The sequence below is a fragment of the Flavobacterium sp. N3904 genome, assembly GCF_025947305.1.
GTDB lineage: Bacteria > Bacteroidota > Bacteroidia > Flavobacteriales > Flavobacteriaceae > Flavobacterium.
Map to the genome: position 1 here is coordinate 1153431 of NZ_CP110009.1, position 461373 is coordinate 1614803.

393 protein-coding genes, 9 tRNA genes and 3 rRNA genes (1 of these 405 cut by a window edge) are annotated in these 461373 nt (G+C 34.0%); 221 read left to right on the forward strand and 184 right to left on the reverse strand.

The genetic code is table 11. From position 1 onward, the window contains the following. A protein-coding gene (locus tag OLM57_RS04615; RefSeq protein WP_264566068.1) for an ABC transporter ATP-binding protein crosses the window boundary here: on the forward strand, window positions 1-619 show its 3' portion. The gene continues 188 nt to the left of window position 1, outside the view; only the last 619 of its 807 coding nucleotides appear in the window; its start codon lies beyond the left edge, outside the window; it ends in the stop codon at window positions 617-619. Between the two features lie 129 nt (window positions 620-748). Here OLM57_RS04615 and tatA read toward each other — a convergent pair whose 3' ends face one another. Then, window positions 749-922 (reverse strand): twin-arginine translocase TatA/TatE family subunit, encoded by a 174-nt coding sequence (gene tatA / locus OLM57_RS04620; RefSeq protein ID WP_264566069.1) that lies wholly within the window; start codon window positions 920-922, stop codon window positions 749-751. Between the two features lie 211 nt (window positions 923-1133). On the opposite strand from tatA, the gene OLM57_RS04625 reads away from it, so the two are divergent. The 8 genes from OLM57_RS04625 (at window position 1134) to OLM57_RS04660 (ending at window position 10891) form a co-directional block, all read left to right on the forward strand. Further along, window positions 1134-1646 (forward strand): peptidase, encoded by a 513-nt coding sequence (locus OLM57_RS04625; protein WP_264566070.1) that lies wholly within the window; start codon window positions 1134-1136, stop codon window positions 1644-1646. 70 nt (window positions 1647-1716) lie between these two features. Then, window positions 1717-3201, forward strand: coding sequence for a GH3 auxin-responsive promoter family protein (locus OLM57_RS04630; RefSeq protein WP_264566071.1), 1485 nt, complete (start codon window positions 1717-1719; stop codon window positions 3199-3201). A 102-nt stretch (window positions 3202-3303) separates the two neighbouring features. Further along, window positions 3304-4425: an ATP-binding protein gene (locus OLM57_RS04635; protein ID WP_264566072.1), complete on the forward strand. Its 1122-nt coding sequence runs from the start codon at window positions 3304-3306 to the stop codon at window positions 4423-4425. 106 nt (window positions 4426-4531) lie between these two features. Then, window positions 4532-6211 (forward strand): DUF6909 family protein, encoded by a 1680-nt coding sequence (locus OLM57_RS04640; RefSeq protein WP_264566073.1) that lies wholly within the window; start codon window positions 4532-4534, stop codon window positions 6209-6211. A 6-nt stretch (window positions 6212-6217) separates the two neighbouring features. Then, window positions 6218-7210 carry a hypothetical protein gene (locus tag OLM57_RS04645; RefSeq protein WP_264566074.1) on the forward strand — a complete coding sequence of 331 codons (993 nt, stop codon included), beginning with the start codon at window positions 6218-6220 and terminating at the stop codon, window positions 7208-7210. Between the two features lie 27 nt (window positions 7211-7237). Continuing rightward, window positions 7238-8542: an MATE family efflux transporter gene (locus OLM57_RS04650; RefSeq protein ID WP_264566075.1), complete on the forward strand. Its 1305-nt coding sequence runs from the start codon at window positions 7238-7240 to the stop codon at window positions 8540-8542. An 11-nt stretch (window positions 8543-8553) separates the two neighbouring features. Further along, entirely contained in the window at window positions 8554-9618 is a 1065-nt protein-coding gene (locus OLM57_RS04655; RefSeq protein ID WP_264566076.1) for a hypothetical protein, read from the forward strand. A gap of 139 nt (window positions 9619-9757) precedes the next feature. Then, window positions 9758-10891, forward strand: a complete 1134-nt coding sequence (locus tag OLM57_RS04660) for an O-antigen ligase family protein (protein ID WP_264566077.1) — start codon at window positions 9758-9760, stop codon at window positions 10889-10891. Here OLM57_RS04660 and OLM57_RS04665 read toward each other — a convergent pair. After that, on the reverse strand, window positions 10860-11936 hold the full coding sequence (locus OLM57_RS04665; protein WP_264566078.1) for a glycosyltransferase: 1077 nt from the start codon (window positions 11934-11936) through the stop codon (window positions 10860-10862). The genes OLM57_RS04660 and OLM57_RS04665 overlap by 32 nt on opposite strands. Before the next feature lie 169 nt (window positions 11937-12105). Here OLM57_RS04665 and OLM57_RS04670 point away from each other — a divergent pair, with 169 nt between their 5' ends. From OLM57_RS04670 to OLM57_RS04680, 3 genes are all read left to right on the forward strand, one after another. Then, the gene (locus OLM57_RS04670) at window positions 12106-13089 is read left to right on the forward strand and encodes a UDP-glucuronic acid decarboxylase family protein (protein WP_264566079.1); all 984 of its coding nucleotides are present in this window, start codon (window positions 12106-12108) and stop codon (window positions 13087-13089) included. Window positions 13090-13166: 77 nt separating this feature from the next. After that, complete coding sequence (locus OLM57_RS04675; protein ID WP_264566080.1) at window positions 13167-14534, forward strand: undecaprenyl-phosphate glucose phosphotransferase; 1368 nt, start codon at window positions 13167-13169, stop codon at window positions 14532-14534. Next, on the forward strand, window positions 14534-15307 hold the full coding sequence (locus OLM57_RS04680) for a glycosyltransferase family 2 protein (RefSeq protein ID WP_264566081.1): 774 nt from the start codon (window positions 14534-14536) through the stop codon (window positions 15305-15307). Before OLM57_RS04675 ends, OLM57_RS04680 begins: the two co-directional genes overlap by 1 nt. On the opposite strand, the gene OLM57_RS04685 is transcribed toward OLM57_RS04680, so the two are convergent. Continuing rightward, window positions 15297-16607, reverse strand: coding sequence for a phenylacetate--CoA ligase family protein (locus OLM57_RS04685; RefSeq protein WP_264566947.1), 1311 nt, complete (start codon window positions 16605-16607; stop codon window positions 15297-15299). The two genes, OLM57_RS04680 and OLM57_RS04685, sit on opposite strands and share 11 nt — an antisense overlap. A gap of 151 nt (window positions 16608-16758) precedes the next feature. Here OLM57_RS04685 and purD point away from each other — a divergent pair, with 151 nt between their 5' ends. Continuing rightward, window positions 16759-18033 carry a phosphoribosylamine--glycine ligase gene (gene purD / locus OLM57_RS04690; RefSeq protein ID WP_264566082.1) on the forward strand — a complete coding sequence of 425 codons (1275 nt, stop codon included), beginning with the start codon at window positions 16759-16761 and terminating at the stop codon, window positions 18031-18033. 61 nt (window positions 18034-18094) lie between these two features. Here purD and OLM57_RS04695 read toward each other — a convergent pair whose 3' ends face one another. Beyond that, on the reverse strand, window positions 18095-18325 hold the full coding sequence (locus OLM57_RS04695) for a DUF6341 family protein (RefSeq protein WP_264566083.1): 231 nt from the start codon (window positions 18323-18325) through the stop codon (window positions 18095-18097). 144 nt (window positions 18326-18469) lie between these two features. On the opposite strand from OLM57_RS04695, the gene OLM57_RS04700 reads away from it, so the two are divergent. Next, window positions 18470-19399 (forward strand): DUF6427 family protein, encoded by a 930-nt coding sequence (locus OLM57_RS04700; RefSeq protein WP_264566084.1) that lies wholly within the window; start codon window positions 18470-18472, stop codon window positions 19397-19399. On the opposite strand, the gene upp is transcribed toward OLM57_RS04700, so the two are convergent. Next, window positions 19394-20047, reverse strand: a complete 654-nt coding sequence (gene upp, locus OLM57_RS04705) for a uracil phosphoribosyltransferase (protein WP_264566085.1) — start codon at window positions 20045-20047, stop codon at window positions 19394-19396. The two genes, OLM57_RS04700 and upp, sit on opposite strands and share 6 nt — an antisense overlap. Window positions 20048-20137: 90 nt before the next feature. Here upp and OLM57_RS04710 point away from each other — a divergent pair, with 90 nt between their 5' ends. Together OLM57_RS04710 and OLM57_RS04715 are read left to right on the forward strand one after the other, a co-directional pair. Further along, a complete protein-coding gene (locus tag OLM57_RS04710; protein WP_264566086.1) occupies window positions 20138-20743 on the forward strand; it encodes a DUF4254 domain-containing protein in 606 nt (201 codons plus the stop codon). Window positions 20744-20789: 46 nt separating this feature from the next. After that, window positions 20790-21800, forward strand: a complete 1011-nt coding sequence (locus tag OLM57_RS04715; protein WP_264566087.1) for a glycosyltransferase family 9 protein — start codon at window positions 20790-20792, stop codon at window positions 21798-21800. Between the two features lie 45 nt (window positions 21801-21845). Here OLM57_RS04715 and OLM57_RS04720 read toward each other — a convergent pair whose 3' ends face one another. Further along, a complete protein-coding gene (locus tag OLM57_RS04720; protein ID WP_264566088.1) occupies window positions 21846-22898 on the reverse strand; it encodes a ferredoxin--NADP reductase in 1053 nt (350 codons plus the stop codon). Window positions 22899-23028: 130 nt separating this feature from the next. Between OLM57_RS04720 and OLM57_RS04725 the strand changes: the two genes are divergently transcribed. From OLM57_RS04725 to hflX, 31 genes are all read left to right on the forward strand, one after another. Further along, the gene (locus OLM57_RS04725; RefSeq protein WP_116796638.1) at window positions 23029-23364 is read left to right on the forward strand and encodes a PadR family transcriptional regulator; all 336 of its coding nucleotides are present in this window, start codon (window positions 23029-23031) and stop codon (window positions 23362-23364) included. A gap of 12 nt (window positions 23365-23376) precedes the next feature. Further along, the gene (locus OLM57_RS04730) at window positions 23377-24039 is read left to right on the forward strand and encodes a hypothetical protein (RefSeq protein WP_264566089.1); all 663 of its coding nucleotides are present in this window, start codon (window positions 23377-23379) and stop codon (window positions 24037-24039) included. A 3-nt stretch (window positions 24040-24042) separates the two neighbouring features. Continuing rightward, entirely contained in the window at window positions 24043-24714 is a 672-nt protein-coding gene (locus OLM57_RS04735) for a hypothetical protein (protein ID WP_264566090.1), read from the forward strand. A 3-nt stretch (window positions 24715-24717) separates the two neighbouring features. Next, window positions 24718-25419, forward strand: coding sequence for a hypothetical protein (locus OLM57_RS04740; RefSeq protein WP_264566091.1), 702 nt, complete (start codon window positions 24718-24720; stop codon window positions 25417-25419). Window positions 25420-25466: 47 nt separating this feature from the next. Continuing rightward, the gene (locus OLM57_RS04745; protein WP_264566092.1) at window positions 25467-26930 is read left to right on the forward strand and encodes a DUF5687 family protein; all 1464 of its coding nucleotides are present in this window, start codon (window positions 25467-25469) and stop codon (window positions 26928-26930) included. A 50-nt stretch (window positions 26931-26980) separates the two neighbouring features. Continuing rightward, complete coding sequence (locus OLM57_RS04750; RefSeq protein WP_264566093.1) at window positions 26981-27676, forward strand: ABC transporter ATP-binding protein; 696 nt, start codon at window positions 26981-26983, stop codon at window positions 27674-27676. Between the two features lie 87 nt (window positions 27677-27763). Continuing rightward, a complete protein-coding gene (locus OLM57_RS04755; RefSeq protein ID WP_264566094.1) occupies window positions 27764-30394 on the forward strand; it encodes a tetratricopeptide repeat protein in 2631 nt (876 codons plus the stop codon). A gap of 2 nt (window positions 30395-30396) precedes the next feature. Beyond that, window positions 30397-30783 (forward strand): bactofilin family protein, encoded by a 387-nt coding sequence (locus tag OLM57_RS04760; protein ID WP_264566095.1) that lies wholly within the window; start codon window positions 30397-30399, stop codon window positions 30781-30783. Next, window positions 30770-30997 carry an AtpZ/AtpI family protein gene (locus OLM57_RS04765; protein WP_264566096.1) on the forward strand — a complete coding sequence of 76 codons (228 nt, stop codon included), beginning with the start codon at window positions 30770-30772 and terminating at the stop codon, window positions 30995-30997. The genes OLM57_RS04760 and OLM57_RS04765 overlap by 14 nt, the downstream gene beginning before the upstream one ends. A gap of 518 nt (window positions 30998-31515) precedes the next feature. Next, window positions 31516-32670: a F0F1 ATP synthase subunit A gene (gene atpB, locus OLM57_RS04770; protein ID WP_264566097.1), complete on the forward strand. Its 1155-nt coding sequence runs from the start codon at window positions 31516-31518 to the stop codon at window positions 32668-32670. Window positions 32671-32766: 96 nt separating this feature from the next. Continuing rightward, window positions 32767-32958: an ATP synthase F0 subunit C gene (atpE, locus tag OLM57_RS04775; protein ID WP_185965906.1), complete on the forward strand. Its 192-nt coding sequence runs from the start codon at window positions 32767-32769 to the stop codon at window positions 32956-32958. Between the two features lie 130 nt (window positions 32959-33088). Beyond that, a complete protein-coding gene (locus tag OLM57_RS04780) occupies window positions 33089-33589 on the forward strand; it encodes a F0F1 ATP synthase subunit B (RefSeq protein ID WP_264566098.1) in 501 nt (166 codons plus the stop codon). Window positions 33590-33591: 2 nt separating this feature from the next. Further along, a complete protein-coding gene (gene atpH / locus OLM57_RS04785; RefSeq protein WP_264566099.1) occupies window positions 33592-34125 on the forward strand; it encodes an ATP synthase F1 subunit delta in 534 nt (177 codons plus the stop codon). Window positions 34126-34162: 37 nt separating this feature from the next. Next, window positions 34163-35740 (forward strand): F0F1 ATP synthase subunit alpha, encoded by a 1578-nt coding sequence (atpA, locus tag OLM57_RS04790; RefSeq protein WP_077374826.1) that lies wholly within the window; start codon window positions 34163-34165, stop codon window positions 35738-35740. A 71-nt stretch (window positions 35741-35811) separates the two neighbouring features. Further along, on the forward strand, window positions 35812-36672 hold the full coding sequence (gene atpG / locus OLM57_RS04795) for an ATP synthase F1 subunit gamma (protein WP_264566100.1): 861 nt from the start codon (window positions 35812-35814) through the stop codon (window positions 36670-36672). A 117-nt stretch (window positions 36673-36789) separates the two neighbouring features. Further along, window positions 36790-37194, forward strand: coding sequence for a GNAT family N-acetyltransferase (locus tag OLM57_RS04800; protein WP_264566948.1), 405 nt, complete (start codon window positions 36790-36792; stop codon window positions 37192-37194). Window positions 37195-37321: 127 nt separating this feature from the next. Then, entirely contained in the window at window positions 37322-37996 is a 675-nt protein-coding gene (locus tag OLM57_RS04805) for a kinetochore protein SPC24 (RefSeq protein WP_264566101.1), read from the forward strand. 3 nt (window positions 37997-37999) lie between these two features. Beyond that, window positions 38000-39121 carry a hypothetical protein gene (locus OLM57_RS04810; protein ID WP_264566102.1) on the forward strand — a complete coding sequence of 374 codons (1122 nt, stop codon included), beginning with the start codon at window positions 38000-38002 and terminating at the stop codon, window positions 39119-39121. Window positions 39122-39146: 25 nt separating this feature from the next. Beyond that, entirely contained in the window at window positions 39147-40961 is a 1815-nt protein-coding gene (locus OLM57_RS04815; protein ID WP_264566103.1) for an OmpA family protein, read from the forward strand. Window positions 40962-41033: 72 nt separating this feature from the next. After that, window positions 41034-41804 (forward strand): ABC transporter permease, encoded by a 771-nt coding sequence (locus OLM57_RS04820; protein ID WP_264566104.1) that lies wholly within the window; start codon window positions 41034-41036, stop codon window positions 41802-41804. A 5-nt stretch (window positions 41805-41809) separates the two neighbouring features. After that, the gene (locus OLM57_RS04825; RefSeq protein ID WP_264566105.1) at window positions 41810-42640 is read left to right on the forward strand and encodes an ATP-binding cassette domain-containing protein; all 831 of its coding nucleotides are present in this window, start codon (window positions 41810-41812) and stop codon (window positions 42638-42640) included. Window positions 42641-42712: 72 nt separating this feature from the next. Then, window positions 42713-44143, forward strand: coding sequence for an AAA family ATPase (locus OLM57_RS04830; protein WP_264566106.1), 1431 nt, complete (start codon window positions 42713-42715; stop codon window positions 44141-44143). Between the two features lie 189 nt (window positions 44144-44332). Beyond that, window positions 44333-45802 carry a lipopolysaccharide biosynthesis protein gene (locus tag OLM57_RS04835; protein ID WP_264566107.1) on the forward strand — a complete coding sequence of 490 codons (1470 nt, stop codon included), beginning with the start codon at window positions 44333-44335 and terminating at the stop codon, window positions 45800-45802. 116 nt (window positions 45803-45918) lie between these two features. Beyond that, window positions 45919-46353 (forward strand): dUTP diphosphatase, encoded by a 435-nt coding sequence (gene dut / locus OLM57_RS04840; RefSeq protein ID WP_264566108.1) that lies wholly within the window; start codon window positions 45919-45921, stop codon window positions 46351-46353. Window positions 46354-46499: 146 nt separating this feature from the next. Then, on the forward strand, window positions 46500-47510 hold the full coding sequence (locus OLM57_RS04845; protein ID WP_264566109.1) for a sugar phosphate nucleotidyltransferase: 1011 nt from the start codon (window positions 46500-46502) through the stop codon (window positions 47508-47510). A 131-nt stretch (window positions 47511-47641) separates the two neighbouring features. Then, window positions 47642-48994, forward strand: coding sequence for a tetratricopeptide repeat protein (locus OLM57_RS04850; protein ID WP_264566110.1), 1353 nt, complete (start codon window positions 47642-47644; stop codon window positions 48992-48994). After that, entirely contained in the window at window positions 48994-49797 is an 804-nt protein-coding gene (locus OLM57_RS04855; RefSeq protein ID WP_264566111.1) for a DUF4292 domain-containing protein, read from the forward strand. Before OLM57_RS04850 ends, OLM57_RS04855 begins: the two co-directional genes overlap by 1 nt. A 23-nt stretch (window positions 49798-49820) precedes the next feature. Beyond that, the gene (locus OLM57_RS04860; protein ID WP_264566112.1) at window positions 49821-51065 is read left to right on the forward strand and encodes a murein hydrolase activator EnvC family protein; all 1245 of its coding nucleotides are present in this window, start codon (window positions 49821-49823) and stop codon (window positions 51063-51065) included. Between the two features lie 101 nt (window positions 51066-51166). Further along, a complete protein-coding gene (locus OLM57_RS04865; protein WP_264566113.1) occupies window positions 51167-52594 on the forward strand; it encodes a murein hydrolase activator EnvC family protein in 1428 nt (475 codons plus the stop codon). Window positions 52595-52666: 72 nt separating this feature from the next. Further along, window positions 52667-53434, forward strand: coding sequence for a Bax inhibitor-1/YccA family protein (locus tag OLM57_RS04870; protein WP_264566949.1), 768 nt, complete (start codon window positions 52667-52669; stop codon window positions 53432-53434). A gap of 164 nt (window positions 53435-53598) precedes the next feature. Then, window positions 53599-54840 (forward strand): GTPase HflX, encoded by a 1242-nt coding sequence (hflX, locus tag OLM57_RS04875; RefSeq protein ID WP_264566114.1) that lies wholly within the window; start codon window positions 53599-53601, stop codon window positions 54838-54840. A gap of 49 nt (window positions 54841-54889) precedes the next feature. Here the strand turns inward: hflX and OLM57_RS04880 are convergent, their stop codons facing one another. The 6 genes from OLM57_RS04880 to OLM57_RS04905 all read right to left on the reverse strand — a co-directional run bounded on the left by OLM57_RS04880 (window position 54890) and on the right by OLM57_RS04905 (window position 58862). Further along, window positions 54890-55819, reverse strand: a complete 930-nt coding sequence (locus OLM57_RS04880; RefSeq protein WP_264566115.1) for a DUF3078 domain-containing protein — start codon at window positions 55817-55819, stop codon at window positions 54890-54892. 67 nt (window positions 55820-55886) lie between these two features. Continuing rightward, entirely contained in the window at window positions 55887-56396 is a 510-nt protein-coding gene (locus tag OLM57_RS04885) for a DUF2480 family protein (RefSeq protein WP_264566116.1), read from the reverse strand. Between the two features lie 61 nt (window positions 56397-56457). Next, window positions 56458-56781 carry an SUF system Fe-S cluster assembly protein gene (locus OLM57_RS04890; protein ID WP_264566117.1) on the reverse strand — a complete coding sequence of 108 codons (324 nt, stop codon included), beginning with the start codon at window positions 56779-56781 and terminating at the stop codon, window positions 56458-56460. 6 nt (window positions 56782-56787) lie between these two features. Beyond that, window positions 56788-57210, reverse strand: a complete 423-nt coding sequence (locus OLM57_RS04895; RefSeq protein ID WP_264566118.1) for a SufE family protein — start codon at window positions 57208-57210, stop codon at window positions 56788-56790. Further along, the gene (locus tag OLM57_RS04900; protein ID WP_264566119.1) at window positions 57207-57635 is read right to left on the reverse strand and encodes a hypothetical protein; all 429 of its coding nucleotides are present in this window, start codon (window positions 57633-57635) and stop codon (window positions 57207-57209) included. The genes OLM57_RS04895 and OLM57_RS04900 overlap by 4 nt, the downstream gene beginning before the upstream one ends. Window positions 57636-57647: 12 nt before the next feature. Beyond that, on the reverse strand, window positions 57648-58862 hold the full coding sequence (locus OLM57_RS04905) for an aminotransferase class V-fold PLP-dependent enzyme (protein ID WP_264566120.1): 1215 nt from the start codon (window positions 58860-58862) through the stop codon (window positions 57648-57650). Window positions 58863-59033: 171 nt separating this feature from the next. Here OLM57_RS04905 and OLM57_RS04910 point away from each other — a divergent pair, with 171 nt between their 5' ends. Then, complete coding sequence (locus OLM57_RS04910) at window positions 59034-60380, forward strand: serine hydrolase domain-containing protein (RefSeq protein ID WP_264566121.1); 1347 nt, start codon at window positions 59034-59036, stop codon at window positions 60378-60380. 245 nt (window positions 60381-60625) lie between these two features. On the opposite strand, the gene sufD is transcribed toward OLM57_RS04910, so the two are convergent. The 5 genes from sufD to OLM57_RS04935 form a co-directional block, all read right to left on the reverse strand. Beyond that, window positions 60626-61942, reverse strand: a complete 1317-nt coding sequence (sufD, locus tag OLM57_RS04915; protein WP_264566122.1) for a Fe-S cluster assembly protein SufD — start codon at window positions 61940-61942, stop codon at window positions 60626-60628. A gap of 83 nt (window positions 61943-62025) precedes the next feature. Then, window positions 62026-62778: a Fe-S cluster assembly ATPase SufC gene (gene sufC, locus OLM57_RS04920; RefSeq protein WP_264566123.1), complete on the reverse strand. Its 753-nt coding sequence runs from the start codon at window positions 62776-62778 to the stop codon at window positions 62026-62028. Window positions 62779-62818: 40 nt separating this feature from the next. Then, a complete protein-coding gene (locus tag OLM57_RS04925) occupies window positions 62819-63208 on the reverse strand; it encodes a four helix bundle protein (protein ID WP_264566124.1) in 390 nt (129 codons plus the stop codon). Window positions 63209-63290: 82 nt separating this feature from the next. Then, on the reverse strand, window positions 63291-64739 hold the full coding sequence (gene sufB, locus OLM57_RS04930; RefSeq protein WP_264566125.1) for a Fe-S cluster assembly protein SufB: 1449 nt from the start codon (window positions 64737-64739) through the stop codon (window positions 63291-63293). An 83-nt stretch (window positions 64740-64822) separates the two neighbouring features. After that, window positions 64823-65152 carry a HesB/IscA family protein gene (locus OLM57_RS04935; RefSeq protein ID WP_264566126.1) on the reverse strand — a complete coding sequence of 110 codons (330 nt, stop codon included), beginning with the start codon at window positions 65150-65152 and terminating at the stop codon, window positions 64823-64825. Between the two features lie 265 nt (window positions 65153-65417). Between OLM57_RS04935 and OLM57_RS04940 the strand changes: the two genes are divergently transcribed. Continuing rightward, window positions 65418-66275 (forward strand): MBL fold metallo-hydrolase, encoded by an 858-nt coding sequence (locus tag OLM57_RS04940; protein ID WP_264566127.1) that lies wholly within the window; start codon window positions 65418-65420, stop codon window positions 66273-66275. A gap of 70 nt (window positions 66276-66345) precedes the next feature. Here OLM57_RS04940 and OLM57_RS04945 read toward each other — a convergent pair whose 3' ends face one another. Both OLM57_RS04945 and OLM57_RS04950 read right to left on the reverse strand, forming a co-directional pair. Then, the gene (locus tag OLM57_RS04945; protein WP_264566128.1) at window positions 66346-67653 is read right to left on the reverse strand and encodes an NCS2 family permease; all 1308 of its coding nucleotides are present in this window, start codon (window positions 67651-67653) and stop codon (window positions 66346-66348) included. Between the two features lie 127 nt (window positions 67654-67780). Continuing rightward, entirely contained in the window at window positions 67781-72412 is a 4632-nt protein-coding gene (locus OLM57_RS04950; RefSeq protein WP_264566129.1) for a T9SS type A sorting domain-containing protein, read from the reverse strand. A 212-nt stretch (window positions 72413-72624) separates the two neighbouring features. On the opposite strand from OLM57_RS04950, the gene OLM57_RS04955 reads away from it, so the two are divergent. After that, entirely contained in the window at window positions 72625-74220 is a 1596-nt protein-coding gene (locus tag OLM57_RS04955; RefSeq protein WP_264566130.1) for a S8 family peptidase, read from the forward strand. A gap of 63 nt (window positions 74221-74283) precedes the next feature. Further along, window positions 74284-76158 (forward strand): M1 family metallopeptidase, encoded by a 1875-nt coding sequence (locus OLM57_RS04960; protein ID WP_264566131.1) that lies wholly within the window; start codon window positions 74284-74286, stop codon window positions 76156-76158. A gap of 298 nt (window positions 76159-76456) precedes the next feature. Here OLM57_RS04960 and OLM57_RS04965 read toward each other — a convergent pair whose 3' ends face one another. The 3 genes from OLM57_RS04965 to OLM57_RS04975 form a co-directional block, all read right to left on the reverse strand. Then, a complete protein-coding gene (locus tag OLM57_RS04965; protein WP_264566132.1) occupies window positions 76457-77671 on the reverse strand; it encodes a DUF418 domain-containing protein in 1215 nt (404 codons plus the stop codon). 188 nt (window positions 77672-77859) lie between these two features. After that, window positions 77860-80520 carry an MGH1-like glycoside hydrolase domain-containing protein gene (locus OLM57_RS04970; RefSeq protein WP_264566133.1) on the reverse strand — a complete coding sequence of 887 codons (2661 nt, stop codon included), beginning with the start codon at window positions 80518-80520 and terminating at the stop codon, window positions 77860-77862. A 387-nt stretch (window positions 80521-80907) separates the two neighbouring features. Further along, the gene (locus OLM57_RS04975; RefSeq protein WP_264566134.1) at window positions 80908-81870 is read right to left on the reverse strand and encodes an L-threonine 3-dehydrogenase; all 963 of its coding nucleotides are present in this window, start codon (window positions 81868-81870) and stop codon (window positions 80908-80910) included. Between the two features lie 249 nt (window positions 81871-82119). Between OLM57_RS04975 and OLM57_RS04980 the strand changes: the two genes are divergently transcribed. The 6 genes from OLM57_RS04980 (at window position 82120) to OLM57_RS05005 (ending at window position 89722) form a co-directional block, all read left to right on the forward strand. Continuing rightward, on the forward strand, window positions 82120-82761 hold the full coding sequence (locus OLM57_RS04980; protein ID WP_264566135.1) for a DUF3450 domain-containing protein: 642 nt from the start codon (window positions 82120-82122) through the stop codon (window positions 82759-82761). Next, window positions 82754-86122 carry a transcription-repair coupling factor gene (gene mfd, locus OLM57_RS04985; RefSeq protein ID WP_264566136.1) on the forward strand — a complete coding sequence of 1123 codons (3369 nt, stop codon included), beginning with the start codon at window positions 82754-82756 and terminating at the stop codon, window positions 86120-86122. The genes OLM57_RS04980 and mfd overlap by 8 nt, the downstream gene beginning before the upstream one ends. 44 nt (window positions 86123-86166) lie before the next feature. Then, the gene (locus tag OLM57_RS04990) at window positions 86167-86955 is read left to right on the forward strand and encodes a hypothetical protein (protein WP_264566137.1); all 789 of its coding nucleotides are present in this window, start codon (window positions 86167-86169) and stop codon (window positions 86953-86955) included. Window positions 86956-87153: 198 nt separating this feature from the next. Then, on the forward strand, window positions 87154-87837 hold the full coding sequence (locus OLM57_RS04995; protein WP_264566138.1) for a DUF4919 domain-containing protein: 684 nt from the start codon (window positions 87154-87156) through the stop codon (window positions 87835-87837). 86 nt (window positions 87838-87923) lie between these two features. Beyond that, on the forward strand, window positions 87924-88853 hold the full coding sequence (locus OLM57_RS05000) for a helix-turn-helix domain-containing protein (protein ID WP_264566139.1): 930 nt from the start codon (window positions 87924-87926) through the stop codon (window positions 88851-88853). A gap of 98 nt (window positions 88854-88951) precedes the next feature. Further along, window positions 88952-89722, forward strand: a complete 771-nt coding sequence (locus tag OLM57_RS05005) for an SDR family NAD(P)-dependent oxidoreductase (protein WP_264566140.1) — start codon at window positions 88952-88954, stop codon at window positions 89720-89722. An 87-nt stretch (window positions 89723-89809) separates the two neighbouring features. Here OLM57_RS05005 and OLM57_RS05010 read toward each other — a convergent pair whose 3' ends face one another. The 5 genes from OLM57_RS05010 to OLM57_RS05030 all read right to left on the reverse strand — a co-directional run bounded on the left by OLM57_RS05010 (window position 89810) and on the right by OLM57_RS05030 (window position 94913). Continuing rightward, window positions 89810-90526: a (Fe-S)-binding protein gene (locus OLM57_RS05010; protein WP_264566141.1), complete on the reverse strand. Its 717-nt coding sequence runs from the start codon at window positions 90524-90526 to the stop codon at window positions 89810-89812. Between the two features lies 1 nt (window position 90527). Continuing rightward, window positions 90528-92639: an FAD-binding and (Fe-S)-binding domain-containing protein gene (locus OLM57_RS05015; protein ID WP_264566142.1), complete on the reverse strand. Its 2112-nt coding sequence runs from the start codon at window positions 92637-92639 to the stop codon at window positions 90528-90530. A 156-nt stretch (window positions 92640-92795) separates the two neighbouring features. Beyond that, window positions 92796-93452, reverse strand: coding sequence for an aspartate kinase (locus OLM57_RS05020; RefSeq protein WP_264566143.1), 657 nt, complete (start codon window positions 93450-93452; stop codon window positions 92796-92798). Window positions 93453-93558: 106 nt separating this feature from the next. Next, entirely contained in the window at window positions 93559-93918 is a 360-nt protein-coding gene (locus tag OLM57_RS05025) for a YraN family protein (RefSeq protein ID WP_264566144.1), read from the reverse strand. Window positions 93919-94013: 95 nt separating this feature from the next. Then, on the reverse strand, window positions 94014-94913 hold the full coding sequence (locus OLM57_RS05030) for a S66 peptidase family protein (RefSeq protein WP_264566950.1): 900 nt from the start codon (window positions 94911-94913) through the stop codon (window positions 94014-94016). Window positions 94914-95143: 230 nt separating this feature from the next. Between OLM57_RS05030 and OLM57_RS05035 the strand changes: the two genes are divergently transcribed. Continuing rightward, window positions 95144-96256 (forward strand): endonuclease/exonuclease/phosphatase family protein, encoded by a 1113-nt coding sequence (locus OLM57_RS05035; RefSeq protein ID WP_264566145.1) that lies wholly within the window; start codon window positions 95144-95146, stop codon window positions 96254-96256. Window positions 96257-96389: 133 nt separating this feature from the next. Here the strand turns inward: OLM57_RS05035 and OLM57_RS05040 are convergent, their stop codons facing one another. Next, complete coding sequence (locus OLM57_RS05040; protein ID WP_264566146.1) at window positions 96390-97340, reverse strand: MBL fold metallo-hydrolase; 951 nt, start codon at window positions 97338-97340, stop codon at window positions 96390-96392. 256 nt (window positions 97341-97596) lie between these two features. Between OLM57_RS05040 and OLM57_RS05045 the strand changes: the two genes are divergently transcribed. Then, the gene (locus OLM57_RS05045) at window positions 97597-99150 is read left to right on the forward strand and encodes an aldehyde dehydrogenase family protein (RefSeq protein WP_264566147.1); all 1554 of its coding nucleotides are present in this window, start codon (window positions 97597-97599) and stop codon (window positions 99148-99150) included. Between the two features lie 87 nt (window positions 99151-99237). On the opposite strand, the gene OLM57_RS05050 is transcribed toward OLM57_RS05045, so the two are convergent. Continuing rightward, window positions 99238-101700 (reverse strand): arylsulfatase, encoded by a 2463-nt coding sequence (locus OLM57_RS05050; RefSeq protein ID WP_264566148.1) that lies wholly within the window; start codon window positions 101698-101700, stop codon window positions 99238-99240. Between the two features lie 186 nt (window positions 101701-101886). Here OLM57_RS05050 and OLM57_RS05055 point away from each other — a divergent pair, with 186 nt between their 5' ends. The 3 genes from OLM57_RS05055 to OLM57_RS05065 all read left to right on the forward strand — a co-directional run bounded on the left by OLM57_RS05055 (window position 101887) and on the right by OLM57_RS05065 (window position 104172). After that, window positions 101887-102438, forward strand: coding sequence for a hypothetical protein (locus OLM57_RS05055; protein WP_264566149.1), 552 nt, complete (start codon window positions 101887-101889; stop codon window positions 102436-102438). Window positions 102439-102532: 94 nt separating this feature from the next. Then, window positions 102533-103276 (forward strand): DUF2092 domain-containing protein, encoded by a 744-nt coding sequence (locus OLM57_RS05060; protein ID WP_264566150.1) that lies wholly within the window; start codon window positions 102533-102535, stop codon window positions 103274-103276. Next, complete coding sequence (locus OLM57_RS05065; RefSeq protein ID WP_264566151.1) at window positions 103276-104172, forward strand: DUF6515 family protein; 897 nt, start codon at window positions 103276-103278, stop codon at window positions 104170-104172. Before OLM57_RS05060 ends, OLM57_RS05065 begins: the two co-directional genes overlap by 1 nt. An 86-nt stretch (window positions 104173-104258) precedes the next feature. Here OLM57_RS05065 and OLM57_RS05070 read toward each other — a convergent pair whose 3' ends face one another. The 4 genes from OLM57_RS05070 to OLM57_RS05085 form a co-directional block, all read right to left on the reverse strand. Beyond that, window positions 104259-104744: a DUF6646 family protein gene (locus tag OLM57_RS05070; protein WP_264566152.1), complete on the reverse strand. Its 486-nt coding sequence runs from the start codon at window positions 104742-104744 to the stop codon at window positions 104259-104261. A gap of 39 nt (window positions 104745-104783) precedes the next feature. Next, window positions 104784-105515, reverse strand: coding sequence for a metallophosphoesterase family protein (locus tag OLM57_RS05075; protein ID WP_264566153.1), 732 nt, complete (start codon window positions 105513-105515; stop codon window positions 104784-104786). A gap of 467 nt (window positions 105516-105982) precedes the next feature. Beyond that, the gene (locus tag OLM57_RS05080) at window positions 105983-107122 is read right to left on the reverse strand and encodes an ATP-binding protein (protein ID WP_264566154.1); all 1140 of its coding nucleotides are present in this window, start codon (window positions 107120-107122) and stop codon (window positions 105983-105985) included. A gap of 90 nt (window positions 107123-107212) precedes the next feature. Next, complete coding sequence (locus tag OLM57_RS05085) at window positions 107213-108085, reverse strand: aldo/keto reductase (RefSeq protein ID WP_264566155.1); 873 nt, start codon at window positions 108083-108085, stop codon at window positions 107213-107215. Between the two features lie 225 nt (window positions 108086-108310). Between OLM57_RS05085 and OLM57_RS05090 the strand changes: the two genes are divergently transcribed. The 8 genes from OLM57_RS05090 to OLM57_RS05125 all read left to right on the forward strand — a co-directional run bounded on the left by OLM57_RS05090 (window position 108311) and on the right by OLM57_RS05125 (window position 117565). Continuing rightward, window positions 108311-109315 carry an AAA family ATPase gene (locus OLM57_RS05090; RefSeq protein WP_264566156.1) on the forward strand — a complete coding sequence of 335 codons (1005 nt, stop codon included), beginning with the start codon at window positions 108311-108313 and terminating at the stop codon, window positions 109313-109315. Between the two features lie 82 nt (window positions 109316-109397). Continuing rightward, window positions 109398-110261: a DUF58 domain-containing protein gene (locus OLM57_RS05095; RefSeq protein ID WP_264566157.1), complete on the forward strand. Its 864-nt coding sequence runs from the start codon at window positions 109398-109400 to the stop codon at window positions 110259-110261. 51 nt (window positions 110262-110312) lie between these two features. Further along, window positions 110313-111944 (forward strand): hypothetical protein, encoded by a 1632-nt coding sequence (locus OLM57_RS05100; protein WP_264566158.1) that lies wholly within the window; start codon window positions 110313-110315, stop codon window positions 111942-111944. Further along, window positions 111944-112945 (forward strand): vWA domain-containing protein, encoded by a 1002-nt coding sequence (locus OLM57_RS05105; protein WP_264566159.1) that lies wholly within the window; start codon window positions 111944-111946, stop codon window positions 112943-112945. Before OLM57_RS05100 ends, OLM57_RS05105 begins: the two co-directional genes overlap by 1 nt. Before the next feature lie 146 nt (window positions 112946-113091). Then, complete coding sequence (locus tag OLM57_RS05110) at window positions 113092-114126, forward strand: vWA domain-containing protein (RefSeq protein ID WP_264566160.1); 1035 nt, start codon at window positions 113092-113094, stop codon at window positions 114124-114126. Window positions 114127-114191: 65 nt separating this feature from the next. Further along, window positions 114192-114956, forward strand: a complete 765-nt coding sequence (locus tag OLM57_RS05115; RefSeq protein WP_264566161.1) for a tetratricopeptide repeat protein — start codon at window positions 114192-114194, stop codon at window positions 114954-114956. A 77-nt stretch (window positions 114957-115033) separates the two neighbouring features. Next, window positions 115034-116788, forward strand: coding sequence for a BatD family protein (locus tag OLM57_RS05120; protein WP_264566951.1), 1755 nt, complete (start codon window positions 115034-115036; stop codon window positions 116786-116788). Window positions 116789-116821: 33 nt separating this feature from the next. Continuing rightward, a complete protein-coding gene (locus OLM57_RS05125) occupies window positions 116822-117565 on the forward strand; it encodes a tetratricopeptide repeat protein (RefSeq protein WP_264566162.1) in 744 nt (247 codons plus the stop codon). A gap of 191 nt (window positions 117566-117756) precedes the next feature. Here the strand turns inward: OLM57_RS05125 and OLM57_RS05130 are convergent, their stop codons facing one another. Further along, window positions 117757-118257, reverse strand: a complete 501-nt coding sequence (locus OLM57_RS05130) for a CvpA family protein (RefSeq protein WP_264566163.1) — start codon at window positions 118255-118257, stop codon at window positions 117757-117759. 129 nt (window positions 118258-118386) lie between these two features. Between OLM57_RS05130 and OLM57_RS05135 the strand changes: the two genes are divergently transcribed. Continuing rightward, entirely contained in the window at window positions 118387-118743 is a 357-nt protein-coding gene (locus OLM57_RS05135) for a hypothetical protein (RefSeq protein WP_264566164.1), read from the forward strand. 479 nt (window positions 118744-119222) lie between these two features. Beyond that, window positions 119223-119555: a hypothetical protein gene (locus tag OLM57_RS05140; protein WP_264566165.1), complete on the forward strand. Its 333-nt coding sequence runs from the start codon at window positions 119223-119225 to the stop codon at window positions 119553-119555. Window positions 119556-119676: 121 nt separating this feature from the next. Here OLM57_RS05140 and OLM57_RS05145 read toward each other — a convergent pair whose 3' ends face one another. The 5 genes from OLM57_RS05145 to OLM57_RS05165 all read right to left on the reverse strand — a co-directional run bounded on the left by OLM57_RS05145 (window position 119677) and on the right by OLM57_RS05165 (window position 121869). Then, the gene (locus OLM57_RS05145) at window positions 119677-120171 is read right to left on the reverse strand and encodes a hypothetical protein (RefSeq protein ID WP_264566166.1); all 495 of its coding nucleotides are present in this window, start codon (window positions 120169-120171) and stop codon (window positions 119677-119679) included. A gap of 69 nt (window positions 120172-120240) precedes the next feature. After that, on the reverse strand, window positions 120241-120423 hold the full coding sequence (locus OLM57_RS05150; protein WP_264566167.1) for a hypothetical protein: 183 nt from the start codon (window positions 120421-120423) through the stop codon (window positions 120241-120243). 9 nt (window positions 120424-120432) lie between these two features. After that, a complete protein-coding gene (locus OLM57_RS05155; protein WP_264566168.1) occupies window positions 120433-121068 on the reverse strand; it encodes a recombinase family protein in 636 nt (211 codons plus the stop codon). Window positions 121069-121217: 149 nt separating this feature from the next. Continuing rightward, the gene (locus OLM57_RS05160) at window positions 121218-121529 is read right to left on the reverse strand and encodes a hypothetical protein (protein WP_264566169.1); all 312 of its coding nucleotides are present in this window, start codon (window positions 121527-121529) and stop codon (window positions 121218-121220) included. A gap of 16 nt (window positions 121530-121545) precedes the next feature. Next, window positions 121546-121869, reverse strand: a complete 324-nt coding sequence (locus OLM57_RS05165; RefSeq protein ID WP_264566170.1) for a hypothetical protein — start codon at window positions 121867-121869, stop codon at window positions 121546-121548. A 134-nt stretch (window positions 121870-122003) separates the two neighbouring features. On the opposite strand from OLM57_RS05165, the gene OLM57_RS05170 reads away from it, so the two are divergent. The 5 genes from OLM57_RS05170 (at window position 122004) to OLM57_RS05190 (ending at window position 125270) form a co-directional block, all read left to right on the forward strand. Beyond that, window positions 122004-122285: a helix-turn-helix transcriptional regulator gene (locus OLM57_RS05170; RefSeq protein ID WP_264566171.1), complete on the forward strand. Its 282-nt coding sequence runs from the start codon at window positions 122004-122006 to the stop codon at window positions 122283-122285. 284 nt (window positions 122286-122569) lie between these two features. Beyond that, the gene (locus OLM57_RS05175; protein WP_264566172.1) at window positions 122570-123403 is read left to right on the forward strand and encodes a hypothetical protein; all 834 of its coding nucleotides are present in this window, start codon (window positions 122570-122572) and stop codon (window positions 123401-123403) included. Between the two features lie 146 nt (window positions 123404-123549). After that, the gene (locus OLM57_RS05180; RefSeq protein WP_264566173.1) at window positions 123550-124305 is read left to right on the forward strand and encodes a hypothetical protein; all 756 of its coding nucleotides are present in this window, start codon (window positions 123550-123552) and stop codon (window positions 124303-124305) included. A gap of 76 nt (window positions 124306-124381) precedes the next feature. Beyond that, the gene (locus OLM57_RS05185) at window positions 124382-124945 is read left to right on the forward strand and encodes a hypothetical protein (protein WP_264566174.1); all 564 of its coding nucleotides are present in this window, start codon (window positions 124382-124384) and stop codon (window positions 124943-124945) included. 1 nt (window position 124946) lies between these two features. Then, complete coding sequence (locus OLM57_RS05190; protein ID WP_264566175.1) at window positions 124947-125270, forward strand: hypothetical protein; 324 nt, start codon at window positions 124947-124949, stop codon at window positions 125268-125270. Window positions 125271-125433: 163 nt separating this feature from the next. Here OLM57_RS05190 and OLM57_RS05195 read toward each other — a convergent pair whose 3' ends face one another. The 8 genes from OLM57_RS05195 to OLM57_RS05230 all read right to left on the reverse strand — a co-directional run bounded on the left by OLM57_RS05195 (window position 125434) and on the right by OLM57_RS05230 (window position 135241). Continuing rightward, complete coding sequence (locus OLM57_RS05195; RefSeq protein ID WP_264566176.1) at window positions 125434-126066, reverse strand: hypothetical protein; 633 nt, start codon at window positions 126064-126066, stop codon at window positions 125434-125436. Next, on the reverse strand, window positions 126063-126965 hold the full coding sequence (locus tag OLM57_RS05200) for a DNA-processing protein DprA (RefSeq protein ID WP_264566177.1): 903 nt from the start codon (window positions 126963-126965) through the stop codon (window positions 126063-126065). The genes OLM57_RS05195 and OLM57_RS05200 overlap by 4 nt, the downstream gene beginning before the upstream one ends. 170 nt (window positions 126966-127135) lie before the next feature. Next, window positions 127136-127345, reverse strand: coding sequence for an exodeoxyribonuclease VII small subunit (xseB, locus tag OLM57_RS05205; protein WP_264566178.1), 210 nt, complete (start codon window positions 127343-127345; stop codon window positions 127136-127138). Further along, window positions 127323-128759, reverse strand: coding sequence for an exodeoxyribonuclease VII large subunit (gene xseA, locus OLM57_RS05210; protein WP_264566179.1), 1437 nt, complete (start codon window positions 128757-128759; stop codon window positions 127323-127325). Before xseA ends, xseB begins: the two co-directional genes overlap by 23 nt. A gap of 64 nt (window positions 128760-128823) precedes the next feature. Beyond that, complete coding sequence (locus OLM57_RS05215; RefSeq protein WP_264566180.1) at window positions 128824-130935, reverse strand: DEAD/DEAH box helicase; 2112 nt, start codon at window positions 130933-130935, stop codon at window positions 128824-128826. Between the two features lie 2 nt (window positions 130936-130937). Then, window positions 130938-131861, reverse strand: a complete 924-nt coding sequence (locus OLM57_RS05220; protein WP_264566181.1) for a DUF1837 domain-containing protein — start codon at window positions 131859-131861, stop codon at window positions 130938-130940. Window positions 131862-131954: 93 nt separating this feature from the next. Beyond that, the gene (locus OLM57_RS05225; RefSeq protein WP_264566182.1) at window positions 131955-134714 is read right to left on the reverse strand and encodes a class I SAM-dependent DNA methyltransferase; all 2760 of its coding nucleotides are present in this window, start codon (window positions 134712-134714) and stop codon (window positions 131955-131957) included. Window positions 134715-135004: 290 nt separating this feature from the next. Then, a complete protein-coding gene (locus tag OLM57_RS05230) occupies window positions 135005-135241 on the reverse strand; it encodes a helix-turn-helix domain-containing protein (protein WP_264566183.1) in 237 nt (78 codons plus the stop codon). A 152-nt stretch (window positions 135242-135393) separates the two neighbouring features. On the opposite strand from OLM57_RS05230, the gene OLM57_RS05235 reads away from it, so the two are divergent. Both OLM57_RS05235 and OLM57_RS05240 read left to right on the forward strand, forming a co-directional pair. Further along, the gene (locus OLM57_RS05235; RefSeq protein WP_264566184.1) at window positions 135394-135960 is read left to right on the forward strand and encodes a hypothetical protein; all 567 of its coding nucleotides are present in this window, start codon (window positions 135394-135396) and stop codon (window positions 135958-135960) included. Window positions 135961-136062: 102 nt separating this feature from the next. Continuing rightward, on the forward strand, window positions 136063-136770 hold the full coding sequence (locus OLM57_RS05240) for a hypothetical protein (protein ID WP_264566185.1): 708 nt from the start codon (window positions 136063-136065) through the stop codon (window positions 136768-136770). 142 nt (window positions 136771-136912) lie between these two features. Here the strand turns inward: OLM57_RS05240 and OLM57_RS05245 are convergent, their stop codons facing one another. Further along, entirely contained in the window at window positions 136913-137980 is a 1068-nt protein-coding gene (locus OLM57_RS05245; RefSeq protein ID WP_264566186.1) for an ImmA/IrrE family metallo-endopeptidase, read from the reverse strand. Between the two features lie 6 nt (window positions 137981-137986). Beyond that, window positions 137987-138346 carry a hypothetical protein gene (locus OLM57_RS05250; protein WP_264566187.1) on the reverse strand — a complete coding sequence of 120 codons (360 nt, stop codon included), beginning with the start codon at window positions 138344-138346 and terminating at the stop codon, window positions 137987-137989. Between the two features lie 510 nt (window positions 138347-138856). Here OLM57_RS05250 and OLM57_RS05255 point away from each other — a divergent pair. Both OLM57_RS05255 and OLM57_RS05260 read left to right on the forward strand, forming a co-directional pair. Continuing rightward, complete coding sequence (locus OLM57_RS05255) at window positions 138857-139402, forward strand: hypothetical protein (protein ID WP_264566188.1); 546 nt, start codon at window positions 138857-138859, stop codon at window positions 139400-139402. 61 nt (window positions 139403-139463) lie between these two features. Next, window positions 139464-139658, forward strand: coding sequence for a hypothetical protein (locus OLM57_RS05260; protein WP_264566189.1), 195 nt, complete (start codon window positions 139464-139466; stop codon window positions 139656-139658). 268 nt (window positions 139659-139926) lie between these two features. Here the strand turns inward: OLM57_RS05260 and OLM57_RS05265 are convergent, their stop codons facing one another. The 3 genes from OLM57_RS05265 to OLM57_RS05275 all read right to left on the reverse strand — a co-directional run bounded on the left by OLM57_RS05265 (window position 139927) and on the right by OLM57_RS05275 (window position 143542). Further along, a complete protein-coding gene (locus OLM57_RS05265; RefSeq protein WP_264566190.1) occupies window positions 139927-140898 on the reverse strand; it encodes a hypothetical protein in 972 nt (323 codons plus the stop codon). Between the two features lie 562 nt (window positions 140899-141460). Beyond that, the gene (locus tag OLM57_RS05270; RefSeq protein ID WP_264566191.1) at window positions 141461-141745 is read right to left on the reverse strand and encodes a hypothetical protein; all 285 of its coding nucleotides are present in this window, start codon (window positions 141743-141745) and stop codon (window positions 141461-141463) included. A gap of 204 nt (window positions 141746-141949) precedes the next feature. Then, entirely contained in the window at window positions 141950-143542 is a 1593-nt protein-coding gene (locus OLM57_RS05275) for a site-specific integrase (protein WP_264566192.1), read from the reverse strand. Between the two features lie 135 nt (window positions 143543-143677). On the opposite strand from OLM57_RS05275, the gene pheS reads away from it, so the two are divergent. Beyond that, complete coding sequence (gene pheS, locus OLM57_RS05280) at window positions 143678-144697, forward strand: phenylalanine--tRNA ligase subunit alpha (RefSeq protein WP_264566193.1); 1020 nt, start codon at window positions 143678-143680, stop codon at window positions 144695-144697. 76 nt (window positions 144698-144773) lie between these two features. Further along, window positions 144774-145181 carry a hypothetical protein gene (locus OLM57_RS05285; protein ID WP_264566194.1) on the forward strand — a complete coding sequence of 136 codons (408 nt, stop codon included), beginning with the start codon at window positions 144774-144776 and terminating at the stop codon, window positions 145179-145181. Window positions 145182-145266: 85 nt separating this feature from the next. On the opposite strand, the gene OLM57_RS05290 is transcribed toward OLM57_RS05285, so the two are convergent. The 3 genes from OLM57_RS05290 to OLM57_RS05300 form a co-directional block, all read right to left on the reverse strand. Then, on the reverse strand, window positions 145267-146262 hold the full coding sequence (locus OLM57_RS05290; RefSeq protein ID WP_264566195.1) for an NAD(P)H-dependent glycerol-3-phosphate dehydrogenase: 996 nt from the start codon (window positions 146260-146262) through the stop codon (window positions 145267-145269). A gap of 298 nt (window positions 146263-146560) precedes the next feature. Next, entirely contained in the window at window positions 146561-147724 is a 1164-nt protein-coding gene (locus tag OLM57_RS05295; protein WP_264566196.1) for an iron-containing alcohol dehydrogenase, read from the reverse strand. Window positions 147725-147809: 85 nt separating this feature from the next. Further along, complete coding sequence (locus OLM57_RS05300) at window positions 147810-148580, reverse strand: type 1 glutamine amidotransferase domain-containing protein (RefSeq protein ID WP_264566197.1); 771 nt, start codon at window positions 148578-148580, stop codon at window positions 147810-147812. Window positions 148581-148668: 88 nt separating this feature from the next. Between OLM57_RS05300 and OLM57_RS05305 the strand changes: the two genes are divergently transcribed. Continuing rightward, window positions 148669-149565 (forward strand): LysR family transcriptional regulator, encoded by an 897-nt coding sequence (locus OLM57_RS05305; RefSeq protein WP_319800281.1) that lies wholly within the window; start codon window positions 148669-148671, stop codon window positions 149563-149565. Here the strand turns inward: OLM57_RS05305 and nadD are convergent, their stop codons facing one another. The 6 genes from nadD to OLM57_RS05335 all read right to left on the reverse strand — a co-directional run bounded on the left by nadD (window position 149566) and on the right by OLM57_RS05335 (window position 153857). Continuing rightward, the gene (gene nadD / locus OLM57_RS05310; protein ID WP_264566199.1) at window positions 149566-150147 is read right to left on the reverse strand and encodes a nicotinate (nicotinamide) nucleotide adenylyltransferase; all 582 of its coding nucleotides are present in this window, start codon (window positions 150145-150147) and stop codon (window positions 149566-149568) included. A 108-nt stretch (window positions 150148-150255) separates the two neighbouring features. Further along, entirely contained in the window at window positions 150256-150828 is a 573-nt protein-coding gene (gmk, locus tag OLM57_RS05315) for a guanylate kinase (RefSeq protein WP_264566200.1), read from the reverse strand. A 92-nt stretch (window positions 150829-150920) separates the two neighbouring features. Beyond that, complete coding sequence (locus OLM57_RS05320) at window positions 150921-151781, reverse strand: YicC/YloC family endoribonuclease (protein ID WP_264566201.1); 861 nt, start codon at window positions 151779-151781, stop codon at window positions 150921-150923. Between the two features lie 98 nt (window positions 151782-151879). Further along, window positions 151880-152551, reverse strand: a complete 672-nt coding sequence (locus OLM57_RS05325) for a potassium channel family protein (RefSeq protein WP_264566202.1) — start codon at window positions 152549-152551, stop codon at window positions 151880-151882. Window positions 152552-152625: 74 nt separating this feature from the next. After that, entirely contained in the window at window positions 152626-153507 is an 882-nt protein-coding gene (locus OLM57_RS05330; RefSeq protein ID WP_264566203.1) for a DMT family transporter, read from the reverse strand. Then, a complete protein-coding gene (locus OLM57_RS05335; RefSeq protein WP_264566204.1) occupies window positions 153507-153857 on the reverse strand; it encodes an arsenate reductase family protein in 351 nt (116 codons plus the stop codon). The genes OLM57_RS05330 and OLM57_RS05335 overlap by 1 nt, the downstream gene beginning before the upstream one ends. 74 nt (window positions 153858-153931) lie before the next feature. Here OLM57_RS05335 and OLM57_RS05340 point away from each other — a divergent pair, with 74 nt between their 5' ends. Both OLM57_RS05340 and OLM57_RS05345 read left to right on the forward strand, forming a co-directional pair. Then, a complete protein-coding gene (locus tag OLM57_RS05340) occupies window positions 153932-154387 on the forward strand; it encodes a DinB family protein (protein WP_264566205.1) in 456 nt (151 codons plus the stop codon). Window positions 154388-154442: 55 nt separating this feature from the next. After that, on the forward strand, window positions 154443-155588 hold the full coding sequence (locus OLM57_RS05345) for a cystathionine gamma-synthase (RefSeq protein WP_264566206.1): 1146 nt from the start codon (window positions 154443-154445) through the stop codon (window positions 155586-155588). Between the two features lie 75 nt (window positions 155589-155663). Here OLM57_RS05345 and OLM57_RS05350 read toward each other — a convergent pair whose 3' ends face one another. After that, on the reverse strand, window positions 155664-156449 hold the full coding sequence (locus tag OLM57_RS05350; RefSeq protein ID WP_264566207.1) for a THC0290_0291 family protein: 786 nt from the start codon (window positions 156447-156449) through the stop codon (window positions 155664-155666). 279 nt (window positions 156450-156728) lie between these two features. On the opposite strand from OLM57_RS05350, the gene gdhA reads away from it, so the two are divergent. From gdhA to recO, 4 genes are all read left to right on the forward strand, one after another. Then, complete coding sequence (gdhA, locus tag OLM57_RS05355) at window positions 156729-158072, forward strand: NADP-specific glutamate dehydrogenase (protein WP_264566208.1); 1344 nt, start codon at window positions 156729-156731, stop codon at window positions 158070-158072. Window positions 158073-158516: 444 nt separating this feature from the next. Next, window positions 158517-159035, forward strand: a complete 519-nt coding sequence (locus tag OLM57_RS05360; protein ID WP_264566209.1) for a GNAT family N-acetyltransferase — start codon at window positions 158517-158519, stop codon at window positions 159033-159035. 66 nt (window positions 159036-159101) lie between these two features. Further along, a complete protein-coding gene (locus tag OLM57_RS05365) occupies window positions 159102-161396 on the forward strand; it encodes a T9SS type A sorting domain-containing protein (protein WP_264566210.1) in 2295 nt (764 codons plus the stop codon). A gap of 72 nt (window positions 161397-161468) precedes the next feature. Next, window positions 161469-162182, forward strand: a complete 714-nt coding sequence (gene recO, locus OLM57_RS05370; protein WP_264566211.1) for a DNA repair protein RecO — start codon at window positions 161469-161471, stop codon at window positions 162180-162182. Between the two features lie 10 nt (window positions 162183-162192). Here recO and OLM57_RS05375 read toward each other — a convergent pair whose 3' ends face one another. The 17 genes from OLM57_RS05375 to OLM57_RS05455 form a co-directional block, all read right to left on the reverse strand. Continuing rightward, window positions 162193-163011, reverse strand: a complete 819-nt coding sequence (locus tag OLM57_RS05375; protein ID WP_264566212.1) for a peptidoglycan-binding protein — start codon at window positions 163009-163011, stop codon at window positions 162193-162195. Between the two features lie 48 nt (window positions 163012-163059). Then, window positions 163060-164367 (reverse strand): ATP-binding protein, encoded by a 1308-nt coding sequence (locus OLM57_RS05380; protein WP_264566213.1) that lies wholly within the window; start codon window positions 164365-164367, stop codon window positions 163060-163062. Between the two features lie 34 nt (window positions 164368-164401). Next, entirely contained in the window at window positions 164402-167722 is a 3321-nt protein-coding gene (locus OLM57_RS05385) for a DNA/RNA non-specific endonuclease (protein ID WP_264566214.1), read from the reverse strand. Between the two features lie 31 nt (window positions 167723-167753). Further along, window positions 167754-169217: a contractile injection system tape measure protein gene (locus tag OLM57_RS05390; protein WP_264566215.1), complete on the reverse strand. Its 1464-nt coding sequence runs from the start codon at window positions 169215-169217 to the stop codon at window positions 167754-167756. 5 nt (window positions 169218-169222) lie between these two features. Continuing rightward, on the reverse strand, window positions 169223-169933 hold the full coding sequence (locus OLM57_RS05395; RefSeq protein WP_264566216.1) for a hypothetical protein: 711 nt from the start codon (window positions 169931-169933) through the stop codon (window positions 169223-169225). A gap of 25 nt (window positions 169934-169958) precedes the next feature. Then, window positions 169959-172457, reverse strand: a complete 2499-nt coding sequence (locus OLM57_RS05400; RefSeq protein ID WP_264566217.1) for a hypothetical protein — start codon at window positions 172455-172457, stop codon at window positions 169959-169961. 10 nt (window positions 172458-172467) lie between these two features. Continuing rightward, entirely contained in the window at window positions 172468-175470 is a 3003-nt protein-coding gene (locus OLM57_RS05405) for a hypothetical protein (protein WP_264566218.1), read from the reverse strand. Window positions 175471-175475: 5 nt separating this feature from the next. Beyond that, window positions 175476-178565 carry a baseplate J/gp47 family protein gene (locus OLM57_RS05410; protein WP_264566219.1) on the reverse strand — a complete coding sequence of 1030 codons (3090 nt, stop codon included), beginning with the start codon at window positions 178563-178565 and terminating at the stop codon, window positions 175476-175478. A gap of 39 nt (window positions 178566-178604) precedes the next feature. Continuing rightward, window positions 178605-179015, reverse strand: coding sequence for a GPW/gp25 family protein (locus tag OLM57_RS05415; protein ID WP_264566220.1), 411 nt, complete (start codon window positions 179013-179015; stop codon window positions 178605-178607). Between the two features lie 5 nt (window positions 179016-179020). Then, window positions 179021-179314, reverse strand: a complete 294-nt coding sequence (locus OLM57_RS05420) for a PAAR domain-containing protein (RefSeq protein ID WP_264566221.1) — start codon at window positions 179312-179314, stop codon at window positions 179021-179023. A 1-nt stretch (window position 179315) separates the two neighbouring features. Further along, complete coding sequence (locus tag OLM57_RS05425; RefSeq protein WP_264566222.1) at window positions 179316-180983, reverse strand: phage baseplate assembly protein V; 1668 nt, start codon at window positions 180981-180983, stop codon at window positions 179316-179318. 6 nt (window positions 180984-180989) lie between these two features. Continuing rightward, window positions 180990-181760, reverse strand: a complete 771-nt coding sequence (locus OLM57_RS05430; RefSeq protein WP_264566223.1) for a hypothetical protein — start codon at window positions 181758-181760, stop codon at window positions 180990-180992. Further along, entirely contained in the window at window positions 181757-181930 is a 174-nt protein-coding gene (locus tag OLM57_RS05435; protein ID WP_264566224.1) for a DUF5908 family protein, read from the reverse strand. Before OLM57_RS05435 ends, OLM57_RS05430 begins: the two co-directional genes overlap by 4 nt. A gap of 31 nt (window positions 181931-181961) precedes the next feature. Continuing rightward, window positions 181962-182420: a phage tail protein gene (locus OLM57_RS05440; protein ID WP_264566225.1), complete on the reverse strand. Its 459-nt coding sequence runs from the start codon at window positions 182418-182420 to the stop codon at window positions 181962-181964. Window positions 182421-182424: 4 nt separating this feature from the next. Then, complete coding sequence (locus OLM57_RS05445; RefSeq protein WP_264566226.1) at window positions 182425-182865, reverse strand: phage tail protein; 441 nt, start codon at window positions 182863-182865, stop codon at window positions 182425-182427. 64 nt (window positions 182866-182929) lie between these two features. Continuing rightward, window positions 182930-184882: a phage tail sheath C-terminal domain-containing protein gene (locus OLM57_RS05450; RefSeq protein WP_264566227.1), complete on the reverse strand. Its 1953-nt coding sequence runs from the start codon at window positions 184880-184882 to the stop codon at window positions 182930-182932. Window positions 184883-184930: 48 nt separating this feature from the next. After that, window positions 184931-185605 carry a DUF4255 domain-containing protein gene (locus tag OLM57_RS05455; RefSeq protein WP_264566228.1) on the reverse strand — a complete coding sequence of 225 codons (675 nt, stop codon included), beginning with the start codon at window positions 185603-185605 and terminating at the stop codon, window positions 184931-184933. A gap of 255 nt (window positions 185606-185860) precedes the next feature. Here OLM57_RS05455 and ileS point away from each other — a divergent pair, with 255 nt between their 5' ends. The 3 genes from ileS to OLM57_RS05470 all read left to right on the forward strand — a co-directional run bounded on the left by ileS (window position 185861) and on the right by OLM57_RS05470 (window position 190395). Then, complete coding sequence (gene ileS, locus OLM57_RS05460; RefSeq protein WP_264566229.1) at window positions 185861-189322, forward strand: isoleucine--tRNA ligase; 3462 nt, start codon at window positions 185861-185863, stop codon at window positions 189320-189322. A gap of 4 nt (window positions 189323-189326) precedes the next feature. Next, window positions 189327-189707: a TraR/DksA family transcriptional regulator gene (locus OLM57_RS05465; protein ID WP_264566230.1), complete on the forward strand. Its 381-nt coding sequence runs from the start codon at window positions 189327-189329 to the stop codon at window positions 189705-189707. An 85-nt stretch (window positions 189708-189792) separates the two neighbouring features. Further along, the gene (locus OLM57_RS05470; protein ID WP_264566231.1) at window positions 189793-190395 is read left to right on the forward strand and encodes a lipoprotein signal peptidase; all 603 of its coding nucleotides are present in this window, start codon (window positions 189793-189795) and stop codon (window positions 190393-190395) included. Window positions 190396-190454: 59 nt separating this feature from the next. Here the strand turns inward: OLM57_RS05470 and OLM57_RS05475 are convergent, their stop codons facing one another. From OLM57_RS05475 to OLM57_RS05490, 4 genes are all read right to left on the reverse strand, one after another. After that, a complete protein-coding gene (locus OLM57_RS05475) occupies window positions 190455-190646 on the reverse strand; it encodes a hypothetical protein (RefSeq protein WP_264566232.1) in 192 nt (63 codons plus the stop codon). A 43-nt stretch (window positions 190647-190689) separates the two neighbouring features. Continuing rightward, window positions 190690-191253, reverse strand: a complete 564-nt coding sequence (locus OLM57_RS05480) for a 5-formyltetrahydrofolate cyclo-ligase (protein WP_264566233.1) — start codon at window positions 191251-191253, stop codon at window positions 190690-190692. Then, window positions 191228-192484, reverse strand: a complete 1257-nt coding sequence (locus tag OLM57_RS05485; protein ID WP_264566234.1) for a pyridoxal phosphate-dependent decarboxylase family protein — start codon at window positions 192482-192484, stop codon at window positions 191228-191230. The genes OLM57_RS05480 and OLM57_RS05485 overlap by 26 nt, the downstream gene beginning before the upstream one ends. 88 nt (window positions 192485-192572) lie before the next feature. After that, complete coding sequence (locus OLM57_RS05490) at window positions 192573-193559, reverse strand: succinylglutamate desuccinylase/aspartoacylase family protein (protein ID WP_264566235.1); 987 nt, start codon at window positions 193557-193559, stop codon at window positions 192573-192575. Window positions 193560-193708: 149 nt separating this feature from the next. Between OLM57_RS05490 and uvrC the strand changes: the two genes are divergently transcribed. The 11 genes from uvrC to OLM57_RS05545 all read left to right on the forward strand — a co-directional run bounded on the left by uvrC (window position 193709) and on the right by OLM57_RS05545 (window position 209621). Further along, on the forward strand, window positions 193709-195505 hold the full coding sequence (uvrC, locus tag OLM57_RS05495) for an excinuclease ABC subunit UvrC (RefSeq protein ID WP_264566236.1): 1797 nt from the start codon (window positions 193709-193711) through the stop codon (window positions 195503-195505). Window positions 195506-195554: 49 nt separating this feature from the next. Beyond that, window positions 195555-197747: a patatin-like phospholipase family protein gene (locus OLM57_RS05500; RefSeq protein WP_264566237.1), complete on the forward strand. Its 2193-nt coding sequence runs from the start codon at window positions 195555-195557 to the stop codon at window positions 197745-197747. Between the two features lie 189 nt (window positions 197748-197936). Further along, entirely contained in the window at window positions 197937-199094 is a 1158-nt protein-coding gene (locus OLM57_RS05505; RefSeq protein ID WP_264566238.1) for a homogentisate 1,2-dioxygenase, read from the forward strand. Window positions 199095-199242: 148 nt separating this feature from the next. After that, window positions 199243-200403: a 4-hydroxyphenylpyruvate dioxygenase gene (gene hppD / locus OLM57_RS05510; RefSeq protein WP_264566239.1), complete on the forward strand. Its 1161-nt coding sequence runs from the start codon at window positions 199243-199245 to the stop codon at window positions 200401-200403. Between the two features lie 281 nt (window positions 200404-200684). Next, window positions 200685-201458, forward strand: coding sequence for a DUF3108 domain-containing protein (locus OLM57_RS05515; protein WP_264566240.1), 774 nt, complete (start codon window positions 200685-200687; stop codon window positions 201456-201458). Next, on the forward strand, window positions 201455-202387 hold the full coding sequence (locus tag OLM57_RS05520; protein WP_264566241.1) for a tryptophan 2,3-dioxygenase family protein: 933 nt from the start codon (window positions 201455-201457) through the stop codon (window positions 202385-202387). The genes OLM57_RS05515 and OLM57_RS05520 overlap by 4 nt, the downstream gene beginning before the upstream one ends. Window positions 202388-202404: 17 nt before the next feature. Further along, window positions 202405-203622, forward strand: coding sequence for a M23 family metallopeptidase (locus OLM57_RS05525; protein WP_264566242.1), 1218 nt, complete (start codon window positions 202405-202407; stop codon window positions 203620-203622). Between the two features lie 140 nt (window positions 203623-203762). Then, on the forward strand, window positions 203763-205406 hold the full coding sequence (gene pgi, locus OLM57_RS05530; protein ID WP_264566243.1) for a glucose-6-phosphate isomerase: 1644 nt from the start codon (window positions 203763-203765) through the stop codon (window positions 205404-205406). A gap of 304 nt (window positions 205407-205710) precedes the next feature. Beyond that, on the forward strand, window positions 205711-208527 hold the full coding sequence (locus OLM57_RS05535; RefSeq protein WP_264566244.1) for a TonB-dependent receptor: 2817 nt from the start codon (window positions 205711-205713) through the stop codon (window positions 208525-208527). Between the two features lie 98 nt (window positions 208528-208625). Next, complete coding sequence (locus OLM57_RS05540; RefSeq protein ID WP_264566245.1) at window positions 208626-209048, forward strand: hypothetical protein; 423 nt, start codon at window positions 208626-208628, stop codon at window positions 209046-209048. A gap of 81 nt (window positions 209049-209129) precedes the next feature. Then, the gene (locus OLM57_RS05545; protein WP_264566246.1) at window positions 209130-209621 is read left to right on the forward strand and encodes a septal ring lytic transglycosylase RlpA family protein; all 492 of its coding nucleotides are present in this window, start codon (window positions 209130-209132) and stop codon (window positions 209619-209621) included. On the opposite strand, the gene OLM57_RS05550 is transcribed toward OLM57_RS05545, so the two are convergent. After that, window positions 209622-210089, reverse strand: a complete 468-nt coding sequence (locus tag OLM57_RS05550) for a CYTH domain-containing protein (RefSeq protein WP_264566952.1) — start codon at window positions 210087-210089, stop codon at window positions 209622-209624. Window positions 210090-210275: 186 nt separating this feature from the next. Between OLM57_RS05550 and dinB the strand changes: the two genes are divergently transcribed. Both dinB and OLM57_RS05560 read left to right on the forward strand, forming a co-directional pair. After that, window positions 210276-211358: a DNA polymerase IV gene (dinB, locus tag OLM57_RS05555; protein WP_264566247.1), complete on the forward strand. Its 1083-nt coding sequence runs from the start codon at window positions 210276-210278 to the stop codon at window positions 211356-211358. A gap of 94 nt (window positions 211359-211452) precedes the next feature. Continuing rightward, window positions 211453-211968, forward strand: a complete 516-nt coding sequence (locus OLM57_RS05560; RefSeq protein WP_264566248.1) for a PAS domain-containing protein — start codon at window positions 211453-211455, stop codon at window positions 211966-211968. Window positions 211969-212003: 35 nt separating this feature from the next. On the opposite strand, the gene OLM57_RS05565 is transcribed toward OLM57_RS05560, so the two are convergent. The 10 genes from OLM57_RS05565 to rseP all read right to left on the reverse strand — a co-directional run bounded on the left by OLM57_RS05565 (window position 212004) and on the right by rseP (window position 220621). Continuing rightward, window positions 212004-212942 carry a transglutaminase family protein gene (locus OLM57_RS05565; RefSeq protein WP_264566249.1) on the reverse strand — a complete coding sequence of 313 codons (939 nt, stop codon included), beginning with the start codon at window positions 212940-212942 and terminating at the stop codon, window positions 212004-212006. Window positions 212943-212948: 6 nt separating this feature from the next. Then, window positions 212949-213905, reverse strand: a complete 957-nt coding sequence (locus tag OLM57_RS05570) for an alpha-E domain-containing protein (protein ID WP_264566250.1) — start codon at window positions 213903-213905, stop codon at window positions 212949-212951. Between the two features lie 294 nt (window positions 213906-214199). Further along, window positions 214200-214328 carry a hypothetical protein gene (locus tag OLM57_RS05575; RefSeq protein ID WP_264566251.1) on the reverse strand — a complete coding sequence of 43 codons (129 nt, stop codon included), beginning with the start codon at window positions 214326-214328 and terminating at the stop codon, window positions 214200-214202. Between the two features lie 24 nt (window positions 214329-214352). Then, window positions 214353-214670, reverse strand: coding sequence for a hypothetical protein (locus tag OLM57_RS05580; protein ID WP_264566252.1), 318 nt, complete (start codon window positions 214668-214670; stop codon window positions 214353-214355). Window positions 214671-214698: 28 nt separating this feature from the next. Beyond that, window positions 214699-216135 (reverse strand): circularly permuted type 2 ATP-grasp protein, encoded by a 1437-nt coding sequence (locus tag OLM57_RS05585; RefSeq protein WP_264566253.1) that lies wholly within the window; start codon window positions 216133-216135, stop codon window positions 214699-214701. A 373-nt stretch (window positions 216136-216508) separates the two neighbouring features. Next, a tRNA-Asn gene (locus tag OLM57_RS05590) sits at window positions 216509-216582 on the reverse strand. Window positions 216583-216859: 277 nt separating this feature from the next. Next, window positions 216860-218212, reverse strand: a complete 1353-nt coding sequence (locus OLM57_RS05595) for an alpha-amylase family glycosyl hydrolase (protein WP_264566254.1) — start codon at window positions 218210-218212, stop codon at window positions 216860-216862. A gap of 570 nt (window positions 218213-218782) precedes the next feature. After that, entirely contained in the window at window positions 218783-219064 is a 282-nt protein-coding gene (locus tag OLM57_RS05600) for a GIY-YIG nuclease family protein (protein ID WP_264566255.1), read from the reverse strand. A 59-nt stretch (window positions 219065-219123) separates the two neighbouring features. Then, window positions 219124-219197, reverse strand: a tRNA-Asn gene (locus tag OLM57_RS05605). 83 nt (window positions 219198-219280) lie between these two features. Continuing rightward, a complete protein-coding gene (rseP, locus tag OLM57_RS05610; RefSeq protein ID WP_264566256.1) occupies window positions 219281-220621 on the reverse strand; it encodes an RIP metalloprotease RseP in 1341 nt (446 codons plus the stop codon). 200 nt (window positions 220622-220821) lie between these two features. Here rseP and OLM57_RS05615 point away from each other — a divergent pair, with 200 nt between their 5' ends. The 6 genes from OLM57_RS05615 to OLM57_RS05640 all read left to right on the forward strand — a co-directional run bounded on the left by OLM57_RS05615 (window position 220822) and on the right by OLM57_RS05640 (window position 229834). After that, the gene (locus OLM57_RS05615; protein WP_264566257.1) at window positions 220822-221892 is read left to right on the forward strand and encodes an NADH:flavin oxidoreductase/NADH oxidase; all 1071 of its coding nucleotides are present in this window, start codon (window positions 220822-220824) and stop codon (window positions 221890-221892) included. A gap of 69 nt (window positions 221893-221961) precedes the next feature. After that, entirely contained in the window at window positions 221962-223002 is a 1041-nt protein-coding gene (locus OLM57_RS05620; RefSeq protein ID WP_264566258.1) for a Gfo/Idh/MocA family oxidoreductase, read from the forward strand. 470 nt (window positions 223003-223472) lie between these two features. Then, complete coding sequence (locus tag OLM57_RS05625; RefSeq protein WP_264566259.1) at window positions 223473-223865, forward strand: helix-turn-helix domain-containing protein; 393 nt, start codon at window positions 223473-223475, stop codon at window positions 223863-223865. 355 nt (window positions 223866-224220) lie between these two features. Further along, a complete protein-coding gene (locus OLM57_RS05630) occupies window positions 224221-225432 on the forward strand; it encodes an MFS transporter (protein ID WP_264566260.1) in 1212 nt (403 codons plus the stop codon). Between the two features lie 199 nt (window positions 225433-225631). After that, window positions 225632-228469 carry a TonB-dependent receptor gene (locus OLM57_RS05635; RefSeq protein ID WP_264566261.1) on the forward strand — a complete coding sequence of 946 codons (2838 nt, stop codon included), beginning with the start codon at window positions 225632-225634 and terminating at the stop codon, window positions 228467-228469. Window positions 228470-228487: 18 nt separating this feature from the next. Next, a complete protein-coding gene (locus OLM57_RS05640; protein ID WP_264566262.1) occupies window positions 228488-229834 on the forward strand; it encodes a DUF5689 domain-containing protein in 1347 nt (448 codons plus the stop codon). 59 nt (window positions 229835-229893) lie between these two features. Here the strand turns inward: OLM57_RS05640 and pyk are convergent, their stop codons facing one another. The 5 genes from pyk to OLM57_RS05665 form a co-directional block, all read right to left on the reverse strand. Further along, window positions 229894-231324, reverse strand: a complete 1431-nt coding sequence (gene pyk, locus OLM57_RS05645; protein WP_264566263.1) for a pyruvate kinase — start codon at window positions 231322-231324, stop codon at window positions 229894-229896. A 5-nt stretch (window positions 231325-231329) separates the two neighbouring features. Further along, window positions 231330-231818: an IPExxxVDY family protein gene (locus OLM57_RS05650; protein ID WP_264566264.1), complete on the reverse strand. Its 489-nt coding sequence runs from the start codon at window positions 231816-231818 to the stop codon at window positions 231330-231332. A 114-nt stretch (window positions 231819-231932) separates the two neighbouring features. Continuing rightward, window positions 231933-232673 carry a ribonuclease III family protein gene (locus OLM57_RS05655; protein WP_264566265.1) on the reverse strand — a complete coding sequence of 247 codons (741 nt, stop codon included), beginning with the start codon at window positions 232671-232673 and terminating at the stop codon, window positions 231933-231935. Beyond that, on the reverse strand, window positions 232673-233932 hold the full coding sequence (fabF, locus tag OLM57_RS05660) for a beta-ketoacyl-ACP synthase II (protein WP_264566266.1): 1260 nt from the start codon (window positions 233930-233932) through the stop codon (window positions 232673-232675). Before fabF ends, OLM57_RS05655 begins: the two co-directional genes overlap by 1 nt. Before the next feature lie 180 nt (window positions 233933-234112). Next, a complete protein-coding gene (locus tag OLM57_RS05665; RefSeq protein ID WP_007137004.1) occupies window positions 234113-234349 on the reverse strand; it encodes an acyl carrier protein in 237 nt (78 codons plus the stop codon). A 178-nt stretch (window positions 234350-234527) separates the two neighbouring features. Between OLM57_RS05665 and OLM57_RS05670 the strand changes: the two genes are divergently transcribed. From OLM57_RS05670 to OLM57_RS05690, 5 genes are all read left to right on the forward strand, one after another. Then, window positions 234528-235097: a phosphoribosylglycinamide formyltransferase gene (locus tag OLM57_RS05670; protein ID WP_264566267.1), complete on the forward strand. Its 570-nt coding sequence runs from the start codon at window positions 234528-234530 to the stop codon at window positions 235095-235097. 9 nt (window positions 235098-235106) lie between these two features. Then, entirely contained in the window at window positions 235107-235586 is a 480-nt protein-coding gene (gene rnhA, locus OLM57_RS05675; protein WP_264566268.1) for a ribonuclease HI, read from the forward strand. Between the two features lie 75 nt (window positions 235587-235661). Continuing rightward, the gene (locus OLM57_RS05680; RefSeq protein WP_264566269.1) at window positions 235662-236585 is read left to right on the forward strand and encodes a PfkB family carbohydrate kinase; all 924 of its coding nucleotides are present in this window, start codon (window positions 235662-235664) and stop codon (window positions 236583-236585) included. A 140-nt stretch (window positions 236586-236725) separates the two neighbouring features. Continuing rightward, window positions 236726-238624, forward strand: coding sequence for an amidophosphoribosyltransferase (locus tag OLM57_RS05685; protein WP_264566270.1), 1899 nt, complete (start codon window positions 236726-236728; stop codon window positions 238622-238624). A 1034-nt stretch (window positions 238625-239658) separates the two neighbouring features. Then, complete coding sequence (locus OLM57_RS05690; protein WP_264566271.1) at window positions 239659-239790, forward strand: hypothetical protein; 132 nt, start codon at window positions 239659-239661, stop codon at window positions 239788-239790. Between the two features lie 120 nt (window positions 239791-239910). Here the strand turns inward: OLM57_RS05690 and OLM57_RS05695 are convergent, their stop codons facing one another. The 5 genes from OLM57_RS05695 to OLM57_RS05715 form a co-directional block, all read right to left on the reverse strand. Beyond that, window positions 239911-240261: a hypothetical protein gene (locus OLM57_RS05695; RefSeq protein ID WP_264566272.1), complete on the reverse strand. Its 351-nt coding sequence runs from the start codon at window positions 240259-240261 to the stop codon at window positions 239911-239913. Window positions 240262-240864: 603 nt separating this feature from the next. Continuing rightward, window positions 240865-241854, reverse strand: coding sequence for an aspartate-semialdehyde dehydrogenase (locus OLM57_RS05700; RefSeq protein ID WP_264566273.1), 990 nt, complete (start codon window positions 241852-241854; stop codon window positions 240865-240867). A 168-nt stretch (window positions 241855-242022) separates the two neighbouring features. Next, window positions 242023-242451 (reverse strand): large-conductance mechanosensitive channel protein MscL, encoded by a 429-nt coding sequence (gene mscL, locus OLM57_RS05705; RefSeq protein ID WP_264566274.1) that lies wholly within the window; start codon window positions 242449-242451, stop codon window positions 242023-242025. Window positions 242452-242515: 64 nt separating this feature from the next. Then, window positions 242516-244963, reverse strand: coding sequence for a bifunctional UDP-N-acetylmuramoyl-tripeptide:D-alanyl-D-alanine ligase/alanine racemase (locus OLM57_RS05710; RefSeq protein ID WP_264566275.1), 2448 nt, complete (start codon window positions 244961-244963; stop codon window positions 242516-242518). Then, complete coding sequence (locus OLM57_RS05715; protein WP_264566276.1) at window positions 244960-245586, reverse strand: thymidine kinase; 627 nt, start codon at window positions 245584-245586, stop codon at window positions 244960-244962. Before OLM57_RS05715 ends, OLM57_RS05710 begins: the two co-directional genes overlap by 4 nt. 239 nt (window positions 245587-245825) lie before the next feature. Here OLM57_RS05715 and OLM57_RS05720 point away from each other — a divergent pair, with 239 nt between their 5' ends. The 7 genes from OLM57_RS05720 to OLM57_RS05750 all read left to right on the forward strand — a co-directional run bounded on the left by OLM57_RS05720 (window position 245826) and on the right by OLM57_RS05750 (window position 253334). Beyond that, complete coding sequence (locus OLM57_RS05720) at window positions 245826-246791, forward strand: hypothetical protein (protein ID WP_264566277.1); 966 nt, start codon at window positions 245826-245828, stop codon at window positions 246789-246791. A gap of 52 nt (window positions 246792-246843) precedes the next feature. Beyond that, window positions 246844-247554 (forward strand): 16S rRNA (cytidine(1402)-2'-O)-methyltransferase, encoded by a 711-nt coding sequence (gene rsmI / locus OLM57_RS05725; protein ID WP_264566278.1) that lies wholly within the window; start codon window positions 246844-246846, stop codon window positions 247552-247554. Between the two features lie 6 nt (window positions 247555-247560). Next, window positions 247561-248613, forward strand: coding sequence for a flavin monoamine oxidase family protein (locus OLM57_RS05730; RefSeq protein ID WP_264566279.1), 1053 nt, complete (start codon window positions 247561-247563; stop codon window positions 248611-248613). Window positions 248614-248628: 15 nt separating this feature from the next. Next, entirely contained in the window at window positions 248629-248973 is a 345-nt protein-coding gene (locus OLM57_RS05735; protein WP_264566280.1) for a HopJ type III effector protein, read from the forward strand. Between the two features lie 135 nt (window positions 248974-249108). After that, window positions 249109-250797 (forward strand): single-stranded-DNA-specific exonuclease RecJ, encoded by a 1689-nt coding sequence (gene recJ, locus OLM57_RS05740; RefSeq protein WP_264566281.1) that lies wholly within the window; start codon window positions 249109-249111, stop codon window positions 250795-250797. A gap of 12 nt (window positions 250798-250809) precedes the next feature. Continuing rightward, window positions 250810-252078: an MFS transporter gene (locus OLM57_RS05745; RefSeq protein WP_264566282.1), complete on the forward strand. Its 1269-nt coding sequence runs from the start codon at window positions 250810-250812 to the stop codon at window positions 252076-252078. 44 nt (window positions 252079-252122) lie between these two features. After that, window positions 252123-253334: a cytochrome c3 family protein gene (locus tag OLM57_RS05750; protein ID WP_264566283.1), complete on the forward strand. Its 1212-nt coding sequence runs from the start codon at window positions 252123-252125 to the stop codon at window positions 253332-253334. Here OLM57_RS05750 and OLM57_RS05755 read toward each other — a convergent pair whose 3' ends face one another. From OLM57_RS05755 to OLM57_RS05765, 3 genes are all read right to left on the reverse strand, one after another. Further along, entirely contained in the window at window positions 253335-254093 is a 759-nt protein-coding gene (locus OLM57_RS05755) for a UDP-2,3-diacylglucosamine diphosphatase (protein ID WP_264566284.1), read from the reverse strand. Between the two features lie 14 nt (window positions 254094-254107). Continuing rightward, the gene (locus OLM57_RS05760; protein ID WP_264566285.1) at window positions 254108-254560 is read right to left on the reverse strand and encodes a 6-pyruvoyl trahydropterin synthase family protein; all 453 of its coding nucleotides are present in this window, start codon (window positions 254558-254560) and stop codon (window positions 254108-254110) included. Window positions 254561-254851: 291 nt separating this feature from the next. Continuing rightward, the gene (locus OLM57_RS05765; RefSeq protein ID WP_264566953.1) at window positions 254852-256960 is read right to left on the reverse strand and encodes a prolyl oligopeptidase family serine peptidase; all 2109 of its coding nucleotides are present in this window, start codon (window positions 256958-256960) and stop codon (window positions 254852-254854) included. Between the two features lie 369 nt (window positions 256961-257329). On the opposite strand from OLM57_RS05765, the gene OLM57_RS05770 reads away from it, so the two are divergent. The 5 genes from OLM57_RS05770 (at window position 257330) to OLM57_RS05790 (ending at window position 270020) form a co-directional block, all read left to right on the forward strand. Next, on the forward strand, window positions 257330-258397 hold the full coding sequence (locus OLM57_RS05770; RefSeq protein WP_319800272.1) for a glycosyltransferase family 9 protein: 1068 nt from the start codon (window positions 257330-257332) through the stop codon (window positions 258395-258397). 409 nt (window positions 258398-258806) lie between these two features. Further along, window positions 258807-261707 carry a hypothetical protein gene (locus tag OLM57_RS05775; protein WP_264566286.1) on the forward strand — a complete coding sequence of 967 codons (2901 nt, stop codon included), beginning with the start codon at window positions 258807-258809 and terminating at the stop codon, window positions 261705-261707. Window positions 261708-261710: 3 nt separating this feature from the next. Then, on the forward strand, window positions 261711-267824 hold the full coding sequence (locus tag OLM57_RS05780) for a DEAD/DEAH box helicase (RefSeq protein ID WP_264566287.1): 6114 nt from the start codon (window positions 261711-261713) through the stop codon (window positions 267822-267824). Continuing rightward, window positions 267821-268912: a PD-(D/E)XK nuclease family protein gene (locus OLM57_RS05785; protein WP_264566288.1), complete on the forward strand. Its 1092-nt coding sequence runs from the start codon at window positions 267821-267823 to the stop codon at window positions 268910-268912. The genes OLM57_RS05780 and OLM57_RS05785 overlap by 4 nt, the downstream gene beginning before the upstream one ends. Beyond that, the gene (locus OLM57_RS05790) at window positions 268905-270020 is read left to right on the forward strand and encodes a DNA cytosine methyltransferase (RefSeq protein WP_264566289.1); all 1116 of its coding nucleotides are present in this window, start codon (window positions 268905-268907) and stop codon (window positions 270018-270020) included. The genes OLM57_RS05785 and OLM57_RS05790 overlap by 8 nt, the downstream gene beginning before the upstream one ends. Before the next feature lie 659 nt (window positions 270021-270679). Here the strand turns inward: OLM57_RS05790 and OLM57_RS05795 are convergent. Both OLM57_RS05795 and OLM57_RS05800 read right to left on the reverse strand, forming a co-directional pair. Then, window positions 270680-272221 carry a hypothetical protein gene (locus OLM57_RS05795; protein ID WP_264566290.1) on the reverse strand — a complete coding sequence of 514 codons (1542 nt, stop codon included), beginning with the start codon at window positions 272219-272221 and terminating at the stop codon, window positions 270680-270682. A 181-nt stretch (window positions 272222-272402) separates the two neighbouring features. Beyond that, window positions 272403-273401 carry a DNA cytosine methyltransferase gene (locus tag OLM57_RS05800; RefSeq protein WP_264566291.1) on the reverse strand — a complete coding sequence of 333 codons (999 nt, stop codon included), beginning with the start codon at window positions 273399-273401 and terminating at the stop codon, window positions 272403-272405. Window positions 273402-273597: 196 nt separating this feature from the next. Between OLM57_RS05800 and OLM57_RS05805 the strand changes: the two genes are divergently transcribed. The 8 genes from OLM57_RS05805 to OLM57_RS05840 all read left to right on the forward strand — a co-directional run bounded on the left by OLM57_RS05805 (window position 273598) and on the right by OLM57_RS05840 (window position 279801). Further along, entirely contained in the window at window positions 273598-273909 is a 312-nt protein-coding gene (locus OLM57_RS05805) for a hypothetical protein (RefSeq protein WP_264566292.1), read from the forward strand. Window positions 273910-274060: 151 nt separating this feature from the next. Then, the gene (locus OLM57_RS05810) at window positions 274061-274693 is read left to right on the forward strand and encodes a recombinase family protein (protein WP_264566293.1); all 633 of its coding nucleotides are present in this window, start codon (window positions 274061-274063) and stop codon (window positions 274691-274693) included. Between the two features lie 575 nt (window positions 274694-275268). Next, on the forward strand, window positions 275269-275583 hold the full coding sequence (locus OLM57_RS05815; RefSeq protein ID WP_264566294.1) for a hypothetical protein: 315 nt from the start codon (window positions 275269-275271) through the stop codon (window positions 275581-275583). Between the two features lie 197 nt (window positions 275584-275780). Then, a complete protein-coding gene (locus tag OLM57_RS05820; protein ID WP_264566295.1) occupies window positions 275781-276608 on the forward strand; it encodes a phage Gp37/Gp68 family protein in 828 nt (275 codons plus the stop codon). 4 nt (window positions 276609-276612) lie between these two features. Beyond that, window positions 276613-277206: a hypothetical protein gene (locus OLM57_RS05825; protein ID WP_264566296.1), complete on the forward strand. Its 594-nt coding sequence runs from the start codon at window positions 276613-276615 to the stop codon at window positions 277204-277206. Next, a complete protein-coding gene (locus OLM57_RS05830; protein ID WP_264566297.1) occupies window positions 277206-277553 on the forward strand; it encodes a hypothetical protein in 348 nt (115 codons plus the stop codon). The genes OLM57_RS05825 and OLM57_RS05830 overlap by 1 nt, the downstream gene beginning before the upstream one ends. Before the next feature lie 32 nt (window positions 277554-277585). Beyond that, on the forward strand, window positions 277586-278863 hold the full coding sequence (locus OLM57_RS05835; RefSeq protein WP_264566298.1) for a tyrosine-type recombinase/integrase: 1278 nt from the start codon (window positions 277586-277588) through the stop codon (window positions 278861-278863). A 101-nt stretch (window positions 278864-278964) separates the two neighbouring features. Continuing rightward, entirely contained in the window at window positions 278965-279801 is an 837-nt protein-coding gene (locus OLM57_RS05840) for a hypothetical protein (protein ID WP_264566299.1), read from the forward strand. A gap of 120 nt (window positions 279802-279921) precedes the next feature. On the opposite strand, the gene OLM57_RS05845 is transcribed toward OLM57_RS05840, so the two are convergent. Further along, on the reverse strand, window positions 279922-280959 hold the full coding sequence (locus tag OLM57_RS05845) for a hypothetical protein (protein ID WP_264566300.1): 1038 nt from the start codon (window positions 280957-280959) through the stop codon (window positions 279922-279924). A gap of 166 nt (window positions 280960-281125) precedes the next feature. Between OLM57_RS05845 and OLM57_RS05850 the strand changes: the two genes are divergently transcribed. Further along, window positions 281126-281473 (forward strand): hypothetical protein, encoded by a 348-nt coding sequence (locus OLM57_RS05850; protein ID WP_264566301.1) that lies wholly within the window; start codon window positions 281126-281128, stop codon window positions 281471-281473. 112 nt (window positions 281474-281585) lie between these two features. Here OLM57_RS05850 and OLM57_RS05855 read toward each other — a convergent pair. Further along, window positions 281586-281662: transfer RNA gene (locus OLM57_RS05855), tRNA-Ala, on the reverse strand. Window positions 281663-281788: 126 nt separating this feature from the next. On the opposite strand from OLM57_RS05855, the gene OLM57_RS05860 reads away from it, so the two are divergent. Genes OLM57_RS05860 through OLM57_RS05875 form a run of 4 tightly spaced genes read left to right on the forward strand, consistent with a single transcriptional unit; the run spans window position 281789 to window position 285979 of the window. After that, a complete protein-coding gene (locus OLM57_RS05860; RefSeq protein ID WP_264566302.1) occupies window positions 281789-282547 on the forward strand; it encodes an enoyl-CoA hydratase/isomerase family protein in 759 nt (252 codons plus the stop codon). 3 nt (window positions 282548-282550) lie between these two features. Further along, complete coding sequence (locus OLM57_RS05865; RefSeq protein ID WP_264566303.1) at window positions 282551-282721, forward strand: hypothetical protein; 171 nt, start codon at window positions 282551-282553, stop codon at window positions 282719-282721. Window positions 282722-282735: 14 nt separating this feature from the next. Beyond that, window positions 282736-283758 (forward strand): hypothetical protein, encoded by a 1023-nt coding sequence (locus tag OLM57_RS05870; protein WP_264566304.1) that lies wholly within the window; start codon window positions 282736-282738, stop codon window positions 283756-283758. Then, entirely contained in the window at window positions 283718-285979 is a 2262-nt protein-coding gene (locus OLM57_RS05875) for a hypothetical protein (protein ID WP_264566305.1), read from the forward strand. The genes OLM57_RS05870 and OLM57_RS05875 overlap by 41 nt, the downstream gene beginning before the upstream one ends. A 7-nt stretch (window positions 285980-285986) precedes the next feature. Here OLM57_RS05875 and OLM57_RS05880 read toward each other — a convergent pair whose 3' ends face one another. Next, on the reverse strand, window positions 285987-286667 hold the full coding sequence (locus tag OLM57_RS05880) for a ComF family protein (RefSeq protein ID WP_264566306.1): 681 nt from the start codon (window positions 286665-286667) through the stop codon (window positions 285987-285989). A gap of 96 nt (window positions 286668-286763) precedes the next feature. On the opposite strand from OLM57_RS05880, the gene OLM57_RS05885 reads away from it, so the two are divergent. The 5 genes from OLM57_RS05885 (at window position 286764) to OLM57_RS05905 (ending at window position 292708) form a co-directional block, all read left to right on the forward strand. After that, on the forward strand, window positions 286764-288305 hold the full coding sequence (locus OLM57_RS05885; protein WP_264566307.1) for a glycine--tRNA ligase: 1542 nt from the start codon (window positions 286764-286766) through the stop codon (window positions 288303-288305). A gap of 307 nt (window positions 288306-288612) precedes the next feature. Beyond that, the gene (locus tag OLM57_RS05890) at window positions 288613-289422 is read left to right on the forward strand and encodes a LytR/AlgR family response regulator transcription factor (protein WP_264566308.1); all 810 of its coding nucleotides are present in this window, start codon (window positions 288613-288615) and stop codon (window positions 289420-289422) included. 173 nt (window positions 289423-289595) lie between these two features. Further along, window positions 289596-289856 carry a hypothetical protein gene (locus OLM57_RS05895; RefSeq protein WP_264566309.1) on the forward strand — a complete coding sequence of 87 codons (261 nt, stop codon included), beginning with the start codon at window positions 289596-289598 and terminating at the stop codon, window positions 289854-289856. Window positions 289857-289991: 135 nt separating this feature from the next. Next, complete coding sequence (locus OLM57_RS05900) at window positions 289992-292007, forward strand: sensor histidine kinase (protein WP_319800273.1); 2016 nt, start codon at window positions 289992-289994, stop codon at window positions 292005-292007. Beyond that, on the forward strand, window positions 292004-292708 hold the full coding sequence (locus OLM57_RS05905) for a response regulator (RefSeq protein WP_264566311.1): 705 nt from the start codon (window positions 292004-292006) through the stop codon (window positions 292706-292708). The genes OLM57_RS05900 and OLM57_RS05905 overlap by 4 nt, the downstream gene beginning before the upstream one ends. 383 nt (window positions 292709-293091) lie before the next feature. Here the strand turns inward: OLM57_RS05905 and OLM57_RS05910 are convergent, their stop codons facing one another. Further along, window positions 293092-293313 (reverse strand): hypothetical protein, encoded by a 222-nt coding sequence (locus tag OLM57_RS05910; RefSeq protein ID WP_264566312.1) that lies wholly within the window; start codon window positions 293311-293313, stop codon window positions 293092-293094. Between the two features lie 216 nt (window positions 293314-293529). Between OLM57_RS05910 and OLM57_RS05915 the strand changes: the two genes are divergently transcribed. Both OLM57_RS05915 and OLM57_RS05920 read left to right on the forward strand, forming a co-directional pair. After that, window positions 293530-293874 carry a hypothetical protein gene (locus tag OLM57_RS05915; RefSeq protein ID WP_264566313.1) on the forward strand — a complete coding sequence of 115 codons (345 nt, stop codon included), beginning with the start codon at window positions 293530-293532 and terminating at the stop codon, window positions 293872-293874. A gap of 163 nt (window positions 293875-294037) precedes the next feature. Continuing rightward, on the forward strand, window positions 294038-296245 hold the full coding sequence (locus OLM57_RS05920) for a TonB-dependent receptor (RefSeq protein ID WP_264566314.1): 2208 nt from the start codon (window positions 294038-294040) through the stop codon (window positions 296243-296245). Window positions 296246-296300: 55 nt separating this feature from the next. Here the strand turns inward: OLM57_RS05920 and mtgA are convergent, their stop codons facing one another. Beyond that, window positions 296301-297047, reverse strand: a complete 747-nt coding sequence (gene mtgA / locus OLM57_RS05925) for a monofunctional biosynthetic peptidoglycan transglycosylase (protein WP_264566315.1) — start codon at window positions 297045-297047, stop codon at window positions 296301-296303. 1 nt (window position 297048) lies between these two features. Further along, window positions 297049-298161 carry an NAD(P)/FAD-dependent oxidoreductase gene (locus OLM57_RS05930; RefSeq protein WP_264566316.1) on the reverse strand — a complete coding sequence of 371 codons (1113 nt, stop codon included), beginning with the start codon at window positions 298159-298161 and terminating at the stop codon, window positions 297049-297051. A 271-nt stretch (window positions 298162-298432) separates the two neighbouring features. Here OLM57_RS05930 and OLM57_RS05935 point away from each other — a divergent pair, with 271 nt between their 5' ends. The 3 genes from OLM57_RS05935 (at window position 298433) to OLM57_RS05945 (ending at window position 302150) form a co-directional block, all read left to right on the forward strand. Next, window positions 298433-298846, forward strand: coding sequence for a hypothetical protein (locus tag OLM57_RS05935; RefSeq protein WP_264566317.1), 414 nt, complete (start codon window positions 298433-298435; stop codon window positions 298844-298846). A gap of 119 nt (window positions 298847-298965) precedes the next feature. Then, a complete protein-coding gene (locus tag OLM57_RS05940; protein ID WP_264566318.1) occupies window positions 298966-300867 on the forward strand; it encodes an alpha/beta hydrolase family protein in 1902 nt (633 codons plus the stop codon). Between the two features lie 86 nt (window positions 300868-300953). After that, window positions 300954-302150 (forward strand): aminopeptidase C, encoded by a 1197-nt coding sequence (locus tag OLM57_RS05945; protein ID WP_264566319.1) that lies wholly within the window; start codon window positions 300954-300956, stop codon window positions 302148-302150. Between the two features lie 75 nt (window positions 302151-302225). Here the strand turns inward: OLM57_RS05945 and thiL are convergent, their stop codons facing one another. Then, window positions 302226-303272 carry a thiamine-phosphate kinase gene (thiL, locus tag OLM57_RS05950; protein WP_264566320.1) on the reverse strand — a complete coding sequence of 349 codons (1047 nt, stop codon included), beginning with the start codon at window positions 303270-303272 and terminating at the stop codon, window positions 302226-302228. A gap of 58 nt (window positions 303273-303330) precedes the next feature. Continuing rightward, on the reverse strand, window positions 303331-307389 hold the full coding sequence (locus OLM57_RS05955; RefSeq protein ID WP_264566321.1) for a T9SS type B sorting domain-containing protein: 4059 nt from the start codon (window positions 307387-307389) through the stop codon (window positions 303331-303333). A gap of 193 nt (window positions 307390-307582) precedes the next feature. Between OLM57_RS05955 and OLM57_RS05960 the strand changes: the two genes are divergently transcribed. Next, window positions 307583-308515, forward strand: coding sequence for a 1-phosphofructokinase family hexose kinase (locus OLM57_RS05960; protein WP_264566322.1), 933 nt, complete (start codon window positions 307583-307585; stop codon window positions 308513-308515). A 110-nt stretch (window positions 308516-308625) separates the two neighbouring features. On the opposite strand, the gene lepA is transcribed toward OLM57_RS05960, so the two are convergent. Beyond that, entirely contained in the window at window positions 308626-310422 is a 1797-nt protein-coding gene (lepA, locus tag OLM57_RS05965) for a translation elongation factor 4 (protein WP_264566323.1), read from the reverse strand. A gap of 285 nt (window positions 310423-310707) precedes the next feature. On the opposite strand from lepA, the gene dusB reads away from it, so the two are divergent. Then, on the forward strand, window positions 310708-311700 hold the full coding sequence (gene dusB / locus OLM57_RS05970; protein WP_264566324.1) for a tRNA dihydrouridine synthase DusB: 993 nt from the start codon (window positions 310708-310710) through the stop codon (window positions 311698-311700). 61 nt (window positions 311701-311761) lie between these two features. Further along, window positions 311762-312349, forward strand: a complete 588-nt coding sequence (locus tag OLM57_RS05975) for a hypothetical protein (RefSeq protein ID WP_264566325.1) — start codon at window positions 311762-311764, stop codon at window positions 312347-312349. 150 nt (window positions 312350-312499) lie between these two features. Here the strand turns inward: OLM57_RS05975 and OLM57_RS05980 are convergent, their stop codons facing one another. The 3 genes from OLM57_RS05980 to rbfA form a co-directional block, all read right to left on the reverse strand. Then, on the reverse strand, window positions 312500-313582 hold the full coding sequence (locus OLM57_RS05980) for an arabinogalactan endo-beta-1,4-galactanase (RefSeq protein WP_264566326.1): 1083 nt from the start codon (window positions 313580-313582) through the stop codon (window positions 312500-312502). A gap of 246 nt (window positions 313583-313828) precedes the next feature. Next, entirely contained in the window at window positions 313829-315028 is a 1200-nt protein-coding gene (locus OLM57_RS05985) for an ABC transporter permease (protein ID WP_264566327.1), read from the reverse strand. Between the two features lie 2 nt (window positions 315029-315030). Further along, on the reverse strand, window positions 315031-315423 hold the full coding sequence (gene rbfA, locus OLM57_RS05990) for a 30S ribosome-binding factor RbfA (RefSeq protein WP_264566328.1): 393 nt from the start codon (window positions 315421-315423) through the stop codon (window positions 315031-315033). Between the two features lie 242 nt (window positions 315424-315665). On the opposite strand from rbfA, the gene mce reads away from it, so the two are divergent. From mce to OLM57_RS06015, 5 genes are all read left to right on the forward strand, one after another. After that, window positions 315666-316067: a methylmalonyl-CoA epimerase gene (gene mce, locus OLM57_RS05995; protein ID WP_264566329.1), complete on the forward strand. Its 402-nt coding sequence runs from the start codon at window positions 315666-315668 to the stop codon at window positions 316065-316067. Window positions 316068-316204: 137 nt separating this feature from the next. Beyond that, window positions 316205-316278: transfer RNA gene (locus OLM57_RS06000), tRNA-Ile, on the forward strand. 294 nt (window positions 316279-316572) lie between these two features. After that, window positions 316573-316776: a hypothetical protein gene (locus OLM57_RS06005; RefSeq protein WP_264566330.1), complete on the forward strand. Its 204-nt coding sequence runs from the start codon at window positions 316573-316575 to the stop codon at window positions 316774-316776. A 96-nt stretch (window positions 316777-316872) separates the two neighbouring features. Then, a complete protein-coding gene (locus OLM57_RS06010; RefSeq protein ID WP_264566331.1) occupies window positions 316873-317187 on the forward strand; it encodes a hypothetical protein in 315 nt (104 codons plus the stop codon). Window positions 317188-317310: 123 nt separating this feature from the next. Then, on the forward strand, window positions 317311-317661 hold the full coding sequence (locus OLM57_RS06015; protein WP_264566332.1) for a hypothetical protein: 351 nt from the start codon (window positions 317311-317313) through the stop codon (window positions 317659-317661). A gap of 436 nt (window positions 317662-318097) precedes the next feature. Here OLM57_RS06015 and OLM57_RS06020 read toward each other — a convergent pair whose 3' ends face one another. Continuing rightward, window positions 318098-318688, reverse strand: coding sequence for a riboflavin synthase (locus OLM57_RS06020; RefSeq protein ID WP_264566333.1), 591 nt, complete (start codon window positions 318686-318688; stop codon window positions 318098-318100). 58 nt (window positions 318689-318746) lie between these two features. On the opposite strand from OLM57_RS06020, the gene pdxA reads away from it, so the two are divergent. From pdxA to accC, 6 genes are all read left to right on the forward strand, one after another. Then, window positions 318747-319796 (forward strand): 4-hydroxythreonine-4-phosphate dehydrogenase PdxA, encoded by a 1050-nt coding sequence (pdxA, locus tag OLM57_RS06025; protein ID WP_264566955.1) that lies wholly within the window; start codon window positions 318747-318749, stop codon window positions 319794-319796. Window positions 319797-319880: 84 nt separating this feature from the next. After that, on the forward strand, window positions 319881-320432 hold the full coding sequence (locus tag OLM57_RS06030; RefSeq protein ID WP_264566334.1) for a YceD family protein: 552 nt from the start codon (window positions 319881-319883) through the stop codon (window positions 320430-320432). Window positions 320433-320441: 9 nt separating this feature from the next. Further along, on the forward strand, window positions 320442-320636 hold the full coding sequence (gene rpmF / locus OLM57_RS06035; protein WP_022828950.1) for a 50S ribosomal protein L32: 195 nt from the start codon (window positions 320442-320444) through the stop codon (window positions 320634-320636). A 173-nt stretch (window positions 320637-320809) separates the two neighbouring features. Beyond that, window positions 320810-321808: a beta-ketoacyl-ACP synthase III gene (locus OLM57_RS06040; protein ID WP_264566335.1), complete on the forward strand. Its 999-nt coding sequence runs from the start codon at window positions 320810-320812 to the stop codon at window positions 321806-321808. 22 nt (window positions 321809-321830) lie between these two features. Continuing rightward, on the forward strand, window positions 321831-322310 hold the full coding sequence (accB, locus tag OLM57_RS06045; protein ID WP_264566336.1) for an acetyl-CoA carboxylase biotin carboxyl carrier protein: 480 nt from the start codon (window positions 321831-321833) through the stop codon (window positions 322308-322310). Between the two features lie 151 nt (window positions 322311-322461). Continuing rightward, complete coding sequence (gene accC, locus OLM57_RS06050) at window positions 322462-323808, forward strand: acetyl-CoA carboxylase biotin carboxylase subunit (protein WP_264566337.1); 1347 nt, start codon at window positions 322462-322464, stop codon at window positions 323806-323808. 122 nt (window positions 323809-323930) lie between these two features. Here accC and OLM57_RS06055 read toward each other — a convergent pair whose 3' ends face one another. Next, window positions 323931-324539: a superoxide dismutase gene (locus OLM57_RS06055; protein ID WP_264566338.1), complete on the reverse strand. Its 609-nt coding sequence runs from the start codon at window positions 324537-324539 to the stop codon at window positions 323931-323933. A gap of 287 nt (window positions 324540-324826) precedes the next feature. Between OLM57_RS06055 and OLM57_RS06060 the strand changes: the two genes are divergently transcribed. The 5 genes from OLM57_RS06060 to OLM57_RS06080 all read left to right on the forward strand — a co-directional run bounded on the left by OLM57_RS06060 (window position 324827) and on the right by OLM57_RS06080 (window position 334651). Continuing rightward, window positions 324827-328003: a UvrD-helicase domain-containing protein gene (locus tag OLM57_RS06060; protein ID WP_264566339.1), complete on the forward strand. Its 3177-nt coding sequence runs from the start codon at window positions 324827-324829 to the stop codon at window positions 328001-328003. A 74-nt stretch (window positions 328004-328077) separates the two neighbouring features. Next, window positions 328078-329271: a glycine C-acetyltransferase gene (gene kbl, locus OLM57_RS06065; RefSeq protein ID WP_264566340.1), complete on the forward strand. Its 1194-nt coding sequence runs from the start codon at window positions 328078-328080 to the stop codon at window positions 329269-329271. 111 nt (window positions 329272-329382) lie between these two features. Then, on the forward strand, window positions 329383-330852 hold the full coding sequence (locus tag OLM57_RS06070) for an OmpA family protein (RefSeq protein WP_264566341.1): 1470 nt from the start codon (window positions 329383-329385) through the stop codon (window positions 330850-330852). 64 nt (window positions 330853-330916) lie between these two features. Beyond that, window positions 330917-333682 carry a PD-(D/E)XK nuclease family protein gene (locus OLM57_RS06075; RefSeq protein ID WP_264566342.1) on the forward strand — a complete coding sequence of 922 codons (2766 nt, stop codon included), beginning with the start codon at window positions 330917-330919 and terminating at the stop codon, window positions 333680-333682. A gap of 297 nt (window positions 333683-333979) precedes the next feature. Further along, window positions 333980-334651 carry an ATP-binding cassette domain-containing protein gene (locus tag OLM57_RS06080; protein ID WP_264566343.1) on the forward strand — a complete coding sequence of 224 codons (672 nt, stop codon included), beginning with the start codon at window positions 333980-333982 and terminating at the stop codon, window positions 334649-334651. On the opposite strand, the gene OLM57_RS06085 is transcribed toward OLM57_RS06080, so the two are convergent. Next, window positions 334648-335430: an alpha/beta fold hydrolase gene (locus OLM57_RS06085; RefSeq protein WP_264566344.1), complete on the reverse strand. Its 783-nt coding sequence runs from the start codon at window positions 335428-335430 to the stop codon at window positions 334648-334650. The genes OLM57_RS06080 and OLM57_RS06085 overlap by 4 nt on opposite strands. An 88-nt stretch (window positions 335431-335518) precedes the next feature. Here OLM57_RS06085 and OLM57_RS06090 point away from each other — a divergent pair, with 88 nt between their 5' ends. After that, a complete protein-coding gene (locus OLM57_RS06090; RefSeq protein ID WP_264566345.1) occupies window positions 335519-336730 on the forward strand; it encodes a bacteriophage abortive infection AbiH family protein in 1212 nt (403 codons plus the stop codon). A gap of 50 nt (window positions 336731-336780) precedes the next feature. Here OLM57_RS06090 and OLM57_RS06095 read toward each other — a convergent pair whose 3' ends face one another. The 5 genes from OLM57_RS06095 to aceB form a co-directional block, all read right to left on the reverse strand. Beyond that, the gene (locus tag OLM57_RS06095; RefSeq protein ID WP_264566346.1) at window positions 336781-337581 is read right to left on the reverse strand and encodes a TIGR00266 family protein; all 801 of its coding nucleotides are present in this window, start codon (window positions 337579-337581) and stop codon (window positions 336781-336783) included. Between the two features lie 243 nt (window positions 337582-337824). Next, window positions 337825-338724, reverse strand: coding sequence for an alpha/beta fold hydrolase (locus OLM57_RS06100; protein WP_264566347.1), 900 nt, complete (start codon window positions 338722-338724; stop codon window positions 337825-337827). Between the two features lies 1 nt (window position 338725). Then, a complete protein-coding gene (locus OLM57_RS06105; protein WP_264566348.1) occupies window positions 338726-340018 on the reverse strand; it encodes an aminopeptidase P family protein in 1293 nt (430 codons plus the stop codon). A 291-nt stretch (window positions 340019-340309) separates the two neighbouring features. Further along, window positions 340310-341590 (reverse strand): isocitrate lyase, encoded by a 1281-nt coding sequence (aceA, locus tag OLM57_RS06110; protein ID WP_264566349.1) that lies wholly within the window; start codon window positions 341588-341590, stop codon window positions 340310-340312. A 63-nt stretch (window positions 341591-341653) separates the two neighbouring features. Next, entirely contained in the window at window positions 341654-343255 is a 1602-nt protein-coding gene (gene aceB / locus OLM57_RS06115; protein WP_264566350.1) for a malate synthase A, read from the reverse strand. Between the two features lie 120 nt (window positions 343256-343375). On the opposite strand from aceB, the gene OLM57_RS06120 reads away from it, so the two are divergent. Further along, on the forward strand, window positions 343376-344857 hold the full coding sequence (locus tag OLM57_RS06120; RefSeq protein WP_264566351.1) for a helix-turn-helix domain-containing protein: 1482 nt from the start codon (window positions 343376-343378) through the stop codon (window positions 344855-344857). 150 nt (window positions 344858-345007) lie between these two features. On the opposite strand, the gene OLM57_RS06125 is transcribed toward OLM57_RS06120, so the two are convergent. Further along, the gene (locus OLM57_RS06125; RefSeq protein WP_264566352.1) at window positions 345008-346369 is read right to left on the reverse strand and encodes a hydroxymethylglutaryl-CoA synthase family protein; all 1362 of its coding nucleotides are present in this window, start codon (window positions 346367-346369) and stop codon (window positions 345008-345010) included. A gap of 382 nt (window positions 346370-346751) precedes the next feature. On the opposite strand from OLM57_RS06125, the gene OLM57_RS06130 reads away from it, so the two are divergent. The 5 genes from OLM57_RS06130 (at window position 346752) to OLM57_RS06150 (ending at window position 351765) form a co-directional block, all read left to right on the forward strand. After that, window positions 346752-347417 carry a succinate dehydrogenase cytochrome b subunit gene (locus OLM57_RS06130; protein WP_264566353.1) on the forward strand — a complete coding sequence of 222 codons (666 nt, stop codon included), beginning with the start codon at window positions 346752-346754 and terminating at the stop codon, window positions 347415-347417. Between the two features lie 100 nt (window positions 347418-347517). Further along, complete coding sequence (locus OLM57_RS06135; protein WP_264566354.1) at window positions 347518-349527, forward strand: fumarate reductase/succinate dehydrogenase flavoprotein subunit; 2010 nt, start codon at window positions 347518-347520, stop codon at window positions 349525-349527. Between the two features lie 5 nt (window positions 349528-349532). Beyond that, window positions 349533-350117: a hypothetical protein gene (locus OLM57_RS06140; protein ID WP_264566355.1), complete on the forward strand. Its 585-nt coding sequence runs from the start codon at window positions 349533-349535 to the stop codon at window positions 350115-350117. Window positions 350118-350122: 5 nt separating this feature from the next. Beyond that, the gene (locus tag OLM57_RS06145; protein ID WP_264566356.1) at window positions 350123-350884 is read left to right on the forward strand and encodes a succinate dehydrogenase/fumarate reductase iron-sulfur subunit; all 762 of its coding nucleotides are present in this window, start codon (window positions 350123-350125) and stop codon (window positions 350882-350884) included. A gap of 116 nt (window positions 350885-351000) precedes the next feature. Then, a complete protein-coding gene (locus OLM57_RS06150; protein ID WP_264566357.1) occupies window positions 351001-351765 on the forward strand; it encodes an amidohydrolase in 765 nt (254 codons plus the stop codon). Here OLM57_RS06150 and OLM57_RS06155 read toward each other — a convergent pair. Then, window positions 351757-353430, reverse strand: a complete 1674-nt coding sequence (locus tag OLM57_RS06155) for an Ig-like domain-containing protein (protein ID WP_264566358.1) — start codon at window positions 353428-353430, stop codon at window positions 351757-351759. The two genes, OLM57_RS06150 and OLM57_RS06155, sit on opposite strands and share 9 nt — an antisense overlap. Window positions 353431-353970: 540 nt before the next feature. Between OLM57_RS06155 and OLM57_RS06160 the strand changes: the two genes are divergently transcribed. The 5 genes from OLM57_RS06160 to OLM57_RS06180 all read left to right on the forward strand — a co-directional run bounded on the left by OLM57_RS06160 (window position 353971) and on the right by OLM57_RS06180 (window position 358038). Further along, a complete protein-coding gene (locus OLM57_RS06160; RefSeq protein WP_264566359.1) occupies window positions 353971-354744 on the forward strand; it encodes a threonine/serine ThrE exporter family protein in 774 nt (257 codons plus the stop codon). Window position 354745: 1 nt separating this feature from the next. Further along, window positions 354746-355267 carry a threonine/serine exporter family protein gene (locus tag OLM57_RS06165; protein ID WP_264566360.1) on the forward strand — a complete coding sequence of 174 codons (522 nt, stop codon included), beginning with the start codon at window positions 354746-354748 and terminating at the stop codon, window positions 355265-355267. Window positions 355268-355980: 713 nt separating this feature from the next. Next, window positions 355981-356745, forward strand: coding sequence for an HNH endonuclease (locus tag OLM57_RS06170; RefSeq protein WP_264566361.1), 765 nt, complete (start codon window positions 355981-355983; stop codon window positions 356743-356745). Window positions 356746-356913: 168 nt separating this feature from the next. After that, the gene (locus OLM57_RS06175) at window positions 356914-357405 is read left to right on the forward strand and encodes a hypothetical protein (protein WP_264566362.1); all 492 of its coding nucleotides are present in this window, start codon (window positions 356914-356916) and stop codon (window positions 357403-357405) included. A gap of 318 nt (window positions 357406-357723) precedes the next feature. Then, window positions 357724-358038 carry an HPF/RaiA family ribosome-associated protein gene (locus OLM57_RS06180; protein WP_264566363.1) on the forward strand — a complete coding sequence of 105 codons (315 nt, stop codon included), beginning with the start codon at window positions 357724-357726 and terminating at the stop codon, window positions 358036-358038. A gap of 249 nt (window positions 358039-358287) precedes the next feature. Here the strand turns inward: OLM57_RS06180 and OLM57_RS06185 are convergent, their stop codons facing one another. Beyond that, the gene (locus OLM57_RS06185; protein ID WP_264566364.1) at window positions 358288-359880 is read right to left on the reverse strand and encodes a L,D-transpeptidase family protein; all 1593 of its coding nucleotides are present in this window, start codon (window positions 359878-359880) and stop codon (window positions 358288-358290) included. Window positions 359881-360062: 182 nt separating this feature from the next. On the opposite strand from OLM57_RS06185, the gene OLM57_RS06190 reads away from it, so the two are divergent. Then, on the forward strand, window positions 360063-362537 hold the full coding sequence (locus tag OLM57_RS06190; protein ID WP_264566365.1) for an AsmA-like C-terminal region-containing protein: 2475 nt from the start codon (window positions 360063-360065) through the stop codon (window positions 362535-362537). A 79-nt stretch (window positions 362538-362616) separates the two neighbouring features. Here the strand turns inward: OLM57_RS06190 and OLM57_RS06195 are convergent, their stop codons facing one another. Continuing rightward, complete coding sequence (locus OLM57_RS06195) at window positions 362617-363177, reverse strand: porin family protein (RefSeq protein ID WP_264566366.1); 561 nt, start codon at window positions 363175-363177, stop codon at window positions 362617-362619. Window positions 363178-363433: 256 nt separating this feature from the next. Beyond that, complete coding sequence (locus OLM57_RS06200; protein ID WP_264566367.1) at window positions 363434-363967, reverse strand: porin family protein; 534 nt, start codon at window positions 363965-363967, stop codon at window positions 363434-363436. Between the two features lie 219 nt (window positions 363968-364186). Here OLM57_RS06200 and OLM57_RS06205 point away from each other — a divergent pair, with 219 nt between their 5' ends. The 9 genes from OLM57_RS06205 (at window position 364187) to OLM57_RS06245 (ending at window position 371809) form a co-directional block, all read left to right on the forward strand. Then, complete coding sequence (locus OLM57_RS06205) at window positions 364187-366655, forward strand: AsmA-like C-terminal region-containing protein (protein WP_264566368.1); 2469 nt, start codon at window positions 364187-364189, stop codon at window positions 366653-366655. A gap of 1 nt (window position 366656) precedes the next feature. Further along, a complete protein-coding gene (locus tag OLM57_RS06210; RefSeq protein WP_264566369.1) occupies window positions 366657-367163 on the forward strand; it encodes a nuclear transport factor 2 family protein in 507 nt (168 codons plus the stop codon). A 78-nt stretch (window positions 367164-367241) separates the two neighbouring features. Beyond that, the gene (gene trmB / locus OLM57_RS06215; RefSeq protein ID WP_264566370.1) at window positions 367242-367916 is read left to right on the forward strand and encodes a tRNA (guanosine(46)-N7)-methyltransferase TrmB; all 675 of its coding nucleotides are present in this window, start codon (window positions 367242-367244) and stop codon (window positions 367914-367916) included. A 60-nt stretch (window positions 367917-367976) separates the two neighbouring features. After that, on the forward strand, window positions 367977-368612 hold the full coding sequence (locus OLM57_RS06220) for a LysE family transporter (protein WP_264566371.1): 636 nt from the start codon (window positions 367977-367979) through the stop codon (window positions 368610-368612). A gap of 6 nt (window positions 368613-368618) precedes the next feature. Then, the gene (locus OLM57_RS06225; protein WP_264566372.1) at window positions 368619-368951 is read left to right on the forward strand and encodes an MGMT family protein; all 333 of its coding nucleotides are present in this window, start codon (window positions 368619-368621) and stop codon (window positions 368949-368951) included. A 209-nt stretch (window positions 368952-369160) separates the two neighbouring features. Continuing rightward, window positions 369161-370291: an Mrp/NBP35 family ATP-binding protein gene (locus tag OLM57_RS06230; RefSeq protein WP_264566373.1), complete on the forward strand. Its 1131-nt coding sequence runs from the start codon at window positions 369161-369163 to the stop codon at window positions 370289-370291. 120 nt (window positions 370292-370411) lie between these two features. Continuing rightward, window positions 370412-370651 (forward strand): NifU family protein, encoded by a 240-nt coding sequence (locus OLM57_RS06235; RefSeq protein ID WP_264566374.1) that lies wholly within the window; start codon window positions 370412-370414, stop codon window positions 370649-370651. Between the two features lie 317 nt (window positions 370652-370968). Continuing rightward, window positions 370969-371442, forward strand: a complete 474-nt coding sequence (locus OLM57_RS06240; RefSeq protein ID WP_264566375.1) for a hypothetical protein — start codon at window positions 370969-370971, stop codon at window positions 371440-371442. 49 nt (window positions 371443-371491) lie between these two features. After that, window positions 371492-371809: a 2Fe-2S iron-sulfur cluster-binding protein gene (locus tag OLM57_RS06245; RefSeq protein ID WP_264566376.1), complete on the forward strand. Its 318-nt coding sequence runs from the start codon at window positions 371492-371494 to the stop codon at window positions 371807-371809. Here the strand turns inward: OLM57_RS06245 and OLM57_RS06250 are convergent. The 3 genes from OLM57_RS06250 to OLM57_RS06260 form a co-directional block, all read right to left on the reverse strand. After that, window positions 371806-372549 (reverse strand): SGNH/GDSL hydrolase family protein, encoded by a 744-nt coding sequence (locus OLM57_RS06250; RefSeq protein WP_264566377.1) that lies wholly within the window; start codon window positions 372547-372549, stop codon window positions 371806-371808. The genes OLM57_RS06245 and OLM57_RS06250 overlap by 4 nt on opposite strands. 54 nt (window positions 372550-372603) lie before the next feature. Next, entirely contained in the window at window positions 372604-373386 is a 783-nt protein-coding gene (locus OLM57_RS06255; protein ID WP_264566378.1) for a DUF3050 domain-containing protein, read from the reverse strand. 92 nt (window positions 373387-373478) lie between these two features. Then, the gene (locus tag OLM57_RS06260) at window positions 373479-374657 is read right to left on the reverse strand and encodes an acyl-CoA dehydrogenase family protein (protein WP_264566379.1); all 1179 of its coding nucleotides are present in this window, start codon (window positions 374655-374657) and stop codon (window positions 373479-373481) included. Window positions 374658-374898: 241 nt separating this feature from the next. Here OLM57_RS06260 and OLM57_RS06265 point away from each other — a divergent pair, with 241 nt between their 5' ends. After that, on the forward strand, window positions 374899-375291 hold the full coding sequence (locus OLM57_RS06265) for a hypothetical protein (protein ID WP_264566380.1): 393 nt from the start codon (window positions 374899-374901) through the stop codon (window positions 375289-375291). A gap of 64 nt (window positions 375292-375355) precedes the next feature. Here the strand turns inward: OLM57_RS06265 and OLM57_RS06270 are convergent, their stop codons facing one another. Genes OLM57_RS06270 through OLM57_RS06280 form a run of 3 tightly spaced genes read right to left on the reverse strand, consistent with a single transcriptional unit; the run spans window position 375356 to window position 377216 of the window. Beyond that, the gene (locus OLM57_RS06270) at window positions 375356-376069 is read right to left on the reverse strand and encodes a tRNA1(Val) (adenine(37)-N6)-methyltransferase (protein ID WP_264566381.1); all 714 of its coding nucleotides are present in this window, start codon (window positions 376067-376069) and stop codon (window positions 375356-375358) included. Between the two features lie 47 nt (window positions 376070-376116). Continuing rightward, a complete protein-coding gene (gene rimM, locus OLM57_RS06275; protein WP_264566382.1) occupies window positions 376117-376641 on the reverse strand; it encodes a ribosome maturation factor RimM in 525 nt (174 codons plus the stop codon). 14 nt (window positions 376642-376655) lie between these two features. Next, the gene (locus OLM57_RS06280) at window positions 376656-377216 is read right to left on the reverse strand and encodes a 30S ribosomal protein S16 (protein WP_264566383.1); all 561 of its coding nucleotides are present in this window, start codon (window positions 377214-377216) and stop codon (window positions 376656-376658) included. 197 nt (window positions 377217-377413) lie between these two features. Between OLM57_RS06280 and OLM57_RS06285 the strand changes: the two genes are divergently transcribed. Next, window positions 377414-377893 carry a DUF6252 family protein gene (locus OLM57_RS06285; RefSeq protein ID WP_264566384.1) on the forward strand — a complete coding sequence of 160 codons (480 nt, stop codon included), beginning with the start codon at window positions 377414-377416 and terminating at the stop codon, window positions 377891-377893. Window positions 377894-378121: 228 nt separating this feature from the next. Beyond that, complete coding sequence (locus OLM57_RS06290; RefSeq protein WP_116759447.1) at window positions 378122-378487, forward strand: RNA recognition motif domain-containing protein; 366 nt, start codon at window positions 378122-378124, stop codon at window positions 378485-378487. Between the two features lie 109 nt (window positions 378488-378596). Here OLM57_RS06290 and leuB read toward each other — a convergent pair whose 3' ends face one another. The 10 genes from leuB to OLM57_RS06340 all read right to left on the reverse strand — a co-directional run bounded on the left by leuB (window position 378597) and on the right by OLM57_RS06340 (window position 388485). Then, window positions 378597-379658: a 3-isopropylmalate dehydrogenase gene (leuB, locus tag OLM57_RS06295; protein ID WP_264566385.1), complete on the reverse strand. Its 1062-nt coding sequence runs from the start codon at window positions 379656-379658 to the stop codon at window positions 378597-378599. Window positions 379659-379695: 37 nt separating this feature from the next. Next, the gene (locus OLM57_RS06300; protein ID WP_264566386.1) at window positions 379696-381219 is read right to left on the reverse strand and encodes an alpha-isopropylmalate synthase regulatory domain-containing protein; all 1524 of its coding nucleotides are present in this window, start codon (window positions 381217-381219) and stop codon (window positions 379696-379698) included. Between the two features lie 46 nt (window positions 381220-381265). After that, complete coding sequence (locus OLM57_RS06305) at window positions 381266-382057, reverse strand: methyltransferase domain-containing protein (protein WP_264566387.1); 792 nt, start codon at window positions 382055-382057, stop codon at window positions 381266-381268. Window positions 382058-382061: 4 nt separating this feature from the next. Continuing rightward, window positions 382062-382766, reverse strand: a complete 705-nt coding sequence (locus tag OLM57_RS06310; protein ID WP_264566388.1) for a class I SAM-dependent methyltransferase — start codon at window positions 382764-382766, stop codon at window positions 382062-382064. Window positions 382767-382782: 16 nt separating this feature from the next. After that, window positions 382783-383085 carry an antibiotic biosynthesis monooxygenase family protein gene (locus OLM57_RS06315; RefSeq protein WP_264566389.1) on the reverse strand — a complete coding sequence of 101 codons (303 nt, stop codon included), beginning with the start codon at window positions 383083-383085 and terminating at the stop codon, window positions 382783-382785. Window positions 383086-383174: 89 nt separating this feature from the next. Then, a complete protein-coding gene (locus tag OLM57_RS06320; RefSeq protein WP_264566390.1) occupies window positions 383175-384215 on the reverse strand; it encodes a hypothetical protein in 1041 nt (346 codons plus the stop codon). 186 nt (window positions 384216-384401) lie between these two features. Continuing rightward, window positions 384402-384998 (reverse strand): 3-isopropylmalate dehydratase small subunit, encoded by a 597-nt coding sequence (gene leuD / locus OLM57_RS06325; protein ID WP_264566391.1) that lies wholly within the window; start codon window positions 384996-384998, stop codon window positions 384402-384404. A gap of 110 nt (window positions 384999-385108) precedes the next feature. Continuing rightward, window positions 385109-386503: a 3-isopropylmalate dehydratase large subunit gene (gene leuC / locus OLM57_RS06330; RefSeq protein WP_264566392.1), complete on the reverse strand. Its 1395-nt coding sequence runs from the start codon at window positions 386501-386503 to the stop codon at window positions 385109-385111. A 691-nt stretch (window positions 386504-387194) separates the two neighbouring features. Beyond that, window positions 387195-387779, reverse strand: a complete 585-nt coding sequence (locus tag OLM57_RS06335; RefSeq protein WP_264566393.1) for a hypothetical protein — start codon at window positions 387777-387779, stop codon at window positions 387195-387197. A 121-nt stretch (window positions 387780-387900) separates the two neighbouring features. Continuing rightward, window positions 387901-388485 (reverse strand): hypothetical protein, encoded by a 585-nt coding sequence (locus OLM57_RS06340; RefSeq protein WP_264566394.1) that lies wholly within the window; start codon window positions 388483-388485, stop codon window positions 387901-387903. 309 nt (window positions 388486-388794) lie between these two features. Here OLM57_RS06340 and dnaE point away from each other — a divergent pair, with 309 nt between their 5' ends. The 6 genes from dnaE to OLM57_RS06370 all read left to right on the forward strand — a co-directional run bounded on the left by dnaE (window position 388795) and on the right by OLM57_RS06370 (window position 396567). Then, entirely contained in the window at window positions 388795-393318 is a 4524-nt protein-coding gene (dnaE, locus tag OLM57_RS06345; protein ID WP_264566395.1) for a DNA polymerase III subunit alpha, read from the forward strand. A gap of 182 nt (window positions 393319-393500) precedes the next feature. After that, a complete protein-coding gene (locus tag OLM57_RS06350) occupies window positions 393501-394466 on the forward strand; it encodes a porin family protein (RefSeq protein ID WP_264566396.1) in 966 nt (321 codons plus the stop codon). 285 nt (window positions 394467-394751) lie between these two features. Further along, window positions 394752-395069 carry a thioredoxin gene (trxA, locus tag OLM57_RS06355; RefSeq protein WP_077377586.1) on the forward strand — a complete coding sequence of 106 codons (318 nt, stop codon included), beginning with the start codon at window positions 394752-394754 and terminating at the stop codon, window positions 395067-395069. Window positions 395070-395164: 95 nt separating this feature from the next. Beyond that, window positions 395165-396091 carry a DUF58 domain-containing protein gene (locus tag OLM57_RS06360; protein WP_264566397.1) on the forward strand — a complete coding sequence of 309 codons (927 nt, stop codon included), beginning with the start codon at window positions 395165-395167 and terminating at the stop codon, window positions 396089-396091. A gap of 86 nt (window positions 396092-396177) precedes the next feature. Further along, a tRNA-Asp gene (locus tag OLM57_RS06365) sits at window positions 396178-396251 on the forward strand. 242 nt (window positions 396252-396493) lie between these two features. Further along, a tRNA-Asp gene (locus OLM57_RS06370) sits at window positions 396494-396567 on the forward strand. 239 nt (window positions 396568-396806) lie between these two features. Here OLM57_RS06370 and OLM57_RS06375 read toward each other — a convergent pair. Then, window positions 396807-397307, reverse strand: a complete 501-nt coding sequence (locus OLM57_RS06375) for a DUF456 domain-containing protein (protein WP_264566398.1) — start codon at window positions 397305-397307, stop codon at window positions 396807-396809. Window positions 397308-397418: 111 nt separating this feature from the next. Between OLM57_RS06375 and OLM57_RS06380 the strand changes: the two genes are divergently transcribed. Beyond that, on the forward strand, window positions 397419-397895 hold the full coding sequence (locus OLM57_RS06380; RefSeq protein WP_264566399.1) for a hypothetical protein: 477 nt from the start codon (window positions 397419-397421) through the stop codon (window positions 397893-397895). 173 nt (window positions 397896-398068) lie between these two features. On the opposite strand, the gene OLM57_RS06385 is transcribed toward OLM57_RS06380, so the two are convergent. Both OLM57_RS06385 and OLM57_RS06390 read right to left on the reverse strand, forming a co-directional pair. Continuing rightward, complete coding sequence (locus tag OLM57_RS06385; protein WP_264566400.1) at window positions 398069-399166, reverse strand: glycosyltransferase family 2 protein; 1098 nt, start codon at window positions 399164-399166, stop codon at window positions 398069-398071. Next, a complete protein-coding gene (locus OLM57_RS06390; RefSeq protein WP_264566401.1) occupies window positions 399163-400107 on the reverse strand; it encodes a flippase-like domain-containing protein in 945 nt (314 codons plus the stop codon). Before OLM57_RS06390 ends, OLM57_RS06385 begins: the two co-directional genes overlap by 4 nt. A gap of 170 nt (window positions 400108-400277) precedes the next feature. On the opposite strand from OLM57_RS06390, the gene OLM57_RS06395 reads away from it, so the two are divergent. From OLM57_RS06395 to OLM57_RS06430, 8 genes are read left to right on the forward strand one after another with little or no spacing between them, the layout of a single operon-like run. Further along, on the forward strand, window positions 400278-400700 hold the full coding sequence (locus OLM57_RS06395) for a DUF1003 domain-containing protein (protein ID WP_264566402.1): 423 nt from the start codon (window positions 400278-400280) through the stop codon (window positions 400698-400700). A 32-nt stretch (window positions 400701-400732) separates the two neighbouring features. Then, complete coding sequence (ruvC, locus tag OLM57_RS06400) at window positions 400733-401287, forward strand: crossover junction endodeoxyribonuclease RuvC (RefSeq protein ID WP_264566403.1); 555 nt, start codon at window positions 400733-400735, stop codon at window positions 401285-401287. 30 nt (window positions 401288-401317) lie between these two features. Further along, a complete protein-coding gene (gene hemW / locus OLM57_RS06405; protein ID WP_264566404.1) occupies window positions 401318-402487 on the forward strand; it encodes a radical SAM family heme chaperone HemW in 1170 nt (389 codons plus the stop codon). Window positions 402488-402539: 52 nt separating this feature from the next. Continuing rightward, complete coding sequence (locus OLM57_RS06410; protein WP_264566405.1) at window positions 402540-402995, forward strand: DUF3291 domain-containing protein; 456 nt, start codon at window positions 402540-402542, stop codon at window positions 402993-402995. Window positions 402996-402999: 4 nt separating this feature from the next. Next, a complete protein-coding gene (locus tag OLM57_RS06415) occupies window positions 403000-403761 on the forward strand; it encodes a cyclase family protein (RefSeq protein WP_264566406.1) in 762 nt (253 codons plus the stop codon). Further along, window positions 403758-404159 (forward strand): GNAT family N-acetyltransferase, encoded by a 402-nt coding sequence (locus OLM57_RS06420; protein WP_264566407.1) that lies wholly within the window; start codon window positions 403758-403760, stop codon window positions 404157-404159. Before OLM57_RS06415 ends, OLM57_RS06420 begins: the two co-directional genes overlap by 4 nt. Further along, window positions 404156-404506, forward strand: coding sequence for a DUF4260 domain-containing protein (locus tag OLM57_RS06425; RefSeq protein ID WP_264566408.1), 351 nt, complete (start codon window positions 404156-404158; stop codon window positions 404504-404506). The genes OLM57_RS06420 and OLM57_RS06425 overlap by 4 nt, the downstream gene beginning before the upstream one ends. Window positions 404507-404512: 6 nt before the next feature. Next, window positions 404513-404878, forward strand: a complete 366-nt coding sequence (locus OLM57_RS06430; protein ID WP_264566409.1) for an MmcQ/YjbR family DNA-binding protein — start codon at window positions 404513-404515, stop codon at window positions 404876-404878. 41 nt (window positions 404879-404919) lie between these two features. Here the strand turns inward: OLM57_RS06430 and OLM57_RS06435 are convergent, their stop codons facing one another. From OLM57_RS06435 to OLM57_RS06505, 15 genes are all read right to left on the reverse strand, one after another. Further along, on the reverse strand, window positions 404920-405999 hold the full coding sequence (locus tag OLM57_RS06435) for a glycosyltransferase family 4 protein (RefSeq protein WP_264566410.1): 1080 nt from the start codon (window positions 405997-405999) through the stop codon (window positions 404920-404922). Window positions 406000-406031: 32 nt separating this feature from the next. Then, window positions 406032-407243 (reverse strand): DUF1972 domain-containing protein, encoded by a 1212-nt coding sequence (locus OLM57_RS06440; protein ID WP_264566411.1) that lies wholly within the window; start codon window positions 407241-407243, stop codon window positions 406032-406034. Window positions 407244-407362: 119 nt separating this feature from the next. After that, a complete protein-coding gene (locus tag OLM57_RS06445) occupies window positions 407363-408433 on the reverse strand; it encodes a glycosyltransferase family 4 protein (RefSeq protein ID WP_264566412.1) in 1071 nt (356 codons plus the stop codon). 2 nt (window positions 408434-408435) lie between these two features. Further along, window positions 408436-409662, reverse strand: coding sequence for a glycosyltransferase family 4 protein (locus OLM57_RS06450; protein ID WP_264566413.1), 1227 nt, complete (start codon window positions 409660-409662; stop codon window positions 408436-408438). Next, window positions 409655-410350, reverse strand: a complete 696-nt coding sequence (locus OLM57_RS06455) for an acyltransferase (protein ID WP_264566414.1) — start codon at window positions 410348-410350, stop codon at window positions 409655-409657. The genes OLM57_RS06450 and OLM57_RS06455 overlap by 8 nt, the downstream gene beginning before the upstream one ends. Continuing rightward, window positions 410347-412710 (reverse strand): hypothetical protein, encoded by a 2364-nt coding sequence (locus tag OLM57_RS06460; RefSeq protein ID WP_264566415.1) that lies wholly within the window; start codon window positions 412708-412710, stop codon window positions 410347-410349. Before OLM57_RS06460 ends, OLM57_RS06455 begins: the two co-directional genes overlap by 4 nt. Window positions 412711-412843: 133 nt before the next feature. Beyond that, a complete protein-coding gene (locus tag OLM57_RS06465; RefSeq protein WP_264566416.1) occupies window positions 412844-414133 on the reverse strand; it encodes an O-antigen ligase family protein in 1290 nt (429 codons plus the stop codon). A gap of 2 nt (window positions 414134-414135) precedes the next feature. Further along, entirely contained in the window at window positions 414136-415248 is a 1113-nt protein-coding gene (locus OLM57_RS06470; RefSeq protein ID WP_264566417.1) for a glycosyltransferase family 4 protein, read from the reverse strand. After that, the gene (locus tag OLM57_RS06475; RefSeq protein ID WP_264566418.1) at window positions 415239-416468 is read right to left on the reverse strand and encodes a lipopolysaccharide biosynthesis protein; all 1230 of its coding nucleotides are present in this window, start codon (window positions 416466-416468) and stop codon (window positions 415239-415241) included. The genes OLM57_RS06470 and OLM57_RS06475 overlap by 10 nt, the downstream gene beginning before the upstream one ends. A gap of 10 nt (window positions 416469-416478) precedes the next feature. Then, entirely contained in the window at window positions 416479-418629 is a 2151-nt protein-coding gene (locus OLM57_RS06480) for a GumC family protein (RefSeq protein ID WP_264566419.1), read from the reverse strand. A 9-nt stretch (window positions 418630-418638) separates the two neighbouring features. Continuing rightward, window positions 418639-419367 (reverse strand): polysaccharide biosynthesis/export family protein, encoded by a 729-nt coding sequence (locus tag OLM57_RS06485; protein ID WP_264566420.1) that lies wholly within the window; start codon window positions 419365-419367, stop codon window positions 418639-418641. 24 nt (window positions 419368-419391) lie between these two features. Then, window positions 419392-419826 (reverse strand): response regulator, encoded by a 435-nt coding sequence (locus OLM57_RS06490; protein WP_264566421.1) that lies wholly within the window; start codon window positions 419824-419826, stop codon window positions 419392-419394. A gap of 144 nt (window positions 419827-419970) precedes the next feature. Further along, the gene (locus OLM57_RS06495; RefSeq protein ID WP_264566422.1) at window positions 419971-423789 is read right to left on the reverse strand and encodes a PAS domain S-box protein; all 3819 of its coding nucleotides are present in this window, start codon (window positions 423787-423789) and stop codon (window positions 419971-419973) included. A 2-nt stretch (window positions 423790-423791) separates the two neighbouring features. Then, window positions 423792-424934 carry an FIST signal transduction protein gene (locus OLM57_RS06500; protein ID WP_264566423.1) on the reverse strand — a complete coding sequence of 381 codons (1143 nt, stop codon included), beginning with the start codon at window positions 424932-424934 and terminating at the stop codon, window positions 423792-423794. Between the two features lie 4 nt (window positions 424935-424938). Continuing rightward, a complete protein-coding gene (locus OLM57_RS06505) occupies window positions 424939-426288 on the reverse strand; it encodes a sigma-54-dependent transcriptional regulator (RefSeq protein ID WP_264566424.1) in 1350 nt (449 codons plus the stop codon). Window positions 426289-426617: 329 nt separating this feature from the next. Here OLM57_RS06505 and OLM57_RS06510 point away from each other — a divergent pair, with 329 nt between their 5' ends. Further along, window positions 426618-427313 carry a PH domain-containing protein gene (locus OLM57_RS06510; RefSeq protein WP_264566425.1) on the forward strand — a complete coding sequence of 232 codons (696 nt, stop codon included), beginning with the start codon at window positions 426618-426620 and terminating at the stop codon, window positions 427311-427313. Between the two features lie 138 nt (window positions 427314-427451). Beyond that, a complete protein-coding gene (locus OLM57_RS06515; RefSeq protein ID WP_264566426.1) occupies window positions 427452-428654 on the forward strand; it encodes an NAD(P)/FAD-dependent oxidoreductase in 1203 nt (400 codons plus the stop codon). Between the two features lie 56 nt (window positions 428655-428710). Here OLM57_RS06515 and OLM57_RS06520 read toward each other — a convergent pair whose 3' ends face one another. The 3 genes from OLM57_RS06520 to OLM57_RS06530 all read right to left on the reverse strand — a co-directional run bounded on the left by OLM57_RS06520 (window position 428711) and on the right by OLM57_RS06530 (window position 432036). Continuing rightward, window positions 428711-429811 (reverse strand): DUF4407 domain-containing protein, encoded by a 1101-nt coding sequence (locus OLM57_RS06520; protein WP_264566427.1) that lies wholly within the window; start codon window positions 429809-429811, stop codon window positions 428711-428713. Window positions 429812-429966: 155 nt separating this feature from the next. Then, window positions 429967-431568, reverse strand: a complete 1602-nt coding sequence (gene pckA / locus OLM57_RS06525) for a phosphoenolpyruvate carboxykinase (ATP) (RefSeq protein ID WP_264566428.1) — start codon at window positions 431566-431568, stop codon at window positions 429967-429969. A 72-nt stretch (window positions 431569-431640) separates the two neighbouring features. Further along, on the reverse strand, window positions 431641-432036 hold the full coding sequence (locus OLM57_RS06530) for a DUF423 domain-containing protein (RefSeq protein ID WP_264566429.1): 396 nt from the start codon (window positions 432034-432036) through the stop codon (window positions 431641-431643). A 310-nt stretch (window positions 432037-432346) separates the two neighbouring features. Between OLM57_RS06530 and OLM57_RS06535 the strand changes: the two genes are divergently transcribed. After that, entirely contained in the window at window positions 432347-433717 is a 1371-nt protein-coding gene (locus OLM57_RS06535; protein ID WP_264566430.1) for a saccharopine dehydrogenase family protein, read from the forward strand. Window positions 433718-433802: 85 nt separating this feature from the next. Here OLM57_RS06535 and OLM57_RS06540 read toward each other — a convergent pair whose 3' ends face one another. The 4 genes from OLM57_RS06540 to OLM57_RS06555 all read right to left on the reverse strand — a co-directional run bounded on the left by OLM57_RS06540 (window position 433803) and on the right by OLM57_RS06555 (window position 437694). After that, complete coding sequence (locus OLM57_RS06540) at window positions 433803-435143, reverse strand: M56 family metallopeptidase (protein ID WP_264566431.1); 1341 nt, start codon at window positions 435141-435143, stop codon at window positions 433803-433805. Then, window positions 435140-435511 (reverse strand): BlaI/MecI/CopY family transcriptional regulator, encoded by a 372-nt coding sequence (locus OLM57_RS06545; protein ID WP_264566432.1) that lies wholly within the window; start codon window positions 435509-435511, stop codon window positions 435140-435142. Before OLM57_RS06545 ends, OLM57_RS06540 begins: the two co-directional genes overlap by 4 nt. Before the next feature lie 10 nt (window positions 435512-435521). Then, window positions 435522-435962: a hypothetical protein gene (locus OLM57_RS06550; protein WP_264566433.1), complete on the reverse strand. Its 441-nt coding sequence runs from the start codon at window positions 435960-435962 to the stop codon at window positions 435522-435524. 343 nt (window positions 435963-436305) lie between these two features. After that, complete coding sequence (locus OLM57_RS06555; protein ID WP_264566434.1) at window positions 436306-437694, reverse strand: dipeptidase; 1389 nt, start codon at window positions 437692-437694, stop codon at window positions 436306-436308. Between the two features lie 157 nt (window positions 437695-437851). Between OLM57_RS06555 and OLM57_RS06560 the strand changes: the two genes are divergently transcribed. The 7 genes from OLM57_RS06560 to OLM57_RS06590 all read left to right on the forward strand — a co-directional run bounded on the left by OLM57_RS06560 (window position 437852) and on the right by OLM57_RS06590 (window position 444866). Next, a tRNA-Leu gene (locus OLM57_RS06560) sits at window positions 437852-437936 on the forward strand. A gap of 987 nt (window positions 437937-438923) precedes the next feature. Continuing rightward, window positions 438924-440437 (forward strand): 16S ribosomal RNA (locus tag OLM57_RS06565). A gap of 140 nt (window positions 440438-440577) precedes the next feature. Next, window positions 440578-440651, forward strand: a tRNA-Ile gene (locus tag OLM57_RS06570). Window positions 440652-440789: 138 nt separating this feature from the next. Next, window positions 440790-440863 (forward strand) — tRNA-Ala (locus OLM57_RS06575). A 190-nt stretch (window positions 440864-441053) separates the two neighbouring features. Next, window positions 441054-443944: ribosomal RNA gene (locus tag OLM57_RS06580) — 23S ribosomal RNA — on the forward strand. Window positions 443945-444098: 154 nt separating this feature from the next. After that, a 5S ribosomal RNA gene (gene rrf, locus OLM57_RS06585) occupies window positions 444099-444208 on the forward strand. Together the 16S, 23S and 5S rRNA genes with 2 tRNA genes alongside form the textbook arrangement of a ribosomal RNA operon. A gap of 253 nt (window positions 444209-444461) precedes the next feature. After that, complete coding sequence (locus tag OLM57_RS06590) at window positions 444462-444866, forward strand: secretion protein (RefSeq protein ID WP_264563495.1); 405 nt, start codon at window positions 444462-444464, stop codon at window positions 444864-444866. A 363-nt stretch (window positions 444867-445229) separates the two neighbouring features. Here OLM57_RS06590 and OLM57_RS06595 read toward each other — a convergent pair whose 3' ends face one another. The 9 genes from OLM57_RS06595 to OLM57_RS06635 all read right to left on the reverse strand — a co-directional run bounded on the left by OLM57_RS06595 (window position 445230) and on the right by OLM57_RS06635 (window position 461268). Next, the gene (locus OLM57_RS06595) at window positions 445230-448109 is read right to left on the reverse strand and encodes an alpha-amylase family glycosyl hydrolase (RefSeq protein WP_264566435.1); all 2880 of its coding nucleotides are present in this window, start codon (window positions 448107-448109) and stop codon (window positions 445230-445232) included. Between the two features lie 308 nt (window positions 448110-448417). Beyond that, window positions 448418-449716 carry an HlyD family secretion protein gene (locus OLM57_RS06600; protein WP_264566436.1) on the reverse strand — a complete coding sequence of 433 codons (1299 nt, stop codon included), beginning with the start codon at window positions 449714-449716 and terminating at the stop codon, window positions 448418-448420. 21 nt (window positions 449717-449737) lie between these two features. Continuing rightward, entirely contained in the window at window positions 449738-451927 is a 2190-nt protein-coding gene (locus OLM57_RS06605) for a peptidase domain-containing ABC transporter (protein ID WP_264566890.1), read from the reverse strand. Beyond that, window positions 451923-453512: a vitamin K epoxide reductase family protein gene (locus tag OLM57_RS06610; protein WP_264566437.1), complete on the reverse strand. Its 1590-nt coding sequence runs from the start codon at window positions 453510-453512 to the stop codon at window positions 451923-451925. The genes OLM57_RS06605 and OLM57_RS06610 overlap by 5 nt, the downstream gene beginning before the upstream one ends. A 3-nt stretch (window positions 453513-453515) precedes the next feature. Beyond that, window positions 453516-454793, reverse strand: a complete 1278-nt coding sequence (locus OLM57_RS06615) for a DUF6734 family protein (RefSeq protein ID WP_264566438.1) — start codon at window positions 454791-454793, stop codon at window positions 453516-453518. Between the two features lie 46 nt (window positions 454794-454839). After that, the gene (locus tag OLM57_RS06620; RefSeq protein ID WP_264566439.1) at window positions 454840-455076 is read right to left on the reverse strand and encodes a hypothetical protein; all 237 of its coding nucleotides are present in this window, start codon (window positions 455074-455076) and stop codon (window positions 454840-454842) included. Window positions 455077-455566: 490 nt separating this feature from the next. After that, complete coding sequence (locus OLM57_RS06625) at window positions 455567-456664, reverse strand: SusE domain-containing protein (protein ID WP_264566440.1); 1098 nt, start codon at window positions 456662-456664, stop codon at window positions 455567-455569. A 24-nt stretch (window positions 456665-456688) separates the two neighbouring features. Further along, a complete protein-coding gene (locus OLM57_RS06630) occupies window positions 456689-458293 on the reverse strand; it encodes a RagB/SusD family nutrient uptake outer membrane protein (RefSeq protein ID WP_264566441.1) in 1605 nt (534 codons plus the stop codon). Window positions 458294-458310: 17 nt separating this feature from the next. Beyond that, entirely contained in the window at window positions 458311-461268 is a 2958-nt protein-coding gene (locus tag OLM57_RS06635) for a SusC/RagA family TonB-linked outer membrane protein (RefSeq protein ID WP_264566442.1), read from the reverse strand. Window positions 461269-461373: the final 105 nt, after the last annotated feature.

A 461373-nucleotide genomic window follows, 5' to 3' on the forward strand; every position in this document is an offset into this window, starting at 1 on the left:
AGTAGTTTTGGACAATGCAACCATCAAAGGCCCGGGACCGGATCGCGGAATCGTTTTTCAAAACTATTCATTATTACCTTGGCTAACGGTGGAAAACAACATTTTTCAGGCTGTGGATTCGGTTATGGATTGTTCTAAAGCCGAGAAACACGAAATTGTGATTAAAAACCTCAAAATGGTTAATTTGTTCCAACATAAAGATAAATTACCAGGACAACTTTCGGGCGGAATGAAACAAAGAGTAGCTATTGCGAGAGCTTTTGCCATCAATCCAGGAGTACTGTTGATGGACGAACCTTTTGGCGCTCTTGATGCCTTAACCAAAGGCTCCATGCAACTCGAAGTTTTGAAACTATGGAATTTGAATAACAGGGAGAAAACAATCGTGATGATTACGCACGATATCGAAGAAGCCTTGTTTTTGTCAGACCGAATTGTGGTTTTACATAATGGTCCAGCATCTACCATTCGGGAAATCGTAACGGTAAATTTGCCAAGGCCTAGAAATAAAATCGAAATCGTAAAAACCCCTGAATATATAGAATTAAGAGACCATTTATTGCACCTCTTGACGGATCATTTCTCTATTGAAGACATGGGTGTTACCTATAAAAATTAGTTAACTGTTGTTACCCAAAAAAGGCTTTTCAAGAAATTGAAAAGCCTTTTTCATTTAAAAAAATTCCAAACTCCTTCTATAAATATTGGAATTTGGAATTTAAGATTTAGGAATTTTTTATAAAAATTCTTATTTCGTTTCGTCTTCTTTTTTGTCAGCTGGCTGATCGTCTTTGGCTGCGTTTTTGAATTCTTTAATTCCGCTTCCTAAACCTTTCATTAATTCTGGAATTTTTTTACCTCCAAAAAGTAATAAAACAACTGCCAATATAACAAGGATTTCTGGTAAACCTAATCTTCCCATGATTGAATATTTAATGCCGTAGCAAATTTGTAATGAATCTAATGTGCAAATGTATATAGAATAACTTAATAGGCATTCATTTTGATTCATTTATTTGCTTTTGAAAGCGTTAAATATTTGATAAAATAATTAGGTTAAGAATACAACTACTTAAAAGAGGCTAGTGATCGCAACACTATTAATTATTATATTTGTGACTTAAACACATCTCATGTCTAGTAATCGATTAAAAAAGAAGAAGTTTTTTGACAGATTGTTAATCAAAAACCGATTAATAATTTTGAACGAGGATACTTTTGAAGAAATTTTTTCTTTTAAATTGAATATCATGAGTGTTTTTGTTTCACTTTCATTAGGTGCTATTTTCTTAATTTCGATTACAACCGTATTGATTGCTTTTACTCCTTTGCGAGAATTCATTCCAGGCTATTCTTCTTCTAAGTTAAAAAGAGATGCTACCGTTTTGGCTTTAAAATCAGATTCTCTTTCGATAGCATTAAAGAAAAACGAAATCTACATCAAATCAATTCAAAAAGTATTGAACGGTGATTTAGAATATGCCAAATTCAATAAAGATTCAATACTTTCCAATAGTGATGAAGCACCAGTGCACGTGGATTTGTCTCCTTCCCAAAAGGAAATAGAGTTGAGAAAAAGAGTGAAAGAGGAAGAAAAATTAGATTTCAAATCTCAAAAATCAAATTCCAAAAAGAAAACGAGATGAGGTTTTGGATAAATTTCAAAAGACTAAATTCTAAAAGAAGATTACAATTTTAAAAATAAAGCCCAAAAGAATGTCACTAAAATCGGTTGCAGCAAAATTATTTGCACAAAAAATATATAAAAAGACACAAGCTTGGGCCAATAATCCAATAGCAACCCAAAGAGCTGTTTTTTTGAATCTAATAAAAGAGGCAAAGCAAACTCAATTTGGGAAAGACCATCATTTTGAAGCTATAACGACTTATGAAGATTTTGCACAAAGAGTTCCTGTTAGCGATTATGAAGCCTTAAAACCGTATGTCGACAGAGTGGTAAAAGGAGAGGAGAATATTCTTTGGAAAGGAAAACCACTTTATTTTGCCAAAACCTCCGGGACTACTTCGGGAGCAAAATACATTCCGTTGACCAAGGAATCGATGCCATATCATATCGAAGCCGCTCGAAATGCTATTTTGCTTTACATACACGAAACCAAAAAGGCTGATTTTGTAAGCGGCAAAATGATTTTCCTGCAGGGAAGTCCTATATTGGAAGAAAAACACGGAATAAAATTGGGCCGATTGTCTGGAATTGTAGCACATTTTGTTCCAAAATATTTACAAAAAAATCGACTGCCTTCTTGGGAAACCAATTGTATTGAAGATTGGGAAACCAAAGTAAACGCCATTGTCAATGAAACTATAAACGAAGACATGACTGTGATTTCGGGCATTCCATCATGGGTGCAAATGTATTTTGAAAAACTGCAGCAAAGGGCAGAAAAGCCTGTTGGCGAGATCTTCAAAAATTTTAATTTGTTTATTTATGGAGGTGTCAATTATGAACCTTATAGAGCCAAATTCGAAAATTTGATTGGTCGTAAAGTAGACAGTATCGAATTATTCCCAGCATCCGAAGGTTTTTTTGCTTACCAAGATTCCCAAAAAGAAAAAGGAATGTTACTGTTGCTGAATGCCGGAATTTTTTATGAATTTATAAAGAGTGAAGATTTTAATACCGAAAACCCAAAACGCTACACGATAGGCGAAGTGGAGTTGGGCGTTAATTATGTTTTGATTATTTCGACCAACGCAGGACTTTGGGGTTATAATATTGGAGACACCGTTCAGTTTACTTCTTTGAAACCGTATCGAGTTATCGTTTCTGGACGTATTAAGCATTATATTTCGGCATTTGGAGAACATGTTATTGGGAAGGAAGTGGAGTGCGCTTTGCAGGAAGCGATGAATGGTACAACTATAAGAGTAAATGAATTTACCGTAGCACCACAAATTACTCCAATTCATGGATTGCCATATCATGAATGGTTCATCGAATTTGAAAATGAACCGGACGATAGCGACACTTTTGCGGAAGCGCTAGACAATGCCATGCGCAAGCAAAACATTTATTATGATGACTTGATTGTAGGCCATGTTTTAAAAAAACTGGTCGTTACCAAAGTGGCCAAAAACGGTTTTCAGGACTACATGAAATCGATAGGAAAATTGGGTGGACAGAATAAAATCCCAAGATTATCAAACGACAGGAAAATTGTGGATTTATTGGCTTTATAGAAAAGGAAATAAAATTAAAATCTGTAATTTTCCGTTGTAACGGAAAATAAAGTACTTATTTTTCCTTTATAATGGAAAAATTAGGTATTTTTGAATAAAAAAATGATTACTCGAACTATTATAGGTACTATTCAGCGAGAGTTTTTTCAACAAAAAGCCATAATAATTCTTGGAGCTAGGCAAGTTGGGAAAAGCACATTACTTAAAAACACACTTCAAAATCAAGAAAAGGTGTTGTGGCTCGACGCTGAAAATCCAGACGTGTCCTTAATTTTTGAAAATGCTACAGCTACCCGTTTGCAGTCTTTCTTTGGAACCAATAAATTTGTTGTTATAGATGAAGCTCAAAAAATAGTGGATATTGGTAGTAAACTTAAACTCATCACTGATCATTTGCCCGAAATTCAAGTAATTGCTACAGGTTCTAGTGCTTTTGAACTTAGAAATCAGCTTAATGAACCACTTACAGGTCGCAAGTTTGAACACAAGTTATTTCCTTTGTCTTTCGTAGAAATGAAAAATGAAATAGGGATGTTGGAAGAACTTAGAATGCTTCCACACAGAATGGTTTTTGGTTATTATCCTGAAGTGGTAACTACTCAGAATAGTGAAGAAAAAATATTGCGATTGCTATCGGACAGTTATTTATATAAAGATATTTTGATGTTTAAAGGCATACGAAAACCTGAAAAAATGCAAGATTTACTCAAAGCGTTGGCTTGGCAAATAGGTAGTGAAGTAAATTATAATGAATTGGGAAAATTAATAGGTTTAAAGAGTGAAACGGTTGAGGAATACATCCATTTATTAGAGCAATCATTTGTAATTTATAGATTGAATTCTTTTCACACCAATCAGCGAAGTGAGATTAAAAAAGGGAAAAAAGTTTACTTTAATGATTTAGGCATTCGGAATGCGATTATCAATGATTTTTCACCCTTTGAAACCAGAAAAGACAAAGGAAATTTATTTGAAAATTATATAATAAATGAATTAATTAAGAATAGTGAATATAACGAAAGGTTTGAAAAATTTTATTTTTGGCGTACCCAAGAACAACAGGAAATTGATTTAATAATCGAAAAAAATGGTCAATTGAAGACTTTTGAAATAAAATGGAATCCAAAAACAAAGGTAAAACTAACAAAAACTTTTTCGAATCAATATCTAAATCATACTTTTTCGGTTATTAATTCAGCTAATTTTTTTGAGTATTTAATTTAATACAAAACGAGAGAAGTTTTAAAGTTAAAGGAAGAAAACTAAAAGAACAAAATCCTTACATTTGAGCATTATAAAGTAAAATAGAATGAAAGAAAAGTAAAATAGAATGAAAGAGACTAAAAACATTTCTAGATCCAGAGCACAAGAATCATCGGCAGCAATTGAAAAAATGTACATCACAATGCGCCACCTTTTTAATAGAGGATTTTACAAACCGATGGGAATTTCTGGAGACACATTACGAGAAGCATTATTGGCCTTAAGGCCTGAAATTTATGGAAATATTGCCGAGGAGAAAGTAGAATTAAACGGACTTTTATACGTTATAGAACGTCTTCCTGTAGGAATCGAAGAGTGTCGTTTTATTAATTTGACTTCGGATGAAGGCTATTCTAAATCACATTTCAAAGCGATAGTTCCTCCAAAAAGACGTCGCAATTGTTACCGAATTGACGAAGAACAAATGAATGTAGAAATCACACGAGGAAGATCTGATATTTACGATATTCTGACGCATTTAACCTTTATTTTTATCGAATCTCATAAAATTAGAAACAGAGTTTTATTGGATGATGCCGGAGAAGTTTCACGAGATTGGACAAAACTGGAAGCAGCCGTTTCTCAACAAAAGAAACTGACTCTTGTAGAAAAAGAAAAAGCCATTTCTCATGCGGCCAATATTCTGGGAAGAACTTTCGAAGAAGTTTTGGATATTTATGATTCCTTTGGAAGTGAAGCAGCTCCAGATCGTTTTTTGCATGTGATTTATTGGTTGGGAAAACTAGCGATAGAAGAAGTTATTGACAGCAATAAAAGAACCATTACATTCAGTCCTATTCTGCGAGAGCGTTTGGGACATCATATTCACGGAGAAGTTTGGGCTACCAATATCAAAGAGGTTTTGAAAGCCAACGAGCTTTTAGACAGGCCGATTCATGTGATTAGTGCCAACATGCACTCGGTAATGAATTCTATTTTTGCCACTCCAATTTTGAAAACAAAATTCAAAGATAAATCCGATTTCTTTATTTATGAAGAATTGAGCAAGTCGGGTGCTAATGAAGTTCGCAATCAAGTCGAAGCCGTTGCATTGAAACAAGGAATGATTTCCTTACCCGATACATCTGGAACTAATATTGACGTGCAAATTTTTGATACAGCCAAAATAGATTGGTCCAAAACATCTTTCCCAAAAGCAGATTTAGGAGAGAAAAAACCAGTTCTTATTGTTATGGATTACGCCTTTGGAGAACAGGCTTATGAAACGATAGATGAGTTATTAAAGCCCTATAGGAAAGATACCTTACTCAATGTTAAATCGGTTTCTATCATGGGAAAAGCGGGAATTCTAGAAGGAGGAAAAGGAGATATCATGATTCCGAATGCCCATATCAATGAAGGAACAGCAGACAATTATTTCTTTAAAAATGAGTTAACTGCCGATATGTTTGAAGGCAATGACATTGCTGTTTTTGCCGGACCGATGGTAACTGTTCTAGGAACATCATTGCAAAATAGGGATTTATTAAAGTTTTTTCATGAATCGACTTGGGGTGTAATTGGATTAGAAATGGAAGGTTCCTATTACCAAAAAGCCATCCAATCGGCTTCCAAAATCAGAAAAAGTGTTCCTCATGATGTCAAAGTACGTTACGCTTACTATGCTTCTGATAATCCATTGGAAACAGGAAGCACATTGGCATCAGGCGGGTTGGGAACCACTGGCGTAAAACCTACGTATTTGATTACCATAAAAATATTAGAACAAATTTTCAATATAAAATAAAGAAGGATGAGTACAAAAGTGCCGCAAAATAATTATGAACAGGAAATTGATATTTTCCAACTTTCCAAAAGCATAGGCAGTTTTTTCGATAGAATAAATGTTTTTATTTTTAAATCAATTCAGTTTTTTGTTAGAAACTGGTTTATTGTTATGTTTTTAATTGTCCTCGGATTAGGATTGGGATGGTATTTAGACTCAAATAAAAAATCATTTCAAAACCAGCTAATTGTAACTCCAAATTTTGGTAGCGTTGACTATCTGTATTCTAAAATTGATTTAATCGAATCTAAAATTGCTGCTGGAGACACGGTTTTTTTGAAAAATGTTGTTGGATTTTCTCATCCCAAAACAATCAAAAAAATTGAAATAAAACCAATCGCCGATGTCTATAAATTTATTGAAGATAAAGAGCAAAATTTTGAGCTTATTAAATTAATGGCTGAAGTTGGTGAAGTCAAGAAAGTTTTAGAGGATAATGTAACGAGTAAAAACTATACTTTCCACACTATTTCATTTGTTTCTAACCAACAGATAAATGAAAAAGAAGTTGTTGAACCGTTGCTGAAATACTTAAATAGTTCAGAATATTTTAGTGAACTTCAAAAAACAGAGTTTAAAAATCTGCAACAGCAAATAGTTCAAAACGATATCATTATTTTTCAAATTAACCAGGTTTTAAATGGCTTTTCAAACACGGTAAAAAACGGATCTAAAAATGATAAACTGGTGTATTACAATGAGAATACCCAGTTGAATGATATCATAAAAACAAAACAGTATTTAATTGTTGATCAAGGTAAAAACAGATTGAAACTGATGAATTACGACAAAACAATTAAAGAAATTAATGCAACCTTAAACATCAATAACACTAAAATTACAAACGAAAAATTTAAATTTTTATTTCCAATTTTCTTCATTTTTATTTTTGTTTTGATTCATTTGTTTCAGAAATTTTATCGAAAACAACTTTTAAAATCGCTAGCTAATAAGGTTTAAAAGATATTTTTAACGCAAAAAATCCAATTGAAAACGAGTAACATCTTTGAAAAATTTTCTCAAAACCCATTTCTAAAACAAAGTTTAAGTACCTTGTTTTTACGAATTTTAGGAGTGCTTCTGTTATTTGGATTTACAATCTTTTTAACTAAATCATATACACCAAAATTAGTGGGTCAATATGATTTTGTCCGTTCTTTTCTTCTAGCAATCGGAAGCATTTGTTTACTGGGTTTTGATCAGTCTATTTTATATTTCAAAGGACATTTAATCAGCCAAAATGAGTTTAAGGAATTAAAAAAAATATATGCCAAAATGGTCGCGATGCTTTTTGTGACTTCATTGTTGAGCTTAATTATTATTTTTGCAATTGATGAAAAAACAATAAATGATTACTTTGCTGATGATGAGGTTTATACTTTACTTTTAAAAGGGGCTGCTACTTTATTTTTTTATGGAATTTCAACTTTAAATACTGAAGTTTTTAGAGCTTTAGACAAATTATATGTTGCTGAATTGTTCCGAAATATTCTTAAATATATTCCCCTAATTTTAGGTTCAATCACATTGTTTTATTGGAACAAGGAAACCTATTTGGTTGATGTTTTTTTGATTGGGTTTGTAGTATTATCGATTTTTAGTTCGATATTGGTTTTTAGTTATTTTAGTAAAATGAATGAGGCAATAAAACCCGAAATGATTTCGCATAAAGTAGTCTTTTTAAAATCCTATCCAATTGCGATCAGCGGAATGGCGATGTTTTTATTAATGTCTTTTGATATTATGTTTTTGAAAAAATACAGAAACGATGAAACTGTTGCTTTTTATTCCGTTGGAGTCAAAATAATGACGATTGTTTCGGTAATAATTCTAACTGTAAACATCACAATATCGGCCAAAATAGCAGAGTATTTTTCAAGTCAAGAAATGAATGATCTAAAGAAAGTGACAAGAAACGCTGTTCGATTAATTTTTGGAATTACGTTTCCTGTAATTTTATTACTTTGTGTTTTTTCTGAATATGTATTGTCTTTTTTTGGACATCAGTATATTGCTGCAAAAAATGCTTTTTTAATTTTAATTATTGGTCAGGGCATTTGTTCGGTATTTGGCTCAACACCTGTTTATTTAAATATGACTGGAAGGCAGCATATTTTTCAGGTTATATTGATAGTTGCCGTGCTTATCAATTTTATTTTGAATAGGTTATTAATACCGATATATGGGATGACTGGAGCCGCAACGGCATTTGTGGTAAGTTCCCTTTTTTGGAATAGTATCTCTGCGATTGTCATTTACAAAAAAGATAGAATAAAAATATTTTTGAATTAAAAAAACTGGATATGCAAACCGTAATAAAAAAAAGCACTGCTGCATTTTTATATATTGGACTGGCCAATTTGGTTGTAGCATTTGCTGTATTTTTTATTTTGCCTCCAAAGTTTTTTTATGACGCAGCAATTATCGCTTACGATAAAGGAAATGAGATTGGTTATCTTGGGAGTTATCCACTTTCGATTTTGCTTTATAAAATTTCAGGTTTACGCTATTTGCCTTTTCCTGTAATTGCATTGATTCAATTTCCTGTTTTGATGTATGTTTTGTACAAAATTGGAATTCCGGAAAACTTTGAAAAACTCAATGTTAAAAACATTTTGGTCTATTTAGGAATTTTAATGATTGCCATTTTTATCTCAATGCCGTCAAAAGAATTCATTACTTTTTTATATGTAACGCCGATTGTTTTTATGTGTATAAATGATAAGGTTTCGCTAAAGAAAACAATTACATATACGATTTTAATGTTGTTGTTTTTTGGAATATTTTTTCGTCCTTATTTTGCTATGATTCCTATTATTGGCGGGGGAATGTATCTAATAAGTTTAATAAGTTTTAAAAATAAAACGGTAACCACTATTTTTTACGGCTTATTGATTGCCGTTTTTTTGTCTTTCAGTCATGGCATTTTAAAAGGAAAATACCTTTCAGAAATCAGTCGTGAAGTCGTTAATAATAGCCGGATTGGTTCTGCGGATGCTAATTCTATTATTATTTCACCCGTTAAAACAAATACTTGGTATGGAGAAACTGTGGGTATTTTTTATGGATTTTTTACAGTTAATTTTCCAGTAAATGGCCTAAAGCATTTTCTTTCACCTCAAATTATTACTTTTATAATCTGGCAGCTTTTATTGTTTTATATCTTGTTGGTTCGCTTTTCTAAATGTTTAAGGGAAAGAAAAAGCCATCCTAAAGAATTGTTAGTCTTGCTGATTATTTTCTCTTTTTTTATTGTACAAGGTGTTTTTGAACCGGATTTGGGAACGGCAGTCCGACATAAAATTGGCATTTTTCCATTAATTTATTTTGCACTATACTATGAATCTTTCCGAAAAGAACTTCAATAAAATATTCAATTTTTTTTTGTGTGTGATTGCGATTGCGATGATTTTCAGAAAGCCATGTTCAGTTTTGATTATCTTATTTGGGATATTTAATTTGGTTTTTTTTAAAAAACTAAGATTAAGCAAAAAAGCTTTCATTTTAATGCTTTGTATTGCCTCGCCAATACTATTGGAATTATTATTGTTCTGGAATAATGATTCTTTTGTGAAAGGTTTGAAAGCAATCGAAAAAAGCACTTCTTTATTGTTGTTTCCCTTGTTTATAATTGGAAATTATAAACGGATTAATTTTTTAAAAGTAATTCAGATTTATATCGTTTCGACAACCATTATTTTGTTGTTTTTCTTTGTCAGATTCAACATTATTTTTCGTGAACTAATGAATAAATATTCTAGCGGAATCGATCTGTGGGAGATGGGATATCAATTTGCAAACAGCGTTGGAATTCATGCTCCGGCATTGAATATGCACTTGGCTTTTGTTTCAGTTTGCTCGTTGTATTTTGTTTTTTATAGTTTTCATCAAAATGAAAAAACCATTGCAAAAATGCTTCGCATTGCTGTTTTACTGTTGTCTTTTTTCTTTGTTCTTTTTGTCAATACAAGAATGGCGTTAGTGAATGTTTTAGCAGGATTTCTTGTTGTTATTTTTTTTGAAATTAAGACCAGATTTAATTTGAAAAGAATAGCCGTGATTTCAATCCTATTAATTTTAGTTTCTGGGATTTTGTTTTTCTTCGTCCAGAAAAACCCCTACATGAAAGAGAAATATTCTACTGTGACATTTGCTTACATGGACAAAGTAGGAAAGTTGGACGAGATAAGTCATCCTGAAATTAAAGTTTTCAATTCTTTTGTAACTCGTTTATCTATTTGGAAATCAGCGTGGGAATTGTCTGTAAAAAGCCTCCCTTTTGGAGTTGGCGCTTCTGATGGAAAATCCGAATTGAATAAATATTATAAAGAAACGCATCAGAAATTTTTAGCAAAATATGAGTTTCCAACGCACAATCTATTTCTTGATTTTTTATTAAAGTTTGGAGTTTTAGGTCCTTTAGTTGTTGTGTTGTATATTTTCACAATTGGATATTTGGGTTACGATTTGAAAAATGCAATCATAATTTCTTTTTTTCTGATCTTTTTCACTTCAAATCTAACCGATGATTTTTTACTCCGTTTTGACGGAATTGCATTTAGTGGTCTATGGTCATCTATTTTTGCCAGTTATTGGCTCCAACAAAAGACTATTCTTGATAAAGAGTCAGAAGCTGTTTAAAATTTTGATTTTTATCGAATAGTTCTTTACATCTTTTCAAGGCATTTTTTCCAAAATAAAGCCTCTTTTGAGCGTCTTTTAAAATCTCAAAATAAGAATCTAATTCATCAATATGATCAAATAAAAACCCGGTTTGATTAGGCAAAACAATGTCTTTATTGCCAATGATATTGGTTGCTATAATTGGTTTTTCTAAAACCATTGCTTCTAATAGCGCAATTGGCAAACCTTCCCATAGAGATGTTTGCAGATAAACATCAATGGAGTTTAATTCTTTAAAAACAATGCTTTTATCCAAAATCCAACCTTTAATTTGAATGTTTGGACCGGTAATCAAATGATTTAGATCACCATCACCAATCCAAATAAAATTAAAATCAGTAAATTTTAGGGCAATTTCATTAAATAATTTAGGATTTCTTGCTGCCGTTATCCTGCCTAATATCCCAACAGTTAATTTTGTGTTTTGATGAGGTGAAAAATGTTGTCGGATTTCTTGTATGTCGACACCATTTCGGATTAATTTTGATGGTCCAATTTTTTTTGCAATTTCAAATTCGGTATCGCCGCAGGCAAGGATGGTTCCCCCAAATAATTGCTGAAGACTTTTTTCAATTGCAGCATATAATTTTCTGGCACTGCTTGAGATATCTGTTCTTAGAAAAGCATAACCATGAGGGCTATAAAAAATTTTCTTTTTTTTCAATGATAAAAAACAGGCAATTCGGCCTAAAACTCCTGCTTTTGAGGAATGAAGATGAATAATATCAGGATTGATTTTTTCGAGTTCTTTTTTTAATTTAAAAATGGATTTTAGGTCTTGAAATGGAGAAATCTCTCGAACCATACTAATCGAAATCAAATTTACTCCTTTTGAAAACTCAGATTTTACTTTTTCCGAACTGACTCCGTTTCTATTACCGCTATAAATAATAGTAGTTTGTATAGTTTTATTAATTTCTTCGTCACCAAAGAAATTCGACAAATCTCGGAAATAAGTGTAAACACCGCCTTCTAATGCTTCAACAATATGTACAACTTTCAAAACAAGTAAAATTTAGTTTGGTAAAAATAGAATAAAGAGATTAATAATAAGTTAAAAACTTAATCTAATAAAATAGTAATATTTTTTCTCAATTTAAAAAGTCATATATTTTATTACATTTGCGCATATATAAGTTATTAGCAAAAACAGAAGGTTCAATAAAATTACTATGAAAAGAATACTTATTACCGGAGCAGCGGGTTTTTTGGGATCACACTTATGTGACAGATTCATCAAAGAAGGTTATTATGTTATCGGGATGGATAATTTGATTACAGGAGATCTTAAAAACATTGAGCATTTATTCAAATTGGAACACTTTGAATTTTACCACCATGACATCACTAAATTTGTTCATATTCCAGGTAATTTAGATTATATATTACATTTTGCTTCACCTGCGAGTCCTATAGATTATTTAAAAATTCCAATTCAAACCTTAAAAGTAGGATCGCTTGGAACGCATAATTTATTAGGTTTGGCAAGGGTTAAAAAAGCGAGAATTTTGATCGCTTCAACTTCAGAAGTTTATGGTGATCCTTTGGTTCATCCGCAAACTGAAGAGTATTATGGAAATGTAAATACAATAGGGCCAAGAGGTGTATATGATGAAGCCAAACGTTTTCAGGAATCAATCACAATGGCTTATCATACTTTTCATGGTGTAGAAACCAGAATCGTACGTATTTTTAATACATATGGACCAAGAATGCGCTTGAATGACGGACGTGTAATTCCTGCCTTTATTGGTCAGGCACTTCGAGGTGAAGATTTAACAATTTTTGGAAACGGAATGCAAACTCGTTCATTTTGCTATGTAGATGATCAGGTTGAAGGTATTTACAGATTATTGCACTCGGATTATGTATACCCGGTAAATATTGGGAATCCTGACGAAATTACAATTAAGGATTTTGCCGAGGAAATCATAAAACTTACAGGAACAAATCAAAAAGTAGTATATCATCCGTTGCCAATAAACGATCCTTTGCAACGCCAGCCAGACACTACCAAAGCTAAAGAATTACTGGGTTGGGAAGCCAAAGTAAATCGGGCCGACGGAATGAAAATCACTTTCGATTATTTTAAATCTCTTTCAAAAGAAGAACTTTCAAAAGAAGAGCATAAAGACTTTTCAAATTACATAAAATAATATAATGCAAAATATAGACATTAAAAAGTCGTTTAAAAGCGGCATATTAATTAAAATGATTGTAGACAGAAAACACTATGACGGTATTTCACACAGGAAGATACTCAAAATATATTAGGCCAATTACTATTTTAATAGACCTAATAATCATTGCTTTAATTAGTTTTTTTGCCTTTAAAGGGCATATTTCAAATATGTTGCTATATATTTTTTATCAATATATTGGTTGGGGTTTTATTGCTTTTTCTATAAAGTTTTATGATATTTACCGATTTACGACTCCAATTGAGATAGCTTCAAAGATTCTTAAACAGGGAATTTTGTTTCTTTTGGTCATAATTGCTTTTTTTCCGTTTTCAAAACAGGCTGTTTTTAGTGAAAATGCGATCGCAATTTTTATTTGCCTGATAGTAGTTTTTGTTGCTATTTTTAAATTTTCATTATTTTTCTATTTAAAAGAATACAGAATAGTAACAGGAAGCAATTGTAGAAACGCTGTTATTATTGGGTTTACACCCGAAGCAATTCGATTAAAAAATCTTTTTGAAACAAGAAAAGATTATGGATACAGGTTTTTAGGATTTTTTTCAGACAAAAAATCAAATCAAGATATTATTGGAAAACTGGGTGATTTGAAACCATTTATAATAAATAATTTTGTTGATGAGATATATTGTTCTTTGAATGAAGTTTCTAATAATTACTTAAAAGATCTAATTGATTTTGCAGATGAAAACAAAAAGACCATAAAATTTATTCCAGATACAAAAGAGATTTTTTCAAAGAATTTAAAAATAGATTATTACGATTTTTTCCCAGTACTTTCATTAAAGCAAACAATGCTCAATGAACCGACTGTCAAATTTTTCAAACGATCTTTTGATATTTTTTTCTCTATTTCAGTAATTGTTTTTTTACTTTCATGGCTAGGCCCTTTATTGGCTATTTTAATAAAATTGGAATCTAAAGGCTCCGTTTTTTTTAAACAGGGAAGACCGGGAATCGATGAAAATGAATTTGTTTGTTATAAATTTCGCTCAATGCGAATAAATAAAACTACAGAGAAAGAAGCTTCGAAAGATGATCCCCGAGTAACAAAAATTGGCAGATTTATGAGGAAGACAAGTATCGATGAATTGCCACAATTTATCAATGTTTTATTAGGAGACATGTCAGTTGTAGGACCAAGACCACATCTTTGGTCACAAAACAAGGAATACGGAAATAAAGTAAAAAAGTACATGATTCGTCATTGTGTGAAGCCTGGAATTACCGGTTTGGCGCAGGTCAGCGGTTTTAGGGGTGAAATTACCATCGAAAGGGATATGATTAACAGAATAAAGTTTGACGTTTTTTATATTGAAAACTGGTCCCTTATTCTAGATTTGAAAATTATTTTTCAAACAATAATCAATATATTTAAAGGAGATAAAAAGGCATATTAATGAGTGATTTAGTATCCATAATTACACCGACTTTTAATACTGAAAATTTCATTGAGGCTGCTTTGCAGTCTGTTTTAAATCAGACCTATCAAAACTGGGAAATGATTTTGGTTGATGATGCTTCGACAGATCAAACAGTTGAAATTATAAAAGAGTTTGTAAAGAAAGACAATCGAATTAGACTAATTGAATTATTTCAAAATTCTGGCGCCGGTATTGCCAGAGAAGTAGCATTGTCACAAGCAAAAGGGGATTATATTGCTTTTTTGGATGCCGATGATTTGTGGAAACCTTTAAAACTCGAAAAACAACTTCAGTTTTTAAAAGAGAATAAAACCCACTTTACCTTTTCTTTTTATGACTGTATTAACGAAGAAGGAACTGCATTAAGCAAAAGGGTGGAGGCTCCAAAAAACCTTACGTATCGTCAATTGTTTTTTTGCAATTATGTTGGCAATCTTACGGGAATTTATGATGTAAATTATTTTGGTAAAATAGCAATTGCTTCTACAAGAAAACGTCAAGATTGGATGATGTGGCTCACGATTCTAAAAAAAACCAAAACGGCAAAACCCGTTCCTGAAAGTTTGGCTTTTTATCGGATCAGGGACAATTCACTATCGGCTTCAAAGCTTGATTTATTGAAGCATAATTTTGCTGTTTACCGAAATTTTCACGGTTTTAGTTATGTTTCTTCTTTATTTATTATGATCGGCTTTTTATTTACCCAATTATTAATAAAGCCATTATACATCAAAAAAATTACAAGTTAGAAGTGAACTGTTTCAATTTTCCGCGATTACTTCTTTCCAAGGTTTTTTTTCGACTAAAGGTAAAATGCAAATTTGGTTCTAAATACAAAGCAACAGCTTGATTTATTTTTTCGATTTGTTCAGTATTCAATTCAAATTCACTGACATAGTCTACTTCAAATTGGTCAATCTTAGTTTGTTTAATGACAAACTCTTTTACATTTCCATCGTCTTCAATAATACTTTTGGTGACGTAATAAAAAGTTAATCCAGGTGATTTTTTACCGCTGGGCAAGAGAGCCACATCATTGGTTCTTCCGATTAATTTTTCGAGAATTGGTTTTTTTAAAGTACTTTTTTCACCCAAAATACCAACGTCTCCAATATCATAGCGAATAAATGGATGTGCTTTATTGAAGAGCGAAGTAATGACAATTCGACCCGAAGTTCCGTTTGGGACGGCTTGATTATTTTCATCCAAAATTTCTACAAATAGCGTTTCAGAGTTGACTTGCCATTCGCCTTCAGGATTTTGAAAAGCAATCAAATCCAATTCTGATGCTCCATATTCATTGACAATAGGAATGCCAAATTGTTTTTCCAACAACAGTTTGTCTACTTCAAAAAGCATTTCGGAGGTGACCATACATACTTTTAAGGTTGGGCATATTTCTTTTAAAACTATCTTTTTTTTCTGTAAAAATTTAGCAAACAAAACAATCGATGAGGTGTAACCATTGATATAATCGAATTTCTTAGTTTTAAAATGTCCCAAAAAATCCTCCAAAACTTCGTCAGATAAATCAAATATGGAAAACCGATACCGATGACTCAAAAAGTCCTTGATTCGTTCTTTTTTGCTACCAATAAAATCCATCGGAATGCCATAAAATCGTGCTTGATAGGAAGAATTAAAATCGATTCCATACCATCCAAAACGATAAATATTGGAAGCCCAAGTTAGCGCATGACAAAATTTATCTTTTGCAAACACAAAAGGATGTCCACTGGAACCAGATGTTTTATTGATATATACTGATTTTTCGCTGTAGCCAAGAGAGAGCCTTTCCGATAATGGCTTCTGCAAATTCGCTTTATTCAAAATAGTTAAATCAGACCAGTTTTCAAAAGAATCTACTTGTGCCAATTCTTTATAAAACGGATTATTTTTTAAATGAAAATTGACAATTTCTGTTTTCTTTTGTTCGATAAATTGACTAAAATTTTCCTCTGGAATAGCAATAATTTTTTGCAACTCGGCTTTGGCTTCCCGCATGGGAAAACCATTTATTTGAAGTGTTAAGTCGAATAGTTTGAGCATTGGTTGGCTAAATTTCATCAAAAATAATATTTAGCCACAACTATTGGTGATTTACTTGCAACTTTTTGACATATAATTATTTTTTACGTTCAAAAGCAATTATTTTTGCACCGTCTGTCAAAAGACAGCAATGCAACTAAATAACTACACCATGAATATTTTACTATTAGGATCAGGAGGAAGAGAACATGCTTTTGCATGGAAAATGATTCAAAGTCCGCTTTGTGACACCCTTTTTGTAGCACCAGGAAATGCTGGAACTGCTCAAATTGCAAAAAACATTGACATCAGTGCCACCGATTTTGATGCGATAAAAGAATTGGTAATCAAAGAAAATATAGAAATGGTTGTTGTTGGACCGGAAGATCCTTTGGTAAAAGGGATTTACGATTTTTTTCTAAACGATCAAGAGTTGAAAGATATTCCAGTAATTGGGCCTTCAAAAATTGGAGCAACGTTAGAAGGAAGTAAAGAATTTGCCAAAGAGTTTTTGATGAAACACAGAATTCCAACGGCGGCTTACGATAGTTTTACTGCCGAGACTGTTGAAAAAGGATGCAGATTTTTGGAGACATTGCAGTCGCCTTATGTACTAAAAGCCGATGGTTTGGCAGCAGGCAAGGGAGTTTTGATTATTCAGGATTTGGCTGAAGCACAATCTGAATTAAGAAATATGTTGGTGCACCAAAAATTTGGTGCTGCTAGCTCAAAAGTAGTTATCGAAGAATTTCTCGACGGAATAGAATTAAGCTGTTTTGTATTGACTGACGGTAAAAGCTATAAAATTTTGCCAACGGCCAAAGATTACAAACGCATTGGCGAAGGCGATACAGGTTTGAATACAGGTGGAATGGGAGCGGTTTCTCCAGTTCCTTATGTAGACGCAGTTTTGATGGAAAAAATTGAAACCCGAATTGTAAAACCAACAATCGAAGGTTTTCAAAAAGACGGAATTCCATATAAAGGGTTTGTGTTTATTGGACTGATTAATGTCAATAACGAACCTATTGTTATAGAGTACAACGTGAGAATGGGCGATCCGGAAACCGAAGTAGTCGTTCCTAGATTAAAATCAGATTTGGTTGAATTGTTTTTGGCTGTTGCCAATGAAAAACTAGATGAATTCAATCTGGAAATAGACGAAAGAAGCGCCACGACAGTGATGATAGTTTCAGGAGGTTACCCAGAAGATTTTGAAAAAGGAAAAGTAATCACAGGATTGGAAAACGTTACAGATTCTATCGTTTTTCATGCAGGGACCAAGTTGGAAAACGGAAATGTTGTATCGAATGGTGGAAGGGTAATGGCAATTACGTCTTACGGAGATAATTTTCAAGAAGCCTTGGACAAATCATACAAGAATGTAAATCAATTGCATTTTGACAATATGAATTTCAGAAAAGATATTGGATTCGATTTAATTTAAAAAAAACACGAATTGTACTTATTATTTTGTGCAATTCGTGTTTTTTTTTTTGAGTTGATCTTTATTTCAAAAAAGAATGAGCTGTAGTATCTTGATACTCTTCTCCATTTTCTTTTTGCAATTTCAATTGTTTGATCCAGTACACCATTGCCGCTGCACAAATAATCATAAAAATCCAATTGATTGTATTGGCTGCAAACCATGATTTAAGCTCTAATGCACGTAAAAAGTCAAGAGGAGCAAATAAAATGTTTACAAATAAGTATTGTATTCCTTCAAAAAATGATGTCATAATCTATATGTTTTATTTTATTATTTTATTTTTTGGAATTTAGAATATTAAAAAGTAAATTTTCTAAAGAATCTTTTTTAATCTTGCTCCATTCCTTTTTAAACAAGTATTATATTTACAGTCACAAAAGTATAAAATATCCTTATGATAACAAGTGTTTTTAAAAAATCTACACCATTAAATTTTTCTTTGGTATTTATTTTAATACTGGTTTTCTATTTTTTATATCAAATTCAAGATTTAGCTTGGACAAATACAGCTATCTCAATTTTTCAAACAGTAGGAATGCTTTGTGTTTTACTGGGGTCTGTTTTCTTAACCAGTTTTATTGCAAAACGCAACGGATTGAGTAGGGACAGTACTTACACTGCTTTTTTTTACTTTTTATTTTTACTTTTTTTTCCTTCTTTATTGGATAATCCCAATTTGATTCTTTCCAATTTTTTTGTTTTGTTGGCTATTCGAAGACTGATATCTTTACAAACATTAAAAGGTGCAAAAGAGAAAATTTTTGATGCCTCTTTGTGGATATTTATTGCGGCATTATTTCAATTTTGGAGCATTTTATATATCCTTTTAGTTTTTATTTCAGTAATATTTCATGTTTCCAGAGATTACAGAAACTGGATTATCCCTTTTGTTGCGCTTTTTGCAGTTTCAATATTATTTGTTGCCGCTTCCTTAATTTTTAATATAGATAGTGTTGCATTTCTAAATGAGAACAGCAAAATAGATTTTGACATCGATTATTTTACAAATAATTATCAAAACGTAGCTTTTTCAATATATCTAACGGTTGCATTATTTTTTGTAATATCAATGTTTTCAACTTTATCCAACAGACCTTTATTGTTACATGCCTCTTACAAAAATATCATTGTCTCCTTTTTTATTGGAATTGTAGTTTTTGTTCTGTCTGCAAATAAAAGCAATGAGTTGTTGGTATTTACTTTTGCTCCTTTGGCAATAATGGCAACTTCTCATATCGAAATAGCACAGCCCAAACTAAAGGAAGAAATCGTTTTGTTCGTACTATTGGGCTGTAGTATGTTTTGTTTTTTCTCTCAATTATAACTTATCTCCATAGGCTAAATCCCCAGCATCACCAAGACCTGGGATGATATAACTTTTCTCATTGAGTTTTTCGTCTAAGGAGGCAATCCAAAGGTGACAGGTATCAGGCAAATTTTGTTTCAGATGAAAAATACCTTCGGGAGCAGCAATAATTACGGCAATATGAATTTCTTTTGGAGTTCCTCTTTCCATCAATTTATTAAAAACAGCTACTATAGATTGTCCAGTGGCGAGCATTGGATCTAACAAAAAGACATTTTTTCCATTAATATCGGCGATCGCCTGATATTCTACCAGAATGTCAAAGAAATCATCATGATTGGGATGATGTCTGTAGGCCGAAATAAAACCATTCTCGGCACTATCAAAATAGTTCAAGAAACCTTGGTGCAAGGTCAATCCAGCTCTTAAAATAGAACACAAAACCAATTGTTCTGCAATTTCAGTTGTTTTTTTGATACCCAAAGGAGTTGTTATTTCGACAGCTTTGTAATGCAAAGATTTACTCATTTCATACGCCATAATCTCACCAATGCGTTCAATATTTCTACGAAATCGCATACTGTCTTTTTGAACATTGATATTTCTGATTTGACTTAAAAAGTGATTCAGCACACTATTTTTTTCTGATAAATAATGAATTTCCATGGATTTGTTATTAGAAATTTAATTTGTTGGAGTTTTTATTATACTATAAAAGTATAAAAAGTATCTTTGTATTTCTAAAATCATAAAGATATGTTTTCAAAATTAGCTTATTCCGTATTTGAGCAAAGTATAAAAGATTATCATCAATTTGATAATGTAGATCAGCCTATAAACAATCCTTTTCCAAAAGAAAAATTCGAACATTTGTTATATCTAAAAAATTGGATTGACACGGTACAATGGCATTTTGAAGACATTATTCGCGACCCGAATATTGACCCGGTTGCAGCTTTGACTTTGAAAAGGAGAATCGATGCATCAAATCAGGAACGTACCGATATGGTAGAATATATTGATAGTTATTTTCTTCAAAAATATAGTAATGTAGTAGTTAAAAACGATGCGAAAATCAACTCTGAAAGTCCTGCTTGGGCATTTGACAGATTGTCAATTTTAGCATTGAAAATTTACCACATGAATGAAGAAGCCACTCGTGCTGAAGCTTCACAAGATCACAGGGATAAATGTCAGGCCAAATTGAATATACTTTTGGAGCAAAGAACCGATTTGTCTTTGGCGATTGATGATTTGCTTACTGATATCGAAAATGGAGATAAATTCATGAAAGTGTACAAACAAATGAAAATGTACAATGATGATGATTTGAATCCAGTTTTGTATCAAAATAAAAAATAGTTTTTTGGCAACAAATTTGTACCCGAAAATTAAACATATAGCCGTCATGAGACTATCCGCAATGGGAGATGTCGCCATGACGGTTCCTGTTTTACGTGCTTTTGTAAATCAGTATCCGGAAGTAAAAATCACGGTAGTTTCCAGACCTTTTTTTAAACCTTTTTTTGAAGGAATTCCAAACCTTTCTTTTTTTGCTTTTGATGAAAAAGAGCGACACAAAGGATTTGTTGGACTTTTGCGATTATTTCAAGATCTAAAAGAGCTGGATATTAACGCTTTTGCCGATTTACATAATGTTCTGCGTTCCAAAATCGTGAGAACGCTTTTTGCTTTAAGCGGAAAAAAAACTGCTTCGGTTGATAAAGGACGTGTTGAAAAAAAAGCGTTAACCCGTTCCGAAAATAAAATTTTCAAACCTTTGACCACAATGTTTGAAAGACACGTAAAAGTCTTTGAAGAGCTTGGTTTTTCGGTGAATTTATCTAATCCAATATTTCCTTCTAAAGCTATTTTGGATTCTGAAATTCTGAATATAATTGGTAATTCACAACAAAAATTAATTGGGATTGCACCTTTTGCACAATACGATTCCAAAGTATATCCGTTGGATTTAATGAAACAAGTGATAGAAGCTTTAGCATTAGATTCAAACAATAAAATTTTGCTTTTTGGTGGCGGAAAAAAAGAAATCGAAATTCTAAATACGCTAAGTTTAGGCAAACAGAATGTCATTAATATGGCTGGAAAAATCAAGTTTCCACAAGAGTTGCAACTCATCAGTAATCTGGATGTGATGCTTTCTATGGATTCTGGAAATGCTCATATTGCCGCAATGTTGGGTCTAAGAGTCATTACACTTTGGGGTGCAACACATCCATTTGCTGGCTTTTCTCCTTTTAATCAACCCTTAGAAAACGCCTTGGTATCGGATCGAAATTTATATCCAAAATTACCAACATCGGTTTACGGCAATAAAAAAGTGGAAGGTTATGAAGATGCGATGCGAACAATAGTACCAGAAAGGGTTGTCGAAAAAATCAAAACTTTCCTTAAATAAAAAACTTCCCTTTTCAGAGAAGTTTTTCTATCATTTTATCTTTTTTTAAACATCGTCATAATCTACACGAATGGTTGCTGTGGTTGGATGCGCTTGACAAGTAAGGATTAAACCTTCGGCTATTTCACTATCGGTAAGAATTGAATTTTTCTTCATCTCTGCTGCACCTTCGGTAACGCGCGCCAAGCAACTGCTGCAGATTCCGCCTTGACAAGAATAAGGAGCATCAATTCCTTGTTTTAAAGCTGCATCGAGTATGCTTTGTTTTTGAGACATTTCAAAAATCGTTTCTTCATCATCTACCATAACGGTGATTTTGGAATGACCGCTCAAAGATTCTTTGATTGTATTTTCTTGAGAAGACGAAGTAAACAATTCAAATTTTATAGCCGATTCTTTTACGTTTTTTTCTTTCAAAACGGCAGAAACGGTATTGATCATTTCTTCCGGACCACACAAATAGAATTTATCGAACGCCAATGAAGCATGTTTGGTATTCAACGCATAATTGACTGTGGATTTGTCAATTCGACCAAATAAAGCGTTTTCAACATTAGCTTGACTGTAAACATAATGCACAAACAAACGACCTACATATTGCAATTGCAAATCGTGTAATTCTTGATGAAAAATGGTTTCTTCTGGCGATTTGTTTCCGTAAACCAAGACGAAAGAACTTTTGGGTTCGCTTTTCAAAACCGATTTCAAAATCGACAAAACAGGTGTAATTCCACTACCTGCTACAAAAGCAATATAGTTTTTTTGACGATCTATTTCGGGTTCAAAAGTAAATTTTCCTTCTGGTTTTCCAACTTCAAGAACATCTCCTGCTTTTAGTTTGCTATTGGCAAACTGAGAAAAAGCACCATCTTTTACCGCTTTCACGGCAATTCGTAATTCCCCAGATGTTGGAGCCGAGCAAATAGAATACGCACGGCGAATTTCTTGATTATCTAATGTTAATCGTAGGTTTATATATTGTCCAGCAATAAATGTATAATGAGGCTTAAATTCTTCGGGTACATTAAAAAGTATGGAAACTGCATCTTTGGTTTCGCGTTTTACTTCTTTTACAATCAACTTTTTGAAGGATGGCATAGGAATATTTTTTTGCAAAGATACTAAACGTATTACTTTCCTTAAATGATAGCGTTTGAAATTTTTTATACCTAATTTAATTATGTATAAGAATCTTATGTATATTTGTGTTTCAAAATTGAAAATGAAGATGAAAAACTCACAATTATATAAAGGCAGTCTCAACACCATTATTATGAAATTGCTCGAAGAAAATGGCAAGATGTACGGTTACGAAATTACCCAAAAAGTAAAAGCAATCACTCAAGGTGAATTACAAATTACCGAAGGGGCATTGTATCCTGCTTTGCACAAATTGGAAGCGGAAGGGATATTGGATGTCGAAATTGAAAAAGTGGATAATAGACTACGGAAATATTATAAACTCACTGAAAAAGGCACAACCGAAACCGTAAACCGATTATCCGAGTTGGAGGATTTTATTCGGAATATGCAGAGTTTAGTGAATCCAAAACTTGAATTTTAAATTTTTAAGAAAATGAAATTAACATTAGATCAAATATCAAAAATAGAAGAAACTTTGGTTTTAAATGGTATTCAATACGATGATATTAAATTGGAATTAACGGATCATATCGCTTCTGAAATTGAGGACAAAATTAGTATTAATGGGATTTCTTATGAAATTGCTAAAGATGAGGTTTTTCAAAATTGGCGATACCAAATGAAACCAAGTTCTTCATTTTGGGTTGGATTAATTTATTCATCTCCCAAAATTGTTATGGATAGGTGGGAATCAACCACAAAGAGACAACAATTTCAATCATTATTTTTTTCTGTAATGCCAACTCTGGGGTTAATAGGCATATTTAAAATTTACAATAATTCAGCATTTATTGATAATGCTGTTCAATGTTTGAGTTTAGTATTATTCTTTTTGATTATTTACTATAGAGTTATAATATGGAAATCTAAAAGGAAAACATCCTTTAGCTTAATGTTTGGAAGAAATTCAAATCTTATTCTATTTTATCTAATGTTACTTGGTATTGGAATTGCTCCATTAAGAATGAATGAAATTAGCATTTGCCATAATATTATTGGTGCTTTTTTAATATCATGGTTTTTTGTCTATCTGTTTTTTAATTTGCAGCTAGCATTTAAACACTTTCAATTTGTGAAAAAATTAAAATTGTCCTAAGCCATGAAATTAACTGCTCAACAAATCGTTCAAATAGAAGAAACTTTAGTTTTAAATGGTATTCAATATGATGATATTAAATTAGAATTAACCGACCATATCGCTTCTGAAATAGAAGAAAAAATAACAGTTCAAGGAATCTCTTTTGAAGTAGCTTTCCATGAAGTTTTTGAAAACTGGAAGGAACAGTTAAGGCCTACTTCCTCTCATTGGGTTGGACTAATCAATTCTTCTCCAAAAATTGTTTTAGACAAATGGGTTAGTACCACTAAACAGTTACAATTAAAAGCACTTTTAATTGCACTTGTCCCAACACTTTTTTTTGCTTATTTTTTTAATGGGAAGCAAAATAAATTTGATTATACGCTTTTAATACAGATTTTCAAAACAATGTGTTTGGCTATTTCACTAGCAATAATCATTTTTAAATTTTTGATTTTTAAATCGAATATAAAAACTTCCTTCAGCCTTTATTTCAATAAAAACTCTACTGTTTTCTTTATTTATTTATTTTTTTATGGATTAGGGTTTATTCCTATAAAATTAAGTATTTGGGATTATGGGACAAGTCTATTCTTTATTTTATTACTGTCATTTTTACTTATGTATTCCATTTTTTGTTTAAAGTTAGCCTATCAACATTTACAATTTGTGAAAAAATTAAAATTGTCCTAATCCATGAAACTTTCAACTCAACAAATAGAAAAATTATATGCCTTCAGTCGTCAGCATTTAGTAGAATGGTATGATTTACAATCGGAATTAGTTGATCATTTGGCAAACGGCATTGAACAAGAATGGGAACAAAATTCCAATTGTACTTTTGATGAAATCTTGAACAAAGAATTCAAGAAATTTGGTGTTTTTGGTTTTATGGATGTGGTCGAGGAACGGCAGAAATTCTTAGCCAAAAAATACACTCGGCTCATTTGGAGTTATTACAGAGAATTTTTTGGTTTGCCCAGAATAATATTGACTGTAACTTTAGTATTGGGAGTTCACACTATAAATCATTTATTTAGTAATCGAGATGTTTTTTCAGCAATTGTAGTTTCTTTTTTTTTGATTTCTATTGTATTTACTTTTAAAAAACGATACGATTTCAAGCAGAAAGCCAAGCAAACAGGCAAGAAATGGCTTTTTGAAGATATCATGCTCAATCGAGTTAGTCTTATGTTGTTTTTTCTACCTTCATTCGTAATAAATTTTTTCAATACTTTTCAAGATAGCTTTGTACCTTCAGGATGGAGTTTAATCCTTGGTGAAATTGCTTTTGTTTTAGTGGTGCTACTTGTTTTTATTCAGTTGATAGTTATACCTAAGAGAGTTGCAACGGAATTAGCAAAAACATATCCAGAATATTCTTTGGCTAAAACGTAACATTTTCCTACCCCAAACTACTAATTGTAAAACCAAACCAAAAAACCATGTTTGCAAAATTTATTTATCTCGAATGGAAATCTTTCACGAGATCTGCTTCTTTCGCTTCTAATTTGGCATTGAAAATTCTAATGGGATTTTTAGTCCTTTATTTCACCTTAGTTTTTTTAGCATTGGGTGTCGGTGCTTTTTATATTCTTAAGGAAATGAAACTGGATCCTTTGGTAACGATAAACAAATTCCTGATTTATTATTTTGTGATGGATTTGATTATTAGACTTTTGCTTCAAGCGATTCCGGTAATGAACATTCGACCATTATTAACCTTGCCTTTCAAACGACCAACGATTGTACATTTTTCTCTGGGGAAAACTGTTTTGTCTTTTTTTAATGTGGTTCACGCTTTTTTCTTCCTTCCTTTTTGTGCGGTTTTAATATACGAAGGTTACGAAGCAATTAGTGTTCTATTTTGGTTGATTGGACTTTATTCTCTGGTGTATGCCAATAATTTTTTGAATATTTTATTGAATAACAAAGACAATTTATTGGGAATCTTTATAACGGTTGCCTTGATTTTGGCGGGCTGCCAATATTATAAACTTTTTGACATTACCCTTTATACTTACCCCTTCTTTGAAGCATTATTTCATACCAAATGGGTTTTTGCAATTCCTGTTTTAGTTTTGGCGGGATTGTATTATTGGACCTACAATTACTTGAAAGGCGATTTGTATCTTGATGCAGGTTTGACTGTAAAAAATGATATTGCCAAAACAGAACAGTTAACTTGGCTGAACCAATTTGGAACACTGGGAACGTTCTTAAAAAACGACATTAAATTAATCAAAAGAAACAAAAGGTCAAAAACAACTGTGGGTTTGAGTATTATGTTCTTGTTTTATGGATTGATTTTTTTCAACAGTAACTCGCATCAACCTGTTGTAATGCAAATTTTTGCAGGCATATTTGTTTCGGGTGGTTTCTTAATAACTTTCGGTCAGTTTGTGCCGAGTTGGGATAGTGCCTATTACCAGTTAATGATGACACAAAACATTCCGTATCGAGGATATTTAAATTCAAAATGGTGGCTGATGATAATAGGGACAATTGTTTCAACAATTTTGGCTTCGTTTTATTTGTTTTTTGGTTGGCATGTTTATTTAACGATTGTTGTTGGCGCTATTTATAATATTGGAGTCAATTCTTTAATGGTATTATTAGGAGGCGCTTTTACCAAAACTCCAATTGATTTGAGCTCTGGAAAAGGAGCCTTTGGAGACAAAAAAGCGTTTAATGTAAAAACAATGCTCATTACCATTCCGCAATTAATATTGCCGGTAGGATTGTACTGGTTGGGAATTCATTTAATGAACGTTAATCTGGGTCTTGCACTCGTTGCTCTTTTTGGTCTTTTAGGCTTAGCTCTAAAAAATAAGGCTTTTGTATTCATCGAAAAGATTTACAAAAAAGAGAAATATGCAACTATAGCGGCCTACAAACAAAAAAGTTAAGGATTAAACAAATTTAGCCAAATAAAGAATCAACGATTAAACTTTAAAAAATGATACAAGTAAATAATCTTTCCAAAAAATACAACGACACTTCGGTATTAAATATAGAATCATTAGCAATTCCCAAAGGACAAAGTTTTGGATTGGTAGGCAATAACGGAGCGGGAAAAACAACTTTTTTCAGTTTGTTATTGGATTTAATTCAGCCTACAACAGGGAATATTATAAACCACGAAATTCAGGTAAATACCAGCGAGGACTGGAAACCATTCACTGCGTCTTTTCTTGACGAGAGTTTTCTTATAGGATATTTGACTCCCGAAGAATATTTTTATTTCATCGGTGATTTGAGAGGTCAGAACAAAGCCGATGTTGATGCTTTATTGGCACAACACGAAGAATTCTTTAATGGTGAGATTCTTAAAAACAAAAAATATTTACGCGATTTATCCAAAGGAAACCAAAAGAAAGTGGGCATCATTGCCACTTTGATTGGCAATCCCGAAGTGATTATTTTGGACGAACCTTTTGCCAATTTGGACCCAACTACGGTAAACAGACTCAAAAAAATCATCAAAGAGCTGGCTGATAATCCAGAAATTACAGTACTTGTTTCCAGCCATGATTTAATGCATACTGTTGAGGTTTGTGATCGAATTGTTGCACTCAACAAAGGTGAAGTCGTAAAGGACATTCAGACATCCAAAGAGACTTTACAAGAATTGGAATTGTTTTTTGCTGTATAAATTTATATATTTCAAAAAGAAACGTATTTTTACCAGTCATTATACTAAAAACCTTTTTTGAAAGTTTAATGACTTAAACGTTTCCCATTGAATAGCAATACATCAAAATACATTTTACCTATTGCCTTTTTGTTGTTCTTGATAGCTTGCTCTACCAAGAAAGATACTTTTGTGTCCAGAAACTCTCATGCATTGAGTACAAAACTTAATATTTTGTATAACGGACAAATTGCTTTGGACAAAGGCGTAAAAGGGATAAATGACAATACAGTAGAAAATTTTTGGAAGCGTTTGCCTGTTGAAAAAATGCAAATTGTTGATGATGTTCCAAAAGAAGGAAAACCAAAAAATGCTGATTTTGAACTTGCCGAAGCTAAGGCTACTAAAGCCATTCAGAAACATTCCATGAACATTGGCGGTCGAGAAAAAAATTATCAAATTGATGAAGCTTACCTATTATTGGGAAAAGCCAGATACTATGACCAACGATTTATTCCGGCCTTAGACGCATTCAATTATATTCTTTACAAATACCCAAACGGAAGTAATATTTATGAAGCTAAGATTTGGCGCGAAAAAACAAATATTCGTGTAGGAAATGAGGCTTTGGCGATAAAAAACACTAATAAACTCATTAAAGATAACGAACTCAGCAAGCAAGAATTTGCAGATGCGAATGCCATTTTGGCAAGTGCTTTTCTAAATATTGAAGAAAAGGATAGTGCTGTAATAAAACTAAAATTGGCCGATAAATATACCAAGATCAATGATGAAAAAGAACGCTATTCTTTTTTGTTGGGACAACTGTATGAAGAGGCTGGACAAAAAGACAGTGCTATTTATTTTTATCAAAAAGTCATTGATATGAATAGAAAAGCTGAAAGGAAATTTGTTATTCAAGCCTACGCCAAAAAAGCAAAACTCTTTAATTATCAAAACTCAGATTTCAATTTATTTGTCGAAAAGTCTAAAAAGATAATGGAAGACAGAGAAAATAGACCGTATTTGGATATCATTTATTATAACATTGGAATTTTTTATGACAATAATGATGATATGGATATGGCTTTACAGTATTACAATTTGTCTTTAGAAACCAAATCTGCCGATCCTTATTTGAATGCTTCGAATTATAGGAATATGGGAAATTTATATTTTAAGCATAACAACTATAGTACTGCGGCAAAATATTATGACAAATCGTTGGCGTTATTAGATGTGAAAACAAGAGAATATCTTCAGATCCAAAAAACCAGAAGAAATTTAGATGAGGTAATTATTGATGAGGCAATTGCCAAAAGAAATGATAGTATTATTAGGGTAGTTAATTTAAAAGAACCCGAGCAAGTTGTTTATTTTGAAAATTATATTCAACAACTAAAAAGCAGAGATGAGCTTTTGAAAATACTGGCAGATAAGCAAAAAAAGATTGACTCAAATATTGCCATAAATGGCGCAGTAAATACACCAGACGGAGCTATTGCCAAACCAAATGGAGGAATACCAAATGCAGCAACAGGAATCGTGCCTCCTGATAATACAGATCCTGCTGCTAAAGGGACAACAAACACTTTTTATTTTTATAACCCAAATACGGTCGCTTACGGAAAATTAGAATTTAAAAAGGCATGGGGGAATAGAGCTCAAGGAGGTTATTGGAGGGCTTCTGCAACAAACGATAATACAGCAAATAATGCAGGTGCAAATAGTACCGACGCTGTAGTTGATTCTAAAACAACACCAGTAGAGGTGAACGAAAAATACACAACAGCATATTATATAAAGCAACTGCCAAGTTCACAAAAAGCAATTGATAGTATTGCAAAGGAGAGAAATCTTGCTTATTATCAGCTTGGAATTATTTATAAAGAAAAATTTAAAGAATATACTTTGGCCAGCAATAGATTGGAGCAATTGTTATTGTTTAATCCAGAAGAAAAATTGATACTTCCAACGAAATACAATTTATATAAGATATACCAAATCACCAATCCAGCAAAAGCAGAAGCGCTTAAAAACGAAATATCAACTCAATATCCCAACTCTCGTTATGCTCAGATTATAAACAATTCCGGTCCACTCGATGGCATTGCAAATGAGACTCCGGAAGGGGAATATAAAAAACTATACAGACTGTATGAAGAGGAATATTTCACTTCTGTTTTGCAACAGGTAGATGATTTGATGACCCATTTTTCTGGAGATCCGATAGTTTCAAAATATGAAATACTAAAAGCCTTTACCATCGGAAAATTGTACGGACTTGCAGCCTATAAAAAAGCGATTCAATACGTAGCCGATAATTATGCGGCTACAGATGAAGGGAAAAATGCGGAGGAAATTTTAAAAACTCAAATTCCACTTTTGGAGCAAATGACTTTTAGTACTGTCGAATCCAAAAATTGGAGAGTAATTTTTAGAGTATCAATTAACGACGAAAAAAGCACTGCTGAAATTGAAAAAAAAATTGGCCTATTCATGGCTAGCGAAAATATTGAAAAACTCTATTACACCTGTGATTTTTATAACGAAAAGGAAAGTTTTATTTCAATTAGAGGTATACATACGGAATCTTATGCCAATTTTGTTGCTATCCTTTTTGCAGACAATGTTAAATTTAAAATTAACCAACCGGGAATTGTTATTTCAAGCCAGAATTATGAAATAGTTCAGATCAAGAAAAATTTAGAAGAATACCTTTCAATAAAAAAGCCGTAATTATGTTTGATAAAAAACCAAAATCGTTGACAGATCTTTTAGGGAAAACCAATAGAATCGTGGAAGGAACCCTTATAAAAGGAGATATAATTTCGTCCGCTGATTTTAGATTGGATGGAGAACTAATAGGTAATTTTACATCCAATGGCAAATTGGTCATTGGAGGGGCAGGAAGTGTAAAAGGGGATATTATTTGTAACAATGCTGATATTGAAGGGAAGTTTGAAGGCAAATTGCAAGTAGAAGACACCTTAAATATTAAAGAAACTGCAGTAATTATAGGCAATGTTGTTATTGGAAAATTATCTGTAGAACCAGGAGCAGTTTTTAATGCAACCTGTATAATGCAACCCATTCTAGAAAAAGGACTTTCAAATGCCGACGAATAAAAACAACAAAAACAACTATAATAAATGGTTGGCTTTAATTAATATTCCCATTCAAATGGGAGTCATTATTTTCTTGTTTTCTTATCTTGGAAATTGGCTAGATACAAATCATCCCAACACAAAAGTATATTACGTAAAAATATTGGTTATGGTTGGTGTTTTTCTGGCACTTTATAATGTAATAAGACAAGTAAACGAAATCAATAAAAATTAATTGGCACATGAATTTCAAAAAATTATATCCATACCCTACTTTTTTATGCCTGGTTTTTTTTATTTATGTACTTCACAAAAGTCTTTTTTATGTTTTAAATATAAAAGACAACGATTTTCATTACTCTCTGGAATTATTATATTTGTTTTTCTTTGTCCTGTCTGCCATTATATTTAAAATTCTATTAATTGTAAAAGACAAAAGTTTTGACAATGTCGGAATGTCATTTCTTCTGGCAACAAGTGTTAAAATGATTTTTTGCTATTTGATTTTAAGACCTTTATTGCAAATTCCTAAATCTTACAACGCAACAGAAAAAATAAATTTTTTCGCACTGTTTATTGTCTTTTTAGCAATTGAGACCCTTTTCACCATTCGATTAGTAAACGAAAAGCAATTATGAGCACTTTCGCAGGGCAAATTCTCAAAAATATTTTTTTATATGCTTTTGGGTATTAATAAAAAATGTACCTTTGCACCAAATTTTAGAATCGTAAAAAATAAGATATTTAACAGATATGGTGATTTCAAACAAAGCACTTAGATTTATTATAGCGACTTTCGTTGTATGTCTTCCTTTTATTAGTTTTGCAAATCCTGAAACGGATACTACAAGCACTCAAACTGTAGTTACTCATGAAGTAACAAAAACAACTCACGAATCACATGCTGAACCGACAGATGTGAAATCTAAAATTCAAGCATTTATAAAACACCACGTATTAGATTCTCATGAATTTACATTAGCCGAAGATGAGGTTTCAGGATCTCACTATGGTTTTGATTTGCCAATTATTCTTTGGGATAATGGAATTCAATTTTTCTCTTCATCAAAATTTGAGCACGGAGAAGCAGTTGCAGAATCTAACGGAAATTTTTATAAAATAAACCACCACGATGGTAAAATCTACAAAACCGATGCTGCAGGAACAATAACCGAAGACGAAAAAACGGGTTTCCCAACAAATGTACGTCCATTAGATTTTTCGATTACAAAAACAGTTTTATCTATAATGGTTGCAGCACTTTTGATGTTTGTCTTATTCTCAAGTCTTGCAAAATCATATACTAAGAATAACGGAATCGCTTCTGGTTTTGGAAGAATTTTTGAACCAATTGTATTATATGTACGTGACGAAATTGCCATTCCAAATATTGGTGAGAAGCACTATAAAAAATATATGAGTTATTTATTGACTATATTTTTCTTTGTATTGTTCTTAAATATTTTTGGTTTAATGCCATTGGGGATTAATGTTACTGGAAACTTGACAGTTACTTTTTCATTGGCAATCCTTACTTTTTTAATCACAAATTTTACTGCCAATAAAAATTACTGGGGTCATATTTTCTGGATGCCAGGTGTACCAAAAGTAATGCGTATCGTTTTAGCTCCGATTGAGCTATTAGGAGTTTTTATTAAACCATTTTCATTGATGATACGTTTGTATGCCAACATTTTTGCTGGACATATTGTATTGATGAGTATTATTGGTTTGATGTTTATTTTCAAAAGCTGGTTAGGAAGCAGTTTGTCATTTGGTTTGTCATTTGCGCTTTCTATTCTTGAAATATTGGTTGCGTTTTTACAAGCGTATATATTCACGATGTTGTCTGCTTTGTACTTTGGTGCAGCAGTAGAAGAGCATCACCATGAGGAAGCTCATCACTAAAATGTTTAACCGTTAGTATGTTTAATCGATTCGACGATTTAGCACATTAACGATTCAACAATAAAAAAGAATGTTTAATTTTTAATTATATATATTATGGAAATTCCACAAATCGTAGGAGCAGGATTGATCGTTATCGGAGCAGGTTTAGGTATTGGTAGAATTGGTGGTTCAGCAATGGACGCTATTGCTCGTCAACCAGAAGCTTCTGGAAAAATCCAAACTGCAATGCTTATTGCAGCTGCACTTATTGAAGGTATTGGTTTTGCTGCGTTATTCGCATCTTAATTAAAACTAAAAAAGCAATAGTTACAACGGTTGGTTGTAACTATTGTTTTAATTAAATGTTGAAAATTATATTAAACAGATTAAATTTTATTTTTTTAAAATACAATTTACAATTTACAATTTATAAAAAATGGAAAAGTTAATAAATCAGTTTGAGTTAGGTTTGTTCTTCTGGCAAGTATTAATATTTGTTGGGTTAATATTCTTATTGAAAAAATTCGCTTGGAAACCTATTCTTGATGCAGTAAACGATAGAGAAGAAGGGATTAAAAATGCATTACTTTCTGCTGAAAATGCTAGAAAAGAAATGCAAAATTTACAAGCAGACAACCAACGTATTTTACAGGAAGCAAGATTGGAGCGTGACACCATGCTTAAAGAAGCTCGTGAAATGAAAGATAAAATGGTTGACGATGCTAAAACTGAAGCTCAAGTTCAAGGTCAAAAAATGATTGATCAAGCTAAAGCGGCTATTGAAAGTGAAAAAAATGCAGCTATGGCTGAATTGAAATTACATGTTTCTACATTGTCTCTTAGCATTGCTGAAAAAATATTAAAAGATGAACTGTCTAACAAAGAAGCTCAAACAAAATTGGTTGAGAAATTGTTAGGTGACGTAAAATTGAATTAATCATGGCAAGTACTAGAGCAGCAATTCGTTATGCAACCGCAATTTTAGATTTATCCAATTCAAAAGGGGTGTCTGAAGCTGTGAATAATGACATGAAATCTATTGCTTCAACGATTAAGGGAAATGTGGAATTGAGTACTTTTATTCAAAACCCAACCATTAAAGTAGAAGTGAAAGAGAAAGCACTTTTAGAAGTTTTTGCTACTGTTGATAACGTAACCAAAGGTTTGCTTCATTTGTTATTTGAAAACAAAAGATTCGAAATTCTGGATGTTATCGCTGCAGAGTATAGTAAATTGTTTGATATCATGAATAATGTTGAAGTGGCCAAAGTAACTACAGCTGTTGCTATGGATGCTGCGCTTGAAGCTAAAGTTTTGGCTAAAATAGCAACATTGTCTGATAAAAAAATTACAATTGAAAACATTGTAGACCCTGCTATTATCGGAGGATTTATATTAAGAATAGGCGATCAGCAGTATAATGCTTCTGTTGCCAACAGATTACAAATATTAAAAAGAGAGTTAAGTAATTAGTTTTATTACACATTAAGTGTCTAAATTATAAATTAAGATGGCGGAAATCAAACCTGCTGAAATTTCAGCAATATTAAGAAAGCAAGTCGAAGGTTTTGAATCTGGTGCTACGCTAGAGGAAGTAGGAACAGTACTTCAAGTTGGAGATGGTATTGCTCTTATTTATGGGCTTTCAAATGTTCAATACGGTGAATTGGTTGAATTCGAAAACGGATTAGAGGCAATCGTTTTGAACCTTGAACAAGACAATGTTGGGGTGGTACTTTTAGGACCTTCAACAGGAATCAAAGAAGGATCTACTGCAAAAAGAACACAACGTATTGCTTCCCTTAAAACAGGTGAAGGAATGGTAGGACGTGTAGTTAACACTCTTGGTTTTCCAATTGATGGAAAAGGACCAATTGGGGGTGAATTATTCGAAATGCCATTGGAAAGAAAAGCTCCTGGAGTTATCTTCCGTCAACCAGTTACTGAACCATTGCAAACAGGAGTAAAAGCAGTTGATGCTATGATCCCAGTAGGTCGTGGACAACGTGAGTTGGTTATTGGTGACCGTCAAACAGGTAAATCTACTGTTTGTATTGACACTATCTTAAATCAAAAAGAATTTTACGATGCTGGGAAACCAGTATTCTGTATATATGTTGCTATTGGTCAAAAAGCTTCTACTGTTGCAGGAATTGCAAAAATGTTGGAAGAAAAAGGAGCAATGGCGTATACTGTAATCGTTGCTGCAAATGCATCTGATCCAGCTCCTATGCAAGTTTACGCTCCTTTCGCAGGTGCTGCAATTGGAGAATATTTTAGAGATTCAGGTCGTCCTGCTTTGATTGTCTATGATGATTTATCTAAACAAGCAGTTGCTTACCGTGAGGTTTCTCTTTTATTAAGAAGACCACCGGGACGTGAAGCATATCCTGGAGACGTTTTTTACTTACACAGTCGTTTATTAGAGCGTGCTTGTAAAGTAATTGCTGATGATGGAATTGCAAAAGACATGAACGATTTACCAGATTCTTTGAAAGGAATTGTTAAAGGTGGAGGTTCTTTGACTGCATTGCCAATTATTGAAACTCAAGCGGGTGACGTTTCTGCATATATCCCAACAAACGTAATTTCGATTACAGATGGTCAAATTTTCTTGGATGGAGATTTGTTTAACTCTGGGGTCCGTCCAGCGATTAACGTTGGTATTTCTGTATCTCGTGTTGGAGGTAATGCTCAAATTAAATCAATGAAAAAAGTAGCAGGTACTTTGAAATTGGATCAAGCGCAATTCCGTGAATTGGAAGCATTTGCTAAATTCGGTTCTGACCTTGATGCGGTTACATTGAACGTAATTGAAAAAGGAAAAAGAAACGTTGAAATCTTAAAACAAGGTTTGAATGACCCTTATACAGTTGAAGACCAAGTTGCTATTATCTATGCTGGATCTAAAAACTTATTGAGAAATGTTCCTGTGAATAAAGTGAAAGAATTTGAGAAAGATTTCTTGGAATTCTTGAACAACAAACACAGAGCTACTCTTGATGCTTTGAAAGCAGGAAAATTAACAGATGAAATTACAGATGTATTGGAGACTGTTGCAAAAGAAATTTCAGCGAAATATAACTAATCTAGTGAATAGTGAAAAGTGAGTAGTTTTGACTATTTACTTTTCACAAATCACTCTTCACTATAAATAAAATGGCAAACTTAAAGGAAATCCGTAATAGAATTACTTCCATTTCATCTACGATGCAGATTACATCGGCAATGAAAATGGTTTCTGCAGCAAAGCTAAAGAAAGCACAAGATGCAATCACAGCAATGCGCCCTTATGCCGAAAAATTAACGGAATTATTACAAAATCTATCCGCTTCACTTGATGGTGATGTTGGTGGAGAATTTACTACACAACGTGAGGTAAAAAAAGTTTTAATTGTTGCCATCACTTCGAATAGAGGTTTGTGTGGTGCTTTTAACACGAACGTAATTAAGGAAGCTAAAAACCGTTCTGAATATTATGCCGGTAAACAAGTGGATATTTTTGCTATCGGTAAAAAAGGAAACGATATTTTGTCAAAAACTTTGAATGTAATTGACAATAAAAGTTCAATTTTTGATTATTTAACTTTTGATAATGTTGCTGTTATTGCAGAAAAGTTGACTCAAAAATTTGTTTCAGGTGAATACGACAGAATTGAATTGGTTTACAATCAATTTAAAAACGCAGCTACTCAAATTGTACAAACAGAACAATTTTTGCCATTAGCTCCTATTCAATCAGATAAACCCGTTTCGACTGGTGATTACATTTTCGAACCTGCAAAGGACGAAATTGTTTTGACTTTGATTCCAAAAGCGTTAAAAACACAATTGTACAAAGGTATTCGTGATTCATTTGCATCAGAGCATGGAGCGCGTATGACTGCAATGCACAAAGCAACAGACAATGCAACAGACTTGAGAGATCAATTGAAATTGACTTACAATAAAGCACGTCAGGCTGCGATTACCAATGAAATCCTTGAGATTGTTGGTGGAGCAGAAGCTTTGAAAGGATAAGAATTTATCTTTCTAAATATATAAGAGTTCCGCATTGCGGGACTCTTTTTTTTTGATTAAATTTAAACTTAAAAAGATTTAAAATTGGAAATAATAGAACTCACTACCGCTCCAGAAATGCTCGCTCAAATTGAAGTGATGCGACACTTGTATCCCAACCTTACTCTGGAAAAATACGAATCTTATTTGCAGGAAATGGTTCCCCATAATTACAAACAGATAGCTGTTTTTGAAAACGGTAACTGCGTTGGTTTATCTGGTTTTTGGACAGCTATCAAGCTTTGGACAGGGAAATATATTGAAATTGATAATTTCATAGTTCATTCGGAACACCGCTCTAAAGGGATTGGAAAAATGATGACCGATTATATAGATGTTAAAGCACAAGCTGAAGGTTGTACCGCCATTGTTTTGGATGCTTTCACGGGTAATTTTACTGCCCATCGTTTTTATTACAATCAAGGATATGTGCCAAAGGGGTTTCATTTTCTAAAAATGTTAAATGAAGAGGGATTAACTTAGTTGAAATTACAGGTTACTTATTGAAAAAGTTTATATTTATATTTTTATTTTAGTAACTTTTTAACAAGATAAGCGTATAATAGTAGAAAATACTTTATAACTCTAATTCAGATTAAACAATATACAAATGGCAAAAGAAAGTTTTAATTGGAAAGGTCTTTTTATTAATGAAGAAACTGAAGTACCAGTGGAAGTAAATAAATCCCAAGCTCCAATAAATCCCCCTACCAGTGAAATCACTAAATTTCCAAATCACGCCACTCAACCTATTTCCTCGGATTCTATTTCCAATCCTTTTTTAAAAGAAATATTTGAAGTTTATGATAAAGGCTTTGAGTCTTTGAATGCTTCTGGTTTTGATTTTTTTGAACTGTATAAGTCTGTTGTGGCTGTTGGAATTACAAATCCTCAGAGTTATCAAATGGCTTTTACAATGGGAAAAACAATTCAACCAGATTTGACAAAACAATTTCTTCTTGAAAAAGCAAATTTTTATGTGACAGAGATTGAAAAAGTGTATGCTAAATATGATACTATTGGTAAAACTAAAAAATCAGATTTAGAGAATAATTTGACCAAGGAGAAATACAATCTTTCCAAAAACATTGAAGAATTAAATACTAAGATACTTCAGCTTCAAAATGAATTGGAAACTAAGAAAGCAGAATTTCAAAAAATGGATTCTAATAATATAGAGCAGTTTTCAGAAATTAGATTGAAAATGGAAGCAAACGATTTGGCCAAACATAAAATCTTAGATTCAATAAATACAGTAGTAACAGGAATTAATCAATATTTATAATTAATGGACAAATTCGAACAAGAAAAAAGCACACTATTATCACTTCCAATATTAAAACATTTTGACGAGTCAAAAGGTGAAATTGCTTTAAAATCAGGTGCTTTAAAGAAAGGCGAACAGACCTTATTTTGGGGTTTGGCATTGGGTTTATTGGGTATTGGAGGATATTTAACTTGGACATATATTATTCCACCACTTTTTACAATGTTGGGACAAGCGATTGCTTTATCGGCGACAGGTGTTTTTTTGGTTTTTTTAGTAATGATGTTCCCAGTTATTATGAAAGGATTAAGGTTTGCGACCAAGAATCTTCACAAAGCATTAATTCAAAGTAATCCTTTTAATGAATTGGAAGAGCAAAAACAAAAAATGATAAAAAATCGTGAAGTTTTTAAGAACACCAAGGCTAAACTGAAAGGTCTTAAAAATGAAATGGAAATCGAAGCCAGTAAATCTGAAAAAGAAGCCAAATCATTTCAAGAAGACGTTTTGAGTCTTAAACGCCAGTGTGAAAAATTAAAATCGGCAATGGATGAAATGGTTAGATTGAGTGGAGTTGGCGCTAAAGATACTGATGAATATGTTGCTCTTCAAAGTGAATTGGCCCGAAAGCTAAGTGATTCTCAAAGGATTTCTACACAATATGAACAGAGCAAAAATTTTATTCAAAAATATGGGGTTCGTGCCAATGTATTAGGTAAAATGGATAGAAAATTGACTTTGGCAGGAACAGCAATTGATATAAAAATTGCCGATTTTGATGCTACAGTTACAATGCTTCAAAAAGAATATGAGTTTGCCAGAAATGCAAAAGAAGCAACGGAAAGTGCCAAAAGTGCGATGATGTTTACCAAAGATTGGGAATTGGAATATGCATTAGAGGTCGTAACATCTACAATAGCATTAGATATTGCCAGAACTTCTGAAAATTTGATTGATATTGATGCACTTACTTCTAAATATTCTGTAGATAATGATGAGTTGTATTCCAGATTAGATTCATTGGCAGATGAAATTAAAACAGGAGACAACACTATTCCTGATTCAACGAAATATTCGAGTCCAAATTATAAAATGACCAAAGAAGACAAAATGTCCAGTGGTGGTTTTGGAGATATTTTTTAATACATAATTTAATTTTAAAAATAAAATGGGAAAAATTTTAAGAACGGAAAAGTTAACCACTTTTTCAGAATTATTGATTGTTATTGTGGCAATAGGAGGAATTTTAGGAGCAGTTTATTATATTTCTCCGGGAATCAAAACAGCTATTTCAAAACAATTAAATGGGATTGAATTAAATGGTACCGATGTAAATAATGTTACCAATGCTGAAAAAATTGAACTTCCGTCTACTGAAATATCTTCAGACGTAAGTAGTAAACCTTTAGTAAGAATTGCAGGATATGCATGGAATGCTCAGTCAGGAATTATAGTTTCTAATGGAGGACCAAAAACAACAAAAGGATCCTTGATGGAAAAAAACGGAGTTAATCTTGAAATTATACGTCAAGACTGGCTTTCGGAATTACGTAACATGCAAATGAAATTTATCGAAGAATTTGATAAAGGAGAAGCTTTTCCTTCTTCAGATAAAAGCGTTTTTGCTGTTATGATTATGGGCGATGGAGCACCATTTTATATTAGCTCTGTTCAAAAATCATTAGACGAAAAATACGGAAAAGATAAATATCACTTGCAGGTAATGGGTGTTGTGGGTATGAGTTATGGTGAAGATAAATTAATCGGACCACCAAGTTGGAAATCAGATCCAAAATCAATGAAAGGCGCTGTGATTTCAGCTGTTCTTGGAGATGGTGACTGGGTTACGACTGTAAATTATTGTTTTGCAAATGGATTGAAAGTAAATCCAGATCCTACAACTTATGATGCGGATGCAGTAAATATTTATCCTTCAGAAAATGATGACTATATCAAATCAGCTGAAGAGTTAATCAAATCTCAAACAACAGGTTGGACTGTTACTTTGAAAGAAGTGGTAAACGGAAAATTAACAGGAAAATCAGTAAACAGAAAAATTGACGGTTGTGCGACTTGGACACCTGGAGATAAAACGGTTTTTGATAAACTTTCCGGTTTTGTTGATATTGTTTCTACTAAAGAATTCAACAATCAAATGCCGACAGCACTTATTGGTGTGAAAGAATGGGCTGTTAAAAACCCTGATATTGTTTCAAATATTTTGAAATCGGCTTTGACAGCTTCTAATCAAATGAAAAATTATGAAGACTGGAAGGTAAGAGCATCTGAAGCAGTGGCTACTACTTACAATATGGAAACTCCTGAATATTGGTACAAAATGTTTAAAGGACAGCAAGCAACAAAAGGCGGATTGACTTATAATATGGGAGGATCAAAAGTGTTCAATTATGCCGATGCGATGCAGTATTTTGGGATGTCAGATGGTGTAAACAGATACAAATCAGTGTACAATCAAGTTTCAGGATATTTAACTGAATTGAATCCGTTTGGATTTAATGAAAATGTTGGAGCTGTAGTTCCTTATGATCAAGCAGTAAATTTATTCTTCCTTAAAAATATCAATGATATCGAATCAACTTCTGCAGATAAAGCAGATTATACTACACAAGCGACTGAGGTTATGGCTTCCGGTGAATGGAAAATAAATTTTAGTTCAGGAAGTGCTACAGTTCAAAACAGTTCTAATAAAGATTTAGAAAAAATTTATAATCTTTTGATTCAAGCTGAGAATAGTAAATTAACGATTGTTGGACATACTGATAACGTTGGAAGTAGTCAAGCCAATTTAGCTTTATCAAAAAGCAGAGCACAAGCTGTTGTTGATTATTTGAAACAAAAAGGTATTCCAGAAAATCGTTTCCAATTAATTGACGGTAAAGGTCAAAATGAACCAGTTGCTGATAATAATTCAGAATCTGGTAAATCTAAAAACCGTAGAGTTGTAATTACGTTCTTGAAATAAACATACATTTTAGCAAAGACACAGAGAATCCATTAGTGGATAGCTGTGTCTTTGCTTTTTTAAAATACTTTTATGATAAAAATTTTTATCCCTTTTGAAAAATTATCTAAAACCAACAAAACATTAATTTTATTGGGTTGGTTGATTCTTTTGATTGTAATTTGGTTTATAGGTACTTCAGGGACAAAACATCTTTTTCCGTCCCCAAGTCAAGTTTTAACTGGATTTACAGATTTGTATAATGAAGGTTTGGTAGTGCATATTGCACATTCGTTGCAATTATGTTTCTTATCCATATTTTTGGCAACCATAATCTCATTGATTTTTGCCTATTCTTGGCCGATTCCGCTTTTAAAATCAATTTCAGAATTTGTAACTAAATTTCGTTTTCTACCTTTTACCGGATTGTCGTTTTATATCACAATGGTAATTCACGAAGCGAGAACAATGCAAGTTTGGATTTTGGTAATATTTTTGACTACATTCTTGACAACTTCATTAATTGCGGTTATCAAAGACATTCCACAAGAAGAATTCGACCATGCCAAAACTTTAAAATGCAGTAGATTAGAAGTACTTTGGCAAGTTATTATTCTGGGAAGACTGGATTATGTTATTGATGTAATTAGACAAAACCTAGCGATTACATGGATGATGCTAGTTACAGTAGAATCAATAGTTGTGGCTTCTGGGGGATTAGGATTTTTGATAAAAAACTCAGACAAATTCATGAATACTGGCCGAATAATAGCACTTCAAATTATTATTTTGTTAATAGGATTGGGACTGGATGCTGGGATTAATTTTTTAAGGAAAACAATATTTAGATATTCAAAAATATAAGTTATATGAAACACGAATATAAAGAAACGCTTTTATATGTTGAAAATCTTAGTGTTGCCTATGATGACACTGTTATTATAAAAGACATAAACCTTACTGAAAAGGATGTAATACGTGAAGGAGTTGATTGTACAGGGCAAGTCATAGCATTTGTGGGAAGATCAGGAAGAGGAAAATCTACTTTTTTCAAGGCGTTAACAGGATTGGTTCCTTGTACGGATGGAAAAATATTGATTCGCGACTTTGAAAATAAAGAACCAAATGCAGCCAAACTTGTTAAAGAAGGCGATATTGGTTTTGTAGATCAAAAATACACTTTGTTCAGACACAAAACGGTTCATCAAGCACTGAAGTTTTCATTAAGAAAAACGACTCTTTCGGATACTGAAAAAGAAAGTAAAATAAAAGAGTATGTAAAAGTATGGGGCTTAGAAAATTGTATTGATAAATATCCTAATGAACTTTCCGGAGGACAAAGACAAAGAACAGCAATTATAGAACAGTTGTTTTCTTCGGATAATTTTATTGTATTGGATGAACCTTTCTCTGGTTTGGATGTTGGGAATATTGAAGAAGTAAAAAAATCGTTTGCTTTACTTTGTAAAACTTCAGATTACAATACCGTTATATTTTCTACACATGATATTGAATTAGCTTTGGAATTGGCACAATCCATTTATGTAATTGGACATCCAACTATCAATGGAAAACAAGAAAAATATGGAACCATAGTTGCGAAGTATGACCTTAGAGACATTGGATTGGCTTGGACAGAATTTGGCGAAGGACATAGAAAATTGTGCAAAGAGATTGTGCATCAAATGATGATTTCATAATAAAGTGTACTTTAAAAATGTAATTCATTCTGTTTCTATACTATTTTAGAACCAGAAATAAACATAAGAACAATGGCTTTTACTGCTTCATTTATTCAAGAATTAAGAGAAGAAACTTCAAAAATCCTTGCCATTTGTGCTGAATTAAACAAAGAGGATTTATTTATTCAGAAAATAAATGAAGTGGTAATTTCAAACAATCAAAACGGACTGTTGCTAAAGGCAGAACATTTTTTTCTATCAGACTGTATAGCAATGTACAATCTGTGTTTGGGGAAAGAAAATGATAAAGCCAGATTCACTTTAGCTTATTATTATGATGTTTTACGGAATTCCAGTTTTGCTGATGAAAAAGAAGTTATTAATTTAAACACTTTAGTTGTTACAGAAAACTTCAAAAAGCATATTTCAAAAATTAGAAATGACAACAGCTTACTTGGGTTAAAACCAAATGAGCAAAAATACTTTATTCCAGGTGTTTTATTGGAAATCAACGATCCTAAATACGAATGGATTTTAGATAAATATCAAAATTTTCTTCAGTATTCTTTTGATATTACTTTTAAGAATAGAAAGGATTTTGAAACATTTATTGGTTTTAAAGGGAAGGATAAAAAAAATGAAAATTCGGATCTCACCTCTATTTCGGAGAATGATTCTTTGGAAATTGTACTTCAGGAATTAGAACAATTAATAGGATTGGAGGAAGTAAAAAAAGATGTTTATGAACTGATAAACCTTTTGGAAGTCCAAAAAAAACGTTCTTCTGAAGGATTAAAAAACATTGAGGTTACTTTACATACGGTTTTTTTGGGACCTCCGGGAACTGGAAAAACATCGGTTGCCAGACTTTTGAGCAGGATATTTAAACATTTAGGTTTTTTGTCAAAGGGTCAAATGTATGAAACAGACAGGGAAGGAATGGTTGCGGGCTATGTAGGACAAACGGCTCCAAAAGTAGACAAAGTCGTTGAAGAAAGTTTGGGAGGTGTATTGTTTATTGACGAGGCATATGCATTGACTCAAAATGCTTTGGGTAATGATTATGGTTCTGAAGCGGTTAATACTTTATTGAAAAGAATGGAAGATCATCGTGGCGATTTGGCAGTCGTTGTGGCTGGATATACGGAACCAATGAAAGATTTTGTGGAATCAAATCCAGGATTGCGCTCTCGATTCAATCGCTTTTTTCGTTTTAATCATTTTTCTCCGGAACAATTATTTTTAATTTTTGAAAATTTTTGCAAAAGTTCTGATTTTATAATTGATTCGTATGCCAAAGAAAAACTAACAGATACTTTTGAATTGCTGTATTCAAAAAAGGATGAAAATTTTGGGAATGCAAGAGTAGTTCGTAATTTATTTGAAAAATGCGTTCAAAATCAAGCTAATAGAATAGTAAATTTACCTTCACTTAATCAGGAAATATTAAAAACTTTCACCGAGGCAGATATTCCCGAACCTAAAGAAACCCAAAGACAAGTCAGTTTTTTTCAAGAATAGACTAACCTTAAGAAAAACAATTGTTTTCGTTTCGCTGCCTCTAAGGGTTTTCTATGTATATCGAAATTGATTGCAGTAAACTATCTTAAGACACTAAATCATTTTTCAACTTTATTCAACCACAAAACACAAAAAATAACCAAAGAATTGGTTATTTTTGTTTTTATAATAATTAACATAAAAATAATTTTGGGATTATATAAAAAGCTTTTTAAACAAACTGCCATTTATGGACTTGCGACAGTAATACCTAGGATGTTTGGTTTCCTTTTGGTTCCTTTATATACGGGTTTATTGCCAAAAGAAGCCTATGGAGTATTATCCATAATTTATGCATATGTGATTTTTTTCAATGTCATATTGGCTTACGGTTTGGAAACTGCTTTTTTTAGGTTCTACAATAAGGAAACAAACAAAGAAAGTGTGATAGAAACGACTATGGTTTCTATTTTTTGGTCTACTATTCTATTTGTTTTCGTATCCTTACTTTTACGAAATACATTAGCGCTTGCTGCTGGTGTTGATGTTCAATATATCACGTACACTATATGGATTTTAGCCCTTGATGCTTTAGTAATAATTCCTTTTTCCAAGTTGAGAGCCAACCAACGACCAAAATTTTATGCCTTAATAAAAATAGGTAATGTTATTGTCAATCTTAGTTTCAATTTGTTCTTTTTATTGTATTTGCCAAAAGTGGCCGTTTCGCAACCGGATAGTTTTCTAAGTTCTGTTTTCATTGAAAATTTTCAGTTAGGTTACATTTTTCTGGCCAATATCATTGCCAGTTTTCTAACTTTTGTGGTGCTTTTCCCAGACTATTTTACAATAAAATGGAAATTTGATTCTGAACTTTGGAAAAGGATGATGCGTTATGGATTGCCTATTATGATTGCGGGAATTGCCTTTGCCATCAACGAACAATTTGACAAAATCCTTTTGGGTAAATTATTACCGGCTAACATAGCTGCAGAGCAAGTGGGGGTGTATTCTGCCTGTTATAAGTTAGGACTTTTTATGGTTTTGTACAGGACGGCATATACCTTAGGAATCGAGCCATTCTTTTTCAGCCATGCATCCAATGAGAATGCGCAACAAACGTATGCGACGGTTACCAAATATTTCGTGATTTTTGGTTCCTTTATTCTATTGTCTGTAATTGTATTTGCCGATCTTTTAAAACAAGTTATGATTCCAAATTCTTCCTATTGGGAAGCGATGAAAGTGGTTCCGTTAATTATTTTGGCCAATTTTTTTCTTGGAATTTACACGAACCTTTCCGTTTGGTACAAACTCATCGATAAGACTTATGTCGGGGCTTATATTTCAATAGTTGGTGCCGTGGTAACATTGGTATTAAACTATCTATTGATTCCCAAATACAGTTATTATGGCTCGGCAATTGCGACGATTTCTGCATACGGTAGCATGATGTTTATTTCTTATTATCTCGGAAACAAATATTATCCAATCCCTTACGACAAGAAAAAAATAGGAGGTTATTTAGGATTATCTATCGGTTTTTCATGTATTTCTTTTTATGGTTTTAGGGAGAATTATTATGTTGGAATTTTACTTTTAGGGATATTTATGGGCTTTATCTATTATAATGAAAAAGAAATGCTGTTACGAATTTTAAAACGTCCAACTAAAAATTAGGAGCTATTTCCTGCTATCCGTTACAATCTTTCCCTTTTTAAAGAAAAAAGGAAAAGGATGCCGTTTCCATCAGGGCTAGGCCAGACCGCAATCAACATATTTATATTAAAAAAATAATGACAATTAACATCATCAACAAATCACAGCATGCATTGCCTAATTATGAAACCATAGCTTCGGCAGGAATGGATTTAAGAGCTAATTTATCTGAAGCTATAACATTACAACCTTTGGAAAGAACCATTGTAAAAACAGGTCTTTTTATAGAATTGCCTATTGGTTATGAAGCTCAAGTCAGGCCCAGAAGCGGATTGGCTGCAAAAAATGGGATAACCGTTCTTAATGCTCCCGGAACAGTCGATGCCGATTATAGAGGCGAAATCGGAGTAATTTTAGTAAATTTATCCAACGATCCATTTGTTATTGAAAACGGAGAACGCATTGCCCAACTGATCATCGCCAAACACGAACGCGCCGAATGGATTGAAGTTAAGGAATTAAACGAAACTTCAAGAGGAACAGGCGGATTTGGGAGTACGGGAGTGAAGTAGTTTGCAGTATTTAGTAGCAGATTACAGAATACAAAAAAAGAGAATGAGTAGTAAATGAATCTACTTTTAATCTTTTAAAAATAGAATAATAATATAGCTTAGTGTACTTTTAAACCGTACAATTTGCAATAAAATAACCAAACCAAATGAAAATAATCGTACCAATGGCAGGACGCGGATCACGTCTTCGCCCACATACCTTAACCATTCCTAAGCCTTTAATTCCCGTTGCCGGAAAACCGATCGTACACCGTTTGGTCGAAGATATCGCGGGAGTTTTAAATCAGGATATTGAAGAAATTGCTTTCATCATTCACGAAAGTTTTGGAAAAAAGGTAGAAGAAGATTTAGTTGCAATTGCCCAAAAGTTAGGTGCAAAAGGAACTATTTATTATCAAAATGAAGCGCTTGGAACCGGTCACGCTATTATGTGCGCCAAAGATTCTTTGAGCGGACCAGCTGTTATAGCTTATGCCGACACTTTAATTCGCGCCAAATTTGATTTAGACGCCAATGCCGATAGTGTAATTTGGGTAAAACAAGTAGATCAGCCAGAAGCGTTTGGTGTAGTAAGTTTAAATGAAGCCAATGAAATAATTGAATTGGTTGAAAAACCAAAAGAGTTTGTTTCAGACCTTGCCGTTATCGGAATTTATTATTTTAAAGATATCGCCATCTTAAAAAACGAACTTCAATCAGTGTTGGATAATAACATTATTCATGGGGGAGAATATCAAATAAATGATGGAATAAAACAAATGATGGCCAAAGGCATGAAATTTGTTCCTGGAAAAGTAGACGAATGGATGGATTGTGGTAATAAAGATGTTACTGTAGAAACCAATTCCAGGATGTTAGGTTTTCTGCACAATGACGGAATCAATCTGGTGGATTCATCTGTTAAGCTAGAGAATTCGACGATTATTCCGCCTTGCTATATTGGAAAAGATGTAATTTTAATCAACGCTACTGTTGGACCAAATGTATCTTTGGGAGATGCTTGTCACATTCAAAACAGCACAATTCAAAACAGTTTGATACAAACGCATTCGCATATAAAAAACGCCATTTTAGACAATGCCATGATCGGAAATCATGCTAGTTTTGATGGTAATTTTAAGCATATAAGCATAGGTGATTATTCGGTTTTAGAATAAACAAAAACCAACATTTAATAAATATCAAGCAGCATTATTTAAGTTTTTATTATGCTGCTTTGTTGTTTTTTTAATTTATTTTGCAAAGTCAACTGTATTGTTGATTTTGTTTTTAAAGATTTCTTTTTTCAATGATAAAAAAATGGACTTTCCTATTTGCGTTTTCTCTTTTGCTTAGCAATACTGTTACGGTATTGGCACAAGCCGAACCTGAGGAAATTAAAGTGGAGAGTGACAAATTTCAAGATTTTTTTTATGAATCTTTATTTCAAAAAAGCATTGAAAACTACGATAAATCATTAGCGGCTTTAGAACAATGTGCAAAACTAAAACCCAATGATGCAACGGTTTATTTTGAAATGGGAAAAAATTATTTGGCTTCCAAAGATTATAAAAATGCTTATTCCTCTTTTGAGCACGCAACACAAATTGACGCCAGCAACAAATGGTTTTGGGTTGGAATGTACGATGTGTGTTATCAAACTAAAGATTTTAACCAAGCGATAATAATTGTACAAAAAATTATTCCATTTGATCCGGAATACAAAGAAGATTTGGTTTCCCTTTATATGGCAACCCGACAGTTTGATAAAGCGCTTGCCGGTATAAACGAATTGAACGAAAAAACAGGAAAGACTGACAGGCGCGAAATGTACAAAATGGAAATCTTATCTGAAGGGAAATATCAAAACACAGAGATTGGTAATTTAATAGATCAAATCAACAAAAACCCAAAAGAAGAATCAAATTATATTGCTTTGATTTTTTTGTATTCTAATAGTAATGAAGAAGCAAAAGCAACGGAAATATCTAAAAAATTAGAAAAAGAAATTCCGGAATCGGTTTGGGCGCAAGTGAGTTTATTCAAAAGTTATTTAGAGCAGAATGACGGAGTAAATGCTGTAAAAGCGATGAACATTGTTTTGGCAAGTCCCAAAATTGATTCAAAAATAAAACACAGAATTCTGAATGAGTTTTTGCTTTTCACCAATTCAAATCCACAGTTTATTCCAGATTTGGACAATGCAATTGGGTATTTTAAAACAGATAAGGAAGTAAATGTAGCCAAAGAGATAGGGAAGTTTTATCACAATAAAAAGCAATGGGAAAATGCCATTAAATATTATGATTTATCCGAGAAGAACAGCGCTGAGATTGACTTAGAGACAAATTTACTTTGGCTTCAAGCCAACACAGAATTGAAACAGTTTGATCAAGTAAATAAAAAAGCATTGGCCATGATTGATACTTTTCCTGCTGAACCACAGTTTTATTATTATGCAGGAATGGCCTACAATCAGTTGCAACAGTATAAAAAAGCAAAAGAGGTATTGGAAATGGGCCTGGATTATGTGGTAGAAAATAAGGCTTTAGAAATTAACTTTAACATTCAGCTTGGAGAAGCGTTTAATGGTTTGGGAGATCAGAACAAGAAAGAGTTGTATTTCAATAAAGCCAATCAATTAATTAAAGAAAAAAAATAATGAATCGATTTTTAATAAGAGTACTTTTTGTTTTAGTGGTTTGCATAAGCAGTTCGTTAACACTCGTGTCCTGCAAAGCAAAAGCAAAAGTGGTAACAGAGAATAAAAATACAGATTCAAACCGTATGAATACGAAACGAATTATAGAAAACTATTATTCCAATAAAAGTGACTTTACCACATTGTACATCAAAGCCAATGTAAAATATAGCGATGAAAAGCAGACTCAAAACGTAACTGCCGAAATCAAAATTAAAAAGGACGAACAAATTTTAGTTAGCATTCGTTTTCTTGGAATAACGATGGCCAAAGCATCAATAACACCAACAGTAGTGAGTTATTACGAAAAAATAGGAGGAACTTATTTTGAAGGTGATTTTAGTTCATTAAGTCAATGGCTTGGAACAGATTTGGATTATGCAAAAGTTCAAAACATGTTGATTGGCCAAACAATGGACGATTTAACAAAAGGGAAATACCAAGATTCATTGGTAGATCAAACCTATAGATTGGAAGACATTTCGAATGGAACAACCAAGAAATATTTCTTTTTTGATATGGAGAAATTTTTATTAAACAAACAGGAAATTACCCAAACTGATAAAAACAGAATGATACAAGTTTCTTATTCGGATTATAAAATATACAATGAATCTCAATTTCCATCAACCGTTTTTATAAATGCAGAACAAGAAAAGGGAAAAACCGAAATTAGTTTGGGATACAATGCAATAACCATCAACGAAGAACTTACTTTTCCATATAGTGTTCCAAATGGTTATAAAAGAATATTAATTAAGTAAATTTGAACAAATATAATTGTACAATGCGAAAATTTCTCTTAAGTCTAATTTTTTTATGTCTGACCTCAGTAATTTGGGGGCAAGAAACGCAACAAGAAAAATTAGAAAAACGAAAAGCCGAGATTCAACAAGAAATATTGGATAACGAAAAAATGTTGCAAACGGTAAAGAAAAAAGAAAAATCGGCCGTAAGCGTGATTATTTTGCAAAGCAATAAAATCAAACTCAAAGAAAAATTGATTTATACTACAGAGAAACAAACTAAGATTCTCAGTAATGACATGTATATCAATCAGATGAAAATTAATAAATTGAATCGGGAGTTGGTAATTCTGAAGGAAGATTACGCCAAGATGATTGTCAAGTCGTACAAAAGTAGATCTGAGCAAAGCCGAGCCATGTTTTTATTGTCCTCAGAGAATTTCCTGCAGGCCTACAAAAGAGCACAGTATATGAAACAATATACGAGCTATAGAAAAATGCAAGGCGAAGAAATAAAATCAAAAACCAATGAACTTTTAGGATTTAATGAAAAACTGAATGTTCAAAAAGCAGCCAAAAAGAAATTATTAGCCGAAAACACCAAAGAGAAATTATCCCTCGAAAAGGAAAAAAGGGAACAATTAAAATTGGTTAATGCGATAAAAAAAGACAAGAAAAAAATCACGAACGAAATCAAAAAGAAGCAACAGGAATCAAGAGCTATTGATAGACAAATTGATCGATTGATTCGAGAAGCCATTGCTGAAGCAAATAGAAAAGCAGCAACAGAAAACGCAAAAGCAAATCCGAATGCTCCCGTTCCTGCTTATACATCTTCCAAAATTGTATTAACAGCCGAATCAAAAATTTTGGCAGATAATTTTAGAGCCAATAGAGGAAAATTACCTTGGCCAGTAGAGAAAGGTTTTGTGTCGCTAGGATTTGGCGATCAGCCACATCCTGTTTATCCAAGCCTTGTCATACATAATAGCGGAGTGGAAATCACCACTGAACAAGGGGCATATGCGAGAGCGGTTTTTGGCGGAGAAGTGACCAGTGTTATTGTTTTGTCTCCAGTAAACAAAGCAGTTGTAGTGCAACATGGGGATTGTTTTACAGTGTATCAAAATCTAAGTTCAGTTTCGGTAAGCAAGGGAGATAAAGTAAATATTAAACAAAATTTAGGAAAAATAAGAACCAATGGAGAAGGGAAAACCATCTTGAAGTTTACTATTTCACAAAACACCACTTATAATAATCCTGCAACTTGGTTGTATAACATGTAACCGTATTGCTCAAACAGACACAGCACTATTTTATTTGCCAGAATAAAGTAATGCTGTTTTTTAAAAATATCATTCATTAAGTTAGCACTATATATATTAAGATGTTAAAATATTTTCTAAGCCTTATTTTTCTAATTACATCGACTTTTCTTTGGAGTCAAGACAATCAACAAAAAAAATTAGAAGAGCGAAAAGCCCAAATTCAAAAAGAGATTCGAGAAAACGAAAGCAAATTGCAAACGGTTAAGAAACAAGAAAAAACAGCAACCAAAGCTATTGTCCTGCAAAAAAATAAAATCAAACTTAAAGAAGAACTGATATCTACAACCGAAAAGCAAACAAAGTTTCTGGGAAATACTATCTATATAAATCAGCTTCACATCAATAAGTTAGAAAGAGAACTTTTATTGTTAAAAGAAGATTACGCCAAAATGATTGTGCAATCATATAAAAGCAGGTCTGAGGAAAGTCGGGCGATGTTTTTATTGTCTTCGGAGAGTTTTTTGCAAGCCTATAAAAGGGCTCAGTACATGAAACAATACACAAATTACAGAAGACAGCAAGGGCAGGAGATACAGTCTAGAACAAATCAGCTTTATGCTTTTATAGCCAAATTGGATGTTCAAAAAAGCGCCAAAGAACAGCTCATTAGCGAAAATGACAAAGAACGTTTGTCTTTGGAAAAAGAAAAGCAAGAACAACAAAGGCTAGTTGATTCATTAAAAAAAGATAAAAATAAAATTATTGCCGATATCAAGAAAAAGCAGCAAGAAGCCAAAGCAATAGATAAGAAAATAGATAGATTAATTCGCAAGGCCATAGCCGAGGCAAACAGAAAAGCAGCCAGAGAAAAAGCGGCCAGAGAAAAGGCCAAAGCAGATGCAATAGCCAAAGCCAATGAATTGGAAAGAACCAAGGCATTAGCAAAAAAGAAGGAAATTGAAAAAGCCAATGCGATTGCAGCTGCAAAAGCCAAAGCCAATTCGAAACCGGCACCAAAACCAATTCCCATTCCAAAAGAGGTAGAAAAAGCAATTGCAAAAGAAACAACCGTTGCTCCAGCAGTCGCTGTTTCTTCATCCAAAATGGTTTTGACATCAGACGGCAAAATAGACTCGGATAATTTTAAAGCCAATAAAGGAAAATTGCCTTGGCCGGTAGAGCGAGGTTATATTTCATTAGGATTTGGAGATCAGGCACATCCCGTTTACAAAACATTGGTAATTCATAATAGCGGACTCGAATTTTCTACAGATTCTGGATCAAGTGCAAGAGCCGTTTTTGCAGGAGAGGTAGCCAGTGTTATAATTATTTCTCCAGTTAATAAAGTGGTGATGTTGCAACATGGTGACTTTTTCACTTTGTATCAAAACCTTAGTTCTGTCAGTGTAAGCAAAGGCGATAAAGTAAGCACCAGACAAAGCTTAGGAAAAATAAGAACCAATGGAGAGGGAAAAACAATACTGAAATTTGCCATCACACAAAACACTACTTATGCCAATCCCAGAGCCTGGCTTGCGGGTAAATAGCAGTAAAAAAATTAAGAATAATTAAACAGTCTTCTGAAAAATTAAAATTATATTTGATAAAATTAAAATCTAATAAATATGAATTCGAATAATCCTTTTTTAAATAATAAAACTTTTTCAACAGCAGTTTCAAGAAAAGACGAAGTTCATCATGCTACGATTATTGATGACAACCAAGACATGACCTTGGCAGGTACAATGAATAAAAGTTTGATTCTTTTTTTCCTGCTTATCGCTTCGGCAACAGTTATTTGGTGGGCTACTTTTAACGGAATGAACCCAATTGTTCCTGCTTTTGGCGGAGCAATCGTTGGATTAATTTTGGTCGTAATCGCAGCTTTCAAACCACAATATTCTCCATATTTAGCTCCTGGTTATGCCTTGTTTGAAGGGTTGTTCATAGGCGGAATCTCTGCTATATTTGAAACACAATATCCTGGAATTGTAACGCAAGCCGTTGGAGCGACTTTTGTTACTTTTGCTGTTTGTTTGGGATTGTACAAATATAAAATTGTAAAAGTAACAGAACAATTCAAATCGGTCGTTATGGCTGCCACACTTGCCATTGCTACTTATTATTTGATTTCTTGGGTATTTTCAATGTTTACCAGTTTTACACCGGTGCATTATGGAAATTCTATGATGAGTATTGGTATTAGTGTTTTTGTAATTGTAATTGCAGCTTTAAATTTATTCTTGGATTTTGACAGAATAGAAAAAGGAGCAGAGCAAAAAATGCCAAAATATATGGAATGGTACGGTGCCATGGGATTAATGGTTACACTCGTTTGGTTGTATATCGAATTCTTAAGATTGCTTTCAAAATTGTCTAAAAAATAAGATTTAAAATTATTTTATAAATTATACCCTTCCTTACCGAAGGGTATTTTTTTTGGATTTAAGTTTGTGAAATAATACTAATTCAATTTTAAAAATTTATTTATAAAGCGAATAAATGGATTCATACCTGTCAAATCATTAAATTTGTATCCTTATTTAAAGACATGTTAGAAAAAGAAACAATAAATTTCGAAAAAACAGCCATAGTTGGAATTGTGACCCAAAACCAAAGTGAAGAGAAACTCAATGAATATCTTGACGAATTGGAGTTTTTGACATTTACCGCAGGGGGGGAAGTAGTCAAACGCTTTTCGCAAAAGATGGAAAGACCAAATCCCAAAACCTTTGTGGGAACAGGAAAAATAGAGGAGATTAATCTTTTTGTAAAAGAGAATGATATCTCAACGCTTGTTTTTGATGATGAATTATCGCCTTCGCAACAAAAGAATATCTCCAGAATAATCGATTGTAAAATCCTTGACAGAACACACTTAATCCTTGATATTTTTGCTCAAAGAGCCGAAACCTCTTATGCAAGAACACAAGTAGAACTGGCGCAATGCCAATATTTACTACCTAGACTTTCTGGAATGTGGACACACTTAGAACGCCAAAAAGGAGGTATTGGAATGCGCGGACCTGGAGAAACGGAGATAGAAACCGACAGACGTATTGTTCGGGATCGTATAGCGTTATTGAAAGAGAAGATCAAAACAATCGACAAACAAATGGGTGTGCAACGAAGTAATCGTGGCGCAATGGTTCGCGTGGCTTTGGTAGGCTATACCAATGTTGGAAAATCGACTTTGATGAATGCGGTTGGAAAAAGTGATGTATTTGTTGAAAACAAACTTTTTGCTACACTCGATACGACAGTTCGAAAAGTAGTGATCAAAAACTTACCTTTCTTGCTTTCGGATACTGTTGGGTTTATTAGAAAATTGCCAACCCAACTGGTTGATTCGTTTAAGAGTACATTAGACGAAGTTCGAGAAGCCGATTTGCTACTGCATATTGTAGATATTTCGCATCCGGAATTTGAAGATCATATTGAATCGGTAAACCAAACGTTGCTTGATATTAAAGCCAATGACAAACCAGTTATCATGGTTTTCAACAAGATTGATGCCTACAAACATTTGACCATTGATGAAGATGATTTAATGACCGAAAAGACACCAAGACATTTTACGTTGGAGGAATGGAAACAAACTTGGATGCACCGATTGGGTGGCGAAAAAGCTTTGTTTATTTCGGCAACAAATAAAGAAAATTTTGAAGAATTCAGGGAACGGGTTTACGAAGCTGTTCGACAAATTCACATTACTCGTTTTCCATACAATAAGTTTTTATATCCCGATTATAAAGATGCAATTGAGAAGGAAGATAAAGAAGAGAATGAATAAAATATAGAAAAGACCTTTTAGAATCATCTAAAAGGTCTTTTCTATTGCATTAAAAATCATAATTAACACCTACACCAAATACTTCTTTAGTTTGGAAACCTGCAAAAGCATCATCATCATAAATAGCTTGAAAATTAAAATTAGCCGATAATATTTTGTTGATTTTCATTACAATGTTAATAGTATAATTAATGTCAATGTTCTGTGGGTCTTTGAGATAATTAGAATATAAATTCAACAGATTTTCGGCAGTAACATTTTCCATAATCTTAAATTTATAGTAGGCAGATGCATTAAAACCGAGTTGATATAACATACTTTTATTAGCAGCAACTCCAAAATAACTGTAATCGACATATCCAGGAACCGATGTATAGGCATTGTCTACAAAAGTTAATCTTGATGTTAAAGGAGCTAAATTTATTTTGAAATCTTCATTCTTTTTCCAAAACATTCCCGGACCAAAAAGCAAATAACCGGGAGACATAAAGTTGGTATTTTCTTCTCTTACTTCGGCACCATTGGCATCTTGAGAATAAAAATATCCTTTGGTAAATTGGGTCCTAAAATTGACTAAAAAGGAATAATACCAATAGCCTTTTGCTTTTTTTGCCAATAATGAATTGATTTCAAGTTGATCATCGGTTTTCTTTTCAAAACTTGAATTTTGCGTTTGAAGTAAACCATAGGATGCAATAATTCTGTTTTCCCAGGTGTAATCCTTTTTTTTATAATCCAGTTTATAATCAGCACCTAAATTACCTGAAAAACTATTTTCTCCCCCGGCAATCCAGTTATTAAAATTGGCTTGATTAAAAAGGAATGTAACTTTACCTTTAGACTTCCAACCATCTTTGATTGTGTCCTCTAAAACTTTGGCTGCATCTTCAGTTTTTTTTATTAAATCTTTTTCTGAGGATTGGGCATAAAATAACGATGAAAGGGGTAGCAAAAAGGCTAACAGGATAAATTTTTTCATTGTAAGAGTATTAGTTATAACACAAATATAATAAAAAGAATAAAGCCTTATTATTCAAGGAATTAAATTATTTTTTTGGTGATTTGTACAAGGGAACAGCTGAACACGCTTCTCCATACATGATGCTTCTGGCGTAAGGCTGTAAATATTGTGCTGCCAAAACGTATGCGCGCATCGGGACAGGTTTTCTGGAACAGCCTTTTATGATAACGGGTTTGTCCTGATAAACGGTATAGTCAATCTTTGCAAGTAATTCTTCATACAAAGCCGAATCCAAATCTTCTATATATCCATTGATTATTTTCTTGGCATAAGGAGCCAAATGCATGGTGACTAAAATGATTGCCCACTTTGGGATAATGGCATCTGTCCCACAAGAAACAGCAACATATTGGTCTTTATACTGAGACCAATCCTGACTGTTAAGTTGTTCTCTAAAGTCTTTTTCTTTTAACAAAAAGCCTTCAAAAAGCCATTGTGAAATATCGATTTGCACACGAACTCCGGCCGGATAATAGTCTTCAAGATCGAAAACTTCCAGAACGCTATTCGCTACTTTATTGATTATTTCTTCCATTTCTAAAAGTTTAAAAGATTTAAAAGTTTAAAGTTGCACAACCTTAAACTTTGAACAAATTTTACAACATCCCTAATTCTAATTTTGCTTCTTCGCTCATCAAATCTTTGCTCCATGGTGGATCAAAAGTGATTTCTACTTCAGCATCTTTCACATGTTCTATTGATTTTATTTTTTCTTCTACTTCTCTTGGCAAACTCTCAGCTACCGGACAGTTTGGCGAAGTAAGCGTCATGAGAACCTTTACTTCATAATCTGTATTGACCATTACGTCATAAATCAATCCCAATTCATAGATATCTACAGGAATCTCTGGATCGTAAATGGTTTTCAATTTTGCTACAATAGATTCTCCTAATTCTGCGGTATTTATTTCTTGACTCATATCGGTTTAATTTTTTTTAGCATCGAATGCCAAAGCATACATTTTAATATTTTTTATCATTGAAACCAATCCGTTGGCTCTTGTTGGCGAAAGATGTTCTTTCAATCCTATTTCGTCAATAAAATCGGTATCGGCGTTTAATATATCCGTTGCATTTTGGTTTGAAAAAGCCCGGATTAAAATTGCGATTATTCCTTTGGTTAAAATAGCGTCACTATCGGCTGTAAAGACAATTTTGTCACCATTTTGCTCTCCTTGCAACCACACTTTGGATTGACATCCTTTGATCAGATTGTTGTCAGTTTTGAATTCTTCTTTGATTAAAGGAAGATTTTTACCCAAATCAATAATGTATTCGTATCGTTGCATCCAGTCGTCAAACATGGAGAATTCGTCTATAATTTCGTTTTGTATTTCTTTTATTGTCATTCTTCTTTTTTTGAAAAGGATAGTATTGTGTTTACTAATTTCTTTATTTTCTCGGGAGGAAATCCATTGTCGAAAGTTTGGCTTTCATATGTTTTTCCTTTATAGGTAATTTTCAAATTGGCCATTGCCGCTCCATCATGAAAACGCTTTTCGGTAGGTGCCTTCAAACTCTGAATTTCCTCCAAATTCACCTTTTGGAATTCCTTGATTAAACTACTCCATTGGGCATCGGTAAGCGAATTGGAAACGGGCTTTCCATCTCTTGTATTCGTAACTGCTACCGTTTTGTTTTCTACAACAGTGTTGTTATACAATCCTCTTGAATTGGCCGTGTATTCGATTTTGGCAGTTTCCATATCCAGGTTCTGACTTTGGCAACTTTTTCCAAGAAACAACGTTAAAAACAAGAGTGATACAATTTTCATAAAGTTTTGGTTTTAAGACAACATCATTTTAGCTTTTTTTACTGCATCGACCATTATGTCTATTTCTTCTTTGGTATTGTAAAAAGAAAATGATGCTCTTATTGTTCCTGGAATTTCAAAGAAATTCATAATCGGCTGGGCACAATGGTGACCTGTTCTTACCGCGATTCCCAATTTGTCAATGATGGTTCCAATATCGTAGGGATGAATGCCTTCTATATTAAAAGAGACAACCGAAGTTTTTTCTGTTGACGTTCCATAAATTTTTAAACCTTCGATTTCTAATAATCGCTTTGTGGCGTGATCCAATAAGTCTAATTCTTGCTTTTGAATGTTTTCAAACCCAATTTCATTCATATAATCAATGGCAGTTCCTAGAACTATTCCACCTGCAATATTAGGTGTTCCGGCTTCAAATTTATGAGGTAAATCGGCATAAGTTGTTTTTTCGAAAGTCACTTCTTTGATCATTTCTCCGCCACCTTGATACGGCGGTAATTTATTCAACCAAGCTTCTTTTCCGTACAAAATTCCGGTTCCTGTTGGACCACACATTTTGTGTCCCGAAAAAGCATAAAAATCACAATCCAATGCCTGAACATCGGGTTTTAAATGTGGTACTGCCTGTGCGCCATCAATCAGAATCGCTGCTCCAACTTCGTGTGCTTTGTCAATCATATATTTGATAGGATTGATTGTTCCCAGAGCATTCGAAATATGGTTTACTGTTACAATTTTAGTTTTTGGAGAAAGCAATTTATCGTATTCGCTCATGATCAATTCCCCGTTTTCATTCATCGGAATGACTTTGAGTGTGGCTCCTGTTTTTTCACAAAGCATTTGCCAAGGCACAATATTACTGTGGTGTTCCAATGCAGAAACCAACACTTCATCACCCGGTTTTAGGATGGAAGCAAATCCATTGGCCACGAGGTTGATGCCAAAAGTAGTTCCCGAAGTAAAAAGTACTTCGTGAAGAAATTTTGCATTAATATGATTTTGCACTTTCGCTCGGGAAATTTCATAAGCATCTGTTGCCAGTTGGCTTAATGTATGAACACCCCTATGAATGTTTGCATTGATTTCCTGATAATACTTTGCAATCGCATCAATAACCACTTGCGGTTTTTGTGAAGTGGCACCATTATCGAAATATACTAAAGGCTTTCCGTTTACTTTTTGTGAAAGAATAGGAAAGTCGGCTCTTATTTTTTGAATATCTAACATTTCTTTATTTAGAATTTTTCTAAATACAAAAGTAATACAATTGATTTAGTTTTTTAAGAAACATTAGTTAATAATTGCAAAAAGATAGTAAGTCTAACTTAATTGATTGATAATCGATTATAATTTTTTTGTATTGTTTTTTTTACTAAATTGGTGTAATTATCTTTCATTATGAAAAAATATTTTAGAATAAGTGCCTTTGTTTTTTTGGTATTCTTGGGTTATTTTGGTTTTACCAATTATCCTAAACTAGAGTTGATATCTGGATTTTCGGCCAAAAGTGTGGCTTCTGGTCATTTTATTGCCAATCATACTCAAAATTTCATTGAGCAAAATGATGATGCTTTTGATGTAATTGATTGGGCTACCAATGAAATCAATGAGTCTGGAAAATTTGCCACCTCCACGGTTTTTGGTTTAAAAAAGAGAAAAGCGATTTATCGGGTAGGATTGGGAGCCACATTAATCAACGATGATTTTGATATTGCCAAACCGTATGAAATTCCCAAAAGAATACAAACAAAAAACAACTTGACTTTTCCTTATGGCGAATTAGAACCCAAAGACACTGTTTTTGCCAACGTGGATTACGCTAAATTGAATGAGGCTGTTGCCAATGCATTTGATACCAAAGGGAATAATTATAAAAGAACACGCTCAGTTTTGGTTATTTATAAAGACAAAATCATTGCTGAGAAATATGCTGATGGTTTTACAAAAAACAATGTTATTCTGGGTTGGTCTATGACCAAGAGCATTACGGGAACACTTTTTGGAATACTTCAAAAACAAGGGCGATATGATATTTATAAACCTGCTCCCATTGCCGAATGGCAAAATGACAATCGAAAATACATTACGACCAATGATTTGCTCCACATGAATTCGGGTTTGGAGTGGGAGGAGGAGTATGATAAAATTAGCGATGCAACGCAAATGCTTTTTCATGATAAAGATATGTCTCGTACACAATTATTAAAGCCATCCATTTACAAACCCAACTCACATTGGAATTACTCTTCCGGAACGACAAATTTATTATCTGGAATTTTGCGAAAGCAGTTCAAAACACATCAAGAATACTTGGATTTTTGGTATTCGGCTTTGATCGATAAAATAGGAATGCATTCAATGCTTGTTGAAACGGATATGGCAGGGAATTATGTTGGATCGTCTTATGGTTGGGCAACCACAAGAGATTGGTCCAAATTGGGATTGTTGTATTTGCACGAAGGTAATTGGAACGGAGAACAATTATTTGATCCCAGTTGGGCAAAGTATGTTTCAACACCCACAAACACTTCTCACGGAAGATATGGTGCGCAATTTTGGCTCAATGCTGGTAGTCATTTTCCAGATGCTCCAAGAGATATGTATTATTGTAGCGGTTTCCAAGGGCAAATGGTAGCCATCATTCCGTCTATGGATTTGGTAATTGTAAGGATGGGTCTGACAGAAGAACCTCAATTTGATTTTAATGGATTGTTGATTGGAATTGTGGGGAGTGTGAGAAAATAAATGTGTTTTTATGGATAAAATTTTAAAATCAATTCTAGTATTGATTATTGGAGTTGTGGTTACTTTACTGTCGCTTGTCTTTTTGATTAGGATAATTCCTTATCTTGGGAAAGTTTTTTTATTTCTAGGTTTAGGGATGATTTTATTTGGGTTCTTCTCATTAATATTTGGCTTATTTGAAAAAAATCAATAAAAAAACCCGATAGATTTTATGCCTATCGGGTTTCAATTATATTAATATTGTATTACAAATCAAATCCGATTTTAACACCCAATTTGTTAGCGATAATAGTGGTAATTCGTTGTTTCAATTCAGGTATTTTGATGTTTTCGATAACGGCATTCGAGAAAGCGTACATCAATAATGCTTTGGCTTCTTTTTTCGGGATTCCACGTTGTTGCATGTAGAACATAGCGGTTTCATCCAATTGCCCGATGGTACAACCGTGAGAGCATTTTACGTCGTCGGCAAAAATTTCCAGTTGAGGTTTGGCGTTAATGGTTGCTTTGTCGCTCAAAAGTATATTATTGCTTTTTTGGAAAGCGTTTGTTTTTTGGGCTTCTCTTTCTACATATACTTTTCCGTTGAAAACTCCAGTGGAACGGTCGGTAAAAATGCCTTTATAATCTTGAAAGCTTTCACAGTTTGGCGTTGCGTGGTTTACCAAAGTATAATGATCAACATGTTGATTGCCTCCAATAATTGTAATGCCGTTTAAGGTGCTCGTCAAACGTTCTCCGAAGTGGTAGAAATTCAAATTGTTTCTAGTTAGGTTTCCGCCAAAAGAGAAAGTATGCACTGAAACGTGACTTTCTTGTTTTTGGGAAACATACGTATTGTCAATTAAATTGGCTTCTAGGTTGTCATTTTGAATTTTGTAATAATCCACAATCGCTCTTTTTTGAGCAAAAATCTCGGTAACCGAATTGGTTAATACTGGATTTTCGTTCAAACTTTGATGGCGTTCTATGATTTGTACATGTGAGTTTTCACCAACAATAACCAAGTTTCTAGGTTGAACCAAAAGAGCCGTTTCGCTTCCTGTAGAGAAATACATAATCTCAATAGGTTTGTCGGCCACTTTGCTTTTCGGGATATTGATATAAGCTCCTTCATTGGCGAAAGCCGTATTCAAGGATGTCAAACTCTCCTCTTTACTAGCCACTTTATTGAAGTAATTGTCAATAACCATTTTGTATTTTGGTTTGTTTAATGCCGATGACATTAAGCAAACATCAATTCCGTCGTGAGTAGTTGAAGACAAATGCGAACTAAAAACACCGTCTACAAAAACTACTTTATAGGTGTCTATTTCGTGTAAAAAGTATTTTTTTACATCGCTATATTGGATTGCATTTTCTGTTTTTGGAAAAACGCTAAAGTCATTTTTTAAAATTGCATTTAGCGAAGTGTATTTCCAGCTTTCTTCTTTTTTGGATGGAAATCCTTTATTTTCGAAGTTTTTTATAGCAGCTGTTCTCACATCGTGAAGTTCGGAATGAACATCGATGCGCTCTTCAAAAGCCATAAAAGACGATAGTAATTTTTCTTTTAATTCCATATTCTTTAATTGTTTAAAGTTTAAGGTTTAAAAGTTTAAAGTTAGCTCGAGTCAACTTTAAACTTTAGACTTTAAACAAATTTTTAAGCTTCTTGTTCTTGTTTAATCCAATCGTATCCTTTTTCTTCCAGTTCATGCGCTAATTCTGCTCCACCAGATTTTACAATTTTTCCATTGTAAAGCACGTGCACAAAATCCGGAACGATATAATCCAATAATCTTTGATAGTGCGTAATTACGATGACAGCATTTTTATCGCTTTTCAATTTGTTTACCCCATTTGCAACAATTCTCAATGCATCAATGTCAAGACCAGAATCGGTTTCGTCAAGGATAGCTAGTTTTGGTTCAAGCATCGCCATTTGGAAAATTTCGTTACGTTTTTTCTCTCCTCCAGAAAACCCTTCATTAAGGGAACGGGAAAGAAACTTTCTGTCGATTTCTAATAACTCAGATTTTTCACGAATCAATTTCAACATTTCATTTGCTGGCATTTCTTCTAGACCTTTAGCTTTACGAGTTTCGTTGATTGCGGATCTCATAAAGTTGGTTACCGAAACTCCCGGTATTTCGACTGGATATTGGAACGAAAGGAAAACACCTTTGTGTGCTCTTTCTTCTGGAGCTAATTCAGCAAGATCTTCTCCGTCCAAAATTACTTCACCATCGGTTACTTCGTAATTTTCGTTTCCGGCAATGATAGCCGAAAGTGTACTTTTACCAGCACCATTTGGCCCCATTATGGCATGAACTTCTCCCGCTTTTACTTCAAGGTTTATCCCTTTTAATATTTCTTTGTCACCTATAGAGGCGTGTAAATTTTTTATACTAAGCATGTTTTTTTTGTTTAAAGTTTAAAGTTTAAAGTTCTCATGGTTACTGAAACTTTGTACCTTTAAAATCTTTTTTGTTTAAATATGATATAAAATTATTTATTTTTCCACTCAACTTTTCATATTCAAAAATTAAGCTTTCTAATTTTTCTTGATTGATATAATCATTATCAAAAACTCTGTAAAGTTGAGATCTTGATTCTCCAGCAGATCCTTTTGCTATCGATAAAAATTGTCGAAATTCTAAATTTCCATTTCTTTCAAATCCTTCGGCTATATTATCCATAATAGAACCCGAAGAAGCTTTAATTTGATCTTTTAGCCGAAAGTCTGTTTTTAAATTTGTTTCCTTGGAAATTACAATTACTTCTTTCGATAATTTTCTAGCATCTTGCCAAATTTCTAAATCTTCAAATCTTTTTATTGTAGCCATATATTTTGTTTAAAGTTATTTTGTTTAAGGTTTTTAAAGTTAAGTGACTCAACTTTAAACCTTAAACTTTAAACAAATATAATTATCCTACAGAACCTTCCAATGAAATTTCCAATAATTTCTGTGCTTCAACAGCAAACTCCATTGGTAATTTATTCAACACATCTTTACTGAAACCGTTTACAATAAGCGCAATTGCTTTTTCGGTTGGAATTCCACGTTGGTTGCAATAGAAAACTTGGTCTTCACCGATTTTACTGGTTGTTGCTTCGTGCTCTACTTTGGCTGTTGGATTTTTACTTTCGATATACGGAAAAGTATGTGCTCCGCAATGATTACCCATCAAAAGTGAATCACATTGCGAAAAGTTTCGTGCATTTTCTGCTCTTGCCCCAATTTGAACCAAACCTCTATAACTGTTTTGTGATTTTCCTGCAGAAATACCTTTAGAAATAATGGTTGATTTGGTGTTTTTACCCAAATGAATCATCTTGGTCCCAGTATCGGCTTGTTGGTAATTATTGGTAACCGCAATCGAATAAAATTCTCCTACTGAGTTGTCTCCTTTTAAAATTACGGAAGGATACTTCCATGTGATTGCAGATCCGGTTTCTACTTGTGTCCAGGAGATTTTTGCGTTTTTCTCACAGAATCCTCTTTTGGTCACAAAATTGAAAACTCCGCCTTTACCTTCTTTATTTCCAGGATACCAGTTTTGAACGGTAGAATATTTTATTTCGGCATCGTCCAAAGCGATCAATTCTACAACTGCGGCATGCAATTGATTTTCATCACGAGTAGGAGCAGTACATCCTTCTAAGTAAGAAACGTAACTGCCTTCGTCAGCCACTAATAATGTTCTTTCAAATTGTCCGGTCCCAGCTTGATTGATTCTAAAATAAGTCGAAAGTTCCATAGGGCAACGAACCCCTTTTGGAATATAACAGAAAGATCCGTCTGAGAAAACAGCAGAATTCAAAGCGGCATAAAAATTATCTTTTTGAGGAACAACAGTCCCCAAGTATTTACGAACTAAGTCTGGATATTCACGAATAGCTTCGGAAATACTCATGAAGATAATTCCTTTTTCGGCTAATGTCTTTTTGAATGTAGTTGCTACCGAAACCGAGTCAACCACGATATCCATCGCAACATTATTCATCATTTTTTGCTCATCAACAGAGATCCCTAACTTTTTGTACATTTCCAAAAGTTCAGGATCTACATCATCAAGGGTTTTGTTTGGATCTGCTTTTTTTGGAGCAGAGTAATAGGATATGGCTTGAAAATCCGGTTTTTGATATTTAACGTTTGCCCATTCTGGTTCTATCATTTCTTCCCAAGCGCGAAAAGCCTCGATACGCCAATCGGTCATCCATTGTGGTTCGTCTTTCTTCTTGGATATAGCACGAACAATATCTTCATTTAGACCAATAGGAAACGTCTCCGAATCCAATTCAGTATAGAATCCGTACTCATATTCTTTGGTCTCTAATTCGATTTTTAAATCGTCTTCGGTGTATTTTGACATAGTTTTATTTTTTAAAACCATTAAGAAAATAAGGTTTAATTAACTTAATTTCTTTATGGTTTAAATCTTTTTTATTTCATTCTTTATAGAGAAAAACTTTCCCCACAACCGCAGGTTCTACTCGCATTTGGATTATTAAAAACGAAACCTTTTCCGTTTAATCCTCCAGAAAACTCTAGTATGGTTCCCGCTAAATATAAGAATGATTTTTTTTCGACAGCAATAGTGATGTCGTTGTCAATGAATATTTTATCGTCATCACCTTTGTTTTTGTCAAATTTTAAATCATAAGACAAACCAGAGCAACCACCGCTTTTTACGCCTACTCTCACGTAGTCTACAGCAGCATCAAAACCATCATCTTTCATCAAATCGATGATTTTCTTTTTGGCAGTATCAGAAACTTGTATCATGTGTTAGTGTTTATGTTTTTATATTTTAGGGTTAATCAGCTAAGAAAGGATTTTTTAGAAAAAGAATCCAATTTTCAACAGCATCTTTACTCCTTATCTTTATTTCGTCTAAATTAACCGCAAAGATACTATATAAAATGCTTTTTCCCATAACTGATAACATTTATATAACTAATGACAAAATAGAATTTTGTTATATAAGCCTAGAATTAAGCCATAGGATTTTGCTAAATTGCAGTATTTTTTAAAACTTTAAAATATACTAATGAAATTATATCCTATAGAAACAGGTAATTTTAAACTCGATGGCGGTGCAATGTTTGGTGTGGTGCCCAAAACCATTTGGAATAAAACCAATCCTGCCGATGAAAATAATTTAATCGATATTGCCGCCAGATGCTTGTTGATTGAAGATGGAAACCGATTAATTTTGATTGATACAGGAATGGGAAGCAAACAATCCGACAAGTTTTTTGGGTATTACTCGCTTTGGGGAACGCATTCTATGGATAAATCGTTAGCTCAATATGGTTTTCATCGCGATAATATTACCGATGTTTTTATGACGCATTTGCATTTTGACCATTGTGGAGGAAGTGTACAATGGAACAAAGACAAAACCGGTTACGAACCCGCTTTCAAAAACGCTAAGTTCTGGAGTAACGAAAATCATTGGGAATGGGCTACCAAACCGAATATGAGAGAGAAAGCCTCTTTTTTGTCCGAGAATATTTTACCAATGCAGGAAAGTGGCCAGCTGCATTTTATCTCGAAACCCGATGGAGATTTTGCCATTTCACAAGAGTTGGGATTTGGAATTTTTTATGCCGACGGTCATACCGAAAAGCAAATGATTCCGCATATTCAATACCAAGATAAAACCATTGTTTTTTGCGCCGATTTATTGGCCACAGCCGGACACTTGCCTTTGCCATATGTAATGGGATATGATACGAGACCGTTATTGACGATGCCCGAAAAATCAAAATTCCTCAACGCGGCTGCCGATAATAATTGCTATTTGTTTTTGGAACACGATGCGCATAACGAAATCATTACAGTGCAGCATACCGACAGAGGAGTGAGATTGAAAGAGGTATTTAGTTGTTCGGATGTTTTCTAGAAGAGGAATAAAGTAATTCTAAAAGTAAAACCCCCCATTTTCATAGACTTGAAAATGGGGATTTCATTTGTTATTTCATTTGTGCAATTACAATGCTTATTATTGAAAATACCCCAACACCCCACATCATTGGCGTTACTTCTTTGGTGTTTTTGGTAAATAAAGCCAAGATAATATAGCAGGCAAATCCATAAGCTATTCCGTTGCTGATGCTATAAGTGAGCGGCATCATAATCATGGTTAAAAAGGCGGGGACACCAATATGTAAATCAGTAAAATTGATTCTGGATAAATGTTTGGACATATAGATTCCAACGAGGACCAAAGCCGGTGCTGTCGCATAAGCAGGAACAATTGTAATTATAGGCGAAAAAAACAATGCCAAAAAGAAAAATAACGCCACAAATACAGAACTTAATCCAGTTTTGGCTCCATTGGCAATTCCTGTGGCCGATTCGATAAACACTACGGTGTTACTTGTTCCCAAAATACCGCTACACATTGTTGCAATACCATCGGCTTCCAATACTTTTTTGAGATGGGGCATTTTCCCGTTTTTACCAACTAGATTTGCCTCATAAGAACAAGCAATGGCAGTTCCGATAGAATCAAATAAGCTTACAAATAGAAATGAAAAAATTGCGGATGCAAAACTTAGTTTTAAAACACCCAAGATATTTAGTTGTCCAAAAATGGGTGTAATAGATGGAGGTAGCGAAAATAGGTGAGTTGGTAAATGAACACTAGGATCAAATCCGATCCCTAAACAAGTTCCTATTATTATTCCAATCAAGATAGCACCTTTTACTTTGTAAATTTCTAAAATTACGGTTATTAATAGAGTTAGCAAACCAATTACAACAGCTGGGGTAAATTTACCCAATGTGACCAAAGTGTCAGGGTGGGCAACAATAAGACCTAATTGTTTGAACCCGATAAAGGCAATAAAAAAACCAACACCACATCCCATAGCCACTTGCAAAGAGGGAGGAATAGCCTCTACGATTTTATGTCGGACTCCAAAAAAGGATATTATTGTAAAAAACACTCCCGATAGAAAAACAACACCCAATGCATCTTGCCAGGAAACGCCTTGTCCCAAAACCAGGGTAAAGGCAAACATAGCGTTTAGTCCCATGCCAGGTGCCATGGCAAAGGGAACTTTTGCCCAAATTCCAACTAATAAAGTGCCAAAAATAGCTGCAATACAAGTAACCGAAATAAGCGCTTCTTTTGGCATTCCCGTCATCGACAGTATGTTTGGGTTTACAAAAATGATATAAGCCATTGACAAAAAGGTAACCAAACCGCCAAGAGCTTCTTGTTTTACCGAAGTTTCACGTTCTTTTATTTTAAAGTAATCTTGTATTTTACCCATTTGGTTTTCGATTTATTATCAAGGAATCATATAATTTTTTATTGAAGTACTCAAATTTACGATAAAAAACAAAACCCCCATTTTCAAATGAATGAAAATGGGGGTTATTGATTGTAATGAATATAAACTATTCTACTATAATTTTTTTGGCAGTATGGGCGCCTTCACTTTCTAAATAAATATAATAAAGACCACTTGCGAATCCCTCCAAATGTAATGTGTTATTATTCGCTCCTGAAGTAAATGTTGTTGTTTTTACTAGTTTCCCTAAAGCATCATAAACGGTTACTTTTTCTAGCATAATATTGTCAATATGCAATTCCTTTTTTGTAGGAATAGGATATATAGCGATTTTGTCAAAAACAGAATCTTCAATTCCTAATGCAGAACAAGTTGACGAATAGGTTGCTGTAGCGTCTTTTATATTCGCCCAATGTGCATTTGAATAAGCTTCATCGTCTACTTTTATACATTCAAGTTTACTGTTGTTTATAAAACTGCAGTATAGGTTAGTTGCAGTTGTTTTACTAGTTACAGGAGGTAGTACAAAGTTTTTGTTATTACCGTTTTGAACATTTATTGCCGTAAGCTGATTATTATCTACATTTATAACCTCTATTTTTTTATTTTGAGATAAATCTAAGTTAGTTAACAGATTTCCATAACCACTTACAAACCATAATTCCTTATTATTTGTAAGATCTATTTCTGTTATTTTGTTATTCTCAAAGCCTAATCTCTTAAGATTTATATTTTGAGATAAATCTACTGAAGTAATTTGATTCTTTGAAAGTTCAAGAGTATGTATTTTAGTATTTTTACTTATATCAATACTTGTTAAATTATTATCTAAAACCCCTATATTTTCAAGCATTAGATTTTTGCTTAAATCAATAGTTGTGATATTGTTACGATCACAAAAAAAGTATATTAATGCTGTAAAATCTTGTAGTCCTGTTAAATCTGAAATATTGCTATCAGCAACATCTAAAAATATAACTTGGTTAATACTGGCAGTCTGTATTTTTCCATTTTTACCATCTTTATCAATTTCTAAGGCGATTAATTTTTCCTCAAAATAAGAATCTGGAATCAATGTATATGTGATACAAGGTGTTGAACTATATGTTGTAATTTTATCTATTGCCATATCCCAATTAGCCATTGAATAGGCTGCATCATCAACAAGTATACAGGTTAATTTTGGATTTTCTGTAAAATTTCCGAACATCATGCTTTGCATGTTGGTATTATTTCCATTTTGAATATTCAAATAAGTTAAACTGTTATTAGAACATTCTAACTGTTTCAGAGATTTGTTTACTGATACATCCAGTGTTGTCAATAGATTAAAACTAGAGCTCAAAACAGTTAAAGCTGTATTCTGTGTAAGGTCTAAATTTGCTATTTTATTGACACTGCAGTATAATTTGTCTAAACTTTGGTTTTTTGAAACATCCAAAGCGGTAAGAGCATTATTGCCACAGGTCAGCGAAGTTATCATTCTAAAATCATGTATTCCTGTTAAGTCTGTTATTCCACTATTGGAGACATCCAAAGTACCTACATTGTATATACTCGCAGAAAGAACTTTACCGTTTTTACCATCTTTGTCAATACCTAGTGCGATTAGTTTTTCCTCAAATTTTGCGTCTGGAATAGTAGTATAAGTATTTGATAAAGCGATACAATCTGAAGAATACCCTGCTGTGGCATCTTTGGCTTCCCAATTGCTATTACAAAAAGTAGCGTTGTCTACTTGAATACATATAAGATTTGGATTTTGGGCCAAATTTGCAAAATACATTCGTTTCATATTAACGTTATTACCGTTTTTCAGATTCAAAGAAGTCAAGTTGTTAGTGTAGCAATTAATTTCGGTTAAACTAGTATTCTTTGATACATCAAGAGAAGTAAGTACATTTTCTGATGCGTTTAATTTATTCAAAACTAAATTTTTGGAAACATCAATACTTGTTAATTTATTAGCATTACAATACAAATCGGTTAAAGCTGCATTTTTTGTAACATTCAAAACAGTTAATGCATTATCACTACAATCCAAATAATTCAAAGAAACAAAATCTTCAATACCAGTTAAACTGGCAATATTGCTACTGTATACTTCAAGAGAGGTAAGAGAGGCTACACTTTCTGTTTTCACTTTTCCATTTTTTCCATCGATATCAATTCCTAATGCAATTAATTTGTCTTCAAAATTTGAATCTGGAATTAAAGTGTAAGGAGTACAATCTGTATTAAAAGTTGCTGTAGTATCTTTTTTACTCGACCAGTTTGTATCTGCATAATTGATATCATCTACCAGAATACATTTTAGATTTGGGTTATTGTTTAAATAGATATTTGCATTGGTTAACAAAGTGTTTTTTCCGTTTTTTAAATTTAAACTCAAAAGTTTGTTAAACCTACAAGAAAAAATAGTCAACGCCACATTTTTAGAAACATCCAATGTCGTTAATTGATTATTGCTACATTCAAAATAATTTAATGTCACATTTTTGGAAACATCCAAGGTTGTTAATGCATTGTCGTTACAAGTCAAATAAGTCATTGCTTTGAAATCCTGAATCCCTGTTAAGTCAGCAATTGAACTTGAAGAAATATCTAATGAAGTCAAAGAGGCTATACTCTCTGTTGCTACTTTTCCATTTTTACCGTCTTTATCAATTCCTAGAGCGATTAATTTATCTTCAAATTTAGCGTCTGGAATTAGGGTGTAAATCGTACAATCGAGATTAAAAGTTGCACTAATATCTTTTTTGCTTGTCCAATTGGCATCAGAATAAACAATATCATCAACTTGAATACACTTAAGATTAGGGTTGTTAACAAAGTTAGAATACGTTAAATCTAGAATTGTATTCGCACCATTTTTCAGATTCAAGTAAATTAGCTGATTATTTTCACAAGCTAACTCTGTTATCAAAGGGTTTTTTGAAACGTCAAGACTTGTAATTTTATTATTTAAACAATCTAATAATTCTAATTTAGTATTTTTAGAAATATCAATTGTTGTAAGTTCATTAAAATGACACATCAACCCTTTTAAATTAATGTTTTGAGAGATATCTAAGTCTGTTATTTTATTATTGTGACAATAAAAATTTATCAAAGCCACATTTTTTGTGACATTTAAAGTGGTTAATTGATTCGAGTTACAAATCAAGGAAGTCAAAGCTACATTTTTGGTAACATCAAGAGAGATTAATTTATTAGTTGCACAATTTAAAGATGTTAATGCCACAAAATCTTGAATTCCTGTCAAGTCAGCAATAGAACTATGCGAAATATTCAAAGAAGTTAAAGTAGCAATACTTTGAGTAACTACTTTTCCATTTTTGCCATCGATATCAATTCCTAGAGCAATCAATTTGTCTTCAAAATTATTATCCGGAATCATTGTATAAGGTGTACAATCGGTATTAAAACTTGCTGCGGCATCTTTTTTGTTTGACCAGTTAGTGTCAGAATAGACAACATCATCTACAAGGATGCATTTTAGATTTGGGTTAGATGATAGATTTATATTAGTATTGGTTAACAAAGTATTTTTCCCGTTTTTTAGATTCAAACTCGTAAGATTATTTGAGTAGCAATACAATTTAGACAAAGCAACATTTTTAGTAATATCTAAAGTGATCAATTGATTTCCTTCACATTCCAATTCGTTTAATCCTAAATTTTTAGAAACATCTAGAGAGGTTAATTGATTAATCGAACAATTCAAAGATGTTAAAGCTGTATTTTTAGAAATATCCAAAGCGGTTAATTGATTGGACTGACACCATAAATTTTGCAATGCAAGATTTTTAGAAATATCCAAAGCGGTTAATTCGTTGCCGTAACAAAATAAAGACTGCAAAAACAAATTTTTAGAAACATCCAAATTAGTTAATTGATTGAATACACACCATAACCATTTTAAATTCAGATTTTTATAAATATCCAAGCTGGTTAATTTATTGGAATAACAAGATAAGTTATTCAAATCTGTATTTTTAGAAACATCCAAACTGCTTAATTGATTAGAAGAACAGTTCAAATAAGTCAAAGCCACAAAATCCTGAATCCCCGTTAAGTCAGCTATAGAACTTGAAGAAACATCCAATGAAGTCAATTTGTTAACATTGTTGGTCAACACTTTTCCATCTGCTACACTAGAGTCAATCCCCAATGCAATCAATTTGTTCTCAAAATTCACATCGGGAATAAGCGTATATTGTTCTGTTCCTTGAATGTACACTTGCACATCATCAATCAATACATTAAATGCTGCAGCATCAAAAGAATATAAGGAAATACTCAAGTCATACGACAAATTTTGGTCTGGAGTAAAAGTGGTCTCTTTTACGGACCAGTTGTTATCTGTTGCAAAAGTGCTACTCGACAGTGTTGTTGCACTCCCGTTTTGACTAATGTTTAAACTTATGGGGTGATCACCGCTATAGTTACTGTTTAGATACTTGTACTTAAATTTCACAGTATAAGTAGTTCCAGCTGTCAAAGGGACTTGAGCTATTATTTTTGGTTTAGTGGTGCTGTTTGCTATAGACAGTTTTGCACTATTACTTCCTTCGGTGTAAGAGGAAGTGTTTTGGGTGATACTGTTTTCTATCGTCCAGTTGGATAATGTGGTGCTATTTGTCCAATTTTCAAATCCACCATTGGGAACCAAATTGGTTTGTGCATAAGTATAAAATGATGCTAAAAATAGCAAAATAAGTAATTTTGTTTTCATCGGTTATGGCTTTTGTTATAAGGCATCGCAAGAGTACGAAATTTAATTAACTTTCTTACAATTTTTTCTCAGAATATCCTACGCATTTTGTTTTTTCTAACAAAATTCTTATACAAACGCATATTATCCTAAAAAACCGTTAACGATTGCATAATATGTAATTTACTTCGACTATTTTTGAAGTTGATTAGCAAACTGGAAAACCTTTACACATGAAAAGAACAAACTTAACTTCATTAACATTACTTGTGGCTTTGTCTTTATGCCTTTCGGCCAATGCCCAAACATCAACTAATTATACTGCCAAAAAAGGCAAACTAAGCGAAACCGAATTGCAGCGTTGGTCACATCTGGATCTGGCCAAAGACAGTATTCCGGGAATGAGTGTCGATAAAGCCTATGCCGAATTACTTAAAGGTAAAAAAAGCGTTAAAGTAATTGTCGGAATCGTAGATTCTGGAGTAGATATAGACCACGAAGATTTAAAAGCCGTGATTTGGACCAACAAAAAAGAGATTGCTGGAAACGGCATCGACGACGACAAAAACGGTTATATCGATGATATTCACGGTTGGAACTTTCTTGGAAATTCAGGAAAAGAAACGCTCGAAATGACCCGTATTATAAAAAAAGTCGATGACGGATCAGCCACTTACAAAAGCGCTCTGGCCGCTTACGAGGACAAATACAGTAAAGCTCTCAAAGACAAACAGCAAGTAGACTTCTTGATGGCTGCCGACAAGTCGATTCAAGTAAATTTGAATAAAGAAGTGTATACCGTAGAAGATTTGAATGGGATTGTAACCACAGACCCAGATTTGACCAAAAACAAAATGGTAATGACACGCGTCTTAACCAATGCCGGCCCTGATTTCAGAATACAATTAAAAGAATACAAAGACTATGTAGATGGCCAAATCAATTATAATCTAAACAAAGAATTTGATGGTCGAAAAGTGGTTGGCGACAATCCGGAAGACATCAAAAATACCAAATACGGGAACAATACCGTTTATGGTCCAGACAAAGAAGAAGCGCTTCATGGAACACATGTTGCCGGAATAATTGCTCAGGTAAGAGGCAACAATATTGGCGGTGACGGAATTGCAAATAATGTCGAGATCATGGCCATAAGAGCTGTGCCAGATGGTGACGAGTATGACAAAGATATTGCATTGGCGATTCGTTATGCTGTTGATAATGGTGCCAAAGTAATCAACGGAAGTTTTGGAAAAAGTTATTCGCCACATAAACAATGGGTTTATGACGCTATAAAATATGCCGAAAAGAAAGACGTATTATTTGTTCATGCCGCAGGTAATGATGGCAATAATATCGATTTGGATTCAAATGCTAATTTCCCTAATGATTCTGATGATAATAAAAAAGAATTTGCAGCCAATGTTTTGACTGTTGGAGCTTTAAACACGGTTTACGGAGAAGGTGTAGTTGCCGAGTTTTCAAATTATGGTACATTCAACGTAGATGTTTATGCTCCCGGAACAGAAATTTATGCAACAGTTCCTAATAATAAATTCAAATACGAACAAGGAACATCGATGGCATCACCAAATGCTGCCGGAGTTGCCGCATTAATCCGTTCGTATTATCCAAAATTATCAGCCAAACAAGTAAAACAAATCATTATGGATTCGGGAACACCGCTTCCTGCGATGGTAGTTCTGGGTGAAAATCCAAATCCGAATCAAGAACCAGTGGCGGTTCTATCGGCTCAATCATCGAAATCAGCCAAAATGGTCAATGCTTACAATGCATTACTTATGGCAGAAAAAATATCCAAGAAATAAATCCTACTAGTATTAATCCAATGGAAGAGCTTCCCCCGCTCTTCCATTTTTTATTTAAAAACCATGCGCAAATACTTTTTATTAATTTCCTTCACTTTAAGTTTTGGTACTCTTTTTGCCCAAAAAACATGCTACTGGCAACAACAGGCAGATTACAAAATGGATGTTACTATGGACGTCAAAAACTATCAGTACAAAGGAAAACAAGAACTGGTTTACACTAATAATTCGTCAGATACGTTGAAGAAAGTATATTATCATTTATTCAACAATGCCTTTCAACCTGGAAGCGAAATGGATGCCAGACTCCAAACCATTAAAGATCCTGATGGGCGTATGGTAACCAAAATAAAAGTAGATGGCAAAGACGTAAAAGAAAGCCGAATCAAAAATCTTAAACCGGACGAAATTGGATATTTGAAAATTTCTAATTTCAAACAAGATGGTGTTACTGCTGTTGCCAAAGAAGTGGGTACAATACTCGAAGTGACTTTGACAAAACCGATTTTACCAAATTCAAAAACCACCTTTACACTTGACTTTGACGGTCAGGTTCCGGTGCAAATTCGTCGTTCAGGACGCAATAATGTAGAAGGAGTAGAATTATCTATGGCACAATGGTACCCAAAAATAGCTGAGTTTGATCCAGAAGGTTGGCATGCCGATCCTTATATTGCTAGAGAATTTCATGGAGTTTGGGGCAATTTTGATGTTGCTATTACAATTGACAAAGACTATGTTTTGGGAGGATCGGGCTATTTGCAAAACCCAAACGAAATAGGGCATGGCTACCAGGACGCAGGCGTTGCAGTAGTTTATCCCAAGAAAACAAAGACTTTGACTTGGCATTTTAACGCACCAATGGTACATGATTTTACTTGGGCTGCCGATAAAAATTATGCCCATGATGTAGTCAAAGGACCAAACAATGTCGATTTGCATTTTATATACAAAAACACACCAGCCGTTGTCGAAAACTGGAAAAAACTGGAACCTTTGATGGTTGAGGTTATGGCTTTTTACAACAAAACTGTTGGTGATTATCCGTATAAACAATATTCGTTTATACAAGCTGGTGATGGCGGAATGGAATATGCCATGTGTACTTTGATGCTAGGAAACGGCAAACTTGAAGGTATTTTAGGAACCGCGACACATGAGTTGGGACATTCTTGGTTTCAACATGTTTTAGCATCAAACGAATCCAAACATCCCTGGATGGATGAAGGATTTACAACCTATATCGAAAATCTGGCAATGAATGAATTGGCGGTTCAGAAAGAAGAAAATCCATTCAAAGGAGATTATGCAGCTTATTATAAATTAGTAGAATCAGGCAAAGAGCAGCCACAATCAACGCACGGAGATCGTTATGATGAAAACCGTCCTTATAGTATTTCCTCTTATGTAAAAGGCTGTCTTTTCTTGTCGCAATTGGGTTATGTAATTGGCCAGGATAATTTGGATAAAACGGTGAAAAAATATTATCAGGATTTCAAATTCAAACATCCAACGCCCAATGATATCAAAAGAACGGCCGAACGTGTTTCGGGAGCCAACCTCGATTGGTATTTGGTCGATTGGACAGAAACGTTAAATACAATCGATTACGGAATAAAAGACGTCAAAGAAAACACCGACAAAACAACCGTAACTTTAGAACGAATAGGCAGAATGCCAATGCCTATCGATCTATTGGTAGAATATACCGATGGCACAAAAGAGAGTTTTTATATCCCGTTGCGCATGATGAGTTTCGAAAAAGAAAACCCAACGCCTGCCATTACGAGAACCGTTCTCAACGATTGGGCTTGGACGTATCCTACTTTCGAATTTAACATCTCAAAACCTAAGACTACAATCAAAAAAATAACAATTGATCCAAGTGGTTTAATGGCAGATGTGAAACAAAGTAATAATGTTTATGAATTGAAGTAGTACTTCATTAAACTTAATTGAAAGGCTCTTTTAAAACACAACGTTTTAGAAGAGCCTTTTTTGTAAAAATTTATCAGGAGGTGCCCCCATTGAGCAAAGGGGCTTACTTATAGCATCGATTATAAAGCCCCTTTACTTCAACAGGGTCGGGCTATTTGCGCTACTTCGGTAGCCAGCGTCTATCCCTCACCCGAAACATCTGCATTAGAATAAACTTAGAAATTTAGAGTTATCAATGAGATTTCACTTCAGATAATAGGAAGTTTTCTCAATAACTTTTAAACGTTTTAAAAAAGTCTTAAAGCTCAACAACCACAGCCTCTGATTCTTTTGAGACAGTTTCGGATGGGATTTTCTGAAACGGAAATAATTTTCTGTAACTCAATACTCTCCACAACCACTCAACCGGACCATAATTGAATTTGGAAAGCCACCATTTGCTAACAAACAATTGAATAATAAATACCGAAACGGCCAATACAAAATAAAACCAATAAGGTAAGGTATCGTATAATTTTAACCCAACTCCGGAGAAAACAAGAAAAGCAATTGTATTTTGTACAATATAATTGGTCAAGGTCATTTTGCCCGAAAGTCTAAAATAATCAAATATGGTTTTTAGTTTATTGTTGCAATAAAGCAGACAAATTCCCGAGGCAATAAAAAGCATGGTGCACATTATTAACCACGAACCCGGCTTAAAATAAGTTGGAAAAACAAGGTCGTTGAACATCACTATCTTAAAAATAAAAAACAACACAAGACCAAGAACCAAACTGAAAGAAAATATTTTTTTTAAGGTTTTCTTTAATTCCGGCAAACGATTAAAAAAGTCTGTTTTTTGAGCATAAAAACCCAACAGCATGCACGCAAACATCAGAATGTGAACAGATATTGCGTAAGTAAAGCTTAGAATTTGACCGTAATAGGTTCCCAGTAAATTAAATTTAAATACATCGAACCAGTTACTGGAATGGTACAACAGCAGGTATTTAGGTTCAGTATACACGTCTGGCACCACATATATTAACGTGTTGACAAAGCCCCAGACAAAAGGAATCGTCAGGAATAAAAAAAGACTTAAGCGAAGAATTGTTTTGGCAGAACTTTTATAAAACAATAATAAAACAAGTCCGAGAAAAGCATAGTCCTTTAAAATATCTCCCAACCAAATCGCCGAATTGATAAAGGATAATGCAAAAAGAATCAACATACGCCATGCAAAAAAGCCAACAGGATTCTTGCCTTTACTCGCCACATTCTGAATTAAGATCGCAAATCCATAACCAAACAATATACTCAATAATGTCCAGGATTTTGCTGCAAAAAAATATTCATGAATGTCGCTCAGAACTTGCGAAAAAGCATTTTTGGTATTGGGACCAACTGCGGAACCAATATATTTATAATCAACATAATTGCCTATTACAACGCCCAGCAACGCCCAGCCTCTTAGAATATCAACAATTGCAGTTCTTTTATTATCTTCAATCGGTTGATAGGAATGGGTCATATTTTAAAGTTAGGTTAGGATATTATTTTTTAAACAAGAGGTAAATGTAAGATAAGCTGAACCGATATTTATTTTTCTTATGGGTAAAATTATAAAAAAAAACCAACAAGATTTTTTAAATTCTTGTTGGCAATTCTATTTTAAAAATAAATCTCTTTATGCAAACATCGATTTTTTCATATGAAATATTATTCTTCTTTGGTGTGCAAATGCCTAATAATTTCAGCGATAAGTCCCGTCCATCCTGTTTGATGATTGGCGCCAAGCCCTTTGCCAGTATCGCCATCAAAATACTCAAAATACAAGTGATTTTTGTTAAAAAGAGTATCCTCCTGAAATTTCTTGTATTCGCCATACATTGGAATTTTTTTATTGGCATCCGGAATAAACAGCGCTAAGAGTCTTTTGGCAACACCTTCGGCGGCATGATTGATGCTCATCATTTTTCCGGAATTGGTAGGAAACTCTACTTTGAAATCTTTTCCATAATAGGAGTCAAATTTTTCTAAAGAATCCAAAATCAAATAATTCATCGGGAACCAAATTGGTCCTCTCCAATTCGAGTTTCCTCCAAACATATCACCAGTGGCTTCGGCCGGGGTGTAATCAACTTGTACGGTTCCGCCATCGTGAGTAAATTTGTACGGATGATCTTTGTGGTATTTGGACAATGATCGAACACCAAAATCCGACAAAAACTCTTTTTCGTCAAACATGCGTTTCATGATCATTTTCATTCGATGTCCCCTAAGGATTGAAAGCAAACGGGTTTCTCCTTTTCCGGGATGGTACCAACTGGAAACTAAACTGGCTAAGTCTGGACGATTTTTTAATACCCATTCTACACGGCGTTTAAAAGCAGGAAGTTTTTCCAATAATTCGGCATTTAAAACTTCGACAGCAAACAACGGAATTAATCCCACCATCGAACGGATTTTTAACAATTCAGCATTGCCATTTGGTTTATGAAGCATATCGTAGTAAAACTGATCGTCCTCGTCCCAAAGGTTAAGTTTATTGTCACCCATAGATTGCATCGCGCCCGCAATATGAAGAAAATGTTCAAAAAACTTGGAGGCCATTTCTTGATATACGGGATTTTTCAATGAGATTTCACAGGCAATTCGCAACATATTTAAGCTGTACATGGCCATCCATCCGGTACCGTCTGCTTGTTCTAAATGCCCTCCAGTTGGTAAATCGGCAGAGCGGTCGAATACCCCAATATTATCCATTCCGAGGAATCCACCCCCGAATATGTTATTACCATTTTCATCTTTCAGATTGACCCACCAAGTAAAATTTAAAAGCAGTTTATGAAAAATACGTTCCAGAAAAACTGTGTCTCCAACACCGCCATTGGCTTCTTTATCAATTTCATAAACTTTCCAGGTTGCCCAGGCATGAACAGGAGGATTGACATCTGAGAATGACCATTCATAAGCAGGAATTTGCCCATTGGGATGCATGTAATATTCCCTTAAGATAACGGTTAATTGCCTTTTGGCAAAATCAGGATCCAATCTGGCCAAAGGCAAAGTATGAAAAGCCAAATCCCATGCCGCAAACCAAGGGTATTCCCATTTGTCGGGCATTGACAGAATGTTGGCGGTATACATGTGTTTCCAAGAACTATTTCTACCTTCTTTTCTATTGGCATCAGGCCTTGGTGTAGAAGGGTCGCCTTTTAACCATTCGTAAACATTATAATAATACCATTGTTTGGTCCAAAGCATTCCTGCATAGGCCTGACGCTGTATCGATTTTAATTTTTCGTCTGTAATCCCTTTTTGAATTGTGTCATAAAATTCATCAGCTTCAGCTAGACGTTTTTCAAAAATAGCATCAAAATCTTCAAAAGCATCATCCGGTGTGGTATTCGTAAAACGCAAACGATAGACTTTTTTACCAAATGCCGGAATAATGTCTTCAAATTTTACAGCAGCTTTAGTGCCTGTCTCTTCGGGATTTATAGTTCCCTTTTTTTTGTTTACTACATAATCATTAATTCCGTCTTTGGTAAAAAGAGTAGGATTAGGAGATTTATAAAGTTTTTCAAAATTGGTCTCATTTTCGCAGAATAAAAGTTCATCTGCATGTTCTGCATACAATTTAAAGTGGCCAACCAAACGATGGTCAATTTCGATTGTGGAGCTTCCCGTTGCCGTTAATGTCGGTTTGTGTTTGTAACTTTCATACCCCCAACTCCACGTATTTCTGAACCAAAGTGTAGGTAATACGGTAATGGGAGCTGCGATTTTTGAACGATTCTCTACTGTTACTTTGATCAATATATCTTGCTCATCTTCTTTGGCATATTCCATGGAAATATCAAAATAGGCATCCTGATCAAAAATTCCAGTATCGAGTAATTCGTATTCAGGTTCTAGTCGCGTTCTTTTTTTACTTTCCTTGATTAGCTTTTCATACGGAAAAGCGGTTTGGGGATACTTATAAAGCATCTTTTGGTAGGAATGCGTTGGTGTGGAATCCTGGTAAAAATAAATTTCTTTAACATCTTCCCCGTGATTGGATTCTGCGGGTGTTAACCCAAAAAAACGCTCTTTTAGAATGTGGTCGTTGTGATTCCAAAAGGCAAAAGCAAAACAGATATGTTGTTTGTTGTCTGATATTCCGCCAATACCCTCTTCTCCCCATCTATAGGCTTTGGAACGCGCCATATCATGGGTTACACTACCCCATGCATATCCGCTTTGAGAATAATCTTCACGGACGGTTCCCCACTGTCTTTCTGTTAGATAGGGACCCCATTTTTTCCAGCCCTTATTGTCTATTCTTAGTTTTAGCCGCGCTTTTTCTGCGTTAGTTTCTACATCTCTTTCTGGCATACCCTTTCTGTTTTGATTCTATTTCGCAATTTATATAAAACGAGCTTAAAAACAGCTATAGAATTGGCAAAAATCATCAGAGATAATTAATGAAAAGTTATTTATGAATTGTTTTATTATTTTATGTACAGAATTGGGAGAAAACTCAGAATTTGCTTAAATTTTATTTTATAACAGTTTCACCACAATAGTGAGTGGATGGTTTGTGGAAATAGGTTCTTTTAACCAAAAATATCTTTGGAACACTGCTGCCGAGTGAGGGATGGGCTAAGCTACCGTAGTAGCAGTAACAGCCCGACCCCGTTGAGGAAAGGGGCTGTATAAGCAGCACCAAAAGCAAGCCCCTTTTCTCGATGGGGGCACTCCTTAATGAAGATTATGGGTGTGTTATTGAATGTCGGTGTTGTATTGAGGACTTAGATTTTTTAGCATATCGACGGTCATCATTTCCAGATCAAATTCGTGTTTCCAACCCCAGTCTTCTCTGGCGCGGGAGTCATCTATGCTGGCAGGCCAGCTGTCGGCTATTTTTTGACGGAAGTCGGGAACATAAGTTACCTCCAATTCTGGGATGTGTTTTTTGATTTCGGCAGCAATTTCGGTTGGGGTAAAACTCATCGCAGCCAGATTATAGGAAGAACGAATCTTGATTTGTTCTGTCGGCACTTTCATAATGTTGATGGTTGCGGCAATGGCATCATCCATGTACATCATGGGCATTTTGGTTTCGGAGGTCAAAAAACATTCGTATTTGCCATCGCTCAAGGCTTTGTGATAAATATCTACCGCATAATCTGTGGTTCCTCCGCCAGGCAAAGTGGTCCAGCTGATTAGGCCTGGGTAACGAATGCTTCGAACATCGACACCAAAAATGTTGTGATAGTATTCACACCATCTTTCGCCAGATTGCTTGCTGATTCCGTAAACGGTGGAAGGCTCCATTATGGTGTATTGTGGGGTATTTTCTTTAGGAGTTGTTGGCCCAAAAACGGCAATACTGGAAGGCCAAAATATCTTTTTTATTTTTCCGGCTTTGGCCAAATTCAAAACGTGAAATAATGAGTTCATGTTCAAATCCCAAGCAAAAGCAGGGTTTTTTTCGGCTGTTGCAGAGAGTAGTGCGGCCATCAAATAGACATCGGTGATTTGGTGCATTTCTACCAAATGTTCGATTTGGTTAAAATCCAAGGCATTGACTACTTCAAAAGGTCCTGAATTTACGACATCGTTATTCAGTTTTCGGATATCCGAAGCGATAACATTGTCAGTGCCATAAATCGCTCTAAGTTGATGAGTCAATTCAGTTCCAATTTGCCCGCAGGCGCCTATAATCAATATTTTTGGATTCATCGTACGTTGTTTTGAAATGCAAATATAACGATTTCGTAAATTATGAGAAATAAAGATAGTAATTTTTATCAATATTGTAAAAATAGAGGCAAAATTGCCAAAAGCTCGTAATTCTTCATGTTATAATTTTTGATTACTATTGCCATTGAAATTGATTTTTGCTATTGCTATTACTATTGTGATTGCCATTGATATTCTGATTGTCATTGTAAATTTACTTTGTAACTTTGTGGTTCAAATATTTTAGAAATGAACAAGAAATTAACGCTGCTCTTTTTGGTGCTATTTATGCAGTTTTCGTGTAAAAATAATAATGAAGAACGTATAGCCGATAACCTAAGAGATACTAAAAAGAAAGAATTAATTTTTACTACGATAAATAAAGGCTGGACCTTTTATGATACCCCTATTAATCCAACTTCTGAAGCATACTTAGCGACTTGGCCAGAATGGCGCGCCTTTATGGCTGAGTTGGCGGTTAAACCAAAAAAAACAATTGGTGCTTTTCAAAAGAAAGCAAAGGCCTTATCTGCCAAAGCAATGGCTTTGAATACCAATATACCGTCTCAATTTGACACACCACAGATAAGAAGCAGAATTGCCACTTTGATCACACAAGTACGAATGTTGGATTTATATATCAATCTCGATAAAGTTTCAGACAAAAAAGTGACCAAACTGGTTGCAGAGATAAACCTGGAGCTAGTTTCTTTGCAAAGACAAATGGATAAGATAGTAGAGAAAAGCAAAATTCCTATGGAAGTTGGGGAGTCAGAATTATTGCAAATGCTGGATACCGCAAGAGCTATTCCTTCGGGAAACCCAACTATACCGGGTAATCCTGGAGGTGCAACTATTCCAAAAAATCCAAATACACCGCACGTTGAGTAAATCTGCTATATACTCGGTTTATGATTCTTCTCCCAAAACGGCACAGATTACAACTCGTTTGCTGGAAAATAATTCTGTAAAAATGCAATTGGAGGGCTTGTTGGGATCGGCTGTTTCGTTTGTGATTCAGTCGCTTTTTAAGAAAACAGAATTACCCTTTTTAATTGTATTTAATACTAAAGAAGAAGCTGCTTATTATTTGAACGATTTGGAGCAAATGATTGGCGAACAGGATGTGTTGTTTTACCCCGGTTCGTTTCGCCGTCCCTACCAAATTGAAGAAACGGACAATGCTAATGTTTTGCTTCGTTCCGAGGTACTCAACCGAATCAATTCCCGAAAAAAACCAGCCATAATTGTTACCTATCCCGAGGCTCTTTTCGAAAAAGTCGTGACTCGAAAAAATTTGGATAAAAACACCCTGAAAGTAAGTTTGGGCGATAAAATTTCGATTGATTTCCTAAATGAAGTTTTATTCGAATACGAATTCAAAAGAGTTGATTTTATAACAGAACCAGGTGAATTCTCCGTTCGGGGAGGAATTGTCGACGTATTTTCGTTTTCGAATGACAATCCGTACCGAATAGAGTTTTTTGGGAATGAAGTCGAAAGCATCCGTAGTTTTGATGTAGGCACTCAATTGTCATTAGAAAAGCAGAAAAAAATCACCATTATACCAAATGTTGAAAATAAAATTTTTCAGGAAAACAGAGAAAGCTTTCTGGATTATATAGCTGAAAGAACGGTTTTGTTTTTTCAAAATACCGAGAATCTTTTATACGAATTGGACAAGCAATTTGGCAGAGCCGAAGAAGCATTTGAGAAATTGTCCAAAGATATCAAACACGCTACGCCAGAACAATTGTTTCTGAACCAAAAAGCATTTGTAAAAAGAGCTTTGGATTTTTCGGTAGTAGAATTCAATTCAAAACCTGTTTTCAAAATAGCCAAGAAGTTTGAATTCCACATTCAGCCGCAACCATCGTTCAATAAACAATTTGATTTGCTGTTGAATAATCTGAGTGAGAATCAATTTAATGGATTCAAAAATTATTTATTTTGTTCGAACGAAGCACAGGCCAAACGCTTTCACGATATATTTGAAACCTTAGACGAAACAAATTCAGAGAATATCCGCAAACAATACAAGACCATTGTTTTGCCTTTGTACGAAGGTTTCATAGATACCGAAAACCAAATTGTCTGTTATACCGATCATCAAATTTTTGAACGCTACCATAAATTTAGCATAAAAAATGGCTATTCGAAAAAGCAGAATCTAACGTTAAAAGAACTCACAACGTTATCCGTAGGTGATTATGTAACGCACATCGACCACGGAATCGGAAAGTTTGGAGGGTTGCAAAAAATTCAGGTTGAAGGCAAAACACAGGAAGCGATTAAACTGGTGTATGCCGATAATGATATTGTGTATGTGAGTATTCACTCGCTGCACAAAATTTCGAAATACAACGGAAAAGACGGAACGCCCCCAAAAATTTATAAATTAGGTTCGAATGCATGGAAGGTTTTAAAACAAAAAACTAAAGCAAGAGTCAAATATATTGCATTCAATTTGATTCAATTGTATGCCAAACGTCGATTGGAAAAAGGTTTCCAATTTGCTCCCGACAGTTATTTACAAAACGAATTGGAAAGTTCGTTTATCTACGAAGACACACCCGACCAAACCAAATCGACCCAAGAAGTCAAAGCCGATATGGAAAGTGAGCGCCCGATGGATCGCTTGGTTTGCGGAGATGTTGGATTTGGTAAAACTGAAGTTGCTATTCGTGCTGCTTTCAAGGCGGTGGACAATTCAAAACAAGTGGCGGTCTTGGTTCCAACGACTATTTTGGCGTACCAACATTTTCGAACTTTCAGCGAAAGATTAAAAGATATGCCGGTTTCTATCGGTTATTTAAACCGCTTCAGAACTGCCAAACAAAAAGCCGAAACCCTGAAACAATTGGCCGAAGGCAAACTGGACATAGTGATTGGCACACATCAATTGGTTAACAAAAATGTAGTTTTCAAAGACCTTGGATTATTGATTGTCGATGAGGAACAAAAATTTGGGGTTAATGTAAAAGACAAACTCAAAACCATTGCTGCCAATGTTGATACCTTGACTTTGACGGCAACGCCAATTCCGAGAACCTTGCAGTTTTCGTTGATGGCGGCAAGAGATTTATCGGTAATTACGACACCTCCGCCAAACAGATATCCTATAGAAACCAATGTGGTTGGTTTTAATGAAGAACTGATTCGAGATGCGATTTCGTATGAAATTCAGCGCAACGGACAGGTTTTCTTCATTAATAACCGAATCGAAAACATAAAGGAATTTGCCGGAATGATTCAGCGCTTAGTGCCCAATGCCCGAGTGGGAATTGGACACGGACAAATGGAAGGCGCTAAACTCGAGGAATTGATGCTCGCCTTTATGAACGGTGAGTTCGATGTTTTGGTAGCGACCACCATTATCGAAAGTGGATTGGACGTTCCGAATGCAAATACCATTTTCATTAATAATGCCAATAATTTTGGTCTGTCAGATTTACATCAAATGCGCGGTCGAGTAGGACGTAGCAACAAGAAAGCGTTTTGTTATTTCATTTGCCCGCCCTATTCTCACATGACCGAAGATGCCCGTAAACGAATTCAGGCGTTGGAACAATTCAGCGAGTTGGGAAGCGGATTGAATATTGCGATGAAAGATCTCGAAATTCGTGGTGCGGGAGATTTATTGGGAGGAGAGCAAAGCGGTTTCATCAACGATATTGGATTTGACACCTACCAAAAAATCATGAACGAGGCTATTGAGGAATTGAAGGAAAACGAATTTAAGGATTTATACCCCGAAGAAAGCAATATCGAAACCAAAGAATATGTAAAAGACCTGCAAATCGACACCGATTTTGAGTTGTTGTTTTCAGACGAATACATCAATAATGTAACCGAACGTTTGAGTTTATACAACGAGTTGAGTGCTGTGAAAAATGAAGAAGAACTCATTGTTTTTCAAAACAAACTGATTGATCGTTTTGGCCCAATGCCGCCAAGAGCACTTGCTTTAATGAACAGCATCCGCATCAAATGGATTGCAACCAAAGTTGGAATTGAAAAATTGGTAATGAAAAAAGGCAAGATGATTGGTTACTTCGTCTCCGATCAACAATCGGATTATTATCATTCGACACGTTTTCATAAAGTGATTCAGTTTGTGCAAAAAAACAGTACTATTTGTGTAATGAAAGAAAAGCAAACTCCAGCAGGATTACGACTTTTATTGACTTTTGATAATGTGAAGAATACAAGGAGGGCTTTGGAATTGATGAAGTTGTTGGGAGGGGAATAAAATAATGACTTGGTCAATTAAAAACAGACTAAATAAATATATTTATGAAAACAAAACATTCAACATTCCTACTCCTTTTTTCAGCCCTATTATTTATTAACTGGAATACCTTTCAAGAGAAATGGATACCAGAAAAACATTCGAACTATACAATATTTTACACATCAAACGATATACAAAATAAAAAGGAATATAATAAACTTGTTGAGAGTGGGATCATTTCTGTAAAAAAGTTTTTTAATTCATCCTACTCCAAAAAATTTAACGTTTATATTCATCCTAATAGAAAATCATTAGACAGTACTTGGCAAAAAGATTGGAACATGCCGGATTTTAAATCGGAGTGTTGGATGGTGGCTAGCGGCGTTGGTACAAAATTAGATGTTATTTCCCCTAAGCTTTGGGACAAAGAAGCCTGTGAGCATATTTATTCGCAAACAACAAACACACAACAGTTAATAACTCATGAATTAGTTCACGTTTATCATGGACAATTAAATACTAGCCCAGACTTTAGTAATGTGGAAGGAATAGATTGGTTTGTTGAAGGTTTGGCGACATTTGCTTCCGGACAATGTGATTCAACCCGCATAAAAGAAGTAAAAAAAGCAATTAATGAGAATAAAATCCCCAAAAGCTTGGATGATTTTTGGACAGGTAAAATTAAGTACGGCCTTTCTGGTTCTGTTGTCATGTTTATAGATCATAAGTATGGACGACTTAAACTTAAGGAAATTTTAGAGACAAATAAAAAAACAGAACTTTTATCGATACTTAGAACCACTGAGCCCGAATTATTAGAAGAGTGGAAAAAGTATATTCAAAGTTTATAATACCAAACCCAAATAATTCGCAGAACATTTTCATATAATGTGAAAAATACGAGAAGAGCTTTGGAACTGAAGGAGATGCTGGGAGGGGAATAAAAGGAAGTTTTGTTCGTAATTTACTTTTTTTAGTCTAAATTGTATTCATTCTTTATAAAACGATTTTGTTTATAGTTCCATTTTTCAATAAAAATAGTATCCCCTATGAAAAAAACAATCTTAGTAGTTGCACTTTTGATAGTTACCTTTTCTACGACTTATGCGCAAGAAATAAGTTTTGAAATCCCCGATTACAACTTAATCAAGAAAAATATTGAAGATAAAAACTCCAATTATTATTATCCCAAATTATTGGAAAGAATGATTGCTAATGATACATTATTGACTAACGAGGATTATAGACATTTGTATTTTGGATATGTTTTTAATTCAAAATACGATGCTTATTTTAGGTCGCCAGACGAAGAAAAATTGAAAAAATATTTAAGTAGTGATACCATAGCCAAAAAGGATTATGACGAAATAATAAAATTAGCAGAACATTCCATAACTGTATTCCCTTTTGATTTACGGCAAATGAATTATCTCGGTTATGTTTATCACTTAAAAGGAGATAATGTAGCCGCAATAAAAATATCAAATCGATTTCAGAATATTTTGAAAGCAATATTGTCATCAGGAAATGGAGAAAAATGCGAAACGGGTTTTAATGTAATATCGGTCAGTCACGAATATGTTTTCTTGAATATGTTTCGATTAGAATCCAGATCACAAAGCCTGGTTGGTGATTGTGATTATTTGGCTTTTGAAAAAGGAAAGTACAGCATAGACGGGATGTATTTTAATATCAAAAAGATGTTAGAAAACGAAGCAAAACATTTTAAATGAAATTTTAACTTGGAATTTGAAAAAAAGGAGTTTCCACAGAATTACAATTTTAATTTCTATATTTGATTTTTACAAATTCATTTTTCATGAAATTAAAATCAATTGAAGAGTTCTATCAGGAAATTTCTGGAGACTCTGGTACAGAATCGAATGCATTATTACCCAAAGGAATTCAAAAAGAAATCGGACATTTCAATGTTTTCAGCACCAAAGAACTTTACGAAAGGCTAAAGGAAAAACCGGTGATGCCTTATGACCGAAGAGCCTATTATAAAATAAGCTTGATACAAGGGAAAAATAGAGTGGAGTATGCAGATCGGATAATTGAAATTGAAGAGAATGCTCTTTTGTTTGCAACACCCAAAATCCCGTATAATTATGTTCCAAAGGATACACAACAATCGGGGCATTTTTGTGTTTTTACTGGTGAGTTTTTGACCAAGGACAAGAGCGGAATCGACTTGGATAAGCTGCCAATTTTTCAAACGGATGGCTATCCTGTTTTTCAGCTGACACAGGAAGAGTCTGATACAATTGAGTTAATTTTCAAAAAGATACATCAGGAAATCAATTCCGATTATGTGTATAAATACGATTTGATTCGGAACTATGTGGCGGAGCTGATTCATTTTGGACAAAAGCTTCAACCCGTCACGGCTTTGTATTCTAAGCACAATTCGGCTGCCAGAGTCTCTTCCTTATTTGCAGAATTACTCGAAAGACAATTCCCAATAGAGTCGCCTAGACAGCGATTGGAATTGAAATCGGCCAAAGATTTTGCTGCACGTTTAGCCATTCATGTCAATCACCTCAATAAAGTTTTAAAGGAAAACACAGGAAAAACCACAACCGAATTAATTAGCGAACGATTGATTCATGAAGCTAAGGTTTTATTAAAGGAAACCGATTGGAACATTTCGGAAATTGCTTATTCCCTAGGTTTTGAAGAGTTGGCGCATTTTTCTAATTTTTTCAAGAAGCAAACCACATTGACTCCTATTTCTTTTCGAGTTTAAATGACCTGATTTGAATTTTGCAAACTCTGGATTGATATTTACAATTCTGGAGCTTTATATCTGCACTAATTTTGTCCTATAAATTTAAAACAAAATTAATGATGGAAAATAAAAAAAGTAAAATAGCATTAGTAACTGGAGGAAGCCGCGGTCTAGGAAAAGACATGGCTTTGAATCTAGCTCAAAAAGGGATGGACGTCATTTTAACTTTCAATAGCCAAAAAGAAGAAGCTGAAGAAGTAGTATCCGAAATCGAAAAATTAGGACAAAAAGCAGTCGCCATTCAATTGAATGTTGCTGAGGTGAATAGTTTTGATCTGTTTTTTCAAAAAGTTTCAGCAACTTTAAAAAATACTTTCGATACAGACAAAATCGATTTTTTAATCAACAATGCGGGAGTTGGTCTTCACGAAAGTTTTTCGACAACCACTATAGCACAATTTGATGATTTGGTTAATATTCAATTCAAAGGCCCCTTTTTTCTAACCCAAAAAGCATTGGAAATATTGAACGATGGCGGCGGAATTGTAAATATTTCATCTGGATTGACCCGTTTTTCATTTCCGGGATATTCAACGTATGCGAGTATGAAAGGAGCAATGGAAACGTTGACGAAATACCAAGCAATAGAATTGGGAGCTAGAAAAATTAGAGTGAATGTTGTGGCACCTGGAGCGATAGAAACCGATTTTGGTGGTGGGGTGGTTCGAGACAATGAACAGCTAAATCAATTAGTTGCTTCATTGACCGCTTTAGGGCGTGCTGGTTTACCCGATGATATTGGAAGCGTTGTTGCCTTTTTGTGTACTGCTGATGCCAAATGGGTAAATGGACAGCGCATTGAAGTTTCGGGAGGGATGAATTTGTAATTATCTACGAAGTAAATTTCAGGTACAGATTTCACTAATTTTCACTAATTACTCAGTGGAAATTAATGAAATCTGTATTTTATTTTTTTATCGCGTCACTTCGTCAATCAAATAAAAAATGGATTTAAAATCAATACCGCTCATCTTTTCAAAACCAATTTCGCAGGTTCTACTGGTGGAATAACCTTTTTTGCAGTTAGCAGGAATTTGCTCTTTTAATTCACGCAATCCGTGTTCATTCAGTTCCGGAACAAGGAAGCCTCTATCACCAGCAAAACCGCAACAATTGCTGTCTATAATGGTTACATTGTTGGCGCAGAGTTGGGATAAGGCTAGCAGTTGATCCATTTTTCCAATTTTTTTAACAGAACAAACTGGGAAAACAACTACAGCGTCTTTTTTGTTTTTTATAGTCAATAGTGGCATCACATAATCCAACATAAATTCAATAGGATCTACTATTTTTAAGTCGCTTTTAAACTCTTCTTTTGAATGGTAAAAACAAGGACTCATGTCATACAAAATGGGATATTTTCCGTTTTCTGAAACTTTCAGAAGGTCTTTTTCTAAAGCTTCGGATTGTGCATGATTGGCTTCGGCATAACCTTTGCTCGAAAACGGCATACCGCAGCAATGCCTGTCTAAAGCTTCAGGATAAATTATCGTAAAACCGGCACGGACCAATAATTGATGTGTTAATGCAGTCAGTTGCAAGTCATCGGAATCTTGAAAACTATTTTTACCCATGCTTCTATTGATACACGAAGGAAAGTAAACTACTTTTAAATCAGTGGTTGTATTCATTTTAATGCTTTTGATTCAAGTTTATTTTATTGGCTCCTTTTGGCATTTCGGGAATCCATTTCGGAAGTTTTCCAAAGGAGATAAAATGAGACGCATTGGATAAAGCTGTCATGATAGTGGTGCCAAGAATGGCGTGAAAAAAAGAAACAATTTTTAATCCACCTCTCAAAATCGCCGTAGTTCCCGCCATATGAGAACCAATATAACCCGCCACTTTTTTATTACCTGAATCCAATTCATTGGCGCGCCATTCTTTTACAAATTTTCCCGTATCAATATGTACTGGACAGGCCAAAGCACAAAGGCCATCGGTTGCACAAGTCTCATCGAGCTGATAAGTGACGTCTTTTCGAATGTCGGCCAATCGCTGTGGATTATCATTTGTGCCCTCTAATCGGCTAATTTCTCGTGCAATCACAATGCGTTGTCTTGGTGATAAAGTCAACCCTTCGGATACACAATGCGGTTCACAAAATCCGCATTCCATGCATTTGTCAATAATGACATTGGATTCGGGGAGTGGTTTTAAATTTTTGAGATGTGCTTTAGGGTCGGGATTGATCAGGACATCGGGATTTATTTTATTATTGGGGTCAAAAATAGTTTTGATGCGTTTCATGATTTCGTAGGCAGCCGTTCCCCATTCTTTTTCCACAAAAGGTGCCATGTTGCGGCCAGTTCCATGTTCAGCTTTCAAAGAACCATTAAAACAATCGACCACCAAAACAGCCAATTCGGACATTAATTTTTCGTAACGATCCACTTCATTTTGGTTCGAAAAGTCTTGGGAAAACACAAAATGCAGATTTCCTTCTAAGGCATGGCCAAATAAAACAGCATCGTGATATTCGTATTTTTTAAACAAATCTTTCAATGCTAGACAAGCATCAGCAAGTTGAGGCAAAGGGAAAGCTACGTCTTCAATAATAACCGTTGTTCCGTTTTTTCTGAGTCCGCCAACAGTTGGTAACAATCCTTTTCTAGCTTTCCAATTAAAATAATATTGTTTGGGATTTGAAGTGAATTCGTATTCTGAAAAAGTGGGAATAGATTCAATTTCTGAACGAACTTTTAGTTGTTTTACCAACATAGCGTCCAGATTGTTATCCCGACATTCGACTAATAAAGCACAAGCCGATTCCGGTAATGTTTTGAAATAACTTGGAGCATCATCATCATTTTCTACAGAACGAATCGATTCTCTGTCTAATAATTCAACCGCAGCAACTGAACTTGATTTTAATAAAATTGTGGCATTGCAAGCGTCCTGAATCGTATTAAAAATTAGCAAGGAACAGGATTTGTACTTTTCGTCAATTACTGTCCTGAAAGTCACATTCGAGATAAAAGCCAGCGTGCCTTCTGATCCTACCATCAGATGCTTGATTATATCAATAGGATCCTGATAATCGACCAATGCATTGATGCTGTATCCGGTGGTATTTTTTATTTTGAATTTATTTTTGATCAAATGATACAGCGTTTCGTTGCTTTTTATTTGATCTCTAAGACTTTCAATTTCTTGAATTAAAGCAGTTTTATTTTTTTTGAAAGCAGTAACACTCTCTTCATTTGCTGTATCCAGAATAGTTCCATCATTTAATACAATTCGGATATCTGCAATGGTTTGATAGGAGTTTTGAGCCGTTCCGCAACACATTCCACTAGCGTTATTAGCAACAATTCCACCTATCATGGCCGCTCCGATAGAAGCAGGATCAGGGCCGATTTTCAATCCATGAGGCGCTAAGTAATTGTTGGCTTTGGCACCAATGATACCAGGTTCGAGTTTGATTTTTTGGTTGTTATCCAAAAGTTCAAAATTTTTCCAACCGTGAGTGGCAACTACCAAAACCGAATCTGTAATGGCCTGACCGGATAAACTGGTTCCTGCAGCCCTAAAAGTCAAAGCAATATCCAATAATTTGGCTTGTTTAATGATTTCGATTACTTCGGCTTCATTGTGAACCAGAAGTACAATTTTGGGAATCAATCTATAAAAACTCGCATCGGTTCCATAAGCTAGAGTTTGCAACGGATTGGTCAAAATACGTTTGGGATCAATAGATTGGGATAAAATGTCTTTTAACTTTTGATAGGATGGGGCTAACATAGCAGATGATATTTGGGAAAATGTAAAATTAACGATTACAAAGTACTTATTGTAATTTCTGCGTCTTTTCTATCTTTCTGGTCAAAATAATTTAAGTTTTGGTCATAAAAAAAACGAAGCGCTTGGCTTCGTTTCTATTATAAAGGTTATAAATTCTTAATTTTTTAAATCTTTAATCACTTTAAAAGCAACATCTACCTCATTTTCGCTGACCAAAATAGTAAACTCATTTGATGTTGAAATTACCTCATTGATGATAATTCCTTCCCAAGCCAAACGTTGAAAAATGAAATAGTAAATTCCGGGAACAACGATATTTTCTTTTGGCAATTTTACGGTTATCGAAGCCAGATTATCCAGTTTTTGAATCATTTTTTCGGCAGCAAAATGTTTTTCAACCAAATGATTGACGCTGTTGCTAACAACAATATTGGTTTCATTTACACCTTTGGATGAGGTATAAAAAATATCTGGCAAAGAATTAATGTCGGTTATTAAATCGGCTTGTTTGTTCAAAACAGTGTCCGAAACGGCAAATGTATAATCCGTTAATGCAGAGCGTACTGTGATTTCTCCTATGTTTTTTATTACTTTATTGATCTTGTGATTCAATCTAAAATCCAATTCTTCAGTCAATCGTTTTAAGGCCATTACTACAGCTCCTTGTTTTACCTCTTTTCCAAACTCACTTTCCAATTCGGTCATAATATTTCGTGACAAAGAAGTCAAATTGATGATTCCAAGTGACAATGCATTCAATAAAAAAGGTTTTGTTTTGATGTAATTTTCAACGATTGAAGAAACTGTTTTCATAAGGTATAGTGGTTTGTACGTAGTTAATACTTAGTTTTTGGTTCTAAATTCGTGACAAATATACATAAAAAACAATTTGTTACAAATATAACATTGTTAAATTTCTTTAAAAATAAAAAAAAGCATCGATAAGGTGTTCAATTGCAAAGGATTTACCCTCTGGATGGATGGCAATGATATCGAAACGCACGTCAATATCCAGATCTTTCTCGATTACGTAGGCATCTACGGCTTTTACCAAAAGTTGGATTTTTTTTGGCTTTACAAAATCTTGAGGCAAACCAAACTCGAGGGATGAACGGGTTTTGACCTCCACAATGGCAAGTGTGTTTTCTATTTGGGCAATAATGTCAATTTCAGCTTTCTGAAACGTCCAGTTGGTGTTCAGAATAGTGTAGCCGTTTTTTTTGAGGTACTCCACGGCAAGATCTTCTCCCAGTTTTCCAAGTTCGTTGTGTGCGGCCATTGAAAATAGTGTTCAGTTTAGAAAGGTTTGATAAAGCTAAATTTAAAAATAAACAAGTGGGATTCTTCAATTATGACAAATCCCCCCTTTATGGGTTAGGGGGCAAAAATCACCGTATTGCAATTTTCGTTGACATCCATACTCACAATGTTGCCCATAATCAGGGCTCTGTTGTCGTGAACGTGTCCTGCAGGGAAATTGTATAGAATAGGAATATTGTATTTTTGGGTGACATCTTGAACAATTTCATTGGCATTTTTTCCCCAGGGAATGTCGTTGTCTTTCATTTTGGTCATTCCTCCCACAATAATTCCCTTGATGCTTTCGAGACAGCCATTGCGTTTCAGATTCATCATCATGCGATCAATATGATAAAGATATTCGTCCAGATCTTCGATAAATAAAATTTTATCGGTACAATTGATAGCCGATTTTGAACCCAATAAACTGTATAGAATGGATAAATTTCCGCCGACTAATTCTCCTGTTGCTTTCCCAAAACGATTCATCGAAAACGGATCAATTTGGTATTCCAAAGGTTTTCCAAATAAGGCCGTTTTCAAAGTTTCTATAGATTCGGGTGCCGTTCTTTCGACACTTACTGGCATGGTTCCATGAATGGATTTGTATCCCATTGTGTTGAGATGATTGTGCAAAACTGTGACATCACTAAAACCCACAATCCATTTTGGGTGCTGTTTAAATTTGGTAAAATCCAATAAATCGATCATGCGCACTGTTCCATAACCGCCACGGGCACACCAAATTGCTTTTATATTTGGATTGTCCAATTGATGCTGAAAATCGGCAGCACGTTGTTCATCTGTTCCTGCCAATTGATTAAGGTCTAAACCTATTGTGCTTCCAATAACAACTTCCAAACCCCACGAATGTAGTAAGTCAATGGTTGGTTTTAAATTGTCATCGACATTTTTTCTGGCCGTCGCCACAATGGCAATAGTATCTCCTTTTTGCAAATAAGGTGGTGTAATCATAGTAGTTTGAGCTTGACAGTTTATAGATTGTAAAACAAAAATAAGCAATAGCATTGGATACAAAACACATTGTTTTTTTTGAATAAAAGAAAATGGGCTGGCATTCATGCTTTATTTTTTGGAAATGGATTCTCAGTTAAAGCAAAGATATACATTTCTTAAAGACAATAAATAATTGTAATCAATTTACTATTTTTACCAAAGACAAATGTTACTATAAATTTATTTTAATGATTAGAAAAGTACTTTCTTCCCTATTTGTGTTTCTTTTGTTGTTCAAAGGCCATGCACAAAACAAATCTTTTGTCATTCATACAGTGGCTTTCTACAATTTTGAAAACTGTTTTGACACCATTAATGATCCCGAGACCAATGACGAGGAGTGGACACCAACTGGAGATCAACATTGGAACACTAAAAAATACCAGCAAAAACTAGAAAATTTAGCTAGGGTTTTATCTGAAATTGGGACTTCGGCAAATCCCAATTCCCCAACATTCATAGGTGGTGCCGAAATTGAAAACCAAGGGGTTTTGGAAGATTTGATCAGGCAACCCAAAATGATTGACAAGGATTATGGAATTATCCACTTTGATTCACCCGACAAACGAGGGATAGACGTCGCCTTACTGTATCAAAAGAAGCAATTTCAGCCGACGAGTTATGCTAATATTCCATTGTATGTATATAAAGGGGAGCAACCCATTAAAGAAACTTCAAAAGCAGATTCTCAAGAGGATTTGGAAACTGAAGATCTAATACAACTCAACACCAAAAATTATCGGGTTTACACCAGAGATCAGTTGCTGGTAACGGGTTTTTTGAATGGGGAAGAGATTCATATTATTGTCAATCACTGGCCATCCCGTTCTGGAGGAGAAAAGAAAACAAGCCCGTTTCGCGAGGCAGCGGGAACCTTAAACAGAAAAATTATTGATTCGCTGCAACACATCAATCCAAATGCCAAGATAATTACGATGGGTGATTTAAACGATAGCCCTTTCAATAATAGCGTAAAAATTGCTCTGGGTGCTAAAGGAAAAATTCAGGATGTTGGGGAATTTGGAATTTACAACCCATTCGAAGAAATGGCCAACAAAGGATTGGGAACGATTGCTTTTCGGGATTCTTGGGATATTTTTGACCAAGTTATGGTTTCGGGTTCGCTGTTGCAAAAGGATTACAACACGTTCCAATATTGGAAAGCGGGGATCTACAACAAACCTTTCTTAATCCAAAAAAGCGGTAAATACAAGGGGTATCCGTTGCGGCATTCACTTACCGAAATTGGTTTTAGCGACCACTTTCCGGTTTATATTTATTTGATAAAAGAAAAAAAGTAAAGTTGGATTTTAGAACTTAACCGCAAGGTTCACAAAGAAAATTTGTGTATTACTGTTTAAAGGCGGAAGGTTCGCAAAGCTTTGTGGCCATTGCGTAGGACCTTGCCAACTTGGCGGTTAATTTTACAAATGTTTATAATTCAAAACGTTTCCCTTGTTCCGGGAATAGAAGTTGTACTCCAAGATCATTTTGTTTTTGCAATTGCTCTTTAATTTTTATACTATTTTTGGTTGGTGGTTTCATGTGGGTAATAATAATTTTGAAATTCTTCAAAGCTCCTTTTCCAGCCAATTCTTCCAGTTTGTGGAGTTCTCTCATTAAATGATTGGGAGTTAAATGTCCAAATAAAGAGGTGTCTGGTTGTTCGCTTGGAAATGAAACTTCGATAAAAATTCCTCTCAATTTTTTTTGCTGAAGCAAAGGAGCGACAGCTTTCCACAATTCACTTAGATCATTGCTTTTTTCAACCGAATCAGGACCTGTGTCACCAAGATATAAAATAGCATCATTTCCATTTTGTACTAAAAAGGCCGTGCTTTCAAAAGGATTTCCATGACTTAACGGAAATGCTTCCACAGTCATAGAGGTATTGGTGATTTTGGTTTGTTCTCCAATACCTAGGGTTTGAAAATGATATTTTTTTAACTGAAAACCCATACCTTCATCTCCAAAATTAGCCCAAGTTTCTCCATTAAAATAATGCTTTTCCATCATTTCCATACACTTTTTGGTGGCATAAACCGTTTTGGAAGAATCTGCAGGTGAGTTAATAATCAAACCCGAAACATGATCGAGATGAGCATGGGAAATAAAATAGCCTTTTATGTATTTCCTTAAAACTTCACTTGTTGAAACCTTAAAAACTTTATTCGAAATTGCTTTTTCAATCCCTGCGTTTATAGTTCCCGCATCGAGACAGATATAATCATGAGTATTGATCGGAGCCACCAAATAAGCCGAGAGATTTTTTTCGTCTATTCCTCCCTTTACACCCAAAGGGACTACATCAAAAGCCGCTTTTTGTGCCAACATTTGTATTGATATTAAAAACAAACCAATAAAGTATCGATTAATAGAAGTCATGTTTGAAATTGTTTTAGAATTTTATTACAGTTTATAAAATTACTTCCTTCTTTTATAATGAGTGTGTTTTTTTGTAAAAATCAGCTTCAACCCATTAAAATGCTATAATTTTACTATTCTTTAAAGTAAGGGTTGGGTGTTTATAAAAAGGCAAGTTTTATGTCAAATTTGATTTTAACATCCCAAGAGCAATAAAATTGACCTTAAAATAATATCTTTACGCAAAAATATAACAATTTTAACTAAAAAAGTTACAATGACAACAATAGCAAATCAATTTGGGATGAAAGAGGCATTAGTGCAATTGGGAGTTAAAACCATAAACGAAGGAACTTCAACAGGGATTAATCATTTTTCAAACGGAGCAATTCTGGAAAGTTTTTCACCAGTAGATGGTCAATTAATTGCTTCTGTAAAAATGAGTACACCGGCAGATTACGAAAAAGTAATGCAAACGGCTACCGAAGCTTTCAAAACATTCCGATTGATGCCAGCACCACAACGTGGGGAAATTGTGCGTCAGTTTGGAGATAAATTGCGCAAAAACAAAGAAGCTTTAGGTAAATTGGTTTCTTATGAAATGGGTAAATCATTACAGGAAGGATATGGTGAAGTACAAGAGATGATTGACATCTGCGATTTTGCAGTAGGATTGTCACGTCAATTGCACGGATTAACGATGCATTCCGAACGTCCAGGACACAGAATGTATGAGCAATACCATTCTTTGGGAGTTGTGGGAATCATTTCAGCGTTTAATTTTCCAGTAGCGGTTTGGGCTTGGAACACTGCTTTGGCTTGGATTTGTGGTGATGTTTGCGTTTGGAAACCATCAGAGAAAACACCTTTGTGCGGGATTGCCTGTCAAAATATTATTGCTGAGGTAATCAGAGAAAACAACCTTCCAGAAGGGATTTCTTGTTTGATTAACGGAGATTATACAATAGGTCAATTAATGACTGCTGATAAACGTGTGCCTTTAATCTCGGCTACGGGTTCTACTCGAATGGGTAAAATTGTAGCACAAACTGTTGCAGGTCGTTTAGGAAGATCATTATTAGAATTAGGTGGAAACAATGCAATCATTGTAACACCGGATGCCGATATCAAAATGACGGTTATCGGTGCTGTTTTTGGAGCTGTTGGAACTGCTGGGCAAAGATGTACTTCTACTCGTCGTTTGATTATTCACGAAAGTATTTATGATAAAGTAAAAGATGCTGTTGTATCGGCTTACGGGCAATTAAGAATCGGAAATCCATTGGACGAGAAAAATCACGTTGGACCGTTAATTGATAAACATGCCGTTGAAATGTACAACCAAGCTTTGACCAAAGTGGTTGCCGAAGGCGGAAAAATTCTGGTTGAAGGTGGCGTGCTTTCTGGAGAAGGTTACGAAAGTGGTTGTTATGTAAAACCTGCAATTGCCGAAGCAAAAAATTCATTCGAAATTGTACAACACGAAACGTTTGCTCCGGTTTTGTATCTAATCAAATATTCTGGAACTGTTGAAAATGCAATTGATGTTCAGAACGGAGTGGCACAGGGATTGTCTTCTGCTATTATGACTAACAATTTGCGTGAAGCTGAACATTTCTTGTCTGTAGTAGGATCGGATTGTGGAATTGCCAACGTAAATATCGGAACTTCTGGAGCCGAAATTGGTGGAGCTTTTGGTGGTGAAAAAGAAACAGGAGGGGGTAGAGAATCCGGTTCTGATGCCTGGAAAGTCTATATGCGCCGTCAAACCAATACAATCAATTATACAACCAGTTTGCCATTGGCACAAGGAATTAAATTTGATTTGTAAACAACAATAAGGTATAATCAAAAACTAAAAACCCCTGCAATTGCAGGGGTTTTTGTTTGAACTCTAAAAAAAGAATTTACTATGTAATTAGTCTTTCGCTTTTTCTTGGGCCGCTTTTACTTGTGCTTGTTGAGCAGGCGTAAATTGTGTTGGTCCAAGATTGATAGTAAGGTTGTTTATTGTTCCTGTAAAATCAAATGGCAATTTATAATCCGCTGCATTCAACTCTGTACGAAGGTCAGTTCCTACATCAAAAGTTTCATCAGATACCTGAAGGAACGAGATAGAATTTGGTTGTGTATGAGAATCTACGACAACACCGTCTACTTTTAATGTTCCAGTTCCGCCCTTGGCAATTCCTGGTCCATCATAAACATAATCATAAACAATAGTATGCTTTCCTGGAGTTAGCGCTTGTTTTCCTGCCCAGCGGTATTGTGCCAGAATAAGCATGTTGTAGTCAAAAACAGGGATACCATTCAGGATATAAAGTCCCCATCCGCCCCAACGGCCTCCGGTTGTTACAATCATACCGTTACCACCTCCTTGAGGTACGGTAACTTCAGCAGTTACAGTATACGATCTGCCTAAAATACTAGGAGAATTTGAAGTCGCAATACCGGGATTGACACCAGTATATGTAAATACAGTTCTACCTGCTGTACTACTAGGTCTTGGTTCGATAGCACGTGCAAAAGAACGGTTGTCTAACGGATATACATTGTATTTTTTGGCTTCCTGATCAAAGATATTCTGCATCTCTTTTAATTTTGCAGGATTTTTTGCTGCAAGATCGTTGTTTTGAGAATAATCGTCATTCAGGTTATAAAGCTCCCATTTGTAATCTGCAATTGGAGGCAATGGTGCGTTCAATACCCATGGTCCATGAGGCGGTACTGTATTGGCATACCATCCGTTGCTGTAAATACCGCGATTGGCAATCATTTCAAAGTATTGCACTTTGTGTGTGGTTGGTGCGTTGGCATTTTCTTTCTTGAAAGTATAGACCATACTGGTTCCTTCAATAGGTTTTTGCTTGATACCATCAATTTCTTCCGGTTGCCCTACACCGGTAACTTCCATAATTGTAGGCATGATGTCGATAACATGGTGAAATTGAGTACGAATTCCTCCGATATCATCAATATGACCCGGCCAAGAAATGGCCAAACCTTGACGCGTTCCTCCAAAGTGAGATGCAATTTGTTTGGTGTATTTAAAAGGAGTGTCAAAAGCCCATGACCAGGCTACAGCCATGTGAGGATAGGTTGCTGCAGATCCCCATGCATCGTAAAACTTCAATTGGTCAGCAATTGGGAAATCAAGGATACCATTATATGATGTCCATTGGTTTGGAGTTCCAGAAAGAGTACCCTCTGGACTGGTTCCGTTGTCTCCACAAATGTAAATAATGATAGTGTTGTTCAGTTGACCCATATCTTCAACTTGTTGAATCACACGGCCAATTTCATAATCGGTATAGGCTGCGTATGCTCCATAAACTTCCGCCTGACGGGCATACAATTTTTTTTGATCTGCAGTAAGTGAATCCCATGTTGGAAGGTCAGCCGGCCATGGAGTAAGTTGTGCATTGGCAGGAATAACGCCTAATTTTTTCTGATTGGCAAAAATCTGCTCTCTCATTACGTTCCATCCCATGTCAAATTTCCCTTTGAATTTTTCAATCCATTCCGCTTTTGGTTGGTGGGGGGAGTGTGTTCCTCCAGGAGCATAATAAATAAAGAACGGCTGACCAGGATCTGCAGCCTGCAATGCTTTCATACGTGCAATTGCCTGATCTGCCATGTCTGTAATCAGGTTATAATCAGGTTTTCCTATCCAAGGAAAAATTTGGGTATGATCCTGAAAAAGATATGGTGAGTACTGGTCTGTTTCTCCGCCCTGAAATCCGTAAAAATAATCAAATCCCATTCCGGATGGCCATTGATTGAACGGTCCGGATACACTATAGGTGTAATCAGGTGTGTTATGGTTTTTTCCAAACCAGGAAGTAGCATAACCATTTCCTTTGAGGATCTGCCCAATAGTTCCGTTGTCGGTCCCCATAATGGAGTTGTAACCAGGATATCCTGTAGAAAGTTCTGTAATTACTCCAAAACCGGTGGAGTGGTGGTTACGACCTGTAAGTAATGCAGCACGTGTAGGCGAACATAGAGCTGTAGAGTTGAACTGCGTATAACGCAATCCGTTTTTCGCCACACGATCAAGTGCCGGAGTTGGAATAACACCACCAAAAGTTCCGCTTACACCATATCCTTGGTCATCTGTCATGATCAATAATACGTTTGGCGCTCCTTTTTTTGGAACAACACGTGGTGGCCACCAAATTTTGGAATCGGCAACAGTTGCTCCAATCTTACTGTCGTCAGTTGGCTGTGGTGCGGGAATTTCTTTGCCGCTAATGGTTGTCGTAGCACTCGGCGTTCCTGGCGTACCAGTAGTCTGGATCTGTGCTCTGGCGGAAGGCGAGATGGCCACCAGAAGTGTTCCCATAAACAGGAACATCAATGATTTTGTCTTGTTTTTCATAAATACAAATAGTTAAATGGATGATTGTTTGTTTGTCTAGAACAATAAGAGTAAATTTAGTGAAATTTTAAATTAACAAGGCTAAATTGTTGAAAAACATTGAATTATAAGCTGTATTCATCATAATTTAATAGTTTTATAACTTAAAAATAATTTCCTAATTTCTTAAATCAAATTCAAAAAATCATGAAAGAAAAAACCAAAAAAGTAGCCAAAAAAGCCAAAAATGAAATAAAATCGATCTTGCTTGTAACGCTCTATTTTGCCGTATGGTTTGGAATATTAATTGGGATAAAAAAGTTGATTCTAATTGATTATAATATAGAATTTGTTGGTTTGTCAACAGCGCTAATTGGTGCTTTGATTATGGCAAAGGTTGTCCTCATTATGGAGTATATAGAATTTGGTCAATGGGTCAAAAAGCAACCACCATTTGTAGATGTAATTCTGCGAACTTTTCTTTATACTTCAGGAGTGCTATTTGTTTTGTTATTAGAAAAAGCATTCGAGTCCAGACATGAATCCGATGGATTTACAACTGCCTTAAAGCAAGTTTTTCAGCATAGGGATATTTATAAAGTTTGGGCTTCAACTTTGGTAATTAGTATTTCGTTGTTTTGGTATAATGTATTTGCCATTTTGACTCAATATTTTAATAATCATGAACTGTCAAGTCTTTTTTTAAATATTCCTTTGGAAAAAGTATTATTAAAAAATGCCGAACACAAAGACGAATAATTTTCAAATTTTATATTAAAAACATTTTTAATACTCTTTATGGATTACTTTTTAACTATTATTTGTTAAATTTGAGTGAATAAAAACAACAAAAATGAAAAGACAAAATATATTTTTAATACCATTCTTTTTTATTGCATTCTTGGTTGGCTGCAGCAATACAAAGGAAGGCGCTTATGATGCCAAAGCTATTGCAGCTATGGATAAATTGAGTAGTACAATTGGAGAATTAAAATCGTGTAGCTATTCGCTTTCTACAGATGTGACTCACAGTACAACTAGTGGCAAACCTGCAGAACATAGAGAAAGTGATGTGTATATGAAGGGACCAAATAAACTGTATGTTTTTACAAAAGAGACTGGGAACAGAAAAGGATATTACTACAATGGAAGCGAAATTGCATTGTTTAGATTTGATAAAAAAACCTATGAAGTCTTGCCCGCTCCAGATAATACCATTGCAATGATAACAGAGGCACATGATAAATATGGCGTTGATTTTCCGGCAGCCGATTTTTTCTATCCAAGCCTAACAGACGATATGATGGAGCATTTTGACACTATTGTTGATGCAGGTACAGCAAAAATTGATGGTGTTCTTTGCAAGGAAATAAATGCTATTAGTGCCAAGATGAATGTTTTTGTTTCTATAGATGCAGCAACAAATCTTCCAAAAAGGCTCGAAATTTATTATCTCGGAGACGAAAAAGGCAAAAGCTATGTGATTACTTTTTCAAATTTTATATCAAATCCTGTTTTGGAGGATAAGATTTTTAATTTTGCGCCACCGAAAGAGGCTTCAAAAACAACACTTTTAACTCAAAAACTGGACAACTGATGAAACGCAATATATATATCCTAAGTTTAATAGCTATTCTATTATTATTTGTCTCACCAGATCTTATTGCCCAGCGAATGGGACATGGCGGCGGCGGCGGTCGTGGAGGCGGCGGAATGAATCGTTCTTCTATAAATGGTGGATCTTTTCAATCAAGAGACAGGCCTAGCAGCAGTAATATGAGCGGCTCCAGTTACAAATCCAATAGCAATATTAATAGAAACAATGCAAGTTCATCTTATAATAAAGGGAACTATAATAACGCATCAAATTCTTATAATAAAGGCAATTATAACAAAAGCAACATTAACAATAATAATATTAACAGTAATAATAGAAATTACAACAATGTTAACGTGAATAATGTCAATGTAAACCGTAACGTAACCGTAAATGCCCATTATAGCAGCGGTTATTATAATGGATATCATGGATATCATCCGTATTACTACCATCCATACACACCGTACCATTATGGTGCCTATTGGCATCCCGTTGGATTTTTTATGGCGGCAATGGTCACTACAGCAGTAATGGTATCAGTGGCCAATCAAAGCTACTATTACAATCAAGGAGTTTATTATACCCAAGTTTCAGGTGGATATACGGTAGTTCCAGCACCTGTGAATGTTACAGTTGTTAGTCTGCCAAACGATATGGTTGCCGTAAAAAACAATGATGTTACCTATTATTACTTTGGAGGAACATTCTATACCAAATCGTCTAAGGGATATACTGTGGTTGTTGCCCCGATTGGAGCGATTGTTAGCACTATTCCAGAGGGCGCAACAGAGCAGGAAATTGACGGTCAAAAATATGTAGTTTACAATAACACTTATTTTCAGCCCTTTTTGCAAAACGGACAAAATATGTATCAGATTGTTGCTATGGATTAAATTTTTGTTTTTTCTAATAAGCATAAAAAAAAGCATTCGCCGCGGCGAATGCTTTTTTGGTTTTTATAATTTCAGTTGTTCAGAGATTACAGATTAAACGAAGCTCCAACATTGACATTAAACTGATTGTTAAAACCTGAAGCTTGAGAATCATATTTTGCTATTGGGAAACCCGCTTCTGTAAACACACCAAAACCATCTGTAAAGAAATATCGCATTCCCAAATGGGCACCAAAATTTTTAAGGCTTAAATCCAAACCTGGATAAATATCCATTTTTGGGTCTAGTTTGAAAACACTTCCTAGATTTGCATTCAATCGAACTTCAGCATCAAAACGATCCGAAAAATTTTGATCGTATAGATAGCCATTTGAAACGCCCAATACATAAGATGCCCCAAACCCGTAGGATATATTTTCTCCAATCCCAAAATCTACGGTTACTCCAATTCCGGTTCCTCCATTTTGAAAGATGGCACCAATATCCAATTTTCCGTCTCCTTTTCCTTTAAAAGCTTGAGCATTTGTAAAACCAAAGCATACTAAAAATAATAGGGTAATAATTTTTTTCATAATATAAAATAGGTACTAATTTTTTTGCAAATATAGTATTTAGATTTTATTTCGACCTTTTTCATTTGTATATAAAGTGGGTAAAGGTTCACTTTGCCAAAACTCTTTGGTGTCAACATCCATAATTGTCAGTGGCCCATTGAAAGCAGCACTGGTATCGATATTCCAAATATTGGCTTTTTGAATGGGAATGGTTTCTCCAATTCTAGAAACAGGGGTGTGGCCAATATAAATTTCTTTGTATAAAGTAAATCTTTTGGGATAAAACAAATGATCGGTTTTTATATTTTGGTCTAATGCCAATGCCGTTTCCCACAGCGTTCTGTCCCAATAAAATAATTTTGGAAAATACTCATAATTTACCCCATTCATATTGGTAAATCCAGCATGAATAAACAATCTATTATGTTCGTCTAAAAAATAATTTTCTAACGTTTCTAAGAATTCAATGTGTCTTTTTTTGGTTTCTCCATCTACTGTTTGATAGGCCAGAACTGTAGCTTCACCACCATGTTGGTACCATTGTTCATTATCCTTACTATCCTTGAGCCATTCTCGTAACAATTCATCATGATTTCCTCTAATGCAAATAATATCATGAGTTATTTTCATTTCGATTAAATAATCAATCACTTGTGGAGATTGACTCCAGCCATCCACATAATCACCCAAGAAAATTAGTTTGTCTTTTGTAGTTACTTTGGCTCTTTCCATAATTTGATGCAGTGCTCGTAATCCGCCATGTATGTCTCCTATAACTAATGTTCTCATTTATCTTTATCTTCCATTTGTTCTTTTACAAAAATAAGAGAAAACAACTATGGTTTGAAGTTTTTTTGAATGAGATGATACAAAGCGACTCAAATCAATGCATACCATCTAGAATTTATCAAATAATTCAATGACAAGCTGCATAATTTGGTAAAAAAGAAAGCAATGCAAAGGATTAAAAATAGACACGTTAAGTTTTTATTAAGAATAAATCCGTCGAAAGGCTATTTATATCTGTTGAATGTCAAGTTTATAGCGAATGGGGGTGTAGAATTTTTTAGTACATTTAATTTTTGAAATATCACCATATTTAGTGATTGTTTCTTGTAAGGAATTGATTTAATTTTACAAAAAATTCTAAAATGAATGCACTTCTCACCTTAATTTTGCTAATGACTAGTTTTATATGTCAAGTCATTAATGATGTTGTTCTCTGGATAACCGGTTTATTCAATTAGTTAAAAGGCTTACTGGACATCATATTTCATTTTTCTCAAAATTCGTAACGCTTCTTTAAACGATAAAAAGACCTGTGTAAATGGTTTTAATAACGGTTTGGCATCAATCAATTTTTGTTTGGCATCATCAAAACCGTTGAGGTAACAAATCATAAAAGTAGAAGGTAAATTTTCTAAATCTTTGTGCTCTCGACTTGACAATTGCATTCCTTTTCCAAGTTTATTGAGTAATGCAATATTTGCATTGTAAATGTGATACAACATTTTTTTATTGAATTCAGGCGGTTCAAAAAGCATTTTCCGATCAATTTTATAATAGCCATTATCATGAAAATGAATCGTTTGTTGCTCCAGCGGATAGTAACTCGTTTTGTCATTCAGCCCCAAAGGAACATATTCAATAATGGTAAAAGTATCTTCGTCATACGTAATTTCAACCACATCCTGAGCAGAATAAAAGAGTTTGATTTGCTCATTGATTAATTCAATATCCACTCGGGACAAATAGGTTTTCTCTCTCGATTTTTTTGCAATTCCAGCCCAGCAAATAACAAATAATTCTTTGAAAACTTTGTATTTTGGAGACATATCCTTATGCCGAAGATTCATAAAATCAATCACTCCATCAAGTGTATATTCGATGCTGTTTCTAGAATTATTTTCGATGCCAATAACGGTTTCTGTGTTCTGGTAATTTTTTTCCACTTCACCTTCAACGGGCATGGTATTACTACCGCGACGTATAAAAATACTATTTGCTACAATTGTATGAATTCCTTTTTTGAAATAAGAAGTTTTGCTGTTGGGCTTTATGGTTACCAATCCAATTACTTTATCCTTTGGTAAATTTGGGAAAGGCACATTTTCGTATTGAATTTTTGGAGGATTTTCTAGAAATGCATTTACTAAATTTTGAATCCGACTATCATCAAAAAAATCATCTCCTACAATCTGGTTATTTTCATCTTCAACACCTACAACTATGTATGAATTGTTGGTAGGATTTGAATTTGATAATGCACAAATGTGTTTCAGAAACTTCGCTTTTCCTTCTCTGGAATGCAAATTCAACTGCCTTTTTTTATCATAGAAACTGCTCTCATCATTGTGAGCCAGTAAGTTTTTGATAAGAAGGCGCTTGTTGATCATTTTGATTAATAATTTGGGACTAACAAATTCTGATTTAATGCAAACAATTAATTTTTAGCGAATGTGAATTGGGGTTAAATATTTTTTGTTCTAAGCCACGTCATGTCCTGTACTCGCTGTGTAGAGCGTGAACCAATCTTGTAATTCCATTTCTATTGTGGTGGCTTGCATCAAATTGGCAATTCTATTTTTGTCCGATGTGCCGCAAACAGGCAAAATTCTGGCAGGATGTTTCAAAATCCAAGCCAATAAAATGATATCATCAGCCACATTATATTTGGCTGCGAGTTCATTTGCCACTTTCTTTATGCGTTGCGATTGCTCGTTATCTTTTCTAAAAACAGTTCCCAATGGAGACCAGCACATAGGAGTTATCCGGTTGGTTTGCATGTGGTCTAAACTCCCGTCAAGCATGGGCTCAAGATGGGTAATCGAAAATTCAATTTGGTTATAATTAATTTTGGTTTTTGTTTCAATCAAATTGGTTTGGCTTGGTGTAAAATTCGAAACACCAAAATCCAAAATCTTTCCTTCTATTTTTAATTTTTCAACTGCTTCAGCAATTTCATCGGCATGCATTAATGGACTTGGGCGATGCAACAGCAAAAGGTCCAAATAATCGGTTTTCAAATGTTGCAAAGATTGTTCTGCCGACCAAATAATATAGTCTTTAGAATAGGCATAATGTTTAATCGTATTATTTCGATTTTCACTAAGCATTTGTATCCCACATTTGGATATTAATTGTATTTTTTGTCTGTCAATTTTACTTTCTTGGAAGGCTTTTCCAAAATTAGATTCTGTAGTATAACCTCCATAAATATCAGCATGATCGAAGGTAGAAATGCCGTTTTCGAGGCAAGAATTCATTAATTCAATCATTTGTTGACTAGTACAGTTTTTGCCCCAAATTCCCCAAGTCATGGTGCCTGCAATAATTTTTGAAAAAGGTATTTTGCTCATGGTTATAATTTTTTTATCCCCCCTAATGATTTAGGGGTTTAAACTCCGATTTTGATGTTTATTTTTTTAAGTTCTTAAAAATAGGTAAATAGTATCATAATTCGTCCTTAAAATTAGGGGATTGGTCGAAGTTTTAACCATTTTTTAACATCTTACGTCTAAAAAAAAATTCAATTTGCACCATCAAATAAAAGAAGTAAAAAATAAGGTTATAAAAATAAAAATATGGAAGATAATACAACGACTTTAGACATTAGAGCAATCAATGAAAAAATCGAAAGAGAAAGTGCTTTTATAGACCTTCTTACCATGGAGATGAACAAAGTTATTGTGGGTCAGAAACACATGGTAGAAAGATTGTTGATTGGGCTTTTGGGTCAAGGTCATATTTTGTTAGAAGGTGTTCCTGGATTGGCAAAAACATTGGCCATAAACACCCTTTCTCAAGCCATTCATGGATCGTTTAGTAGAATACAGTTTACTCCTGATTTATTGCCCGCAGATGTTGTTGGAACCATGATTTATAACATTAAAGCCAATGAATTTTCTATAAAAAAAGGACCAATTTTTGCCAATTTCGTCCTTGCCGATGAGATTAACCGTGCGCCAGCCAAGGTACAATCTGCATTATTGGAGGCGATGCAGGAAAAGCAAGTAACTATCGGTGATACGACTTTCAAACTGGATCGTCCATTTTTAGTTTTGGCTACACAAAATCCAATCGAGCAAGAAGGAACTTACCAATTGCCGGAAGCGCAGGTCGATCGTTTTATGTTGAAAACAGTTATCGATTATCCAAAAATGGAAGACGAGCGATTGGTGATCCGTCAAAATCTTAAAGGAAGCTACGATAAAGTAAATCCTGTGGTTTCTGTAGAGCAAATTTTACGTGCGCAAGAAGCCGTTCGTGAGGTTTATATGGATGAAAAAATAGAGAAATACATCCTTGATATTATTTTCGCTACTCGTTATCCTGAGAAATACAAATTGGCCGAATTGAAACCTTTAATCAGTTTTGGAGCATCACCACGTGGAAGCATCAACCTTGCTACAGCTGCAAAATGTTATGCTTTTATCAAACGTCGTGGATATGTAATTCCTGAAGACGTTCGTGCCGTAGTTCATGATATTTTGCGTCACAGAATCGGAATTACTTACGAAGCCGAAGCCGAAAACATTACGTCGGTAGACATCATCAATAAAATCATCAACGAAATTGAAGTACCTTAAAAATTTGTTTAATGTTTAAAGTTTCAAGTTGTTTGGAAACGGACTTGAAACCTTAAACTTTTAAACTTTAAACAAATTAACAATGGATACAAAAGAGCTTTTAAAAAAAGTACGAAAAATAGAAATTAAAACCCGAAGATTGAGCGATCATATCTTTTCGGGTGAATACCATACTTCGTTCAAAGGACGCGGAATGACTTTCAGCGAAGTGCGCCAATATCAATTTGGTGATGATATACGTGCCATCGACTGGAATGTGACTGCCCGATACAACGAGGCGCACGTAAAAGTTTTTGAAGAAGAACGAGAATTGACCATGATGCTAATGGTTGATATTTCGGGTTCTGAAAGTTTTGGTTCCAAAAATCAATTCAAGAAAGAAATTGTTACCGAAATCGCTGCAACTATGGCATTTTCGGCTACTCAGAACAATGACAAAATAGGTTTGATTTTGTTTTCGGACCATATCGAATTGTATATTCCACCAAAAAAAGGGAGATCTCACGTATTGAGAATTATTCGTGAATTGATCGAGTTTCAACCTAAGAGTTACAAAACTGATATTGCTCAAGCTTTAAAATTTTTATCAGGGACACAAAAGAAGAAAGCGATTGTATTTGTCATTTCAGATTTTATGTCGGGAGATTATGAGCAAACTTTAAAAATTGCCTCAAAGAAACATGATATTACCGGAATTCGCGTGTATGACATCAGAGAAGAAAAAATGCCAGATTTAGGAATGGTTTCTATGCTCGATGCCGAGACAGGTGAAACCAGATTGATTAACACGGGTTCAAAATCGGTGCGAATGGATTATGAGAAATACTATCATGATAATGTGAATTATTTTAAAGAAACTTTCAGCAAATCGGGTTCGGGTGTTGTAAATACCAGAGTGGACGAAAGTTATGTCACCAAATTATTAGGTTATTTTAAATCACGATAAGACAAAATTACAGGTTTTAAAAAAACTGGTTAGTTTTAAATTAAGAACTAAATGAAAATTAGACTTTACCTACTATTATTACTGCTCCTCTCTACTTCTATTTTTGCGCAACAAAAAGTAGTTACCAGTATCGATACCACAAAAAATAAAATTGGAGCTGAATTTAAATTGACTTTAAAAACTTCGGTAGATACGTTGTCTAAGGTGGTTTTTCCAAAACTGAAAAACATCGGAGCGCTGGAGGTGATTCAGTCGTATCCAATTGACACCATCAAAAAAGACGACCGTTACGAGTTAATCAAAAAATATGGTTTGACCCAATTTGATTCCGGAAAGTATACCATTCCGAGTATAAAAATTCTCATAAATAACAAGGCTTTTTTGACTGACTCAATAAAAGTTGAGGTAGCCAATGTTCAAGTAGATACATTAAAACAAAAAATGTATGATATAAAAGACATAGTAAAGGCCAAAGATTCATGGGACGATTGGTGGAAATACTTTTTGGGAATTCTATTAATTTTAGGAATAGGAGCTTTTGTGTATTGGTACACCAAAATGCGCCAAAAGAAGAAAATTGAAGAGGAAGTTTATAAAACGCCAATAGAAAAAGCGACCAGTTTACTCAATACTTTGGAGAAAAAGGAGCTTTGGCAACACGGTCAAGTAAAAGCATATTATAGTGAATTGACAGACATCACTCGAAATTACATAGAAGAAGCGATAGAAATTCCAGCAATGGAAAGCACCACTTCTGAATTAATTGCCGGACTTAAAGCAGCATCATTAAAAAAGAAAATGAAGCTTTCTCAAGAAACAATTGAGAGTTTATTTACAGTCTTGAAACAAGCCGATTTAGTGAAATTTGCCAAATCAAAACCATTAGAATTTGAAATCACTGAAGATAGAAATAGAATTCAAAGAGCCATATTAACACTTGATGAAGCCATTCCAGTTGAAGTTGCTATTGCCGAAGACACTATTTTGAATGAAGCTCAAAAGCAAAAGCAAATCAAGATACAGTTAAGAAAAAAGAGAACGCAACGAATTATAGTTACCGTTTTATCCGTTTTTCTTTTAGTTTCCTCTGTAACAATTTACTTTATGGCCACCAGAGGATATCATTATGTAGTAGACAATGTATTCGGACATCCTACCAAAGAATTATTGGAAGGCGAATGGGTAAAAAGCGAGTATGGAAATCCGGGGGTAATAGTAGAAACTCCAAAAGTGTTAAAGAGAATTGATTTGACAAAAACATTGCCAAAAGACGGAATGGCACTCATAAAAGAGATGCAATCTTTTGGTTACGGAAGCCTTTTGGATAATTTTTATATCATGGTTTCGACCATTAAATATAAAAAAGAAGGAGCATTGGATTTGTCGAAATCTATCGAAAGTTCATTACAGGTTTTAGAATCCCAAGGCGCTCAAAATATGATTGTAAAACAAGAAGATTTTGAAACCAATTCAGGAGTAAAAGGAAAAAAGGGATATGGGACTTTTACAAGAATTGACGGTAATAGCCAAAGCAGTACCAAGATTTATTATGAAATTTTACTCTTTGGACAAGAAGGAGGGTTGCAACAGATTATGATTCTTCACGAAGAAGGAGATCGATATGCAACGGAATTAACTGACCGTATTTTGAATTCGGTAGAACTTAAAACAGCGACTAACTAATGGGAAAAATAACATTTTTAAATCCAGAATTTTTTTGGATGTTTCTGCTGATTCCTGTTGCAATTGGGCTGATTTTTTGGAGGAGAGACCAACACACGGCCTCTTTACAGATTAGTTCACTGAAAGGATTTAGCAGCTCAAAGTCTTTAGCGGCCAAGCTGGAGCCATTATTGAACATTATTCGTTTATTGGGATTGTGCTCACTTATTGTGGCTATGGCCAGACCTAGAACTGTTGATGTAAGCAATAAAACGAAAACGACAAGAGGAATCGATATTGTTGTGGCGGTTGATGTTTCTGGTAGTATGCTTGCCAAAGATTTGAAACCCAATAGGATGGAGGCACTGAAAAAAGTGGCTGCCGAATTTGTGGACGAAAGGCCAAATGACAGAATTGGACTTGTAGTATATGCCTCTGAAGCGTATACCAAAACACCGGTAACTAGCGATAAAGCCGTTATTCAACAGGCGATTCAAAGTATAAAATACGATAATGTTTTGCAGGATGGAACTGGAATTGGTATGGGATTGGCAACAGCTGTAAACCGACTTAAAGATAGCAAAGCTAAAAGCAAAGTAATTATTTTATTGACTGACGGTGTGAATAACGCAGGTTTTATAGAGCCTGAAACAGCATCGGATATCGCACAACAATACGGAATAAAAGTATATACCATAGGAATTGGGACAAACGGAATGGCTGAATTTCCTTATGCGATAGCTCCAAACGGTCAATTTTTATTTCAAATGATGAAAGTGGAAATTGATGAAAAATTGATGCAAAGTATCGCCAGAAAAACTGGCGGGAAATACTTTAGAGCTACCAGTAATAATAAATTGGCTCAAATCTATGATGAAATTAATAAACTGGAAACAACCGAAGTCGAGGAATTGAAATTCTATGATTATGACGAAAAGTACAGACCTTTTGTTTGGCTTGGTGGTTTTTTAATTTTATTGGAATTGGGATTACGAAATACGGTGTATAAAAGCTTTATATAACTCTGACTCCAAGTGGAATTTGGAGAAAACTAAATAATATTAGGAATTAAAAATCAAATTTAGATTTACAATTTTAGACTAAAAATCTAAAATCTAAATTCAGACCCGAGCCAAAGGCGAATTGGCGAAGCAAATCAAAATTAACAATGGAATTAGACGAACGCAACTATTTATACTTTCTTTTTATACTGCCTGTTGTGGTGGTACTTTTTCTAATTAATTTATATTGGAAAAGAAAAAAGCAACGTGAGTTTGGTGATTTGGAATTATTGCAAAGACTGAGCCCGGAACGCTCTGTTTTTAAACCTGTTCTAAAATTGATCGTGATGCTTTTGGCTCTGGCGGCTTTGATTATGGGATTGGTAAACCCAAAAATTGGAACCAAAGTTGAAACCGTAAAGAGAGAAGGAATCGACATAGTATTTGCTATGGATGTATCCAAAAGTATGCTTTGCGAAGATGTTGCTCCTAGTCGATTGGAAAAAAGCAAGCAAATTGTATCTCAAATCATTAACCAATTGGGAAGTGACAGAATAGGAATTGTGGCCTATGCAGGAAGTGCTTTTCCGGTGCTGCCCATAACAACGGATTATAGTGTAGCCAAAATGTTTATGCAAAATATGGGGCCTGGATTGGTTTCATCTCAAGGAACATCACTTGATGAAGCAATAAAATTATCCGGAACTTATTTTGATGACAAAAGTAAAACCAGCAAATTGTTGATTTTAATTTCCGATGGGGAAGATCATTCCGAGGGTGCCGAAGCTGCAGCCGAGGAAGCAAAGAAAATGGGGATAAAAATTATAACCATTGGACTTGGAACCGAAAGAGGTGGAACAATACCGTTGAAAAGAAATGGAATTGTAGAAAGTTACCAGAGAGACAACAGCGGCGAAGTGGTAATAACCAAATTGAATGAAGCCGGATTGACCACAATTGCCAAAATTACCGGAGGGGGTTATGTAAATGGAAACAATACCAAAGCAGTGCTGGAATACGTAAAAAACACACTTGACAAAATACAAAAAACCGAATTTGAAGCTACCGAAATGGCCGATTTTCAATCGCAATTTCAGTGGTTTTTGGGAATTGCATTTGTATTGTTATATATGGATATTTTCTTTTTGGAAAGAAAAACCAGATGGGTAAAAAAGTTGAATTTATTTAACGAAAATAAATAAAGTATTAAAACATACTAAACTCTTTTGTTTATAAGATGGCTTTGAAAAATACATTTACATTGAAAATGAAAAATAAAATTTTATACTTACTACTGCTTATAACTTTTGTTGTTAACGCACAACAGAAAGACAAAGTATTGCCTAAAGCAAATGAAGATTACAAGGAAAAGAATTATGTGGAAGCCGAAGCAAATTATAGAATTTCACATTCAAAATTTCCAAACAGAACAGTTGCGTCTTATAATTTAGGTAATTCAATTTATAAGCAAAATCAGTTTTCAGAATCTAAATTTGCGTATGCCAATGCATTAAAAAATTTAAAAACTAGACCTCAAAAACACAAAGCCTATCATAATTTGGGCAATGTTTTCATGAAAGAGAAAGATTATACGCAAGCGGTTGAAGCATATAGAAATGCTTTGCGCAATAATCCTGAGGACGAAGAAACCCGTTATAATTATGCTTTGGCCAAAAAAATGCTGAAAGACAATCCTCCTCCAAAAGACGACAAAAAGAAAGACAAGGACAAGGACAAAAAAGACAAGGATAAAGATAAAAAGGACGACAAAAAAGACGATAAGAAAAAGGACGATAAGAAAGACGGTGACAAAGACAAGGACAAGAAAGACGACAAAAAAGAGGGTGACAAGGACAAAAAAGACCAAAAACCAAAGGATGAAGGTCAGCCGAAACCAAAGCCAGGAGGAATTTCTAAACAACGTACCGAGAATCTTTTGGATGCAGTAAACAACGAGGAAAAGAAAGTTCAAGACAAAGTAAACGCCAATAAAGTAAAAGGTTCTCCAACAAAAACGGAGAAAGATTGGTAAATTTTTGTTGATTCGTTTATTAGAACAATTAAACGATTAAACAATAAACAGTTAAACAATAAATGATTAAACAAGTAATGAAAAGGTATTTAATTCTATTACTACTAAGTTTTCAAGTGCTTTTTGCTCAGGTGCAATTTGAGGCAAGAGTCAGCAAAACGACACTAGGACTCAATGAGAGACTCCGTATCGATTTTGTAATGAATGTGGATGGAGATAATTTTGTTCAGCCTTCTTTTGACGGATTTCGAATTATTGCCGGACCGAGTCAACAGGTAAGTCAATCCTGGATTAACGGTAAGACTTCTTTCGAGAAAAGTTATTCCTATTTTTTATTGCCAAATCAAAAAGGCAATTTGGTGATTAAACAGGCTGCAATAGAATTTAATGGGCAAATTTATAAAACCTCACCAGTAAAAATCAATGTTACAGCTGCAACGGAGCAACCCAGAGATCCTAATGATTCTCAAATTTCTGCCGATGACAATCTGTATTTGGTTGCCGATATTTCAAATACTAATCCGTATATCAATCAACCAATTACGTTAGTGTATAAATTGTATTTCAGTTTCAACATTGGAATTTCAAACTGGAAAGAACTTGGGAAACCCAAATACAATGATTTCTGGAATCAAAATATTGACATCAAGCAACCCGTAGCCGAGGAAGGAATGTTCAAAGGGGAGCGATACCGTTATGTCGTTTTGCGTAAAACGGTATTATATCCTCAAAAATCAGGAAAGCTTGTTATTGAACCTTTATCATTAGACATTGATGTTAAATTGCCTACTAATCGTAGAGATATGTTTGGTCGTGTGATAGTAATCGATGATAATAAAAGAGTTTCAGCTGGAGCCAAAACCATTAACGTAAGAGCATTGCCAGAAGCGGGCAAGCCAGAAGATTTTTCGGGAGCTGTTGGGCATTTCGATTTTAAAGCGATACCTTCAAAAACAACTTTAAAAAATGGTGAAAGCCTGGATCTCGCAGTCAGTGTGACTGGTACGGGAAATCTTAAATTATTTAATTTACCAAAACCAGAAGTGCCAAATGCTTTGGAAATGTATGATGCGGTGCACGATGAAAAAGTGAATACACCCCTTTCTGGTATGACAGGAAAAATCTCCGATTCGTATACTATCATACCACAATACAAAGGAAATTATTCGATCAAACCGTTGCGTTTCTCCTATTTTGATTTGGAGTCAAACGCTTATAAAACAATAACATCTCCAGAAATCATGATTAATGTTCTGGACGGGCCAACGCAAAGTACAGCTGCACCGGCAACAGCTGACGCTAATAAAAATAAAATTTCAGGAGTTGAACAATTTAAATTTATTGATTTAAAAACAACACTTACAGCCAAAAATGAACCTGCTTTTTTTGGTTCTAATAAGTTTTATACATTATTGCTTTTACCATTCTTGTTACTGCCAATAATTGTGTTATTCAAAAAGAAAAAAGAAGCGATTGATGGTGACGTTTTTGGTAACCGAATTAAAATGAACAACAAATTGGCCAAGAAATATTTGTCGGAGGCCAAAAAGCAAATTAACAATAAAGAACCTTTCTATGTGGCACTGGAAAAAGCAATGCACAATTTCCTGAAAGCCAAGCTGCATATAGAAACTTCTGAAATGAGTAAAGACAACATTAAGGAATTGCTGTTGTCTAAAAAAGCCAATCCCGAAGTGGTGAATGATTTTATAGCACTTACAGAAAACTGTGAAATAGCCAGATATGCTCCATCATCGAGTGCTACAATACAACAGGATTTTGATAAAGCAGTAATTATTATTTCCGAATTAGAAAAACAGATTAAAATTTAGAAATAGATATTTGACACCTACTTATTTAATAAAATGAAAAATATATTTTACATACTATTATTGACCACTCAGGTTTTCTTTGCCCAAGAGGGCTTCGAAAAAGGGAATGATTTGTATCGAAAAGGGAAATACGACCAAGCTGCAAAAGCATACGAAAGTGTTTTGGCAGCAAACAAGCAATCTGTTGAGTTGTATTATAATTTGGGAAATAGTTATTTTAAATTGCATCAAATAGCACCAGCAATTTATAATTACGAGAAAGCTTTGGTTTTGGATCCAACAAACGAAGCGGTTTTAAACAATATAAAATTTGCTCAAAAACAAACAATAGACGAAATTAAGGTAGTGCCAAAAGTAGGATTTGGGAAATTACTTCGTGATTTTACAGGAATTTACCCATTCGACACTTGGGCGTGGATTACAATTTCTTTTTCCGTTTTATTTTTACTGTTTTTTGTAGGTTATTATTTTTCTCAAAGCGTAGTTACAAAAAGAATTTTCTTTTTTGGGATGTTTGTCATTATTCTATTGATTCTAATAAGTTTTTCGGCTGCTATTTTTGAAAAGGATCATTTTTTAAACGAAAGACCTGCCGTAGTTTTTGCTGAATCTGCCGAGGTAAGAAGTGAACCTCAAAAGGCAAGTGCATCTATTTTTATATTGCACGAAGGCACAAAAGTGTATGTGGAAGAAACATTAGAAAATTGGAAAAAAATTCAATTGACAGATGGAACCGAGGGCTGGATTGACAGTAGCACCATTAAGGAAGTGAAGTAGTTTTCAGATAGCAGATTCAGTTTGCAGTCTATATGTTGGCACTTTGTCTTAAAATAAATAAAGATAACCCGTAGTTTTTTGACTCTGGGCTATCTTTTTTTTGCGAATGTTCAGGATTCGACTCTTTAATAGCGTTAATTTTAGTAGATTCAAAATCTGAAATCTGCTATTTGAAACCTGCCGTCTGAAAACTACTTCCTCGCTTTATCATACCATTTTTCGATAGAAGGGAAAATGAACCCTGCTACTTTTTGAATCGGATTAAAGAAAATAGAGTTGTCAAGCGTTTCTTTTTTGGCGAGATAATTATGGTAGTTTATTTTTTCGAAAACAGTAAGAAACACACTGATGATTAAAACAGTTTTCAAAACTCTAAAAAATCCGCCGCCAAGGCTGTTTATCCAACCCAAAAAAGCAAAATCGGCAATATTGGTCAGGAATTTACCAAGCATATAAATGCCAATAACGACAACAATAAAAGTCAGGATAAAGGCAATCACCTGAATGGTGTAAGGATTCCAATGTACCCAGCTTGATAATATGTTTTTTATAATATCCGAAAATTTTATGGCAATGTAAATCCCCAAAATAAGGGAAAGCAATGAAGCCAATTCCACAAAAAGCCCGTTTCGTATTCCTTTGTAGAGCGAATAACACAACAATCCGCCAATAATAATATCGAAAAAACTCATAAGTAAAGATTAAGAAAGAGACAAAGATAAAAGAATATCCCAAAGTCAAAAAAGGACTTCCTATCTTTGTCGAAATTATATGTAAAACCACAGATTGAAGTTTTTCTTCTTTCTTCTATTTTCTAAAAAATGTCAAGAGACACACAACTAAAAGAACGCTGGGAACGGCTTGTCAATATACTTTCCAATCAATTTTCGCAAGGCGAAGATTTGGATCTGGATGCTATTATTTATTTAATTGGCGTTCAGGAATTGGGAAAAGTACACCGCGAATACAAAAAGGATGAAAAACTCAATCTGATGCACATTGCGATTTGCCGATTATTGGAACCTTATGGATTCTACGAATTCGAATTTTTTGATGAAGATGGCTGGCCGCATTACAAAGTAAAAGAGGAATTGCCACCTTTGAAAGCAGGCGAACAATCAGTTTTGATGAAGGAAGCCATCGTCAATTATTTCTTAGAAAGAGAAGTGATAGATTAGTAATTAGTTGTAAGTGATTAGCAATTAGTTTTATTGCTAATTTTTTTTAGACTAATCACCAATTACTTTTCACGAATCACTAAAAAAAGCTAAATTTGCACTCTCAATTACGGAATGAAAATGATAGACAAGATAAAAGAATATAGTTCTATGTTTTTTACAAATAGAAGCTTTGAAAAACAAGAGTTTATAAAAACATAGAGTTGTATTTTTGATAATTTATCGTATTTAATCGCCCCACTTTTGCCCCACCTTGCAAAATTACTTACATAAAATAACTTGCTTTTATCTTGTTTAATCAATTTAGAACAACTTTGTTTATTCGAAACTCAACCAATAAAAAAGAAAGCTGTTGTATGCGTTCTTTTTACTCAAATTCCAATTTAAGTTTCTACCTATTTTATCAATTGCACGATTGACAATTTGCAAGTATTTTTTATTATTTTAGCTCTATAAAAAAATTAAAAAAGAATTAAGTAATGACAGCTCAAGAAATTTTAAGTAAAGTAAATGAAATATCATTTAGAGAATTTGAAGACATTAATTTCTACCTTTTAGCACATAGAGATAAGTTTGGTGAACTTGGAAAATATAGTGTTGTTAATACTGACACCTATGAAGGTAAAGAGACAATCAGCACTGGTAAAGAATATGAAGGTAAATGGGAAACTATGACTATACATTTTGAAAGATATGATACTTATATTGTCGAAAGAAGATTTTATATAGAAGATAATAATTATCAAGGAAGTGAATTTTTTCAGGTTAAACCTAATGAAGGTAAATTTGAAGATGTAGAAGAACTTTGGTAAAATAAAAAAGAGTGGATGTGCAAAGTTTAAAAGGATAAAAAAGTTTGCATAGAATTATAAAAAAAAAGACACCTGATTAAAATATAATAGGTGTCTTTTTTTAGGATGAAAATTTAATGCTTTAGTTGTACTTTTTCAAGTTATTCAAACAATTTGCAATTATGTCACTTGATATTTGATTGTTAGTAATCGTATCAAAATTAAAATTGAAAGTTTCGCCAATTCTTGGGAATTCGCTTAAAATATTTTTATATTCATTTTGCTCTCTAAATAATATCATTTGGCGTATCATGCCTGTCATCCAGTCTTTACTTACCTCTGGACTTACAACACCATTTTTTATATAAAACAATTCTTCATTACAGAGATCAAAATAGCGATAAATCAAATTATTGACATCATCAATTTCCTTCTTATTGTTGTATAATCTTAATTTTTCAGAGAATACTGAAAATTTACTCATACACATACCTACAATTTCGTTACTATGCGCATTTGACTTAAAAAGGTTCTTTAGGGTGATTATGTTTATAACAAGTAAGATTGCAAAACTCAAAGAACCTAATGCTCCCAATATATCCGTTATTATTTTCCAGTTTTCAATATATTTCTCCATTTATTTCTAATCAATTATTAATTTCTATTTTTTGGCAAATGTAATAATGTAATATATAATTCTTTCATTTTAATTTATGAATTTTAGAACCTCGTCAATTCTTTCAGAAACAAATCCAAGGTCTCCAACATATCCCCAGTTTGTGGGGTTCTGATTAAAATCAGATTGATGTTTTTTTAGTTTTTCATTCAATAGAATTAAGTCTTTTTCCAACTTAATCATCAGTTCGTTGTATCTTTTTGAGGTATTCATTTCTAATGTTTATATAGATTGATGATTTGAATTTAATAATGCCTTTACTTTTTTTACAGTATTGGCTGAAACTTTATAATCAATATCAGATGCCAATTTTGCAATTTGTCTAAGTGATAATGTTGGATTGGTTTTTAAAGCTTTAGTTACTTTTTTATGTTTTGCAAGGGTTTCTTCTGGTGAATCAGTCGTTCCTGCTGTCCTACCTTTATAAATTCCACCTTTTAATTTTGCTTGTAAAATTCCTTCGGCTTGTCTTTCAAGCAAGGATGATTTTTCAAGAGAACTTAACTCTGATAAAATTGTAGTGATAAGATTGAACACTGGATTGGCTTTGTCGTTAATCATCGATTCCAAACCTAAATTATCTATTTTAACCACAACACCTTTTTCAAAGAAGTATTGAAGAGTTTGAAGCACGTTGATGGTATTTCGACCTGCTCTATCAATAGCATGATATGAAACGTAATTTATCTCTCCAGCTTCAACGGCTTCAATAAGTTTTTTTCCTTGTGGTCTCTCATTAAAAGGAACAGAACCGCTGACAACGTCTATAAATAATTTTTCGTCAGGATGAGCTTTTGCTAATTGTCTGAGGTTGGATTGTTGAGATGTGCTTTGACGAATGTATCTTGCTTTTATCATAATTGGAGTTATTATTGTAAAATCTCTAAAAAGTGTGCAATTTTAGGATAGTGTATTTTGCACAATTTTTTTTATTGAAAATGTTGATTGCTATAATTATTTAATGTGAACGATATTGTTATAATCTAATTTTGCACAGGACTGAAGATTTACTTCCCTTCAATCCAATCTATAACAGGAACTAACATATCACAATAAGCACCTTCAAAAGTTTTAACTACCTCACGATTTTTGTTGATGAATACTATTGTATAGTCATCAACCCATCTCAGACAAACTTTTACCCATCCTTTATGAGTAAGTCCATTCACTTTGAAAGACAAGCCACCTTGGAATTCTTTAGTTTCACTTAACGCACAAAAGTTATTGGCTCCCCAAGCCATTAAGGCACTTCTGTCAGCATAGTATATTTGTTCTATTATTGTTTTTGCAATTTCCATTGTTCTTGATGTTGTTTTCATTTTATTATTTATATCGTTAGTCTAATTTTCCAAAGCTTCTTATGAATCCTTCTGTTGTTTTGTAATCATAGAAGCTTTCAAATTGAATTCCAGTAACAGTTTCAGTTTTGATTAGCTCTGCAAGGCTCCTAATTGATTTTACAGATACAGTTCCACCAATTGTCCAAACTTGATTTATTCTAAAATCATTTCCTTTTGATTCTTCGCTTAAAATAGCATTGCCAAAATCTCTTAAATTAAAATAAGGTCGGTAACCATTTTTAGTTATTAATTGAAGAGTTAATCCTTTTAAGTTTTCTTTGATTTCTCTTAATCCTAATTTGAAGTCTGTTGCAGTCATATAATCAAGTGTTGCTTTATTATTGCACTACAAAGTAAAGGAATAGTTTATTCAAAGGCAAATAATACTTTATTTATTTTTATAAAAAGTAAGTCTTACTTACTTTTTTGTGTATCTTTGAATAAAAATTAAATATGGAAATTTTAAGATTAAAAGAATTAATGAATCAAAAAGGTATTAGCAGGGAAGAGCTTGCTAATAAGGTAGGAGTAAGTATGACTACAATAAGTAATATTAATTCTGAAAAAAATTTACCTACCATAAACCTACTATTACAAATAGCTAAAGCTTTGGATGTAGATATAAGAGAGATGTTTTTGCCCACAAAAGGAAGTTCGATCACCCAAAATGAAGTTGACCAAGCAAAAAGATTGTTTGAAAAAGGTTTAAATGTTCTTAACGGTGTTATAGAATGAAAAATGAAACCTAAATATTTATCTTTTTTTTTTGATAAATATTTTGACAACTATAAAATGCTGTCAATCTGTGCATGTCCAATCAATTGAAACCATTCCTTGTTTGCATATAATTTTAGGTAGTGTATTTCTTTAATTTTTTATAACACTAACGATGGCTATTTTTATTTATATTTGAAAAATACAAAGCGAAATAAAACTTCGTCTATCCACCTAAATTAAGATAGATAAGTGGAATTTTATTTCGTATATAAACGAGTTAGGTGTAATTTAAGAAAAGCAATATGGGATACTATAGTGACTTAGATATTGATTTTAGAGAGCAAGGCAAAAGCCCTAATATTGCTCATTCAATTGGATTAACATATGAAGAATTACTTGATTTGGATTATAATTTTATAACTGAAAAAACTAAAGACCAAAAAATCAAATCCTACAAACTAATTTTATCCGAAGACACACCTATCCATATAAGAAATAAGATAATAAACCTCGAGGATGATCTCAAAACTGTTTATATAGAACCTTATGAAATAAACTTCGGTTCATATTACCAATATGAATACGAATCAATCTCTCAAAATGATAGACACTTCGAAAAATTTAATTCAGAAATCAATAATTTAGTTTTACTAAGTAAGATTGAAACAGAAACACCTAAGCTGAAAGATATTTTATTAAGACAGGTCTTTATAGGCATAATAGGTTCATTAGAAACCTTTTTATCAGAAGTATTCATTGTCCTTACACTCAGTAATCAGAAATATTTAGAAAATTTCGTCAAGACTTTTCCTGATTTTCAAAAAACTAAATTTGCTTTAAGTGAAATTTTTATTCAACACGATAAAATTTCCGAAACCGCTAAAAAAGCTATGATTGACATTATATATCATAACTTAGCAATTGTCAAAAACATGTACAATTCGACTTTTGAAATTAATTTCCCTGAAATTGGTGAAGTAAATAAATTTATTATTAAACGCCATGATTTAGTTCACAGAAATGGTAAAACTAAGGACGGAGAAAAACTCGACATTAAGAATGTTGAAATTGAATCTATGGTTGGAATAATAAAAACATTTGTTAATGAAATATCTTCTGAATTAAAATTAATGTAAACTTTACCTAACAGGTACAACGGATTTGGGTAATAGGCTTAATGAAAAGATGGTTTTGTATTTGGGAGATTTGACAAATCCGAAAATAGGGATTAATTTAGTTTTAAAATAGATTATTACCAGGGTATTAATTATGATGTTGAAAAATGAAGAAAACCGAACTACTTTTTTTTGAAAAAAGATATTTAGCAGGATATGATTATTATCCTTTTGAAGAAATTTTCTCGTCAATAAAACATCTTAAAAAAATAAATAGTAAAAACGAAAAAGAACTTCGTGGTATTCTGTTCACAATAATAATTCAATGTACGACTTATATTGAAGGAATGTGTGGACAAATTTTATTTTCAACAATTGAACATAAAATTAACGAATTTGAAAAAGAATTTGGGAAATTTGATGAAGACGAAGGAACATTCGAAGTTGATGAAGATAAAGATTTCTATATTAGAATATTAAAAAATTTAGAGAGAAAAATCGACGAATCTTATTTTAAAGATTTGGAAACTAATTGGAAATTAGTTTATAACCAAAATATTGTTGAAGAAATAGGAAAGAAAGACAAAGAGCTATGGAAAAGTATAAATCACTTATTCACTTTACGAAATGCAATTACACACGGACACGTTTTGACTATCGAATACAAACCAAATAGGAATGATAAGTATTATGAAATTAATGTGTTAGCAAAATACCAAAAAGTTTATAATTTCCTAACAGAGAAAAAATTAATTGAGACAAACGCAATGGGAATGGTAAATATAATAAATCAGAAAGTAGTTGAATTTTATGTGGGCGAAACAAAAAAATTTATAAATGCACTAATATTATCGATACCAAAAAATGTTGAAAAATATTTTGCAATAAATAAGTTTCAAATGATACGAGAAAAAACACTGTAGCTTACTGCTATTACAACATTAGTTAGAATTTTACCAAAAAGACAACGAATTTAGTAATCCAATTCAATAACAATAAATGATAAAAAGAGACGATTACTTAATGATAATTGAAGAAATAAGAAATACTGATAAAAAATCAATTGACGAGTTTATTGAAAAAATTATTGAACCATTAATACTTGAAAATGAAAACTTCATTGAAATTCTCTATAAAGATATTTATTATTTAATAAAAGATATAGATAAAAAAGGCGAAAACGATTTATTGATTAAGAATGGTAGTTTAGTAATTGAAAATGGTGGCATAAAATTGACAGGTTACCAATCAAGATTACACAACTTATCAATATGGTTGCATATGGAAATCTCTAAAAAATTTATGGAGAAAAATCCATTAACTTTTATAGAAAGTATGCAGAATTTTGAAAATAATTTTCTTAAAAAACCAAACTATACACCTGAATATAAAGCCAAACTTGACAAAATAAAAAGTAGTTTAAAAAAAGAACGTAAATTGAATTTAGGAGAAAAGGAAAATTTTTGGAATAAGATTTTTGATATTGATAATCTTGAGTTGAAACCTAATATTGCAGGTATTGGCGTAAATTTTAATGAGATAATTAACAAATTCAGAAAATAAAATGGAAGTAAAATTTGATTTAGTAAGAATTGGAAAAATTAGAAAGAGTTCTATTGCAGAAAGAATTCTCAAACAGAATGTTGACTTATTGAGAAATGATATTCGCTCGTTTTTAAAAGATGAAAATATCAATAATAAGCATAATACAGTTCATATGGTAATGATAATTCCCGGAACAGGTTATAATGTTAAAATAGCTTTACAGAATATTAAAGATTTACATATCAAAAAAGAATTAAAAAATAATTTTCCAAATTCTATTTATAAAGGAGAATATTCAATTCTTATGGATAATGTAGAAAACAAAGTTTTTGGAGGCTATTAAACATAAAAAACTGCCGCTAACAGCTAAGGTTTTGTGGAGCTACCAAAGAAAAATCTCAAGTATGAGACTCTCTAGAGGTTAATTTTAGTTTTTTTTTCCAGACTAACGTCATCAGGAATTCTTTATACAGCAGTAATAAACCGATAGTTTTTTATTCTTAAAATTATATTTCAAAATCATCATTAATAATCTCCCTTCTAGCAATAAAAAGACCTATTATTTTGGCTTCAGGAAACCTCCTCAGTAGAATATTTTTCATTGCAATATAATGACAGCCAGTGGTTAAAACATCATCAACTATTACTATAAATTCCCGAACATCATTTACCAAAGTTTCATCAATTCTTAAAATTTCTTCAAGAGCACTTATATCTCTCTTTCCACTTATGTGACATTCGACTGTATCTGTTGTTTGAATAACAAGTTCTCTTATATCAGCATTTCTTCCTTTTAAGCCTAAATTTAGAGCTTGAACTATTCTATCATCATAAAGAGGATTTGTTTTGGATTTAGATGGAGGAATTGGAACAAAGGTTGAATTATCGATACTTTTTTGACCTAAATGACTTAATAAGCTCGCAATTGTTTTTATTGCTTCACCTTTATATTTATAATCTTCTTTTCCTTTTCTATCTAATTTTTTTTTAAAATTTAGAATTAATTGATTTGACGTACTATAACTAAATCCTTTCTCAGCAGTATATACAAAATAATAATAACATTTATCAACATCCAACTTCAAATAATGATGGTCATTTATTACCATTTCATCAATTAACAATAACTTACTCATCATAAATTACTTTTAATATCGTCATATGTTCGCACTCTTATGGCTCCTAGTTTTTCAAATTTTTCTGGCCAACTAATCGTTGTTTTTTCAAAACAACTTTGCAGAATAAATAATTTTCGTCCTTGATTCAGAGCCGCTTTTGCTTGAATTAGAGTTCCTGATGTATCACTTGCTTCTATTATTATTGTAGCTTGAGTGATTGCAGACATAGTTTTGTTCCTTTCTGGAAAAAACAATTTGTTTCCTAAAAAAGTTTGATTCTCATATCTTATAAATGGAACTTGACTAATTAATAAGTGATTTTTAGCTATATACTCTTGAAGTGATTTATTTTGTTTAGGATAAAATACGTTTAAAGGAGTTCCGACAACAGCAATAGTTCTGCCTTCATTCTGTAAAGCCATCTTATGTGCCTGAGTGTCTATACCTTCAGCCAATCCAGATACAATTGTAAAATTATCCTTAACTAATAACTTTACAATTTGTGAAGTTCTTTTCAACCCATCTTCTGAGGGCTTTCTAGAGCCTACAATAGCAATTGAAGGAGAATTAATATAATCTAAATTACCACTATAGTAAAGCACCTCAATTGGTTCAAGTGCATCTCTTAACTTTACTGGGTAATCAATTGTATTGTTAATTAAGATATTAGTCTTTATATTTTCATTGTTAAAAATTATATCTTTCAACAACATAGCATATTCATCTACCTTACTTACATCAACAAATTGTGAAGGTAAAGAGAAGGGGTTTTTTTTAAAAATTTCAGATAATTTTTTAAAACTTATTTTCCTATCTTCCCATAAAGCTTCGTAAGCAGCCATTTCTCTATATGGCGCTATACATTCAAATAGTATATCGTCTTGATTATTAAAGTTCAGCATAATCTCGTTAGATTTCATTTGTAAAAATATACATTTTTTTTTCTAATTCATATTTGGATATTAATTAAAAACGTAAAATATTATACAAATGTTATACTGTTAATCATAAAAAAACAATAAACTTCTTATATGTTACTACTTGTCTAATCAGAGGATTATTCTAAAATTTTACCTTTTCTCATCATTAATTATTGCTGATTTGAATTTTCCATTTGAGCAATAATTTTATTTACTTCTGTTTCAGTAGATTTTAATTTTGTTTGACAAAAAGTAATTAATTGAGAAGCTTTTTTTACTTTCTCAGCGAGGACATCAACTGATATTGTCTCATTTTCAATTTCTGAAGCAATTTTAGCAAGTTCTTTATATGCTTGCTCATACGTTAAATTCTTTTCCATCATATTCTGATTTAAGTTTTACTGTTGATTTAATAAGTTTATCTGAAAGAATAATATCAATGTCACTACCTATTTTTATATTATCTGGGTTACTCGTTATTTTATTATTGACTTTTACTATAGCATATCCTTTTTTAAGAATATTATCAGGGGACATCATTTTAATAATTGAAGAATAATGACCAAGATAATTTCTCATTCTTTTTTGGTATTGGTTATTGAATGTCTTTAAATTATTTATCGTGTTTTTGATATCATTAATTCTATTGTAAAGAATAATTTTTGGCTTTGTTAATATCTGTGATGATATATTGATCAAGCTAGCTTTTCTTGTGTAAATTATTGATTTAGTAGTGTTTATTATTGATTGATTGGTACATGTAAGTTCATCTTTTCTTTCAGATATTATTAATTTAGTATTATTAATAATATTAGTGTTTAATGCAGATAGACGTTGAAAGTTTGAAGAAAATAACTGTTGTGACTTTATTAAAATATTTTTTTGGATTGATAATAATTTATCTTCAAAATTTTTATTGTGAGCAATAATAAATTCGGCTGCTTTGGTGGGTGTTTTTGTTTGAGTATTAGCCATCAAATCTACGATAGTTATATTCTTATGATGTCCAATTCCTGTAATGATGGGTATTGGAAATTTCGCAACCGCTTTGGCTATATTATAGTTATCAAATAATAGAAAATCAGTTTGAGCACCACCCCCTCGAGTAATTACAACTGCATCGTACTCAATTCCTGAATTGTAAACCTCAATTAATTTATCAAAAAATTGTTTATGGTTATTTTCTCCTTGAACAATTGCAAAATAATCATCTATTGTGAATTTGTAACCGAAATTGTTATGAGTTAATGAATGTTTAAAGTCTTCACTTCCTGCCGAATTAACTGATGATATTAGAGCAATTCTTTGTAAAACTGCTTTAAGAACCAATTGTTTGTTTTTGGTATAATAATTTTCACCTTGTTTTACTATAAATGAATTTTCTTGAACTAACTTCAGAAGCGTTGCTTCTCGTTGCTGTTGTAATAATCCTAATGTAAAATTAGTATCTATATCTAAAACATTAACTGACAAACCATATACTTGATGGTATTCAACAGCTACGTAAACAAGAACATTGATATTATTAGTGAATTTTTGCCCTGTATTCTTTTCAAAATCTGAAATGTGCATTGAACCACCGCCCCAAGCTTTTCCAGCAATTTTTGCAATAAAATTATTTGAATTTGGGTCTTTTTCAACTAATTCAAAATAATGAAATTTATTTTCAGCCTTGAATGAATGATTTGTAATATCGGCAATTACCCAAAACTTTAAACCACTGAATTTATTCTTAATAGTATCTGAAATGATATTATTAAGCTCTGAAAGTTTTATATGTTTGTTTTCTTCCAAGACTTATCAATATTAAAATCTATAAATTTAGTGCTAAATTCTTGAATTGCTTCAAATATCGCTTTTATGCATCGATATTCTTATTTGCTTTTATTCCGTCATAAAAATATTCTAAAATATAATTATCAAACTCATCTAATTCCACATTCTCTTTAATTTCATTTATACCTATAGAATTAAAAATTTCAATTACATTATGTATCGTTAATTCTTGATTGTAAAAATCTATAATTTTTGAATTATGAATTTTTTTAGAAATCATTCGAGGTAAACCATATTCCTCAAGCTGAAAAACCACAGTTGGTAAAAAAGCGTGAGAGATATATGCAATAAATTTAGATATATCATAATTTTTACCTTTAAGTAATTCTTTTTGAAGAACATTTACGTCTTTTAAAAGAGATGCAAATTTAAAAGTCACATTTTTTTCAAGTTTGAAAAACTCATCAATACTTACATCGTGTGGCTCTAACTCTTTTAATAATTCAGGAATTGATTTAAACCAATTATTACGTAAAATTTTAATAAATTCTACAAAAGTGCTGTTCTTTGTTTCCCAATTTCCAGGTTGTAAATTAATTATTTTGTATAATGATTTATCCCATTGACTTCTTTTTGCAGAGTTTAAATAAGAAAGACCATTCCAACTTTCAGGATTTGATGACATATCAATTGCAATTGATTTAATTAATTCTGAATTGCTTGATTGAAATACTGACTCATCTTTTAACTTATTGTACACGTCTACCCCTAGAATTCCGCCCATTTCATCTTGGTAAAGAATTAGTTTAGCTACTTGTTCTCTAGTTAGCAGTTTGTCATATTTTTGACCATCTAAATCTCCTAATATTTCTTCTGGAAATTCGATGTTTAAAGCAGTTTGTGTATTAACTGGTGGTTTATCTAAAATATAGACTTTACCAATAAAATGCTGAAACATTCTACCACTTCTGCCAATAATGTTTCTATATGTAAAATCATTTAGGTTTGAACTACCATTTTTGTTCATCCAAATGATTACATTTTCAGCTGATGTGTTCACTCCTTCAATAATTGAAGATGTAGAAATTATGTTGCTGATTCCATTTTTATCTTCAAATAGTTTAACTTGTATTTGACTTAAAGAGCGATGCAATCTGCCATTGTGTATTCCAGTCCCTCTTTTTATTAGATTTGTTAAACTCCAATTATACTCATAATTTTTGCCTAACCAATTTGCAAATTGGTCTAGGAGAATATTATTTTTTTCTGTGTGTCTAGTTAAAATTAAGTTAGATACATTTTCAATATTTGTGTATGTACCTGCATATATTAAAGATTTTGTTTGTTTTTGGTTTAAAATGTTGATTAAAAAATTGTTCTTTAATTCTACATTTTTATTTATTTCTTTATATAGTTCAAATTTCTCCAAAAAGACTGTATTAAAGTCTAATTGTATGAATTCCATATCAGCTGTGAAAGGATTGTCTTCTAAAGTGGATATGTTTGGAGCCAGAAAATATTTTTGTTTGGATTTGCTACCAATTTTTATAATTGCTTTAACAAGACTTGGCGATCTAGTTTTATCAAACAAACTACTTGCTTTATAGAATTCATCAATAATCATTATATCAAAGAACTCGATCTTCTCCAAATAATTTATAGCTCTTTCTTGTGGGAAAATAAAAATGTTCTTTTCTGCTGGTTCTACTTCAGTGGTTGTGATAATTTTGTATTCATTTGCAAATTTTTTATATAATCGTCTTCTTGTTTCATCTGTCAATGCAATTGTTGGAACAATAATTATTACATTTTTTGGTTTTCTGATTTTTATAAAAGCGTCTATAACAAAGCTTTTACCAAAACTTGTTGGTGCACTTACTGCAATATTTTTACCTTCTAAAAGTTTTTTCAATAGAAAAGATTGTTCACGATGCAATGTTACAGGTTTTTCGTCTCCAATGTTAACCTTGAAAATTTCATAAATATATCTTTCTTCCCAATTAGATGTTTCTTGGTGTAGATATGGGAATAATCCGGTTTCTCGAATTAAATGATTTACCAATGGAGTGTATTCTAATTCATTAGTTTTATGATAATCTAAAAGTTTAATTAGTTCTTCCCTTGCCTCATTATCTTTGTCAGATATCAGTAAATCGTTTATTTTGCGACAATTATCAAATATTATATCTTCCATAATTAACTTCTATATACTTGTGCTTTTTCAATAAATTTATCCACAATTGGTTTTTTTTCAGGAACTGGAAAAAGAATTATATGAAACTTAATTTCTGAATATAAATCAACATCGTTGCATTTATTTATTTGTCTTTTAAAGTATTCTGTTGCCCTTTCTTTATGATGACTTATTATTTGGGTTTTGTATTCTTCTGTTAAATGTGTAGTTGCATTTGTAATACTGCATTGATATAATAAAAGAATTGGTATATTTAAAATTGGCTTTATTGAATCTATAGATTGTTCTTGGGAAAGTGATTGGATAATTTTTGCACGCAATTCCGGTGAAATTTCATCAAAATCATTTATATCTGAAAGATTTGTAATTAACTTATTTTCTTTTTTTATTTTTCGTAATGTTAAAGAGTCTTTTACAGAATCAATGATTACATCTAATCTTGCATTTTCAATAGATTTATAAAATTTAGATTCGCCAAACCACAATGAAAATTCGTTTTCATTTTCAATGACTATATGAACACTGTCTGCGCCTTTGGCATTATCTTGTGAGTTTTGTTTGTAGAAAATTTTAGGAACTATTGGTAATGCCTTATAGTATCTTTTCATTATACCGTAAAGTAAGATTTCAGATATTTCACTGCCTCGTCCAATATCTTCATCGCTTTCTGAAAGTCTTAAATTAATAGCGGATTCTGTTAATAATGAATCTTCACCTTCAAGAGCCAATGATTGTCTTTCTCTATAACTTAAAGCAGTTTCTTTTATGTTGTTCCAAATAAATTTTTGAAATTTACTATACTGCCAAAGCCCATTTTCGAAGGTGTTTATTAAACTAAAAACTCTTTTGTTTTCAATAGGATTCAGACTGGGGTCTCCAGTAATTACTGAAAATGCATCATCAATTAGAACTTCAAAATTTATCATCGATTATTTTTATATTTTCGGTTTGTATTAACTTTTTAAAATATCACAATTCCAAGTCAAACTATATTTTGGAAAGTAAATTATTTACCTTTGTTATTGTGTCAATAGAGTCGTTTTTTTAGTCTTTTTTACTTTCTCTTTTGTAAAAAGAGTAGAGGTATATTTCTCATACAATTCAAATAAAAACTCCATTCGCTTTGCATCACTTGTAAAATTTTGTTTGCTATAAGCAGTATCTACCGCCTTATCTAATTCATTATGCGCTTTTATCAATGCGGGAGGCATGGTTAATGGAGAATATAAATCTGCCAAAGAACTTTTTGGAAATTCTGTTCTTACATCTAAAACTTTTTGTGCCTTTTCTTCAATCGCTTTTATTTGTTTATCACTAGGATTTTCCGGCCACGGAAAGTTATTGTAGACAATTGAATTTGAATATCTATAATCACTTTTAAGTCTTCCACATAGTGTACGAACCCAAGACATATGCATTTCGGATGTTAAAATTCCAAAATGAAACATTTTTGCATTTGGTATAATCAAACAAAGATTACTTGCAATTTCATTTGAAGGCATAAATCCAAGAGGAATGTATTTTCTTTTTTCTGATGAAACACTTGGAATGATAATGTATTCACTTTCATTATGCGAAACAAAAGCAAATTGAGAAGGTCTAGTTGCCAATTCTCTTGTTTCTTTTCTGGTGCTACTTTCTCTAAATTTTTTTACTTCTTTTAGTCTTTCAGAAATAAATTTTGATTTACTCAAATCAGATGGCTCTGCATCTTTTAGCCATAAACAATATCTTGGAATATTATTTATGAATTCAACACTACCAACAAATTTCCTTATATATTTAGAAATAAAAGGCTCAATGTCAATTATTGAATTTTTTTCTTCTTCATTGAAAAGCAAAAAACCTCCATCAATTGGCTGATTTCCAAATTTTATTATTGGAATATTGCAGATTGGATTTGATCTTTTGTTTATCAAAATTTCTTTACCATCTACCAAATATGGATTAATGTTTTTTGTTCTAATTTCGTGAGGTTCGCCTTTAATATCTTCATATTCAAATATAATTTTGTCTTTGGTGTCATAATTAGCAAATCCAACAATCACACAATACACAGCCGCATTGCCTTTTGCTTCATTGCTCCATCGGAAAGTTCGGTGCGCAAAATGAATTTTAATGTTGTATTTGTTAAGCATCTGACCCCACAAAATACTTGTTTGTTCGCCTTGAACAATTGAGTTAGTTGAAACAAAGGCAACTCTAATAGTTGTGTTTTGAATGTATTTTGCGCTTTTAATATACCAACCTGCTACATAGTCTAAAACACCACTTCCTTGTATATTATCAAATTCCTTTACTATTTGATTTCTTTGAAGTTGGCTCATAATTTTCGAGCCGATAAAAGGAGGGTTTCCAATAATATAAGAAAGTTTGTCTTTTGAAATTACATCTTCCCAATTAACTTCCAAAGCATCTCCGTGAACAATTTTTGCTGATTTTTTCAGTGGTAATCTAGCAAAATATTGTCCAAATTCATTGCTAATCAACATATTCATTTGATGGTCGATTAACCACATAGCAACTTCGGCAATACGAGCGGGAAATTCTTCATATTCGATTCCGCACATCATATCTACATCGAGCCAAATAATTTCTCGAATATCTAAAACGCCTTGTCCTGATTTATAAGTGGCTCTTAAAATTTCTATTTCCAATAATCGCAATTCTCGATAAGTAATTACAAGGAAATTTCCACAACCACATGCAGGGTCAAGAAATTTGAGTTCGCTTATTTTTTTATGAAATTCAGGAAGTTTGTTCTTATTTGTTTTAACGCTCTCAAATTCTTTCCAAAGTTCGTCAAGAAATAGAGGTTTAATGAGTTTCAGAATGTTTGTTTCACTTGTATAATGCGCACCAAGATTTCTTCTCTCTTGGGGGTTCATAACGCTTTGAAACATCGAACCAAATATGGCGGGAGAAATTTTACTCCAATCAATATAACAACAATCAAGTAAGGCTTGACGCATTTTTGTATCAAAACTTGCCGTAGGTAAAATTTCTTCAAACAATTTTCCATTTACATATGGAAACTCATTAAGTTGTTCATCAAGATTTTTGAACCTCTTATCGTTTGCGGTATTTAAGACTTGAAACAATTCTTGGAGTTTTGGAGCGAGGTCGCTCCCGTCTTCGTTGCTTCTTAAATCGATGTAATCTTGAAATTGTTGTTTGTTAAAAATTGTTGTGTCTTCTGCAAATAAGCAAAACAAAAGTCTAACTAAATAGACTTCCAACGAATGTCCAGTATAACCAATTTCTTTAAGTCTATCGTGTAGTTTTCCCATTAACTCTGCCGCCTTTATATTGGCAGGGTCTTGTTCTTTATAAACTTTCTTTTGATAACCAATTATATAACCAAAATGCTGAACATTATTAACGAAGTCGTCAAGTTTGAACTCGATGAGTGTGTCTTCTTCAATATCATAAAGTCTAAAAATATCAAAATCAGATATGAGAATATATTTAGGTAATTCGTGTTGTTTTAAACCGTGTAAATAGTCTCTTGCTTGTTGATATGCTTTGTCAAGGTTCTTACCACGGCTTTTCATTTCAACTAAAATTGTTGCTTTCCAAAGTAAGTCTATATAACCATCTTTTTCGTCCAATTTTTTAACACGATGTTCAAAAGAAGCAACTTTTTTACGGTTAATCCCAAAAACATTGAAAAATTCTACTAAAAATGGTTTAGCGTCTGCCTCTTCATTTTTTGTATCTGCCCATTCTTTTGAAAATTTTACCGCTCTGTCCTTTATTTCATTCCAACTTAATGTCATAGTCTTATTGAATTCGATTATTGTGTCAATTGTTTGATTCTCAACAAATATAGTTATTTGAGAGAGAATAAATGATTTGTTAAATTAGGTTAATTCTTAATTATTGTGGGCATTAATTAATCCGAAAAACAGAAGGAGAAAAGAAATAAATATAACATTTCTCAAAATATCTCAGCTAAAAAGTCATATCGAAACACTAAAATACACTTAAATATGAGAAGATTGAGAAAAAGAAATAAGAATTTTATTGAGAAAATTGAATGTAATATTCAATGAAGTTGTTCAAACATTCAAAGTTCATTTTCAAATCTGAACATTAAAGATGTTTCAATTCCTAAACCAATTGCCAAAGATTTAATAGTGCATATAGTTGGATTTATTACACCTCGCTCAATTCTAGTAATTTGAGGTAATGAAACTTCAGCCAAATTAGCAAGCTCTTCTTGGGACATACCTTTTTCTTCTCGCATCTTTTTTAGATGTTTTCCGAATCTTATTAGATATTCTTTGTCCTTGGTATATATCACACTTTTACAAATTATGATTAAGAATGTAAAAATCCTCTAATTATAGGCTACTCATCTAATCATACATGATTAGTTGTTAGTGTTTTTTATATATTTGCCTATGTAATTCTTACAAACGAGCCAAAGGCTGTAACATCTTAAACCAAATCATTATGAAAATTGATCTATCCTCAACAAGAACTATTACTTTATTACTATTTATGAGCAGTATTGGATACGCTCAAGTGACATCTTTACCTAACGCTCAACAACAAGAAGCTACTAATCAAGCGTTTCAACAAGAACTGTCCGAAGAATACACTGAATCGAAATTTCAAGGAGAAGAAGAAATTGAGCTTACAGAATCAAGTAGCAGTCTTGATATGGTAAAAACTGAAAATGGATGGGGAGCTATCAATAATAAGAATAAAGTAACAGCTACAAGCAACAATAAAACAGTTATTAATAGAAAACAATTTATTGGTAATTATACCGTGAAAATGAATATTGACGGTATGAATTCAACTTTTTATGCCAATGTAAGTATAGTAAAAGGGAAGTTAGAATTTATTGTGAATGAAGGTGGCTCAATAAACTCTTATTATGAAGAGACATCAGTCAAAGAAATTCAAAAGAACATTCAATATGATTTCAAGGCTAATGATTCAGATAGTGGAAGCAGTCGTACATATCATTTTAAGAAAAAAGGCAATCGTTTTGAATTGACATTTAATTATTAGAATAAGACCATATTATTAATTCAAATTGGAGTTCAGAAACCAATTCAAAAACGGGGTGTAATCGAAAAACCTAAAGAGTAGAAAACAATTAATTTTTTAAATATGAAAATAATAAAAATTTTATCGACGTTAATGTTTAGTGTTCTTCTATTTTCTTGTGGAGGAAAAGGTACTGATAAAGAAGAGAAAAGTACAGACAAAAAAATGAAAAATGTTGTCGTAGATTGTAATTGTTCCGAACTTACTGAAGCAGATGCTGACCTTAAAGGAGTGGCTAAAAAAGGGAGTAAAGAGTTATATTCAGGAGTTTGTGTAACAAGAGACCAACATGACACAATAACAAATAAAAACACATATAAAAATGGTTGGCTAGTTAACGAAATCGTGAAAGAAAAAATAGATAATGAATACATAATCACTAAAGATATTGATTACGAAAACGGAAATATAGAATCTTGTAAATTATTGGAAACCAAAGGTAATAACAGTCAAAACTTTAACTTTGTCACACAATACAAAGAAAAACAAAACAAAAAGTGGATTATAGGATACGAAATCAATATAGAAAGACAATATTCTGAGAGTGTTTCTGATTATATCGATAAATATAACTTAATAGTAATGACTTATTATATGGATGGCAAAAAGTTTTCTTATGAAAACACTTCTCAACAGCCTACTTGTATGCCAAATTCTGATGTAACTGGCGGTGGTGGTTGGAGATTAGATGGGCTTTCTCAAGATAAACTTTATGAAATTTTAGATGGTTTAAAAAAAGAATTTCCACATTTTAATTATTGGAAAAATTAAAAGATAGAATTATCTATAAAAAAAGCGGGAAGATTTTCTCGCTTTTTTATGGATAATGATTACCTAGTAGACCAAACAATTGAAGAATCTACTTAATTAAAGTGATTTTTTGATATATTTGATACCTGAAAAATGCTATTTTCTAAAATTGTAAAGAGGGAATATTAGCTTTAACTGTTTTAGATTTTATCATTGCTTTTTTCATCCAATATGCAGTAAACATTTTATTTACGTTGAAACGCCTTGAAATGCTATCAATAAAATCATCGTCAACATATTGATTACGATAAGTAAATAAAGATTTTCGCAAATTATCACCATTAAAAAGAAAATCATAAGCAAATAGATTAGCTTCTTTTTCTTTTTTATTAATTGCAGATTTACTTAAATCAGCTTGACCTTCAAATATTTCATCATTTTCATGTTTAATAACATGTCCAAATTCATGAAATAATGTATACCAAAAAGTAGCAAGGCATTTACCTTTATCAGAAACTTGAACCAATGGCTTTCCTTCAAACCATCTGACTGCTCCAAAGACTGTTTTATTTAAGTATGGAGTATAAACCAAAGCAACTCCAAATTCTTCTAATTTTTTAGGCAATTGATTTTTAATATAATGAATATTATATAAATTTCCTTCCCATTCTTTACTATCTATCCAAGATAAGAATTCGTTTCTATTATAATTTTCTAAAGCTTTTTTATAAAAATCTAATTCACCTCTTTTTAACCAAGCATATAAATTCAAATTATCGGGAACAAAATTAGAAATTTTATACAATGCAATATTTTCCTTAACTCTATCAAATATTTCTAATTCGTTTTCTATATCTAAAAAATTAGAAATATCCTCCAAAAGATCTATACCATCCGTAAAATCGTTATCTAATAAATCTTTAAGATGTTCAATTTTCTTATATAGCTTTAAATTTTCCTTATATGCTAATAAAGCTTTTGCATATGAAATTTTGTAATTACTTTGAAATTGTAAAATATAATTTGAAATTTTTTCGACATTGATAGCCTTCTCTATTTCAATAGCTTCTTTTTTGGAAACTTTTGTAATAGCCCCTAATTCTGTATCATTCCAATTCATATATGATAGAAAAGAATTTCTATCTATATCATTTGATAATAATATATCTTCAATTTCTTCTCCAACAGTCGTGAAGTATTGAATCGTGTTAACTACTTTAATTTTTTCCATCGCTTTTTATACAGCTGAATAATCATGTTTATTTATTTCAAAAACTAGAATATTATTAACAGTACTATATTGACCTACCCAATTTTTAGTTATTGATAAATCCTCTTCTCCAAAAGTATTAGTTTCGTAAAAATGAAAAAATTTCCTATAACTATCTTGTATTCTAACTTTTAACACAACAGGATTTTTATCTTTAACACCAGATACTTTTTCTATTTTATTATCTCCTGAAGTGGTTTGGTTATATATTAAAGCATTATCGCAACTTTTCAGTTTTTGATAAACTTTTATTGACGATTTTAAAATTGATTGATTATATATTTTATTAAAAGTTTTCGCAGCTTGACGGTCTGTTGGATTTTCCATTAGACCTTTATAAGCCGTGCATCCTTTATTTTTGTCAAATGATATTAACATAATTTCCTTATGAATTTGAGCAAAAGTATAAAATTGAATCAATTAACAATTAAATACAGCTTATTTATTTTGAATACATATAACATTTATTGTTTATACTGAGTATATTATGATCTAAATAATTTAAAGAAATAACCCTAAATAAGCGGATTATTATAGACGATTAGTTTCAATCAAAAAAATAAAAAAATTAACATTTCTCAAAAATACCTCAACTATAAATACATACCTCAACACTAAAAATGATTTTATTGAGGCGCGATATTTCCAAATTTTAGATGATGTTTTTTCAAAGATTCTTCAACATATCTTTGCCTAAGAAATCAAAAACAACATCTCTGAATAATCATTTAGAGGTTTAAATTCAAAGCATTACTATTCAATTTTAAAAATTTGCATTATGTGAAGCGGGATTTCTATGCTTAAAAATTAGTAACAAATTAAAACAAAAATAAAATTATGAGAACACACTTAAACAATTGTCCTACTTGCGCAAATACTAATACGTGGTTAAATCTTTTAACTTCAAATAATGTGAAGTTTAATTATGTAGAAAAAGAACAAGTAAAAACTATTCAAGCAAAAGCAATTGAAGCAAAGAGCAAAGATGCTTTACCAACAAACTTTAATAACTTTTATTGCGGACCCGAAAAGAACGGAAAAACTTCAAATGTGAATGTATTGACGAAATACTTGGGGATAAAAAATGGAGATAAAACAACACTTAAAACTGATTTTATTTCTACAACAAAAGAAACACTTTATAATGGATTTCAATTGTCATTAAAAATAATTGATGATGATGTTTCATTAATAATGAAAGGAAATAGCGAGTTAGAACTAAAATGTTGGACAATCTCTCGCATTACTTTTTATATGAAAAAGAAGAACTCTTCTATTACTGAAAATAATGTTAGAACATTGCTTTTAGATGGTTCATTGAAAGTAAAGTTTTGTGTTTCCGTTCTTAAAGACCACGGGACACTTTGGAGAGTTTATAAATAAACAAAGAAACAACTAAGTATTAAAGAGCTAAAAAATAAATCATTAATAAAACAAATAAAATATGTATAAAGCATACGGAAAAACTAATAAGTGGGGAAAAGACATTAAAATAACTTATAATGATGTAGTGATATTCGAAGAGATTTATTTAGATGTTGAAGATGAAGTAGACACGCCCGACTTTATTGATAAAATCTTTGATAGAGAAATCGCAAAGCATCAAAGAAATTTAAAATTAGACTTATTATTAAGTTAAACAAAACTATATTTTATTGTGTAGTTTATAATTCCTAAACATGGAAAATATTTTTAACAAATTATCATTTGAAGATAATGGAATAAAGAGCAGAAATACAAAACTGAATAGTATTCTAAAATGAAAAGCGATTTGATATTAGTCAAATCGCTTTTTTATTTGTTGTGGCGTGAATTGGTTGGTTTTGGGAGGTTGTTTTGTACGAAACATATAAACTAACTTTCTGATGAGATTTGGTTCTGTTAGGAAGCAAATTTTGAATTGCTCATTATAAAAAAGAAATCTCAAAATCTATATTTTCATATTTGCTTTTACAGTAATCAAGTATTTCATAAACTTCTCTATCTTTCACTAATAAACAATCGTGTATAGGCAAAGCAAAATCAGTAGGTATATTTTCTAGTAAATCATCAATCCATATTTTACTTTCTTCTCTTTGTAAATAAGATGAAGCATCTTTATAATTTTTGGTTTTTAGATTTGTAATAAACTTTGATGCAACAGGAAACAAAATGTGAATTTTATAATTTGGAACATATCCATTTGAATTTAGGAAATACATAAACAAATCTTTTGCTTGTTGTCTGTCATTCAGTTCTAAATTCTGAACCAAATAATTATAAAAATCTAATTGAAATGCTTCTTCGTATCTTTTGTCAATTATTCCCTTATCTTTCATAATGTTCAATAGAAGTTTAGGTTGGGAACATTTAGCATCAATAATAGCATAACCTTTCTTTTTTAAGTCTTCTTTATAAATCGGTATTACAGGATGATGCACTCGTCTTCCAAAAGTATCTCTTGAAATTTTTCCTTCATAACCAAGTTCAGCCATCGAGTTTTCAATTATAGAATACCATCTGTATTTTCTTTTGTTGTCAAAATCTATTTCTTCAATAACACCTTTTGAAATATCAATTAGGAATTTATATTTAATACAAATGCCTCTTGATACATTGTAATATTTCTTTTCGATGCTTTCAAACAATAATTCGGGGTGTTGTTCAATTCTGCTATATGGTTTAATAATCTTTGCTTCTTGTAAAGCATTTAGGGTTCTTTTGTAGCGTTTATTTATCTTTTCTAAGTAAGTAGATGGAACAGGGAAATATTTGTGCTTATTTTGTCTTTTGGACATTAAGGTCAATGCAGTATAAATTTTATAACCGTTTTTCTGTGCGGTTTTATTTCCGATTTTTGAAATACAATTAATGACTTCTTGAGGTAGAATAACTTTCATATAATAAATTCTTTTTTGTTATATATAAAAGTGATCTCGTTTTGTTTCCACTTATTTATTAGAAACTCACTATTAAATTTAAAAGAGCAAGTCAGTCTATAAATATTGAGTATATATATTATATCATCTTATTGTTGCTCACTTTTTAAACTTCCCGAAATTTCAATATAAATACTTATTGTATAAGTGAAGTCAATAAAAAAAGAATGGTATAAACCATTCTTTTTATTTCAATTTAATCTCTCAAGTTTTGTTTTTAGCATGTCGATTTGAATTAAACACCTCAACTTTTCTTTCTTTTTAATATCAGTTTCAGACTGTAACTTTTCTTTATTTATGGCAATCTGACTGTTCAACTTTTTAATCTTGTCATAGTTAATCATCTATCTTTTCTAATTTTTCTATTAGAATTACCTCCATCAAGCTAAACAGAGTATGTTCATTATAAAGATGTAAATTTTTATACTTGACTATTTCAGTATCTTGTTTTTTCAACTGTCTTTGAATTTTAGATTTTGAAACATTGAGAATTTGTCGCATAGTTTCAATATCATAATACTTCTTATTTTCTTTTATTACGAATACTACCATTTGTTTTTATCTTATATTTTTTCGCTAATGAACGATATTCTTTTATTAAGTCATCAATGGTTTCATCATCATTTTCTTGAATTTCTTCTTCGTCTTGAACCTCATCATTTTCTTCATCGCCATAATCCATAATTTCATCATATTCATCGCTGATATCTTTTCTATAATTGGTTTCTTCTTCGGGAAGTTCTTGAATTTCTTTATCGTATTTCTCAACAATAAACTTGACGAAACTGGTATGCAATCTTTTTTTCATTTTCTGTATATATATTTTTTGAGCGAATTGGTTCGCTTTAATTATATATAAAACAGAAAATCCATTCTTTTAAAAAGAATGGATTTTTTATAGTCAGGACAGTTTTATTACTAAAACAGCCAACTTTATTTAATTCGTTAAATGTCTCAAAAGTCATTATAGCCAATTTTGTATTATTTTGTATGTGCTTATTTCAATCAATCCTTAATATCTATTAACAAATCTTTTACTAAACTCGTCATTAATTTCCTTATGTTTTTCAAATTCAAATCCTGAACTAATATATGCTTGTGTTGTAGATAAGTTGCTGTGTCCTAAAAGTTTTGATACATCTAATAAGTTTATATTATCCATAGTTAGAACGATGTTAGTAAATGAATGACGAGCGTTATGAGAACTTAATTTTTCGTGCGATAATTTATATTTTTTACCAATAGAAGTCAATTGTCTATCATATTTAGCCATTAAAGTTTTGTATTTCTTATTCTGTAATTCAGTAAAACCAGTTTCTTTCTTAAAATCATTAAAAATATCTGCATTTATAAACTTTTTGAATAAAAAATCCTTTTTATTCATTTTTTTAATTTCATTATGTAACAATATATTCGCTCGTCTATCAATTTCTAAACTCATTAGATATATCCTATCTATCCACTTAACTAATTCTTTATTGCTAACATCAATATGACTATATCCTTTATAAGTAATTAAAGTTGTATCAGTTTTATCCAGTTTATATTTAATCTCATTTTTAATCAATTCTTGTAATTCTTTATAGGTTAATTCATTATCTAAATAACCTTTTAATCTCTCAGTCTTTAATCGTTTATGATAATTTTCTAATCCTAATATATCACATATAACTCTGTTTATATGGACATTAATTAGTATTTTCATACCTTTTTTGTTCTTCAATGTAGTGTATTCAATTGTATTTTCAGTAAGATTTTCTAATCTTATTAAAAACATATCACTAAAACGCATACCATTGGAAAATAAACTAAATAAAAACATCCTTGACACATAGAATAAAACATTATTATTAATTTCTTTATAAGTTTCTTTTTGAGTATTGGTTAATTCTATACGAGTTCCAAAATCATCTAACATACCATCATACAACAATCTATCCTCGTATTTATATTCTGTCCTTTTTATTCTTTTTAGTATAGATATATCAGTATCAGTTAAAACACGCTTCACTTTAATATCACTTTTTAATCCCTTTTTTATATTTCTAAAAATATCTTTATCACTTATAAAGATTTTATTATCATAATCATCAATAGCCTTATTGAAAACGCACATCATCGCTGTTAAATATGTTTTAATAGTTGTGTTTGTTCTACCCTTTTTTTGTAAATATGTCCTGTAATTGTTTAATATAGTGTTTGTTAAGTCAGTAAATAAAATATCATCTTTATTAATAGAAGTTAGATAAGTCTTGAATTGTTTAAGACTTGTGTTAAAGTTATTCTTACTATTTTGTTTAGTTAATTTTTTATCAATATACTTTTGAAAATATGTTAGATATGATGTAGTTATAGTGTATTCTTTAATATCAAAAATTGCAGTATCATCTATTAACGTATTAATTTTATTATTTAGTTCTTTCCAACCAGATAATTTAGCACTGAAGTTATTCATATCCTTTATAAATGTCTTATCAAAATGTGCTACTAACATCTTATGCTTTAATGAAACTTTCTTTCTTTTATTACCATCTGAATAAAGTATGTATAGAAAACCAAACTCATCATTTTTATTCTTTTTTTGTAATATCACATTCGCTTTCATCTCTATATTTTTAATTATCTTTGTAGCCTTAAAGATAGAGTTTTGAATTCAATTTTTATACAAATCACCCCACAAATCACCCCACTATTTTTTATAGTTGTTATAAAACATTGACAATAAAGAGATTATATAAAAATGATAGATAAGATAAAAGAATATATTGGTGAAGCACAGGCATTCTCCACACAAAATCCAGCAGAACTAGAAACATTTAGAATTAAATTCTTGGGAACAAAAGGACTGTTGAAAGACCTTTTTGCCGAATTCAAAAATGTACCCAACGACCAGAAAAAGGAATTTGGGCAAGTAATCAATCTGCTTAAAACTTCTGCCGAGGACAAAGTAAAATCCATTCAGGAAGCTTTAGCCAGCAAGGAAGAAATAAAAGGATTTTATGGTGATTTGACCCGTACGGCCGAACCTTCCATTATTGGTTCCCGCCACCCTATTTCATTGGTAAAAAACCAAATTATAGATATCTTTTCAAACATAGGGTTCAATGTTTCCGAAGGTCCGGAAATTGAGGATGATTGGCATAATTTTACGGCGTTAAACTTGCCAGAATACCACCCGGCACGTGATATGCAGGATACTTTTTTCATACAAACCAACCCGGATATTTTGTTGCGTACGCATACTTCATCTGTGCAGGTGCGTTATATGGAGAACAACAAACCGCCAATTCGTACTATTTCTCCGGGAAGGGTTTTCCGTAACGAGGCCGTTTCTTCGCGATCACACTGTATCTTTCATCAAGTAGAAGGATTGTATATTGACAAAGACGTGTCTTTTGCCGACTTGAAGCAAACCCTTTTGTATTTCACCAAAGAGATGTTTGGAAAATCAAAAATTCGTTTACGTCCTTCTTATTTTCCATTTACCGAACCAAGTGCCGAAGTTGATATTTATTGGGGTCTAAAAACCGAAACCGATTACCGTATCACCAAAGGAACCGGTTGGCTAGAAATTATGGGATGCGGTATGGTTGATCCAAACGTACTTAAAAACTGTGACATCAACCCAGACGAATACAATGGTTTTGCATTTGGAATGGGAATCGAGCGTATCGCGATGTTATTGTATCAAATTGGTGACATCCGTATGTTTTATGAAAATGATGTCCGTTTCCTAGAGCAATTTAAATCAAGTATATAATTTAAGTCGAAAGTCAAAAGTCGAAAGTTTCAGCATTTGGGACTTTCGACTTTTGACTTTATAACTTTTGACTAGTATGAAAAAAGATATCACTATCCCCGAAGTAGAAAATGTATTCCTTGCTGCCGTTCAAGAATGGAGCGACGATTTTATGGAAAAAGTTTGGTACGCCTATCTGATTAACGATAGCGACTTTCAACTCGATAGTGTTATGGTAGTTTCCAAAGCCTTTGGCACCATTGACGGCGAAATGAAAAAAACTTCTCTTTTGCGTCACGCTTTTATGGAAGTTCCAGCCGTTTCGGTAGTAAAAATCGAAATGATAGAAAAAAGTGTTTTAGCACTCAACAATGAGTTTATGGTAACTTATTTCATCGGAAACACTTTGTACGACAAAAAATTTATTTTCAAAGCAAATAGTATTAATGAAGCTAATGTGGAAGAAGTACCACTTTTGTTTGTTGATGGAGTGATTGTGAAATAAAAGATTTAATAATAACCAAAAAAGGCATTTTCTTAATTTAGAAAATGCCTTTTTTATTGTTTTATCTTAATCTGAAATCTGATTATTAATCCAATTCCTCGGTCAATTTTTTGAACACGGCTTTGGCTTCTTTGCCTTCATATAAGATGGCATAAACAGCATCTATAATTGGTGTTTTGGCCCCATAGCCTTGGTTGAGTTTATAAGCACTTTTTACGGCATAATAACCTTCGGCAACCATACTCATTTCCATTTGAGCCGATTTTACAGTATATCCTTTTCCAATCATATTACCGAACATTCTGTTTCTCGAAAAAATAGAATAACCGGTAACCAATAAATCGCCCAAATAGGCAGAGTCATTGATGTTACGTTTCATTTTATGCACTTTCTTGATGAATCTTTTCATCTCGCGAATTGCATTACTCATAATAACCGATTGAAAATTATCACCATATCCCAATCCGTGTGCAATACCGGCAGCAACAGCATAAATATTTTTTAGCATTGCGGCATATTCTGTTCCTATAATATCATCAGTGATTTTTGCTTTGATATAATTGCCGGATAAATTTTTGGCAACTATAGAGGCTTTGTCTGGGTCACCGCAAGCAATTGTTAAATATGAAAGTCTTTCTAGCGCTACTTCTTCTGCGTGACAAGGTCCAGTAATCACACCTATGTTGTAATAAGGAATGTCGTATTTATAGTGAAAATGTTCTCCCACAATCAAACTGGTTTCAGGCACAATTCCTTTTATGGCTGAAAAAATGATTTTGTCTTTCAGAGAAACCGTCAATTTTTCCAATTCACCATTCAAGAATGCAGAAGGAATTGCAAAAATGATGTAATCGGCATAAGCAACCGCTTCATTGATGTCATTCGTAAGTTTGAGTTTTGTGTTGTCAAACTCAACAGAACTTAAATAATTTGGATTGTGTTTATAAGTTTTAATGTGTTCTATAGCAGCGTCATTTCGCATATACCATGAAATCTCGGGAAGATTTACGCACAACATTTTAGCTATGGCAGTAGCCCAGCTTCCGCCGCCAATTACTGCAAATTTTAAATTATCGGCCATTTTTTTATTAAATTTAATCAAAAGTACTTAAAAATATACCAATAATACAAATTAATTTTTTTGAGAAGCCTAGAATTTATAGGGCTTTATAAAGTTTTTATTAAAAAAATAAATTATCTATAAAAATTTTAGATTTTATACAATATAAATACAATACTTACGTTGTAACTCATTATAAATAAATTGTTTAGATTTAAAATATGAAGATTGAGTTAGTTAGTTTTGTTTTAGTATTTTAAAAAGGCGTTCTTATTGGTTAAGTGAACGCCTTTTTTTATGCTATTATTTTATGTTGAAATTAATAACTCATCGTAACAATCTCTCTTACTTTTTCTAATGTAATATTCTGTTTTTCTCCCAAGGCTTTCCAACCTCTTTTTTCAAAACGATTCACTATAAAATCGGCTGTTTTTTCAAAATTTTCAGCGTTTTCAGATAACAAGGTTTTCATTCCCATAGTATGAAAGAAAGCTATTGTTTTTTCTATGGCAGCTTCAGCAATTTCTTCTTCACTTCCTGCTAAATTAAAAACGCGTTTTCCGTATTGTGCCAATTTTTCTTTTTTGGATTCAAACATTACTTTGTATAAGTTAGGTCCAATAATTGCCAAAGTTCGGGCATGATCAATACCATAAAGTGCGGTCAATTCGTGACCAATCATATGAGTTGCCCAGTCTGAAGGAACCCCTTTCTGAATCAGTCCGTTTAGAGCCATAGTGCAGCTCCACATAAAATTGGATGCTAAAGCATAATCGGTTGGTTTCTCTACTACATCTGGTCCTATTTGAATTAAAGTCTGCAAAATGCTTTCTGCAATTCTATCCTGCAAAAAACCTTCGTGTACATACGTCAGGTATTGCTCCAGAACATGTGTGTAAGCATCGATCACTCCGTTTTGCAATTGCCTTTTGGGTAAAGAAGCAATAACTGTTGGGTCGCAAATTGAAAATTTTGGAAATAAAGCCGAACCTCCAAAATCCAGTTTTTCTTGAGTTGCAGCAATTGTTACAACGGAACCTGAATTCATTTCGCTACCCGTTGCCGGCAAAGTCAAAACAGTACCAAACGGAATTACATTTGATCCTTCTTTGAAAAGAATTCGCTTTTTAAGTATGTCAATTGGTTCTCCTTCAAAAGGAACAGCTGCCGAAATAAATTTCACACCATCGATAACGCTTCCGCCACCAACAGCGAGAATAAAATTAATTTTTTGCTCTCTGATGACAGCAACGGCTTTCATCAAAGTCTCAAAATGCGGATTGGCTTCAATTCCTCCAAATTCAACAATTTCATATCCTTCCAGACTTTTTCGAACTTGCTCGTGGATTCCATTTTTAAAAATACTTCCACCACCATAAGCGAGAAGAATTTTTGCATTCGCAGGGATCAAGATTGGTAATTTTTCTATTTGTCCTTTACCAAAAACCAATTTGGTAGGATTATATAACTCGAAATTTAACATTGTGTTTGTTTTTTTTAAGATACACTAAGTTACAGAGAGGCTAAGCTACTAAGTTTTTTAAATCTTAGAAACTTAGCAACTTTAATTATTTTTTTGAATTCAATTGCGTTAATAATAATTCCGCCACTAATTTAGACGAAGCTGGATTTTGACCTGTAATTAGTAAACCATCTTCTACAGCATAAGGGTGCCAATCGGCAACTTTACTGTAGATTCCTCCATTGGCTTGCAATGCATCTTCCAATAAGAAAGGAACGATTTTGGTCAATCCAACTGCTTCTTCTTCGGTATTGGCGAATCCAGTTATTTTTTTCCCTTTTACTAGAAATTCTCCATTTACTTTTACGTTTTTCAAAGCAGCTGGTGCGTGACACACAAAAGCAACTGGTTTTTTATGGATATAAAAAGACTCAATCAACGCAATAGAAGTTGTATCTTCGACCAAATCCCAAAGTGGTCCGTGACCTCCAGGGTAAAAAACCGCATCGTAATCTGCTTGATTAACGTCTGCTAATTTTTTGGTATTTTTTAGTTTTTCCAATAAAACAGTGTCGGCGTCAAATCGTTTAGTGTCTTCGGTTGCCGATGCTGGATCAGCACTTTTTGGGTCAATTGGTGGTTGTCCTCCTTTTGGAGTTGCAATGTCTATTGCTACGCCTTGATCAAGTAAAGCGTAATAAGGTGCTGCCAATTCTTCTGTCCAAAAACCTGTTTTTTCTCCTGTGTTACCCAATTGATCGTGACTCGTAACTACAAATAATACTTTTTTCATCTTCTTGTTATTTTGTTTTTGTGCAGTTGCCACAAAGCAACCCACGGTTAATGTTAGAATTATTAATACTGTTATTTTTTTCATTACTTACTTTTTGATACCACAAATTTATGCTGAATATGGTATTAGTAAAAATAATTTAAATTATGTTTGTGATAAATATATTTATATCATGGTCAATCTGGAATGGTATCGGACATTTAAATCTGTTTATAAAAACGGAAATTTTTCTTTGGCAGCCAAAGAATTATTTATAAGTCAACCAGCTGTAAGTCAGCAAATAGTGATGTTGGAGGCACATGTTGGTTACAAGCTTTTCAATCGAAAGTCCAAGGGGGTTGAACCGACAGAATATGCTAAGTTACTCAATAATTTAATCATTGATGCCTTAGATCGACTGGAAAATGTAGAAAACGGTTTTCGAGCCAAAGCTTTCAATGCCAATCGGTTATTGTCGGTCGGTATTTCCAGACATTTGATGAGCGGTATCGGGAGCACTTTGGTTGCTAAATTTGATTTTATCGATTTTACATTCCATACTAATGATGCGTTGTTTGATTTGGTGAATTCCAAAAAACTTGATTTTGCTATTGTGACCAAGAAGTTCGACACTTTTGATACGATTCAGAAAAAGGTGGGCGATATCAAACAAGTCATTGTAGGTTCTACCAATATTGATCTTTCTGATTTAAAATTAAATATAAAAATTAAAGATTATGTTGCTGTTGAAAACTGGTTAAACGATCAAAAATGGTACAGTCATGATGCCGGAATTCCGCACATTAAATTATTTTGGCTGCATGTTTTTGCTAAAAAAAGACCCTCGATGGTGGCCAATTATATTATTCCTTCCGAATATGAAATGCTGGAAATCCTTAGCAAAAATACTGGAGTTGCAGTTACATGGAATATCAATGCAAAAAAATTGATTCAAGAAAATAAATTGCAATTGGTATGGAACAGCAAAGAAATGCCCAATACTGAAGTGTTTTTGTTGTCGGGCAAAAATGATAATTTGAGTTCCATTTTTCAGGATATTGAAACAGAAGTAAGGGCAGTTCTTGAATAACTACTTTTTGTAAAAGTTATTATGATCAATGTATTCCCAAACTTTGTGTGGTAGTAAGGGCTTAACATTTTTTCCTTTTTTGATTGTATTTCGAATGTTGGTCGAGGATATTTCTACAACTGGAGCATCAATCAAATGGATTTTGGGATGGTTTTTTAGTTCCAAATTATCTGTCTCTAGTGAAATCCTTGGATAGACATAAATATCATGGTGCGCCAAAATCACTTCATAGTTTTTCCATTTGTGCAATGATTTCAAATTGTCTTCTCCCATGATTAATGAAAATTCATAATCTGGATATTTTTCCTGTAAATGAACTAGCGTATTTACCGTATAATTGGGCTGCGATAATTTGAACTCAATATCCGAAGGTTTTATTTTGGGAAAATCCTCAGTGGCGAGATAAACCATTTGCAAACGATGGTAATCGTCAAGTAAAGTACTTTTCTTTTTCAATGGATTGTGTGGCGTTACGACCATCCAGACCTGATCCAAATCGGCATGTTCCGCCATGTGATTGGCAATGATAAGATGCCCAACATGAATGGGATTAAACGTTCCGAAATAAAGTCCGATTTTCATATACTATTGTTTCGCGAAGGTTCACAAAGAGTTTTGGAAGATTCACGAAGGATTTTATAAAATTTTTGTGAATCTCTTTTTTCTTTGCGAATCTTGACGTAATAATTACTATTCTTTTACAAAATCCTTTACCAATTGATAGGCTTCTTCTAGAGCTACAGGCAAATCGTAGTTTTTGATAATCACATCAAATTGAGGAGCGGTAGCGAGTTCTACAGAAGCTTTTGCGATTCGCATATTGATTTTGTCTTCGCTTTCGGTGGAGCGTTCTTTTAGTCTTCTTTTGAGTTCGTCTACGCTTGGTGGTTTTACAAAAACAGCCAAAGTTTCTTCAGGGAATTTATGTTTGATACGCAATCCGCCTGCAACGTCAATATCAAAAATGACATTTTTTCCTTTGGCCCAAATGCGTTCTACTTCACTTTTTAGAGTACCATAAAAATTATCTCTATAAACTTCTTCCCATTCTACAAAATCTTCTGCTTTGATGTGTTTTTTAAACTCTTCCAAAGACATGAAATAATAATCTTTTCCATTTACTTCTTCGCCACGCGCTTCACGAGTAGCTACCGAGATGGAAAATTCTAAATTCAAATCTTCTTTTCCTAATAAGTGTCTAACAATGGTAGTTTTTCCTGATCCCGATGGTGCCGAGAATACGATTAATTTTCCTTTTTTCATCCCCTCCTAGCCTCCCCGAAGGGGAGGAATTTTTAAGTTAGTTTATAATTTATAGCCTCCTATTATATTCCCCCCTTCGGGGGTTAGGGGGATTATAAAACATTCAATACCTGTTCCTTAATTTTTTCCAATTCGTCTTTCATCTGAACCACTAATTTTTGCATTTGTGCATGATTCGATTTCGATCCCATAGTATTGATTTCACGACCCATTTCTTGGGTGATGAAACCTAATTTTCTACCGTTGGCTTCCGTTCCATTGATGGTTTCCAGGAAATAATCCAAATGGTTGGTCAAACGCACTTTTTCTTCGGTAATATCCAATTTCTCTAGGTAATAAATCAATTCCTGCTCAAAACGATTTTCGTCCACATTGACTTTCAATTCAGCAATGGCAGTTTGCAAACGGTCTTTTATGGCTTGAACACGCTCTGGATCTAGAGCCAAAGCTTCATTCATATATTGACGAATATTTCCGATACGCAATTGAAATTCATTTTCCAACGATTGCCCTTCGTCTTTTCTGAAAGTCAGTATGTTTTGCAACGCTTCTTCGATTACGGTTTGGATTTGAATCCAGTCATTTTCGTCGATTTCATCGCGTTCTATTTTCATGGTGTCGGGCATACGCACGGCCATTTTCATCAATTCGGTTTCATCTGCATCTGCATATACTTCCCTCAATTGATTAATGTACGCTTTTACGATAGGCACATTAACCTTGGTTGAAGTTTGTTCTGCGGTACTTTCGATAAAAATAGAAAAATCTACTTTACCTCTTTCTAGTTTCAGGGCTATTTGGTTGCGTAAACCCAGTTCCATTTCACGATATACAGAAGGCATTCGTACATTTAAATCTAAACCTTTACTGTTTAAAGATTTTACTTCTACTGTAATTTTTTTGGATGGTAATTGCAAAGTGGCTTTACCAAAGCCTGTCATCGATTGTATCATATTTTTTATAAAAGTGTTCAAAGATAAGGAAAAAGTTTCAGAGGCCTTTATTCTATAAGGAGTAACGGTATTGTTCTATTTTATTGAAAAAGTAAAAATTATTTTTTTTCATGAGAAGAGAATTTACTAATCAAAATTCCAACGAGGACTACAGAATAAAATTGCCCTATTATCCCCAATAGCGAAGTGAACAGTTTGGTTTGTTGACTATTAGGGATAATGTCTCCAAAGCCAATACTCGAAATAGTAATACAACAAAAATAAACCAAATCTATGAAAGAACTATATGGCGTCGAAGTATCAATTCCCTTAAAAGAATCGGGATTTTGATAAAAATGGGTTTGCATGATAAAAACGCTAATTTCAATCAGTAAAAAATATCCGCAGGCAGCAGCAGAAATGACATCTTTGTTAATATAGCTTGGTCTTATTAAAAACTTAAGAACCTCCCAAAAGATGAAAATAAAAAACAGTATATAGATCACATTTACAACAATCAAAAAAAATAAATTTTCATTATTGAAAGGGATTCCCAATGTAATAAATACAACCAAAAACAAGAGTACATTTCGGATTCGGTTTTTTCTTTTTCCTTTTTGTATAAAAATTCCAATTGTGGCAAAACCAAGTACAATGATATTCAATACCCAAACGAATTTGAGTGCTCCTGATAAGTCGGAAAATAAAATACCAATAAATAGGTGTTGAATTAATCCGAATAGTAAAATCTCATATTTATTTTGATAGAGAAAATCCTTGAGTTTGTCCATTTATTTTGTTTTATGTAAATATAATAAAAATATAGGGCAGTTTTAAAGGCTCGAATGATGTTGAAAATTTGAAGTTAATGTGCTTTTTTTGTTACCAAATAAACTCCAGAAAATATAAGCAAAGCTGAAATTATTTTGACCAAATTCAGTTCATCTTTACCTAAACCTATTGCAAAAATGGATGCAAATAAAGGTTGTAAATAAATGAAAACGGCTACCGTAGTTGGTTTTAATTCTTTCATCGAAAGCAAATTTAATAAATAAGTCAAAAAGGTCGAAATTACCACCACAAAACCTATTTTCCAGTAAATATCCGTTGGAACAATTGTCCAATCAACCGCAGTAAATTCGCTCCAACCAAAAGGCAAAACCATTATAAAACCAAACAAATAAATCCATTTTACAAATGTAAAAGCACTGTATTTATTCATTAGTTTTTTGACAATAATCAGATAAAATCCATACGAAATGGCGTTGACCAAAACCAAAAAATTTCCTAGTCCTGATTGTGAAGTGTCGCCTATCGATTTCCCATAAAGGATGAGCGAAGCTGTTCCGATGAGACCAAGACCGATTCCTAATACCATTCTTTTTTTCATGCGTTCTTTCATAATAATGGCCGAAAGCACTAATACAATCATAGGTGTCGAAACCATTATAACCGCCGCCGAAATAGGAGAGGTCAGGCTCAAACCTTTGAAAAAAGTCAGCATATTAAAAGCTACTCCAAAAAAAGCGGCAGCTATTATTCGAGGAAAATCATTGAGTGCAATTTTTTCTTTGGGCATAAAAAACCAAACCAGCCAAAACAAAAGCATAGAACCGCCAGCGCGCAACAGAATAAATCCATAGGCATCAATGTATTTTGGCATTACATCTTTGGCTATGGTAAAAGTAACGCCGTAAATTATGGAAACTATCGTGGCACCAATTAAGGCAAGATTTCTTTTTGACATTAACTCAAGGCTTTCATTACTTGAATTATATTTTGCTGTGTATTGCCAATGTATATTTTGTCATTGATGATAAAAACGGGACGGCTTAGGAACGTATAATGTTCTAATATGTATTTTTTAAAATCATCTTCGGTAAGGGATTTGTTTTTTAAATCCATCGATTTATACAATTGCGCTTTTTTGCTGAACAATGCTTCATAACTTCCCGAAAGGCGGTACATTTCTTCTAATTCTTCAACAGTAATAGGATTTTGTTTGATGTCATGAAAAACCAAATCATGGTCTTTTGGAAGTGATTTAATGATTTTTCGACAAGTGTCACAAGATGCGAGATAGTATATTTTGTTCATTTTTTTCTATTTTCTGAATGCAAAGGAAATCATTTGATGTTTAAAATGTTTAATTTTATCCAAAAAATACAATCATGCAAGATACATTTGAAGTAAACAGAACTGGCAGAAAAATGTTGAGTTCTTATTTTGAAAATTACACATTAGAACAACTGAATAAAATTCCAGAGGGATTCAGTAATAATTTAATATGGAATATTGGTCATATCGTCGTGACCCAGCAATTATTGGTTTATAAATTATCAGGATTGCCTATGGTGGTGACTGATGAAATGGTCGAAAAATATCGCAAAGGAACCAAACCGGAGCACGATGTGACGCAAAAAGAAGTCGATGAAATCAAAGTATTGTTGTTAAAATCTGTAGATCAGTTAGAAACAGATTATAACAATGGAGTTTTTGTAAACTATCAAGAATATCCAACTTCTACTGGATATATTTTGAAAAGCACAAAAGGAGCAATTGAATTTAATAACTTCCACGAAGGCTTACATATAGGGATTATGATGAGCATCAGAAAGTTTATATAAATTTTTCGAAAAAAAGTCAGACAATTAGTGACAGAAAAAATAAAAAAATCAAACAATGAAATTCAATACCAAAGTCATCCATGGTGGACAGCATCATGACCCAAGCACAGGAGCGGTAATGCCTCCAGTATACCAAACTTCCACATTTGTACAAACTAGTCCAGGAAAACCTTTGAATCCAGATTACGAATACAGCAGAGCCGCAAATCCAACACGAACTGCTTTGGAAAATGCTTTGGCCAGTATTGAAAACGGAACTCGTGGATTGGCTTTTTCATCGGGACTGGCTGCTACAGATTGTATTTTAAGATCGTTTAAAGCGGGTGATGAGATCATTGCTATGGACGATTTATACGGTGGAACCTACAGAATGTTTACCCGTATTTATAAAGATAGCGGAATTGTGTTTCATTTTGTAGACATGAATAATATCGAAAAATTCAAGTCGTTGATTAACAAAAACACCAAATTGGTTTGGGTAGAAACCCCGACAAATCCTTTAATGAAATTGGCCGACATTCAGGAAATAGCCAAAATCACCAAAGCGCATAATATCCTTTTTGCTGTTGATAATACGTTTGCAACACCTTATCTGCAAAAGCCTTTGGATTTAGGAGCTGATATTGTAATGCATTCTGCAACCAAATATCTGGGAGGACATTCGGATGTAATTGCTGGCGCTTTAATTGTAAAAGATGAAGCTTTGGGAGATCAATTGCATTTTCAACAATTTGCCACAGGGGCTACCTTGGGACCAATGGATAGTTTTTTGGTTCTTAGAGGTATAAAAACATTGCATTTACGTGTGCAAAGACATTGTGAAAACGGAAGTAAAGTAGTCGAATTCTTGAGTAATCACGCAAAAATCAATAGGGTTTATTATCCGGGATTGCCGAGTCATCCGTATCACGAAATTGCCAAAAAGCAAATGAGTGGTTTTGGAGGAATGGTCTCTTTTACGTTTGTATCTGGTAAAAAAGAAGAAGCAGTAAATTTTCTGGAAAGACTAAAAGTATTCACATTGGCAGAATCTTTGGGAGGTGTAGAATCACTAGCCAATCATCCCGCTTTAATGACACATGCATCGATTCCGGAAGACAAAAGAAAGGAAATCGGAATCACTGATGATCTAGTTCGATTGAGTGTAGGTATAGAAGATGCTGAAGACTTGATTGCCGATTTGGAACAGGCACTAGCATAAAAATAGAAATTTATAAAAAATGCCAATTCTAAAATTTAGAATTGGCATTTTTATTTTTTTGAATCGGTTTATAGTTTAATTCTCTAGGTAAAATATGTAACCAACAGTAAGCCATAGCAACGAATCATTACTTTTGTTTTCAGTATAAATATCTTTATTTGGATTTAAACCATCAACCCAGTCGGACTCAAAATGTTGATAACGTAAATCAATGATTAAATCAGACATTCGATTTAATTTGTATCGTGTTCCAATATCAAAAACTTCAGATATAACCGCCTTACTTTCAGTAGCATATCCATGAGGATGACCGTCTGAAGGGACTAAATATTTTGGATGGGTGGTTGCTGTATTGCCAAGCTCACCCATTGTAGAAGTGGCTGTGGCACTATAATAACTAATTTGAATACCTAAACTCGCATAAGGAGCAAAACTCCCCATTGTATTTTCAAAATCATGAATATGTAAAGGATAAAATTCAAGTTGAGTACCCAGATTGATTAATTGAGTCGAACCTCTCATGGCAGCGAGTTGTTGAGAAGGCAAAGTGTTTTTTTCTACCCATTGCCCATAATTCTGCAAATCAGTTTTACTGTAGGAAAGTTCGTTTCGTATTTTAAAATGCTCTTTAAAATAAATATTCTGATTGTCATTATAAGAGAAATTCAGGTAGTCAATAATTCCAAGTCCAAAACCTGTATTGTTCATATTGGTTTGTACATTATCTCGTTGTCCATAATCTGACCTAAACTGAACAGGTCCAGCAATAACGCCAATTTCATGAACGATTCCAGATTGTGAGAGAGTCCTATTTGACCAACACATCAGAATCAATAATATAAAAATTTTAAGTTTGATCATAGTAGGTTGTATTTTCAAAACAGGGCAAAGATATAAAAACAAGTATAATAGAATTATAATTTGTCTTAAATTTAAAAAAGAAGGCATATTATTCTATTCCTTACGAAAACTACATCGATTTCGTAAAAACACTATTCCTTGTGTTGTATTTTTTATAAATGATTAATAAAAAGATAATTTTATCATAATCAATTAGAAAAAAAGTTAAAATATTTGAATAAGATGTATCTTTGCCCCACTAACGAAAATGTTTTCTTAAACGTTTATAATTTAATGATCATGTCACAAAGTATTACAAATTTTATCGAATTGGTTGCCAAAAAAAATCCGAACGAGCCGGAATTTATGCAAGCTGTTGTAGAAGTTGCTGAAACAGTAATTCCCTTCATCGAAGAAAACAAGAAATACCAAAATAAAATGATTTTGGAAAGAATGGTAGAGTCAGATCGTATCATTATGTTTAGAGTAGTTTGGACAGATGATAAAGGAGATACACAAGTCAATAGAGGATACCGTATTCAAATGAACTCGGCAATCGGACCATATAAAGGAGGAATTCGTTTTCACCCTTCAGTAAATTTAAGTATTTTGAAATTCTTAGCTTTCGAACAAACGTTCAAAAACAGTCTGACTACATTGCCAATGGGTGGTGGAAAAGGAGGAGCCGATTTTGATCCAAAAGGAAAATCAGATAATGAAGTAATGCGTTTTTGTCAAGCATTTATGACTGAATTGTCTAAACATATCGGTGCTGATACCGATGTGCCAGCAGGAGATATTGGAGTAGGCGGAAGAGAAGTCGGATATATGTTTGGTCAATACAAAAGATTAAGAAACGAATTTACCGGAGTTTTGACAGGTAAAGGAATTTCTTTTGGAGGATCGTTAATACGTCCGGAAGCAACAGGATACGGAGATGTATACTTTGCACAAAGTATGTTGGCTACCAAAGGTGAAAGCTTCACAGGAAAAACAGTAGTTATTTCTGGGTCTGGAAACGTAGCTCAATATGCTGCCGAAAAAGCAACTCAATTGGGAGGTAAAGTAGTTACTATGTCTGATTCGGCAGGGTATATTTACGATGCTGACGGTATTGATGCTGAGAAATTGGCTCATGTAATGGAAATCAAAAATGAATTAAGAGGTAGAATTAGTGATTATGTTACTAAATATCCAAACGCAAAATATGTAGCTGGAAAACGCCCTTGGGAAGTAAAATGTGATGTTGCTTTGCCTTGTGCCACTCAAAATGAACTGAATGAGGAAGAAGCAAAAATGCTTATTGCCAACGGATGCATTTGTGTTGCCGAAGGAGCAAACATGCCATCTACGCCAGAAGCAGTTCATGTTTTTCAAAAAGCAAAAATCTTATTTGCTCCAGGAAAAGCTTCAAATGCTGGTGGAGTAGCTACTTCGGGACTTGAAATGTCTCAAAACTCATTGCGTCTAAGCTGGAGTTCAGAAGAAGTTGACGAAAGATTAAAAACAATCATGAAAAATATTCACGCTTCATGCGTAAAATATGGTACTGATGCCTCTGGGTATACTGATTATGTAAGAGGTGCCAATATCGCAGGATTTGTAAAAGTAGCCGATGCTATGCTTGCTCAAGGAGTGGTATAAAGATTGCAGATTTTAGAATTCAGAATTCAGATTTTAAAATTTAAATATATATAAAGCCTTTTTCTGTAAAGATTAAGGCTTTTTTGTGCCTATAGAAGAGAATCAAAAAAAAGCTAAAATCTGAACTCCGCAATCTAAAATTATTTGGGCGAAACCCCATTATAAAAAGTGGGCAACTTTAGACACCGCTTATTAGCCCACTTTCTATAATGCGGTCGGGCTATCCGCGCTACTTCGGTAGCTTGCTGCTATCCCTTTCGCGAACACAACAACTTCTAGAGAATCGAGAGATTTATTTTATTTCAAGACCAAAAGGAAAATCTCAAAGTCAAAAAGTAAGTTTTATTCAATATATTTGGGGAAAATTACTCGTCGAAAAGTAACAAAAATTTAGTCCCAACCACTCGGGATAATTAAGCGACTACTAAATAATAGAAAATCACAATGACAGAGTACCAATTTAGAAAAGCTCAGATTTCTGAAATCACTCCAATATGGGACATTTTGCAATTGGCTATACAACGCAGAAAAGAAGACGGAAGTAATCAATGGCAAGACGGTTATCCAAACCCTAATGTGGTGCAAAAAGACATTGAAAAAGAAGAAGGTTTTGTTTTGACCGATGGAGAAAAAATAGTTGGTTATTGCGCAATATTGATCAATGACGAACCTGAATATGCAAAAATTGAAGGGCAGTGGTTAACCAATGATGATTTTGTGGTTTTTCACCGAGTGGCTATTTCCGAGGAATACTTAGGGAAAGGATGTGCCCAAAAAATGATTGGCTGTATAGAAGATTTTGCGCGCCATAACAACATATACAGCATAAAAGCAGACACCAATTTTGACAACTTTGCCATGATTAAAATTTTTGAAAAATTGGGCTACACGTTCTGTGGTCATGTCTATTTCAGAGGTGGGCAAAGAAAAGCTTATGAGAAAGTGCTGACTAGAGCTCTTTAAGAAAGGTTTAGCCCGGAATCCCTATTTCTTTGCTTTGTGCTATATTTGTGAACCAATATTCATTTAATGCAAAAAAGGCTATTATATTTACTTTTTCTGTTTGTGTTTCAAATCACATTTGCCCAGGCCAATTTGTCTTGGCAAGGCTATTTCTCTTATACACAAATCAAAGACGTTTCGGAATCGCCAACAGCCATTTACGCTGCTTCCGAAAATGCTTTGTTTTCCAAAAATTTAAGCACAAACATTATAAAAACCACAACGACTGTCGATGGTCTTTCGGGAGAAACCATTACGGCTATCTACTATAGTGCGACTTCCAATAAAACAATTGTAGGGTATCAAAATGGTTTAATTATTGTCATCAACGAAGCCGATGGAAGTATACTTAAAGTAGTCGATATTATAAACAACAATTTACCAACGAGTGTAAAAAGAATCAACAGCTTTATGGAATTTGGAGGCATTGTATATGTGTCGGCAGATTTTGGTATCGTTCAATTCAACTTAACCACTTCACAGTTTGGTGACACTTATTATATTGGTGACAATGGAGCTGAGCTGAGAGTGACGCAAACTACAGTTTATAACGGATTTATTTATGCATCAACTTCAAGCGGGATAAGGAAAGGAGATATAACCAATCCCAATTTGATTGATTACAAACAATGGCAACAAATGGCAAGTGGAGATTGGTCTGGAATTGCTGCTTTCGGATCTCAATTATATGCCATAAATGCGGTTGGATACATCCATAAATTCGATTTGGCAACAAATACTTTTAATGGGTTTATTGCATTATCGGAACCTTCAACCGATTTTAGGGCAACCGCAAATTACCTTATAATAACAACTCCAAACGCAGTATATGTCTACAACAATCAAATGGCATTGCAGCGCCAAATCAATAGAAATCAAGTTCCAGATGTCACTTCCGTTTTCAGCTGTGCCACAATTGTAAATGACTTTCTTTATATCGGAACTGAAGAAAATGGTTTGATTACGACCGCACTTTTTGGGGCTTCAAATTATGAAAATTTAACACCGATTGGACCTTTACGCAATAGTGTATTCTCTATGCAAGCCACGCCAACACAGCTCTGGACAGTGTATGGAGATTATGATATATTTTACAACCCCTATCCGCTTAACGATTATGGAGTAAGTAAATTTAACACTTCAGGATGGTTAAACATTCCGTATAGCAATGTGTTGGGAGCAAAATCAATGGGAAGAATAGCGATAAATCCTGGGAATGAAAAAGAAGTATATGCCAGTTCTTTTTTCTCGGGTTTATTAAAAATAGAAAACGATGTCCCAACGCTTTTATACAATCAAACTAATAGTACCTTGCAGTCGCTAACGATAAGTCCGCCTGATCCCAATTATATCGACATTAGGATAAACGGTGCTGCCTTTGACAAATCGGGAAATTTTTGGGCAACCAATAGTAGAATTGCCAATGGTTTAAAAGTGCTGAATGCCAATGGACAATGGGGAAGTTATGCGATGGATAAAATTCTTGTATCGCCAACAAGTAACGATTTTGGTACTATGGTTATTGATAAATATGGCACAAAATGGATGTCAACCAGTAAAAACGGTGTAATCGGATTTAATGAAAGCAGCAATACTTTCAAGAAAATTACTTTTGGTACCGATCAAGGAAATTTACCAATAGCAGATGTCAGAGCAGTTGCTGTTGATACCAAAAACCAACTCTGGATAGGAACTACAAAAGGACTCAGGGTTTTGTCTAATGTAGGCAGTTTTCAAACCGAAAGCCAGTTGACAACACACTCTATAATTATTTTAGATAATAACCTTGCCCAAGAATTGTTGTACGAACAATTTATTACAGATATTGAAGTCGATGGTGCCAACAACAAATGGATTGGCACAGTAGATGCCGGGGTGTTTATGGTGTCTCCAGACGGTCAGGAAACCAAGTATCATTTTACGGTAAACAATTCGCCTTTGCCAAGTAACATAATAAACGACATTAGTATCAACAGCAGCACAGGCGAAGTTTTTATAGCAACATCCAAGGGGCTGATTTCTTTCAAAGGGATCGCCACATCGGCTAGCGAAAACTTGAACAATGTATATGTATATCCCAATCCAGTAAGACCGAATTACGAAGGAACCGTAAAAATAAACGGATTGCTCAACAAAGCCAATGTAAAAATCACAGATGTTGCAGGGAATCTTGTTTACGAAGCCACTACCGAAGGAGGAACCTTAGAATGGGACACCACCGCATTTGGAAAATATAAAGTCGCATCGGGAGTGTATATGATTTTTATCTCGGCTCAAGATGGAGTCGAAACCAAAGTCAAAAAAGTAATGATTATTCGCTAAAAACAGATATCACATTTTAGGTTGCAGTTTCTGAAAATCTAAAATCTAAAATCTAAAATCTAAAATTGAAACTTGTTAATCAAAACCAAAGCCATAGTAATTTCGTCCTTAAAATTTCAGGAGAAAAGCTTGATTGTAAAATGTTTTACCTTATCGAGCGGACTGAAATCCTATTTTGTTCGGGATGCTTTTTCGTCTCGAAAAGCGAGTCAAAAAATGGCCTATTTTCAACCTTTGAGTATCATAGAAATTGAAGCCGTTCACAAAAACAAAGGCACTTTAGAGAATTTCAAAGAAGTAAAAATAGCGTCTCCTTTTCATTCGATACATTCAGATATTTTCAAAAGCACCATGGTGATGTTCCTTTCCGAAATTCTGCACCATTCGATACATGAGGAAGAAAAAAACGAATCCCTATTTATTTTTCTCGAAACTGCTTTGCATTGGTTGGATCAGCATGACGAAATTGCCAATTTTCATTTAATTCTAATGCTGGAAACCTCAAAATACCTTGGTTTTTATCCCGATACTTCGGATATAGATATGCCTTTTTTCGAAATGACCGAAGGCATTTTCACCCCTTTTCACGCCATTAGTTCCCTCACCGAACACGAAACGCTTTTGTTCAAAAAATTGATAAACTTGAAACTCGACACCGACCAAAAAACGTTTCATGTCATTGAAAGGCAATTGCTTTTGAAAATTTTAATCGATTATTACAGTTTTCACCTCGACGGATTCAAAAGACCAAAATCTTTGGATGTTTTGAAAGAAGTTTTTTCTTGATTTTTCTTTTTCACACCAAAGGCTCAATTGAAAAAAAGTCAATTTTGACTTGTTTAAAGTTTCTTATTCGATTCATAACAGCATTTCCATTTGAGGAGCCATCAGCATTGGTATTGCCTTCGATAGTCTCTATCACATCACCATGAACGGCAGTTACAATTCCGGTATGGTGCCAATCATTTGGTGTTTTTTGAATTAAAAATAAATCACCTGGTTTTATAAGGGCGGGATTTGTTCTTGCTTCCTGATAACGGGTTAGTAGTTTTTTTTGCAAACCAGTTGTTCCAACTGTATCGCAGCTATAAGTTAATGGCATCAGTGTTTTGAAGTTTTTTCCTTGTATAGATGCTGCTTGGTCTAATACTGTTTGTGCAAAACCCATACACCAATACCATTTCTCACCTTCATTTCCATCCAAATAACTTCGCACCCAAGGACCCATATTATTTTGCTTATACATTACAAGTTCAAAAGGACGGTTTTTGAGATGGTTTTTGGCAACATTTAGCACTAACTCTCTTAAATTATTACCCGTAATTGGGTCTTCAAACGCCTTTTTTAGAGGTAATGAAAGCATGTCAAATTGCGTTTGATCGATACTGCCAGTTTGAGGTAAATTGTTAAATTTTTGAAAATTTAGAACTGCTTTTTCGGTGGCTGGTCCAAAATCTCCATCGATACCTGTTGCGGTTCCCGAGCTTGGATTTTGCATCGCAAACAAATTAAGCCAGGACTGAATTTTTTCAATGTCTTTTTTGTTGTTGGCAGCGCCGTTTCTTTGTTGGGGGGCTTTGATGAGTAACTCTTTTTTGTAGAATGTTTTTTGCATGGTATTTTTGTTTTTTAAGGTTTTTATAAATGATTAAGCACAGCCGTTTTATCCAGTTTTGGAAACCAAAGTTTCCGTTATAAAAAGTTTTTCTTCTTTACTGTATTCCAATTCGATTCCTTTCAAAATATGTTGATAATCGATAACAGTAGTGTTTTCATCAAGTGTCTGCAAACAAGCAAAAGCCATAGCCGAGACTATTTGAGCACCATTGAGTTCATAATTTTTGGCTACTATTTCGAGTATGTTCTGATCCTTTAATTTTGTTTTTTTCGGCATGCAATTTTTCCACAATTGCAAACGTTCTTCGGCCGTGGGTTTGTTAAAAGGAATAATTGAATTGAATCTCCTTAAAAAAGCATCATCAATATTGTTTTTAAAGTTGGAGGTAAGAATGACCAATCCATTAAAATTTTCGACCCTTTGCAATAAATAACTCACCTCTTGGTTGGCATATTTATCGTTTGAAGATTTGGTTTGTGTTCGTTTTCCAAATAACGCATCGGCTTCATCAAAAAGGAGAATCCAATTTTTGTTTTCGGCCTGAACAAATATTTTTTCCAGGTTTTTTTCGGTTTCTCCGATGTATTTAGAAACTACTTGAGATAAGCTGATGCGATATACTTCTTTTTTAAATTCTTTTCCTAGCAAAGTTGCCGTAAGCGTTTTCCCGGTCCCCGATGGGCCATAAAACAAGCTTCGATAACCGGGAGCAATTTGTTTGGCCATTCCCCAATCGTGTCGCAATTGATTCTGGTGTTTCAACCAAAGTTTGATTTGTTTAATGTGATCTTGTGTTTTTTCGTTTACCACTAAATCTCCCCATTCCATTTGAGTGGTAATTTCCTGCGCTGGAAAGCTTGTGCCAAATTTTGGTTTTAATTTTTCGCCAAAAAACAAAAGATGAACCATTTCTGGAGGCAAAATAATACGGCCACTCATCAATGGTTCTCCTTCTTTTACCTCTTCCAAGAACAAAATATTTTCTTTGAAAAACCAATGTGATGGTGAAAATAATTGCTGTATTTCCAATCGATGATTGACATCTTCTTTTGCCAAAACATATTGTGCAGTTTCACCCGTTGGTAGCATTCCTCTGTGATTGTCCAGACGGATTCCGCCCAATTCCGGAAGTTCACCTCCATCAGGATAAACTTCTTTTATGATTTCATCAAAAAAATGAGGTAATATGTTAGGAACTAAGGCCAATAATAAAATTACAGCTTCATCATGAGTCGTTTTTCGGTTCATGGCTTCCAAAAAAGAATTTTCGAAGTTATAGCTTACCTGTTCTTCGTCATTGTCTTGCGGACGAAGTGACTGGACGAGAAAGGATTTTAGAATTTGAAAAGGCATGTTTTTTATTTTTATTTAAAATATAATCTTTGAATTATTCTGTATAATCGCCATGGGTATAATCTAATCCATTATTAAATTGAGCGTTTTTTGTTACTTTAGTATTTGGATCTTCTTTTTTCCAAGAAGAGAATTCATATTTTATTATTGAAGGTGTTTTTTCTTCCATTTCGATAATTTTTTTTCTTTTAGCAGATAAATTCGGGGGCTGATTTTTTACAAAGTTTCCGTTATACTCTGGTGTTACTGTATAATTTATTACTTTATCATCTGCTAAATCTTTTTTTACCGTTTCTTCAATGTCTACATTGTGATCCTTGTTCCCTTTTCGGGTAAGGGGAGTAAGATTTCTAAAATCGTTACCACTGCCTCCTAAATTGTGATTTAATAAGTGACCCAAGATGTAGTAAGTCGAACTGCCATTTCGTTTTTTCTTAAGCGTTTCATAACCAGCGTTGGTAACGCCCGGTACAGATCCCGTGGGTGGTTTCGTTGTTTTATGAAGGTTTTTCACCTCCATGCTTGTCCCAAAACCATTTTGTAATGAACCAAATGTAAGTTCAAACTTTCCGATACTTTCCATATTAAAAAGCGGAATCATGTGATTACTCAGTTTATTGACATGATCTGTAACTACTTCATATTTTTCGGTTTGTTCTGTCTGATATTTTTCGGATCCTTTAGCAGATTTATTTTTCTTAGAAATAGCGACTTTTAGCAAATTAAACTCAGCTTGCGCATTTTTTTTGGATTCGGCTTTTTTGGCATCTGTTTTTCCTAACTTACTTATAAATTTTGCAAAAGTTGCCGGAGTACTCGCCACCATTAACTCAGCATTTTCTTCGGTCCCTTCAAAATAAAGGCTATGTGAATGCCCATCCTCCGTTTTGAATTTCTTTTTAATACTAAAAAAGCTCATCAGTTTTTTTACACCAGCTTTTCCAGCTTTAAATAATGTTTTAACCACCGTACCAGCCTTTTCAAGCACCCAATCGATGGCTTTGTTGATAGGAGCTTGAATTTTATCAAGTAAAGCTTGAACCTTTTTGCTTAAATCTCCAAGACCCAATAATCCCGCCAGAAAACCAATGGCAATTGGAACCAATTTGGCCAACGAATTTTCTACAAATGTGGCGGCTTGGGTTATTTTCCCTGCTACGATAAGTGCTGTACTGTCGACAATACTGTTTATTAAATCTAGTATTCTTCTGGCATTGTTGATAAACCAACTAACCACGTCGTAAATGAGTTTGCACGCTTTTATAAAAGCACCAACAGGATTGAATAAACTGATTACCCAAGTGATTCCTGCCTTAATTACCGTTTCGATAAGCATGTTTTGTATAGCGTCAACGACCATGACTTTGAGGTCGCCAATTTTTTCTTTGATGTAATTCCACAATCCGCCGAGTCCTTCTTTTCGAATTATTTGAAAAATTTCGAAGCCAGTTTCAAGCGCAGCGACAACCGTTGCTCCATACATTTTGGTGGCTCTGGCTTTAATATTTTCCCAAGTCAATCCAAAAACGGACATTATAAATTCAAAAATTCCGGTTAAGTCCCACTGCTTCGGGAATTTTATCGACGGAGGCATATTGCCCATCAACCATTCAAAAAATCCTTTTTTGAGGTGTTCTAAAGCATTTTTGCCAAAATTCTGAAAGCCTAAAACAATCGCATCCAGTAAATTGGACAAGAAACCAATAGGATCCAGAATTATTTTTCCAACAACGTCCGCTACTTTTGCCAATACGGTAAGTAACAGATTTTTCATTTCAATAATAGCTTTGATCACTCCAACAACAGCATCATAGGCGCGTTCCAGCCAGCTTTTGTTTTCTTCTTGTATCTTGTCAAAAGTTTCTTCCAGCTTGGCAACAGCTGCATTAAATTTGGTGGTAATACTTTGTTTTAACCCTTCATTGGCTTCATCAACTTTGGAATCGAGTTCTGAAAAACGTTCGGTAGCATGAGCAAACACATCTCCTGCAATTTTTTGGGTGTCTTTGTCTTGGGTTTTCCAATAATTTTGGGTTTTGAGTTTTCCGTCATCAATATCTTTTGTCGCTTGGCTCAATTCTTTTTCGACAAAATCACCAATTTTTCGAACCACAGGAGCCAAAGAATTGATGAAATTATCTTGCTCTTCGATGAAAACTTTCTTGATGTCATTTGGAATTCCCGCTGCCCAATTGGCCAAATCTTCCAGCCAATTGGTATCCGTTCTTTCTTTTACATTTTTTTCAAATGCTTTATTGGCAATATCTAGCGCTTCATCAAAATCTTTGTTTACTTTTTCGGTAAGGTTTTTAAGTCTGGTTTCTACCAAAAGCTTGGTGTCATCATAAATCTTATTCAAGTCGGTTGCGACTTTGGTTCGAACTTCTTCTTCTTTTTGTTTTTTAAGTTCTTTGTTTTTATCTACTTGACTTAATTGTTTGTTTCTGGTTGCACTCATTTTGGCCAGTCCGCCAGTAGTCAGTGCATTGGTACTATTTTTTGTAGCACCGGCAATTGGGTTGGCCGATTTTAAATATTGCTGATGGGTACCTTCTGCTTTTTTTTGACTTTCTTTTTTTTCTGTCAATGAATGATCAAAAGCGGCTTCGTTTCCATTTTGAAGTTGTTCTTCTGACACATTATTGTTGGCCAATTCATTGTCAATTTTTTTTGAATCAGCAGATAGATCGTTGTCTTGAGCGGTTTTAAGTGGCGGTGCAAATCCTGGATTGGAAACAACAGGATATGCTCCAATATCTTCTTTTGGCAATGGCGAAGCTACTTTTGTGACCACACTTGTTTGATCTGGAGTTGCGCTGACAGCACTGGATAAATCGCCGTTTGTATTTTGTTTTTCTTTTTCTAAAGTATCTGTTATGCCTTGTTGTGCAGCACCCATTTTTTCAGAAGAGGTCTGGTCTTTCTCCATTTCCTCTTTGTTTTTTGGGATTACTTTTTTGATATTATCTAAAATAGCATCGGAAAATTTTTTGGAATCAAATTTTTTAGTTTTTTGATTCGCCATGTCTTCCACTTGATTGGATTTGGCCACACTCGATTTTTCCAATGCGGGAGATATTGCCACCGATTTCTGCATTTCTGATTTTTTCTCCTCTGCGGTACCGTGTTTCTTTTGGGACTTTGCAGTTTTTGCAATTTTAGCTTTTTGAATGTCTAAGATGGATGCCTTTTTTGGATTAAGTACAGGATCTACCGCTTCTTTTTTAATAGTTTTTGCCGCAACAGGCACAAGAGCAGTTTCTTTCTTTTTCTTCTTGGCTGTAGAAGGAAAGAAAGGTGCCGGTTTTCGCTGTGGCTTTTTAACCGGTTTAAATTGAAGTCCTGTTTTAGACATTTATATTCAATGGTTAAGAGGTTAATTTGATTTAATTCCAATAACATTGCAAAAAATCTTCCATCCATGGGGTTTTTATCATTTCGATTCCCCAGGGTAATTGAGCCAATAAAATATCTACACCTTCCTGTTTTACCCAGAGTTCTAATTTTTCATTCTCAGTAAATATGATTTTCCCTTCTCTTTGCAAAAAAGTCTCCCGTAAACCTGCAACGGAGGTGTCGCCTAGAATTTTCCAATGTTCAATCACGGCCTGTAATAAACTTTCGCATTTTTCAATTTCTTTTTGGGTGATTTCCAGTTGGGTATTGACCACATTTTCTATAGGGAAACCGCATAAAATCTTATTGAGCACTAGTTCGTTTTCTCCTATTCTTGTTTCTCCTTTTATTAAAAATTGGGTTAATAGTATTGCTTTGTGTTGGCTCATTTTATTGTTCCAAATTTCATTTTTGGTCAGCTCCAATTGCTCGAACAACGATTTTAAGAAAGGATGAAACAGTATCAAGCCTGCATTTTCAACATAAATCATATTCTTTATTTTTGAATTGGACGTTTCCAATTCATTTTTTTGGTTTAACTCTGTTCTATTTTTTTCTTCTGATGTTGATTCTTCAACTAAATTTTCAGGATTGAAATCGACTAAAACTAATTCCCAAAAAGCTATAAAGTCATTGTTTATAGCCAATAAATTGTTTTTATAAATGCTGATTTCGGGATTCAAAAGTTCTTTTAAAGTCAAAAATAAGGATATTTTTATATCCCAATGCAAAGATGAAAGGGTTTGGACAGTTTCATGAACAACCGTTCTGGAAACCTTTTTTTCTTTATAAAAATAAAATTGCCAAGCTATGAATTCGACCCAACTGTCTAAAGCGATATTCGAAAAATAATTTGCTTTTGAAATCAAGACAAATTGCAATAATTCTTTGAATTCGATTTGGAAAGCATCAATTTGGTTTTCTATTTTGGTTTTAAAGGATTCTGGAAATGCATATATAAAACGAATTAAAGAGACGGGGTTTTCTAAAAACAAAGCCTTTAACTTATCTATAAAAGAGGCATTTATTTCCAAATGGACAATCAATTCCTCAAGGGTTCTAAACAATGCATTTTCGGGAATACTACCTTTTTTTAGAAAATCAAAAAATAAATTTTCGGTAATCGTTTCTTTTGAAAATAGTATTTCCAAACTTTCAATTACAGATTGATTTTTTTCTAGATTTTCAAAATGCAGTTTAAGATAGGATTCAATTTGTTCCAAAGAATGCGCCACAATTTCTTCTTTCCATTTTTTTCTGGATAGAGGAGGGAGTTCAATTTCTAGTTTATCAATTTTCCAAGTATAGTCTTGAAAAGAGTAAAGGTTGAGTAACAATTCGACTTTTGGATAAAATTCCTTTTCCATCAATTCTGTAACAACACTTTGCACTTCTATCCCAAAATCGGTCGAAGCACAGCTGATATCCAGTGTATGTTGTTGTATTAAATGCATAGTTTTTAGTCAATAATTAAATCATTGTCTTCAAGAATACTATTCAATGCTTTTTCTAAATTCTCTTGCATTTCTTTTGTGAATAGGCCAAATTCAAATTTGTTTGGTTTGTACAAAAGCGCCATAGAGGTTGAAATATGACCTGCTTCTGGCAATATGATGTGAACTCCTTTCTGTTTCTTTTTGTCTTCAAGTAAGCCAATGCCAATAATTGTCATCGGAAAATCAGATCGACTTACTGTTGCTCTAGTATCAGTATTGAAACCTCCTGCTGTACTTGGAGTAGTACCTTCTTTATCCTCTGCTTTATAGAAGGGAACCATGAAAGTGAGATACATTTGTTTCTCATTGATGTTAGGTAAAAAGGAGAGCAGAATTTTATATTCTTCTTCCTTTAAAGGTATAAACAACCATTCGGGATTGTTTTTTTGGTCAGTGTTTGCAGGGTCTTTCAATCGTGCTTCAGTACATATATATAATGAACACGAAAGTTCCCGTATTCCTGTAAAATTCACTTTTACCGTTGCAAGTTGTTTGGTACTTAAGGGTTTATTGATATTCCCAAAATCAAAGCCAGCGATTGGAGATGGAGTTGCAGGTTTGTCTGAAAATTCCAGAATATCTTTAAGAATTTTGTTGGTGTCAACGGCAGTTATATTTCCTTTTGCAATAATTTTACCGTCAATTGCTGTAATTATTTCTTGTTTGGTTGCCATAACTTTATTTTTTAAGAATTAGTTGCTAAGTGTTAAAATCGTCATTATTAAAATCTGCTTTTTCGAAATCTCCAACTTTTGTTTCCGTATTTCCAATAATGATATTGATGTTATTTCCTTCGGGATTTTGAATGTAGGGCAAGAAAAAGTCGGCCAGCACCACTTTTTGTGGAGCATTATTTTCGGCCAAAACCAATGGTTCAAATTGAAATAGGGTTGTAATATTAGACAAGAAAAATTCTTGTAAATGCACAGGATAATTATTGGCCATATTTTGTTGCGCCACTTTTATCAAATTGGCTTTGATGTTCTCTGTTTGATTTTTGCAATCTTTTAGCGCAGCTTCATCGTAGGAATCGGCATGCGAAAATTTAGTTTTTTTGTATAATACACTTTTCGTAAGGTCCTCTTTTATTGTTTTTGTTTGCTCAACCGTACCAAAAGTGAAACCATCGGTATAACTTTTGATAGTATCCAATAACACGAGGTATTTTGGAGGTATTTGTTGCGGTTTAAAAATAGAAGTGTCGGTGTAAACGAGTATAAATGTGCCTCCTACTGAAACACCTGCATGGTGTTCCATTCCTTTATTTTTTTGTAAAAAAGTAGACAGAAATAAATCTTTGAAATCGTTATTCCATCTTTTTACGGCTTCATCAAATAGTACAGTGAAGGAATCTTCAAGAAACAACTCATTGATTTGATCCAAATGATCAATTAAGTCTTCAACCAAAACGGTTAAATCTGTTTTGTTCCATAAAAGACAAAAGCGATGAAACAAAAAGAGAACATTTAAGTTTTTGAAAATTTCGTAAAAGCTTTTGTAATTGGGTAAAAATTCACTTAGATCTTCTGTTAGCAACGTTTTTACTTCGTTCAAAATGTTTTTAAGCGAAGTAATAGTCGCTTCAGTCATAAAGGTTTGGGTGACTATTTGGGCCTTGTTCGATGTAATCCAATTAATGACAAACTCGGTAATATTGTACACTTTTTTTCGAGCCAAATCATAATCAACTTCAAGATCAGACCAATCTCCTTGGTGTTTTGTGATGTCCACCTCTTTGCCTACATAATCAACTGCATTAAGTGCAATTGTTTTGAATGGTAGATTATAAGTGTCTTTCAAGGAAGACAATTCAGTAAGTACCTCCAGATAATTTTTACCAATATGGCCTTCAATTCTTAGAAAGTTATACGGTTCTAAATCATACAAAAGTGGTTTTTTGACCCACTGTAAATCGGTATAATTTGGTTTCTCGGACTGATACGAAAGGATTTCGTTGCTTTTGTTTTTTATAGTTTTATCAGGATTCCATTTTTTATTTAGATCCAAAAAGTTCGAATAATAATAGGGAATCGATTTTTTGGACAAAGGGGTTTTACCATAAATGGTGGGCGTTATTCGGATAACAGTATCAGTGATGGACCACGATTTTATCAAAAGTACTAATCGTTCAAACAAGATGTTGAGTTTGTTTCTTAGTAGAATTTCTTTATCGGTATTGCCGGTTTTTACAAAAGGTGTTCTGAAATTATTCTCTATAGCAATGTTTCCTAAAATGATATGAAAAGGAAACAGACTTTCGTCAAAACAACAAAAAGTAGGATTCTGATTTTCGAAATCTACAATTTCATTATACGCAGAAACAATATCACCAATCCAGTCGCACACATATTGAATTTGCAATTTGTCTTTGTTGGCGTTGATGGTTTGTGTTAATTGCGTTTTACAATTATTCAATGTAGTGAAGTCAGAAGTTGATTTCAGTACATTTTTGTTGGTGTTGTAAATCGCATTTATTTGATTGGAAAGCGTGGTTAGAAAAGCATCATCATACCAATTTTTGAAACCGTCAAGCACTTGTTGTCCTGTTACTAAATTTTTGAAAGGCACATTATATCTGGGAGTAACCAGTTTTTGAGATGCTTTTTTGATGTCAAAACCGCTGAGCAATAAAGGTGCAATATCCGAATTGTTGATAACTAAAGGTCTTACGGTAAATTCCAGTCTTTTGCCTTTGTCATCACAATTGGTATTCACGCAGTTTTTTTCGTCAATCAAGGCTGTTTCCAGAATAAATACGACCACTTTATCATTAAAAAAACCATTGGGAATAGCTACTTTAACTAGTTCTGTAGTTGTAGGTTCCAATAATTCAATAGCATTTTTGAAAGGCGAATATTTAGATCCGTATTTCAGTATGGGTTCCAAAAAAGGTTCTTTGCTGTAATTGGCTCCCAGAAAATTGGCCGAAAGTTCTAAATTATGATAGAATGTAAACAGTTTTTCTTCCCAGTTAATTTCATACCCCAATGAAGTAACAGCCGTTCCGCAACCTATTTTAATTTGGTTGGGCTGTGGATGCGAAATTTCTAATCCACATACAATTCCCATCCCTAAGAGCCCTGTTCGAGACAAGCGGTCTTGTTCTTCAAGATAACTTACAACACTGTTGAGATGTTTTTGGCTTAGAACTTGATCTGCCTCAAAAACGGGATATTTGGAGTTGTTAAATGCTTTCATAATGGTATTTTTAAAGTGTTCCTAATGCTGTATTTCCTAATAATATGGGGTTGGTAATTTCACTCAAATGACAATCGAATAAATTGCCTTCAGGGTACATGGTGTTCAATTCATTGAGAGCATTTATCATGTCTTTATGATGAAGCAAGAAGCTGTTTTCGTCTTTTGGGAGTAGGGTTTTAGAACAATATTTTATTCTAAAATAGCGGTAGTTTTCGAGCCAGTTTTTATAGGCTAATTGAAACTGTTTCATGTCGTTTGCATTTACCCAACAAATTTTTAATAATACATGTGCAGGTGCTTCTTGTCTGAAAATTTTTTCCGCATATTTTCTAAAAGTCAAGTTTCGAAAACGGGTTAAATAACCAGGTAAAACGATGGTGGCTTTGAAAGAATAGGGATCATTGTTGGCTTCGTCCTTGCAATCGTCCTGTAAACAAACCGTTAGTAAGTCACTGTCTTTGTTGGTAGTCAGTAAAGGTCTCAGCAACAAATGTTCTATGGAATAAAAATTTTCAAAAGTTTCATTCAGCGTTTGGAGTAAAGAATTGTAATAATCGTGCGCGGCTTCAAAAGTGGCAAACGGTTTATCGACTTTGGCAATTTTAGTAGCGTCTTTTTCGAGATAGAGATAATATTTGGTACTTGATTTATGAATGGTATAAACATTGGGATCAAAAATATGTTCTTGAAGCCAGTTCCATTTAATAGCCAAATCGGTTGCGGGACTTTGTATTTTAAAATGAATAACCCCCAATTTTGTAGGGATTGACAATTGAGATTGCGGACTATCGCCATTGGCAATATCTCTTAAACTAATGTCATTAATACCTAATAATTTGGCAACCCGTTGCTCATAACCACCTCTAGAATTAGAACCCCAAAAATCAGGCGGAGTAAGGGTGTTCGGATTTATGTAATCCATTCCAATTCCTCTTTTACTGCTTATTTCAGGATAGTCATTGATGAAATTTTGTTTGTCTTGTATTAAATCTTCGTATTGAAAACTCAATTCGCCCAGACCTTTTGCATCTTGATTGACCTGATACATCATAAAAACGTAATCGTTGAAACTTTCTCCAAACCGCGCCATCAAATGATCCAAGGCTCGGTTGCGTCGCTCATAGAAATTGGTTTTGTTTTCGTAAATAGAAATCTGGTCGTCGCTTGGAATCCACAAATTATCCTCAAAGGATTTAGTGTAAAGCTCGTTGGAATAAAATTCGCCCCCAGTCCAATCGTTTTTGGAAAGAAACCTGGGGAAGTACGTTCTGTCAATGGTTGCAGTGTCCAAAATATTTTTGGAGTGGTACAATTGACTGAAAAAATCAGCCAAAATTTGATCGTAAAAATGCAAGTACCCCTTGAGCTGATTGACCTGCGCTTTTCGCAAATCGGATTCTTTATCCGATAATTTGTTTTTTCCCAAACCATAGTTTTGAGGAAACTCGTCCTGAATGCTGTAATATTCATCCAGTTGATAAAAAGTTCCCGATGGAAATGGCAATTCATTATTGGTGTTGAGTAATTTGTAGTTTTTTTGTTGGGACTTATAAATTTCTATTCTTTGATCCACCAACATTTGATTGTTTTCTGAAAGCAGAAATGGAATCTTTTTTTGGAACAAAAGTATTTTGGATTTCTTAGGCGTAAAAATCGGATTCACTTCTCCAGAAAGAGTCAAACTCCATGGTTGGCTAGAGCTTCCAGGAATAGGTTTTCCATTTTTGTCATAAGCGGTAAGCAAAAGATTATTGACCGAAATCACTCCTTTTATGCCCATTAACACAGCAATAATATCTGAAGAATGAATTGCGGTGGGCAAGTCACAATTACTCAGTTCTTCCTCTTTCAGGAAACCGTGATCGAGTTTTGGCCCCAGAAATAAATCTTCTGAATGATAACCTTGATCGAGTAATTGCGCCAATGTATAAAACCGAATTGGAGGATTTATAACATCAAACAGGGCAATTTGAATTTGAGCCATAACATCAACTACATTGCTTTGGGGTTCCATTTCGATATCGACACAAATTCCAATTTCGATACTTTCTATGGTGGAAAGGCATAAATAGTCCTCGGTAAAATTTCTGTTTTGATGCAGTTTTTGATGTACTTTTTGAAAAGTAGCGTCGACTTTGTTTTTTTTATCTTTAAAAAGGGTAACCAGTTCAATATAATTTTTGGGAACCGAAAAATGAGCCAATACAATATCTATTTCGCTTGGGTCATAACAGCTAATGGTAAAAGTCAAAAATTCAACACCACTTGGAGTTTTAAAAAGAGTAAGAACTACCGTGTTGTCAATCTTCTCTATTTTTTTACTTTTTATTTTTGCAGGTTTACTCAGTGCCTCCAGAAGATTGGCTTTTGGATCGTTCCAAGAGTCAAACATCGGGCTGATATTTACCTGAATCCATTGGTCATGATCCAAAAATTCAAAGTCCAAAAGTGTCGAATTCAAATCACCGAGAACAGGATCTTCCTCCAGTTCCAATAAAATTTTGTTCAGACCTCTAAGCGGTAATTTTTGAAGTGCGGTATTGTTTTTGTCAACAGATTTTAAACTTAGTTTGTCTTCTACAGGATTTATATAAATTGGAATTTCATTATCGTGTGGTGCCAGAAAACCTGAAGAATCAACTGTCTTTTTGGTTGTCAAAAACCAAGCATTAGAAATGCCGTCGATATCGATGAGTAATTTTCTATAATCGATTTCGGTAAGTGGCGCATTGGTAAAAATAGTACTGGCAGGAAAAAAACTATGGTTTGAAATTTTCCCATATCGGTCGCATAAAATGTTTTTAATGTCAAAACTGCTTCGATACCCCAACTCGGTAATAGCATAGGACAAAACTTCAAGAATGGTAATCCCTGGATCGTGCGCATTGTAATCGGTCCAGAGTTTGTTTCCCAGTTTTTCTATATATTTCATACCTTCTTTTCTCAAGAAATCATAATCTTGAGCGGGAAGGAGCTTACGGTCTTTTGTTATAAAATAATCGGTTTTCATATTGATCAATTATTTATTTCTTCTATAAAATGAGACTCGTTGGGTACAAACAAGGTGAAATCGGTCATCGGAATAATTTCTTTTACTTTGTAGTAAATTGTTTTTACAGAATCGTTAGTGTCGTTGAGAATGATTTGATTGACCTCAAAATCAGTTATATAATCCACAAAAATTTGGTTGTCAATTAATTGAATCAATGCTGAGATTTCTATGGCATTGGCAAAAACCATATCGGTATTTTCAAAAGCCCAAGGACTCAAATAGGCATTGATGATTTTTTTTAATTCGGTGGCATATAAACGAGTGTCGGCGCCCGGAATTTCGTGGTATTTGACTTTAAATTTTACTTCTATTTTTTCTAATGTGGGTGTTTTTACCGAAATCCTAGCGTGAGGCGACGCTATTTTGGCGATATGTTGCTGTATTTTTTTCATAATCCCCAAACTCAAAAGTGGTTTCCAAGAAACTGTATTTTGATAATTATTAGATTGTGCAATAGGAATCAAAGTGATGTAACCCGCCGAAACATTTGATATGGTTGTAGAATTATAACGGTAATGATTCAAACATTTTACCCGATGCACTTCTGGAAATTCGTCCAATATCAAACGTTCATAATCCCATGAAGTAATGGCTCGTTTTTTGTGTCTTAGTCTTTCGCTAGAACGTTGGTAAAGCAACAAATCGTCTTCTTTTTTCTTGCCCGAAAAAGAAGCATAGGGCTGGGTTACTTTTTTTATGAAATCAATAGGCTCATGGAATTTTGAGATGGTTTCTTTGGGTGTGTTTTCGGTGAAAACAGTTCCGTTTTGCTCAAAATCAGTTAGCACTGCTTTCAATGCTTGTGTGTGAACACCAATAAAATGGCAAATAGCATCGGTTCGATCTACCGCTATTTTTATCCAAAAAAGCGATTTCTCCAGTATGGTAGTTTGACTGGTGTCAAATTCCGGAATGGTTAATTGTACCAACCCGGATTGTGTAAGGCCATTGGTTTCGTCACCCATTTCGTGTGGATCAATTGGAGTCCAAGAATTTTGATTCAAATACGACCATTCGACGTTAGCAGGTTCTTGTCTTGGGTTGGCGGTTCCTTCTGCAAGCTGAATTAAAAGCGACAATCCGTTTCTTGGAATCACTTTATCAAATCCCAAATAAATTTCTCCGCCAACTGGAGCATCATGAGGAAATTTGGAATCATATAATTCATCTTTTTTGTATCCAAAAGGCAAAATGTGATAGACTTCGATTGGGTTATTTGAAACACCATTCTTATACATGTCATAAACGTAATATCCTAAGCTAATGTCGTTAATAGTTGGCGCAACGGGCAAAGTACCCCCACTTTTACTGGCAGCAATAAAGTCTTGTAAAAATTTCTCCCCATCAAAATTAGTATCATTCAGGATAATTTTTGCATAACCCGAAACACTTAACGAGTTTGGCAATGCATTTTTTTCTTGATATTCAAGGATTGGGTTTGTATTTTTAATTTCATAGTATAAATCCGAGGTGTCGGACCATAAGCCATCAATTAATTGTTCTATTTTTAGATCATAATCATTATAGAAAGATGGATTGGAATCCAAATACAGATAGGCATCTTTTTTGACAAAAAATTCATTACAGCCAATGACAAAACCATTGCCTTTTTTTGGAAAATCACCAAATGGTTTGAATGTTTTACTGGCGTCAACCAATCCGGTATCTGTTCCCAAAATAAAATTCTTCAATCCAGATACAGACACATTGATTTCTATTTGAGTTATATCGATTGGTTTGGCTCCATTTAAGGACACAATTTTCAGGACAGGATAATTGGTATTTATATTTATGGAAGTGTGAATTTTCGGGTCATGAGCAATGATTTTTTTTTCGGAAGCAACTATTTCTAAAAAGATATAATTTTCTTCTGAATAAACAGAATTGAATTCGATCACTTTTTTTTCGCCTGTGATAAAGAATTTATAGAGAGACAAGTCTAAAGTTTCGTCGTTTATTTTTAAATAAATTACCCTATAGCCGCCACTCAAAAAGAATAATGGACTGGCAATAAGCAAACCAGTTTCTACTGTCGTTGCTGTATCCGAAAATACATTGAAGGATGTATTTTGAGCATTTGATTTTATAAAATCGGATTGATTCCAAAGGTTAGCAGAGTCTTTATAATGACTTAAAAAGGAATGTAATCTGCCGTCATTAATGGCTTGGTCTGCTGTTGAAGCATAAAATTTGTTTTTGCCTAATGTATTTTTACTTGCAGGGAACAAACTGTTTTTGGGCACTAGGACTGCCTTCTCTGGAGTAGGTTCAAGAATCAAATGAACATAATCTGGACGTGCATTGGCATGTTGTATTTGTAAAATGTCTCTGTAATAAAAATCAAGATGTCTTTTTGTAAACTCATTGAGTTGTACTTGCGCGATTCCCAAAAGTTTTAAAAAGGAAATATATAATGCAAAATGTGGTTTGTGATTTGAGTAGCTTTCCAATTGATTAGCAATGTTGTCACCAGCAACTTGTTTCCAATTGTGTATTAATCCATAAAGCTGTTGTACGTTTTTGTTGAACTGAGAATTAGAAATCAAAGCCAATGGATTGTTGCTTGCCGTTATTTTGTCTTTCAAATCTTTTATTTTTTGAATGAAATAAGGGCTTGTTCCTTGCAAGGTTTCTTTGGCAGAAAGGGTTGAATCCAGAACATTTATTTTTCGATTAAAATCTAAGAATTGACTGTTTATGCTTTCAAAATAGGACAAAAGTATTTTTTTTTGATCCGCAACTACTGTTGAAGTTTGGACTTCAATTTTACAGATTTTGTACTGTTCTTGTAATTTTCGCACATCCCATAAATACAGCTGAACGAGAATAGCAGTCGATTCCCACTGAAAAAAGTTAGACCAATTGCCGTCTTCTACATTGGAGTCATTATAGAATTTTATATGGGCAGCCAATTTTTGGACAAAAGCAATAAAATCAACTTCTTTTCTTTCATCAATAAGAAAATAATCAGGTTTGAGTGCTGCCAAAAATCGCTCTTCTTGGGTGGTTCCCATTCCTTGATGAATTGATATGTTTGATGAGCAATTGTCCATTTTTATATTTTTAGTATAAAGATTTTATAAGTAACCATTTTATTTGATGTAAGTTCCTTCTTCCAGATAAAAAGGATATACGTAATTCTGTCTCGAGTTGGTGGTTCTTACAGTGTATTCTATTTCTAATTTGATCAGTCCTTGTGATGTTTCTTCGGCGCCAAAAGAAACGTTGTTGAGGTCTATTCTGGGTTCGTATTTTAATATCGCCATTTTCACAATTCCCTTTATTTTGGTGAGTAGCGTTACGGTTATGTTCTCAAATAATAAGGGTGTAAGATTGCACCCGAAATCGGATCTTACAATGCGTTCGTCAAGTTTTGTTTCCAAAAGAATTTGCAAACTTTGGTTGATGTCTGTCACTCCATCAACAGTTTCTACTGACCCAGAAATGGGATTGAATGTGGGTGGAAAGCTCCAGCCTGTTCCTATAAATGTTTCGTCGTTCATGTTTTCTAACCTCCTATTAAAACTGTTGGACATCCTAGTATTATTGTTCCTCCATGTGCTGTTGAATCACCCATTCTTGCAGCTGCTTTACCACCGATAGTAACCGTTGCAGAACCTTTTGAAATGGAATCTGGTGGGCCTGTACATACACAATTGTCCCCAACTACGGCTGCGGGCATACCGCCTATAAGCACAGTAGTGTTCCCCCCTGGTAAAATAGGACCGCCCACATGAGGCACCGGCCCTGGCTCTACTGACGGACAAATGTGCATGTCTGATACTCTTGCTGCTGCTGGCATATTAATTTATTTTTATTAGGCTACCTTTTAATTCCATATTTCCGGAAGCATTGACAGTGCAACCTATTCCATCTATTTTTACGTCTCCAGATGCTTTTACAATAAAGTCTTTGCTGCTTTCTATAGTAATTCCATCTTTGTTCATTGTTATTTTATTTTTGTTTTCATCCTCTAAGACAAATCCTTTTTCATCATCGCTTATGAGGAGTTTATTGCCTTTTTTGGTACTGAGTTCAATGGACTTTTTTTCGTCATCGAGAACCACTTTGGTTCCTTCTTTGGTGACAAACCCTTTTATATAATTTTCTTTTTTGATGGGAATCGGCATTGGTTTTGCACTGCTGTACAAACTTCCCAAAATAATAGGAGTGTCTGGATTATTACCCAAGCAACCCAATATGACTTCATCGTCTACACTTGGTATAAAATAACTTCCCATTTCCTTTGAGGCATTGAGAGTGGCAAGTCTGGCCCAAACGCCTTCTCCTTTTTCGGACAGTGTTGGGATACGAACTTTAATCCGGAATTCCTTATTGGGGTCTTCCTCGATTTGTACCACAACGCCTATTTGCAAACCACTTATAGCATTCGTCTGACCCATTTGTGCTTGTGGACTTGGCGTTTGTTTGCTTGCGTTTTCTGCAAATGAAGGCTCTCCTTCAAATCCTAAAATGTATTCAGTTTTCCAAATTCCATTTTCAATGGTGTGTTCGATGGCACTAATGATGATGGCTTTATCATCTATTTTTTCGTTTACCTTGTTGCATTTTATAAAATCACCCGTATGCGCTTCCAGATTGCCAAAAGTTTGCACTTTTCCATTAATGGTTTGCAGTTCGCTTTTTTTCAGAATCGCTTTCAGCATTCGTTTTACTGTCGCTTCACTAAATCTATTTTCATTGAGTTTTATTAATTTCTCAAAAGGATTTATGGCTTCTTGTGTTTCTTCGGTTTTTACTATTTTTTGCGTTGCTGGATCCCAATGCTCAATGATTGCTTTTTTTAATTTTTTGGTCTCATCTGATTTTCCGGTAAAAGAGAAAACATTAATACCGTTTTCGGCTAAATATTTTTCTGTTGGAGGCGGTTTTAATAAATCGACACCATTAAATTCACCATTTTTTATAGATACAAAAACTCCAACCGAATCCAAATAGCCTAATACAAAATCCCAAGGCAACGTGGCCGAGTTGTGTGTTATTTTTTCTTTTCCCCAATCTTTTCCAGACAATTCATCATTGAGTTTTAGTTTTTTGGTAAATAATTTTAGTTTGTCTTCAAAAGTTTGGTTGTTGGTTTCTGGTTCTGTACTGGGCAACGTCATATCAAAAGCAATGTCCTTACATTCAATTTTTATATTGATAAAGTTGCCGTCCTGCACTTTTTCTGTAGCTTTTATCACTCCTTTGAAAAGTGTTTTTTTTTCTTTTTTAATTGTAACATTAAAAGTGATTTCATCATTCTCCTTTAAGGCATCACTCGGAAAAGTTTCTTTTTTATCTATATCCTTATTTGAAGCAATAAATGTGAATTTTGCCGATGGAATTTTATTCAGCTCAAAATGAACGTGTGCTTCTTTGAGTAATGTATCCAATCCGTCATTTTTATCCTTCACCAGAATTTCCAGTTTCAATACTTCATCTTCATCGATATAGGGTTTTATAGGCATACTCGATTATTTTATTGGTGGAAAAATCAATTTTTGACCAAAACGGATATTTCTAAAACTCAATAACGAGTTAGATTGGGCTACATCTATATAATAGTTTGGATTTTCATATATGTTTTCAGCGATGAGAGTAAGCTTATCATTCATTTCAAATTCGCGTTCATGAGTCAAATCTGGAGAACTTTTCTTTTGCTCGGCAACCATAGTTTTGTACGAAACAGTTCCTTTGAAAGTACATTTGGCTTTGGCTCTAATGGGTCTTCCGTCTTTTCGAAACAAATAATATTCAATTTCCATGTTTTTTAAACGACATTGCAAGCTATAACCTCCCCACAAAAGTTGTAAATATGCCGTATGATGCGTTTTTCCATTGTAGCCTAACAACAGATTTTTAAAGGCTTCCAAATCTTCTTCTACCGATTTTACTTCGTCAAAAGGGTTGACTATGGCGGGTTTCAGCGCATCAAAAACATCACCTGCTTTGTCGAGAAATGACATCTTTCCTTTTCCATCTTTTATTTTCCCCGGAGGAACAACACCCGAACTGTCAAAAAGGAATTCAAAGGTTACTTCTTCTCCTTCTATTTTGTTGAATTTTAAATCATTGCCAGTAGCGCCCATAGGCTGACCTTCAGAAAAAACAACATTGTGTTTCATGGTGTATTTCTCTGGATTGAGTTGTACAAAAATGGTTTTCTTTGGGTCTTTGTCGTACTCATTGGTCTCAAAAACCTCAATTCTCATTTTGTCTATAATGCCTAAAGCCGCTTGTATCATCGTTCGGATTTTTCTTTTATTTTTTCTAAAACTTTAGTGGTGCATTCTCGAATAAGATCTGATTTTATAGATTCTAATTGCACTTTATCCAACGGAATTTGGGCTTGAAAAGAAGGTTTATCCTCTTCAATTTTTACTACAATGCGCAATTCTTTGATTTCTATTGGCATAATCTTCGATGTAAAATAAAACAGATGATTTTTAAAAACTCGGAATCGGAATTTCTTTAAAAAAATTGTATTTTAAAGCTATGGATTCGATGACAATTTTGTTTTCCTCGGCATTAAAATCCCCGTAATCTATCGATAATGGAATTGCATGAGATACATACCATGCTTTTACTGGGTTTCCATTTTCGTTCAATAAGGAAACCAACAGATTGGCCGGACTGAAATTGAAATTTTCGATAGCATTCAGGCACCACATCGAAACGCCTGACATATCCGAAGTGAGTCCTCTTTTGAGTACTAAATCCTGATATCCCGATCGAATGGGCAATTGATGGGTAAATCGGTTTTGTCCGCCTTCTTTTATCGATTCCATTTCAAGAGTTCCTTTTAAACCACCCACACTCTGAAATTTGGTATCGATACTAAACTGTGGCAACAGCTCAAAAATAACCGAGAAATGAAAGCCTACTATAGGGTTTGAACTCGCCATAACATTAAGCTACGTGTTCCATTGTAAATCCGTGATTCGCGATTTCAACCGTGTCTATTGCGGCTTCGTTGGCATCGGCTTTCATGTCAGAACATTTTAAAGAAACAATAAAGCAATCTTTTACCTTCCAGACCACAACTGGTGTGTGGTTTTCGTTTAAGAGTGAAATGGTAATGTTGCGTCTCTCGACTGTGTTCATCGCCACGGTATTGTACCACTGATAAAATTCATTGTCTCCGGCAAAAACACCTCTTTTTAGTGAAATATTGCTTAGTTTTTGCAGACCGGGCATTCTTTTCTTGAAAAATTCAGGACTAGAACCCACACGATGTTCTATAATATCCATTTCTTTATTTAAACCCGAAACCTCGGTGAAAGCTATTTTTGTACCACCCCATTCTACGCTAAAATGAAACTTTGGTATTGGAAAATCTGTATTAGGCATAACTTTATATTTTAAATGTTAATTGCTGAAAATTATTTTTTCGAATCATACTCTTTATTGGAGCTTACGATTTTTGTTGCATTTGTTTGAATTCAAGAATAATAAATTCTGCAGGTCTCGATGGGGCATATCCTATTTTTACAATCAATCGCCCTTCTAATATATCTTGGGCAGTCATTGTTTGGTTGATTCCCACGGCCACAAAAAATGCGTGCTCCGGTTTGGCTCCTGCCAATGCGCCATCATTCCAAATAGAAGTCAGATAATTTTCGATCATTCCTTTTACATTGACCCAAGTTTGAGAAACATTAGGTTCAAACACATAACGCATACAGGCTTTTTTTGCAGACTCTTCAATCATGTTGGCAAGGCGTCTCACATTGATATAACGCCAGTCGTTGCTATTTCCATCGAGTGTGCGTGCTCCCCAAACCAAAAATCCCTTGCCAGTAAATTTGCGAATGGCGTTGATGGATTTACCGGTTTCGTGAATGTTCATGGGTTCTTGATCAAAGTCGTTAATGTCTCTGGTTAATCCAACAATTCCATTGATGCTGACATTGGCAGGCGCTTTCCAAACACCTCTTGTGCCATCAGTTTGGGCATAAATTCCCGCGATGGCTCCACTTGGAGGAACGGTATTCATGCTTTGAGACAATTTGGAAACGATGCTTCCGTAAATTGGCATTTGTGCGATGAGGTTATTTTCCTGAACCAATTCATATTTGTAAACAGCATTTACGGCAGTGTCCAACGTATTTACGACTAGAGTGTGCAATTTGTTGAGTTCGGCTTGAATTTTTACAAAATCGGGTTCATTATGGGCTGGAACGGGACCAGCAACAGGAATTAAATTACTTAGTTTTCCATCATATTCGTTTGCAACAGATTCTGTAATTGCCGAAATAAGCCCCCAATTGCCATTAAAATCACCATCATTTATGGTTAACGCTAAAGCAGTAATGGGAGAAGCATCTGGTTTTGCTAGTTTCTCATAAGCTTTTCTAAAATCAATTAGTTTTTGGACTACAGGTTTTAAAGCTATTGAAATCAAATCGGAATTGGTATATGCAACTAATCCTGTGTTTGTTAAATCATTTGGCTTGGCAAATACTTTAATGAGATTCCAGCTTTTTGTTAAATTGGCATTTAACTTTGCTGCATTTACAGTTGGAGTCCAATCCAGTAATTTGTTGGCAGTAATTGCATTTGTACTACTTGTTTTTAGACCAGAAACATCAGTATGAAGACTTTCAAAGGAAGTAATATTTGCTTTGAGATTGGTGTCATTTGGAAAAAATTGTTTGAAACCACCAGATGGAGCCAATGCCGTATTGATGTCAGATAATCTAAAGGCTTGTGGAAAATTACACGTCAAATAAGGATAATAAGCCGCGCCATATTTTAAACTATTAGTTCCAATACCATCTCTAAAATCGGCATTGTCTGCGATAGAAGTTTTTGCTTTATCATACTTTACATCCATAATCACAAAACGATCCATTAGCTTTTGACACTGCATTAACGCTTGTTTTTGAACCTCACCAAGGTCTGTAAAGGCAAGATTCACGGCATCTGGAAACAGGAGCAAGGTAGGTTCATCGTATTTTTCAAGAGCCTGAACACCTGTGATGAATTTTGTTTTAGTAGTAGCATCAAATGCAGGAGCCTCTGCATACAAACCAATTGATTGAATGTAACATTCTCCTCCACCATTAGCATAAAAAAGTTGCATGCTATTGTAAAGTTTGAATTTACTTTCTGCAACCGTACAATTGTCAGTTGGGAGTGAATTAGCATCCAGATCAACAGTAATTCCCGTAGGTTGAGGAGCTCCTCCATAGAGTTGTTGAAATTCTAAAAAAGAGGATACCCTAGTGACAATATTGGGAGTAGGAGCATTTTCGGTAAAGCCTACAAACGCTGGAACGGCAGTCGCTACTTGGGCAACAGAAGGCGGGAAGGCATCAATTTCATTGATGTACACCCCAGGTGTTTTAATTGAGCTAATATTCATGACTATATATTTATTGGTTCTTAAATTGCTGAAATGTTACCTTTATTTTTAGTCTAGCAGGAAAGAAGTAGCTTCGATTTCTCCTGCTATATCACTTTTGTCATTCGTCCACAGTTGAACTTTTGCTTTGTCAATGATAGGATCCGTTGGTAGGTTGTTTTCATTTTGTACGCGTATCATGCGCATGGAGTATAATACAGAGGGCATGTATCTACTTCCTAAATAAGACCACATTTGGTTGAGTTGATCCGACTTTAAACTCACCAAGTCTAAAATGATTTTATTCATTGATTTGGCATTATTTTCGGTAACCTCAGTTTGTTCAAATAAATTGGTGTCATTATAATAAAACACATTATTGTTTTGCAGGCATTTGATGATGTATTCTAGTTTGTCTAGCCCTTCGGCGTATTTATTCTGATTTTTATTGTAAGAAGTAAATAATAGAGACAAAATCAAATTTTGTGCAGGTCTTTTATATTTCTCAATGGAGTTGCCATTTCCGGAATATTCTTTATATAGGCTTTGATTTTTTAATGTTTTATCTTCCTCAATATTTACAACAGAAAGAACTATTGAAGATTTTTCTTGTAAAAATTCATCGCCATCATTCAAAGTCGCAACATTTGTTAGCTCGATACTTACTACAACTCCATTATTTGACGCAGCAATTTCAGAAGTTATTTTCTTGGTAAGTTTGTCAAGTATCTTAGCTAAATTCATTCCTTTAAAATTTGTTAACATCCTGATTAAGAGGTTCAAACCTACAAATATTTTAAAATTTAAAAACACGTATAATTACCTGTTTTTAATTTTAAAATGCTGAATATTAATTTTTTAAGCCTTTTTTCAATTATTTTTTCAGCATTAAAGAAAACTTAAGACAACAAAAAACAGCTATCTGTAACTTTTACTTATCTCATTGTCTTTTTATTTTAAAATTTCTTACTTTCGCACCACGATTAAGAAAAGGATAAAATGAGCACAAAATTTACTGAATACAAAGGACTTGACTTGCCAACAGTGGCATCAGAAGTGCTGGATTTTTGGAAGGAAAAAAACATTTTCGAAAAAAGTGTAACCACCCGGGAAGGAAATACTCCTTACGTGTTTTTTGAAGGGCCGCCTTCGGCAAATGGATTGCCTGGAATTCATCACGTAATGGCGCGTGCGATTAAAGATATTTTTTGCAGATATAAAACCCAAAAAGGATTCCAAGTAAAGCGTAAAGCCGGTTGGGATACTCACGGATTGCCTGTAGAATTGGGTACTGAGAAAGAATTAGGGATCACCAAAGAAGATATTGGAAAGAAAATAACTGTAGAGGAGTATAACGAAGCGTGCAAAAAAACGGTAATGCGTTATACCGATGTATGGAATGACCTTACCGAAAAAATGGGGTATTGGGTTGATATGGAAGATCCTTACGTGACCTACAAATCCAAATACATGGAATCGGTTTGGTGGTTGTTGAAACAAATCTACAATAAGGATTTGATGTACAAAGGATATACCATTCAGCCGTATTCTCCAAAAGCGGGTACTGGTTTGAGTTCGCACGAAGTAAACCAACCGGGAAGTTACAGAGATGTAACGGATACCACGGTTGTGGCGCAGTTTAAAGTTTTAGAAGACCAAAAAGCTTTGGTTTTCAATACCTTTTATGATTACATCAGTTCCAATAATTTAAAGCACTATAAGTTAGAGAGACTAGACTTGGACGAAATTCATTTTCTAGCCTGGACAACTACACCTTGGACTTTGCCAAGTAACACGGCCTTGACCGTTGGTCCTCGAATAGAATATGTTTTGGTTAAAACATTCAATCAGTATACATTCCGTCCATCGAATGTGATTTTAGCTAAAAACCTTGTTGGCAAACAATTTGGGAAAGGATTTTTTGAAAGTACGGAGCCATCTGATTTTGAAAATTTCAAAGAAGGAGACAAAAAAATACCATTTCAAATCCTTGCAGAATGTAAAGGAGCTGACTTAGTAGGGATTCGGTACGAGCAATTGATGCAATACGCGTTGCCTTATCAAAATCCAGAAAATGCTTTTAGGGTAATTTCGGGAGATTTTGTTACAACTGAGGATGGAACCGGAATTGTGCACACTGCGCCAACTTTTGGAGCAGATGATGCCAAAGTAGCTAAAGAAGCTACACCTGAAGTGCCGCCAATGTTAGTATTGGACGAAAATGAAAATCCAGTTCCCTTAGTAAATTTGCAAGGGAAATTTACTTCACACATGGGAGATTTGGGTGGAAAATATGTAAAAAACGAATATTATACCGATGGTGATGCTCCGGAACGTTCTATAGATGTTGAGATTGCCATTCGATTAAAAGAAGAAAACAAAGCATTCAAAGTAGAGAAATACGTGCACAGTTACCCACATTGCTGGAGAACCGACACGCCAATTTTATATTATCCTTTGGATTCTTGGTTTATAAAAATCACCGAGGTTAGAGACCGTATGTTTGACCTGAACGAAACTATCAATTGGAAACCAAAAGCAACAGGAGAAGGACGTTTCGGGAATTGGTTGAAAAATGCCAACGACTGGAATTTATCCCGTTCTCGTTTCTGGGGAATTCCATTGCCAATTTGGAGAACCGAAGACGGAACAGAAGAAATCTTAATAGGTTCGGTGGAAGAATTATATGATGAAATCGAAAAAGCAGTTCATGCAGGAGTTCAAGGGGAGAATCCGTTTAAGGAATTTCAGATTGGAAACATGTCTGAAGAAAATTATGATTTGATTGATTTACATAAAAATGTAGTTGATGAAATTACATTGGTTTCTGCTTCTGGAAAAGCGATGAAGCGAGAGGCCGATTTGATCGACGTATGGTTTGATTCAGGAGCGATGCCTTATGCACAATGGCATTATCCTTTTGAAAACAAAGACAAAATAGACGCAAACAAAGATTTTCCAGCTGATTTTATTGCCGAAGGAGTAGATCAAACCAGAGGATGGTTTTATACTTTGCACGCCATTGGAACGTTAGTATTTGATAAAATAGCTTACAAAAATGTAGTTTCTAATGGTTTGGTGTTAGACAAAAACGGTCAAAAAATGTCAAAACGTTTGGGCAATGCAGCAGATCCTTTTGAAACTTTAAAAGAATACGGACCAGATGCCACACGTTGGTATATGATTTCGAATGCGAATCCTTGGGACAACTTAAAATTCGATTTAGAAGGAATTGCTGAGGTGCGTCGTAAGTTCTTTGGAACGTTGTATAACACTTATTCGTTCTTTAGTTTGTATGCCAATATAGACGGTTTCAAATATGCAGAAGCCGAAATACCGATAAAAGAAAGACCCGAAATTGATCAATGGATTATTTCAGAATTGAATACATTGATTGCAGATGTGGATGGTTTTTATGCCGATTATGAACCAACAAAAGCGGCTCGTGCCATATCAGAATTTGTTCAGGAAAATTTGAGTAACTGGTATGTTCGTTTGTGCCGTCGTCGCTTTTGGAAAGGAGAATATGCACAAGATAAAGTGGCTGCTTACCAAACGCTTTATACCTGTTTGCTAACCATAAGTAAGTTAGGAGCACCAATTGCACCTTTCTTTATGGATGCACTTTACAGAGATTTAACAAAAACTACGCAAACAGAAGATTTTGAATCAGTACATTTGGCCACTTTTCCAGTTTCAGTTGAAAAGTATGTTAATAAAATGTTAGAGAGCAAAATGCAGAAAGCGCAGACGATTTCGTCACTGGTTTTATCTCTTAGAAAAAAGGAGATGATCAAGGTACGTCAACCACTGCAAAAGATAATGATTCCAATACTTGACAAGAGTCAGAGAGTAGAAATTGAAGCGGTTTCAGATCTGATAAAAGCAGAAGTTAATGTAAAAGAAATCGTGCTTTTGGATGATGCATCTGGTATTTTGGTAAAACAAATTAAACCTAATTTTAAAGCCTTAGGACCACGCTTCGGAAAAGATATGGGATTGATTTCCAAAGAGATACAAAATTTATCTACAGAACAAATCTCACAATTTGACAAGGAAGGAGCGTTAACTATTGTTATTGCTGGAAATAGTGTAATTTTATCGCTAGAAGATGTAGAAATATCATCGCAAGATATAGAAGGATGGTTGGTTGCCCATTCAAACGGAATAACAGTTGCGTTGGATATTACAATTTCTCCCGAGTTGAGACAGGAAGGAATTGCAAGAGAATTGGTCAACAGAATTCAGAATATCCGTAAAGAAACAGGATTTGAGGTAACGGATAAAATTAAAGTACATTTGCAAAATAATGATACTTTGGAGACAGCAGTTAAGGCCAATGAAGACTATATTAAATCAGAAACATTGACGGAAGTGCTTGTTTTTGAGGAAATTATAGAAAATGGCACGGAAATTGAATTCGATGGAATAACAACAAAAATTATAATAACAAAAAATTAGTATTATGGTAGATGAAATTGCAAGATACTCTGACGCTGATTTGGCAGAGTTTAAGGAGATCATTCAGAACAAAATCGAAAAGGCTCAGGCTGATTTAGATTTGATAAAAAGTGCCTACATGAATGACCTTAACAATGGAACAGATGATACATCTCCCACATTTAAAGCATTTGAAGAAGGAAGCGAAATCATGTCTAAAGAAGCCAACTCCCAATTGGCCATTCGACAAGAAAAATTTATTCGTGATTTAAAAAACGCACTTTTCCGTGTTGAAAATAAAACCTACGGGGTTTGTAGAATTACAGGAAAATTAATCGGGAAAGAAAGATTAAAAATTGTTCCTCATGCTACAATGAGTATCGAAGCCAAAAACCTGCAACGATAAATTTTTTTTCGAAAAATAATTAACGCTCCTTTAGGAGCGTTTTTTTTGATTAAATTACTACTTTTACGCCATTAAATTCTCAAAAATGTCATTATTAAAAGCATATTTTCTTATCGTTATTATATTATTGGTGGATCAATTTTCTAAAATATATGTAAAAACAAATTTTATTTTAGGAGATGAAATCCATGTTTTCAATTGGTTTCAAATTCATTTTATCGAAAATGAAGGAATGGCTTGGGGAACCAAAATTCCTGGAGAATACGGAAAATTAATCCTAACTCTTTTCAGATTGGTTGCCGTGACCGGAATTGGTTATTGGTTATGGGATGCAGTTGAAAGAAAAAAAAGTTCCAATTATCTTATTGTAGCCATAGCATTGATACTTGCTGGTGCGGTTGGAAACATCATTGATTCTGTTTTTTACGGTGTGATTTTTGATGACAGTCACCAACAATTGGCCACAATATTTCCTGAAAAACCATATGGAACTTGGCTAAATGGTCAAGTAGTTGATATGTTCTATTTCCCTTTCATAAAAGATTATCCAATGCCAGAATGGGTTCCTTATTTTGGGGGACGTAATTTTACTTTTTTTAATGCTATTTTTAATGTTGCCGATATGGCTATTTCAACAGGAGTTGGGATTTTGATCGTCTTCAATAAAAAAGCATTTCATAAAAATTAAATTTACTTTTTTACAGAAATAGAAAGAGGTTGTGTAAAAAACGCAACCTCTTTTGTCTTTTATTTATTTTGTCCAGGAGCATAATTTTTGGCACTTTTATCTCCATTCATTTTTTTGGCTTGTCCCGGTGGCACCTGTTTTGTTTTAACGGTCTTTGTTGTTCCAGTGTGAACAACACAACTTGTTATTGAAACAGCAAACAGAAGCATTATAATTTGGACAGCGAATCTGGAAGTTTTAAATATTTTCATAGCTTAATAAATAGATTATAAGTGCGAAAATAGTAAATCTAAATTAAAACGGATAAACCCCATTCGGTGTTGCACAAAAATCCAGCAAAACATCATTTTCGAAAACGTCCAGAATTTGTTCTTCGGGTTCAAAGAAAGAAAGACCAATTTTAATGGTTTCGGGTTTGCATTGTGATAAGAATTTATCATAAAATCCTTTGCCATAACCCACTCGATGTCCCTTTTTGTCAAATGACAAAAGAGGTACAAAAACCACATCAAGTTTTGTGGCAGGAACTTCGAGACCATCAACAGGTTCGGGAATGTTGTATTCGTTTTTCTTAATTTTGGTATTGTCAGTCAAAAGGAAATGAGTCATTTCTCTAGTTGCAAAATTACTTTTTGAAATCACAATTTCCTTGTCTTTTCCAGACAGAAGGTGCAGAATAAATTCGGTATTGACTTCCTTTTGTTCTTCGATTGGCAAAAAAAGATGGAAGTAGGTTTTTTCCCAAATAGGCAGCTTCAGTACTTGATTGGCAATAGCCAAGCTCTTTTCCTCAATTTCAATTTCGGAAAGTTCGTTTCGTAATGCTTTATACTTAGCTCGTAATGCTTTTTTCAACATAAAGTGACTCTTTTAGATCGGTTATAAAAGTACTCAAATGATCTACTTCTACATGATCCATGATCACAATTTTATACCATAAATTATCACCATTGTGTTTTTGGGGAACCAAATCAAATTTTTTGACCAAGGATTCTTCGATAAATTGCGCCTGAATGGTCACAATATTCATAAACGGTTCTCTGAAATAAGCAACTTTCAATTCGTCCAATTGATCACAGAGCCATTGTGTTCTCATTTGTAAAATGCGTACTTTTTCGCACCATCCAAAAGGGCCATAGGTAAACAAAATCATCCAGACTGCCACAGCATTCGATCCAGAACGGCTTCCACAAAGCGTCAAATCCATGCCTTCTACATATTCTGCTTCTTTGGTCAATACGTTTTCAATTAGTCCTTTTCGACACAAAAAAACACCGGTACCATAAGGAGCCTGCAACATTTTGTGAGCATCTATGGTTATGGAACTGATTTTTGGATTTTCAAAATTAAGATCACATTCTTTGTTGCTAAACGGATAAATAAAACCTCCGTAAGCACCATCAACATGTATTTTGTACACTAAATTATGTTTTTCCAAAAGTTGGATATAGTCATTAGGGTCGTCTATGGCGCCAAACATAGTTGTTCCCATGTTGGATATCACGATGAAATATTTTTTTCCTTTCTCTTTGGCTTTGATGATACTATTTTCCAATTGAAAAGTGTCAATTTCTCTGGTTTTGAAATCAACCGGAATTTTCAACCAATCCAACATCAGTAAATTTGCGGCTTTTGGAATGGAATAATGCGTGTCTTCAGATGCAAGAATGGCAATTTCGGAAGGGTTTGCTCCCAATTTATAACCAAAATAATTGCGATACATCCAAATGGCCTGAATGTTGGCCTCAGTGCCTCCCGGCGAAATATATCCGTCATAGGATTTGGGCTCGGCTTTAAAAATATCTACAGCAAGAACATCCAGAACTTCGCGTTCCATTTCCTGAGTTCCCTTGAACGCTTTTTCGGAAGTGCCCAATGTGTGGCAGCCAATATGGTTGGGGTTGGCCACATAGGTTTTTAATGTGGGTGCATCTGCTAGGAAAGAGGCTTCCTCATTATAAACCCGGTTGTCCAGTTTAGAGGCAGGGTATCCTAACGAAGTGTCCAAAGAAAAATTTACATTTTCATTCAATGCTTTTTCGATGCGGGCTTGTCTTTCTTTTTGGGATAATTTTTTCCAATACAACATAATCTCTTATTTTACTCAAAAATAAGGGTATTGAAGGATAGAAAATATGATAATTGTTAGGTTTTAATTTTCGACGAATTGAAACGCATTATAAAATTAATTCTTCTATATCTTCGGCAGTATTTGAAAGATGATAAATCGCATCTCCCTGATAAACAATAGGAGAGTGGTTGGCATTGATGACATATCCATCGTTTGGAGCTTTTATTTTTCGTTCAAATTTCCCGAATGGATCGGTAATCATGCCTAACACGGTTCCTTTTTTTACAAATTGACCCACCAAATTATTATCGTTTAATAAACCTGAACATTTGGCTCGCAACCAACCCGATTTTTCGATATAAATCGTTGTTTTTTTACAAATTGGAACTTCGTGTTTCGAGTCTAACATGTCTAAATAGTGTAGCAGCCGTTTGACACCATTTATGCCTTCCTGTGCCACCTGATGATTGATGTCTAACGATTTTCCGCCTTCAAATAACAACATTTTTACATTTAGTTTTTCACTTGAATTTCTAAAGGACCCCACAATATTTTTTGAGAAGAGTGTAAAAGGAGCGTTAAAAGCATCGGCTAGTATTTTTACCTCGGGATTATTTGGTGTCAGCCTGATTTGCGGTGCATTAAATCGGCTAGCTCCACCTGCATGAAAATCAACCGCATAATCGACTAGAGGCATTATTTCGGTGATAATATTGTAGGCAAAACGACTGGCCAATGACCCTTTTTTGCTTCCGGGAAATACCCGATTCAAATCTCTTCCGTCCGGAAAATCTCTTGATCTGTTGATAAATCCGTAAATATTGATGACCGGTACACAAATAATGGTTCCTTTTTTGGGTTTGTTTATTTTTTTTGTAATGAGTTGTCTTACGATTTCGATACCATTAAACTCATCTCCATGAATTCCTCCCGAAAAGAGGACTACCGGTCCTTCAATTTTTGAACGGCGTACAATAATTGGTATAGTGAGTTTGGTAGTGCTATGTAATCGGGCAATTTCCAGTTGAATGGTTTTACTTTCTCCTGGCAAAACGCTTTCGCCAAAAATCACTAATGGGTTTGAGTTTTTCATGTTTTAAAATAAAATCTAAATATAGAAATTATTTATTTGGCAATAAAGAATTGATTTTGGTTTGCGTTGATGTTATTTGTAAATTTGGAAAAATGAGTTTTATGGATTTTTTTTCGATAACTCCATAAGTATGAGAATCTTTTAAAAAAATGACCAACCCAACTTTAGCTCTTCAAATACAAACCCTACCCGACGGTCCTGGCGTATACCAATATTACGACAAGGAAGGAAAGATTTTGTATGTAGGAAAAGCCAAGAATCTTAAAAAAAGAGTTTCTTCTTATTTTAATAAAATCCATGATACTGCCAAAACCAATGTACTGGTCAAGAAAATTGTAACCATAAAACACATTGTTGTTCCCACAGAAACCGATGCACTTTTATTGGAAAACAATCTCATAAAAACACTTATGCCGCGGTACAATGTTTTGTTGCGGGATGATAAAAGTTACCCATGGATTTGCATTAAAAAAGAACCTTTTTCACGAATATTTCCCACCCGAAGAATGGTTAAGGATGGTTCGGAATATTTTGGGCCGTACACGAGTTTTAAGACTGTGAACACTATTTTGGAATTGATAAAAGAGTTGTATCCACTGCGAACTTGTAATTATGATTTAACTAAAAGTAACATTGATAGCGGGAAATTCAAAGTGTGTCTGGAATATCATATCGGCAATTGCAAAGGCCCTTGTGAAGGTTTGGAATCCTTAGAAAATTACCAAAAACAAGTTGATGCCATTCGGGAAATTCTAAAAGGAAATTTCAAGGAAAGCATGAAAGATTTTAAACGTCTAATGACTAGTTTGGCTCAAGACATGCATTTTGAAGAAGCTCAAAAAATAAAAGAAAAAATTGAAGTGCTGGAGAATTACCAATCGCGTTCTACGATTGTAAATCCGAAGATCACCAATATTGATGTTTTCTCTATTGTTTCGGATGAAAGTGCAGCGTTTGTCAATTTTTTGCAAATATCACACGGTTCCATCATTCGGTCGCACACCATGGAAATCAAGAAGAAGCTCGAAGAAACCGACGAGGAATTATTGGAATTGGCTATAATAGAATTGCGGGAGCGTTTTCAGTTATTGTCTAAGGAAGTGATTGTCCCGTTTGAAGTCGATTTGGGCGAACAGATAAAAATAACGGTGCCACAACTAGGTGACAAAAAACAAATACTGGACTTATCAATTCGCAATGCTAAGTTTTACAGAATAGAACAACTCAAACAATTGCAAATTGTAGACCCAGACCGTCACACTAATAGAATAATGGCACAAATGAAAAGCGATTTGCGTTTGCCGGTAGAGCCCAGACATATAGAATGTTTTGATAATTCTAACATTCAGGGAACCAACCCTGTTGCTGCGTGCGTTGTGTTTAAAGACGGAAAACCAAGCAAAAAAGATTACAGGCATTTTAATATAAAAACAGTGGTTGGTCCGGACGATTTTGCCTCAATGGAAGAAATAGTCTATCGCCGTTACAAGAGATTACTGGACGAAAACGAACCACTACCCAATTTAATTATTATTGATGGGGGTAAAGGACAATTGTCATCGGCATTAAAAAGCATTGATGCTCTAGAACTAAGAGGTAAAATAGCCATTATTGGCATTGCCAAAAGACTGGAAGAATTGTTCTATCCTGGAGATTCTATTCCTTTATATCTTGATAAAAAATCGGAAACCTTAAAGGTCATTCAACAGTTAAGGAATGAGGCACATCGTTTTGGAATCACTTTCCACAGGGACAAAAGAAGTAAAGCAGCACTAAATTCTTCTATAGAAAGTATCCCTGGAATAGGAGAGAAAACGATGCTAACTTTAATTCAACATTTCAAAAGTGTTAAAAGATTAAAGTTGGCTACAGAAAAAGAAATTTCGGACGTTATAGGTATATCAAAAGCCAAAAAAATTACCGACTTTTACAAAACATTAGAGTAACTTTTTCTAAAACGATTTAGAAAATAGAAAGCAAAATAATAGGCAGTTTATGTATAGAATAACACTTTTTATGTTTTTGTTTTTTTCTTGTTTGAATGTATTTTCTCAAGAAACACCAAAAAAAGCCAAAATAGGCCTTGTGCTAAGTGGCGGAGGTGCCAAAGGGTTTGCCCATATTGGGGTTTTAAAAGTACTGGAAGAGGCTGGTATAAAGATAGATTACATAGGAGGAACAAGTATGGGTGCTGTTATTGGTGGTCTTTACGCTATGGGATACAATGCCAAACAAATAGATTCTATTATTGGAATAACTAATTTCAGTAATGTTATTAATGATTTTATTCCCAGATCTTCCAAGAATTTTTATGAAAAGCGAAACGATGAATTGTATGCTTTGATCCTTCCGTTCAATAAATTTAAAATTGGGACACCCGAGGCTTTGTCCAAAGGAATGTATAATTTTAATTTATTAAGCAGGTTGACATTGCCCGTACGACATGTTCGGGATTTCAAAGAGTTGCCCATTCCTTTTTTGTGCATGGGAACCAATATTGCACTCGGCGAACAGGTAGTTTTTGACAAAGGAATTTTGGCTCAGGCTATTGCAGGAAGTTCTTCATTGCCGTCTGTATTTTCTCCCGTAGTTATAGATGGAAACCTAATTGTAGATGGAGGAGTAGTCAATAATTATCCTATAGAAGAAGTTCGTAAATTGGGAGCTGATATTATTATAGGAGTTGATGTTCAAAATGGCTTGTTGAATAAAGATGAGTTGAGGAGTGCTTCCAGGATTTTCTTTCAGATTACCAATTTGCAGATGATTGAGAGAATGAAGGTAAATGCCAATTTAACCGAAATTTATATTAAACCAGATGTGAAAGATTATGGAGTGGTTTCTTTTGATAAAGCAACAGAAATTATAAAAAAAGGAGAAGATGCCACTTTTTCTGTCTATGAAAAAATTAATCTGTTGGTTGATAAATCAAATCCTTACCACAAACCAAAATTAAAAGTAGAAACCGATAGTTTGACTATTGTAGATATTAAAGTCAATGAATTGAAAAATTATTCAAGGGATTTTATTATTGGAAAATTAAATTTTAAACCAGGAACCAAAATAAGTTTTAAAGACATAGAAACGGGAATTAATAACCTGAATGCCACTCAAAATTTTAGTGCCGTAAGTTATTATTTTGATAAAAACGGCGCATATGATGATTTGGTGCTTAACTTGACGGAAAGTTCTGTGAAGACAAATCTAAAATTCGGATTGCATTATGACGGCTTGTACAAGAGTGCTGTTTTGGTTAATTTAACCAATAAAAAAACGTTTATTAAGAATGATTTTCTATCCTTGGATTTAGCTTTAGGAGACAATGTAAGGTATAATTTTGATTATTATATTGATAATGGATTTCAGTTGAGTTATGGTTTTAGGTCGCAATTGAATCAATTCAACAAAAATATTCCAAAGGAAGTTTTTACTTTCAGTAGCCAAGATGTAAATTCTATAAACATTGATTATTCCGATTTGTCGAATCAAGTTTATATCCAATCGATATTTGCCCAAAAATTTCTTATCGGAGTTGGAGCAGAATTCGAATACCTAAATATTTCTTCTGAAACATTGGATTTAAATTCTACAATTACCAATAGTACTTATTCTAGCGTTTTTGGGTATATAAAATACGATTCGTACGACAATAAATATTTTCCAAAAAGCGGGTGGTTTTTTTCTGGAAATCCACAATTTTATATGTTTTCTGGAGGGACCAAAGATTTCGAACCGTTTTCTATGTTAAGTGCTGAGGTGGGTATTGCAAAAACAATTTTCAATAAAACAACCATTAAACTTCAGGCCGAAGCTGGAACTTCAATTGGGAATAAAAGCATCCCTTATTTTGATTTTGTTTTAGGCGGTTATGGTTTTTACACAACCAACAATTTCAAATATTTTTATGGCTATAATTTTCTAAGTCTTGCGGCAAATAGTTATTTGGAATCAGGAATTACTTTAGACTACGAAATTTTCAAAAAAAACCACATCAATTTTTCGGCAAATTATGCCAATCTAGAAGACAATCTCTATGATTCCTTAAACTGGATAGCATTGCCAAAATACTCAGGATATGCTTTTGGATACGGACTAGAAACAATAATTGGTCCAGTAGAAGTCAAATATTCCTGGTCTCCCGAAACTTCAGACTCTTACCTTTGGTTTACTATTGGTTTTTTATTCTAAGTTGTATTTTTTTAAATAAAAATTACGACATTTGTAATAATGAAAACAAATTGGACAGGTTTATTAGAGTATCTTCAATTCTTAATCAAGAGAAATCCTGAGTGAGTATATTTTTTTTGATTTAATTAAAAAAAGTTGCGTTTTGTAAAAAATGATGACTTTAGACTTTTAACTTTAAAACAAAAAAACATGCCAATATATCATAAACTAGGAAACATTCCTCCTAAAAGACATACCCAATTCGCAAATCCAGAAGGAGGTTTATACTACGAACAACTTTTTGGAACGGAGGGTTTTCATGGGCATTCTTCCTTGTCGTATCACATTCACAGACCAACACAAGTCAAAGAAATACTTAAATCCTATTCTGTCGAACCCAAAATAGCGATCGGAAAAAACATAAAATCATTGTTGTTAAAAGGTTTTGAATTGAAACCTGAAGATGATTTTTTGGACAGTCGTAAAGCAATGTTGGTCAATAGAGACTGCATCATAGGGTTGGCAGCACCCAGAAAATCATTAACCACTTATTTTTATAAAAATGCCGATGCAGATGAGATGATTTTCATTCATAAAGGCAAAGGAAAACTGCGTACCATGTTGGGGAATATCCCCTTCGAATATGGTGATTATTTGATTATTCCACGTGGTATTATTTATCAAATCGAGTTTGAAACCGAAGAAAATCGCTTGTTTTATGTAGAGTCTTATGCTCCTTTTTATACTCCAAAAAGATATAAAAACGACTCAGGACAACACTTGGAACATTCACCATTTTGCGAACGTGATTTTATCCTTCCAAATGAATTGGAATCGCACGATGAAAAAGGAGATTTTGTCATCAAAATGAAAAAAGAAGGCATGATGCATGAAGTGGTTTACGCTACGCATCCTTTTGATATTGTGGGTTGGGATGGTTACAATTTCCCGTACGGCTTCAGTATTCACAATTTTGAACCTATTACAGGTCGTGTGCATTTGCCACCGCCTATTCACCAAACCTTCGAAACCAGCACTTTTGTAGTGTGTTCTTTCGTTCCAAGATTGTACGATTACCATCCAAAAGCGATTCCGGCACCTTACAATCACAGCAATATCGACAGCGACGAAGTGCTGTATTATGTAGATGGCGATTTCATGAGTCGTAATAATATTGAGCAAGGACATATTACTTTGCACCCAAAAGGAATTCCACACGGTCCCGCCCCAGGCGCTATGGAACGCAGTATCGGACACAAAGAAACGCTGGAATTGGCTGTAATGGTCGACACCTTCCGACCGCTTATGGTAACAGAGGAAGCTATGGGAATAGATGATGGACAGTATTATAAATCTTGGGTAGACTAATTAGGAGCTTTTTCCTGCTGTACACTGTATCTTTTTCTTTTTAAAGGAAAAAGAAAAAGGATGCCGTTTCCATCAGGGCTAGGGCTTTATAACAATCAACAACATTTTCGGAAATCACAAAAAATCCGGATCATAAAAAATAAACACAATGGCAAAAGAAGTAAAATCAGTAGAATACGGATTAGAAAAAATATTCGAAGGAGCGCAAGATTTCCTTCCGCTTTTAGGAACCGATTATGTCGAATTCTACGTAGGCAACGCAAAACAATCGGCACATTATTATAAAACCGCTTTTGGTTATCAATCATTAGCGTATGCCGGACTGGAAACTGGAGTAAAAGACAAAACGTCTTATGTGTTGAAACAAGACAAAATTCGAATCGTTTTGACTACTCCCTTAACGCAGGATTCGCCACTACATGACCATTTAAAAAAACATGGAGACGGAGTGAAAGTTGCCGCTCTTTGGGTTGAAGATGCTAGAAGTGCTTACGAAGAAACTATGAAGCGTGGTGCCCGTTCCTTTATGGAACCAACAGTAGAACAAGATGAATTTGGAGAAGTAGTTCGTTCTGGAATCTATACGTATGGAGAAACTGTTCACATTTTTGTGGAACGAAAAAATTACAACGGTGTTTTCTTGCCAGGCTACAAGGAATGGAAATCGGATTACAATCCGGAGCCAACTGGCCTAAAATACATCGACCACATGGTAGGAAATGTGGGTTGGAACGAAATGAATACTTGGGTAAAATTCTATGAAGATGTTATGGGGTTTGTCAATTTCCTTTCTTTTGATGACAAACAGATTAACACCGAATATTCGGCTTTGATGAGTAAAGTGATGTCAAACGGAAACGGAAGAATCAAATTTCCTATCAACGAACCCGCCGAAGGAAAGAAAAAATCTCAGATCGAAGAGTACTTGGATTTTTATGGAGGGCCAGGAATTCAGCACATTGCCATCGCTACCGACGATATTATAAAAACAGTTTCACAATTAAAAGCAAGAGGAGTTGAGTTTTTATCAGCCCCACCCCATACTTACTATCAGGCTATTCCAGAACGATTGGGAGTGCACATGGAAATGATGAAAGAGGATTTGGCCGAAATCGAAAAACTGGCCATTATGGTTGATGCCGACGAAGATGGTTATTTATTGCAAATTTTCACCAAACCTGTTCAAGATCGTCCTACTTTATTTTTTGAAATTATTCAAAGAATGGGGGCAAAAGGATTTGGTGCAGGGAACTTTAAGGCGCTTTTTGAATCAATAGAACGCGAACAGCAATTACGAGGAACGCTGTAAAATTTTATTTTTATTGCATTATCAAAAAAAATAATAGTTAATTAACCCTTAAAATTGCAAATGTTGTGTTAAACTCGACTTTTCGCTAAGAAAACCTTGATTTATACAATACCTTTGCACTCGCAAATCAGGAAGGGGTGGTTTCCTTCTTAGTTTCATATAAATTTTCATAATTTATAGTTTTTTGGTTAGTTAATAGCATAAAAACTCAGTCATTAGTTTGACTGAGTTTTTTTGTTTTATACATTTGAGGTCATTTTAAATTTAATGTATCGAATCCAATGAAAAAAATCCCGATATTACTGTTATTGGTTCTGATTATGGGTTTCGAAACACAAAAAGAAGAAGCATACTCTGTTGGTGAATTCCTGAAATTTAGAGTGCATTATGGAATTTTAAACGCAGGTTATGCCACCATTGAAGTAAAAGAGGCAACTCTTAACAATCAATCTGTTTACCATGTAATAGGTAAAGGTTTTTCTACAGGTATGACCAAATTCTTTTTTAAAGTTGAAGACGTTTACGAAAGTTATATTGATAAGGATACACGAAATCCGTATAAATTTGTTCGAAAAATTGATGAAGGGGGTTATACCAAAAATCAGGAAGGGTTCTTTAACCAAACCACAAATAAAATAACGGTAAAAGATTATAAGCATAAAACCGAAAAATCATTTGATTTCCCAAAAAACACGCAGGATATTTTATCTTCTTTTTATTATTTAAGAAATTATCCCAATATCAATAAAATCAAACCCGGTGAATCGGTCGTTATAGATATGTTTTTTGACAATGAAACTACAAAATTTAAGTTAAAATTCATAGGGAGAGAAGATATTACAACTAAATTTGGCGTTGTTTCTGCCATGATTTTTAGGCCATTGGTGCAATCTGGACGAATTTTCAAAGAAGAAGAAAGTTTAACGTTATGGATTTCAGATGACTATAATAAAATACCAATTCGTATAAAAGCGAACCTTTTGGTAGGATCTATAAAGGCTGATCTAGAAGAGTATAGGGGATTAAACAATCCGTTTAAAATTAAATCAAAATGACAATAAATGATACTACTGCATCAATTTTGGATGAAATTGATCAAAAATTCCAACAAATTAATCAAAAAACGGACACACACCTTGAAGGATTGCTTTGGTCAAAACCAATAACGTATTGGGATTATATACAAACTGATGCATTATTAAATCTGCAAATCCAAAGAACAACATTGCCTGATGAAATGGTTTTTATCATGTATCATCAAGTCAATGAATTACTTTTCAAAATGATACTTTGGGAAATGCACCAAATCTCTTATGCAGAAAAATTAACAACTGGTTTTTTTACCGAAAGGTTAATGCGAATAAGCCGTTATTTTGATATGCTTACGACATCTTTTGATATTATGGGAGATGGTATGGAAGTGGAGCAGTACATGAAATTTAGAAACACACTAACTCCTGCCAGTGGTTTTCAAAGTGCACAATACAGAATGATAGAAATCGCCTCAACCGATTTAATCAATCTTATCGATTACCGTTTTCGCACGACTATTGACAGAAATACACCTTATGAGCATGCTTTGGATCACATGTATTGGCAGGCAGCTGGAAAAGATCATCAAACTGGAGAGAAGTCTTATTTGTTATTGGAGTTTGAACGCAAATACAAAGCGGCTTTTATCACTCAGATGAAGGAATATAATACCATAAACCTTTGGCAAAAATTCAAACAATTGCCAGATTCAGATAGAGAAAACCCAGAATTGGTAAAAGCCATGCGTCATTACGATCATACCGTAAACGTTACTTGGGTAATGGGACATCTCAATGCTGCTAGAAAATATATTGATAATGGTAAAGGCGACGGTGAAGCTACTGGTGGAAGTGACTGGAAAAAATACATGCATCCAAGATACCAAAGAAGGATTTTCTTTCCGGAATTGTGGAGTGAAGAAGAATTGGCCAATTGGGGAATAGAAAAATAAAGATAAAAGATCGAAGCTTGAAACAAATAATAGTAATTTTAGCAGTACTTTTTTCCGTAATTTCCTGTAATAGAAATGAGGAAATAACAGAAAATCAAGTAATTCCAAAGTCCAAAAAGAGTGATTTTGGTTTTAAATTTTCTGATTTTAATGTCGTTCAAGATTCAGTAAAGTCGGGCGATACATTTGGTAGTATACTGCAAAATCAAAATATTGGCGACAAAAAAGTGTTTGATATCGTGGCACAGGTAAAAGATACTTTTGATGTGCGTACTATTCGAATCAACAAACATTATACACTTCTTAGATCTAAGAATAAAACCAACACTCTGGATTTTTTTATTTACCAACCCGATGCATTAAATTATTATGTGGTCGATTTGCGCGATTCGATTGCTAAAGCCTATAAAAAAACAAAACCTTTAACGCTAAAACGACGTACAATTGGCGGAGTTTTGAAAGGATCTTTATCAGAAACGTTAGAAGCGGCAAATGTTGAAGGAGCTTTGGCCACTAGAATTTCAAAGATTTTTGCGTGGTCAGTCGATTTCTTTAAAGTTAAAAAAGGAGACCGATTTGGGTTGACTTTTACCGAAAGATATATTAATGATTCTATATATGATGGAGTAGATAGTCTGGAAGCTGCTTTTTTTGAATACAAAGGAAAAATTATTTATGCTTTTCCATTTGAACAAAATCCTGGTTCAGGAAAAATGGATTATTATGATGAAGACGGAAAAACTCTCAAGAATTTCTTTCTTAAAACGCCAATTAAATTCAGTCGTATTACCTCTCATTTTACTATGAATCGTTTTCATCCTGTGCAACAAATCTGGAAAGCCCACAAAGGAACCGATTATGCGGCACCAACGGGCACACCAATTTCTACTACAGCTGCTGGAATAGTAGAACAAACTGGATATACAGCCGGTAATGGAAATTTTGTAAAAGTAAAACACAACAGCACCTATTCTACTCAATATTTGCACATGTCTCGAATATTAGTGAGACGCGGACAACATGTTACTCAAGGACAAACTATAGGATTAGTTGGAAGTACAGGACTAGCGACAGGGCCTCACGTATGTTATCGCTTCTGGAAAAACGGAGTTCAGGTTGATGCACTTCGATTGAAATTACCAAGTGGTGAGCCTATGAATGCCAAAAATAAAGAACGCTTTTTGAAGAAAATAGAGCCTTTGAAATTTGAATTGGATAGCGTTTCTAATTTGTAAGGGCATTATTTTTTAAGCTTATTTAAACTTAGTTAATTTTTTCTCGAAATTTTATTTTTAATTGTTATATAACGTACTGATTTTAGTCCAATCAAACTTATTTCAGTAAATTTGCACAATTATAAAAAACTAGAATGAAAATGGCTTTAAACACAATAAACCCAACCGAAACACCTGCTTGGAAAAAATTACAAGCACATTATACTGAAATGCAAAAGGCTTCTATGACAGCAATGTTTAAAGCTGATACTTCAAGAACTGAAAAGTTCCATTTGAAATGGAATGATTTTTTGGTTGATTACTCTAAAAACAGAATTACTCAGGAAACTATTGATTTGTTGCTTGAATTGGCAAACGAAACAGGATTGAAAAATGCAATCTCCGATTATTTTGGAGGAGCCATTATCAATCAGACAGAAAATCGTGCCGTTTTGCATACCGCTTTGCGTGCACCGTCATCAGCTGTTATTAATGTTGATGGTGTTAATGTAATGCCGGAGGTATATGCCGTAAAAAATAAAGTAAAATCGTTTACAAACGAAATAACTTCAGGACAAAGAACAGGATATACCGGAAAACCATTTACTGATATTGTTAATATAGGTATTGGAGGTTCTGATTTGGGACCTGTTATGGCCGTTGAAGCTTTACAATATTATAAAAATCATTTAAATGTACATTTTGCATCGAATGTTGAAGGAGATCATGTACAAGAAATCATAAAAAAATTAAATCCTGAAACAACCTTATTTGTAATTGTTTCTAAAACATTTACGACTCAAGAAACTTTAACGAATTCAGAAACGATTAAAGCTTGGTTTTTAAAATCGGCAAGTCAGGAAGATGTGGCTAAACATTTTGTGGCGGTTTCGACCAATATTGAAAAAGTGACTGAGTTTGGAATTAATCCAGATAATGTATTTCCAATGTGGGATTGGGTTGGGGGACGTTTTTCGTTATGGAGCGCAGTAGGACTTTCAATTAGTTTGGCTGTGGGTTTTGATAATTTCAATGATTTATTAAGTGGTGCCAATGAAATGGATGAGCACTTTAAAACATCAGATTTCGACCAAAATATTCCCGTAACCCTTGCTTTATTGAGCGTTTGGTATAATAATTTCTTTGGTGCCGAAAGTGAAGCATTAATTCCATATACACAATATCTGCAAAAACTGGCTCCTTATTTACAGCAAGGAACTATGGAAAGTAATGGTAAAAGTGTGGGACGTGATGGGAAACCAGTAAATTATGAAACGGGAACCATTATTTGGGGCGAACCGGGAACCAATGCGCAACACGCCTTTTTTCAATTGATTCATCAAGGAACCAAATTGATTCCTTCAGATTTCATTGGATTTGTAAAACCATTATATGGAGATGAAGATCATCATGATAAATTAATGTCTAACTTTTTTGCACAAACGGAAGCTTTGATGAATGGTAAATCCCAAGAACAAGTGCAAGCTGAATTTGACAAACAAGGATTAAGTGCTGACAAAGCAAGTGTTCTTTTGCCATTTAAAGTATTTGCAGGAAACAAACCAACTAATACAATATTGATTCAAAAACTAACGCCAAAATCATTAGGTTCCTTAATTGCGATGTACGAGCACAAAATATTTGTGCAAGGAATTATTTGGAATATCTTTAGTTTTGATCAATGGGGAGTTGAACTTGGTAAGCAATTGGCCAATTCGATACTAGATGAAATTCATACTAAACAAGTTAAAAACCACGATAGTTCTACTCAATTTTTACTAAATTATTTTTTAGAGAACAAATAATTATATTCTTAAAATTGAATTTCCCAAAAAAGCCTTGATTTTTAAAAATTCAAGGCTTTTTTACTTTATAGATATTGAAAAATGTTTGAGAAAAGAAAAAAGAAGTAGTTTCTAGGTCAGCTAATGATGTGAAATTCACATAAATCAAGAAAAAAATTAGATAATTTGATAAAATATTAACCTTCAAATTATAATATGTTTTTTTTTATTTTTTTGTAAAAAAAAAGACCAATTTCTTAAAACTTTCTTAACATAAATCAAATCAAATGTTATAATTTTGCCAAAAATAATCAAACTAACAACAATGAAGAAAATGAAAAATTGGTTACTCTCAGGATTACTGTTTTTAGTAGTTTCGACTGTATTTTCTCAAGGAAAAATTACAGGAGTTATTACTGATGGTGAAGGTTTTTTACCAGGCGCAAATATCTCGATCAAAGGAACATCTGATGGAACTTTGACAGATTATAATGGTAAGTTTACAATTAATACTTCGGTTAAAACTGGACAATTGGTTATTACTTATTTAGGTTTTGACTCGAAAACAGTTTCATTTACAGTTGCAGATGGTGCTACAACAGATTTGGGTGCTATTGTTTTAAAAGGAAATTCGAATGAATTAGACGAAATAGTTATAACCTCTGGTGTAGTTGATATTGCGAAAGACAGAAAAACACCAGTAGCGGTATCTACTATAAAAGCAGCTGAAATACAAGAAAAATTAGGAACATTAGAATTTCCTGAAATTTTGAAAACTACTCCATCTGTTTATGCTACCAAAGGTGGCGGTGGGTATGGTGATTCAAGAATCAATATTCGTGGATTTAGTCAAACTAACGTTGCGGTTATGGTCAATGGGGTTCCAATTAACGATATGGAAAACGGAGCCGTTTTTTGGAGTAACTGGGCAGGTTTATCTGATGTAACTACAGCTATGCAAGTGCAAAGAGGGTTGGGTTCATCAAAACTAGCGATTGCATCAGTTGGTGGAACTATTAATATTATGACCAAGTCTTCCGAAAAGGATGAAGGAGGGTCAGTAGCTACTACTTTTGGTAACGCAAATTATTTCAAATATTTGGCTACCTATTCTACTGGTAGAATGGAAAATGGATTTTCTACTTCTGTATTATTTGGTCAAACTCGAGGAGATGGATATGTAGATGGAACTGAGTTCAGAGAAAGCAATTATTACATTGGAATGGGATATGACACTAAAGACAATAAACATAATTTTCAGTTTTCTATTACAGGAGCACCACAATGGCATAACCAGAGATCTGCATCTCCTACTATTGCTACATATTTAAAATATGGGTCTAATGGAAATCCAGCAACAAGATACAATTCTGATTGGGGTTATTTGAATGGAGAAGAGTTCAACATGAGGAGAAACTTTTACCATAAGCCAATTGCATCTATTAACTGGGATTATAATATAAATGAAACGACCAAACTTTCTACAGTACTTTACGGTTCTTGGGGACGTGGTGGAGGATCTAACGGAACAGGTGGAATTAGAGGAGCTAATTTTTTATCTAACGATTTTAGAACTGCAGACGGTCTAGTGGATTTTGATAAAATTCAAGCGTACAATTCTGGTCAAACTGTTATGATAAACGGAGTTGCTATAACAAGAACTACTACTGGAACAACTGGGTTGTATGAAAATAGTGCTTATAATGGAGCTACAAAAGTTCCACCTACAGCTCCTGCAGGTTCATCTCCTTCTACTTCTGGTATATCAAGAATTTCGTCATTCAATTCTCACGACTGGTATGGAGGTGTTATTGACTTAAATAAAAAATTTAGTAAAAACCTTACTTTTGATATAGGTTTAGATTTAAGAACATATACAGGAATGCACTATCAAAACGTGAATACACTTTTGGGTGGCGATGTGTATGTAGATACTTTTGACGTAAACAATCCTAATAGAACACTTACAGGTACTTATCCAGTAAGTCCAACATGGAATCCTTTTCAAAGTATTTCAAGTGTAGAGAAAATAAATTACTACAATGATGGAGATGTAAACTGGTATGGTGTATTTACACAATTAGAATATTCTCAAGATAATTTAACAGCATTTGTACAAGGGGCTGTTTCTCAACAAGGATTTAAAAGAGTAGATTATTTTAAATATCCAGCCGGTACAGCACTAGCTGATACAGATTTTGAAAATGTATTAGGTGGAAATGTAAAAGGAGGGGCAAATTATAACTTTACAGAGCAACATAATGCGTATGTAAATGCGGGTTATTATTCTAAGCAACCTTTCTTTAATGTTGTATATCCAAATAATGCATCAATAGTAAATCCTTTGTTAGTAAATGAAAAAATTACTGGTGTTGAGGGTGGATATGGTTTCAGATCTAGATATTTTAATGCAAATGTAAATTTATACTATACTTCATGGGCAGACAGATTTCAAAGAAATAACGACAATGCAGCAGATAATCCAGGAGGATATTACGATTTTGCAGGTATTAAAGAAGTACACACTGGTTTTGAATTTGAAGGAAATTCAAAAATATCAGATAAATTAAGAATTAATGCAATGTTCTCAATGGGAGATTGGGAATACAAAGGAAATGTTTTGAGTGAAAGATTCAATGCCCAAAATGAACCAATAGGTGGTGGAAAACCAACAACTTTGTATCTAGATGGTGTTAAAGTAGGTGATGCAGCACAATTAACTGCTTCTTTAGGTGCAACTTACCAAGTGTTAAGAGGTGTTGAAATTGATGCTAATTATAATTATAATGATAATGTATATGCATCAATATCTCCAATAAATTTTACTTCTCCAGATAATAAAGGTTCATTAGAAATACCTGCTTATGGTCTTTTGGACGCAGGATTTTCGTATACAATGTTTGTTGGAAAGGACAAAGACAAAACAGTTTTCTTGAGATTGAATGTAAATAACGTAATGGACAAAGTCTATATTGCTGAGTCTAAAACTAACATTTTTGCAGATGATAATATAGTTCCAAATGATCCGTCAAAAGGAACTTATTCTTCAACAGGAAGAACTTACAATGGTGTAGCAGATGCTAACCAAGTATTCTTTGGTTTTGGAAGAACATGGAACTTTAGCATGCGTTACAATTTCTAAAAAGACAAAATTTTGTAATGAAACCCCATTCTCTTTTTAAGAGTTGGGGTTTTTTTATGACATTTTTGTTTATATTTGTTCAAATTAAAAACTTATTTATGTACAATTTTATTCAAAAATTTCACTCTGGCTGGGCTTATATTGCGCTGTTAGTTCTTGTAATCGCTGTGGTCAATGCTATTATTGGATTGTCTTCAAAAAAAGAATTTACCGCCAAAGACAGAAAAATTGCATTATTTGCTTTAATAGCGATTCATATTCAACTTCTAGTAGGCTTGATTTTGTATTTTGTTTCTCCTCTCGGATTGGATTCTTTTGGACAAATGTCAGATAAAGCATTGCGGTTGACATCTTTGGAGCATCCATTAGTTAATTTAATTGCGATAGCTTTAATTACCGTTGGTTGGTCAAAACATAAAAAATTATCAACAAGTGAATCAAAATTTAAAACCTTCTCAATATTTTACGGACTAGGATTGGTCCTTGTTTTAAGTAGAATTCCTTGGTCGTTGTGGTTTTAAACAATTTATAAAAGTCCTGAAAAGGACTTTTTTTTACCAATAATTTTTTTACAGCTCCAAGTTTCACCTAATAAACTACCAATGAAAAAATTAATTACACTACTCTTTTTACTGGCCAATATTGGTTTAGTAAGCAGTCAAAGTTCTATTATAAACAGCAAAAAATTTACTATTAAAGACACCGTAAAAAAGACCCCTAAAGTTGCGGAACAAGAAATAGAAAAAGTTGAGATTACCCCAGACACTGTAATCGTAGAAACTGGAAAGTTTGTATTCTTCAAAAAAAATGCACATGCCTCTTATTATCACGATAAATTTAATGGAAAAAAAACAGCTAGCGGAAAGAGATTTAACAATTCAAAACTAACGGCTGCACACAGAAAACTCCCTTTTGGAACCATACTTAGAATCACTAATGAAGCCAATGGAAAATCAGTGATTGTTGAAGTAATAGACAGAGGTCCCTTTGCCAGAGGAAGAGAAATAGATTTAAGCAAAAAAGCCTTTATGGATATTACTTCCAACAAAAACAGTGGGGCAGTAATTGTCAAAATTGAAGAATTACGGAAATAATCACCAATTTTTAAACGGATTGTTACTCAAATAAGCATTGTAATATCTTTTGTCATTAGTAACTTCTTCACCCAACCAAATTGGTTTTTCGAAAGAATCTGTTTCATTTTGCAACTCGATTTCGGCCATAATCAACCCTTCGTTTTCACCATAAAACTCATCAATTTCAATAATATGATTGCCCGTTTTGACTTCAAATCGGGTTTTGTCAATTACACCTGTTTCACATAAAAGTAATAGTTTTTCAGCCTCATCAGCAGGAATTTCTTTTTCCCATTCAAAACGGGACAGACCAGATTGATTTGAGATTCCTTTTATAGTCAAAAAACCTTTATTCCCTTTTATACGTACTCTAACGGTTCTTTCGGGAACGGAACTTAGATAGCCTTGTTTTATTCGATTATGGGTAAAAGCTTCTTCCTTGAATGCATCCGAAGTGACCAAAAATTTTCTTTCTATTTCTATCATTTTCATAAAACTATTTCATAAACTTTAGGAGCTAATTCCAGCTTTACACTATATCTTTCCTTGCCTAAAGGAGGCAAGAAAAGGATGTCGTTCCAATCTGGGCTAGTCAGTACATCAAAGATATTCATTTATTTTTTTAACAGTTCAGTCGTTCCATTTTTTTCAAAACGTTTCTAAATTTGTAGCATGCTCGAATTGCCTCCACATAGAAAAATCATACACATCGACATGGATGCTTTCTATGCTTCAGTAGAGCAGATGGATGATCCGGAGTTGCGTGGAAAGCCCATAGCAGTAGGTGGTGCCGAAAATCGGGGAGTCGTTTCGGCAGCCAGTTATGAAGCGAGAAAATTTGGAGTTCGCAGCGCCTTAAGTGGAGCTTTGGCCAAAAAATATTGCCCGGAACTCATTTTTGTACGCCCTCGTTTTGATCGTTACAAGGAAATCTCCAAAAAAATTCACAAGATATTCCGCGATTACACCGATTTGGTAGAGCCTCTTTCATTAGACGAAGCGTATCTAGATGTTACTAAAAACAAAAAAGGTAATCCCAGCGCCAGTTTATTGGCACAAGAAATAAGAGCAAGAATATTTAGCGAAGTTGGACTAACGGCTTCGGCTGGAATTTCGGTCAATAAGTTTGTTGCTAAAATCGCGAGCGATTACAACAAACCCAACGGTCAAAAAACGGTCAATCCAGACGAAGTTATTTCTTTTTTGGAGCAATTGCCCATTCAAAAATTCTATGGAGTCGGTAAGGTCACTGCCGAAAAAATGTTTCAACTTGGAATTTTTACTGGTTTAGATCTTAAAACTAAACCAGTCGAGTTTCTTGAAAAACATTTTGGAAAATCCGGTGGTTTCTATTACAACGTGGTTCGAGGCATTCACAACAGTGAAGTAAAATCAAACCGGATTACAAAATCTGTAGCAGCAGAACATACTTTTGATGTCAATCTTTCTTCTGAAATATTCATGATTGAAAAACTCGAAAAAATAGCGATGGAACTGGAACGTCGTTTAAAAAAACATCAAATTTCCGGCAAAACGATTACATTAAAAATCAAGTACAGTGATTTTACCCAACAGACCAGAAGCAAAACAATGCCTTATTTTATTTCGGATAAAGCATTGATTTTGGAAACAGTCAGGGAATTATTATTTCAAGAAAAAATGAAAGAATCGGTGCGGCTACTTGGAATATCTCTGAGCAATTTAAATACCGAAATAAAAAAAACTATAGTGGTACAACTCAAATTTGATTTTTGATTTTGTAAATCTGACGTTCAACAATAGTTAAACCAGCATGAATATTGGTATCTTCATTGGATTGTTATTACATTTGGATTTTAAAAATAGAATTATGACAACTTCAATTGACAAGAAAAAGAGTAAAACTGAATATTTTGGCTTTTCAAAAAAAAATAATATTCCATTAATTTCTTGGGGATTGAGTTCAACATTTCACGTAGAAATTAAAAATATCATTTCGGATGTTCATAAAATATCGAATCTCGCCCATAAAAAAAAGTGGAAAAATACAGATTGGAATTTTAAAATTAAATTGGAAGAAAAAGTAATCCTCATTACAGATGCCAAATTAAACATTGTTTTTGCATCCCATAACATGCATAAAATGAATGGCTATTCTGAAAAAGAAGTTCTAGGTGAAAGTCCAAAAATGTTTCAGGGAAAAGAAACCGTTGCGCAAACTTCACGAGAAATTAGCGAGGCTATTGCACTCCAAAAACCATTTGTAAAACAAGTTTTAAATTACAAAAAAACAGGAGAGCTGTATTATTGCAATATTGAAGGTTTTCCAATTTTTAATAAAAAAGGAGAGTTGGTCAATTTTATCGCATTTGAACAGGCAGCATAAGTTATTAAAAAAAATAATTTTGGCTATTTTTAAAGTTATTGTTGCTGCTGCTCAATATAACTTATTTGTTCCTTTATTTCTTGAGGTATTTCTCCTTGCATTACATCATTTATTTCCTCATAATGCCTACCGTCTTCATAACGGATAGATACAGAAACTGATAAGGTTTGTCTTGCAATGCCTTTAAAAGTTCCTTTTATTGGGGTGCAATCGTGAAAATTTCGCCCTACTGCTAATTTTACATGATTGCCCATTGTCCAAATATTATTGGTAGGATCCAGACCTAGCCAACCTTGATTGGGAGTATAGATTTCGACCCAGGCATGTGTGGCACCTTCGCCTCTTAAACCCGTTGTGAAGGGACAAATATAGCCGCTTACATATCTTGACGGAATACCGGCCGTACGTAAAAGTTGCAATAATACATTGGCAAAATCTTGACAAACGCCTTTTTTAATTTCTAGAATTTCATCAATTGTGGTCTCAATATTTGTAATTCCTTTGGTATATGTAAAGTTGGTAAATATATATTGATTGCATAATTGCGCAATTTCTATAATGGGTTTGTTTGCAATATCCAGTTCTTTTAAAACAGCCTCTATTTCATTTTGTTTTAGAATCGTCTCTGGGTAGCAAAGCCTTAATAATGTTATATTCTTATTTTTTTCTACTTCCAGATCTTGAATAGTTGTATTGTCTATATTGGGAATTTTAAGAGAATGATTGACACGAACCAACATATTTGACTCTATGATCATTTCCTGATGAGACTCCAAATTGTTAAAATTAGCAACACGATTACCGTAATAGTCTTGATGATAATCTACTTCTGGATCACTAGTAATCACGAGTTTGTATTCAAGAACATCCTGATTGTCAAAATTATGTGGAAACAAACGTATTTCGTTTATGCTCTCTTTTATAGGCCAATTGTATTGATACTTTGTAGTGTGAACTATTTTAAATACTGCCATAGGATACTAGGTGTAGGAGAAAAATAATTTTGAAAAATCGATAGAAAACTGATTCAGTTGTGTTTTTGTGTTTTCTAGAACTTCTTCTAATTGTTTGTCTGTTAAGTGTTGATAATCGGTAAAGGCTATATAGCTTTTTAATCTCCCAAATTGATTGTATAATGTTCTGGCCTCACTTAGTTCATTGTCTTTTACCAGACAATCCAAATATTTATTAATTAAATCAAGAGTATAAATTACAGAATGAGCAAAATCGCGATTAAAAATGACATGTTGAACTATTTTCCTGTTGTGTTTAAGGTTGCTATAGCTTTTTAGATACAATTCATAACCGGATAATGATAGCAATAATCTGCGCCAATACATTACGTCTTCATTTCCATCCAAATTATAATTTATCGGTGCATAATACGATTGTGTCATAGATATCGTTTGCAAGCACCGTTCTATAAGTTTTCCTATATTCGAAAAGCTCCAACCTAATCCTCTAGGCATGGTTACGTGAGAAATTCCATTATAAAGCAAGAGATCTTTGTTGAGTTTGTTAACAATATTTAAGGCATCTGACGTTTCTAGTTTTTTTGGTAGCTCGGGAGAATTCATATAATGATACAACGAATTGATATGTTCCCAAAGTTCTTTGGTTATTTTGTCTTGGGAACCTCTGGCATTTTCTCTGGCTTTTATTACCAGATTTTTTACCGAATTGTGATTCAAACTATCACAAATAATGTATTTGAGCACAAAGTTGGTATCATACTGCACCTCATTTATTTGATCGTAGGTTAAATCAGTATAATATTTTAGCAAAGGTTTGTATCCTTGACAATCATCATCTGTTTCTTTGTCAAATGACAGAATGTAACTTGTATTGAGAGTAAGTAACATTCCATCAGTTCTTTCCATATATCTGTTGAGCCAAAACATTCCGTCTGCAACTCGACTTAGCATATTTGCTTTCATCTACTTCAATTTATAAATTTTAAAAAAGCTTTTTTATTAGCAACAGAATAATTGTAACATTTTCTGCCAAAATTATGTACTGCGTCAGTTCGCAAAAACTCGTGTGGGCGTGACCCTGTTGAAAAAAGAGGCTTACTTGTAGTGACGCTTATACAGCCCCTTTCCTCAACAGGGTCGGGCTATCAAGAGCGCATGGCGCCTTGCTTTATCCCTCACGCAATCCCATAAATCGCCATCTCGTAATATATACAAGTTCACAACGATTGAAAAGAGGGACCTAAATAATGCTCTATTTTAGCATTTGAATATAATAGGTTCTACAATGGTTTCTATTATTGACTCGATGATAGGAGCCTGAGATTCTGTGTATTTGTTGAGTAAAAACATCCCGTTTGTAACTCCACTTAGCATAGTTGTTTTCATTTGAATTGATTTTAAAAATTGATATTAATAGATTTTGATTTTATTTATAAATCGCTTGATTAAATTTTCTTCTGTTTCACTGTTTGGTTTTTCCAAAATAGGTTCCTCAACAGTTTTAATTGACTTTATTTTTTCTTTTTTTGGTTTAATTTCGATATTTGAATCTAAATTGGGTATTTCAGGTTCTGCTGATATTGTTATTTTTTCGATTACGGTTTCGTTTGAAATCTCTTCTTTAGGTTCAGTTGGTTTCGCTTCGTTTAAATGGTCTAAAACCATTTCTGGTAAAAAGGCAAACATAGGGTTGTCGTTTTTTTCTGTGTTTATTGTCTTTGTTTTCATTTTGATTCATTTTAATATTAAAATGAAATTACTTTATGATCCAAGTGTCTTTGCTTCCTCCTCCTTGAGAAGAGTTGACGACCAATGAACCTTCTGTTAGCGCGACTCGAGTCAGTCCGCCAGGCACTATTTCTACTCCATTGGGTCCACATAAAGCATAAGGTCTTAGATCTACATGGCGTAATTTCAATTGGCCATCAATTAAGCAGGGAACTGTACTGAGTTGAATAATAGGTTGTGCGATAAAATTTCTGGGATTGGCTAGAATGGCAATTTTTCCATTTTCAAGTTCTTCTTGGGTAGCTTTGTTTCCCATAATCATTCCGTAACCACCACTCCCATTGGTTTCTTTGATTACCATATTTTCCATATCGGCAAATACCAATTCTCTTTCTTCTTTATTTTCCATTTGGTATGTTGGAACATTTTTAAGTATAGGTTCTTCGTTAAGGTAATATTTTATCATATCTGGCACATACGCATAGACTGCTTTGTCATCGGCAACACCATTTCCAACGGCGTTTACCAAGGCTACATTGCCGTGGCGATAAGCGCTAATCAGTCCAGGAACACCCAATGTGCTTTCAGGTTTAAAAACCAACGGATCCAAATAATCGTCGTCCAAACGTCGGTAAATAACATCAACTTGTTGCAAGCCCGAAGTGGTTTTCATATATACTTTATTATTGTTGACCGTCAAGTCTCTTCCTTCTACTAGCGGAATTCCCATTTGGCGAGCCAAAAAAGTGTGCTCATAATAAGCCGAATTATAAACGCCCGGTGTGAGCAAAACCACGTTAGGATTGGATACATTTCGAGGGGATAACGAAACCAAGATATTGTGAAATATCATCGGGTAGTTTCCTACCATGCTCACTTTATTGGAAGTAAGCATATCTGGAAAAATTCGTTTGGTGATTTCCCGATTCTCCAACATATAACTCACACCGCTGGGACATCGTAGGTTGTCTTCAAGAACGTAAAATTCACCTTTTGCTCCTCGAATCAAATCGATTCCGGCAATGTGGACATGAATATTATGAGGTACTTTTATTCCGTGAACTTCCTGTATATAGTGGGGACATGACGCCACTAATGCAGCAGGAATTATTCCGTCTTTTATAATTTGTTGTCCATTATAAACATCTTCCAAAAACAGATTTAGTGCTTTTAAACGTTGTTTGATTCCAGTTTCTACTTCGCTCCATTCTGCTTTTGTAATGATTCTGGGAATAATATCAAATGGAAAAATTCTTTCTATTCCTTGATTATTATCACTATAAACCGTAAATGTTATACCCTGATTCATAAATAAATCTGAAGCCTGGATTTGTTTGTCATTTAGACTTTCTGGATTTAAATTTTGTAATGATTGAAGGACTTGAGCGTAGGAATCTCTTACCCCTTCATTTGAGAACATCTCATCCCATCCCTTTGGGTTTAGTTTTGGTATCAATTTCATCATATTTCTCGGTATCAAATAATTAATATTTCGGTTTAATATGAGCTTTCTGGGCTGTATTTTAAACTAAATTATTAAATTATTATCACTGAAATCAACAATGATGTGATTATTTGATAATTTATATGACTTTCTTTTTTAGCGAATCTTTTTTTAATAATTCTAATTTTTTTTATTGAATTTTTTTTCGATTCCGCATTCGATAAATTGATATTTTGGAGACACTCTTATCTAAGTATGTGTATCTTTCCGTTTGAGAGTGTGTTTTTTAAAGAGGTTGGAGCGTTAAGTCAATAGTCCAGATTTGGATATTTCGAATGAAAAAAAATTATAACAAAAAAAAGACCATCATCTCTGATAGTCTTTTTTAATAATGCTCCCTCTCTTGGGCTCGAACCAAGGACCCTCTGATTAACAGTCAGATGCTCTAACCAACTGAGCTAAGAAGGAAAGTGTATTCACTTTTGAAGCGGTGCAAAGATATACTTTTATTTGAATGTACCAAATAATTTTTTTAGTTTTAATAAAACCTTTTGAGGTATTGAATTTACTGTGTTTTAAGTAAAAAAAGGCAGTCAGAAATGATTGTGTTTTTGATAATACTGCCCTTTTAAGTAAAATATTTTGTCCAAATGCAATGATTTAAATACGTACTATTGTGTAAATTAAAGGATTGTCTTTTTTGTTGTGTGAATTCAATTCTTAGTGATTGAAATCCCCTTACAAATTAGTATTCATAAATTGCATAACCCCAAGGGTTCATTTTCCATTCTTTGGAGCTTAGAGTCTCTTCATTTTCTTTAAACACATTATGTACTTTTCCTGTCAAAGTCACGTCTTTGATGGATACAGCCTGCTCACTTGCCGAAAAATTAAGAATCACCAAGACTTTTTTATTTCCTTTTTCTCGCACATAAGCATAAATTGCTTTATCGTCGCCGAGATGTATTTTTTTAAAAGAGGCATTAGCTGCAAGAGCTTCATTTCTTGTTCTTAAATCAAGTAATGTTTTGTAAAACTTTTCTCTTTGAAAGTTTTTAAACGTTATCGGATCTTTTTCAAAAAATTCTAATGGTCTTAAAAGAGGCTCTTCTTGTCCGCTGTAAATTAGGGGAACGCTGTTTTTCATAGTTTGTGTAAAAACGGCAAACGGCGCATGGATAATTCCCGGAAAAGTTCCAAAATCAGCATGATTCCAACTATTTTCATCATGATTGCTTGTGAAATACATTTGAATCGTATTCTTTGGATACAAAATTTCATTTTCATTATTGATGCTGTCCAATGCCAATGCAGATTTTTCACCTTTGGCTACTTTCTCCATCATTTTGAACATGTGCCAAGGATATACCGCATCAAACCCGCTTTTAGGAAGATAAGTGCTGTCACCTTCGGCAAGCATGAAAATGTTTTTCATTTTTTTTAATTCAGGAATCGATTTGCGCCAAAAACCAGCTGGTACATTCCATGCAACATCGCATCGAAATCCGTCTATATTGGCATCTTCAATCCAGTATTTCATAGCGCGAACCATACTGTCCTGCAATACAGGATTCTTATAGTTCAATTGTCTGGTATCTGCCCAATCAAAGGCAACTGCTGGTTTGCCGGAGCTGTCTTTTACAAAGAAATCCGGATGTTGCGTAATCCATCGATGATCTGCTCCTGTATGATTGGGAACCCAATCTATTAATACTTTCATTCCCTTGTCATGAATAGTCTGAACCAATTTCTTAAAGTCATCCATTGTTCCGAATTCAGGATTAATTGCAGTATAATCGGAGACGGCGTAATAACTTCCCAACGTACCTTTTCGATCCAATTTACTGATAGGATTAATTGGCATAAACCAAATGGTTTGTACGCCCATCGCTTTTAATCGGTCGAGGTGTTTGGCAAAAGCATTAAAAGTCCCTTCGGGTGTATATTGCCGAACGTTTACCTCATAAATATTGCCTTGCATAATCCAGGCAGGATGACCGTCTATTTGATTGTTATCGTTATTTGCTGATTTGTTTTGGCAGCAGGTCAAAGAAAAAGTCAATGCAACAAATAGAAGAAGAATAGGATTTTTTTTCATAGTGTTGAAAATTAAGTATTGAAATAAGTTTATATTTTGGAAGTGCTATAGTTTAAGCAACACGAAATGCTTTTCTATAAAGTACACAAACTTTCGGACTACCAATTTAGTGATTTATTAAATAAACTTGAAATAAAAAGGAAATTAATGTCTTAATCGTCAAGTTGTTTTGGTGATATAAGACATCGAATTTCTAGAAGGAAATCTTGATTTGAATCCCAAGCAACTTATTTTGAGTTCTATTTATAATTGGGGCATGACCAGAATCCCGATAGCTATCGGGAAGGCTGTCCATTATATCTTTTTTTTTCTTAAAGAAGGAAAAGAAAAGGATGTCATTTCTATCCCTCATGCAATTTCGTTTTCAGACGGGCTTGTGAGTAATTCTTAAATTTTGAAGGAATTTTTGAGTTTTGCGGACTATAGATTGTAAACACAGTTCATAATTATAGATATATAGCAAAAAAAGACTATCATTTCTGATAGTCTTTCTGCTTATTGCTCCTCCCGATAACTATCGGGACTTGGGCTCGAACCAACCCCGATAGCTATCGGGGCTCTGATTAACAGTCATTTGTGTTTATCCTTGAGTTTCAAAACAATATCGGGATACTTGACAAGGTTTTCTATATAGATTTTGCTTTTCATTTTTTTGATGTGCTTTTCAATATTCAAACCTTGGTTTTTATTTTCACATTGAATTTTAAGGAATAATTTCCAATCTCCAGCGTTTGCTGTGAATTTATGTGATTCGCCATTTTTATGAAATTCAAGTCTCGTATCAAAATCAGATGTGAATCCAATATAGAAACGGTTTAGTTTTTCGGAATCTAGAATGTAAACACAGTTCATAATTATTGATTTATTGCAAAAAAAAAAACTATCATTTCTGATAGTCTTTCTGCTTATTGCTCCCTCTCTTGGGCTCGAACCAAGGACCCTCTGATTAACAGTCAGATGCTCTAACCAACTGAGCTAAGAAGGAAAGTGTATTCACTTTTAAAGCGGTGCAAATATATGACTTTATTTAAATGTAGCAAACAAAAAATACAAAAAAAGCATTCTTTTTTACTTGCCTACAATAGCTTTATAGATATCATTTCCATTAGCAAAAAGCAACAGACTGATAAGTAATACGAAACCAACCATTTGAGCATTTTCAAGGAATTTATCACTTGGTTTTTTACCGCTTACGATTTCAAACAACAAAAACATTACGTGTCCTCCATCAAGTGCCGGGATAGGCAATAAGTTCATAACACCAAGCATAATTGACAATATGGCTGTAATGCTCCAGAAAACTTCCCAGCTCCATGTGTCTGGAAAAACATTATAAATAGCATGGAATCCGCCTACTTGCTTATATGCTTTTGTTTCTGGATTGAAAATCATCTTAAGTTGTTTTCCGTAGCCAAATAATTTGTCTTTACCTTTTTCCAATCCAGCAGGTATGGATTCTAAGAAACTGTATTTTTTGTCAGTTACTTTGTAGTATCCTAATTTCGCTAATAATTTTTCATCCAATGCCCCCACCTGAACACCTAATTTGCCGTCTTTTGATACATTAACTTGAGTTTCTAACTGTTTTTGATCTCTAATAATTGTAGCAGTAATTGTTTTGTTTTTGTTATTCAATAATATGGCTTTTGCCTGATCCATATATTTAGCTTCTTGTCCATTTAATGCTATAAGAACATCATGCGCTTTTAAATTTTTATTTACTGATTCGGCTGGAATATCATTTATATAAAATGGAATTCTCATAGACGCGGGCGGTACACCTTCTTCTTTTCTTTGGTCTGCAAAATCAATAGGCATATTTATTTCTTTCTGTATACCATTTCTGTTGATTAAAACCTTTTTTGCCATGACAAGTTTTATGTTTAAATCATTGTCAATTTTTTCAAGAGGTTCGCCGTCTATAGATATTATTTTATCGCCTGTCTTGAATCCGGCTTTTATCATGGCTTGACTTTCAATATTTAATCCATCTTTCAAATCTGAATTAGCAATATAGGAATCTCCATAAGCATAAGCCATACCAATATAGATGATGAAAGCAAGTATGAAATTTACCGTTACACCACCCAACATAATAATCAAACGTTGCCAAGCCGGTTTGGATCTGAATTCCCAAGGTTGCGGAGGCAATGCCATTTGTTCCTTGTCCATGCTTTCGTCAATCATTCCAGATATTTTTACATAACCGCCAAGAGGCAGCCAGCCAATACCGTATTCTGTTTCTCCGATTTTCTTTTTGAAAAGTGAATATTTTACGTCAAAAAACAAATAAAATTTCTCGACTCTGGTTTTGAATAATTTTGCAGGAATAAAATGCCCTAATTCGTGAAGTATAATAAGTAATGATAAGCTCAATAAAAATTGAGAAAGCTTTATAACTATTTCCATTTTTTAATTTTCGGTTCTTTAATGACGGACAAAAGTACTATTTTCTATTTTATTATTCGTGCAATATTTTTGGGTATCGTTTTAAATGTTTGTTAATTAATGCGTTTTTGATTTTAACTTCCAGATTTGTGCTATAACTTTACTACATAAAAATCTCCTTTTAATGCTGTATTGCTTAAAACACTAATATCCTTGTATTTATGTCTTCACAATTATTTTCTCCTTTACAAATAAAAAGTATCACGTTCAAGAACAGAATTACAATTTCTCCTATGTGCCAATATTCGGCTGAAGATGGTTTTGCCAATGATTGGCATTTGGTGCATTTGGGCAGCCGTGCCACTGGTGGAGCTGGTTTAATTATTCAGGAAGCGACAGCCGTTTCTCCAGAAGGCCGAATTTCCCCGGGTGATTTAGGAATATGGAGTGATAATCACATCGAAAAATTACAATCTATTACCAAATTTATCATTAGTAAGGATTCAGTTCCGGGAATACAATTGGCGCATGCCGGCAGAAAAGCCAGTGTTTCCTCTCCTTGGTATGGCAATAAAAAATTGGCTCAAAATCAAGGCGGATGGGAAACTGTTGCGCCAAGTGCGATTGGGTATCATGATAACGAACAGGTTCCTACATCATTGGATAAAGATGGAATTCAAAAAGTAATTTCCGATTTTAAATTGGCAACACGAAGAGCCGAGCGAGCAGGATATCAAGTACTTGAAATTCATGCGGCGCACGGTTATCTGCTTCACCAATTTCTGTCGCCTTTGTCTAATTTGAGAACAGATGAATATGGTGGCTCCTTTGAAAATCGCATCCGATTGCTTCTGGAAGTACTCAAAGCTGTTCAGTCTGAGTGGTCAAAAGAGTTTCCTTTGATGGTGAGAATCTCGGCTACAGATTGGGCAGATGATGGTTGGAATGCAGATGAATCAGTACAACTTTCTAAAATTCTAAAAGAGAAAGGAGTTGATTTAATCGATGTTTCTTCCGGTGGATTAGTCTCTCATCAGCAAATTCCTTTGGGGCCTAATTATCAAGTTCATTTTGCCGAAAAAATTAAAAAAGAAACTGGAATTTTAACAGGAGCGGTTGGTTTGATTACCACTTCCCAACAAGCCGAAGCTATTGTAGCAAGCGGGAAAGCTGATCTTGTTTTGTTCGCTAGAGAATCGCTTAGAAATCCAAGTTTGGGATTGACTTTTGCACAGGAATTGGGTGTTGATGTTCAATGGCCGAAGCAGTATGATAGAGCAAAAATGAGATAAGTTCCTGTTTAATTGTTTTCCTGTAAGGTCTTTTTTTGACCTTGTAGTATTGTAAACTACCGTAAAAATATGCAAAAAATAAAAACCGCACTACTGTCGTACGGAATGTCTGGAAAAGTTTTTCACGCTCCTTTTTTGGATTTTCATCCCGGATTCGAATTGGTTGGTTCTTGGGAAAGAAGCAAGCAATTGATTCAATTGGATTATCCAGATATAAAAAGTTATGCTACGATTGAAGAATTGCTTCAGGATGATATTGATTTGGTAATTGTAAATACGCCGGTTGGAACTCATTTTGAATATGCCAAGCAAGTTTTGCTTGCCGGAAAACACGCTGTTGTTGAAAAAGCTTTTACCACTTCGGTTGCCGAAGCTCAGGAACTAGTGGATTTGGCTGAAGAAAAAGGATTGAAACTTTCTGTTTTCCAAAATCGAAGATGGGACAGTGATTTTAAAACAGTAAAACAAATTGTTTTCGATAAAGTGTTGGGGAAATTGGTTGAAGCCGAATTTCATTTTGACCGTTACAATCCAATTTTGAGTCCAAAAAGGCATAAAGAAACTGCCAATTCTGGTGCTGGAATATTAAAGGATTTAGGGCCGCATTTAATTGATCAGGCGTTGTATTTATTTGGTTTTCCACAAAGTGTTTTTGCCGATATTCGAATTACGCGCGAGCATTCTTTGGTGGATGATTGGATTGATATTTTACTGTATTATCCAGATTTTAGAGTGCGATTGAAGGCTGGTTTTTTTGTTCGCGAAGCCAATCCTGCATATGTTGTTCACGGAAAAAAAGGTTCTTTTCTGAAACCACGAGGCGATGTGCAGGAAGACGAATTGAAATTAGGCAAGAAACCCAATCTCGATTCTTGGGGGAAAGAAGCTCCAGGTAATGAAGGATTGTTACATACGGAGATTGACGGAAAAATCATTAAAGAGAAAGTTCCAACACTACAGGGGAATTATTATGATTTTTTTGACGGTGTTTATCAGTCAATTGTCAATGATACTAAAGAACCGGTTAGCTCGAAAGAAGGTTTGCAAGTGATGCAAATTATTGAAGCTGCTATTGAAAGTAATGCGCAACGAAAAGTGATAGTGCTGTAAGATCATCCCAAATGATAGTGCGTTATGGTCTAAATATTAAAACAATCTTTGATTGGTCCTCGTGTCTGGTGCGATAGCGCACTGGCGAGGCATTTTAGAGGAGATAGCCCTTGCGCAATAGACAATCTTACTAATTACCAACACCCAATCTGTACTTTTCAATCTAAAGTCCCTTAATTTGATGCCCTCGGTTTCGACTCATCTCGTGGTTTGACTTCATTTAGATATCCCTACATATAAAAATACTGATTCTGACTGTATTTTGAAATGATTGAATGTGTAATTGTATATTCAGAATGTATATTTCGGTATTCAGTATATATAATTTTAAATTTAGAATGTATTTTTTTAAATTTGGAATATGTAGTACTACATTCAGAATATGTATATTACTATTCAGGATATGTAAAGTTAGGTTCGCAATGTATAATGGGGATCAAAATGCTTATATTTACCTAAAAAAGAACGATATGGGAGGAAGTTATAAACGTAAAAGAAGTGGGATTGTAATACCGAAGAGCAGTATTGTATTGAACTTAAAGCCTGTTTTTGCTGCCCGGAACATTGTGCATCCCTATGCTTATTTGTTGAAAATCGGGATTAATACCACCACGGCAAACAAGATGCTGAAAGGGGAGGCGATTCAGCTCAATTTTAATCAGATGACTTTGTTGTGTGTAAATCTTAACTGCACTCCGAACGACCTATTGGCCTTGCGCGCAATGTCTTTGCCGAGCCATCATGAGCTCAATAAAATAAAGCCGCTCGAAAATAATGAGGAGAGTGTAATGACGGTAAATGAATGGCTAAGCCACAAATCTGTCGATGAAGTTCATGACATTTTGAAGAAGGATTTGTCTTAAAAGGATAATTTATACTGGAGTACTTGTTTTATCTGCCGAAGGGCAATGTTTCTCTGGTGTCACCATCTGCGTGAGGGATAGTAACTAGCTACCGAAGTAGCGTGGATAGCCCGACCTCATAATAAAAATGGGCAAATGGGCGGTGTGAATGTTGGCCCATTTATTATTATGGGGTCACGCCCAACGAGCTTTTGCAAACTGACGAAGTAAATAATTCTTTTCGCAGATAAATTCTTGTTTATAAAGCACGCTTTTTGTCAACAATAACGTTTTAATTTATTGTTAATGTTGGGTTTATGGCTCACGACAGTTTCTTTTTGTATTTTTGAAGCGCACAATCCCAAAAACAGTCGCTTTGATAGATTTGAATTTTATAGGAAGAACACGAACAAAGGCCAAGTACAAGAAAACGTATAAGGATGTGAAAGCATCGTATTTATTGCGAATTCGCTTGGCAGTTTCGATGTTTTATTTCGGGATGGGTTTGAGTTTTGCGACTTGGGCCAGTAGAATACCAGATATTAAAACGATGTTGCACTTGAGTGACGGGAGCTTGGGAAGTGTTTTGTTTGCCATTCCGCTTGGACAATTGGTGATTATGCCTTTTTCTGGAAAATTGGTGACCCGTTTTGGGAGTTATCGTGTTTTGATATTCTCATTGCTATTGTATGTTTTTAGTTTGACCAATTTAGGTTTGGCCAAAGAAGTGTGGCAATTATCTCTTGGGTTGTTTCTTTTTGGAATATTTGGAAACTTAGCCAATATTGCCGTGAATACCCAAGGGGTTTATACGGAAGTACTTTTTAAGAAAACCATTATGTCTTCGTTTCACGGGATGTGGAGTTTGGCTGGATTTACAGGGGCTTTGGTTGGTTTGGGAATGCTTGCTTTGCACTTGACGCCCTATGAACATTTTGTAATTGTTGCCGGAATTGTATTGTTACTGATTGGTTTTAATTATAAATTTTTGATAAAAGCCAAAGAGACTCTGAAAACCGAAAAGAAGAAATTATTTTCCAGACCGGATAGTGCTTTGCTTGGCTTGGGAGTGATTGGTTTTTGCTGTATGGCAAGCGAAGGTGTTATGTTTGACTGGAGTGGCGTTTATTTTAAGGATGTGATTCAAGTTCCAGGGCCGTTGGTTATTTTGGGTTATACTTCGTTTATGATTACGATGGCGAGTGGGCGTTTTTTTGGAGATCATTTGATTCATAAATTTGGCAAACAATTGATTTTGAAAGTAGGCGGAATTATGATTTCGGTTGGGCTATTTACCTCAGTTCTTTTTCCTTATTTAATTCCGTGTACGATTGCTTTTATGTTGGTTGGATTTGGTGTTTCCACCATTGTTCCCACACTTTATAGTGTTGCAGGGAAAAATCCAACTGTTCCTGCGGGTGAGGCTTTGACGATTGTTTCGAGTGTGAGTTTCTTGGGCTTTTTGATGGGGCCTCCTATAATAGGCTATATTGCCGAAGTTTCGAGTTTGCGTTACTCTTTTGCTTTCATTGGAATTTTCGGTTTTTTTATCGCTTTTATGGTCAGTAGAATTAAGGCCATTGACTAAAAATTAGGAAAATAACACTTTTTACATACAACTTAATAGTTTTTTACTTAAGTTTATCACCTGAATTTAGACCGATATTATTTTCCTCGGTTTAAAATTCAAAATACCACATTTTCCCAAAAACTTTTTTATCCTTTTTTAAACGAATCTAATTTTTGGATATGCTGTATTTCGTATTCAATAAGTTTACAAAATAAGTATGGGTAAATCTTTGTTAGGAATGCTTTTTTTATTGAAAATGTCTTTTGTATTTGCCCAAAAACCAACTGGGATCAAAGGAAAAATCATTGATGCTAAAAATCAAAAACCATTAGAAAACATAGTAGTTACAATTGAAAACACACAGTTGATGCAAATCACTACAGCTGATGGTGTTTTTAGTTTCTATGCTGTTGCGCCGGGAAGTCAATTATTGCTTTTGCATAGTCAGGGATTTAAAGATGTGATACTTCCGGTAATTATTACCAAAGATCAGATGTTGGATTTGGGCGCTATCCCATTAGAAGACAATCAGACATCAGAACAACAAACGGGAATAATTACGCTTCTGGAGAGCGATTTGAGTGATGACAATAGTGGTTCCGAAAGTACTTCGGGACTTTTGCAATCTTCAAGAGATGCTTTTCAACAGGCGGCTGCTTTCAATTGGGGGCAGGCGCGATTTAGAATTCGGGGCTTAGATAGTCAGTATGCAACGACCATGATTAATGGGGTTACGATGAATAAGTTGTTTGATGGAAGACCACAGTGGGGAGACTGGGGCGGGTTGAATAATGTGGTCAGGAATCAGGAATTTACCGTAGGTTCTTTTCCTTCGGATTATGCTTTTGGAGGAATTTTGGGAACACAGGAAATCAATACCCGCGCTTCGATTTATAAACCGGGAACGATTTTATCCTTTTCGGGAACCAATACCAATTATTCTTGGCGAATGGTAGGAACTTATGCATCAGGAATGAATAGCAAAGGTTGGGCATTTGTACTTTCGGCTGGAACTCGTTGGGCCGAGGAAGGGTATTTTGAAGGGACTAATTATAATGCTCTGGCGGGTTTTATAAGCGTTGAAAAGAAAATAAACGATCGTCATTCTTTGAATCTCTCCGCATTTTACACGCCCAATTCCCGAGCCAAAAATTCGCCAAATACAGCTGAAGTTACCGAATTAACAAGCGAAAAGTACAACTCCTATTGGGGTTGGCAAGAAGGCAAAAAGCGTAATGCAAGAATAAAAACCATCGAGGAACCCATCTTGATGCTGAATGATTTTTTTACTCTAAATGATCATACCACGCTGAATTCAAGTTTGACGTATCAATTTGGTAAAATTACAAACAGCAATATTGATTATCAAAATGGCAATAGTCCGGATCCCACTTATTATAGAAAAATGCCGAGTTATTACAGTTCGCTGTATGCATCAGATAATGGGGAGTTTTCGGGAGCGTTTATACCCGATTACGAGAATGCAGAGAAAAGCGCACTACAGTTTCTTTCCAATAATCAAATTGATTGGAAGGCTTTGTATTTTGCAAATCAGTCTGCTGTTCTGGATGCTAGTGGAAATATAACAGGTTATACCCCCGCCAAAAGCCGTTATGTTTTATATGAAGACCGAACAGATGACCAGACTTTGACGGCTAATTCTACTTTTAATACACAAATAAGTGATAATCTTTTCTTGACTGCTGGAGGGTTTTACAGCCATTTACAATCCCATAATTACCAACAATTGACCGATTTATTAGGAGGTTTGTATTTTGATGATATTGATGTTTTTTATAATGGAAATCAAGCACAGTCCGATTTGAATCACCCCGACAGACAGGTTGTGGTGGGAGATGTGTATGGATACAATTTTAATTATGAAGCGAATACTTTAAATCTTTTTACCAACTTTAAATTTACATACGATAAAGTTGATTTTTATTTGGCCCAAAATTTTATAAGCACGAATTATCAAAGGGAAGGTTTGTACCAAAACGGAATTTATCCAACCAATTCTTTTGGAAAAAGCGAGAAAGTACAGTTTAAAAATTTTGGCTTTAAAGGCGGAATTCTTTTCAAAATTTCGGGTAAACAACAATTGAATTTTAACGGAGCGTATCTTTCTAATGCGCCAACTATCAGGAATACATTTCCAAATTCGAGATTGAACAATTCGGTTGTAGATGGATTAGAAAGTGAGAGCATAAGCAGTTTGGATGTCAGTTATTTTTATCGGACTCCAAAATGGCAAACCCGTCTCACTCTTTTTTATGCCACAATAAAGAATGTTACACAAACTTCATTCTTTTATGCCGAGGGCATTTTTGATGATGGGGCAGGATATGCCAATACAGATGCCTTTGTAAGCCAGACTTTAACACATTTGGACAAGAAAAATTTAGGTGGCGAATTTTGTTTTCAATATCAATTAAGCCCAACGTTAATGACTAATTTTTCGGCAGCTTACGGCCAGTTTACCTATGACAGCAACCCGAATGTTACTATTACTAATGATGCCCAAGCTACTATTGAAAACCCTAACCCCGTTTTTGATTTCGGAACTTCATCAATGAAAAATTACCATCAGGCGGGAATGCCTCAGCAGGCTTTTGCTATAGGGATCGAATATCGAGATCCAAAATATTGGTGGATTGGTGCCAATATCAATTATCTCTCCAATACTTTTATAGATATTTCGCCTATTTCCAGAACGGCTACATTTTATAAAAATCCTGGAAGCGGTTTTAATTTCCCGGAAGCTTCCGAAGAAAGAGCGAGAGAGTTATTGAAACAGGAAGCATTTGATCCTGTCACCTTGTTAAATATTTCAGGAGGAAAATCTTGGAAAGTAAAGGGAAAGAATATCGGACTTTTTGCAACCATAAATAATGTTATGGATTTGACTTATAAAACTGGAGGGTATGAGCAAGCTCGAAATGCCAATTTCAGACAACTCAATCAAGATGTTTCGAGTGGGACTCCCAATTTCGGCAACAAATATTTTTATGGTTATGGGAGAACGTATTTTGTAAACCTGTACATCAATTTATAAATTTTAAAATAAAAGAATATGAACATAAAATTCTACACTGTTTTTTTAGGAATTACAATCGCTTTTGGCAGTTGTGCTAAAGAAGAATTTGATGTGCCAAAATTGACTTGCACCCAACCCGATTTGAAAGTAAATCGCACCGTTGAAGAAGTTCGAGCCGTTACAGGTTCCATTGTAACTCAATATACTTACGATGATATTATTGAGGCCTACGTGGTTTCGAGTGATGAATCAGGGAATTTTTTCAAAACCATTTCGTTTCAAACTTTGGCTAAAGCGACAACGCCATCAATCGGTTTTAGTGTTCCTGTGGATGCTTCGAATACCTATATTGATTTTAGATTAGGCAATAAAGTGTATATAAAAATGAAAGATCAATATACCGACATTAACTTTGGAGGGATGCGAATTGGTAGCATTTATGTCAATACATATAACGAAGGAGGTGTTGGCCGAATTTCTGCTAACGATTATAAAAAAGTACTGAATGCTTCTTGCACAATGTTGAGCGAGGATTTTTTGGTTCGTACTATTTCTATTCCTGAATTGTTGCAGGATTCAAATATCAATACATTGGTAGAATTGTCAAATGTACAATTTACAAAAGACGCTATAGGGCGTCATTATTATGAAGAATCGAACGATGTGGGTGGAGGAACCAATTGGAGTTTGATGGATAAACTGGGAAATCAAGTATTGTTCCGAACTAGTAGTTTTGCCGATTTTGCTGATAAAATTGTTCCTGACGGAAGTGGAAAAGTACGCGGCATTTTGACCAAGTTTGGCTCTGACTATCAGTTGTTGGCACGGTCCGAAAAAGATGTGTACCTTACAGGTACTGCTGCAGTCCCGTTCTTTGCCGAGAATTTCCAAAGTGTGGAAACCAATACCAAACTCAATCTTCCAAATTGGACAAATTTAGTTCAAAAAGGAACAAAATACTGGATTGGCACTGTGTACGCAGGAAATGGTTATGCCGAATTCAATACTACAGGAACCAAGGTTGTGTCTAATATAGCTTGGCTGATTTCTCCAAAAATTGATATGGATTTGCATACTAATGAAGTGCTCACTTTTAGATCGGCGCAGCATCACCTAGATGTAGATTCCCCTTTAAATTCGCTTGAGGTCTATGTTTCGAATGATTTTGATGGTTTGAATATCACCAAAGCCACTTGGATTCCGCTCACGGTTGTGTTGCCCAAACAAGCCACGCCCTGGTATCAGTTTGTGGGTTCTGGAGGAGTAGATTTATCATCTTATAAAGGAAAGATAAACATTGCTTTTAAGTACACCGGTTCCGGAAAAAACCTTGCTTTGGATGGTGCTTTTGAAGTGGATGATGTACAGATTTTCGGAGATTAATTGTATAAAAAAACCGTCTTGTTTTAATTCAAGACGGTTTCTAATTTAATTAAAGAGTGCTATTCTATTTCAGAAACTCTTAAAGTATTTACCATTCCCTTGTCAGTAATTGGCATTGCGGCTAGGTTAATAAGGAAATCTCCTTTTTTTACATACCCTTTTTGTCTGGCTATTTCATTAACATCTGTCACTGTATCATCAGTACTTACCGATTTTTCATAAAAATATGATTTTACTCCCCATAACAAGTTGAGTTGAGTAAGGATTCTTCTGTTTGAAGTAAAAACCAATATATGAGCAGAAGGTCTCCAAGCCGAAATTTGAAATGCAGTATATCCACTATTAGTCAAAGTACAAATTGCTTTTGCTTTGATAACATTGGCCATAATAGCTGCATGCTGACAAATTGTTTTAGTGATGAAACGATTTGTTCTTACCTGTGGAGAGTTTAGTGGCACCTGAATAAGTGGTGAATCTTCTACTGCTTCAATAATTTGGGTCATTTTCTGAATTACTTGTACTGGATAATTTCCAGTAGCAGTTTCTCCAGAAAGCATTACTGCATCGGCACCATCCATAACCGAGTTGGCTACGTCATTTACTTCGGCACGTGTTGGAGTCAAACTGGTAATCATAGTCTCCATCATTTGTGTGGCAACAATTACTGGAATTCTAGCTGTTTTTGCTCTGCGTATTAGTTCTTTTTGTACTAAAGGCACTTCGTGTGCAGGAAGTTCAACTCCTAAATCTCCACGAGCAACCATCAATGCATCACAATAGGCTACAATTCGATCTATATTTTCTAATGCCTCTGGCATTTCGATTTTGGCAATAATAGGAATTTTATATTCAGAGTGTTTTGCAATTAACTCTTGCAAATCTTGCAAATCTCTTGGTGTTTTCACGAAAGATAGTGCAATCCAGTCTAAATTTTGCTCAATTGCAAAAATAGCATCTGCCACATCTTTCTCAGTCATTGCAGGCAATGAAATTTTTGTATTTGGTAAATTAACTCCTTTTTTAGATTTTAATTCACCACCTTGAACTACTCGGGCAATTACTTCTGTTTTTTTATCCGTTTCAACGATTTCAAAAATAAGTTTTCCGTCATCAAGTAATATTCTTTCTCCTGGATTTACATCGTTTGGAAAATTTTTATACTTCATGAATACTTTCTTTGAAGTACCTAATATATCTTCGGCAGTTGTGAAAGTAATTAAATCACCATCATTTACAACTACACCATCTTCCATTACGCCAACGCGTAGTTTAGGCCCTTGTAAATCTCCAAGAATTCCAGTAGTGTATCCAAATTCTTCGTTTAAGCCACGGATGATGCTAATTTTGTTTTTAACATCTTCGTAATCTGCATGCGAAAAATTTACTCTAAATACATTTACACCTGCTTCAATCATGTCTTTTATGATTTCTCGTGTACTACATGCAGGCCCAAGTGTGGCTACAATTTTGGTTTTTTTGTTTGTAAGCATTTGTATTAAAAAATTAAATTGTTTTTAGATTTTATTTTATTGGTATCGACAAGATAAATGGTTGCAATATTGTCAATGGTATTCAATGTATTCTGTAATTTTACTATATTTAAATCGTTTTCACTATTTTCTATTTTCAAAAAATAATCTACTTTTTTGAATTCTGGAAGCATATATACTTTTGTGGCTACTTCTATATTTACATTCGAAAATAAACTTTGATTATTTTCATTTTGTTGCTGGATGACTTCATTTTTATTCTGTATCAAATCCCAAGAAACATCTTTTTTCATTTCATAATAATGAAATCTTGAAAAATGGGCTTCTCCTTCTTTAACTGTAATTTGAATTTCTTTTTTAGATTTATTCAGATTTACATGAAGTTTTTGATTGATAAAATAAGCCAATCGGTAGTCTTCTAATGAGGTATGAATTGCGATAAGACTATAATCTATTTCGTCAAATTCGCCAATATCCAATTTGTGAATTGCCATTTCATTAAAAAATAAGCTGTAAATATAGTATTTCTATCGAAGCAAAGAGGCTTCAGATAGCTATGATTTTGATATTTTATTAACGAAAACGATGTAGTTTTGATAATAGAATAGTTATTTTCTGTCAATTTTCTCTTGAAATGCAAAATAGGCTCTTTGCGATGCTTTCTCTTCTGCTTTCTTTTTTGAAGTTGCTCTGGCTTTGGCAATAACTTTATCATCAATACTAAGCTTAACCCCAAATAAGCGTTGACCATCGATAGCATTGTCTTCAAAAATGTCATAGTGAAAAAGTCTTTTTTCTTTTTGACACCATTCTATTACCAGACTTTTATAGCTGATAACCTTGCCTTCAAGTCGAGCAATATCTACATAAGGAATTATTACTCTTTTCTGGATAAATTTTTCGCAATATTCGTATCCTCTGTCAAGATAAATGGCTCCAACTAATGACTCGAAGATATTGCCGTGTATATTTTCACCAAAATGATGAACAGGGACTTTACTTTCAATAAATTTTATAAGATTTAAATCTTTTCCTAATTCATTTAAATGTTCTCTACTTACAATTTTGGATCGCATTTTGGTCAGATATCCTTCGTCTCCAAGAGGAGCTTCATTAAATAAGTATCCAGCAATTACAGCGCTCAGCATAGCATCTCCCAGAAATTCAAGACGCTCATAATTAATTGGATTTCCTTTTAGATCCAGTCTATTGGAGGAACGATGCGTAAAAGCTTTCCTATAAAAATCCAAAGTTATTGGATTAAATCCAAGAATAGGTTGAATTATATCAAAAAAAATCCCGTCTTCTAGAGAACGGGATCTTGAGAATATTTTTTTTATAAAACGCATTAAGCTTTGAAATCAATTTTTTTAACCAATACACATGCATTATGGCCACCAAAACCAAATGTATTGCTCATCACTACATTCATCTCTCTTTTCTGAGCGACATTAAAAGTAAAATTCAATTTAGAATCAATGTTCTCATCATCTGTAAAATGATTAATTGTAGGAGGGACAATACCGTGTGTCAGCGATAATATAGAAGAAATGGTTTCGATAGCACCCGCAGCACCTAATAAGTGTCCGGTCATTGATTTTGTCGAATTTAAATTCATCGTATAAGCATGTTCACCAAATACATGTTCAATAGCTTTAGATTCTGCTAAATCTCCTAACGGAGTAGATGTACCGTGCATATTTACACCATCAACATCTGTAGGTTGTAAGCCTGAATCTCGCAAGCAGTTCAACATTACATTTTTGGCGCCTAATCCTTCAGGATGTGGAGCCGTTATATGGTAAGCATCCGCAGACATTCCACCACCGCCAATTTCACAATATATTTTAGCACCTCGGGCTACAGCATGTTCGTATTCTTCCAGAATTAAAGCTCCTGCACCTTCACCCAAAACAAATCCATCTCTGTCTTTGTCCATTGGTCTTGAAGCTGTTTTTGGATCATCATTTCTGGTTGATAAAGCATGCATGGCATTAAAACCTCCCATACCGGCAATTGTTACAGCCGCTTCGGAACCTCCAGTAACCATAATATCTGCATGACCTAAACGAATATAATTGAAAGCATCAATAATAGCATTTGTTGAAGACGCACAAGCGGATACAGTTGCAAAATTTGGTCCTCTAAAACCATATTTAATAGAAATGTGCCCGCAAGCAATATCTGATATCATTTTCGGAATGAAGAAAGGATTGAATTTTGGAGTTCCATCACCAGCAGCAAAATTAAGTACTTCTATTTGAAAAGTTTCTAATCCTCCAATTCCTGATCCCCAAATTACTCCAGCACGATCTTTATCAATAGTTTCTAAATTAAAATTGGCGTCTTTCATCGCTTCTTCAGACGAAACCATTGCATATTGTGCATAACGATCCATTTTACGAGCTTCTTTTCTGTCAATGAATTCTTCAACATTGAAGTTCTTTAATTCACAAGCAAAGTGAGTTCTAAATTTTGAAGCATCAAAATAGGTTATTGGCGCTGCACCGCTGATTCCGTTGATAAGACCATTCCAATATTCTTGAATATTATTTCCAATGGGAGTAAGAGCACCTAAGCCTGTTACAACAACTCTTCGTAAAACCATAACGTTTTTGTTTTGTTATCTTTAAACAAATAAAGCCCATGCTTTTTATACTTTAAAAGTAATGTAAAAGAGTCATGGGTATTATAATATAAATATAATTTGATTGAATTTCAATCGTAAATTTAATTTAAAAAAATAATAACACCCGTTTACAATAGTGTGCAAACGGGTGTGTATTTATTATTTTTTAGCTTCCTCGATGTAAGAGATAGCTTGACCTACAGTAGCGATGTTTTCTGCTTGATCGTCTGGAATTTGAATGTCAAATTCTTTTTCGAATTCCATAATAAGCTCAACAGTGTCTAATGAGTCAGCTCCCAAATCATTAGTGAAGCTTGCTTCTGTTACAACTTCGTTTTCGTCAACACCTAATTTGTCTACGATAATCGCTTTTACTCTTGATGCAATGTCTGACATAATCTTTTAATTTTAGAATTTAATTTGTTGGCAAAAATAAAACAACTTTATTTTAAAACAACTATTTAGTTAATAAATGTGAGTACTAATTTATAAAATATATTTCAACAAAGATTTCTTATTCCTATTTATTTTCGTTTTTTATTCCTTTTTTTGCATAAATTTAAAAAAACGAATTATGAAAAGAATACTGATATTTGCTTCTGGATCGGGGACTAACGCTGAAAATATTGTAAAATATTTTGGCAATAGATCTACTGGAACAGTGGTAGCGATTTTCACAAATAATTCGAAGGCAACCGTTCTGGAGAAAGCAAAAAAATTAGCAGTTCCAACAGTTATTTTTTCAAAAGACGAATTATATTCAGGAATAACGCTACAAAAAGTTAAAGATTTTCAACCTGATTTGATTGTCTTGGCTGGTTTTTTATTAAAATTTCCTCAAAATTTGATTGATGCCTATCCAAATCAAATCATAAACATCCATCCAGCACTGTTACCGAAATTTGGAGGAAAAGGGATGTACGGTTTGCATATTCATAAAGCCGTGGTTGAAAAAAAGGAAAAGGAAACCGGAATTAGTATTCATTATGTAAATGAAAATTATGATGAAGGGAATATTATATTTCAACAAAACGTTCTTCTCTCCGAAACCGACACGGCGGAATCAGTTGCTGAAAAAATTCATGCGCTGGAACAACAATATTTTCCAGTGGTCATTGAAAGACTTTTAACTTCTAATCTCTAAAATCAAACTTTGGAATACGACGTACATATATATACAGACGGAGCCGCCAAAGGCAATCCAGGAAATGGCGGTTATGGAGTTGTTATGGAATGGGTTGGCAAGCCTTATAAAAAAGAATTCTATGAGGGTTTTAGATATACAACCAATAATAGGATGGAATTGTTGGGGGTCATTGTGGGTTTAGAAAAACTAAAAAATGAAAACACATCGGTATTGGTAATATCAGATTCTAAATATGTTGTTGATTCTGTGTTGAAAAAATGGGTGTTTGGATGGGAAAAAAAAGGTTTTGCAGGAAAGAAAAATCCTGATTTATGGAAGCGTTTTCTAATTGTTTATAAAAAACACAAGGTAGATTTCAAATGGATAAAAGGACATAATAATCATCCTCAAAACGAAAGATGTGACGAATTGGCCGTAATGGCATCGATGCAACAACAACTTTCTGTAGATGCTTTTTATGAAAAAACCGAAGGCAAACTTTTGTGAAAACTTTGAGAGAACCAACCTTTGCAATATTGCAACTTATGGACTATCTTTGCGCCTTAATTCGAAACTCATATAATGAATAAATTATTGATTGTTGGAACAGTAGCTTTCGACGCAATTGAAACTCCTTTTGGAAAAACAGACAAAATTTTGGGTGGAGCCGCCACTTATATTGGAATCTCAGCTTCTTTTTTTAATGTTAAATCAGCTATAGTCTCTGTAGTTGGCGATGATTTCCCTCAAGAATATCTGGATTTATTAACAGCAAGAAATATTGATATTTCTGGCATTGAAATTGTCAAAGGAGGAAAAACATTCTTTTGGAGTGGTTTATATCATAATGATTTGAATTCAAGAGATACTTTGGTGACAGAACTGAATGTTTTGGCCGATTTTCAGCCAAAAGTTCCTCAAGACTACAAAAATGCCGAAATAGTGATGTTAGGAAATCTACATCCACTAGTGCAAAGTAGTGTTTTGGATCAAATGGAAACTACACCAAAATTAGTAGTTCTTGACACGATGAATTTTTGGATGGATTGTGCCTTGCCTGAACTTTTGGAAATCATCAAAAGAGTAGATGTAATTACAATCAATGATGAAGAGGCGCGTCAACTTTCCGGAGAATATTCTTTGGTAAAAGCTGCGGCAAAGATTCACACAATGGGACCAAAATATGTGGTAATCAAAAAAGGGGAACATGGAGCATTATTGTTTCATGGAGAAGATATTTTCTTTGCACCAGCACTGCCATTAGAAGAAGTGTTTGATCCAACAGGTGCTGGAGATACTTTTGCCGGCGGTTTTTCTGGATTTATTACTCAAAGTGAAAATGTTTCTTTTGATAATATGAAAAAAGCAGTAATTTATGGTTCGAATTTGGCTTCTTTCAGCGTTGAGAAATTTGGAACAGAACGAATGATTGATTTAGATAAAAAAGAAGTGGTCGAGAGGTTGAAACAATTCAAATCGCTGACCCAGTTTGATATAGAATTATAGTGTTCTTAAGCCTCAATATGAGGCTTTTTTTAATTAATACAGTCAATATTTATAAGAAAGAGTACGAATTTGCATCGAATTTGAACTCGATAATAATTATACAGACACCATAAATACCAATAACTACAAACAATAAAACAATGAGCGACGCTTTAAAACATGAATGTGGGATAGCTTTAGTCAGACTTCTTAAGCCTCTTGAATTTTATAAAGAAAAGTACGGAACAGCTTTCTACGGCATACAAAAAATGTATTTGATGATGGAGAAGCAGCACAACCGCGGTCAAGATGGAGCTGGTTTTGCAAGTATCAAAATGGATGTAGAACCTGGTGAAAGATACATAAGTCGTGTGCGATCCAATCATGCTCAACCTATTCAGGATGTTTTTAAACAAATAAACGATCGAATAAACGAAGAAATGGTTGCTCATCCAGAATACGCGGATGATGTTCCAAAATTGAAAGCTAACATTCCTTATATAGGAGAATTGTATTTAGGACATGTTCGTTATGGAACTTTTGGCAAGAATAGTATCGAAAGTGTTCATCCTTTTTTACGTCAGAGCAACTGGATGCATCGAAATCTTATTTTAGCAGGAAATTTCAACATGACCAATGTTAAAGAACTTTTTCAAAATCTAGTTGAATTAGGACAGCATCCTAAAGAAATGGCAGATACAGTTACCGTAATGGAAAAAATCGGTCACTTTCTTGACAAAGAAGTAATGCAACTGTATCAAGATTGTAAATTGATGGGATTGTCAAAAAGAGAAGCCTCACCAGTTATTGCAGAACGATTGGATATTGCCAAAATTTTAACGCGTTCTTCCAAAAATTTGGATGGGGGATATGCTATGGCAGGTCTTTTGGGGCATGGTGATGCATTTGTTTTTAGAGATCCAGCCGGAATTCGTCCCGCTTATTATTATCAGGATGATGAGATAGTAGTTGTAGCTTCAGAAAGACCAGTAATTCAAACTGTTTTTAATGTCCCTTTTGAAAAAGTTCAGGAAATTGATCCAGGAAGTGCTTTGATTATCAAGAAAAATGGAGATGTTTCTATGAAAGAGATTCTTACTCCAACAATAAAAAAGGCATGTTCATTTGAACGTATTTATTTCTCCAGAGGAAGTGATGCCGAAATCTATCAAGAAAGAAAAAATTTAGGGAAACTTATTTTGCCAAGTGTTTTGGAATCTATTGATTTTGATACAGACAACACCGTTTTTTCATATATTCCAAATACAGCAGAAACCTCTTTTTATGGATTGGTAGAAGCAGCACAGGATTTTTTAAATCAAAGAAAGAAAAATTACATTCTCCAAAATAGGGATCTTTTGAATGAAGATACATTGGAGAAACTACTTTCTGTTAAAATCAGAACTGAAAAAGTAGCGATAAAAGACGCAAAATTAAGAACTTTTATTACCGAAGATAGTAGTAGAGACGATCTAGTGGCTCACGTTTATGATGTTACTTACGGGGTTATTAAACCAACAGATAATCTTGTCATAATTGATGATAGTATCGTAAGGGGAACAACTCTCAAAATGAGCATTATCAAAATGATGGATCGTTTGAAACCAAAAAGAATTGTCATTGTATCTTCAGCACCACAAATTCGTTTCCCCGATTGTTATGGAATCGACATGGCAAAACTGGAAGGGTTAGTAGCTTTTAAAGCTGCATTGGAGTTGCTGAAAGAGCGAAATTTATACCATATTGTAGATGAGGTGTATGCTAAGTGCAAAGCGCAAGAAAATTATCACGATAATGATGTCGTAAATTATGTCACTGCAATATACGAACCGTTTACACCTCAAGAGGTTTCCAATAAAATAGCCGAATTGTTAAGTTCTCCAGAAATTAATGCAGAGGTGAAAATTATTTTCCAAACCGTTGAAGATTTGCATATTGCGTGCCCAAAAAATTTAGGAGATTGGTATTTTACAGGAGATTACCCTACGCCTGGCGGAAACCGTGTTGTAAATCGTGCTTTTATGAATTTTTACGAAGGAAAAGATGCTAGGGCATATTAATCAATTGACTAACCGATAAACGAATTTATAGGTACTTTATCGAATATATTTTATTAATCTTATATATCGGCGTACATTTGACCACCATGATTTTAGTAGGTTAAGTTTATGGTAGATTTGGGGCAAAAAGGGTGAAAGTAAAATTTCACCTTTTTTATTGGAATAAAGTCAAGGAATTTGATAAAAAAAACGCAATATTGATCATTTTAGTGATTTTAAAATATTGATAATGAGAAAAATAGCTCTTTAACGACTTTATCGAGCATTCATCGAATAATTTTTTATAATCATATATATCAGCGTACATTTGACTACCATGATTTTAGTAGGTTAAGTTTATGGTAGATTTGGGGCAAAAAGGGTGGAAGTAAAATTCCGCCTTTTTTATTGGAATAAACTCGAAGAATTTAATGAATCACTTTTTTTATTTAATTCAAGTTATTTAGACAATGAAAAAACTTGATAATCAGCAAAATAGTTTTTTAACGACTTTATAGAGCATTCATCGAATAATTTTTTATAATCATATATATCGGTGTACATTTGACCACCATGATTTTAGTAGGTTAAGTTTATGGTAGATTTGGGGCAAAAAGGGTGAAAGTAAAATTTCACCTTTTTTATTGGAATAAAGTCAAGGAATTTTCAAAAAAAATATGCAATTGATTCATTTAATGATTTTAAAATACTGATAATCAGAAAAATAGCTTTTAAACGATTTTATAGAACATTCATCGAATAATTTTTTATAATCATATATATCGGTGTACATTTGACCACCATGATTTTAGTAGGTTAAGTTTATGGTAGATTTGGGGCAAAAAGGGTGAAAGTAAAATTTCACCTTTTTTATTGAAGATAGTCTCAAAAAAAGAAAATAAGTAAGAGAACAAAAAAGGGTAAAAGGTAATATGGTCAAAAATGGTTGATAATTTTTTATTTTGAATTAACTAACTTACCATATCAAATTGAAGAGGACATTGGCTCTGCTGAGTAGCAACCAACTAGCAATAAATTTGATTTACATACGAAAAATGAGAGCAGTTCAATCTGCCCTTTTTTATGCATTTTTTGGCTACTCAATGGCTAAAGAAAACCTACTTGTTGATTTGATTTTTATAATACAAATACCATTTCAAAAAATTCTTTCTATTGTCAAAGCTTAATCCTCTGTGAACATTTAGATTACCTTTTAAAGGTCTAAAAAATGATTCTAAAGAGTTTGTTGAGTTTGGTATTTTATCATCTTTTAAATAAAGAAACATATTTGGTAATGCTTTTTTTAATTACGCCAAATGATCTTCTACCATTTTATGAGTATCCCAATATCTCCCAGTTTCAATATTGTATGATTTTTGATTAATAAAATCGCTATACTCTTCTTCCCATCGAATGAGTTCCATAAGCCATAATTGACGTTTGTATTCAGAATTAATATGATGAATTTTGACTGCTATTTGTTTGAGTTCAAAGCCAGATTTGTGTTTAAGATTCTGTGTAAGCCATATTCTGCACATCCTTGATATACGTACCAAACATCTTTGAAAAGGCACTTTGGGACAAATTTTCTTGATGGCTTTTATTGAGGATTTATCACCATCTGAAGTGATACTTTTTATTTTAATTCCTAGATTCAATAAATTCTGTAAGTCTTCTGCAATCTCCTCGAAATGCTCTCCATCAGTTATTCGATAAAATTATGTCAACTTTAAATGAAAACTTCTATAAACTACTAAGCAAATATGATTTGGGAAATAGGTTCAATCCAGGACTAAATAAATTTCATAAGTAGAATTGAACTCTAGAACTGTTGCTTTGCGTAACATTTTAGAAAAATAACGCTGTAATGTACTTTTACTGTATCCAGATTCAAGTGATATTTTATCAAAAGTATCTTTGCCAATTATCCAATTCTTAAACCAGGTTTCTTTATTAGAATCCGAAACTGATTTATTACTAGAGATGAATAATTGACCACAATTTTTACACTTAAATCGCTGTTTATTTTTTCTTTATTCCCCATTTAATAGTTTGATGGCTTTTGCAAGTTGGACGATGTTTTTTTTTGAGTTTTTCATAAATAAAAAAAGTTTATTGAAACGAATTTCAATAAACTTCTGGAAACATCATATTTTACAATGCACTACAGCTTTTTTACCAACCTTTTTTGACTATTAAACCTTAAACTACAACCGATTAAAGTTATAGTTTTCTTAATTTATTAAATGTCTAAAAATGGTTTAAACCAATTTTGCAGCTATTAAGTATTCAGCTATTTGAATGGTGTTGGTCGCTGCTCCTTTTCTTAAATTGTCAGCTACAATCCACATATTTAATGTGTTGTCTTGGCTCTCGTCACGACGAATTCTACCAACAAAAACTTCATTTTTTCCTTCTGCATAACGAGGCATTGGGTAAGTGAACGTGTCTAAATTATCCTGTACCACGATACCATCTGTATGGTGCAAGATGTTTCTAACTTCGTTTACATCAAAATCATTGGCAAATTCAATATTCACCGCTTCACTATGTCCACCAACAACTGGCACACGAACAGCAGTTGCCGTTACTTTGATCGAATCATCACTTAATATTTTTTTGGTTTCGTTAACCAATTTCATCTCTTCTTTGGTGTATCCGTTGTCTTCAAAACTATCGCATTGCGGAATGCAGTTTCTGTTGATTTTATATTTGTAAACCATTTCCCCTTCGATGCCGGCAACTTCGTTTTCAAATTGTTGAACCGCTTTCACACCTGTTCCAGTAATGGATTGATAAGTCGAAACAATCACACGTTTGATGTTGTATTTTTTGTGCAGTGGAGCCAAAGCCAATACCATTTGAATCGTTGAACAGTTTGGATTGGCAATGATTTTATCGTCTTTGGTCAATTCACCAGCGTTGATTTCTGGAACCACTAATTTTTTGGTTGGATCCATTCTCCAGGCCGAAGAATTATCAATAACGGTGGTTCCTGCAGCAGCAAATTTTGGGGCCCATTCCAATGATGTTCCTCCACCGGCTGAGAATAATGCAATATCCGCTTTTAAATCAACGGCTGTTTGCATCCCTACAACTTTGTATTTTTTTCCTTGAAATTCAATCTCTTTTCCCACTGATTTCTCAGAAGCAACAGGAATTAATTCGGTTACAGGAAAATTTCTTTCTGCTAATACTTTCAACATTATTTCGCCAACCATTCCGGTAGCTCCAACTACTGCTATTCTCATCGTATATATTTTATAATTGTAAATTTAATTTTGAAGTACAAAAGTATGCAATATTCAAAACATAACAAGCTTCTTCACAAAAAATAACAAATTGTTACAAATCAAACAAAACAAAAAAACCACCCATTTATAGAGTGGTTTGGTTAGAATATATAGTGTAAAGCGGTATTATTTTTTTAATAAATCTCTAATTTGAGTAAGCAATTCTTCCTGAGTGGGTCCTGCAGGTGGAGCTTCAACGACAACTTCTTGTTTTTTGGTTTTTTCATAGGCTTTTAATACCATAAAAATACAAAAACCAATGATTACAAAATCAAAAACGGTCTGAATAAATGCACCATAATTCAAAGCTACTTCTGCAATTGCCGGAGCTTTTTCTGCTCCATTTTCCATAACAGCCGGAACCCCATCCTGAAGAACAATTTTTAGATTTTTAAAATCTACTTTTCCTAATAGCAATCCAATTGGTGGCATCAAAACGTCATTGGTAAAAGAAGTCACAATTTTTCCAAAAGCGCCTCCCACAATTACGGCTGTTGCCAAATTTACTATTTCCCCTTTCATCAAAAAGGCCTTAAAATCACTTATAAATCCCATATCGTATTGGTTTTGATTCGATTAATAATAACGAATATACTTAATTTTTAAAAACAAAATACTATCATTCTCTATAAAAAACACGTTTTACACGCTGCGAAATGCTCGTCAGGATTTCATATGGAATCGTCTTCAATTGTTCTGCCATAAAAGTTACCGTTGGGCTTTCACCAAAAATTACCACAGAATCCCCTTCTTTGCAATCAATCTCACTGACATCAACCATGAGCATGTCCATACAAACACTGCCAAGGATCGGTGCTTTTTTATTTTTTATCGTTACAAAACCAACTCCATTCCCCCAACTTCTGGCAATTCCATCGGCGTAGCCAATAGGAATTGTGGCAATTCTGGATTCTTTATTCGCTATAAATCGTCTGCCGTAACCTACACTTTCGCCAGTTTGAATCGTTCTGATTTGGGAAATAATGGATTTTAAAGTCCCAACATTTTCAAGATATTTTTGTTCTTCCGGATCATTGGAAACTCCATAAAGTCCTATTCCCAAACGAACCATATCATATTGTGCTTGGGGAAAATTACTGATTCCGGAAGTATTCAAAATATGACGAATGGGACTAATTCCTAATTCGTCCATCAATTGAGACGATAATTTTTCGAATAAATTAATCTGGTATTCAGCAAAGTCTTTGTGTTGCAAATCATCACTTGTTGCCATATGAGACAGAATACTCTTTACTTTGACGGTTTGGCTCCCTTTTAAAGTGGTAATCAAATCATCAATGGTATTCGTCTCAAAACCTAGACGATGCATCCCAGTATCTAACTTTATATGAATAGGAAAATCTTTTAGATTCTTTTGTTCAGCGATTTTAAGGAATGCATTCAGTCCTTTTAAACTATAAATTTCAGGTTCCAGTTGATGCTGGATGATTGCCGAAAAGCTCGTGTTTTCGGGATTCAAAACCATAATAGGCAATTTTATACCGGCGGTTTTCAACGAGATTCCTTCATCGGCAAAAGCCACTCCCAAATAATCTACCTTGTGATGTTCCAATAATTTTGCGATTTCAAATCCACCGCTTCCATAACCAAACGCTTTTACCATCGCCATCATTTTGGTGGTCGGTTTCAGTTTTGATTTAAAGAAATTAAAATTATGGCTTATTGCATTTAAGTTGATTTCAAGAACCGTTTCGTGTGTTTTCTCTGCTAGTGCGGCCACAATTTCTTCAAATTGAAAAGACCTTGCGCCTTTGATTAGAATGGTTTCATTTTCAAAATTCAATTCCTCCACATGCAATAAAAATTCATTGGTGTCTTTATAAAAAACAGCATGGTGAAGCTTTGTTTTTAAAGTTGAAATCGTTTCGCCAATTCCGATAAAACGGCTAATGTTATTCGAAACAATGAGCTCGGACACCTTAGAATACAATACTTCATTGGACAATCCGCTTTGAAAAATATCCGAAAGGACCACCGTTTTTTTCTGATGTTGTTTTTGGCTTTCGAGAAAATCAAATGCAATTTTTAAAGATTGAAAATCGGAACTATAACTATCATCAATCAAACTGCAATTGTTGATTCCTTTTTTTACTTTCAAACGCATTTCTATTGGATACAACAATTCGATTCGGTTTTGAATCGCTTTTGCATCATATTCCAAATACAGCAAAACCGAAAGACAAGAAATCACATTTTCAACCGAAGCATCGTCTACAAAAGGAATTTGCAAAGTTGAAATACTTCCATTATAACAGTACTCAATAATTGTATTGTCATGTGTTTGTTCTTTTTTAGAGACAAAAACGGCAGCTGTCATATCTGTAAAAGACCAGGAAATAGCTTTTGTTTTTGGAAAAATAAATTGTTCTACGCTACTATTCTTTTGATAAATAACTACTTTCGAATCTTTGAAAAGCAGCATTTTTTCTTTTATTTTTTCTTCCTGACTGGTAAAACCCTCATCATGTGCTGAACCTATATTGGTTAAAATCCCAATTGTTGGCTGAATGATTTTTTGCAGTTTCTCCATTTCTGAAACAGTCGAAATTCCGGCTTCAAAAATACCAAGGTTATGTTGTTCATTAATTGCCAAAACCGATAATGGAACACCAACCTGAGAATTATAACTTTTAGGACTTCGAATAATATTATAATCGGGACTCAAAAGAAAGTTGAGCCATTCCTTTACGATTGTTTTACCGTTGCTTCCTGTCACTCCAATAATCGGAAATGAAAAAAGACTTCGGTAATGTGCTGCGATTTGTTGTAAAGCCTCTAAAGTATTTTGGACAACCAAAAAATTAGCTTTTCCTTCAAGCTCCTTGGGAATATGTGTTACTACAAAATTACGAACGCCTTTGGTAATTAAATCCTTGATATAAATATGAGCGTCATTATTGTTTCCTGTTAATGCAAAAAAGAGTGTTTTTTCATTGTTTTGCAAAGACCGGCTGTCGATAGAAATAGTATCGATAATTTCTCCTGTTGGATTTCCATTCCATTTCGAATTTAGGATACTTTCAATATTTAGAATATTTAAATTCAATTTTGATCTTTATTATTGGGTTTGTGACTCTCGCTGTTTTTGTCCTCTTTTCGCATTGCATGATAATAGGCTGCACGGCTCAATGGCTCGTATTCTTCGGTTTCACCTAGCATTACGAGTTTATCATTATCTGTTTTACGAAAACTATAATTGGCCAAATTTCCTGTTCGGGTACATACAGCATGCACTTTGGTAACATATTCTGCAGTGGCCATAAGTGCCGGCATAGGACCAAAAGGATTGCCTTTAAAATCCATGTCCAGACCAGCAACAATCACTCGAATTCCCTGATTGGCAAGATCATTACAAATGGTTACGATCTCATCATCAAAAAACTGTGCTTCGTCAATCCCAACCACATCACAGCCTTGCGCCAAAATAGCAATATTGGCAGCTGCAGGAACGGGAGTAGAACGAATTTCGTTGCTGTCATGGGAAACAACCATTTCGTCATGATAACGGGTATCAATGGCGGGTTTGAAAATTTCCACTTTTTGTTTGGCAAACTGAGCTCGTTTTAATCTACGAATAAGCTCTTCTGTTTTACCCGAAAACATGGATCCGCAAATGACTTCAATCCAACCAAATTGTTCTTTATGATTTACTGTATTTTCGAGAAACATTTTGTATTTTTCTGCCTTAAAAAATGAATAGTTTTTATTACTTTGTAACAGTAATAAATCGATTGGGTAAATGTAAATTTTTACCTCGTTTCAAAAGTAGATAATTTTTATCAAATCGAGGATTCACGAGGATTTATTTCGACAAATAAAATCCTTCCCGTTTAATAGATTATTGTCTTTATACAATCACAAGTAACCAAAATTAAAAAAAAGCCTTACTCCTAATAATTTCAAAAGTTATGAAAAAAAAATTAGAAGCCGATTTAATCAGCATTGCTCATAGAATATTACAGTTAAAAAATAAATCTGATGTTAATCAACTATTTTTAGAAACGCAAAAATTGTATGAAAAACTGGCTGTTTTGCGATTTGTTGAGGAGCATTTTGGCGATCCTAAGCCCACTATTGGTCAAGCCGAAGTGGTAGAGAAAATGAAAGAGTTTTTTGAAAGCATTAAGGTTCCTGAACTGCAAGTAAAAGCTATAAATAGTGAAGCCGTCAGTCTAAATACTCCTGAAGTAGAATCAATTGTACCTGAAGATGTTGAAAAAACAAATACAGAAGAAATACTTGAAACCGTAATAAATGATTCTTCCGAATCCAATGAAACTGAATTAAGCCCAATTGCCGAGTTGCCTGAAATTGAAGATGTTATTGAAGAACCTAAAGAAGAAATTGCGATTATACCTGATGAAATTACAATCAGTCCAATTGTTGAAGAAATTGAAACAATAAAAACGGACACACCAAAGAAAACAGAAGCGGTGCAAATTTCTTTTGAAGACCTTTTGGGTGGTAATTATGCAGAACCGCATTTTGTAAAAGCAACACCTTTAGAAAAAAACATAGAAAAAAATACCATTGAATCTCCTTTGCCTTTTGATTTTCAAAAAGAAGCAGTTTCAAATGCTCAACTCGAAACTTTAGAAAAAGAAGAGCCAAAAACCATTACTTTAAATGATAAATTAACAAAAGGAATTACTATTGGATTAAATGATCGAATTGCTTTTGTAAAACATCTTTTTGGAGGAAATAATGAAGATTACAATCGGGTGTTGAATCAATTAATCACCTATGATACTTTTCAGGACACCAAAAACTTTATTGACGAATTGGTAAAACCCGATTACAATAATTGGGAAGGAAAAGAAGATTATGAACATCGTTTTATGGAAATTATAGAAAAGAAATTTTTGTCTTTTTAATACTCTTTTCAAACACTATTTTTTACATTCAATTCTATTTTTAAACTCAAACATGTCAAAATTATATATTGTCCCTACTCCTATCGGAAACCTCGAAGACATGACTTTTCGCGCCATACGGATTCTGAAAGAAGTGGATCTGATTCTAGCCGAAGATACCAGAACCAGCGGAAAATTACTGAAACATTTTGAGATTGGCACTCACATGTACAGCCATCACATGCATAACGAACACAAAACAATCGAGAATTTAATCTCCAGATTGAAAGCAGGCGAAACCATAGCTTTAATATCGGATGCGGGAACTCCAGCCATTTCAGACCCTGGTTTTTTGTTGACGCGTGCCTGCATCGAAAACGGAATAACGGTAGAATGTTTGCCAGGTGCAACGGCTTTTGTACCAGCTCTTGTCAACAGCGGATTGCCCAATGACAAGTTTGTTTTTGAAGGTTTCCTTCCGGAAAAAAAAGGAAGACAAACCCGATATCTGGAACTTGCCGAAGAAACCCGTACGATGATTCTCTACGTTTCTCCACATAAATTAGTCAAAACTTTAGCCGAATTTATTACCTATTTTGGCGAAGACCGTACCATTTGCGTGTGCAGAGAATTATCAAAACTCCACGAAGAAAACGTAAGGGGTACGACTCGTGAAGTCCTTACCCATTTTGAAAAGACGGCTCCACGCGGTGAAATCGTGGTCGTAGTAGCAGGAAAACCAATCGTAAAAGAAGCCAAGAAAAGTAAATTTTCGAAAGACTAATAAATCATGCCTCAACCTAAAACTTATATTCTTGGCGCTGGACTTACTGGCCTGACTATTGCCTATTTGCTTCAAAAAAAAGGAATTCAATGTCAATTATTAGAAGCAAATTCTAGAATTGGAGGAAGAATCGAGACTATTTCAGGACATTCCGGTGTAACTATAGAAATGGGAGCTACTTGGTTCAGTCAACAACACCCCTCTCTTTTGGCTTTATTAAACGAACTCGAGTTATCTTATTTTAAACAACATACTAGTGGGATTTCACTTTTTGAAACGATGTCTTTTGTGCCTCCTCAAAAATTTGAAATTCCAGAATCAGAGGCAGCTTCCTATCGAATAGAGGGCGGGACTGCGAAACTAATAAACACTTTGATTGCTAAAATTGGTTTGGATAACCTAAAAAACAACTCAAAAGTGATTGCTTTAAAATTACTAAATAACCAAATCGAAATTACAACTGAAAAAGGTGAAACCTATTTGGCCGATAAAGTGATATCTACCTTACCCCCTCATTTGCTAGTAAAAACTATAGTATTTGAACCCAATTTACCTGATTCCTTATTGCAATTAGCCAAGAAAACACACACTTGGATGGGAGAATCCATTAAATTTGCAGTAGAGTATCCAACAGCCTTTTGGAAAGAAAATAATTTTTCGGGAACCTTATTCAGTCAAGCTAGCATCATTCAAGAAATGTACGATCACAGTAGTGCAGATCACACAAAATTTGCATTAAAAGGGTTCTTGAATGGCGGGACAAACACCCTTTCGAAAGAAGAAAGAAAAGAAAAAGTAATTCAGCAACTCATTGCCTTTTTTGGTGTGGAAGCGAATAATTATACTGCCTACTATGAGAAAGTTTGGAGAGAGGAGCCCCTCGCCTTTCTTCCCTATGAACAATTAATAATGGCGCATCAAAACAATGGACATGTAATGTATAAAAATAAATTCTTTGAGGATAAATTATACATTTCAGGTTCAGAAACAGCCACACAAAGTCCAGGCTATATGGATGGAGCAGTAAACGCTGCTCAAACCATTGCCTCCCAATTTTAATATAAATTCGTCAACATGTCTATATCTACATTTTTAGAAAAATTAAAACAAGCACCCGAATCTATCTCATTTACAGAAACTATTGCAACAATAGAAGAAAACTACACTTTTATACCAACAGCCTTTCAAAACGGCGAACAACACAATGCTGCTGGAGAAAACTCAGGTTCTTGTAAATTATTTGCTTTTGCACAATTACAAAAACTATCTGCTGCAGAAACATTAGCTTGTTTTGGAGCCTATTATTTTGAAGAAGTTTTAGGAGATCCCAACGGAACCAATCATCAAAATATTCGCAACTTCATGAAAACAGGTTGGGATGGAATTCATTTTGAAGGAAATGCTTTAGATTTGAAATAATTTTATTTCATATAAAATATTTATTTATTTTTATTGGTCAAATGTAATTTGCAAGTTTTTTTGTCATTAACGACTAACTTACAATTATGTTTAATTGATCAATATAAAAAATCAGAAACTAAAACCTCCATAAAAATGCGTTGGAAACTTAAGCCAAAACCTACCGAAGAAAAAATAAAACACCTAGCTCAAGCTTTGAATGTAGAAGAATTTGTCGCTGTTTTATTAATACAAAGAGGTATTGAAACTTTTGAACAGGCCAAACTTTTTTTCAGACCAAGTTTAGATGATTTACATGATCCTTATTTAATGAAGGATATGGATAAAGCCGTTGAACGCATCGAAAAAGCTATTGCCAATCAGGAAAATATTCTCATATTTGGTGATTATGATGTTGATGGAACTACTGCGGTATCCCTAGTTTCTTCTTACTTAAAAACTTATTACCCGAATGTTGCCACTTATATTCCGGATCGCTATGCCGAAGGCTACGGCATCTCCTACGCAGGAATTGATTTTGCCGATGACAACGGTTTTTCACTTATCATAGCACTAGATTGTGGTATCAAATCTATCGATCATATCGCATATGCGAAAGAGCGAAACATTGATTTCATCATTTGTGATCACCACAGACCTGGGGAATTTTTACCAGAAGCCATAGCGGTTCTAGACCCAAAACGGGAAGATTGTACCTATCCTTATGATGAATTGTGCGGTTGTGCCATCGGCTTTAAACTCATTCAGGCATTAGGAACAAACCGAGACCAAACCATCGAAGATTTAGTATTATATTTGGATTTGGTAGCCACCGCTATCGCTGCCGACATCGTTCCAATGACAGGAGAAAATAGAGTTCTGGCCTATTTTGGATTGCAGGTTATTAATGCCGAACCAAGGCCGGGTATTAAGGCTCTAATACATCAAATAAAAAAGAAAACACTCGACATTACCGATGTTGTTTTTATCATTGCCCCTCGAATAAATGCTGCTGGAAGAATCAAACATGGTAACCATGCCGTCGAATTATTGACTGAATTTGATTTTGAGCAAGCACAACAATTTGCCTCAGAAATAGAACAATATAATTCTGACCGAAAAGATTTAGACAAACAAATCACCAAAGAAGCGCTTTTACAAATAACCAAAAATCAGGAAGAAAAAAACTTTACGTCGGTTGTTTTTCAAGAAGATTGGCACAAAGGAGTTATTGGGATTGTGGCTTCCCGATTGATCGAAACCTATTATCGTCCCACATTGGTTTTTACAAAAAGTGGCGATAAATATGCCGCTTCGGCGCGATCGGTAAAAGGATTTGATGTGTACAACGCACTCGAAGCCTGTTCCGAACATTTGGAGCAATTTGGCGGACACATGTATGCCGCCGGAATGACATTGGCCGCAGAGAACTATCAAAACTTTAAAAATGCTTTTGAAAAAACAGTGCAGGAAACGATACATCCCGATCAGTTAACTCCAGAAATAGCTATTGATGCCGAAATTAATTTTGAAGATATCACTCCAAAATTAATTCGGATTTTAAAGCAATTTGAACCTTTTGGCCCATTAAATATGACTCCCGTTTTTTTAAGCAAAAAAATAAAAGATACCGGTTATGCAAAAACGCTAGGCTCTGAGGATGAACATTTAAAACTGTTTGTAAAACAAAACAACTCCGAAGGCTTTACTGCTATTGGCTTTGGATTAGGAAATAAAAAAGAACTAACGGGCAATCAAAAAGAATTTGAAGCCGTATATTGCATCGATGAAAATGAGTGGAACGACAAAGTGAGCATCCAATTACGATTAAAAGACATTAAATAATAGCATTTACTTATGAAAAAAAATGACCCCTACGCAGCACTACGATTTAAAGAATTCAATACCTTTTTGCTTATTCGTTTTGCCATGGTTTTTGCCTGGTCAATGCAATTCATCATTATCGAATGGGAAGTTTATAGAATCACAAAAAGTGCTTTGTCTCTTGGTATTATTGGTTTAATGGAGATTATTCCCGCCATTGCGGTTTCATTATTTGCGGGTCACTTTGTGGATCAAAACGAAAAAAAAGGACTTTTATTAAAATGCATTTTGGGTTTCTCGGTTATCAGTTTAGGATTATTTTTAATCACTTGGCCATTAGTAAATACAGGATTATCTACCACAATTATATTATACACCATTTACTTCTTGGTGTTTTTAGGCGGAATTGTCCGCTCCTTTTTAGGCCCGACTGTTTTTTCTCTTTTGGCATTAATCGTTCCAAAAAAAGTATATTCGAATGCTGCTACTTGGAGTAGTTCAGTTTGGCAAGTAGGTTCTGTTGTGGGACCTGCAGTTGCGGGTTTCTCTATTCATCTAATTGGAGTTCATTGGTCTTTGAGTATGGTTCTTGGATGTTCCGTATTTGCTTCACTTCTTCTAACTCAAATTGATAAAAAACCTATTTTGAATCCAAAAATCGGAGAACCCATTATGGACAGTTTGAAAGAAGGAATCAAATTTGTCTATAACAACAAAACCATTTTGAGTGCTTTGACATTGGATATGGCAGCTGTTTTATTTGGTGGAGCCGTTGCATTATTACCCATTTTCGCCTTGGATATTTTAAAAGTAGGTCCAGAGGGATTTGGTTTCTTGAGAGCTGCTCCGGCTGTTGGTGCTATTTTGACCATGTTTTTTACAGCTTATGTTCCCGTGAACAAAAATGCAGGAATGAAATTACTAACTGCTATTTTCCTTTTTGGTGTTTGTATTATTATTTTCGGTCTTTCAACAATCTTTTGGATTTCACTTTTGGCGCTATTCTTCAGCGGAGTTGTTGATGGTGTATCGATGGTTATCCGTCAAACCATTTTGCAAATTAAAACTCCTGATCACATGCGAGGTCGAGTAGCCTCTGTAAATTCAATATTTGTTGGTTCTTCCAATGAGTTAGGCGCATTTGAAAGTGGATTGACCGCAAAATTAATGGGGACTGTTACTGCAGTTGTATTTGGCGGCAGCATGACACTAATTATTGTAGTCCTAACCGGATTTATTTCTCCAGAATTCAGAAAATTAGACCTCCAAAAAGATTTGGAAGATCATCAAAATATGGAATAACTATTTTCTGCTCACTTTATTCAAAAAAAAGTATATTTACTGCAATGAAAAAAATAAAAATCCTTTTTGCAATTGCAGTTTTTGCAACATTTTTGACAAGTTGCTCCAACAAATCTGACGAATATATTGATCCACGCGGAACTGATTATGCCGGATCCGAAAGTTGCATACAATGCCACAAAGTACAATACGAATCAGCCTTACATAGCTCGCATTCCAAAGCAACCGCACCCGCACTTCCGGAAAATGTTTTAGGAAGTTTCAACAAAAAAAATCCTGTTTTTGTATATGACAAAAACACTGAACTAGCAATCGAAAAACGCAACGACAGCCTTTATCAGGTTTTATACAAAAACGGAAAAGAGGTAGAAGCGCATCGGTTTGAAATCGTTTTTGGTGCCAAGCACGCGCAAACTTCTGTTTATTGGCACAACAATAATACATACGAATTACCAATTTCCTATTACACATCGGTAAACAGCTGGGCAACAAGTCCCGGTTTTCCCGCTGACAGACCCAATTTTAACCGAATGGTGGTCAAAGACTGCTATTCTTGCCACAGTTCTAATGCCAGCAGCAGAAACGTCAATCAAAATTCTGAAGAGCAAAATTTCCTTTCGATGGATATTGAAAATATTATCAATAAAAAAACAATCGTTTACGGAATTGATTGCGAGCGCTGCCATGGCCCAGCAAAAAAACATGTCGAGTTTCATCTTAAAAATCCAAATATAAAAACAGCCAATAGCATTGTGAGTTACCAATCACTTAATAAACAACAAAAACTAGACGCCTGTGCTCTTTGCCATTCCGGGAATGCAGATATGAAAATGAAATCACGTTTTGATTTTAAGCCGGGGGATAATCTTTCAGACTATTTTCGAAGTTTAAGAGCGCCGAATGATACTACCTCTTTTGATGTGCATGGGAATCAATATCATTTATTGATACAAAGCAAGTGTTTTATCAAAAGCAAAAAAATGGATTGCATTAGCTGTCATAATCCTCATGAAAATGCTTCGCCAAATCTGGCTTCCTATTCTAAAATTTGCGTGAGTTGCCATCAGGATACAAAACACAGCAAAACCACTCTTAAAACAATGCCTGCCTCGTTATTGGCAAATAACTGTGTGGAATGTCATATGCCAAAAAAGGCGTCGAATGCTATACGTTTTCAGCTTTCTAATAATGCCAAAATGTCTAATTACATTTTAAGAACGCATAAAATTGCAATCTATCCAAACAATAAAAAATGATTATTTTTCGAATGTTTTCACTTCGAATGTCTCACCATCATAAACTCCGTAGGTAAAATAACTAATCCAATCACCAAGGTTAACATATTCTGAATTTTCGCCTACTTGCTTAATCATTGGTAAATGACGATGCCCAAAAACAAAATAATTATAATGTTGGGTTTCCAGTTTTCGTTTGGCATAAAGTATAAGCCATTCGTTTTCTTCACCTAAGAATTTCACGTCTTCAGCTCCAGAAATGAGTTTGTTTTTGACCGAAAGATATTGTGCCAATTTCACTCCAACATCCGGATGAAGCCATCTGAAAAGCCACTTGGAGAATGGATTGGTAAACACTTTTTTCATTCGCTTATAGCCCAAGTCTCCTGGTCCTTTGCCGTCGCCATGACCAATCAAAAAGGTTTTGTCTCCAAAAGTAAATTCTTTGTTGTCGTGATAAACAGGAATATTCAACTCAGTTTCAAAATAATCGGCCATCCATAAATCATGGTTTCCCACAAAGAAATAAATTGGGATTCCGCTGTCGCGAATTTCGGCCAACTTTCCTAAAATACGGACAAATCCTTTGGGTACAACCGTTTTGTATTCGAACCAAAAATCAAATAAATCACCCAAAAGAAAAATGGCTTCGGCATCCTCTTTTACTTTGTTGAGCCAAGCCACAAACTTTTGTTCTCTTGGAAAACTCAACTCTGGTGTTGGCGCCCCGAAATGTTGATCGGATGCGAAATAGATTTTTTTGTTATTGGCTAATTGCATGAACTACGTATGGATTATTGATTGTCGCTTGCAAACCATTCGGCAAATGAAGATTCTGTTTCTTGCAATTTCAAAGAGAAAAGTTGAATGTTTTGAGGCAATCTGCGAATAATTCTTTGCGAAAAATCGACCACCATATTTTCGCTTGTCGGTTGGTAATCTACCAAAATTACGTGATGCCCGCGGTTTTTTAGTTCGTTTGCCAACTCGATATGTGGAGTCGTTTCGTTGAAAACACTAGCATGATCAAATTGATCGACAATCTCTTCTTTTACGATTTTTTTTAGATCCGAGAAATCAATCACCATACCAAACTTCACATTGTTGCGATCTGTAATTGGTTTTCCTATAACGGTAACCGATAACTTATAACTATGACCATGCACATTTTTACATTTTCCATCATAGCCGTATAAAGCGTGACCGGTTTCAAAATTAAATTGTTTGGTGATTCTGATATTGCTCATTGAAGATCTATTTTGAGTGCAAATTTAATGAATAAGTATGAGAAACGGCGTGGAAATGTGGAGCAAACATATTTGCCTAATTATTACGCAAAGATTCTCGAAGTATTGGCAGAGAATCGCAAAGATTTTTATGATTGCCCTTAAGTTGAATAATAATTGATGTTTTGACTAAATAGAATTTATAAAAAAAGCGTGTATTTTTAAACATGAAGCCCTAGCCCTGATGGAAACGGTATCCCACGCTTTTGGGCGTGGATACAGTGGACAGCAGGAAATAGCTCCATATTAAACTTATGGATTATTGATTATTGACAAGGTTGTAAAGCCCATGTTGTATAGTGTAAAGGCTTGAATGTCGCAGATTTCCTGAATGGTTGCCGCGAGAGATTTTCCGGCACCGTGACCCGCATTAATATCGATTCGGATTAAAACGGGGTTGGTTCCTGTTTGTTTTTCCTGCAACTCGGCTGCAAATTTAAAACTGTGCGCCGGAACTACCCTGTCATCGTGATCGCCTGTAGTTACAAGCGTGGCTGGATATTGAACCCCCGATTTTACATTGGCAACGGGAGAATAACCTTTGATGTATTCGAACATTTCCTTGCTATCTGCCGAAGTTCCATAATCGAAAGCCCAACCGGCACCCGAGGTAAAGGTGTGGTAACGCAACATATCCATCACGCCCACGGCCGGCAAGGCGACTTTCATCAAATCGGGACGTTGGGTCATGGTAGCTCCAACCAATAATCCGCCATTGGATCCGCCGCGAATGGCCAAATAATTGGGAGAGGTATACTGTTGGGCAATCAGGTATTCGGCTGCTGCGATGAAATCATCAAATACGTTTTGTTTTTGCATTTTGGTTCCAGCATCGTGCCATTTTTTGCCGTATTCACCGCCTCCGCGAAGGTTGGCTACAGCATAGATTCCACCATTTTCCATCCAAACGGCATTGGAGATACCAAAACTTGGTGTCAGACTAATATTGAATCCGCCATAACCGTAAAGAATTGTTGGGTTATTTCCGTCGAGTTTTAGACCTTTTTTGTGGGTGATGATCATCGGGATTTTGGTTCCGTCTTTCGATGTATAAAATACTTGGGTAGAAACATAATCTTCGCTGTTGAAATCTACTTTTGGTTTATCATACACTGCCGATTTTCCTGATTTTGGTTCAAACGAATAAATCGTTCCCGGTGTAATATAATTGGTAAAGGAATAATACAGTATTTTTTCTCCCTTCTTACTGCCAAAACCCGCGGCAGTTCCTAGACCTGGCAATTGAATTTCGCGTACCAACTTACCGGAATACTCGTATTGTTTTATTATCGATACCGCATCTTTCATATAATTGGCAAAGAAATAACCTGCTCCTGTTGTTGGTGTCAAAACATTTTCGGTTTCGGGGATAACGTCTTTCCAGTTTTCTGGTTTTGGGCTGTTGACATCTACACTCACAATACGCTTGTTGGGTGCATTCAAATCGGTTTCTATAAATAGTTTTCCGCCTTCGTTTTCTATGATGTTGTTGTCACTATTGAAATTGTCTACAATTATTACAATAGGACTGTTGGGTTTGGTTAAATCCTGAATGTATAATTCGTTTCCATAGGTAGAATTGGCCGCTGTAATCACCAGATAATGATTGTCTTCGGTTACATATCCGCCTACATAACGTCGTTTTTGGTCTGCGCCAAAAATGACTTGATCGTCTTTTTGGGCTGTTCCTAATTTATGGTAATACAATTTATGCTGATCGGTTTTGGCCGAGAGTTCGCTTCCTTTTGGTTTGTCATAACTGGAGTAGTAGAATCCTTCGTTACCCTTCCAGGATACACCACTAAACTTGATATCGACCAATGTATCTTCGAGTTTTTTGAAATTGTTGACATCCATCAAAATTACTTTTCGCCAATCGCTACCTCCTTCAGACAATGAATAGGCTACTTTGGAACCGTCTTTGGAAAAATCGACTCCACCCAATGAGGTAGTTCCCAATTTTGAAAAAGTATTTGGGTCCAAAAAAACTTCTTCTTTGCCTTTGGCATCTTTGCGATACAAAACCGCTTGATTTTGCAATCCGTTGTTTTTGTAATAATAAATGAAATTCCCTTCTTTGAATGGTGCGCTTATTTTTTCGTAATTCCACAATTTTTCGAGTCTGGCTTTCAAGGCATCTCTAAAAGGAATTTGAGCCAAATAATCGTAGGTCACTTTGTTCTCTTCTATTACCCAGGCAGCAGTTTCAGCCGATTTATCGTCTTCAAGCCAACGATATGGGTCACTTACTTTGGTATCAAAATATACATCGACAGTTTCGCCTTTTGCAGTTTTGGGATAGGTTATTGGAGTTGGTTTTTGGTTTTGCCCCAAAGAAGCCATTGTGGTAGATACTGCCATCAGAAATAGGATTTTTTTCATAAATTATTAGGTTAAGTACCTAACAAAAATAGGAAAAGTTTTCTTTTAAATAGAGATTCAATTTAATAATGCAAAATGCATTTCAAAAAATGGTTTTTGTATGAATATTTTATTTTTTGTTCTAATCCATTTCGAGATTATCTTTTTTTTGGATTTATATTAAAAATTAAGTAAATCCTAAACATGTAGAAGCTTCAAAAAACCTTTTATTGTTGTATCTTTAGAACAAAATTTACAGCTATTTTACAGTTCTTTAAATTGCTTTGGCATGAAATTTGGAATTGTTGGAATTGCAAAAGAAACGTTTGTTAAATACCACATTCAATTCATTTTTATTGATACATTAAAATGTTAAAAAAAATAAATAATTACAGAAGAAAATTTACCAAAAGGTTAACCCAAAACATTGGACACTCCAATTTTGAACCCAATGCAGAATCATTCCGAAGAGCAGAAATAAAAAATATTTTAATTTGCAGACCCAACGGAAGATTGGGTAATCAATTACTCATTAGCCCTTTGATTCAAGAAGTTACAGCTACTTTCCCGGGATGCAAAATAGATTTATTTGTAAAAGGCGGATTGTCTCCCTTTATTTATAAAAATTATGAAAATGTAAATACGATAATTCAATTACCCAGTAAACATTTCAAACATTTTGGCAAATATCTTTCCTCCTGGTTGTCATTGAAAAAAAAGAAATATGATCTCGTTATAAATGTTGAGAAAAATTCTTCTTCCGGACGTCTTTCAACCCAACATGCTACATCAAAATTTAAGTTTATAGGCGATGCCACTATCGGTGCTAAAACTAGCCAAATGGATTACGATCATATCGCCAAATATCCTATTTACAATCTGAGAAATTATTTGACTCCCCTTGGAATTAAAAATAATGAAGATCCGATTCCTTCGTTAAACCTAAAATTAAGTTCATCTGAAATAGAAGAAGGTAAGCAATTACTAAAAAAAATTACTAATAACGAGAAACAAACTATTTGTATTTTTACAAATGCGACTGGTGTAAAATGTTATTCTGAAACTTGGTGGGAGACTTTTTATGAGCGTCTAAAAACAGCATTCCCAAATTACAATATTATAGAAGTGTTACCCGCCGAAAACATTTCCAGAATTTCGTTTAAGGCCCCAACTTTTTACAGTAATGACATTCGCGAAATAGGATCTCTTATTGCAAATACATCATTGTTTATTGGTGCCGACAGTGGCATTATGCATTTAGCAAGTGCTTCACAAACGCCCACAGTTGGTTTGTTCTCTGGTTCCAATATGTCAAAATACGAACCTTATAACAATAATAGCATTGCTATAGATACTAATAACAGTAACATTGATGATTGGATTTCAACTATAAAAGAAATTCTTTTGAAACCCAAAAAAGTAACCCCAATTCAATAAGCTTTTTTTAAAAACTAAAAAACCCTAAGGTTCTTATTGAACTTTAGGGTTTTAATTTTTTTGATGTGGAGAATATCGGATTCGAACCGATCACCTCTTGCCTGCCAGTAGCAATGGAACTATTTTTTATATCTGATAATCAATTATTTATATTTATGTAAAAATGCAAAATGTAACAATTTTTACCATTTTACCACTTAGAAAGTGTACTTAGATAAAATAAATATTTTTATAAACAACTACAAATAACATTTATATTACTGGCTAAAAATTTATTATTTTCTTGCATTAAAAATATTACGGTTTTTTAAAGATAGTGTTTCTTTTTCCATACATTTGAAACAAAGTTTTAACATTTGTTTACTATTGTTCAAAAAATGAATTTCTGCTCTTACTGCACATTTTAACGATGAAATATCTTCAATGGAATCATATTATCGGAGAATACTTTTTTAATCCATCAAAAGCAGGGAGTGAGGTTCTATTATATGTAACAAAGAAAGAAATTTCAGAATTAGGTGTCCAAAAGTTCAACTTCCCAAACGAATCTGAAAGTTGGGAAGATTTCTGTAGAGCTATTAAGTGTAAGTTTCCCGAAACATCTTCTAAAAGTAATTACATTGACAAATTTTTAGTTGTTGCAAACAAATGGAAGACATTTGAACGAATAGTCTTTGAATTGGGGAATCAATCTGACTTAAGCATTGATGGAGTTTCAATTTACAGTCCAACATTTAAGATTGTTTATCCATTCTATATTGGCTACTTGATTGCCTTTATAATTCCATTAACTGACAATAATGAATTCAGAACGAACTCTTTTTTCCCACCTTTAAATAATTTCTTAACCAAGAATAATATTGCAACCACAGTAACAGGAACGATTGAAAATGTTGATTGGGTTTGGGGCAATTTAGAAAAGTGGAGCAAAGAATATTACAAAACGGATTACGGCTACTTCAAAGAAAGACGAGTAGGAAATCAGAATTGGGTGTATGTAAATAAAGCTTTTTCGCAATGTTTATTGACACCAAAAAACATTAGAGACATTCCAAATATTTTTTGGAAAGCCAATATTGCACCCTATTCAATTATTCCTGAAAAACAATTTCAGAGAATGATTACACTACATGGCATATTAGAAGCAGGATTCAGTTCTAGAATTATTTCAATCGTATCAGACGAAGAGAATCCACTCCGTAAGATAATTATTGATATTGTTATAAGAGAGTACAAAAACTGGAAAGGATATGTAATTGAATATAATGAAGATGAAGAGGTTTTAACACCAAAATCAGCTTGGGTTTACGCAACTCTTTTTTCAGCTTTTAATTTGACTAAAACGGATGAATCCTTCAACCACTTTTATTATTTGTTTTCAAAGAATGATTTTCCTGATGACTTACATTTAGGAGAAAACGAAATCCGAAATTCTGGAAACGGTTATTCAAAACCGATAAATATTTCTTTCAATCAAAGTTTAAATCTACAAGACGAACAAAATAAATGGAAAGCAAGCACGACAAAAAATGAAATTATAATTTACATCTCTGGTTCATATTTCGGTTTACCTTCTGACAATTTAATTGAGACTGACAAAGTTAGTAAGCAATCATTGATGTATTTGCTTTGCACCGATTCAAAAAAGCAAAGTATTGAAGATTGGGGAAAAACATTTTTGAAAGGCGATTTCAGTCCGATTGATTATGACAAAATCCCAACAGGCTTTAATCTCTTCAAATTTAAAAACCCTCCAAGTTCTCATCCAACAGAAGAAATTTTACGAGTTACCACAAAGAAGAGATTAGAGTTTCTGGGTGGAATTAAGGTTGATAATAGAAGTTACCTAAAAAACTTACTGCCAAAAATTTATGTTGATGGTGCTGATGGAACTGAAAAAGTATTTTTAGAATTTACAGAAACAAATCAAAGTATTTTCTTAAAGCCAAACTCCGCTATTCCTGAGGAATTTATCATTCCAGAAAATGTTATTTGTAATCAAAATTTTTTAGTGAGGATTGAAAATGAAAACTTAATCAATTCTGAACTACCTTACCAGATTAGTGATATTGACTTTAATCCGCTTGACATTGTAAATGAAAATTCAACTAAGCGTAACAGGTTTGGAGAAGTTAGCCATCCTGATGAGGAATTCTATGTTGTAGGAAGCAACACAACCTACAATGATTGGCAAAAACAAAGTTCATGGTCATTCCCTTTCTTTTCCTCCAAATACACTCCAATTGGATTTGCCAATAATGTTGCTGAATACAAGTTTCAAAAAGGGAACCTGATTTTGCAAATCCTTAGCACAAAAAGAAATTTAAGGTTCGAAGAGTTTTCTGAAATTGTTGATTCAGTTGAGAATATTGAAAAAGTTTGGGAATTTTCAAAGTTTCAGCAAACTCCGAAATATGTCAAACAAACCTCAATTAGCTTTTACGATTACTTAGGCTACTTAGATTATGATTATTCTTTAAATAAAATATCAATCAACAAACCCCAATTTGTAATAATTCCGTCCAATTCTTCTGTAAAAGCAATTCTAATTGGAGGTCGTTCTAAATCTTTTATTGACAATTTGCAAGATAGTTGCCAGACATATGAGATAAATCTTGAAATTATTCCACAAGAGAAACAATTAGACATTTATTATTTACCAGACCTAATTCAGCTTACGCCCGCAAATTGTAAAAACTCTACAGATGCATGGAAAAAATTGCAAAGGGTCGCAGAAAATTTAAACATAGAATTTAAAATCACAGAAAAGCCAATCCCCCAACCTCAAATTACACAGTTCGGGTTACAAGGTTTTAGCGAAACAATTGAAGGTTACAAGAGAAATATATTGGCAAATAAGTTTGTTGAAAGACCAAACTATGAATGGGCAAGAAAAGTATTTGACATAAATGTTTTGAAGTTTGTAAAAGATACTGAAGAGATTGATAAAAATCTTTCATTACAAGAATATTATGTTCGATATCAGTACACACATATTCTTTGGATTGACAACAAATCATACGAAGTAGATAGGAACTGGGGAAAGTTTTTGTTGCTTTCGGAAAAGCATAAAAAAGTAATTTATTACAATGAAAATACACAGGAATTGGCAATACCAAAATATGTTCAACTTCCACGGTTAATTGCAGAATCAATCATGTTACTTAGCGGACGAGTACCATATTATAAAAGTGTAAACATTAATGGTTGTAATTTGATTTATCAATTTTATCAAAATGTTCCCAAATTATTTGCAGAAAATTTATTCAAGAAGTTCAACCAAAGTATTCAATTCAAAAACGACTGGTAAAAAATGAAAGACCCAATCACAGCTTTTGACACAATCAAAGACAACTATATACGCTATGTAGAAACTGCATTTGATACAAAATTCACTTCTGTAAATTCAGAGAGAAAAATCAAATTAAATACTGATAAGGTTTTATATAGAGAACCTTGGATTGAACCATTGTCGGATTACAAATCAAGTAACTTTACAATTTCACAACTTACAAAAAGTGAAGTTCCAAACATGACTGATACAGAGTTGGAAACATTCAAGTCATTAGTAAAAACTGGATTGTTTTCTGATTCATTTCCTATGTATGCACATCAGGCAAACATGCTCAAGCAAGCAATGAATAAAAAACATTGTATCATTACATCAGGTACAGGTTCAGGAAAAACGGAATCTTTTTTACTACCATTGTTTGCACAACTTTCAAAAGAGCTTTCACAATGGGGAAAATCTAACGGTACAAATAAAAATTACTGGTGGAGTAAGAATGACTTGGCTGACAAAGACATTGTCAAAGATTTCAATCTAAGTCCTGAAGTAAGACAAAGGCCTAATGATGGCAGACCGCAAGCTATTAGAGCTCTTATTCTTTATCCGATGAATGCTTTGGTTGAAGACCAACTTACAAGATTGAGAAAAGCTCTTGATTCGGACAAGACAAGAGAGTTGTTGAAAACCAAAGCAAACAACAACTCAATATATTTTGGTAGATACACTGGTAATACTCCATCATCAGGCGAATTACACTCTTTTAATGATACTGGAGTTAAAAAAATTAACAAGTATAAAGTTGAACAACTACGAAAGGAACTTGTAGCACTTGAAAAATCTTCTAATGACATAAAAGAGCATATTGAAGAAACAAAGAAATCAGAAGAGGAGGCTGCGGATTTAATTGCATTTTATCCGAGGTTAGACGGTGCGGAAATGCGAACAAGATTTGATATGCAAGTTGCACCACCTGATATTATGATTACGAATTACTCCATGTTGAGTATTATGCTCATGAGAGAAATTGACAGTGGCATTTTCGACAAGACAAGAGATTGGCTCAATTGCGATGATGAATTTTCAAAAGACCTCTCAACTGAAGAAAAAACAAAAGAAAAAGAAAACAGAGTTTTTCATTTAATCATTGATGAGCTGCACTTGTACAGAGGAACTCAAGGAACAGAAGTAGCCTATCTTTTAAAACTTATTTTGAATAGATTAGGGTTACATCCCAATCATCCTCAATTGAAGATACTTGCTTCTTCTGCTTCGCTTGATGCAGATGATTCAAAGAGTATTGACTTCATTCAAGATTTTTTTGGTGTTGCAGATGCCAAGAGTTCGTTTGCTATTATCAAAGGTGAAAATAATCTTGTCCATCCGCTTTCAAGTGAAGCAGAAAAACTTCCAATTGAACCTTTCAAAAAAATCAGCGAAGTTTTTTATGCTACCAATGGGAATATTAATTCAGAAAAATTTAAGAAACAATGTTTAGTCACTGCAAATGCTTTGAAATCGTTTGCTAATATTACTTTGGCAGAAGTAGAGCCAATACAGTTAGTTTTAAAAGTTCTACTTGACAAAAAATTAGAATTAAGGGAACGTTTATACAATGCTTGTACAATAGACGGAAATGAAAGAGCAGTTTGTTCATTAAGGGCAAACGGAGATATTGACAGTAAAGATATTTTAACCGAGAAAATATTTGGAAAAGAAAATTCAAAAGAAGATTTACGAAACGCAATTAGTGGTTTACTCATTTTGCGTTCCATGTATGACCTTTCCGAGTACAAAAAAATTGAATCAAATAACAATGAATCAAAATTGCCACGATTCAGGTTTCATTATTTCTTTCGCAATATTGAAGGCTTGTGGGGTTCATTAAATGAGGAAGATATTGCAGATGAATTTAAAGACGAAGAAAGAACAGTTGGAAAATTATATCCACAGGCACAAATAAAATCAGAGAAGGGTTACAGAGTTTTAGAATTACTTTATTGTGATAATTGCGGGACAACTCTTTTTGGAGGTAGCCGATTGAAAGCATCAGACGATACAAATAGTTTTTTTGAACTACTCCCACTTAGCCCCAACATTGAAGGAATTCCAGAGAAAACGCCTCACAAACTTTTAGAGAGAAGAACCTATCAAGAGTATGCGATTTTTTGGGTGCAAGGTAAACAAGAATTAGAACCACACGAAAGACCAAATGGATATTGGAGACAAGCTACTGTAAATAATTCTATCGACCAAAAAGATTACACCTCTACTTGGGAGAAAGCATCAATAAATATATATTCAGGAGACGTAAAGGAAACGTACGAGAAGGCAGAGCAAGAACCTACTAACTGGCGTAAAGGATACTATTTCAAAATTGCCCATGACAAATCTCCCCGATTAGATATTGCATTTAACTCAGCAATAGTAGATACTCATAAAGCAACACCCTGTGTTTGCCCTGGATGTGGTATTAATCATAGTAAACATAAGCAGGGAATAGTTAAAAATAAAATTTCATCAATAAGAGGTTTCAGAACGGGTTTCGCCAAGTCAAGTCAAATGTTTGCTAAAGAGTTAATGTATCAACTACCAAACAAACAAGACGAAAGAAAGTTAGTTGTATTTTCAGATAGCAGGGAAGATTCTGCACAAGTAGCAAATGGTATCGAGAGAAATCATTTTATAGATTTATTGAGAGAACTTTTAATTCGTGAGTTAAACAGTCGGCTAATAATTAAACATGAAATCCTCAAAGCATTCAAAGCAAATGACACAGGAAAAATTACAGAGTTTAGATTAACATACAATGACCTTGTTGATGAAGTTGATGATGTTTGGAATGATGCGAACACTACAAGAACAACACCGAAAGCAATAAACGAAAAGAATTTTGCCTTACGAAAAATTGAAGAAATTGAAACAAGAATTATTAAAGTCAGAGATTTAATTGACTACACAAACAATCTAAACTTAGCTCCATTAGTTAAACGAATAGCAGAGTTAGGAATCAATCCGGGAGGCAACGACATTAGGTTGCAGTCAACACCCGATGCTAAAATTCCTTGGTATAAAGTGATTAACTTTGAGAATCCACAACAATGGGCCGAAGGAGTTGATGACGAATTTATCAGAGAAATAAAAAAGGGAACATTGCGAAAAATGGCGAATATGTTTTTTGCTTCTTTGTTTTATTCGTTTGAAAGTTCTGCATTAGGTTATTTAACAATCAATCCAGGGACACCAGCGCTTTTAAAATATGCAGGTGCAGTTGGATTAGCCCCGAAAGTTTTTCTTGAAATTGTAAATTCTTCAATCAGAATTTTAGGAGATAAGTACAATCACAATCAAGTTGATGAAGACAATTTTCCGTTTGATATTATTACGTACAATAATTTTCCAAGTTTATGTAAAGGTTATATCCGCAATGTTGCTGACCGCCTCTCAATTTCCGATACACTATTAGGACAAAACATATTTGAATTGCTTACAGAAATAAATCTGCTAAAGGGAAATACAGGCTTACAATTTGAAGATTTATTTATCAAAGCATCAACGGCAAATGATGAGGTTTGGTTAAGTAGTAGGAGTAGAAGAGCACATCTTCATTTTTCTGGTGGAGTTTGCACGCAAACAAAATCCCAACTTGACCCTTCAAATAAAACAACTTGTGAAAAAGTTTGGGAGGAAAATTATTTATCTCATTCTGCAATGATTCAAAACAGAGAGCCGATAAGAATTCATTGTGAGGAATTAACAGGGCAAACAGACAATCAATTTGAGAGGCAACGACATTTTAGAAATGTTGTTTTGAAGGCAGAAGGGAATCCACTTGTAAAACAAATTGATTTACTCAGTGTAACAACAACATTGGAAGTTGGAGTTGACATTGGAGCATTACAAGCGGTAATGTTGGCAAATATGCCACCGCAAAGATTCAACTACCAACAAAGAGTTGGACGAGCTGGAAGGCGAGGACAAGCATATTCTATAATACTTACATTTTGTAGAGGTAGAAGTCATGATGAATTTTATTTTTCAAATCCTCAAAAAATTACTGGTGACAGTCCACCTACTCCATTCCTGACAATGAAGCAAGAGAGAATTTGTTTGCGATTAATTTCAAAAGAAATTTTACGACAAGCATACTTGACAATTGAAGTGAATGAAAACTTTGATGAAAATAAATCAAGCATTCACGGGGTATTTGGAAAAGCTCACAACTGGAATAGTTACAAAACGCACATAACAAATTGGGTAAATGCAAATCATGCTTCTATTAAATCAGTAATTGACTGCATCACACCTTCTCAGCTAAGTCTTCTTAAAGTGCCATTTCAAAATTACTTTACAGATACAATAACAACAGACGGTTTTATAGCTAAAGTGGAAAGCGTGATTCTGAATGGTGAGATTCCTACTGATGATATTTCTCAAAAATTTGCTGAAGGCGGAATTCTTCCAATGTTTGGAATGCCAACTGATGTAAAATATTTTTATCATGGGACAGCACCGAATAATGAAACTCTGAAAATTGACAGAGCTCAAGCAATGGCTGTTTATGATTTTGCCCCAGGTGCACAGAAAACAAAAGACAAAGCAATCTATCAGTCCATTGGTTTTACTTCTGATATCATTAAATCAAGCAATGGAGGAAGAGATATATTAACTAACAAAGAAGATAGCTTAACTGGCAATTCGCCTTTCTATTTAAGCAGATGGATGGAGAGATGTAAAAAGTGTGGCTACAATCAATCATTTGCTGAAGATGATGAGCCAACAAATTTGCAGTGTCTTAATTGTGGTAATTTCGACATATACACATACGGTAAATTTAAAATCAAATCACCAAAAGCATATAGAGGAAATTTTCTTTTAGGCGCAGATAGCCGAGATGAAGCCGACTTTGTTACAAACCGACCACCAATTTATGCAGACCGTTCAACAGAAGGTGATGCAAACCGTGATGAAAAAAATGTAGCAAATACAAAACTTATTATATCCGATAAGGATGTTACTTGGAGAATCAATACTAACGGTGATAAATTTTATACAGGTAGCTATTACGAAGTAGGTAATTTTAATCCTGAAACCCGTAAAAAATCAGTGTTCAAAAATCAGTGGATTCAAGACACTTTTGTTCCAACACCTTCTAGAGGTAACAATCCTTTTATCAATGAAGATGGTTACAGTATTGAATTCTTAAATAGAGTTCAAGAGGAACCGTTAGCACTTGCAATAAATAAAAAAACAGAAATTTTAAAATTCTATCCTACCTCTGTTCCATCGGAATTGCATTTAGATATGTTCAATCTTAAAGACAATCCAAATTATTTTGAAAGACAAAGTTTGGGAGTAAGAGCAGGATTTTATTCTAGTGCATTTTTATTACAACGAGTGTTGGCAGATACACTTGATGTTGACCCAACAGAAATTGAAATTGCAGATATTACCAAGATAGAAATTGATGATATAATAAAGAAAAATGTTGCTGAAATAATTCTAACAGATGAATTGCCTAATGGGTCCGGTTTTGTAAGAAAACTTTACGAAGAGTTTGAATTTATGCTTGATGAAGCATTGGAGCCAAAATCAATTGACACATACATTCAAAGAATTCATTCACAAGAACACGAAGGCAGATGCTATGATGCTTGTTATGACTGCTTGAAGGTTTATAGAAATATGAATTGGCATAGCCTGTTGGATTGGCGTTTAGGGATAGGGATTTTGCGAATCTTCAAAGACAAAAATTATAAGTCAGGTGCAGATGGTGTTTTCGATAAAATTGAAATAAAAAGTTGGTTAACGTTTGCCATAACATTGAGAGACCAATTTGTTGAAAGTTTCTTTGTCAAAGAAGGACAGCCAAAAGAAGATTACGTGATTGATTTCAATGGATTGCCCGCAATAAAGCATGGTGCTATAAAGAACGGAAGGCGAAAAATAATTTTGATAGTTCATCCATTTTGGAAATTAGAAAATCCAGAAGAAGATGCTTGGTACACCAATAGGATTAGCGAGGCACATGATTACATTCAAGGCAAAGGCGGAAGTATCGAAGATGATTTTGAATGCTTAGACACATTTAATCTTCAAAGAAGAATTGGTTGGTGCTTTGAGAAAATTATGAATAAATGATTAAGAAGTTAAACGACTATAAAATAAAAAATCTGACTCATATTTCTCCAAGTCAATATCATTCAGCCATTAGTTGCCCTTACAAATTAGTTTTAGCTAATTCATTTGGGTATCAATCTTTGTTACCATTAAATGCTAATGCTCACTGTGGTTCAATCATTCACAAAATGATAGAGCTAATTTCAAAAGGAGTAATTAATGATGAACAAACATTTACTGAAAATTGGACTGATTTAGTAAACAAGAAAGAGGAAGAATTAAAACAAAAAGGCTTAGCAAGTATAACACCTTTGAAATATTTTGTTACTGACTTTGCTTTGAAAAAAAATCAAATCAAAAATATCTTGCGGAAGAAGCAAGAAAAAATCAGAAGTTCTTTAGATACCTCATCAAATAAATTTTATTCAGAAAAGAGGTTAGAAAACTCAGATAAAAGCATTATCGGTATAGCTGACCTAATAATTGAGAATGATTCGGGAACAACAATTTTAGATTTTAAAACTGGGAAAATTTATTCTGATGCAATTGATGAAAGCGGAATAAGTGAGCAAGTCGTAAAAAAAGAATATGAAATTCAATTAAAACTTTATGCTCATTTGTATTTTTTAATGAATGGAAAATACCCGAAAGCACTATTTATAGTAAGTTTATCAAATGATTTTATTGAAGTGGAGTTTAAAAATACTGATTGCGAAATAATCTACTCAGAAGTATTAAATTTTCTTGCAACTACAAATTCATTCATTACAAAAAATGATATAAAATCAATTGCAAAACCTTCAACGGAGAACTGCAGATATTGTTCTTACAGGCCAGCATGTGGTTTTTATTCAAATTGGCTAACTACTAATTTTGAAGAAGTACATGATTTATTTGGTACAATTGAAAAGGTTAATCAATTCAGTAATGATACGCTGGGCTTACAAATAAAGACACTAGGCAAACAAATTCTGATAAATGGATTTACAAAAGAAAAAAAAGGGGATTTTGAATCTCTTATTGGTAAAAATGTGATATTTTACAATTTAAAAAAAACAAGGCAGTCACTAAACGCAACTGCTAACAACTTTACTATAGTTTATGAATAATGAATACGAACAAAAAACCCCTATACTTTCTTTTTATTCTGGTGGGGGGTTTATGGATATGGGGTTTGAGCAAGCAGGTTTTGAAATTGTTTGGACAAACGAATTTGATGAAACATTTGCAAAACTTCATGCTGCTGGAATAACTTCATGGAGAAAATCATTAGGAAATGAAACAGAAGCAGAAATTTTTAATACTAAATCCATAGTTGAAATATCATCTGAAGAAATTATTAACGAAGCATTTCCTAATGGGAAACCAAATTTTTTTGGCATGATTGGAGGGCCACCTTGCCAAGATTTTAGTCTAAATGGAAAACTTAAAGGATTCAGTGGAGAAAGAGGAAAATTAACAGTAATATATTTAAATAAAATATTAGAATTGTTGCCAACCTTCTTTGTTATGGAAAATGTTACCGGCTTAGTAAAAAGAAAAGAAACAAGTGAGTTTTTAAATAAATTATTGAAAAAAGTAAAAAAAGAATATCATGTTGATTCTAAAGTTCTTAATTCTTTGAATTTTGGAGTGCCACAAAATAGAGAAAGAGTTTTTTTTATTGGTATAAAGAAAAATTTGATAAAAGGAAATACCAAACCAAACTGGTTTCCCTTTCCTGTTAATGAGCAAAATATAAATGTTCTTAAAGAATATGAATGGGGTAATATGACTCCTTTTGGAGAAAATCCTGTAAAACCTTTAAATTTAAAAATAGAATTATGCGTTGAAAGTTGTTTAGTATCACCCGAAAACGAATTAATAATTGATAACGCAAAAGAATATTTCCCTTTAAAACCTAATCTTAATAAACTACTAAATATACAAGAAGGTGAAACAAATAGACCTTCTTTTAAGCGATTACATAGATATAGATATAGCCCAACTGCTTGTTATGGAAATAATGAAGTTCATTTACATCCTTATCAAAATAGACGATTGTCGGTTCGAGAAGCTTTAAGAATACAAGGAGTTCCAGATAGTTACGTTTTACCTAGTGAAATATCAATGTCAAAAAAATTTAAAATGATTGGTAATGGTGTTCCTGTTCCACTTGCAAAAGTAATTGCTGTTGCTGTAAAAGAATTTATCAAAGCAAAAAAAACAAGTCAATGAAAAGTTCTCCAACAAAAAAACACGCCTATAAAAAAAATGTGGAAAAAAGAGAAATTTCTAATCTTTGAAAAAATAGAATCGAACTCAAATCTTATAATCTTGAATCTAATTGATAAATCTTACTCAATACTCCTCCAGTAGTTGAGATTATTTTCCCTTTTGGCACGCCTACTTTATCAAGTAGCATAAGCATTTGTTTTGCTGTTAGTTTTAGTTTCATATCTTTCTTTTAATGATAAATATCTTGCAATTGACCCAAACACCAATATAAAAATAAATTATCCTCCTAAATGAGGCTTTGCACTCACACAACATATCGATTATATTTGGGTTTTAATAGTAATTATGAAATAATTGAATAAGCAGTCGCAGGAGCGTCTTTGACCAATGGGTACGGATAAACAATCGATTAAGTCTAAAAATGGAACCAAATTTTTGCATGATATTTTTTTTTGAATATCGATGGGTGTATATATCGATATCCGAAAAATCGCCTATTAGTAGGAAGGTAACGGTTAACTTGAAATTAAAAAATTGTATAAACAACGGGGGGAGGAGCCTCCCTGCCCCCCTTATTTTTGATTTAGGCAGAACCCCAAATATGGCTCTGAATAACATAGTTGGCTTTTGGATTAAAAATATCTCGAATCAACAAGACTTTATGATAGGGTTTCCGTAGCGGGATTCTGTTTTTCATCATTGGACAATTTGGCTATGGTCTTAATTGCATATTGCTGAATTATGGTATCCATAACCTCTTTTACTCTCTTTGCATAATCTGGATGAAAAAACAAAGCATCATAGACATATCCAACGAAAATACCTTCTTTATTGAGTTGCTGAATAACAGCTGTCATTACCTCAACTTCTTTTGCAAATAATCTACGGGAAGTAATCTTGTGTTTATACTGACTGCTATATTTTTCGGCAATAACATTTTGAAGCATTCTCGGCTCATTTTGTTGATAATATGAGTAAAGTGGAGATTGTTTCATTTGCCAAAACTGCTTGTTAAAAAAAGACAAGTGTTCGTTTTTTACCATCTTTACTTCGATATTCAGCTCTGAGCCTAAGTCACTATGAGTTAAATTAGATGTGGACCCATCGTACAATGCAATAGCTATATTTGGGTGTAGACAGCTATAATCACTTTCTATATGAGCCTGACCGTTTATTAAAACCAGATTTCTAATCCAACTTGGCATAAGTGTAAATGAATCTACTACACGACCACCACTAGCCTCACCACCAACCGTAGGAATCAATAATCCATTATCGGTTAAATATTCAAATATCTCGATAGCATCCTCCATAAAAGAGAGTTCTTTATGATTTTTATAGTATGACCTAGCATGTTTATTTAGTTTTGTTAGTTTCTTGTCTTTCTTTGTCACGTATCCTAAAGCAATTAACCTATCAGCTTCTTTTTTAATTTGGTCCATAGTTGGAAGACTAATATCCTGATAGAATCTGATAAGGTTCTCACAGATTGGGTTCTTTTTGGCTTCTCCTAAAACTCTGTAGTAATGCTTGTTTAGAAGAGCTATAGCTTCTTTTGTTTTTAAGTCATAACTTACTATTCCTTTACCTAAATAAGGCGGTGTTAAGCGATAGAAATGATTCTTTTCACCTATGATGCTGATATGGTCACATTCAAGTATAGCCCCTTTTTTCAAAGGTTCTTCTAGTGCTGTTATTACTTTTTTATAGGTCAAAGGATTCAGACTTAAAAAGTCTCGTAGATATTCGGCTCGAAGTGATTTCCATCCATTAGGTTGGCTTCCATTTTTGATATCGAAATAAGTGGAATTTAATTGGGTACAAAACAATAAACACAATTCAATGGCTACCTCAACATCCTTATGAATCTCCTTTAATAGTTTTCTTGATACATATTTTCGGATTACATATTCTACTTTACTAGGTATCTTTATTCTATTATTATTGATTACAAATAGCGATAATTGAGCAGAAATATCAGTAGTAATATTGTCATCATTATAGGCTGTAACCCTTGATAAATCTAGTACTTCTTTATCTTTTAGAAAAGTATTATCTAAAACATCATTAATGAGTAGGTAAGTTGATTGATTAGATGAATGAAATTTCCCTAGTAGTGATTCATAAGTAAAGTTATCATGTAATTGGAAGTTATTATCAAAAAAATATAAATTTGATAATAGAGATTGATTTTGTTGCATGGTTTCATAATTATTCTGCTTTTATGTTATTGTTGGATTCTGCTTCTTTTTCACTGGGGCAGAACCCAGATAGGAGCTTACTCTATCTGGACCCAGTAATTGCCTGTTAAAGCAATATTATCAACGATACTTCTTTCTATTGGAATAGTCAATAGGGAAATCATCTGAAACGTTATTTTTTTTAGATTTTTTTTAATGGTGTCACCAAATGAGCAATCACATCAACTGTCATTGCCAATCCAATGCTTTTTAATTTATTGGTTTTGGATACATTAGGTACGTTTGAAACATAACCGTCAGGAATTGTCATAAGCCTTTCGGATTCTAATACGCTTGGTAAACGATAGCATCCGTTTGGAAAATCATATTCGTCAAAGCCTAAACGAGATTTCCCAATGTATCCTGATTTGTGAAGTATAAATGGGTATTCAAGCAATTTTTGTTCGGTTGGTTGGTCTGCAAACTTTTTGTCCTTATATATAAGGTTTCCAATATTCATCTTGTAGTATCTAAAAATCCCATTGGTTAGAGTACAATTGCTTCCTAATAACACATTTGCCTTTTCCTTGTCAACATATCCATTGACTACAATATCTTGGTAATTGAATTTTTTAGGTTCAGGAACTCCAACATTAGGAATGTTGGTCCAGTAAAGTCTTCTTCTATTGGCAGGAGCAATATCTGCTGAATTTATCTTCACTAATTTTACATCATGAAATATTTTTGAGAGCTCATTAGTAATTATGTCTCGGTCCTTTGAGGTCATACTAGCAACATTCTCCATTAGGAAATAGAGCTTTTTATTAGTTGGTGCAAATACATAGATATCTCGGAGGATTCTTTTGGCTTCATAAAACAATCTTGATTCAGTTCCTTCAAGTCCTCTTCGGTCCACAGGGTTAATACTGCTGAGGTTAGTGCAGGGACTTCCAAAAACTACGAGGTCAATTTCATTTCTTAAGTCGATACCGTCAATCTTGCAAACATCACCTAATTGAATAAAATTTGTATCACCTGAATAATGATAATCCTGAATTGCTAAAGCATGAGGACAAATTTCGCTACTGTAATATTTATTGATTTTAATTCCTGATTTTTCAAGTGCTAGTTTGGCACAGCTTATTCCATCGAATAGTGATAAGACATTAAGTCCATCTTGGTTGGTTTGGGTTTGTTTCATAATATTTATCTGTTTTAGATAAATATTACCCCATGTCAAAAAAGACTAGAAAAAGAAGAGCCGCATTTTATTATTTTTAACATTCTCAGTATACACGGGGCTTAAGACGTGAAAAAAAATCAAAATATTTTAATAATCCCTGGCGCAGGAACAAATTTCCTTGTACACTCGCAGTGTACAACAAACAATCAGAAAAATGAGCACAGAAACAAATACAATGGAGATAGCCAGAACAATTATAGAGCAAATCAAATATGCGGACCGTTCTGCATTATGGGCATGGGGAGCAACCAACTTCGCAGCGATTTCAGAAAGTAAAGAATTTCAGGGTGGAGTTGCTTTTCAAGTAAATGGACTTACTCATAAAGGTTGGGTTAAAGTTCAACTTAGATGGGTTGATGACTATACAATAACATTTATCAATAAGAAACGAGAAGTCGTTAAAATCGTTGAGGGAGCTTTCTGTGATATGTTGGTTCCTGTGATAGATTTTATTGAAGGGAAATAGACCAACCCTTTTTTTAGCTTGTTCGCCTTAGATTTAGCCTATAACATTAAATGAAACAACTTAAAACTCGCAAACCCTTAAAAACACAACCAAATGTTTTAAAATAATTTAGAGCCTTATTTTAAAACAAAAACAGATAAAAATTAAATCTATGTATTACTTCTATTCCAGAATCTCAACCGCACAACAAAATTCAAGTCGCCAACTAGAAAACTTCAAATCTCATATTGGCTACGATGCTAAAAAAGTATTCATTGAAAAAATTCAGGGTAGTGTTCCTTTCTTTGAAAGACCAGAAGCAAATCGAATGTTTGATGAAATAACAGACGCTTCAGAAAATTGTACTGTCGTGGTAGATTCAGTTGACCGTTTAGGGAGAAACTTGCTAGATATTCTCCACACCATTGAGACTTTTACTAAAAATGGAATAAGCTTAAAATCCCTAAAAGAGGGTTTCACTACCTTATTAGATGATGGTCAGGAAAATCCAATGGCAAAGCTAGTAATTAGTGTAATGGCAAGTATTGGAGAAATGGAACGTAATCGAATCAAAACCAGAACTGCTGAAGGAATAGCAATTGCCAAGGCTATGGGTAAATTTACAGGACGGAAATTTGGGAGTGCCCAATCAGATGAAAAACTATTACAACGCCACCAGACGATTCAAAAGAAATTACAAAAAGGATTAACCGTAAGAGAGATTACAGAAATTACAGGTGCCTCTAGTGCTACTATAATTAAAGTGAAAAAGGTACTAATACAAAGAAAAATGCTATCAATTTAGACTAATATAAAAAATTAACAAATTATTAACACAACCTGTTTTATGGCAGTTAACTTGTTGATTATCAGCGACAAATTGCTAAGTAGATTAACTTATGTAGAAATTTATGACATAAGTTAATTTACTTGTTGTTTTTAGATGTATAATCCTACTTAAAATTTTGCTTGAAAATAGTGAAATTTTGATAATTCCCTACAATTACGTACCTTTACGGAGTAATCTATCGATAGGATTCACTTGCAAGCCATTTAACATTCTTTCAGACTAAGGATGTTTTAAAAAACAAGACGATGTTGTAAAGCTGAACAACTGAGTCAAAAAATCGTACTAATATTCCATAATTGACAATTCGGTGCAATAACCGAAGGGGATACTCATGCTTAAAAATTAGCTAACATTTAAAAATTAAAAATATGAAGTAAAAGAAACGAAAAAAACAGGTTCTGCAGAAAAACAAAAAAGTCTTTCCGATTCGAGAAAGCAAAAAAACAAACAATTTATTAAATCAAAAAAAATCTATTAACTAATGGACAGGAAGAGAACTGTCCTAACCGTAACATTAAAATTTAAAAACTATGAAAAATTCAATGTCAACAACAGAAAATGATTTACAAATAATTAGTGTAGTGATTCCAAGTTTAAATGGCTCGTATGCTAAACTATTAGTCCTAACAGGAAACGAATATGCTAAAATTAAAGAGACATCCGAATCAAACAAAGGGAAGGGCGAAAAACTGTTTGCATTATATGCTGAATCAAACTTGCATCACGAGATATCATCTGGAATGGGGGCCTTAACAAAAAACCAATTTGATGAATTACTCAAAGTAAATTACAATTCAAAGATGCAACAAGGTCGAGGTGGAAAATATTTAAAATCCGTGGCATAGCAAACGAATAAATAGGATTCGGTATTTCTAATAAGCTAATCCTCTAGTTATTCTATCTAGAATAATAAAATCTTTCTTTTCATTTCCGAAAAGAAATCCTAAAACAATTTTATAGAAATAATAATCTACCCAAAAATGGGTATAGGACTTCATATGTCTAAAATCAAATGATAATAAACAATTTAAAAATTAAAATTATGGCTGAAAATAGCAAAATAGAATGGTGTAATCATACTGCCAATTTGTGGTGGGGCTGCGTTGGTGTACATAATGGATGTACTAATTGCTTCGCTGAGTTACTAGCAAAACGATATGGTAAGGAAGTGTGGGGCATTGATAATCCAAGAAGAATGATTAAAAATGTCTGGTCTGAATTAAAAAAATTTCAAAAAGAGGCAGAAAAGCAAAATGAAGTCCATAGAGTCTTTGTTGGTTCGATGATGGATATTTTCGAAAAACCAAAGTCATTGGTTGATACTTATGGAAAACCTCTTTTAGAAGGAGAAAACGAATTCTGGAATACGGGACAATTAAGAGACAAATTCTTCAATGAAGTAGTTCCCAATTCTCCGAATCTAATGTTCTTGTTGTTGACCAAAAGACCTTCAAACATCAATAAATACATTCCAGATAGTTGGAAAGAAAGTCCTCCAAAGAATGTAATGTTCGGAACTTCACCTGTAGACCAAGAGACAGCAAACAAATTAATAGTTCAACTCTCAAAAGTGAATGGTCAAAGATTTCTTTCGGTTGAACCGCAATTGGAGAAAATTGATTTGATGGCTAAAGTTGATGATGAGACTGAAATAGTATTGTTGGATTTGGTTGATTGGGTAATAAATGGAGGTGAAAGCGGACCAAGGAAGAGACCTTTTGATACGGATTGGGGCAGATTACTTCGAGAAGATTGCAAAAAGAAAGGTGTCCCATTTTTCTTTAAACAGATTGATAAAAAATTGGAAATACCTCAAGATTTATTGATAAGAGAATTTCCTGAAAATAAAATAAAAACTTTAAAAAAATAAAAATATGAGAAAATTAGAAGAATTAAAAGAGAATGAATTTAGTATGATTTGTGATTCCCTTAATGGAGTTATTTTGGATTTTAAGCCGATAAATTGGAGAATTAGAATAACGGATGATTTGATTGAAGGTGGTTATGCTTTACAATCAAAATGGAAAGTTGATATCGATGAATTAGAGTATAAATTAGATTGCTTGTCTAATACAGAATTCTTGAAATTACTAGTTAAGGTGGATTTGTTTTGGCAGAATGATGAAAGACATTATACATTAATAAATTCAATTTCACCAAAATCAAAAATTTTAGAAATAACTGATGCAACACAAAAGCATGAACCAATAATTTGGGATTCTCATACAGAAGGGTCTCTATCTGATTTCTTTATGGTTGCATTAGGACTTAATCTTGACTATATAATTTATGTTCAAGATTCTGAAGGTAATATTAATAGTATTTGGGCAACAACTGAAGATGAATTGTTAGAATGTATGTTTACAATTTCTGAATACTTATTCTTAGGATGTATAGATACTCTACAAAATTCTTTAAAAAAAGGAGGTTGGTTTTATTTCAACGAAGAAAATAAAATAATTCAATAATGTTTTTTGCTTTACCTAGAATTTATTTGAATGAAATATCTAAGCAAATAAATAAAAAAGACATTCGAACTGCAAAAAAATGGTGCAAAGAAAATTTCTTAAAAATACACAAGGATTCATCAGGAGAATTTGCGTATCAATACGATTTTGATTTAGCATTTGATATGCCATTGATAAAGGATTTAAAATTAAAGCATGGTGATAATTGGGAGGATTATTACCATGCTTACAATAGAAATGAATTGCACAAACTATTGGATTCACCCCAATCAAAGAAAGTTGAAAAAACGTGTTACGTCCCAAAAGGGAAATTATCCAAAAAATTATTTGGCGGGTCACTTAAATAAAGTACACTCGCATTAAATCTAAATTATAAACTATGAAAATATTGAAATATAAAAAATTCGCAGGTTTGCACATCGTGTGTAAGAAGTGTGGCAGACATATAGAAGTATCACAAACCACATATAAAGGCTGTATTCATCCATTAGACCGCCAAAAGTATAAAGCCGTATTTAAAGCAAATGGAGTCCGCAAAACGAGGGATTTAAAGTCATTGGATTATGATGATGCAATTAGAGAATTGCTTGATTTTAAAGAGGAATTAGCAAATCCAATTCAGTTCATTTCTAAGCCCCAAAAAGTTGAGGTTAAAATCGAGCTGCTGAAGGATTGTATAATGATGTTTGGGGATTGGCTTGAAAATGTTGATGTCCCAAATCATCAAAAGAGACCTCGTACAAATGGATATATTAAAACGACACTTCAATATCTGGTAAGATTTAGTAAGTTTTTAGAAGATAATAAGTTCGACCTCAACAAATTTAAAATCTATGATTTGAATGATGTTATCGTTGGTAAATACTATGATTATTTAGATGAGACCTGCAAGATGGCATCTACTCATAATCATAATACTAAGGCATTAAAGAATTTCAATAATTTTTTAATTAACCATAAAGGCTTCAATGTTCCAAATTATTTTGGAAAAATAAAATTGAAATATGAAAGCATGAACCCAACTAGCATTAAGGATGACGATTTTAAAAAACTATTGGATGCAATATCAAACAAAGATTCTATAACTATTTACCCTGATGGACGTAGAAAAAATGAGTACAGACCTTATACCAGAGATGCGATAGAGCTGGTTGCCTATACAGGTATGAGGATTGAAGAAACTATGGTTTTAAAGTATTCTGATATTGTTTTAGATTATGATGGCAATGTTCAACATTTAGTTGGAACAGATTTAAAATTTGAAAGAGCCCATAATTGGAATAACACCAAGGCTCCTAAAAAAGTTATGATTCCAACCTCAATTGAGTTAGAAAATTTATTGAATAGACTGGAATACAAGAAATATTTAGGTTCTGATAAATATCTGATAGCCGATGATTATGATATTTCTAGAAAAACTCTTAAAACTCAGATAAGTCATTCGTTTACTTTTTTCAGAAAGAAAGCGGGACTCTCCGATGATTTTAGTATTAAGCATTTGCGAAAAACATTCTTAACAAAATTGCATACTAAAACTGGTTTTATTGAGTCATTGGGATATCAAAGGTCGGCAAAGGTAACGTTAAACAATTATATAGATAAAGTTCAGGTTGTAAAAGAGATTAATAGAATTGGGTTTGGGTATTTTAGCGAATAGTGAGACCCTTACAAAGAAATTAATAAAAAACTTGTAAGTATTATTTAATATATTTGGGAAAGCCGATTTCAATCGAGTTTCAAAACTAAATGTTGCTATATATGATTACAAAATTATTGGTAATTCAAAAAATTGAGGAAGATGGAAATGTAAATATATTTCAAGCTCTGTCTGAAAATTTTCAATGGACATTTGAAACAGATAAGACAGTAAAAGAAGTCAAAAAGGTAGAAGAATATTTTCCGTTTATAATATTTGGGGATGTTAATGTTCTCAAACGAAAACCAGGACGTGAAACAAAAACACTAATTGAAGAAAATGCTATAATATTTCATGATGATTATGGTATCCCTGAAGGAACTGTAATAGGAATTTTACCTCCAGAGAATTTTATTCCTGATATAATTAAATTCAAGGATAATCCATATATACCAGTAAATTTGGTCGGGCAAGTAACAACAAGACCTCCTGGTCAAATTCAGATTTTGTATAATAAAAATCATCATAGGTGCGCCATAATTCTACATATTCATGAAAGACAGTTGTTTGGGATAAAATGCTCTTTTAAAAAAGTTTCTAGTGAACAATTCCCTGAGAATACTGAATCATGGGGAGATGAATTATTTGATGTGAGTATTTCAAGGAATTTACTCAATATAGACACAATAAAGACCGAGGATTTAAAAGTTTTTAATGAAACAATAAACATTCTTGACTTACCAGAAATAAATACTTTACTTAATGAAATACTTGAAGCTTTAAAATCAAATGACAAATCTAAAGCCCAAAGTAAATTAGCAAAATTTGGAAAAATTATTTCATCATCTGCTAGCACTGCTGCAAATATTAGCAAGGTAGTGGAAAGCCTAAGTAATGGGGGAGCTATAAACGAGTTCGTAAAACAAGTTGTTAAATACGTTGCAATAGATAGATTCTAAATATCGTCTATCTAAACAAGAGTATTTATAATAATGCAACTATCACAATGTACGGAATTAAACTATGGAGGATACCTTTGATATGAAATGGTTAAAATTATCATAGGATATTTAAATTATTTACTCTTTAACTTGGTAAAATTCCATAATGGTTTCTTGCATTATTTTTAGTTCATTTTCAAGATTTCTCTTTCCAGGTTTTACATCACTGTTTGCAATATTTTTTAATATTTTTTCTTTTAATCTCAAGTCCATTTTCCTGCCTTGATTTGGAAGCAATCTTTGATGGAGTAAATCCAATTTTGAAACTAATTTTGAAATTTTTTTCTCAGCAAAGAATTTGACCATTTTATCAATAATTGCTTTATAATCGTTAAAATCGACACTATAAATTTCTTCAATTTGAAATGGAGTATTAAATTTACTCATCTCCTGTAGTGGATAGGAGCCAAAAAAATCATTAATCATTCCTTTCAAGTGGCTTTTTTTGAAGTATAAGTAAATAATGTATTCATCTATGACTAGGAAATATGGTCTTTCCGAAAAAGGATGTCCGTATTGAAAAGTTGGAAATGTATCTGAAAAATTTGGAGCTCTTAGGATTTTATAACCGATATCTAATAAGTCTGAGTCCTCTACATCAATTACAATGGAATTAATATCTATATTTAGATATTTACTAAGAATTCTTTGTAATTTCTTTTCATCTTTATCTTTTAGTTTAAATCCGCTATTTGGCATTATTGATATTCTCCAAATTACTGATGTCCAAAATATGAATCCTAAAAATGAAATTTTATTAGTTTGATAGGATGTGTTTGGAGGGGAAATTATTTTTAAAGATTTTGAATATTCGCTTTCAATAATTGCTAGTTTTTTTTCACAGGTATCGCAGAAAAAATTATCCACAATACCATCGATATTATTTTGTTCTAACAATTGTTCATCAACAGGTCCATAAATGTCTTCAAGTTTTTCAGGGAGAATGGCTCTTCCGAAAAACATCTTTGAATCATTTTCATCAATTGCAAATCCAAGCTCTTTATCTCTTTTTGATTCTCCTTCCTCATTGTAAATCCGCTTCACTAAAAAGTGTGGTACTATGTGCGAACCTGTTTGGTTTGCATCATTTTGATTACAGATAAGACATTTTTCCATAATTAACATATTTTGGCACAAGATAATATTTTTAAAAAATAAATTTAGGCAACTTCTTTATTTTAGATGTGATTTAAATGTGCTAGAGTTTGTAGTCCTTTTTTTAATAGTTAGATTTGTTTAAAATTACAGTTTTTGACAAACTGTTTAAAACAAATTATAAAGTATGGCAAAATCAGTTCCGCATATTTCAGAAGAATATTATTGCAATGATTGCAATGATTATAAAGATTTTTTAGATGTCAATACAAATTGGAAATGTCCCATATGTGGGAATTATGTTCAAATAAAAATAGTAATTGGTAATACTATAGACCAAAGTTGTTTTAGAATTCCTGTTTCAGAATTAAATTCTAATGATATCGTTTTGTTGCATAGAAATGCTGACTTTAATGAAGTTCTTGGAATAACCAATTTTGGAGATAAAGTTTTCTTAAATATAAAAGAATATGGAAGTTTAAAAATGAATAAAGACGATACAATTTTAAAATTAAATGGAGGTTGGTATCATTAATTTAGTTCGTTTAAAGAATATTTTGACAGTGTTTTTTTTTAGAAAAGTACACTCTAAAAGAGCACTTAGATAAAATAAAAAAGCCTTACATTTCTGTAAGGCTTGATTTTACTGGTGGAGAATATCGGATTCGAACCGACCACCTCTTGCCTGCCAGGCAAGCGCTCTAGCCAAATGAGCTAATCCCCCAATTGTGCCGCAAATATAACATATAATTATAGGAATATGCAAATTTCAAAATGACAATTGTTTTAAATCCAAAAAAATAATTAATTGCTGCAGTTACTTTTTTAACTTTACATCAAAATACGTCTTATGCTCACACCCGATAAAAACGGAACACTCTTAACAACCATAGATAACAAAATTGCTACGGTACAGTTTGGTCATCCGGCCAGTAACTCTTTCCCGAGAGTTTTGTTGGATCGATTGACCAATGAAATTACTTTTTTGAGTGACAATCCAGAGATTTCAGTAATTGTTTTAAAGAGCGAGGGCAATGGTGCATTTTGTGCCGGCGCTTCCTTTGATGAGTTACTTGCAGTAAGTACATTAGAAGAAGGTACACGTTTTTTTTCAGGTTTTGCCAATCTGATTAATGCGATGCGCAACTGCAAAAAAATAATAGTGGGACGTATTCACGGAAAAGCGGTAGGAGGTGGCGTAGGGATTGCATCTGCTTGCGATTATGCTTTTGCAACTACTGAAAGTGCCGTCAAATTATCTGAATTGGCTATAGGAATTGGGCCATTTGTGATTGAACCCGCTGTGAGCAGAAAAATTGGAAAAATGGCAATGTCTGAAATGACATTAGGGGCACACGAATGGAAAACAGCGGCTTGGGCCCACCAAAAAGGATTGTATGCCAAAGTGTTGGAAACGCAAGAAGAATTGGATTTAGAAGTAACTGCCTTTGCAAAAAAACTATCCAGTTATAATCCGGAAGCCCTTTTTGAAATGAAAAAAGTATTTTGGGAAGGAACCTCACATTGGGACAAATTATTAAAAGAAAGAGCTGCAATTTCAGGCAAACTTGTCTTATCCCAATTTACTAGAAACGCTTTAATTAAATAAAAAATGACTCATTACTTTCTACTGCTTCAGAATGTTAACATCGAAGAAAAAATTAAAAATGCTCCCAACGAAGGATATCAAATAGGTGTGCTTATTGGCTCTTTTATTCCTTTTGTTTTGCTGGTAGGAATTGCCTATTGGACCTATTATCGTGCTAAAAACAGAAAAGAGTAGTTTTTTATTTTAGCATGAAATATTCAAAATCATTTAGAAAAACAGTCTTTTTCATTAGTTTGTTTTTTCTTTTTATTTCCTGTTCTCAACAGGAACAACCCACAATTTCTTTTTATTACTGGAAAACCATTTTCAGGCTTTCGCCAAAAGAAAAAAACACCTTGGCAACATACCAAGTCCAGCGACTTTATATTCGGTATTTTGATGTTGATTTAAATAATCAAACCCAAATGCCTTATCCCAGAACTCCAATTCGTTTTGAGGAAACAAGTACTGATTTTGAAATTATTCCTGTCGTGTATATCAAAAACAAAGTGATGCTCGACAAAAAATTAAACGTGTTGGATTTAGCTCAAAAAACAAACAGTTTCATTCAGCAAATCAACTCAAAAAACAATATTAGCATTCGGGAAATTCAGATCGATTGTGATTGGACTCTGGCAAGCAAAGACAATTACCTGCATTTTATAGAAGCCTTCAAAAAGATTTCAAACAAAAAACTCTCGGCAACCATTCGCCTTCATCAGATAAAATATTTTAAAAAAACAAAAATTCCCAACGTAGATCGAGGTGTCCTTATGTATTATAATATGGGTAAAATCGCTCCCGATTCTTTAAACTCGATATACGATCGCAACATTGCCAACCGTTATTTATCCAGCCTGCAACATTATCCATTGCCCATAGACATTGCATTGCCCATATATTCCTGGGGCATCCAAATGAGAGACGGAAAAATAATTGGACTTAGAAACAAAATTGATGTTGAAAATTTAAAAAATAACAGTAGTTTTGTTCTTACAAAAAAGAATTGGTTTTCTGTTAAGACTTCCAACTTTCAAGATGGTATTTTTTATAAAGAAAATGACCAATTAAAAATAGAAACCATATCAAAAGATGATTTGCTTGAAATGGCAAGCGATCTTGAAAAAAATACAACTCAAAATCCAAAGGAAATTATCTTTTACGATTTAGACGAATTCAATTTAAAAAATTATGAAGAAGGCCTTTTTAAAAAAATTATTAATTGCTTTTAGCGCGCTTACTCTTTTAGTTTACGGAACTATCTATGCCTGTGCGGATGGAGATTGGGGTTGGTCATTCGATTCTAACTTTACGCCAGAAACATTTGTAGACAAATCCTACTCGCCTCTTTTCTTATCTACAGATGTTTTTTATGGAATTGGTTTCGATACTGAACATATCACTCGATTCAATAATGAAATAATAGAAGATTGGTCTGTTTTTCTGGAATCAAAAATAAACAAGAAGGATTTAACTTTTTTCTTAACCGATTCAAGTAGCGCCGATGTTTCTAGTTTAGTGGCCTATTACAAAAATGGAAAAGCAAATAAATTTTCTGAAAAATGGAACAAAAAAATCAAATTAAGTGACTCCAAAATAAAAGATTTCCTATTGTTTTTGAATGAAGCACAAGCTGTTGAAACCTATTCTACGCAACAATTCGATTCTTGGAATTATGACGAAACAACAAAGCCTCAGCTTTTAACCGATACTAATTGGATCAAATCTTTGGAAAAAAAATACAACGAAACCAAAGATCCTTTCCTAAAAAACAGGTATTGGTTTCTGGTAATAAAAGCCGATTTTTACAGCAATCAACAAGAAAATGGCGTTACTTTCTTTAACCAGACAGAAAAATCAGCACCCAAAAACACTTTGTATTACAGAGCATTGGCGTATCTGGCCGGAATTGAGTACAGACAAAATCATTATGCCAAATCCAATTTTCTTTACAGTCAGGTTTTTGACAAATGCCCAACTTTGCGAGTAGTTTCAGCCTACTGCTTTCATCCGCAAGAAGAGAAAGACTGGAAACAATCCTTGTCTCTGGCAAAGAACAATGATGAAAAAGCAGCACTTTGGGCCATACAAGGCTATTACAATGACGAAGAAAAAGCCATAGCCGAAATCTATAAATTGCAACCTCAAAATCAACACCTAGATTATTTATTGACCCGATTAATTAATAATCAGGAAAATAAAATAGACCAATCTTTTAAAGACAAAACGGTTCTTGAAAACAAAAAAAGAACCAAAGACAGTATTCATAAATCGACAATCGATTTGGTTATCAAAATTGCACAATCCGATAAAACTGCAAAGCCTTATTTATGGAATGTGGCAGCGGGTTATCTGGAAACCTTAAACGGAAATTTCAAACAAGCCGATAAGGATTTCGACAAAGCCGAAAGCAAAATGCCAAAAACACCTTTGGCTATTAATCAGGTTCGTTTATTAAGATTTGTCAATAACCTCAGTAAAATAGACCAGTTGAATCCAGAAAACGAAAGAACGATTTTAGCTGATTTGTCTTGGTTGTATTTCGAATTGCCTAAAAATCCGATCGAGAATTTTCGTTATGAAAATGCTACAGCATGGAGCAAAAACTATTTGGCAGCACTTTACCGTTCCCAAAAAAATACCGTGATGACCGAAATTTTCAATCACGAATCTGGTTTTTATGACAATGAAAAACAGCTGCTCGCCATGAAGGCTTTTTTATCCAAAGAAAACAAAACAGAATTAGAAAAAATTGGATCATCCATTTATGAAATAAAACTAGCTGACATAAATTATTTTCAGGGAGTCAAAGCTACTTTTCAAAATAAAATTCCAGAAGCTATTGCGTTTATGAAACAAGCCGAAGGATTGGAAAAAACAGTTTTTTATGGAAATCCATTTTTGGGGAACATCAAAGATTGCCATGATTGCGATCACCAGGCTCCTCAAAAAAAGAAATATACAATACTTGATTTCTTGACCATTATACAAAAAATGCAAGATAATGCAGCCAAACAAGTCGATCTGTATAACAACAATCTTTTGCTTGGAAATGCTTTTTACAACATCACCCATTTTGGTAACGGCCGTTTATTTTATGAAGGTAATATTGCAGGAGAAGGCTCAACACCAGATTTTTTTAGAGACCCTATTCGGGACATGATTACCAATTGTTCTTTGGCAAAAGTCTATTACGAAAAAGCATTTTTGGCAACAAAAAACAACGAGCAAAAAGCCAAATGTCAATATATGATTGCCAAATGTGAACGCAATGATTTTTACAACAAAAAATACTACTCACTTAATTTATCCACTTGGGACATTCAGGATGACCAAACCAATTTTATTGCTTGGCAAGGTTTTAAAAATTTAAAAAACAATTATTCTAAAACCAAATACTATCAAGAAATCATCAACGAATGCGGTTATTTTAGAACATACAGTTCAAAATAATTAATCACTAACTCGCCATTGCCATACAAACAATACTGATTTTTGCTCCTGGAATTTTAAGTAACGCTTTCGAACAAGCTTCGAGAGTCGCTCCTGTTGTCAATACATCATCAATCAACAGAAAATGTTTGTTGCTGTCTTCTTCGCCGAAAGCAACATCAAAAACAGTCTCAATTCCTTCTATTCTCCCCAAAAGATTTTTCTTAGACTGGGTTTTCGAATATACTTTTCGAATTAGAATTGAATTATTCATAGGAATTTTAAAATTCTCGGACAATGCCTTTCCAAAATTGGTTACCTGATTATAACCACGCTCTTTCATGCGTTTTTTATGCAAAGGAACCGGAATAATTACGTCTACTTGTTTTAAAATATCCGAATTTTTTAAATCTTCTGCATACCAGTCCCCCAAAACGGTTCCAATTTCTTCATGTCCTTTGTATTTCAAATTATGAATCAATTCCTGAACCATTCCTTTTTTATGAAAATACAATAATGCCGAAACATGTTCGACAGGAATTCGCCCATAAAATTTTTTGAAAGCTTCATTTTCGGGATCCAAATGATGGTTTGTCAAAGGCAACTCATGCCTGCAAACCGTGCAAATCACATATTCATTGGTAGCAATAAATGATTTGCAACTGGTACAGACTGGCGGGAAAAATAGGTTTATCAGGGATTTAAGCATAAAAAAATTGATTTATCCATAAAAATAAGAAAACCGAGGATTCAAACTTCATTTTTTTTCTTTTTTTAATTTCCCTTTTTATATTTTTGCACTATTATGGCAAAACAAGAAGATTTATTTAAGAATGTAGTTTCGCACGCAAAAGAGTACGGATTTATTTTTCCGTCAAGCGAAATATACGATGGTTTAAGTGCAGTCTATGATTATGCACAAAACGGAGTAGAATTAAAAAAGAACATACGCGAATATTGGTGGAAATCGATGGTTCAAATGAACGATAATATCGTAGGATTGGACGCGGCAATATTGATGCACCCAACGACTTGGAAAGCATCGGGTCACGTAGATGCATTCAACGATCCATTAATAGACAACAAAGATTCAAAAAGAAGATACAGAGCCGATGTTTTGATTGAAGATTATGCTGAAAAGCTAAATCTAAAAGCCAAAAAAGAAATCGAAAAAGCGAAAGCTCGTTTTGGAGAGGCTTTCAACGAACAGGAATTCATCACAACCAACGCTAGAGTTGTAGAATACTTGGCTAAAGAAAGAGAAATTCTGGAAAGAATGGGACGTTCTTTAGGCGCTGGAGATTTGGAAGATGTAAAAGCATTAATCGAAGAACTGGAAATTGCTGATCCTGAAACTGGTTCTAGAAATTGGACCGAAGTTCGTCAATTTAACTTGATGTTTGGAACTAAATTAGGAGCTTCTGCAGATACGGCAATGGATTTGTATTTACGTCCCGAAACCGCACAAGGTATTTTTGTAAATTTCTTGAACGTACAAAAATCAGGAAGAATGAAAGTTCCTTTTGGTATTGCCCAAACCGGAAAAGCCTTTAGAAACGAAATCGTAGCCAGACAGTTCATTTTCCGTATGCGTGAGTTTGAACAAATGGAAATGCAATTTTTTGTACGCCCAGGTGAAGAAATGCAATGGTACGAACATTGGAAAACAACCCGTTTGAACTGGCATTTATCTCTTGGTTTAGGAAAAGAAAATTACCGTTTTCACGATCACGAAAAACTGGCTCACTACGCCAATGCAGCGGCTGATATTGAGTTTAATTTCCCTTTTGGTTTCAAAGAATTAGAAGGAATTCACTCTCGTACCGATTTTGATTTAAAAGCACACGAACAATTCTCAGGCAGAAAATTACAGTATTTTGATGCTGAATTGAATCAAAACTACGTTCCTTATGTAGTGGAAACTTCAGTAGGATTAGATAGAATGTTCTTGGCAGTTTTTGCAACTTCCTTAAAAGAAGAAACATTGGAAGACGGTTCAACCAGAACAGTATTGAAATTACCTTCAGTTCTTGCTCCCACAAAAGCGGCCGTTTTACCATTGGTTAAAAAAGACGGATTGCCAGAAATTTCAAAAAAAATCATAGATGATTTGAAATGGGATTTCAATGTAGCCTATGATGAAAAAGATGCAGTAGGAAGACGCTACAGAAGACAAGATGCGTTGGGAACTCCTTTTTGCATCACGGTCGATCACCAAACAATAGAAGACCAAACCGTTACGATTCGTCATAGAGATACAATGAAACAAGACCGAGTAAACATTACCGACTTGAAATCAATAATAGAAAATGAAGTTTCTATGAAAAACTGGTTGATGAAAATGTAACTATTAGATTCCATATATTATAAAAAATGCTTCTCAATTGGGAAGCATTTTTTTTGTAAAAATGATAAGACATATTACAAAAAAGAGTTTATCTAGACGTATATATTTAATTTACAACTGAATAAAAGTTAATTTTAAAGCTTTTTTGTCGTAAAAGTGTAAAGAAAACATAAATTTGTTTAATTTTATTTCCTTAAATTAATTTAAAACTAAAAAAAATTTACTTTGGATGAATTCAAAAAATAAAATTTAGAATTTAAGAACCAAACCATTTTTTTTAGCCCCAAAAAATTAAGTGTACCAAAAAATGAATTACACCTACATTATTATAGATGACGATCCAGAAAGTGTTTTGAAGACCAAGGCAATTGCCAGTGAGTTTTCGGAATTGAATTTTCTAGCTTCAACAGATAATTATGCCGATGGTGTGAACTTGATATTACAACATACACCTAAACTTATTTTTCTAGAAATAGACCCAAACGATAAGACCAGCAATTTATCTTTACAACTAATTAATGGGTTATTGATGTATTTGAAAGAATTGCCAAAAATCGTTATTACAACAAAAAATAAAGATTTGGCTTTTGATTGCATCAAATATGAAGTAACAGATTATCTATTGAAGCCATTACAAGTAATCGATTTTGTAAAATTGATGCACAAATTAAACAAATACAATACCGAAGATGAAATTGTCCTTGTTCAAAAAACTATTCATAAGGAAAAACAATTGCCTGAAGATATTTTATTAAACAAAAACAGAAAATCTTTTATTTTATGTGTCAAATCATACGGAGATCATCGATATATTGATTCTAATGAAATTTGTTATTTTCAGGCTGATAATAATTCTACCGACATCCATTTAAAAAATGGAGAAATGATTACGGCTTTCAAAACATTGAAACATTTTGAAACCGTCTTGTCCAACCCATTTATAAGAATACACAATAGTTACATTGTTAACAGAAATTACATCTCAAGGATTCATACTGGAAATTCACTTTGCTACATCAAAAAGACTACTATAAAACTCCCATTTTCAAAATCGTACAAAACGAATGTAGATTTTATAATTAGTGAATTTGCAAATGAAAATTATATTGAAACTTAAAAATAACCATCTGCCCCGATTTGGTATTCATTCACTAACAAACGAATACCATTGACCATAAACGTCTTTTTTTGAGCTGATTATCGCGACTTACTGTTTAGTTTTACAAAAGAATTCCAACACAAACGGAATAAAAAACGTAAAAAATAACAACAACATAAAGTCTCAAAATCATGAAAAAAGCTACATTAACAATCGGATTATTTACAGTAGTAACTGCACTAACTTCTTTTGCAAACCCAATAATTTCAACTTCTAAAATAATTGCAACAAATGAAGTTACATCAATTGATGGCACTGGAAACCAGTCCACTGGAGGAAACAGAAAGGTAGACTATAATGGAAATGGAAAAATCGTAGTTTCGACAATTAAAATGCAGGGTATTGATGGCACTGGAAACCAGTCCACTGGAGGAAATAGAAAAGTAGATTAAAAAAGTCCATAAAAAATATTAAATATTAAGGCGGTCATTTATTTGATCGTCTTTTTTTATATGAATATATTTAGTATTTTTGATTTAATACAAAAGCCTCTATTGAAAAAATATTTCTTCATATTATTATTTTTTTTGATTCTTATATTTGGTTGCACCAATAAAAAAAAATCAAAACAAAATGCCTCATCCTCAGAAGATAGCCTTTCTTCATATCTTACCTTAGCTAATGATATTCGGTTACCTTTAGAATACAAACAAAAATACAATCAAAAAGCATTTGACATTATAATTGGCCAGAAAGATGATTCTATCAATAAAGTAAATTTATTCAAAATAGCCAATCGTTATTACAACATGGACGATTGGAAAGGGTACTTTCAAACATCAAAACTTATTTTAGAACGATCAAAAAAAAGTCATGATATAGTAAACATGGCAAAAGCCTATACTTATTTAGGAGATTATTATAGCGCTAAAGTAATTTCGGATAGTGCATTTTACTACTATTTCAAGGCTGAAAAACTCTATCTAAACCTTAATGACAATTATAATCTTGCCAAAACTATAATCAATAAAGCCAATTTACAGTTCAATGAAAGTGATCTCTTTAATTGTGAAATAGCTGTTTTCAAGGCATTACGCACTTTGAAAACCGAAAAAGCAAATGATTTACTGTATGAATCTTACAATCTGTTAGGCATATTATATAATGAACGGGAAGAATACGATAAAGCTTTAGAATACCACAATAAAGCATTAATAAGTCTTGATGACAAATCAATTCCAATAGAATTTCAATCCAGAGCCACTTCATTAAACAATATGGGTTATGTGTATTTAAATTTAAAAAATTACCAACAAGCCAAAATTTATTTTGAAAAAGGATTGCAACAAGAAAATTTATTTGTTGACAAACCCAAACTTTATGCCATGTTGTTGGATAATTTGGCTTATGCAAAATTTAAATTGAATGAATCTGACAATCTCCCCGATCAATTTTATCAAGCTCTAAAAATTAGGGATAGTCTAAAAGTGATACCTGGAATCATATCAAGTAAATTACGTTTGTCTGAATATTTTTATTCCAAAAAAGACACTTTAAAAGCTATTCAATATGCCAAGCAGTCACTCATGCTTTCCCGCAGTACAAGCCGCTTAAGAAGCATTCTTGAAGCCTTAAAACAAATTGGGAATGTAGATACCAAACATGCTTCTGTTTATTCAAAAGAATATATTCTTATCAATGATCGTTTACAAAAAGCAGAACGAAATATGGGTGAAAAATTTTCACGAATAGAATATGAAACAGATGAAATTAAAGTAGAGAACACCAATCTGGAAGGGCAAAATAAAAAACTTTTGTTAATTTTTAGTTTTGTGGTTATTTTGGCAATATTATTGTATACCATTAAATCTCAAAAGGTTAAGCAGCGAGAATTGATGTTTAAACAGCAACAACAACAAGCCAATGCCGAAATTTATAACTTAATGATTACACAACAAAACGCTATTGAAATCAATAGTATTAAAGAGAAAAAAAGAGTGGCTCGAGAATTGCATGATGGCGTTCTGGGAAGAATGTTTGGTGTCCGAATCAATTTAGATAGTTTAAACAAAATCAAAGACGACTCAGGAATTGAAAAAAGATTGAACTATTTGGCCGAATTAAAAAATATTGAACAGGATATTCGTGAAATTTCACATAATTTAAGTAGAGAAAAATCAGAATTAATTAATAACTTCGTGGCAATCGTTACTAATTTATTTGAAGAACAAAAAAAGACTTACCAAGCAAAATTTCTAGCTCGCATTGAATCGACCATTAAATGGGATTTGATTGATAACTCTATTAAGATTAATTTGTATCGAATTGTTCAAGAGTCCTTACAGAATTGTAACAAATATGCAAATGCCACAACTATAAAAGTCGAGTTTAAAAAACAAGGGGGTAATTTGATTCTAAAAATAAGTGATAATGGAATCGGCTTTAATATCTACAGGGCAAAAAAGGGAATTGGTTTGCAAAATATTAAATCAAGAACTAATGAATGCCATGGAACACTTGAAATTAAATCAACAGAAGGTGAAGGCACTTCTATTACAGTAACAATCCCAATTGAACAAATTCAAAAACCTACAACAAAATGATAATTGAATCAAAAGTGGAAACATTAATTAAGAAAAACATCTTAATTGTAGACGATCATCCCTTTATCATAGACGGATACAAAAATGCAATTACCCGATATAATCCAAACTTATACGAATATTCATTTACTCAAGGTAAAGACTGTGAAACAGGATATAACATTATAACAAATCCAGAAACAGCTCCTTTTGATGTTGCATTTTTAGATATTAGCATGCCTGTATATGAAAGAAAAGGAATTAATTCTGGTGAGGATTTAGCAAAATTAATTATGCAATTAATGCCGAATTGCAAAATCATTTTACTCACGATGTACACAGAATTGCTAAAAATAAAAAACATCATAGACACCATAAATCCGGCTGGGCTTGTGATCAAAAATGATTTAACCTTTGATGAATTACTTTTTGGTTTTGATAAAATATTGAAAGACGAGATTTATTATAGCCATTCTGTAATTAAAATGGCAAATCAAAATGAGAATGGTGATGATATTGATGATGGTGTGGACCAATTTGACAAACTTATCTTATTCCATATCTCTAAAGGAACGAGAACAAAAGATATTCCACAGTACATTCCAATTTCATTAACTGCGATAGAAAGAAGAAAAGCCCATTTAAAAGAACTGTTTCAAATTCAAGAAGGAAATGACATTGATTTGATTAAAGAAGCGAAAAACAAAGGCATTATTTTTTAATCAGTTGAATTCCTCGAGGCTTTGCCTCGGGATAAGAAAGGAAATTTCGAAAACCTAAGGTTTTCATAAAACTAAAAATTTACTTTTTTCCTACAGATATCTCGAGGCTGTGCCTCGGGGTAGTTTATTAAAATTTTTGTTTAATAAACAGTTTGACTTCTGGTATCTAAAAAAGTGACTAGGAAAATGCTCTTGTTTATAATAGAATAAACAAGAGCATTTTGAGTGTCAATTATGTATTTTCTATATCCAAATATTTTGGATTGTGGGCATAATTATCACTGCTTATTTTATCTAATAGCTTGTATACACTTGTTTCAAAGTCTTACATTTATTTTAATGTCCATTGTTCGAAGAGATAATCAATAACTTAAAAAAACGTTTCAAGCGAAGTTTCTGATCACACAATTTCTATTATTGTGTTTTCTTTTTATGTAGTCTGCTATCTTTTGTTTGGCTTCTTTCTGAGTATAAGTTCTTCCTTCTTCAATATCTTTTTTCCCTTTTTCAATTAGTGAAAGTTGATTTTCAGAAATGGATTTTGACCAATCTGATTGGTCATTTTTGTCTTTTAAAAAATCAACATATTGGTCTACTTCTTGCAAAAGGTTTGAAGGAAGAGATTTTATTTTTTGGTTATTTTTTGAAACTGTTGCAGAAGGTATAGCTGTAAATCTTTCGTTTCGAATTTATTTACTGAAAAAATAAAAAGTAATACTGATTTATTTTAATCAAGGATAGAATGAATTTTTCAAATAAATTAAGCCTAATTTTAAAAATCAAATTATTTTGCCACTCCTCTTTTTATTACCTTTACGGTGATGAAAAGGAAACTGCTTATACTAAATCTTTCTTTTGTTGTTCTACTATTGTTCTCAATAGTTGCTCAGTCATTTGATAGCATTAGCCATTTACAGGAAAAATTTTCTGAAAAAGATTGTCACCACAAGTACAATTCCAGTGCAGAAATTACACATCAGCATCACAGTTTTGATCATTGTTATGTTTGTCAGTTTCAATTTAGCAGTTCGATTACTCCAAAAGATTTTGCTTTTCAATTTTATACCTGGGATGTAGAAATTCCATATTCTTTTACAAACACTGAAACCATTATTTCGTTTTCAGGCAGTTTGTATTCCTATCGAGGCCCCCCAAATTGTATATAGATAACTCTATTTTTTAGAGTTGTTTTATTTTTAAATTAATTTCATTCGCTGACAATTTTCTTTTTTTAAGAGATTTTGTCGGTGTAATTATTATTTACAAATAGTTTCAATCTTCATTTGCTTTTCTAAAAGTATTTTGTTTTGAAACAATACAATTATTCTAATGAAAAAATACATACTATCTCTATTTTTGGGGCTTACCACTCTTTTACAAGCGCAAAATACATTGTCGGGAAAGGTTACAGACGCCAATAACAATCCATTAATAGGTGTTTCGGTTTATGCGGCCGAATTGAATAAATCTACCACTACAGATGCAAACGGAATGTTTCAATTAGCGGAACTTCCAAATGGAGAATTGACATTGACATTTTCTTTTATTGGTTTTTTAAAACAAAATAAAACAATTGAAAAGATTCAAAATGTTCAAAAACTAGATGTTATTTTAGAAGAAACAGCTTTTCAAATGGATGAGGTAATCGTTTCGACTCCTTTTACAAAACTGCAATCTCAAAACGTCATGAAGGTCGATCGCGAAAGCGTTAAAACCATGCAGGAAAAAGGTACTGCCACCTTGATTGAAGGATTGGCTACCATTCCAGGAGTTTCTCAAATTTCGACCGGAACTTCTATAGGAAAACCTGTTATTAGAGGATTAAGTGGCAATCGAGTTTTGGTTTATACGCAAGGGGTTCGACTCGAAAATCAGCAGTTTGGTGACGAGCACGGTTTGGGATTAAACGATGCTGGGGTCGAAAGTGTTGAGGTTATAAAAGGTCCCGCTTCTTTGCTTTATGGTTCAGATGCATTAGGAGGTGTACTATTTTTTAATCCAGAAAAATTTGCTTTGGCCAATACTCTTCAAGGGGATTTCGGGCAACGTTTATTTTCAAATACTCTTGGGAGCAGTACTACTTTGGGCTTGAAAACTTCTACCAATAATTGGAAGTATTTAGTCCGTGGGGCTTACAACACCCAATCCGATTATAAAATTCCAGATGGTGATCGCGTTACCAATACCCGATTTCAGGAAATGGATTTTAAAGCCGGAATTGGCTACAGCAATGCTAAATTTTCGAGTGTTTTGAGATACAATTATAATAATTTGGATTTGGGAATTCCGGAAGATGGAGTTGCAGATCAAACCACAGCCAAAAAGCCAGCTTTTCCAAAGCAAGGTGTTTACAACAATTTGTTTTCACTAAATAACACTTTGTATTTTAACAATTCAAAAATGGATGTGAATTTAGGCTATATCAAGAATGACCGTTCAGAGTTTGAAGATAGTGATGTGGCTGTTTTACATATGATTTTGAACACATTCGATTATAATATAAAATACTATTTGCCCGCTATTGGAAAAGTAGAAACTATTGTTGGAGTACAAGGAATGTCTCAGGAAAATAAAAATTTGGCAGAAGAATTCTTGATTCCAAATGCAAAAACGAATGATTTTGGAGTTTTTGGAACTGGGATTTATGATTGGGGAGTAAACTCTTTGCAAGCCGGTCTTCGTTTTGATTACCGACATTTAATCTCTGAAGAAAACGGAATTCTTGGTCAAGAAGGTTATTTTGAAGCATTGAATAAAACCTATGATAGTTTTAATGCATCGTTGGGTTATAAAACTTCTTTTGTAGAAGATTTAACCATTAGATTGAATGCCGCTACGGGTTTTAAAGCACCAACATTGGCAGAGTTATCGTCGAATGGGGTTCATGAAGGAACTTTTCGATATGAAATAGGAAATCCAAACTTAAAAACCGAGCAAAATCTACAAACCGATTTGGATTTAGAATATAAAATCAGTCATTTTGAGTTTAGTGTGAGTGCTTTTTACAATCATATAAAAGATTATATCTACGCATCTCCAACTGGAGTTGAAATTGATGGATTTCAAGTGTATGATTATATTCAAAACAATGCCAATTTGTATGGTGGAGAAATAGCAATGCACATTCATCCACATCCACTAGATTGGTTGCATTTTGAAACTAGTTTTGAAACCGTTACCGGGAAATTACAATCGGGAGGTTATTTACCTCAAATTCCGGCAAACAATTGGAATAACACCTTAAAATTTGATTTCACGAATAATAAATGGTTTCAAGATGGTTTTGCAACTTTGAACGTTTCGACTACGTTTAGTCAGGATAAAGTAAGTGGGTTTGACATTCCCTCAGACGGTTATACACTGCTGAATATGGGTTTTGAAGGAAAAGTAAAGCTCGGCAATACCGCTTTTGATGTTAATTTGAATGGAAATAATTTACTGAACAAAACCTATGTTCCGCATTTGTCCCGTTTGGCCAGTGATGGGATTCCAAATATAGGAATCAATTTTATTTTGGGAGTTGCATTTAAATTTTAAAAGGTCAATTTTTTAGAATTATAAACCCCAATAACTACTGTTATTGGGGTTTATTTTAATATTCAATTTTTCCCATGTGTCTCATAATCCGAACAATTTTGGCTTTCCTATTGTTTATATATGAAGAAGAACTCGTGGCTTTGTATTTCCTTGGATTAGGCAAAATAGCGGCTATTCCTGCGGCTTGAACAGGAGTAAGACTAGATGCATCTTTTCGGTACCAATGTTCTGTTGCGGCATAGGCTCCGTAAACGCCGTCTCCCATTTCGATGCTGTTGAGATACACTTCCATAATACGCTCTTTGCCCCAAATAAGTTCTATCAACACTGTGAAATATGCTTCCAGGCCTTTTCTTAGATAGCTTCGGCCTTGCCATAGAAAAACATTTTTGGCGGTTTGTTGCGATATGGTACTTCCGCCTTTTATTTTTCGGCCTCTTTCGTTGCTTTTGTAGGCTTTTTGCATGGCGATAAAATCAAATCCATTGTGAGTTAAGAAGGTGCCGTCTTCACTGGCAATTACTGCTTTTTGCAAATTCATCGATATTTTATCAAGGGGTTCCCAATTGTGGTCAAAATAGACTTCTTTTCCGGCGGCTTTGTTTTCTATAGCACGAATAACCATTAAAGGAGTAAACGGTACTGGGACGAATTTAAAAAGGACCACAAAAAATATCGAAATTCCAAAGAACCATAATAAGGCTTTCAATAAAAACCATTTTACTTTGGTCATAAAACTTCCCGATTTTTTTTTGACAGGTTTTTTTGCTGTTGTTTTCTTTGGTGTTATTTTGGTCGCCATTTTATACTAAATCTGCTAAATCTGTTCCTATTAAACTGCCTATTGCCACTCCCATTCCGCCTAGTCGTACACCGCAATAAACGTTTTCAGACAATTGCTCTACTATTGGGTTTTTACTGTTTCCAATGCCCATGATCCCGCTCCAACGATGATTGATTTTAAAATCCTGGTTGGGCAAAATTACTTCTTTTAATAAGTCTTCCAATTTTTTTTGTACAATTTCTGTTTGACCGAATTCGGTTGTGGTTTCAGTTTTAAAATCCAGATTTCTGCCGCCTCCCAGAAGTATTCTATTTCCAATGTTCCTAAAATAATAATATCCTTTGTCCAGATGAAAAGTTCCTTTTATGTCTAAGTTAGGAATGGGTTCTGTGATTAAAACCTGTGCTCTTGCTGGTTTTACTGCGCCTTTGGTTAGTGAGTTGGCAAAGCCGTTGGTAGCAAATAAGAGTTTTTTGGTAGTAAAACTAAAATCGCCCAGTGCAACTTCAACACCATTTTCATTGTCTAAAAAGGAGGTAACAGTTTGTTGATTCAGAATTAAAACATCTTGAGCAACAGCTTGTTTTAATAAGGCTTGCATCATATTTCCAGTATCTATTTGTGCTTCAAAAGGGTTGAAAATTAAATATTCGTGAATGCCGCCAAACCCAAAACGATCTACTTCTTTGGCAAATACATCGGCCTTGAAAAGTGGTTTTAATATTTCATTTATAAAAGGGAGTCTGTTGCAACATTCCGTATAACTGTTGTCATGATCTTTCAAAAAGAGTTCATAACCGCCATAGGGTTTAAAATCAATTATTGCATCTCCTAGCCTTTTTCTTAGCAATTGCAGACCGATCCAGCGCTTTTGTATTAGTTGAATTACTTCTTCTTCGGTATGTGATTTTAAATCCTCAATGATTTCTGAAATGCTTCCAAAGCAGGCGAAACCAGCATTTTTTGTGCTCGCTCCCTGTGGCAACATTCCTTTTTCGAGAATTAATATTTTACTTTCTGGGTATTTTTCGCGCAAGCGCAAGCCAGTATGTAAACCAACTATTCCGCTACCTACAATAGCGAAGTCTACATTGGTAAACCAATTTTTTAATTCCCAATAGCTTAATTGCATTTGACTATTTTTTTATAAAATTAAATAAAATATTGTGGTTTTTTTATACAGTGCAGTCATTTTAATTAATATGTGGAATAGAATTTGAATAAAAAGAGGCTTTTTTTGCCATTTTTCATTATTGAAGTAAGTTTGTTAATTTTTTTTTAATTTTTTTTTTTGGCATTATAATTGTTTAACACAAAATGTATTTGAAATTAAGGCCCTTAGTGCAAACAAATTCAGGGTATTATAATTCTAAAAAGCAAAAAAAACAATAAATAAAAAAGTTATGTTTGAAAATATTGATGAACTAATAGATGTAAATTTGAGATTATTATATACATCAAAATCTCAATTTATGATGCGTATTAATTTTAAAGATGAGTTGGGATTTAATTTAAAAAATTCTAAAATATTTGCCGAAATTTTGCACAATAAAGGATTGGTAAAACTAGAATTGACACAAGGTTTTAGATGTGATTTGACAGATTATGGGCGCCAAGTATATGAAAATGGGGGCTGGAAAGCATCTTTGAATTCAGCTCAATTCATTGAAAATAATGTTGCAATAGTTGATTTTGATTCTGAGGTTAGAAAAATTGAAATTTCTTTAATGAAAAAATTTATGTTTACCAGTTTAATTGTGCTGGTTTTGTGTTTCTTTATTACATTATTAACGGTCGAGTTTTTGAAGACCACATAATTTATCTGAATAGGCAAAGAATTAGTAGCATTTTTTATGTATATTTTTTAAGTTTTAGCACATTCGTTTTGTGAATTATAGTGCTATATTTGAAAACTCTAAGAAAATATTCAATAATTATGAGAAAAATACTCTTTTTAATGCTAACTATGATAAGTTTAACTGCAACTGCACAAAATGTAATGACTCCAGAATTGCTTTGGAAATTAGGACGAATTACTCCTTTAGGAATTTCCAAAGACGGTGCAACTATTGTTTTTAAGGTTTCGACACCTTCAGTCGAAGAAAATAAATCCAATTCAAAATTTTATACAATTCCAGTAAATGGAGGGAATGCAACAGAAATTAAGGAGACAAAAGAAATTTTAGTTGACAAAAATATTTCTCCGGACTCAAAATATTTGATTTATAACGAAGAAGTAAAAGTAGATAAAGTACTCGGGAAAGACTATTATCCCAATTTGGATAAATCCAATGTTCAAATTTACAATGGACTCGATTACCGCCATTGGGATACTTGGAACGAAGGAAAATTCAATCATGTTTTTTATAAAGAAAACTCAGAAGGATCTATTGGAATAGACATACTAAAAGGAGAAAACTTTGATAGTCCGCAAAAACCTTTTGGTGGAGACGAAGATTATATTTGGTCACCCGATAGTAAAAGTATTCTTTATGTGTGCAAGAAAAAAGCGGGGACACAATATGCATTATCAACCAACACTAATATTTACGAATACAATCTTGAATCGGGAATAACAATCAATAGAACAGAAGATAATTTGGGTTATGATACAGCTCCTCAATTTTCGCCTTCCGGTGATTTAACTTGGTTGCAAATGAAACGAGATGGTTACGAATCGGATAAAAACGATTTGATTGTTAGTTTTAAAGGAATGAAAATAAACCTGACAGCCAATTGGGATGGAACAGTCAATAGTTTCAAGTGGAGTCAGGATGGGAAAAAGATTTATTTCATAGCACCAATTGATGGAACAGTACAGCTTTTTGAGGTTAATTTTCCAGGTCTTACAAAAATCGCGATTAATGTAAAACAAATTACAAATGGTGATTTTGATGTTCATGATTTAATTGGATTTTCGGGAGACGATATTATTGTTACCCGAACAGATATGAACCATGCAGCAGAGATTTTTTCTTATAATTTAAAGAAAAACTCTTGGAAACAATTGACCAATGTAAATACAGCTACCTATGCTTCATTGCAATTGGGAAAAATAGAAAGACGTTATGTTACCACCACTGATGGTAAAAAAATGTTGGTTTGGGTTGCATTGCCTCCTAATTTTGATGCGACCAAAAAATACCCAACGCTGTTGTTTTGTCAAGGAGGACCTCAATCGCCATTGACACAAGCTTATTCTTTCAGATGGAATTTTCAATTAATGGCCGCTAATGGTTATGTGGTTGTAGCTCCAAACCGTCGCGGAATGCAAGGGCACGGAGTAGAATGGAACGAACAAATCAGTAAAGATTGGGGAGGTCAGGTGATGAATGACTATTTATCTGCAATTGATGATGTGGCCAAAGAGAATTATGTTGATAAAACGCGTCTGGGTTGTGTTGGGGCTAGTTATGGTGGGTATTCGGTGTTTTATTTGGCCGGAATTCACAATAATAGATTTAAGACATTTATTGCTCATGATGGAGTTTTCAATACACAAAGTATGTTTGGGACCACCGAGGAAGTGTTCTTCAATAATTGGGATTTTGGAGGTCCTTATTGGGAAAAAGACAACGCAGTTGCTCAAAAAGCATACACTGTTTTCAATCCTATAAATTATGTACAAAACTGGAATACACCTATATTAATTATTCAAGGAGGAAATGATTTTAGAGTGCCAATCGGACAAGGACAAGAAGCATTTCAAGCAGCTCAAATTCGAGGAATTAAAAGCAGGTTATTGTATTTTCCTGAAGAAAACCATTGGGTTTTAAAACCTCAAAATGCTCAAATTTGGCAAAAAGAATTCTATAAATGGCTGAAGGAAACCTTGTAAGTCATAATTAATTAATAATTTAGCGACATTAATGTAACAAAATCTGTTGTTTTGTTACATATTGCTAAACCCAAACTTATTTTAAGATGTATAAATTACCAATTAAATCCTTTTTTATAGCAACAACACTTGTTGTTGGTATTCACTCGATGTCTGCTCAAGACGGCTTAGTCAATTCATTAAAGGTAAACGCCAGCGAAAAAAGTGCTGAAAGTTTCAAGTTTACCGATGTCATTAATCTGGCAAATACTCCTATAAAAAACCAAGGTTCTTCGGGGACTTGTTGGAGTTATTCAACCAACTCATTTTTAGAATCTGAAATGGTTAGAATGGGGAAACAGCCTGTTGAACTATCTCAAGTTTTCTCGGCTCGAAATGCTTATGTAGAAAAAGGTAAAAATTATGTAAAAATGCATGGAGCGGTTACCCTTGGAGATGGTGGAGAATTGCATGACGTTACTAATATGTACAGAAAATATGGAGCTGTACCTCAAGAAGTGTATACTGGTTTAAATTACGGAACATCCAAAAATAAATTTGCAGAAATGGCAGCTTTAACAGAAGCTTTGTTGGCTGCGGTTGTTAAAAATCCAAATGGGGAATTGACTCCAAATTGGGAAAAAGCCTACGCTGCTGTTATTGATTCTTATTTAGGACAAGTTCCAGAAAATTTTACATACAAAGGAAAAAGCTACACACCAAAAACTTTTGCTAAAGAAGTTGTAGGCATTAATCCTGATGAATATGTAGAATTTGCATCTTATTCTAATGAACCTTATTATGCTAAAACAATGATGATGGTTCCTGATAACTGGGCTTTTGATTTGGTTTATAACATAAAAATGAATGATATGACCACTATCATTGATAATGCATTGAAAAATGGATACACTGTTGCTTGGGCTTCTGATGTAAGTGAGAAGAGTTTTAGTTGGAAAAATGGTGTGGCTTACGTACCAACGAAAAAGTTTGACGAAATGACTACTATTGAAAAAGAAAATATGTTCAATGGTCCAAAAGAAGAATTAGAAATCACCGAGGAGATTCGTCAAAAAGCATTCGATAATTATCAAACTACAGACGATCATGCGATGCATATTGTTGGAATTGCAAAAGACCAAATGGGTAAAGAATATTACATCGTAAAAAACTCTTGGGGAGTTACAAATGATTATAAAGGGTATTTGTACGTGAGCAAGAATTTTGTAAAATACAAAACAACATCATTTATGGTAAACAAAGGTGGTGTTCCAGCGGATATAGCCAAGAAAATAGGAGTTTAATTTTTTTTTAAACTTATAATTACAAAGAAGACCTCACATTATTGTGAGGTTTTTTGTTTTTGTAAATAATGGATACTATTCCTGAATTGCATCCCAACCTCTTGCTTTTAAAGGAATTTTGGTATTGGCACGGGTTACAAGATGAATCCCTTCACTTTCTTGTGTCATGTGACCAATTATTGTAAAGTTTGGATTTCCTTTTATTTTATCAAAATCTTCCATAGCAATGGTAAAGAGCAATTCGTAATCCTCCCCGCCATTGATGGCTACTGTTGTACTGTCAATATTAAATTCCTCGCAAACATTGATGAATTGTGGGTCGATTGGTAATTTGTCTTCATATAAATTACAACCTACACCAGATTGTTTGCACAAATGCATGATTTCTGAAGACAATCCATCAGAAATATCAATCATGGATGTGGGTTTTATTTCTAAAGCATGCAATAGAGTACGTACATCTTTGCGAGCTTCTGGTTTCAATTGTCTTTCGATTAAATAGGTATAAGCATCCAAATCGGGTTGTGAATTTGGGTTAACTTGAAATACTTGTTTCTCTCTCTCCAACACTTGCAGTCCCATATAAGCAGCTCCAATATCTCCTGTAATTACCAGTAAATCGGTTTGTTTGGCACCGTTTCTATACACAATTTCGTTTTCATCGGCTTCACCAAGAGCAGTAATACTAATGATTAATCCTTTTTGTGATGAAGTTGTATCGCCACCTATCACATCTACTTTATACTCTAGAGCAGCATGAGCAATTCCTTCATACAATTCTTCTAATGCCTCTAATGGAAAACGATTGGAAACCGCAATAGAAACTGTAATTTGTGTTGGTTTGGCGTTCATAGCACAAATATCTGATACATTGACCACGACGGCTTTGTATCCTAAATGTTTTAGGGGCATATAAGCCAAATCAAAATGAATTCCTTCAATCAATAAATCGGTTGAAACCACTACTTTTTTTTCTTTGAAATCCAGTACGGCTGCATCGTCTCCAATCCCTTTTAGTGTAGAAGTCTGAGTGATTTCGAAATTTTTTGTTAAATGGTCTATCAAACCAAATTCGCCAAGTTGTGCTATGCTGGTACGTTGTGGAGTTTTATCTTCAATCATTTTGTCTGTTTATTGCTTTTTGTCTTTTACCAAGGCTGCAAAGGTACGAAGTAAATGATTAACGCTTCATACTAAAATGAGATTTGAATACTTGGGATATACCGTTTTGAGTATAGTAAACTTGGAACCAATAGTCAGTAGAAGGGAGTGGGTTTCCATTGTAATTGCCATCCCAACCCGATCCAGAGGGTCTTAGTTCTTTTAGAAATTTTCCGTAACGATCGTATATATTTATAACTGCATCGGACTGAAATGCGAGATCTGTTATATTCCAAGTGTCATGAAAACCATCGTTGTTTGGAGTAAAATATTTGGGATATTTGAGCACATTGGCAATTAGAACTTGATTGTCACAATTTCCTTTAGTGTCTTTTACGGTTATATTGTGCTGTCCTGAATCAACATTGGAAAAGACATTACTGGTTTGAAAATTGCCGCCATCCATTTGGTATTCATAGATTCCAAAACCATTTGTAATCGTGACAATAAGATCAATATTGTCTTCAAAAGCATCGGTAACAGTTACCGTTGCAATTGCTGGACTGGATTTTTCGACAGTTATTGTTGCAGGATTGTACCCGCAATCGTTACCAATATTGGGTGTTTTTTTGATGGGAACGACGGTGTAAGTTCCTTCCTTAATCGCTGCATAACTTGAACCCGTGCTTATTTTGTTACCATCCAAATACCAATCTATGGTGTAATCACTCGTATTAAGTGTTGAATTCAATTGTGCTGGCTGAAGTATTGTTCCTGTTTGATAATCGACGCATATTACTCCGCTTTTTAAGGGCAATTCTTTTAAAGGATAAATCGTAATGTCAAAATCATCTTGTGCAGCACAATTGGGATTAGCCGCTGCTGTAGCATAAATGTACATTTTTTGGCTAGTGCTTATTTGCTGTCCAGCAAAATAGCGAGTTCCCGTAGCATTCGACCCAGAATAATAATTTCCAATTTGTAAAGGGAGCAAGGTGTAACTTCCGCAAATAGCAACATCTGGTTCGCTAATTAATTTAGGCGCGGTTGAAATGGTTACCAAAAAACTTTTTTCACTTGAACAAGTTAATCGGCTGCCGACAATAGCGTATACATAAATAGTTTGAGAGGTTTGCAATACAGTTCCAGCAGAAATAATTGGGCCTTTGCCATTGGATTGAGAATAGTAGTTTCCTGTTTTAAGCGGTGGTAAAGTGTAACTATCACAAGCATTTATATCAGTAAAAGTGCCGAGATCTATTCCGTTGGCATTAACTTTAAAAAAAGATTCATTGCTGCATTTGGTAAAATCAGACCATTCATTATAAATAAAAATAGTTTGCGAAGTGGTTATAACAGTCCCAACAGCAAAAGGGTTTCCCAAAACGTGCGGACCACCTGTGGCGGTGTAATAGGAACCATTTTTTAATTTTGGCAACTTAAAATTTGTACATGTAATTACATCGGTGAAGCTATCAACTGGAGGAAGAGGTCTTATTTCGATTTTAAAGCTATGTTCATTGCTACAATCGGGGCCAACTGCATAAATGTAAACGGTCTGTGTTTTCGTAATGATATCTCCTGCATTTAAAGGAAGCCCACCTCCTTTGGTTTGTGTATAATAATTACCATTTGTTAGAGTTGGCAAAATATAACTTTGGCATTCTAATCGGTCGCTTGGCGTATCGACTGATGGCAAAGGTTTTATAGTGATTTCATATTTTAAATTATCGGTACAATTGGGTGAAGTTGTTGTTTTTACATAATAATAAACCGTTTGCGAACTCGTAATTACCGTTCCTGCTGGAATGGGTTTTCCTGAACCGTTTGGACTGTCATAATAGCCACCAATCGCTACTGCTGGCAAAGTGTAACTTCCGCATTCGGTTATGGGTTTAAAGGCCGAAGAATTGACAATGTCGACTCTAAACGAATGTTCATTCGTACATTTTCCATCATCTGCAAAAATATAAATAGTTTGGCTTGAGGTTATAGAATCTCCCACATTCAAAGATGTTCCTAAACCTCCTGAGAAAGCAAAGTAATGTCCATTGGTCAATGGTGGCAAAGTATAAGAATCGCAAGTCACAACATCATTGGGTTGATCTACCAAAGGCAATGGATAAACAGCTATTGGTACAGCTTCGTCCCGACAAACTACTCCATTTATTACGGCATAATAAAAAATAGTTTGGTCTGTTGTTAATGCTGTGCCCGCAGGGATTAGGTTTCCTGCGCCTCCAGTTGCAGTAAAAAAAGCACCAGCTTCTACAAAAGGCACAAAGTATTTGCCGCATCCCTCTTTTGGGAAATTGATTTCATAAATAAAAGTAAGTTTAAAAGTGGTTTGATTGGTACATTGGTTTGTAGCTGTTGGACCACTATAAATATAATAAGTTCCTGTCTTAGTAATGACATCGCCTATATTCAGTTTGATTCCAGTTCCGTTTGGACCTGTATAATATTCGCCAGATGTGATAGAAGGTAATGTATAACTGTTGCAAGCAATTACATCTGGAATGTCATCCACCGTTGGAAGAGAAAAAACAATCACATCAAAACTAACGGCTGTGTAACAAACAGTACTCTTGTTATCTGCAATTCGAACCCAAATTGTTTCTGGTGATTTGGACAATGAGGTGATGTAGTTTTGCGGACTGTCAATTGCATTGGAAGCATTGTTAGCATCTGCCTGACTGGTATAGTAAGTAATTGTATAATCTAAGGGATTTAGTCCATTGAGAATTGGAGTTTCTTGAACGGTCAAATCTACAGGCACTCTTCCAAAATTGGTGTCGCAAAAACTCAAATCTGGAGGTTTTACAACATTGATAGGAGCTGTTACCAACAAATCAAAGGAGAGCAAATTATTGCAATAGGTATTTCGATTGGAAACGTGTACTGCTTTGATGTAAATTGTTTGGTTTCCGGCACTGGTAAAAGAGGCCAATTGACTGTCGGAAATCGTAGGTCCGTTTGAGTTGGCACTTGCCAAAGAATCAAAATAATTAAGTGAATATTCAGCAGGATTTAGGCCTAATGTGATTAAATTATTCTGAGTCAAGTCAAATTGATAAGTCGGATTTCCAGAGTAACATGCAATAAGATTTTTTGGAGATTTAATGACTAAATCGGTAATGACTACTTCGTCTTTAATAACACAACCCGAAAGTGTTGCGGTAACTCCATAAGTCCCTGCTTTGTTTAGAATTAATGAACTAGTAGTTTCTCCTGTAATTACAGCACCATTAAATGTCCAAATATAAGTGTAATTCCCCACTAAGTCCGATTGGAGAGTAATTTTTTCGCCTTCGCAAATGGTTCTGTCGGGACCTAAATCCATAGTGGTTTTAAAGCTGCCTCCTTTTATAAAAACTGCCGAATCATAACTACTGTCATTGTAATCGCCAATGGCTAGTTTTATGCTGTAAGTACGATTCGGAATGACGGTAGATGAGGCCGTTAATACTTTGGTTTCTCCCCGCATATTTATGGCAGATGCATTAGGATTGGTCACGTTATAAAGGTCAAACAAATTGGCATTGGCAGACAAACAAGAAGAATTGTATTGTTCGTCACGAATATTAATGACCGAAACGGGTGTAGTTGTATTTGGAAGAACTGCAAGATTTGTAGCAACTCCTGTGGTTAAATCAGTTAAAACAAAAGCAAAAACATCGCTAAAACCACATTGAAATTCGCCATATTCATTGGAGGCAAAAAGGAAATCGAAACTAAAATTGCTCGATAAAGGAGTAAAATCAAATTGAATATAACCAACGTCTGTAATAGGGACTATTTGTCCGTTACTGTTACTTATGGCTTGTAAATCACTATCGGTAGCCATATTCAATTGACTACTTTCATTGGTACCTGTGTAAGTTCCTTCGGTATATTTGGCTAAACCATTTCGAATAATAATACCATCCGATATTGGAAAATTAGGATTTGTACTCGTGAATTTCCCAATGCCTTGGTGGGATGAAAACTGAAAATTACTTTCATTGGCACAAGCATTTTGCATTAACTCTTCTCGAACCAGCTCAGGTATACTCAATGAAGTAGTATCGACTATAATTCCCTGTGACAAAGATTTAGTCGAACAAAGTAATAAAAATAGAAATAGAGTTTTTCTCATAATTCTGATTTTATTAATTTGGGGAGTTTAAAGATACAAAGGATTTTGTTTTTAATGAAATGATTTTCAGTATTTTACATTTCGTTTTTTATTTGCACTAATTATAATGTAATATCTGATTTTGGCTTAAATTTTAGTAAATTGCATAGGATACACTTAAGTCTATTTCAATTTAAATACATTCCAAAAAAAGATGAACTCATTCGATATTGTTACTCTTACCGTAAATCCGGCTTTAGACAAAAGCACCCATTTTAAAGGCTTGGTTGCCGAACAGAAAATTCGTTGCGAAGAGCCCCGTTTTGATGCCGGAGGTGGCGGAATCAATGTTTCTAAAGCCATTTCACGTTTGGGAGGAACTTCATTGGCAGTATTTACTTCGGGAGGGCCATTAGGGAAAATGCTTGAAGAATTGGTTGCCAAAGAAGCTATTGCTTTTCAAGCGATTCCCATTCAAACTTGGACTAGAGAAAGTTTTGTGGCTGTAGATGAAAATACCAATTCTCAATACCGTTTTGGTTTTACAGGAGGGGAAATAACTGCCGAAGAAGAACAAGCAGTCCTAAATGCTGTGGCCAATTTGAAACCAAAATTCCTGGTGGCCAGTGGTAGTTTGAATGAAGGTTTATCCACTGATTTTTACCAAAAAATAGCCGAAATAGCCAAAAAATCAAATTCAAAATTGATAGTCGATACTTCGGGAGAAGCCTTGAAAAAAGTATTGGAAACAGGCGCTTACCTGATCAAACCAAATGTTGGTGAACTGGCCAAATTAATTGGAGTTGAACGATTGGAAATGGAAGAAGTCAATGAAGCAGCCAAACAGATTATTTCCAAAGGAGGAGCCGAAATTGTAGTGGTATCTCTTGGGCCTCAAGGAGCAGTTCTTGTAACCAGAGACAATTACGAATTTGTTCCAGCTCCCAATGTTGCCAAGAAAAGTACTGTTGGTGCCGGCGACAGTATGGTAGGCGGGATGGTTTGGGCGCTTTCGCAAAATAAAAGTTTGAAAGAAGTCATTCGTTGGGGTGTAGCTTGCGGATCAGCTGCCACAATGAATGAAGGAACGCAATTGTTTAAAGGTACCGATGCACAACGATTGTTTGAGTGGCTGAAGGATAAATAAGCCCCCTAACCCCCCGAAGGGGGGGCTTAAAAACAAAAAACCTGACAATTTACATCATCAGGTCTTCTCTATATTCTTTGTTCTTTCTTCTGTTTTCTAAAAAAAAAAGATTAATCATTCAATTTCAATACCGCCATAAATGCTTCTTGCGGAATCTCAACATTTCCAACCAATCTCATACGTTTTTTACCTTTTTTCTGTTTTTCCAATAATTTACGTTTACGGGAAATATCACCACCATAACATTTGGCAGTTACATCTTTACGTAAGGCTTTTATCGTTTCACGAGAGATTACTTTTACCCCAATCGCAGCTTGAACAGGAATGTCAAATTGCTGGCGCGGAATCAATTCTTTCAGTTTCTCACACATTTTTTTGCCAATTGAATACGCATTGTCAGCATGCATCAAAGAGGACAAAGCATCAACAATGGTAGCGTTTAGCAAGATATCTACTTTAACCAAATTAGAAGTTCTCATTCCAATTGGTGTATAATCAAAGGAAGCGTATCCTTTTGAAACGGTTTTCAAACGGTCGTAAAAATCAAATACAATCTCTGCTAATGGCATATCAAAAGTCAACTCAACACGTTCTGTAGTCAAATAGGTCTGGTTTGTAATCAATCCACGCTTTTCAATGCACAAACTCATTACATTTCCAACATAATCCGATTTGGTAATGATGATTGCTTTTATAAAAGGTTCTTCTACGTGATCCAAACGAGAAGGTTCTGGTAAGTCCGAAGGATTATTTACAACTAGCGGCGTTTCTGGATGTTTTTTGGTATAAGCTAAATATGAAACGTTGGGAACTGTAGTGATAACCGTCATATTAAATTCACGCTCCAAACGCTCTTGGATAATCTCCATGTGCAACATTCCTAAAAACCCACAACGGAAACCAAATCCCAATGCCGCAGAACTTTCCGGCAAAAATACCAACGAAGCATCATTCAGCTGCAATTTTTCCATCGAGTTTCTCAACTCCTCATAATCTTCGGTGTCTACTGGATAAATCCCGGCAAAAACCATTGGTTTCACGTCTTCAAAACCAGTAATAATATTGGTAGTTGGATTTTTAGCATCCGTCAATGTATCTCCTACTTTTACTTCTTTGGCTTCTTTTATCCCCGAAATTAAATACCCAACATCTCCTGCCGAAATCACTTGTTTCGGAACTTGATTCAGCTTTAATGTTCCAATTTCATCTGCAAAATATTCATTGCCAGTAGCCATGAACTTGATTTTTTGCCCTTTTTTGATCTGTCCGTTTTTTACACGAAAAATTACTTCAATTCCACGAAACGGATTGTAATGCGAGTCAAAAATCAAAGCTTGTAATGGCTCATCAACATTTCCTGATGGAGGCGGAATTTTTTCTATAATCGCTGCCAATATATTTTCTACACCAAAACCAGTTTTACCCGAAGCATGAATAATATCTTCCAATTTACATCCAAGTAAATCAATAATATCATCACTTACTTCCTCAGGATTGGCACTTGGTAAATCTACTTTGTTCAAAACTGGAATAATCTCCAAGTCATTTTCCAAAGCCAAATACAAATTAGAAATCGTTTGTGCTTGAATACTTTGCGCCGCATCTACAATCAATAACGCTCCTTCACAAGCCGCAATAGAACGGGAAACTTCATATGAAAAATCCACGTGACCCGGAGTATCAATCAAGTTCAAGATGTATTCTTGTCCTTTATATGTGTATTCCATTTGTATGGCGTGACTTTTAATCGTGATACCACGTTCGCGCTCCAAGTCCATATTATCCAGCAATTGCGCCTTTTCTTCACGGGCAGTTACCGTTTGAGTTGCTCCCAATAATCGGTCTGCCAATGTACTTTTTCCGTGATCAATATGTGCAATAATGCAAAAATTCCTAATATGTTTCATGTTCTAAATAATATCAAATTTATTTGGGCGTGCCAGCAGAAAAAGCCGTCGGGCTATTCGCTGCAAGTCCTCGCAAAGTTCCGCTAACGCTACACTTTGCTGTGGGCTTTCCGCTTCTATCCCTCACGCATATCGTTATAACGACAATTAATCTGCAAATATAGTTTAAAATAAACAGTTTCAAAGTGTCGAATTCGTAAACTAACACCTTTAATAAGAAGTCTTTCTTCTTTACTCTTTCATCTATTCGTCTAAAAACCGTAATTTTGCAAAAAATTAAGGAAGATGATCAAGATTGGCAACATTATATTACCCGAATTTCCCCTACTGTTAGCACCAATGGAAGATGTGAGTGACCCTCCATTTCGCAGATTGTGCAAACAGCATGGGGCCGATTTGATGTACTCCGAATTTATTTCTTCCGAAGGTTTAATTCGCGACGCCATCAAAAGCCGAATGAAATTAGATATCTTCGATTATGAGCGTCCAGTTGGAATCCAGATTTTTGGTGGAGACGAAGAGGCAATGGCTTTATCGTCTAAAATAGTTTCTACCGTAAACCCCAATTTGATAGATATCAATTTTGGCTGTCCAGTAAAAAAAGTAGTTTGTAAAGGAGCAGGAGCAGGGGTTCTGAAAGATGTTGATTTGATGATTCGTTTGACGCAAGCCGTTATCGACAGTACCCATTTGCCTGTAACGGTAAAAACACGTCTAGGTTGGGATGACAATTCCATCAATATAGACGAAGTTGCCGAGCGTTTGCAGGACATTGGCGTTGCCGCTTTGAGCATCCACGCCAGAACCCGCGCCCAAATGTACAAAGGCCATTCCGATTGGTCGCATATTGCCCGTGTCAAAAACAACCCAAGAATCACAATGCCTATTTTTGGTAATGGCGACATCGATTCTCCCGAAAAAGCATTGCATTATAAAAATGAATATGGCATCGACGGAATTATGATTGGTCGCGCCGCAATTGGGTATCCTTGGATTTTTAACGAAATCAAACATTTCTTCAAAACAGGTGAACATCTTGCAAAACCAACCGTTGCCGACAGAGCCGAAGCCGTACGAAATCACCTCACCTGGGCAATGGAATGGAAAGGAGAAAGACTTGGTATTGTAGAAACGAGACCTCATTACACGAATTATTTCAAAGGAATTCATTCTTTCAAACCCTTTAAACAAAAACTGGTAACCCTAGACCATCCTGAAGAATTATTTGCCGTTTTGAATGAAATCGAAGAGGCTTATGCCGGTTATGAAGTTGTATAATAAATAATTGTTTGTTTTTTTTGATTTTGTAAAATAAAATTTACTTTTGCAAAAAAAATAAATGAAAAATTATTTAGTTCTAGGTTTTGCTTTAATAAGTTTTTTAGTAAAAGCACAAGAATCAGAAAAGGTCTCAGTTGAGAAAAATTTATATGGTGCTCAATTAGGCTTCCTAAGTTCAAGTTTTTATTATGAAATTCAATTGCAAAGAAAAATTTCACTTCGAACAGAAATAGGTTTAACATTGGCATTGTCTACGAAAGAATATGCAGATCCTGCAATTGAAGATGAAAGCATTACACTTCTTGTTCCTTATGTAACACTGGAACCAAGATGGTATTATGGCTTGGATAGACGTAAAAGACTTGGAAAAAAGACCTATAATAATTCTTCAAATTATGTTTCATTGGCAACATCGTATATTTCTGCTAGTACTCCAATAGTAAATAACAATGATTTTGATATTGTCCCTGCACTTTCCATTATTTCTAAATATGGAATTCGTAGAGCTTTTGCAAAGCATTTCAATTATGAATTTTCTGGAGGAATTGGTTACCAATATAATGTCTTTAGTAAAACTGATGGCTGTGATTGCGAACATAATAACACAGTAGTCGATCTTCAAATAAGAATTGGATACGATTTTTAATATTTAAAAGAAATCCGTTCTTTAAAAAACTACAAACAAAAACTAGTAGCCTCAAGCATTATTGGGTTGTATATATTAGGACTAAAATAAAAAATCCTGAAACAGACTATACTTAAGTCAGTTTCGGGATTTTTGATAATAGAATATTCCTTAATTCAATAAAAAAGCATCCATAGCTACTGTTGGTCGTCCGTTGCTTCCCCAAGCTCCTTTGGTATAGCCTTGAAAATTATAACATTCTGGTTCCCAATAAAAAACACCTAGACCCTTTCCTCCAGTTACAGAACTCGTTTTATTAAGAATGTCTTCTATAAATAATTTGCTTGTTGCAGGAGAACCTACAGACATTCCAACTTCACACATCATAACCAGTTTTCCGTATCGGGAAACCATATCGTTCATATTTGTTAAACATTGACTATTAAGCGTTTGCCAATTTGTCGTTTCTGGATAAAGAGACATTCCAATTACATCATAACTAGCTCCATTCGCTTTAAGACCGTCAAACATCCAGCGGAAAAGGGCATTATCATAACCGTTTGATAAATGCACAACCGTTTTTGCATTTGGAAATATAGACTTTACTGCATTGTGACCACTAGTCACCATATATGCAAAATATTGCATATTTACTGATGCTTTTCCTTCATTCCATAGCATTCCGTTGTTGGTTTCATTACCAACCTGTACCCACTCTGGCGTAACTCCTGCATTTTTTATAGCGGTTAGAACTGTTACAGTATGATTCCAAACATCGGTATACAACTGACTAACCGTGTGTGATGCCCAAGCCGAAGGTTTAGTTTGATTAGCGGGATCTGCCCAAGTGTCGCTATAATGAAAATCAATCATAATTCGCATTCCTGCTGCACTGGCTCTTTTTGCTTTTGCAATTACATCGGCTTGATTGTTCCATCCTCCAGATGGATTTACCCATACTCTAAGTCGGATTGAGTTCATCCCTTTTGCTTTCAAAATTGTAAAAAGATCTTGTTGTGTACCCGCAGAATTGTAAAATTTAATTCCTGAGCTTTCCATTTGCGTAAGCCAACTTACATCAGCTCCTTTGGCAAAATTAGTTACTAACTTTTTTGTTAATGATGTTCCTGTCGTGACAGGAGTTTCTTTTACTACTGCAGCGGTTTCTGAATTGTCAGTTGTAACATCTTCTTTGGTGCATCCGATTGAAAATAATAAAAATAATGCACATAGGTAAATAATTGCTTTTTTCATAATTTTGGTTGATTAATTTGGTTAATATGTTTTTATTTTCAAAAATAATTGCATTATAATCAAAAAATTGATTTCCCATACCAGATTATTCATTTATAAAATTTAAAACGCTAAAAAACAGTTGTTTATAAAATAAGCCAATTGTAACTTATTCATACACAGCATACCAGTTGGTCGTCAGAGGACACAATTGTAAATAGATAACAAGTATAATAAAGGAAAGTAATTATGGTAAGAAGAGAAAACCTAATCCAACAACTTCTTGCTCACTCGGCTACTCGCAATAAGGGAAGCGATAAAACCTAACGTAACGATAGTTGCCATAACAATCAATACATTTTCAATAGTAAAAACTACAGGGTAAGCAAGCGTAGAAGTAATCATTATAAACTGATACTGCTGTTGCAATAATACAATAACAATACCCAATAATAATCCAATAATACCGCCAAAGACACTCAACAGAGTTCCTTGCAGTAAAAATATATTTCGCAAATCTTTGATATCGGTTCCTAGATTAAAAAGTGTTTTAAGGTTTCCTTTTTTATCCAAAATCATCATAATAAGCGCACCAATCAAGTTAAAAAGCGCTACAACAATTACCAAAGTAAATATCAAATACACCGCAATATTTTCAGTATTCAACATTTTATATAAGGATTCATTCAGCTGTTCCTTGTTTTTTACAGTAATTTTATTGTTGAATATGGATTGGAGTTTTTCGATAACAGCACTTTCGTTAGCATCATCGTTTAATTTAATTTCAAGATTAGAAATCTGATTTGGCTTGTATTCTAATAATTCCTGTGCCAAACCCAAATCAGCAAATACATATTTAGAATCCAAATCTTCGCTAATCGCATAAATTCCAACCGGAAAAACATCAGTTTTATTGAAAGCCTGATCTGGATTTTCAATAGTTCCCTTACCCGGTTTTGGAACAAAAACCTCAAAGGCATTATTGTAATCCAGTAAACCCATCGAGAATTTTTGAGCAATACCATAACCAACAACAACCTGATAAGTGTCTGGTTTGAGCCATTGCCCATTGTATATTTTTTTTTTAAAATCGCTTACAGTGCTAAAAGTAGAATCAACACCTTTTAAGAAAGTAACCTCTTGTTTTCCATTAAAAGTAAACAACACTCGCTCTTCAATAACCTTCGAATAGGAGGCGATACCTTCAATCGCTGCAATCTCTTTTTCCTGATTGGGTACAATAAAAAAAGATTTTCCAAGCGTACTACTCACTTTAAGATCGGGGTCAATATCATTGGTAAACGAAAGACTAAATTCTTTCAAGCCAGTAAAAACCGAGAGTACAACAAACAATGCCATGGCACCCACAATAATCCCCATACTAGCAATACGATTAATAATATTGATAGCATTATTTTTGCTTTTGCTAAAAATATACCGTTTGGCTATGTAAAGAGGAAAATTCAAACTTATTGAAATCTGCGTTTGTCCAACAAATCTCTATTCTCTATGGGATTTTCTTGATTTTTCAAAGCATTGTCTATCTTCTCGATATAATCCAAAGAATCATCAATAAAGAAAACCAAATTAGGCACTTTACGCAATTGCAAACGCACTCTTTGTGATAAATCATGCTTAATCAAAGTCGAATTAGCCTTAATGCCCTCCAATGTTTCCTTTGCTTTTTCTTGAGGAAAAATACTTAAATGCACTGTTGCCACAGACAAATCTGTAGTTACTGTAACCTTGGATACTGAAATTATCAAATTCGTAATTCCATTTTTTCTCACTTCACCCTGCAAAATATCAACCAAATCTTTTTGGATAACCCCGCCTATTTTTTTCTGTCTATTTGTTTCCATGCTGCAAAAATACTATTTTTTTGAGAGACCACCTTGCAAAGTCATAAACTCATAAAGTTTTTTATCTTTGTTTTATGATTTAGGAGCAGAAAATTAGACTTTTTCAGTAGAGAAAAGTTCCTGCTGTCCTTCCAATCTTTTATGAACTTTGACAAAGTTCACAAAAGGATTTTCCCTCCCATCAGGGCTAAAGAGAGGCAAGAGTACTTTTTTGGAACAATTAAAAGCACAACAATTACAAAATGAGAAAGATAGAACACATCGGTATAGCAGTCAAAAACCTTGAAGTATCCAATTTACTTTTCGAAAAACTATTCGGCGCACCCGCCTACAAACAAGAAGAAGTTGCCAGCGAAGGCGTAAAAACTTCCTTTTTCATGAACGGTCCCAACAAAATAGAACTTCTCGAAGCCACAAACCCCGAAAGCCCGATAGCCAAGTTCCTAGAAAAAAAAGGAGAAGGAATCCACCACATCGCTTTTGACGTAGAAGACATCCTTTCCGAAATCCAGCGCCTCAAATCCGAAGGATTCACCGTCCTAAACGAAATCCCAAAAAAGGGAGCCGACAATAAATTGGTCGCTTTTTTGCATCCAAAAGGCACCAATGGCGTATTAATTGAACTCTGTCAAGAAATAAAATAAAAAAAATAAGAATTTAGTCAATTCATAATCAGTCATTTTCAAAACAGATTCCCGTTGACCATTAAACTCTTCAAAAATCTACCTTAAAAATACTTGTAGCAATAAAAAAATTGTAGTAATATTGCAAACTCTTAACTGGTCCTATAGCTCAGCTGGTTAGAGCACCTGACTCATAATCAGGTGGTCCCTGGTTCGAGCCCAGGTGGGACCACATATTACAAGCCTTTCAAGCAATTGAGAGGCTTTTTTTAATTTATTTGTAGAGGAAAAAAATTTTGGAAAAAAAGTTGAAAATTCCTTTTTAATTGATAGTGTTTATTTTTTTTTGTAATCTTTTACATTTAATTTATACGTTAAAATTTATTTTAACGTTAAATATTGTGGTTAATCGCTTATTTATGTTTAGATAATATGAAAAATAATCATAGATTTGCAGTCTGTTATCGAAATGAAACAAAAGAGTTTGTATAAACTAAGAACCTATTTTTTTAAAAATATTTAAACTATGAAGATTTTTATAAATAATTCTCTTTTAATAATGTTATTGTTGCTTTCGAGTATAAGTGGGTATGCTGATCCACCTGCGCCATTGCCAGATCCGCCACCTACTGATACACCTATAGATGAAAACCTTGTGATTTTGTTATTTACTGCAATTTTGTTTGGAATTAGAATTATTTATAGCCGAAAATTAAACAGCAAGATTTAATAGTCAAAAATGGTTGGTAAAAAAGCTGTAGTGCATTGTAAAATATGATGTTTCCAGAAGTTTATTGAAATTCGTTTCAATAAACTTTTTTTATTTATGAAAAACTCAAAAAAAAGTTGTCTAACTTGCAAAAGCCTTCAAACTATTAAATGGGGAATAAAAAAAAACAAACAGCGATTTAAGTGTAAAAATTGTGATGAATTATTCATCTCTAGTAATAAATCAGTTTCGGATTCTAATAAAGAAATCTGGTTTAAGAATTGGATAATTGGCAAAGATACTTTTGATAAAATATCACTTGAATCTGGATACAGTAAAAGTACATTACAGCGTTATTTTTCTAAAATGTTGCGCAAAGCACCAGTTCTAGAGTTCAATTCTACTTATGAAATTTATTTAGTCCTGGATTGAACCTATTTCCCAAATCATATTTGCTTAGTAGTTTATAGAAGTTTTCATTTAAAGTTGACATAATTTTATCGAATAACTGATGGAGAGCATTTCGAGGAGATTGCAGAAGACTTACAGAATTTATTGAATCTAGGAATTAAAATAAAAAGTATCACTTCAGATGATGATAAATCCTCAATAAAAGCCATCAAGAAAATTTGTCCCAAAGTGCCTTTTCAAAGATGTTTGGTACGTATATCAAGGATGTGCAGAATATGGCTTACACAGAATCTTAAACACAAATCTGGCTTTGAACTCAAACAAATAGCAGTCAAAATTCATCATATTAATTCTGAATACAAACGTCAATTATGGCTTATGGAACTCATTCGATGGGAAGAAGAGTATAGCGATTTTATTAATCAAAAATCATACAATATTGAAACTGGGAGATATTGGGATACTCATAAAATGGTAGAAGATCATTTGGCGTAATTAAAAAAAGCATTACCAAATATGTTTCTTTATTTAAAAGATGATAAAATACCAAACTCAACAAACTCTTTAGAATCATTTTTTAGACCTTTAAAAGGTAATCTAAATGTTCACAGAGGATTAAGCTTTGACAATAAAAAGAATTTTTTGAAATGGTATTTGTATTATAAAAATCAAATCAACAAGTAGGTTTTCTTTAGCCATTGAGTAGCCAAAAAATGCATAAAAAAAGGGCAGATTGAACTGCTCTCATTTTTCGTATGTAAATCAAATTTATTGCTAGTTGGTTGCTACTCAGCAGAGCCAATGTCCTCTTTAATTTGATATGGTAAGTTAGTTAATTCAAAATAAAAAATTATCAACCATTTTTGACCATATTACCAACAAAAAAATACTTATTTAATAAGTCTTTTTTTTGTTTCTGATTGTTTTCTAACTAGTGCTTATTACCATACAATCTAGAAACATATTTTCCAATTACATCAAATTCCAAATTGACTTTAGTTCCTACCACAAAAGAATGAAAATTAGTATGTTCGTAAGTATAAGGTATGATGGCTACACTAAAATTGGACTCTCCAGAATCTACAACTGTCAAACTAACTCCATTTACTGTAATTGAACCCTTTTCAATTGTGATATTCGATAAAAACGGGTCATATTCAAAAGTATAAAACCAACTCCCATTAGTTTCTTTTACCAAAATACAAGTCCCTATTTGATCGACATGACCCTGTACAATATGACCATCCAGTCGGTCGCCTAATTTCATTGCTCTTTCTAAATTAACACTATCTCCTATTTTCCAATTTGAAAGATTCGTCTTTTTGATTGTTTCACCAATAGCAGTAACCGTATAGGACCGATCAACAATAGCTACAACCGTTAAACATATTCCATTATGAGCGACACTTTGGTCAATTTTCAATTCTTCAGTGATAGAAGAATTAATGGTGATATGAATATTATCTTGCTCTTTTTTAATGTCTTGGACAATTCCAAGCGTTTCAATAATTCCTGTAAACATTTCTTGTTTTATTTTACTAAATTTGCACTTCAAAATTAGCAATAAATAACTAGAGGACATTATGAAAAAAGCAGAAAATATAATCGTAGGAATTTCAATAGGAGATTTAAACGGTATTGGAAGCGAAGTAGTTCTAAAAACATTTGAAGATTCCCGAATGTTAGAACTTTGTACACCAGTTATTTTTGCTAATGTGAAAATACTTTCTTTTATCAGGAAAAATTTTGAATCTACCATTGCACTTCACGGAATTGACAAACTAGACCAAATTGTGATAGGAAAAATAAATGTTTTCAATGTTTGGAGAGAAGGCGTTGATTTAAACCCAGGAACAAACGACGAGAAAATAGGCGAATATGCCATAAAATCTTTTTTAGCTGCCACCAAAGCTTTAAAAGAAGGTATAATTGACGTATTGGTAACAGCTCCTATAAACAAATACAACATTCAATCAGACGAATTTAAATTTCCTGGCCATACTGATTATTTAGATCAGGAATTAGAGGGCAATGCCTTGATGTTGATGGTGCAAGACAATTTGAGGGTTGGTTTGTTAACAGACCATATCCCATTAAACGAAGTTGCAGCCCACTTAACAGAAGAATTAATTATAAAAAAAATCGAAACCATAAAACAATCTTTAATTCAAGATTTTAGTATTAATAAACCAAAAATTGCCGTTTTAGGTTTAAATCCACATTGTGGAGATGGCGGAGTTATTGGAACTGAAGATGATGCAATACTAAAACCGGCATTAAAAAAAATATTCGAAAAAGGTACCTTAGTATTTGGTCCATTTGCAGCCGATGGTTTTTTTGGAAGCAATCAATACGAAAAATACGATGCCATTATTGCTACCTATCATGATCAAGGATTAATTCCTTTCAAAACGTTGTCTTTCGGAAATGGAGTAAATTACACGGCTGGTCTAAATAAAATAAGAACATCTCCAGATCACGGAACTGCTTATGATATTGCAGGAAAAAATAAAGCCGACTATAATTCTTTCAAAGAGGCGGTTTATCTTGCAATTGATATTTATAATTCTAGAAATCAATACGCCGAAATCAGTCAGAAACCCCTAAAAACAAAAGAAAAGCAGTTATAAACAAAAAAAGGTGAATAACATTATTAGATTTACAATATTTTTATATCTTTGCACTCCCGAAGTTTAGGGCAAATTGTTGTTGAAATGAGCAAGACAAAAGATTATTTAATTCCTTTCGTAGGATTGAAGCTAGGGAAACATAAATTTGAGTATCAAATAAATAATGCGTTCTTTGAAATCTTTGATTATAATGAATTTCAAAATTCAGACATCAAAGTAAATGTAGTTTTAGACAAAAAGAGTACGCTGTTAGAAATTAGTTTCAAGCATGAAGGAACAATAAATGTTCCGTGTGATCTTACAAGTGAAGATTTTGATTTGCCTATAAAAGGAAAAATGAAATTAATTGTTAGATTTGGTGATGCTTTTAACAATGATAATGAAGAGTTGTTAATTTTGCCCTTTGGTGAATTTGAAATTGATATTGCTCAATACATTTATGAAATGATAGTGCTTTCAGTTCCATTAAGAAGGGTACACCCTGGAATTAAAGACGGAAGTTTAAAAACAGAAGCTTTGACAAAACTGAAAGAATTAACAATTAAAGAGCAAAAAAAAGAGATTAAAAAAGAAGAAAAAGAAGAAAATATTGACCCACGATGGGACAAATTAAAGCAACTATTAACGGATAAATAATATAGTAAAATGGCACATCCAAAGAGAAAAATCTCGAAAACAAGAAGAGATAAGAGAAGAACACATTATAAAGCTACTGTAGCTCAAATCGCTACTTGTCCAATCACTGGAGAAGCACATTTATACCACAGAGCCTACTGGCATGAAGGGAAAATGTACTACAGAGGACAAGTTGTTATAGATAAATCTGTAGCTCTTGCTTAATACATTTTTGTAAATAATATTGGAACTCTCACCTAGTGAGAGTTTTTTTTGTTGTTTATAATTTACATTAAATAAGAAACACTAAAACAATTAGTTTGGTTTTTTTATTGTAATTTTAAAGACTTTTAAAAATTTTTCAAATGGTTACATTTGACAATAAATATTAGCATTAAATGAGTACAATTACAGCCGCAATTACCGCAGTTGGTGGTTATGTTCCAGACTTCGTTCTTTCAAACAAAGTACTTGAAACCATGGTAGATACAAATGACGAATGGATAACAACACGCACAGGAATTAAAGAAAGAAGAATTTTAAAAGACAGTAGCAAAGGAACTTCTTTTTTAGCTATAAAAGCTGCACAAGATTTAATAGCCAAAGCAAATATTGACCCTCTAGAAATAGATTTAATTATAATGGCAACTGCAACTGCAGATATGCCAGTTGCATCAACAGGAGTATATGTAGCTACAGAAATAGGCGCCACAAATGCTTTTGCATATGATTTGCAGGCAGCATGTTCCAGTTTTTTATATGGAATGTCTACTGCTGCAGCCTATATTCAATCAGGGAGATATAAAAAAGTATTATTAATTGGAGCAGATAAAATGTCTTCAATAGTAGATTACAAAGACAGAGCCACTTGTATTATATTTGGAGATGGTGCTGGTGCAGTTCTGTTTGAACCTAATTATGAAGGATATGGTCTGCAAGATGAATATTTACGAAGCGATGGTCTAGGCCGAGATTTCTTAAAGATTCCGGCAGGGGGATCCATTCTTCCTACCTCGCTAGAAACGGTTAATGACAATAAACACAACATTATTCAAGATGGCAAGACAGTATTTAAATATGCTGTAACCAATATGGCCGATGCCAGTGAATTGATTCTAAAAAGAAACAATTTGACTAATCAAGATGTTAATTGGTTAGTTCCTCATCAAGCCAACAAACGAATTATAGATGCGACTGCCAGCAGAATGAATTTAGAAGATTCAAAAGTATTGATGAATATTGAAAAATACGGAAACACTACTTCGGCAACTTTACCTTTAGTATTATATGATTTTGAACATCTTTTCAAAAAAGGAGACACTATCATTTTTGCTGCTTTTGGCGGTGGATTTACTTGGGGATCAATTTACTTAACTTGGGCCTACGATAAAAAATAAAATAAACTAAAAAGAAATAATTATGGATTTAAAAGAAATTCAAAATCTAATCAAATTTGTAGCAAATTCAGGTGTTGCAGAAGTAAAATTAGAAATGGACGATGTTAAAATCACCATCAGAACTACTTTAGAAGGAAGCACTACTGAAACTACTTATGTGCAACAATTGCCTGCTCAAAATGCCCTTCAACAAGCCGTTGCCCCTCAACAAATTGCTCCGGCAGCAGCAGCTCCAGAAGTTGCAGTAGTAGAAAATGCACACTTCATTACCATCAAATCACCAATTATTGGTACTTTTTATAGAAAACCCTCTCCAGACAAACCAATGTTTGTTGAAGTAGGTAGTACTATTGCAAAAGGAGATGTTCTTTGTGTAATTGAAGCAATGAAATTATTCAACGAAATTGAATCTGAAATATCTGGTAAAATTGTTAAAGTTTTGGTGGATGATATGTCTCCAGTAGAATTTGACCAACCTTTATTCTTAGTAGATCCATCATAAGGAATTATAAATTATAAATTATAAATTATAAATAAATTAAATGCCTTGCGTTTGCTTATTTAGAATTTATGATTAATAATTAAAATTTAAATCTTCCTTGTTCTTTGAGAAGAATTTAAAATTTATAATTCATAATTTAAAATTTAAAATTATGTTTAAAAAAATACTAATAGCCAATAGAGGAGAAATCGCGCTTCGTATTATCAGAACATGTAAGGAAATGGGTATAAAAACAGTAGCCGTTTATTCTACTGCCGATGCTGAAAGTTTGCATGTGAAGTTTGCCGATGAAGCCGTATGTATAGGGCCGCCTCCTAGTAATTTGTCTTATTTAAAAATGTCAAATATAATTGCTGCTGCCGAAATTACAAACGCAGATGCAATACACCCAGGTTATGGATTCCTATCAGAAAACGCAAAATTTTCTAAAATTTGTCAAGAACACAATATAAAATTTATCGGTGCATCTCCTGAAATGATTGATCGCATGGGAGACAAAGCTTCTGCAAAATCAACTATGATTGAAGCTGGAGTTCCTTGTGTTCCTGGTTCAGTTGGAATTTTAGAATCATTCGAACAGGCTGCAGAATTAGCCAATAAATTTGGATATCCTGTAATGCTAAAAGCAACTGCAGGTGGTGGAGGTAAAGGAATGAGAGCTGTTTGGGCTCCAGAAGATTTACTGAAAGCATGGGAAGGTGCGCGTCAAGAATCGGCTGCCGCTTTCGGAAATGACGGGATGTATCTTGAAAAATTAATTGAAGAACCACGTCATATCGAAATCCAAGTTGTTGGTGATTCTTACGGAAAAGCCTGTCACCTCTCAGAAAGAGACTGCTCTGTTCAACGTCGTCACCAAAAATTGACAGAAGAAACGCCTTCTCCGTTTATGACCGAAGAGTTGCGTTCTAAAATGGGCGAAGCTGCTGTAAAAGCTGCTGAATATATTAAATACGAAGGTGCTGGAACTGTAGAGTTTTTGGTAGACAAACACAGAAACTTTTACTTCATGGAAATGAATACTCGTATCCAAGTAGAACATCCTATTACTGAACAAGTAGTAGATTACGACTTAATTCGCGAACAAATACTCGTTGCAGCAGGTGTGCCAATTTCTGGAAGAAATTATTTACCACAATTGCACGCTATCGAATGTCGTATTAATGCCGAAGATCCATACAACGACTTCAGACCGTCACCAGGAAAAATCACTACGCTTCATATGCCTGGTGGTCATGGAGTACGTCTTGACACACATGTGTATTCAGGCTATACGATTCCGCCAAATTACGATTCGATGATTGCAAAATTAATTACTACAGCCCAAACTCGTGAAGAAGCGATTAGTAAAATGAGAAGAGCACTAGACGAATTTGTGATTGAAGGAATTAAAACAACCATTCCATTCCACAGACAGTTGATGGATGATCCAAGATATATAGCTGGTGATTATACTACAGCTTTCATGGATACTTTTAAAATGAATGATCCGGAATAATAAATATTCACATAAAAAGCAAAAACGACACCTTTTGGATGTCGTTTTTGCTTTTTATATAAAAAAATAGACGAACAAATCTAAATTCATCCGTCTATTTTCTATATTCTACTTTCTTCTAACTATTTCTCAATAGCAAAACGTCTAGCTACTTCTGTCCAGTTAATTACATTAAAGAAAGCTTCAATATAATCTGGTCTTCTGTTTTGGTAGTGCAAGTAATAAGCATGTTCCCAAACATCCATTCCAAGAATTGGAGTTCCCTCGCAACCAATACCTGGCATCAAAGGATTGTCTTGATTAGGAGTTCCGCAAACATCGAGTTTGCCGCCTTTGTCAACACATAACCAAGCCCAACCTGAACCAAATTGAGTAGCTCCAGCCTTAGCAAACTTTGCCTTAAATTCTTCAAAAGTTCCAAAAGAACTTTCAATAGCTTCGAGTAATTCGCCTGTTGGCAATCCACCACCATTTGGAGACATAACAGTCCAAAACAAGTTGTGATTGTAAAATCCACCACCATTGTTACGTACAGCGGCATTCGTTTTGTCAAGGTTAATCAAGATATTTTCAATTGTTTTTCCTTCCAAATCCGTTCCAGCGATAGCCGCATTCAAATTTGTTGTGTAGGCATTGTGGTGCTTTGTATGGTGAATTTCCATCGTACGAGCATCAATATGAGGTTCTAATGCGTCATACGCATAAGGTAATTGTGGTAATTCAAAAGCCATAATATAGTTGTTTAATGATTTATAAATATTTTATTCAAATTTAAACATTTAACTTTGGAATATAAAATTCTATTTTGTTATAATTTCATCAAATAAAATGATAATACAATTCTGATTTTATAAATCCGAGTAATTAGTAGCTATTTCCTGCTATCCGTTTCAATCTTTTTATCCCGATGAAAAATCGGGATAAAAAGGATTTTCACTGCTATCAGGGCTAGGGCATTAGGTATTTTAGGAAATATTAGTAAAAATCAGAAATCTTTAATCAACAATATAAAATCCAAATGGAAAGACCTTCTTTCGCTATATACGACGCATCGGCAGGTTCCGGAAAAACATATGCTCTTGTCAAAGAATACCTCAAAATCATTCTCACGGCACACAAGAATGATGCTTACCGAAATATCCTTGCCATTACGTTTACCAACAAAGCGGTTCACGAAATGAAAAGCCGAATCGTAGGCAGTTTATCTGAATTTGCCAAAGATGAACCCAATGCCAAAGCGTTGGATTTGATGCAGGATTTGGCAGTAGATACAGCGCTTTCCATTATTCAAATTAAAACCAAATCCCAGCAAATCATCAAGCATATTATCCATAATTATGCCGCTTTTGATATATCGACGATCGATAAATTTACACATAAAGTAATTCGTGCTTTTGCACACGATTTAGGATTACCTATGACTTTTGAGGTGACTTTGGATACCGAAAATTTGCTAATTGAAGCCGTAGATGCCATCATTGCACAAGCAGGCGAAGATGAAACCCTAACTAAATTGCTCATCGATTTCACAATGGAAAAAACCGATGATGATAAATCTTGGGACATCTCGCGTGAAATTCTGGAAACGGGAAAATTAGTCCTGAATGAGAATAACCGGAATGAAATTACTCATTTTCAAGACAAATCAATAAGTGATTTTATAGCTGTAAAAGAAAAATTAGTTCAAGTCTGTAAAGATTTGGAAAAAGAAAATGCAACGCTTGCCGAAGCAACTTTATCATTAATTGATAAAAATGGAATTGATTTAAAATCATTTTCCAGAGGAACTTTTCCCAATCATCTGCAAAGCATTGCTGATGAAAAGTTCAATCCAAAAAATAAAATGTTTCGCGAGTTCGAAGATATTGCTATTAATAAAACTGCCAAAGACCGAGCTTTAATAGAAAATATCATTTCCGATTTATTACAAACTCTTGCGGAAATTTATAAAAACTTCGAAAAGAGGAATTTCTACAAAGCGTTCTTAAAAAACATCACCCCTTTATCATTATTAAATACAGTTAGTAATGAATTGGCAAAAATTCAAAATGAACAAAATGTGCTTTCGATAACCGAATTCAATGCAATTATTCACCGCGAAATCCAAAATCAGCCCGCTCCTTTTATATATGAGCGATTGGGAGAACGGTATCGTCACTTTTTTATTGACGAATTTCAGGATACTTCCGAAATGCAATGGCAAAACTTGATTCCGCTTATTGATAATGCGCTTTCGGGTCAAGACGATTCGGGACAAAAAGGAACTTTAATGATTGTAGGTGACCCAAAACAGTCCATTTACCGCTGGCGTGGCGGTAAAGCCGAGCAGTTTATCGAATTGAGCAAAGACCAAAACCCTTTCAACAATCCCGATAAAAAACTCGAACATTTAGACAAAAATTATAGAAGTTTTTCGCAGGTAATCGAATTCAACAATGATTTCTTTCAATTGTTGTCGAATGAGTTTAACAATGCAGATTATAAAGATTTATATGAAAATCATAGCCGGCAGAAGACGAATAACAAAGTAGGTGGTTATGTAAATATTTCATTTTTACCAAAAATTGAAGAACAAGAAAGTGACGATGAAGAGACTCTGGACAAAACGGCACAATATGTTTTGGCTACTTTAAATACCATTCAAAAAGTAATCAATGAAGGATTTGAATACAAAGACATTGTAATTCTGACCCGAAAGAGAAGCCAGGGAATAGCGATTGCCAATTATTTGACGGAACAAAGTATTCCGCTTTTGTCCTCCGAAACGTTGATGATTAAAAATGCAACCGAAGTTCGACTGATTATTCACATATTAAAATATTTAAAAAATAGTTCCGATTTAGAGTCAAAGGCTAACTTTTTACAATATTTGGCGCAAAATAAACAAAAGGAGTTGCCTGTTCATGATTTCATAGCCAAAGGAATGGAATTGAAAGAGGAAGCAATTTTCGAGAAGTGGCTTGAAAACTGTAATATTGAGCTTTCTTTTCAAAACATTAGAAAAAAATCATTGTATGAAGCGGTTGAAATTATTGTTTCAAAGTTTTTAAAAACCAATGATAATCTAGAAACTCTTTCCTCAGCAACGGCTTATGTTCAGTATTTCCTAGATATTGTTCTAGAGAGGGATGTTCGTAATCAAGCCGGAATTTCAGATTTTCTAAATTATTGGGATAAAAACTCTGAAAAATTTAGTATTCCTTCTCCCGAAGGCACAAATGCGGTTCGGATAATGACTATTCATAAATCAAAAGGATTGGAATTTCCAGTTGTTATTATGCCTTTTGCCGAAGAAGATTACAACAGAAAGCCAAAAGATAAATTATGGCTTAATTCAGAAGAGCAAGATTTTGATATGCCAAAAGTACTGGTAGATAACAGTAGTGCTATTGAAGAATTTGGTTCAGCAGCTTCGGCGGTTTATAATTTAAAAAAACAAGAAGAATTGTTGGACAATATTAATGTGTTGTACGTGGCTTTGACCCGAGCCGAAGAGCAATTGTATATTATCTCTCAAAACATAAAACCGAGAAAGGATGGAGAATATCCGAGTAATATGGCTTCTTTTTTTGTAAAATATTTGATTGAACAAGGGCTTTACGATGAAAATCAATTAGAATATGCATTCGGCAATTTGGTTAAGTTATCTGAAAAAGAAAAACATATTGATACTTCCAAAAGCATTCCTGTTGTTTCAGATGTGTTGAATCCTAAAAACATCAAAATTGCCCAAAGGGAAGCATTGATGTGGGGAACACATCAACAAGAAGCTATTGAGTTTGGTAATGTAATTCACGAAATTCTTTCTTTTGTAGCTACAAAAAGTGACGTGGAATTAGCAATTAACAAAGCGATTGAAAACGGATTAATTACGATATTTCAAAAAGACATTGTTCATAACGCTATTATTGAAATAGTTAATCATCGAGATTTATTGGATCATTTTGCTGAAGGGAATGAGGTCTTGAACGAAAAAACGATTATTCAAAAAGAGGGCGGTACAGTCAAGCCAGACCGAATAGTAATAAATAAGGCAAAAGAAGTCTTTTTACTGGACTATAAAACGGGGCTTCCCAATCCAAAATATAAATATCAATTGGAAAACTATCAAATGGCTATCGAAAAGATGGGATTCAAAGTGCTAAAAAAAGCACTTGTGTACATAGGAGTCGAAATCGATGTAGTACATTTGTAAAAAAAAAAGAATTGTCAGATAGCAAAGTTTATAGCCTATTTGCCTTTAATTGTTAAGATTTAAAAACTAATAAAATGTACGGTAAAATTCAACAACACTTACAATCAGAACTTCAAACTATTGAAGAAAACGGAATTTTCAAAAAAGAAAGAATAATTACTTCACCACAAGGAGCTGAAATTACGATTTCAACAGGTGAAACGGTCTTAAATTTTTGTGCTAATAACTATTTAGGACTGTCTTCACATCCCGAAGTAGTTCAAGCGGCCAAAGATGCTATGGATACTCATGGTTTTGGAATGTCATCTGTGCGTTTCATTTGTGGGACACAGGATATTCATAAAACATTAGAAAAAAAGATAGCGGATTTCTATGGCACTGAAGACACTATATTATACGCAGCAGCTTTTGATGCCAATGGAGGGGTTTTTGAACCTTTGTTTGGAGAAAATGACGCTATTATATCGGACAGCTTGAATCACGCTTCTATTATAGACGGAGTTCGTCTGTGCAAAGCGGCTCGTTATCGCTATGAAAATAGCAATATGGAAGATTTAGAGCAGCAATTAATTAGAGCAAATGAAGCAGGAGCTCGTTTTAAAATAATTGTGACCGATGGTGTTTTCTCTATGGACGGTGTTGTAGCACCTTTGGATAAAATATGTGACTTAGCTGATAAATATGATGCTTTGGTCATGGTGGATGAATGCCATGCTGCTGGATTTATTGGAGCAACAGGGAAAGGTACTCTAGAAGCCAAAGGAGTAATGGGACGTGTGGATATTATAACAGGAACATTAGGAAAAGCATTGGGAGGTGCTATGGGAGGATATACAACCGCCAAAAAAGAAATAATCGAATTATTGCGTCAAAGATCCAGACCTTATTTGTTTTCAAATTCATTAGCGCCAGCTATTGTTGGAGCTTCTATAAAGGTGTTTGAGTTGTTAGAAAAAGACACAACACTTAGAGATCAACTAGAATGGAATACCAATTATTTTAAAGCAGGAATGAAAAAAGCTGGTTTTGATATAGTAGAAGGAGACTCAGCTATAGTGCCAGTGATGTTATATGATGCAAAATTAGCCCAAAATATGGCCAACGAGTTATTGAAAGAGGGGGTTTATGTTATTGGATTCTTTTTTCCAGTGGTATCTAAGGATAAAGCTAGGATAAGAGTGCAGTTATCGGCGGCACATACAAAAGAACATTTGGATAAGGCAATTCATGCTTTTGTGGCTGTTGGTAAGAGACTTGCTGTAATATAATTGTTAAATTTTGAGTTTTCGGAGTGTATTATTTAACATTTTATTTTGATGTTACAGAAAATCATCCTACATTTGTTTCAAATTAACTAATTGTAATTAAAAAAACAAAGTATGAAACATCTTAACAAACTTTTAGTTGCTGGTATGATGGTGATGGGACTAAGTTCTCAAGCACAAGACAGCAACAATAAATGGGCTATCGGTTTTGGAGTAAACGCGATTGACTACAGATCAAGTGCAGGGGGAAGTTTTCCTGATCAGTTTGATCAACCTTTTCTGGTAAGTGAACAATGGAATATTCTTCCTTCTGTCTCTTATATTACTGCGTCTAGATACGTAGGTAGTGGATTTATCGTAGGACTTACAGGGTCTATCAACCAAATTGATAAATTTGTTTATGCTGTCCCTGGACAAACTGCAGGTGGCCCAAATGATTATGCTGTAAGCAATCCTGGAGACTTGATGTATTATGGTATCGATGCTACTGTAACATATAGTTTCATGGAATTAATTAAATCTAAAGTAATTGAGCCAACCTTAAGCGTTGGAGGTGGTTATACATTCTTAGGAAAAGAAAGCTACGGAACTGTAAATCCAGGTGTTGGATTAAACCTTTGGTTTACTGAAAACATTGGTCTTTCTTTATTAGGGACATACAAAAAATCTTTTGGAGATAGAACTTATCCAGCGTCAACAAGTACCCCAGATGCTCCTTCTTACACTCAATATTCTGCAGGTCTAACTTTCAAGTTTGGTGCTAAAGATACTGATGGAGATGGAATCTATGACAAGGATGATGCTTGTCCAGAAGTTGCAGGTTTAAAACAATTCAATGGTTGTCCTGATACAGATGGAGACGGAATCGAAGATTCTAAAGATAAATGTCCTACTATTGCAGGTCCAGCAGAATTCCAAGGATGTCCTGATACAGACGGAGACGGTGTAGCAGATCCTGATGATGCTTGTCCTACAACTCCTGGTTTAAAACAATTTAAAGGATGTCCAGATACTGACGGCGATGGTACTCCAGATCCTTCTGACAAATGTCCTACAGTTGCAGGTCCAGCAAGTAACGGTGGTTGTCCAATCCCAGTTTTAGATTCAGATGGAGATACTATTCCAGATGATGTAGATGCTTGTCCTTTATTAGCTGGTCCAGCTGATAACAAAGGGTGTCCTAAAGTAACTGCTGAATCATTAGAAACTCTTAGAGTTGAAGCTAGATCTATTTTCTTCGATACAGGTAAAGCAACTTTCAGTACAACTCAAGGTAACACATCTGGAAGATTGGATGCTATCAAAGAAGTATTGAAAAACTATCCTACTGCTAAGTTTGCTATAAACGGTTATACTGATAATGTTGGTAAACCTGCAATGAATCAAAAATTGTCAGAAGCTAGAGCTAAAGCAGTTTATGATGCATTAGTATCAAGAGGTATTAATCCAGCTAATTTGACTTATACAGGATATGGAGATAAAAATCCAGTAAAATCTAACAAAATTGCTTCAGGTAGAGCTGAAAACAGAAGAACTGAAGTTGTATATGTTGGAGGTGTTGATGGAGTTGAAATCAAAAAATAATATTTAATTAATATAATTTTTAAAAAGCCGTTCTTAATTGAACGGCTTTTTTTATATTTATAAAATGACAAATATTTCTTTTTTAGATAAAATAGGAACAGTTCTATTATCAGAACCAAATGAGGTAATTTCTAATACAATTGTGGTATTACCCAATAAGCGAGCCAAAATATTTCTTGTTGAAGCATTAAAAAAACAGGCGAATGAAAATATATTCTCGCCAGAAATTATTAGTGTTGAAGATTTTGTTCAAGATATATCAGGGATAAGAACCATAGATCCAATTGAATTGTTATTCGAATTTTATGAAGTCTATTTGTCCATTACACAGAAAAGAGATCAACAATCTTTTGAGCTTTTTGCCAATTGGGCAAAAACATTACTCCAAGATTTCAATGAAATAGACCGCTATTTATTAGATTCAAATCATGTTTTGTCTTATTTAAAAGATATTGAAGACATCAAAAAATGGGGAATTGAAGTTGAAAATAAAACCCAGTTACTAGAAAACTACATTGATTTTTGGAAATTACTACCCAAATACTATCAATCTCTTTATGAACATTTACTGCTAAAGGGAATCGGGTATCAAGGTTTGATATACCGGGAAGCAGTAAAAAACATTGATAATTTTTCCAAATCTATTGCAGGAAAACAATTTGTCTTTGCAGGGTTTAATGCATTGAATGCTTCCGAAGAAAAAATAATTCAGCATCTTATTGCTAATGATCAGGCCAAAATATATTGGGACGCTGATCAAACATTCCTGAACGACCCTTATCACGATGCGGGTTTATTTGTGAGACGATTCAAAGAAAGCTGGAAACACTACAAATCACATCCTTTTGAATGGATAGTGGATGATTTTTCGAATACCAAAAGCATCCAAGTTATTGGTACACCAAAAACGATAGGTCAGGCCAAGATTGCTGGAAGTATTATTGAGCAAATAAATATTGAAAAACCTGATGCTTCACTAGATAAAGTGGCTATAGTTCTAGGTGAAGAGAATTTGTTAATTCCACTCTTGTATTCACTTCCAAGTTCGGTTGGAGCTTTGAATATTACTATGGGTTATTCGAGCAAAAACAACCCAGCGCAAATTCTGATAGCTAAATTATTTAAAATGCACACCAATGCATTGTCAAGAGGTAACAGTAGTTATGTTTTTTATTATAAAGATGTGCTGGATATATTAACCCATCCGTTAATTGAACCGTATGCCAACACAAGTACTTTGGTTAGTATTATTAATAAAAATAATTATACGTTTATCAGTCATCATAAATTATTGGAATTGAATAATAATGGCAGTGATTTATTTTCTCTGGTTTTTCAAAAATGGGAGAAGGGTTCGATTTCCGTTCTGGAAATAATTTCGAGTTTATTGCTAAAGGTTAAGAATAATTTGAACAATGAAAATGAAGAAGAAAAAATAACCAAATCCTTTGTTTATGCCATTTTTAAAGTAATTAATAAATTGATTAATTACTATTCTAACCACAAAGAAATTGATACGATTGATGCGTTGCATGCAATTTACAAGCAAGTAATTGATTTGGCTGAAGTTTCTTTTGAAGGAGAACCTTTAAACGGACTTCAAATTATGGGAGTTCTCGAAAGCAGGGTTTTGGACTTTGAAACGGTTATTATCACTTCTATGAACGAAGGAAAATTCCCAGCCGGTAAATCACAAAACTCATTTATTCCTTATGATGTAAAGCGCGAATTGGGGTTGCCCACTTTTAAAGAGAAAGATGCCATTTACACTTATCACTTTTATCATTTGTTGCAACGTGCCAAAAACATTTATTTGTTGTATAATACCGAAAGTGAAGGATTGGATGCTGGGGAAAAAAGTCGTTTCATTACCCAATTGGAGGTAGAGAAACAACCCAAACACAATTTAACCCACGAAATTTACAATGCTGTTTTGCCTGAAACTGCGTATCAACCAATGGTAATTCCGAAATCGGAAAAGGTTATGATACGTTTGAAAGAAATTGCTGAAAAAGGGTTTTCACCATCAGCTTTGACGAGTTATATACGGAATCCGATTCAGTTTTATTTTCAGAAAATTTTGCGAATAAGTGAAGTTGAGGAAGTTGAAGAAAACATTGCTTTGAATACTTTGGGGACTATTATTCATGAAACTTTACGAGTTTTATACGAACCTTTTATTGGTAAATTCATTTCAGAAACAGACATTCAAAATTGCATTAAGCGAATTGATTCCGAAGTTTTAATTCAATTTAAAGTAGTTTACAAAGAAGGGGAAATCAAAAAAGGGCGAAATTTATTGGCTTTTGAAGTCGCAAAACGCAATGTTTTTAATTTCCTGAAAGTAGAATTAGAAAGTATTAAAAATGGTGACGCCATAAAGATTCTGGAACTTGAAAAAACATTTGAAAGAATGGTTCAACATCCTAGTTTGCCATTTCCCGTTTTGATTAAAGGAAATGTAGACAGGATAGAAGAACGCAACGGTATCATCAGAATCATTGATTACAAAACGGGTAAAGTGGAGAAATCCAGTGTTACGCTTAAATCTTGGAAAGGATTGACAGCTGATATTAAAAACGATAAAATCATTCAGGTTTTGGCATACGCCTATATGTATGAAGAAAATGCCAAAGGCAAACCTATTGAGGCAGGAATTATTTCGTTCAAAAATCTAAAATCAGGATTCTTGCCTTTTAATTTTAAAGAAGAAAAAGAGGGTGTTTCTATTATTAACCAAGAAATCCAATCCAATTATTTAGAGCAAATTGTTTTGTTGTTGAATGAAATATTAGACGCATCAATTCCTTTTGAGGAGAAAATTTTATAAAAGAATGAGTAGAAAATGGAACAACCTGTTTGCGTTTTTCAAAAGCACGCTTGTGATTAATTTTGCAGCTAGTTTTTTTGTCTTTCTTTTTGGTGGACTTATAGCTTTTAATTATTCGGTTCTGACTTTTGGTTTTGGTTTAAGTTTACTCTTTAAAGAAGTTAACTCCAAAAATGAATACGTGTTTTATTTCAATAATAAAATTTCCAAAATGCAGCTTTGGGTTTATTCTTGGGCTTTTACTTTTGGTTTTTTAGTAGTTTCTGTTTTTATTTTTAATTTGATAAAGAGACTATTTTGAAAAAGCATTTATTAGAAATGGATAGCATTCAAAAACATTTTGATAATAAAAATATATTGTCGGATGTTTATTTAAAATGCGAAACAAATGATATTATTGGGCTTCTTGGCAGAAATGGTTCGGGTAAGTCAACTTTGCTGAAAATTATATTTGGTATTGAATCTGCCGATTTTAAGTTTGTTAGAATTGACGGGACTGTTAAATCTTCCACAAAGGATTTGTTTAACGAAATTAGTTACCTGCCTCAAGATAATTGTATTCCGAAGGCATTTTCAGTTAGAAAAGCGATTCAACTGTCTGTTTCAAAGGAAAATATTTCAGAGTTTTATGCAGATGAAATTATTGCATCGATTTTAGATAAAAAAATTGCTCATTTGTCTGGTGGTGAATTGCGCTATTTGGAAATTAAAATTATCCTGAATAATACTTCAAAATTTGTTTTGTTGGATGAACCTTATAATGGTCTATCACCTTTGTTGGTAGCGAAAGTCAATGAATTAATAATTAAGAATTCAGAAATCAAAGGAATTATTATTTCTGACCATAATTATGAGAATGTAATCAAAGTGTCAAATAAATTGGTTTTGCTCAAAGAAGGCAAGGCACATCATCTACATTCTAAACAAGAATTGATAGAGAAAGGCTATTTAAAAGAAGGAATGCTTTAGGTTTCTTTAAAAAATTTAGCTAAAACAGTAAGTAATTCAGCTTGATTTTCAATAGAACTCATGTGTCCATCTTCAAAAGTGACCAGTTCAACATCAGTTCCTTTTATTTGTTCGAGGTTTTCTTCGTAATTGAGAACGGGATCTTTTTTTCCAAGAATCAATAATTTTGGGTAGGTTGTGGTGTGTAAAAGAAACTCTCGGTCTTTTCGAACTTTCATTCCTTCCAATGAGGCCACAATTCCCTGTAAGGGTGTTTTTATAGCTTGAATCTTCACACCTTCAATTTCATTACTTAGAATTTCTCTATTGTCTTCGCTAAACAAATTGGCAATAGAAAGTCTAATAAAGGTTTCGTAATCTTTTTTGACAGCTTTTATGGCGCGGTCTCTATTTTTCTTTCGTTCTGGGCTGTCTTCTTTAGAAGTAGAGTTGAGCAATACCAATCCTTTCATTTTTTCGGGATACATTTCGGCGAAAGCCAAAGCCACATAACCGCCCATAGAATGTCCCACAAGAATAGCTTTTCGAATTCGTAATTTGGATAAAACCTCGTGAACGACATCGGCATTTTCTTCCATGGTTTGTATGTAACCCAAACTTTCGGTTTTGCCGTGACCCAATAAATCAATGGTTATGATTCGGTTTCTTTTGCTTAATTCGGTAACATAAACCTCCCACATGGTTTTGTTTTCTAGAAAACCGTGAAGCAAGACTACAGCGTTTCCTTTTCCAGAATCGGAATACGAAATTTGAGTGTTTTTGTATAGAAGTGTTTCCAAAAGAGTGAGGATTATGTTGATAGTTTACAAATGCAAAATTAATTTTTTAAATTCCTAAATGCTATATTTGAGGAAAGCATTTTATAATATGGCTAAAATTTTAATTACAGGAAACGGATTTGATTTATTTCATCATTTACCAACAAAGTATGGACACTTTATGTCAATAATGCGAACTATTGAAAAGAATGATTATACTAATGAGGTATCTTTTGAAGAATTATTTGGTGATATTTTTAAAAATAAATTTGCATATGATTTTAATTCAATAGTTGAAAATTATAAGGTTGAAGATATTAAATTCGATTTTAATAAAATTAATGAATTAAAAGAATTGTTGAAAGAGAATCTTTGGTATAAATATTTCACGAATGTAATAGAAATAGAAACTTGGATTGATTTTGAAGGAGAAGTTGAAAATGTTTTAAAACAAATATCAATTTTACTGAAATCAGAGACTCCTCAGTTTAAAAAAGTTAATAATTACAGAGACGTGCTTATCAATTATTCTGATTTTAATTTGTTTGGAATAATCGAGCACAAATATGATGATAAAGACGTTTTTAGTATTGCTGAGAAATATGTAGATAAAAGAAGACTTGGAATTAAAAGTAGTTATATATTAAATGATTTGTCAAATTCATTCGAGAGTTTTATAATTATTTTTAATCAATATCTAGCGGATGTTGTTGTTGTGTTTTATGAGAATAAAATTAATAATGCAACTATCCCTTTTCATTTAATTAATAAAATATATACGTTTAATTATACTCCAAGTTTAGAAAAAATTTATAAAATCGATAAGACTAAATTGGTTTATTTACATGGGGAACTAAATGAAGATAGTAATATTCAAAATTTAGTTCTTGGAATTAGTGAAATTTCAAAAGAGATAAAAGATAGTAAGATGTATAATTTCACTAAATATTATCAAAAGGTTCGTAAAAATTCAAACAAAAAATTTATAGATATTCCTAAAGAAAAATCAGTTAGCCTTGATGAAACTATTTTTTATATAATTGGACATTCCCTTGATGAATCAGACAGAGAATATATTCTAGATTTATTTAAATTTTTGGAGTTAGACCATAATAATTATTCAAAAATTTGTGTATTCTATTACAATGAAAATGATAAAGAAAATAAGTTGAGAAATTTATTTAGCATTATTGACAAAGATATTATTGTAAATATGAATAACACTGGCAGACTTTATTTTGTTGAATTAAATGTTGAAAATTTAAATTATGAATTTTCGAAACAGACTGAGAAAGCGACTAGTCCGAGTTCTATTTTTTAAAATAAAAATGGCTCCCATTTCTGAAAGCCGTTTATATTTAAATCTAAAAATTAAAATCGATTATCACCATCCAGAAGATTGCCCAGACCGCCTAGTAAACTTCCTTCGTCACGGCTATTACCGCCTGATCTTGGAGCCGATGCAATGATTCTGTCCGCCAATCTGCTGAAAGGTAGTGACTGAATGTAAACTGTTCCTGGTCCTTTCAAAGTTGCGTAAAACAAACCTTCTCCACCAAAAATAGAGTTCTTGATTCCGCCGATGAATTCAATATCATAATCGACATCTTTGGTAAAACCAATGATGCAACCGGTATCTACTTTGAGAACTTCGCCGGGAGCCAATTCTCTTTTGGCCATCGTTCCGCCGGAATGAACGAATGCCATTCCGTCTCCTTCTATTTTTTGCATGATGAAACCTTCGCCTCCAAAGAGACCACGACCGAGTTTTTTGGAAAATTCTATTCCGATAGAAACGCCTTTGGCAGCGCATAAGAACGAACTTTTTTGACAGATAAATTTGCCCTGAAACTGTGTGAGATCAATAGGAAGTATTTTTCCGGGATAGGGCGAGGCAAACGACACTTTGCTTTTGGCGTTTCCTTGATTTATAAATGCTGTCATGAACATGTTTTCGCCGGTGAGCACTCTTTTTCCGGCGTTCAAAAGTTTGTCAAACAAACCGGATTGCTGCTGGGAACCATCGCCAAATATGGTTTCCATCTGGATGTTGTTTTCCATCATCATAAAACCGCCTGCTTCGGCAATGACGATTTCTTGTGGGTCCAATTCTATTTCGACATACTGCATTTCTTCTCCAAAAATCTGATAATCTATTTCGTGTGCTTGCATGATTTCTAGTGTTTTATATTTCTAAATAAGTCGGATTTGAATTTGTAATGTTACAAACGAAGACGAAAATTTGTTGTTTTACGCGCGAGGGATAGCAACGGAAAGCCCACAGTCCCGTCTTTTCGGGACGAGGACTTGCAGTGAATAGCCCGACCCAACCGGAGTTTACGGAGGTTGGGACGCGCCCAAATAAAAACGGCTTTCATTGCTGAAAGCCGTTGCTATAATTATACAATCAATTTGTTAACTCTTTAAAAAAGTGTCTATGGAGTCAAAATACTTTTCTTTTGCGTCGAGCCAACCATAATGTTTGCAATTTTCGAGTAGAATCATTTTTGAATTTGGGAATGCTTTCAAGCTAATTTCTCCAATTGCCGGACTGATAATGTCTTGTTTGCCTTGAATGATTAAAACTGGATTGTTGAAATTAGCAAACTTGTTTTTGCAGTCAAAATTCATTTTTTGCATGTCACTCCATAATAATGAATTCAGGGTCGAATTGCCTTGTGTCAATCTTTCGGCAATGATGGGAACATATTTTTGGTCGTACACATAAGCGGGCGCCATCGCTCTTCCGCGGCCCAAACGGGCTTTGTGGGAGGTGTCACCTTTGTCAATTTTATCATTCCAATAGTTTAAGGAGTCTTTCTCGGCTTTGGTTAATCCTTTTTCAATCAGATTTTCACCTTTCAGCAAACTCAGATCTACTCCGCCGGAAGAGGACAAAATCAATTTATCAATACTGTTGGGGTAAATGGTGGCGTAATAAGAGGCCAGCATTCCGCCAAAAGAATGCCCGAGTACGGTCCATTTTTCGATTTTCAAATGTTTTCTCAATGACTCGATATCATCAGCCATTAATTTCATCGAAACCGTTTTGTCGTTCAATTCTTTAAGAGTGGATTTTCCGGTACCTCTTTGATCGTAAATAATGGTTTGATAATGCTCTGCCAAAATTTTCGCCATAGGTTCAAACCCATTACTATTCATTCCGGGACCACCATTTATGATTAAAATTGGTGTGCCTTTTCCAAATACTTTATAATAGGTATGGCTGGCATCTGTGTTTGTAGAAAAACCCTCCGTTTGTGCAAACGAATGCCCCAGAAAAGAAAGAAAAACAAATAGAAAAATCTTTTTCATATTACGAATTCATCAAACTTTCGATTTCTTCCACTTCAATCGGGATGTTGCGCATTAAGTTAAAAGGCTCGCCAGTTTCTTGAATAACAACATTGTCTTCCAAACGAATTCCGAAACCTTCGGCCGGGATATAAATTCCGGGTTCCACAGTAAATACCATGTTGGCTTTCATTGGCTCGTGCAATAATCCGTAATCGTGCGTGTCCAATCCCATGTGGTGAGAGGTTCCGTGCATGAAATATTTTTTGTAGGCAGGCCATTCCGGATTTTCATTTTGTACGTCGCCTTTGTCAATTAATCCCAAACCAAGCAATTCTGAAGTCATGATTTTGCCCACTTCTACGTGGTATTGTTTCCAAAGCGTTCCAGGCGTAAGCATTTTGGTAGCTTCGTTTTTAACGCGCAAAACAGCATTGTATACTTCTTTTTGTCTGTCTGTAAATTTTCCCGAAACTGGAATCATACGGGTCATATCACTAGAATAGTTTGCGTATTCAGCAGCCACGTCCAGTAATACTAGATCACCCGCTTTACATTGTTGATTGTTTTCGATGTAATGCAACACATTGGCATTATTTCCAGAAGCAATAATTGGCGTGTAAGCAAAACCTTTGGATCTGTTACGAATGAATTCGTGAACTAATTCAGCTTCGATTTCGTATTCGGTTACATTTGGTTTTACGAATGACAATAATCTTCGGAAACCTTTTTCGGTTATGTTACAGGCGTTTTGGATTAAATCTATTTCTTCGGTTTCTTTAACAGAACGGATGCGTTGCAATATTGGGTTGCTTTTTGCTACTTGATGCGCCGGATATTTGGCTTTCCACCATTTTACAAAACGGGCTTCGCGGGTTTCGGTTTCAACAGCAGCACGGTAATGTTCGTTGGTGTTGATGTACATGATGTCTGAATACGTCATCATTTCGTTCAGGATTTTCTCGAAATCTTGTAACCAATACACAGTTTTGATTCCTGAAACTTCAAAAGCGCGGTCTTTGGTCAATTTTTCACCTTCCCAAACAGCAATATGAGCGCTGGTTTCTTTTAGGAATAGCATTTCTCTTTGATTTTCGTAAGGAGCATCTGGGAAAAGCAATAAGATGCTTTCTTCTTGGTCTACTCCCGATAAATAAAAGATGTCGCGGTGTTGTGCAAATGGCAATGTACTATCTGCAGAAACAGGATAAATATCATTAGAATTAAATACTGCTACACTATTTGGCTTCATTTGAGCCATGAATTTTGCTCTATTTTTTATAAAAAGAGCACGGTCAATTTGATGATATTTCATACGAATTTATTTTTTGTTTTTTAATGGAATATGGTATTGCCACTTTTATTTGAGTTTTGTGTTTTTAAATTGTGGCAATTTCATTCTAAAACGATTTTGGGTGTTGAATCATCAAAAATAGTAACTTTAAGAATGTAATTGATCTTTGTTTAAGTTTTTTTAAGAATTTAATAACGCGTTTTTTTTTAAAATAAAGGAACTTTTCAGTCTGTGTTTTTTAGAGTTATCCGTAAACAAAAAAAGCACGAAGAAATAAGGGTTTCTCCGTGCTTTTAAAATGGCCTTTTTAAATTAAAACTGGGCTACTTCGGTAGAATCTTTCATGGCTGTTGTTGAAGATTTTCCTGTAGTAACGGTATTTTGTACGGCATCAAAATAAGATGTGCCTACAAAGTTTTGGTGTTTTACAGCTTTGAAACCGTGTTGTTGTAATGCAAATTCTCTTTCCTGCAATTCAGAATAGCCAGCCATTCCTCTTTCTTTATATGCTTTGGATAATTCGAACATGCTAGTGTTCAAAGCGTGGAATCCAGCCAAAGTAATAAATTGAAATTTATAACCCATTGCAGCCAAATCTTCTCTGAAGGTTTCCATTTCGGCTACTGTTAATTTTGCCGCCCAGTTGAAGGAAGGCGAACAATTGTAGGCCAACATTTTTCCGGGAAATTGTTTGTGAATAGCATCGGCGAAGCGTTTGGCATAAACCAAATCGGGGTTGCTGGTTTCCATCCAAATCAAATCGGCATAAGGGGCGTAACTCAATCCACGGTCAATTCCTTGCTCTACACCACAATTTACATAGAAGAACCCTTCGGCAGTTTTTTCTCCTGTGATGAATTTGGCATCTCTTGGATCGATATCGCTAGTCAATAAATTTGCTGCATCAGCATCTGTTCGAGCTACGATAAGCGTTGGAGTTCCCATTACATCGGCAGCTAAACGCGCTGCGATTAATTTATTTATGGCTTCTTGCGTAGGTACTAAAACTTTACCTCCCAAGTGTCCGCATTTTTTGGCAGAACTCAATTGGTCTTCAAAATGAACTCCCGAAGCTCCGGATTCAATCATCGATTTCATCAATTCGAAGGCATTTAGATTTCCACCAAAACCTGCTTCGGCATCGGCCACAATCGGTACTAAATAATCTTTTTTATCGGTTGTTCCATTTACCACTTGTATTTGATCGGCACGTAAAAGCGCGTTGTTGATTCTTTTTACTACCAATGGAACGCTGTTGGCTGGATACAAGGATTGGTCAGGATACATTTCTCCGGCCACATTGGCATCGGCAGCCACTTGCCAGCCAGAAAGGTAAATGGCTTCAAGTCCCGCTTCTACTTCTTGGATGGCTTGGTTTCCTGTGAGTGCACCCAAACCTGCTACAAAATCTTGAGAATTAAGTTTGTCCCAAAGTTTATTGGCACCAATTTTGGCAACGCTATGCTCAATTTGGTAGGATCCTTGCAATTTTACTACTTCTTCGGCAGTGTATGGACGTTCGATACCTTTCCATCTTGGGTTTGTAATCCAGTCTGTAACTAATTCTTGAATTCTTGTCTCGGTTGTTTTCATGGTGTTTTTTAAGTTTAATAGTGTTTGTTGGTTATTTTTGTTGATTTTTATATTTTTAAATTGTTATAGGTATTTATAACCAATTAGGGTTAAGAATTCTATAAAATTGTCGTTGACTACTAATGTATCAAGTAGCTGTTCAGCCAAATGATAATTTTGTTTTTCATGATTTTCGTCTCCTACACTTTTTTTGATTTTTTCAAATTCTTCCATGGCAATACGATGGTAATAATCTTCAGTCAATGTTTTTCCATTGTCTAAAATGACTTCGTTTTGCAGCCATTGCCACAATTGGGACCTTGAGATTTCAGCTGTAGCAGCGTCTTCCATCAAATGGTGTAAAGCGGCTGCTCCTTGTCCATTAAGCCATGAAGCAATGTATAAAACTGAAATACTGATGTTTTTTCGAACGCCCTCCTCGGTAATAGTTCCTTTTGGGACAGCCAACAAATCTTCGGCTACGACATTTACATCTTCTCTTTTTACAAATATTTGATTTGGTGTAGGCATATATTTATCGAAAACTGATTTTGCCAATGGAACCAAATCAGGATGGGCCACCCAAGTTCCATCGTGTCCATTTTGTACTTCCCTTCTTTTGTCGGTTACTACTTTGTCAAAGGCAATGGTATTGGCTTCTTCGTTGTTCTTGATCGGAATTTGGGCCGCCATTCCACCAATAGCATGAATATTTCGCTTGTGACATCTTTGAATAACTAATTGTGAATAGGCACTCATAAACGGTGTATTCATGGTTACTTGATCGCGATTTGGAACGATGTACGTTTTGTTTTTTCTTAGTTTTTTTATGAAAGAAAAAATATAATCCCATCGGCCACAATTCAATCCCACGATATGATCTCTTAATTCGAAAATGATTTCATCCAATTGAAAACTGGCAGTAATGGTTTCGATCAATACCGTTGCTTTGAAAGTTCCGTTTTGTTCGCCTAAATATTCTTGGGCAAATTCGAATACTTCATTCCACCATCTTGCTTCAAGATAATGTTCCAACTTTGGTAGGTAGAAATAAGGAGCTGTTCCGTTTTTGGATAATTCTTCATGATTGTGGAAAGCATACAACCCAAAATCAAGTAAAGAACCTGAGGTTTCCTGACCGTCGATCAGAATATTTTTTTCGTTCAAATGTAAACCTCTTGGTCTTACAATTAGAACGGCTGTTTTGTTGTTAAGCTCGTATTTCTTGTTTTTTAAAGTATCGTTCAGTGTTATGGTTTTGTTTACGGCATCGATCAGGTTTTGTTGACCTTCTATCAAGTTGCTCCAAGTTGGTGAAGTGCTATCTTCAAAATCGGCCATAAAGGTATTAGCGCCAGAATTGAGTGCGTTGATGACCATTTTTCGATCTACAGGTCCTGTTATTTCGACTCTTCGATCTAATAAATCCCTTGGAGTAGTTGCAGCTACCCAATTACTCTCTCTGATCATTCTAGTTTCGGCAGGGAAAGAAGGTAAAGCTCCAGCATCAAATAGGGACTGTTGTTTTTTGCGGTCCTCCAATAACGAAAGTCTTTTGTTATTGAATTTATGATGCAATTCAGTTAAAAATTCGATAGCATCCTCCGTCAAAATTTCTGGATACTGTTGCGTCATTCCATTCGTGATTTGGAATTTTTTTTCTGTGGTTTCGGTTTGGTTTTTCATAACTAATTCATTTTGATACTGCAATACTACAAAAAGTTTTTTACAAAACAAGCGAACGTTCGCTAAAATTGAAAAATATTTTTTTTTCGGTTTTTATTTTTTTAGTTTATCTTTGATTTTATGAACGTAGAAAAAGAGTATATCAAGTTGATTTTCGGGCTTAAACTCAAGCAGGCTAGAACAAATAAAGATTTATCATTATTTGGTTTGGCCAAAATAACCGAGTTGTCAAAATCCTATTTGAACGAAATTGAAAAAGGGAAAAAATATCCTAAAACGGAAAAAATTATACTGTTGGCGGAGAAATTGGACGTTTCTTACGATCATATGGTGTCTTTAAAACTCGACAATAATCTCGCGCCGATTGGTGAAATATTAAAATCGGGAATATTGAAGGAGATTCCGCTGGATCTTTTTGGGATTCAAGAAGCCGATCTAATTGATATTATTGCCAATGCACCAGCCAAAGTCAATGCTTTTATCAGTACAATTATCGAAATTGCTCAACATTATAACTTAACCCGAGAAAGTTTTTTCTTGGCTTCGTTACGTTCCTATCAAGAAGCGCACAATAATTACTTTGAAGATCTCGAAGAAAAAGTACTTTCGTTCTGCAGAGCTTTTCACATTAATATTGATGCTAATATTTCGATAGAGGAGTTGTCGGCTATTTTGATAGAGGAATATGGGTATAAAATTGAAGAGATTGTTTTCTCTGAACAAGATGAATTGGGTGATTTGAGATCTATTTTTGTACCAAAAAGCAAAACGTTATTACTCTCAATGGGGATTGATTCTTCTCAGAAAGCTTTTATTTTAGCCAAGGAGATTGCGTATAATTATCTTGAAATAACAGAAAGGCTGTATACTTTTAGTTGGATAAAATTTGACAATTTCGACCAGGTTCTCAATAATTTTTATGCTTCCTATTTTGCAGGAGCATTGTTATTGCCAAGACAGCATTTGATTGATGAGTTGAATCTTTTTTTGTCAAACAGCAATCCGAAGCCTCAAGAAATGATTCAATTGATGAGTAAATTCAATGTTTCTCCTGAATCATTTTATCAGCGTTTAACGAATATTTTACCGAAAGATTTTCAAATAAAGAATCTCTTTTTTCTACGTTTATCACATGAAATTGGCACCGACACATATCAAATAAAAAAAGAATTGCATATCACCAATCAGCAAGAACCTCATGCCAACGAAATGAATGAGCATTATTGCAGAAGATGGGTTTCTATAAAAACAATTGTGGAGTCTTTGAAACAAAAGAAAGAGCACTTTTTTGATGCTCAGATTTCACGTTACGAAAATAGTAATAATGAGTATCTCGTTTTTTCATCGGCAACGCCTGATCCTTTCAAGAAAAATTGCTTGAGAAGTATATCAGTTGGGATATTGATTACGCCTTCTGTCAAGAAAAAATTCAAATTCATCGAAGGGGATTCGGTAAAAAAACAGCTTGTCGGGGTTACATGTGAAACGTGCTCGGTCAAAGATTGTTTGGAAAGGGCTTCACCTCCAATTCATCTAGATCGCAAAATTAGAAACGAAAAGACGGACGTTACTGTTCAGGAGTATATGGCTAAATATAGTTAGAGTAATTAGTATTTGCATAGATGCAAATTCAATTTTAGATTTTTTTAAACCATTAAGAAATTAAGAATCATTTAGACTAAATGCTTAATGATTCTTAATTTCTTAATGGTTAAATTTTTGGACTAAAAGCTTTTATTATTAATGCTAAAGTTAATCAACCCATTTGTAATAACGAGCTCCTATTAAATTGGGAATTTCTGTTTCTATTCGATCCAGAATCCATTCGTTTTTAGGTTTTTGAACACTTTGCTTTTGTTCTTTTTTGTGTAATCGTTCATAGGTTTCAAAATCAATTTCGAAACTATTTTCCAATGTTTCAAAAAGGGAAACATTTGCTAGAGCCGACTTCCATTCTGCTTGAATCGTTCCCTCAAAGACTTTTGATTTAGAACCACTCCCGTACGCCAGAAAACCGAATTTTTCACTCGCAATTTCTTTTTTCGTATCATAAAAATGAGCCAAAGTCGAAAGTAATCCCATAAAGATAGAACCGGTATATAAGTTTCCGATTAAAGAAGAGGCCAATTCTGCAGGTTGTAATTTTTCGGTAACAAATGTTTTGTAATCTTCAGACTTGCTGATTTCTTTCAATTTGTTTTGGTATTCAGAAGCGCTTTCTTCTCCGAAAATAATTGAAGTTGAAGCATCCAAGGCATATATTTCAGACAACATTCTTCGTCCCTGAAAAGCATAAGGCAAATGCATTACGATACTTTTCCAGGAATTGTAAATGGTGTCCTTGGTATTTTTTAATTTCTTGAATGAGAAATAAGCCTCTCTAGTTCGATCCATATAACATTGGTTCGAATATTGACCGTCAAAAACGGGTTGATCTTTGTGGATTTCAATTTCATTCTCTAAATTGTCAAACCAAGATTCGTTGTTTGTGTTTCCTGTGATTTCTTGTTTTGAAATAGTTCTGTAGGGTTTAAAGAAATCAAATACACCTTTGGTGCTTACTCCCCAATGATTTTCGAAAGTTATAATTCTTGGATTTGAAGTAATCAACAGCGCGACAGCACCTGCACCTTGAGTATATTCACCAGTAGAATTTAAGTCGTATTTGGCAAAATCTGTAGTTACAACAATTGCTTTTTTGGTTGGATTGAGTTGAACAAAATCAAGGCAGTTTTGCATGGCATCTACACCGCCGATACAGGCAAAAGTAAAATCGACCACATCACATTCGGTTAAAGAATGCTCCCCAAATTTTTGCTCCATCAGTGAAATCAGGAAAGAACTGATGGGTTTTGAACTGTCGATTGCACTTTCGGTTCCAACGTATATTCGGGCAATTTCACCTAAATCTATGTTGTTGTCTTGGATTAATTTTGTTAAAGCATTAGCTCCGAATACCACTGTATCTTGGTGTATATCTGGCAAAGTCATTTTTAACAAACCCAGTCCTTTTTCGAGTTTCTCAGGTTCTATGTTTCTTGCTAAGGCTAATGTTTTTATGGGTAGGTGTAATTTGGCAACGTCAAAAGCGATTGCATCAATTCCGATTTTCATTGTTGATTTTTTTTTGCAAAATTAAAACTCCACTTTAGAATAACAATTACATTAGTATGATAAAAAGCAATGTTTTAGTCGTTTTTATTTATTTGAAGCATAAATAGGTATTTTTCATATTTATTGATAATTTTTCTTGGGTTCAGAAAGTTTTTATTGAGTAATCGATAGAAGAGTATTTTGTGGTTTATTAAGCTTTGTTTAAGTAACATTCGGATTTGTAAAGTGTTAACTTTTGTTTTTTTTGCGCTTAAAAAAAGGAGGGTTAAACACTTTAAAATGATTATAAATAGAGCGGTAAAAATGTGTAAAAGGTTGTGATTCTTTATTAATTAACCTAAATTTGTTCGACTTTTTAAAAAATAAAAACATTTATATTATTATGGCAAAATCTGCAATATTGAAGTCGTCAATTGCTAAAAAAGTAGCAATGGCGCTTTCAGGACTTTTTTTGATTATGTTTCTATCGCTTCACTTTTTTATTAATTTCGTTTCGGTTTTTAGTGCCGATGCCTTTAATGCGATGTCACATTTCATGGGTTACAATCCGTTAATCCAGTTTGTAATGCAACCTATTTTGGTTGCGGGTGTAGTTTTTCATTTTGTTATGGGATTCGTTCTGGAATTGAAAAACAAAAGCGCCAGACCAATTGCTTATGCAAAATACGACGGTGCTGCAAATGCATCATGGGCATCCAGAAACATGATTATTTCCGGGCTGGTAGTGTTGGCATTTTTGGGTTTGCACTTCTTCGACTTTTGGGTTCAAGAAATTAACTACAAATACATAGCTGTAAATGCTATTGATGAAACAAGGTACTATCATGAATTGGTAGAGAAATTTGAAAACCCAATCCGTACAGGAATTTACTGTGTTGCTTTTTTATTATTGGCAGTTCACCTTTGGCACGGTTTCACCTCTTCTTTGCAATCAATCGGATTTGACAATAAAATCGGAAAATCATTGCATAAAATCTGCTATGCTTTTGCAATTATAGTTCCTTTTGGATTTATTTTCATTGCATTATTTCATCATTTTAATAATTAATATCAATCTATAATGAAATGAGCATAATCCAATTTGGTTTGCTAAAATCAAATAGATATGTGAATTACATAAGATCGATAAAAAAAATAAAGATCAACTTATGAAACTAGATTCTAAAATACCAGAAGGTCACATTTCACAAAAATGGACTGATTATAAAGATCACTTAAAGTTGGTTGCTCCAAACAACCGACCAAAAATAGATATTATTGTAGTAGGGACTGGATTGGCTGGTGCTTCGGCTGCAGCTTCTTTTGCCGAAATGGGTTATAATGTAAAAGCATTTTGTTACCAAGATTCTCCACGTCGTGCGCACTCAATTGCAGCGCAAGGAGGAATCAATGCAGCAAAAAATTATCAAAACGATGGAGACAGTACGTTCCGTTTGTTTTATGATACAATAAAAGGTGGAGATTATAGAGCACGTGAAGCAAACGTTCACCGATTAGCGGAAGTTTCTGGAAACATCATTGACCAATGTGTGGCTCAAGGTGTTCCTTTTGCCCGTGATTATGGTGGATATTTAGATAACCGTTCTTTTGGCGGTACACAAGTACAACGTACTTTTTATGCTGCTGGACAAACAGGACAACAATTGTTATTAGGAGCATATTCATCTTTATCAAGACAAATCGGTTTAGGTAAAGTTGATATGTACAACCGTCATGAAATGTTGGAATTGGTTAAAGTAAATGGTAAAGCCCGTGGAATTATTGCCCGTAACCTGATTACCGGTGAATTGGAAAGACATTCTGCACATGCCGTAATTATTGCAACAGGAGGATATGGAAACGTTTACTTCCTTTCTACCAATGCAATGGGATCAAACGTAACTGCTGGTTGGAAAGTTCACAAACAAGGGGCTTTGTTTGCAAATCCTTGTTACGTACAAATTCACCCAACTTGTATTCCGGTACACGGAACCAATCAATCTAAATTGACATTGATGTCTGAGTCGTTAAGAAACTCCGGACGTATTTGGGTACCAAAGAAAAAAGAAGATGCAGAAGCTATTCGTGCCGGTAAAATGAAACCAACACAAATTGCAGAAGCAGACAGAGATTACTACTTAGAAAGGAAATATCCTGCATTTGGTAACTTAGTACCTCGTGATGTGGCTTCAAGAGCTGCAAAAGAAGTTTGCGACGCAGGTCACGGTATCGAAGCTAATGATACGAATGAAGGTGTTTATTTGGATTTCTCTACAGAGATTCAATCTAAAGGAAAACAAACGGCTTACGCCAAAGGAAATCATAATCCTTCTCAAGAAGAAATACTTTCATTAGGAAAAAAATGGTTGGAGGAAAAATACGGTAACTTGTTTACCATGTACCAAAAAATCACAGATGAGAATCCTTATGAAACTCCAATGAAAATCTATCCTGCAGTTCACTATACCATGGGAGGTGTTTGGGTAGATTATAACTTGCAATCCACTATTCCAGGTTGTTTCGTTGCAGGAGAAGCCAATTTCTCTGACCACGGGGCAAATCGTTTAGGTGCTTCTGCTTTGATGCAAGGTCTAGCCGATGGATATTTTGTATTGCCATACACTGTTTCAGATTATTTGTCTGATGATATTCGTACCGGAAAAATCTCTACCGATTTGCCTGAATTCGTTGAAGCAGAGAAAAATGTGAAAGACCAAATCAACAAATTCTTGACTAACAATGGAACAAAAACGGTGGATCATTTCCACAAACGTTTAGGTTTGATTATGTGGAATAAAGTAGGAATGGGTCGTAATGAACAAGGTTTGAAAGAAGCGATTGAAGAAATTGCGGCTTTAAAAGCAGAATTCTACAAAGAAGTTTACGTTCCTGGTAGTGCAGATGAATTGAATCCTGAATTAGAAAAAGCACTTCGTGTTGCCGACTTCATTGAATTGGGACAATTAATGGCCATCGATGGATTGCAGCGTAAAGAATCTTGTGGAGGTCACTTCCGTGAAGAATACCAAGATGCCGAAGGAGAAACGCTTCGTGATGATGAAAACTTTAAATTTGTTGGAGCTTGGGAATACAAAGGTGACGACATCAGCAAAGAAGAGCTTCACAAAGAAGAATTGAAATACGAGTTTATCAAAATCGCAGCTAGAAATTATAAGTAAATAGTATGAAAAAATCTATAGTATATCTTTTTTTAATATTTACGGTTAATCTATTTGCTCAATATGATTTGAAATCAGGTATTCAACCTTTTCAGAAACCAAATGAAGGCAAAAGTTTGGTTTATATTATAAAATCTGGAGCTGGAACGCTTGTCAATTTTAGGGCCTATTTAGATAATAAATTTATAGGTGTTCTTTCAAGTGATAATTATGTGTTGGTAGAATGCGACCCAGGACAGCATTTGTTTTGGGCAGTTTCTGAAAACAGAGACTATTTAGAAGCAAATTTGTTGCCAAATAAAGTGTATGTTTTAAATGCTGAAGGGCAGATGGGTATGTTTGTAGCTGGAGTTTCTTTAAGTCAGTTGGATCCAAATGACAAAAGCGGTAAAAATTTATTCGCAAGGAAAATAAAGAATAGTAATGCTGTTGTTTATAATCCTAATAGTCCTGTTACAGACGATAAAACAGAAAACATTAGTAAAGGACTAGCTAAATACGAAGATTTAAAAAATGAAAAATCTTCTAAAATCATTCAATTAAAAAGCGATCTTTATTTTGAAGATGCTGAAAAATTTCAAAAAAACTAGAAGTTATGAGTGCAGCAAAAAATATCAATATAACCCTTAAAATTTGGCGTCAAAAAAACTCCAAAGAAAAAGGAAGCATGGAAAGTTATAAATTAGATAACGTTTCTACGGCAAGTTCATTTTTGGAAATGTTAGACCAATTGAACGAACAATTAGTAAACGAAAGAAAAGAACCAATCGCGTTTGACCACGATTGTCGCGAAGGAATTTGCGGAATGTGTTCTTTATACATCAACGGACGTGCTCACGGTCCAGATACCGGAATCACGACTTGTCAATTGCACATGAGAATGTTCAACGACGGTGATACTATTGTGGTTGAGCCATGGAGAAGTGTTGCTTTTCCTGTAATAAAAGATTTAGTAGTGGACAGAACCTCTTTTGAAAGAATTCAACAAGCTGGAGGATTCGTTTCGGTAAATACCTCTGGAAACACTATTGATGCCAATACAATTTTAGTACCTAAGGATGATGCTGATAAAGCATTTGAAGCGGCAGCCTGTATCGGTTGTGGTGCTTGTGTGGCTACTTGTAAAAACGGATCGGCAATGCTGTTTGTTGGTGCAAAAGTGTCGCAATATGCATTGTTGCCACAAGGAAAAGTGGAAGCTACAAACCGTGTATTGAACATGGTGCGTCAAATGGATGAAGAAGGTTTTGGTAACTGTACTAATACTGGAGCTTGTGAAATCGAATGTCCAAAAGGAATTTCTTTAGAAAATATTGCTCGTATGAACAGAGAATATTTATCAGCAAGTTTGAAATAATATTTTAATGCATCATATCAAAAGCGTCCCATATTTGGGGCGTTTTTTGTTTATACAAACCTTTGTGAATCTCTTTTTATCTTTGTGTATCTTTGTATATCAGCAAAATATTCGACATGAAAATAGCACTTATACAATCGTTATTATTCTGGGAAAATCCAGAGAAAAACAGAGAAAAACTTGGTAAAAAAATTCATGCCATTTCTGAAAGCGTGGATTTAATTGTGCTTCCCGAAATGTTTACATCAGGATTTACCATGCAACCCAATGACGTTGCCGAAACCATGCATGGTGAAACTATAAACTGGCTTACTTCTTTAGCCAAAGACAAAAATGCGGCCATAACTGGTAGCCTTGTGATTACTGAAAATGATAATTTCTATAATCGATTGGTTTTTGTTTTTCCTTCGGGTGAAATACAATTTTATGATAAAAGACATTTGTTTACGCTGGCAGGGGAAGATAAAGTCTACACTGCGGGTACCAAAAAATTAATTATTGAATACAAAGGCTGGAAAATTTGTCCCTTGATTTGTTATGATTTGCGTTTTCCTGTTTTTTCGAGAAATACCGAAGAATATGACGTGTTGATTTATGTTGCCAATTGGCCAAAAATACGCATCAACGCTTGGGATGCTTTACTGAAAGCACGTGCAATAGAAAACATGAGCTATACCGTCGGAGTGAATAGAATTGGAGTAGATGATAACAAATTTGAATACAACGGTCATTCCCAAGTGCTCGATTTCTTGGGAGATTACATTTTAGAGCCTACAGAAACTAAAGGCATTTTTATAGTCGAATTAAATAAAGCCGAGCTTCTTTTGACCAGAAAAAAATTTAATTTTTTAAGTGATCGGGATTCTTTTATACTAAAATGAAGTCGATTTCTTTTTTTCTTTTTCTTTTTTCTTTTTCGGTTCTGGATTATATGGAATGCTCAAATCAAAAGTTTGGTTGACATCCCAATTGGTTCTTACATCAACACCTTTAGAGAAATAAACGACTTCTTCAGCCTGGCGTTTTTCAATGTAATTGCCTGTATCCCATTCCTTGTTTTTGTTGTCATCATAAATGGCACGAAGTGTATAGACACTTGGCTCTAATTGATTAAAATCAATTTCTGTCTTGCCTTCTGTATAGGCACTTGCGACTACAACATCTCCTTTTTCATTGGTTAGTTCAATAATTACCGGAAAACGATTTACGTTTTTAAGGCTTACAGTAAGATTACCATAGTCAGCAAGGTTCCGCGTACTGGTGCCAAAAGACAAAGTGTCATTCGTTTTTTCAAAATAATCAGTAACAGCACCTGGCATCAGTTTCAAATTGTATTTCTGTGCTTCTTCTATTTTAAAATCAACAAACAATTGTTGGTTAAAATCATCATATGTAGTAGTAAAGTCAACAGCAACCGAATCTTTATTGGTTAATTTCATTTTAGATTTATCAATATTCACCAGGGGAGTACTGGATTCCAGAGTAAAACGCTCTCTAAAATTCAATGATCCAGTTTGAACGGCTTTTATGCTCAAAGTGTCACTTTTTTGGTTTTTGATTTTAAAAGTAAAGTCTTGTTTATACTTGTCCTTGATGATATTTAGCGATAATGAATCTACTTTGAGTGGTTTGAACCAAATTTGCAAGGAGTCTTTTTTAGCCAATTTTGTGACAATGCTCGGCAAAATTTCAGTTTTATTTTTTAGGGTGATTTGTGGTTTTTCACCGTTTTTATAAGGTCTGCCTTCATAACCCAAAAGCAATCTATTTCCTGAGGCTTGACTTGGCTTAAAGGCTTTAAATGGTAACTCTTCCTTAAACAATTCCAATTCAAAAACAGTGTCGTTAGGAATCGTTACGATACGATTGTTAAATCCTATCAGATCCGATTTTGGATTGAATTTATTATTGTTATTACGGTCTTTCAGCGCCACCAAAAAATATTTTCCAGCCTTCAAATTTTCCAGTCGAAACGTTCTCAAACTGTCCAAAGTATTGGTAATATAGCGCGGTCCTTCTTTATAAATAGTAGAATCGTTAAATTTTTCATTCGCTTCATAAAGCATAATCGAAACAAATGATTCTACGTCTTTGTTATAAGCGTCTTTCACTCTTCCACCAAGTGCCAAGGAGTCGATGTAATCACCTGTTGAAAAAACATATTTAAATTGATTGTATGGATTGCCTTCGTTATTATCGGCAATACTTTGTCCAAAATTTAGGCTATAAGTTGTATTGGGCTGTAAAGTGTCTTTTAACGTTATTGTCAATATTTTTGTAGCATTCGTTGGCAAAATCAACGGCTCATTTTTCATTGGAGGCGAAATGATCAATTGCTTCTCTACACCTTTTAGTTTAATGTTTTCATCAAAATAAAGTTTGATTTTATTCCCTTGAAATTTAGTCGAATAATTATCAGGAAAACTGGATTTCAAAACAGGGGCAAGAGTATCTTTCAAACCACCCGTAATTGAGCCTCTTTTGGCACAACTCGCGCAAAGAATCAGTAGAAAAATAGAAATATACTTAAAATTGTTTTTCAACATAATAGACTAAAATTAGATTTTACAAAATAACAATTATATTTACTGGAATCGAAATATTTTTGATTTAATTTGGATGCCATTTGTCACCCTGAGCGAAGTCGAATGGAGGAGTTATTTCCTGCTGTCCACTGTATCCACGCCCAAAAGCGTGGGATGCCGTTTCCATCAGGGCTAGGGCTTCAGTTTTCATAAGCAACTTCCATTTATACAGAAGAGAAAAATATCTTTTTTTATCTTTAAAATAATTATAATTCGATAAAAATAGACCCAAAAAAATACGCTTTTGGCAAACGTCAGTCGTCCGGCTGACGTTTTTTTTGTTTCCAAACTCCAAAAAAGTTTTTCAAAACACCAAAAAGCAGTACCAAAATCAGTGCGATAAATTTGATTTAGGCATTTTTTTGCCCATTAACCACAAACGAAATCGATAGAAATCACTGGTTATTTATTTTCTAAATAAATTAATGTTTTCGGGGATAAATCAGCTTTTATGAGGGGCTAAATACCTAAATTTGAGAGTAAAATTAACAACCGCATTATATGGAAATAGTTGCAAAACCAAACAAGTATGAGCTGGGAGAAATGCTCCTGGAAATAGGTTCCTTACTCATAGTATCCGGAGCCAATACCGAACGTGTCAAAATCACTATCAGCAGAATTGCAGGTGCCTTTGGCTGTTGCTCGGATTTAATGATTACCAACCACGCTTTGATGCTTACCTTGACTTATAAAGACAAAATCAAAACTTTTACCAGTGTACGATGGGTGCCCAATATGCACCTCAATTTCAATCTCATTTCCGACATCAGTACGATGAGTTGGAAAATTGTCGAAGAAAAATGGTCTGTAGAGCGTATCAATAAAGAAGTGCAGCTTCTGGACAGAAAAGCCCTTTATCCGCGTTTTGCGGTATTGTTTCTGGTAGCTCTTGCGGGAGCCTCTTTCTGCCGTTTGTTCGGTGGTGGATTAATCGAAATGATTCTTTGCTTTACAGGAAGTTTCGTGGGCCTTTTTGTGAGACAGGAAACCATGAAACTCAAATTCAATTTTTACTTGTGTATCTTCTTTGCGGCCTTAACCTCTTCTTTTTTGGTAGGACTCTATTCGTTTTGGAATCCCGAAGGCGAATTCATACACGCATTATCCACCTCGGTGTTGTTTTTGATTCCGGGAGTGCCCATGATCAATTCGTTCTCGGATTTGATTGACGGAAACATATTAAACGGAACCACCAGAGGCGTAAACGTTTTGGTTATCGCTTTTGCCATTGCATTGGGATTGATGGTTTCATTATTAATTTTTAATTTACACTAAGATGGATTTTGCATTATTAGAAAAAGGAATATGGCTGGGATGTGCCGGTATTGGTTTTGCCGTACTGTTTAATGTACCCCGCAGAACGTTGGGGATTATTTACATCATTGCTGCCCTGGGCGGATTGCTCAAATTTTATTTGATTTCGCTCGAAATCGGATTGGTTTTTGCGGCTCTTTGTGGTTCGAGCCTTATTGGTTTTTTGAGTGTATTGGCGGCACATTACCGCAAAGCACCTCCAATGACCTTTGCACTTCCGGCATTGATCCCAATGATTCCCGGTTTTTTTGCCTACAAAGCGATGGTAGGCGTGATGAAATTGACCGCCGAAAAAGATCCAGACGTGTATACCAAACTCTTTTTTGAAACCGTAAACAATGGACTCTCGGCTTGCTTTATCATCTTGGCTCTGGCCGCAGGTGTAGCCATCCCATTGCTTATTACCCGTAAGGAAACCGTGAAAAGAATCAAAACCGATGCGGTTCTGGAAAAACAACTCGAAAACTTGGAAGAAGAAAATTAAAACAAACAAATAGAGTACCCAAAACGCCAGTCGAGAGATTGGCGTTTTTTTATCCAAAAAGCCTAAATCCGGCACTATTTTATTGAATTTGTAGACACTATATGTAGTTTGCACCAATAGTATATGTAGATTGAACCAACAACATATGTAGTTCGAACCAATAGTATATCTGGGTTTTACCAATACTATTGGTACATCGAGCCAATAAAACAGGTAGTTTGAACCAATAATATATGTGGTTTGCACCAATGCTATTGGTACTTCTAACCAATAATACAGGTACTTCGAACCAATAGTATATGTAGTTCGTGCCAATAGTATTGGTATTTAGTGTCTTTTTTTGAGGATAAAAGACAGAATACCGAACGGAATACCCAAGAAAGTGGAGCAATTTTATTATTTTGCCACTAGTAGATGCCTGAGGAAATATCCTGATTGTTAACTCTTAGCAATTAAAACAGAGAAAACTTTGATATATGGTGAACAGTTTTAAGGTTATAAATAAAAACAAAGTGAGAAATTTTAGTTTAAAAAAACGCCAGTCGAGAGATTGGCGTTTTTTTTGGTCTGAAAACAAGTTGAAAACTAATTTTTAATGAGGACAATTGTAAGCAGGTCAATTGTTTTTATAAATATACATTTGTGTCTTATTTTTAGATCATTTCAAATGTAATTAAGTTTTATTTTTTGAAAATTTCAAAAAAATAGATTTTATGACAAGAGAAAATTGGACAAGAGAACAAACTATAGTAGCATTAAATCTTTATTGTAAAATTCCATTTAATAGAGTCAGTTCTAATCATCCAGATATTATTAAGATTGCCACCTTAATCGGAAGAAATCCAAATGCAGTAAAAATGAAAATCGGAAATTTTGGAAGTTTTGACCCTGAATTAAAGAAGAGAGGGATTGTAGGATTAGCAAATGCTAGCAAATTGGATGAAATCGTTTGGGATGAATTTAATAACAATTGGGAAAATCTTGCGTATGAAAGTGAAGTGTTAATTTCTAATTTCGCTAATGAACCAATAGAGAAAACGGCACATATAAATATTGATGATTTGCCGTTGGGAAGAGAAAGGGAAACAATAATAAAGGCAAGAGTTAATCAAGGTTTTTTTCGTTCAACGATTCTTTCTTCATACAATTTAAAGTGTTGCATTACTGGTTTGTCAATTCCAGATTTTTTGGTGGCTAGTCATATAATACCGTGGGCAAAGGATGAAAAAATTAGATTGAATCCTCATAATGGATTGTGTATAAATTCTATTCATGATAGGGCTTTTGACCGTGGCTTTATTACTGTTACAACGGATTATAAAATAAAAGTTTCTAAATACTTAAATGAATATAAAAAAGAAGATGCAGTAACAGATTTCTTTTTAAATTATGAAAGTAGATCGATCATTTTGCCAGATAAATTTCTTCCATCAAAAGAATTTTTGGAATATCATCATCAAAATATTTTTATAAAATAAATCATTTTAACCGTTCAAATAAATGTTTGATTATTGCTATTTATAGAATTACCTACTAAATTTCACATTTTATATTTAGTTTAAAAAAACTAAAAATGTTGCCTATAGTACAGCAGAATATTGTCCCGTTTCTATTAATATTGAAACTTATTTTAAATTGAAAATCAGATGGGCTATCACACTAAAATAATCTTTGGAAAAGACCAAGTAACAAAGCTTCATAATAATAAGGCTTTTACTGATTGCGAAAAAATTATCAACTTTAAAGAATATAGTTTCGATACTCGAGCGGAAAGGAGTGCCTTTTATAAAGGGATTGCTGAATCTACGGGAAGGTTCGAGTTTGAAGTGATTAATGAATACGAGGATAAAAATGACAAAGAAAAAGAAGATGAAATTAAATTTGATTATTGGGACTTTATTGAAAAGTATTATCCAAAATATTATTCTTGTGATAGTGTTTTATTAAGCGACATATTAACTAGAAAGCTTGACGGAGAAGAAATATGTGAAGAAGATGAAGAGTATATAAAAGAGTGGGACGTTAGAAAAGAATTGTTTGAACTTGACAAGGAACTACTTTGCGAGGCTTTTGAAAATTACTTCAATATTGTTTATCCTAAAAACCCGGATTCCTCGATTGTGACAATTAGTAAATAATCATGTTTTTTATACCCATTGTTCTCAAAAAAAATTGGAACATTGTGTTGCCATAATAGAACAAGAAATTGCTTTACTGCAGACCCAAGCCATACACTAATTTTTTCTTTCTCAGACACTTCTGTTTTTAAATCAAAAAAGAACTTTTTTCTTTCATAATGTTTTACTAAAACGAGGCTGTTTTAAGGAATAATTTTTAACTTTGAGATATAACCTAAAAATCAACATATGAAATGAGCATGACTTAAAATTGGTCGCAAACACCAATGATGATATGCGAATTACATATGACAAATAAAAATCAATAAAAATTAACATATGAAAGTACAAATCAACACAGACAATAATGTAGAAGGTAACGGAAGATTGGAATCTTATTTCTCTAGTGAAATCACAAGAGTATTATCCCGTTTTGATGATAAAGTGACTCGTATCGAAGTGCATTTTGGAGACGAAAACAGTGCCAAATCGGGTGTAAATGACAAACGTTGTCTTATCGAAGCTCGTCCAGCCAATATGCAGCCTATCGCGGTTACAGAACACGCCGATTCTATCGAAAAAGCATTCAACGGAGCCTTAGAAAAAATCAAGAAAGTACTCAACACTACATTTGATAAACAAAAAGCACACTAAATAAATTTAAATTAAAGTTTGAATAAATAAGGCTGTCCCAAAAAGGCAGCCTTTCTTGTTTTAACTGAGATTCCGCAATAGGAATATATTTCACGAAGATTTGCAAAGGAGTCACAAAGATGGGCAAAGGAAAAAATGAATCCGCCTTGAGATTGAACTTAAAAAATTTTGCGGATTCTTCGCATTTCTCTGCGAAATGAAGAGTAATGCTTATTCTAGGTTTAATCAATATGTGGTCTATCAAAAAAGTTATTCCTCAAACAGCATCGTTGCCAGACGGTCGTCCCTTTGATAGACATCATCATAAAAATGAATAGCGCCTTCGTCATCTACCCAAGCGGTAAAATAACCAATGTAAACGGGGATTTTGTTTTTGAGGGTGTACCAGGTTTCTTTGCCTTTGTGCATGGCGGCATCAATTTTTGCGGGGGTCCAGTTTTTATCGTCTTTTAGGATTTCATTAGCCAGTTCTACCGGTTTGGCAACGCGTATGCAACCGTGGCTAAAAGCCCTTTTTTCTTCATTAAACAAATTTTTGGAAGGGGTGTCGTGCAAGTAAATAGAATTGTTGTTGGGAAATAAAAATTTCACTAATCCCAATGAGTTTTTGGAGCCCGGTTTTTGTCTAATGCCCCCATTATACCATTCCATATTGTGTTGGGAGAGGTAGTTTGGGTTTTTGGCTATACCAGGTTTAATTTCTTTTTTGATAATGCTTGTCGGAACGTTCCAATAAGGACTAAAAACGATATAACGCATATCGGCACTAAAAATAACAGTCTTATTCATGTCTTTTCCAACGACCACATTCGATATCAAAACCGGTTTTCCGTCTTTGAAATAGGTCAGTCGGTAAGAAGGAATATTAACCACGATTAGTTCTTTGGCTTTAGCAACATCAACGTCAATCCATCGGCAACGTTCCATGTTTACGGTGATAGTTTTAATGCGATCTTCAATAGGTACATTTAGTGATGCAATGATTTTTTTGGTAATAATTGGGTTCTCGAGTAGGCCGTTACGATTTTGGTATTTTACGATTCCGGCAGCAAGAACGTCATCGTATATTGCACTTTTGGAGTCGGCCGAAAGGTCTTCAAAAATATACAACCGCTGTCTGATTTGTGCAATGGTCTGTGAAGAATCACCAAGTTTCAAAGCTGTAGTGCTTGAATCTAATGCTATCGGACTCCAGGAATTGTCTTTTTGTATTTTTCTGTATTTTTGAAGTACTTCTTTCAGATTGTAATATTGACCCAATACTTCTTTCTCATTTTTATTGATTAGCGAAGGATTGGCAATAATAGAGTCTAAATAGCTGACATACGATTTCTTTTTTCGGGGTAAGTACCAACCCAATTCGGCAATTTTTTTGTCGTCTATTCCTTTTAAAACTTTTTGGGTATAAAAAAAATAAAGAGATGTAAGTAATAATTCATTATTGACGGTAGCTTTTTGGTTTTCGGTTGCATTCAGGAAAAGGGCATCCAGTTTTTCTTTGTATGGGATGGTGGCTTTAATTCCGTCATCTTCCATATTATTCAATTTATTGTACAACAAATGACTTACTTCGAGCATGCCTTTGGTGTCAAACCAAATGTATTGATAGTTCCGTTTTTGATATAATTCAGTTGTTTCTTGTTGGTATTTTTTTAGTTCATGGTACTTTATAAAAAAGGAATTCACCAAGGTACTGTCAAATGGAGTCAGGCTTTGCACTTTTGAAGAGTAACCGGAAGAAAGAGGTAGTTTTGAATTTTCGTCGGCTGTTTTTTTACAAGAAATTGAAGAAAACGAAAAGCAAAATGAAAATAGAATGAGCAATAAAACAGGTTTTCTCATAATGAATGGGTTTAATAGGAGGCAACTATAAATATACAAAAACGGAGTTTAAAAGGAGAATGGAGATTAAAAATAATTTTAGTATTGAAAAAAAATAGAAACAAATCAATTCTTGTTATAGTTTTTTTTGGCTTTTCTTTATTTTAACTATCTTTATATAATTAACATAAAAATAGACAATTATGAACGATAATCTGCAATCGGTTCCTTTTTTCAAAAAGGGGATGGTAAAAAAAATGGTTAAGTGGATTGTGTTTTTTATAATTGGTATTTTGTTGTTATTGATGCTAAGTACTGCTTGCCTGTATTATTATTTCAGTCATCACAAAGCCAAAATAATTACCGAAATCAATCAGAAAATAGATGAAAACATAAAAGGTACGGTGACAATTGGCGATATCGGTTACAAACTTTTTACAGGCTTTCCCAATTTTGCCGTAACCCTAAATAACGTTGTGGTAAAAGACAGTTTGTGGGCGCAGCACAAACACACGTTACTGCTTGCCAAAGAAGTTGAGGTACACATCAACCTGAAAACATTATACGATCAGGACGAAGTGGATATTGAAAAAATTCAGATCAATGATGCAACAGTAAATATTTTTAAAGAAAAGAACGGCTACACCAATTTGGATATTTTCAAACCAAAACCCAAAGACACGATTACAAAAAAAAAATTCAAAACGGTTTTGGAGGAATTTGCATTGGATAATGTAGCCATAGTAGCCAATAATGAAATGACAGACAAACTTTTTAGTTTTGATGTCTCCTCGCTTGAAAGCAAACTAAACTATACACCAGACGGGATTCAAACCGATTTGTACGTTAATACTTTTGCCAAAAGTCTGTCTTTCAAAATTTCCAAAGGCAGTTTTATAAAAGACAAAAGAGTAAAGGGAATGTTGGCTGTAGTGTATTCCAAAAGCAAAAACAACATTAGCATTGACACCAAAAACTTGGAAATCGGTGAGGATGATTTTGATATTACCGCTCATTTTGATTTGGGAAAAATCAATCCCATGTTTGGCATTTTTATAAAAACCGACATTCTATGGAGTGATGCCACGCGTTTATTGGACAGTCATATTTTTAAAATTTTAAACCATTATAATATTACCAAGCCCATTGCTGTAACGTGTTCTATAAAAGGGAGTTTGGTTGCCAAGGGAAATCCGGAAATTATTGTAAAAGCAATCATAAAAAACAATACGCTCGAAACACCGGATGGCGAAGTAACCGATTGTTCTTTTCATGGGGAGTACACCAATAATTTTAAAAATGGATTGGGCTATGTTGACGAAAATTCGTCGGTGATACTGACTAATTTCTCTGGGAATTATGATGAAATTCCAATTGTGATTCCAAATGCAATGATTCATAATCTGACCGTTCCATCTGCAACTGGAGTATTTAAATCTCAGTTTAATGTTTCAAAACTGAATCAATTTGTTAATGAAAATTTTGTGGTTTTTTCTGATGGTGATGCCACCGTTAATTTAAATTTTAATGTCAATATTGTAAATTTAAAATTAAACAAGCCCACTTTTTCGGGCAGTGTTTTGGTTAAAGGAGCAACAATAAACTACAAGCCAAAAGATATCACATTGGCCGATACAGACATTCAGCTTAATTTTACGGATGAGGCTTTAACCATTCAAAAAATTAAATATACCAATGGGAATAACACCATAATGATGGATGGTAAAATCGCCAATTTCCTGAATTTGTACTATAATGACCCCGCAAAAATGGTAGTAAACTGGGATATTTACAGCCCGAATTTTGATGCACAACAGTTTCTAGCGATGTTAACGACCAATAAATCTGCAAAAGTAGTGGTCAAGGATACTACGACAAATCTTGTTTCAAACAAACTCCAGTCGATGCTAAAGAAATGCCAGGTTGTAATTAATGCCAAAGCAGATAAAATGTCGTACAATCATTTATTGGCAACTGATGTAAAGCTGAGTATTTTGCTTAACGACAACCAATTATTTATTCAAAACGGTTGGATACAAAGTTCTGGAGGAAATATTGCATTTGATGCTCAATTGATTCCAACCAATACTGCTTACAATTTTAGCGCCAATGCTACTATAAACATGGTTGATATACCGCAGTTTTTGACTTCATTTAATAATTTCGGGATAAAATCTTTTTCACCAAGTAACCTTAAAGGTAATCTTTCGGCCAAAACTAAAATGAGTGGGGCTATGACCAAAACAGGAGATTTAATAGACAGTTCATTAGATGGAAGCGTAAATTATTCGATAACAAATGGAGTGTTGTCCAATTTTGAACCCATTATGAAAGTTGGGCGATTTGCCTTTCCGAGAAGAAATGTTCAAAATATTATTTTTGATAATTTGACCGGGCAGTTTAACGTCTCAGAGAATAAAATAGTCATTGATAATTTCAAGGTCAATTCGAGTGTTTTGGATTTTAATATTAGTGGTATTTATTCTTTTGGGAAAGGAACAAATCTTGAAATGACCATTCCGCTGCGCAATCCCGAGAATGATTATAAAATTACAGACAGCATCAAAAGGGCGAGAATAAGAGAACGCGGAATTGTACTGCATTTGGTAGCCATAGATGGGCCCGATAATAAAATACAAATAAAATGGGATAAAAACTGGAGAACCGAAGATCAGTAATACTAGAATTTTTTCAAAAAAAAGGAGCCTTGAAGATATTTCCTCAAGGCACCGTTTTTATTTTTGATATAAGGTTTTTTTAGAATTTTAATGAAGCCCCCAATTGAAAAACTTGACTTTTTCCTTCGTCATTGTAGTCACCGTCTTTAAAAACACTATTAAAACTGCTGATAAAACGACCGTTTATTGACAATCCAAACGGAAGATTCAATGAGGCACCAAAAGCCCAGGCCGGATTGAAAGTCTCAAAATCATCCTGTGGCGTGATAAGGGGACTATTAGAATCGGTTTTGTCGTTTATTTTAAAACCAAACTGTGGTCCTGTTTCAAAACTTAGCAATTTTACGGCATAAACCTTAGCCAAAACCGGAACAGTAATATAATCAATTGTGTAATCGGCAAGATTGGTACTGAATTTTTCGCTAGAATATTGTATCTCTGGTTGTATAAAGAATACATCTTTTACAACTGGAATTTCATCATAAATACCTACATAATACCCTGTTTTAGAGGTTGAATCGTAGTAATCACCACTTATTGTAGATAGATTTACACCACCTCTAATTCCGACACCTTGTGCTGTTGCGATAGACACTGTCAGTAAAAATGTGCTGAAAAGGATTGTTTTTAATACTCTCATAATGTTGAATTTTGGTTTTTAAATAACTATTAGTTTAGTTTGGAGTCAAAATTATTGATTAATGCGGCGTTTCTTTTTATATAAAAAAGGAAATATGTATTAAAATTTAATGATTTACATCACTTTTTAAAAATTGTATCTCTTTAAACGAACAGCTTTTTAATTCGAACGTTATTATAGTGAGAATAGTATAAAAAAATTGCCTTAAAGAATAATACTTTAAGGCAATTTAGTATATAACGTTAGGTCTTCTTCCTTAAAATCGGAAACCAGCACCAATTTGAAATGATTGGCTTTTACTGGAGTTATCCACTATAACGTCTGTCAAACCAGTCATATATCGAGCGGTTATAGAAAGGTGCAAAGGAAGATTAAGGTTCATCCCAAATGCCCAAGAAGTAACAACACTTTCTGTTTTATAATTATTTAAATTGTCATTAATTGGGAAACCAAATTGTGGTCCGGTTTCAAAACTAAATAATTTAATCACATATACTTTAGCCAAAATGGGTACAGAAAGGTAGTCTATTTTTGTATCGGGTAGATTCTTGGTAGAAAATCCTTCTTGTGAGTATTGCACTTCGGGCTGAATGAAAAGCAAACTTTTTATGATTGTCATTTCTTTGTTTACCCCTATAAATAAACCCGTTGTGGCGCTAGTGTTTTTAAAATTAGAACCAGTAATATCAGCAAAATTAGCTCCCGCTCTAATTCCGAAACTTTGTGCTGTTGCAGTACTTGATGCCACTACAATAAATGCACCTAATAATAAAATTTTTAATGTTCGCATAGTTGTTGTTTTTTAAATTAATTTGCCCTTTTTATTGGGTGTTAGCATATCAAATGTAATAAAATAGTATCAAAATTCACGAACTTACTTTAAAAAAAAGAGAATAAACTAAATTTTAATTTAAATAATTGGGTACTTTTATTAGAAAATTTAAAACAACGAGTTAAAAAGAAAAGTTATTATTTTTTTTGACAATTGATTTGTATAAAAATATAAAATATGAGACAATCATTGGAAAAAGGAAAAGAATTTGTAAAAACGAATCGATTTAGAACAATCTTAAAAAGAATTGGGTATTTCTGTATTGGTTTTATTGGACTATTACTTATCTTTTTTATTGGGTTACGAGTGTACTTTATTCAAAATAAGACAAAAATAGTAACCGAAATCAATCAAAAAATCAATAAAAACATCTCAGGAAAGGTCAGTATTGGCGATGTAGGGTATAAGTTTTTGATCGGTTTTCCCAATTTTACGGTCGTACTCAATAAAGTGGAAGTACAGGACAGTCTCTACTCGATTCACAAAAGAAGTGTACTTACAGCAGAAGAAATTGAGGTAAGGCTAAATGTTTTTGCCTTAATACACAAAAAAGTGGATATCGAAAAAATAGTATTGATTGACACTAAAATTGATTTGTTTAAAGATAAAAATGGAGTTTCCAATTCGAATATATTTAGGGCAAAACCCAAAACAAAAGAGCCCAAGAGTAAAACCGAAACTGAAATCAATGAAGTAGCTTTTAAAAATGTAATCTTTATTTCCCAAAACTTACAAAGAAATAAATTATTTCATTTTGAGGTAGCCTCATTAAAAAGCAAAATAAACTACACTAACGATGGCTGGGAAACCGATCTTTTTCTGGATGTTTTTGCCAAAAGTATGGCGTTTAATACCATTAAGGGAAGTTTTATAAAAGACAAAAGGGTAAAAGGGAAACTCGCCGTTCAGTATTCTACAGAAAAAAATAGAATTGACGTCGTTACAGACGCACTTGGAATTGGTGATGATGATTTTGATATTAAAGCCAGTTTTATCTTGGATAAAGAGCATCCTATGATGAATATTAATATCAATACCCAAATTTTATGGTTGAATGCCGCTCGGTTACTGGATCCGCATCTTTTTAAAATTTTAAATCATTTCAACATTACAAAACCATTATTGGCAAGCTGTAGCATCAAGGGAGATATGAATGCAGAGGGCGATCCAGAAATTATTGTCGATGCTCAAATTAAAAACAATGAACTGATTTTTCCGGACGGATCGGTTACAGACTGTAATTTTATTGGAAAATACACCAATAATTTTAAAAATGGCTTGGGCTACAATGACAGTAACTCGGCGGTAATTATTAAAAATTTTAGCGGAAACTATGAAGGTATTCCTGTAGTTATTCCAACTGCTGCAATTAATAATTTAGAAAAACCTATTGCAACAGGAAACTTACATTCTAAGTTTGATGTGGAGAAATTAGGAAATGTTTTTGGTGATGATTTTATAAAATTTTCCAGTGGTACAGCCAATGTAGATTTGAAATTTAATGTAGATATTGTGGCCTTACGCATTTCCAAACCTCGTTTTACAGGCAAAGTAGATATCGAAAATGCAAACATGAATTATAGACCCAAAAATTTAATTTTTCAAACAGATATTCTTCTTGATTTTACTGATGAAGCATTGTTGATAAAAAATATTAAATACCAAAGAGGCAAAAATATTGCTTACTTGGATGGAAGAATAGACAATTTTCTAAATCTCTATTATAATGACCCTGAAAAAATGGTGGCTGTACTCAATCTTAATTCCCCTTTTATGGATGTAAAAAAATTGATGGGAGTTCTTACTTATAATGAAAAAAAGGGCGATGTAAAAAAAGTAACAACTAAAGCCAATGCTAAAAAAAGAATGGATCTTGTTCAAAAATGTCAAGTAGTTTTGAATTTGAATCTTAAAAAGATGGTGTATTCTAATTTGACGGCTAAAAATGCAAAAATCATCATCTCGGTCAATAATCGGCATTTTTATATCAAGCAAGGATCAATAGAAACTTGTGGTGGTAAAATTACATTTACTTCTCAATTAATTCCTCAGGGTGATTTGTTCGGTGTCAATACAAATGTAAATATCGCAACCGTTGATATTCCTCAGTTTTTAACCTCTTTTAATAACTTTGGGATTAAATCGTTTCAGCCAAGAAATATAAACGGAAAGCTTTCGGCAAAGATAGATATGAATGCCCAAATTACTGCAGAAGGCGATTTTGTAGAGGAATCTGGAAGAGGAAATTTGCAATACGAAATCAAAAATGGTTCATTGATTGATTTTAAACCCATTATAAAAATAGGTAAGTTTGCTTTTCCCAATAGAGATGTAAAACATATCGTTTTTAACGACTTGTCAGGGCGATTAAATATGAGCGGAAATTTTGTAAATATTGATTATTTTAAAGTAAGTTCGAATGTATTGAATTTTGATGTAGAGGGAATGTATTCTTTCAAGAAAGGAACCAATTTAGGATTGACGATTCCGCTGAGAAATCCAGAGGACGATTTTAAAATAAAAGATATAAAAGAAAGAGAAGCCAAACGTTACAAAGGGATTGTATTGCATTTGCTGGTTGTAGACGGAAAAGATGGCGAAATGAAAATAAAAATGGGAAGTCTCCCGGATAAAAATACAAAATAATATGAAAGCACTATTTTTAAGTTTAGCAGTATTGACTTTGGTTAGTTTTGATTCTTTGCAGTATAAGGAAGCAGACGAAAAAGAACAAATAAACCAAACTCTTGATGACTGGCACAAAGCGGCAGCCGACGCCAATGCCAAAGTGTATTTTGGTATGATGACCGAAGATGCCATTTTTATTGGAACAGATCCAACAGAGAATTGGGATTTGAAAGCTTTTCAAGCTTTTGCAAAGCCTTATTTTGATAGAGGAAAAGCTTGGAATTTTAAAGCAATAGAAAGACATATCTATTTGGATAAATCAGGGAAACTGGCTTGGTTTGACGAACTATTGAATACCCAAATGAAAATTTGCAGAGGATCTGGTGTTCTTATAAAAATGGGGCAAGAATGGAAAATAAAACACTATGTTTTGTCGATGACAATTCCAAATGACAATACCAATGAGGTTGTCAAAATAATCACTCCAATAGAAGATACTTTACTGCAAAAATTACAATCTAAATAGCAATTTTTGTTTTTAACAGAAACTAAAGTTTTCGGTCTTATATAATTCCTTAATTTTGCCGAAAATAGCAATTAAATCGTGGGAAGTAAAAATAAATTAAAAAGATTCAAAGAAAACGAAACATTCCAAAATGTTTTTCAGCCAACAAGAGAAGAAGTTGTAGGGGATTTGTTTCCGCTAAAAGGCAAATGGAATTCGGATTTTTTCAAAAATGAAAATCCATTGGTGCTTGAATTGGGATGTGGTAAAGGTGAATATTCCGTTGGTTTGGCCGAAAGATATCCAAATAAAAACTTTGTTGGGATCGACATTAAAGGAGCCCGTTTCTGGCGCGGTGCAAAAACGGCTGTGGAAACCGGATTGCATAATGTGGCATTTATTCGAACACAAATTGAATTAATCAACCATATTTTTGCCGAAAACGAAGTCGATGAAATTTGGATTACTTTTCCAGATCCACAAATAAAATACAAAAGAACCAAACACAGAATGACTAATTCAGAATTTCTGCAATTGTATAAAAAAATCTTGAAAAAAGACGGTATTGTTAATCTTAAAACGGACAGTGAATTTATGCATGGTTATACGTTGGGACTGCTGCACGGAGAAGGGCATGAGGTTTTGTATGCCAACCATAATGTGTATGTAAACGAAGGAAGCCCTGAAGAAGTTACCGCTTTTCAGACATTTTATGAAAAACAATATTTGGAAATTAACAAAGCAATTACGTATATTCGTTTTAAAATTAAATAGTTTTCAGTACCAGTTTTCAGTACATAAACTGAGACTGATATCTGAGGATGCATACTCAATATGACTTTATTTTTGCCTTTTTTTCTCGGATTTATTGTTGCTGCAATTGGAATTACACCTCCTGGTTTAATCAATATGACAGCCGCAAAAGTGAGTTTGAAAGATGGCCGGAACGAAGCTATTTCTTTTGCCGTGGGAGCTACCATAATTGTATTTTTTCAAACCTTTTTGGCACTGTTATTTGCTACTTTTATCAATAGCCGCCCCGACATCATTAGCAGGCTTCAGGAAATGGGACTGTTTATTTTTATAGCGCTGACCGTATATTTTTTTTGGAAGGCAAAAAAGCCAAAAATCCCCAAATCGGAAGCAAAAGTGCGAAGTAAAACCAATCGTTTTTTTCTGGGAATGTTATTGTCTGCATTAAATCTTTTTCCCATCCCTTATTATGTTTTTGTATCCATTACACTAGCAACTTATGGATATTTTTATTTTACCGAATCTTTTATCTATGCTTTTGTATCAGGTGTGGTAGCCGGTTCTTTTTTGGTTTTTTATCTTTATATAGTATACTTCAAAAAGAGAGAGGCAAAATCTAATTTTTTAATGAATAATGGGAATTATATTATTGGTACTATTACAGGATTAGTCTCAATTGTTACGCTCTTTAAACTCATTAAGGGATATTTTGGATAAAATACAATGGAAACTACAAATGATAATTTTTTTGAAAGAGTCTATGCAGTTGCGAGACAAATTCCATATGGGAAAGTCACTTCTTATGGGGCTATAGCCAAAATATTAGGAGCAGCACGTTCTGCCAGAATGGTAGGCTGGGCAATGAATGCCGCACACAATAGGGAGGATGTTCCCGCTCATCGTGTGGTTAACAGAAAAGGTCTGCTAACCGGAAAACACCATTTTGACGGCACTAATCTGATGCAGCAATTATTGGAAAGCGAAGGTATTGTTGTTGTGGATAATCAAATTATGAATTTTGAAAGTGTTTTTTGGGAGCCTGAAGTACATCTTTAAATAAGATTTTTTATTTCTATTTATTGAATTTATTTGGTATCTATTGATCGTTGAAATTTTCGTTATTAGGGAATAGATTCTATTTGTATTAGTATCAATAAATCCGATACAAATCCTTTAAAATAAGAAGATAATCATTTATCTTTGCAATCTAAAATTAGTTTAAATAAAGATAAATTTTTCTGAATTTAAACCTGAAATATTTGATAATGAAAATAGATAAAAAAGATATCCTTAAAGCATTAGAGACAATAACTATTGCTGGTGAAGGAAAAAATATGGTAGAAAGCGGAGCAATAGCAAATGTTGTTACTTTTGGAGATGAGGTCGTTGTGGATTTAGTTTTGCACACCCCTGCAATGCACATCAAAAAAAGAGCTGAGGACGATATCAAAAAAACAATACTCGAATTGGTTTCACCGGATGCTAAAATCAAAGTAAATATAAAAGTAGAAGTTGCTGAAAATCCAAATCAAATAAAAGGGAAAGCAATTCCAGGAATTAAAAATATTATAGCAGTTGCTTCTGGAAAAGGAGGCGTAGGAAAATCTACAGTTACGGCAAATTTAGCAGTGACCTTAGCAAAAATGGGGTTTTCTGTAGGTGTTTTGGATGCAGATATTTATGGACCATCTATGCCGATCATGTTTGATGTAGAAAATGAAAAACCAATTTCGGTAACAGTTGATGGAAAATCAAAAATGAAACCTGTGGAAAGTTATGAAGTAAAAATACTCTCGATTGGGTTTTTTACTTCTCCAAGCCAAGCGGTAATCTGGAGAGGACCTATGGCTTCTAAAGCGCTGAATCAAATGATATTTGATGCAGATTGGGGTGAACTGGACTTTATGCTAATTGATTTACCTCCAGGAACAGGGGATATTCATCTTTCTATTATGCAATCACTGCCTGTAACAGGAGCAGTAGTTGTAAGCACCCCGCAAGCGGTTGCTCTGGCCGATGCCAAAAAAGGAGTTTCTATGTTTATGTCTGAGGCTATAAATGTACCTGTTTTGGGGATTATAGAAAATATGGCATATTTTACACCAGAAGAATTGCCGTCCAATAAATACTATATTTTTGGAAAAGAAGGGGCAAAAGATTTGGCACAAGATTTAGACGTTGCATTTCTCGGCGAAGTGCCTATTGTACAATCTATCCGCGAAGCAGGGGATTACGGTCGACCGGCTGCGTTGCAAACAGGTTCAATTATAGAAAATGTTTTTGAAGAAATTACCAGAAATGTTGTTCAGGAAGTCGTTAATAGAAATGAAAATTTAGCCCCTACTGAAGCTATAAAAATTACTACTATGGCGGGATGCTCATCTGTTAGAAAATAAGTTTCTAGCATCTAAAGAATAAATATAAAAAATCTGAAGATGAGTAAGTTGTAAAGACAGAAACATGAACTCAGAATATTTATAGTCTTTCTTTAAAAAACAAAAAAATATTATCTACACATGAAAGCAGAAGAATTAACTAATAATGTTTTAAAGGCCCTTGACGAAATAAGACCTTTTTTAAATTCGGATGGAGGAGATATCACCCTTATTTCAATTGATGAAGGAAAACATGTAAAAGTGCGTCTTGAAGGAGCTTGTACCAGCTGTAGTGTAAATCAAATGACGCTGAGAGCAGGTGTTGAAACTACAATAAAGAAGTTTGCTCCACAAATTGAAACAGTTGTGAATGTTTTATAATCACATTGAAAAGAGGCTGTTGTTTCTTTCATATAAGCCTCTTTTTTCTAAATCATTGAAATACAGGATTTGGTTTACTCTAAAAAACTAGAATATAAAATGATAAATATCATATTTCTCCCTTGTTAAATAAATGGTCTATACTTGTTAAAACACAGTAAAAAAGTCTTTTTTAAACAATTATCATTAATGAATTACCAATAATACGACTGTTTTTTTTGATTTATGTAAAAATATGTAAAAATAATTCAATTTTTTTTTCTTTGACAATTCAAATAAAAAATTATATTTGTAGCACTAACCTACAATCCTGAATTATGAAAAAGCAGTACTTATTGATTATTCTATTTTTATTTCTTTACAAAAGCTATGGGCAAGAACCTATGCAAGAGTCATATGTTACTAAAACATATGTCAATACTGATGAAGGATGGAGTGAGGTGAATTTCAGTGCCATGGTAAATATTTCCTCAAATCGAAAGGGACAATTAAAGATTTCTAATGCTGAATTTTTGACTGAACTTAGTGGCGGGAAGGCAAAAATGTTAGAAAATAGTGCATACAATTCGGCCGAATTTACCTCTCAGGTTTTGTCTAAAGAGAAAACGGAAAAAAATGGTGTAATAAATTTAACATTCGATGGTAAGCTGGTATATAAATGTCATGAGGGATCTTATACTGTACCTTCAAAAATTATTTTTAGAATAAATCAGGCTGATATTATTGGTTTAAAAATTCTTAATAGGGACAATAACAAAGAATTTGCGGTTGACCTAGAAATAAAAGAGTAAAATCAAAGCTTTATAGTTTTGGGTTTTAAATAAAATACAAATTATAGTAATGGATGTTTTAATAAAAATAAAAGACAGGGAAGGAATTGTTCATGAATTGCAAGCTCCTACAGATATGGCAATGAACATAATGGAATTATGCAAAGCCTACGAATTGCCTGTTGAAGGAACTTGCGGAGGAATGGCCATGTGTGCTTCTTGTCAATGTTATGTTCTTAACGATATTGCATTGCCCGAAATGGGAGATGATGAAGAAGCCATGCTTTCTGAAGCTTTTTATGTAAAATTAAACAGCCGTTTGGGTTGCCAAATTCCTATTACTGAAAGCCTTGAAGGTTTGGAATTAGAATTAGCACCAGAAAATTAATTTTTATTTTGTAAAGTACTAACTGCTTGGGGTAATATACGTTCTACAAACAATCCATATGCTTTTTCTGAAGGATGAAGATTGTCTTTTGCCACAAGGCTTAGATCAGACAGTCCTTGTCTGGTTATATCAGTAATATTTATAAAGGCAATTGCGTTTTGTAAGCAATAATTTTTTGCAAAAGAATTGTATTTGTCAATTTCTGTTGTAATTGTAGTTTTTCCGTTTCCAAAAGGAGTAAAAGCATAATCTGGAATAGAAACTACAATTACATTTCTTTTATCTCCCTTTCCCAATAAAATAGCCTTATCTATAAGTTCAGGAAATTCTTTTTCGTAAACGGAAAATGAACTTCCCTGATATTGGTTATTCACACCAATGAGTAATGTAACCAAGTCATAATCTGTAGTTGGATTTTGAGTATTTATTGCAGAAAGTAGATTGCTAGTAGTCCAACCGGTTTGTGCAATTATTTTTAGTAAAAAACTATTGTTGGTATTCAAATTGTACAAACTGCTTTTCAATTGTTCTGGAAATCTGCAAGTCTCGCAAACACTTTGCCCTATGGTATAGCTATCACCCAGAGCCAAATATTTTATTGGGTCTGGTTTTGTTTCTAAAGTTAGAACTAGCGGCTTAATTATTGGAGATACTGCAGTTTTAGAGTCACTATTGTCAGATTGGCAACTGATTAAAAAACAACTTAAAAAGAGTATGCTTATTTTTACTGATTGTATCATATCTATAAAATTTGAATAAACATTTTTTTGTTGCCAATCTGGTTAGTAATTATCTCAAACCATTTCGACTTTCATAGCTATTTGTTGCTCGATAGCATCCCAAAGCCCTATTCTTTTTTCTAACGCTAAAATTGATATCTCTTCAACTTCCAACCATTTTTTTGGATCCTCTCCGCAAAGTTCGGTGATCATTTTCATCGCCATTGGGCCATGTTCATCAGCATCCAATTCAATATGTCTTTCAAAATAATAAATCAGTTTGCTTAAGTCTTTTGCCGGAAAACTGGATTGAAAGTTTTTCAAAATTTCAGTAAACATACTCGGAATTAAATCTTCTCTCCCAAACGTAAATGCAGCTGCAATTTCGTGCGATTTTCCTTCTTCAATTACTCTAAAAGTAAAATCAAGGAATGCTTTTATATTTGGGTGTAAATCACTTTTTTTTATAGCAACAAATATGTTTTGAAGGGAGTTTACATCTTCTAAAAATTGTTCAATTCTAGAAGTTTTTGCTCCACAATCTTGCATAGCTTCAATGTACATTTCAAAATGACTCATACGTCGACCATTAATACTTAAGTCACTTTCCTCAGCCAATACAATTTCGTTAATTAAATATCTTGTTTCTGGATTTGGTGTTGCAAACCAAGGAGTTGTAGTACAGGTAAGTTTATTTTGTAAAGCTTTTAATAACGACATAAAATCCCAAACCGCATATACATGACTTTCTAAAAAAGTATGTAAATCTTCAAGTGTATTTACTTTTTTGTATAAAGGATGGTCTAATAATTGTTGTTTTTGACTATTAATTTTTGAATTGATTGTTGCAATGTTCATTGGGGATTTTTTTAATGTAAAAGTAAAAAAGCTTCTCGTTTCCAAGAAGCTTTTGCTATCAATTTTATAAATACTTTAATAGTTGTTCAGTACTATTTGAAAGCTGGGATTCCAGTAACATCCATTCCTGTAATCAGTAAATGAATATCATGTGTCCCTTCGTAAGTAATTACTGACTCTAAGTTCATCATGTGGCGCATTATAGAATATTCGCCGGTAATTCCCATTCCGCCCAGCATTTGTCTTGCTTCACGAGCAATATGTATGGCCATGTCTACATTATTTCTTTTGGCCATCGAGATTTGAGCAGTTGTGGCTCTTCCTTCATTTCTTAAAACTCCAAGTCTCCAGGTTAGTAATTGTGCTTTGGTGATTTCAGTAATCATTTCTGCCAATTTCTTTTGTTGCAATTGTGTTCCGGCAATAGGTTTGTCAAACTGAATTCTCTCTTTGGCATATCGCAAAGCGGTGTCGTAGCAATCCATTGCAGCACCAATAGCGCCCCATGCAATTCCGTAACGTGCTGAATCCAAGCAACCAAGTGGTGCTCCCAATCCTGATTTATTAGGGAGTAAATTTTCTTTAGGAACTTTTACATTATCAAAAATCAATTCTCCTGTAGAAGAGGCACGAAGCGACCATTTATTGTGGGTTTCAGGAGTGCTAAAACCTGCCATGCCTCGTTCTACGATTAATCCGTGAATTCTTCCTTCTTCATTTTTTGCCCAAACAATGGCAATATCGGCAAAAGGAGCATTTGAAATCCACATTTTGGCGCCATTTAATAAATAATGATCGCCCATGTCTTTAAAATTGGTAATCATACTTCCAGGGTCTGATCCATAGTTAGGTTCGGTCAATCCAAAACAACCCATAAATTCTCCAGTGGCCAATTTTGGTAAATATTTCTTCCTTTGTTCTTCGTTTCCATATTTCCAAATAGGATACATAACCAACGAAGATTGTACAGATGAGGTAGAACGAACGCCCGAATCGCCACGTTCTATTTCTTGCATGATTAACCCATAGGATATTTGATCGAGTCCAGCTCCACCATATTCTTCTGGTATATAAGGGCCAAAACCACCAATTTCGCCCAAACCTTTTATTATTTGTTTTGGGAATTCAGCTTTTTGTGCATATTCTTCGATAATCGGAGAAACTTCGCGTTTTACCCAAGCTCGGGCAGAATCACGAACCAATTTGTGTTCGTCACTTAATAAATCATCTAGATTGTAATAATCTGGGGCTTGAAATAAATCGGGTCTCATGGTTTGACATTTTAGTGTTACAAAACTACGTAAAGAAATATAACAAAACTAATCTAAAATGTTATAAATGTAAACGCCAATCAAATTATACATTATCGTTAGGTATGATTTACAATTTGGTCATTAAATAGGGGAAAATTTTAGTGTTGTATAGTGCAAAGCAATTTCGTAATATTGCCAAATAAATGAATAGTTATAAATCATTTATTTTTTTTCTAAAATTTAACCCCAAATCAAAATTATGAAAAAACAAGTAGTATTTATTTTATTGTTATTATTAGTAGGGTCGATAGGATATTCGCAAACACTGGATTGTAGTAAATTGAAAAATATCAAAGCCTATAACCCAGATTATCCCAGTAGAACTTTTGTAATAAAAGGAACTACTCAAGAGAGTTATGATAAAGGAGTACTTCAGTTGGTATGGAGCGTTAAGTGGTTAACTGATTGTGAATATGAAGTCGTGTGTCTTAAAAAACTTGGAGAATCTCAAATGGAGGTTGGCGATAGAATAATTATGACCATAGTAAGTATTGACGATGACTGTTTTACACTTAAAAGAACTTTTTATTGTAAAAATATTCCCGAAGGAGAGGTTGATCCAGAAAGTACATTTTGCTTAGCAAAGAGTTAGTCTAATTGTTGAAGTTAGATTTCAAAAGGCAATTTTTATTTAAGTAAATAGAAATTGCTTTTTTTTACATCTTCAAGTAAAATTTTTCGGTAAGAGCAATATAATCAGGAGTATATGCATGTCTTTTCGTTTCGATAACCAATACATCTTCAGGAAGAACAGTGTTTTTATTTCGGCTAAAAGCCAATAAACTGCGTTTAATTTCAGTAGTTGGAGTTCCTTTGACACGAGTAATTTTTATAGGATACAATTCGAATTCTCGTGCTAATGCAATAAATTTTTCTTCCTCTTTAAAAGGAATAATAACCGAAAAAATTCCATTTTCCGAAAGTAATAAATCCGCAGCTTCGATTAAATCTTCAAAAGGCATTGCATCTGCAAAACGAGCCAAATCACGTTGGTCATTTTCAGTTTTGTAATCTTCGGTATAAAATGGAGGATTGGAAACAATTATATCATATTCGTCTTCGGGTTCTTCTACAAATTCGTCTAACCCGGCGTGAAAGCAAAACAAACGATCACTCCAAGGTGAATTTTCGAAATTATCTACGGATTGTTCATATGCATCTTCATCAATTTCCAAAGCGTCAATTTGTTCGGCATGACTTCTTTGCGCAAGCATTAAAGCAATGATTCCAGTTCCGGTTCCAATGTCAAGAATGCTATAAGGATTGTTTCCTAAAGGAGCCCAAGCGCCTAATAAAACACCATCTGTGCCAATTTTCATGGCGCAACGATCTTGTTCAACAGCGAATTGTTTGAATTGGAATTTAGACATAGAAACATTCGTTTTTTTTCGATTAAACAAATAACCGATTAAACTTGCTAAAGGTACATCTCGATCAAGCCTTCCGGTAAATCCATAATGACTTTTTTGTTGTCGCGGTCTATTTTTACAAGAAAATGATCAATCATTGGAATCAATATTTCAACATCACCTTTTAGAACTTCAAAAAGTGGTTGAGCTGTTGTGTCATTGATAGATTGAATTTCTCCAACATATCCCAGACGTTTATCTTCTACTTCAAAACCTATAACTTCATGAAAGTAGAATTTGTTCCCCGAAAGTTTGGGCAACATTTTTAAAGGAAGATAAAGATCGTTGCCTATAATAGCATCGGCTTCTTCTTCGGTATTTATATCTTCAAAACGAATTCTAAGAAAATCGTTTTTGTGTAAGTTGCAATTTTCAATAAAAAAAGGAACCAAGTGTTTGTTGCATTCAACAAACACTGATTCCAAGTTTTCGTATAACTCCGGTTCGTCTGTGTCTAAATAGGCCAGTACTTCACCTTTGAAACTAAATTTTTTGGCGATTTTACCCAAATAGAAACAATCTTCTTTACGCATCGTCGCCTTGTAAATTATGCTTCAGTTGTTTCGTTATTTTCTTCAGCAGCAGGAGCTTCTTCAGCTTCAACTTCAGCAACTTCTTCTTCAACAGCAGGAGTTGCAGCAGCAATAGCATCAGCTTCAGCTTGAGCAGCAGCAGCTAAACGTTTTGCATTTACTTCTTGTTCCGCTTTGAATGCTTTGGCTCTAGCAGCAACTTCTGCTTTAGACAAACCTTCTTTTTTAGCGTCAACTTTTCCAGCTTTAGCTTCTAACCAAGCAGCTAATTTTGCATCAGCCTGTTCTTGAGTCAAAGCTCCTTTACGAATACCTCCATCTAGGTGGTGTTTCAATAAAGCTCCTTTGTAAGAAAGAATTGCTTTTGCTGTTTCAGTAGGTTGTGCACCATTGTGCAACCATTTTACTGCGCTATCAAGATTTAAATCTATAGTAGCAGGGTTTGTGTTTGGATTGTAAGTACCAATTTTTTCTAGGTATTTACCATCTCTTTTTGAGCGTGCATCTGCAGCTACAACCCAGTAAAAAGGTTTTCCTTTTTTACCGTGTCTTTGTAATCTAATTTTTACTGACATAATCGTATGATTAAATTTTGAGGTACTCGACCTCGATTAATTAAGGGTGCAAATATACATCTTTTATCGAAACAAACTAAAAAGTTTATTACTTTAATGATTAATAGTTTATTAGGGATAAATATGGTTTTTATTTATATTGAAAAAAGGGCTTTTTAAGGCAAAATCAATTATTTTTGCTTTTCAAAATCAATGGTATGAAGAAGTTTTTTTTTATAGTTACGGCACTGTTTGTTTTAGTTTCTTGTGAGGATCAAGTTAAGTTTAACAACCCCGCATTACAAGGCTTGAAAGATAATGAAATTTGGCGAGCTACTTTGATAACCGCCGTTCAATCTGCAGATGGTTCATTGACTATAGAAGCCTATCTAAAAAATGAAATTTTGACTTTGACAACTGTTTCTACAAATGTACAAAGTTACCCTCTTGGAGTGAATCTTTATAATAGAGCATTTTTTTATCAAAAAGGGAGTGCCGAAAATACAACCTTCTCTACTGGAATTGAAAGCGGCAATGGTCAGATTGTAATCACAGAATTTGACACTGTGAATCATACTATTACTGGAACTTTTTCATTTAATGCTAAAAACGAATCTGAAGATCCATTAGCGATTTCAAATGTGAATTTTAGGCAAGGTGTTTTTTATAAAGTTCCTATTACCAATGTTACAAAATAGTCAATATTTCTAACCAGAAAATCAATTTTTTTATAATTAGCTTCCAAGTGAATGTTAGTTTGTTTTTGAAATTAATAACGGAAAAAATTTGTTTTTTATTGATAAAACAGTGATACGTTAAAAAGGTAAATGCCTCAATATCATAAATTAAATCATAAATAAGCTAATTTATAGTTGTTTAGAATAAAAATAGAGTACATTTGCTCTAATTATTATAAATAAGTACTTATGAATATTTTTGTTGGAAGCCTTCCATTCAGTATTGAGGAAGCAGATTTAAGAGAGTCTTTCGAGGCGTACGGAGCAGTTGATTCAGTTAAAATTATCACAGATAAATTTACAGGAAGAAGTAAAGGATTTGGTTTTGTTGAAATGACAAATGATGACGAAGCTCAAAAAGCAATTGACGAATTGAACGGAGCTACTGTTCAAGGACGTGCAATCGTAGTAAACAAATCTGAACCAAAACCAGAAGGTGAAAGAAGAAGTTTTAACAATAACAGTCGTGGTGGAGATTCACGCGGTGGTTATGGTGGTGGAAACAGCCGTGGTGGAGACAACCGTGGAGGTGGAGACAGAGGAGGAAGATATTAATATTCTTTTCAATCATATAATAAAAAGGTGTCAATGTAAATTGACACCTTTTTTGTTTTCTCATTCCACGCCCCTCTCAAGGAGAGGGAGCTAAGGATGAATTTTAATTTTATAAGTTAGCAACCAACCAGTCACCAACTTCACTAGTTTTATATGCTTTAGCGCCTTTGGCTACTAAATCTTCGGTTACAATTCCTTGTTCCAATGATTTGTTCACTACGGATCTAATCGCTTCGGCTTCTTCTTTTAATCCAAAAGCATCTTCAAACATCATTGCTGCTGATAAAACAGTCGCCAATGGATTGGCAATGTTTAATCCAGTTGCTTGAGGATAAGAACCGTGAATTGGTTCATATAATGAAGTGTGTTCACCAACAGAAGCTGATGGCATTAATCCCATTGACCCTGAAATAACAGAAGCTTCATCGGTCAGAATATCTCCAAATAAATTTTCTGTTATCAATACGTCATACGAGTTTGGCCATTGTACCAAACGCATAGCAACTGCATCTACAAATTCGTAAGACACTTCAACTTCTGGATAGTCTTTCTCCATAGCTTGAACGGTTTCTCTCCACAAACGAGATGTCTCCAATACATTGGCTTTATCCACACAACATAATTTTTTGGAGCGCGTCATCGCCAATTCGAATCCTTTTTTTGCCAAACGCTGCACTTCAACTCTAGTGTACACACAATTGTCAAAAGCAGTTTCTCCGTTGTCTCTTCTTCCTTTTTCTCCAAAATAAATTCCTCCGGTTAATTCTCTTAAGAAAACCAAATCAGTTCCTTCAATACGCTCTCTTTTTAAAGGAGAATTATCAATCAATGATGGAAAAGTAAAAGTTGGACGAACATTGGCAAACAACCCTAATTTTTTTCGCATTAACAACAAACCTTGTTCCGGACGAACGGGAGCACTTGGGTTGTTATCGTATTTTGGGTGTCCGATAGCTCCAAAAAGAACAGCGTCGGCAGCCATACAAATTTCATGGGTTTCGTCTGGGTAAGGAACACCAACGGCATCAATTGCACAAGCTCCTGTAAGAGCAGGTGTCCAAGTGATTTCGTGGTTGAATTTTTTGGCAATGGCATCCGAAACTTTAACCGCTTCGTTAATTACTTCTGGTCCGATTCCGTCTCCGGCTAAAAGGGCAATATTGAATTTCATTGTTGTTGATTTTTAATTATATTTTTAATAGATTTTTTTAAATAATAACCACATTCAGCATTTTTTGAGTGGCAATGATAGCGGCTACAGTTTGGTCGGAATCTAGTCCCCTTGTTTTAAATTCTTTTCCGTTGTGAGTCCAGGTTATAATGGTTTCGCATAATGCATCCGAGCTACTGCCTGGTGGAATGCGAACCGCATAATCGACTAATTTAGGCAAAATCATTTTTCTGGATTTGTAAATTTTGGAAAGCGCATTCATAAAAGCATCAAATTGACCATCTCCTTGTGCATTTTCTTCAAAAATTTCACCTTCGATTTTTAAACATAGTGTTGTAGATGGACGCAACCCTTTGGCATGAACCAATATATAGGATTCGACTACAATTTTTTCTTCATAAGATTGGCTATCCAATACATCCGAAATGATGTATGGCAAATCTTCCTTGGTAACCGTTTCTTTTTTGTCTCCCAATTCGATAATTCGTTGGGTTACCAATTTCAAATCCTCAGGGTTTAGTTTTAATCCTAATTCTTGAAGGTTTTTTTCGATATTGGCTTTGCCGGAAGTTTTTCCTAATGCATATTTTCGTTTTCTTCCAAATCGTTCCGGAAGTAAATCATTAAAATACAAATTGTTTTTGTTGTCGCCATCCGCGTGAATTCCTGCGGTTTGTGTAAAAACATTATCGCCTACAATTGGTTTGTTAGCGGGAATTCTATAACCTGTAAACGTTTCTACGAGTTTGCTCACTGAATATAAAGATGATTCTTTGATGTTGATTTTTACCTCAGGCATAAAATCATTAATCACAGCAACAGTACTTTCTAGCGGAGCATTTCCAGCGCGCTCTCCCATTCCGTTTACCGTAACGTGCAGTCCACTTATACCAGCTTTTACAGCTTCCATCACATTAGCAATGCTTAAATCATAGTCATTATGGGCATGAAAATCAAAATGAATGTTAGGGTATTTTGCGGTGATTTTAGATATAAATTCAAAAGTGTCCGATGGAATAAGAACACCCAAAGTATCGGGCAGTAATATTCTTTTAACGGGTTGTGTTACCAAAAAATCCAAATATTGAAAAACATATTCAGGGGAATTGCGCATGCCGTTACTCCAATCTTCAAGGTAAACATTAGTTACTATTCCATTTTCATTCGCCAAAGCAATAGATTCTGCAATTTCGGCAAAATGTTGCTCCGGTGTTTTTTTTAATTGATGCGTCAAATGATTCAGAGAACCTTTAGTCAATAAGTTTTGAACTTTGGCTCCCGCTTTTTTCATCCATTCGATAGAAATTCCACCATCGACAAAAGCCAGGACTTCGATTCTGTCAGTATATCCTTTTTCCTCAGCCCAAGACATAATTCCTTTTACACCTTGAAATTCACCTTCGCTTACACGAGCTGATGCAATTTCGATACGGTCAATATTTAGTTCTTCCAGCAATAATTGCGCAATGGTTAATTTTTCTGCAGCAGAAAAAGACACTCCCGAGGTTTGTTCTCCATCGCGCAGTGTGGTATCCATTATTTCAATTTTTCTTTTTTCCATATTGCGGTTCTATAAATCCTTTTCCAAAAAGGGTATTGTATATTTTTTATATTTTTCCTCGCACTTCATTTAATTTCATTGTCATAGAAATCGCTTCGGTTTCTATCCAATGGTTGTATTCTTCTATGGCTTTCAATCGCAAGTCATTTTCTAAATAACCTTCTTCTACCATTTGAAGAGAACCTGCCACTTTAGACCAAATTCCTATTTTCGTTTTGTAATCTGAACGCTCTTCATTATAAAGTTCATCAGAATTTATTTTTTCGACAGAATGAAAACCTGCTTCTTCTAATAAATGTGGCAAATCTTCGGCAATTCTATTATTCATTCCAGCGTCGTGTCTCCACTTCAAGAACGTATTGTAAAAGGCTTGCATACTTTCTGGCGGCGACGGATTCCAATCTAGATTCGTATGGTCATAGTCTAAAATTGAAATTTGACCGTTTGGTTTCAAAAGGGATTTCATTTTTAGTAAAGCCTCTTTTGGATTGCTCAACCATTGTAATACTCTTGCTGAAATAATTAAATCAAATTTTTCTTCTGGATTGAAATCAAATAAATCAATATGAATTAACTCTAAATTTGTGACGTTTTGATGCGATTCTTTCTCGCTTAAAATTAAACTTTCGGTATTGTCAATTCCGGTAACTTTTCCGTTTTCTCCAATTATAGCCGCAATGTCTTTTGAAATAAAGCCTGTCGCACAGCCTATATCTAAAACATTCATACCCGGTTTTAAAATAGAAGATAAATGTCTGTAATCATTTGCTAGGCTTCTGTCATTATATACTTTGTTGGCATCTTGATTGTCTCGTTGAATGTGCTTGTTTGCGCTCATAGGATTATTTTATACCTCCAAAAACGGAGAAATTACTGTTTTTATGTAAAACGTCTACGTATGAAAAACCTACTCTTTTCAATACTTCCAATTGATACATCACGGAACGAGGTGTATCTTCTTTGGCAATATAATCGAACACATTTTCTTGATATGCTTTTCCTCCAACACCTTCTAAATAATCAGCATAACGTTTCCACATCAATTGGTCAATTGCAGGATGGTCGTGTTTTATTAAATCTGAAATCCAAAAACAACCTCCTTTTTTTATACTTTTATATATTTCGGAGAAAACAGTTTCCCATTCTTCATCCGATCTTAAATGATGCATTGCCGCTCCTGTTACTACAATATCAAAAGTTTCGTCCGGCAATTCCATATTCAAAAAATCAGTTTGAATAGCAGTAATTTTTCCTTTGGAAACGTTGGAAATTCTTTCTTTTGCTTTATCCAACATCGGTTGACTCAAATCAATCAAGGTGGAATCAAAATCAGGAATAAGCTCTAATAATTTTAAAGAATAATTACCTGCACCACAGCCTAAATCCAAAACTTGTTTGGCATCAGGGCAACAAACACTTGCTGCTTGGGTCAATAATTCTAAACTCAAAGTGGCATCAACGGTACTGATTTGGCCTGTTTCTAAATTTGAAAAACGGGCTACTTCGTTGTCAAAACGCTGTTGTATTTCAGATAATGTTGATTTCATTTTATATGATTTAAAATTATTTTTTAGACTCCAAAACCATTTCGTAATGCTCTACTACTGGGAACGGATTGTAATAATGGTGTAATAATCTTTTCCATTCTAAATAGGCTTCAGATTTTCTAAAACCAACGGTATGATCTTCCAATTTCTCCCAATCAACGAGCAATAAGTATTTGTTTTCTTCCTCTAAACATTTTCTCAAACTATGACTCAAATAACCTGGGATAGATTCTATAAATTGACTGGCAATTGCAAAGTCTCTTTCAAAATGAGCTTCTTCTCCTTTTATTACTTGCAGAATAGCTATTTCTAAAATCATATTTATTTTTATATAATATAAGTATTAAAAAAAATTATTTTGAATTCGAATAAATTAACGAATCATATGAAGTTCTTGACTTTTGTATTTTAATTTGTTGTTATAAAAATAGATTTTGCTATTGAGTTTATACTCGTTTCAGAAATAATTGGAATTGACTTTCCATTTTTCCAATATTTGGCAATTCTGTTAGGCGGATTAGTGGTATTATCTTCATTTCCTACCACATAAATATCAGATCCTGTTATACTTATGTCTTGAGCTCTAGAATATTTAGTTCCGTCAGTTAGATTTGTGGCAATACCATTTTTCCAAACTTTTGCAACAAAAGTTATCCCATTATGTTCAGTTCCTGCAACGTAAACGTCAGAACCAATAACCTTTATAGAATTTGCATAAGCTGAATTAACTCCATTTGTTAAATTTGTAGCAATTCCGTTTTTCCATATTTTAATTATAGATTTTGATCCATTATTTTCATGTCCAACCACATAAACGTCGTTACCTACAACCGCAATATCCTCAGCACCAGCGTCTTTACTTCCATCAGTTAGACTTATTGAAACATTATTTTTCCAAAGTTTTGCGACATAATTATTTCCATTTGATTCTCTTCCAACTACATACACATCGGAACCAATAACTTTAATTCCAAATGCTGTCGCATAGAAACTTCCATCTGTTAGACTTGTAGCAATTCCATTTTTCCAATATTTAGCAACATCTATTGACCCTTTGTACTCAAATCCAGCGACGTAAACATCATTATCAACAACTGTAATTGCGTTTGCAAAAGCATGATTAGTTCCGTTAGTTAAATTTGTAGGAACACCATTTTTCCAAAGTTTTGCAACGCTTTTATTTGTGATTAAATGCTCACTTCCAACTACATATGCATCTTCTCCTACTACAGTTACTTTATTCGCTTCACAATCATTTGTTCCGTTTGACAGATTTGTAGCAATGCCATTTTTCCAAAGTTTTGCAATATATTTTGTGCCATTATATTCTTCACCGCAAATGTAAATATCTTTTAAATTTGAAGAAATAGAAGTATTAGCTTCATCTTTGGAGCAAGAGGTTAAAAAAGAGTATAATGAAATAAAAATTAAGATAAAGAACTTTTTCATGTTTTTTATAAGTGTATAGCGTATAAATGTTATTTGACTTATTGCATATTTTCGCAAAATGAAGCTTAAATTAAATAAAATTACCTGACAGTTTTATGTAAAGCTGTCAGGTGGTTTTAAATTATTTTTTTTGACAATATTTATCTGTAATAATAATTATAGTTAAATACTGTAAAATTAATACTTTTAGTAAGGCAGTTTATCTGCAAATCCCGTGATTTCTTCTTTAATGTTTTGCAAGTAGTCAATATCATCAAAGCCGTTAATCATATTGTCTTTTTTGTATCCAGAAATATCAAAAGACTCTTTTTGTCCCGTTACTTTAAGTGTAATAGTTTGCTCAGGCAAATTGATTTCCAATTCTGTTTTTGGATCGGCTTCGATTGCTTTGAAAATAGTTTCAGCAAATTCTGGGCTTACTTGTACTGGCAAAACACCAATGTTCAAGCAATTTCCTTTAAAAATATCCGCGAAGAAACTAGAAACAACGGCACGAAATCCATAATCGTAAACTGCCCAAGCTGCGTGCTCTCTTGAAGAACCCGAACCAAAGTTTTTTCCGCCCACTAATATTTTTCCGCTGTATGTTGCGTCGTTCAAAACGAAATCTGCTTTTGGAGTATCATCTCCATTGTATCTCCAATCTCTAAAAAGGTTGTCTCCAAAAGCTTCACGTTTTGTAGCTTTCAAGAAACGAGCTGGGATGATTTGATCGGTATCCACGTTTTCTATTGGTAGTGGCACTGCACTACTAGTAAGGATGGTAAATTTATCGTATGCCATTGTTTTTTGTAATTTAAAGTCCCCCCAACCCCCGAAGGGGGAGTTGTAGGAGCCTGTATTTATTGTGTTTTTTTTACCTATTTAGATTCCCCCTTCGGGGGTTAGGGGGATTACATCAAATCTCTTGGATCTGTCAGTTTTCCAGTAACTGCTGCAGCTGCTGCCATAATTGGAGAAGCTAACAAAGTTCTTGAACCAGGACCTTGACGACCTTCAAAGTTTCTGTTTGATGTACTTACTGCATATTTTCCAGCAGGAACTTTATCATCGTTCATTGCCAAACATGCTGAACATCCAGGCTGACGTAATACAAAACCTGCCTCAGTAAGAATGTCCAAAAGACCTTCTTCTTTAATCTGTGCTTCTACAACGTGAGAACCTGGAACCAGCCAAGCGGTAACATTGTCTGCTTTTTTTCTGCCTTTAACAATTTCTGTAAAAGCTCTAAAATCTTCGATACGGCCATTCGTACAGCTTCCCAAGAAAACAAAATCAATTGATTTGCCAATCATTACGTCATTTTCGTGGAAGCCCATATAGGCCAAAGATTTTTTATACGTTTCCTCGCCACCTTCTACTTGGTTGGCGTTTGGAATAGTTGCTGAGATACCAATTCCCATTCCAGGATTGGTTCCGTAAGTAATCATTGGTTCAATATCAGCCGCATCGATGTTTAATTCAGCATCAAAAAAAGCATCAGCATCCGTTTTCAAAGTTTTCCAATATTCGACTGCTTTTGTCCAAGCTTCTCCTTTTGGAGCATACAAACGTCCTTCCAAGAAATCAAATGTTTTTTGGTCAGGAGCAATCATACCGCCACGAGCACCCATTTCGATACTCAAGTTGCAAACGGTCATACGACCTTCCATAGACATTTCTTCAAAAACATTTCCCGCATATTCAGCAAAATATCCTGTTCCGCCCGAAGTTGTCAATTTTGAAATGATATAAAGGGCTACGTCTTTTGGCCCCACTCCTTTACTCAAAGTTCCGTTTACGTTAATACGCATTTTCTTTGGTTTTGGCTGCATAATACATTGAGTAGCCATAACCATTTCCACTTCTGAAGTTCCAATACCAAAAGCAATAGCTCCAAAAGCACCGTGAGTAGAAGTGTGAGAATCACCACAAACGATAGTTGCACCAGGCAAAGTAATTCCATTTTCAGGTCCTACCACGTGAACGATACCATTTTTTTGGTGTCCCAATCCCCAGTGCGAAATTCCATATTCGGCTGCATTGTCTTCCAGCGCTTTCAATTGGTTGGCAGATAAAGCATCGGCAACCGGTAAATGTTGGTTTATAGTTGGAGTGTTGTGATCGGCAGTTGCAAAAGTGCGTTCCGGATACAGCACCTTGATACCTCTTTCTTTCAAACCTAAAAAAGCAACAGGACTAGTCACTTCGTGAATAAAATGACGGTCAATAAAAAACACATCTGGTCCATCTTCTATTTTACGCACCACGTGCGAATCCCATACTTTGTCGAATAATGTAGTACTCATTTTAACTATTTTTTAGTGTATTTCTCTTTTATAATCCCGATAGTTTCCTATCAATTATAGCATTGGCAACAAATTTAAAAAAGAAAAGAGAGGCGTCAATTTCGAAAAGCGTTTATATACGATACCCAAAAGAACTTTACAGCACCATTGCACTTTAGTTCATTGTTTTTGGTCAAAAAATACACTTTCTTAATTTGACTTTGAATTTCTTTTCAAAGCAGATTTGATACTGTTGCTTCTGTTTTTAATAATTTGCAAATTTATTACAAATAAAATGTATAAATTGGTAATTAGTTTAAAAAATCACAACAAAAAATTAAAAAATAGTGATTATTGTTATATTTTGTATTAGTGTGATTTGCTAAAAATGAATCAAAAAACCAATTTTATAAGCAGTAAATAATGCCGATTTTGAGTTTTTTTATTTCACTTTTTTTGCTAAAATACTACGACATCCAAAAAAGAGAAGAGATGAATATTTGATTAGAAAGTAGGTTTTTGGAATGAAACTAAAGAGATAAAGGTTAAAAATATTTTGGGCGTGCCCCCGTTGAGCAAAGTGGCCAACTTACAGCACCGTTTATACAGCCCCTTTACTCAACGCGGTCGGGCTATCGATGCTACTTCGGTAGCTTATTTCTATCCCTCACTCGCTCGCAAGAACGTTTGTGCTGTTCGAGACATGTTGTTTTTACGGATGTAATTTGGAAATTCGGAGACTATTTATTTTTACAAATCTATTGTTTTCAATTTTATACTTTGAAACAATGGTGTCTTTTGAACGATAAGGAAAGAATCCATTTTTTAGTTCATCGTACTTTAATATAGCTGAAACGGTTTTTATTGTATAAATATTTGTTTTTTCTTCATATGTATTTTGAATAGGATCATTAGTTGATATCTTAAGTTTTGATACTATCCCATTTCCTTTTTGATAGATACACAAGTATGATTTGCCAGCAAAACCTAGTGCAAAAGGATGATAATTGTTGTCAATTCTATATGTATATCCGTAAAGTATTAAATAGCAATCATTACTTGTTTTTGTTTTGTATCCATAATAATAATTTTTACCTATTTCAGATTCGAATTCGTTGATAGCTTCAGATCTATTTAAAAAATACAAATCATCAGAGGTTATTTCTTTTGGTTTTCTATTACTATTAGATTCATATTCTTCTTTGTCTGGAAAATTTTCTAAAAAAGTTTCTTCCTTTGTATTAGTGCAGTTACAAAAAAGTATAGAAAATAGAATAATAATGTATTTAGCTTTCATCTCAATTTAAATTAGAAGTTGTTTCTGACATATGTTTGCATATATTGGTTGCTAAAAAAAAGTAACATTATAGTAAAGGATTTCAATACGTTAAAAATGATTTATGTTGTATTGTTCAATCTTAATTGTGTAATATAATTCCATTATAACTTTTTACTATTTCTACAAATCGGTTGTTTTCAATTTTATACTTTGCTATGATGCTATCAGTTCTAAAATATTTTCTATATCCGACCGAATCATCTATTTTAAAGACACTATTAAAAGATGTTATTGTGTAAATCCCGTTTTTTTCTTTACACCCGCTCAAAAGAGGATCAGAAGATGCTGTTTTAATCTTAGAAACTACACCATTTCCATTTTGATATATGCATAAATAAGTATCTGACCAGTTTATTAGCCTAAATGTTCCTGTGTACAAAGGGTTATAAGTAACACCATATGAAATTAAATAAGTATCCTGAGTCAATTTACTTTTATATCCATAATAGTATTTTTTATCATCATTGAACACAAATTCATTCATTGCTTCAGATTTATTTAAAGTAAATAGATCTGTCTCATTAATTTGTTTTTTTAATTGATCAATCGACAAATTTTCATACTTGTTTTTATATGTAAAATGTTTTAAAAATTCATCTTCCTTTGTGTCATTACAATTAAAAAAAAGCATAGAAAATAGAATAATAAGGTATTTTGTTTTCATCTTATTTGAATTAAAAAGGGTCTCTAATTTCTGGTGACATATATTCTAGATTAATTCCATAAGTTCTAATCAATTATAGTTGTCTATTTCTAAGTAAAAAATAATTTCCTACAGAATATTTGTAATAATACAATCTATTTTGCCAAAACATCTTTTTTGTTAATAACTTAAGGCTCCCAATCCTTATAAAAAAACTAAATTTGAACTTCCGCCATTTTGTATTTTGATGTTTTTTATAGTCCATAAAATCAATATTTTAGGACGATAAATACTTGCAAGTTGGAACTTTAATTTTGCTTTTTAGAAACTATGTACTTAATATTCGATACCGAAACCACAGGATTACCCAAGAAATGGGGCGCACCCATTTCTGATACCGACAACTGGCCAAGATGTGTACAAATTGCATGGCAGCTGCACGACGACATGGGGAAACTCATCGAGCATCAGGATTATTTGGTAAAACCGGAAGGATTTAACATTCCGTATGATGCCGAGCGTATTCACGGAATATCCACCGAATTGGCCGAAGCCGAAGGTATTTCGTTGGCCGAAGTTTTGGAGAAATTCAATATCGCTTTAGGCAAAGCCAAGTTTATTGTGGGGCAGAATCTAGGTTTTGATATTAACATTATGGGATGTGAATTCTATAGAATGGGAGTTGACTCTCCTATGGGTTCAATGCCAATTCTAGATACTTGTACAGAGGTTACCGCTTCGTTATTAAAATTACCCGGAGGGCGTGGAGGCAAATTCAAATTGCCAACTTTAACAGAACTACACTCTTATCTTTTCGATAAACCTTTTGCGGAAGCGCACAACGCCACTGCCGATGTTGAGGCAACCACGCGTTGTTTCTTGGAATTAATTCGTCGTGATATTTTTACCAAAGAGGAACTCGATGTTGAAATTGGTTATTTCAAGGATTTCAAAAGTAAAAATCCCCATGAAATTGAGCTGATTGGTTTAAAACACATCAATCTAAAAGAAGCTTCAGAAAAAATTCGACTTCAATTTGGAGAGAAACAAGCCGTTTCAGTTTCCAAAGAAGAACTTACGGAAAATAAAAAAGTTCTAATAGATGCGCCTTTTGTGCATTTACATAATCATACGCAGTTTTCGGTTTTGCAATCGACCATTAGTATTGCTGCATTAGTAAAAGCAGCCGCACAACAAAAAATGCCTGCCGTAGCAATGACGGATCACGCCAATTTGATGGGAGCCTTTCATTTTGTCCGCGATATTTTATACCATAATAAAGCAGCCGAATCCAAAAATAAAGCAGCCATAGAAAACGGTGAGGAACCTACTGAAGTTCCGATGAAACCGATTGTAGGTTGTGAATTCTTTGTCTGCGAAGACCATAAAAACAAGTCGGTAAAAGACAATGGATACCAAATAGTACTTTTGGCAAAGACCAAAAAAGGCTATCATAATTTGGCCAAAATGTCTTCCATCGCCTATACTGAAGGATTTTATTATGTTCCTAGAATAGACCGGAAAGTCATTCAGCAGTACAAAGAAGACATTATTGTTTTATCCGGAAATCTCTATGGCGAAATCCCCAGCAAAGTATTAAATCTTGGAGAAAATCAAGCTGAGGAAGCTTTGCTCTGGTGGAAAAATGAATTCCAAGACGATTTCTATATTGAGTTGATGCGTCACAATCAAGAGGATGAAAATCGTGTGAATACATCCTTGATTTCGTTGGCTAGAAAGCACGAAGTGAAGCTCATTGCAACCAACAATATTTTTTATATCGATAAAGAAAATGCCAACGCCCACGATATTTTGCTTTGTGTGCGGGATGGTGAAAAACAAACTACGCCAATCGGTCGTGGTCGTGGCTATCGTTATGGTTTGCCCAATCAAGAATATTATTTCAAGTCGGGAGACGAGATGAAACAACTCTTTGCCGATTTACCCGAAGCGATTTCGAATATATCGGAGATTGTTGATAAGATTGAAATTTTCGATTTAGCCCGTGAAGTATTGCTTCCCAAGTTTGAAATCCCAGTGGAGTTCAACGACCCTGAAGATGAAAAAGATGGCGGAGTACGCGGGGAAAATGCCTATTTGAGACATCTTACTTTTGAAGGAGCAAATCGCCGATATCCTGTAATTACTGACGAGATTCAGGAACGATTGGATTTTGAATTATTGACCATTAAGAATTCAGGATATCCTGGATATTTTTTGATTGTACAGGATTTAATTGCCGAAGCCAGAAGTATGGGTGTTTCGGTAGGTCCGGGAAGGGGATCTGCAGCGGGATCGGTGGTAGCCTATTGTTTGAAGATTACCAATATTGACCCCTTGATGTACAATCTGCTTTTTGAGCGTTTCCTGAATCCCGATCGTGTGTCACTACCCGATATTGATATCGATTTTGATGATGAAGGCCGTAGTAGCGTAATGGATTATGTGATTCGAAAATACGGTTCCAAACAAGTGGCCCAGATTATAACGTATGGTAAAATGGCAACCAAATCGGCGATTCGTGATACGGCTCGTGTACTGGATTTACCATTATTTGAAGCCGATAAAATTGCAAAATTGATTCCGGGAATGATGCCTTCCAAATGGAATTTGGCTCGTTTCTTGAACGAGAAAGAAGATGTTATTCGGAAAGCAGTTCGACCGGAAGAATACGATAAGATTAAGGAATTAATCGAAATTGCGAATGAAGGAGATTTGGGCGGTGAAACAATCCAGCAAGCAAAAGTCTTAGAAGGAAATTTAAGAAATACAGGTATTCACGCCTGTGGAGTGATTATTACGCCAAGTGATATTACCAATTTCGTTCCTGTGGCTACGGCAAAAGATTCGGATTTGTTTGTCACCCAGTTTGACAACTCGGTCGTAGAAAGTGCCGGTTTGTTGAAAATGGACTTCTTGGGTTTGAAGACCCTAACGCTTATAAAAGATACCGTAAAATTAGTAAAATACAGATCGGGAATTGAACTCGATCCTGATACATTTCCTATTGATGACGCAAAAACATATGAACTTTTCCAGCGTGGAGAAACAGTAGGGATTTTTCAATATGAGAGTGCGGGAATGCAAAAATACATGAAGGAACTAAAACCCACGGTTTTTCCCGATTTGATTGCCATGAATGCATTGTATCGTCCGGGACCGATTGCTTATATCCCGAGTTTTATTAAACGTAAAAACGGAGAAGAGCCTATCGAATACGATTTGGCCGACTGCGAAGAACTGCTAAAAGATACGTACGGAATTACCGTTTACCAAGAACAGGTAATGCTCTTGTCCCAAAAACTAGCAGGATTCTCAAAGGGTGATGCCGATGTTTTGCGTAAAGCGATGGGAAAAAAGATGATTGATGTTTTGGCCAAAATGGAGCCAAAATTCATCTCTCAGGCGATGGAAAAAGGACATGCCAAAGACAAGTTGGAAAAAATCTGGAATGACTGGAAAGCCTTTGCCGAATATGCTTTTAACAAATCGCACTCGACCTGTTATGCGTGGGTTGCCTATCAAACGGCTTATCTCAAAGCCAACTACCCAGCAGAATATATGGCGGCGGTTTTGTCTAATAATATGAGTGACATCAAGCAAGTTTCTTTCTTTATGGAGGAATGTAAACGCATGGGATTACAGGTTCTTGGACCTGATGTGAATGAATCGTTTTATAAGTTTACAGTAAATGATGATTATGCGGTACGTTTTGGGATGGGGGCTATAAAAGGTGTTGGTTCCGGAGCTGTGGCAACCATTGTAGAGAATAGAAAAGACGGAAAATACAAGTCTATTTTCGACTTAACCAAGCGTATTGATTTACGCGCAGCGAATAAAAAAGCACTCGAAAACTTAATTCTGGCCGGTGGATTTGATTCGTTCGAAGGAACAACCCGAGCGCAATATTTTCATGATGATGGCGATGGAATTACGTTCTATGAAAAATCCATCAAGTACGGATCCAAATTTCAGGAGAATGAAAATTCATCTCAGGTGAGTTTGTTTGGCGAAAGCAGTGATGTACAAATTGCCGAACCTGTTGTTCCTCCTTGTGAAGACTGGAGCACGATGGAAAAACTGGCCAAAGAAAAAGAGGTTGTTGGAATATACATTTCAGGACATCCACTGGACGATTACAAATTTGAAATGAAATATTTTTGCAATGCCAAATTAGAAGCGTTGAAAAATATGGAATTATATATAGGTAAGAATCTAACTTTTGGAGGGATTATCACCAACGTGCAACACCGTGTGGCCAAGAACGGAAAGGGCTGGGGAACTTTTATGCTCGAAGGCTATGACGAAAGTTATGAGTTTAAAATTTTTGGGGAGGAGTATTTAAAGTTCAGGCATTTCTTTATTCAAAACAACTTTACTTTTATGAAAGTGATGATAAAAGAAGGTTGGGTCAATCAGGATACGGGCAAAAAAACGGAACCCAGAATGCAGTTTGTTCTCGTGCAATATTTGCAAGATGTTCTGAGTACTTTTGCCAAAAAGTTAATTCTTTTGTTGAATGTTAAAGACATTGAAGCCGAATTCATTCATAAACTGAATCGTTTGTTTCAGGAGAATAAAGGAGATAATACGGTGACTTTTGAAATTATGGAATTGGAAAAAATAAAACGGCTTGTAGAAGCGCAACCAGAGTTTGTTGATACGGACGAAGAATCTTTTGTGGATGAAAATGAAGAAGTTGCTGAACTACCGGAAGAAAAATCTGTTACAGAAATAGAAGAAATTAAAGTGGTAACCAAATTGTCGATGCCAAGTAGGAAGCTGAAAATCCAAATTTCAAATGAATTATTGTTTGAATTGGAGAAAATGCAGGTCAATTTTAAGCTCAATTAATTTTTTAACAGTTAATTTTTAATCGATAATTATTTTTTTTAGTTAAAGTTATGCGCGCATATTATTTTTTTAGTAATATTGCGCAAAATTACAACGATTTCGCTGATGCATGTACAAAGCAAGTGTAGGAACTGTGTATTTTTTTTTATGTTTGTATAAATTAACTTAAGAATAAAAAAATTATGAAAAAGACCCTATTTTTATTAGGATTATTAGTTTCTACAATGACAATGGTAGGACAAACTGCAAGTACTACAGATAGTACAAAAGAAAGCTGGTATTTTAAAGTAGGAGGTTCTTATTTTATACAAACTGCTGCAACAGAATTTCCAATTGTTTCTGGAGCATTGCCAAATACAGATGTATATGCTGCAAATGGAACTACTTTGGTTTCTAGAGAAACTAATACAGGTTCTTTTGGAGAAGGTTTCCGTACAGGCTTAACTGCGGGATACCGTTTTACACCACGTTTAGGTGTTGAGATGGCTTTTAATTATTACTCAAGTAATAGTAAAACAATGGTTGAAACAGTAAATAGATTAGTAGCCGCTGGGCCAACTTTCGTTACAGGTTCAGCAGAAGGAAAAATTACAGCTTATGATTTAGCCCCAGCTATTGTATTGTTTCTTGGAGAATTGAATGGTTTTGAGCCTTACACAAAAGTAGGGGTTATTGTTCCTGTTTCTGGTGATTTGACTATTGAAACAAATAGAGTGTATAGCAATCCAGCTGGAACTACTACTACATATGCTAAAGATGTAGTAAAACCGAACCCAACAGTTGGTTTTATGGCTGTTTTGGGGACTTCATATAAATTAGGTAAAAACATTTCTCTTTATGGAGAAGTAGAATACCGTAATTTTACTGTTCATGGAAAAACTAAAGAAACAGAGGCTTATACTGAAAATGGGGTTGATAAATTGAACACTCCTACAGCTTTCCGTCCAGATGCATCTTATTCTGCAAGTCACGTAGATTATGTGGATCAACTTAATAGTAGTTCAAATAATCCTTTGTTTAATCCTAACACGACTACGACAACTATTCCTGGTGATACAACTAGACCAAATGATGCAATGAATGAGATTAGTTCTTACGTTGGAATTTCTGGATTAGGTTTTACTCTTGGATTGAAATACAGTCTATAATTCATTACGATTGAAAATTATAGAAGACCTTCTGAAAAGAGGGTCTTTTTTTGTTTACTAAAGATCTTGAAATCCCGAATGCCCTAGCCCTGATGGTAGCGGCATCCCACGCTTTTTTGCGTGGATACAGCGGACAGCAGGATGAAGCTCCCAAACACTTGAAAATAGCTATTAGTAATACATTTATAATGAAAACTAATTTGGGAATGGCGTTTGGTTGGGTTTTAATTTCTAAATTTGTACACTAGTAAAAAAACAAGCAATTAAACATAAAATAAAAATAGTATGGCATTAGCAATAACAGATGCTACTTTTGAGGAAGTAGTTTTGAAATCGACACAACCAGTAATGGTGGATTTTTGGGCAGCATGGTGTGGGCCTTGTAGAATGGTTGGACCAATCATCGATGAACTAAGCAACGAGTACGAAGGTAAAGTAGTTGTAGGTAAAGTAGATGTAGATGCAAACCAAGAATTTGCTGCAAAATACGGTGTGAGAAATATTCCAACAGTATTGGTTTTCCACAATGGAGAAGTGGTTGGAAAACAAGTAGGAGTGGCTCCAAAACAAACGTATGCAGATAGCTTAGACGCATTGTTGTAATCGGTAACGGTTATCAATTTATATAGGAAGGTTTGGCGAAAGTCAAGCCTTTTTTTGTTTTTTAAACTGTCTAAACTTTTTTATACATTTGAAATATGAAGATCGAATCGCAAATAGAAAAAATATCCAGTTTTCAGCACTTGGAATTGTTGGCCAATCAAGTAGTGGAAGGTTTTATTTCGGGTATGCACAAAAGTCCGTTTCATGGATTTTCGGCTGAGTTTGCCGAGCATAAAGTGTATAATGTGGGTGAAAGTACCAAACATATCGATTGGAAATTATTTGCCAAGACCGATCGTTTGTACACAAAATGTTTTGAGGAAGAAACCAACCTGAGATGTCATATCATTATTGACAACTCTTCGTCGATGCATTATCCTAAACTGAAGGATAATCAGCCGTTTTATGAAAGTAAAATAGGTTTTTCGGTATTGGCATCGGCAGTACTGATGAACCTGCTGAAGAAACAGCGAGATGCCATTGGGATCAGTGTGTTTTCGGATAGTTATGAGTATTATGCACCAGAAAAAGGGAGTGACCGTCATCATAGAATGATTTTGAACACCCTCGAAGGCCTTTTGGGAGATACTAAAGAAAAAAAGCAAACAGATACGATTACGTATCTGCATCAAATAGCAGAGAAAATTCACCGTCGTTCGATGATTATTTTGTTTACCGACATGTTTCAGTCGGATAATGAAGAAGCGCTTTTTAATGCGTTGCAACATTTGAAACACGACAAACATAAAGTGGTTTTATTTCATGTGGTAGACAACGAAACGGAGCTTAAATTTGATTTTGACAATGCCCCAAGAAAGTTTATTGATGTGGAAACAGGAGATGAGGTAGTGATTTTTGCCGATAATGTGAAGCAGGAATACGAAAAACAGGTGAGCGATTACTTCAAAAAGTTGGCGTTAACGTGTGCTCAAAACAAAATAAAGTACATTCCTGTGGGCGTTGGCGAAAATTTTGAAAAAATATTGACGACATACTTGGTTGAAAAACAAAAGTTTGGATAATAAGGCAAAAAAATATTCTTAATTCTCTACAAAAAGGCTTGCGTAAACGAAAATCTATTGTATCTTTGCCACCGCAATAAAGCAGAGGTTTGGTAGTTCAGTTGGTTAGAATACATGCCTGTCACGCATGGGGTCGCGGGTTCGAGTCCCGTCCAGACCGCTAATATTGGGAGAGCCTTTCGTAACAGAAAGGCTTTTTTTGCCAATATACAGTATCTAAAGCTAGTTGTGTTGTTTCTCGTCCTATATGACGAGACCGGTTTGTAGTTAGACCAATGAAAAGCTTTCCACTTTGTGGATAGCTTTTTTGATTTTAAGGAGGTTTTATTTTTTTAATTCTTGTGTTATAAAATAGTTGCGTAAACGAAAATCTATTGTATCTTTGCACTCGCAATAAAACAGGGTTTGGTAGTTCAGTTGGTTAGAATACATGCCTGTCACGCATGGGGTCGCGGGTTCGAGTCCCGTCCAGACCGCAAATATTGTTAGAAGCCTTTCCTTAATGGAGAGGCTTTTTTTATGGATAAAAATTAAAATCTGGAAATACTAGATTAATATCAAATAGTAATGCATTCTTTTTTTTAGCCATTAAGGTATTAAGTTTATTAAGAAAGGCTTCAATACTTAATTTTCTTAATATCTTAATGGTTCAAGATATTTGAGAATTACATTTTTAAATGGTTTTAGATTTTGCAGAAGTAGCTCAAGAAACAGATTAAAACAATGCATCACTATTCTGCCATACAATCCAAAGAAACAAACCCAAATACATCATACACACCACAAACTTCATAAAGGACGAAGCTAGAAAACCGAGGAGAGACCCAGTTGCAGCTTTCAAAGCACGTTTGTGGTCTTGTTTATCGTAAATCAGTTCGCCAACAAAAGCACCAACGAATGGTCCAATAATAAAACCCAGCGGAATGGGAGCAAAAATCCCAACAACCAAACCGATATTGGTTCCCCAAATACCATACGAACTACCTCCAAATTTTTTGGTTCCTTTTGCCGGAATGATATAATCCAAAATCGTTAGCGCAATAGTGAATAACAAGGAAAGGCCCAAAATCCAATAATTGGCAGAAACTGCATTCGTAAAATACAGCAATACAATTCCAACCCAGCTGATACTCGGCCCAGGTAAAACAGGCAAAAAACTTCCAAAAACACCTACGATCGCACAAGCAAAACCAAGAATTAGAAGTAGCATATCCATAAAATAATTTTTAGTAATTTTACCTCGAAAATACAACTCTTTTTTCTTATATGTATATGAGAAAAATAATTGTATTTTTATAACCTATTAGTCCCATTCAAAAAACAAACATTGAAGCAATATTCCTTTTTTTTAGTCTTTATATTTTTTAATTCCTGTCAATATTTTGACAAGCAAGTTCCCTCCGAAAAGGAATTGTTGCAAAAGGAATTGAAGTCTATTAATTGGAAAGAGGTAGACGAATACCCATCAGTTGTTGATTGCGATAAAATTGAAGACAAAAAGCAACGCCAACAATGTTTTTTTGAGGTTTTAACCCAATTAATTCAAGAGAAACTCTGCAACGATACATTGGCTATGCTTTATCCCGAGTTGGATACTATCGAAGTGAAAGTGACTGTTTTTCCCAATGCCACGATGAAATTTGAACCCCAATTTCCAAAAGATTCTGTGGCTTATGATAAAGTGAAAATAGACAGCATTCTCAAAGCTCGTTTGGTAGGTTTTCCAAAAATAAATCCAGCAATCAAGCGGGGATTACCCGTAAAAACCCAATTTATTCTTCCTGTTATTTTAAAAGTGGAATAGTTTTTTTAAGGAGCAATTTCCAGCTGTGCACTATATCTGTCGTCCCGAACCCCGGGACAACAGGATGCCGTTTCCATCTGGGCTAGGGCATTCGTTTTCATAATAAGATTTGAGGTGAGAGTTTAGTGTTGAAAGTTTAATGAAATTTAATTTTAACATTTGCAATCTTATTTTTAAAACCTTCTCCCTTTCCATTCGTATTTTCCAAAAAGGCAATATAAAGCCACAGTAGTACTGAAAAACGGATACCACAAACTACTTAAAAGTAAATGGCGCATTTTGTATTTCGTCAAGAATTTATTTGTTTGCTGTATCAGCACAGAGTCAATTCCAAATTTGATTAGGAAATAAAGCCCCACAAAAAAATAAGGGAGCATTCCTAAGACAGTCAGCACGAAACAATAAACCAAACCAAAATTCATCATAAAGACAAGCAACCCAAGTCTTTTTCCGAAGATACTTTGGTAAGAAGTTGTTTTAGATGCCCAGCGAACGCGTTGGTAAAACAACGATTTCCAATCATTAGTAGGTTTTGTGGTTACGATAGTATTCTTTGATTTTAAATACACTACTTTTTCAGGATATTTGGCTATAGCTTTTTGCAACAGAAAAACATCATCACCACTGGCAATAGTTAAGTTACCATCAAAACCTTTGAGTTTTTTAAAAAATGATTTGGTATAAGCAAAATTGGCGCCATTACACATAAAACCCTTTTTAATTCCAAAACTCCCTATGGTAGCCCCTTGTAAACTCGCCAAATCTAATTGCTGAAAGTGATGTAAAAACGAAGTATTGCAATTGTAGGTAACCGCTCCCGCAATCATCGAAACGTGATGTAACTGAATGAAATTGTCCAGCGCCAATAGCCAATTTTCATGAACCACACAATCAGCATCGGTGGTAATAACCCAATCGGTTTTTACCATTTGCATAGCCGTTGTAATGGCATCCTTCTTAGGGGAATTTGAAACCCGAAGATTATTAACGACCGTGACTTTAAACTTTAAACCTGAAACTTTAAACTCTTCACTAGAAAAATCGTCAACCAAAATCACTTCAAACAAATCCGTCGGATAATTCAATTTTGAAAGACTTTCCAATAGAACCGGTAAATTTTCGGCTTCATTCCGAAAAGGAACAATAATGCTAAAGCTCGTTTTTGGTGGCAAGCCAATGTATTCAAACTGATTTATTTTGGTAAAACCATAAATGAGCCAACTTATAGTCAGAACATAAACGATTACTATCCCTAATAAAATCAAAATCATAGCACTGTTTTTGGTTTAAAATTCAACACATAATAGCTCCCAATAGCCACTGGTAAAACCACATTCAAAAACCACATCAGCGTAGTGACAAAAACAACTACCCATTCATTTACGCCCAATATTCCGAAGAAATATACCGCCACACTTCCTTTTACGGCAAAATCCAAAAACTGAAAAGTAGGCAAAGATGAAGCCAGAAAGTAAACACTCGATGTGGCTGAAATGAGAATTAAATAAGGTAAATCGACATCAAAAGCCAAAAACAAAAAATAGTATTGATGCGAGAAAACCAAATACCTTAAAATCGCCAAATACGTATTTTTTTGATGAATCGATTTTGGAATTTCGTTAATTTTATGAATCAGTTTCTCGATAGAATAGCCTTTGATTGTGATTTTTTTGACTGAAAATAAAACAATAAATAGGATTGTCAGAATTCCAAAAAGAACAGCTACCGTTTTTGTAGTGATTACATTGTACTGCGCATTAAAATACAACAATCCAAAAATCCCAAAAATGACAGTCAAGATCATTTGTATTCCATTGCATATCAAATTTAAAAACACCACTTTTTTGGTGTCTTTTTTATCAAAATACAATGCTTTTCCGGCATATTCACCAACGCCATTTGGGGTAAATAATCCTGCAGTAAGCCCGGCCAAAACTTGTTTGGTAGCTTCAGCCAAAGAAATAGGATGGAGATAGGAAACCAAATATTTCCATTTCAGGATTTCGAATAAACGATTTAAGACACTCAAAAGAAGAATAAATCCAATTCCTAAAACCGATTGATTTTTATGAAACAATACCAAGAATTTTTGCCAGTCGAGTTTGTCATTATTGGCCAATTGATTGTAAATAAAATAAAACGCTCCGCCTACAATCAAAAGTTTGACTATAAGTACAAGGAATTGCTTAGTTTTGTGTGAAATTGAAATCATAGCGCAAAGTAAAGGAAAAACTAGTACACAAAGTCACTGAAAACTCAATAGAGATCAATAAAGTTTTTAATTTATTTTTCAAATGTATGCTTTGGAAATCTTTGAACCAACTTCGAGTATCTTTGCGTAACAACTTGAATAATTTAACAACAAACCAATTCTACTAGGATATGAGTAATAACAAAACTTGGCACGAAAAACATATAGAGACATTAGGTTTTGGCAGTCGTTTGGCCGATTCAGTAGCCAAAGGAATGGGATCTTGGAGATTTATTATTATTCAAAGTGTTTTTGTAATAGTATGGATGGGTTTAAACTTTATTGGTTATGTGTATCATTGGGATGTTTATCCTTTTATATTGTTGAATCTTGTTTTTTCAACACAAGCTGCTTATGCTGCACCAATTATTATGATGTCGCAAAACAGACAAAGTGAAAGAGACCGAATTCAGGCACAATCCGATTATCAGACCAATGTGGATGCAAAGCTAGAAATTGAAGCTTTGACCATTAAGTTGGATAAAATTGAAGCAGAAAAATTAGACAAGATAATTGCGATGTTGGAAGAAATGAAAAGCAATTTGAAGAAATAAATTAAATCTCAGGACACAATTAAAAATAAACCTTGATAAAAGAACGCATCATATTAGGAATAGACCCCGGAACCACGATTATGGGTTTTGGATTGATAAAAATTGTGAATAAGAAAATGGAATTTTTGCAGCTCAACGAATTGCAATTGTCAAAATATGACAATCACTACCAAAAATTAAAAATCATTTTTGAACGTACCATTGAATTAATAGAAACGCATCATCCTGACGAAATTGCGATTGAAGCTCCTTTCTTTGGCAAGAACGTACAATCGATGCTGAAGCTTGGTCGTGCGCAAGGAGTAGCTATGGCCGCAGGACTTTCTAGAGACATACCCATTACCGAATACGAACCCAAAAAAATAAAAATGGCGATCACCGGAAACGGAAATGCCAGCAAAGAACAAGTCGCCAAAATGCTTCAACAATTATTGGGACTGAAAGAATTACCCAAAAATTTGGATTCTACCGATGGACTGGCAGCTGCAGTTTGTCATTTTTTCAATTCAGGAAAAGTGATTGGAGATAAAAGCTATACGGGTTGGGATGCTTTTGTAAAACAAAATGAGGAACGAGTTAAAAAATAGTTTGCATTCTCAGCAACTGAAAACTAATTTATGAGTGGCATCTACATACACATACCATTTTGCAAGCAGGCTTGTCATTACTGTGATTTTCATTTTTCGACTTCGATGAAGAAGAAAGAAGAGATGGTTTTGGCTATTGCCAAAGAATTGCAAATGCGCAAAACTGAGTTTAAGAATGAAGTTGTTGAAACGATTTATTTTGGAGGAGGAACGCCGAGCAGATTGCAGATTGCAGATTTGAGATTGCAGATTGATTCGATTTATAAAAATTATCAAGTTGCTAAAAATCCTGAAATCACTCTTGAAGCCAATCCTGATGATTTATCGGTAGAGTATTTAATTGAACTTTTAAAAATTGGTGTCAATCGACTAAGCATCGGAATTCAATCTTTCTTTGAAGATGATTTGGTGATGATGAATCGTGCTCATAATTCGGCAGAAGCCAAAAAATGTCTCGAAGAAGCTACGCAATACTTTGATAATATTTCTCTCGATTTGATTTATGGAATTCCGGGAATGAGCAATGAGAAATGGAAGCAAAATATCGAAACAGCTTTGTCTTTTGGGATACCACATATTTCCAGTTATGCACTGACTGTCGAACCAAAAACGGCGTTGAACAAACTCATTCAAACCGGAAAAATTGCCAAACCCAATGACGAATCGGCTCAGGAACATTTTGTGATTTTAGTAGAAACGCTTGAAGCGAATAATTTTATCCATTACGAATTATCCAATTTTGGAAAACCCAATTATTTTTCAAAAAACAATTCGGCTTATTGGTTAGGAAAAAAATACATAGGTATTGGCCCATCAGCGCATAGTTATGATGGAATTTCCAGAAGTTGGAATGTTTCTAATAATTCACTGTATTTAAAATCCATTCAAGAGAACAAGTTGCCCAATGAAATTGAGATTCTCTCGATTGCTGACCGTTACAACGAATATATTATGACAGGTTTACGAACGATTTGGGGTGTTGATTTGAATCGAATTGAAACTGAATTCGGAAAAAAATATCTAGATTATTTGCATCAACAAGCTCAGAAGTTTCTTGACGATGATTTACTTGAAATCATCACTTCGAGTAATGCTACTTTTGGGCGGAATAGTATCGAGAAGATTTTGAAACCAACCCCAAAAGGAAAATTTTTGACCGATGGAATTGCATCAGACTTATTTTATTTAAATTTGGAATAGGATTAACAGTAAGGTTCGCAAAGTTTTAATTGTCCAAATAAAAGAATGAAATATGGCAGAATATCAACTTGCAGAAATAAATATCGCTAGAATGAAAGGTGTCAACATTCATGATCCTATTATGAAAGAATTTGTTGACAATCTTGATAAAGTCAATGAAATAGCTGAAAAAAGTGATGGATTTGTATGGCGATTAAAAGACGAAGAGAACAATGCAACAAATTTAAATCCTTATAATGATGAACAAATCATTGTCAATTATTCCATTTGGGAAAGTATTGAAACTTTAGAACATTATATGTACAAAACCTTTCATTCGGAGTTTTTAAAGCGTAGGAAAGAATGGTTTCAAACTTTTGGACAAGTTTCTACTGCGATGTGGTGGATTAAAAAAAGAGAAATTCCAGATCTTGCCGAAGCAATGGAGAAATTAGATTATTTGCAAAAAAATGGTGCTTCTGAAATAGTTTTTAACTTTAAACAAAAATATCCTAAACCGCTTTACTAGTTTTATGAAGACTACAATTCAACATAACAATCACACTATAGAAGTCGACCTCTCAAAACCCATTGACATTTCGATTCCGTTGACCAATACAGAGGAGAATCCGATTGCTTGGTACATAGAAAAACCAGTGATAGAACCCGTTGTCTTTGGTGATTGGATAGGTAGCATAAAAGAAGGAGCATCTACAAATTTTAAAAACATTTTTTTCAATCCTCATGGGCATGGAACCCATACGGAATGTCTGGGTCATATTACTAGAGAGTTTTACAGCATCAATCAATGTTTGAAACAGTTTTTCTTTTTGGCCGAACTGGTTTCGATTGTGCCAGAAATGCGAGGCGAAGACTGGGTGATTAGCAGAAATCAAGTTAAAAAAGCATTGGGATTGAAAACTCCTGAAGCAATCATTATTCGAACATTACCCAATTTTAAAATAAAAAAATCACAGAAATATTCCAATACCAACCCGCCTTATTTGGCAGAAGATGCGGCGCTTTTTATTCGCGAAAACGGAATTAAACATTTGCTGATCGATTTACCGAGTGTGGACAAAGAGCACGATGAAGGGAAATTATTGGCACACAAAGCCTTTTGGAATGTAAAAGATGTCAATAATTTAAATGCTAGTGCACGATTGGACTGCACGATTACCGAAATGATTTTTGTTGCTGAAGAAGTGCAAGACGGCACTTATTTGTTGAATTTACAAATCGCTTCTTTCGAGAATGACGCCAGTCCAAGTAAACCGATTTTATACCAAATATGATAACAGTTTCCACCGATAAAATGAAACTCAATGTTCCATTTATTCAGCATTTTCTAAAAGATATTTATTGGGCTGCAGGAAGAACCATTGAAGAAGTTCAAAAAACAATTGACAGTTCTATTTGTTTTGGAATTTATCTTGATCATGTACAGATTGGTTTTGCCAGAGTGATTACCGATTATGTGGTTTTTGCCTATGTTATGGATGTTTTTATAACCGAAGAGCACAGAGGTAACGGATATTCATCAATTTTAATTCATGAGATGATGCAAGAGCCACAATTGCAAGAAGTAAAAATATGGCGATTGGCTACCAAAGATGCTCATTTTTTATATCAGAAATTTGGTTTCAAAGAATTGGCACACCCAGAAAGAATGATGGAAAAAATAAAAATATGAAGACAATTATCAAGCTCGAAGAATTAGGGTTGTTTATACTCGGTATTTATTTTTTTAGTCAATTGAACTATGCATGGTGGTGGTTTTTGGTACTAATTTTAGTCCCAGATTTCTCTATGATTGGATATGTATTTGGAAATAAAGTTGGAGCTCTTTGCTATAATATGGTGCATCACAGAGGTATTGCGATAGCTGTATATTTGGTTGGAATTTATTGCTCTAATTCAGCAGTTCAGCTTTGGGGAGTGATTTTATTTACCCATTCGTCTATGGATAGATTGTTTGGCTATGGTCTAAAATATGAAACAGGTTTTAAGTTTACCCATTTGGGCGAAATCGGAAAATAATTAAATATGAACCTAGAAACGTATTACGAATATTGCCTTTCCAAAAAAGGAGTGACCGAACATTTTCCATTTGATGAAGATACTTTGGTGTTTAAAGTTGGCGGAAAAATGTTTGCTTTGTCTTCTTTATTGCAATGGGAAAAAGGCAATCCTTCTGTGAATCTCAAATGTGATCCAGAACGTGCACAGGAATTACGTGCCGAATATGATGCTATACAACCCGGTTTTCACATGAGTAAAGTACATTGGAACACGATTGCCGTAAATCAAGATGTTGATGATATCTTATTGAAAGAATTGATTGATCATTCGTATGACTTGGTTTTTAAAAGTTTAACTAAGAAAATTCAAAAAGAAGCCGAAGGGTGGTAAAACCTTCGGCAGATCTTCACATTCAGGATTTGTTTTTGGACTTATCTCTGTTCTAATTTTTTTAAAGCATTTTTCCATTCCTCAAGGTTTTTTATCATTAGTAAAAACCGAATGATAGACCAAAAAACAAATAGAGTGATAACAATTATAAGTGTAATGGATAAAAAGGAAATTAGTCCAAAACTGATGAAATAGAATATTAGACTTAGTGCAACTACTGCTACAGAGACTTTTTTATGGGTCAAGCCTGCAGTCAATAATAAATGGTGCAAGTGAGACTTATCGGCGCTGAACGGAGAATTTCCTCTTTTGATTCGGCCCATATAAACTCTCAAGGAATCCAGTACTGGAATGGCAAAGAATGCTACTACTAACAGAAAACCATATCCATAACCAGTATTAGAAACATTCGATTGTTTTTCCATGAGTTGAATTCCTAAAGTAATTAGTATAAAGCCCAAAAAGAGAGAGCCGGCATCACCCATGAATATTTTTTTGGAAGACAAATTGAATCTTAAAAAACCAATGATCGCTCCAATAAATACAACACTAATAAATCCTAAATTAGCATCTTTGAAATAAAAGGATGATACCAAAAACATGGTAAAACCCAACAGTGACAAACCGCCAACTAGGCCGTCAACACCATCCATTAAATTAAAAGCATTGACAACTCCCGTAATTACTATGATTGTTAGTGCATACTGTGCCCAAACTGCAATTTCATAGATGCCAAATAAACCAAACAGCGATGTAAATCTGATAGAGGAAGAAGCAATTATAAAGGACAACAACAATTGAATCGCCAGTTTGTATTTGGCTTTTACATCCATTTTGTCGTCAATCACACCTACAATTAAGAGTAAAAATGCAGAGGCAAAAATGATTATGTATTGTTTAGCATTTGTAAACAATAGAGATTGGATTCCTAAAATTAGGAGGGAAGTTATTGCGATTGCAATTCCTCCAACTAGTGGAACCGCATCTTGATGTATTTTTCTATAGTTGGGCTTGTCTACAAGATTGATTTTTATCGCTATTTTTTTAAAAAAGGGAATAAGAATTAGGGTAAGCAAAAAGGATAATATTCCTAAAGAGATATATAAGATGTTAGTTTTCATGGTTTTTCTTTTTTAAAAAGTATAATTAATAATTATCGATTTTCATAAAACATGGAGTTATTGTGCAAATGAGCCAATTGATATTCTTGTAAAAAGGAAGGGTTTAGCTTTGTTAAATCGGTATGCACACTGTTTTTGTATTTTGTAACTAGTGCTTCTTGTATCAATAATTCATATTGTTTTGCAATCACTTTCCAAGTATATCTTCGATTGGCAATGGCTTTCATTTCATCCTTTAAAGTGTGCTCCTGCTCCACAGTAAACGTATTCAACTGATGGATTAATTCTTTGGAGGTTGAAAAATAAACGGCTTTGTTTTCGGTAGTTGTAATGTTGTAGGAAACTTTAAAAGCAAGAATAGGAAGTCTCAAATACATGGCTTCAACAAGTGACGGATTTGTTCCTCCAGCCGAGTGACCATGAATGTATAAAGTGGCATTTCCTCGAATTAAATCAATTTCTCTTTGATTGTAAATGGGGTCATAAAGAGTAATATTTGCGATGTTCTGATAGGTTTCTTTTAATTGTTTTCCGTATTCGCTATTGTTCCAATTGCCAACGATTACAAGTTGCATTTGTTGCTGAATTCTAAAGGCTTCCAGAACCAAATGGACGTTATTTTCGGGTTCGATTCGGCAAACTTTTACTGCATATTCATTTTCCAAAAAGGGATACTTTTCAATATCTTGAAGAGTAGGTTTTACTTCCAGTGTATGATCAGCTCCATATTCAATTACCCTACTTAAAGTTTGATAACGAAGCGCAGTATAATCTTGTATGGATTCGTTGTCGGAGATATCAATCTGCGAAAATAGAACAGCGATTTTTTCGGCCCACCACAAATACAATTTTGCAGGCATAGACCATTTGTCTCTTTTCCATTCAATCCCATCTATAGAAATGATAATTTTTTTATTAGAAAATAAACGAACAAAAGGCAATATCCAAGCACCGGCCACTCCCAAAATAAGCAACACATCCGAAGTGAATACAGCATGAAGTATTGAAATCGTATCGTAAGGAATGCTTTGTACACCATTTGCTTCAAGCGGAATGTACTTTAGTTTAGCACCTTTATAATTTTTGACTTGCTCTTCCTTTTTGTATTTTGTTTTCGAACAATAAACAGTAAAGTCAAATTGATCAGACAAATGGGTTACCAAGTGTTCTGCCAGGGTTTCAAATCCACCGTATTTTGCAGGTAATCCAACTGTGCCAATAATGGCTATTTTATTTTTTTTCATTGTAGTATCATTTTCTATTAGTATGCCAAATATCGTGCTGGTTTAAAAAAAGTGATATATAGTAAGGGTTAACGAATAATTTATGGATCAAACAATTCCATATTTTGGAATAAATTCAATTAATTGGAAAGAATTCGGGTCGATTCATTTTCAAAATAATCTTCACAAAAGAATTTGCTGTATGCCAAAGCATTTTCACTCATTTGGGAATATAAAGTGGAATTTACGAAGAGATCGTTTAGTTTTTTTGAAATCAGGGCAATGTTCTTACTGTCTATCAAATAGCCATTTTTGCCTTCTTCAACGAGTTCGATCACACCTCCAACTGGCGGAACTATTGTTGGCAATCCGTACGCCATTGCTTCAAGAATGGTCAAGCCAAAAGTTTCTACCCACAAGCTGGTATCAGACAAATTGAGAACTATACTGGCTTCTTTGTAGAAAGGATGCGTGTCTTTTTGAGTCGGATAAATAATTAAATTGCTCGGGATGCTTTCTTTTTTGAAATAGTCATTAATTTCGTTTTGAGTAGCATTTACAACCAATTTAAAAGTAAATGTTGAATTGATTTGCGCCAATTGTAAAAATTCATTCACTCCTTTGTAGGCTTTTAATGAACAGATCATCAGGACTATTTTGGATTTTTTTTCTAGATTAAAATTCAGACGGGATTGTTTGATAAAACTACTTTCCAGAACATTATAAATTACATTTTTTTTCACATTCAAAGGTTCCTGATTGGCCAGAAAATTGGAAACATAAACTACTTCCGAAGCTGTTATTTTTACAATTCCAAAAAGGAAAAGTTTCAAAATTTTTGGTTTCATTGTAGTTTCATGTATGTGGTACATTACTTTGCATCCTCTTATTTTACCTGCAATTGCTGCACCAAAAGGAAGAACTGTATTGATATACACCACATCTTCTTTTTGCAATTTGAATAGTAATTTAACTAGCAATAAAAACTGACTTGTCATTAAAAACAAAAGTCGGACAAAGGGATTTTTCGCAAAGCGATACCAATAGAAATGGTTTTTTACCTGATCAACATTGGATAAAAATCCTTCTCTCCCGCTGCAAGTGTAGAGATGTGTTTCTATATTTTTTTTGGACCAGCCTTTTAGTAATTGCATTAATACTTTTGGGCTTCCGCTATAATCGTTTAATAAATGGATGGCTATGATTCTCATGATTACAATTGGTTATAAATGGTTTTTAAATGTTCCCCTCGACTGTTCCAAGTAAATCGTTCTTCGTATTTTTTTCTTGCATTGATGCTCATTTGATGCAATAAAGCTGCATCCGAATGTAATTTTTCAAGAGCTTTTTTTAATTCTGAAACGGTTTTTATATAATTTGATTCAGGAATTGCAAAACCACAGTTACTGTCTATGTATTGTCCCGGACCTTCGTTGTCCAAACAAATGATGGGCAATCCAAATGACAAGGCTTCGGCAACAACCATTCCAGCTCCTTCATGGGATGGGAATAGAAAAATAGCCGATTTCTCATATAATTTCATTAATTCAGATCGGTCAATCCATTCTATGATTTCCACATAGAATTCGATATTGTTTTGAAAAATAATCTTTTCGTATAATTCTTTTTCCGGTCCGGATCCCACTAGGGTAAGTTTACATTTCTCTCTTTCAGGAAATGGCAGTGAATTGATAAATTCGGCAAAGGAATGTAGTGTTAAATCAAACCCTTTTAAAGTTACAAAGCGGCCAACACTGATAATATGGAAGTTTTCTTTTTTTGGAATTTCATCGTTATAAAAATCTTCCGAAGCCACTGATGGGAAAATAGAAAATGACTCTTTTTTCAGTTTCAAAACATTGGAAACCCCTTGATTCATACACCAAATATGATTGGCATTTTTGATGGTTTTGTTTAAGGCTGGTGACCATTTCCAAAAGAAATTTTTCACTAGCCAAGTTATGCTATCTTTGATTTTAAATGTTGTAGAAGCCAATTTCAAATATTGTTTCGGAATAATGGGATGATGTCCCACAGGTCCCCAAACCATTGGCTTTGCCAATTTATATAAAAAACTGGGCGTCCAATCGTTATGAAAGTTTACATTGTGTGCAATGTCAAAATGAAGATTTTTATTTTTGATGAAACCTACAATTCCTTTTTGCCACATATAGTAATAAAGCATGGCACCACGTCCTCCTTTTTTCCAGAAACGCATCCAATAGGGCAAATCAAAATAAAGAAACGTAATGTTGTTGTACACCGCATCTGGGTTTTGACTCATGTATTTTTCAATTGATTCTTGGTTGTTTTCTCTGGTAACAGCAAATACTTTATTGAAACGGGCAATTTGGTAAACAAAATTCCATCCCATTCCGTCTTCAGAACCTTTGTACGGATTTACGGCGTAGCAAGTGGCTACAATAGTTTTGTTACTCATGATTTCTATTTTTTAAAAGTTTGGCAGGAACACCACCAATTATACTGTTCTCAGGAAATGATTTGTTTACTACACTGCCGGCTGCAATGATACTTCCATCGCCTATATGAACTCCATCCAGTATAGTTACCTTGCTTCCTATCCAGCAATTTTTTCCAATTTTAATGCCTTTTCTTGTGACTCCTTGGTGTCTTATAGAAACATTCAAATCTTTATAATTGTGGTTTTCGGGATGACAACTCCAGTATTGGCCAACGATACATTCGTCACCAATTTCAAGACCGCCAGCACCTCCTAAATAAGCAAATTCTCCGATGCCTACGCTGTTTCCGATGACAATTTTATCTCCAATATCGTGCAATGAAGTAGAAACAACAACGCGACTAAAGGCTCCAATGCTTACATTATTTCCCAGTTGAATGCCATTTTTACTCAAAGCAGATATAGAAACTTGATTGCCTAATCGAAGGAACTTTCCCCATTTTATTTTAGAACTATTAAAAAAAGAAACGCCTGTTCCCAGTAACATTCCTTTTGGGTTTCGAAACAAAAAAAGAACTTTGCAACCTCTTAACAAACTCCACATTTGAATCCAAATAAATTGAATCAATGCACCTGAATTTAATGCTTCATCAAAGAAAAAATTAGGGTTTCTGAATTGGATGATTTTTAGGATAAGCGCTTTCATCTTTTGGTTTGTATAAGAGTGGCTACTATTCGATTTAAGGTGGTTTCCAATTCTATATTATTGATGGTTTCGTAAATGGAAAAATGACTTTTTGAATCCAGTGATTCGAATAAGGAATGATAGTCCTGTGTCAGTTTTTCGATAGTCATTTTACTCAATTCTTGCTTTCTTTTCAGAATAATATCTGCATCAGCGAAAAGGAAAAAATTGAATTTTGGTTTTAATAAAAAACGATAGCAAAACACCGTAAGTTTCTTTGGCAATTCAATATTACTTCGCTTGCTGTCATTTATAAAATCAAAATAGTATCGGTCATAAATCAGTACGTGACCTCTGAAAATGTGTTTGAAATAAACAACAAACTGACCCAATACGTAATCCATATAATAATAGGAGAATCGAAATAAAGACGATAGCAAACTATTGTTTTTTCCTTGTCTAGGCAAACTTTCAATAGCGTCTTGATGCGCTTTTTCTTTTCCTTTTGTCCACACGCTCAATATGGGTAAAACAGATGGGCGGTGGCGTAAAACAACTACTTTTTTGCGCAACTGTTTTTCGACTCTAAGGGCTATGTTTTCTATGACAGTAGATTTACCAGCGCCGTCAACGCCACTAAAAGTGATCACAAAACCCCTGTTGTTCAAGCTGTTTTTTATAGTATCCATATAATAATTAAAAGTGTTTTGGATGTAATGAAACGAGTTGTTTTGATTTGTTTTTTTTATAAAATTCAAAACACTTTTTCGATCGGTTTTTGTGATTAAATCTATAGGGTCTTCGGAATTTTCAATATGATTTTGTGTAGTGGCATATTTTGCTGGAATTTTAGAGCCATTGAGCAAATAGAATAATGCAATAAATCGGGCTGTATCTCTATCAGAAGCATTTTTAACGCCATAATTATTTCTAGTACTATCTGCTATCATCTTTTTGGCATCCATTATTTCAATATTTTTTACCTTCAATTGAGTAATTAAATCCAATGCCAAGAGTGAACCATCCTTTAGAAAAACCAGAATGCTATTCATAAACGATTTTTCATTGGTAGTAATTTTTGAAACTAAAGCATGGTTTTTTAAGTAATGGACAAGATTTTTGCTGGTGTTTTTAGTTATAATCAAATCAATATCGGAGTTCTCGTTTAGAGCTTCAGGAAAGCCATTGTCTAATTTCAAAGCGGCATATTCTTTATTTTGAATGCAATCAAAAACATCCATAATAAGTAGTTCTCTAGGCGATTTTTCGTGGGACAAAAATTCGTTCAACCCTTCATTCCAAACTAGTAGCAGCCATTCGATTTGAACATGCCATTTGGGTTGTGCATGATATACTTTTAGATAATACATGCAATTTACGAGCAAATACCATTTCAAATATTGATTTAATTGATCGATGTCATTATCGAATAGGGTTGTTCCAAATTCACCTGAACAGTTTTCTTTTATGGATTTGTAGATTTTGAACCAACTTTTGCGTTCTACCATAACACTATTTTGAATGATAAAATGGAAATAGTCAAAAGCCTTCGGTCTGTCAAAACTGGCTAATTCCCAGTCATAAAGAGCGATAGTCTCGCCTATTTTGTACATGTTCCATTGGGTAAAATCGCCGTGAGAAAGGGATAGGGTGATTTTATCATTTGGATTTGTTTTTTCCAAAAGAAGATTCATCTTGCGAATCATATTTGCAGGAATCCTATTGTCATTTAAATTTTTAAAATCATTTTTTAACTTAGTAAAAAGTGTCCAATCTTTTAATGAAATCGTATTGTTTCTGGTTGTACTTATGGCAGATAGAATGTTGAGGTGTGCTGGAGTACAGTTTTTTGACCTTTTTCCATCTTTTGATACATCGGTTAAGCGAATTATATCTTCGGAGATTTTAAATGATTGAGGTGTTGTCAAATTTGGAATTAATCCATTTACTTCTTGCAACATTTGATGTTCATTGCTTATTAATTTTTGTGCTGATAGGGTAGTGGCAATTTTATAAAAAGAGGTATTGGCATATAAAATAGCTTTATTATTAGGCCCAACTGTACCAGTAAATAAAGCCCAATTATCTTTTAAGTTGAATATAGGATTCGATTTATGTTCAACATAATATCTTTTGTTTGAGAATACGAATTTTTGAACTCTCATTAGAAAAATCAAACGAATCACAAATGCAAATATTTTTGCTCTAAAACTGCTAGTGGAATAAAATTTTAAAAAAGACGGACGATTTTGGTTTTTCTCCCATATCCATCTTGCGCTACCATCCGGGTTTTTGATATAAAGAAAAGTAACTTCTCTATCCGAAGGTTGATTTGGTGTTTCAGAAATAGTGTATCCGATGGTTTTAAAAATAGCTTCCATAATATTCGTTTTATACTATCGCTATTCGAAAAACCGTGCCAACAAATGAAAACCCTTGTATAATAAGGGTTTCTTGGCTTTTTAGTATTTAAATACTTTCCATTTTTTGGAAATTTTATTTTTTTTGGAAAATTTAAAAAACTAAATCCGGCCTTCTTTTCCTTAAATATAATTTTTGAAGCGAAGTTAAATGCGGATTGTTTTTGAAAGAAACCGAGAAAATAATCATTTGATAAAACATAATTCCATAGTTGCTTTCGCCAAAAATTCCAAATTCTGTAAATGAATTGATTATAATGGGAATCAGTATACCAATCAGCATCAAGCGGGTTTCTTTGTTCTCTGTAGTAAATGCTCGTAGTGTAAAAAACATTTGAAGCAAAGCGATACACAAACCCACAAACCCCAAATTCATCAGTACCTGCATGAAAGTATTGTGAGTCATTTTGCCTGGATACGTATGCACACTTTGAAAAAATTCTTTGTAATCAATTCTCATGTAGCCAAAACCCAATAGGGGTTCTCTGGGTAATCCTTCAGAAATAAGGGCTTGCCAAAAAGGCAATCTTCCGGTTAAGGTTAATATTTCTTCCATTCTGGCTTTGTCACCTCCTTTAAGAATAATTTGATTGACAGCAAATGGAATTACCATTAGAACACAACCTATAATGGCCATTTTTAAACCTTGTCTTTTGGTTTGATTAATGTGAAAGAAAATAATAATTAAAACTCCAATTAGTGAAGATCGTGATCCGGTCATGAATAAAGCATAGAAAATCACCAAAATTTTGATAATGGTCCACGCTTTCTTTTTTTTTCTATATAAATCAAAAATCAAGCAGGCCACACCTACACCAGCAAGCATTCCGAGTTCATTTGGGTTCATCATTACGCCACCCAAACGCGCTTCTTCGCCTCCATTTGTCAATCGGAAAAAAGTGTCAGGATCAATCCACATTCCCACCACAAAAACCAATTGTAACATAAAAACGGTGTTGCCCAAAAGATGGTACAACCGAATGTTATGTCCTTCGAAAAAGGCGTCTAATACTTTGATACTTTTTATAAAAAAATAAGCAAAAACAAAACTCTGAAACGTCATAAACCATTGTAAGGCACTAAATCCTGGGTTGGTGCTCCACATAAAAGATAAAAAACCCAATCCCAAATATCCCAAGTAAAATAATGGTGAAAAAGTATTTTTGTAGCTCGTGGTGTTTACCGCTCCGTAGCGTATAATTTTGTAATAGATACCAATTGAAGAAAGCATAAGTCCCATTCTACCTACCACTTTTATGGCACGTGTGATGTTTATGTTTTCACTCCAGGTAAAAAAACAAGCCACCATCAACAGTAAAATAATAAACATATAATTGTTTATTTTTTTTAGGAAAGCATCGTGAATGTTTGTGTTTGTTGGCATGACTAATGGTATAATTCAATGTTAAACCGAGATATTAATTGTTCCCAATTGTAATTTTCCCGCACCATTTTGATGGCATTGTATTGCATTTCTATAAAATCACATGGATTTTTCCAGCTAGAGAATAAATCAGACATTGCATTTTCAAGCAAATGACTGCTTTGAGCATAAATGGTTCTTCCTGCTTGGTTTTTGGCAATCAAATGACCTATGTTTGTTGTATCGGTTACAATACAGGGTTTTCCAAAACTGGCAGCTTCAATTACCGAAAGCGGTAATCCTTCGTTGCGAGAAGGATGTACAAAGACGTCGATTTTTTTGAGTAAGTCGTTTTTTTCTTCTCCAAACTTACTTCCAAACAAAATGACGTTTTTTGCAAAGACTTTGCCTTTTAGTTGTTGTTCCAAAACCACTTTTTCGGGACTGTCTCCTATAATCCAAAGTTTAGAATTTGGAACTTTTTTTTGAAATTTTTGAAACGCTTCAAGCAAAGTGTCTATGCCTTTGGTGTAAATATCAAGTCGTCCGATAAAACCAAAAACAATTTCTGGATTATTGGATTTTTCGATTAGAACTAAGGTATTGTTCTCATAACCATAAGGAAGTAAAATAGATTTGTTGTTTTTGAATATCCTTTTTAAGCCCGAAACTTCACTTTTCCCGATGCAGTGAATTTTGTTCGAATTTTTAAGCAATGTTTTTTCGAAAAGTAAAAAATACACTTTCTTTCTCCAAGAACTCCTTTGCATAGCAATGGTATTGTAAGCTCCATGCGGAGTGTAAACAAAAGCAATATTGTTTTTGTGCAATAATTTTGAAAGGGTATAAAAAACTGGAATCCATCCACCATGAAGATGAAAAACAACTTTGTTTTTTTTGTTTAAAATTGAGTCTTTTAATATTTTGGATATAGAGAAAGGATTGGCTTTTTTCAAGAACAATTGGGTGTCGTAATTGCGATCACCATAATTGTTTTCTAAATCTTTTGTAATTCCCCAAACCGACACTTTTTCTCCAAATTCTGTTTGCTTGGTAGCCAATTGATGCACCACTTTATTTACGCCATTCATTCTTTCAGGATTGGCTTTTCCGAGTACGATGTGTATTATTTCCATAACTGAAATTGATTTTTTTTCAATTGATTTTGCCAAAACAAAATCATAATGATTTGATTAAGAATAAGCCCTGAAACGGCTCCGTAAAGTCCAAAACTGTTTAATAAAAAATGAAACGAAAGCAAAGAAGAAACAAAAGAAAGCACATATCCGAAAAAGAAAATCTTGTTCAATACCAATATTCTTACTGCAATTCGGACAGGATAACTCAAGAAAATAAAAAAGTATAAAACCGACATGATTCGCACCACATAACCGTAGTTTTGATATTTTTGACCACCAACCAGAACAATAATTTCTTTTGAAAATATAAAAAACACGGACAATAAAACGGCAAAAAAGACAGCGCCAAATGCGGTAATTTCGATTAAGTATTTTTTTGCTTTAGCGTTATTCTCATTATAAATTGCTGCCACTTTTGGTAAAAAATAGTTTTCGACTGTTTGTAATCCCACATTCAGGATTCCAAAGAATGACTGTACCAACCGCAAGGCTCCAAGTGCTTCAATTCCTAAATAAATACCCGAAACCAATACAAAAAAGTTGCTGGAACACCATTGCAAAAGTGCCACACTAAACAACCATTTGCCCTGAGCAAAATGATGGCTTAAGAATGATTTCCAAGAAATTGGTCGCTCAAAGTTTTTAGCAATAAAGCAAATTCCCGGTAGCGCAGTAATAAGATTTGACAATCCAATTATCCAAAGAACATTTGGTAATAGGATTGTCTCATCCCAACAAAAAACAATTAAAATCAACATTAAAAAAATGAAATCCATGGCAAAAACAATTTTTACTTTGTTGATGCCTAAAAGTAATTTTCGAAAAAAATCATTTGCAATAAAACCCAATATAAAACAGCTAATGGCATAAACATTAATGCGATATTCATTGGTGTGAGCCAAAAACAACACTGTAAATTGGATAACCAAAAACAGCAAAACAGACAGTGCACACAATCCATACGTTAAGAAAACCTGATATTGTTTCTTCTCTGTTATTTTAGATATGGAAACCTGAAACGGTTGAATCAATAAAGCATTTGTAATACTCATTACTAAATAACTCACTAAAACAATCGCAGAAAACGCACCAAAACTTCTATTGTCTAGTTTTTGAGCCAAAAACAGAGTCAGCAAAAAAGTAGTTCCGCTGCTAATGGCCTGGTCTGCAAAAACCAAAATTGAGGGAGATGACGCTATTTTTTTTAGTAGTTTCATTTTTAGTATTTTATTTTTTGATGTATTTTTTCCAAAGTTTTTTTACTTCTGCAAATACACTTGGATTGTAGTCTACTTTATTTAAAACAAACCAAACATTAGGCAATTTATACTCGTCTTTTAATAATTCGATTTTCAAAACGGTTTTCTCTGCCGATTTTCGACTGTCTAAAACAATTAGGTTTTCGGTTGCCAAACTCATAAAAAGCAATGCGAGTTTGTCTTCTTTTATCGCTTGATTGTGAATGATGCACAATTCAAATTGTTGCATTATTTCCTGAATTTCTTTTTGAAAAGCAGCTTTGGTATAATTCAAGTATTTTGAATTTGAAAAATTGCGATATTCAGCAGGTTCAAACTCGTTTTCTAATTGGCCTGTTGCATCGAGCACTACAATTTTTCGGCCTTGTTTTTTGAAAGCAAGGGCTAAATTTCTGGAATGAAAAAGATGGTCTTTGTCACTGTCGTAAGAACTTATGGACAATAGGTTTTGCTCTTTGATCATTCCTTTCAATTCCATTTGGATGGCTTCTTTCAAGAAATTGGTTGCAACATCTGCTTTTGATTTTATAAACGGAGTGGCTATGGCTACAGGAATAGTGCTGTTTTTCTCGATGGTATAGATGTCATTTACTTTTGCTTTGGCAAAATGAACAATATAGATAAGAACTACAGAACCAAACAATCCCATCAAAGCCGCTACAACAATTATGATTCCACGAATAGGAGAAACAGGAGTTTTTGAAATTTCGGCGGGTGTGATTATTTTATGAAATGCTATTTTGGCAGATCGGGCAATTTCGGCATCTATTCTTTTTCCGTTCAAGAAATTATAATTGGTTTCATAAAGATTAAATTCTCTGTTTAGGATGGTTAATTTTTTTTCTTTTTCGGGTAAACCAATAAAAATTTTTTCTGATTCGGTAATGTCACTCGAAAGGTCATTGTATTTTATTTGTAAATTTTTCTCTGTGTTTTTGATACTTTCAATTTGATAATCGATGAGGTCTTTTAATTTGGCATCTATAATTTGTACTTTCTCATTTTCGGGCGTGTAGGTTATCAATAAATCCTTTTTGTCGGATTGTAATTTCTTGATGTTTTTTACCATTTCCGTAGATAGTAAATCAGTGAAAGCTTCAAAATTGGGAGCCAAATCCAGATAGTTTGTTTTCCCCGCAGCGATGTATTTATTTAAGTCTTTAATCGCATTCAGGCTCATTTTTATATTGGTTTGCTCAATTTTAAGTTGCGATATTTTACGCAAGTCGGTTTCAGTTTCCTGAGTTACGTTGATAATGTTTTTTTCATCTCTGTAGTTCTGAATATTGTTTTCGGAATTGGAAAGTTTTTTATTTGAGTCTTTTATTTCTTTTTGCAAGAAATCAACTGTGGTGTTGGCTGCTTTGTATTTGTTTTCGATATAATCTTTGATGTACATTTCGGCAAGCTTGTTTACAAAAAGAGCTGCTTTCTCGGGAACATTACTTTTCATATTAATCCGAATTACCGGAACATCTTTATCAACGGGAACGATATCTAAATTTTTGTTGATTTTTTCCATCAATTTTTGGTTGCTCAAAAATTCGAACTCATAGGTGTCAATGATTTTTACTTCTTTTTTGGATTTAATGAAAGTTTCATTCAATGTGATTAAAAAAGTAGCTCCATTAATTTTCAACGGTTTTCCAAATTTTCCGGCTATACTTTGATTGGAATCAGGATAAAAAAACTGGAATTCTTTGTTGGAAATCACATTCAATGAGTAGCGTTTGTCTAATGCTTTTTCAGATTGAAAAGTGCCTTCTACTAGGATTGGCGAGTTACCATACAATTCCACAGTCAGCATATCTCCTTTTCTGTAAATTTCTTTTTCAAAAGGAAGTTCATTCAATGTTTTTTGGATAAGGTTTGCCGATTTTAAAACCTCTATTTCTGTAGCAATTTTATTGGCAGAAGCAAACACATCAAGATCTTTGAACAAATTGGCACTTGGCACGCCTTCTTCTACATCGGCAAGTTTTAGCATGGCCGTGCTTTCGTACATTGGAGTGACATAATTCAGGTACTTTTTGGCTCCCAATACAGCCATAATCATTACCAAAATGACGATTGGTAATCCTCTAAAAAAAGGTTTGAGTAATCTTATATTTTCGTTCATATCTTCTTTTTAAAGTAATCCGATTAATATTACTGCAGTAGTAATAGCAGTTGTAATTGGGATAATTGTTGCAATGCGTTTGTCAAACTCTTTGTTCTTTTTTGAAGGAACAATTATTACATCTCCTGGATGAAGTTGAATATTGGTATTAATTACATCTTGGTCCGTGGTCAAGTCCAAATTGGTCATTTTTACTTGGTTGCCAACTTGTCGTAGAATTTTTATTGACTTTAAGTTGGCATAAAAATCAAAGCCACCCGATTTACTGATCATTTCAAGCAAGGTGACATTATCTTTGTCGATGTTTATGGTACTTGGATTTTTGACTTCTCCCAGAACTATGATTTCTTTGTTGAGGATTTTTACATCTACAATTGGGTTAACCAACCATTTTTTTAATGCAGTTCTTATCTCTTCTCTCAATTCTGGAACCGTTTTGTTGAGTACAGTTGTTGACCCTATTTTTGGTATTTCAATTGTGCCATTTGCATCCACCATAAGCCATTTGCCATATACTTCATTTGAGTTGTAAATTCCATAAACAGATCCGACACTCAGATTGTCTTCGCCCCAAACAGAAATAGAGATTTTATCATCTTTTCTTATTTTATATTGATAGGTTGAATCATAGTTAAAGGCTGGTTGATCTACTAATGGTTTTTTGCTCACCAATAAGTTTTCGGTTTTACAAGCTGTAAAAAGTAATGATAGAAGAAGTATTTTTATAATTGCTTTCATTTTTGGAGATGTTTATGGATAATCTTAGAAAATGGATAAAAATCGTTTTAGGATAGTAGGATTCGATTTTTTGAGTTCTTCTTTTACTTTTATGATTTTGGTAATAATTAAATTCATTTTCTCGGAAACCATATTGTCCTTTATGATGTAATCAAAAGCACCGTATTTTAAGGCGTCTACGGCAGTTTTAATGTTTTCCTGACCAGAAATCATAACCACATAAATATTGGGATTTTGTCTTTTTATTTTTTTTAATACTTCAAAGCCCGTAATGTCTTCCATATTATGATCTAAGAAAATAATATCTGGTTTTAGATTAAGATTGTTTAAACAATCATTTCCATTATTGTAATAGGTAATGTCTGTGTAGTTTAAGTTCAATAGGTATTGTTCGTACATATTGGCACAAAAGATATCGTCGTCTACGATAAAGAATTTAAATTGATTTGAGTTTTCCATGGTATAGTGTTGTTTTGATAACTGCTATGCCAATATCAAGCCAAAAATCCTAACACCAGCAAAATAGGGGTGTTAGGATTTTTGGCATAAGTTTTTTTTCCAAATTTTGGAAAATAATTCCAAGTGAATTTCGAAAAGGAAGGATTATTTGCTTAACTCATTTTCCTGAAGAAGGGAAATTACTTGTAGTAATGTTGGTTTAATAATTGAAAAAAGCGCCTTTATTTGCTCTTTATCAGTAGTTTCTTTGGCTATTTTTTCAAGTAATTTGATTTCCTCTAGAATGGATGTAATTCCCAAACTTTCTACGCTTGGTTTTATTTTATGAATCAATCTGCTCACTTCTTGAAAATCATCAACAGTTAATGCTGTTGTGATATTTTCGATTTCCTCTGCAGTTTGTTTTATAAACAGGCGAACCATTTTAAGTACGAATTCCGAATTTCCTCTGCTTAAATTATTCAAAGAGTTAAGATTGTATAGTTTTTCATTGCTTAAAGTTACGGGTACTTTAATATTTTCTATCTCTTTATAGACAGTATATTTTGCAATGGTATTTAATAGAATAGTTTCGTCAAAAGGTTTTGTGACATAATCATTCATTCCGGCATTTTTGCATTTTTCGATTTCGGCTTTAAAAGCATTAGCGGTAAGCGCAATAATTGGAGTTGTGAGTTTGAAGTCGTTTCTAATGATTTTGGTGGTCTCATATCCATCCATTTCTGGCATTTGAAGATCCATTAGGATAATATCGAAGTTTTTGTTTTTCAATATTGAAATTGCTTCCATTCCGTTTTCGGCCTCAGTGATGGTGCAGTCATAATATTGAAGCGTATTTTGTGCTACCATTCTATTCATTTCATTGTCTTCAACCAATAAAATGGAAAGTCCGTTAAGTTCTACCTTTTTTTCTTGTTGTTTTAAATTAGAGATATTCTCAGGATCTCCTTTTATAAAATTGGCATAAATGCGAATAGTTGTTCCTTCATTTCTTTTGCTTTGAATATCTATTTTGGCATCCATCAATTGAATAAGTTCATAGGTAATGGCCATACCTAAACCCGTTCCGCCAAATTTTCTGGTTATGGTTTTGTCCTCTTGTGAAAATTTACTAAAAATATTTTCAATAAAACTTTGGTCCATGCCTATTCCTGTGTCAGCGATTGACAGACATAATTCTTGGAAAGTAGTATTGTCTTTAATTACGTTACAATCAACTGATATTTTGCCTTTTGAAGTAAATTTCAAAGCGTTGCCAATGAGGTTGTACAGTATTTGTTCCAATCGCAAAGTATCTCCTTTTAATACCGTATTTACTTGATCGGATATAGTAAAATTCAGTTTCAGACCTTTCTCTTTAGCTTTTGGCTTGAGAATGCGAATTACATTTTTAATGGAGTTTTCAAAAATGAAATCTTCTTTTTCAAGAGTCATTTCGCCAGCTTCAATTTTAGAAATATCCAATATGTTATTTATTATAGAGAGCAAATGCTTGGAGGCAATAGCGCTGTTTTCTATATATTTTTTTTGAAGTTCTGTAAGTTCTTGCTTTTCTAATTCCCTTAAAAAACCAATAATAGCATTAAGTGGTGTTCGTATTTCATGACTCATATTGGCTAGAAAAGTTTCCTTGGCTTTGGATGCTTCCTGTGCTTTTATTTTTTCGGATTCAAGATCAATTTCCAGTTGTTTTTGTTCGGTTACATCCAAGTGAATTCCCACCGATCCAATTAGGTTACCATTGTCATCATAATTGGGCCCACCACTTATTGTCCACCATTTGAGTTCTCCTCTTTTGTTTTTAATGGGAACTTGATACAAGTCGGATATGCCTTGTTCACGCAATGCGATTTTTGAGGTTACTTTTTCTTTATTTTCTCCAAAAACAAAAAGATCTTTTGGGTTTTTTCCTAATAGTTCACTCACTTCGAATCCAGACATGGTGGCAAAACTCTGATTGACAAATTGTATGATCTCATTGTTATCTACTTCTATTAATCCCAAATTCATATTGGCAATTATGTTTCGATATTTTTCTTCTTGAAATTTCAAATTAGATTCAGCTTTTTTTCTTTCAGAAATATCTTGAATAAAGGAGCAGAAGTATAGCTCATCGTTTTGGTGCATAGGTACTATTGAAATTTCTACGGGAAATTCTGTACCCTTTTTATTCAAAGCAGGAAGTTCTATTTGTTTGTTTAGTATAGGGCCTTCTCCAGTATTTATATAATGTTTCATACCTTGAGTATGGCCAGCATTATGTTGCTTAGGAATAATGGTTTCGTTTAGTGTTTTTCCTAAAACTTCATTTTCAGACCAGCCAAAAATGGACTCTGCCTGACTGTTCCAAAAGGTTATTCGTCCTTTTGTATCTATCATTATAATAGCATTCAAGGAAGCGTTCATTATATTTCGGGAACGTTCTTCACTTTGCTCTAATAGCGTTTGGTTTTTTATTCTTTGTGTAACATCGGTATATTTCCAGAGATGACCCTTATATTCTTCATCAATAAAAATAGGAATGTAATCTCTTTCATAAAAAGTGCCTTCTACTGTTTCCATCAGTTCCCCTATGACAATCTCATGTTTGTTTGTGATTTCATTTATTCTATTGACAAAATGTTCGGAGTCTTTAAATAATGATTTGGATTTCAGTGCAATTTTAGTACAATCCTCACCAATCAACTCTTCGGGGGAAACGGGAATATGACGCATATCACAAAACAATTGATTTGTAAACAGCAAGACACGTTTCTCGCTTTCGACCATTATTCCGGATTGCAAATTGGCAAGTAACGTTTTTAATAGTTCTACTGTTTGTGAAAGCTGAAGTTCGGCTTCTTTTCTTTTGGAAATATCCTGAATAAAAGAACAGAAAAAAGTTTCTCCATTCTGAGTTATTGGTATAATGGAGACTTCGGTTGGGAAAATAATCCCCTCTTTGTTGATGGCATCTAGTTCTACTTGTTTGTTCAAAAAATAATCTTCACCATCTGTTAGATAGTGCTTGATACCATTATCGTAATTTTCTTTGTTATAAGGAGGAACGATGTAATCCGAGAATATTTTGCCTACGATTTCTTCTTTTTTCCATCCAAATATGGTTTCAGCCTGTTCGTTCCAAAACGTAATTTTTCCTACATCATCTACTGTGATTATAGCATTTAGAGAGGCATTCATGATTACACGACTGCGTTCCTCACTTTGTTGCAGCAGTTTTTGATTCAGTATTCGGTCAGTAACATCCGTGAATTTCCACAAATGACCTTTGTGTATCTTATCTATGAATATTGGAATAAAATCGCGCTCTAGGAATCTATTGTCAGTGGTTTCTATTAATTCTCCGATGACAGTTTTTTTATGAAGCAAAAGTTCTTTGACCCTAGATACAAAAACTTCTGGTTCTTTGTAGATGTATTTATTTTCTTCAAATTGCACAGAATAATCAATTCCTTCTGTTTCTTCTGGTGATATTGATTTCTTTTTTTGATCCCAAAAAAGCTGATTTGAAAACAAAATGTTTTGATTCTCATCTTCAACCAAAATGCCAGATTGGAGATTTACGAGCAATGTTTTTAATAATTCTACGGTTCTGGATAGGCTTTCTTCGGTAGCTTTTCTAGTTTCAATTTGCTTATTTAAATATTTAGAAATAAATAGTAAATCATCTACATCATCATCTGGATTTATTCCAGCATAATTTTCATCTAAAGTCTCTAAACTGTCATATAAATTGGAAATGGATTCTTGTTTTAAAGCATATTCTTTTTTTAAATTCAGATTGATTTCATGATATTCTTTCTCACTTTCCTGAAAGGAATGATCCATCAATTCTCGGTCTCTTTCAAATGACAAATAGGAATCATTTATGGATTGAATGAATGATTGTAATGAAGGATCATTTGCCAATTCAAGCGGAAGGTGTTTTCTAATTTGTTTTTGTAAATGCTTATGAAAATCCATATCTAATCTCTTTCGTTTAAACAAGTGATGGTCATAGTTTGATTGTGCAATTCGCATTTGGCCATAGGTTTGAGAGGAGAAATTTCACCATAAGAATAAAAACCGGTGAGTAGGGTTTGCTCTCCAAATATTTCTGAAACGGCCTCTATTTCTTCTTCGGTTCTACTGCCCAAAATAAGTTTTCTTCCCACACAGCTAATCATGATGGCCAATTTTGGATTCGCTTCATTCATTTTCAAACAAGTAGAAGCGGCATCGCTTGCAGCATCAATCAATCGGTCAAAATTGGCTTTCATAAAACGAACTTTACTTCCTATTGGAATGTCACCCGCAAAAGTCATGGATTGATTTTTTTCATCTATGGACAAAATGGTTCGTACTATTGGATTCTCGCTTTCGTCTAGTTTTATGGATAAGGGGAACAATAATGCTGACCCAGGAAGTTCATCGGCATATTTGCCCAAGTAGGTTTTGTATAAATCAAGTGCGTTTTTACCATCAATCTCAAATAATAGATTCTCAGTAGCTTTGGTAACGGTTCTTTCGAGTCCAAAACTTTCCCAACCACCAAGTGATCCATGTGAGACTTCTAGTTGGGCGCCATAAAAACCAACAGCAATAATCTTCCCTGTTTCGGGAACTTTATTCAATCCTACATACGTTTTTTCAAATTTGGCACCATCACCAGCTAACCCTCCTGTAATTAATACCGATTCTTTTTTGACATGATTCATACCTTTTACTAGTTCGCTACCATTTACTTTTCCACCATCAGAAAGAACAAACACAAGCTTTAAATCGTCTTGAGGAAAAGTGTTGATTAATGACATACCCGCCTCAAAACTGGTAGAAAAATCATTAATGTCAACCTCGGATGTTTTTATGGTAGTTTTTGAAAAGGATATTGCTGAGATTGAAATGGTATTATCAATAACTTCTGTATTATAAATTTCTCCAGAGGAAGAACACAATAGTAATTCTGAATTTGGGAACTTCTCTTTAATTTTCTCGAAAGAAGTAGCGTTCGAAATCAAATCTCTTGATCCAAATCCAAGAACCAATTGTACTTGATCAAAATTTAATTCTTCTTCATTTTTTTCTTCAATAAAAGAATTCTCTTTGTATAATGTTGTCGCTACTTTCATAATTTTATTTTTTAATGTCCAAAGATTGAATTAAATTATAAATGGTTGATTTGCCAATGTCTAGTTTCTTGGCTGTTTTTAATACATCATTATTGTTCTTTTTAAGGTAGTGCAAAATAATTTCAGCATTATATTCTTTTAATGTTTTTTCTTGTGAAAGGAAAAAATTGGTATCATGAATGCTGTTGAATGTAAAATCATCGGCAAGAATTTCATTTGATTCACACATGACACAAGCCAAATCTATAACCGACTTTAATTCTCGAATATTGCCAGGAAAAGGATATTTCAATAATTTATCCTTAGCTTCTTTTGATAAGATAATAGGTTTCATTTTATTGTCTTTTACAAATAAATCAATAAAATGCTTTGCCAGTAATAAAGTGTCATTTCCTCGTTCTCTTAATGGTGGTAACTCAATAGGCAGGCCAATTATTCTATAATACAAATCTTCTCTAAAGTTTCCTTTCTTTACTTCTTGGGCCAAATCTTTATGAGTTGCAATTATCAGTCTGGCGTTGAACTTTATTTTTGCAGATCCTCCCAAACGCACCACTTCTCTTTCTTGCAAAACACGAAGTAATTTACTTTGAAGATTCAAATCCAATTCGGCTATTTCATCTAAGAAAATAGTTCCTCCATCTGCCTGTTCAAATTTACCGATGCTTCTATTATCAGCACCTGTAAAAGCACCTTTTTCATGCCCAAAAAACTCACTTTCCATCAACTCTTTAGGAATTGCGGCCATATTTACCGCTATAAAAGGTTTGTTTTTTAAATCCGAATTATAATGAATTGCTTTGGCTACAACCTCTTTACCAGTTCCGGTTTCTCCGGTTATGGAAACATTTATATTGGTATTGATCGATTTGTTTATTTTATTGAAAACACTTTTGATTGCTTCACTTTGACCAATAATTGTTTTTTCAAAACTAAACTTCTGTTCAAGTTTCTCGCGTAGTTCTTCAACTTCTTGCACTAAACTTAGATTTTCTCTTATTTTAATAATGGAATTCCAAAGTAAATCTTTGGTGTGGCTATTTTTTACAATATAATCTTTGGCTCCCGATTTTAAGAATTCGACAGCTACTTCTATATCCTCCTGCCCACTGATGATGATTATTGGAATCGAATTATTGGTTTCTTTTATTCTTTTTAAAAGCAAATCTCCTTTAATATCAGGTAGACCAAAGTCCAAACAAATGATGTCTGGTTTAAGATACAAATGGCTTAAACACTCTTTTCCGGAAGAATAAAGAAGGACTTCAAAATCTGGATTTAACGTTAAATGATATTTTAAGGTTTCACCAAAAAAAGCATCATCTTCAATTAGAAATATTTTTATTAGGCTCATAATATTTCTTCGTTTACTATTATCAATTAAAGGTATAAAAAAAAGTAAAGGTTTTCTGTTTTTTTAATTAGAAATACTACGCTTTCAGTAATTTAAAGTTTTCTGAATTGTTTTTAAATTTATTTTTTTAGAATTAGAAATTCAAATTATAATGTCAAATTTAAAAATAGGCATTACTTTTGTACAACAATTAAAACACTTAGCAACTCAGTTACTTAGTAGCTCAGCAACTTTATAAAAAAATGAAATGAGCATAATAACTGATTTTTCGCCAAAACAAATGAAGATATGCGAATTGCATATTCCAACAAAAACAATATTAGCCACATATGAAAGAACAAATTAAAAAGTTTTTAAACGAAGAACAAGATCCAAAAGCAATTGAGAAAGTCACTTCAAAATTGAAGGATATTTTAATGAAAAACGAAGAAGTAGGATATATAGCGGTTCAAAAAAAACCAGCATTAACAGTTCTTCCGGATAGTATTGTTATGACCAATAAAAGAATCATCATTTGCCAGCCTAAAAATTTGGGTCTGTCTATGAATTTTATTGATTATACTTGGGATGATATCGAAGGCACTTTTGTAAAAGAAAACATTCTGGGCTCCGAATTCTCTTTTTCTACCAAAACCGATATGCAGGTTTCAATTGATTATATTCCGAAGATTCAAGCTCGTAAAATATTTACGTATGCCAAAGAACAATTGGATATTTTGAAAAATAGAGCAACACAAACTGTAGTCTCGGAAGAAATCGCTCCATCATTAATTCAAGAGTCAGAATTGATTGAAGAAATGGAAACGGAAGAAGTAACGGATTATGCCGAAATAATGCCGGTAGTTTCGAATTATGCAGAACCTATTGCAGATAATTCAGCTACTTCAACAGAGAAAAAGCCAAGTGAATTGACACAAGACGAACTTTTTGCAAAGCTTCAAAATTATAAAAAACTACTCGATAACGGTCTGATTTTGCAAGGCGAATATGATGCTTTCAAAAAAGAGATTTTGAGTTATATGTAGTCCAATTGCTACTTCAAAATTACACAAAAAGAAACCCGACAAATTAATTGATTGTCGGGTTTTTTTATTGCTTGTGTGACAATAGTTACTGTTTGTCTATTTTTACTAAGCTACCTTTATGCTATAAAATTCAAAGTTATGACAACGACAGTAGTAGTAGGAGGAAGCTTTGCTGGAATGACGGCGGCACTCGAAATTAAAAGAAAAGGCAAAGAAGAACATAAAGTGGTTTTGATAGACAAATCACCTTTGTTTTTATTTATTCCATCACTCATTTGGGTGCCTTTTGGAAGAAGGGAAATCAAGGATATTTCTTTTAAAAAAGAAGAAGTTTTAAGAAAAAAAGGTGTTGATTTTGTTCTTGACGAAGCTGTAAAAGTTGACACTACCGCTCAAATTGTCTATACGACTAAGGGCGAATTTAAATATGATAATTTAGTGGTTGCCACAGGGCCAAAAGTGAAATACGACATTGCTCCAGGAGTAGAAGAATTTGCTCATTATGTTGGAACACCAAATGGAGCAATGAAAATTCGTACCGCCTTGGAAGAATTTAAGAAAAATCCAGGTCCAATTGTTATCGGTGCAACGCAAAATGCGGGTTGTATGGGAGCGGCTTATGAGTTTTTATTCAATATCGAAAAATGGTTGCGCGAACAAAATATTCGTAAAAAAGTTGATTTGTACTGGATCACTCCAGAGGATTATTTGGGACATTTTGGAATAGGTGGAATGCCAATGGGAGAAACCATGCTCAAAACCTTCATGAAAATGTTCAACATTCATTATCGAACAGAAGTTGGGGTTAAAGAGGTCTTTGCAGATAAAGTCGAATTGTCTACTGGTGAAATTCTACCAAGCAGTTTTACCATGTTAATGCCGCCTTTTGTTGGAGTGGAGTTTGTAACCAATTCACCCGATCTTAAAGCAACTCCAACGGGTTATATACCGATTGGAGACGATTATAGACATTTGTATGTTCCCAATGTATGGGCTGCTGGAATTGCAGTTGATGTGAAGTTGCCTTTTACACCCAAAAGTATTCCGTTTGGCTCACCAAAAACAGGTTACCCATCTGATGAAACTGGAAAAATTGTAGCTGAAAATATCATTAGAGTAGCCAAAGGAAAAACCGATTTGGTAAAAAAAGCTTGGGGAAGAATCCCTGGACTTTGCATTATGGATGCGGGAAAAAAAGAAGTCCTTATTTTATCCAGTTCGTTGTTTAAACCACGTTCATTTGCGATTATGATTCCAAATGTATTATATGATTTTAATAAAGTCCTACTCGAAAAATACTTTCTTTGGAAAACCAAAAAAGGGTTAGCATTTCTGCCCTAACTTGATTTTACTCGATAAAAAAAAGCCTTTCAGTTGATGTTGAAAGGCTTACTTACTTACAATGTTTTCATTTGCTTCTCTACAAAATTATTGGATTGATGCTCTAATAATTCGGTTGCGTTTTTTCTTTGCAAATCGTATAATTTTTTGTCCTCGGCAATATCGGCATAAACTTTATCGTGCATAATTGCGCTGGTTTTTATCAATAATTCGCGTTGGTATTTGTCTTGCTCGATAGTTGCTTTGAGTGCTGTTTCCAAGTCTTCCAATTTATAATCGTATTCGCCTCTTGGCGACAGTAATTTGGCAATAATAGGGGAGGTTTCAATCGCTAAGAATAGTAGCATTATAAAAAAGGAGGGAATCCATGGCAATTTATTCAGCGCGTTGATTCTGGCCATTAAACCATCAAATCCATCAATGATGGGTTGGGTTTCGCTCACTTTTTTGTCTAAATCCATTTGCAGTGTTTGGGTGCCTTTTTCCAGAACAGCAATTTTGGCCAAGTTGTTTTTTCGAATGGTATCCAATTCTTTTTTGGACAAATCGTGCTTGGCTATTTTTTCTTTAAAAACAGGACCTTTTCCTAGTTTTTTTGTTCCAGCAGTTCCTTCGGCTTCTTTGATGTAGGTTTCATAAAGCGTGTTTACCTCTTTTTCTTTATTGGTGATTTCAGCCTTGAGATTCTTTATTTCAGTTTTGTTTTTGTCTAAATCTGTTTTGAAATAATTGGAGACTTCCTTTTTGTTATTCAAAGCCATGGCATTTTTCTCTTTCAATAAAACAGTATTAATTTCCTTTTCGAAAATTTTAATTTCCAATGGCTTTGAAATCACGATAGCAATGATGAAAGCCAAAATAATTCGGGGTGTGGCTTGCAGTAATTCATTGGAAAAACTGTTTCTTTTTCGAATAGTCGAAACGATAAAACGATCGAGATTAAAAATAAGTAAACTCCATACAAAGCCAAAAAGCAAAGCAGGAATAACGTTGTCAAAAACAGTGAAAAGGGCATAAGCACTGGCAATAAAAGCCATAACAGCTGTAAAAAAAACAGTGGCGCCAATACCTACAAATTTGGTTTGTTCACCTTCAGAGCAGCCTTCAAGGAGCTTTTTGTCAGCTCCTGAGCAAAGGATAAAGAATTGTTTTAACATGATTGATTTGATTTTTGATTGAATGATGTTGCAAATTTAACGCCAAAAAATTAATATTGTTGTAAAAAGTTGATTTGTTTTTGATTAGGATTTAAATTGTAAAAAAAAAGAGCTGTTCAGTAACGAACAGCTCTTTTAGTAAATTAATAATTAACTTATGCAATTGGTGCACCTGCCAAAATTTCGGCATTTGCGAATTCTTTGAATTTAGCAAAATTTTCTTCAAATTTATGAGCCAATTCGGAGGCTTTTTTATCGTATAGTTCTTTGTCTTCCCAAGTGTTTCTTGGGTTTAAAATTTCTTTAGGAACTTCTGGACAAGATTGCGGAATAGCAATTCCAAAAGTTTTGTGATTCGCATACTCCACGCTGTCTAATTCTCCTTTTAACGCAGCGGTAATCATGGCACGGGTATATTTTAATTTCATTCGGCTTCCAGTTCCATAAGGACCTCCTGTCCAACCCGTATTGATTAACCAAACTTTTACATTGGCATCTTTCATTTTTTTGCTCAACATTTCTGCATATTTTGTTGGGTGCAATGGCATAAATGGCGCTCCAAAACAAGCTGAAAAATTAGGTTGAGGTTCTGTTACCCCTGCTTCTGTACCAGCCACTTTTGCTGTATATCCTGAGATAAAGTGATAAGCAGCTTGTCCAGCCGTTAGTTTAGATATAGGAGGCAAAATCCCATAAGCATCAGCTGTCAAAAAGAATATGTTTTTTGGGTTTTTACCAATTGATCCCGGTTGAATATTATCAATATGATCAATTGGGTAACTTACTCTTGTATTTTGTGTAATAGAAACATCTTCAAAATCAACTTCATTGGTTCCAGTTTTGAAAACTACATTTTCAAGAATTGCTCCTTTTTTGATAGCTCTAAAAATGTCTGGTTCGTTCTCCTCAGTAAGATTGATTACTTTGGCATAACATCCTCCTTCAAAATTGAACACAGTATTCTCATTCGTCCATCCGTGTTCATCATCACCAATTAATTTTCGCTCAGGATCTGCAGATAAAGTTGTTTTTCCTGTTCCAGACAAACCAAAGAATATGGCTGTGTCTCCATCTTCTCCAACATTGGCGCTACAATGCATAGGTAAAGTGTTTTTGAAAACAGGTAAAATAAAATTTAATGCAGAGAATATTCCTTTTTTCATTTCTCCTGTATAACCAGTACCTCCAATTAAAGCAATCTTTTTTGTAAAGTCCAAGATGGCAAAATTTCCTTGTCGAGTTCCGTCAATGGCTGGATCAGCAACAAATCCGGGTGCGCAAATTACGGTCCACTCTGGAGTAAAGTTTTCTAATTCTTCATGAGTAAGTCTCAAAAACATGTTGTGGCAAAACAAATTGGCCCAAGCTGTCTCAGTTACTACACGAACATTTAATCTGTAATTTGGATCGGCGCAAACATAAGAGTCCCTAACAAATACTTCTTTGTTAGATAAATAAGTAGTTACTTTTTTGTAAAGAGCATCAAAAGCGGTTGGTTCAAAAGGGATATTTACTTTCCCCCACCAAACTTTATCTTGAGTAATACTATCTTTTACGATGAAACGATCTTGAGGAGAACGTCCTGTAAACTCTCCGGTATTTATTGCTAATGCTCCAGTAGAATTTTCAACTCCCTGTCCAGATCGAATGGTAATATCATGTAACTCATTAGGGGTTAGTTGATACTGAATTTTGGCATTTTCAATTCCCAGTTCTTTTAACGAAATCGATTTCGTAAACAAAGCGTAGTTGTCCATAAAAAATAAATTTTTGTGAGTGTTGTTTATTTCACCGCAAAAGTATAATTTTTTTTAGAACCACATTATATTTTATTTTTCTTTTTTTATTGGTTTTATTAAGTCAAAAAACAGGATGAACCATGCAGAAATAAGAAATATCCCCCCAATTGGAGTAACGAAGCCAAATATTTTAAAATCAATTGGCATCAAAGAATTGGTAGCCAACAGGTAAATGGAGCCAGAAAAAAGGACAACTCCAAAAACAGTCAAATTATAGATGTTTTTTTTTGATTTTTGTCGAATTATAGTTGTTGTTCCAATAAACAATAAAAACAATGCATGGTACATTTGATACCGTACACCCGTTTCAAAAGTGGAAAGTTGTTCAACCGTGAGTACTTTTTTTAGGGCATGTGCGCCAAAAGCACCTAAAATTATGGCGACCATTCCAAAAATGGCTGCCGTCGTAATTATTTTTTTATCCATTGTTTTTTGTTTTATAAAAGGCAAAAGTATTTCTAATATTTTTAAATTGAAAGCAATTTATAAGCAACGTTAAAAGTAGGTTTTTAGGATTTAAAAGGTTACAATTTGTGTATTTTTTTAAGTTGTGAATTGAATTATATTAAAAATGTTTTTTCAATATAATTTGTTATAAATACAACAATATTGTATGTTTGTGTTATAATTTTAAAAAAGCACGAAGTACTACGTTTTAAATACGGATGAAAATGTCCTGTTTAAAATAAAAATATACTGAAATGCGCTAGCAAGACGATTTAAATTAAAACGAATCATGAGGACAATTCTTATTATTGGAGCAGGAAGATCTGCTTCTTCGTTGATACAATACCTTTTGAATAAATCGGTATCGGAAGAACTGCATCTTATAATAGGTGATTTGTCATTGGCATTGGCCGAGAAAAAGACAAATAATCATCCAAATGCAACTCCTATCGCTTTAGATATATTTGATGAAAATCAAAGAAAGACTGCAATCCAAAAAGCAGACATAGTTATATCCATGTTGCCAGCTCACCTTCATATTGAAGTGGCAAGGGATTGTATCGTATATAAAAAACATCTGGTAACGGCATCTTATATAAGTGATGCGATGCAAGAATTGGATGAAGCTGCCAAAGCAAACAACCTAATTTTTATGAACGAAATTGGGCTGGATCCGGGAATCGATCACATGAGTGCGATGAAGGTGATAGACGAGATAAGAGAACAAGGAGGTAAAATGCTTTTGTTTGAATCCTTTTGCGGAGGTCTTGTAGCTCCAGAATCTGACAATAATCTTTGGAATTATAAATTCACATGGGCACCCCGAAATGTTGTGCTCGCGGGTCAAGGTGGTGCTGCAAAGTTTATTCAAGAAGGTGCTTATAAATACATTCCGTATACGAGTTTGTTTCGTAGAACCGAGTTCTTGGAAGTCGAAGGATATGGAAAATTCGAAGCATATTCCAACAGGGACTCGCTGAAATACAGAAGTGTTTATGGTCTTGATGATGTGCTTACTTTATATAGAGGAACGATTCGAAGAGTTGGTTTTTCTAAAGCCTGGAATATGTTTGTACAATTGGGGATGACTGACGATAGTTATATTATGGAAAATTCGGAGAATATGAGTTACCGTCAATTTGTGAATTCCTTTCTTCCGTATCACCCAACCGATTCGGTTGAAATTAAAATGCGTCTGATTCTGAAAATTGATCAAGACGATATTATGTGGGATAAATTATTGGAATTGGATTTGTTCAACCGAAATAAAAAAGTGGGATTGAAAAATGCCACGCCCGCTCAAATTCTTGAAAAAATACTTACTGATAGTTGGACTTTAGAGCCCCATGATAAGGATATGATTGTTATGTATCATAAATTTGGATATGTACTCAATGGTGAAGAAAAACAAATAGACTCCAAAATGGTTTGTATTGGCGAAGACCAGACCTATACTGCAATGGCCAAAACGGTCGGATTGCCGGTGGCTATGGCTACTTTGTTAATTTTGAATGGTAAGATTACTACGCCTGGAGTTCAACTCCCGATTCGGAAAGAAGTGTACCTTCCTATTTTGAACGAGTTGGAAGAATACGGAGTTGTATTTAATGAACAGGCAATGCCTTATATTGGCTATAATCCTGATAAAGTTTTTAGTTAAGTTTTTTTTAATTTTTTTTAATTTTTTTAGATTTTTTTTTATAAATCCGCTTCGAAAGAAGCGGATTTATTATTGTTTATAAGAACTATTTTGAAGGTTCTATTTGGATAGGCAAACTATATTTTACTCTTACTGCTTCATTGTTTTCTTTTCCAGGAACCCATTTTGGGGATAATTTTAATACTCGAATGAATTCATCGGCAGTGCCAAAACCTAAGTCTTTTAGAATTTCAAATTCGGATAGGCTACCATCCTTTTCAACCATAAAAGTCAAAACTACTTTTCCGCTACCTTTTAATTCGGCAGGAACTTTAAAATTAGTTCCAATAAATTTGTAAAATTCTAAAACTCCTCCCGGGAATTCAGGTTGTGTTATCTCCGTTATGGGATTGGCTTCAGTATTAATAGAATCTACAATTTGATTTTTTGTGGCTATATTATTTTCTATTATAGTTGGATTTAATGTATTAGTTTCTTGAAGAGATTCTTTTTTAATTGAAAGTTTTTCATGTAGAATTTCATTTTTAGAAAAGCTATTATTAGTCTGGACTAAATGTATTGATGGGTTTTCTCTAGCCACAGTTTTAATAGAGATACAATAGAAAATTGCAACGAAAATTGGAATCAAAGCGATTTGTTTTAGTATGGCTTTGGTTTGTGTCGTGTTTTTTGTCATCATAAGAAGCCTTTTCTTGGTTACTAAATAATTCAAGTTGCTAACTAAATAAAGAGGTTGGCTCGCATTTGCTTTGGATACCAGTAAAGATTGATAAAACGGAATGTTTTCATAAGAACGTATCACGAATTCATCAGCTAGAAATTCATGATTGAGTTGAATTGCTTTTTTATAAAAAATAAAAATAGGGTTAAACCAAAATAGTGTTTTCAAGAATTCGATTAATAGAATATCCAAAGTGTGAAATTGTCTAACATGTGTAAGTTCATGGGTGTACAATTCAGCTTCAATGTTTCTATTTTTATAATCGGTTTCATTGATGAAAATATAATTAAGAAAAGTATGTGGAAGTGTTTTTTCTGGTATCAAAACGAGTTTGGCATTATGATAATCTAGCGTTGTATTCGTTTTTATTTTGGAAGTGATTTTTAGAATATTTCTAATGAATCGAATGCACAAAAACAGTGTAATTATTCCGTAAATTATCCAAAGCCAATAAGTGGTATAATTTGTTTCTTTTATTATTTGTGAGTTTCCTTGTGAAAACAGAATACTTGTTGGATTTTTCGCAGCCTTTATAATTTCAGTTGCTATTTCAATTGTAATGAAAGGAATTACAAATGAAAAAACAAGACTGAACAATAAGTAAAACCTATTGAATTGGTTCATTTTTTCTTTTTCTAATACTAAATGGTAAAAGATTAAAAGAGCCAAAAGGCTACTGGATGATTTGAATAAAAAGTCAATCATTTTTTCTTTTTTTGGATTTCACTGTCTATTATTTTTTTGAGTTCTTCCAATTCTGATGCTGATAAATTGGTTTCGGTGGTAAAGAATGAAGCAAATTGTGAAGCCGAATTGTTAAAGAAATTGCTAATCAATCCGTTTACATGTTTCGAGAAATAATCTGTTTTTTTTACCAATGGATAATATTGGCGCGAGTTTCCAAATTCGTTGTAAGCTACAAATTTTTTATCAATCATTCTCTTTAGCAAAGTGGCAACTGTCGTTGTGGCTGGTTTTGGCTTTGGATATGCTTCGAGTAAATCTTTCATGAACGCTTTTTCAAGCTTCCAGAGATGTTCCATTAATTGTTCTTCGGAGTTTGATAATTGCATGGTTTATTTTTTAGTGTGTTTTTGCAAGCTGTGTTGTTTTTATTTCTGAAATAAACTCTCCATTTTCATATTTCTTGGTAGAAATAAGCTTTCCTTTTTCGTCAAAATATTTCCAATCTCCATAATAAAACCAGTGTATTTCGGGGCCAGTGATTACTAGCTTTGTTTTGCCTTTGGATTGAATTGTTCCATTTGCGTTGTAATAAGTAATGAAGCATTTGTTTTTTCTGTAAACTTCTTTTTTGTTGATTCTATTGTTGGTGTAATAATGCCATTTCTTTGTGGGATCACCATTTTTATATTTTCCAACCGATTTGTAATGCGTGCTGTCAATTGAATATTGTTCAATCCAAAGTCCGACCCTTTTCTTGTTTGCCTTTTGGTTTATTGGTGTCGTTTTGCATCCAATCAATGTTAAGGTAAGAAATAAAGTGATGAATAAGTGTCTCATAAATAATTTTTGCTCTACTTAAGTAGAATTAACTCTACAAATGTAGAATAAAAATTAACACAACCAAATGTTTGAATACTTTTTTAGGAGAAATAGCGCGCTTGTTAAAACAATTTAATTCTAAAAATCAATATCTTATCAAAACTGTAAGCCCTAGCCCAGATGGAAACGGCATCCTGTTGTCCCGGGGTTAGGGACAACAGATATAGTGGACAGCTGGAAATAGCTCCTCCCTTCGACTGTAGTCAGGATGTTTTAATTTTAAAGATTGTTAGATTGTTTGAGAAATAGGCATAAAAAAATCCGTTCACTGAGAACGGATTTAGTTATTTTTTGAGAATTCTTATTTGCTCAACTCGACAAAATATTTGTAAAACAATGGAATGGTTTCAATCCCTTTTAGGTAATTGAAAATTCCGAAATGTTCGTTTGGTGAGTGAATGGCATCACTGTCAAGTCCAAAGCCCATCAATATCGTTTTGCTTTTTAGCTCTTTTTCGAACAAGGCAACAATAGGAATGCTTCCTCCGGAACGCACGGGAATCGCAGGAACGCCAAAGGTTTCGGTGTACGCCATATTGGCCGCTTTGTAACCGATGCTGTCTATTGGAGTTACGTAGCCTTGGCCGCCGTGATGGGGGGTTACTTTTACGGTAACGCCAGCCGGAGCGATGCTGGTGAAATGTTTGGTGAACAACTCGGTTATGACTTCCCAATCTTGGTTAGGTACCAAACGCATCGAAATTTTGGCAAAAGCCTTGCTCGCAATAACCGTCTTGGCACCTTCGCCAGTATAACCTCCCCAAATTCCGTTGACATCTAGTGTTGGTCGAATCGAGTTGCGCTCATTGGTTACATAGCCGCTTTCACCGTAAATATCATTTAGGTCTAATGCTTTCTTATAATTATCTAGACTAAAAGGAGCTTTGGCCATTTCGGCTCTTTCTTCTAATGACAATTCTTCAACATTGTCATAAAATCCAGGAATAGTAATGTGATTGTTTTCGTCATGTAAAGATGCAATCATTTTGGCCAAAACATTAATAGGATTGGCAACAGCCCCACCATATAATCCAGAATGCAAGTCGCGATTAGGTCCTGTAACTTCTACTTCGACATAGCTTAATCCTCGCAGGCCAGTGGTGATTGAGGGTTGTTGATTGGAAATCATTCCGGTGTCCGAAATCAAAATCACATCATTTTTCAGTTTCTTAGTATTGTTTTCTACAAAGGTTTTTAGGTTGACGCTGCCTACTTCTTCCTCACCTTCAATCATGAATTTTACGTTGCAAGGCAAAGTATTGCTTTGAATCATGTATTCAAAAGCTTTTACATGCATGTACATTTGACCTTTATCATCGCATGAACCTCTTGCAAAAATAGCGCCTTCGGGATGAATTTCGGTTTTTTTGATAATAGGTTCAAATGGGGGAGAAGTCCATAATTCTAATGGATCAGCCGGCTGAACATCATAATGTCCATAAACCAAAACAGTAGGTAATTTCGGGTCGATTGTCTTCTCTCCGTATACAATAGGATAGCCCGCAGTCTCGCAAATTTCTACAAAATCGCATCCTGCAGTCACTAAACTTGTTTTAACAGCCTCAGCAGTGTCAAAAACATCTTGGGAAAAAGCGGTGTCTGCACTGACAGATGGAATTTTCAATAATTCAATTAACTCGTTGATAAACCGTTCTTTGTGTTTTGTAACATATAATTTTATATCATCCATGGAATCAAAATTTTTTTATGATTCAAAAATACAAAAAATAGAATGAATATTTTTTTAAAAAATTCCTTTGAAAATTGGAAGATATGATTATCTTTGCACCCACAAACGCTAGTTCAATGAACACCTCTTTAAAATAAGAGTATAGTGAATTAATTTCGCGGATATGGTGAAATTGGTAGACATGCCAGACTTAGGATCTGGTGCCGCAAGGCGTGTAGGTTCGAGTCCTATTATCCGCACCAAAAGCTTCTCATCTTGAGAAGCTTTTTTGTTTTTATCACTCCTCTCCTAGTAGCAAACTCTTTTTTGTCTTTATATAGGGTTTGTAATAATGCTAAAGCAAGTATTGTTGTCTTTACATTCGTTATATCTGTAGCTTTTTTGATTTTCTGTTCCAAAATGAAAATTGCAAATGCTAAGAATAAAACAATTCTAAAGTATATTTCACTCCTATATATAATCACCAAAATTACCCCAGTCAAAGCTATTCGTTTCGATTAAGTATTAATAGTTGTAGTAATTAGGAGCTGAAAACCTGCTATTCGTTACAATCTTCTTGTACCGAACCCCGGCACAAGAAGGATTTCTACTACTATCAGGGCTATGGCATTTGTTTTCATAAGAAGTCAGGTAAAAAGGAACACCTTTATATATAGTATAGGAACATTTAAAAAAAATCCGTGTTAATCCGTCGCATCCGTTTCATCCGTGTCCCATTTACGCATGATCATTCACAAACCAATTCTTAGAAACCGAACAAAACTGCATAATTCCTCAAAAACACCTATTAGAAAATGGTAAATTCACAAAAAGGTTGTGCTGTAAATTGTGATATATCAATGTGTTAAAAAATAAGTGTAAAATTAAAGCAAAATAAATGTAAAAAGTCATTGTTTAAACGGATAAAGGGACTACTTTTGCACCCGCAACAGCGCATAAGTTCTTTAATATTCTGATAAGCAAAAACGAAATTAACACTGAAAATAAATTTTCAAAAAAGATTTCAAAAAGCTTGTGAGAGAAGAAAAAGCTTTGTACTTTTGCACCCGCTAATCGAAAGACTAGTGAGTAAAAAAAGAAGAATACGTTCCTAGACATATTGAATTGACAGCCGTTTTAAGAGAGATCTTAAAACAAAAGAATAAGAGTAATAGAATCGATAGATTTGAATATTGACCACTAGAATTGGAGTCGAATAACAATAGCTTAAGCAATTAAGCAAACAATATACGATGAAGAGTTTGATCCTGGCTCAGGATGAACGCTAGCGGCAGGCTTAACACATGCAAGTCGAGGGGTATAGTTCTTCGGAATTAGAGACCGGCGCACGGGTGCGTAACGCGTATGCAATCTACCTTTTACAGAGGGATAGCCCAGAGAAATTTGGATTAATACCTCATAGTATAGCGACATCGCATGATGATGCTATTAAAGTCACAACGGTAAAAGATGAGCATGCGTCCCATTAGCTAGTTGGTAAGGTAACGGCTTACCAAGGCTACGATGGGTAGGGGTCCTGAGAGGGAGATCCCCCACACTGGTACTGAGACACGGACCAGACTCCTACGGGAGGCAGCAGTGAGGAATATTGGACAATGGGCGCAAGCCTGATCCAGCCATGCCGCGTGCAGGATGACGGTCCTATGGATTGTAAACTGCTTTTGCACAGGAAGAAACACTCTCTCGTGAGAGAGCTTGACGGTACTGTGAGAATAAGGATCGGCTAACTCCGTGCCAGCAGCCGCGGTAATACGGAGGATCCAAGCGTTATCCGGAATCATTGGGTTTAAAGGGTCCGTAGGCGGTCTTATAAGTCAGTGGTGAAATCTCCCCGCTCAACGGGGAAACGGCCATTGATACTGTAGGACTTGAATTATTAGGAAGTAACTAGAATATGTAGTGTAGCGGTGAAATGCTTAGAGATTACATGGAATACCAATTGCGAAGGCAGGTTACTACTAATGGATTGACGCTGATGGACGAAAGCGTGGGTAGCGAACAGGATTAGATACCCTGGTAGTCCACGCCGTAAACGATGGATACTAGCTGTTGGGAGCGATCTCAGTGGCTAAGCGAAAGTGATAAGTATCCCACCTGGGGAGTACGTTCGCAAGAATGAAACTCAAAGGAATTGACGGGGGCCCGCACAAGCGGTGGAGCATGTGGTTTAATTCGATGATACGCGAGGAACCTTACCAAGGCTTAAATGTAGTTTGACCGGACTGGAAACAGTTTTTTCGCAAGACAAATTACAAGGTGCTGCATGGTTGTCGTCAGCTCGTGCCGTGAGGTGTCAGGTTAAGTCCTATAACGAGCGCAACCCCTGTTGTTAGTTGCCAGCGAGTCATGTCGGGAACTCTAACGAGACTGCCAGTGCAAACTGTGAGGAAGGTGGGGATGACGTCAAATCATCACGGCCCTTACGCCTTGGGCTACACACGTGCTACAATGGCCGGTACAGAGAGCAGCCACTGGGTGACCAGGAGCGAATCTACAAAACCGGTCACAGTTCGGATCGGAGTCTGCAACTCGACTCCGTGAAGCTGGAATCGCTAGTAATCGGATATCAGCCATGATCCGGTGAATACGTTCCCGGGCCTTGTACACACCGCCCGTCAAGCCATGGAAGCTGGGGGTGCCTGAAGTCGGTGACCGCAAGGAGCTGCCTAGGGTAAAACTGGTAACTAGGGCTAAGTCGTAACAAGGTAGCCGTACCGGAAGGTGCGGCTGGAACACCTCCTTTCTAGAGCCTTAGTGTTAGTATTTATACACGCTGAGGAAAGAAGACGAAAAGACTATTGGTTACAAAGATTGAAATTTTATTACTCTTGCTGTTAATTTAAAAAACATGTGCTAAATAAGCACAAAAATAAGAATGAAGAGTGTCTCGTAGCTCAGCTGGTTAGAGTACTACACTGATAATGTAGGGGTCGACAGTTCGAGTCTGTCCGAGACAACAAAACAGTTACGAATTTGTAAATTACGAATTACGAATTGAAAAAGTTCATAAACATAGATTGAAAGGAAATTCTAGGGTTGAAAGATTACGAATTACAGCAATTCATAATTCATAATTCACAATTCATAATTAAATTGGGGGATTAGCTCAGCTGGCTAGAGCGCCTGCCTTGCACGCAGGAGGTCAACGGTTCGACTCCGTTATTCTCCACTATTCTAGTGAATAGTAAAGAGTGAATGGTAATTAGTTTAGACTAATCACTACTTACTAAGTACTAATCACTAAGAAAAAAGTTCATTGACATATTGAGATAAGAAATAATAAAAAGTAGAAAGCAGTTTTTATACTTTTTAAGTATAGAAACGAAAAAAAACGGTCGTAATTAAGTTTACGATTGGTACAATAAGCAAAATAAGGGCGTATGGGGGATGCCTTGGCTCTCAGAGGCGATGAAAGGCGTGATAAGCTGCGAAAAGTTACGGGGACGGGCACACACCGATTGATCCGTAAATACCTGAATGGGGCAACCCACTATGTTGAAGACATAGTACACCGATAGGTGGGCAAACCCGCTGAACTGAAACATCTAAGTAGGCGGAGGAGAAGAAAACAAAAGTGATTCCGTAAGTAGTGGCGAGCGAACGCGGATTAGCCCAAACCAGTGTTGTTACGGCAATGCTGGGGTTGTAGGACCACGATATTTTATGCACAAAGAATTAGAATCTACTGGAAAGTAGAGCCAAAGAGAGTGATAGCCTCGTATAAGTAATAAGTGTAATAGATAGTGGTATCCTGAGTAGGGCGGGGCACGTGAAACCCTGTCTGAATTTGGCGGGACCATCCGCTAAGGCTAAATACTCCTGAGAGACCGATAGTGAACCAGTACCGTGAGGGAAAGGTGAAAAGAACCGTGAATAACGGAGTGAAATAGATCCTGAAACCATACGCTTACAAGCGGTCGGAGCCCTTTAGTGGGGTGACGGCGTGCCTTTTGCATAATGAGCCTACGAGTTAACGTTGCTGGCAAGGATAAGTGGTTAAGCCACGGATCCGTAGCGAAAGCGAGTCTGAATAGGGCGCTTTAGTCAGTAGTGTTAGACGCGAAACCGTGTGATCTACCCATGGGCAGGATGAAGCGCTGGTAACACAGTGTGGAGGTCCGAACCGGTTGACGTTGAAAAGTCTTCGGATGACCTGTGGGTAGGGGTGAAAGGCCAATCAAACTCGGAAATAGCTCGTACTCCCCGAAATGCATTTAGGTGCAGCGCTGGTCGCAAAGTTATATAGAGGTAGAGCTACTGATTGGATGCGGGGGCTTCACCGCCTACCAATTCCTGACAAACTCCGAATGCTATATAATGTTTACCAGCAGTGAGGGCTTGGGTGCTAAGGTCCAAGTCCGAGAGGGAAAGAACCCAGACCATCAGCTAAGGTCCCCAAATATATGTTAAGTTGAAAGAACGAGGTTTGTCTGCCCAGACAGCTAGGATGTTGGCTTGGAAGCAGCCATTCATTTAAAGAGTGCGTAACAGCTCACTAGTCGAGCGGACGAGCATGGATAATAATCGGGCATAAACATATTACCGAAGCTATGGATTTGTAATTTATTACAAGTGGTAGGGGAGCATTCTAACAGGGTTGAAGGTGTATCGTAAGGTATGCTGGACTGGTTAGAAAAGAAAATGTAGGCATAAGTAACGATAATGCGGGCGAGAAACCCGCACACCGAAAGACTAAGGTTTCCACAGCTATGCTAATCAGCTGTGGGTTAGTCGGGACCTAAGGCGAACCCGAAAGGGACAGTCGATGGACAACGGGTTAATATTCCCGTACTACTGATTACTGTGATGGGGTGACGGAGTGATGAAAGCGCCGCGAACTGACGGAATAGTTCGTTGAAGTACCTACCTATAAGCTGCGCAGGCAAATCCACGCGGCTTGGGGAAATACGATAGTACTCGGAGTCTTCGGACAAAGAGATAGTGCGCCTAAGGGCTTCCAAGAAAAACCTCTAAACTTCAGGTAATTAGTACCCGTACCGCAAACCGACACAGGTAGTCGAGGAGAGAATCCTAAGGTGCTCGAGAGATTCATGGCTAAGGAATTAGGCAAAATAGACCCGTAACTTCGGGAGAAGGGTCGCCTCTATGTAAAAATAGAGGCCGCAGTGAAGAGGTCCAGGCGACTGTTTATCAAAAACACAGGGCTCTGCAAAATCGTAAGATGAAGTATAGGGCCTGACACCTGCCCGGTGCTGGAAGGTTAAGTGGAGATGTTATGAGTAATCAGAAGCATTGAAATGAAGCCCCAGTAAACGGCGGCCGTAACTATAACGGTCCTAAGGTAGCGAAATTCCTTGTCGGGTAAGTTCCGACCTGCACGAATGGTGTAACGATCTGGACACTGTCTCAGCCATGAGCTCGGTGAAATTGTAGTAACGGTGAAGATGCCGTTTACCCGCAGTGGGACGAAAAGACCCTGTGCACCTTTACTATAGCTTAGTATTGACCTTGGATAAATGATGTGTAGGATAGGTTGGAGACTGTGAAGTGGCGTCGCCAGGCGTTGTGGAGTCATTGTTGAAATACAACCCTTTGTTTATCTGAGGCCTAACCCCGCGATTGCGGGGGACATTGCTTGGTGGGTAGTTTGACTGGGGTGGTCGCCTCCAAAAGAGTAACGGAGGCTTCTAAAGGTTCCCTCAGTACGCTTGGTAACCGTGCGTAGAGTGCAATGGCATAAGGGAGCTTGACTGAGAGACATACAGGTCGATCAGGTACGAAAGTAGAGCATAGTGATCCGGTGGTTCCGCATGGAAGGGCCATCGCTCAAAGGATAAAAGGTACGCCGGGGATAACAGGCTGATCTCCCCCAAGAGCTCATATCGACGGGGGGGTTTGGCACCTCGATGTCGGCTCGTCACATCCTGGGGCTGGAGAAGGTCCCAAGGGTTGGGCTGTTCGCCCATTAAAGTGGCACGCGAGCTGGGTTCAGAACGTCGTGAGACAGTTCGGTCTCTATCTACTGTGGGCGCAAGAAATTTGAGTGGATCTGATTCTAGTACGAGAGGACCGAATTGGACAAACCTCTAGTGTATCTGTTGTTCCGCCAGGAGCATCGCAGAGTAGCTACGTTTGGAAGGGATAAGCGCTGAAAGCATATAAGCGCGAAACCCACCACAAGATGAGATTTCTTTTAAGGGTCGTGGGAGATGACCACGTTGATAGGCTATAGATGTAAAGGCAGTAATGTCATAGTCAAGTAGTACTAATAACCCGTAAGCTTATGTACACCTTTTCCCGAGCCGCAAGGCTCGGGGAGAAACTTTCTAATAAAATACTTTTTATATTCTTTATCTCAGTATGTTACGATATTATTGCAATTACGAATTCAGAATTATGAATTACGACTTGCAGATAATTGCCCAAAGCAATTATAACAACCTTAAGGTGGTTATTGCGGCGGGGCTCACCTCTTCCCATCCCGAACAGAGTAGTTAAGCCCGCCTGCGCAGATGGTACTGCAGTTATGTGGGAGAGTATGTCGTCGCCTTTCTTTTTAAAAACCCTTCATCCTATCGATGAGGGGTTTTTTGTTTTGAAGAAGGTTTTAAATAAAAAAACTCAAAAACTCAAAGAAAGAACTATTCTAAATTACCTCGAATCTGTACTAAATTATCTCAAGAGTCAATACATCGTTTTCGTGTAGTTAAAATAGCAGTTGTATTGGAAAATACAGTTGCATTTTCAATGGAATTAGGATACTACTTTAGCCATAGAAATTATTACTAATTTAAAACAGCAGTATTATGAAAACGATTTTAAAACTTAGTCTAGTAGTATTAGTAGCGATGACTACCATGAGTACTTATGCAATCGATGGTGATTTTTTACTAAATGTAAAAAAAGGAACGGGTAAAGAAATTAGTTTTTCTGTAAACCAGATTCAAAAAGCCAATGTGACGATCTATGATAAATTCCACAATGTAATCTATAGCGAAATCGCCACCGGAAAAGGGGGTATCTTGAAAACCTATAGTCTTGAGGAATTTCCTGATGGCGTTTACTTTTTGGAAGTGGAAACCAATCTTAAAAAAGTGACACATGAAATCGTGATTGCTAATCAAGCGACCACTTTGTCCAGAAAATCAATCGCCGAAGTTTACAAAGGAGAATTGAAAATGAAAAACCAAAACGTGGCTACAACCAATTAATTGGGTTGCTGTTTAGGACACAATACTTACTTCGAAATTATGAAAAACAGCTCTTCTTTTTGAGCTGTTTTTTTGTTTATAGCGTAAAAGGTATTTATTCAAAAAAGCAGTTTTGAAAACGCCATTGCATGAGGGATGGGAACGGCATCCCACGCTTTTGGGCGTGGATACAGTGGACAGCCCGACCACGTTGCAAACAAAAAGCTATTGTGAAGATAAAATGGTATGCAACGGGGGCATGCCAGACTACATATTATGGGTTTGCTAAGTTTCAACTAATTTAAATTAAATTCATCGCAAAAAAAGCCACCAAAACTTAATTTGATGGCTAATTTAAACTAACTAATTCGAAATAATAGGTATTTATTGCTTGATGAATTTCATCACTTTTACTTGATTTTCTTCGTTGTAAATCTTAACTAAGTACATTCCACTATCAATATCGCTGATGCTAAATTGTTGTCCGGCAGTTTGATTTTTATTGAATGATTTGACCAATTGACCTGTTATAGAATAAATTTGAACTTTAGAGGTATTGGTATTTAATGTAAAATAGCTTGAGGCTGGATTTGGATAGATATAAACATCTTTTAAAACCTCAAAATCTGTGGTTGCTAAGGTTGTTGTTTTGTTTCCGAAAATTCTAAATTCACCCGGTGCTAAACTAATGGGTGTGCTTACATTGGTTACAGTGAATGTTGAATTGTCCATTAAGTTGTACCAGGTTCCTGTATATGGGAATCCTGTGGCTACATTTTGAGTTGTAACGTCAAAATTGGCAATTATTAATACGTCTTTAAGATCGGTACTGGCCAAAGCACTATTGGTTATTTTAATATTTGGCATTAAAGTGGATGAATTAGCCATTGTTGCTGTACCAGAGAATACAGCTTCAGTAGTTTTTAATCCAATCATTCTTGCCCAATCGTTGTAGATTTTATTTCTATTATTATCCGCCAGCCAATTGTTTGTCCATTGTGGTTGAGGCTTAGTATCCAATTTGCAGTCACCGGATGTTGCGTCTGAAGAAGTATTTAGAGTTCCATTACTACAGGTGTAAATAGAAGAATCCCACCCTAATTCACCAAAGTGCCATATCATTTTTGGTCCAGGAACTAATAATGAAACGGCTCCTATCGCTGACATTCTAGACAAAGCAACATTTAATGTTTTTACATTATGAGCGGCATTAGTGCTGTTTCCGGCAGTTTTGTTATAATACATTAAACGTTCTTCATCATGACTTTCAGCGTAACCCATTAATCTGTTGTTGGTAAATCCGCGACTTGAATTTGTCATTCCCGAAATATTTCCCGAATATCCTTTAGACAGTTTACCATATTCATTATTCATATTTCCCCACATCATTACCCCTTTACTTGGAGTTTCAGTAATTCTATAATTTGCCCATTGTTGTTCTTCGGTATTTCCACCTAAATGTTCAAATATAGTATAATGCGTTGGATCTAGTGACCATGAATAATCAGCATACCCTTTCAAAATATCAACTCTGTCCTGTTGGTAATTACCTGTACAACTTTGATCGCTGGCAGTACAGTTTTGCGTAAATCCTTTGGTTAAATCCCAACGGAAACCGTCAATCTTGTATTCTTCAATCCATTGTTTGATGACTCTTTTTACATAATTTTTTGTATATGGAGAAGCATGATTAAAATCTTCGCCTACACTATAAGCATGTTTGGCGACGGTATTAAAATAAGGATTTTCAGCAGTTGGAGATCCATAACCGTTACCATCGGCATCATTCATCCACATACGGATCATTGGGTTTCTTCCAAAAGCATGATTTAAGGCTACATCAAGGATTACGGCAATTCCATTTTGATGGCAAACGTCAATCAATTCCTTTAATTTGGTTGAAGGACCGTAAAATTTGTCCAAAGCCATGTGAAAAGAAGTATTATACCCCCAGCTTTCATTGCCTTCAAATTCCATTACTGGCAATAATTCAATGGCATTGATTTTTAAATTTTTGAAATAATCAATACGGTTAATTAAATCTTGATAATTCCTGTTGGCGTCAAAATCTCTCACCAATACTTCGTAAACAACCAATTTGTCTTTTTGTGGTTTTACAAAATTAGTGGTAGCAGAGCTCCATGCATATGGTGTTTGCCCTGTCTGTAGAACGGTTACTTCTTTATCTTGTCCTACAGGATAAACAGGCATATTGGGATAAGTTGCAGTTGGAATACTTGGATCGTCTTGAGTTAATACTAAAGTCGAATAAGGATCGGCAGTTTTTACCAACGCAGGAGAATTGGCAATAGGAGTCGTTTCCCCCACCCAATATTGATACGTATTATTTGCACCCGAAACTAATCCGGTCAATTCTAACCAAAATTTTGTTGAACCAGCAGTTGCATCTTTTTTCATGGCATAAGAAATGCCCGGTTGCCAATTATTAAAACTTCCGGCTACATATACAAAATCTTTTAGGGGCGCATCAAGTACCAAAGTAGCTTTGGTGGCATCATTTGGATTATAATTGATTCCATCAACCAAACCTGCTGGAATTGTTTCAGAAACTGTATTTGGATTGATGACAACAGTGAATTTCTTAGTAATGGTTGTTGTACCTTGTTTTACTTCCAATTCATAGTTTTGGTTTGCAGTAATGTTGGTGTGGTTATAGGCATAGCTTGCAGTACTTGCATTTGTATTAATACTTATGCCGTTTGATTTTAAGTTGTAACTCGCAACACCATTGGTATTGGTTGCGGCTATAGAAAGACTTCCTCCAGAAGCAAGTATAGAGGTGCTGTTTTGTGCAGGTGAAGTAAGGGTAACTTGAAAAGAACCCACTTCGGCAAACATATCTTGCGATTTTTTATCACCTGTTCCGTCTTTGGCTTTTATTAAAAAACCAATTTTTCCAATATTAGTAGTATTATAATAAGCAGTTGGCACAAATGTCTTAGTATAAGTGTCACTACCGGCATTATAGGTAAATTTACTGGCTGCATCAGAGGCAGCCCACGAACCATTTAGTGGAGTCCCTTTTGGAGAGGTATCATCCAAATCAAAAGCCCATGCCCATAGGTAAAGTGCATTTCCAGTGACCCCCCAAATAGATTCATTTATACTACTCCCATTAATAGTAATAGTAATAGATGTAGTTTCCTCAAAGGTGCTTGGGTTAACACTGTAGGTTGCCGTTTGTATCTGAGCAACAGCCCCTAACGACAAAAAAAATAAGAATAAAAGTATAAGTTTTTTCATAGTAATTAATTAGTTTTTAGGTTGATAACCTCTTAAGGACATAAATATAGTTATATTAATATATTTTATATAAAACACCTTGTTTAACTCTTTACGATAACGTTGTAGTGTTAATAAAATAAAATCAATATAGCAATTTACATGTTAAAATATTTCTTAATGGTTACTCTTATTAAGGAAGTTTTGCCGTGACTTATAACAAATTAGATTCGTAATAACTCGTTTTAAAAATGATGATGGAATTTAAAAGACAGTATAGACAATTTTACTTAAGAGCAATTTGCCCTAATAAAAATCATCAAGTTTTTTTATCTAACAACTAATTTTCTGAATTGAAAAAAAATACGTTCAATTAAGCGCATATCATCACTTATTATTTCTGCCTGACCTGTTAGTTCTTTGTCAAATTTTAATTTTTTGTTATAACTTGTAGTTAAAGCATTTGGCATTGTAACTTCTACAAAATAGTTGCCTTCTTTATCTGTAACAGTTGACATTGTTTGGATTTTTCCCTCTAGCATGCCATATTCTTGGAATGGAAAATTATCTAGTTTAATTAGTACTTTCTGACCCTGTTTTATTTTACCTGAATTTTGAGAAAGAACTAATAAATTACATATAAATTCCTGTTGGTTATCTGGTAATATTGTTGCAAATAAATCGCCTGTTTTCATTAACTGGTTTTCTTTCCAAGAATTTTGAAATATAAAAACTCCGTCGCAAAGAGCCATAAATTGATAATTTTGCTGCCAAATATGAATGCTTTTTTTAAGTTCATCTAGTGCCTGATAAAGAGAACTCAAATTAGTAACATCAGTCTTCTCTTGCGATATTTCGTTTCCTATTATTAGTTTTTTGGTCTGATTTACCGCCTCTTTTTGTTGAGAAATGGCTAAATTGGTTTGGTCATAACTTTGTTTAGCTTGTAAGTTATTGACTTTTTGAACTTCTAAATCATATCCTGAAATCACGCCTTTGTCAAAAAGCAGCTGGGAACGTTTTAATTGTTGGTCGCTTAATGATAGTTTTGCTGATTCTAATTTTTGTTGCTCATAAAGAGAAGACAATCTTTTACTATTTTCATTTTGAGAACTTAGTCCAGCATTAATTTCTTGCGAGTAGGGATGGAGTTTTTGATTTAATTCATTTTCAACATATGCTTTATGGAATTGAATATAAGCCGTTTGAACTTCTCCAAGTTCAAGGTTTTTTAGCCTGTCAAAAGGGAAAGTAAAGTTGTGATAGTTCGTGTTGACAGCCTGAATTGCTTTTGATATTTTTATTATATCCTGATAATTTGCTGTGCTTTCTAATATAGCCAAAACATCTCCCTTTTTTACTTTGTCAGAATTAGAAACATATATTTTTGCAATACGAGAATTGACTCTTGATTCCAGTCTCTCGGGAGGATTTATAGAAGTTATAATTGCTTTGGCAGTAATAATATCTGGGTATTTTACAAACCAGGAGCCCATAAAAGTAAATAGTATTATTATAAAGATAATGGAAATTCCATATCTTACAATCCATGTGGGAGGATTTGACAATACTTCTTGTACAGATTCCGAACGCAATTCGATGTCTTCTAAAATATTTTTTTTTGTCATTTATAGCTATTCTTAAAATGATTAATTTCCTAATTCTAATTGATTTTTCACTAACTCAAAGTAATTTCCTTTTAGGAGAATTAAATCTTTGTGTGTTCCTATTTCAACTATTTTTCCTTTTTCCAAAACGACTATTTGATCTGCATTTTTTACGGTTGAAAGGCGATGGGCAATAATTACTGCGGTTTTTCCTTTGAGAAATTGATTTAGATTCTCCATGATTACCTTTTCATTGTTGGCATCAAGAGAAGAAGTGGCTTCGTCAAAAAATAAATAATCAGGATTCTTATAAACTGCTCTAGCGATTAAAAGGCGTTGTTTTTGTCCACCAGAAATTCCTGTTCCTTCATTTCCAATTTTAGTATTGTAGGAGAGAGGCAAGCTTTCTATAAATTCCTTAATATTGGCAGTTTCGATAGCATGTAAAAGTTTGTTCTTATCTACATAATCATCTCCTACTGCAATATTATTGGCAATAGTGTCATTGAAAATGAATCCTTCTTGCATTACTACACCACAATTTGATCTCCAGGCACTAGGCGAAATGTTGTCAAATTTGATGTTTCCAAGACTGATTTCTCCATTATTTGGTTGATAAAACTTCATCATAAGTTTTAGTAGTGTTGTTTTTCCGCTGCCGCTTGTGCCTACAATGGCGGTTGTTTTTTGTTTTGGAATATGTAAATTCAAATTTTCTAAAACATAATTAGGATTTCCTGTATATCGAAAAGACAAATTTTTTATAGTAATGTCAGAATGTTCTAAATCGTAAATTTTCGGATTTAGTACATCCTCTTCATCTTCTTTATCGTGAATTTCTCCTAGCCTTTCGAGACTGATTTTTGCATCTTGAAGAGAACGTACAAAATCTACCATCTGCATTAGTGGGCTGTTTAATTGGCCTATAATATATTGTACCGAAAGCATCATACCTAGTGACAGTTCTCCCTTTACAACTAATGTTGCAGAGAAAAAAGTAATTAATAAATCTTTAAGATGATTGATGAAATTAGAACCCACCGATTGCCATTGCTCCAATGTAAGAGATTGCATACTGACCTTGAAAAGACGAATCTGTACAAACTCCCACCCCCAACGTTTTTGCTTTTCGGCATTGTGCATTTTTATTTCCTGCATTCCATTGATTAGCTCCATGACCTTAGATTGTTCACTCGCCACTTGTGAGAAACGCTTGTAATCTAATTCTTTTCGTTTTTTTAGGAAAAACAATATCCATCCCAGATAAACGACACTTCCGATAAGGAAAACCAGGAATAGCTGAATGTTGTAAAAGGCTAGTACAAAACTAAATACTACTAAATTAACTAGTGAAAACATTACATTGAGAGAACTCCCTGTAAGTAATTGTTCGATTCTATGATTGTCGCCAATACGCTGCATGATATCACCTGTCATACGACTGTCGAAATAACTGATCGGTAGTTTCATTAATTTTATAAAAAAATCCGAAACTAGGGAAATATGAATACGGGTGCTTAAATGCAACATTATCCAAGATCGCAGTATCTCGATTGAAGTTTGTCCTGCAAAAAGCATTAATTGTGCCAAAAGCATCAAATAAATAAAATTTAAATCTTGAGTTTGAATTCCAATATCTACAATGCTTTGCGTCAGGAACGGAAACAGTAATGAGAATAAACTCGCAGCCGATAAACCCACGATAAGCTGAATAACAAGTCCTTTGTAACGGAACAAGTACTTAGTTAAGTAACCAAAACTTCGTTTAGAGTTTTCGGTATCCCATTCGTTTTTATGAAACTCTGGCGTTGGCTCCAGCAAAAGAGCAATGCCTTCTTCTGTTTTTTCATGGGCATTTTTGCCAATCCAAAATTTAATAAAATCCTCTATGGAATAAGTTATTAAACCATGACTGGGATCTGATATGTAAATGGTATTGTTCTTAATTTTATAAACGACCACAAAATGTTGGTTATTCCAATGTACAATACAAGGGAGTGGAGATTCATTTTGTAAGGTTTCGAAGCTTATTTTTATACCAAGAGTTCGAAACCCCAGAGCTTCTGCAGCATCACTCAAACCTAATAAACTACTGCCCTCACGAGTAGTTTCAGAAAGATTTCGGATTTGTTGTAATTCAATAATTTTTCCGTAATATTTAGCTATAATGCGTAAGCAAGTTGGGCCACAATCTTTGGAATCAGGTTGTTTGTAGAAAGGGAAATTTTTAATTTTCAATGTACGTGAGTTTTTCTTCAATTAATTCATCGATGAAATAATTGAGGTCATTAATTTGGTATTCTTTGGGCATAATATGGCCGTTAAAAATAGTAGCAGGCGTATAATGGATATCATTTTCCAAACACCAGTTGTACTGCTTTTGAATGATTTTACAGGAATCTTCTAAATGATTGTTCTCCCATTTGCATTTCCATTTTTCAATATCCATTCTTTCTATATGCCAGTCATTTAATGAGGCTATAGCTTTATCTACTTCACCAGCGCAATAATAATTGAATGCTTGTTTATAAATTAAATTACTTGGATTTTCGGTGTTCTCAATGTTGATGTTAAAAATGAGTTGGATTTTTATTTGATTTGGATTTCTTTTTACCAATTGGCTAGCCTTTTCATATGCGGTATGACAATGGCCACAGGAAGCGCTTAATACCAAAAACATAGTAATTGAAGATTCTATGTTACCTATCACAATCGTTTTTAGGTTATTTAAATGAAGTTCATCTATTTTTTGATTATTTTTTAATAAGGTGCTAAATACAGTATAGTTACGTTTTAGTTTATAATATTCCAACTCAACACCCTCACTTTTAGTGATCTTTAGAATTTTATTTTTTAATTGAGAACCCAAATAATAAAATAGCGCAACTATAAAGAGCCCTGATAAGAATGAAATGCCAGTTGCATAATTGAATTTAAGTGAGAAATTGAATGAAATTACCAGTAGCTGTAGCAGAAGTACTGCATCGATACCCAGACAGAGGAGACACCATTTTTTGACAATAAATCCCTGATAATATATCGAGTAGAAAATAACCGGAATTGAGAAAATTCCAATTATTGAATAGAGAACACTATTTTGAGCAAAAGAAGTAAGAACAAAAAATAATGTTAGCGAACTAAAATAGAGTATTGATATATCACTTAAACTAATGTTCTTTAAAACTTTGGCTCCTTTAGACGACATCACATCTTTGCAACTTGTCTTTTCTGTAACATTGCATATTTTCGAAATCGAATCATTGTGCAAGCCCATCTCTTCACGCACCAAAAAGATACTAATAACAATACCTACTACTAACAATAAGTAATAAAATGTTGCTTCAACCAAGTTGTCATTGTTTTCTAAAAAAAGTAGCGCTAATGAAAGGACAATAATACCTCCCAGTAGGAGAAAGTGCTTTTTGTTTGAAGAAAAAAAATGCTTTTCTTTCATTGGATTTTCGTCAATGGCTACAATTATACCTGTCCAAATTTTTAAATAGTCATCATTTGAAACTGTTTTTGTGAAGCCATTAGAAAATTGTATAGTTATTTTATTTATATTTTTTTCAGTATAAACAATTTCCTTTCCAGTATCTGAATCAACTACTGAAAGAAAAGAACTAGGAAGGTTTTCAAACTCTTCTTTTTCAACTTTTGCGGCTACATTTTCAATTCCTAGAAATTCAAAGGTGTCTGTTATAGCATACAAACTAGGGAAGTTAGGATGAGATTCTAATCGAATAAGAATCTCATCTTCAAAATTCAAATAATAATTCTTTCTTAAATATTTTTTGAGGTATGTGTAATTATTCATTTTTTAATTGAAATTTACAGGTAATAAAATTTGGTGATACATACATCTATCCATTACAAAAGAGAATATTTTTTCTTTTAATTCTTCTGGAGTAATATTTTTCATAAAATCTTCGTCGTCAATTATTTCCAAAGCTATAGTGTTAATGCTGATTGGGTTTTCAAAATAATATAGAAGAAAATCCCAATCTTCCATTTTTAACTTATCTTCGATCTTCTTTTGTGGAGAGAAATAATAGATTTGTATTTCTTCTTCAGTAATTTCATTGAATCGTGTGCTTTCGGATAATTTAAATTCGGTATCCAAAATAATTTCCCAAGAAGTGTTCTCCAGCCAAGCATATATTTTAGATAGGAATTCAAAACGAATTTCATCATCTACAATATCATTCACGGGACATAGATTGTGTTTTACTAAATTCTTATTTAGTTTGCCATATTCTTCCGGGAATTCATATCGCAATCTGTATTTTAGTTGTTCACATATTTCTAGAGACTTTTTGGCATAGCCAACAGTATGAATATAGGTCTCTTTTATAGGTACCATATGGAATTTCATAACATTTGTAAAAGCTTCATTCACTTCAGATTTTAAAAATGTTATATCTAAATTTTTTTGAGTTGCCAATTCAAACCCTAACATTTGTTCGTACACCATATTAAAGACTCCAACATCAATCAAATGCAGTTTGTCTAAGTTTGCATCAATAATTTCAAATACTTTACTTTTTAATTCTTTGAAAAAATCTAAACTAGTACCGCCAATTATACCTGCGTTATAAGCATACACATTGTTAGTTTTTGAGTAAATGGTAAATAATTCTTCAGTGATATTTTTAAATTCACTAAGTACTATTTCCAATACTTCATTATATTTTGGGAAATTAAGTTCTATGTTTTGGGCAAATAAATCAGTTTTTAATAAATCAACCGGAAGTTTATCCCACAAAAAAACATCGGTATCCGCATGTATAAATGGTTTTTCTTGGAGAGAATAGGTTAGCACTTTACCCAATGCCCATAACTCGGATGGATAATCCTGTAATTCATTAAGTTCCAAATTGACTTTAGAATAGGGGATTTCTAACTTATCGATAAGCAATTCTTTGCCAAGATTATCAGTATAAAGCCTAACTTCGCCATAATTTTGTTTAAATTTTAAACAACTCAGCAGACAAGAGTAAAAAAAGAAGTTGGCGTTTAGCCAACCTCCCTTAAATCTTGCATTCAAATCGTCATTTTCTTTAAAAAAAGGCTTAGACCAAAAACTTTGAATTATCATAATTTTTTTTAAAAGGAAAGGGGTTTTATACAAAACCTCGTTCTAATTAATTATATGTAACACAATATAAATCAGGTTTTGGCTTATACACATATACTTTGCCTGGCATTGGTAGTGTACAACTTGTTGAAACTTGTGTACCTTGATTTTGTATTCCACCACAAACAATAAAAGAACATGGGGAACCAGGAAGGTATGATCCAGAATAACCTCCAGAAATAGTTTTTGCTTCTTCTTTAGAAAGGATAGCACCTTTTACTTTACTTAAAAAATCTTTTTTCATTTTAATAAATTTTAAATTTTAGTTGCCTACTCATCAGCTTTTCGGCTTCCGCTGTTTTATTTTAAAATCATATTTTAAAGACATTAATCGCGGGTTCGGTCTTTGGTTGCGCAACCGTATCTAAAATTCATATCATTCGTATTTGCAACTAGGAACAATGGAGAATATTAAATCTAAATAATCGACTGTTAATCGTATTAAAAATATCAGTTATTAAATATATAAAATATATCTTATGTTTTAACGCATGGTATTTATTAAACAATACTACAACGATGTAGTGTTGATAAAAAAAGGACTACAAATAAAATTTGTTTTTTATTATAAATCATTGATATGTAATTGATTATAATTGCTAACAGTAAAAATATGATAATTTTTAGGGCACTCTTATTGTTGCCTCCAATAAATCTGCTTTTATTCTTTATTATGGGAATAAAAAAAAGGGCTGTCAGTTAAGACAGCCCTTTTCATCATTATAATTCTTATGTTATTTTTGATTAGGAATCATAGAATAACTACCGTCTAAGTCATTGAAAAACACAATGAATTTTGATTTTCCTGTTACTGGAATATCGCCACCACCTGTTCCTATTGCAGAAAATGCAGTTGAACCACCCCAATTGTCAGCCCATGCGCCATTGGCTCTGAACTTGGCAGCACCTTTAGCCAAATCAAGTGTTATGGACCAAATATGAGATTTTGGATAGAAACCAGATTGTGCCATAACCTGATCTATATCCCAACTTCCTGTCGCAGTACCAACCATACCTATTGATGTAAACTCTTTGGCAGCTGACGCATCATAAGCTACTAACGTATAAGTCAAAGCTGTTGTGTCAAACGTAAATTTATAAAATCCTTCTGTAGGTATTGTAAATTCACCAGCATTGTCTTGTATTTGGATTGCTGTATCACTCGCTTTACCTAATTGAGAAGCCCAGCTACCTTTTTCTGAAATTAATTTGAAGTTACCAGCAAGGAAATAACCTGTAAAAGAGTAGATGTTTGCATTAGTACCGTCTCTAAACATTGGTTGGTGATCAGTGTTTGCATTGTTATCCCATCCGCCTTGTACAGCTGCTCCAATTAGGTACCAATCTGTATAGGCATAAGGAAGTAAACCTGTATAAGAAGTAACTACAATTGTAATTGGTTCTGAAACCATTGTAGTAGAAACACCTGTAGTTGCAACAACGCGAACTTCAAATTCAGTAGGTACTAATGGTGTTGCGCCTAACTTAGTTACAGCATTATTCATGTCTTCCACAGAAACTGCCAATTGAAGAGTAGGAGATGTAGCTCCACCTAAAGATTGTGGTGTTTTAAATTCATTTCCTTTTATGTCAATTATTACAGAATAAGCCACTTCAACAGATTGTCCAAAGTCAGCAGCAGTCCAGGTAAAACGTTCCGCCATCTGGTCTTTATTTACTTCTAGTAAGTTATAAGTGGCACCGCTTAATGGAGCAGTCAAAACTGGTGCAGTTTCTGGTGAAACTACAGGACGATCTTGTACATCATCAGGAGTACAGGAGAACGCTAAAACAGCGAACAAAGCAATTATTGATTTAGTTATATTTTTCATTTTATTTAGTTTTATGATTGATTATTAGTACCCAGGGTTTTGTTTATAGGTTGTGTTATTTGCTAATGTTTGAGCAGGGATAGGATATAAATCTCTATAGGATTGAGTAGGTGAACCAGAATATACGCCACCTTTCCATGGCCATAAATAAGAACCACCAGTAAATTTACCAAATCGAATTAAATCCGTTCTTCTATGACCTTCAAGATATAGCTCTCTTCCTCTCTCGTCCAAAAGGAACGGTAAAGTAAGTTCACCAGCCGAAATAGTCCCTGCATTTGCTCTAGTTCTAATGGCATTTACATAGCTAAGCGCATCAACAGCATTTGTTCCTGCTGCTCCCCTAAGTTGACATTCTGCATACATTAGTAATACATCTGCATAACGAAATATTGGGAAGTCTGTATCAACAAAATTACCCGATGCATCTGAACCCCATGAACCATCAACTTTTACGTTTCTGAATTTTTGAAAAGCATATCCAGAATAAAAACTGGATACATCAGTATTTTCTAAGGTATGACCTGTAGTGTAAAAATTCCCTCTTACATCGGTAGTGCTACCGTCAAACAAACTTACAAAAGCAGAGGTAGCTCTATAGCCTCCCCATCCGCCTCCAATACCAAACTCTGAAGCAGGCATTTTACTGTCTCCGTCAATTCCGGCATGTACCAAGAAAGTTGTTCCACCATATCCAGTTGTTTTTATACCATCATAAGCTGCTGTTAATATAGTTTCATTTTGCGCTCCATTTACATCATTGTCTGCTAGAAATAAATATTTATAATTATTTACCAATGAAAATTTACCAGAAGTAATAATTTTATTGATATAAGCAGCAGCACCATCATAGTTTGCTGTTCCAGTATATACTTTGGCATTCATGTAAAGTTTTGCATGCAGCATCCAGGCACAGGCTTTGTCTGCACGAAAAGCTTCATTGGTTTTAGGGTCTTTCAATTCTGCTTCAATTGCGGTCAATTCAGTATCTACAAAAGTGTACAATTCTTGTCTTGATGCATAAGGAGGATAATTAAAACTATCTGGTGACTCTTCGGTAAGTATAGACCCAGCACCAAAGGTATCCAACAAATGCCAGTAAGTAATAGCTCTCAACAAACGAGCTTCAGCTCTATATGTTTTTATTTCGGCTAATAAAGCAGCATCTAGACCTTTACCCGCCAATTTTGCATCAGTTGTTTGTTTCAGAAACTCAGTACAATTTACTGCCTGATAGGCAAAACGAGAATACATAGCATTCAGGAATTTATCTGAAGCCGTCCATGTTTGATAATGAAAATCTTTAATCGTGGCATCGTTCCATCCTAAAATGGTAACATCCGTTGATAGTTCTTGCAATAAGAAGTAACCTCTTATATATTGGCTTTCACCTTCGTTAATACCCAAAATATCTGGAGCTCCTCCATTATTTCCAACTTGACCTGTCGTAGAAAAACCAGCATATAATTTTGACAATACTTGTTTATAGGAAGCTGGATTACTAAAAACTTGATCGGCCGGAAGTTGAGACCCGTTATCTGGAGATTGGTCTAATTCTCCTGTACATGATGAAAACAAGCCCATCATCATCAAAGAAATACCCAATAATTTTATTTGTATCTTTTTCATTTTCTTGTTATTTTGTATTAGAAGTTAACGTTTAAACCTAACGTAAAAGTGATTGGTCTAGGATAGATATTGTTGTCAATTCCAACAGAGTTACCTGGATTAACTACCTCAGGATCCAAACCTGTATATTCAGTAACTACAAATACATTCTGAACTGCACCAGTCAATTGTATTATTGCACCCTTATCATCTTTTTGATCAAAAGTATATCCTAAACTTACGTTATCCATTCTGAAAAAATCGGCTTTTTGTACATAATAATCGGAAAGATATTGTCTGTCTGAAGTTTGTAAAAAACCTGTTTCAAGTAAATTATTCATACCATTATTAATGTAACTAGGACTAATCAATACGGTTTTTACTGTGCCAGCATTAGAATCTACGTTGTTATAATTAAAGTTACCCCATGAACCTCTAAAATTCATTGCAAGAAGCCAGTTTTTATAGGATACGCTAGTATTAACTCCATAAAAAGCATCTGCTGCTGGTTTATGATAACGGTATTTGTCTAAATCATCAATTTTACCATCTTGATTTCTGTCAATTACCACACCATCTAATGGTTTTCCGTCTGCACCATACGCTTGTTCGTATACAAAAAATGCATTTGGAGCATATCCAACTTGGTGGTTTTGAATAGTGTTACCAGTTCCTCCAGAAATTCCACCTACAGCTATTCCAGGTGTATTAGCTGAATCTGTTGTCAAAGCTGTAATTTCAGAGTTTTGAAATGTAATATTACCTCCAAGATTCCAATTCCAGTCATCATTTTTTATAATGTCTGCAGACAAGGCTACCTCGATACCTTTATTTGTCATCGCTCCTACATTGTAGTCTCCGTAGTTCGAAAAACCAAAGAATGATGGGTTTTGGGTGTTTAACAATAAATCCTTTGTGTCTTTTTGATATACATCGACACTTCCGGTAAATCTGTTTTGGAAAAAACCAAAATCAATACCAGCATTCCAAGACGTAGTTTCTTCCCATTTTAAATCTGAATTGTAGGCTTGAGGTCTCAAAGTGCTGTAATATGCTCCTCCTAAAGGATATTGTGAAGCTGTGTCAGAGGATTGGTACAAAGGAAGTGAAGGGTAATATTTTCCTGGTAAATCTTGTTGTCCAGTGATACCCCAACTCAATCTTAATTTTAGTGTAGATACGCTCTCAACATCTTTTAAGAACCCTTCTTCATTAACTTTCCAACCCAATGCTACAGCAGGGAATCCGGACCAACGATTATCTGGAGTAAAACGTGAAGTTCCATCTAGTCTATAGGATGCTGTCACTAAATATTTATTGGCAAAAGTAAAATTACCTCTGGCAAAGAAAGATTGTAGATTTACAGTATTTGGATTTTCAAGATCATAGGTATATTTATTTTGCTCATAATTGTAAGCGAATCCTGAATTTGTATTTCTAAAATTTTGATAAGAGTAACCCGCTGTTACATCATATACTCCATCAACTGCTCCAATAGTACTGTTGTAATTGGCATACAAATCCATCAATTTATTGTAACTGTTTTGGGTGTGTTCATATGTATTACCATAACCAGTACCTGTTTGCCCGTTTAAAAAATCTAGACTATTATCGCCATAACCTACACCGTCGTTATTGTCAATACCAAAATTTGCAGTTGCTTTTAAGCCAGGGATAAAGTTTGGTTTATAATCAATTTGTGCATTTCCTATACTTCTAAATGAAGTTCCATAGTTATTATTTTGTTGTATAAGAGATACAGGGTTTCTTAAAGTTAAAATTTGGTAAGTACCGTTTGCATTATACCATTGGGAATAAGTGCCATCATCATTTTTTACAGGACGAGTAGGGTCGTAACCTACAGCAGCTCCAATTGCTCCACGATTACTATAATTGTTTACCAAAGAAGCTGTATTATTGTTGATTTCAACTCTTAATTGTTTATCGAAAAAGTTTCCAACTAATCCAGCTTGAAAAGTAGTTCTTTGCAAATTATCTCTAAGCAATATCCCTTGTAAGTTAGCATATCCTACAGACGCTCTATAAGTCACATTGTCAACACCACCTCCTACTGCAATATTGTTGTCTGTTCCAAAAGCAGTTCTGTAAATCTGATCTTGCCAGTCGGTGCTGCTGGTACCAACCAATGCTTTTTGGGCTGGTGTACCATATTGATCTACCACACTTTTAAACTCATCTGTTGATAAAACATCAACTTTGTTAGAGATTTGAGATACTTGGAAAACACCGTTATAACTTACCTTAATATCTCCCGTTTTTCCTTTTTTGGTTGTAATAATCACAACCCCATTAGAAGCACGAGATCCATAAATAGCAGTTGCAGAGGCATCTTTTAATACTGAGATTGACTCGATATTATTTTGATTGATGGTTGACAAAGGGTTTCTGCCACCTTGAACACCACCTGCCTGAGTAGGAACTCCGTCAATTACATAAAGAGGATCATTACTGGCCGTTAAGGAAGACCCTCCTCTAATTCTAATAACTGCACTCTCACCTGGAGAACCTCCTCCATTAATAACTTGCATACCAGCAACTCTACCGGTAATCATAGCATCTGCAGAAACTACTGGTCCTTTGTTAAAGTCTTTTGTGCCTAAAACCGAAATAGTACCAGTAGCATCTTTTTTCTTAACAGTACCATACCCCACTTGAACTACTACCTCTTTTAATTGGTTGGAGTCTTCTTGAAGTTTGATTGTTAAAGAGGTTTGCGATCCAACTGCAATTGTTCTGGTTGCATAACCCATGTAAGATATACTAAGTACATCTGTTGGTTTTACATTCGACAATTGAAATTTACCATCAAAACCTGTTGAAGCTCCCGTAGAACTTCCTTCTATTTTTACATTTACTCCCGGAATAGGCTGCCCTGATACATTATCAACAACCGTTCCTTCTACTTTATTCTGTGCCATTGCACAAAACGGAAGCAGTAGTACTAAAAATAACAACTTTCTATAAATTGTTTTCATACTTTTTGTTTAAATTAATTGTTTTTTGGTTAAGTTTTGTTTAAGTTTTCTTTACTTCGAATTTCAAAATTAAGAATTTATTAACACCCCCGACATGACATCAGT

What these genes read in the sequence shown, in the direction of transcription:
- tatA (WP_264566069.1), bottom strand. Translation starts at nt 922, where the DNA reads ATGGGAAGATTAGGTTTACCAGAAATCCTTGTTATATTGGCAGTTGTT.
- OLM57_RS04625 (WP_264566070.1), top strand. Translation starts at nt 1,134, where the DNA reads ATGTCTAGTAATCGATTAAAAAAGAAGAAGTTTTTTGACAGATTGTTA.
- OLM57_RS04630 (WP_264566071.1), top strand. Translation starts at nt 1,717, where the DNA reads ATGTCACTAAAATCGGTTGCAGCAAAATTATTTGCACAAAAAATATAT.
- OLM57_RS04635 (WP_264566072.1), top strand. Translation starts at nt 3,304, where the DNA reads ATGATTACTCGAACTATTATAGGTACTATTCAGCGAGAGTTTTTTCAA.
- OLM57_RS04640 (WP_264566073.1), top strand. Translation starts at nt 4,532, where the DNA reads ATGAAAGAGACTAAAAACATTTCTAGATCCAGAGCACAAGAATCATCG.
- OLM57_RS04645 (WP_264566074.1), top strand. Translation starts at nt 6,218, where the DNA reads ATGAGTACAAAAGTGCCGCAAAATAATTATGAACAGGAAATTGATATT.
- OLM57_RS04655 (WP_264566076.1), top strand. Translation starts at nt 8,554, where the DNA reads ATGCAAACCGTAATAAAAAAAAGCACTGCTGCATTTTTATATATTGGA.
- OLM57_RS04660 (WP_264566077.1), top strand. Translation starts at nt 9,758, where the DNA reads ATGCTTTGTATTGCCTCGCCAATACTATTGGAATTATTATTGTTCTGG.
- OLM57_RS04670 (WP_264566079.1), top strand. Translation starts at nt 12,106, where the DNA reads ATGAAAAGAATACTTATTACCGGAGCAGCGGGTTTTTTGGGATCACAC.
- OLM57_RS04675 (WP_264566080.1), top strand. Translation starts at nt 13,167, where the DNA reads ATGACGGTATTTCACACAGGAAGATACTCAAAATATATTAGGCCAATT.
- OLM57_RS04680 (WP_264566081.1), top strand. Translation starts at nt 14,534, where the DNA reads ATGAGTGATTTAGTATCCATAATTACACCGACTTTTAATACTGAAAAT.
- OLM57_RS04685 (WP_264566947.1), bottom strand. Translation starts at nt 16,607, where the DNA reads ATGCTCAAACTATTCGACTTAACACTTCAAATAAATGGTTTTCCCATG.
- purD (WP_264566082.1), top strand. Translation starts at nt 16,759, where the DNA reads ATGAATATTTTACTATTAGGATCAGGAGGAAGAGAACATGCTTTTGCA.
- OLM57_RS04695 (WP_264566083.1), bottom strand. Translation starts at nt 18,325, where the DNA reads ATGACATCATTTTTTGAAGGAATACAATACTTATTTGTAAACATTTTA.
- OLM57_RS04700 (WP_264566084.1), top strand. Translation starts at nt 18,470, where the DNA reads ATGATAACAAGTGTTTTTAAAAAATCTACACCATTAAATTTTTCTTTG.
- upp (WP_264566085.1), bottom strand. Translation starts at nt 20,047, where the DNA reads ATGGAAATTCATTATTTATCAGAAAAAAATAGTGTGCTGAATCACTTT.
- OLM57_RS04710 (WP_264566086.1), top strand. Translation starts at nt 20,138, where the DNA reads ATGTTTTCAAAATTAGCTTATTCCGTATTTGAGCAAAGTATAAAAGAT.
- OLM57_RS04715 (WP_264566087.1), top strand. Translation starts at nt 20,790, where the DNA reads ATGAGACTATCCGCAATGGGAGATGTCGCCATGACGGTTCCTGTTTTA.
- OLM57_RS04720 (WP_264566088.1), bottom strand. Translation starts at nt 22,898, where the DNA reads ATGCCATCCTTCAAAAAGTTGATTGTAAAAGAAGTAAAACGCGAAACC.
- OLM57_RS04725 (WP_116796638.1), top strand. Translation starts at nt 23,029, where the DNA reads ATGAAAAACTCACAATTATATAAAGGCAGTCTCAACACCATTATTATG.
- OLM57_RS04730 (WP_264566089.1), top strand. Translation starts at nt 23,377, where the DNA reads ATGAAATTAACATTAGATCAAATATCAAAAATAGAAGAAACTTTGGTT.
- OLM57_RS04735 (WP_264566090.1), top strand. Translation starts at nt 24,043, where the DNA reads ATGAAATTAACTGCTCAACAAATCGTTCAAATAGAAGAAACTTTAGTT.
- OLM57_RS04740 (WP_264566091.1), top strand. Translation starts at nt 24,718, where the DNA reads ATGAAACTTTCAACTCAACAAATAGAAAAATTATATGCCTTCAGTCGT.
- OLM57_RS04745 (WP_264566092.1), top strand. Translation starts at nt 25,467, where the DNA reads ATGTTTGCAAAATTTATTTATCTCGAATGGAAATCTTTCACGAGATCT.
- OLM57_RS04750 (WP_264566093.1), top strand. Translation starts at nt 26,981, where the DNA reads ATGATACAAGTAAATAATCTTTCCAAAAAATACAACGACACTTCGGTA.
- OLM57_RS04760 (WP_264566095.1), top strand. Translation starts at nt 30,397, where the DNA reads ATGTTTGATAAAAAACCAAAATCGTTGACAGATCTTTTAGGGAAAACC.
- OLM57_RS04765 (WP_264566096.1), top strand. Translation starts at nt 30,770, where the DNA reads ATGCCGACGAATAAAAACAACAAAAACAACTATAATAAATGGTTGGCT.
- atpB (WP_264566097.1), top strand. Translation starts at nt 31,516, where the DNA reads ATGGTGATTTCAAACAAAGCACTTAGATTTATTATAGCGACTTTCGTT.
- atpE (WP_185965906.1), top strand. Translation starts at nt 32,767, where the DNA reads ATGGAAATTCCACAAATCGTAGGAGCAGGATTGATCGTTATCGGAGCA.
- OLM57_RS04780 (WP_264566098.1), top strand. Translation starts at nt 33,089, where the DNA reads ATGGAAAAGTTAATAAATCAGTTTGAGTTAGGTTTGTTCTTCTGGCAA.
- atpH (WP_264566099.1), top strand. Translation starts at nt 33,592, where the DNA reads ATGGCAAGTACTAGAGCAGCAATTCGTTATGCAACCGCAATTTTAGAT.
- atpA (WP_077374826.1), top strand. Translation starts at nt 34,163, where the DNA reads ATGGCGGAAATCAAACCTGCTGAAATTTCAGCAATATTAAGAAAGCAA.
- atpG (WP_264566100.1), top strand. Translation starts at nt 35,812, where the DNA reads ATGGCAAACTTAAAGGAAATCCGTAATAGAATTACTTCCATTTCATCT.
- OLM57_RS04800 (WP_264566948.1), top strand. Translation starts at nt 36,790, where the DNA reads ATGCTCGCTCAAATTGAAGTGATGCGACACTTGTATCCCAACCTTACT.
- OLM57_RS04805 (WP_264566101.1), top strand. Translation starts at nt 37,322, where the DNA reads ATGGCAAAAGAAAGTTTTAATTGGAAAGGTCTTTTTATTAATGAAGAA.
- OLM57_RS04810 (WP_264566102.1), top strand. Translation starts at nt 38,000, where the DNA reads ATGGACAAATTCGAACAAGAAAAAAGCACACTATTATCACTTCCAATA.
- OLM57_RS04815 (WP_264566103.1), top strand. Translation starts at nt 39,147, where the DNA reads ATGGGAAAAATTTTAAGAACGGAAAAGTTAACCACTTTTTCAGAATTA.
- OLM57_RS04820 (WP_264566104.1), top strand. Translation starts at nt 41,034, where the DNA reads ATGATAAAAATTTTTATCCCTTTTGAAAAATTATCTAAAACCAACAAA.
- OLM57_RS04825 (WP_264566105.1), top strand. Translation starts at nt 41,810, where the DNA reads ATGAAACACGAATATAAAGAAACGCTTTTATATGTTGAAAATCTTAGT.
- OLM57_RS04830 (WP_264566106.1), top strand. Translation starts at nt 42,713, where the DNA reads ATGGCTTTTACTGCTTCATTTATTCAAGAATTAAGAGAAGAAACTTCA.
- dut (WP_264566108.1), top strand. Translation starts at nt 45,919, where the DNA reads ATGACAATTAACATCATCAACAAATCACAGCATGCATTGCCTAATTAT.
- OLM57_RS04845 (WP_264566109.1), top strand. Translation starts at nt 46,500, where the DNA reads ATGAAAATAATCGTACCAATGGCAGGACGCGGATCACGTCTTCGCCCA.
- OLM57_RS04850 (WP_264566110.1), top strand. Translation starts at nt 47,642, where the DNA reads ATGATAAAAAAATGGACTTTCCTATTTGCGTTTTCTCTTTTGCTTAGC.
- OLM57_RS04855 (WP_264566111.1), top strand. Translation starts at nt 48,994, where the DNA reads ATGAATCGATTTTTAATAAGAGTACTTTTTGTTTTAGTGGTTTGCATA.
- OLM57_RS04860 (WP_264566112.1), top strand. Translation starts at nt 49,821, where the DNA reads ATGCGAAAATTTCTCTTAAGTCTAATTTTTTTATGTCTGACCTCAGTA.
- OLM57_RS04865 (WP_264566113.1), top strand. Translation starts at nt 51,167, where the DNA reads ATGTTAAAATATTTTCTAAGCCTTATTTTTCTAATTACATCGACTTTT.
- hflX (WP_264566114.1), top strand. Translation starts at nt 53,599, where the DNA reads ATGTTAGAAAAAGAAACAATAAATTTCGAAAAAACAGCCATAGTTGGA.
- OLM57_RS04880 (WP_264566115.1), bottom strand. Translation starts at nt 55,819, where the DNA reads ATGAAAAAATTTATCCTGTTAGCCTTTTTGCTACCCCTTTCATCGTTA.
- OLM57_RS04885 (WP_264566116.1), bottom strand. Translation starts at nt 56,396, where the DNA reads ATGGAAGAAATAATCAATAAAGTAGCGAATAGCGTTCTGGAAGTTTTC.
- OLM57_RS04890 (WP_264566117.1), bottom strand. Translation starts at nt 56,781, where the DNA reads ATGAGTCAAGAAATAAATACCGCAGAATTAGGAGAATCTATTGTAGCA.
- OLM57_RS04895 (WP_264566118.1), bottom strand. Translation starts at nt 57,210, where the DNA reads ATGACAATAAAAGAAATACAAAACGAAATTATAGACGAATTCTCCATG.
- OLM57_RS04900 (WP_264566119.1), bottom strand. Translation starts at nt 57,635, where the DNA reads ATGAAAATTGTATCACTCTTGTTTTTAACGTTGTTTCTTGGAAAAAGT.
- OLM57_RS04905 (WP_264566120.1), bottom strand. Translation starts at nt 58,862, where the DNA reads ATGTTAGATATTCAAAAAATAAGAGCCGACTTTCCTATTCTTTCACAA.
- OLM57_RS04910 (WP_264566121.1), top strand. Translation starts at nt 59,034, where the DNA reads ATGAAAAAATATTTTAGAATAAGTGCCTTTGTTTTTTTGGTATTCTTG.
- sufD (WP_264566122.1), bottom strand. Translation starts at nt 61,942, where the DNA reads ATGGAATTAAAAGAAAAATTACTATCGTCTTTTATGGCTTTTGAAGAG.
- sufC (WP_264566123.1), bottom strand. Translation starts at nt 62,778, where the DNA reads ATGCTTAGTATAAAAAATTTACACGCCTCTATAGGTGACAAAGAAATA.
- OLM57_RS04925 (WP_264566124.1), bottom strand. Translation starts at nt 63,208, where the DNA reads ATGGCTACAATAAAAAGATTTGAAGATTTAGAAATTTGGCAAGATGCT.
- sufB (WP_264566125.1), bottom strand. Translation starts at nt 64,739, where the DNA reads ATGTCAAAATACACCGAAGACGATTTAAAAATCGAATTAGAGACCAAA.
- OLM57_RS04935 (WP_264566126.1), bottom strand. Translation starts at nt 65,152, where the DNA reads ATGATACAAGTTTCTGATACTGCCAAAAAGAAAATCATCGATTTGATG.
- OLM57_RS04940 (WP_264566127.1), top strand. Translation starts at nt 65,418, where the DNA reads ATGAAATTATATCCTATAGAAACAGGTAATTTTAAACTCGATGGCGGT.
- OLM57_RS04945 (WP_264566128.1), bottom strand. Translation starts at nt 67,653, where the DNA reads ATGGGTAAAATACAAGATTACTTTAAAATAAAAGAACGTGAAACTTCG.
- OLM57_RS04950 (WP_264566129.1), bottom strand. Translation starts at nt 72,412, where the DNA reads ATGAAAACAAAATTACTTATTTTGCTATTTTTAGCATCATTTTATACT.
- OLM57_RS04955 (WP_264566130.1), top strand. Translation starts at nt 72,625, where the DNA reads ATGAAAAGAACAAACTTAACTTCATTAACATTACTTGTGGCTTTGTCT.
- OLM57_RS04960 (WP_264566131.1), top strand. Translation starts at nt 74,284, where the DNA reads ATGCGCAAATACTTTTTATTAATTTCCTTCACTTTAAGTTTTGGTACT.
- OLM57_RS04965 (WP_264566132.1), bottom strand. Translation starts at nt 77,671, where the DNA reads ATGACCCATTCCTATCAACCGATTGAAGATAATAAAAGAACTGCAATT.
- OLM57_RS04970 (WP_264566133.1), bottom strand. Translation starts at nt 80,520, where the DNA reads ATGCCAGAAAGAGATGTAGAAACTAACGCAGAAAAAGCGCGGCTAAAA.
- OLM57_RS04975 (WP_264566134.1), bottom strand. Translation starts at nt 81,870, where the DNA reads ATGAATCCAAAAATATTGATTATAGGCGCCTGCGGGCAAATTGGAACT.
- OLM57_RS04980 (WP_264566135.1), top strand. Translation starts at nt 82,120, where the DNA reads ATGAACAAGAAATTAACGCTGCTCTTTTTGGTGCTATTTATGCAGTTT.
- OLM57_RS04990 (WP_264566137.1), top strand. Translation starts at nt 86,167, where the DNA reads ATGAAAACAAAACATTCAACATTCCTACTCCTTTTTTCAGCCCTATTA.
- OLM57_RS04995 (WP_264566138.1), top strand. Translation starts at nt 87,154, where the DNA reads ATGAAAAAAACAATCTTAGTAGTTGCACTTTTGATAGTTACCTTTTCT.
- OLM57_RS05000 (WP_264566139.1), top strand. Translation starts at nt 87,924, where the DNA reads ATGAAATTAAAATCAATTGAAGAGTTCTATCAGGAAATTTCTGGAGAC.
- OLM57_RS05005 (WP_264566140.1), top strand. Translation starts at nt 88,952, where the DNA reads ATGATGGAAAATAAAAAAAGTAAAATAGCATTAGTAACTGGAGGAAGC.
- OLM57_RS05010 (WP_264566141.1), bottom strand. Translation starts at nt 90,526, where the DNA reads ATGAATACAACCACTGATTTAAAAGTAGTTTACTTTCCTTCGTGTATC.
- OLM57_RS05015 (WP_264566142.1), bottom strand. Translation starts at nt 92,639, where the DNA reads ATGTTAGCCCCATCCTATCAAAAGTTAAAAGACATTTTATCCCAATCT.
- OLM57_RS05020 (WP_264566143.1), bottom strand. Translation starts at nt 93,452, where the DNA reads ATGAAAACAGTTTCTTCAATCGTTGAAAATTACATCAAAACAAAACCT.
- OLM57_RS05025 (WP_264566144.1), bottom strand. Translation starts at nt 93,918, where the DNA reads ATGGCCGCACACAACGAACTTGGAAAACTGGGAGAAGATCTTGCCGTG.
- OLM57_RS05030 (WP_264566950.1), bottom strand. Translation starts at nt 94,913, where the DNA reads ATGATTACACCACCTTATTTGCAAAAAGGAGATACTATTGCCATTGTG.
- OLM57_RS05035 (WP_264566145.1), top strand. Translation starts at nt 95,144, where the DNA reads ATGATTAGAAAAGTACTTTCTTCCCTATTTGTGTTTCTTTTGTTGTTC.
- OLM57_RS05040 (WP_264566146.1), bottom strand. Translation starts at nt 97,340, where the DNA reads ATGACTTCTATTAATCGATACTTTATTGGTTTGTTTTTAATATCAATA.
- OLM57_RS05045 (WP_264566147.1), top strand. Translation starts at nt 97,597, where the DNA reads ATGACAACAATAGCAAATCAATTTGGGATGAAAGAGGCATTAGTGCAA.
- OLM57_RS05050 (WP_264566148.1), bottom strand. Translation starts at nt 101,700, where the DNA reads ATGAAAAACAAGACAAAATCATTGATGTTCCTGTTTATGGGAACACTT.
- OLM57_RS05055 (WP_264566149.1), top strand. Translation starts at nt 101,887, where the DNA reads ATGAAAGAAAAAACCAAAAAAGTAGCCAAAAAAGCCAAAAATGAAATA.
- OLM57_RS05060 (WP_264566150.1), top strand. Translation starts at nt 102,533, where the DNA reads ATGAAAAGACAAAATATATTTTTAATACCATTCTTTTTTATTGCATTC.
- OLM57_RS05065 (WP_264566151.1), top strand. Translation starts at nt 103,276, where the DNA reads ATGAAACGCAATATATATATCCTAAGTTTAATAGCTATTCTATTATTA.
- OLM57_RS05070 (WP_264566152.1), bottom strand. Translation starts at nt 104,744, where the DNA reads ATGAAAAAAATTATTACCCTATTATTTTTAGTATGCTTTGGTTTTACA.
- OLM57_RS05075 (WP_264566153.1), bottom strand. Translation starts at nt 105,515, where the DNA reads ATGAGAACATTAGTTATAGGAGACATACATGGCGGATTACGAGCACTG.
- OLM57_RS05080 (WP_264566154.1), bottom strand. Translation starts at nt 107,122, where the DNA reads ATGATCAACAAGCGCCTTCTTATCAAAAACTTACTGGCTCACAATGAT.
- OLM57_RS05085 (WP_264566155.1), bottom strand. Translation starts at nt 108,085, where the DNA reads ATGAGCAAAATACCTTTTTCAAAAATTATTGCAGGCACCATGACTTGG.
- OLM57_RS05090 (WP_264566156.1), top strand. Translation starts at nt 108,311, where the DNA reads ATGGAAGATAATACAACGACTTTAGACATTAGAGCAATCAATGAAAAA.
- OLM57_RS05095 (WP_264566157.1), top strand. Translation starts at nt 109,398, where the DNA reads ATGGATACAAAAGAGCTTTTAAAAAAAGTACGAAAAATAGAAATTAAA.
- OLM57_RS05100 (WP_264566158.1), top strand. Translation starts at nt 110,313, where the DNA reads ATGAAAATTAGACTTTACCTACTATTATTACTGCTCCTCTCTACTTCT.
- OLM57_RS05105 (WP_264566159.1), top strand. Translation starts at nt 111,944, where the DNA reads ATGGGAAAAATAACATTTTTAAATCCAGAATTTTTTTGGATGTTTCTG.
- OLM57_RS05110 (WP_264566160.1), top strand. Translation starts at nt 113,092, where the DNA reads ATGGAATTAGACGAACGCAACTATTTATACTTTCTTTTTATACTGCCT.
- OLM57_RS05115 (WP_264566161.1), top strand. Translation starts at nt 114,192, where the DNA reads ATGAAAAATAAAATTTTATACTTACTACTGCTTATAACTTTTGTTGTT.
- OLM57_RS05120 (WP_264566951.1), top strand. Translation starts at nt 115,034, where the DNA reads ATGAAAAGGTATTTAATTCTATTACTACTAAGTTTTCAAGTGCTTTTT.
- OLM57_RS05125 (WP_264566162.1), top strand. Translation starts at nt 116,822, where the DNA reads ATGAAAAATATATTTTACATACTATTATTGACCACTCAGGTTTTCTTT.
- OLM57_RS05130 (WP_264566163.1), bottom strand. Translation starts at nt 118,257, where the DNA reads ATGAGTTTTTTCGATATTATTATTGGCGGATTGTTGTGTTATTCGCTC.
- OLM57_RS05135 (WP_264566164.1), top strand. Translation starts at nt 118,387, where the DNA reads ATGTCAAGAGACACACAACTAAAAGAACGCTGGGAACGGCTTGTCAAT.
- OLM57_RS05140 (WP_264566165.1), top strand. Translation starts at nt 119,223, where the DNA reads ATGACAGCTCAAGAAATTTTAAGTAAAGTAAATGAAATATCATTTAGA.
- OLM57_RS05145 (WP_264566166.1), bottom strand. Translation starts at nt 120,171, where the DNA reads ATGGAGAAATATATTGAAAACTGGAAAATAATAACGGATATATTGGGA.
- OLM57_RS05150 (WP_264566167.1), bottom strand. Translation starts at nt 120,423, where the DNA reads ATGAATACCTCAAAAAGATACAACGAACTGATGATTAAGTTGGAAAAA.
- OLM57_RS05155 (WP_264566168.1), bottom strand. Translation starts at nt 121,068, where the DNA reads ATGATAAAAGCAAGATACATTCGTCAAAGCACATCTCAACAATCCAAC.
- OLM57_RS05160 (WP_264566169.1), bottom strand. Translation starts at nt 121,529, where the DNA reads ATGAAAACAACATCAAGAACAATGGAAATTGCAAAAACAATAATAGAA.
- OLM57_RS05165 (WP_264566170.1), bottom strand. Translation starts at nt 121,869, where the DNA reads ATGACTGCAACAGACTTCAAATTAGGATTAAGAGAAATCAAAGAAAAC.
- OLM57_RS05170 (WP_264566171.1), top strand. Translation starts at nt 122,004, where the DNA reads ATGGAAATTTTAAGATTAAAAGAATTAATGAATCAAAAAGGTATTAGC.
- OLM57_RS05175 (WP_264566172.1), top strand. Translation starts at nt 122,570, where the DNA reads ATGGGATACTATAGTGACTTAGATATTGATTTTAGAGAGCAAGGCAAA.
- OLM57_RS05180 (WP_264566173.1), top strand. Translation starts at nt 123,550, where the DNA reads ATGAAGAAAACCGAACTACTTTTTTTTGAAAAAAGATATTTAGCAGGA.
- OLM57_RS05185 (WP_264566174.1), top strand. Translation starts at nt 124,382, where the DNA reads ATGATAAAAAGAGACGATTACTTAATGATAATTGAAGAAATAAGAAAT.
- OLM57_RS05190 (WP_264566175.1), top strand. Translation starts at nt 124,947, where the DNA reads ATGGAAGTAAAATTTGATTTAGTAAGAATTGGAAAAATTAGAAAGAGT.
- OLM57_RS05195 (WP_264566176.1), bottom strand. Translation starts at nt 126,066, where the DNA reads ATGATGAGTAAGTTATTGTTAATTGATGAAATGGTAATAAATGACCAT.
- OLM57_RS05200 (WP_264566177.1), bottom strand. Translation starts at nt 126,965, where the DNA reads ATGAAATCTAACGAGATTATGCTGAACTTTAATAATCAAGACGATATA.
- xseB (WP_264566178.1), bottom strand. Translation starts at nt 127,345, where the DNA reads ATGGAAAAGAATTTAACGTATGAGCAAGCATATAAAGAACTTGCTAAA.
- OLM57_RS05215 (WP_264566180.1), bottom strand. Translation starts at nt 130,935, where the DNA reads ATGGAAGATATAATATTTGATAATTGTCGCAAAATAAACGATTTACTG.
- OLM57_RS05220 (WP_264566181.1), bottom strand. Translation starts at nt 131,861, where the DNA reads ATGATAAATTTTGAAGTTCTAATTGATGATGCATTTTCAGTAATTACT.
- OLM57_RS05225 (WP_264566182.1), bottom strand. Translation starts at nt 134,714, where the DNA reads ATGACATTAAGTTGGAATGAAATAAAGGACAGAGCGGTAAAATTTTCA.
- OLM57_RS05235 (WP_264566184.1), top strand. Translation starts at nt 135,394, where the DNA reads ATGAAAATTGATCTATCCTCAACAAGAACTATTACTTTATTACTATTT.
- OLM57_RS05240 (WP_264566185.1), top strand. Translation starts at nt 136,063, where the DNA reads ATGAAAATAATAAAAATTTTATCGACGTTAATGTTTAGTGTTCTTCTA.
- OLM57_RS05245 (WP_264566186.1), bottom strand. Translation starts at nt 137,980, where the DNA reads ATGGAAAAAATTAAAGTAGTTAACACGATTCAATACTTCACGACTGTT.
- OLM57_RS05250 (WP_264566187.1), bottom strand. Translation starts at nt 138,346, where the DNA reads ATGGAAAATCCAACAGACCGTCAAGCTGCGAAAACTTTTAATAAAATA.
- OLM57_RS05255 (WP_264566188.1), top strand. Translation starts at nt 138,857, where the DNA reads ATGAGAACACACTTAAACAATTGTCCTACTTGCGCAAATACTAATACG.
- OLM57_RS05260 (WP_264566189.1), top strand. Translation starts at nt 139,464, where the DNA reads ATGTATAAAGCATACGGAAAAACTAATAAGTGGGGAAAAGACATTAAA.
- OLM57_RS05265 (WP_264566190.1), bottom strand. Translation starts at nt 140,898, where the DNA reads ATGAAAGTTATTCTACCTCAAGAAGTCATTAATTGTATTTCAAAAATC.
- OLM57_RS05270 (WP_264566191.1), bottom strand. Translation starts at nt 141,745, where the DNA reads ATGAAAAAAAGATTGCATACCAGTTTCGTCAAGTTTATTGTTGAGAAA.
- OLM57_RS05275 (WP_264566192.1), bottom strand. Translation starts at nt 143,542, where the DNA reads ATGAAAGCGAATGTGATATTACAAAAAAAGAATAAAAATGATGAGTTT.
- pheS (WP_264566193.1), top strand. Translation starts at nt 143,678, where the DNA reads ATGATAGATAAGATAAAAGAATATATTGGTGAAGCACAGGCATTCTCC.
- OLM57_RS05285 (WP_264566194.1), top strand. Translation starts at nt 144,774, where the DNA reads ATGAAAAAAGATATCACTATCCCCGAAGTAGAAAATGTATTCCTTGCT.
- OLM57_RS05290 (WP_264566195.1), bottom strand. Translation starts at nt 146,262, where the DNA reads ATGGCCGATAATTTAAAATTTGCAGTAATTGGCGGCGGAAGCTGGGCT.
- OLM57_RS05295 (WP_264566196.1), bottom strand. Translation starts at nt 147,724, where the DNA reads ATGTTAAATTTCGAGTTATATAATCCTACCAAATTGGTTTTTGGTAAA.
- OLM57_RS05300 (WP_264566197.1), bottom strand. Translation starts at nt 148,580, where the DNA reads ATGAAAAAAATAACAGTATTAATAATTCTAACATTAACCGTGGGTTGC.
- OLM57_RS05305 (WP_319800281.1), top strand. Translation starts at nt 148,669, where the DNA reads ATGGTCAATCTGGAATGGTATCGGACATTTAAATCTGTTTATAAAAAC.
- nadD (WP_264566199.1), bottom strand. Translation starts at nt 150,147, where the DNA reads ATGAAAATCGGACTTTATTTCGGAACGTTTAATCCCATTCATGTTGGG.
- gmk (WP_264566200.1), bottom strand. Translation starts at nt 150,828, where the DNA reads ATGAAAAAAGGAAAATTAATCGTATTCTCGGCACCATCGGGATCAGGA.
- OLM57_RS05320 (WP_264566201.1), bottom strand. Translation starts at nt 151,781, where the DNA reads ATGATACAATCGATGACAGGCTTTGGTAAAGCCACTTTGCAATTACCA.
- OLM57_RS05325 (WP_264566202.1), bottom strand. Translation starts at nt 152,551, where the DNA reads ATGGACAAACTCAAGGATTTTCTCTATCAAAATAAATATGAGATTTTA.
- OLM57_RS05330 (WP_264566203.1), bottom strand. Translation starts at nt 153,507, where the DNA reads ATGTCAAAAAGAAATCTTGCCTTAATTGGTGCCACGATAGTTTCCATA.
- OLM57_RS05335 (WP_264566204.1), bottom strand. Translation starts at nt 153,857, where the DNA reads ATGAACAAAATATACTATCTCGCATCTTGTGACACTTGTCGAAAAATC.
- OLM57_RS05340 (WP_264566205.1), top strand. Translation starts at nt 153,932, where the DNA reads ATGCAAGATACATTTGAAGTAAACAGAACTGGCAGAAAAATGTTGAGT.
- OLM57_RS05345 (WP_264566206.1), top strand. Translation starts at nt 154,443, where the DNA reads ATGAAATTCAATACCAAAGTCATCCATGGTGGACAGCATCATGACCCA.
- OLM57_RS05350 (WP_264566207.1), bottom strand. Translation starts at nt 156,449, where the DNA reads ATGATCAAACTTAAAATTTTTATATTATTGATTCTGATGTGTTGGTCA.
- gdhA (WP_264566208.1), top strand. Translation starts at nt 156,729, where the DNA reads ATGTCACAAAGTATTACAAATTTTATCGAATTGGTTGCCAAAAAAAAT.
- OLM57_RS05360 (WP_264566209.1), top strand. Translation starts at nt 158,517, where the DNA reads ATGACAGAGTACCAATTTAGAAAAGCTCAGATTTCTGAAATCACTCCA.
- OLM57_RS05365 (WP_264566210.1), top strand. Translation starts at nt 159,102, where the DNA reads ATGCAAAAAAGGCTATTATATTTACTTTTTCTGTTTGTGTTTCAAATC.
- OLM57_RS05375 (WP_264566212.1), bottom strand. Translation starts at nt 163,011, where the DNA reads ATGCAAAAAACATTCTACAAAAAAGAGTTACTCATCAAAGCCCCCCAA.
- OLM57_RS05380 (WP_264566213.1), bottom strand. Translation starts at nt 164,367, where the DNA reads ATGCCTTTTCAAATTCTAAAATCCTTTCTCGTCCAGTCACTTCGTCCG.
- OLM57_RS05385 (WP_264566214.1), bottom strand. Translation starts at nt 167,722, where the DNA reads ATGTCTAAAACAGGACTTCAATTTAAACCGGTTAAAAAGCCACAGCGA.
- OLM57_RS05390 (WP_264566215.1), bottom strand. Translation starts at nt 169,217, where the DNA reads ATGCATTTAATACAACAACATACACTGGATATCAGCTGTGCTTCGACC.
- OLM57_RS05395 (WP_264566216.1), bottom strand. Translation starts at nt 169,933, where the DNA reads ATGGCAACCAAACAAGAAATAATTACAGCAATTGACGGTAAAATTATT.
- OLM57_RS05400 (WP_264566217.1), bottom strand. Translation starts at nt 172,457, where the DNA reads ATGAAAGCATTTAACAACTCCAAATATCCCGTTTTTGAGGCAGATCAA.
- OLM57_RS05405 (WP_264566218.1), bottom strand. Translation starts at nt 175,470, where the DNA reads ATGAAAACCGATTATTTTATAACAAAAGACCGTAAGCTCCTTCCCGCT.
- OLM57_RS05410 (WP_264566219.1), bottom strand. Translation starts at nt 178,565, where the DNA reads ATGGACAATTGCTCATCAAACATATCAATTCATCAAGGAATGGGAACC.
- OLM57_RS05415 (WP_264566220.1), bottom strand. Translation starts at nt 179,015, where the DNA reads ATGAACGACGAAACATTTATAGGAACAGGCTGGAGCTTTCCACCCACA.
- OLM57_RS05420 (WP_264566221.1), bottom strand. Translation starts at nt 179,314, where the DNA reads ATGCCAGCAGCAGCAAGAGTATCAGACATGCACATTTGTCCGTCAGTA.
- OLM57_RS05425 (WP_264566222.1), bottom strand. Translation starts at nt 180,983, where the DNA reads ATGCCTATAAAACCCTATATCGATGAAGATGAAGTATTGAAACTGGAA.
- OLM57_RS05430 (WP_264566223.1), bottom strand. Translation starts at nt 181,760, where the DNA reads ATGATACAAGCGGCTTTAGGCATTATAGACAAAATGAGAATTGAGGTT.
- OLM57_RS05435 (WP_264566224.1), bottom strand. Translation starts at nt 181,930, where the DNA reads ATGCCAATAGAAATCAAAGAATTGCGCATTGTAGTAAAAATTGAAGAG.
- OLM57_RS05440 (WP_264566225.1), bottom strand. Translation starts at nt 182,420, where the DNA reads ATGGCGAGTTCAAACCCTATAGTAGGCTTTCATTTCTCGGTTATTTTT.
- OLM57_RS05445 (WP_264566226.1), bottom strand. Translation starts at nt 182,865, where the DNA reads ATGCCTAATACAGATTTTCCAATACCAAAGTTTCATTTTAGCGTAGAA.
- OLM57_RS05450 (WP_264566227.1), bottom strand. Translation starts at nt 184,882, where the DNA reads ATGAATATTAGCTCAATTAAAACACCTGGGGTGTACATCAATGAAATT.
- OLM57_RS05455 (WP_264566228.1), bottom strand. Translation starts at nt 185,605, where the DNA reads ATGAATTTAGCTAAGATACTTGACAAACTTACCAAGAAAATAACTTCT.
- ileS (WP_264566229.1), top strand. Translation starts at nt 185,861, where the DNA reads ATGAGCACAAAATTTACTGAATACAAAGGACTTGACTTGCCAACAGTG.
- OLM57_RS05465 (WP_264566230.1), top strand. Translation starts at nt 189,327, where the DNA reads ATGGTAGATGAAATTGCAAGATACTCTGACGCTGATTTGGCAGAGTTT.
- OLM57_RS05470 (WP_264566231.1), top strand. Translation starts at nt 189,793, where the DNA reads ATGTCATTATTAAAAGCATATTTTCTTATCGTTATTATATTATTGGTG.
- OLM57_RS05475 (WP_264566232.1), bottom strand. Translation starts at nt 190,646, where the DNA reads ATGAAAATATTTAAAACTTCCAGATTCGCTGTCCAAATTATAATGCTT.
- OLM57_RS05480 (WP_264566233.1), bottom strand. Translation starts at nt 191,253, where the DNA reads ATGTTGAAAAAAGCATTACGAGCTAAGTATAAAGCATTACGAAACGAA.
- OLM57_RS05485 (WP_264566234.1), bottom strand. Translation starts at nt 192,484, where the DNA reads ATGTTGTATTGGAAAAAATTATCCCAAAAAGAAAGACAAGCCCGCATC.
- OLM57_RS05490 (WP_264566235.1), bottom strand. Translation starts at nt 193,559, where the DNA reads ATGAAAAACTCAAACCCATTAGTGATTTTTGGCGAAAGCGTTTTGCCA.
- uvrC (WP_264566236.1), top strand. Translation starts at nt 193,709, where the DNA reads ATGACCAACCCAACTTTAGCTCTTCAAATACAAACCCTACCCGACGGT.
- OLM57_RS05500 (WP_264566237.1), top strand. Translation starts at nt 195,555, where the DNA reads ATGTATAGAATAACACTTTTTATGTTTTTGTTTTTTTCTTGTTTGAAT.
- OLM57_RS05505 (WP_264566238.1), top strand. Translation starts at nt 197,937, where the DNA reads ATGCCAATATATCATAAACTAGGAAACATTCCTCCTAAAAGACATACC.
- hppD (WP_264566239.1), top strand. Translation starts at nt 199,243, where the DNA reads ATGGCAAAAGAAGTAAAATCAGTAGAATACGGATTAGAAAAAATATTC.
- OLM57_RS05515 (WP_264566240.1), top strand. Translation starts at nt 200,685, where the DNA reads ATGAAAAAAATCCCGATATTACTGTTATTGGTTCTGATTATGGGTTTC.
- OLM57_RS05520 (WP_264566241.1), top strand. Translation starts at nt 201,455, where the DNA reads ATGACAATAAATGATACTACTGCATCAATTTTGGATGAAATTGATCAA.
- pgi (WP_264566243.1), top strand. Translation starts at nt 203,763, where the DNA reads ATGGCTTTAAACACAATAAACCCAACCGAAACACCTGCTTGGAAAAAA.
- OLM57_RS05535 (WP_264566244.1), top strand. Translation starts at nt 205,711, where the DNA reads ATGAAGAAAATGAAAAATTGGTTACTCTCAGGATTACTGTTTTTAGTA.
- OLM57_RS05540 (WP_264566245.1), top strand. Translation starts at nt 208,626, where the DNA reads ATGTACAATTTTATTCAAAAATTTCACTCTGGCTGGGCTTATATTGCG.
- OLM57_RS05545 (WP_264566246.1), top strand. Translation starts at nt 209,130, where the DNA reads ATGAAAAAATTAATTACACTACTCTTTTTACTGGCCAATATTGGTTTA.
- OLM57_RS05550 (WP_264566952.1), bottom strand. Translation starts at nt 210,089, where the DNA reads ATGATAGAAATAGAAAGAAAATTTTTGGTCACTTCGGATGCATTCAAG.
- dinB (WP_264566247.1), top strand. Translation starts at nt 210,276, where the DNA reads ATGCTCGAATTGCCTCCACATAGAAAAATCATACACATCGACATGGAT.
- OLM57_RS05560 (WP_264566248.1), top strand. Translation starts at nt 211,453, where the DNA reads ATGACAACTTCAATTGACAAGAAAAAGAGTAAAACTGAATATTTTGGC.
- OLM57_RS05565 (WP_264566249.1), bottom strand. Translation starts at nt 212,942, where the DNA reads ATGGCAGTATTTAAAATAGTTCACACTACAAAGTATCAATACAATTGG.
- OLM57_RS05570 (WP_264566250.1), bottom strand. Translation starts at nt 213,905, where the DNA reads ATGAAAGCAAATATGCTAAGTCGAGTTGCAGACGGAATGTTTTGGCTC.
- OLM57_RS05575 (WP_264566251.1), bottom strand. Translation starts at nt 214,328, where the DNA reads ATGAAAACAACTATGCTAAGTGGAGTTACAAACGGGATGTTTTTACTC.
- OLM57_RS05580 (WP_264566252.1), bottom strand. Translation starts at nt 214,670, where the DNA reads ATGAAAACAAAGACAATAAACACAGAAAAAAACGACAACCCTATGTTT.
- OLM57_RS05585 (WP_264566253.1), bottom strand. Translation starts at nt 216,135, where the DNA reads ATGATGAAATTGATACCAAAACTAAACCCAAAGGGATGGGATGAGATG.
- OLM57_RS05595 (WP_264566254.1), bottom strand. Translation starts at nt 218,212, where the DNA reads ATGAAAAAAAATCCTATTCTTCTTCTATTTGTTGCATTGACTTTTTCT.
- OLM57_RS05600 (WP_264566255.1), bottom strand. Translation starts at nt 219,064, where the DNA reads ATGAACTGTGTTTACATTCTAGATTCCGAAAAACTAAACCGTTTCTAT.
- rseP (WP_264566256.1), bottom strand. Translation starts at nt 220,621, where the DNA reads ATGGAAATAGTTATAAAGCTTTCTCAATTTTTATTGAGCTTATCATTA.
- OLM57_RS05615 (WP_264566257.1), top strand. Translation starts at nt 220,822, where the DNA reads ATGTCTTCACAATTATTTTCTCCTTTACAAATAAAAAGTATCACGTTC.
- OLM57_RS05620 (WP_264566258.1), top strand. Translation starts at nt 221,962, where the DNA reads ATGCAAAAAATAAAAACCGCACTACTGTCGTACGGAATGTCTGGAAAA.
- OLM57_RS05625 (WP_264566259.1), top strand. Translation starts at nt 223,473, where the DNA reads ATGGGAGGAAGTTATAAACGTAAAAGAAGTGGGATTGTAATACCGAAG.
- OLM57_RS05635 (WP_264566261.1), top strand. Translation starts at nt 225,632, where the DNA reads ATGGGTAAATCTTTGTTAGGAATGCTTTTTTTATTGAAAATGTCTTTT.
- OLM57_RS05640 (WP_264566262.1), top strand. Translation starts at nt 228,488, where the DNA reads ATGAACATAAAATTCTACACTGTTTTTTTAGGAATTACAATCGCTTTT.
- pyk (WP_264566263.1), bottom strand. Translation starts at nt 231,324, where the DNA reads ATGCTTACAAACAAAAAAACCAAAATTGTAGCCACACTTGGGCCTGCA.
- OLM57_RS05650 (WP_264566264.1), bottom strand. Translation starts at nt 231,818, where the DNA reads ATGGCAATTCACAAATTGGATATTGGCGAATTTGACGAAATAGATTAT.
- OLM57_RS05655 (WP_264566265.1), bottom strand. Translation starts at nt 232,673, where the DNA reads ATGCGTTTTATAAAAAAAATATTCTCAAGATCCCGTTCTCTAGAAGAC.
- fabF (WP_264566266.1), bottom strand. Translation starts at nt 233,932, where the DNA reads ATGGTTTTACGAAGAGTTGTTGTAACAGGCTTAGGTGCTCTTACTCCC.
- OLM57_RS05665 (WP_007137004.1), bottom strand. Translation starts at nt 234,349, where the DNA reads ATGTCAGACATTGCATCAAGAGTAAAAGCGATTATCGTAGACAAATTA.
- OLM57_RS05670 (WP_264566267.1), top strand. Translation starts at nt 234,528, where the DNA reads ATGAAAAGAATACTGATATTTGCTTCTGGATCGGGGACTAACGCTGAA.
- OLM57_RS05680 (WP_264566269.1), top strand. Translation starts at nt 235,662, where the DNA reads ATGAATAAATTATTGATTGTTGGAACAGTAGCTTTCGACGCAATTGAA.
- OLM57_RS05685 (WP_264566270.1), top strand. Translation starts at nt 236,726, where the DNA reads ATGAGCGACGCTTTAAAACATGAATGTGGGATAGCTTTAGTCAGACTT.
- OLM57_RS05690 (WP_264566271.1), top strand. Translation starts at nt 239,659, where the DNA reads ATGAGAGCAGTTCAATCTGCCCTTTTTTATGCATTTTTTGGCTACTCA.
- OLM57_RS05700 (WP_264566273.1), bottom strand. Translation starts at nt 241,854, where the DNA reads ATGAGAATAGCAGTAGTTGGAGCTACCGGAATGGTTGGCGAAATAATG.
- mscL (WP_264566274.1), bottom strand. Translation starts at nt 242,451, where the DNA reads ATGGGATTTATAAGTGATTTTAAGGCCTTTTTGATGAAAGGGGAAATA.
- OLM57_RS05715 (WP_264566276.1), bottom strand. Translation starts at nt 245,586, where the DNA reads ATGTTTCTCGAAAATACAGTAAATCATAAAGAACAATTTGGTTGGATT.
- OLM57_RS05720 (WP_264566277.1), top strand. Translation starts at nt 245,826, where the DNA reads ATGAAAAAAAAATTAGAAGCCGATTTAATCAGCATTGCTCATAGAATA.
- rsmI (WP_264566278.1), top strand. Translation starts at nt 246,844, where the DNA reads ATGTCAAAATTATATATTGTCCCTACTCCTATCGGAAACCTCGAAGAC.
- OLM57_RS05730 (WP_264566279.1), top strand. Translation starts at nt 247,561, where the DNA reads ATGCCTCAACCTAAAACTTATATTCTTGGCGCTGGACTTACTGGCCTG.
- OLM57_RS05735 (WP_264566280.1), top strand. Translation starts at nt 248,629, where the DNA reads ATGTCTATATCTACATTTTTAGAAAAATTAAAACAAGCACCCGAATCT.
- recJ (WP_264566281.1), top strand. Translation starts at nt 249,109, where the DNA reads ATGCGTTGGAAACTTAAGCCAAAACCTACCGAAGAAAAAATAAAACAC.
- OLM57_RS05745 (WP_264566282.1), top strand. Translation starts at nt 250,810, where the DNA reads ATGAAAAAAAATGACCCCTACGCAGCACTACGATTTAAAGAATTCAAT.
- OLM57_RS05750 (WP_264566283.1), top strand. Translation starts at nt 252,123, where the DNA reads ATGAAAAAAATAAAAATCCTTTTTGCAATTGCAGTTTTTGCAACATTT.
- OLM57_RS05755 (WP_264566284.1), bottom strand. Translation starts at nt 254,093, where the DNA reads ATGCAATTAGCCAATAACAAAAAAATCTATTTCGCATCCGATCAACAT.
- OLM57_RS05760 (WP_264566285.1), bottom strand. Translation starts at nt 254,560, where the DNA reads ATGAGCAATATCAGAATCACCAAACAATTTAATTTTGAAACCGGTCAC.
- OLM57_RS05765 (WP_264566953.1), bottom strand. Translation starts at nt 256,960, where the DNA reads ATGGCAGTATCTACCACAATGGCTTCTTTGGGGCAAAACCAAAAACCA.
- OLM57_RS05770 (WP_319800272.1), top strand. Translation starts at nt 257,330, where the DNA reads ATGTTAAAAAAAATAAATAATTACAGAAGAAAATTTACCAAAAGGTTA.
- OLM57_RS05775 (WP_264566286.1), top strand. Translation starts at nt 258,807, where the DNA reads ATGAAATATCTTCAATGGAATCATATTATCGGAGAATACTTTTTTAAT.
- OLM57_RS05780 (WP_264566287.1), top strand. Translation starts at nt 261,711, where the DNA reads ATGAAAGACCCAATCACAGCTTTTGACACAATCAAAGACAACTATATA.
- OLM57_RS05785 (WP_264566288.1), top strand. Translation starts at nt 267,821, where the DNA reads ATGATTAAGAAGTTAAACGACTATAAAATAAAAAATCTGACTCATATT.
- OLM57_RS05790 (WP_264566289.1), top strand. Translation starts at nt 268,905, where the DNA reads ATGAATAATGAATACGAACAAAAAACCCCTATACTTTCTTTTTATTCT.
- OLM57_RS05795 (WP_264566290.1), bottom strand. Translation starts at nt 272,221, where the DNA reads ATGCAACAAAATCAATCTCTATTATCAAATTTATATTTTTTTGATAAT.
- OLM57_RS05800 (WP_264566291.1), bottom strand. Translation starts at nt 273,401, where the DNA reads ATGAAACAAACCCAAACCAACCAAGATGGACTTAATGTCTTATCACTA.
- OLM57_RS05805 (WP_264566292.1), top strand. Translation starts at nt 273,598, where the DNA reads ATGAGCACAGAAACAAATACAATGGAGATAGCCAGAACAATTATAGAG.
- OLM57_RS05810 (WP_264566293.1), top strand. Translation starts at nt 274,061, where the DNA reads ATGTATTACTTCTATTCCAGAATCTCAACCGCACAACAAAATTCAAGT.
- OLM57_RS05815 (WP_264566294.1), top strand. Translation starts at nt 275,269, where the DNA reads ATGAAAAATTCAATGTCAACAACAGAAAATGATTTACAAATAATTAGT.
- OLM57_RS05820 (WP_264566295.1), top strand. Translation starts at nt 275,781, where the DNA reads ATGGCTGAAAATAGCAAAATAGAATGGTGTAATCATACTGCCAATTTG.
- OLM57_RS05825 (WP_264566296.1), top strand. Translation starts at nt 276,613, where the DNA reads ATGAGAAAATTAGAAGAATTAAAAGAGAATGAATTTAGTATGATTTGT.
- OLM57_RS05830 (WP_264566297.1), top strand. Translation starts at nt 277,206, where the DNA reads ATGTTTTTTGCTTTACCTAGAATTTATTTGAATGAAATATCTAAGCAA.
- OLM57_RS05835 (WP_264566298.1), top strand. Translation starts at nt 277,586, where the DNA reads ATGAAAATATTGAAATATAAAAAATTCGCAGGTTTGCACATCGTGTGT.
- OLM57_RS05840 (WP_264566299.1), top strand. Translation starts at nt 278,965, where the DNA reads ATGATTACAAAATTATTGGTAATTCAAAAAATTGAGGAAGATGGAAAT.
- OLM57_RS05845 (WP_264566300.1), bottom strand. Translation starts at nt 280,959, where the DNA reads ATGGAAAAATGTCTTATCTGTAATCAAAATGATGCAAACCAAACAGGT.
- OLM57_RS05850 (WP_264566301.1), top strand. Translation starts at nt 281,126, where the DNA reads ATGGCAAAATCAGTTCCGCATATTTCAGAAGAATATTATTGCAATGAT.
- OLM57_RS05860 (WP_264566302.1), top strand. Translation starts at nt 281,789, where the DNA reads ATGCTCACACCCGATAAAAACGGAACACTCTTAACAACCATAGATAAC.
- OLM57_RS05865 (WP_264566303.1), top strand. Translation starts at nt 282,551, where the DNA reads ATGACTCATTACTTTCTACTGCTTCAGAATGTTAACATCGAAGAAAAA.
- OLM57_RS05870 (WP_264566304.1), top strand. Translation starts at nt 282,736, where the DNA reads ATGAAATATTCAAAATCATTTAGAAAAACAGTCTTTTTCATTAGTTTG.
- OLM57_RS05875 (WP_264566305.1), top strand. Translation starts at nt 283,718, where the DNA reads ATGAAGAAGGCCTTTTTAAAAAAATTATTAATTGCTTTTAGCGCGCTT.
- OLM57_RS05880 (WP_264566306.1), bottom strand. Translation starts at nt 286,667, where the DNA reads ATGCTTAAATCCCTGATAAACCTATTTTTCCCGCCAGTCTGTACCAGT.
- OLM57_RS05885 (WP_264566307.1), top strand. Translation starts at nt 286,764, where the DNA reads ATGGCAAAACAAGAAGATTTATTTAAGAATGTAGTTTCGCACGCAAAA.
- OLM57_RS05890 (WP_264566308.1), top strand. Translation starts at nt 288,613, where the DNA reads ATGAATTACACCTACATTATTATAGATGACGATCCAGAAAGTGTTTTG.
- OLM57_RS05895 (WP_264566309.1), top strand. Translation starts at nt 289,596, where the DNA reads ATGAAAAAAGCTACATTAACAATCGGATTATTTACAGTAGTAACTGCA.
- OLM57_RS05905 (WP_264566311.1), top strand. Translation starts at nt 292,004, where the DNA reads ATGATAATTGAATCAAAAGTGGAAACATTAATTAAGAAAAACATCTTA.
- OLM57_RS05915 (WP_264566313.1), top strand. Translation starts at nt 293,530, where the DNA reads ATGAAAAGGAAACTGCTTATACTAAATCTTTCTTTTGTTGTTCTACTA.
- OLM57_RS05920 (WP_264566314.1), top strand. Translation starts at nt 294,038, where the DNA reads ATGAAAAAATACATACTATCTCTATTTTTGGGGCTTACCACTCTTTTA.
- mtgA (WP_264566315.1), bottom strand. Translation starts at nt 297,047, where the DNA reads ATGGCGACCAAAATAACACCAAAGAAAACAACAGCAAAAAAACCTGTC.
- OLM57_RS05930 (WP_264566316.1), bottom strand. Translation starts at nt 298,161, where the DNA reads ATGCAATTAAGCTATTGGGAATTAAAAAATTGGTTTACCAATGTAGAC.
- OLM57_RS05935 (WP_264566317.1), top strand. Translation starts at nt 298,433, where the DNA reads ATGTTTGAAAATATTGATGAACTAATAGATGTAAATTTGAGATTATTA.
- OLM57_RS05940 (WP_264566318.1), top strand. Translation starts at nt 298,966, where the DNA reads ATGAGAAAAATACTCTTTTTAATGCTAACTATGATAAGTTTAACTGCA.
- OLM57_RS05945 (WP_264566319.1), top strand. Translation starts at nt 300,954, where the DNA reads ATGTATAAATTACCAATTAAATCCTTTTTTATAGCAACAACACTTGTT.
- thiL (WP_264566320.1), bottom strand. Translation starts at nt 303,272, where the DNA reads ATGATTGAAGATAAAACTCCACAACGTACCAGCATAGCACAACTTGGC.
- OLM57_RS05955 (WP_264566321.1), bottom strand. Translation starts at nt 307,389, where the DNA reads ATGAGAAAAACTCTATTTCTATTTTTATTACTTTGTTCGACTAAATCT.
- OLM57_RS05960 (WP_264566322.1), top strand. Translation starts at nt 307,583, where the DNA reads ATGAACTCATTCGATATTGTTACTCTTACCGTAAATCCGGCTTTAGAC.
- lepA (WP_264566323.1), bottom strand. Translation starts at nt 310,422, where the DNA reads ATGAAACATATTAGGAATTTTTGCATTATTGCACATATTGATCACGGA.
- dusB (WP_264566324.1), top strand. Translation starts at nt 310,708, where the DNA reads ATGATCAAGATTGGCAACATTATATTACCCGAATTTCCCCTACTGTTA.
- OLM57_RS05975 (WP_264566325.1), top strand. Translation starts at nt 311,762, where the DNA reads ATGAAAAATTATTTAGTTCTAGGTTTTGCTTTAATAAGTTTTTTAGTA.
- OLM57_RS05980 (WP_264566326.1), bottom strand. Translation starts at nt 313,582, where the DNA reads ATGAAAAAAGCAATTATTTACCTATGTGCATTATTTTTATTATTTTCA.
- rbfA (WP_264566328.1), bottom strand. Translation starts at nt 315,423, where the DNA reads ATGGAAACAAATAGACAGAAAAAAATAGGCGGGGTTATCCAAAAAGAT.
- mce (WP_264566329.1), top strand. Translation starts at nt 315,666, where the DNA reads ATGAGAAAGATAGAACACATCGGTATAGCAGTCAAAAACCTTGAAGTA.
- OLM57_RS06005 (WP_264566330.1), top strand. Translation starts at nt 316,573, where the DNA reads ATGAAGATTTTTATAAATAATTCTCTTTTAATAATGTTATTGTTGCTT.
- OLM57_RS06010 (WP_264566331.1), top strand. Translation starts at nt 316,873, where the DNA reads ATGAAAAACTCAAAAAAAAGTTGTCTAACTTGCAAAAGCCTTCAAACT.
- OLM57_RS06020 (WP_264566333.1), bottom strand. Translation starts at nt 318,688, where the DNA reads ATGTTTACAGGAATTATTGAAACGCTTGGAATTGTCCAAGACATTAAA.
- OLM57_RS06030 (WP_264566334.1), top strand. Translation starts at nt 319,881, where the DNA reads ATGAGCAAGACAAAAGATTATTTAATTCCTTTCGTAGGATTGAAGCTA.
- rpmF (WP_022828950.1), top strand. Translation starts at nt 320,442, where the DNA reads ATGGCACATCCAAAGAGAAAAATCTCGAAAACAAGAAGAGATAAGAGA.
- OLM57_RS06040 (WP_264566335.1), top strand. Translation starts at nt 320,810, where the DNA reads ATGAGTACAATTACAGCCGCAATTACCGCAGTTGGTGGTTATGTTCCA.
- accB (WP_264566336.1), top strand. Translation starts at nt 321,831, where the DNA reads ATGGATTTAAAAGAAATTCAAAATCTAATCAAATTTGTAGCAAATTCA.
- accC (WP_264566337.1), top strand. Translation starts at nt 322,462, where the DNA reads ATGTTTAAAAAAATACTAATAGCCAATAGAGGAGAAATCGCGCTTCGT.
- OLM57_RS06055 (WP_264566338.1), bottom strand. Translation starts at nt 324,539, where the DNA reads ATGGCTTTTGAATTACCACAATTACCTTATGCGTATGACGCATTAGAA.
- OLM57_RS06060 (WP_264566339.1), top strand. Translation starts at nt 324,827, where the DNA reads ATGGAAAGACCTTCTTTCGCTATATACGACGCATCGGCAGGTTCCGGA.
- kbl (WP_264566340.1), top strand. Translation starts at nt 328,078, where the DNA reads ATGTACGGTAAAATTCAACAACACTTACAATCAGAACTTCAAACTATT.
- OLM57_RS06070 (WP_264566341.1), top strand. Translation starts at nt 329,383, where the DNA reads ATGAAACATCTTAACAAACTTTTAGTTGCTGGTATGATGGTGATGGGA.
- OLM57_RS06075 (WP_264566342.1), top strand. Translation starts at nt 330,917, where the DNA reads ATGACAAATATTTCTTTTTTAGATAAAATAGGAACAGTTCTATTATCA.
- OLM57_RS06090 (WP_264566345.1), top strand. Translation starts at nt 335,519, where the DNA reads ATGGCTAAAATTTTAATTACAGGAAACGGATTTGATTTATTTCATCAT.
- OLM57_RS06095 (WP_264566346.1), bottom strand. Translation starts at nt 337,581, where the DNA reads ATGCAAGCACACGAAATAGATTATCAGATTTTTGGAGAAGAAATGCAG.
- OLM57_RS06100 (WP_264566347.1), bottom strand. Translation starts at nt 338,724, where the DNA reads ATGAAAAAGATTTTTCTATTTGTTTTTCTTTCTTTTCTGGGGCATTCG.
- OLM57_RS06105 (WP_264566348.1), bottom strand. Translation starts at nt 340,018, where the DNA reads ATGAAATATCATCAAATTGACCGTGCTCTTTTTATAAAAAATAGAGCA.
- aceA (WP_264566349.1), bottom strand. Translation starts at nt 341,590, where the DNA reads ATGAAAACAACCGAGACAAGAATTCAAGAATTAGTTACAGACTGGATT.
- aceB (WP_264566350.1), bottom strand. Translation starts at nt 343,255, where the DNA reads ATGAAAAACCAAACCGAAACCACAGAAAAAAAATTCCAAATCACGAAT.
- OLM57_RS06120 (WP_264566351.1), top strand. Translation starts at nt 343,376, where the DNA reads ATGAACGTAGAAAAAGAGTATATCAAGTTGATTTTCGGGCTTAAACTC.
- OLM57_RS06125 (WP_264566352.1), bottom strand. Translation starts at nt 346,369, where the DNA reads ATGAAAATCGGAATTGATGCAATCGCTTTTGACGTTGCCAAATTACAC.
- OLM57_RS06130 (WP_264566353.1), top strand. Translation starts at nt 346,752, where the DNA reads ATGGCAAAATCTGCAATATTGAAGTCGTCAATTGCTAAAAAAGTAGCA.
- OLM57_RS06135 (WP_264566354.1), top strand. Translation starts at nt 347,518, where the DNA reads ATGAAACTAGATTCTAAAATACCAGAAGGTCACATTTCACAAAAATGG.
- OLM57_RS06140 (WP_264566355.1), top strand. Translation starts at nt 349,533, where the DNA reads ATGAAAAAATCTATAGTATATCTTTTTTTAATATTTACGGTTAATCTA.
- OLM57_RS06145 (WP_264566356.1), top strand. Translation starts at nt 350,123, where the DNA reads ATGAGTGCAGCAAAAAATATCAATATAACCCTTAAAATTTGGCGTCAA.
- OLM57_RS06150 (WP_264566357.1), top strand. Translation starts at nt 351,001, where the DNA reads ATGAAAATAGCACTTATACAATCGTTATTATTCTGGGAAAATCCAGAG.
- OLM57_RS06155 (WP_264566358.1), bottom strand. Translation starts at nt 353,430, where the DNA reads ATGTTGAAAAACAATTTTAAGTATATTTCTATTTTTCTACTGATTCTT.
- OLM57_RS06160 (WP_264566359.1), top strand. Translation starts at nt 353,971, where the DNA reads ATGGAAATAGTTGCAAAACCAAACAAGTATGAGCTGGGAGAAATGCTC.
- OLM57_RS06165 (WP_264566360.1), top strand. Translation starts at nt 354,746, where the DNA reads ATGGATTTTGCATTATTAGAAAAAGGAATATGGCTGGGATGTGCCGGT.
- OLM57_RS06170 (WP_264566361.1), top strand. Translation starts at nt 355,981, where the DNA reads ATGACAAGAGAAAATTGGACAAGAGAACAAACTATAGTAGCATTAAAT.
- OLM57_RS06175 (WP_264566362.1), top strand. Translation starts at nt 356,914, where the DNA reads ATGGGCTATCACACTAAAATAATCTTTGGAAAAGACCAAGTAACAAAG.
- OLM57_RS06180 (WP_264566363.1), top strand. Translation starts at nt 357,724, where the DNA reads ATGAAAGTACAAATCAACACAGACAATAATGTAGAAGGTAACGGAAGA.
- OLM57_RS06185 (WP_264566364.1), bottom strand. Translation starts at nt 359,880, where the DNA reads ATGAGAAAACCTGTTTTATTGCTCATTCTATTTTCATTTTGCTTTTCG.
- OLM57_RS06190 (WP_264566365.1), top strand. Translation starts at nt 360,063, where the DNA reads ATGAACGATAATCTGCAATCGGTTCCTTTTTTCAAAAAGGGGATGGTA.
- OLM57_RS06195 (WP_264566366.1), bottom strand. Translation starts at nt 363,177, where the DNA reads ATGAGAGTATTAAAAACAATCCTTTTCAGCACATTTTTACTGACAGTG.
- OLM57_RS06200 (WP_264566367.1), bottom strand. Translation starts at nt 363,967, where the DNA reads ATGCGAACATTAAAAATTTTATTATTAGGTGCATTTATTGTAGTGGCA.
- OLM57_RS06205 (WP_264566368.1), top strand. Translation starts at nt 364,187, where the DNA reads ATGAGACAATCATTGGAAAAAGGAAAAGAATTTGTAAAAACGAATCGA.
- OLM57_RS06210 (WP_264566369.1), top strand. Translation starts at nt 366,657, where the DNA reads ATGAAAGCACTATTTTTAAGTTTAGCAGTATTGACTTTGGTTAGTTTT.
- OLM57_RS06220 (WP_264566371.1), top strand. Translation starts at nt 367,977, where the DNA reads ATGACTTTATTTTTGCCTTTTTTTCTCGGATTTATTGTTGCTGCAATT.
- OLM57_RS06225 (WP_264566372.1), top strand. Translation starts at nt 368,619, where the DNA reads ATGGAAACTACAAATGATAATTTTTTTGAAAGAGTCTATGCAGTTGCG.
- OLM57_RS06230 (WP_264566373.1), top strand. Translation starts at nt 369,161, where the DNA reads ATGAAAATAGATAAAAAAGATATCCTTAAAGCATTAGAGACAATAACT.
- OLM57_RS06235 (WP_264566374.1), top strand. Translation starts at nt 370,412, where the DNA reads ATGAAAGCAGAAGAATTAACTAATAATGTTTTAAAGGCCCTTGACGAA.
- OLM57_RS06240 (WP_264566375.1), top strand. Translation starts at nt 370,969, where the DNA reads ATGAAAAAGCAGTACTTATTGATTATTCTATTTTTATTTCTTTACAAA.
- OLM57_RS06245 (WP_264566376.1), top strand. Translation starts at nt 371,492, where the DNA reads ATGGATGTTTTAATAAAAATAAAAGACAGGGAAGGAATTGTTCATGAA.
- OLM57_RS06250 (WP_264566377.1), bottom strand. Translation starts at nt 372,549, where the DNA reads ATGATACAATCAGTAAAAATAAGCATACTCTTTTTAAGTTGTTTTTTA.
- OLM57_RS06255 (WP_264566378.1), bottom strand. Translation starts at nt 373,386, where the DNA reads ATGAACATTGCAACAATCAATTCAAAAATTAATAGTCAAAAACAACAA.
- OLM57_RS06260 (WP_264566379.1), bottom strand. Translation starts at nt 374,657, where the DNA reads ATGAGACCCGATTTATTTCAAGCCCCAGATTATTACAATCTAGATGAT.
- OLM57_RS06265 (WP_264566380.1), top strand. Translation starts at nt 374,899, where the DNA reads ATGAAAAAACAAGTAGTATTTATTTTATTGTTATTATTAGTAGGGTCG.
- OLM57_RS06270 (WP_264566381.1), bottom strand. Translation starts at nt 376,069, where the DNA reads ATGTCTAAATTCCAATTCAAACAATTCGCTGTTGAACAAGATCGTTGC.
- rimM (WP_264566382.1), bottom strand. Translation starts at nt 376,641, where the DNA reads ATGCGTAAAGAAGATTGTTTCTATTTGGGTAAAATCGCCAAAAAATTT.
- OLM57_RS06280 (WP_264566383.1), bottom strand. Translation starts at nt 377,216, where the DNA reads ATGTCAGTAAAAATTAGATTACAAAGACACGGTAAAAAAGGAAAACCT.
- OLM57_RS06285 (WP_264566384.1), top strand. Translation starts at nt 377,414, where the DNA reads ATGAAGAAGTTTTTTTTTATAGTTACGGCACTGTTTGTTTTAGTTTCT.
- OLM57_RS06290 (WP_116759447.1), top strand. Translation starts at nt 378,122, where the DNA reads ATGAATATTTTTGTTGGAAGCCTTCCATTCAGTATTGAGGAAGCAGAT.
- leuB (WP_264566385.1), bottom strand. Translation starts at nt 379,658, where the DNA reads ATGAAATTCAATATTGCCCTTTTAGCCGGAGACGGAATCGGACCAGAA.
- OLM57_RS06300 (WP_264566386.1), bottom strand. Translation starts at nt 381,219, where the DNA reads ATGGAAAAAAGAAAAATTGAAATAATGGATACCACACTGCGCGATGGA.
- OLM57_RS06305 (WP_264566387.1), bottom strand. Translation starts at nt 382,057, where the DNA reads ATGAGCGCAAACAAGCACATTCAACGAGACAATCAAGATGCCAACAAA.
- OLM57_RS06310 (WP_264566388.1), bottom strand. Translation starts at nt 382,766, where the DNA reads ATGAAATCAACATTATCTGAAATACAACAGCGTTTTGACAACGAAGTA.
- OLM57_RS06315 (WP_264566389.1), bottom strand. Translation starts at nt 383,085, where the DNA reads ATGATTTTAGAAATAGCTATTCTGCAAGTAATAAAAGGAGAAGAAGCT.
- OLM57_RS06320 (WP_264566390.1), bottom strand. Translation starts at nt 384,215, where the DNA reads ATGAAAAAGTTCTTTATCTTAATTTTTATTTCATTATACTCTTTTTTA.
- leuD (WP_264566391.1), bottom strand. Translation starts at nt 384,998, where the DNA reads ATGGCATACGATAAATTTACCATCCTTACTAGTAGTGCAGTGCCACTA.
- leuC (WP_264566392.1), bottom strand. Translation starts at nt 386,503, where the DNA reads ATGAGTACTACATTATTCGACAAAGTATGGGATTCGCACGTGGTGCGT.
- OLM57_RS06335 (WP_264566393.1), bottom strand. Translation starts at nt 387,779, where the DNA reads ATGAAAGCTAAATACATTATTATTCTATTTTCTATACTTTTTTGTAAC.
- OLM57_RS06340 (WP_264566394.1), bottom strand. Translation starts at nt 388,485, where the DNA reads ATGAAAACAAAATACCTTATTATTCTATTTTCTATGCTTTTTTTTAAT.
- dnaE (WP_264566395.1), top strand. Translation starts at nt 388,795, where the DNA reads ATGTACTTAATATTCGATACCGAAACCACAGGATTACCCAAGAAATGG.
- OLM57_RS06350 (WP_264566396.1), top strand. Translation starts at nt 393,501, where the DNA reads ATGAAAAAGACCCTATTTTTATTAGGATTATTAGTTTCTACAATGACA.
- trxA (WP_077377586.1), top strand. Translation starts at nt 394,752, where the DNA reads ATGGCATTAGCAATAACAGATGCTACTTTTGAGGAAGTAGTTTTGAAA.
- OLM57_RS06360 (WP_264566397.1), top strand. Translation starts at nt 395,165, where the DNA reads ATGAAGATCGAATCGCAAATAGAAAAAATATCCAGTTTTCAGCACTTG.
- OLM57_RS06375 (WP_264566398.1), bottom strand. Translation starts at nt 397,307, where the DNA reads ATGGATATGCTACTTCTAATTCTTGGTTTTGCTTGTGCGATCGTAGGT.
- OLM57_RS06385 (WP_264566400.1), bottom strand. Translation starts at nt 399,166, where the DNA reads ATGATTTTGATTTTATTAGGGATAGTAATCGTTTATGTTCTGACTATA.
- OLM57_RS06390 (WP_264566401.1), bottom strand. Translation starts at nt 400,107, where the DNA reads ATGATTTCAATTTCACACAAAACTAAGCAATTCCTTGTACTTATAGTC.
- OLM57_RS06395 (WP_264566402.1), top strand. Translation starts at nt 400,278, where the DNA reads ATGAGTAATAACAAAACTTGGCACGAAAAACATATAGAGACATTAGGT.
- hemW (WP_264566404.1), top strand. Translation starts at nt 401,318, where the DNA reads ATGAGTGGCATCTACATACACATACCATTTTGCAAGCAGGCTTGTCAT.
- OLM57_RS06410 (WP_264566405.1), top strand. Translation starts at nt 402,540, where the DNA reads ATGGCAGAATATCAACTTGCAGAAATAAATATCGCTAGAATGAAAGGT.
- OLM57_RS06415 (WP_264566406.1), top strand. Translation starts at nt 403,000, where the DNA reads ATGAAGACTACAATTCAACATAACAATCACACTATAGAAGTCGACCTC.
- OLM57_RS06420 (WP_264566407.1), top strand. Translation starts at nt 403,758, where the DNA reads ATGATAACAGTTTCCACCGATAAAATGAAACTCAATGTTCCATTTATT.
- OLM57_RS06425 (WP_264566408.1), top strand. Translation starts at nt 404,156, where the DNA reads ATGAAGACAATTATCAAGCTCGAAGAATTAGGGTTGTTTATACTCGGT.
- OLM57_RS06430 (WP_264566409.1), top strand. Translation starts at nt 404,513, where the DNA reads ATGAACCTAGAAACGTATTACGAATATTGCCTTTCCAAAAAAGGAGTG.
- OLM57_RS06435 (WP_264566410.1), bottom strand. Translation starts at nt 405,999, where the DNA reads ATGAAAACTAACATCTTATATATCTCTTTAGGAATATTATCCTTTTTG.
- OLM57_RS06440 (WP_264566411.1), bottom strand. Translation starts at nt 407,243, where the DNA reads ATGAAAAAAAATAAAATAGCCATTATTGGCACAGTTGGATTACCTGCA.
- OLM57_RS06445 (WP_264566412.1), bottom strand. Translation starts at nt 408,433, where the DNA reads ATGAGAATCATAGCCATCCATTTATTAAACGATTATAGCGGAAGCCCA.
- OLM57_RS06450 (WP_264566413.1), bottom strand. Translation starts at nt 409,662, where the DNA reads ATGAGTAACAAAACTATTGTAGCCACTTGCTACGCCGTAAATCCGTAC.
- OLM57_RS06455 (WP_264566414.1), bottom strand. Translation starts at nt 410,350, where the DNA reads ATGAAAGCGCTTATCCTAAAAATCATCCAATTCAGAAACCCTAATTTT.
- OLM57_RS06460 (WP_264566415.1), bottom strand. Translation starts at nt 412,710, where the DNA reads ATGGAAGCTATTTTTAAAACCATCGGATACACTATTTCTGAAACACCA.
- OLM57_RS06465 (WP_264566416.1), bottom strand. Translation starts at nt 414,133, where the DNA reads ATGCCAACAAACACAAACATTCACGATGCTTTCCTAAAAAAAATAAAC.
- OLM57_RS06470 (WP_264566417.1), bottom strand. Translation starts at nt 415,248, where the DNA reads ATGGAAATAATACACATCGTACTCGGAAAAGCCAATCCTGAAAGAATG.
- OLM57_RS06475 (WP_264566418.1), bottom strand. Translation starts at nt 416,468, where the DNA reads ATGAAACTACTAAAAAAAATAGCGTCATCTCCCTCAATTTTGGTTTTT.
- OLM57_RS06480 (WP_264566419.1), bottom strand. Translation starts at nt 418,629, where the DNA reads ATGAACGAAAATATAAGATTACTCAAACCTTTTTTTAGAGGATTACCA.
- OLM57_RS06485 (WP_264566420.1), bottom strand. Translation starts at nt 419,367, where the DNA reads ATGAAAGCAATTATAAAAATACTTCTTCTATCATTACTTTTTACAGCT.
- OLM57_RS06490 (WP_264566421.1), bottom strand. Translation starts at nt 419,826, where the DNA reads ATGGAAAACTCAAATCAATTTAAATTCTTTATCGTAGACGACGATATC.
- OLM57_RS06495 (WP_264566422.1), bottom strand. Translation starts at nt 423,789, where the DNA reads ATGGATTTTCATAAGCATTTACAAAAACAAATTAGAAAACACCTTCCG.
- OLM57_RS06500 (WP_264566423.1), bottom strand. Translation starts at nt 424,934, where the DNA reads ATGAAAGTAGCGACAACATTATACAAAGAGAATTCTTTTATTGAAGAA.
- OLM57_RS06505 (WP_264566424.1), bottom strand. Translation starts at nt 426,288, where the DNA reads ATGAGCCTAATAAAAATATTTCTAATTGAAGATGATGCTTTTTTTGGT.
- OLM57_RS06510 (WP_264566425.1), top strand. Translation starts at nt 426,618, where the DNA reads ATGAAAGAACAAATTAAAAAGTTTTTAAACGAAGAACAAGATCCAAAA.
- OLM57_RS06515 (WP_264566426.1), top strand. Translation starts at nt 427,452, where the DNA reads ATGACAACGACAGTAGTAGTAGGAGGAAGCTTTGCTGGAATGACGGCG.
- OLM57_RS06520 (WP_264566427.1), bottom strand. Translation starts at nt 429,811, where the DNA reads ATGTTAAAACAATTCTTTATCCTTTGCTCAGGAGCTGACAAAAAGCTC.
- pckA (WP_264566428.1), bottom strand. Translation starts at nt 431,568, where the DNA reads ATGGACAACTACGCTTTGTTTACGAAATCGATTTCGTTAAAAGAACTG.
- OLM57_RS06530 (WP_264566429.1), bottom strand. Translation starts at nt 432,036, where the DNA reads ATGGATAAAAAAATAATTACGACGGCAGCCATTTTTGGAATGGTCGCC.
- OLM57_RS06535 (WP_264566430.1), top strand. Translation starts at nt 432,347, where the DNA reads ATGAGGACAATTCTTATTATTGGAGCAGGAAGATCTGCTTCTTCGTTG.
- OLM57_RS06540 (WP_264566431.1), bottom strand. Translation starts at nt 435,143, where the DNA reads ATGATTGACTTTTTATTCAAATCATCCAGTAGCCTTTTGGCTCTTTTA.
- OLM57_RS06545 (WP_264566432.1), bottom strand. Translation starts at nt 435,511, where the DNA reads ATGCAATTATCAAACTCCGAAGAACAATTAATGGAACATCTCTGGAAG.
- OLM57_RS06550 (WP_264566433.1), bottom strand. Translation starts at nt 435,962, where the DNA reads ATGAGACACTTATTCATCACTTTATTTCTTACCTTAACATTGATTGGA.
- OLM57_RS06555 (WP_264566434.1), bottom strand. Translation starts at nt 437,694, where the DNA reads ATGGATGATATAAAATTATATGTTACAAAACACAAAGAACGGTTTATC.
- OLM57_RS06590 (WP_264563495.1), top strand. Translation starts at nt 444,462, where the DNA reads ATGAAAACGATTTTAAAACTTAGTCTAGTAGTATTAGTAGCGATGACT.
- OLM57_RS06595 (WP_264566435.1), bottom strand. Translation starts at nt 448,109, where the DNA reads ATGAAAAAACTTATACTTTTATTCTTATTTTTTTTGTCGTTAGGGGCT.
- OLM57_RS06600 (WP_264566436.1), bottom strand. Translation starts at nt 449,716, where the DNA reads ATGACAAAAAAAAATATTTTAGAAGACATCGAATTGCGTTCGGAATCT.
- OLM57_RS06610 (WP_264566437.1), bottom strand. Translation starts at nt 453,512, where the DNA reads ATGAATAATTACACATACCTCAAAAAATATTTAAGAAAGAATTATTAT.
- OLM57_RS06615 (WP_264566438.1), bottom strand. Translation starts at nt 454,793, where the DNA reads ATGATAATTCAAAGTTTTTGGTCTAAGCCTTTTTTTAAAGAAAATGAC.
- OLM57_RS06620 (WP_264566439.1), bottom strand. Translation starts at nt 455,076, where the DNA reads ATGAAAAAAGATTTTTTAAGTAAAGTAAAAGGTGCTATCCTTTCTAAA.
- OLM57_RS06625 (WP_264566440.1), bottom strand. Translation starts at nt 456,664, where the DNA reads ATGAAAAATATAACTAAATCAATAATTGCTTTGTTCGCTGTTTTAGCG.
- OLM57_RS06630 (WP_264566441.1), bottom strand. Translation starts at nt 458,293, where the DNA reads ATGAAAAAGATACAAATAAAATTATTGGGTATTTCTTTGATGATGATG.
- OLM57_RS06635 (WP_264566442.1), bottom strand. Translation starts at nt 461,268, where the DNA reads ATGAAAACAATTTATAGAAAGTTGTTATTTTTAGTACTACTGCTTCCG.